Origin of the sequence: Luteibacter sp. UNCMF331Sha3.1, assembly GCF_900109915.1 — a bacterium.
Taxonomy (GTDB): Bacteria; Pseudomonadota; Gammaproteobacteria; order Xanthomonadales; family Rhodanobacteraceae; genus Luteibacter.
The window spans coordinates 506,872-964,881 of record NZ_FOBU01000002.1; the positions used below are offsets into that span (position 1 = coordinate 506,872).

Annotated in this window: 415 protein-coding genes, 21 tRNA genes, 1 other RNA gene and 4 pseudogenes (2 of these 441 cut by a window edge); 267 read left to right on the forward strand and 174 right to left on the reverse strand. The window is 66.7% G+C overall.

The genetic code is table 11. The features are described from left to right. The 4 genes in view from BMX32_RS10615 to BMX32_RS10630 are tightly spaced (at most 9 nt apart) and all read right to left on the reverse strand, a layout consistent with a single transcriptional unit that may run on beyond the window. Positions 1–471, reverse strand: partial view of a GAF domain-containing protein gene (locus BMX32_RS10615; protein ID WP_049808714.1) — the 5' portion only. It extends 1,068 nt beyond the left edge of the window; only the first 471 of its 1,539 coding nucleotides appear in the window; its start codon is at positions 469–471; its stop codon lies off the left edge, out of view. Next, positions 464–1,135 carry a biliverdin-producing heme oxygenase gene (locus BMX32_RS10620; protein WP_089978487.1) on the reverse strand — a complete coding sequence of 224 codons (672 nt, stop codon included), beginning with the start codon at positions 1,133–1,135 and terminating at the stop codon, positions 464–466. The genes BMX32_RS10615 and BMX32_RS10620 overlap by 8 nt, the downstream gene beginning before the upstream one ends. Then, positions 1,136–1,528 (reverse strand): hypothetical protein, encoded by a 393-nt coding sequence (locus BMX32_RS10625; RefSeq protein ID WP_029213793.1) that lies wholly within the window; start codon positions 1,526–1,528, stop codon positions 1,136–1,138. A 9-nt stretch (positions 1,529–1,537) separates the two neighbouring features. Continuing rightward, the gene (locus BMX32_RS10630) at positions 1,538–2,809 is read right to left on the reverse strand and encodes an alkaline phosphatase family protein (RefSeq protein ID WP_089978491.1); all 1,272 of its coding nucleotides are present in this window, start codon (positions 2,807–2,809) and stop codon (positions 1,538–1,540) included. Positions 2,810–2,859: 50 nt separating this feature from the next. Between BMX32_RS10630 and BMX32_RS10635 the strand changes: the two genes are divergently transcribed. Together BMX32_RS10635 and hutU are read left to right on the forward strand one after the other, a co-directional pair. After that, entirely contained in the window at positions 2,860–3,285 is a 426-nt protein-coding gene (locus BMX32_RS10635) for a hypothetical protein (protein WP_029213795.1), read from the forward strand. An 84-nt stretch (positions 3,286–3,369) separates the two neighbouring features. Continuing rightward, the gene (gene hutU / locus BMX32_RS10640; RefSeq protein ID WP_029213796.1) at positions 3,370–5,043 is read left to right on the forward strand and encodes a urocanate hydratase; all 1,674 of its coding nucleotides are present in this window, start codon (positions 3,370–3,372) and stop codon (positions 5,041–5,043) included. 37 nt (positions 5,044–5,080) lie between these two features. Here hutU and msrA read toward each other — a convergent pair whose 3' ends face one another. Then, positions 5,081–5,749, reverse strand: coding sequence for a peptide-methionine (S)-S-oxide reductase MsrA (gene msrA, locus BMX32_RS10645; protein ID WP_089978494.1), 669 nt, complete (start codon positions 5,747–5,749; stop codon positions 5,081–5,083). A gap of 174 nt (positions 5,750–5,923) precedes the next feature. Here msrA and BMX32_RS10650 point away from each other — a divergent pair, with 174 nt between their 5' ends. Together BMX32_RS10650 and BMX32_RS10655 are read left to right on the forward strand one after the other, a co-directional pair. After that, the gene (locus BMX32_RS10650; protein ID WP_244511497.1) at positions 5,924–7,147 is read left to right on the forward strand and encodes an HD-GYP domain-containing protein; all 1,224 of its coding nucleotides are present in this window, start codon (positions 5,924–5,926) and stop codon (positions 7,145–7,147) included. Beyond that, positions 7,144–8,394 (forward strand): putative bifunctional diguanylate cyclase/phosphodiesterase, encoded by a 1,251-nt coding sequence (locus tag BMX32_RS10655; protein WP_029213799.1) that lies wholly within the window; start codon positions 7,144–7,146, stop codon positions 8,392–8,394. The genes BMX32_RS10650 and BMX32_RS10655 overlap by 4 nt, the downstream gene beginning before the upstream one ends. 87 nt (positions 8,395–8,481) lie before the next feature. On the opposite strand, the gene coaE is transcribed toward BMX32_RS10655, so the two are convergent. The 4 genes from coaE to pilB form a co-directional block, all read right to left on the reverse strand. Beyond that, complete coding sequence (coaE, locus tag BMX32_RS10660; RefSeq protein WP_089978498.1) at positions 8,482–9,099, reverse strand: dephospho-CoA kinase; 618 nt, start codon at positions 9,097–9,099, stop codon at positions 8,482–8,484. Next, positions 9,096–9,965 carry a prepilin peptidase gene (locus BMX32_RS10665; protein WP_089978502.1) on the reverse strand — a complete coding sequence of 290 codons (870 nt, stop codon included), beginning with the start codon at positions 9,963–9,965 and terminating at the stop codon, positions 9,096–9,098. Before BMX32_RS10665 ends, coaE begins: the two co-directional genes overlap by 4 nt. Before the next feature lie 73 nt (positions 9,966–10,038). After that, entirely contained in the window at positions 10,039–11,304 is a 1,266-nt protein-coding gene (locus BMX32_RS10670) for a type II secretion system F family protein (RefSeq protein ID WP_029213802.1), read from the reverse strand. Between the two features lie 136 nt (positions 11,305–11,440). Next, the gene (pilB, locus tag BMX32_RS10675; protein WP_049808715.1) at positions 11,441–13,168 is read right to left on the reverse strand and encodes a type IV-A pilus assembly ATPase PilB; all 1,728 of its coding nucleotides are present in this window, start codon (positions 13,166–13,168) and stop codon (positions 11,441–11,443) included. Between the two features lie 173 nt (positions 13,169–13,341). Between pilB and BMX32_RS10680 the strand changes: the two genes are divergently transcribed. From BMX32_RS10680 to BMX32_RS10695, 4 genes are all read left to right on the forward strand, one after another. After that, entirely contained in the window at positions 13,342–14,739 is a 1,398-nt protein-coding gene (locus BMX32_RS10680) for an MBOAT family O-acyltransferase (protein ID WP_089978506.1), read from the forward strand. 73 nt (positions 14,740–14,812) lie between these two features. Then, entirely contained in the window at positions 14,813–15,865 is a 1,053-nt protein-coding gene (locus tag BMX32_RS10685; protein ID WP_089978515.1) for a hypothetical protein, read from the forward strand. A gap of 4 nt (positions 15,866–15,869) precedes the next feature. Continuing rightward, a complete protein-coding gene (locus BMX32_RS10690) occupies positions 15,870–16,724 on the forward strand; it encodes a glycosyltransferase family 2 protein (RefSeq protein ID WP_089978518.1) in 855 nt (284 codons plus the stop codon). Between the two features lie 7 nt (positions 16,725–16,731). Further along, positions 16,732–17,916 (forward strand): glycosyltransferase, encoded by a 1,185-nt coding sequence (locus BMX32_RS10695; RefSeq protein WP_089978523.1) that lies wholly within the window; start codon positions 16,732–16,734, stop codon positions 17,914–17,916. A gap of 19 nt (positions 17,917–17,935) precedes the next feature. On the opposite strand, the gene BMX32_RS10700 is transcribed toward BMX32_RS10695, so the two are convergent. Beyond that, positions 17,936–18,922, reverse strand: a complete 987-nt coding sequence (locus BMX32_RS10700) for a glycosyltransferase family 2 protein (RefSeq protein WP_170843632.1) — start codon at positions 18,920–18,922, stop codon at positions 17,936–17,938. Continuing rightward, positions 18,856–19,626, reverse strand: coding sequence for a glycosyltransferase family 2 protein (locus BMX32_RS10705; RefSeq protein ID WP_089978533.1), 771 nt, complete (start codon positions 19,624–19,626; stop codon positions 18,856–18,858). The genes BMX32_RS10700 and BMX32_RS10705 overlap by 67 nt, the downstream gene beginning before the upstream one ends. 55 nt (positions 19,627–19,681) lie before the next feature. Between BMX32_RS10705 and BMX32_RS10710 the strand changes: the two genes are divergently transcribed. Both BMX32_RS10710 and BMX32_RS10715 read left to right on the forward strand, forming a co-directional pair. Then, a complete protein-coding gene (locus BMX32_RS10710) occupies positions 19,682–20,803 on the forward strand; it encodes a glycosyltransferase family 4 protein (RefSeq protein ID WP_089978537.1) in 1,122 nt (373 codons plus the stop codon). A 74-nt stretch (positions 20,804–20,877) separates the two neighbouring features. Then, positions 20,878–21,774, forward strand: coding sequence for an FkbM family methyltransferase (locus BMX32_RS10715; protein WP_089978545.1), 897 nt, complete (start codon positions 20,878–20,880; stop codon positions 21,772–21,774). Here BMX32_RS10715 and BMX32_RS10720 read toward each other — a convergent pair. The 7 genes from BMX32_RS10720 to BMX32_RS10750 all read right to left on the reverse strand — a co-directional run bounded on the left by BMX32_RS10720 (position 21,707) and on the right by BMX32_RS10750 (position 30,340). Beyond that, positions 21,707–23,074: a lipopolysaccharide biosynthesis protein gene (locus BMX32_RS10720; RefSeq protein ID WP_089978549.1), complete on the reverse strand. Its 1,368-nt coding sequence runs from the start codon at positions 23,072–23,074 to the stop codon at positions 21,707–21,709. The two genes, BMX32_RS10715 and BMX32_RS10720, sit on opposite strands and share 68 nt — an antisense overlap. Next, positions 23,071–24,009 (reverse strand): NAD-dependent epimerase/dehydratase family protein, encoded by a 939-nt coding sequence (locus BMX32_RS10725; protein ID WP_089978553.1) that lies wholly within the window; start codon positions 24,007–24,009, stop codon positions 23,071–23,073. Before BMX32_RS10725 ends, BMX32_RS10720 begins: the two co-directional genes overlap by 4 nt. Beyond that, positions 24,006–25,115 carry a GDP-mannose 4,6-dehydratase gene (gmd, locus tag BMX32_RS10730; protein WP_089978556.1) on the reverse strand — a complete coding sequence of 370 codons (1,110 nt, stop codon included), beginning with the start codon at positions 25,113–25,115 and terminating at the stop codon, positions 24,006–24,008. The genes BMX32_RS10725 and gmd overlap by 4 nt, the downstream gene beginning before the upstream one ends. A 74-nt stretch (positions 25,116–25,189) precedes the next feature. Next, on the reverse strand, positions 25,190–27,232 hold the full coding sequence (locus tag BMX32_RS10735) for a hypothetical protein (protein WP_244511498.1): 2,043 nt from the start codon (positions 27,230–27,232) through the stop codon (positions 25,190–25,192). Positions 27,233–27,362: 130 nt separating this feature from the next. Further along, positions 27,363–27,800: a pilin gene (locus BMX32_RS19020; RefSeq protein ID WP_089978559.1), complete on the reverse strand. Its 438-nt coding sequence runs from the start codon at positions 27,798–27,800 to the stop codon at positions 27,363–27,365. A 107-nt stretch (positions 27,801–27,907) separates the two neighbouring features. Beyond that, positions 27,908–29,851, reverse strand: coding sequence for a hypothetical protein (locus BMX32_RS10745; RefSeq protein ID WP_089978562.1), 1,944 nt, complete (start codon positions 29,849–29,851; stop codon positions 27,908–27,910). A gap of 72 nt (positions 29,852–29,923) precedes the next feature. Then, positions 29,924–30,340: a pilin gene (locus tag BMX32_RS10750; RefSeq protein ID WP_089978566.1), complete on the reverse strand. Its 417-nt coding sequence runs from the start codon at positions 30,338–30,340 to the stop codon at positions 29,924–29,926. A gap of 428 nt (positions 30,341–30,768) precedes the next feature. Here BMX32_RS10750 and BMX32_RS10755 point away from each other — a divergent pair, with 428 nt between their 5' ends. Further along, positions 30,769–32,859 carry a S9 family peptidase gene (locus BMX32_RS10755; RefSeq protein ID WP_089978570.1) on the forward strand — a complete coding sequence of 697 codons (2,091 nt, stop codon included), beginning with the start codon at positions 30,769–30,771 and terminating at the stop codon, positions 32,857–32,859. A gap of 114 nt (positions 32,860–32,973) precedes the next feature. Here BMX32_RS10755 and BMX32_RS10760 read toward each other — a convergent pair whose 3' ends face one another. Together BMX32_RS10760 and BMX32_RS10765 are read right to left on the reverse strand one after the other, a co-directional pair. Then, positions 32,974–34,332, reverse strand: coding sequence for a type IV secretory system conjugative DNA transfer family protein (locus BMX32_RS10760; RefSeq protein ID WP_089978575.1), 1,359 nt, complete (start codon positions 34,330–34,332; stop codon positions 32,974–32,976). A gap of 285 nt (positions 34,333–34,617) precedes the next feature. Further along, a complete protein-coding gene (locus tag BMX32_RS10765; protein ID WP_029213970.1) occupies positions 34,618–35,643 on the reverse strand; it encodes a magnesium and cobalt transport protein CorA in 1,026 nt (341 codons plus the stop codon). Between the two features lie 309 nt (positions 35,644–35,952). On the opposite strand from BMX32_RS10765, the gene tssB reads away from it, so the two are divergent. The 19 genes from tssB to BMX32_RS10860 all read left to right on the forward strand — a co-directional run bounded on the left by tssB (position 35,953) and on the right by BMX32_RS10860 (position 60,325). Then, entirely contained in the window at positions 35,953–36,465 is a 513-nt protein-coding gene (gene tssB / locus BMX32_RS10770; protein ID WP_029213971.1) for a type VI secretion system contractile sheath small subunit, read from the forward strand. Positions 36,466–36,467: 2 nt separating this feature from the next. Further along, the gene (gene tssC / locus BMX32_RS10775) at positions 36,468–37,961 is read left to right on the forward strand and encodes a type VI secretion system contractile sheath large subunit (protein ID WP_089978579.1); all 1,494 of its coding nucleotides are present in this window, start codon (positions 36,468–36,470) and stop codon (positions 37,959–37,961) included. An 86-nt stretch (positions 37,962–38,047) separates the two neighbouring features. Beyond that, positions 38,048–38,554, forward strand: a complete 507-nt coding sequence (locus BMX32_RS10780) for an Hcp family type VI secretion system effector (RefSeq protein ID WP_029213973.1) — start codon at positions 38,048–38,050, stop codon at positions 38,552–38,554. 7 nt (positions 38,555–38,561) lie between these two features. After that, positions 38,562–39,065, forward strand: coding sequence for a type VI secretion system baseplate subunit TssE (gene tssE / locus BMX32_RS10785; protein WP_089978583.1), 504 nt, complete (start codon positions 38,562–38,564; stop codon positions 39,063–39,065). A gap of 4 nt (positions 39,066–39,069) precedes the next feature. Then, positions 39,070–40,935, forward strand: coding sequence for a type VI secretion system baseplate subunit TssF (gene tssF, locus BMX32_RS10790; protein WP_089978587.1), 1,866 nt, complete (start codon positions 39,070–39,072; stop codon positions 40,933–40,935). After that, positions 40,899–41,969 (forward strand): type VI secretion system baseplate subunit TssG, encoded by a 1,071-nt coding sequence (gene tssG, locus BMX32_RS10795; protein WP_089978590.1) that lies wholly within the window; start codon positions 40,899–40,901, stop codon positions 41,967–41,969. The genes tssF and tssG overlap by 37 nt, the downstream gene beginning before the upstream one ends. After that, entirely contained in the window at positions 41,966–44,629 is a 2,664-nt protein-coding gene (tssH, locus tag BMX32_RS10800; protein WP_089978593.1) for a type VI secretion system ATPase TssH, read from the forward strand. Before tssG ends, tssH begins: the two co-directional genes overlap by 4 nt. A 9-nt stretch (positions 44,630–44,638) precedes the next feature. After that, positions 44,639–45,241 (forward strand): ribosome-inactivating family protein, encoded by a 603-nt coding sequence (locus tag BMX32_RS10805; protein ID WP_089978597.1) that lies wholly within the window; start codon positions 44,639–44,641, stop codon positions 45,239–45,241. 11 nt (positions 45,242–45,252) lie between these two features. Further along, positions 45,253–45,894 carry a hypothetical protein gene (locus BMX32_RS10810; RefSeq protein WP_089978600.1) on the forward strand — a complete coding sequence of 214 codons (642 nt, stop codon included), beginning with the start codon at positions 45,253–45,255 and terminating at the stop codon, positions 45,892–45,894. 3 nt (positions 45,895–45,897) lie between these two features. Next, positions 45,898–47,862, forward strand: coding sequence for a type VI secretion system Vgr family protein (gene tssI / locus BMX32_RS10815; protein WP_089978604.1), 1,965 nt, complete (start codon positions 45,898–45,900; stop codon positions 47,860–47,862). Between the two features lie 5 nt (positions 47,863–47,867). Further along, entirely contained in the window at positions 47,868–48,407 is a 540-nt protein-coding gene (locus BMX32_RS10820; protein WP_089978609.1) for a DUF6931 family protein, read from the forward strand. Beyond that, positions 48,407–49,681, forward strand: a complete 1,275-nt coding sequence (tagH, locus tag BMX32_RS10825; protein ID WP_089978613.1) for a type VI secretion system-associated FHA domain protein TagH — start codon at positions 48,407–48,409, stop codon at positions 49,679–49,681. The genes BMX32_RS10820 and tagH overlap by 1 nt, the downstream gene beginning before the upstream one ends. Next, positions 49,678–51,018, forward strand: coding sequence for a type VI secretion system baseplate subunit TssK (gene tssK / locus BMX32_RS10830; protein ID WP_089978616.1), 1,341 nt, complete (start codon positions 49,678–49,680; stop codon positions 51,016–51,018). The genes tagH and tssK overlap by 4 nt, the downstream gene beginning before the upstream one ends. A 3-nt stretch (positions 51,019–51,021) precedes the next feature. After that, the gene (gene icmH / locus BMX32_RS10835; RefSeq protein ID WP_089978620.1) at positions 51,022–52,311 is read left to right on the forward strand and encodes a type IVB secretion system protein IcmH/DotU; all 1,290 of its coding nucleotides are present in this window, start codon (positions 51,022–51,024) and stop codon (positions 52,309–52,311) included. Then, positions 52,308–55,847, forward strand: coding sequence for a type VI secretion system membrane subunit TssM (gene tssM / locus BMX32_RS10840; protein WP_089978623.1), 3,540 nt, complete (start codon positions 52,308–52,310; stop codon positions 55,845–55,847). Before icmH ends, tssM begins: the two co-directional genes overlap by 4 nt. Next, entirely contained in the window at positions 55,844–56,425 is a 582-nt protein-coding gene (gene tagF, locus BMX32_RS10845) for a type VI secretion system-associated protein TagF (RefSeq protein ID WP_089978627.1), read from the forward strand. The genes tssM and tagF overlap by 4 nt, the downstream gene beginning before the upstream one ends. Further along, positions 56,422–57,150, forward strand: coding sequence for a PP2C family protein-serine/threonine phosphatase (locus BMX32_RS10850; protein WP_089978630.1), 729 nt, complete (start codon positions 56,422–56,424; stop codon positions 57,148–57,150). Before tagF ends, BMX32_RS10850 begins: the two co-directional genes overlap by 4 nt. Further along, the gene (locus tag BMX32_RS10855) at positions 57,147–60,029 is read left to right on the forward strand and encodes a bifunctional serine/threonine-protein kinase/formylglycine-generating enzyme family protein (protein ID WP_089978633.1); all 2,883 of its coding nucleotides are present in this window, start codon (positions 57,147–57,149) and stop codon (positions 60,027–60,029) included. The genes BMX32_RS10850 and BMX32_RS10855 overlap by 4 nt, the downstream gene beginning before the upstream one ends. After that, on the forward strand, positions 60,029–60,325 hold the full coding sequence (locus BMX32_RS10860; RefSeq protein ID WP_089978637.1) for a hypothetical protein: 297 nt from the start codon (positions 60,029–60,031) through the stop codon (positions 60,323–60,325). Before BMX32_RS10855 ends, BMX32_RS10860 begins: the two co-directional genes overlap by 1 nt. A gap of 136 nt (positions 60,326–60,461) precedes the next feature. Here the strand turns inward: BMX32_RS10860 and tssA are convergent, their stop codons facing one another. The 7 genes from tssA to miaB all read right to left on the reverse strand — a co-directional run bounded on the left by tssA (position 60,462) and on the right by miaB (position 67,744). Continuing rightward, complete coding sequence (tssA, locus tag BMX32_RS10865; protein ID WP_089978640.1) at positions 60,462–61,478, reverse strand: type VI secretion system protein TssA; 1,017 nt, start codon at positions 61,476–61,478, stop codon at positions 60,462–60,464. After that, positions 61,465–62,448 (reverse strand): LysR family transcriptional regulator, encoded by a 984-nt coding sequence (locus tag BMX32_RS10870; RefSeq protein WP_170843633.1) that lies wholly within the window; start codon positions 62,446–62,448, stop codon positions 61,465–61,467. The genes tssA and BMX32_RS10870 overlap by 14 nt, the downstream gene beginning before the upstream one ends. 254 nt (positions 62,449–62,702) lie before the next feature. Further along, positions 62,703–63,911, reverse strand: a complete 1,209-nt coding sequence (locus BMX32_RS10875) for a lipoprotein N-acyltransferase Lnb domain-containing protein (RefSeq protein WP_089978648.1) — start codon at positions 63,909–63,911, stop codon at positions 62,703–62,705. Positions 63,912–64,036: 125 nt separating this feature from the next. Beyond that, positions 64,037–64,885 carry an HlyC/CorC family transporter gene (locus BMX32_RS10880; protein ID WP_089978652.1) on the reverse strand — a complete coding sequence of 283 codons (849 nt, stop codon included), beginning with the start codon at positions 64,883–64,885 and terminating at the stop codon, positions 64,037–64,039. Between the two features lie 62 nt (positions 64,886–64,947). Next, positions 64,948–65,412: an rRNA maturation RNase YbeY gene (ybeY, locus tag BMX32_RS10885; protein WP_089978655.1), complete on the reverse strand. Its 465-nt coding sequence runs from the start codon at positions 65,410–65,412 to the stop codon at positions 64,948–64,950. Continuing rightward, entirely contained in the window at positions 65,409–66,389 is a 981-nt protein-coding gene (locus tag BMX32_RS10890) for a PhoH family protein (RefSeq protein WP_089978660.1), read from the reverse strand. Before BMX32_RS10890 ends, ybeY begins: the two co-directional genes overlap by 4 nt. 5 nt (positions 66,390–66,394) lie before the next feature. Then, entirely contained in the window at positions 66,395–67,744 is a 1,350-nt protein-coding gene (gene miaB, locus BMX32_RS10895; protein WP_089978664.1) for a tRNA (N6-isopentenyl adenosine(37)-C2)-methylthiotransferase MiaB, read from the reverse strand. Positions 67,745–67,991: 247 nt separating this feature from the next. Between miaB and BMX32_RS10900 the strand changes: the two genes are divergently transcribed. After that, positions 67,992–69,041 (forward strand): lytic transglycosylase domain-containing protein, encoded by a 1,050-nt coding sequence (locus tag BMX32_RS10900; RefSeq protein WP_244511499.1) that lies wholly within the window; start codon positions 67,992–67,994, stop codon positions 69,039–69,041. Positions 69,042–69,128: 87 nt separating this feature from the next. On the opposite strand, the gene BMX32_RS10905 is transcribed toward BMX32_RS10900, so the two are convergent. Continuing rightward, positions 69,129–70,307, reverse strand: a complete 1,179-nt coding sequence (locus BMX32_RS10905) for a S1C family serine protease (protein ID WP_029214114.1) — start codon at positions 70,305–70,307, stop codon at positions 69,129–69,131. Positions 70,308–70,540: 233 nt separating this feature from the next. On the opposite strand from BMX32_RS10905, the gene petA reads away from it, so the two are divergent. The 5 genes from petA to BMX32_RS10930 all read left to right on the forward strand — a co-directional run bounded on the left by petA (position 70,541) and on the right by BMX32_RS10930 (position 74,476). Beyond that, the gene (gene petA / locus BMX32_RS10910; RefSeq protein WP_029214115.1) at positions 70,541–71,140 is read left to right on the forward strand and encodes a ubiquinol-cytochrome c reductase iron-sulfur subunit; all 600 of its coding nucleotides are present in this window, start codon (positions 70,541–70,543) and stop codon (positions 71,138–71,140) included. Then, complete coding sequence (locus BMX32_RS10915; RefSeq protein ID WP_089978672.1) at positions 71,140–72,441, forward strand: cytochrome b; 1,302 nt, start codon at positions 71,140–71,142, stop codon at positions 72,439–72,441. Before petA ends, BMX32_RS10915 begins: the two co-directional genes overlap by 1 nt. Next, the gene (locus tag BMX32_RS10920) at positions 72,434–73,189 is read left to right on the forward strand and encodes a cytochrome c1 (RefSeq protein WP_170843634.1); all 756 of its coding nucleotides are present in this window, start codon (positions 72,434–72,436) and stop codon (positions 73,187–73,189) included. The genes BMX32_RS10915 and BMX32_RS10920 overlap by 8 nt, the downstream gene beginning before the upstream one ends. A 70-nt stretch (positions 73,190–73,259) precedes the next feature. After that, positions 73,260–73,904, forward strand: coding sequence for a glutathione S-transferase N-terminal domain-containing protein (locus BMX32_RS10925; protein WP_089978677.1), 645 nt, complete (start codon positions 73,260–73,262; stop codon positions 73,902–73,904). A gap of 134 nt (positions 73,905–74,038) precedes the next feature. Continuing rightward, the gene (locus BMX32_RS10930) at positions 74,039–74,476 is read left to right on the forward strand and encodes a ClpXP protease specificity-enhancing factor (protein WP_089980210.1); all 438 of its coding nucleotides are present in this window, start codon (positions 74,039–74,041) and stop codon (positions 74,474–74,476) included. Positions 74,477–74,518: 42 nt separating this feature from the next. Here BMX32_RS10930 and BMX32_RS10935 read toward each other — a convergent pair whose 3' ends face one another. The 4 genes from BMX32_RS10935 to BMX32_RS10950 all read right to left on the reverse strand — a co-directional run bounded on the left by BMX32_RS10935 (position 74,519) and on the right by BMX32_RS10950 (position 78,625). Continuing rightward, the gene (locus BMX32_RS10935) at positions 74,519–74,914 is read right to left on the reverse strand and encodes a DUF3301 domain-containing protein (protein ID WP_089978680.1); all 396 of its coding nucleotides are present in this window, start codon (positions 74,912–74,914) and stop codon (positions 74,519–74,521) included. Positions 74,915–74,961: 47 nt separating this feature from the next. After that, entirely contained in the window at positions 74,962–75,828 is an 867-nt protein-coding gene (gene nadC / locus BMX32_RS10940) for a carboxylating nicotinate-nucleotide diphosphorylase (RefSeq protein WP_089978684.1), read from the reverse strand. Between the two features lie 167 nt (positions 75,829–75,995). After that, positions 75,996–78,257, reverse strand: a complete 2,262-nt coding sequence (locus BMX32_RS10945) for a DUF1631 domain-containing protein (protein ID WP_089978688.1) — start codon at positions 78,255–78,257, stop codon at positions 75,996–75,998. Between the two features lie 86 nt (positions 78,258–78,343). Beyond that, on the reverse strand, positions 78,344–78,625 hold the full coding sequence (locus BMX32_RS10950) for a Trm112 family protein (protein ID WP_089978692.1): 282 nt from the start codon (positions 78,623–78,625) through the stop codon (positions 78,344–78,346). Between the two features lie 74 nt (positions 78,626–78,699). Between BMX32_RS10950 and purE the strand changes: the two genes are divergently transcribed. Then, the gene (gene purE / locus BMX32_RS10955; protein WP_089978698.1) at positions 78,700–79,215 is read left to right on the forward strand and encodes a 5-(carboxyamino)imidazole ribonucleotide mutase; all 516 of its coding nucleotides are present in this window, start codon (positions 78,700–78,702) and stop codon (positions 79,213–79,215) included. Further along, the gene (locus BMX32_RS10960; RefSeq protein WP_280140833.1) at positions 79,212–80,366 is read left to right on the forward strand and encodes a 5-(carboxyamino)imidazole ribonucleotide synthase; all 1,155 of its coding nucleotides are present in this window, start codon (positions 79,212–79,214) and stop codon (positions 80,364–80,366) included. Before purE ends, BMX32_RS10960 begins: the two co-directional genes overlap by 4 nt. A 50-nt stretch (positions 80,367–80,416) precedes the next feature. On the opposite strand, the gene BMX32_RS10965 is transcribed toward BMX32_RS10960, so the two are convergent. Then, positions 80,417–80,998, reverse strand: coding sequence for a Fe-Mn family superoxide dismutase (locus tag BMX32_RS10965; RefSeq protein WP_089978703.1), 582 nt, complete (start codon positions 80,996–80,998; stop codon positions 80,417–80,419). Positions 80,999–81,105: 107 nt separating this feature from the next. On the opposite strand from BMX32_RS10965, the gene grxD reads away from it, so the two are divergent. The 10 genes from grxD to BMX32_RS11010 all read left to right on the forward strand — a co-directional run bounded on the left by grxD (position 81,106) and on the right by BMX32_RS11010 (position 93,015). After that, entirely contained in the window at positions 81,106–81,429 is a 324-nt protein-coding gene (gene grxD, locus BMX32_RS10970; RefSeq protein WP_089978707.1) for a Grx4 family monothiol glutaredoxin, read from the forward strand. Continuing rightward, positions 81,426–82,199 (forward strand): SDR family NAD(P)-dependent oxidoreductase, encoded by a 774-nt coding sequence (locus BMX32_RS10975; RefSeq protein ID WP_089978711.1) that lies wholly within the window; start codon positions 81,426–81,428, stop codon positions 82,197–82,199. Before grxD ends, BMX32_RS10975 begins: the two co-directional genes overlap by 4 nt. Positions 82,200–82,281: 82 nt before the next feature. Next, on the forward strand, positions 82,282–82,878 hold the full coding sequence (locus BMX32_RS10980; RefSeq protein WP_089980215.1) for a YhgN family NAAT transporter: 597 nt from the start codon (positions 82,282–82,284) through the stop codon (positions 82,876–82,878). A 219-nt stretch (positions 82,879–83,097) separates the two neighbouring features. Then, positions 83,098–84,804 carry a bifunctional ornithine lipid synthase OlsF gene (locus BMX32_RS10985; RefSeq protein WP_089978717.1) on the forward strand — a complete coding sequence of 569 codons (1,707 nt, stop codon included), beginning with the start codon at positions 83,098–83,100 and terminating at the stop codon, positions 84,802–84,804. A gap of 432 nt (positions 84,805–85,236) precedes the next feature. Beyond that, positions 85,237–88,617 (forward strand): TonB-dependent receptor, encoded by a 3,381-nt coding sequence (locus BMX32_RS10990; RefSeq protein ID WP_089978722.1) that lies wholly within the window; start codon positions 85,237–85,239, stop codon positions 88,615–88,617. A 190-nt stretch (positions 88,618–88,807) separates the two neighbouring features. Further along, the gene (gene ppnN / locus BMX32_RS10995) at positions 88,808–90,205 is read left to right on the forward strand and encodes a nucleotide 5'-monophosphate nucleosidase PpnN (protein WP_089978727.1); all 1,398 of its coding nucleotides are present in this window, start codon (positions 88,808–88,810) and stop codon (positions 90,203–90,205) included. Positions 90,206–90,342: 137 nt separating this feature from the next. After that, a complete protein-coding gene (locus BMX32_RS11000) occupies positions 90,343–90,498 on the forward strand; it encodes a DUF3309 domain-containing protein (RefSeq protein ID WP_089978734.1) in 156 nt (51 codons plus the stop codon). 70 nt (positions 90,499–90,568) lie between these two features. Then, positions 90,569–90,703, forward strand: a complete 135-nt coding sequence (locus tag BMX32_RS19025) for a hypothetical protein (RefSeq protein WP_280140834.1) — start codon at positions 90,569–90,571, stop codon at positions 90,701–90,703. Continuing rightward, the gene (locus BMX32_RS11005; protein WP_089978739.1) at positions 90,703–91,308 is read left to right on the forward strand and encodes a DNA-3-methyladenine glycosylase; all 606 of its coding nucleotides are present in this window, start codon (positions 90,703–90,705) and stop codon (positions 91,306–91,308) included. The genes BMX32_RS19025 and BMX32_RS11005 overlap by 1 nt, the downstream gene beginning before the upstream one ends. 120 nt (positions 91,309–91,428) lie before the next feature. Next, complete coding sequence (locus BMX32_RS11010; RefSeq protein ID WP_089978743.1) at positions 91,429–93,015, forward strand: PAS domain-containing sensor histidine kinase; 1,587 nt, start codon at positions 91,429–91,431, stop codon at positions 93,013–93,015. On the opposite strand, the gene BMX32_RS11015 is transcribed toward BMX32_RS11010, so the two are convergent. Continuing rightward, entirely contained in the window at positions 93,007–93,900 is an 894-nt protein-coding gene (locus BMX32_RS11015; protein ID WP_089978748.1) for an AraC family transcriptional regulator, read from the reverse strand. The two genes, BMX32_RS11010 and BMX32_RS11015, sit on opposite strands and share 9 nt — an antisense overlap. Before the next feature lie 131 nt (positions 93,901–94,031). On the opposite strand from BMX32_RS11015, the gene BMX32_RS11020 reads away from it, so the two are divergent. Next, positions 94,032–94,802, forward strand: coding sequence for an SDR family NAD(P)-dependent oxidoreductase (locus BMX32_RS11020; RefSeq protein ID WP_089978753.1), 771 nt, complete (start codon positions 94,032–94,034; stop codon positions 94,800–94,802). Between the two features lie 154 nt (positions 94,803–94,956). Here the strand turns inward: BMX32_RS11020 and BMX32_RS11025 are convergent. Then, a tRNA-Asn gene (locus BMX32_RS11025) sits at positions 94,957–95,033 on the reverse strand. 37 nt (positions 95,034–95,070) lie between these two features. Beyond that, entirely contained in the window at positions 95,071–95,607 is a 537-nt protein-coding gene (locus BMX32_RS11030) for a GspH/FimT family pseudopilin (RefSeq protein WP_089978758.1), read from the reverse strand. A 128-nt stretch (positions 95,608–95,735) separates the two neighbouring features. On the opposite strand from BMX32_RS11030, the gene uvrB reads away from it, so the two are divergent. From uvrB to recD, 6 genes are all read left to right on the forward strand, one after another. After that, positions 95,736–97,757, forward strand: coding sequence for an excinuclease ABC subunit UvrB (gene uvrB / locus BMX32_RS11035; protein ID WP_089978762.1), 2,022 nt, complete (start codon positions 95,736–95,738; stop codon positions 97,755–97,757). Between the two features lie 80 nt (positions 97,758–97,837). Next, positions 97,838–97,912, forward strand: a tRNA-Val gene (locus tag BMX32_RS11040). Positions 97,913–98,179: 267 nt separating this feature from the next. Continuing rightward, positions 98,180–98,599, forward strand: a complete 420-nt coding sequence (locus BMX32_RS11045) for a CopD family protein (protein WP_089978767.1) — start codon at positions 98,180–98,182, stop codon at positions 98,597–98,599. A 76-nt stretch (positions 98,600–98,675) separates the two neighbouring features. After that, positions 98,676–102,092, forward strand: a complete 3,417-nt coding sequence (gene recC, locus BMX32_RS11050) for an exodeoxyribonuclease V subunit gamma (protein WP_089978771.1) — start codon at positions 98,676–98,678, stop codon at positions 102,090–102,092. After that, entirely contained in the window at positions 102,089–105,742 is a 3,654-nt protein-coding gene (gene recB / locus BMX32_RS11055) for an exodeoxyribonuclease V subunit beta (protein WP_170843635.1), read from the forward strand. Before recC ends, recB begins: the two co-directional genes overlap by 4 nt. Beyond that, the gene (recD, locus tag BMX32_RS11060; protein WP_089978776.1) at positions 105,739–107,616 is read left to right on the forward strand and encodes an exodeoxyribonuclease V subunit alpha; all 1,878 of its coding nucleotides are present in this window, start codon (positions 105,739–105,741) and stop codon (positions 107,614–107,616) included. Before recB ends, recD begins: the two co-directional genes overlap by 4 nt. A gap of 106 nt (positions 107,617–107,722) precedes the next feature. Here the strand turns inward: recD and BMX32_RS11065 are convergent, their stop codons facing one another. After that, positions 107,723–108,733 (reverse strand): NAD-dependent epimerase, encoded by a 1,011-nt coding sequence (locus BMX32_RS11065; protein ID WP_089978779.1) that lies wholly within the window; start codon positions 108,731–108,733, stop codon positions 107,723–107,725. A gap of 233 nt (positions 108,734–108,966) precedes the next feature. On the opposite strand from BMX32_RS11065, the gene thrS reads away from it, so the two are divergent. The 10 genes from thrS to BMX32_RS11115 all read left to right on the forward strand — a co-directional run bounded on the left by thrS (position 108,967) and on the right by BMX32_RS11115 (position 117,599). Continuing rightward, complete coding sequence (thrS, locus tag BMX32_RS11070) at positions 108,967–110,868, forward strand: threonine--tRNA ligase (RefSeq protein WP_089978783.1); 1,902 nt, start codon at positions 108,967–108,969, stop codon at positions 110,866–110,868. Between the two features lie 44 nt (positions 110,869–110,912). After that, on the forward strand, positions 110,913–111,440 hold the full coding sequence (gene infC / locus BMX32_RS11075; protein ID WP_280140853.1) for a translation initiation factor IF-3: 528 nt from the start codon (positions 110,913–110,915) through the stop codon (positions 111,438–111,440). A 190-nt stretch (positions 111,441–111,630) separates the two neighbouring features. Beyond that, complete coding sequence (gene rpmI / locus BMX32_RS11080; RefSeq protein WP_036114929.1) at positions 111,631–111,828, forward strand: 50S ribosomal protein L35; 198 nt, start codon at positions 111,631–111,633, stop codon at positions 111,826–111,828. A 14-nt stretch (positions 111,829–111,842) separates the two neighbouring features. Continuing rightward, positions 111,843–112,202: a 50S ribosomal protein L20 gene (gene rplT, locus BMX32_RS11085; protein WP_089978792.1), complete on the forward strand. Its 360-nt coding sequence runs from the start codon at positions 111,843–111,845 to the stop codon at positions 112,200–112,202. Between the two features lie 111 nt (positions 112,203–112,313). Further along, positions 112,314–113,306 carry a phenylalanine--tRNA ligase subunit alpha gene (gene pheS, locus BMX32_RS11090; protein ID WP_089978797.1) on the forward strand — a complete coding sequence of 331 codons (993 nt, stop codon included), beginning with the start codon at positions 112,314–112,316 and terminating at the stop codon, positions 113,304–113,306. Between the two features lie 23 nt (positions 113,307–113,329). Beyond that, positions 113,330–115,711: a phenylalanine--tRNA ligase subunit beta gene (gene pheT, locus BMX32_RS11095; RefSeq protein WP_089978800.1), complete on the forward strand. Its 2,382-nt coding sequence runs from the start codon at positions 113,330–113,332 to the stop codon at positions 115,709–115,711. Position 115,712: 1 nt separating this feature from the next. Continuing rightward, entirely contained in the window at positions 115,713–116,012 is a 300-nt protein-coding gene (gene ihfA / locus BMX32_RS11100) for an integration host factor subunit alpha (protein WP_036114917.1), read from the forward strand. After that, on the forward strand, positions 115,993–116,349 hold the full coding sequence (locus BMX32_RS11105; RefSeq protein WP_089978805.1) for a MerR family transcriptional regulator: 357 nt from the start codon (positions 115,993–115,995) through the stop codon (positions 116,347–116,349). The genes ihfA and BMX32_RS11105 overlap by 20 nt, the downstream gene beginning before the upstream one ends. A 46-nt stretch (positions 116,350–116,395) precedes the next feature. Next, positions 116,396–116,472: transfer RNA gene (locus BMX32_RS11110), tRNA-Pro, on the forward strand. 173 nt (positions 116,473–116,645) lie between these two features. Further along, complete coding sequence (locus BMX32_RS11115; RefSeq protein ID WP_089978810.1) at positions 116,646–117,599, forward strand: GGDEF domain-containing protein; 954 nt, start codon at positions 116,646–116,648, stop codon at positions 117,597–117,599. Positions 117,600–117,707: 108 nt separating this feature from the next. Here the strand turns inward: BMX32_RS11115 and serA are convergent, their stop codons facing one another. After that, on the reverse strand, positions 117,708–118,943 hold the full coding sequence (gene serA / locus BMX32_RS11120; protein ID WP_089978814.1) for a phosphoglycerate dehydrogenase: 1,236 nt from the start codon (positions 118,941–118,943) through the stop codon (positions 117,708–117,710). Positions 118,944–119,051: 108 nt separating this feature from the next. Here serA and BMX32_RS11125 point away from each other — a divergent pair, with 108 nt between their 5' ends. Further along, complete coding sequence (locus BMX32_RS11125) at positions 119,052–120,434, forward strand: FAD-binding oxidoreductase (RefSeq protein ID WP_089978820.1); 1,383 nt, start codon at positions 119,052–119,054, stop codon at positions 120,432–120,434. Positions 120,435–120,470: 36 nt separating this feature from the next. Beyond that, a complete protein-coding gene (pip, locus tag BMX32_RS11130) occupies positions 120,471–121,427 on the forward strand; it encodes a prolyl aminopeptidase (protein WP_089978824.1) in 957 nt (318 codons plus the stop codon). 82 nt (positions 121,428–121,509) lie between these two features. Here pip and BMX32_RS11135 read toward each other — a convergent pair whose 3' ends face one another. The 4 genes from BMX32_RS11135 to BMX32_RS11150 all read right to left on the reverse strand — a co-directional run bounded on the left by BMX32_RS11135 (position 121,510) and on the right by BMX32_RS11150 (position 127,124). Next, positions 121,510–124,248: a lamin tail domain-containing protein gene (locus BMX32_RS11135; RefSeq protein ID WP_089978827.1), complete on the reverse strand. Its 2,739-nt coding sequence runs from the start codon at positions 124,246–124,248 to the stop codon at positions 121,510–121,512. A gap of 145 nt (positions 124,249–124,393) precedes the next feature. Continuing rightward, positions 124,394–125,032 carry a uracil phosphoribosyltransferase gene (upp, locus tag BMX32_RS11140; protein ID WP_089978830.1) on the reverse strand — a complete coding sequence of 213 codons (639 nt, stop codon included), beginning with the start codon at positions 125,030–125,032 and terminating at the stop codon, positions 124,394–124,396. A gap of 123 nt (positions 125,033–125,155) precedes the next feature. Further along, complete coding sequence (locus BMX32_RS11145) at positions 125,156–125,434, reverse strand: PsiF family protein (RefSeq protein ID WP_244511500.1); 279 nt, start codon at positions 125,432–125,434, stop codon at positions 125,156–125,158. A gap of 187 nt (positions 125,435–125,621) precedes the next feature. Beyond that, on the reverse strand, positions 125,622–127,124 hold the full coding sequence (locus BMX32_RS11150; protein ID WP_089978836.1) for an aminotransferase class III-fold pyridoxal phosphate-dependent enzyme: 1,503 nt from the start codon (positions 127,122–127,124) through the stop codon (positions 125,622–125,624). A 214-nt stretch (positions 127,125–127,338) separates the two neighbouring features. Between BMX32_RS11150 and BMX32_RS11155 the strand changes: the two genes are divergently transcribed. The 18 genes from BMX32_RS11155 (at position 127,339) to BMX32_RS11240 (ending at position 146,316) form a co-directional block, all read left to right on the forward strand. Continuing rightward, complete coding sequence (locus BMX32_RS11155; protein ID WP_089978839.1) at positions 127,339–128,250, forward strand: ABC transporter ATP-binding protein; 912 nt, start codon at positions 127,339–127,341, stop codon at positions 128,248–128,250. Continuing rightward, a complete protein-coding gene (locus BMX32_RS11160) occupies positions 128,247–129,026 on the forward strand; it encodes an ABC transporter permease (protein WP_244511501.1) in 780 nt (259 codons plus the stop codon). Before BMX32_RS11155 ends, BMX32_RS11160 begins: the two co-directional genes overlap by 4 nt. A 6-nt stretch (positions 129,027–129,032) precedes the next feature. Then, entirely contained in the window at positions 129,033–130,223 is a 1,191-nt protein-coding gene (locus BMX32_RS11165) for a sensor histidine kinase (RefSeq protein ID WP_089978841.1), read from the forward strand. Continuing rightward, positions 130,220–130,822 (forward strand): response regulator transcription factor, encoded by a 603-nt coding sequence (locus BMX32_RS11170; protein WP_089978844.1) that lies wholly within the window; start codon positions 130,220–130,222, stop codon positions 130,820–130,822. Before BMX32_RS11165 ends, BMX32_RS11170 begins: the two co-directional genes overlap by 4 nt. A gap of 62 nt (positions 130,823–130,884) precedes the next feature. Next, a complete protein-coding gene (gene queA, locus BMX32_RS11175; protein WP_170843636.1) occupies positions 130,885–131,961 on the forward strand; it encodes a tRNA preQ1(34) S-adenosylmethionine ribosyltransferase-isomerase QueA in 1,077 nt (358 codons plus the stop codon). A gap of 87 nt (positions 131,962–132,048) precedes the next feature. After that, positions 132,049–132,366 carry an STAS domain-containing protein gene (locus BMX32_RS11180; protein ID WP_089978848.1) on the forward strand — a complete coding sequence of 106 codons (318 nt, stop codon included), beginning with the start codon at positions 132,049–132,051 and terminating at the stop codon, positions 132,364–132,366. Between the two features lie 10 nt (positions 132,367–132,376). Further along, complete coding sequence (locus tag BMX32_RS11185; protein WP_089978853.1) at positions 132,377–132,739, forward strand: response regulator; 363 nt, start codon at positions 132,377–132,379, stop codon at positions 132,737–132,739. A 36-nt stretch (positions 132,740–132,775) separates the two neighbouring features. After that, entirely contained in the window at positions 132,776–134,758 is a 1,983-nt protein-coding gene (locus BMX32_RS11190; protein WP_089978856.1) for a chemotaxis protein CheA, read from the forward strand. 202 nt (positions 134,759–134,960) lie between these two features. Beyond that, complete coding sequence (locus BMX32_RS11195; protein ID WP_089978861.1) at positions 134,961–135,476, forward strand: chemotaxis protein CheW; 516 nt, start codon at positions 134,961–134,963, stop codon at positions 135,474–135,476. 53 nt (positions 135,477–135,529) lie between these two features. Continuing rightward, positions 135,530–137,245, forward strand: a complete 1,716-nt coding sequence (locus BMX32_RS11200; protein ID WP_089978867.1) for a methyl-accepting chemotaxis protein — start codon at positions 135,530–135,532, stop codon at positions 137,243–137,245. A 3-nt stretch (positions 137,246–137,248) separates the two neighbouring features. Further along, positions 137,249–138,121, forward strand: coding sequence for a CheR family methyltransferase (locus BMX32_RS11205; RefSeq protein WP_089978871.1), 873 nt, complete (start codon positions 137,249–137,251; stop codon positions 138,119–138,121). Beyond that, the gene (gene cheD / locus BMX32_RS11210) at positions 138,118–138,777 is read left to right on the forward strand and encodes a chemoreceptor glutamine deamidase CheD (protein WP_089978873.1); all 660 of its coding nucleotides are present in this window, start codon (positions 138,118–138,120) and stop codon (positions 138,775–138,777) included. Before BMX32_RS11205 ends, cheD begins: the two co-directional genes overlap by 4 nt. An 84-nt stretch (positions 138,778–138,861) precedes the next feature. Continuing rightward, the gene (locus BMX32_RS11215) at positions 138,862–139,974 is read left to right on the forward strand and encodes a protein-glutamate methylesterase/protein-glutamine glutaminase (RefSeq protein ID WP_089978876.1); all 1,113 of its coding nucleotides are present in this window, start codon (positions 138,862–138,864) and stop codon (positions 139,972–139,974) included. Positions 139,975–139,991: 17 nt separating this feature from the next. Continuing rightward, positions 139,992–141,170: a methyl-accepting chemotaxis protein gene (locus tag BMX32_RS11220; protein WP_089978879.1), complete on the forward strand. Its 1,179-nt coding sequence runs from the start codon at positions 139,992–139,994 to the stop codon at positions 141,168–141,170. A gap of 11 nt (positions 141,171–141,181) precedes the next feature. Continuing rightward, a complete protein-coding gene (locus tag BMX32_RS11225; protein WP_170843637.1) occupies positions 141,182–141,487 on the forward strand; it encodes an STAS domain-containing protein in 306 nt (101 codons plus the stop codon). 380 nt (positions 141,488–141,867) lie between these two features. After that, a complete protein-coding gene (locus tag BMX32_RS11230) occupies positions 141,868–143,406 on the forward strand; it encodes a collagen-like triple helix repeat-containing protein (protein WP_089978881.1) in 1,539 nt (512 codons plus the stop codon). A gap of 80 nt (positions 143,407–143,486) precedes the next feature. After that, positions 143,487–145,151, forward strand: coding sequence for a ShlB/FhaC/HecB family hemolysin secretion/activation protein (locus tag BMX32_RS11235; RefSeq protein WP_170843639.1), 1,665 nt, complete (start codon positions 143,487–143,489; stop codon positions 145,149–145,151). Positions 145,152–145,209: 58 nt separating this feature from the next. Beyond that, entirely contained in the window at positions 145,210–146,316 is a 1,107-nt protein-coding gene (locus BMX32_RS11240; protein WP_089978887.1) for a catalase family protein, read from the forward strand. A gap of 19 nt (positions 146,317–146,335) precedes the next feature. Here the strand turns inward: BMX32_RS11240 and phbB are convergent, their stop codons facing one another. Together phbB and gluQRS are read right to left on the reverse strand one after the other, a co-directional pair. Then, positions 146,336–147,076, reverse strand: coding sequence for an acetoacetyl-CoA reductase (gene phbB, locus BMX32_RS11245; RefSeq protein WP_089980228.1), 741 nt, complete (start codon positions 147,074–147,076; stop codon positions 146,336–146,338). Between the two features lie 56 nt (positions 147,077–147,132). Further along, positions 147,133–148,014: a tRNA glutamyl-Q(34) synthetase GluQRS gene (gluQRS, locus tag BMX32_RS11250; protein ID WP_089978889.1), complete on the reverse strand. Its 882-nt coding sequence runs from the start codon at positions 148,012–148,014 to the stop codon at positions 147,133–147,135. 197 nt (positions 148,015–148,211) lie between these two features. Between gluQRS and htpX the strand changes: the two genes are divergently transcribed. From htpX to BMX32_RS11270, 4 genes are all read left to right on the forward strand, one after another. Beyond that, the gene (htpX, locus tag BMX32_RS11255; RefSeq protein ID WP_089978892.1) at positions 148,212–149,102 is read left to right on the forward strand and encodes a protease HtpX; all 891 of its coding nucleotides are present in this window, start codon (positions 148,212–148,214) and stop codon (positions 149,100–149,102) included. Positions 149,103–149,231: 129 nt separating this feature from the next. Beyond that, positions 149,232–151,097, forward strand: coding sequence for a molecular chaperone HtpG (htpG, locus tag BMX32_RS11260; RefSeq protein ID WP_244511502.1), 1,866 nt, complete (start codon positions 149,232–149,234; stop codon positions 151,095–151,097). Positions 151,098–151,209: 112 nt separating this feature from the next. Then, positions 151,210–152,115, forward strand: a complete 906-nt coding sequence (locus BMX32_RS11265; RefSeq protein ID WP_089978899.1) for an AEC family transporter — start codon at positions 151,210–151,212, stop codon at positions 152,113–152,115. Between the two features lie 36 nt (positions 152,116–152,151). After that, positions 152,152–152,550, forward strand: a complete 399-nt coding sequence (locus tag BMX32_RS11270) for an RNA-binding S4 domain-containing protein (protein ID WP_089978903.1) — start codon at positions 152,152–152,154, stop codon at positions 152,548–152,550. A gap of 284 nt (positions 152,551–152,834) precedes the next feature. On the opposite strand, the gene mutS is transcribed toward BMX32_RS11270, so the two are convergent. The 37 genes and pseudogenes from mutS to BMX32_RS11465 all read right to left on the reverse strand — a co-directional run bounded on the left by mutS (position 152,835) and on the right by BMX32_RS11465 (position 192,854). Continuing rightward, on the reverse strand, positions 152,835–155,420 hold the full coding sequence (gene mutS, locus BMX32_RS11275; protein WP_244511503.1) for a DNA mismatch repair protein MutS: 2,586 nt from the start codon (positions 155,418–155,420) through the stop codon (positions 152,835–152,837). A gap of 330 nt (positions 155,421–155,750) precedes the next feature. Beyond that, complete coding sequence (locus BMX32_RS11280) at positions 155,751–157,430, reverse strand: type IV secretory system conjugative DNA transfer family protein (RefSeq protein ID WP_089980233.1); 1,680 nt, start codon at positions 157,428–157,430, stop codon at positions 155,751–155,753. Positions 157,431–157,467: 37 nt separating this feature from the next. Next, positions 157,468–158,754, reverse strand: coding sequence for an XVIPCD domain-containing protein (locus BMX32_RS11285; RefSeq protein ID WP_089978906.1), 1,287 nt, complete (start codon positions 158,752–158,754; stop codon positions 157,468–157,470). A gap of 36 nt (positions 158,755–158,790) precedes the next feature. Next, complete coding sequence (locus BMX32_RS11290; RefSeq protein ID WP_089978908.1) at positions 158,791–159,351, reverse strand: hypothetical protein; 561 nt, start codon at positions 159,349–159,351, stop codon at positions 158,791–158,793. Between the two features lies 1 nt (position 159,352). Then, positions 159,353–160,798: an XVIPCD domain-containing protein gene (locus BMX32_RS11295; RefSeq protein ID WP_089978912.1), complete on the reverse strand. Its 1,446-nt coding sequence runs from the start codon at positions 160,796–160,798 to the stop codon at positions 159,353–159,355. A 2-nt stretch (positions 160,799–160,800) separates the two neighbouring features. Continuing rightward, entirely contained in the window at positions 160,801–161,319 is a 519-nt protein-coding gene (locus BMX32_RS11300) for a hypothetical protein (protein ID WP_089978915.1), read from the reverse strand. Positions 161,320–161,403: 84 nt separating this feature from the next. Continuing rightward, the gene (locus tag BMX32_RS11305) at positions 161,404–162,969 is read right to left on the reverse strand and encodes an XVIPCD domain-containing protein (RefSeq protein ID WP_089978918.1); all 1,566 of its coding nucleotides are present in this window, start codon (positions 162,967–162,969) and stop codon (positions 161,404–161,406) included. Beyond that, positions 162,966–163,445, reverse strand: a complete 480-nt coding sequence (locus BMX32_RS18455) for a hypothetical protein (protein WP_139206711.1) — start codon at positions 163,443–163,445, stop codon at positions 162,966–162,968. Before BMX32_RS18455 ends, BMX32_RS11305 begins: the two co-directional genes overlap by 4 nt. Positions 163,446–163,689: 244 nt before the next feature. After that, complete coding sequence (locus BMX32_RS18460; RefSeq protein WP_139206712.1) at positions 163,690–164,007, reverse strand: hypothetical protein; 318 nt, start codon at positions 164,005–164,007, stop codon at positions 163,690–163,692. A gap of 54 nt (positions 164,008–164,061) precedes the next feature. Then, positions 164,062–165,192 (reverse strand): XVIPCD domain-containing protein, encoded by a 1,131-nt coding sequence (locus tag BMX32_RS11315; protein WP_244511504.1) that lies wholly within the window; start codon positions 165,190–165,192, stop codon positions 164,062–164,064. 33 nt (positions 165,193–165,225) lie between these two features. Continuing rightward, positions 165,226–165,717, reverse strand: a complete 492-nt coding sequence (locus tag BMX32_RS11320) for a hypothetical protein (RefSeq protein WP_089978923.1) — start codon at positions 165,715–165,717, stop codon at positions 165,226–165,228. A 10-nt stretch (positions 165,718–165,727) separates the two neighbouring features. Continuing rightward, positions 165,728–166,360, reverse strand: coding sequence for an XVIPCD domain-containing protein (locus tag BMX32_RS11325; RefSeq protein WP_089978926.1), 633 nt, complete (start codon positions 166,358–166,360; stop codon positions 165,728–165,730). Between the two features lie 1,334 nt (positions 166,361–167,694). Then, the gene (locus BMX32_RS11340) at positions 167,695–168,804 is read right to left on the reverse strand and encodes a TrbL/VirB6 family protein (RefSeq protein WP_343123860.1); all 1,110 of its coding nucleotides are present in this window, start codon (positions 168,802–168,804) and stop codon (positions 167,695–167,697) included. A gap of 95 nt (positions 168,805–168,899) precedes the next feature. Continuing rightward, entirely contained in the window at positions 168,900–169,808 is a 909-nt protein-coding gene (locus BMX32_RS11345) for a hypothetical protein (protein WP_089978931.1), read from the reverse strand. Positions 169,809–169,825: 17 nt separating this feature from the next. Beyond that, positions 169,826–172,294 carry a VirB4 family type IV secretion/conjugal transfer ATPase gene (locus tag BMX32_RS11350; RefSeq protein ID WP_089978933.1) on the reverse strand — a complete coding sequence of 823 codons (2,469 nt, stop codon included), beginning with the start codon at positions 172,292–172,294 and terminating at the stop codon, positions 169,826–169,828. 68 nt (positions 172,295–172,362) lie between these two features. Next, positions 172,363–172,671, reverse strand: a complete 309-nt coding sequence (locus BMX32_RS11355; protein ID WP_029213657.1) for a VirB3 family type IV secretion system protein — start codon at positions 172,669–172,671, stop codon at positions 172,363–172,365. Continuing rightward, positions 172,664–173,089 carry a TrbC/VirB2 family protein gene (locus tag BMX32_RS11360; RefSeq protein ID WP_244511506.1) on the reverse strand — a complete coding sequence of 142 codons (426 nt, stop codon included), beginning with the start codon at positions 173,087–173,089 and terminating at the stop codon, positions 172,664–172,666. The genes BMX32_RS11355 and BMX32_RS11360 overlap by 8 nt, the downstream gene beginning before the upstream one ends. 737 nt (positions 173,090–173,826) lie before the next feature. Further along, positions 173,827–174,288 (reverse strand): annotated as a pseudogene (locus tag BMX32_RS18935) (lytic transglycosylase domain-containing protein); the annotation flags it as partial. 51 nt (positions 174,289–174,339) lie between these two features. Next, on the reverse strand, positions 174,340–175,380 hold the full coding sequence (gene virB11 / locus BMX32_RS11370) for a P-type DNA transfer ATPase VirB11 (protein ID WP_029213655.1): 1,041 nt from the start codon (positions 175,378–175,380) through the stop codon (positions 174,340–174,342). Between the two features lie 4 nt (positions 175,381–175,384). Then, entirely contained in the window at positions 175,385–176,632 is a 1,248-nt protein-coding gene (locus tag BMX32_RS11375; protein ID WP_089978939.1) for a TrbI/VirB10 family protein, read from the reverse strand. Continuing rightward, positions 176,629–177,354, reverse strand: coding sequence for a TrbG/VirB9 family P-type conjugative transfer protein (locus tag BMX32_RS11380; protein WP_244511559.1), 726 nt, complete (start codon positions 177,352–177,354; stop codon positions 176,629–176,631). Before BMX32_RS11380 ends, BMX32_RS11375 begins: the two co-directional genes overlap by 4 nt. Positions 177,355–177,386: 32 nt before the next feature. Continuing rightward, entirely contained in the window at positions 177,387–178,295 is a 909-nt protein-coding gene (locus BMX32_RS11385; RefSeq protein WP_089978945.1) for a VirB8 family type IV secretion system protein, read from the reverse strand. A 184-nt stretch (positions 178,296–178,479) separates the two neighbouring features. Next, positions 178,480–178,857: pseudogene (locus tag BMX32_RS11390) on the reverse strand (hypothetical protein); the annotation flags it as partial. A gap of 773 nt (positions 178,858–179,630) precedes the next feature. Beyond that, on the reverse strand, positions 179,631–179,861 hold the full coding sequence (locus BMX32_RS11395) for a hypothetical protein (protein WP_089978948.1): 231 nt from the start codon (positions 179,859–179,861) through the stop codon (positions 179,631–179,633). Position 179,862: 1 nt separating this feature from the next. Further along, positions 179,863–179,985 carry a hypothetical protein gene (locus BMX32_RS19030; RefSeq protein ID WP_280140835.1) on the reverse strand — a complete coding sequence of 41 codons (123 nt, stop codon included), beginning with the start codon at positions 179,983–179,985 and terminating at the stop codon, positions 179,863–179,865. A 698-nt stretch (positions 179,986–180,683) separates the two neighbouring features. After that, a pseudogene (locus tag BMX32_RS18940) lies at positions 180,684–181,052 on the reverse strand (type IV secretion system protein); the annotation flags it as partial. 1,417 nt (positions 181,053–182,469) lie between these two features. After that, positions 182,470–183,543, reverse strand: a complete 1,074-nt coding sequence (locus tag BMX32_RS11415) for a TrbL/VirB6 family protein (RefSeq protein ID WP_089978959.1) — start codon at positions 183,541–183,543, stop codon at positions 182,470–182,472. A gap of 24 nt (positions 183,544–183,567) precedes the next feature. After that, positions 183,568–184,383 (reverse strand): hypothetical protein, encoded by an 816-nt coding sequence (locus tag BMX32_RS11420; RefSeq protein ID WP_139206713.1) that lies wholly within the window; start codon positions 184,381–184,383, stop codon positions 183,568–183,570. Between the two features lie 17 nt (positions 184,384–184,400). Next, the gene (locus BMX32_RS11425; RefSeq protein WP_089980242.1) at positions 184,401–186,863 is read right to left on the reverse strand and encodes a VirB4 family type IV secretion/conjugal transfer ATPase; all 2,463 of its coding nucleotides are present in this window, start codon (positions 186,861–186,863) and stop codon (positions 184,401–184,403) included. 25 nt (positions 186,864–186,888) lie between these two features. After that, positions 186,889–187,200 (reverse strand): VirB3 family type IV secretion system protein, encoded by a 312-nt coding sequence (locus BMX32_RS11430; RefSeq protein ID WP_089978962.1) that lies wholly within the window; start codon positions 187,198–187,200, stop codon positions 186,889–186,891. Next, positions 187,193–187,624 (reverse strand): TrbC/VirB2 family protein, encoded by a 432-nt coding sequence (locus BMX32_RS11435; protein ID WP_089978964.1) that lies wholly within the window; start codon positions 187,622–187,624, stop codon positions 187,193–187,195. The genes BMX32_RS11430 and BMX32_RS11435 overlap by 8 nt, the downstream gene beginning before the upstream one ends. A 213-nt stretch (positions 187,625–187,837) precedes the next feature. After that, positions 187,838–188,263, reverse strand: a pseudogene (locus BMX32_RS11440) (lytic transglycosylase domain-containing protein); the annotation flags it as partial. After that, positions 188,264–189,328: a P-type DNA transfer ATPase VirB11 gene (virB11, locus tag BMX32_RS11445; RefSeq protein ID WP_089978969.1), complete on the reverse strand. Its 1,065-nt coding sequence runs from the start codon at positions 189,326–189,328 to the stop codon at positions 188,264–188,266. Between the two features lie 4 nt (positions 189,329–189,332). Further along, positions 189,333–190,655, reverse strand: a complete 1,323-nt coding sequence (locus BMX32_RS11450) for a TraB/TrbI/VirB10 family type IV secretion system protein (protein ID WP_244511508.1) — start codon at positions 190,653–190,655, stop codon at positions 189,333–189,335. Next, positions 190,652–191,461 (reverse strand): TrbG/VirB9 family P-type conjugative transfer protein, encoded by an 810-nt coding sequence (locus tag BMX32_RS11455; RefSeq protein WP_089978972.1) that lies wholly within the window; start codon positions 191,459–191,461, stop codon positions 190,652–190,654. The genes BMX32_RS11450 and BMX32_RS11455 overlap by 4 nt, the downstream gene beginning before the upstream one ends. Next, positions 191,458–192,396 (reverse strand): VirB8 family type IV secretion system protein, encoded by a 939-nt coding sequence (locus BMX32_RS11460; protein ID WP_089978975.1) that lies wholly within the window; start codon positions 192,394–192,396, stop codon positions 191,458–191,460. The genes BMX32_RS11455 and BMX32_RS11460 overlap by 4 nt, the downstream gene beginning before the upstream one ends. A gap of 11 nt (positions 192,397–192,407) precedes the next feature. Then, the gene (locus BMX32_RS11465) at positions 192,408–192,854 is read right to left on the reverse strand and encodes a hypothetical protein (RefSeq protein WP_343123861.1); all 447 of its coding nucleotides are present in this window, start codon (positions 192,852–192,854) and stop codon (positions 192,408–192,410) included. A gap of 935 nt (positions 192,855–193,789) precedes the next feature. Between BMX32_RS11465 and BMX32_RS11470 the strand changes: the two genes are divergently transcribed. From BMX32_RS11470 to BMX32_RS11495, 6 genes are all read left to right on the forward strand, one after another. Then, positions 193,790–194,299 carry a CinA family protein gene (locus BMX32_RS11470; protein ID WP_089978977.1) on the forward strand — a complete coding sequence of 170 codons (510 nt, stop codon included), beginning with the start codon at positions 193,790–193,792 and terminating at the stop codon, positions 194,297–194,299. Positions 194,300–194,396: 97 nt separating this feature from the next. Further along, positions 194,397–195,437, forward strand: a complete 1,041-nt coding sequence (gene recA / locus BMX32_RS11475; RefSeq protein ID WP_089978980.1) for a recombinase RecA — start codon at positions 194,397–194,399, stop codon at positions 195,435–195,437. Beyond that, complete coding sequence (locus BMX32_RS11480) at positions 195,424–195,930, forward strand: regulatory protein RecX (RefSeq protein ID WP_089978982.1); 507 nt, start codon at positions 195,424–195,426, stop codon at positions 195,928–195,930. The genes recA and BMX32_RS11480 overlap by 14 nt, the downstream gene beginning before the upstream one ends. A 68-nt stretch (positions 195,931–195,998) precedes the next feature. Beyond that, positions 195,999–198,632: an alanine--tRNA ligase gene (gene alaS, locus BMX32_RS11485; protein WP_089978986.1), complete on the forward strand. Its 2,634-nt coding sequence runs from the start codon at positions 195,999–196,001 to the stop codon at positions 198,630–198,632. A gap of 302 nt (positions 198,633–198,934) precedes the next feature. Further along, positions 198,935–199,150 carry a carbon storage regulator CsrA gene (gene csrA, locus BMX32_RS11490; RefSeq protein WP_089978988.1) on the forward strand — a complete coding sequence of 72 codons (216 nt, stop codon included), beginning with the start codon at positions 198,935–198,937 and terminating at the stop codon, positions 199,148–199,150. A 73-nt stretch (positions 199,151–199,223) separates the two neighbouring features. Beyond that, a tRNA-Ser gene (locus BMX32_RS11495) sits at positions 199,224–199,316 on the forward strand. Between the two features lie 166 nt (positions 199,317–199,482). Here BMX32_RS11495 and BMX32_RS11500 read toward each other — a convergent pair. Further along, a complete protein-coding gene (locus tag BMX32_RS11500; RefSeq protein ID WP_089978990.1) occupies positions 199,483–201,498 on the reverse strand; it encodes a beta-L-arabinofuranosidase domain-containing protein in 2,016 nt (671 codons plus the stop codon). 463 nt (positions 201,499–201,961) lie between these two features. Beyond that, a tRNA-Pro gene (locus BMX32_RS11505) sits at positions 201,962–202,038 on the reverse strand. Positions 202,039–202,191: 153 nt separating this feature from the next. On the opposite strand from BMX32_RS11505, the gene hisS reads away from it, so the two are divergent. Continuing rightward, the gene (hisS, locus tag BMX32_RS11510; RefSeq protein WP_089978993.1) at positions 202,192–203,574 is read left to right on the forward strand and encodes a histidine--tRNA ligase; all 1,383 of its coding nucleotides are present in this window, start codon (positions 202,192–202,194) and stop codon (positions 203,572–203,574) included. 32 nt (positions 203,575–203,606) lie between these two features. Then, on the forward strand, positions 203,607–205,496 hold the full coding sequence (locus BMX32_RS11515) for an HAL/PAL/TAL family ammonia-lyase (protein ID WP_089978995.1): 1,890 nt from the start codon (positions 203,607–203,609) through the stop codon (positions 205,494–205,496). Here BMX32_RS11515 and BMX32_RS11520 read toward each other — a convergent pair. Next, entirely contained in the window at positions 205,493–206,191 is a 699-nt protein-coding gene (locus BMX32_RS11520; RefSeq protein ID WP_089978998.1) for a response regulator, read from the reverse strand. The genes BMX32_RS11515 and BMX32_RS11520 overlap by 4 nt on opposite strands. 147 nt (positions 206,192–206,338) lie before the next feature. Here BMX32_RS11520 and BMX32_RS11525 point away from each other — a divergent pair, with 147 nt between their 5' ends. Genes BMX32_RS11525 through hisIE form a run of 9 tightly spaced genes read left to right on the forward strand, consistent with a single transcriptional unit; the run spans position 206,339 to position 213,677 of the window. Continuing rightward, entirely contained in the window at positions 206,339–206,656 is a 318-nt protein-coding gene (locus BMX32_RS11525; RefSeq protein WP_089979000.1) for a YerC/YecD family TrpR-related protein, read from the forward strand. Beyond that, the gene (gene hisG / locus BMX32_RS11530) at positions 206,653–207,546 is read left to right on the forward strand and encodes an ATP phosphoribosyltransferase (RefSeq protein ID WP_089979003.1); all 894 of its coding nucleotides are present in this window, start codon (positions 206,653–206,655) and stop codon (positions 207,544–207,546) included. Before BMX32_RS11525 ends, hisG begins: the two co-directional genes overlap by 4 nt. Next, complete coding sequence (gene hisD, locus BMX32_RS11535) at positions 207,543–208,850, forward strand: histidinol dehydrogenase (RefSeq protein WP_089979005.1); 1,308 nt, start codon at positions 207,543–207,545, stop codon at positions 208,848–208,850. The genes hisG and hisD overlap by 4 nt, the downstream gene beginning before the upstream one ends. Continuing rightward, positions 208,847–209,911 (forward strand): histidinol-phosphate transaminase, encoded by a 1,065-nt coding sequence (hisC, locus tag BMX32_RS11540; RefSeq protein ID WP_089979008.1) that lies wholly within the window; start codon positions 208,847–208,849, stop codon positions 209,909–209,911. Before hisD ends, hisC (BMX32_RS11540) begins: the two co-directional genes overlap by 4 nt. Next, the gene (hisB, locus tag BMX32_RS11545) at positions 209,908–210,972 is read left to right on the forward strand and encodes a bifunctional histidinol-phosphatase/imidazoleglycerol-phosphate dehydratase HisB (protein WP_089979011.1); all 1,065 of its coding nucleotides are present in this window, start codon (positions 209,908–209,910) and stop codon (positions 210,970–210,972) included. The genes hisC (BMX32_RS11540) and hisB overlap by 4 nt, the downstream gene beginning before the upstream one ends. Beyond that, positions 210,972–211,562 (forward strand): imidazole glycerol phosphate synthase subunit HisH, encoded by a 591-nt coding sequence (hisH, locus tag BMX32_RS11550; protein ID WP_089979014.1) that lies wholly within the window; start codon positions 210,972–210,974, stop codon positions 211,560–211,562. Before hisB ends, hisH begins: the two co-directional genes overlap by 1 nt. Continuing rightward, positions 211,559–212,311 (forward strand): 1-(5-phosphoribosyl)-5-[(5-phosphoribosylamino)methylideneamino]imidazole-4-carboxamide isomerase, encoded by a 753-nt coding sequence (gene hisA / locus BMX32_RS11555; protein WP_089979017.1) that lies wholly within the window; start codon positions 211,559–211,561, stop codon positions 212,309–212,311. The genes hisH and hisA overlap by 4 nt, the downstream gene beginning before the upstream one ends. Continuing rightward, complete coding sequence (gene hisF / locus BMX32_RS11560; protein WP_089979020.1) at positions 212,305–213,075, forward strand: imidazole glycerol phosphate synthase subunit HisF; 771 nt, start codon at positions 212,305–212,307, stop codon at positions 213,073–213,075. The genes hisA and hisF overlap by 7 nt, the downstream gene beginning before the upstream one ends. Beyond that, complete coding sequence (gene hisIE, locus BMX32_RS11565) at positions 213,072–213,677, forward strand: bifunctional phosphoribosyl-AMP cyclohydrolase/phosphoribosyl-ATP diphosphatase HisIE (RefSeq protein WP_089979023.1); 606 nt, start codon at positions 213,072–213,074, stop codon at positions 213,675–213,677. Before hisF ends, hisIE begins: the two co-directional genes overlap by 4 nt. Positions 213,678–213,787: 110 nt before the next feature. On the opposite strand, the gene arsC is transcribed toward hisIE, so the two are convergent. From arsC to BMX32_RS11585, 4 genes are all read right to left on the reverse strand, one after another. After that, a complete protein-coding gene (arsC, locus tag BMX32_RS11570) occupies positions 213,788–214,123 on the reverse strand; it encodes an arsenate reductase (glutaredoxin) (RefSeq protein WP_211664209.1) in 336 nt (111 codons plus the stop codon). Positions 214,124–214,128: 5 nt separating this feature from the next. Beyond that, positions 214,129–215,655, reverse strand: a complete 1,527-nt coding sequence (locus tag BMX32_RS11575; protein ID WP_089979029.1) for a pseudouridine synthase — start codon at positions 215,653–215,655, stop codon at positions 214,129–214,131. After that, on the reverse strand, positions 215,652–216,494 hold the full coding sequence (gene scpB, locus BMX32_RS11580) for an SMC-Scp complex subunit ScpB (protein ID WP_089979032.1): 843 nt from the start codon (positions 216,492–216,494) through the stop codon (positions 215,652–215,654). The genes BMX32_RS11575 and scpB overlap by 4 nt, the downstream gene beginning before the upstream one ends. A 102-nt stretch (positions 216,495–216,596) precedes the next feature. After that, positions 216,597–217,403: a segregation and condensation protein A gene (locus tag BMX32_RS11585; protein WP_211664236.1), complete on the reverse strand. Its 807-nt coding sequence runs from the start codon at positions 217,401–217,403 to the stop codon at positions 216,597–216,599. 394 nt (positions 217,404–217,797) lie between these two features. Between BMX32_RS11585 and dinB the strand changes: the two genes are divergently transcribed. Together dinB and BMX32_RS11595 are read left to right on the forward strand one after the other, a co-directional pair. Further along, positions 217,798–218,985 carry a DNA polymerase IV gene (dinB, locus tag BMX32_RS11590; RefSeq protein WP_089979038.1) on the forward strand — a complete coding sequence of 396 codons (1,188 nt, stop codon included), beginning with the start codon at positions 217,798–217,800 and terminating at the stop codon, positions 218,983–218,985. Between the two features lie 134 nt (positions 218,986–219,119). Next, positions 219,120–219,476, forward strand: a complete 357-nt coding sequence (locus BMX32_RS11595; protein WP_089980249.1) for a PilZ domain-containing protein — start codon at positions 219,120–219,122, stop codon at positions 219,474–219,476. A gap of 77 nt (positions 219,477–219,553) precedes the next feature. Here BMX32_RS11595 and BMX32_RS11600 read toward each other — a convergent pair whose 3' ends face one another. Beyond that, positions 219,554–221,242, reverse strand: coding sequence for an AMP-binding protein (locus tag BMX32_RS11600; protein WP_089979040.1), 1,689 nt, complete (start codon positions 221,240–221,242; stop codon positions 219,554–219,556). Positions 221,243–221,368: 126 nt separating this feature from the next. Here BMX32_RS11600 and BMX32_RS11605 point away from each other — a divergent pair, with 126 nt between their 5' ends. Continuing rightward, on the forward strand, positions 221,369–221,800 hold the full coding sequence (locus tag BMX32_RS11605; protein WP_244511511.1) for a hypothetical protein: 432 nt from the start codon (positions 221,369–221,371) through the stop codon (positions 221,798–221,800). A 53-nt stretch (positions 221,801–221,853) separates the two neighbouring features. On the opposite strand, the gene acnA is transcribed toward BMX32_RS11605, so the two are convergent. After that, entirely contained in the window at positions 221,854–224,598 is a 2,745-nt protein-coding gene (gene acnA, locus BMX32_RS11610; RefSeq protein ID WP_089979043.1) for an aconitate hydratase AcnA, read from the reverse strand. A 213-nt stretch (positions 224,599–224,811) separates the two neighbouring features. On the opposite strand from acnA, the gene BMX32_RS11615 reads away from it, so the two are divergent. After that, positions 224,812–225,756: a LysR family transcriptional regulator gene (locus tag BMX32_RS11615; RefSeq protein ID WP_089980255.1), complete on the forward strand. Its 945-nt coding sequence runs from the start codon at positions 224,812–224,814 to the stop codon at positions 225,754–225,756. Positions 225,757–225,794: 38 nt separating this feature from the next. Here BMX32_RS11615 and hflD read toward each other — a convergent pair whose 3' ends face one another. From hflD to BMX32_RS11630, 3 genes are read right to left on the reverse strand one after another with little or no spacing between them, the layout of a single operon-like run. After that, positions 225,795–226,421 (reverse strand): high frequency lysogenization protein HflD, encoded by a 627-nt coding sequence (gene hflD / locus BMX32_RS11620; protein ID WP_089979046.1) that lies wholly within the window; start codon positions 226,419–226,421, stop codon positions 225,795–225,797. 37 nt (positions 226,422–226,458) lie between these two features. Then, positions 226,459–227,553, reverse strand: coding sequence for a tRNA 2-thiouridine(34) synthase MnmA (gene mnmA, locus BMX32_RS11625; RefSeq protein ID WP_089979048.1), 1,095 nt, complete (start codon positions 227,551–227,553; stop codon positions 226,459–226,461). Beyond that, positions 227,550–228,038 (reverse strand): NUDIX hydrolase, encoded by a 489-nt coding sequence (locus BMX32_RS11630; RefSeq protein ID WP_089979051.1) that lies wholly within the window; start codon positions 228,036–228,038, stop codon positions 227,550–227,552. Before BMX32_RS11630 ends, mnmA begins: the two co-directional genes overlap by 4 nt. Before the next feature lie 122 nt (positions 228,039–228,160). Between BMX32_RS11630 and clpS the strand changes: the two genes are divergently transcribed. Beyond that, positions 228,161–228,493, forward strand: a complete 333-nt coding sequence (gene clpS, locus BMX32_RS11635; RefSeq protein ID WP_089979054.1) for an ATP-dependent Clp protease adapter ClpS — start codon at positions 228,161–228,163, stop codon at positions 228,491–228,493. Between the two features lie 77 nt (positions 228,494–228,570). Then, the gene (gene clpA, locus BMX32_RS11640; RefSeq protein WP_089979056.1) at positions 228,571–230,838 is read left to right on the forward strand and encodes an ATP-dependent Clp protease ATP-binding subunit ClpA; all 2,268 of its coding nucleotides are present in this window, start codon (positions 228,571–228,573) and stop codon (positions 230,836–230,838) included. Between the two features lie 106 nt (positions 230,839–230,944). Here clpA and infA read toward each other — a convergent pair whose 3' ends face one another. After that, the gene (infA, locus tag BMX32_RS11645; protein WP_019466733.1) at positions 230,945–231,163 is read right to left on the reverse strand and encodes a translation initiation factor IF-1; all 219 of its coding nucleotides are present in this window, start codon (positions 231,161–231,163) and stop codon (positions 230,945–230,947) included. A gap of 103 nt (positions 231,164–231,266) precedes the next feature. After that, positions 231,267–231,542, reverse strand: coding sequence for a polyhydroxyalkanoic acid system family protein (locus BMX32_RS11650; RefSeq protein WP_089979059.1), 276 nt, complete (start codon positions 231,540–231,542; stop codon positions 231,267–231,269). A 127-nt stretch (positions 231,543–231,669) separates the two neighbouring features. Between BMX32_RS11650 and BMX32_RS11655 the strand changes: the two genes are divergently transcribed. From BMX32_RS11655 to BMX32_RS11745, 20 genes are all read left to right on the forward strand, one after another. Beyond that, on the forward strand, positions 231,670–232,437 hold the full coding sequence (locus BMX32_RS11655) for an FHA domain-containing protein (protein WP_089979061.1): 768 nt from the start codon (positions 231,670–231,672) through the stop codon (positions 232,435–232,437). A 70-nt stretch (positions 232,438–232,507) separates the two neighbouring features. Continuing rightward, positions 232,508–233,593, forward strand: coding sequence for a 3-phosphoserine/phosphohydroxythreonine transaminase (gene serC, locus BMX32_RS11660; RefSeq protein WP_089980259.1), 1,086 nt, complete (start codon positions 232,508–232,510; stop codon positions 233,591–233,593). A gap of 83 nt (positions 233,594–233,676) precedes the next feature. Next, positions 233,677–234,777, forward strand: coding sequence for a prephenate dehydratase (gene pheA / locus BMX32_RS11665; protein ID WP_089979064.1), 1,101 nt, complete (start codon positions 233,677–233,679; stop codon positions 234,775–234,777). Next, positions 234,774–235,886: a histidinol-phosphate transaminase gene (hisC, locus tag BMX32_RS11670; RefSeq protein WP_089979066.1), complete on the forward strand. Its 1,113-nt coding sequence runs from the start codon at positions 234,774–234,776 to the stop codon at positions 235,884–235,886. The genes pheA and hisC (BMX32_RS11670) overlap by 4 nt, the downstream gene beginning before the upstream one ends. Then, positions 235,883–237,193, forward strand: a complete 1,311-nt coding sequence (gene aroA / locus BMX32_RS11675; protein WP_089979069.1) for a 3-phosphoshikimate 1-carboxyvinyltransferase — start codon at positions 235,883–235,885, stop codon at positions 237,191–237,193. Before hisC (BMX32_RS11670) ends, aroA begins: the two co-directional genes overlap by 4 nt. A gap of 55 nt (positions 237,194–237,248) precedes the next feature. Then, a complete protein-coding gene (gene kdsB / locus BMX32_RS11680) occupies positions 237,249–238,040 on the forward strand; it encodes a 3-deoxy-manno-octulosonate cytidylyltransferase (RefSeq protein ID WP_089980262.1) in 792 nt (263 codons plus the stop codon). A gap of 210 nt (positions 238,041–238,250) precedes the next feature. Next, the gene (gene uvrC, locus BMX32_RS11685) at positions 238,251–240,074 is read left to right on the forward strand and encodes an excinuclease ABC subunit UvrC (protein WP_089979072.1); all 1,824 of its coding nucleotides are present in this window, start codon (positions 238,251–238,253) and stop codon (positions 240,072–240,074) included. 46 nt (positions 240,075–240,120) lie between these two features. After that, complete coding sequence (pgsA, locus tag BMX32_RS11690; protein WP_089979075.1) at positions 240,121–240,735, forward strand: CDP-diacylglycerol--glycerol-3-phosphate 3-phosphatidyltransferase; 615 nt, start codon at positions 240,121–240,123, stop codon at positions 240,733–240,735. Between the two features lie 38 nt (positions 240,736–240,773). Beyond that, positions 240,774–240,849: transfer RNA gene (locus BMX32_RS11695), tRNA-Gly, on the forward strand. 79 nt (positions 240,850–240,928) lie between these two features. Continuing rightward, positions 240,929–241,002: transfer RNA gene (locus tag BMX32_RS11700), tRNA-Cys, on the forward strand. 23 nt (positions 241,003–241,025) lie between these two features. Beyond that, a tRNA-Gly gene (locus BMX32_RS11705) sits at positions 241,026–241,101 on the forward strand. A 161-nt stretch (positions 241,102–241,262) separates the two neighbouring features. Beyond that, a tRNA-Leu gene (locus BMX32_RS11710) sits at positions 241,263–241,349 on the forward strand. Between the two features lie 185 nt (positions 241,350–241,534). Beyond that, positions 241,535–241,990 carry a carboxymuconolactone decarboxylase family protein gene (locus BMX32_RS11715; protein ID WP_089979078.1) on the forward strand — a complete coding sequence of 152 codons (456 nt, stop codon included), beginning with the start codon at positions 241,535–241,537 and terminating at the stop codon, positions 241,988–241,990. 265 nt (positions 241,991–242,255) lie between these two features. After that, complete coding sequence (locus tag BMX32_RS19035; protein ID WP_280140837.1) at positions 242,256–242,381, forward strand: hypothetical protein; 126 nt, start codon at positions 242,256–242,258, stop codon at positions 242,379–242,381. 105 nt (positions 242,382–242,486) lie between these two features. Next, positions 242,487–242,726: a hypothetical protein gene (locus tag BMX32_RS11720; protein WP_139206714.1), complete on the forward strand. Its 240-nt coding sequence runs from the start codon at positions 242,487–242,489 to the stop codon at positions 242,724–242,726. 69 nt (positions 242,727–242,795) lie between these two features. After that, on the forward strand, positions 242,796–243,506 hold the full coding sequence (locus BMX32_RS11725; protein WP_089979085.1) for a FadR/GntR family transcriptional regulator: 711 nt from the start codon (positions 242,796–242,798) through the stop codon (positions 243,504–243,506). A 267-nt stretch (positions 243,507–243,773) separates the two neighbouring features. Next, positions 243,774–244,718 (forward strand): aldose 1-epimerase, encoded by a 945-nt coding sequence (locus tag BMX32_RS11730; RefSeq protein ID WP_211664210.1) that lies wholly within the window; start codon positions 243,774–243,776, stop codon positions 244,716–244,718. Positions 244,719–244,750: 32 nt separating this feature from the next. Next, the gene (locus BMX32_RS11735; RefSeq protein ID WP_244511512.1) at positions 244,751–247,000 is read left to right on the forward strand and encodes an alpha-galactosidase; all 2,250 of its coding nucleotides are present in this window, start codon (positions 244,751–244,753) and stop codon (positions 246,998–247,000) included. A gap of 73 nt (positions 247,001–247,073) precedes the next feature. Beyond that, on the forward strand, positions 247,074–249,302 hold the full coding sequence (locus tag BMX32_RS11740; RefSeq protein WP_089979087.1) for an alpha-galactosidase D: 2,229 nt from the start codon (positions 247,074–247,076) through the stop codon (positions 249,300–249,302). Positions 249,303–249,408: 106 nt separating this feature from the next. Further along, on the forward strand, positions 249,409–249,618 hold the full coding sequence (locus BMX32_RS11745; RefSeq protein ID WP_089979090.1) for a hypothetical protein: 210 nt from the start codon (positions 249,409–249,411) through the stop codon (positions 249,616–249,618). 6 nt (positions 249,619–249,624) lie between these two features. Here BMX32_RS11745 and BMX32_RS18660 read toward each other — a convergent pair whose 3' ends face one another. Next, complete coding sequence (locus BMX32_RS18660; protein ID WP_170843640.1) at positions 249,625–249,777, reverse strand: hypothetical protein; 153 nt, start codon at positions 249,775–249,777, stop codon at positions 249,625–249,627. A gap of 45 nt (positions 249,778–249,822) precedes the next feature. Beyond that, complete coding sequence (locus BMX32_RS11750) at positions 249,823–250,077, reverse strand: hypothetical protein (RefSeq protein WP_089979092.1); 255 nt, start codon at positions 250,075–250,077, stop codon at positions 249,823–249,825. 328 nt (positions 250,078–250,405) lie between these two features. On the opposite strand from BMX32_RS11750, the gene BMX32_RS11755 reads away from it, so the two are divergent. Beyond that, entirely contained in the window at positions 250,406–251,059 is a 654-nt protein-coding gene (locus BMX32_RS11755; protein WP_089979094.1) for a response regulator, read from the forward strand. A gap of 67 nt (positions 251,060–251,126) precedes the next feature. Here BMX32_RS11755 and BMX32_RS11760 read toward each other — a convergent pair whose 3' ends face one another. Continuing rightward, complete coding sequence (locus BMX32_RS11760; protein ID WP_089979098.1) at positions 251,127–254,477, reverse strand: Rne/Rng family ribonuclease; 3,351 nt, start codon at positions 254,475–254,477, stop codon at positions 251,127–251,129. A 350-nt stretch (positions 254,478–254,827) separates the two neighbouring features. Between BMX32_RS11760 and BMX32_RS11765 the strand changes: the two genes are divergently transcribed. Then, positions 254,828–255,775, forward strand: a complete 948-nt coding sequence (locus tag BMX32_RS11765) for an RluA family pseudouridine synthase (RefSeq protein ID WP_089979102.1) — start codon at positions 254,828–254,830, stop codon at positions 255,773–255,775. Between the two features lie 51 nt (positions 255,776–255,826). Here BMX32_RS11765 and BMX32_RS11770 read toward each other — a convergent pair whose 3' ends face one another. Both BMX32_RS11770 and BMX32_RS11775 read right to left on the reverse strand, forming a co-directional pair. Beyond that, positions 255,827–257,224, reverse strand: coding sequence for a CPBP family glutamic-type intramembrane protease (locus BMX32_RS11770; RefSeq protein WP_089979106.1), 1,398 nt, complete (start codon positions 257,222–257,224; stop codon positions 255,827–255,829). A 2-nt stretch (positions 257,225–257,226) separates the two neighbouring features. After that, positions 257,227–257,568: a 4a-hydroxytetrahydrobiopterin dehydratase gene (locus BMX32_RS11775; protein ID WP_089979109.1), complete on the reverse strand. Its 342-nt coding sequence runs from the start codon at positions 257,566–257,568 to the stop codon at positions 257,227–257,229. Between the two features lie 137 nt (positions 257,569–257,705). Between BMX32_RS11775 and BMX32_RS11780 the strand changes: the two genes are divergently transcribed. After that, positions 257,706–258,296, forward strand: a complete 591-nt coding sequence (locus BMX32_RS11780; protein WP_089979112.1) for an NfuA family Fe-S biogenesis protein — start codon at positions 257,706–257,708, stop codon at positions 258,294–258,296. Between the two features lie 16 nt (positions 258,297–258,312). Here the strand turns inward: BMX32_RS11780 and BMX32_RS11785 are convergent, their stop codons facing one another. The 6 genes from BMX32_RS11785 to BMX32_RS11810 all read right to left on the reverse strand — a co-directional run bounded on the left by BMX32_RS11785 (position 258,313) and on the right by BMX32_RS11810 (position 262,734). Further along, positions 258,313–258,663 (reverse strand): c-type cytochrome, encoded by a 351-nt coding sequence (locus BMX32_RS11785; protein WP_089979114.1) that lies wholly within the window; start codon positions 258,661–258,663, stop codon positions 258,313–258,315. 17 nt (positions 258,664–258,680) lie between these two features. Further along, entirely contained in the window at positions 258,681–259,007 is a 327-nt protein-coding gene (locus tag BMX32_RS11790) for a c-type cytochrome (protein WP_089979116.1), read from the reverse strand. 88 nt (positions 259,008–259,095) lie between these two features. Then, the gene (locus tag BMX32_RS11795) at positions 259,096–260,328 is read right to left on the reverse strand and encodes a TraB/GumN family protein (protein WP_089979118.1); all 1,233 of its coding nucleotides are present in this window, start codon (positions 260,326–260,328) and stop codon (positions 259,096–259,098) included. A gap of 21 nt (positions 260,329–260,349) precedes the next feature. Continuing rightward, on the reverse strand, positions 260,350–261,240 hold the full coding sequence (locus BMX32_RS11800; protein ID WP_089979120.1) for a carbon-nitrogen hydrolase: 891 nt from the start codon (positions 261,238–261,240) through the stop codon (positions 260,350–260,352). A gap of 48 nt (positions 261,241–261,288) precedes the next feature. Next, positions 261,289–262,323: an agmatine deiminase family protein gene (locus BMX32_RS11805; RefSeq protein ID WP_089979123.1), complete on the reverse strand. Its 1,035-nt coding sequence runs from the start codon at positions 262,321–262,323 to the stop codon at positions 261,289–261,291. 69 nt (positions 262,324–262,392) lie between these two features. Further along, positions 262,393–262,734: a hypothetical protein gene (locus BMX32_RS11810; protein ID WP_089979126.1), complete on the reverse strand. Its 342-nt coding sequence runs from the start codon at positions 262,732–262,734 to the stop codon at positions 262,393–262,395. Between the two features lie 178 nt (positions 262,735–262,912). Here BMX32_RS11810 and BMX32_RS11815 point away from each other — a divergent pair, with 178 nt between their 5' ends. The 7 genes from BMX32_RS11815 (at position 262,913) to BMX32_RS11845 (ending at position 270,693) form a co-directional block, all read left to right on the forward strand. Then, positions 262,913–264,802, forward strand: coding sequence for an ABC-F family ATP-binding cassette domain-containing protein (locus tag BMX32_RS11815; RefSeq protein ID WP_089979129.1), 1,890 nt, complete (start codon positions 262,913–262,915; stop codon positions 264,800–264,802). 2 nt (positions 264,803–264,804) lie between these two features. Beyond that, positions 264,805–265,713: a hypothetical protein gene (locus BMX32_RS11820; RefSeq protein WP_089979131.1), complete on the forward strand. Its 909-nt coding sequence runs from the start codon at positions 264,805–264,807 to the stop codon at positions 265,711–265,713. Further along, positions 265,710–267,422 (forward strand): single-stranded-DNA-specific exonuclease RecJ, encoded by a 1,713-nt coding sequence (recJ, locus tag BMX32_RS11825; RefSeq protein WP_089979134.1) that lies wholly within the window; start codon positions 265,710–265,712, stop codon positions 267,420–267,422. The genes BMX32_RS11820 and recJ overlap by 4 nt, the downstream gene beginning before the upstream one ends. Before the next feature lie 61 nt (positions 267,423–267,483). Continuing rightward, positions 267,484–267,825, forward strand: a complete 342-nt coding sequence (locus BMX32_RS11830; protein WP_089979136.1) for a hypothetical protein — start codon at positions 267,484–267,486, stop codon at positions 267,823–267,825. Positions 267,826–267,877: 52 nt separating this feature from the next. Further along, complete coding sequence (locus BMX32_RS11835) at positions 267,878–268,852, forward strand: multidrug resistance efflux transporter family protein (protein WP_089979139.1); 975 nt, start codon at positions 267,878–267,880, stop codon at positions 268,850–268,852. Between the two features lie 54 nt (positions 268,853–268,906). Beyond that, a complete protein-coding gene (locus BMX32_RS11840; protein ID WP_089979141.1) occupies positions 268,907–269,365 on the forward strand; it encodes a hypothetical protein in 459 nt (152 codons plus the stop codon). A gap of 98 nt (positions 269,366–269,463) precedes the next feature. Beyond that, entirely contained in the window at positions 269,464–270,693 is a 1,230-nt protein-coding gene (locus BMX32_RS11845; protein ID WP_170843641.1) for an MFS transporter, read from the forward strand. Here the strand turns inward: BMX32_RS11845 and BMX32_RS11850 are convergent. The 3 genes from BMX32_RS11850 to BMX32_RS11860 are packed head-to-tail and all read right to left on the reverse strand — an operon-like array spanning position 270,668 to position 273,036. Continuing rightward, positions 270,668–271,558 carry a LysR family transcriptional regulator gene (locus BMX32_RS11850; RefSeq protein WP_211664211.1) on the reverse strand — a complete coding sequence of 297 codons (891 nt, stop codon included), beginning with the start codon at positions 271,556–271,558 and terminating at the stop codon, positions 270,668–270,670. The two genes, BMX32_RS11845 and BMX32_RS11850, sit on opposite strands and share 26 nt — an antisense overlap. A gap of 5 nt (positions 271,559–271,563) precedes the next feature. After that, a complete protein-coding gene (locus BMX32_RS11855; protein ID WP_089979144.1) occupies positions 271,564–272,430 on the reverse strand; it encodes an acyl-CoA thioesterase in 867 nt (288 codons plus the stop codon). A 51-nt stretch (positions 272,431–272,481) separates the two neighbouring features. After that, positions 272,482–273,036, reverse strand: coding sequence for an N-acetylmuramoyl-L-alanine amidase (locus tag BMX32_RS11860; RefSeq protein WP_089979146.1), 555 nt, complete (start codon positions 273,034–273,036; stop codon positions 272,482–272,484). A 45-nt stretch (positions 273,037–273,081) separates the two neighbouring features. Here BMX32_RS11860 and BMX32_RS11865 point away from each other — a divergent pair, with 45 nt between their 5' ends. The 9 genes from BMX32_RS11865 to BMX32_RS11905 all read left to right on the forward strand — a co-directional run bounded on the left by BMX32_RS11865 (position 273,082) and on the right by BMX32_RS11905 (position 283,011). Continuing rightward, a complete protein-coding gene (locus BMX32_RS11865; RefSeq protein ID WP_089979148.1) occupies positions 273,082–273,600 on the forward strand; it encodes an alpha/beta fold hydrolase in 519 nt (172 codons plus the stop codon). Further along, entirely contained in the window at positions 273,597–275,741 is a 2,145-nt protein-coding gene (gene rlmKL / locus BMX32_RS11870) for a bifunctional 23S rRNA (guanine(2069)-N(7))-methyltransferase RlmK/23S rRNA (guanine(2445)-N(2))-methyltransferase RlmL (protein WP_089979149.1), read from the forward strand. The genes BMX32_RS11865 and rlmKL overlap by 4 nt, the downstream gene beginning before the upstream one ends. A gap of 77 nt (positions 275,742–275,818) precedes the next feature. Then, positions 275,819–276,241, forward strand: a complete 423-nt coding sequence (locus BMX32_RS11875) for a hypothetical protein (protein WP_089979150.1) — start codon at positions 275,819–275,821, stop codon at positions 276,239–276,241. A 694-nt stretch (positions 276,242–276,935) separates the two neighbouring features. Then, positions 276,936–277,562, forward strand: coding sequence for an N-acetyltransferase (locus BMX32_RS11880; RefSeq protein WP_089979153.1), 627 nt, complete (start codon positions 276,936–276,938; stop codon positions 277,560–277,562). Continuing rightward, the gene (folC, locus tag BMX32_RS11885) at positions 277,559–278,833 is read left to right on the forward strand and encodes a bifunctional tetrahydrofolate synthase/dihydrofolate synthase (RefSeq protein WP_089979155.1); all 1,275 of its coding nucleotides are present in this window, start codon (positions 277,559–277,561) and stop codon (positions 278,831–278,833) included. Before BMX32_RS11880 ends, folC begins: the two co-directional genes overlap by 4 nt. Positions 278,834–278,921: 88 nt before the next feature. Then, positions 278,922–279,956: an SPOR domain-containing protein gene (locus BMX32_RS11890; protein WP_089979157.1), complete on the forward strand. Its 1,035-nt coding sequence runs from the start codon at positions 278,922–278,924 to the stop codon at positions 279,954–279,956. 36 nt (positions 279,957–279,992) lie between these two features. Next, positions 279,993–280,628 (forward strand): CvpA family protein, encoded by a 636-nt coding sequence (locus BMX32_RS11895; RefSeq protein WP_089979159.1) that lies wholly within the window; start codon positions 279,993–279,995, stop codon positions 280,626–280,628. A 12-nt stretch (positions 280,629–280,640) separates the two neighbouring features. Next, the gene (gene purF, locus BMX32_RS11900; RefSeq protein WP_089979162.1) at positions 280,641–282,119 is read left to right on the forward strand and encodes an amidophosphoribosyltransferase; all 1,479 of its coding nucleotides are present in this window, start codon (positions 280,641–280,643) and stop codon (positions 282,117–282,119) included. A 91-nt stretch (positions 282,120–282,210) separates the two neighbouring features. Further along, the gene (locus BMX32_RS11905) at positions 282,211–283,011 is read left to right on the forward strand and encodes a ferritin-like domain-containing protein (RefSeq protein ID WP_089979164.1); all 801 of its coding nucleotides are present in this window, start codon (positions 282,211–282,213) and stop codon (positions 283,009–283,011) included. Between the two features lie 48 nt (positions 283,012–283,059). Here BMX32_RS11905 and BMX32_RS11910 read toward each other — a convergent pair whose 3' ends face one another. The 9 genes from BMX32_RS11910 to BMX32_RS11950 all read right to left on the reverse strand — a co-directional run bounded on the left by BMX32_RS11910 (position 283,060) and on the right by BMX32_RS11950 (position 293,722). Beyond that, the gene (locus BMX32_RS11910) at positions 283,060–283,788 is read right to left on the reverse strand and encodes a UDP-2,3-diacylglucosamine diphosphatase (RefSeq protein ID WP_089979166.1); all 729 of its coding nucleotides are present in this window, start codon (positions 283,786–283,788) and stop codon (positions 283,060–283,062) included. Continuing rightward, complete coding sequence (locus tag BMX32_RS11915; protein ID WP_089979168.1) at positions 283,785–284,519, reverse strand: peptidylprolyl isomerase; 735 nt, start codon at positions 284,517–284,519, stop codon at positions 283,785–283,787. The genes BMX32_RS11910 and BMX32_RS11915 overlap by 4 nt, the downstream gene beginning before the upstream one ends. Positions 284,520–284,584: 65 nt before the next feature. Beyond that, a complete protein-coding gene (locus tag BMX32_RS11920) occupies positions 284,585–286,102 on the reverse strand; it encodes a Ppx/GppA phosphatase family protein (RefSeq protein WP_089979170.1) in 1,518 nt (505 codons plus the stop codon). 20 nt (positions 286,103–286,122) lie between these two features. Further along, complete coding sequence (locus BMX32_RS11925) at positions 286,123–286,671, reverse strand: hypothetical protein (RefSeq protein WP_211664212.1); 549 nt, start codon at positions 286,669–286,671, stop codon at positions 286,123–286,125. Beyond that, the gene (locus tag BMX32_RS11930) at positions 286,668–287,813 is read right to left on the reverse strand and encodes an MGDG synthase family glycosyltransferase (RefSeq protein WP_089979172.1); all 1,146 of its coding nucleotides are present in this window, start codon (positions 287,811–287,813) and stop codon (positions 286,668–286,670) included. The genes BMX32_RS11925 and BMX32_RS11930 overlap by 4 nt, the downstream gene beginning before the upstream one ends. Then, positions 287,810–289,882: a polyphosphate kinase 1 gene (gene ppk1, locus BMX32_RS11935; protein WP_343123855.1), complete on the reverse strand. Its 2,073-nt coding sequence runs from the start codon at positions 289,880–289,882 to the stop codon at positions 287,810–287,812. Before ppk1 ends, BMX32_RS11930 begins: the two co-directional genes overlap by 4 nt. 101 nt (positions 289,883–289,983) lie before the next feature. Beyond that, positions 289,984–291,261, reverse strand: coding sequence for a phosphate regulon sensor histidine kinase PhoR (gene phoR / locus BMX32_RS11940; RefSeq protein WP_089979177.1), 1,278 nt, complete (start codon positions 291,259–291,261; stop codon positions 289,984–289,986). A 58-nt stretch (positions 291,262–291,319) separates the two neighbouring features. Further along, positions 291,320–292,009 carry a phosphate regulon transcriptional regulator PhoB gene (gene phoB, locus BMX32_RS11945; protein ID WP_089979179.1) on the reverse strand — a complete coding sequence of 230 codons (690 nt, stop codon included), beginning with the start codon at positions 292,007–292,009 and terminating at the stop codon, positions 291,320–291,322. 96 nt (positions 292,010–292,105) lie between these two features. Continuing rightward, positions 292,106–293,722, reverse strand: a complete 1,617-nt coding sequence (locus BMX32_RS11950; protein WP_089980276.1) for a M48 family metalloprotease — start codon at positions 293,720–293,722, stop codon at positions 292,106–292,108. A 156-nt stretch (positions 293,723–293,878) separates the two neighbouring features. On the opposite strand from BMX32_RS11950, the gene grxC reads away from it, so the two are divergent. The 3 genes from grxC to BMX32_RS11965 all read left to right on the forward strand — a co-directional run bounded on the left by grxC (position 293,879) and on the right by BMX32_RS11965 (position 295,696). Continuing rightward, positions 293,879–294,148 carry a glutaredoxin 3 gene (gene grxC, locus BMX32_RS11955; RefSeq protein WP_089979180.1) on the forward strand — a complete coding sequence of 90 codons (270 nt, stop codon included), beginning with the start codon at positions 293,879–293,881 and terminating at the stop codon, positions 294,146–294,148. After that, positions 294,148–294,537 carry a carboxymuconolactone decarboxylase family protein gene (locus BMX32_RS11960; RefSeq protein ID WP_089979182.1) on the forward strand — a complete coding sequence of 130 codons (390 nt, stop codon included), beginning with the start codon at positions 294,148–294,150 and terminating at the stop codon, positions 294,535–294,537. Before grxC ends, BMX32_RS11960 begins: the two co-directional genes overlap by 1 nt. Before the next feature lie 136 nt (positions 294,538–294,673). Further along, on the forward strand, positions 294,674–295,696 hold the full coding sequence (locus BMX32_RS11965; protein WP_089979184.1) for an isocitrate dehydrogenase: 1,023 nt from the start codon (positions 294,674–294,676) through the stop codon (positions 295,694–295,696). A 70-nt stretch (positions 295,697–295,766) separates the two neighbouring features. On the opposite strand, the gene BMX32_RS11970 is transcribed toward BMX32_RS11965, so the two are convergent. The 5 genes from BMX32_RS11970 to BMX32_RS11990 form a co-directional block, all read right to left on the reverse strand. Further along, on the reverse strand, positions 295,767–296,693 hold the full coding sequence (locus BMX32_RS11970; protein ID WP_280140854.1) for an aspartyl/asparaginyl beta-hydroxylase domain-containing protein: 927 nt from the start codon (positions 296,691–296,693) through the stop codon (positions 295,767–295,769). A 555-nt stretch (positions 296,694–297,248) separates the two neighbouring features. Continuing rightward, positions 297,249–297,512 (reverse strand): GIY-YIG nuclease family protein, encoded by a 264-nt coding sequence (locus BMX32_RS11975; RefSeq protein ID WP_139206715.1) that lies wholly within the window; start codon positions 297,510–297,512, stop codon positions 297,249–297,251. 84 nt (positions 297,513–297,596) lie between these two features. Continuing rightward, complete coding sequence (locus BMX32_RS11980; protein WP_089979189.1) at positions 297,597–298,985, reverse strand: PhoH family protein; 1,389 nt, start codon at positions 298,983–298,985, stop codon at positions 297,597–297,599. Positions 298,986–299,067: 82 nt separating this feature from the next. Further along, a complete protein-coding gene (locus BMX32_RS11985) occupies positions 299,068–299,529 on the reverse strand; it encodes a peroxiredoxin (protein WP_089979191.1) in 462 nt (153 codons plus the stop codon). Between the two features lie 26 nt (positions 299,530–299,555). Next, the gene (locus BMX32_RS11990; RefSeq protein WP_089979192.1) at positions 299,556–300,116 is read right to left on the reverse strand and encodes a glycine cleavage system transcriptional repressor; all 561 of its coding nucleotides are present in this window, start codon (positions 300,114–300,116) and stop codon (positions 299,556–299,558) included. Between the two features lie 178 nt (positions 300,117–300,294). Here BMX32_RS11990 and dapA point away from each other — a divergent pair, with 178 nt between their 5' ends. Both dapA and BMX32_RS12000 read left to right on the forward strand, forming a co-directional pair. Continuing rightward, a complete protein-coding gene (gene dapA, locus BMX32_RS11995) occupies positions 300,295–301,188 on the forward strand; it encodes a 4-hydroxy-tetrahydrodipicolinate synthase (protein ID WP_089979194.1) in 894 nt (297 codons plus the stop codon). Between the two features lie 29 nt (positions 301,189–301,217). After that, a complete protein-coding gene (locus BMX32_RS12000; RefSeq protein WP_089979196.1) occupies positions 301,218–301,811 on the forward strand; it encodes a hypothetical protein in 594 nt (197 codons plus the stop codon). Between the two features lie 50 nt (positions 301,812–301,861). Here BMX32_RS12000 and BMX32_RS12005 read toward each other — a convergent pair whose 3' ends face one another. The 4 genes from BMX32_RS12005 to BMX32_RS12020 form a co-directional block, all read right to left on the reverse strand. After that, the gene (locus BMX32_RS12005; RefSeq protein WP_089979198.1) at positions 301,862–302,851 is read right to left on the reverse strand and encodes a hypothetical protein; all 990 of its coding nucleotides are present in this window, start codon (positions 302,849–302,851) and stop codon (positions 301,862–301,864) included. 99 nt (positions 302,852–302,950) lie between these two features. Further along, the gene (locus tag BMX32_RS12010) at positions 302,951–303,904 is read right to left on the reverse strand and encodes a hypothetical protein (protein WP_139206716.1); all 954 of its coding nucleotides are present in this window, start codon (positions 303,902–303,904) and stop codon (positions 302,951–302,953) included. 215 nt (positions 303,905–304,119) lie between these two features. After that, positions 304,120–304,443: a ferredoxin FdxA gene (gene fdxA, locus BMX32_RS12015; protein WP_089979202.1), complete on the reverse strand. Its 324-nt coding sequence runs from the start codon at positions 304,441–304,443 to the stop codon at positions 304,120–304,122. Between the two features lie 28 nt (positions 304,444–304,471). Next, positions 304,472–304,547: transfer RNA gene (locus BMX32_RS12020), tRNA-Glu, on the reverse strand. A gap of 184 nt (positions 304,548–304,731) precedes the next feature. Here BMX32_RS12020 and pcnB point away from each other — a divergent pair. The 9 genes from pcnB to BMX32_RS12065 all read left to right on the forward strand — a co-directional run bounded on the left by pcnB (position 304,732) and on the right by BMX32_RS12065 (position 313,831). Beyond that, positions 304,732–306,093 (forward strand): polynucleotide adenylyltransferase PcnB, encoded by a 1,362-nt coding sequence (pcnB, locus tag BMX32_RS12025; RefSeq protein WP_089979204.1) that lies wholly within the window; start codon positions 304,732–304,734, stop codon positions 306,091–306,093. Further along, complete coding sequence (folK, locus tag BMX32_RS12030) at positions 306,090–306,575, forward strand: 2-amino-4-hydroxy-6-hydroxymethyldihydropteridine diphosphokinase (protein WP_089979206.1); 486 nt, start codon at positions 306,090–306,092, stop codon at positions 306,573–306,575. Before pcnB ends, folK begins: the two co-directional genes overlap by 4 nt. Positions 306,576–306,632: 57 nt before the next feature. Continuing rightward, entirely contained in the window at positions 306,633–307,718 is a 1,086-nt protein-coding gene (locus BMX32_RS12035; RefSeq protein WP_089979208.1) for a GlcNAc-transferase family protein, read from the forward strand. A gap of 93 nt (positions 307,719–307,811) precedes the next feature. Then, positions 307,812–308,600, forward strand: a complete 789-nt coding sequence (panB, locus tag BMX32_RS12040; protein WP_280140855.1) for a 3-methyl-2-oxobutanoate hydroxymethyltransferase — start codon at positions 307,812–307,814, stop codon at positions 308,598–308,600. Between the two features lie 10 nt (positions 308,601–308,610). Then, positions 308,611–309,456, forward strand: coding sequence for a pantoate--beta-alanine ligase (gene panC / locus BMX32_RS12045; RefSeq protein WP_089979212.1), 846 nt, complete (start codon positions 308,611–308,613; stop codon positions 309,454–309,456). 137 nt (positions 309,457–309,593) lie between these two features. Continuing rightward, positions 309,594–309,974 carry an aspartate 1-decarboxylase gene (gene panD / locus BMX32_RS12050; RefSeq protein ID WP_089979214.1) on the forward strand — a complete coding sequence of 127 codons (381 nt, stop codon included), beginning with the start codon at positions 309,594–309,596 and terminating at the stop codon, positions 309,972–309,974. A gap of 91 nt (positions 309,975–310,065) precedes the next feature. Continuing rightward, positions 310,066–311,700, forward strand: coding sequence for a glucose-6-phosphate isomerase (gene pgi / locus BMX32_RS12055; protein ID WP_089979216.1), 1,635 nt, complete (start codon positions 310,066–310,068; stop codon positions 311,698–311,700). A gap of 159 nt (positions 311,701–311,859) precedes the next feature. After that, positions 311,860–312,717, forward strand: a complete 858-nt coding sequence (locus BMX32_RS12060; protein ID WP_139206717.1) for a hypothetical protein — start codon at positions 311,860–311,862, stop codon at positions 312,715–312,717. Between the two features lie 202 nt (positions 312,718–312,919). Then, on the forward strand, positions 312,920–313,831 hold the full coding sequence (locus BMX32_RS12065; protein ID WP_139206718.1) for a hypothetical protein: 912 nt from the start codon (positions 312,920–312,922) through the stop codon (positions 313,829–313,831). Positions 313,832–313,927: 96 nt separating this feature from the next. Here BMX32_RS12065 and parE read toward each other — a convergent pair whose 3' ends face one another. Both parE and BMX32_RS12075 read right to left on the reverse strand, forming a co-directional pair. Next, entirely contained in the window at positions 313,928–315,817 is a 1,890-nt protein-coding gene (gene parE / locus BMX32_RS12070; RefSeq protein ID WP_089979222.1) for a DNA topoisomerase IV subunit B, read from the reverse strand. Positions 315,818–316,025: 208 nt separating this feature from the next. Then, positions 316,026–317,825: an aminopeptidase P family protein gene (locus BMX32_RS12075; RefSeq protein WP_244511513.1), complete on the reverse strand. Its 1,800-nt coding sequence runs from the start codon at positions 317,823–317,825 to the stop codon at positions 316,026–316,028. A gap of 91 nt (positions 317,826–317,916) precedes the next feature. On the opposite strand from BMX32_RS12075, the gene BMX32_RS12080 reads away from it, so the two are divergent. The 8 genes from BMX32_RS12080 (at position 317,917) to truD (ending at position 325,349) form a co-directional block, all read left to right on the forward strand. After that, entirely contained in the window at positions 317,917–319,596 is a 1,680-nt protein-coding gene (locus BMX32_RS12080) for a CTP synthase (protein ID WP_089979225.1), read from the forward strand. 95 nt (positions 319,597–319,691) lie between these two features. Continuing rightward, positions 319,692–320,075: a hypothetical protein gene (locus BMX32_RS12085; RefSeq protein WP_089979227.1), complete on the forward strand. Its 384-nt coding sequence runs from the start codon at positions 319,692–319,694 to the stop codon at positions 320,073–320,075. Between the two features lie 10 nt (positions 320,076–320,085). Then, on the forward strand, positions 320,086–321,384 hold the full coding sequence (eno, locus tag BMX32_RS12090) for a phosphopyruvate hydratase (RefSeq protein WP_089979229.1): 1,299 nt from the start codon (positions 320,086–320,088) through the stop codon (positions 321,382–321,384). Between the two features lie 23 nt (positions 321,385–321,407). Further along, entirely contained in the window at positions 321,408–321,737 is a 330-nt protein-coding gene (ftsB, locus tag BMX32_RS12095; RefSeq protein ID WP_089980280.1) for a cell division protein FtsB, read from the forward strand. Then, positions 321,737–322,426 (forward strand): 2-C-methyl-D-erythritol 4-phosphate cytidylyltransferase, encoded by a 690-nt coding sequence (gene ispD / locus BMX32_RS12100; protein ID WP_089979231.1) that lies wholly within the window; start codon positions 321,737–321,739, stop codon positions 322,424–322,426. Before ftsB ends, ispD begins: the two co-directional genes overlap by 1 nt. Beyond that, on the forward strand, positions 322,426–322,899 hold the full coding sequence (ispF, locus tag BMX32_RS12105; RefSeq protein WP_089979233.1) for a 2-C-methyl-D-erythritol 2,4-cyclodiphosphate synthase: 474 nt from the start codon (positions 322,426–322,428) through the stop codon (positions 322,897–322,899). The genes ispD and ispF overlap by 1 nt, the downstream gene beginning before the upstream one ends. Next, positions 322,896–324,323, forward strand: coding sequence for a magnesium transporter (gene mgtE / locus BMX32_RS12110; RefSeq protein WP_089979234.1), 1,428 nt, complete (start codon positions 322,896–322,898; stop codon positions 324,321–324,323). Before ispF ends, mgtE begins: the two co-directional genes overlap by 4 nt. Positions 324,324–324,332: 9 nt before the next feature. Next, a complete protein-coding gene (gene truD / locus BMX32_RS12115) occupies positions 324,333–325,349 on the forward strand; it encodes a tRNA pseudouridine(13) synthase TruD (RefSeq protein WP_089979236.1) in 1,017 nt (338 codons plus the stop codon). Between the two features lie 95 nt (positions 325,350–325,444). Here the strand turns inward: truD and BMX32_RS12120 are convergent, their stop codons facing one another. Then, entirely contained in the window at positions 325,445–325,987 is a 543-nt protein-coding gene (locus BMX32_RS12120) for a Smr/MutS family protein (RefSeq protein ID WP_089979237.1), read from the reverse strand. Between the two features lie 149 nt (positions 325,988–326,136). Between BMX32_RS12120 and surE the strand changes: the two genes are divergently transcribed. From surE to BMX32_RS12140, 4 genes are read left to right on the forward strand one after another with little or no spacing between them, the layout of a single operon-like run. Further along, on the forward strand, positions 326,137–326,919 hold the full coding sequence (gene surE / locus BMX32_RS12125) for a 5'/3'-nucleotidase SurE (protein WP_089979239.1): 783 nt from the start codon (positions 326,137–326,139) through the stop codon (positions 326,917–326,919). 4 nt (positions 326,920–326,923) lie between these two features. Next, the gene (locus BMX32_RS12130) at positions 326,924–327,604 is read left to right on the forward strand and encodes a protein-L-isoaspartate(D-aspartate) O-methyltransferase (protein ID WP_244511562.1); all 681 of its coding nucleotides are present in this window, start codon (positions 326,924–326,926) and stop codon (positions 327,602–327,604) included. A gap of 29 nt (positions 327,605–327,633) precedes the next feature. Then, positions 327,634–328,242 (forward strand): YqaA family protein, encoded by a 609-nt coding sequence (locus tag BMX32_RS12135; RefSeq protein ID WP_089979240.1) that lies wholly within the window; start codon positions 327,634–327,636, stop codon positions 328,240–328,242. Between the two features lie 29 nt (positions 328,243–328,271). Then, positions 328,272–329,279, forward strand: a complete 1,008-nt coding sequence (locus tag BMX32_RS12140) for a peptidoglycan DD-metalloendopeptidase family protein (protein WP_089980285.1) — start codon at positions 328,272–328,274, stop codon at positions 329,277–329,279. Positions 329,280–329,283: 4 nt separating this feature from the next. On the opposite strand, the gene panE is transcribed toward BMX32_RS12140, so the two are convergent. The 3 genes from panE to BMX32_RS12155 are packed head-to-tail and all read right to left on the reverse strand — an operon-like array spanning position 329,284 to position 330,909. Beyond that, positions 329,284–330,222, reverse strand: coding sequence for a 2-dehydropantoate 2-reductase (panE, locus tag BMX32_RS12145; RefSeq protein WP_089979242.1), 939 nt, complete (start codon positions 330,220–330,222; stop codon positions 329,284–329,286). Positions 330,223–330,232: 10 nt separating this feature from the next. Then, complete coding sequence (locus tag BMX32_RS12150; RefSeq protein WP_089979243.1) at positions 330,233–330,607, reverse strand: Mth938-like domain-containing protein; 375 nt, start codon at positions 330,605–330,607, stop codon at positions 330,233–330,235. A gap of 5 nt (positions 330,608–330,612) precedes the next feature. Beyond that, positions 330,613–330,909, reverse strand: coding sequence for a YhbY family RNA-binding protein (locus tag BMX32_RS12155; protein ID WP_089979245.1), 297 nt, complete (start codon positions 330,907–330,909; stop codon positions 330,613–330,615). An 83-nt stretch (positions 330,910–330,992) separates the two neighbouring features. Between BMX32_RS12155 and rlmE the strand changes: the two genes are divergently transcribed. The 9 genes from rlmE to BMX32_RS12200 all read left to right on the forward strand — a co-directional run bounded on the left by rlmE (position 330,993) and on the right by BMX32_RS12200 (position 336,585). Beyond that, positions 330,993–331,643, forward strand: a complete 651-nt coding sequence (gene rlmE / locus BMX32_RS12160; RefSeq protein WP_089979247.1) for a 23S rRNA (uridine(2552)-2'-O)-methyltransferase RlmE — start codon at positions 330,993–330,995, stop codon at positions 331,641–331,643. Then, positions 331,640–333,571: an ATP-dependent zinc metalloprotease FtsH gene (gene ftsH, locus BMX32_RS12165; RefSeq protein WP_170843642.1), complete on the forward strand. Its 1,932-nt coding sequence runs from the start codon at positions 331,640–331,642 to the stop codon at positions 333,569–333,571. Before rlmE ends, ftsH begins: the two co-directional genes overlap by 4 nt. A gap of 488 nt (positions 333,572–334,059) precedes the next feature. After that, a tRNA-Arg gene (locus BMX32_RS12170) sits at positions 334,060–334,136 on the forward strand. Between the two features lie 138 nt (positions 334,137–334,274). Next, positions 334,275–334,351 (forward strand) — tRNA-Pro (locus BMX32_RS12175). 24 nt (positions 334,352–334,375) lie between these two features. Beyond that, a tRNA-Arg gene (locus tag BMX32_RS12180) sits at positions 334,376–334,452 on the forward strand. 14 nt (positions 334,453–334,466) lie between these two features. After that, positions 334,467–334,543: transfer RNA gene (locus tag BMX32_RS12185), tRNA-His, on the forward strand. A gap of 21 nt (positions 334,544–334,564) precedes the next feature. Beyond that, a tRNA-Lys gene (locus tag BMX32_RS12190) sits at positions 334,565–334,640 on the forward strand. A gap of 153 nt (positions 334,641–334,793) precedes the next feature. Continuing rightward, positions 334,794–336,440, forward strand: coding sequence for a phosphoethanolamine transferase (locus BMX32_RS12195; RefSeq protein WP_170843643.1), 1,647 nt, complete (start codon positions 334,794–334,796; stop codon positions 336,438–336,440). A 60-nt stretch (positions 336,441–336,500) separates the two neighbouring features. Further along, positions 336,501–336,585, forward strand: a tRNA-Leu gene (locus BMX32_RS12200). Positions 336,586–336,609: 24 nt separating this feature from the next. Here the strand turns inward: BMX32_RS12200 and BMX32_RS12205 are convergent. Both BMX32_RS12205 and BMX32_RS12210 read right to left on the reverse strand, forming a co-directional pair. Then, positions 336,610–336,837: a hypothetical protein gene (locus BMX32_RS12205; RefSeq protein WP_089979250.1), complete on the reverse strand. Its 228-nt coding sequence runs from the start codon at positions 336,835–336,837 to the stop codon at positions 336,610–336,612. A gap of 132 nt (positions 336,838–336,969) precedes the next feature. After that, entirely contained in the window at positions 336,970–338,352 is a 1,383-nt protein-coding gene (locus BMX32_RS12210) for an MFS transporter (protein ID WP_089979252.1), read from the reverse strand. Between the two features lie 92 nt (positions 338,353–338,444). Between BMX32_RS12210 and soxR the strand changes: the two genes are divergently transcribed. The 10 genes from soxR to fabV all read left to right on the forward strand — a co-directional run bounded on the left by soxR (position 338,445) and on the right by fabV (position 349,285). Then, positions 338,445–338,879, forward strand: coding sequence for a redox-sensitive transcriptional activator SoxR (soxR, locus tag BMX32_RS12215; protein WP_089979254.1), 435 nt, complete (start codon positions 338,445–338,447; stop codon positions 338,877–338,879). A 177-nt stretch (positions 338,880–339,056) separates the two neighbouring features. Then, positions 339,057–340,349: a trigger factor gene (tig, locus tag BMX32_RS12220; protein ID WP_089979256.1), complete on the forward strand. Its 1,293-nt coding sequence runs from the start codon at positions 339,057–339,059 to the stop codon at positions 340,347–340,349. 46 nt (positions 340,350–340,395) lie between these two features. Then, the gene (gene clpP, locus BMX32_RS12225; protein ID WP_089979257.1) at positions 340,396–341,028 is read left to right on the forward strand and encodes an ATP-dependent Clp endopeptidase proteolytic subunit ClpP; all 633 of its coding nucleotides are present in this window, start codon (positions 340,396–340,398) and stop codon (positions 341,026–341,028) included. Positions 341,029–341,131: 103 nt separating this feature from the next. After that, the gene (gene clpX / locus BMX32_RS12230; protein ID WP_089979258.1) at positions 341,132–342,427 is read left to right on the forward strand and encodes an ATP-dependent Clp protease ATP-binding subunit ClpX; all 1,296 of its coding nucleotides are present in this window, start codon (positions 341,132–341,134) and stop codon (positions 342,425–342,427) included. A gap of 173 nt (positions 342,428–342,600) precedes the next feature. Further along, a complete protein-coding gene (gene lon / locus BMX32_RS12235) occupies positions 342,601–345,111 on the forward strand; it encodes an endopeptidase La (protein ID WP_089979259.1) in 2,511 nt (836 codons plus the stop codon). Positions 345,112–345,437: 326 nt separating this feature from the next. After that, entirely contained in the window at positions 345,438–345,710 is a 273-nt protein-coding gene (locus BMX32_RS12240) for an HU family DNA-binding protein (RefSeq protein WP_036112061.1), read from the forward strand. A 16-nt stretch (positions 345,711–345,726) separates the two neighbouring features. Then, positions 345,727–345,801, forward strand: a tRNA-Val gene (locus tag BMX32_RS12245). Positions 345,802–345,811: 10 nt separating this feature from the next. After that, positions 345,812–345,888, forward strand: a tRNA-Asp gene (locus BMX32_RS12250). Positions 345,889–345,959: 71 nt separating this feature from the next. Next, complete coding sequence (locus tag BMX32_RS12255) at positions 345,960–347,882, forward strand: SurA N-terminal domain-containing protein (protein WP_244511514.1); 1,923 nt, start codon at positions 345,960–345,962, stop codon at positions 347,880–347,882. 179 nt (positions 347,883–348,061) lie between these two features. Continuing rightward, complete coding sequence (fabV, locus tag BMX32_RS12260; RefSeq protein WP_089980293.1) at positions 348,062–349,285, forward strand: enoyl-ACP reductase FabV; 1,224 nt, start codon at positions 348,062–348,064, stop codon at positions 349,283–349,285. Positions 349,286–349,330: 45 nt separating this feature from the next. On the opposite strand, the gene BMX32_RS12265 is transcribed toward fabV, so the two are convergent. Then, complete coding sequence (locus BMX32_RS12265; RefSeq protein ID WP_089979261.1) at positions 349,331–350,602, reverse strand: transglycosylase SLT domain-containing protein; 1,272 nt, start codon at positions 350,600–350,602, stop codon at positions 349,331–349,333. After that, complete coding sequence (gene gloB / locus BMX32_RS12270) at positions 350,599–351,366, reverse strand: hydroxyacylglutathione hydrolase (protein ID WP_089979262.1); 768 nt, start codon at positions 351,364–351,366, stop codon at positions 350,599–350,601. The genes BMX32_RS12265 and gloB overlap by 4 nt, the downstream gene beginning before the upstream one ends. A gap of 167 nt (positions 351,367–351,533) precedes the next feature. On the opposite strand from gloB, the gene BMX32_RS12275 reads away from it, so the two are divergent. From BMX32_RS12275 to dnaQ, 3 genes are read left to right on the forward strand one after another with little or no spacing between them, the layout of a single operon-like run. Further along, a complete protein-coding gene (locus BMX32_RS12275; protein WP_089979264.1) occupies positions 351,534–352,226 on the forward strand; it encodes a class I SAM-dependent methyltransferase in 693 nt (230 codons plus the stop codon). A 4-nt stretch (positions 352,227–352,230) separates the two neighbouring features. Further along, positions 352,231–352,692 (forward strand): ribonuclease HI, encoded by a 462-nt coding sequence (gene rnhA / locus BMX32_RS12280; protein WP_029213422.1) that lies wholly within the window; start codon positions 352,231–352,233, stop codon positions 352,690–352,692. Next, positions 352,689–353,411, forward strand: coding sequence for a DNA polymerase III subunit epsilon (dnaQ, locus tag BMX32_RS12285; protein ID WP_029213421.1), 723 nt, complete (start codon positions 352,689–352,691; stop codon positions 353,409–353,411). Before rnhA ends, dnaQ begins: the two co-directional genes overlap by 4 nt. Positions 353,412–353,427: 16 nt before the next feature. Here the strand turns inward: dnaQ and BMX32_RS12290 are convergent, their stop codons facing one another. After that, on the reverse strand, positions 353,428–354,132 hold the full coding sequence (locus tag BMX32_RS12290) for a PP2C family protein-serine/threonine phosphatase (protein WP_089979265.1): 705 nt from the start codon (positions 354,130–354,132) through the stop codon (positions 353,428–353,430). A 146-nt stretch (positions 354,133–354,278) separates the two neighbouring features. On the opposite strand from BMX32_RS12290, the gene BMX32_RS12295 reads away from it, so the two are divergent. Next, a tRNA-Ser gene (locus BMX32_RS12295) sits at positions 354,279–354,368 on the forward strand. A gap of 77 nt (positions 354,369–354,445) precedes the next feature. Here BMX32_RS12295 and BMX32_RS12300 read toward each other — a convergent pair. From BMX32_RS12300 to BMX32_RS12335, 8 genes are all read right to left on the reverse strand, one after another. Then, positions 354,446–354,856, reverse strand: a complete 411-nt coding sequence (locus tag BMX32_RS12300; protein WP_089979267.1) for a hypothetical protein — start codon at positions 354,854–354,856, stop codon at positions 354,446–354,448. 173 nt (positions 354,857–355,029) lie between these two features. Beyond that, entirely contained in the window at positions 355,030–355,701 is a 672-nt protein-coding gene (locus BMX32_RS12305; RefSeq protein ID WP_089979268.1) for a hypothetical protein, read from the reverse strand. A gap of 669 nt (positions 355,702–356,370) precedes the next feature. After that, positions 356,371–356,892 (reverse strand): cupin domain-containing protein, encoded by a 522-nt coding sequence (locus BMX32_RS12310; RefSeq protein WP_170843644.1) that lies wholly within the window; start codon positions 356,890–356,892, stop codon positions 356,371–356,373. Between the two features lie 115 nt (positions 356,893–357,007). Beyond that, the gene (locus tag BMX32_RS12315) at positions 357,008–358,180 is read right to left on the reverse strand and encodes an SDR family NAD(P)-dependent oxidoreductase (RefSeq protein WP_244511515.1); all 1,173 of its coding nucleotides are present in this window, start codon (positions 358,178–358,180) and stop codon (positions 357,008–357,010) included. A gap of 90 nt (positions 358,181–358,270) precedes the next feature. After that, a complete protein-coding gene (locus BMX32_RS12320; protein WP_089979271.1) occupies positions 358,271–358,654 on the reverse strand; it encodes a winged helix-turn-helix transcriptional regulator in 384 nt (127 codons plus the stop codon). A 122-nt stretch (positions 358,655–358,776) separates the two neighbouring features. Next, on the reverse strand, positions 358,777–359,406 hold the full coding sequence (locus BMX32_RS12325) for a glutathione S-transferase family protein (RefSeq protein WP_089979273.1): 630 nt from the start codon (positions 359,404–359,406) through the stop codon (positions 358,777–358,779). Between the two features lie 275 nt (positions 359,407–359,681). Then, on the reverse strand, positions 359,682–360,098 hold the full coding sequence (locus BMX32_RS12330) for a nuclear transport factor 2 family protein (protein WP_089979274.1): 417 nt from the start codon (positions 360,096–360,098) through the stop codon (positions 359,682–359,684). A 67-nt stretch (positions 360,099–360,165) separates the two neighbouring features. After that, positions 360,166–360,918 carry an SDR family NAD(P)-dependent oxidoreductase gene (locus BMX32_RS12335; protein ID WP_089979276.1) on the reverse strand — a complete coding sequence of 251 codons (753 nt, stop codon included), beginning with the start codon at positions 360,916–360,918 and terminating at the stop codon, positions 360,166–360,168. Positions 360,919–361,030: 112 nt separating this feature from the next. Between BMX32_RS12335 and BMX32_RS12340 the strand changes: the two genes are divergently transcribed. Both BMX32_RS12340 and BMX32_RS12345 read left to right on the forward strand, forming a co-directional pair. Then, positions 361,031–361,936: a LysR family transcriptional regulator gene (locus BMX32_RS12340; protein ID WP_089979278.1), complete on the forward strand. Its 906-nt coding sequence runs from the start codon at positions 361,031–361,033 to the stop codon at positions 361,934–361,936. A gap of 44 nt (positions 361,937–361,980) precedes the next feature. Further along, positions 361,981–362,952 carry a hypothetical protein gene (locus BMX32_RS12345; RefSeq protein WP_139206719.1) on the forward strand — a complete coding sequence of 324 codons (972 nt, stop codon included), beginning with the start codon at positions 361,981–361,983 and terminating at the stop codon, positions 362,950–362,952. A gap of 312 nt (positions 362,953–363,264) precedes the next feature. Here the strand turns inward: BMX32_RS12345 and BMX32_RS12350 are convergent, their stop codons facing one another. Together BMX32_RS12350 and BMX32_RS12355 are read right to left on the reverse strand one after the other, a co-directional pair. After that, the gene (locus BMX32_RS12350) at positions 363,265–364,320 is read right to left on the reverse strand and encodes a DUF5694 domain-containing protein (protein WP_089980298.1); all 1,056 of its coding nucleotides are present in this window, start codon (positions 364,318–364,320) and stop codon (positions 363,265–363,267) included. Positions 364,321–364,432: 112 nt separating this feature from the next. Further along, a complete protein-coding gene (locus tag BMX32_RS12355) occupies positions 364,433–364,675 on the reverse strand; it encodes a hypothetical protein (protein ID WP_029213417.1) in 243 nt (80 codons plus the stop codon). A 223-nt stretch (positions 364,676–364,898) separates the two neighbouring features. On the opposite strand from BMX32_RS12355, the gene BMX32_RS12360 reads away from it, so the two are divergent. The 3 genes from BMX32_RS12360 to BMX32_RS12370 are packed head-to-tail and all read left to right on the forward strand — an operon-like array spanning position 364,899 to position 367,596. Continuing rightward, positions 364,899–365,807, forward strand: a complete 909-nt coding sequence (locus tag BMX32_RS12360; RefSeq protein WP_089979281.1) for a YihY/virulence factor BrkB family protein — start codon at positions 364,899–364,901, stop codon at positions 365,805–365,807. A gap of 45 nt (positions 365,808–365,852) precedes the next feature. Continuing rightward, positions 365,853–367,139: an Nramp family divalent metal transporter gene (locus BMX32_RS12365; protein ID WP_049808620.1), complete on the forward strand. Its 1,287-nt coding sequence runs from the start codon at positions 365,853–365,855 to the stop codon at positions 367,137–367,139. A 52-nt stretch (positions 367,140–367,191) separates the two neighbouring features. Next, complete coding sequence (locus BMX32_RS12370) at positions 367,192–367,596, forward strand: DUF6165 family protein (RefSeq protein WP_089979283.1); 405 nt, start codon at positions 367,192–367,194, stop codon at positions 367,594–367,596. 7 nt (positions 367,597–367,603) lie between these two features. Here the strand turns inward: BMX32_RS12370 and BMX32_RS12375 are convergent, their stop codons facing one another. After that, on the reverse strand, positions 367,604–368,683 hold the full coding sequence (locus tag BMX32_RS12375) for a glycosyltransferase family 9 protein (RefSeq protein ID WP_244511516.1): 1,080 nt from the start codon (positions 368,681–368,683) through the stop codon (positions 367,604–367,606). A gap of 42 nt (positions 368,684–368,725) precedes the next feature. Here BMX32_RS12375 and BMX32_RS12380 point away from each other — a divergent pair, with 42 nt between their 5' ends. The 8 genes from BMX32_RS12380 to BMX32_RS12415 all read left to right on the forward strand — a co-directional run bounded on the left by BMX32_RS12380 (position 368,726) and on the right by BMX32_RS12415 (position 373,573). After that, the gene (locus BMX32_RS12380) at positions 368,726–369,454 is read left to right on the forward strand and encodes a 3-deoxy-D-manno-octulosonic acid kinase (protein WP_089980303.1); all 729 of its coding nucleotides are present in this window, start codon (positions 368,726–368,728) and stop codon (positions 369,452–369,454) included. Continuing rightward, positions 369,451–370,209 (forward strand): MBL fold metallo-hydrolase, encoded by a 759-nt coding sequence (locus BMX32_RS12385; RefSeq protein WP_089979284.1) that lies wholly within the window; start codon positions 369,451–369,453, stop codon positions 370,207–370,209. Before BMX32_RS12380 ends, BMX32_RS12385 begins: the two co-directional genes overlap by 4 nt. A gap of 114 nt (positions 370,210–370,323) precedes the next feature. Then, a tRNA-Ser gene (locus BMX32_RS12390) sits at positions 370,324–370,414 on the forward strand. 25 nt (positions 370,415–370,439) lie between these two features. Next, positions 370,440–370,536: signal recognition particle sRNA small type (gene ffs / locus BMX32_RS12395), an RNA gene on the forward strand. A gap of 76 nt (positions 370,537–370,612) precedes the next feature. Beyond that, positions 370,613–372,271, forward strand: coding sequence for a DNA polymerase III subunit gamma/tau (gene dnaX / locus BMX32_RS12400; protein WP_089979286.1), 1,659 nt, complete (start codon positions 370,613–370,615; stop codon positions 372,269–372,271). Further along, positions 372,268–372,591 carry a YbaB/EbfC family nucleoid-associated protein gene (locus tag BMX32_RS12405; RefSeq protein WP_029213411.1) on the forward strand — a complete coding sequence of 108 codons (324 nt, stop codon included), beginning with the start codon at positions 372,268–372,270 and terminating at the stop codon, positions 372,589–372,591. The genes dnaX and BMX32_RS12405 overlap by 4 nt, the downstream gene beginning before the upstream one ends. Positions 372,592–372,609: 18 nt before the next feature. Beyond that, entirely contained in the window at positions 372,610–373,212 is a 603-nt protein-coding gene (recR, locus tag BMX32_RS12410) for a recombination mediator RecR (RefSeq protein ID WP_029213410.1), read from the forward strand. A gap of 16 nt (positions 373,213–373,228) precedes the next feature. Continuing rightward, positions 373,229–373,573, forward strand: a complete 345-nt coding sequence (locus tag BMX32_RS12415) for a histidine triad nucleotide-binding protein (protein ID WP_089979287.1) — start codon at positions 373,229–373,231, stop codon at positions 373,571–373,573. A 790-nt stretch (positions 373,574–374,363) separates the two neighbouring features. Here BMX32_RS12415 and BMX32_RS12420 read toward each other — a convergent pair. The 4 genes from BMX32_RS12420 to BMX32_RS12435 are packed head-to-tail and all read right to left on the reverse strand — an operon-like array spanning position 374,364 to position 378,891. Further along, entirely contained in the window at positions 374,364–374,966 is a 603-nt protein-coding gene (locus tag BMX32_RS12420; protein WP_089979289.1) for a Slp family lipoprotein, read from the reverse strand. A 42-nt stretch (positions 374,967–375,008) separates the two neighbouring features. Beyond that, positions 375,009–376,997: a transglutaminase TgpA family protein gene (locus BMX32_RS12425; protein ID WP_089979291.1), complete on the reverse strand. Its 1,989-nt coding sequence runs from the start codon at positions 376,995–376,997 to the stop codon at positions 375,009–375,011. Beyond that, positions 376,994–377,950, reverse strand: a complete 957-nt coding sequence (locus tag BMX32_RS12430) for a DUF58 domain-containing protein (protein ID WP_029213424.1) — start codon at positions 377,948–377,950, stop codon at positions 376,994–376,996. The genes BMX32_RS12425 and BMX32_RS12430 overlap by 4 nt, the downstream gene beginning before the upstream one ends. After that, positions 377,950–378,891, reverse strand: coding sequence for an AAA family ATPase (locus BMX32_RS12435; protein ID WP_029213425.1), 942 nt, complete (start codon positions 378,889–378,891; stop codon positions 377,950–377,952). The genes BMX32_RS12430 and BMX32_RS12435 overlap by 1 nt, the downstream gene beginning before the upstream one ends. Before the next feature lie 32 nt (positions 378,892–378,923). On the opposite strand from BMX32_RS12435, the gene BMX32_RS12440 reads away from it, so the two are divergent. Then, complete coding sequence (locus BMX32_RS12440) at positions 378,924–380,507, forward strand: ArnT family glycosyltransferase (protein ID WP_089980306.1); 1,584 nt, start codon at positions 378,924–378,926, stop codon at positions 380,505–380,507. 82 nt (positions 380,508–380,589) lie between these two features. On the opposite strand, the gene BMX32_RS12445 is transcribed toward BMX32_RS12440, so the two are convergent. Next, positions 380,590–381,174 carry a Maf family protein gene (locus BMX32_RS12445; protein WP_029213427.1) on the reverse strand — a complete coding sequence of 195 codons (585 nt, stop codon included), beginning with the start codon at positions 381,172–381,174 and terminating at the stop codon, positions 380,590–380,592. Position 381,175: 1 nt separating this feature from the next. Continuing rightward, complete coding sequence (locus tag BMX32_RS12450) at positions 381,176–381,622, reverse strand: hypothetical protein (protein WP_029213428.1); 447 nt, start codon at positions 381,620–381,622, stop codon at positions 381,176–381,178. 234 nt (positions 381,623–381,856) lie between these two features. Here BMX32_RS12450 and BMX32_RS12455 point away from each other — a divergent pair, with 234 nt between their 5' ends. The 33 genes from BMX32_RS12455 (at position 381,857) to BMX32_RS12615 (ending at position 411,937) form a co-directional block, all read left to right on the forward strand. Then, the gene (locus BMX32_RS12455) at positions 381,857–382,297 is read left to right on the forward strand and encodes a YceD family protein (RefSeq protein WP_343123856.1); all 441 of its coding nucleotides are present in this window, start codon (positions 381,857–381,859) and stop codon (positions 382,295–382,297) included. 18 nt (positions 382,298–382,315) lie between these two features. Further along, a complete protein-coding gene (rpmF, locus tag BMX32_RS12460) occupies positions 382,316–382,510 on the forward strand; it encodes a 50S ribosomal protein L32 (RefSeq protein WP_029213430.1) in 195 nt (64 codons plus the stop codon). A gap of 137 nt (positions 382,511–382,647) precedes the next feature. Next, entirely contained in the window at positions 382,648–383,616 is a 969-nt protein-coding gene (locus BMX32_RS12465) for a beta-ketoacyl-ACP synthase III (protein WP_029213431.1), read from the forward strand. Between the two features lie 130 nt (positions 383,617–383,746). Continuing rightward, on the forward strand, positions 383,747–384,691 hold the full coding sequence (gene fabD, locus BMX32_RS12470) for an ACP S-malonyltransferase (protein WP_089979295.1): 945 nt from the start codon (positions 383,747–383,749) through the stop codon (positions 384,689–384,691). A 23-nt stretch (positions 384,692–384,714) separates the two neighbouring features. Next, the gene (gene fabG / locus BMX32_RS12475) at positions 384,715–385,458 is read left to right on the forward strand and encodes a 3-oxoacyl-ACP reductase FabG (protein ID WP_089979296.1); all 744 of its coding nucleotides are present in this window, start codon (positions 384,715–384,717) and stop codon (positions 385,456–385,458) included. Between the two features lie 170 nt (positions 385,459–385,628). After that, the gene (acpP, locus tag BMX32_RS12480; protein ID WP_029213434.1) at positions 385,629–385,868 is read left to right on the forward strand and encodes an acyl carrier protein; all 240 of its coding nucleotides are present in this window, start codon (positions 385,629–385,631) and stop codon (positions 385,866–385,868) included. Positions 385,869–386,015: 147 nt separating this feature from the next. Further along, complete coding sequence (gene fabF, locus BMX32_RS12485) at positions 386,016–387,305, forward strand: beta-ketoacyl-ACP synthase II (protein ID WP_029213435.1); 1,290 nt, start codon at positions 386,016–386,018, stop codon at positions 387,303–387,305. 4 nt (positions 387,306–387,309) lie between these two features. After that, a complete protein-coding gene (locus BMX32_RS12490) occupies positions 387,310–388,656 on the forward strand; it encodes an aminodeoxychorismate synthase component I (protein WP_029213436.1) in 1,347 nt (448 codons plus the stop codon). Next, positions 388,653–389,489: an aminodeoxychorismate lyase gene (pabC, locus tag BMX32_RS12495; RefSeq protein WP_089979297.1), complete on the forward strand. Its 837-nt coding sequence runs from the start codon at positions 388,653–388,655 to the stop codon at positions 389,487–389,489. Before BMX32_RS12490 ends, pabC begins: the two co-directional genes overlap by 4 nt. Then, positions 389,486–390,514, forward strand: a complete 1,029-nt coding sequence (gene mltG, locus BMX32_RS12500; RefSeq protein WP_049808623.1) for an endolytic transglycosylase MltG — start codon at positions 389,486–389,488, stop codon at positions 390,512–390,514. The genes pabC and mltG overlap by 4 nt, the downstream gene beginning before the upstream one ends. Continuing rightward, entirely contained in the window at positions 390,505–391,155 is a 651-nt protein-coding gene (gene tmk, locus BMX32_RS12505) for a dTMP kinase (RefSeq protein WP_089979299.1), read from the forward strand. The genes mltG and tmk overlap by 10 nt, the downstream gene beginning before the upstream one ends. Next, positions 391,152–392,087, forward strand: a complete 936-nt coding sequence (gene holB, locus BMX32_RS12510) for a DNA polymerase III subunit delta' (protein WP_089979300.1) — start codon at positions 391,152–391,154, stop codon at positions 392,085–392,087. The genes tmk and holB overlap by 4 nt, the downstream gene beginning before the upstream one ends. 59 nt (positions 392,088–392,146) lie before the next feature. Next, positions 392,147–393,109: a PIG-L deacetylase family protein gene (locus BMX32_RS12515; RefSeq protein ID WP_170843645.1), complete on the forward strand. Its 963-nt coding sequence runs from the start codon at positions 392,147–392,149 to the stop codon at positions 393,107–393,109. 34 nt (positions 393,110–393,143) lie between these two features. Continuing rightward, positions 393,144–393,503, forward strand: a complete 360-nt coding sequence (locus BMX32_RS12520) for a PilZ domain-containing protein (RefSeq protein ID WP_029213441.1) — start codon at positions 393,144–393,146, stop codon at positions 393,501–393,503. Positions 393,504–393,792: 289 nt separating this feature from the next. Then, positions 393,793–394,149, forward strand: coding sequence for an NADH-quinone oxidoreductase subunit A (locus tag BMX32_RS12525; RefSeq protein ID WP_029213442.1), 357 nt, complete (start codon positions 393,793–393,795; stop codon positions 394,147–394,149). Beyond that, a complete protein-coding gene (locus BMX32_RS12530) occupies positions 394,140–394,694 on the forward strand; it encodes a NuoB/complex I 20 kDa subunit family protein (RefSeq protein ID WP_029213443.1) in 555 nt (184 codons plus the stop codon). Before BMX32_RS12525 ends, BMX32_RS12530 begins: the two co-directional genes overlap by 10 nt. Positions 394,695–394,707: 13 nt before the next feature. Beyond that, entirely contained in the window at positions 394,708–395,436 is a 729-nt protein-coding gene (locus tag BMX32_RS12535) for an NADH-quinone oxidoreductase subunit C (protein WP_029213444.1), read from the forward strand. Between the two features lie 27 nt (positions 395,437–395,463). Next, on the forward strand, positions 395,464–396,693 hold the full coding sequence (locus BMX32_RS12540; protein WP_244511563.1) for an NADH-quinone oxidoreductase subunit D: 1,230 nt from the start codon (positions 395,464–395,466) through the stop codon (positions 396,691–396,693). A gap of 21 nt (positions 396,694–396,714) precedes the next feature. Next, on the forward strand, positions 396,715–397,242 hold the full coding sequence (nuoE, locus tag BMX32_RS12545) for an NADH-quinone oxidoreductase subunit NuoE (protein WP_029213446.1): 528 nt from the start codon (positions 396,715–396,717) through the stop codon (positions 397,240–397,242). A gap of 10 nt (positions 397,243–397,252) precedes the next feature. Continuing rightward, positions 397,253–398,596: an NADH-quinone oxidoreductase subunit NuoF gene (gene nuoF / locus BMX32_RS12550; protein ID WP_089979304.1), complete on the forward strand. Its 1,344-nt coding sequence runs from the start codon at positions 397,253–397,255 to the stop codon at positions 398,594–398,596. Next, positions 398,593–400,908, forward strand: a complete 2,316-nt coding sequence (gene nuoG / locus BMX32_RS12555) for an NADH-quinone oxidoreductase subunit NuoG (protein WP_089979305.1) — start codon at positions 398,593–398,595, stop codon at positions 400,906–400,908. Before nuoF ends, nuoG begins: the two co-directional genes overlap by 4 nt. Before the next feature lie 3 nt (positions 400,909–400,911). Then, on the forward strand, positions 400,912–401,934 hold the full coding sequence (gene nuoH, locus BMX32_RS12560) for an NADH-quinone oxidoreductase subunit NuoH (protein WP_029213449.1): 1,023 nt from the start codon (positions 400,912–400,914) through the stop codon (positions 401,932–401,934). A 6-nt stretch (positions 401,935–401,940) separates the two neighbouring features. Continuing rightward, a complete protein-coding gene (gene nuoI, locus BMX32_RS12565) occupies positions 401,941–402,432 on the forward strand; it encodes an NADH-quinone oxidoreductase subunit NuoI (RefSeq protein WP_029213450.1) in 492 nt (163 codons plus the stop codon). A gap of 20 nt (positions 402,433–402,452) precedes the next feature. Next, positions 402,453–403,106: an NADH-quinone oxidoreductase subunit J gene (locus tag BMX32_RS12570; RefSeq protein WP_089979307.1), complete on the forward strand. Its 654-nt coding sequence runs from the start codon at positions 402,453–402,455 to the stop codon at positions 403,104–403,106. Then, entirely contained in the window at positions 403,103–403,408 is a 306-nt protein-coding gene (gene nuoK / locus BMX32_RS12575) for an NADH-quinone oxidoreductase subunit NuoK (protein WP_036112219.1), read from the forward strand. Before BMX32_RS12570 ends, nuoK begins: the two co-directional genes overlap by 4 nt. A gap of 4 nt (positions 403,409–403,412) precedes the next feature. Further along, on the forward strand, positions 403,413–405,449 hold the full coding sequence (gene nuoL / locus BMX32_RS12580; protein WP_089979308.1) for an NADH-quinone oxidoreductase subunit L: 2,037 nt from the start codon (positions 403,413–403,415) through the stop codon (positions 405,447–405,449). A gap of 14 nt (positions 405,450–405,463) precedes the next feature. Further along, entirely contained in the window at positions 405,464–406,975 is a 1,512-nt protein-coding gene (locus tag BMX32_RS12585; protein ID WP_089979309.1) for an NADH-quinone oxidoreductase subunit M, read from the forward strand. Positions 406,976–406,988: 13 nt separating this feature from the next. Then, a complete protein-coding gene (gene nuoN / locus BMX32_RS12590) occupies positions 406,989–408,449 on the forward strand; it encodes an NADH-quinone oxidoreductase subunit NuoN (RefSeq protein WP_089979311.1) in 1,461 nt (486 codons plus the stop codon). Positions 408,450–408,710: 261 nt separating this feature from the next. Next, positions 408,711–408,787: transfer RNA gene (locus BMX32_RS12595), tRNA-Met, on the forward strand. Positions 408,788–408,849: 62 nt separating this feature from the next. Next, positions 408,850–409,095: a hypothetical protein gene (locus tag BMX32_RS12600; protein WP_089979312.1), complete on the forward strand. Its 246-nt coding sequence runs from the start codon at positions 408,850–408,852 to the stop codon at positions 409,093–409,095. Between the two features lie 43 nt (positions 409,096–409,138). Next, on the forward strand, positions 409,139–410,605 hold the full coding sequence (locus BMX32_RS12605; protein ID WP_089980309.1) for a SulP family inorganic anion transporter: 1,467 nt from the start codon (positions 409,139–409,141) through the stop codon (positions 410,603–410,605). Positions 410,606–410,672: 67 nt separating this feature from the next. After that, the gene (locus BMX32_RS12610) at positions 410,673–411,128 is read left to right on the forward strand and encodes a YccF domain-containing protein (RefSeq protein ID WP_089979314.1); all 456 of its coding nucleotides are present in this window, start codon (positions 410,673–410,675) and stop codon (positions 411,126–411,128) included. Between the two features lie 17 nt (positions 411,129–411,145). Continuing rightward, positions 411,146–411,937 carry a hypothetical protein gene (locus BMX32_RS12615; RefSeq protein WP_139206720.1) on the forward strand — a complete coding sequence of 264 codons (792 nt, stop codon included), beginning with the start codon at positions 411,146–411,148 and terminating at the stop codon, positions 411,935–411,937. Here the strand turns inward: BMX32_RS12615 and BMX32_RS12620 are convergent. Next, positions 411,934–413,424 (reverse strand): GGDEF domain-containing protein, encoded by a 1,491-nt coding sequence (locus tag BMX32_RS12620; protein ID WP_170843646.1) that lies wholly within the window; start codon positions 413,422–413,424, stop codon positions 411,934–411,936. The genes BMX32_RS12615 and BMX32_RS12620 overlap by 4 nt on opposite strands. A gap of 172 nt (positions 413,425–413,596) precedes the next feature. On the opposite strand from BMX32_RS12620, the gene BMX32_RS12625 reads away from it, so the two are divergent. The 15 genes from BMX32_RS12625 to gyrA all read left to right on the forward strand — a co-directional run bounded on the left by BMX32_RS12625 (position 413,597) and on the right by gyrA (position 431,444). Next, positions 413,597–414,487: an AraC family transcriptional regulator gene (locus tag BMX32_RS12625; protein WP_089979318.1), complete on the forward strand. Its 891-nt coding sequence runs from the start codon at positions 413,597–413,599 to the stop codon at positions 414,485–414,487. A 44-nt stretch (positions 414,488–414,531) separates the two neighbouring features. Continuing rightward, on the forward strand, positions 414,532–415,056 hold the full coding sequence (locus tag BMX32_RS12630) for a 2'-5' RNA ligase family protein (RefSeq protein ID WP_089979320.1): 525 nt from the start codon (positions 414,532–414,534) through the stop codon (positions 415,054–415,056). A 375-nt stretch (positions 415,057–415,431) separates the two neighbouring features. After that, positions 415,432–415,974: a ribosome maturation factor RimP gene (rimP, locus tag BMX32_RS12635; protein ID WP_089979321.1), complete on the forward strand. Its 543-nt coding sequence runs from the start codon at positions 415,432–415,434 to the stop codon at positions 415,972–415,974. A 47-nt stretch (positions 415,975–416,021) separates the two neighbouring features. Then, a complete protein-coding gene (gene nusA / locus BMX32_RS12640) occupies positions 416,022–417,536 on the forward strand; it encodes a transcription termination factor NusA (protein ID WP_089979323.1) in 1,515 nt (504 codons plus the stop codon). A 133-nt stretch (positions 417,537–417,669) separates the two neighbouring features. After that, a complete protein-coding gene (gene infB, locus BMX32_RS12645) occupies positions 417,670–420,558 on the forward strand; it encodes a translation initiation factor IF-2 (RefSeq protein WP_089979325.1) in 2,889 nt (962 codons plus the stop codon). A 78-nt stretch (positions 420,559–420,636) separates the two neighbouring features. Then, positions 420,637–421,008 carry a 30S ribosome-binding factor RbfA gene (gene rbfA / locus BMX32_RS12650; protein ID WP_089979326.1) on the forward strand — a complete coding sequence of 124 codons (372 nt, stop codon included), beginning with the start codon at positions 420,637–420,639 and terminating at the stop codon, positions 421,006–421,008. A 5-nt stretch (positions 421,009–421,013) separates the two neighbouring features. Beyond that, positions 421,014–421,931, forward strand: a complete 918-nt coding sequence (truB, locus tag BMX32_RS12655; protein WP_089979328.1) for a tRNA pseudouridine(55) synthase TruB — start codon at positions 421,014–421,016, stop codon at positions 421,929–421,931. A gap of 143 nt (positions 421,932–422,074) precedes the next feature. Then, the gene (gene rpsO / locus BMX32_RS12660) at positions 422,075–422,344 is read left to right on the forward strand and encodes a 30S ribosomal protein S15 (RefSeq protein ID WP_089979330.1); all 270 of its coding nucleotides are present in this window, start codon (positions 422,075–422,077) and stop codon (positions 422,342–422,344) included. A gap of 30 nt (positions 422,345–422,374) precedes the next feature. Next, positions 422,375–424,480, forward strand: coding sequence for a polyribonucleotide nucleotidyltransferase (gene pnp, locus BMX32_RS12665; RefSeq protein ID WP_089979331.1), 2,106 nt, complete (start codon positions 422,375–422,377; stop codon positions 424,478–424,480). Between the two features lie 230 nt (positions 424,481–424,710). Then, the gene (locus BMX32_RS12670; protein ID WP_170843647.1) at positions 424,711–425,655 is read left to right on the forward strand and encodes a poly(R)-hydroxyalkanoic acid synthase subunit PhaE; all 945 of its coding nucleotides are present in this window, start codon (positions 424,711–424,713) and stop codon (positions 425,653–425,655) included. After that, positions 425,652–426,719 (forward strand): class III poly(R)-hydroxyalkanoic acid synthase subunit PhaC, encoded by a 1,068-nt coding sequence (locus tag BMX32_RS12675; protein ID WP_089979335.1) that lies wholly within the window; start codon positions 425,652–425,654, stop codon positions 426,717–426,719. Before BMX32_RS12670 ends, BMX32_RS12675 begins: the two co-directional genes overlap by 4 nt. Positions 426,720–426,721: 2 nt before the next feature. Further along, positions 426,722–427,213, forward strand: a complete 492-nt coding sequence (locus BMX32_RS12680; RefSeq protein ID WP_280140856.1) for a DUF2165 family protein — start codon at positions 426,722–426,724, stop codon at positions 427,211–427,213. Positions 427,214–427,268: 55 nt separating this feature from the next. Further along, positions 427,269–428,282 carry an S-methyl-5-thioribose-1-phosphate isomerase gene (gene mtnA, locus BMX32_RS12685; protein WP_089979338.1) on the forward strand — a complete coding sequence of 338 codons (1,014 nt, stop codon included), beginning with the start codon at positions 427,269–427,271 and terminating at the stop codon, positions 428,280–428,282. Beyond that, the gene (locus BMX32_RS12690) at positions 428,279–428,692 is read left to right on the forward strand and encodes a GtrA family protein (protein ID WP_244511518.1); all 414 of its coding nucleotides are present in this window, start codon (positions 428,279–428,281) and stop codon (positions 428,690–428,692) included. The genes mtnA and BMX32_RS12690 overlap by 4 nt, the downstream gene beginning before the upstream one ends. Positions 428,693–428,831: 139 nt before the next feature. After that, entirely contained in the window at positions 428,832–431,444 is a 2,613-nt protein-coding gene (gene gyrA, locus BMX32_RS12695; RefSeq protein ID WP_089979339.1) for a DNA gyrase subunit A, read from the forward strand. A 540-nt stretch (positions 431,445–431,984) separates the two neighbouring features. Here gyrA and BMX32_RS12700 read toward each other — a convergent pair. Next, positions 431,985–432,467 carry a peroxiredoxin gene (locus tag BMX32_RS12700; protein WP_089979341.1) on the reverse strand — a complete coding sequence of 161 codons (483 nt, stop codon included), beginning with the start codon at positions 432,465–432,467 and terminating at the stop codon, positions 431,985–431,987. A gap of 150 nt (positions 432,468–432,617) precedes the next feature. Here BMX32_RS12700 and BMX32_RS12705 point away from each other — a divergent pair, with 150 nt between their 5' ends. Together BMX32_RS12705 and BMX32_RS12710 are read left to right on the forward strand one after the other, a co-directional pair. After that, positions 432,618–433,067: an Hsp20/alpha crystallin family protein gene (locus tag BMX32_RS12705; RefSeq protein WP_089979343.1), complete on the forward strand. Its 450-nt coding sequence runs from the start codon at positions 432,618–432,620 to the stop codon at positions 433,065–433,067. A gap of 93 nt (positions 433,068–433,160) precedes the next feature. After that, positions 433,161–434,075 carry a DnaJ C-terminal domain-containing protein gene (locus BMX32_RS12710; protein ID WP_089979345.1) on the forward strand — a complete coding sequence of 305 codons (915 nt, stop codon included), beginning with the start codon at positions 433,161–433,163 and terminating at the stop codon, positions 434,073–434,075. 57 nt (positions 434,076–434,132) lie between these two features. Here the strand turns inward: BMX32_RS12710 and pilH are convergent, their stop codons facing one another. The 9 genes from pilH to purB form a co-directional block, all read right to left on the reverse strand. Further along, on the reverse strand, positions 434,133–434,498 hold the full coding sequence (pilH, locus tag BMX32_RS12715) for a twitching motility response regulator PilH (RefSeq protein ID WP_089979347.1): 366 nt from the start codon (positions 434,496–434,498) through the stop codon (positions 434,133–434,135). A gap of 178 nt (positions 434,499–434,676) precedes the next feature. Then, positions 434,677–435,669, reverse strand: a complete 993-nt coding sequence (locus BMX32_RS12720; RefSeq protein ID WP_089979349.1) for an acrylyl-CoA reductase family protein — start codon at positions 435,667–435,669, stop codon at positions 434,677–434,679. Between the two features lie 12 nt (positions 435,670–435,681). Further along, positions 435,682–436,275, reverse strand: a complete 594-nt coding sequence (locus BMX32_RS12725; protein ID WP_170843700.1) for an LOG family protein — start codon at positions 436,273–436,275, stop codon at positions 435,682–435,684. Positions 436,276–436,487: 212 nt separating this feature from the next. Beyond that, on the reverse strand, positions 436,488–437,915 hold the full coding sequence (gene lpdA / locus BMX32_RS12730; protein ID WP_089979352.1) for a dihydrolipoyl dehydrogenase: 1,428 nt from the start codon (positions 437,913–437,915) through the stop codon (positions 436,488–436,490). Positions 437,916–438,024: 109 nt separating this feature from the next. Continuing rightward, a complete protein-coding gene (gene odhB / locus BMX32_RS12735) occupies positions 438,025–439,233 on the reverse strand; it encodes a 2-oxoglutarate dehydrogenase complex dihydrolipoyllysine-residue succinyltransferase (protein WP_089979353.1) in 1,209 nt (402 codons plus the stop codon). Positions 439,234–439,240: 7 nt separating this feature from the next. Further along, a complete protein-coding gene (locus BMX32_RS12740; RefSeq protein WP_029213365.1) occupies positions 439,241–442,093 on the reverse strand; it encodes a 2-oxoglutarate dehydrogenase E1 component in 2,853 nt (950 codons plus the stop codon). A gap of 132 nt (positions 442,094–442,225) precedes the next feature. Next, positions 442,226–442,702, reverse strand: a complete 477-nt coding sequence (locus BMX32_RS12745) for a DUF7931 domain-containing protein (RefSeq protein WP_139206723.1) — start codon at positions 442,700–442,702, stop codon at positions 442,226–442,228. An 11-nt stretch (positions 442,703–442,713) separates the two neighbouring features. Next, positions 442,714–443,916, reverse strand: a complete 1,203-nt coding sequence (locus BMX32_RS12750; RefSeq protein WP_089979356.1) for a cupin domain-containing protein — start codon at positions 443,914–443,916, stop codon at positions 442,714–442,716. Between the two features lie 3 nt (positions 443,917–443,919). Continuing rightward, positions 443,920–445,287 (reverse strand): adenylosuccinate lyase, encoded by a 1,368-nt coding sequence (gene purB / locus BMX32_RS12755; RefSeq protein WP_029213367.1) that lies wholly within the window; start codon positions 445,285–445,287, stop codon positions 443,920–443,922. A gap of 125 nt (positions 445,288–445,412) precedes the next feature. On the opposite strand from purB, the gene BMX32_RS12760 reads away from it, so the two are divergent. Further along, entirely contained in the window at positions 445,413–446,807 is a 1,395-nt protein-coding gene (locus BMX32_RS12760; RefSeq protein ID WP_089979358.1) for a class II fumarate hydratase, read from the forward strand. A 124-nt stretch (positions 446,808–446,931) separates the two neighbouring features. On the opposite strand, the gene BMX32_RS12765 is transcribed toward BMX32_RS12760, so the two are convergent. The 7 genes from BMX32_RS12765 to BMX32_RS12795 all read right to left on the reverse strand — a co-directional run bounded on the left by BMX32_RS12765 (position 446,932) and on the right by BMX32_RS12795 (position 453,499). After that, positions 446,932–448,149, reverse strand: a complete 1,218-nt coding sequence (locus BMX32_RS12765; RefSeq protein ID WP_089979360.1) for a serine hydrolase domain-containing protein — start codon at positions 448,147–448,149, stop codon at positions 446,932–446,934. Positions 448,150–448,202: 53 nt separating this feature from the next. Further along, positions 448,203–449,177: a hypothetical protein gene (locus tag BMX32_RS12770; protein ID WP_029213369.1), complete on the reverse strand. Its 975-nt coding sequence runs from the start codon at positions 449,175–449,177 to the stop codon at positions 448,203–448,205. Next, the gene (locus BMX32_RS12775; protein WP_029213370.1) at positions 449,174–450,031 is read right to left on the reverse strand and encodes an ABC transporter ATP-binding protein; all 858 of its coding nucleotides are present in this window, start codon (positions 450,029–450,031) and stop codon (positions 449,174–449,176) included. Before BMX32_RS12775 ends, BMX32_RS12770 begins: the two co-directional genes overlap by 4 nt. Continuing rightward, entirely contained in the window at positions 450,028–450,402 is a 375-nt protein-coding gene (locus tag BMX32_RS12780; RefSeq protein WP_029213371.1) for a GntR family transcriptional regulator, read from the reverse strand. The genes BMX32_RS12775 and BMX32_RS12780 overlap by 4 nt, the downstream gene beginning before the upstream one ends. Before the next feature lie 5 nt (positions 450,403–450,407). Next, positions 450,408–450,743, reverse strand: coding sequence for a protein-tyrosine phosphatase family protein (locus BMX32_RS12785; RefSeq protein ID WP_029213372.1), 336 nt, complete (start codon positions 450,741–450,743; stop codon positions 450,408–450,410). A gap of 36 nt (positions 450,744–450,779) precedes the next feature. Continuing rightward, positions 450,780–450,962 (reverse strand): hypothetical protein, encoded by a 183-nt coding sequence (locus tag BMX32_RS12790; RefSeq protein ID WP_029213373.1) that lies wholly within the window; start codon positions 450,960–450,962, stop codon positions 450,780–450,782. Positions 450,963–451,228: 266 nt separating this feature from the next. Then, complete coding sequence (locus BMX32_RS12795) at positions 451,229–453,499, reverse strand: TonB-dependent receptor (protein WP_089979361.1); 2,271 nt, start codon at positions 453,497–453,499, stop codon at positions 451,229–451,231. Positions 453,500–453,830: 331 nt separating this feature from the next. Between BMX32_RS12795 and BMX32_RS12800 the strand changes: the two genes are divergently transcribed. Then, positions 453,831–455,198, forward strand: coding sequence for a porin (locus BMX32_RS12800; protein WP_089980314.1), 1,368 nt, complete (start codon positions 453,831–453,833; stop codon positions 455,196–455,198). 52 nt (positions 455,199–455,250) lie between these two features. Here BMX32_RS12800 and BMX32_RS12805 read toward each other — a convergent pair whose 3' ends face one another. Next, positions 455,251–456,996 (reverse strand): M28 family metallopeptidase, encoded by a 1,746-nt coding sequence (locus tag BMX32_RS12805; RefSeq protein ID WP_089979363.1) that lies wholly within the window; start codon positions 456,994–456,996, stop codon positions 455,251–455,253. Positions 456,997–457,399: 403 nt separating this feature from the next. Between BMX32_RS12805 and BMX32_RS12810 the strand changes: the two genes are divergently transcribed. After that, positions 457,400–458,010, forward strand: the 5' portion of a protein-coding gene (locus BMX32_RS12810) for a helix-turn-helix domain-containing protein (RefSeq protein WP_049808610.1). 370 nt of this gene lie beyond the right edge of the window; the window shows 611 of its 981 coding nt (coding positions 1–611); the start codon lies at positions 457,400–457,402; its stop codon lies beyond the right edge, outside the window.

Consider the following 458,010-nt stretch of genomic DNA (forward strand, 5'->3'; position numbering starts at 1 on the left):
GTCGTAGCCAAGCAGTGTGCGGATCGCACGCGCGACGCGCGCCGCACCGCGTTCGACCGTGGCATCGTTTTCGAGCCGATGCGCGAGATCGTAGGCCACGCGGATCGGATCGTCTTCGAAATAGCTCTCGCGCGGTTCGATCTCGATCATCCAGCGCGTGTCGTACGCGTGCACCGCGGCATGCCACGTGACGGCCTTGCGCGCCTTCGGAAAGGTGACGGGTACCCACGGACTGTGCGCGGGACGCTCGTCGTCCTCGAAGAGATCGGCGGGCAGCGTCAGCAGGTCGCCAAGCGGCGCGCCGAGCGCCGCGGTCAGGTCCACGCCGACGATATCGCCGATGTTCTCGCTCGCCTGCAGCACCACGCCCGTCGCGGCATCGACCACCAGCAGCACGCCGTGGGGCTGGATCGAACCGGGAATATGGATCGGTTCGCGGTCGCAGGCGGTGAGGTCGGGAAGATCAGTCATGCGGAGAATCGTCCTGTAACGTCCGTTGAAAGCGCGCGAACATGGCGACCGCGGCGTCCGTCGCGGCCGTCTGCGCGGCGCTGTCGTTCAGGACGCGGTCAAGAAGACCCTGGAAGCGGCGCCAGGGTGGCGTGCCCTCGCCCAGCGCGTAGAAATGGTGCGGCAAGTGCGGAAACCGCTGGCGCAGGCCGGCGACGATCATGCGCCCGCCAAGCGCGGAACCCTCGATCACATAGAGCTCGCCCCATGCACAGGGGTGGTCCGAATACGCCCGGGGCTCCGGTAGTAGCGCGCCCGGGCGCGAAACATCTTGCCTCGGTCTCGAGAAACGGCGTGACGCGTCAGGGCAAGCCGGTGCCGGTGCGCTGCTGCGGGCGGCGGTTTTCGGCACCATGGCGCTCAGATCGGCTTCCAGTGCCGCGGCCCGCGACACGTAGCGCCAGCCGGATGTGGTCGCGATATCCAGCAGCCATGCGCCCCGCTCGCGTTCCCACGTGTCGAAGAGAACACGCTGCGCGTCGAGCATCCGCCGGTAGCCCGCCTCGTCGAGTTCGCCCGCGAGCAGGCGGCGCATGAGCGGCGAGGCTTCCGCGGCGGCATGGGCCTCGCGGGTCGCTTCGCGCAGGTGGAGATGCGTCGGTGTCAGCTCCCGCGCGCCGTCCACTCAGAGAACCGCGGTGGCCTTCAGGACGACGATCAGCATCACGCCCGCGACGATCGCCAGCACCATCAGGCGCACGCGGGACGCGGTGCGTTGCGCCACCGGCCGACGGTCGGGCTGGCGATGCATGGCCAGTTCTTCCTGGTAGCGGACGACCGGTTCGATGCCGATGTCCTTGAGCAGGGCGCGGGCCTTCGGAAAATCGTCGGCGCTCTTGACCCAGACCTGCGGCCAGCTGTTGCGGTCGTCGTTGCGCTGCGAGTAGCTGAAGCGCTGGTACGTCGGGCGGTTCCAGCTCGAGCGGTTGGTCACCGACGTTTCGATCGCATGCTCGGTGAGCAGGGCGACGATACGGTCGACGTTGTCCTGGCGGGGCGATGTATAGATCTGGCGCATGGCCCGATTCTACGGGAATTGGCCCTGGGCCGCCGCCGCGGGCGCGAGGGCGCCCTTCACCCGGTTGAGGTCGCCGTCGTTCGGCAGGGGCGCGATCCGCAGGAGATGGGCCAGCAGCGGGTAGACGTCGACGTTCGGGAATGGCGCGATCGTCACCCCGCGGGCGAAGTCCGGTCCCCGGGCCACGAACAGGGCGCGCATCGCCGGATCGAGGTTGTCGTAACCATGCTCGCCGCGTGACATCGGGGCCGTGCGCGCCGCCAGCGTGGCACGGCTGGTGATCGCCCAGCCCGTATCGGCGAGGCAGAGGATGTCGGGCACTCGCGGGTTGCGGCCGTAGTCCAGCCGGGCGGGCAGGGTGTCCTTGCGGTAGCAGCGCATGTGCTCGTGAGGGCCGAGCAGACGGGCCACGGCCTTCGCGCCGTCGACGCCCGGCTTCGGCGCGAAGGTGGCCATCACGCCCCACGACACGGGGTCGATCGCGTCGAGATCGGTTTCGTCGTCCGCGAATACGATGTTGCCGCGAGGCACGTCGGCCATGCCGTGGTCGGACACCACGACGATGTCCGTGGCGTCGAGGAGCCCGCGGTCGCGCAGCCCGGCCACGAGGTAACCCAGGGCGTCGTCGACCTCGCGCAGCGCGGTGTCCACCTGCGGCGAATCCGGGCCGAATTCGTGTCCGGCGTGATCCACGGCGTCGAAATAAAGCGTATCGAAGGCGGGCTTCGCGCCCGGTTCGTCGATCCACAACAGCAGCTTGTCGACGCGTTGGCGGGAGGTCAGGGTGTCGTCGAACGGGATCCAGTGGTCCGGCCGTACGCCGTGGATCGCCGCTTCCGTACCCGGCCAGTACATCGTGGCCGTGCGCAGGCCGTGCTTCTGCGCCGTAACCCAGATCGGCTCGGCCTGCGCCCACCAGCGTCCGTCGCTCGTCGCGGCGTGGTTGGAGAGGCTGAAGCGTCCCAGCGCCGGATCGCGCATCGTGTTGTTGACGATGCCGTTGCGATCGGGCACGCGACCCGTGACCAGCGTGTAGTGGTTGGGGAACGTCAGCGACGGGAACGACGGCAGCATGTAGGGGGTCGTGGCGCCATCGCGCGCGAGGGCGGCGAGATTCGGCGTCAGGCCCCGCTCGACGTAGTTCGCGCGAAACGCGTCGATGGAGACGAGGAGCACCGCATGGCGGGGAAGGGCGGCCGTGGCCCGGTGCGTGGCGCACCCGGCGAGAGCCACGAGACACAGCGTGAGCGCTGCGACGCGGCGGAACAACGTGGCATTCATGGGTGGGGACGTAGGCTCTTGTGCAATCCCTCTCATGATGGACGAGTCCCATGACCAATTCATCACGCAACTTCTTGCCGGCGGTGCTTGCCACGCTCGTCGCCGGCGCGGCGATGGCTCAGGTGCCGCCGCCGAAACCCGCCAGTCCGCCGCCGCCCCGGCCGGTGTACGTCAGCCCGCCGCCGTCGGCGATCGGTGCCCAGCAATGGCAGCGTCAGGTCGACCGGCAGCAGGTGCAGAACCAGCAGAACCAGAACGCGGTACGCGAGCAGCTGCGGCAGGGAAATCTCGACCGGCAGCGTACCAACACGACCGATCCGGCGCTCCTGAACCAGCTCGACAACGCCGACCGGAGCCAGCAGCAGCTCTATCGCGCTCGCCAGGATGACACCACCCGCCGTATCCAGACGCCGCCGCGTCCGGACCCGGAAACCGGGCGCGTCCAACCCGCGAAGCCGTCGTCGGCCGGCCGCTGAGGCGCATTGCTGCGACGCGTCTGGCGACGCGTCCGCGCGCAGGACCATAATCGGCGGATTCCCTGCATCGACGGAGCCCGACCGATGGCCGCAGCCACGCGCATCGACACTACCCGCATCGTCCGCGCACCGCGCGGCAGCGAGCTGACCTGCCGTAGCTGGCTCACCGAAGCACCGTTCCGCATGCTGCAGAACAATCTCGACCCCGAAGTGGCCGAGAACCCCGCCGAGCTCGTGGTCTACGGCGGCATCGGACGCGCCGCGCGCAACTGGGAATGCTTCGACGCGATCCTGGCCAGCCTGCGCGATCTGCGCGACGACCAGACGCTGCTGGTGCAGTCGGGCAAGCCGGTCGGCGTGTTCCCGTCACACCCCGACGCCCCGCGCGTGCTGATCGCCAATTCGAACCTCGTACCCGCGTGGGCCACCTGGGAGCATTTCAACGAGCTCGATCGCAAGGGCCTCATGATGTACGGCCAGATGACGGCCGGCTCGTGGATCTACATCGGCTCGCAGGGCATCGTGCAGGGCACGTACGAAACCTTCGTCGAGCTCGGTCGTCAGCACTACGGCGGCCAGCTTGCCGGGCGCTGGTTCCTCACGGCCGGCCTCGGCGGCATGGGCGGCGCGCAGCCACTCGCCGCGAGCCTGGCCGGTGCCTCGTCGCTCACGATCGAGTGCCAGCAGAGCCGCATCGATTTCCGCCTGAAGACGCGTTACGTCGACGAGCAGGCCAGCGACCTCGACGACGCGCTGGCGCGCATGGCGCGCTACGCGAAGGAAGGCCGGGCCGTCTCCGTGGCGCTGCTCGGCAACGCCGCCGACGTGCTGCCCGAGCTGGTCAGGCGCGGAGTTCGTCCGGACGCCGTCACCGACCAGACCAGCGCGCACGACCCGGTGAACGGATACCTGCCGTCGGGCTGGACGGTCGAGGAGTGGTTCGAACGCCGCAAGAGCGACCCGGTCGGCACCGCGCGCGCCGCGAAGGCGTCCATGCGCCGCCACGTGGAAGCGATGCTCGCGTTTCACGCCATGGGCGTCCCGACGTTCGACTACGGCAACAACATCCGTCAGATGGCCAAGGACGAAGGCCTCGACGAGGCGTTCGCGTTCCCGGGCTTCGTACCCGCGTTCGTCCGTCCGCTGTTCTGCCGCGGCGTCGGCCCGTTCCGCTGGGTGGCGCTGTCCGGGGATCCGGAAGACATCTACCGCACCGACGCGAAGGTGAAGGAGATGATCCCGGACGACCCGCACCTGCACCGCTGGCTCGACATGGCCCGCGAACGCATCAGCTTCCAGGGGCTGCCGGCGCGCATCTGCTGGGTCGGCCTCGGCCAGCGTCACCGCCTGGGCCTCGCCTTCAACGAGATGGTCCGCAACGGCGAACTCAAGGCGCCGGTGGTGATCGGTCGCGATCACCTGGACTCTGGCTCGGTCGCCAGCCCGAATCGCGAAACCGAAGCCATGCGGGACGGCAGCGACGCGGTCAGCGACTGGCCGTTGCTCAACGCGATGCTGAACGTGGCCGGCGGCGCCACCTGGGTCAGCCTGCACCACGGCGGCGGCGTCGGCATGGGTTACAGCCAGCACAGCGGCGTGGTGATCGTCTGCGACGGCAGCGAGGAGGCCGACCGTCGCCTGGCGCGAGTGCTCTGGAACGATCCGGGCACGGGCGTCATGCGCCATGCCGATGCCGGCTACGAGGATGCGATCGCCTGCGCGAAAGAGCAGGGCCTGGACCTGCCGATGCTTCGCTAATCCGGTGGGAGCCAGCAGGCTGGCTCCCACCGCGAGGCTATTGCCCGTTGGCCCAGCTCGCCACGTACAGCTCCGGATAAATGCGCTGCAGGCCCAGTACCTTGGGCAGGTCGTTGATCACGATGTAGCGGTCGTCCGGATTCTCGCGCATGTAATCCTGGTGATAGCCCTCGGCCGGGTAGAACGCCTTGAGCGGTGTCACCTGGGTGACGATCGGCGCGGGGAACGACTTCGCCGCCGTCAGCTGGGCCACGTACGCGTCGGCCACCTTCTTCTGCTCCGGCGTGGCGTAGAAGATCGCCGAGCGGTACTGCGTGCCGGAGTCCGGACCCTGCCGGTTCAGCTGTGTGGGATCCTGCACGACGGAGAAGAACACCTGCAGCAACTGCCCATACGTCACCTTCGACGGGTCGTAGACCACGCGGATCGACTCGGCGTGGCCGGTGTCGCCCTCGCTGACGTCCTCGTAGTTGGCATGGCTGGCATCGCCGCCGGCATAGCCCGCGCGCACGCTCTTCACGCCCCGCACGTGCTCGAACACGCCCTCCACGCCCCAGAAACAGCCGCCCGCGAATACCGCGGTGGCTTCGGACGTGGCTGGCGCGGCATCGACGACGGGGGCGGGCAGCTTCAGGCCTTCGTCCCGCGCGGCGGCGGACGAGCAGGCGGCGAGGGCGACGAGCAGGGTGGAGAGGAGGCGGCGCATGGGAAGCTCCTGGGAGGGGGTGCTCACAAGAAGACCGGGGCCGGGGTCGATTCCTTACGGAGGCGCGGGTCCCCGCCCTTCAGTTATCGCGTAACCTGCCGAATAAGGACAGATGTCCTTGGGACGGGGGAGGCGTAGAGCGTGGCGTACGACCTGGTGGAGAGACGCGTATTCGTGACCGACCTCGAAGTCGGCATGTACGTCAGTCGCCTCGATTGCGAATGGTCGGAGACCCCGTTCCCGCTCCAGGGCGTGCCGATCTCGTCGCGCGACGACATCGACCGCCTGAGCAAGTTCTGCAAGTACGTGTTCGTGGACCTTCATCGACGGGTCGCTCCGGCGGCGGCGTCCACCGTGGTCGGCCTGCCGCCTCGCGTCGCGGGCGTCGCGCCGAAGGCCCCGGCCCCCGCGCCGGCGAACCCGCGCCTGATTCCGGCGCATAGCTACAGGGATACGGCCTCGTTCGACGAGGAAGTGCCGCGCGCCCGCGAGGCCTTCGAAGGCGTGACGCGCTTCGCCGAACGCCTCGTCGACGACATCCAGCACGGCCGCGCGATCGACCCGGGTGCGGTCGACGACGCGGTGCGACCCGTCGTCGCGAGCGTGCTCCGCAGCGGCGACGCGTTCTCGTGGATCGAAAGCCTCCGCCGTCGCGACACCTACACCTACCAGCACGCCGTGGGTTGCAGCACGCTGGCCGCCGCGTTCGGGCGGCACATGGGATTCGCGCCCGAAGCCATCGTGAGCCTGGCGGCCGGCGGCCTGCTGATGGACGTGGGCAAGGCCCAGCTGCCCGAAGAACTCCTCAACCGCGCGGGCCCGCTCAACGATGGCGAATGGGAGCTCGCACGCCAGCACGTGGTGGAGGGGGCCGCGATCCTCGACCATTCCGGTGTCGTCGACCCCGAAGTGCGCGACATGCTGATGACGCACCACGAGCGCTACGACGGCAGCGGTTACCCGGACGGCCTGGCCGGCGCCGAGATCCCGCTCGCCGGGCGCATGGCGGCGATCATCGACACCTACCATGCCATGTCGTCGCAGCGTCCCTACCGCCCGGCCGTTTCGCAACACCTTGCCCTGCGCGAGCTCTATGCTGGCCGCGATACGCAGTTCCAGGCGGAACTCGTCGAACAATTCCAGGCGTGCCTCGGGGTTTACCCGACCGGGACGCTCGTCGAACTCAACACGGGTGAAGTCGCGGTCGTGATGATGCAGAATCACGCCCGCCGCCTGCAGCCGCGGGTCGCGATCCTGACGCGAACGGACAAGGGGCCGCGCGAGGAATTCATCGTCGTCGACCTGATGAACCAGGCGGACGTGGTTCGCCGCGAAATCCTGCGTACGCTACCGGCGGGCAGTCACGGGATCGATCCCAGGGAGTATTTCCTTCAATGAGCGAACGCGCCGACATTCTGCCTGCCGTGCAGGTCATCCTCGATCGGGTCGTGCCCGAGACCGGGTGGCGCGCCGTGCTGGTCGTGCGCCTGCAAGGCATGCGCGAGGCGCAGCTGCGCTTCGGTTACGACTTCGGCAGCGAGATCATGCTCGCTGCGCGCGGACGCCTGGTGGAGGCGATCCGCCACGTGGACACCGTCTTCGTCGCTGGCGACGACTCGTTCGTGGTGGTGCTGCCGTCCGTGCGCAACCGCACGCACGCGCTGCTCGCCGCCACCCGCATCGTCGGCGCGTTCGACACGCCACTGCTGCGCGGTGAGCGCCCATGGCACGGCCGGCCCGTGGTGGGCGTCGCGGTGCATCCCGAGCACGGCACGTCCGCCGAGCTGCTCTACCGTCGCGCCGAGCTGGCGCACGACGAAGCACTGCGCATCGGCGAACCATTCGCCCTCTATCAGCCCGACGCGACGCCCGTGGAGATCCTCTACGGCGAGTTGCGCGAAGACATCGAAGCCAACCGGCTGCACGTCGCCTTCCAGCCGCTGCGCGACCTGCGTTCCGGCGAGATGGTGCGCGTGGAGTCGTTGTCGCGCTGGACCACTACCGCGCAGGTGCACGTGGCGCCGGCCGACTTCATCCAGTTCGCCGAGCGCAGCGACCTGATCGTGCCGCTGACGCGCTGGAGCCTCAACGCGTCGCTGCGGCACGCCGCGGCGCTGCATCGGGGCGGTTGCCCGCTGGATGTCGCCATCAACCTGTCGCCACGCGTCTTCGCGGAGCAGGGCTTCGCGGAGCAGATGATCGGGGCGATGGAGATCTGGGGCGTGCCGCCGACGGCGGTGATCGTCGAGATCACCGAGACCGCGCTGCTCACCGACCTCGACATGAGCGTGCGCGTGCTGCGCAACCTGCGCGACCGCGGCGTGCGCGTGGCCATCGACGACTTCGGTACGGGCTACGCCTCGTTCGCGTACCTGCGTCATTTCCCCGCGACCGAACTCAAGATCGACCGCACGTTCGTCGACGCCATGATCACCGACAGCCGTACCGAGCTGCTCGTGCAGGCGATGGTGGACGTGGCCCACCGGATGGGGATGGAGGCGGTCGCCGAAGGCGTGGAGAACGAAGCGACGCTGCTGCGGCTGGTCGAGATGGACTGCGACCTCGTGCAGGGCTACCACATCGGCCAGCCGATGCCGGCCGAAGACTTCGTCAGCGAACGCCTGGCGGCTGCCTCCTGCGTCTGACAGTATGGGTGGGAGCCAGCCTGCTGGCGAAGGGTGCTTGCCGCAAGCACCCTTCGCCAGCAGGCTGGCTCCCACCCGAGGGACTGTCTATTGGGAAGCCTTCCCCATACCCATGCGGCGATAGCGCGCGTCGAGCGCGGCAACCGCTCCATCCAGCGACGCCTCGTCCGCATCGTTGACGATCACATCGTCCGCGATCGCCAGCCGCTGTTCGCGCGTGGCCTGCGCGGCGATCATCTTTGCGGCGAGCGCGGCATCGATACCGTCGCGCCGCGTCAGCCGCTCGATCCGCATGGCCTCGGGCGCGTCGACCACCAGCACCCGATCCACCCATGCGTAATGGGCGCGGTTCTCCACGAGCAAGGGAATCGACAAGATGCAGTAGGGCCCGGTATCGGACGCCACCGCGTCGCGCAGCCACGTGCGGATGCGCGGGTGGAGGATGCCCTCGAGCGTGACGCGGGCCGAGGGATCGGCGAAGACCCGCTGGCGCATGGCCGGGCGATCGAGCCGACCCGCCGCGTCGAGCGCGTCCGGGCCGAAGACACGGGCCACCTCGGCCAGTGCGTCCGATCCGGGCTCCACGACCGCACGCGCCGCCACATCGGCGTCGTAGGCATGGATGCCCAGCGCCTCGAAGCGGCGCTCCACGGCGCTCTTGCCCGAGGCGATGCCACCGGTGAGCGCGACGACGAAGCCGGTCATCGCAGGCCCGTGGCGCTCATGTAGGCCGCGAGCAGCCGGTCGCCCGCAAGGAACCAGACCCAGCCGGCGGCCGCGATGTAGGGCCCGAAGGGAATCGGCACGTCGCGCTGGTGGTGACGGAACAGCATCAGGCCGCCGCCGACGATCGCGCCGATCAGCGACGACAGCATCACCACGGGCAGGATCGCGACGGGGCCCATCCATGCACCGAGCGCCGCGAGCAGCTTGAAGTCGCCGTGGCCCATGCCCTCCTTGCCCGTCAGCAGCTTGAACAGCCAGTAGACGCTCCACAGGCTGAGGTAGCCGACGAGCGCGCCCAGGATCGCGGACGAGGGCAGCACCGGCAGTGGATTCCACGAGGGGATCAGCGTGAGCCCGAGGCCGATCCACAACAGCGGGTAATTCAGTTCGTCGGGCAGCAGCTGCGTGCGCACGTCGATGCCGGACAGCGCGATGAGGAAGAAGGTGAACACGAGCGCGGCCAGCGCCGCCATCGTGGGGCCGAAGTGCCAGACGATCAGCGCGCTGGCGATGCCGGTGAAGAGTTCGACCGCGGGGTACTGCGCGGAGATCTTCGTGCCGCAGTAGCGACACCGGCCGCGCAGGAACAGCCAGCCGAACAGCGGGATGTTGTCGTGCGCGGCGAGCTTGTGCTTGCACGTCGGGCAGTGCGACGACTCCAGCGCCACACCCGGTGGCTTCGGCTCGTCCACCGGCTCGAGCTCGAGCACCTCGCGCGCCTGCTGGCGCCACTCCCACTGCATGCGCGCCGGCGTGCGCAGGATGACCACGTTGAGAAAGCTGCCGACGAGCAGGCCGAAGACGGCGGCGAAGACGATCCAGAGGGAGAGCGGAAGATCCGGCATGACGTGTCCGTGGTCAAAGAAAAGCCCTCCGCCCGCGAGGGGGAGGGCTCGTATTGTGGCATCGGCGATGCGATCAGGTCGTACCGGCGATCTTGAAGATGGGCAGGTACAGCGAGATCACCATGCCGCCGACGAGGCCGCCGAGGATCACCATGATGAAGGGTTCGAGCAGGCTGGCCAGCGTATCGACCGCGTTGTTGACCTCTTCCTCGTAGAACTCCGCGACCTTGAACAGCATGTGGTCGAGCGAACCGGATTCCTCGCCGATGGCCGTCATCTGCACGACCATGTTGGGGAACAGGTTCGTCTGGCGCATCGACAGCTGCAGCTGGTGGCCGACCGACACGTCGTCGCGCATCTGGAGCACGGCTTCGCCATACACGATGCTTCCCGTGGCGCCGGACACGGCCTCCAGCGCCTCGACCAGCGGCACGCCGGCCTGGAACGTCACGCCGAGCGTGCGGGCGAAACGGGCCAGCGCGGACTGCCGCAGGATGTTGCCGATCACGGGGATCCGCAACGAGAGCCGGTCGAGAAAATGCGCGAACTTCGTCGAGCGTTTCTTCGCCATGACGAATAGGACACCCGCGCCGATGCACACGCCGATCACGAGCCACCAGTAGCTCTGCATGAACTCCGATGCCTTGACCACGATCATCGTCGGCACCGGCAGTTCGGCACCGGCATCGCGGAATGTCTGCTGGAATACCGGGACCACGAAGAGCAGCAGGATCATCGTCACGAGGAACGCGACCACGAGCACCATGGCCGGATAGAACAAGGCCTTCTTGATCTTGGCCTTGATCCCCTCGACGCGCTCCTTGTAGGTCGCCACCGTGTCCAGGATGGTGTCGAGCACGCCGGCCGATTCGCCCGCGTGGACGAGGTTGCGGTACAGCTCGTCGAACTCGACCGGGTACTGGCCCAGGGCCTCGTGGAGCGCGGAGCCACCCTCGATGTTGGCCTTGACGTCCAGCAGCATGTTCTTGAAGCGGACGTTCTTCTGGCCGTTCGCGATGATGTCGAAGGCCTGCACCATCGGCACGCCCGAGGCCATCATCGTCGCGATCTGGCGACTGAAGATCGCCACGTCACGCGGCTTCACCGTGCTTCCCGACGATCCGAACAGGGGTTTGGCGCGCTCGCGGACCGTCTGGGGGTTCATGCCCTGGCGGCGCAGTTCCGCCTTGACGAGGGTCGCGGTCTTCGCCTGCATCTCGCCGGTCATGCGCTTGCCGCGCTTGTCCAGCGCGGTCCAGTCGTACATGGTCAGCTTGTTGACCTCGGCCCTCGCGGCGCCGATGGCGCGCGAGTTCTTGTTGGCTGTAGCTACGGCCATGGCGCGATGTTCCCCCCGGATTTCTGCTTTCTTGCGGACGTGCCCTGGGCACCCCCGCGCCGGCGGATAGTCTGAACGACTTTCCGCTTATTTTTCTGCCATATGGCGCACATCCTGACGGTGCAGCCTCCGAACATCAATCCTTCGTGACGCGATTGATCTCCGCCAGGCTCGTGATCCCGTTGCGCGCCTTCAGCAGGGCCGACGCCCGCAGGTCGTTGATGCCGGCCCGACGGGCGACTTCGGCGATCTGGATGGCGTTGCCCCCTTCGAGCACGATCTTCTGGATTTCCTCGACCATCGGCATGACCTGGTAGATGCCGACGCGCCCCTTGTAGCCCTCGTTGCAGCTGTCGCAGCCCACGGCCTCGTAGATCGTGATGCCGGCGTCGACTTCCTCCTGGGTGAAACCCTCGGCCAGCAGGGCGGCCGGGGGGATCTCGATCGCCCGCTTGCAGTCGTGCAGCCGTCGCGCGAGGCGCTGGGCGATGATCAGGGTGACCGACGAGGTGATGTTGTAGGGCGCGATGCCCATGTTCATCAGGCGCGAGATGGTCTGCGGGGCGTCGTTCGTATGCAGCGTCGAGAGGACCATGTGACCGGTCTGCGCGGCCTTGACCGCGATCTCGGCGGTTTCCAGGTCACGGATTTCGCCGACCATGATCACGTCCGGATCCTGGCGGAGGAACGAGCGGAGCGCGGCGGCGAAGGTCATGCCGCGCTTCACGTTCTGCTGGACCTGGTTGATGCCTTCGACGCGGATTTCGACGGGGTCCTCGACCGTGGAGATGTTGCGGCCTTCGGTGTTGAGGATGTTCAGCGCCGTGTAGAGCGACACCGTCTTGCCCGAGCCGGTGGGGCCGGTGACCAGCACCATGCCGTAGGGCTTCTCGATCGCGTCGAGGTAGAGATTCTTCTGCACCTCCTCGTAACCCAGCTTGTCGATGCCGAGCTTGGCCGAGGAGCCGTCGAGGATACGCAGCACGATCTTCTCGCCGAACAGCGTGGGCAGGGTGCTCACGCGGAAGTCGATCGCGCGGGTCTTGGTGAGGTTGAGCTTGATGCGGCCATCCTGCGGCACGCGGCGTTCCGCGATGTCGAGGCCGCTCATCACCTTGATGCGGGAGGCGATGCGCGCGCCGAGCTTGATCGGCGCGGTGGCGACGATGCGCAGGATGCCGTCCATGCGCAGGCGGACGCGGTACACCGCTTCGAACGGCTCGAAGTGGATGTCTGATGCGCCGCGCTTGATCGCGTCGACCAGGATCTTGTTGACGAACTTGACGACCGGCGCGTCGTCGTTGGCGTTGGCGTCGATGCCGGTCGAGCCGTCACCGTCGTCGTCGCCGGATTCGAGGGCGAGCTCGTCCAGGCCGCCGTCGTCGAAGCCCGGCACGCTGGCGCTCATGGCCGAGAGGGCAACGTCGATCACCCGGCGCAGCTGGCCCCGCTCGACCAGCACCGGCTCCACCATGTGGTTGGAGTGGAACTTGATCTCGTCCAGCGCGTGCGACTGCATGGGATCGGCGATGCCGACGAACAGCCGCTTGCCGCGCTTGAAGAGGGGCAGGGCCTGGTGCTTGGTGATCAGGGCTTCCGTGACGAGGTCGAGCGGCATCACGGCCGGGGTCATCGCACCGATGTCCATGAGCGGCATGCCGAATTCCGACGACGCCACCTGGGACAGCTTGATGCTGTCGACGAGGTTGTGATCGACCAGCCATGACGACAGCGAGACACGCTTTTCGGCGGCGTCCTGGACGGCTTTGCGAACGTCGGCCTCGGCGAGAACGCCCTCGCTGACCAGACGCCGAGCCATACCCGTCAGACCGGCCAGCATGGGCTGTTGCATTTGTGAAGCCATCGGTTGTCCCGTTTCCCCGAGATTTGGAGAGGAATCTACTCCAGGATGTGCGCGGGGTCACGTGAAAGGCCTCGTCGCGCGGGGTGCATCCGGTATCATCGCGCTGGCCGGTGACGGGCATGCCGGGGTATCGCCGGTTCCGGTCCGCCTGATGTGCTCCAAGGGGGAGCCTGGTGCTTTTCAACTCACTGACTTTTCTTGTCTTTTTTGCGGTCGTGTTTCCCGTGTACCTGCTTCTGCGGGGATGGGGTGCCCGGAAGACGTTTCTCCTGCTGGCGAGCTACGTCTTCTATGCCGCATGGAACCCCGCCTACGTCTTCATCCTCGCGTTCTCGACCGGCCTCGACTGGTGGCTGGCGCGCCGGCTGGGGCGCGAGGAGGCGCCCGGCAGGAGGAAGTTACTGCTCGTCGTGAGCCTCGTCGCCAACCTCGGCCTACTCGGCTTCTTCAAGTACGGCGACTTTGCGCTGCACAACATGCAGGCGCTGCTTGGGCTCGTGGGGGTCGCCTATGCCCCGCCGGCGTGGGACATCGTGCTGCCGGTAGGCATCTCGTTCTACACGTTCGCCTCGCTGTCCTACACGATCGACGTCTACCGCCGGGAGATCCGCGGCGACGCGTCGCTGCGCGACTACGCGCTGTTCGTGGCGTTTTTCCCCCACCTCGTGGCGGGCCCGATCGTGCGTGCGCGGGCGCTGTTGCCGCAGCTGGCGACGCCGAGGCTCATCACGCCGGACCAGGTCGCGTATGGCCTCGTGCTCGTGCTGATCGGGCTATTCTGCAAGGACGTGTTCGCGGATCGGCTGTTCGCGCCGGTGGTCGACGCGGTGTATGCGGCACCGGGCTCAGCAGGGACGGTTGCGGCGCTTGCCGCCTTCTTCGGGTTCGCCGGTCAGATCTACTTCGACTTCGGCGGCTACTCCCTGTGCGCGATCGGTCTGGCGATGGTCTTCGGCTTCGCCTTCCCGGACAACTTCCATTTCCCGTACGGTGCCAGAGGGCTGTCCGACTTCTGGCGCCGCTGGCACATGTCGTTGTCGACATGGCTGCGCGATTACCTCTACATCCCGCTTGGCGGCAATCGCGGCGGCGAGTGGCGCACGTGCCGGAATCTCATGCTCACGATGCTCCTCGGCGGTCTCTGGCATGGCGCCTCCTGGACGTTCGTCGTGTGGGGCGGGCTGCATGGCCTCTATCTGATCGCCGAGCGGGTGCTCAGGCGTCACGCGCCACCGATCGGCGGCATCCTCGGCGACGTGCTGGTCACCACCACCACATTCATCCTCGTCTGCGTCGCATGGGTGGCGTTCCGCGCCCCGTCGTTCGGTTCGGCGCTCGAAATGTTTGGCGCGATGGGCCGGTGGGAGGTTGGCACGCCTGTCCAGTGGCTCGCGCTCATGGCCGCCCTCGGGATGTTCGGCTGGCACTGGCGCATGCGCGACCGAACGCTCGACGATCTGCTCGCCGCATCGTCCGAAGGTGCCCGCGCCGCCGTGGCCGCCGTCTGCATCATCGGCATCTTCCTCGCCGCGGGAGGGGACCAGCGTGCGTTCATCTACTTCCAATTCTGATATTCATCTGACGCATCGTGCGATTCCTGGCGGCCGCTGGCTGGCGCCGCTGGTTGCCGCCGGGTTTCTCGGCGTGCTGGCGATCGCGGGGCAGGAATTCTGGCTGGCAAGCCGGGGTTTCGTTCCCACGGTCGTCGATTCGGCATCCAGCTGGGCCCATGAGCGAGAACGGGCGTCGACGCTGGGTAGCGATGCCCTGATCCTCGTCGGATCCTCGCGCATGCAGCTCGATGTCGATCTGGGCACGCTCGGCGACCTGACCGGGCGCCCCACCGTGCAGCTGGCGATCGACGGCAGTTCGTTCGTTCCGGTGCTTGCCGATCTGGCCGCGGACGACAGGGTCAGGGGTGCCGTCGTCGTGGACTACCAGGATCACGTCGTCGGTGATGTTCATCGCCACGATAGTGCGGAGACCTATCTCGCCGAATGGAATCGCGTGAGGGATCGCCCGTTCATGCCCGACTTCGCCACGACCGAGAAAGTGCTGAGCGGATTCGTGCACGACCATCTGCGGAGCTTCGCCGATGGCGCAAGCCCCTTCGACTCGCTCACCCTCCGCCTCCTCGATCCGCAGGCGACGCCGCAATACCTCATTACCTTGCCCGGGCGCGAACGGCGTGCGAATTATGCGCGGGTGCAGATGCCGCAGTTCTACTTTGCGCGTGTCATGCGGAACGCGGGAATCACGCAGACCCCGCAAGCGACCAGTTGGCGGGAGTTCAACGACGCCCTGGCGAGACAGATCGACACCTTGTCCGTGTCCAGCATGCCGGCGTTCGCGACGAACGCGGCCACCGTGGCTGGCTATGTCCGGCAGATCGAACGCCGGGGCGGTCACGTCGTTTTCGTGATGTTCCCCCGGAGCGGTCTGGTCCGCGCGGCAGATGAGAGATTGTTCCCGCGGGGCCGTTACTGGTCCGCCTTTGCAAAGGCCGTGGAAACGACGACGCTCGATTATCGGGACGTACCCGCCATGGCGACGCTCGTCTGCCCGGATGGCTCGCATCTGGACGAAAGCGACCAGGTCACCTTCACGCGCGCGCTCGTAAACGCGGTTCCGGCGCTCCGCGAAGGTAATATGGCGGGGGCCGCGCGCGTGGCCTCCCGTAATGCCTCAGAGGAATAGTTCGTTGACCCGTATTAGCGTCGTGATCCCTGCCAAAAACGAAAGTGCCGCGCTGGTGGCACTCATCCCGCGCGTGCTCGCCGCGGTGCCTGGCGCGGAAGTGATCGTCGTCGACGACGGGTCCACCGACGATACGCGGGCGGTGTGCGCCGCGGCCGGTGCAACGTGCCTGTCGTCGCCATACTCCATGGGCAATGGCGCAGCCATCAAGCGCGGTGCGCGCGCCGCTACCGGAGACATCCTCGTCTTCATGGACGGCGACGGTCAGCATGACCCCGGCGACATCGCCCGTCTTCTGGCACGCCTCGACGAGGGCTACGACATGGTCGTTGGCGCGCGGGACTGGGAAAGTCAGGCTGGCGTTGGCCGTGGCGTGGCGAACACCGTGTACAACTGGCTGGCCAGTCGGATGACCGGGCAAGCCGTCGCGGATCTCACCTCCGGGTTTCGTGTGGTCCGGGCGGCGCGTTTCCGCGAATTCCTGCACCTCTTGCCGAACGGCTTCTCGTATCCGACCACCAGTACCATGGCCTTCTTTCGCAGCGCCTACGGCGTCGCTTACGAACCCATCAAGGCCGCGCAGCGCGTCGGTAAGAGCCACATCAAGCCGATCAAAGATGGCGTCCGTTTCCTGCTGATCATCTTCAAGATCGCGACGCTGTACTCGCCGCTGAAGCTCTTCGCACCCGTCAGCGTGGTTTTCATGCTCCTTGGCCTGGCCAACTATGCCCGCACCTTCATCCAGGACGGCCGCCTTACCAACATGAGCACGCTGATGTGGAGCGCGGCGGTCATCGTGTTTCTCATCGGGCTGGTTTCCGAGCAGATCACGGCGCTGACGTACCGGCGTGACCAGTGAGTCGCCGATGACGAAACAGCGGTTGCTCGTCCTTGCTTCGACGTATCCCAGATGGAAGGGCGATCACGAGCCCGGTTTCGTTCACGCGTTGGCGAAGCAACTCGTCGATCGCTTCGATGTGGTGGCGGTCGTTCCGCACGCGCCGGGCAGCCTGCGCAGGGAAGTGCTCGACGGTGTGACCGTGGTGCGCTATCGCTACGCGCCGGCCGCGCTGGAAACGCTCGTCAGCGACGGAGGCATCGCGAGCAATCTGAGTCGCCATCGGTGGAAGTGGCTGCTGCTTCCGTCGTTCGTCGTCATGCAATGGTGGGAGGCGCGTCGCTGGCTCACCCACGATACGATCGTCCATGCCCATTGGCTCATACCTCAGGGCATGGTCGCCCGTGCGCTGCGCAGGCCATATGTGCTGACCTCGCACGGCGCGGATGTGTTTTCGTTGCGCGGCCGCCTTCCATCCGTTGCGAAACGTTTCGCACTACGTCGCGCGTCGGCAGCGACAGTGGTCAGTCACGCGATGGTGGAACCCCTGACGGATCTCGGGTCGCCATGCGCGCCATCGGTCCACCCGATGGGTGTCGATCTTTCCGTCGCGTTCACGCCTGATGAAAACATCGTTCGCGAGTCGAATCATCTTCTGTTCGTCGGACGCCTCGTCGGGAAGAAAGGCGTCGACGTACTGCTGCGTGCGATGAGCGAGGTGCTCACCTCGCACCCGGGCGCCCGGCTGTCCATTGTCGGACATGGCCCTCTCGCCGCTTCCCTCGAGAGGCTGGCCGGACAGCTTGGCCTCGGTGATCGGGTAACCTTCACCGGCCCGCTCGACCAAGCGGCCCTCGTTCCGCTTTACCGGGCGGCCACGGTCTTCGTCGCACCGTTCCGCCAGACGGCGTCCGGCGATCAGGAAGGTCTCGGGCTCGTGACGATCGAGGCGCTCGGATGCGGCTGTCCCGTTATCGCGTCGGATCTTCCGGCGACGCGCGATGTCCTCTCGGGAACGGCGGGCTGCGTCGCCGTGGCCCCGGACGACCCCTCCGCGCTTGCGGCGGCGATCGTATCCGTGCTCGACGCACCAGGCGTGGCAGCCGCGCGCGCGCGTTCATCCTTACCGGCACTCGCCCAACGTTTCGACTGGCGAGCGGTCGGTGCGGCGTATGCGAAGGTCTTCAGCGATCTCGGAAGGCGGTCATTGTGACGTCCCCACGTGGCGGAACTTACCGCCGCTGTCGCATGGTGCCCTGAAGGAAATGGATGGCGACCGCCATGCGGACCATCGTCTTCCGCGCCGCGAACGGCAGAAATCCCCAGTTGATCCATCCATCGTAGCGGACAGCAAGACGTACCGCCGGCCACGTGGCCCTGGCGATCAGGCCTCTCCAGGGATGCTTCGTGGCGTCGATCGCCTCGTAACCCAGCGCGCGGTATTCGGCCGGATGCAGCCTGGCGAATCGCGCCGCGGTGGTCTCGCCCGCCTCCCGCATTTTCGCGCACACCTTTTCCAGCACGAGTGAGTCGCGGTGAACGACCCGCGCGCCGTCGGCCTGTCCGAACCTCGCCCCGGCGGCCATCATGCGCATGGCCAGGTCGCGATCTTCGAAACCGTATCCTCGATACGCTTCGTCGAAGCCGCCGACTCGCCTGAAGAGCCGCGCATCGATCATGACGTTCTGCGTCGTGAACGCCGCCGCCGCGCTGTGGCGAGACAGCCGTTCGCGTCGCGCCGTCGCGGCACCCTGATACGCGTGCCAGAAGCCGTCGTTCAGGCCCTCGATGCTACCGATCGACACGTCGGCGTTCGCCATCGCGTCGATGTGATGGAGGAGGAACGTCTCGTTATCGGGCACGCAATCCGCATCGATGAAGAGAAGCAGATCGGCATCCGATCCCGCGACACCCGCGTTTCGCGCAGCGGACCGGCCTACGTTCCGAGGGAGGCGCACGATGTCTATCCGGCCGCCAAATAGGCTCTCGAGCGCCTCGGCAGTTCCGTCCAGCGAACCATCGTCGACGATGCGCAGGCGGACGGTGAGCATGTCCGGCGCCGTGCACGCCAGTAGCGCCTCGATCGCGTCGGAGGCCCGAACGGCATCCCGATACACGGGCATCACGACATCGAGCTTTCTGCGTGCGTCGTTCAAAACGGCAGTTTGAGCGCGCGGGCGATCGGATATCGCCACATCTTGTTTGCCCAGGTCATCCATGCACGTATCGATCCGAAACGGGGGCATGTGGACAGGGCGCGACGTTGTTCGCGAAGCCTCATGAGCGTCTGCGCCCGGCTAATGCCCCCGGTTTCCACGTCGACCGTGATGCGATCGACATGCAACGCTCGCGTACTGGCGGGCAGTCGCAGAAGAAAGTCCAGGTCGCCCGTGATCCGATAGCTCGTATCGAACGCGCCGTGGCGGTCGAACAGCGCACGCGCGTGCCAGAGCCCCGGATGACATAACGGCATCTTCGGGCCGATCCGGGCGAAGTCCCAGCCGCCACCGCCTTCGCCGAGACGCTTTCCGCTCGCGTCGACCCATCGGCACCGTGACGAAACCAGGTCGTAGGACTGGCCGCCGATCGCTTCCAGAATGGAAGCGACGGCATGCTCCTCGGCGAATGCGTCGTCCGCGCCGAGGAAGCAGACATAGCGTCCGCGCGCCCGCAGAAGCGCCTTGTTCCACGCATCGTAGATGCCCGTGTCGGGCTCGGAGACGACGTGGGTGATATGATCCGAGAAGCGGTCGACGACGTCCATTGTCGTATCGCGCGACGCGCCGTCGATCACGATGAGTTCCCAGGCGCGGGACGACTGCGCCACGACTGACGCGAGGCAACGCTCGATCGTCCGCCTGGCGTTGAACGTGGCGATGACGATAGACAAAGCTGGTTCGGCCGTGGACGAATGAATAGGCATCACACCATTATGACGGCGTCTCGATGGCTGAGGAAGCGCCGCAGGGAGGACGGGAATGACTGCTGAACTGCGAGCGGGCCCAGCCAGTGGCACGATTCGATCCCCGGTCCCGGAAGTCACGTTCGATCATGGCATTTTCGTCACGCAGCGGTTCGGGGGGGTCTCCCGGTATTTCGTAGAGCTCGCGCGAGCCCTGGCCAGGGCCGGGGTACCCGTGACCGTGAGGAGTCCGATCTTCGTCACGGACGCCGTGGAAACATTGCGCCGCGAGGGCGTCGCTGTACGTGGTCGGCTCGTACCGGCGTTCAAGGGGGCAACCTGGCTCGGGAACCAACTCGGCCGGCTTGCTTCCTCGCGGTCTGCTCCGGGCCTTGTGCATGAGACTTGGTACATGGATTCCGTCGGCAAGCGATGTCCAGGCCGTATAGCCGTTACGCTGCACGACATGATAAGCGAGCTGTTCCCTGACGAAGTGACGGGTGGTCTCGAGCAGTCGCGGCGCAAACGTGCCGCCGTCAAGCGAGCAGATCTCATTTTCTGCGTGTCCGAGACCACAAGACGCGACGCCGCCGAGTTACTTGGTATCCCGGCCGACCGGATGGTCGTGACGCCTTTGGCATCGTCGCTGTCCGTGCTGCCACGCTCGCAAAGCGCGCGGCCATTCCTTCTATACGTCGGGCACCGTGGTGGATACAAGAACTTTCGGCTTCTTCTCTCGGCTTACGGATCTCGACCTCGTCTGCATGGCGAATTCGATCTCGTCTGTTTCGGTGGCCCACCACTCGATGCCTCGGAGCGGGAGCTTGTGCCTCGGGCCGGAAAAGTGGTCCACCTGGTGGGTGGAGACGATGTGCTGGAGCAGCTTTATGCGCAAGCCAGTGTCCTCGTTTGCACGTCGCGCTACGAGGGCTTTGGTCTCCCCTTACTGGAAGCGATGTCGGCCGGATGTCCTGTCGTGGCGGTTGGTGGTGGTTCGACGCCTGAGGTCGGGGGAAGTGCGGCGCGGTACGTGCAGGCAGACGATATTGACGAACTAGCCGACACCCTCGAATCTTTGCTTAGCGACGAGGCTGAGCTCGAAGCGATGTCAGCGCGTGGTGTTTTGCGCAGCGCAAACTTTTCCTGGTCCCGGACGGCGAGTCGTACGCTCGAGGCTTATGCGGAGCGACAATCGTGAGAGCTTCTTGGTGGTCGTCCCGGATTGCCGCAGGTTCCGCCATCGACCCGGAGCGTACTTCGCTGGCGGGGCGAATGCGTCGCAAGGCGGCGCTTGCCATACGGGGCCTTGCGCTTGCCATGAACCGGGACGCGCCATGCATGGTACGCGTCGAGGGGATATCGCAGCCTTTCCTTTTGCCCCTATCTCATCAGTTGCCCGCGTACCGGGCCCGCCATCGCCTTTACGATCGGATGCTTCGCGATCTCGCCGATTACATACGGGGGGAGGGCGGGCTGCGTATGGTTGACGTTGGCGCGAATGTCGGCGACTCGATACTGTCGACGGCGCCTGTCCCAAGCGACACCTTTCTCGCGTTCGAGCCGCACCCGTCATTCATTCCCTATTTGCAAGCGAATACGGCGCAGATCGCCGGTGTGACGTTGTCGGATGCCGCCTGCGGACCGGGCGAGGGTTCCGTGCAGATCCGGACAGCAGCTCGTGGTACAGCGGGGACTACCGTTGGTGAGGCGATGGAGCGCGTAGCGAGCCTTACGTCGCTGGATAGTGCACTTGAGCGTTTATGGCCCGGCGTTGCGCCCAATTTCGTTAAGATCGACACTGATGGCTTCGATGTAGATGTACTTGTCGGCGGTCGGCGCCTGTGGCGCGAGATGCATCCATGGCTCCTCTATGAGATGGATCCCAGCCTAACGAGAGGGCACATCAATCGGCATCTAGATGGTCTGGCGTTTCTGCGAGAAGCGGGATACGAGAGCGCAGCCGCCTTCACGAACACGGGGCAGTTCGACACGAGGGTCGATCTTGCGGATCGCGAATCCTGGGAGGCGTTGATGGGCGGACATAGCAAGGTAGGACCCGTCCACTATCACGATGTGCTTCTCGCGCCCTCCGAAAACGATCTCACAAGTTTCCTCGAGCTTCTGACGCAACGGCGTGACCCTGGCGCAGTAACGCCGGCAAGCGCATGAGCGTGGGTATGACGCTGGCCAGCACGTAAGCGGTGGCAGTACACCATGGCACGACGGATATGCCCCAGAACGAAAGACCGAGTACCTTCAGTGTCAAGGCCAGGATAGACAAAGCGACAGCCACCGCTACCTGGAAGGTCAGTATGCCGGCGGCGTTCAGGAACGTCGCGAAGGCCTGGCCTAACGCATCGAGCGCAGACCACACGACGAATCCGACGAGCAGAGCGGCCGGCGCAGTAAATTCGCGGTGTAGCCAGAACGTCGCTATCCAAGGGAAAAAGCCTGCGAAGGCCGTCGCTATCAATAGGGCGAATGCGCCAGCCCCGCCTAACGTCCATACGAGCGTCCTGCTGACCCAGGCGTTCTCGGACGCTGCCATTGCGTGCCGGTAAACCGGCCATAGTGGCACCCAAATCAAAGATAACGATAACGAGATCAAAGAAAAGAGCCTCTGCACGACGGCGTATTCGCCAGCTTCAGCCGGGCCACGGATCGCGGCGATGAGAGGCAGGTCGATGGTGAATGCCAAGGCGCCGCCCAGCTGCAGAGCGAAAAACAGCGCACCATCCCGTCGGATACGCGCACGAATATCGGGTCGAGCCGCACATGCCACCGGTCGGCGGTTGCCATGCAGGGGATGGCGCCAGAGCGAGACGCCGTTGAGAACGGCAGGCACAACGGTCGACGTGAGCGAGGCCGCAACAAGCCAGGCGAGCCCGGCGTCGATGAGCGCGGCGAAAATGGTCGCGATCAGAGCAACACCTTGACCGACGGCCTGCCAGCGGAAAGCAACGTGACCCATTCCGAGACCAAGCTGCGCACGCGTTGCCAGACTGAGGGGTACGCTGACGGTGGCCACGGTAAGAACAACGAGCGCTGCCACGCGCGCCTGCGCCGCCTCGGCGGCCGGGAGCCGGAGGATGCGCCACCACGGAAGAAAGGCCGCGAACACGACGCCGATTAGCATGATGGCGGCGATCGTCATCAACGTGCGCGCCGCCTCTCGGAGGATCGCCGCGATCTCGTCGTCTCGTTTACGGCCACGCGCATCGGCGATCATGTTCATCGCGCCGTTCCCGATCCCAAAATCGAGGAAACCGACAAAAGTGATCACTGAAACAAGTGTCGCCCAGACGCCGAACTCAGCCGCGCCGAGTGATCGCATCACGAATGGGAACGTCACGAACAGATTTACCGCAGCGATGGCCTTCGCGGTTAGCGACCAGCCACCCGCACGGAGGATAATGAGACCTCTTGGGCCGACCCGCCCAAGCCAGGATCGTTTCGGCGTCGTCGTCATGCGACGTGGTGGCGGTACCAGGCGACCGTCGAATCGATACCTTCATGCAACGGTATCGACGGCTTCCAGCCGAGCGATAGCAGCCTTGACGAATCGAGTCGCTTGCGCGGCGTGCCGTCCGGCTTCGTGGTGTCCCAGACCAGCCCTCCGCCAAATCCCGCCGCGCTCGCCACCGTCTGTGCCAACGTGGCAATGCTCACTTCGTCGTTGCTACCGATATTGACGGGCGCGACGTCGGAGTAGCGGTCCATCAGAAAAACGGCCGCGTCCGCCATGTCGTCCACGTGCATGAACTCACGTAACGGTGTGCCGCTGCCCCAGACGCTCACGTGATCGGTCTGGCTATTAGCCGCTTCGACGAACCGGCGGATGAGCGCCGGGAGCACGTGCGAGTTCTCCGGATGGAAGTTGTCGCCAGGTCCGTAAAGATTGGTGGGCATGGCACTGATCGCGTCGAATCCGTACTGCCTGCGATACGCCTGACACATCGCGAGCCCGGCGATCTTCGCGATCGCGTACGCCTCGTTGGTCGGTTCGAGTGGCCCCGTCAGGAGATAGTCTTCCTTGATGGGTTGAGGGCAGTCGCGAGGGTAGATGCACGACGACCCAAGAAACAGCAGCTTCCGGGTGCCGTGCTTCCAGGCCGAATGAATCACGTTGGTCTGGATAGCGAGGTTCTCGCCGATGAAGTCCGCGGGATAGGTCGCGTTCGCATGAATGCCGCCTACCTTCGCGGCGGCCAGGAAGACATACGCCGGCCGTTCAGTGGCAAAGAAGGCTTCGGTCGCAGCCTGATCGCGCAGATCGAGTTCGGCTCTCGTGCGGGTGAGGATGTTCGACGCGCCCGCGTGTTCGAGGCGGCGGACGATGGCTGAGCCTGCCAGCCCACGGTGGCCCGCGACATAAATGGGAGCGTCGAGATCGAAAGGATTCATTCGTGGCGCTCCGAGGTGGAAAAGCCGGCATGCTTCACGAGGGCGTCCCTGCGCGCCTCGCGCAGATCGTGAGAGACCATTTCCTGCACCAGCTGCGCGAACGACGTTGCCGGTTGCCATCCGAGGTTCCTGCGCGCCTTGCTGGCGTCGCCGAGGAGCGTTTCCACCTCGGCGGGACGAAAGTATCGCGCGTCGACTTCGACGACGACGTTGCCGGGCTCGAGGGCCGAGCCATCGGGAACGCTCGCGGCCCGGGCACGTTCGGTCTCACCGCTACCCTCCCATGCAAGTTCGATTCCGAGCTCGGCCGCTGCCATCGACACGAAGTCGCGCACGGAATGCTGCTCGCCCGTCGCGATCACGTAGTCCTCGGGCACGTCCTGCTGGAGCATGAGCCACTGCGCCTCGACGAAGTCCCTTGCGTGGCCCCAGTCACGTCGGGCATCCAGATTGCCGAGGAAGAGTTTCTCCTGCAGGCCGGTATGAATGCGCGTCAGCCCGCGCGTGATCTTCCTCGTGACGAAGGTTTCGCCGCGACGCGGCGATTCGTGGTTGAACAGGATGCCGTTGCACGCGTACAGGCCATATGCTTCGCGATAATTGACAGCGATCCAGTACGCGTACAGTTTCGCCACCGCGTAGGGCGAGCGCGGATAGAAGGGCGTTTCCTCGGTCTGCGGGGTCTGCCGGACTTTTCCATAGAGCTCGGACGTCGACGCCTGGTAGAAGCGCGTCGTCTTCTCCATGCCGAGAATGCGGATCGCCTCCAGAAACCGTAGCGTTCCCAGGGCATCTGCATCGGCGGTGTATTCCGGTGTCTCGAACGAGACCTGCACGTGGCTCTGCGCGCCGAGATTGTAGATCTCATCCGGCTGCACTTGCTGGACGATCCGGATCAGGTTCGTCGCGTCGGTCAGATCCCCGTAATGCAGGATGAAGCGTCGGTCGCTTTCATGGGGGTCGCGATAAAGATGATCCACGCGTTCGGTGTTGAACGACGACGCACGCCGCTTGATCCCGTGCACCTCATAACCCTTGCCTAAAAGGAACTCGGCCAGATAGGCGCCGTCTTGGCCGGTAATTCCCGAAATGAGTGCTCGCTTCACGACATCGTCCGCTGTGTATGGGTTTCCCGTAGCCGATGCGTCGACAACGGTGCTGCATTGTAATACGACGGCGGTCAGGGCTCGTTCGCTGCGGAGGGTGTCTCCGGGCGTGCCTCGATGCGGCGCTTCAGATCGTTCCCAAGGGTGCCGATATCGGCCGTGAGTCGTCCCCCGAAGTTCATCGTCTCGAGCGTCGCGAGTTGCCGGCCGGCTTCGTCGAGGTCGTCGCGCCGGATAAGCGCCCGGATATAGTGGATCCGGTAGGCGGGTTCATTCGGGGCGGCCGCGACGGCCGCCGCGGCCATCCGGAATGCGACGCCGTCGTCCCGCAGGATCGATCCGGCGAACATGCCATAGGCGGCGCTCAGGCGGGCACTCGGGCTGGGTTTCGACAGCGCGACCTTGAACGTCTTGTCGAGGTCGTCGGTGTCGAAGTGGCAAAGGGCCTGTTCCACGCAAGAGGCGAGCGAAATGAGCGCGCTGTCGTCCTGCACGGAAACAGGTTGTCGCGAAAGCTTTCCCTGCATGCTGGCCCACCACGAGGGCTGCACCGGGAGATTCATCCGTCCGTACATGTAGATCAGCGCCTGCTCCGCGAGAACGGACGAACCCGGCAGGGCCGCGGCGCCTTCGAGCGCAATGCGTGCCTTCGGAACGAAGGGCGACTGCACGTCGTAGCGGGATGCGATGATGTAGGCGCGGCCGAGTTCATACTGCGCGCGAGGCGACTCGGGCCCCCGGATGGCGAGCTCTTCGGCGAGCGATAGGGGGCTTCCCCATGCAAGTGCGGTCCTTGCGGTAAGCACTGCCGACCAGCCCAGCAAGCAGAGTCCGATCACGGCGGGCGCCATGCATAACGCGCGATGATCACGCGCTTTCGCTGCGAGCAGCGACGACGCGTAACGCAAGCCGTCGAGCACGGCGAGCACGATGCCAAGGCTTGCGAAGTAGTTCCGGTGCTCGTAAATCAGTTCGAGCGGCAACACGGTGCCGGTCAACGTGTGACAGGCGAAGAACCAGCTGCCACCCAGGGTCACGAGGGGTGCCTTTCTCCGGACGATCCAGAGCAACCAGCCGATGCCGAGCAGTGCGACGAAGCTGGCCAGCGTCGAGTAGGGCGAGAGCCAGCCGGTGCTCTGGATGAAGGCATCGTGGTAGAAGCTGAGCGAATCCCGCATCGGCACGATGGTCCACGCGATGTAGTCGAGCACGACCCGGGATTCACTGAGCAGTCTCGTCCGCAACGTGAAGTCGCGCGTTGCCCACGTGCCGTCATCGAGCACGCTGGGCACGATCCATACGGCGCCTGCCAGCATGGGTATGACGAGGATGACGATGTAAAGCGCGTACAGGGACTTGCGTGCCTGCGGCCGGTCGGTCGCGAAGCGGAAAACGATCGCCTCGACGCAGAGCGCATAAAGCGGCAGCAGGACCGCGGTTTCCTTCGCCAGCAGGCCGCCGCCCGTGCAGATCAGGAGCCACAGCGCACAAAGGGCCGCATCGCGCGGTCCGAAAAGTGAGCGAGTACGAAGCCTCACGTACCCGATCAGCCCTGCGAGCACGAACAGGTTGGCCAGGCTTTCCATGCGCTGCACGACGTACAGAACGGCCGTCAGATTGATCGGAGCGACCAGCCAGGCGAGCGCGGCCGCGAAGGCCAGAACATCGCGAAGCATCGAACTGTCGCCCGAATGGACACGGCGCATCAGCAGGCGGCAGAGGAAGAACACTAGCCACCCGTTGAGGAGGTGCAGCAAGATGTTCGTGGCTTTCATGGCCGAGGCGTCGAGACCTGAGGCGAGAACGTTCGTCGCGAAACTCAGGGACGCCAGGGGACGCTTCAGTTCGCTGGATGGCGACGACAGGGCGGCGGCGGTGAGCTCGGAGAACGATGCATGCTTCGGTTGCACGAGCGCGTTGTCGACGATGTTCGGATAATCGTCGAAAATGAAGCCGCCACCCAGGCCAGGCGCGAAGAGAATCCATACGACAAGCGTCGTCAGGACCAGAGCGGCGAAGGCGGGGATGGGGCGGCGGTGGAAAAAGTGTCCCTGCGCGCGGCTATCCGAAGTGTTCGCCTGCCCCGGAAAGGACGGCGGTGTGTCGCTGGAATTCAAGAGGGCCTCGGGCGCGGGTTGCCGGCCCGAATGCTAGCATCAATGCCTTAGGGCAACGGATTCCGCCCATTCCGGGTCCGCTCTGGCGAGCGCGCAGCACAGAATGCCGCGCGAAGGCCGGTTTCTTGCGTCACTTCCTGCACACTGCCGGAACGTACGCCGGGTTGATGCCACCTGTGCCGATCGAGCAATCCCACTGGAAGACCTGCACATCGGAGCGGGTCGTCGGGATCAGTTTCAGGGTCTTGCCGTTCACTCCAGCTGCGATATTCCGGTACGTGATCGAAATGACACCCGTGCCCGTCGCATCGATGGCGACTTGGGTGACGTAGGTGCTGGAGGCCGTCACGTAGCCGGCCTCGGGATTTCCCTTTGGATAGACGCCCTTGGCCTGGAGCGATTCGGTCACGGCGAGCTTCGCGGCGTCAGCCATCACGATCCCCTCCGACACCTTGGCCCGGATGATGAAGTTCTGATATTGGGGGATGGCAATGGCCGCGAGGATCGCGATGATCGCAACGACGATCATCAATTCAATAAGCGTGAAGCCCTGCTGGCGGTCGTTCATAGGTGCCTTGAAGGGTGGTGGGCCGGCGGGCCAGGATGGGGATGGACGTCCGGATGAAATGCAGTTTGCATGCCACGGCTTTGTGACCTGTGTCACCCTTCCGATGATCATTTCGACGGGGCAGGCCGGCCAATGCTTCCGTCCGCCAGTGCCTTTGTGAACAACGCGATGGCCTGCGTCAGATCGGCATTGCCGGGATCCTGTCGCCGCCTCAGCATCGCCAGTATCTCTTGGCATGCATCGCGCCGCCCCAGCGTCGCGTTGAGCTGGAAGAGAACCACGGCGACACCGTTGCTGTAGTCGCTGTCGATCCATGCCTTACGTGCATCGCGTTCCGCCTGTTCGAGATTTCCCGATGCGGCCTCCATGCGCGCGAGGTTATACCGCGAGCGCCAGACGACCTGCGAACCGGCATGCATGCCGTCATGATCGATCCAGCGGCGGCCCGCATTGGCCAGGCGCCGCGTGTCGACGCCGCCGTCTTCCGCCAGCTCCGTCAGGCGCTCCCAATAGCGCATCGCGTTGAGCGTGATCGGATAACCTGTGCGGTGCTCGAACTCAGTGTAGAGATCGGGAGGTATGGCGAGATTCGCGCTGCGATAGGCGATCAGCCGCCAGAGCGTAGCGGTCATCTTTTCGTTTTCCGGCCCGTGAGTTTCGGAAAGCGCGATATGTTCGAGGGCCGACTGCGTATTTCCAAGACCGATGTCGCGCGCCGCCAGTGTGGACTGCAGACGAGGCGAGTCGGGGTTGTACGATTCCTGCATCGCGAATAATGTGTCCGCATTCCCCCACGCGCCTGCCTGTATCCAGGTTGCCACGGCGTAGATAACAAGGAGAGAGGGTGCGCCGAGCATGACGGCCTGCCTGAACCCGGCCGTGGGGGTTCGATGTCGCGCCCACAGTTCACGGGCTGCTCCCGTGATCGCAATGAGTATCCCGAGATCGGGCAGGTAATTCCGATGCTCGAAATAGATCTCGAGGGGTACGACGGTCGATTCCAGCAGATGGCCGATCAAAAAGAAGCCGATGCCCAGGGCGATCAGTGGAGACCGTTTGCGCAAGGCGATCGCCAGCCCGATCGCCGCGAGCCAGCCTGCAATGGCTGCGGCGGTGGTCCATGGCGAAAACAGCCCGGTCGAGAGGCGATACGTGTCATGAAACAATCCCATGTCGTCGCCGACAGGCAGCAGCATGGTCTTGACGTATGACCACAGCACGCGGGGCTCCGTCAGGATCCGCTCGGTCAGCGTGAAGGGGCGGATCTGGTAGCCGGACGTCAGGATAGCTGGATGCGTCGCCAACCAGGCCGTGGCAAGGATGCCCGGCATGGCAACCGTAAGGAAGAAGAACCAAGTGACCGGCCGCGGGCGCGGGCTAGCCGGCGTACTCGGAAAGCAAAGCAACTCGGTGAGCAGTGCGAGTGGAATTGCCAGCACGGCGTTTTCCTTCGCGAAGGCGCCGACACCCACAATCAGGGGGAAAACGGTCCAGAGTATCAGCACGAATCTGCCACTCGCGCCGCGCTCCAGTCGCTGCCGGATCGCGACATAAACTGTCAAAGCCAGGATCGTGAAGAGCGCGCCGAGCTGCGCCATGCGCTGCACGATGTATAGGACCGTGCTGACGTGGAGCGGAATGAAGAGCCACCATGCAACGACGAAGAGGGCGCATGCCGAAGCGACCTCTCGTGTCGCCTCCATCCGCCGGAAGATCTGCCGGCAGAAAACGTAGCTTAGCGCACCGCAGATGATGTGGATGAGCAGGTTGGTGGTCTTGAATGTGGCAGGGTCCATTGCACCGCTGCGGGCCGCGTCTGCGAGGAACGACAGCATGGATACCGAACGGCCCAGTGGGCCCGAACGATTGTCGATAGCGGAGCGCCAGTTGAGACGGCCCTCGACCCAGCGCTGGATCGTATCCAGATTGGGAATGTCATCGATGAGAAACGGCCCATGCAAGCCGCCCCTGTAAATGACGACAGTCAGCGCGGCCGCGGCAAGGAATGCGACGACGCGTGCGCTGCGATTCCGCTCGAGCAATTCGATCATTCGACCGGCCTATGATTGGAAAAAGAAAGAGCCCCGCAATGCGGGGCTCTTCATGTCACGACAACGACGCGATTAGCGGCAGTTGGAGGGCAGGAACTGCGGCGAGACCGAGCCCGTGCACTTCCAAGTGATGACGCCGGTGGTGGTGGTCGGGGTGAGGACGACGTTCTTGGTGTCGACGCCCGAGCCGATATTGCGGTACTTCACAGTGACGATACCGTTGCTCGTACCCAGCGTGATGGACTCAACATAGGTCGTCGCGGTGGCGGTATAACCGGCAGCAGTGGCATCTGCCGGCATCTTGCCGGAAGACTGGAACGTCTCAGCAACAGCGAGCTTGGCGCCATCGGCGAGCACGAAGCCTTCCGACACCTTGGCGCGCTTCACGTAGTTCTGGTACTGCGGGATGGCGATGGCGGCCAGGATGGCGATGATCGCGACGACGATCATCAGTTCGATGAGCGTAAAGCCCTTCTGCATGGTCTTCATGGAACAGTTCCTCGAATGGTTAGCTAACCGTTGGTGTATGACGCCCCCTGAGCCCTGGCACCGGGCCTCCTAGGCTGGCCCGGCTCCCCCCTCGTCATTGCCGAGGAAACGATCAGGAAGCTCACTACGGATCGAAGCACGTTATGTGCCATGCGCCGTGGTGGCTCGCCCTGTTAAGCAGGCGGGGCTGATTTTGCATACCTGTGGCGGATAGACAATACATGTCGTCCCCGTATTGCAGATCGCGTCACGATAGGGATGCCGCGTGTGACCTTCAGCGTCACTATGTGACGAGAATGGGCATGCCTTTTCGTGTCAATTCAAGGCGATGCGCGGCACGAGCGCGCGCTGTCGGTCGGCCGCCCGGCTTGCACACCCGCCCCACGCCCCGTACCGTGCCCGCCAGATCACCCAAGGGAGCTCCACCGATGAAACCCCTCTTCGCCGCGTTGGCCCTCGCGCTCGCGTCCGGCCCCGCGCTGGCCGCCGATGCCGACAGCGCCTCGTCGCATCCGTTCTCCATCCGCGATCTGGTCATGATGGACCGCGTGGGCGATCCGCAGCTGTCGCCCGATGGCCGTTACGCGCTGTTCTCGGTGCGTGCCACGGATTACACGGCGAACAAGGGCGTCACGTCGCTCTACGTGCTGGATCTCAACAAGCCGCCTCAGCCGGTCAAGGTGGTCGACAAGGGTTCGTCCGCGCGCTGGGCGCCGGATGGTAAGTCCATCTACTACACGGCACCGAAGGACGGCACCGCGCAGGTCTGGCATCGCGCGTTCGATGCCGATGCGAGCGGCAAGGGCCTTTCCCTCACGGTGCGCACGGGCGAGGCGGTGACCGACGGCCCGCTCGACGTCAATGCGTTCAAGCTGTCGCCGGATGGTTCGAAGCTGTTGCTGAGCTACGACGTCTTCACCGACTGCGCCGACCTGGCGTGCACCAAGGAGCGTCTCGACGGGCGCGAAAAGGACAAGGCGTCTGGCGTCGTGTACGACAAGCTCTTCGTGCGCCACTGGGACACGTGGTCCGACGGCCGTCGCTCGCAGCTCTACATCGCCGATGCCGGCAGCGCGTCGCAGCCCGTGCTGCTGAGCCGTGGTATCGACGGCGACGTGCCGAGCAAGCCGTTCGGCGGCGACGACGAGTTCTCGTTCTCGCCCGATGGCCAGACCGTGTTCTTCGATGCCCGCATCGCCGGCAAGACGGAGCCCTGGTCGACCAACTTCGACATCTTCAGCGTGCCGGCCGACGGCTCGGCCACGCCGAAGAACCTCACCGCCGCCAATCCCGCATGGGATGCGAACCCGCTCGTGTCGCCCGACGGCAAGACGCTGTTCTACACCGCCATGAAGGAGCCGGGTTCGGAAGCCGATCGTTTCGGCATCATGGCGATGGATCTCGCCAGCGGTGCCACCCGCGAGATCGATCCGTCGTGGGATCGCTCGGCGGGCGCGCTGCAGGTGTCGGCCGATGGCAAGACGCTCTACACGACCACCGACGACAACGGCCAGCATCCGCTCTTCGCCATCGATGTGGCCACGGGCAAGGCGACGATGCTGGTGACCGACGGTTCCGTTGGCGCCTTCTCGGCAGGCGCGTCGAAGTTCCTGCTCACGCGCGACGACCTGAAGCGCCCGGCCGATCTCTACACGGCGGACCTCAAGGGCAAGGGCCTGAAGCAGATCACGCACTACAACGCGAAGCGCCTCAAGGGCGCGCAGATGGGCGACTTCGAGTTCTTCACCTTCAAGGGCTGGAACAACGAGACGGTGCAGGGCTACGTCGTGAAGCCGGTCGGGTTCAAGCGCGGCAAGACCTATCCGGTCGCCTTCATCATCCACGGCGGCCCGCAGGGCGCGATGACGAACAGCTGGAGCTACCGCTGGAACGCGCAGACCTACGCGGGCCAGGGCTTCGCGGTCGTCACGGTCAACTTCCACGGTTCCACCGGCTACGGCCAGGCGTTCACCGATTCCATCTCGGGCGACTGGGGCGGCAAACCGCTCGACGACCTGAAGGCGGGCTGGAGCAGCGCGCTGTCGAAGTACGCGTTCCTCGACGGTGACCGCGCCTGCGCGCTCGGCGCGAGCTACGGTGGCTTCATGGTGTACTGGATGGCGGGCAACTGGAACCAGCCGTGGAAGTGCTTCGTCGACCACGACGGTGTCTTCGACGCGCGCGCCATGTACTACGAAACCGAAGAGCTCTGGTTCGAAGAGAAGGAAAACGGCGGCACGCAGTACGACCACCCGGAAAATTACGAGCGGTTCAATCCGGTCAACCACGTCAAGGACTGGCGCGTGCCGATGCTCGTCATCCATGGTGGCAAGGACTTCCGCATCCCGGATACGCAGGGCCTCGGTGCGTTCACGGCGCTGCAGCGTCGCGACATCCCGAGCCAGTTCCTGCACTTCCCGGACGAAAACCACTGGGTGCTGAAGCCGCAGAACAGCGTGCAATGGCACGAAACGGTAAACGCCTGGCTGAAGGAATGGACGGCGCCGAAGGCTAAGTAACAGTGAAGCGAAATGGCCGCCACGTGCGGCCATTTCCTTGCCTGGCGATGATGCAGGTATGTCTGCACGAGGCCGGTACCGGTAACGCATCGCCATCGTCGGAACAGGCCGACGTCATCGGCGGCGTACCGACGCGGCCAGCGCCGCCAGCGGTGGCGGAAACGGCGTGACCTCGCCCTGCACATCCGCCATGGGATGGGGTGCGTGGTTTCGGGGTCGGGCGATGCGGCAGCGTATCGGTCTGGGTAGCGTCGGGCCGATCAGCATCTGCTCTCCGGCACGGAGGGCGACGAGATCGCGGGTGGCGAGCTCCGCCTCGGGGTTGCCATGCGCTTTCGCGCACTGCGCTATCGCACCGGCGTCGCGACTGGCCTGCCGGGTGCTGTCCGGGGCGTGCAGGGCCACGAGGTCGAAGCGTCGTGCGAGGTCGTGTGCCTTGCGGTCGTAAGCGAGCAGCAGGTTCTCGAGGTTGCGCACGGTCGCGATGCAACGGATCCCCGACGCCGCCGTGAGGCTGGGCAGCGCGGGAAACAGGTCCAGCGCATGGACGGCCAGCGTCGCTCCGGCATGATCGCGGGCGGAGGCCACCCATTGCATGACGACGGCTTCGATCAGCGGCGTCGCCTGTTTTCGCCGCGCGTAAGGCACGTGCAGATAGGTGCTGCCGGTACCCGTCGCGAACGCGCGGAGGCCGCGCGTTCCGGTGTCGCATGCCTCGTGTTCGAGGAGCTCGAGCGGCTCCTTCAGACGGCGAAGCACGCGCGTCAGGGAGACATCGTCGAGCCTCGTGCAGGCAGCTAGCACGTTGGCGTACACGGAGCGCACGCCGTCCGCGGCGGCCACCGTGCACAGGCGCTCGCGGAACGTGCGCGTGTCGTCCGAATCGATGGCGAGACGCCACAGGTCGCCGGGCGCGGGTGGCGCGACGGTATTCGTGTGGCGCAGCACGTCGTCCACGGCACCGGTCAGTGCGATGAAGAGGTTTCGCACGTGCGTGGCGATGGCGCGTTCCGTCTCGCCGCGTCCGGGATACCAGAGCGCCGCGAGTTCGGTGATGCGGTCCCGCCGGAGACGCTCGGGGGTCCACGCGTAGGCGAGGGGATTCCATGGATGGTCGCCGCCGAAGGGCGACAGCCGTCGTACGGGTTCTGTGCGCCACCCCGCGGTGGACGCGTGCATCGCGCCGTCCATGTCGATGACGAGCAAGGGTCCACGGGCATCGCGCAGCAGGCCTCGCAGGACCTCGTGCGCAGCGGGGTAGTCGCCCGATGCGATGAGCAGCGAATGGTCCCTGGGTAACGCCAGGCGCCGTAGCCCGCGCCGCGAGAGCATCGGCTGGCTGGTGTCGCGCCATGCACGGTCGCGCAGATCGCGCGGTGTGCCGATACGCGAGCGAGGGGTGACGGACGGAGCGATCGCGCATGCGCCCAGGCCTCCGAGGCCTGCTCCGGGGCGCCACTTGCAGGGCTTCATGCCTGTTCCTGTGGATGTCCAAGGGGCGGATGATGCCACTATGGGTTGGCGATGTCGTTCTGTGTCCGCTCAATCAACGAGTTGCATCGATTGCGACGCACAACATGTGATTGGCAACGATGAGGAATTTCGCGGTCTGGATGCTTGTGTGGGAGCGCGCTCGCGCGCGAATGGGTGCTCGCGGCAAGCACCCATTCGCGCGCGAGCGCGCTCCCACACAAGATCGGGCAGCCGGCCAGCCCGGACGATGGGCAGGGGGTTGATCGGTTCAGGCGGTGATGCGGTTCAGAACCATCGATTGCGCTTCAGCGCGATGAAGATGCCGCCGACGATGCAGGCGACCAGACATGTGATGGCAGGGTAGGCCCACGGTTTGTCGAGCTCCGGCATGTGCGCGAAGTTCATGCCATACCAGCTCGTGATGAGCGTCGGCGCGGCGAGCATCGCGGCCCAGCCGGCGAGCTTCTTCATCACTTCGTTCTGGCCGAAGGTCACCAGCGCAAGGTTCACGCTGATCGCCGCGCCGAGCATTTCGCGCATGGCGGAAATGGATTCGTTGACGCGGAACACGTGGTCGTAGATGTCGCGGAAATACGCGCGCAGTTCTTCGTGGATGAGGTGCGGATGCAGGCGGGTGAGCTGCGCGACGATGTCCTGCAGCGGGGCGACGGCGAGCCGCAGCGTCATCAGCTCGCGCTGCATGTCGTACAGCCGCTTGATGGTCTGTCGGTTGTACGTCTCGGCGAAGATGTCGTTTTCCAGTTCGTGCAGTTCCTGCCGGAAGTCGCGCACGATCGGCAGGAAGTTGTCCACGACGAAGTCGAGCACCGCATAGAGCGCGTAACTCGGGCCCATGGCCAGCAGCTCGGGGGTCTGCTCGCAGCTGCGCCGGGCCGGCGCGTAGGACAGCGAGGCGCCGTGACGCACCGTCACGAAATAGCGCTGTCCGAGGAAGATCTGGGTTTCGCCGAAGGCGATGTTGCCGCCGACGAGCTGCGCGGTCTGCGCCACGATGAACAGGGAATCGCCATAGGCTTCGATCTTGGTGCGCTGATGCGCGTGCTGCGCGTCCTCGATCGCGAGATCGTGCAGGTTGAATTCCTCCTGCAGTTTGAGCAGCAGCGCCTCGTCCGGCTCATGGAGTCCGACCCAGACGAAGGTATCGGGCTCTTTCAGCACGTCGCTGATGGCGTCGATGCTGACGTCGCCGATGCGGCAGCCATCGGTCCGGTAGGCCACGCAGTTGACGACCATGCCGCCGGAGGCGACCGGCGCGGGAGCGGAATCGGGGAGGATCGAAACGGATGTCATGGCGGGCATGATGCCGTCGCCCATGTGACGCGGCAATCGCTTGGGTGGGAGCCAGCCTGCTGGCGATGGGCCTTTCCGCGAGCACCCTTCGCCAGCAGGCTGGCTCCCACCCATGGCCTCCATGCGTCGCGCGTACCGGCTCTGCGCTTCGAAAGTTGCAGCGGAAGCCATCACATCTCCTTATGCCTCCTATATCCACGAACGATTTCAGGTATCGGGACCACTGGTCGAGAATGGCCGCTCGATTGATGGTGTGAAATAAAACTATCAAAGTGATTCATTGCGTCTATTGATGCCACAGGAATAGCGATGGCCAAGTCGAGCAGCCAGAAGTTCATCGCCCGCAATCGCGCGCCGCGGGTCCAGATCGAGTACGACGTCGAGCTATACGGCGCCCAGAAGAAGGTGAGCATTCCCTTCGTGATGGGTGTGATGGCCGATCTTTCGGGCGCGAGCGCCGTGGATCTGCCCCCGGTGGAAGAGCGCAAGGCGCTCGAGATCGACGCGGACAATTTCAACGACCGGCTCGAATCGACGAAGCCGTCCGTCGCCATAAGCGTGCCGAATACGTTGACGGGCGAGGGCAGCCTCAACGTCGCCCTGAGCTTCAGCCACATGGACGATTTCTCGCCGTCGGCCATCGCGCGCCATGTCGAGCCCCTGGCGAAGCTGCTCGAGGCCCGCACGCAGCTGGCGAACCTCGGTACCTATCTCGATGGCAAGGCCGGCGCGGAGAAGCTCATCGCGCAGGCGTTGCAGGACCCGGCGCTGCTGGCGGCGCTGGCCGCGACGCGCGCTCCCACCGATACGCAGGAGGGCTGACCATGGCCACGACACAGACCCAGTCCCCGGACGCGGCCGTCGCCACCGTCGAGGGCAACGATTTCGCGGCCCTGCTGACCAAGGAATTCCGTCCCAAGAGCGAGCGTGCCCGTGAAGAGGTCGAATCGGCCGTGCGCACGCTGGCCGAGCAGGTGCTCGATCGCGCCGACGTGGTGTCCGACGACGTCGCGCAGACGATCAACGCCTACATCGCCGAGATCGACCGCAAGCTCAGCGAGCAGATCAACCTCATCCTGCACCATCCGGAGTTCCAGAAGCTGGAAGGCGCGTGGCGCGGTCTGCACCACCTGGTGACCAACACCGAGTCGGACACGCAGCTGAAGATCCGCGTGATGAACCTGTCGAAGAACGAACTCGGCCGCACGCTGAAGCGCTACAAGGGCACGGCGTGGGACCAGAGCCCGATCTTCAAGAAGGTCTACGAGGAAGAATACGGCCAGCTCGGCGGCGAGCCGTACGGCTGTCTGATCGGCGACTACTTCTTCGATCACAGCCCGCAGGACGTCGAGCTGTTGCGCGGCATGGCGCAGGTCGCCGCCGCCTCGCACGCGCCGTTCATCGCGGCGGCCGCGCCGGGCCTGCTCGGCATGGACGGCTGGGGCGAACTCGCCAACCCGCGCGACCTGGCCAAGATCTTCACCACGCCGGATTACGCCGGCTGGCGATCGCTGCGCGACAGCGAGGACGCGAAGTACGTCGCGCTCACGATGCCGCGCACGCTGGCCCGCCTGCCGTATGGTGCGAAGACCGACCCGGTCGAGGATTTCGACTTCGAGGAAGACACCGCCGGCGCCGATTCGTCGAAATACACCTGGCAGAACGCGGCGTACGCGATGGGCGTGAACATCAACCGCTCGTTCAAGCAGTACGGCTGGTGCACGCGCATCCGTGGCGTGGAGTCCGGCGGCATCGTCGACAACCTGCCGGCGCATGTCTTCCCGAGCGACGATGGCGGCGTGGACATGAAGTGCCCGACCGAGATCGCGATCACGGATCGTCGTTCGGCCGAGCTCGACAAGATGGGCCTCATGCCCGTCGTGCATCGCAAGAATTCCGACATGGCGGCATTCATCGGTGCCCAGTCGCTCGCGCGCCCGGAGGAATACGACGACGCGGACGCCACGGCGAACGCGGCGCTCAGCGCCCGCCTGCCGTACATGTTCGCCTGCTCGCGCTTCGCCCACTACCTGAAGTGCATCGTGCGGGACAAGATCGGCTCGTTCAGCACGCGGGAGCAGATGGAGAACTGGCTCACGGGCTGGGTGCTCAACTACGTCGATGGCGACCCGGTCAACTCCAGCGAGGAAACCAAGGCGCGCAAGCCGCTGGCTGCCGCGCAGGTCGTGGTGGAAGAGGTCGAGGGCAACCCCGGTTACTACACCTCCAAGTTCTACCTGAAACCGCATTACCAGCTCGAAGGCCTCACGGTGTCGCTGCGCCTGGTCGCACGCCTGCCCTCGGGCAAGGCCGCCTGATTCCCTTCTGAATGACACCCCGCGCGTCCGGCTGCCACCGGACGCGACGGGCATCCTTTGCCACCCGTTCAACGAGGAAAGCGTTCATGGCTTACGACATGCATATCAAGTTCGGCTCCGGTCAGGTCGCGATCGAAGGGGCCTCCAATCATGCCAAGCACAAGGGTCAGGTGCCGATCCTCGCCTGGGCGTGGGGCGCCAGTAACTCGGGCAACCTGCACACCGGTGCCGGCTACGCCTCCGGCGGCAAGGCCAACGTCCAGGACATCACGATCACGAAGTACGTCGACTCGTGCTCCAACGCGTTGCTCAATGCCTGCTGCACCGGCGCCCGCGTGAACGACGCCACCCTGTACGTCACCAACGCCACCGGCGAGCAGACGGACTTCCTCACGATCGAGCTCAGCGAGGGCGTGATGGTGACGTCGGTCTCCACCGGCGGCAGTGGCGGCGACGAGCGTCTGACGGAAAACATCACGCTCCACTTCGGCAAGTTCAAGTACGCGTTCCAGCCCCAGGACGACAAGGGCAAGCCGAACGGCGGCACCAAGGACTTCACGTACGACATGCAGCAGGTGAAGGGCCAGGCCTGAGTCGCCCATGGCCGGCCTCGCCACCCAGGAACGCCTGCAGCCGTCGCTGCTCGACCGCCTCCGCGACGACGAACCCCACGTCGCGGAGGAGGGACGCGACAAACGCACCATGACGGCCGCGCGCCTGCGCGACTACGTGGTACGCGACCTGGGCTGGCTGTTCAACACCACGCGCCCCACGATGCGTGACGACCCACCGGGGATGCTGCACGTCGCGAGTTCGACGCTCGGCTATGGCATCCCCGACCTCACGGGCGCGGTGATCGCGGGCATGGATATCGACGTGCTCGCGCAGCGCATCCGCGCGGCGATCGTCGCGTTCGAGCCGCGACTGGACCCGGCCACGTTGCAGGTCGACGTCACGACGGACACCTCGCGCATGGACCGCCTCACCCTGTCGTTCCGCATCGTCTCCACGATGTGGGCGCAGCCGATGCCCCTGAACCTGTACCTGAAGACCGACGTCGACCTGGAAACCGCGCGTTTCAGCGTCTTCGAAGGCCTCGGCTAGAGCCATGGATCCCAGACTGCTTCGCTATTACAACCAGGAACTCCAGCACGTCCGCGAGTCGGGCGCGGAGTTCGCTCGCGCGTATCCGAAGATCGCGGGCCGCCTGGGGATGGAAGGCATCGAGTGCGCGGACCCCTACGTCGAGCGCCTGCTCGAAGGCTTCGCGTTCCTGACCGCGCGCGTGCAGATGAAGCTGGACGCCCAGCATCCGGTGTTCACGCAACACCTGCTGCGCATGGTCTATCCGCACTACCTCGCGCCGGTGCCGTCGATGACGGTCGTGGAGCTGACGCCCGACGAAGCGTCCAGCCTTCCCGTCGACGGGCACCTCGTGCCGCGTGGCACCGCATTGCGTAGCCAGATCGGTTTCGGCGAACGGACGCCGTGCGAATACCGGACGGCGCACGCGGTGACGCTGCTGCCGTTGGCGCTACGCGAAGCACGCTATCTGCCCGGCCCCGCCGCCATCGCCGCGGCGGGACTCGCCGTGCCCGCCGGACTCGCGCCGCGCGCCGCGCTCCGCCTGCGCTTCGCGCTGGAGGCCGGCACGCGGCTGGACGCGCTGACGTTCGACGAATTGCCACTGTTCTTCGCGGGCACCGGCGACCTGCCGGGCCTCCTGCACGAGCAGGTACTCGGGAATGGCCTCGGGTTCTCCGTGGTCGTCGACGGCGAGGCGCGTTTCGTCGAGCAGGCGCGTATCGAACCGCGTGGATTCGGCGACGACGAGGCATTGCTGCCGCCCTCGGATCGCTCGTTCAGCGGCTATCGTCTTCTGCAGGAATACTTCGCGTGCCCGCAGCGTTTCCAGTTCGCGGCCTTCACGGGCCTGCGGCGCGTGCTCGCGCAGTCGTCCGCGGCGTCGTTCGACATCGTGGTCTGGCTGGACCGCAGCGTCGCGCGTCTCGACGGCGCGGTGGATGCCTCGTTCCTGCGCCTGTTCTGCACCCCGGCGATCAACCTCTTTCCGCGTCGCGCCGACCGCATCCACCTCCGCGACGGTGCCACCGAATACCACGTGCTGGCCGACCGCTCCCGACCACTGGATTTCGAGGTCTACGACATCGCGGACGTGCAGGGCTTCGGCGACAGCCAGGAGCCCGAGCAGACATTTCATCCGTTCTATGGCGGTACGTCACGGACGTGGCGCGACCCGGCCGGTGCGTTCTATGCGATCCGCCGCGAGCCGCGCATCCTCTCGACGCGGCAGCGTCGCGACGGGCCGCGCTCCAGCTATGGCGGTAGCGAAGTCTTCCTCTCGCTGGTCGACGGGCGCGAAGCACCGTACGCGGGCAGCCTGCGCCAGGTGGGCATGCGGCTGCTCTGCAGCAACCGCGACCTGCCGTTGCACATGCCCGTCGGCAAGGGGCGCACGGACTTCGAGATCGACACCGATGCGCCCGTGCGCGCCATCCGTTGCCTTGCCGGACCGACGCGGCCGCGCGCCGCCATGGCCGAAGGGCAGGCGGCGTGGAAGCTGATCAGTCACCTGCAGCTGAACTATCTCTCGCTGCTGGAGCACGAGGACGGCGCGGTCGCGCTGCGCGACATGCTGCTGCTCTACGTCGACGAACACGACGCCGCGTCGCGACGGCTCGTCGAAGGCGTGCGCGACGTGCGCTCGGCGCCCATCGTGCGCCGGCTGCCGATCCCCGGGCCCGCGACGTACGGGCGCGGACTCGAGATCCGCGTCACCTGCGAAGACCGCGCCTTCGAAGGCTCGGGCGCGTTCGTCTTCGGTTCGGTGATGCAGCACTTCTTCGCACGGTACGTCTCGCTGAATTCGTTCACCGAGACGGTCCTGCATACCCTGGAACGCAACGAGGTGGCACGGTGGACGGCTCGCTCCGGCACGCGCCCGATCCTGTAGCGCTGTTCGACGCGCTGCGTGCCGACCCGGGTTCGTTCGACTGGTTCGGCGCGTTGCGGCGCATCGAATGCGTGCACGTGACGCATCCGCGTCTCGGGCGGTCCTTGCGACCGGCCGACGATCCGGTGCGCTTGGCGCACACGCCGTCGCTCGACTTCGCGCCGCGCGCCATCGACCGCGTGGACCTGGAGACGGGGCCGGCACCGCGCCTCCACAGCCTGATGCTCGGACTCTGGGGCCCTAACGGCGCACTACCGTCGCACCTCACCGAGTACACGCTCGAGCGCGAGCGCGTCGCACGCGATCGCACGTTCACCGCGTTCGCGGACGTGTTCCACCACCGCGCGCTCAGCCTTTTCTACCGCGCATGGGCGGAGGCGCAGCCCACGGCCCAGGGGGACCGGCCCGACGACGACGCGTTCGCGCGGTACACCGGCGCGCTCGCGGGCATCGACGGCGAGGCGCTGGCTGGACGCGACGCGCTGCCGGACCGGTTCCGTCGCTACATGGCAGGGCGGCTCGTCGCGCAGGTACGCAGCGCCGAAGGGCTTACCGCGTTCCTCGCCGCGTTCTTCGACGTGCGCGTCGCGGTCGATGAATTCGCGGTGGGCTGGATGGCACTGCCGGACGATGGCCGCCTCCGTCTCGGTCGATCGATGGCCGGCCTCGGCGACACGGCGGTGCTCGGCGCCGCGGTGCGCGATGCGCAGCACCGCTTCCGGATCCGGCTGGGCCCCATGGCCATGGCCGACTACCGGCGTTTCCTTCCCGGTGGCGACGCGCTCGCCGAGCTCGACGCCGCCGTCCGCTTCTACGTCGGCGACCCGCTGGCGTGGGACGTCCAGCCCGTGCTGGCGCGCGACGACGTTCCCCTGCCTCTCCTGGGGCGAGGGGCGCGGATGGGCCTTTCGACGTGGATCGGCCACTTCCGCCGGCCGTCCGACGCGGACGATCTCGTCCTTGGACCAGACACCTTCCATGCGGCGCCCTCGCGGCCTGCCGCTCCAACGCATCGTTCGAGGATCGCATCGTGACCGACATCAGCCGAACCGCGCTTTTCGGAAAACTCAACGCCATCGCCTACAAGGCGATCGAAAGCGCCACGGTCGCTTGCCGCCTGCGCGGCCACCGCGACGTGGAACTCGCGCATTGGCTGCACCAGGTCCTGCAGCTGCCGGACTCGGACCTCCACCGGATCGTGCGCCACGCCGGCATCGATCCGTCCCGCCTCGCCCGCGACATGACGGACGCGCTCGAGCGGCTTCCCGGTGGCGCGACGCAGGTCAGCGACCTGTCCGCCGATATCGAGGAAGCGGTGGAACGTGCGTGGGTCCACGCCACACTCACCTTCGGCGAGGCGCAGGTGCGTACGGGCTACCTCGTTGCCGGCATCCTGCAGACGCGGCGACTGCGCCACGTGCTGACGACGATCTCCGCCGAGTTCGGACGTCTGCGGGCGGAGGGTTTCGCGGAGGCGCTGCCCGGGATCATCGCGGGTTCGCCGGAAGACCGGCTTGCCGCCAACGACGGGTTCCGCATGGCGACGGCCGCGCGTGGCGCGGACGGCGACACCGCGCCCGCGGCGCTAGGCGGACGCGAGGGCCTGCAACGCTACACGGTCGACCTGACGGCGCAGGCCCGTGCGGGTGCCATGGATCCGGTGGTCGGCCGCGACGACGAGATCCGCCAGGTGGTCGACGTGCTCATGCGCCGTCGCCAGAACAATCCGATGCTCGTCGGCGAGGCGGGCGTCGGCAAGACGGCCGTGGTCGAAGGTTTCGCGCAGCGCATCGTGGCCGGCGACGTGCCGCCCGCGTTACGCGACGTGGAGTTGCGCGTGCTCGACGTGGGGCTGTTGCAGGCCGGTGCGAGCATGAAGGGCGAATTCGAGAACCGGCTGCGGCAGGTCGTCGACGAGGTCCAGGCATCCGAGCGTCCGATCGTCCTGTTCATCGACGAGGCCCATACGCTCGTCGGCGCGGGCGGCGCGGCGGGGACCGGCGACGCGGCCAACCTGCTGAAGCCTGCGTTAGCCCGCGGTACGTTGCGCACGATCGGCGCGACGACCTGGGCCGAGTACAAGAAACACATCGAGAAGGATCCTGCCCTCACGCGTCGTTTTCAGACGGTGCAGGTCGACGAGCCGGACGAGGCGCGCGGCGTGCTGATGCTTCGCACGGTCGCCGGCGTGATGGAGACGCATCACGGCGTGCAGGTGCTCGACGAGGCGATCCACGCGGCGGTGAAGCTGTCGCATCGTTACATACCGGCCCGGCAGCTGCCCGACAAGGCGGTGAGCCTGCTGGATACGGCATGCGCGCGGGTCGCGATCAGCCAGCACGCGGTCCCGCCCGCCGTCGACGATTCGCGCAAGCGCATCCAGGCGCTGGAGACCGAAGAGGGCATCGTCGCGCGCGAGAAAGCCGTGGGCATCGATGTCGCCGAACGCGAAGCCGAGCTCGGCACGCGCCTCGCCGCCGAGCGCGCGCGCCTGTCCGATCTCGAAGCCGGCTGGGTCGAAGAAAAGTCGCTCGTCGACGCGGTCCTCGCCCTCAGGGCCCGGCTGCGCGACGAGGCGACGGGCGACGCCGCCGATCGCGACCTGCTTCTGTCCGAACTGCGTGTGCGGCAGGCGGAACTCGCCGAACGCCAGGGCGAGTCGCCGCTCATCCTCCCGACCGTCGATCACCAGGCCGTGGCGGCCGTGCTCGCCGACTGGACGGGCATTCCCGTTGGCCGGATGCTGCGCAGCGAGCTCGACACGGTGATGAATCTCGCGGCTCTCATGGGCCAGCGCGTCATCGGCCAGGACCACGCGATGGACGCCATCGCGCGGCGCATCCAGACCTCGCGCGCCGGCCTCGACAATCCGGACAAGCCCATCGGCGTCTTCCTGCTCGCGGGCACGTCGGGCGTCGGCAAGACCGAAACGGCGCTGGCGCTCGCCGAGGCGCTGTACGGTGGGGAGCAGAACCTCATCACGATCAACATGAGCGAGTTCCAGGAGGCGCACACGGTGTCGACGCTCAAGGGCGCGCCGCCGGGGTACGTCGGCTACGGCGAGGGTGGCGTGCTGACCGAGGCGGTGCGCCGCAAGCCGTATTCGGTGGTGCTGCTCGACGAGGTCGAGAAGGCGCACCCCGACGTGCACGAGATCTTCTTCCAGGTCTTCGACAAGGGTGTGATGGAGGACGGCGAAGGGCGGAGCATCGACTTCCGTAACACGCTCATCATCCTCACCAGCAATGCCGGTACCGACGCCATCGCGCGCCTCTGCGCGGACAGGACCCGCATGCCGGACACGGACACGATGCAGAAGGCGCTGCGCACGCCGCTGCTCGACGTGTTCCCTCCCGCACTGCTGGGCAGGCTCGTGGCCATCCCGTACTACCCGTTGAGCGACGACATGCTCGCGCGCATCGTCCGCCTCCAGCTGGGCCGGATCAAGCGCCGCGTCGAGTCGCGCTACCGCGTGCCGTTCGATGTCGACGATGCCGTCGTCGACCTGATCGTGTCGCGCTGCACGGAGAGCGAGTCGGGTGGGCGGATGATCGACGCGATCCTGACGAATACCTTGCTGCCCGACATCAGTCGCGAACTGCTCGGTCACACCATCGCCGGTGCCGTGGTCAGCCATATCGGCGTCGACGTGGCCGACGGGCAGTTCGCCTACCGCATTTCCGCCGGAGCCTGAGGAGTCGCCATGGCCACCGAACTCACGTTGCAGCTAGCCACTCGCGCCTACGCCGCGTTCCTCGTCGCGTTCCGGAACGTCGACACGACCGAGGTCCGCGATCACGATGTGACCGTCGCCTACCAGGACGAGAGCGGCGCGACACACCGCTATTTCTACAAGGTTCCCAACTTCCGGCTCGTGGGTTACAGCGTGCGCGGCGGCGCGCGCGTGAACCTCACGGGATACAACTATGGCGATGGCGAGCTGAAGGAGGCCGCCGCGACCCGGGCCGACTTCGAGGGAGCCCTGCAGTCGGGCGGCGGTGGTGGCACGACCATGACGCCGTCACTGGCGCGGGTCATCGCCCTCACCTCGGAAGCGGCGCGTTCTCGCGTCGTCGAGAAACAGATGATCGCGATGCTCGGCGGCGGCACCGTCGACCTCACACGGCTGCGCCGCCTCTTCAACGACTACGGGCACGTCGCGGTGTTCTGCCGATACCGGCTGGGCGAGGACTCGTACTCGCCGACGTGGCGTGCCATCGACAAGAGCGACTACCAGCGCTTCTACACGCGCATGGAATACACCGGCGATCGCGCCGCGTCCCTCGCCAACGTCACCACACTCTGACCGGACCGACCATGGCCAAGGGCAATCACGTATTCAACGACTTCGACGGCTGTCTCCTGTCCGCCTTCGCGGACTTCCTGGAACAGGCCGGTGGTGGCGAGCACCTCCGCGCCCTCGGCGGCAGCGGTGGATCCGAGGCGGCGGCGAGGGACTTCATGAGCTCGCGCTACACCACGTCGTGGCCGCTGCTGGTGGAGATCCGCAGCCGCCCGCAGGTCAAGGACATCCATTGGATCCAGGACGACGCGGTGGTGGGCGCGAGCGACGAGAACTCGCAGGCGTTCGGTGCGGCGTCGCGTGCCTTCCGGGATGCCGTGGTCGCATGGGCGTGGGACGCGCCCGGCACCAATCCGATGGAAGCCTGGCGGCATCTCGTCAACGCGGGCGTCGACAAGACCGCATGGGATCGCTTCGTCGCAGGCAGTTCGATCGCCCAGGCGCCGAAATCCAGCGAGGGACGGGCGGCGCGGTGCATCGAACTGGAGAAGTTCATCCGGGGCGAGCTGACGAAGCTCGCCGCGCGCTGGCTCATGGCCCTGCGCGCCGACCTCAAGGCCAGCGTCGATTACAAGAAGGATGCGCAGAGCTGGCAGAAGACGCTCAGCAACGGTATCGGGCGGGACTGGTTTCCCCCGGCGAGCGGGGCGAAGTAACCGGTGGCGCATGCGATCACATTGACGTCGAACGCCGGCGAGGCACTCCTCTTCGCCAACATGACGGCGACGGAGGCGCTCGGTCGTCTGTTCGAATGTCGCGTCGAGGCGATCAGCCGGAACGCGCAGGTCGACCTGCGCGCGCTGCTCGGCACGCCGATGACGGTGACGATGACGACGCCGCAGGGGTACGTGCGGTACTTCAACGGCATCGCCACGGAGGCGGAGCAGGGCGGATTCGTGTCGATCCAGGACGTGCGCTACGCCGTCTACGCGTTCGTCGTCCGGCCCAAGGCGTGGCTGCTTTCGCAGACGTCGGACTGTCGCATCTTCAAGGGGCGGAGCGTGCCCGAGATCGTGCGCGACCTGCTCGCCGAACACGGGTTCAGCGACGTGCGCCTCGCACTCACGGGCGCCTACGATGCGCGCGAGTACTGCGTGCAGTACCGGGAAAGCGCCTTCGACTTCATCAGCCGGCTGATGGAGCAGGAGGGCATCTACTATTACTTCGTCCATGCGAAGGGCCGCCACACGATGGTGCTCGCCGATGGACTCGGGGCGCACGCACCCGAGCCCGGCTTCGAGACGATCCCCTACGCGCCGCCGACCGAGCGCGGCCATCGGGTCAAGGCGTCGATCCACGAATGGCACACCGCGCGTTCGGTCAACCCGACGCGCGTCCGTCTGGACGATTACGACTATCAGCGCCCGAAGGCCTCGTTGCTCGCGAACGAGCCGGTCAGCGACACCGCGGACAGTCATGGCGTTTCCGGGCTGGACATCTACGACTATCCGTATGGCTCCGTCGGCTATGCGCAGCGCCAGGCGACGGGACAACGCTTCGCGCAGGTACGCGCCGACGCGCTCAACGTCGCCGCGGCGACCGCATCGGCATCGACGGACGCGACGGGGCTCATGACCGGCGCGCTGTTCACCTTGCGCGACTTCCCGCTCGCCGACGCCAATCAGCAATATCTCGTCATCGGTGCGACGACGCGGCTGGTCGAGGTCGACTACCAGGCGGGCGGGATCGAACCCGATGCCGGCGAAGCACCGTTCGCATGCCGCTTCCAGGTCATCCGCAGCCGTCACCCCTTCCGAACCGCGCAGACCACGCCGCGGCCCCGCATCGCCGGCGTGCAGACGGCACGCGTGTACGGGCAGGTCGACGAGGATATCGAAGTGGACAGCCTGGGCCGCGTGCAGGTCACGTTCTTCTGGAATCCGCCGGGCAAGCCTCATGCCGACCAGTCGTGCCCCGTGCGCGTCGGCTCGTCGTGGGCCGGGAAGCGCTGGGGCATGCAGTTCATTCCGCGCGTGGGGCAGGAAGTGATCGTCGGGTTTCTCGAAGGCGACCCCGACCGGCCGCTGATTCTCGGTTCGGTCTACAACCAGGATCACGCCACGCCCTACGCGCTGCCGGAAGAAAAGACACGCAGTGGCGTCGTCAGTCGCAGCCTGCGTGGCGCGCAGGGGGAGGCGAACGAGATCCGCTTCGAAGATCGGAAAGGCGACGAAGAGCTACTGCTGCATGCGCAGCGCGACCTCCGGCACGAGGCCGAGAACGATCACTTCAGCACGATCGACCGCGACGAGTCGACGAAGGTCGGTCGCGACCGCAGCCACGACGTCGCGCGTGACGACACGCTGCACGTGGGCCGCCGTCTGCGTATCGAGGCGGGCGAGGAGATCGAGATCGTGACGGGGCTCGCGCGCATCGTCATGAAACGCACGGGCGAGGTGCAGATCGTCGGCACGACCCTTCGCCTCACCGGCACGGGCGCCATCAACCTCGCCGCCGGAGGCGCCACGTCGATCACGTCGGGCGCCGCCGTGTCGCTGACCGCCGGCGCCACGGTGGCGGTGACCGCGACGGCGGCCGTCACGGTCACCGCCGGCGCCGCTCTCATGCTCTCTTCGACCGCGGGACCGGCGGTGCTGAAGGGCCTCCCGCCGCTGCTCCTGTGACCGCCATGACGCAAACACCTTCCGTTCCCGACGTCGCCCGCGAGATCGGGCTCGACGATACCGCGCTGCGTCGCCTGCATGCCGGCATCGCGCAGCGCGACGCCATCCGCTCGCTCATCGACGATGGCATGCCGGGCGCGGCCGTAAGGCTGCTGGTCCGTCTCCTGCCGCGAAGCTATGTGGTGCCGTGGTTGTGCCAGTGCGCGACGACGGCACCGCTCGCCGAGGACGAGCGCGAAGGTGTCCGGCTCGCGGAGGCATGGTCGCGCGATCGCAGCGAAACCCATCGCCGCGCGGCCCTCGCTCACGCGGCCGCCCGGCATTACGTGGGCGTCGGCGCCCTCGTCGCCGCCACCGCCGGCTGGTCCGAGGGTTTTCTTCTCGACGCCGACGGCAAGGAGGTCGCACCCGTCGCGACCCACCTGATGGCGGTCGTCGCCGGCGCCGCCCTGCTGACCCTCGCCGCCGCCGGCGACGACTTCGAGGCGGGCTGCCGCGCGCTCGTCGATGCCGGCGTGCCGCTGCTCCGATCGGAGGAATCCTGATGACCCGTTTTACCGGACCGACGCTGGTCCTGTCCGTGCTGGGCACGCATGCGAACGACATCGCCGAGCGCACGTCCACGCGCGTGGAAGGCCGCGATCTGACCATCGGGCGTGCGGAGCCCTGCGACTGGGTACTGCATGCGCAGGGCGTGTCGCGGCAGCATGCGATCGTCCGCTTCCTCAACGGCCTGTATTTCCTCGAGGACCGCAGCACGAACGGCATGCTCCTCAACGGCGAGCCGTTGCGCGGCGGCGAGCCGGTGGCCCTTCGCGATGGCGACCTGATCCAGATCGACACGTTCGAGGTGCTGGCCACCGTCGAGTCGCCCGCGGACGTCGCGCAGACGACGGCGCGTCGCGGCGGCTCGGACACCGTGCGCGGTGCCGTGGCGATGCCGACACCGGCGGACACGTTCGTGCCAGGCGGGATCGATCCGCTCGACGTCGTCTCGACGACGCCGGGTTCACTCGATCCGCTCGCGTGGTTCCACACCGTCTTGCCGGTGGAGGCCGCGACGCCGCCACGACAGGAGCGTTCATGGGCGCACTCGTCCGCGCTGGAGGACCACGTCGCGACGCCGCGCGTCGAGCCGGCACCGGCGCCGCCCGCCACCGGCGTCCTGCCCGAACACTGGGACAGCACGCGCAGCCTGTTCGCGATGCCCGCGCCGCGCGCCGACGACACGCCGGTGACGGAGGTTCCCGTCGCGGTAGCCGCGGAGGCGGCACCCGCCTTGCCGGAGCGGCCCACGCCGACAGGCGCACCCGCTCGTCTGGAAACGCTCTTCCTGCACATGCTCGACGGCGTGATGGACGTGTTGCGCGCGCGTGCGGAGCTGAAGAACGGCTTTCGCATGCCGGCGACGCTGATCCGTCGTTCCGAAAACAACCCACTGAAATTCGCGCCCACGGCGGAAGAGGCGATGAGCCGTCTGCTGTCCGGACCCAACGACGCGTTTCTTTCCGGCGACGCTGCGATCGTCGACGCGATGGACGACATCCGCCTCCACCAGGTGGCGCTGCTCGCCGGCGTGCGCGCCGCGTTCGACGACCTCGTCGCGCAGTTCGACCCGTCGCGGTTCGAGGAGGAGGGCGCGCGGCGCGGCCGCTTTGGTTTCGCGGCGTCGAAAGGCCCATGGGAGCGCTATCGCGCGTTTCATGCCGGGCTCGCGGGTGACCCCGACGAGCGGTTCCGGCGTCTGTTCGGCGACGAGTTCGCCCGGGCGTATGAAGACCAACTCGCGCGATTCAAGCGCGACGGAGCGACACGATGACCGCATTCAACAAGGTGGTGTGGAGCGAAGGCCTGTTCCTGCGCCCGCAGCACATGCAGCAGCAGGACCGCTATACCGAGCGCTACATCGAGCTGCGGGCCGCGACCCTGCGACCGCACCCCTGGGGCTTCGACGAGCTGGAACTCGAACGCGACCTGCTCGCGATCGGCAAGCTCGGCATCCGGCGGGCGCGCGGCGTGTTTCCGGACGGTACGCCGTTCTCCATGCCCGACCGTGACCCGCTGCCGCCGCCGCTGGACATCGATGCGAACTGGCGCGATCAGACGATCCATCTGACGCTGCCGTTGCGCGCGCCGACGCAGCCGGAGAGCGCCTGGCCCGACGCGTCGCCCGCCGGGCAGCTCGCCCGCTTCCGGGTCCGCGAAGCGGAGGTCGCCGATGCCTCCGGCAGCACGCCGGGCACGGTGGTCCTCGACGTCGGCGGCATGGATGCGCGCATCGTCGCGTCGTCGCAGCCGCGCGAAGGCCTGCTCGAACTGCCGATGGCGCACCTCGTGGAATGCCGCGCGGATCGACGGGTCGTGCTCGACGACGGCTTCATCCCGACGGCGCTGTCCTGTCGCGCGGCCCAGCCGCTCTGCCTGCTGCTCACCGAACTGCTGGGGCTGCTGCACCAGCGCGGCGAAGCGCTGGCGGCGCGCGTGGCGGGTACCGATCGCACCAGCACGGCGGAGCTCGCCGACTTCCTGATGCTCCAGCTGGTCAACCGCTTCCAGCCGCAGCTCGCGCACCTCGCCGAACAGCCGCTGCTGCATCCGGAAGATCTCTATCGCCTGCTGCTGGGCCTGGCCGGCGAGCTGGCGACGTTCACGTCGCCGACGAAACGCAGCGAGGTATTCGCCCCGTACCGGCACGACCGGCTGCGCGAGAGCTTCGAGCCCCTGATCCTGTCGTTGCGTACCAGCCTCAGCGCCGTGCTGGAACAGACCGCCGTGCCGGTGCCGTTGCAGCAGCGCAAGTTCGGCGTCTGGGTGGGCACGCTGTCGGACACCAACCTCCTGGACAGCGCGAGCTTCGTGCTCGCCGCGAAGGCCGACATCGCGGTCGCGGACATGCGCCGACGCCTGCCGACGCAGTCGAAGATCGGGCCCGTGGAGAAGATCCGCGACCTGGTGAACCTGCAATTGCCCGGCATCGCCGTTTCGTCGCTGCAGAGCGCGCCGCGCCAGATCCCGTATCGCAGCGGCTACCAGTATTTCGAACTCGACAAGGCGTCGCCCATGTGGAAGACGCTGCGCACGTCGGGCGGTGTCGCGCTGCACTTCGGCAACGGCTTCGATGGCCTCGACCTCGAACTGTGGGCCGTGAGGAACTGACCGATGCGACCCGACGATAAATCCATCGCCGACGACGCGACCGTGGTGCGTCCCAGTGCCGCCACGGCGCCGGAGCCCGTGCCGACCCGCTCGACGGCACCGCGGCGCGACCGGCTTCCGGCCACGGTGCCGCCGGCCGGCGGCAATCCGGTCGTGCGTGCCGCGAATCCGTTGCTTCTGCTGGCGGCGCAGCTTCGGCACAGCGTCGACGCACCCGACCCGGACGTGCTGCGCGAGCGGGCGGTCGCGGGCATCCGTCAGTTCGACGATGCGGTCGCGCGTGCCGGTGTCGACCCGCAGAGCGGTGTCACGGCGCGCTACGTGCTGTGCACGATGCTCGACGAGGCGGTGCTCGAATCGCCGTGGGGCGAGCGCACCGGCTGGCAGCGGCAGACGTTGCTGGTCACGTTCCATGGCGAGACGTACGGCGGCGAGAAGTTCTTCGTGATTCTCGACCGCCTGTGTCAGGACATGATCCGGCACGCCGATCTCGTGGAGCTGATGTACCTCTGCCTCGCGCTGGGCTTCGGCGGGCGCTACCTCGTGGAACCCGGTGGCGCCGCACGGCTTGCCGACCGCCGCGAAGACACCTATCGGCGACTGCAGGCGTATCGGTCCGCTCCGGCGTCGGCGCTGTCGCCGCAGTGGAAGGGCCTCGACCGGCCGATCGTGGAGCGCCGGGCGCTACCCGTGTGGATGGTGGCCCTTGGCGGCGTCTGCGTGCTCGTGGCGACGTGGACGTACCTGCATGGCCGTCTCGGCGGCGTCGCCGAGCCCGTCGGCGCGCGACTGGCGGCCATCGGCCTGCAGGGAGCACCGCTGCCGGTGAAGACCGCCGCACCGAAGGCGCCCCGGGCAAGCCTGCGGCAGTTGCTGGCGGACGACGAACGGCGCGGAGCGATCGGCATCGACGAAAAGCCCGACGGTCAGGCGACGTTGCGTCTTGCCGGTACCGAAATGTTCCCGTCCGGTGGTGCCGATGTCGCGGCGGGCGAGGCGAGCCTGCTCTCGCGCATCGCGGGCGCCCTCGACCGTGTGCCGGGCCGCATCGTCGTCGTCGGCCACACCGACGACCAGCCGATCCGTTCGCTGCGTTTCAAGGACAACGTGGCGCTCTCCGCCGCGCGCGCGAGCAACGTGGGGGCGATCCTCGCCCGCGGGTTGCACGACCCGCGGCGCATCGAGACGAGTGGCGCCGGTTCGTCGCAACCGGTGGCGACGCCCGTCGATCAGCCAGCCAACCGCGCACGCAATCGTCGCGTCGAGATCCTCTTCATTCCGGAGGCCGGATGACTTCCGCACCCCAATGGCTGCGCCACGCGTGGTTTCACGCCGCGCTCGGCATCCTCTTCCTTTCCCTGCTGATCTGGTTCGGCGGCCCGTACCTCGGACTCGGCGACAGCCAGCCGTTGACCGGTGTCGCGGCACGCGTGCTCGCGATACTCGTCGTGTGCGTCGTCTGGACAGGCGCGATCGCCTGGCGGCATTGGCTGACCGCGCGGCGCAGCCAGCGCATGGGTGCGGAGCTCGCGTCGCAGGCGGATCCCGCGCGAGCCGATGCCGACGCGCGGGCACGCGCGGAGAACGACGTCCTGCGAACGCGTTTCGCCGAGGCGATGGCACTGTTGCGCAAGCGTCGCGACGGTGGCGGCAACCTCGAACGCCTGCCGTGGTACCTGCTGATCGGGGCGCCCGGGTCGGGGAAGAGCACGTTGCTCGAACACTCCGGCCTCGAGTTCCCGTTGCTCAAGGCCACGGGGCGTCGTTCGCTGAGCGGTATCGGCGGCACGCGACACTGCGACTGGTGGTTCACCGACGACGCCGTGTTCCTCGACACGGCGGGCCGCTACACGACGCAGGACTCCGATCCCCATGCGGATGCCTCGGCGTGGGACGGCTTCCTGCAACTGCTTCGCCGGTATCGACGGCGCCGTCCCGTGAACGGCATCGTGCTCACGGTGAGCGCGGTCGAGCTTCTGACGATGGGCGAGGAAGCGAGGCAGCGGCACGCGCAGGCCTTGCGCGAGCGGCTCGACGACATCGGCACGCGGCTTGGCATGGCGGTGCCGGTGTACCTGGTGTTCACCAAGTGCGATCTCGTCGCCGGTTTCCTCGAGTTCTTCGACGGCCTCGATGCCGCCGCGCGCGCCCAGGTCTGGGGCACGACCTTCACGGCGGCGCAGAGCCTCGACGGGACGGCGCACACGCATCTCGGCGACGCGTTCGATGCGTTGCTCGGGCGTCTTGACGAGCGCGTGATCGAACGCATCCACGCCGAGCGCGACCTCACCCGGCGAGGCCGGTTGCTCGCGTTCCCGCAGCAGGTGCGCGGTCTGCGCGACACCGTGCTGCCGCTGGTCGCGTCGGTCTTCGGTCGTCATAGCTATGGCCGCTCGCCGATGCTCCGCGGCGTTTACATGACATCCGGCACGCAGGAGGGGACGCCGATCGATCGCGTGCTGTCCGTTGTCGGGCGCTCGTTCGGCATGGCGGGCGCCGTGCCCGCGTCGTCGCGGGCGCAGCGGCGCACCTTCTTCGTCGAGCACCTGATCGCGCGGACGATCCTGCCGGAGGCGGGGTTCGCCGGTGCGAACCCGGTGGCGCTGCGCCGCCGACGCGTCGTCGAAGCGGCGGCGCTGGGCGGCATCGCGGCGCTCACGATCGCGCTCGTCGTCGGCATGGCGATCAGCTACGGCCGCAACGCCGATCACGTGGCGCGCGTCGCGCAGGCGTTGCAGGACTATCCGGCGAACGCGCCGTCGACGCCGACTTCGTTGCGGGCTTACTACGCGCAGGCACTCGCGCGCCTCGACGTACTGGCGCGCGCGCAGCAGGTGGCCGACGAGGTCCGGCACCCTGTCCCGTGGTCGATGCGCTTCGGCCTGTATCAGGGTCAATCGCTCTACGACGACGTGCGCGCCGCGCGGTCGCGCGAATTCCAGGCCAGCGTGCTGCCCGGGCTCGCGCTCCAGTTCCGCGATGGCCTGCGCGACGCGGCCGACGATCCGCAGCGGCTCTACACGGTGCTCAAGGGCTACCTCATGCTTGGCGAGCCGGCCCATCGCGACGATGCGCAGCTCGTGCTACTCGCCAGCGAGCGCTGGCGAGAGGTCTTTCCCGACGAGGACACGCTGGTCCAGGCGTTGCAGGACCATTTCAGGGTGCTGTTCGACGGTCGCGACGCGTTGCGTGCGTTGCCGGTCGACAACGCGCTGGTGGAGTCGGCGCGCGCGTCGCTTCGCGCGGCCGACCTGGCGACGCTGATCTACGGCAACCTCCGGATCGACGCCGAGGCGCGCGGCGACGCGCCCGTGCGGCTCGACAGGACGCTCGGCCTGCTCGGCGAGGTGTTCCGCCGCCGCAGCGGTGCGCCGCTGACGAAGCCGTTGCCGGCGCTGTACACGCGCCCGGTGTTCGCGGCGATGGTCAGCGGGGCGCCGTCCGGCCGTATCGCGGAGGCGGTCGCCCGCTTCGCGAAGGACGACTGGGTCTTCGGCGCGACGGCGACCGATCCCGTGAGCCGCGCGTCGCTGACGACACAGGTCCGCACGCTCTACGTCGACGATTACATCCGCGCCTGGGACGGCCTCATCGGCGATCTCGAACTGCCTGCGGTATCCAGCGTGCAGGAAGCGAGCGGCGTCGCCTCGCGCCTTGCAGCCCCGGGTTCGCCGTTGAAGGCGCTGCTGCTCCTCGTTCGCGACAACACCACCGACCTGCTTCGCGACACGGGCTCGCGCACCGACACGACGGCCGGACGTATCGCGGGCGTCGCCGAGGCGCGCGCGACGCAGCGGGCGACGAGTCGCAGCGAGATCGCGCGCGTGATCGCCGAAGGCAACGCCACCGGCACGAGCCGATCGTCGACGCCTGCCGACGCGCCCATCGTCGAGCATTTCGCCGCGCTGAACCGCCTCACGGATGGCACGGCCGGCGCGATGCCGCTCGACCGCACGCTCGCGACGCTGGACCAGCTGAGCAAGACGTTGCTGACGACGCGTCCGGGAGCGGAGAGCGTCGGGCAGACCGATCCCGCGCTGGCGACGATGCGGCAGGACGCGGCGCAGTTGCCGCCGCCGCTTTCGGCGTGGCTGGGCGGGCTTGCCGGCAACAGCGAATCGCTCGTCGGCAAGGGCGCGACGGGCGCGCTGGCGAACGGTTTCCGCGAAGCGGCGGGTGCCGATTGCGCGCGCTTCGTGCAGGGACGGTATCCCTTCGTCGCGGGCAGCGCCAACGACATTCCGCTGCAGGACTTCGCGGCGCTCTTCGGCAACGGCGGACGCTTCGATGCCTACTTCCGGCAGACTCTGGCGAACGTCGTCGACACCAGCGGGGCCAGCTGGCGTTTCCGCGACGGCGCGCCCGCGAATGGCGGTGCGCCCGTGCTGGCGTCGGCACAGCTCGCCGACACCATCCGTCAGGTGTATTTCAGGGACGGACCGCGCCCGCAGGTCGGCTTCACGATATCGCTCACGACACCGCCGCCGGGGATCGGCCGGATGACGATCGCCGTGGATGGACAGGTCTTCGAATACAAGGCTGGCCAGCCGTCGGCACCGGTGGCGATGCAATGGCCGGGACCGACACCGGGCATGACGCGTGTCGACGCGTGGGATACGTCGGGCCAGCCCCTTCCCGCGCTCGTCTATGCCGGCGAATGGGGCCTGTTCCATGCGCTCGATGCGGCATCGTTGCAACGCCGCACGGAAACGCGTTACGGCGCGTCGTTCGGCTTCGGCACCGTGCGCGCGAACGTCGACATCGACGCGGCGAGCCTGCGCAATCCGTTCGGCGACAACAGCGTCCGCCGCTTCCGGTGCCCCGCATGAGCGCGCTCGTCCCGCCCGCGGCAGGCTTCCACGGCAAGTTGCCGGGCGCCGGCGATTTCGTGCAACGCCGGCTGCCCGCGGCGTTCGTCGATCCGTGGGACCGCGCCTGGGAGGCGTCTCTTGCCGGCCTGGCGGAGCGGCATGGCGACGGATGGCGCGAACGGTTCCTCGACATGCCCTCGTGGCGTTTTGCCCTGGCGTCGTCGGTCTGCGGTCCCCTGCCGTGGGTGGGCGTGGTGACGCCCTCGACAGACCGTGTCGGTCGCGTCTTCCCGCTGGTGATCGCCTCGCCGTCGACACCCGACGCGTGCGGCTGGCCCGGCCTGCCTTCCACGCGATGGTTCGCGGCGGTCGAGCGTTGCCTGTGCCACGGCCGTGCCGACGGCACGCCCGCGGCGTTCGACGCGATCGTCTCGTCGCTCCCCGACGCTCGCGCGATGAGCGGTGGGTGGCGCGCGCCGCGGGGCGGCAGCATGCACGCGCTCTGGTGGCGGGGCGACGATCCGCACGCGGGTACGTGGCGCGCCGGCCTGCCCGAAGACATCGACGAATTGCGGACCGGAGCCGCCTGCGCATGACGATGCACTACCGATCCGCCGGACGGACCGATACCGGTCACGTCCGGCGTCATAACGAAGACGCCATCCTCGACGCACCCGCGCAAGGGATCTGGGCGGTCGCCGATGGACTCGGCGGCCACGCCGCGGGGGACGTCGCCAGCCGTATGGTCGTGGAGGGCCTGCGTGCGTTACCCCGCGTGGCGGACATCGCCGATCGCATGGATGCGATCGAAGACGAACTGCTCCGCGTGAACCATGCGCTCCGCCGGATGGCCCGCGAACGGCGCGTCGACGCCATCGCGTCGACGGTCGTGCTGCTGGTGCACGTACCGGGCGCGCTGCTCTGCGGCTGGGTGGGCGACAGCCGCGCTTACGGCTTCGAGCACGGCGCGCTGCGCCTGCTGACGCGCGATCACGTCCACGGCGATCGCGAGGACGAGACGCGATTCGGTGCGGGCCCCGCGCGGTCGACGGCCGGCGTGCTGACCCGTGCGGTCGGCGCCGAGGATCGGCTCTACGTCGACTGGAAGGTGATTCCCTGCCGGCCGGGCACGGCGTTCGTGCTGTGCTCCGACGGTATCAACAAGGAACTGAGCGACGCAGAGATCGAGGCGTGTTGCCGCCGCGACGGGGAGCCCGCGACGCTGCTCGCGAGCCTCGTCGACGGTGCGCTCGCCCGCGCCGGTCGCGACAACGTGTCGGCCGTGGTGGTGCGGATCGACGATAACGAGGAAACACGATGAACGAACACGACGACGACGCGACGCGCGTGGATCCGGTCCGCGGCACGCCCCGTCCGGACGACGACGCCACCGTGGTCAATCCGCTGCACACCGCGGCGGGAGAGGGCACGGCGACGGCGTCGGCTTCGCGTGGCACCGGCGAAAGCGGGTGGCGAAGGATCGCCGACCTCGCGCAGGGCGAGCGGATCGGCACGGGCAGCCTGCTGAAGCATCGCTTCCATCTCGAGCGCGAACTCGGACGCGGCGGCATGGGCGTCGTGTACCTCGCACGCGACGAACGCAAGGTCGAAGCGCGCGATCGCGATCCGTACGTGGCGGTGAAGGTGCTCAACGACGAGTTCCGCAAGCATCCCGACGCGCTGGTGGCGCTGCAGCGCGAGGCGCGCCGCGCGCAGCAGGTGGCCAACGATCACATCGTGCGCGTGTACGATTTCGACAAGGACGGCACCAACGTCTTCATGACGATGGAGTACGTCGAGGGCAGCGACCTGCGCACGCTGATCCGTGGCAAGGCGCGCGACGGCATGGCGTTCGTCGATGCGTGGCCCCTGATCGAGGGCATGGGCGAGGCGCTGCAGCGCGCCCATGCCGCGGGCATCGTGCACTCGGACTTCAAGCCAGGCAACGTGATGGTGACGACGGGCGGCGTCGCCAAGGTGTTCGACTTCGGCATCGCGCGCGCGGGCAAGCTCGGGGCCGACGCCGGCGACGATCGCACCGTGTTCGACGCCGGCACGCTGGGTGCGATGACGCCGGCCTACGCCAGCCTCGACATGCTCCAGGGCAAGCCGCCATCGCCGGCCGACGACGTCTACGCGTTCGGTTGCGTGGTGTTCGAGCTGCTCACCGGCCGCCACCCGTTCGACAAGGCGAATGCGGAGGAAGCGCTGGCGCAGGGACGTCGCCCGCCTGCGGTGCCCGGCCTCGACAAGCGACAGTACAAGGCGCTTTGCGACGCCGTCGCGTTCGACGGTGCGCGGCGCGGCGGCGACATCGCGCACGTGATCGACGGACTGCGCCCGCGCCGCTGGCGCGAGCGTGCGACGCCCTGGCTCCTGGCCGGTGGCGTGATGCTCGCACTGGCGGCGGGTGGCACCTGGGTCGCGCAGACGCAGGTCGAACGGCACCACGTGGCGGAGACGCTGCGTCGCCTCGCGCCCGGTCAGGCGGACGGCTTCCGCGACGAAGACGGTCTGCGCACGGCACTCGCGGCGCTCGACGGCGACGAGCGTCGTCGCGTCGTGGTGGACGGTGCGGACGCGATCGACGGGTTCCTCGTGCGCCTCGTCGCGTCGCACTGGGATCCGGCGCACGGGCGTTTCGACTATCCGGCGGCCGTGCGTACCTTCGGGCTGCGCGCCGAACTGAAGAGCTTCGCGCCGAAGCTCGATCGCCGGCGTGACGAGGTGACGCACGAGCGCGACGAGGCGCTCAACCGGCTCGACACCGCCTTGAGCCAGGCGATCCTCGCCAATCGGCTGTTCGGCGACGGCAACGACGATGCGCCCGCCATCCTCGCGCGCATCCGGCAGATCGATCCGGCCAGCCGCCTGCTCTCCAATCCGGAGCTCGAGCTGAAGCTGGACATGGCGGTGAGCGACAGCGCGAAGGCTGGCGACCTGCCCGGGGCGACCGCGCACCTCGCTGTCGCGCGGCGCATGCTGCCCTCGTCCACGCGGCTGGCGGCACGCGCGCTCGCACTCGCACAGCCGCCGGCGACGGCGTCGACGGCATCACCCGCCGAAAGCCCGACATCCGCGTCCGCGCCTGACCTGCGCGAGGCCGAGCACGAAGCGCGCCTCGAATCGTTGCGCCATGCGGCGGCGGCAGGCGACCTGGCGAAGGCGGTCGAGAGCTTCCAGGCCTTGCGTGTCATCGACGGGGGTGCGGTGCAGACGGACGACGAAGCGGCGAACCTGCTCACGGCGGCGTTTCTCGACGCGGCGCGCGATGCGTGTCGGGCCGGCCACTGGAAAGACGCGGCGGAGCGCATCGACAGCGCGCTGACCGTGATCGGCGAGCGTGACGACCTGCGCCGTGCGCAGACCCGCTACGACCTAGCGCTGGCCGTGATGAACGCGGGCAAGGCGCCTGGCGTGGTGCCTGCCGTGCAGGACGACCTACGCAAACGCCTCGCGGCGGTGCAGACGAACGACCCGCAGGGCCTGAAGGACCTCGAAGCGGCGATGGTCGCGTCGAAGGCCTTGCCCGAGGGTTCCCTTTCGGCGGTCATCGGGAAACTACACGCGGTGCCCGTCGCGCCGCCCGATCCGTGCGCACGCCGTGGCCTCGCGGGCACGGCGCGCGAGTGCTTCGACACGTTCTCGGCCGGCGCGCATGGCCCGGCGCTGATCGTCGTTCCGCGCTCGCCGAAGCCCTTCGCGATGACGCGCACGGAGATCACGGTCGGCAACCTCGATCAGTACTGCCGTGCGACGCGCACCTGTGCGGTCTCCCGAGGCATCGCGCCCACGGAGCCCGCGCGCTCCGTACCGGTGGCGTTCGCACAGCGATATGCCGCGTGGCTCACCCAGGTGAGCGGGCACGTCTACCGCCTTCCGTCCGACGACGAGTGGCTGCTGGCCGCGCGCGCGAACGCCGGATGGGACAGCAAGGACGTGGATTGCGGCGCGTCTTCCTCGGGCATCGGACGGCTGATGAAAGCGCCGGATTTCGGCACGCATGGCGCCGCGAACCCGTGGGGTCTGGTGGATCTCACGGGCAGCGTCTGGGAGTGGACCACGAAGGGACGCGGGCTCGCGGTGCGCGGCGGCAGCTACCGTAGCGGCGGCGACGCCTGTTCCGTCGGTACCGTCCGTGCCAGCGACGGTTCGGCGGAGCGCGACGTCGGTTTCCGCCTCGTCAGGGAGGTCCGCTGATGGACTGGGACACGGGCTTCGATCGCGAACTGGATGCACTCAACGACGCGCACAGCCGTGCGCGCATCGGTACGCCGGAGTACCGGCTGCGTCGTCGCATGCTATTGCGCACGCTGCCGCGCCGAAGAGGCGGCGCGACGCACACGTTGCGGCGGCCCGCGAGTGCCGCGCCGGTCGTGCGCGCGTTGCCGATGCGGCGGGCGGTGGTCGTGCGGCCGAGGACGGCGTGGCGATGGTGGCTTGCGGGGGCGATCGTCGCGTTGGTAGCGGGTGTGCTGGTCTGCCGGGCGCTTTAAGCTCGGCTGCGCCATCGCGTTGGGCGCGTGCACGGACGTGGCTGCGCCGTGGAGCAAGAGCAGCCGTCACCCCGGCGTACGCCGGGGTCTACCGCCTCGGTTTCCGGCCGGCGACGGAGCCGACGCTGAGGTGGCCTCAGGCATCGCGTCCGTCGCCCGACAGCACCTGGAATTCCGCCAGGCCGCCGGGGGCGATGGCTTTGAGCAGGTCCGCGAAGCCGAGGCCGACGAGGCTTCGTGCGCGCTGAAGAAGCGGCGGGATGGGGCTCGACGGTTCGTGGATCGCGTACCACGCACAGATTTCGTCGAGCATGCGCACGACATCGGCGGCGCCCTGGATCGGGCCACGCGCCTCTCTCGACGATACGGGCGTCGCCTCGGCATCCGTCGACGCATCCGCATCGCGAGCGGCGACGGCATCGGGTGCGCGAGCCGAAACGTACGGTTGCACGAACGCCTGCAGCTCACGCAGGTCGCGGACGAGCGCGTCGAGTTCCGGACCGCTGCCGGGCGTGCGTTCGTCGAAGAGGTGGCCAATAGCGCGTGTGTGATCGAGACCTGTCGCGATCGCGTCGTGGAACTGGACGAGCGTATCGACGTCCACCTGCTGCATGACGGAGTCGACGTGTTCTTGCGTGACCGCGACGGCGCCGTCGGTGGGCTTGACGCTGCCGGCGAGCACACGCAGGTCGCGCAGTGAGAAGCCACCGAGGCGTTCGGCGCGCACGAGATGGGCCACGCGCAGCTGGCCAAGCATCGCGTCGGGCGACGACAGCGCTGCGAGCGCATTGACGCGTTCGGTGGTGTCGCCATCGTCGGGGGCGGGATGCACGTCGTCCCAGTAGCGCTCGAGCAGACCGCGGACCAGCGCGATGCCCTCCGCCCATGCCGGAAACCCGCCGGTGTGCAGGCGGGCGGTCGCGAGGTGGATGGCGACGCGCAGGTCGCGCGTGCGGGTCGCCACGTCTTCGGCCTGCCTTGCGACATCGCGCCATTCAGGCGACTCGGCCTGCTTCACCGAGTCGCCCACGACGCGTTCCGCGCGCGGCGACGCGAGCGTTTCCAGGGCGAGGAACGCGGCGTCGTATTCGAGGTTCGGGCCGCACGGCGCATCCGGATCGAGCGGCTGAAGAAGGGTGTCAGTGGTATCCATCGCGTACTCGCTCGATGATGGGGATGAGGGAACCGGTCGGTTCGGCGTGCCGCGTCGGATGCAGGCCGCGGCTGACGCGGATCAGTTCATCGCGCAGCCAGCGGTGCGCCGGCTGTTTGTCGAGACGGCTGTGCCATGCCATGGCCAGCGACATGTCGGGCATGTCGAAGGGGATCGCATACGTTTCGAGTCCCGGGCCGACGGCTTCCACCATGCTCTGTGGCAGCGTGCAGACGAGATCGGTCGCGATGAGCATCGGGCCGATGGAATCGCCGAGCGGCGCGGAGACGAGGACGTCGCGCGTGCGGCCGATCTCCTTGAGTCGTTCGTCCATCAGGCCCGTGGTGCGGCCCGATCCGGAAATCACGAGGTGCCCGAGCGCGCAGTATTCGTCGAGCGTGAGGGGCGCGGTGCCACGCGGATGTCCGATGCGCTGGAGCATCACGAATTCGTCGGCCATCAGCGGCCGCATTTTCAGCGATGGCGGGATCTGCTCGTTGGGTGCGAGCAGCACGTCGATTTCACCGCTCTCGAACCCCGCCAGGACGTCGGAACCGTCGCAGCCGGTGCGGAACGCGACGCGGATATCGCGATTCTTCCATTCGTGCAGCGCGGCGACGAGGGGCAGGGCGAACGTGCCGATGGCGCTGAAGGAGCCGCCGATGCGGAACGTCGCCCCGTCGCGCGTGGGATCGAACGTGTCGCTCGGATCGCCGAGCGCGCCGAGCTGCGAGAGCGCGTCGCGCAAGGCCACGGCCATTTCCTCGGCTTTCGGCGTCGGCACCATGCCGCGCCCCGTCTCGGAGGGCACGAGGAGCGGGTCCTTGAACAGACGCCGCAGGCGCGCGAGCTGCGCCGACAGTGCCGGCTGACTGACGTGCAGCTTCGACGCAGCGCGTGTGACGTTGCGTTCTTCGAGCAGCATGTCGAGGGAGACCAGTAGGGGAAGGTCGCTCGGTTTCAGGTTCATCGATGGCGGTGCGCCAGGCATCCGTGGGGACGGATGCAGGACGTACGGCGCGCGCACTTATTCCGTGTGCGTCGCACCGCGACGCTCTGGCAACAGGGATTCCGTGACGTGATCCGCAGTTTCGAGGATTGAGCGACGACGTTGGGGCAACGTTGGGTCGCGCGGTGGCTTGCGGGTTGGACGTCTATTTGTGCACGAATATCCGGCAGCGTAATCACCCGAAAGAGTGATTATTGCTTTTCATGCACCGATGTTCAGTCGTGACGACGACAGAAGCTCGCGAACAGTGCGGCCCAGCACGGCAGGGCGAAGAGGAGCCAGGGCATGTTCCGCTGCGGGAAGTCCGGCCACAGGTGCAGAAGCAGGCCGATGACGCAGGCGGCGAAGGACATCGCGGCGACGCGCGGTGCGACGCGGCCCATCGGACGACCTGCGCGGCGCAGCTTCCATATGTCCGGGAGCAGCAGCAGGGCGAACGGCTGGTAGGCGAGCAGGTTGAAGTTGCCCCAGGCGGAACGATGCAGCGTCAGTGTCCACAGCCCGAGCATGAACAGGCCGGCGACGCCTGCGAACACCGTGAACAGCGTGGCGGCGATCGCAAAGACGGTCCGCGCCCCGCGTTGCCGGGTGACCACGGGAAGGAGCAGCGGCACCGCGAGCACGAGGCCCGCGCCGAGCAGCGGCCAGCGCAGGTCCGGGGCCTGCTCGGGTGGCGGCGTGAGGCGGCTCGGCGAGATCGTCGTTTCGTCGGCCACGAGCGGGCGGGCCGTCGCGCCGTCCCCGACGCGCACGTCGCGTAGTTGCGCCTCGAGCGTCATGGGCAGGAACGCTTCCTTCCAGGCGGTCATCGGCTGGTCGGCGAACGGTCCGAGGCCGAGATCCATGCCCAGCATCAGCCAGGGCTGGTTGCTCATGAGACGGGCGGTCTGGTCGCGGTAGGTCATGCCGCCCGGCGCGTCGCGCCATTGGGCGCTCAGTGCGCCATCGAGGGCGTCGTCGAGCACGTCGCGCACGCGGGTCGTGCAGTTGTCGACGTAGTAATCGTAATGGTAGCCGGCGTTTTCCGGACGGATGTTCCAGAGAATGAAACGGCGCAGCTTTTCCTTCTGCGCATCGTCGAGCGCCAGGCGCTGGCGGCGAACGTAGCGACCTTCGCCCGTGTAGAACGCGATATCGGACTCGGTGGTCTCGGCGTCCATGCGGTAGGCCATGATGCCGCGCGCGAAGTTGAGGAGGAAACCCTTCTGGTCGAAGTCGAACACACCGTAGTTGAACGCGATCGATTCGCCGCTGACGGTGTCCCGGATTTCGAGCGCGTCATGGCCGAAGCGCTCCCAGTAGATATCCCCGGGACCATAGGTCATCAGCGCCACCTCGAGATTCGCCGAGGGTGCGTCGACGACGCCGGCACGGGCCAGCGGCGCGAACATCAGGGCGGTCAGGAGGATGAGGGCAAGGCGCATCGATGATCCGGTAGTGTGCTCACAGAGCGAGATCCGGTGGGAGCCAGCCTGCTGGCGATGGGTGCTCGCGGCAAGCACCCATCGCCAGCAGGCTGGCTCCCACCAGAGCGGTTTCCGCGGAGGCGTCAGCCGCCGTTCGCCTGCATGACGTGGAACGCCTGCACGCGGCGGTCGTCGGCTTCCGTGACGCGGAAGAGGAAGTTGCCGACGGCGATTTCTTCGCCCACGGCCGGCAGGTGCCCGAACTCGGAGGTGATCATGCCGCCCACGGTGTCGAATTCCTCGTCGGAGAAATGCGCACCGGCCACGTCGTTGAAATCCGCGATGGGCGTGAGCGCGCTGACGGAGAAGCCGCCGCCTTCGAGCGGCTGCACGAGCACGGGTTCTTCTTCGTCGTCGTGTTCGTCGTCGATGTCGCCGACGATCTGCTCGAGGACGTCTTCGATGGTGATCAGTCCGGCGACACCGCCGTACTCGTCGACCACCAGCGCCATGTGGTTGCGCGTGAGGCGGAACTCCGCCAGCAGCACGTTGAGGCGCATCGATTCGGGAATCAGCACCGCGGGACGGAGCAGGGCGCGCACGTCGCAGCCATCGCTCTGGCCGAAATACTTCAGCAGATCCTTCGCGAGAAGGATGCCCAGCACCTCGTCCTTGTCTTCGCCGTGCACGGGGAAGCGCGAATGGCCGGATTCGACCACGGCGGCGAGGATGTCGGGGAGCGGCGCGTCGGCGGGCAGACTGACGATCTGGGCGCGGGGCACCATGACGTCGTCGACGCTGAGCTCGGTGACCTTGATCGCACCCTCGACCATGGTCAGGGTGTCGTTCGAAAGCAGGCCGTTGGCCTGGGCGGTGCGCAGCTCCTCGATCAGTTCATCGCGGTTGCGCGGCTCGCCGGAAAACATGTGGCCCAGTCGGTCCCACCAGGATCGGTGAGCCGGGCCGTGGGTACTACCAGGGTCCTCGTTCATTACTCTTTGTGGTTCTGCCCGAGAGGGCGGAAGGGGCAGTCTACTGGAATTCCCGTGACGGTTCAGGGCACCAGGTAAGGATCCGGGATCCCGAGGCCCGCCAGCACCCGCGTCTCCAGAGCCTCCATCGTCTCGGCTTCGGCGTCGTCGATGTGGTCGTAACCCAGCAGGTGCAGGGTGCCGTGGACCGTGAGGTGGGCCCAGTGGTCGGCCGGCTTCTTGCCCTGCTCGGCGGCCTCGCGGGCCACGACGGGGGCGCAGATGACGAGGTCGCCGATCAGTGGCAGATCGACGCCTGGGGGCAGGTCGGCCGGAAACGACAGCACGTTGGTCGCGTAGTCGCGGCCGCGGTACTGGAGGTTCAGCGCCTGGCCTTCGTCGGTGTCGACGATGCGGATGGCCAGTTCGGAGGCCTTGCGCCGGCGGGCGCCCTTAAGCGCCGCCTCGACCCAACGGCGAAAGCTGGCCGACGCCGGCACGCCCTTGCGCGGCACGGCGTAGCCGACCGCGACCTCCACGTGACTCATCGCTCGTCGTCCTGCTTCTGCTCGAAGGCTTCGTACGCGCGGACGATCTTCGCCACGAGCGGATGACGCACGACGTCGCGCGAGGTGAAGAACGTGAAGCTGATGCCGTCGACGCCACGCAGCACCTCGATGGCATGGCGCAGGCCCGACCGGACGTTGCGCGGCAGGTCGACCTGCGAGACGTCGCCCGTGATCACGGCCACCGAACCGAAGCCGATGCGGGTCAGGAACATCTTCATCTGCTCGACGGTGGTGTTCTGCGCCTCGTCGAGGATGACGTAGGCGTCGTTGAGCGTGCGACCGCGCATGTAGGCGAGCGGGGCGATCTCGATCACGTTGCGCTCGAGCAGCTTGGACACCTTCTCGAACCCGATCATCTCGTAGAGCGCATCGTAGAGCGGGCGCAGGTACGGGTCGATCTTCTGGCTGAGGTCGCCGGGCAGGAAACCCAGTTTTTCGCCGGCTTCCACCGCGGGGCGCACCAGCAGCACGCGCTGCACGCGGTTGGCCTCCAGCGCCTCGACGGCACTGGCGACGGCGAGGTAGGTCTTGCCGGTGCCGGCCGGGCCGACGCCGAAATTGATGTCGTGCGTGGTGATCGCGTGCAGGTAGCGGGCCTGGTTCGGTCCGCGCCCCTTGATCACGCCGCGCTTCACCTTGATGACGACGTCCTGCGCCGACTCGGCGGCCTCCTCGTTCAGGGCGTCGATGCCCGACTCGGCGAGGCGCACGTTTATCGTCTGGCCGTTGAGTGTTTCGTGCTCGGTCGCGGCGTAGAGCGCGCGAAGCACCTGTTCGCCCGCCTTGGCCGACCCTTCGTCGCCGATGACGCGGAACAGGTTGCCGCGATGGTCGATCTCGATGCCGAGGCGCAGCTCGATCTGGCGGATGTGCTCGTCGAGCGGGCCGCAGAGATTGGCGAGGCGGTGGTTATCCTCGGGATCGAGGGCGAAATCGCGCTGGGACAGCTGGCTCATGGCGTTCACGAAGCGAATGCGACCTCGCCGTCGAGGACCACGCGACCGCGCAGCGAGTTGCTCATGGCCTCGGTGATCGTCACGTCGATGAACTGGCCGATCATGCGGGCATGGCCGGGGAAATTGACATAGCGCATGTTCTCGGTGCGTCCCGTCATTTCGTTCGGGTTCTTGCGGCTGGGCTTCTCGACGAGCACGCGCTGCACGGTGCCGACCATGGCCTCGTTGATCCGGCGCGCGTTCTCGTTGATCGCGGCCTGGAGGCGCGACAGGCGCGCATGCTTGACGGCGTCGGGCGTGTCGTCGGGGAGATTGGCGGCCGGCGTGCCGGGGCGCGACGAGAAGATGAAGGAGAAGCTCTGGTCGAAGCCGATGTCGTCGATCAGTTTCATGGTCTTTTCGAAGTCGTCGTCGCTCTCGCCCGGAAAGCCCACGATGAAATCGGAGGAGATGCAGATGTCCGGGCGCGCGGCGCGCAGCTTGCGGATCTTCTGCTTGAACTCGATCGCGGTGTAACCGCGCTTCATGGCCGCGAGGATGCGGTCGGATCCCGCCTGCACGGGAAGATGAAGGTAGTTCGCCAGCTGCGGCACGTTGGCGTATGCCTCGATCAGCGAATCGGAGAACTCGAGCGGATGCGACGTGGTGAAGCGGATGCGGCCGATGCCGTCGATCTGCGCGATGGCGTGGATCAGCACGGCCAGGTCGGCGATGTCGCCGTCGTGCATGGGGCCGCGGTACGCGTTGACGTTCTGGCCCAGCAGGTTGACCTCGCGGACGCCCTGCTCGGCGAGCTGCGCGACCTCGACGATCACGTCGTCGAAGGGGCGGCTGATTTCCTCGCCACGGGTGTAGGGCACCACGCAATAGGAGCAGTACTTCGAGCAGCCTTCCATGATCGACACGAACGCCGTCGGGCCTTCGGCGCGCGGCTCGGGCAGGCGGTCGAACTTTTCGATCTCGGGGAAGCTGATGTCCACCTGCGCCTTGCCGGTCGTGCGCTGGGCCTCGATCATGTCCGGGAGCCGGTGCAACGTCTGCGGTCCGAACACGAGGTCGACGTACGGCGCGCGCTTGAGGATGGCGTCGCCTTCCTGCGAGGCGACGCAGCCGCCGACGCCGATGAGCACGGGCTTGCCGTTGTTCTTGTGCGCCTTCCAGCGACCGAGCTGGCTGAAGACCTTTTCCTGCGCCTTCTCGCGGATGGAACAGGTGTTGACCAGGATCACGTCGGCCTCGGCCTCGTCCTGGGTCAGTTCCAGCCCATGCGAGGCCAGCAGCACGTCGGCCATCTTGGCCGAGTCGTACTCGTTCATCTGGCAGCCGTGGGTCTTGATGAAAAGCTTGCCGCTCATGCGCCGGGGTACCGTCGTTTCAGGGTGGATTACCGAACCGCGCAGTTTACGCCGCCACCCGGCCCGTTGCCACATCGACGCCGTGGATCAATGACTTGCGTGAAGGTCGTCACGGTCCCGGCTCTTGGCTGGGGCAGGGCCTTCGGGCACACTCGCGCCCATGGTCCACGACGCGACGCCAGGGGAAAGCGCCGGCCATGCCGCCCGCCGTTTTCCGAGTTTCCGCACGGTCCTGCGCAGGGCCGCGATGGCCTGTGCCCTGGTGTCCGGCCTGATGGCCGGTCCGGCGTTCGCCGGCGCCATGTACCGGTGCGTGGGCGCGACGGGTGAAACGGTGTTCTCCAGCGGCACCGCGGGATACAAGGACTGCAAGCGCATCGGCAGCACGGGTCCCTCGCGACCCGCCCGGACTGCCGCGTTGCCCGGCCCCTCGCCAGTGTTCGAGGACGTGCCTGGCAAGGCGTCGCTGGACGGCGTGATCGGCTCCGTGGTGCTCGCGCCGTCGACGGCCGCGTCGTTCGTCGGCGTGACCGGGGGTGTGGTCGGCGGTGCCGAGGGCGAGACGACGGAACCGCTGGCGCTGCCGCCGGTCGTCGCGCCCAAGGGCACCTGGGACTACCGGGAATCGGCAGGCGCCGACCTCGCGACGGCCGAAGCGCCGGCCGCGCCCAAGGGTTCGCGCGTTCTTCGCGGCGCGGTCTACCGGATCACACGGGCCGACGGCGGCGTCGAGTACACGAACATTCCGCCGGGCGGGGGCGCGAAGGGGCAGAGCGTCAAGATGCTCTTTACTTATATTGCGACCTGCGCCGCCTGCGACGTCCACTCGAAGATCGACTGGAGCAGCGTCGCGCTCAACGTCACATCGTTCGGCGATTCGATACGGGCCGCGAGCGCCGAGTATGGCGTGGACGAGGCGCTGCTCCGGGCCATCATCCACGCCGAGAGCGCGTTCAATCCGCGCGCCCTGTCCGTGGCCGGGGCGCAGGGCCTGATGCAGCTGATTCCAGGCACCGCCCGCGACATGGGTGTGCTCGACGCGTTCGATGTCGATCAGAACATCCGCGGCGGCGCCCGCTACCTCGCACTGCAGTTGCGCAACTTCAGCGGGAACGAGCGTCTGGCGGCCGCGGCGTATAACGCCGGGCCCGGTGCGGTGCAGAAGTACAACGGTGTGCCGCCGTACGACGAGACGCAGGTGTACGTCGAGCGCGTGGGGACGCTGCGCAAGCGCTACGCCGAGACGCTGCGGCAAAGGCCGGCCACGGGCGTGCCGCTGGCGGCGCGCGGTTCCTGACGAAGCGCATCGCCAATAGGTGCCGAGACGGGTGGGAGCCAGCCTGCTGGCGATCCCGCGGCAGCGGGCACGGTGGCGACAGAAGCCTTACTTCAGCGGCTGCATTGGCGCGCTGGGCGGGCGCTGCGTCGGCGTGACCGTCGCCGTGAACGGCGCGCCGTAGCGCAGCCCCGAGATCTGCACCGGAACGCCCGGCTTCAGCGACGCCTCGTGGCGGCGCAGGTCCGACGTGTCCAGGATGTCTTCGCCCCCGAGCTTCAGCAGCACGTCGCGCTGCTGGATGCCGGCGAGCGCGGCGGGGCCACCCGGCGATAGTTCGTTCACCACGACGCCCCGCGCCGCCGACGGCAGGCCGCTGTCGGCCGAGACGGGCACCGCGCCGTAGTCGGCGCCGATCCAGCCGCGAACCACGTGGCCCGTCTTCACGATCTGGTCGAGCACGTCGCGGGCGCTCTGCGCGGGGATGGCGAAGCCGATGCCCTCGGCGCCGACGGCCTGGCCGATCAGCGAGGTGTTGATACCGACCAGCTCGCCGTGCGCGTTGACCAGCGCACCGCCCGAATTGCCGAAGTTGATCGCGGCGTCGGTCTGGATGAAGTTCTCGAGGCTCGACAGGTTGAGCTGTCGCCCGATCGCGCTGACGATGCCCATGGTGACCGTCTGCCCGATACCGAACGGATTGCCGATCGCCAGCACCACGTCGCCCACGCGTGGGCGGGTCTCGGCGTCGGTCATGCGGATGGCGGGCAGGTTGCCCGCGTCGACCTTGAGCACCGCGAGGTCGGTCTCGTCGTCGGACCCGACCACGCGCGCCTTGGCGACGCGGCCGTCGTAGAGCAGCAGCTGGATGTCGTCGGCGTTGGCGATGACGTGGTTGTTGGTCAATACGTAACCATCGTCGCTGACGATCACGCCCGAACCGAGGTTCTGCTGGCGCCGCGTGCGGACGGGGCCGCTCGGCACGCTGAAGATGCGCTGCAGGACAGGATCGGAGTACAGCTCGCGAGGCTGCTCGGTGACCAGCTTGTTGGCGTAGATGTTGACCACGGACGGCGCGGCCTTGGTCACGGCATCGGCGTAGGAGGCGGGTGCGCCGCTCACCGCGGCGGCGGGTGCCGCGGCGTCGGTCTGGGCCGGCGTGACCGACAGGCGCTGGCGCAGGAACGCCCCGCTGCCCGGCCAGAACAGACCGACGATGAAGGCGACGGCAAGGCCGAGCACGACGAAACGAGCGATGAAGGCGAGCGTGCTGGCGGCGTGTTTCATGTAAAAGCGCGGGGTCCTGTCGTCATCGCGTCGCCTTGCCAACGAATCGCGAACCTGTTCATCCGCATCCGGGCGGTTCCTTGGCTGCCTTTTCGGCAGCCGGGCAGGGTATTGTTCATTTTATTGTACGTCGCTGGTGCTGACGTTACACTGACGCGATTTGCGGAAGCCGATTTCCGAAAGAACCGGCGATGGGGTCCGCATCCTCAATGGCATAAGTTCCGGAGAGCCTGATGGCGAACGAAGTCGTCGATCATGGCCGCCGTCGATTCCTTACCGTAACGACAGCAGTTGTCGGCGGTGCCGGAGTCGTCGCGGCGGTTGTGCCCTTCATCAAGTCGTGGGAACCAAGCGCAAGGGCAAAGGCAGCGGGGGCGCCTGTCACGGTCGATATCAGTGCCATCGAGGCCGGCCAGAAAGTCACTTACGCCTGGCGCAGCCTTCCCGTCTTCGTCGTCAATCGCACCAAGGATCAGCTGGCCCAGTTGAAGGGCCTGGATTCGCGTCTGCTCGACCCGGAATCGAAGGATTCCGCGCAGCAGCCGAAGTACGCGACCAACGAAAACCGGTCCATCAAGCCCGAGTGGCTGGTCGTCATCGGGCTGTGCACCCACCTGGGCTGCGTGCCGGACTTCGTGCCCGACATCAAGCCCGAGCCGTTCGACGCGAACTGGAAGGGCGGTTTCTATTGCCCCTGCCATAAGTCACGGTACGACCTCTCCGGCCGTGTCTTCAGTGGCGTGCCCGCGCCGAAGAACCTGCCGGTACCCCCGTACCACTTCGTCGACGACACGCACATCCAGATCGGCGTCGATCCGCAGGAGGCAGGCTGATGGCCAACGTATTCACGAGCATCGGCGACTGGGTCAACGAGCGCGCACCGGGCCTCGCGCCCATGTACCGCGCGCACATGACCGAGTACTACGCGCCGAAGAACTTCAACCTCTGGTACTACTTCGGTTCGCTGGCGCTGCTGGTGCTGGTCAACCAGATCGTGACCGGCATCTTCCTCACCATGAACTACAAGACGAGTGCGCTGGAAGCGTTCAACTCGGTCGAGTACATCATGCGCGACGTGGAGTGGGGCTGGCTGATCCGCTACATGCACTCCACGGGCGCGTCGCTGTTCTTCGTGGTGGTGTTCCTGCACATGTTCCGCGGGATCATGTACGGCTCGTTCAAGCGTCCGCGCGAGCTGGTCTGGATCCTCGGCATGCTGATCTTCCTCGTGCTGATGGCCGAGGCCTTCATGGGCTACGTGCTGCCGTGGGGCAACATGTCGTTCTGGGGCGCGAAGGTCATCATCTCGCTGTTCGGCACCATTCCCTACATCGGCGACTCGCTGGTGCAGTGGATCATGGGCGACTTCCTGCCCGCCGATGCCACCCTCAACCGCTTCTTCGCGCTCCACGTGATCGCGCTGCCGCTGGTGCTCCTGCTGCTGGTGGTGCTGCACATCGCGGCGCTGCATGAAGTGGGCTCCAACAACCCGGACGGCGTCGACGTCAAGCATGGTCCGAAGGGCAATCGCTGGGATGCCGAAAAGCCGGCCGACGGCATTCCGTTCCACCCGTACTACACGGTGAAGGATCTCTTCGGCACGGGCTTCTTCCTCACCATCGCGGCGTTCATCATCTTCTTCGCCCCGACGTTCGGCGGCTGGTTCCTCGAGCACGACAACTTCACGCCGGCGAACAACCTGGTCACGCCGAGCCACATCAAGCCGTCGTGGTACTTCACGCCGTTCTACGCGATCCTCCGCATGATCCCGTCGTTCTTCGGCACGGCCATCTGGGGCGTGATCGGCATGTTCGGCGCGATCCTCCTGCTGGCGCTGCTCCCGTGGATCGACAAGGGCGCCGTTCGCTCGGTGCGCTATCGCGGGCTCGGTTTCCGCATCGCCCTCGGTGTGCTCGTGGTCAGCTTCCTGGCCCTGGGCCTGGTGGGTGCCGGCGTCACGGCGGAGCTCATCCCCGAATGGTTCCCGCATGCCGACGTCACCACGTGGGAGAACGCCTTCGGCCGGCTCATGGTCGCGGGTTACTTCGGGTTCTTCGTATTCGTGTGGGTCTACACGCGCTTTGGCTTCGAGAAGACCAAGCCGGTTCCGGAACGGGTGACGATGCATGATTAAGCGCGCAATCTCTTCCCTCGCCCTGGCGCTGGGCCTTGTGGTCGCCACCATCCCCGCCCTCGCCAACGAGGGGGGTGAGGGCATGGCCCCCGCCGGTACCAACGTCGCCGACCGCGCCTCGCTGCAGCGCGGTGCGAAGCTCTTCTTCAACTACTGCGTCGGCTGCCACTCGCTGAAGTACGTGCGCTATTCGCGCCTCGCTTCCGACCTCGGGCTCTCCGAAGAAGAGGTGATGACGAACTTCAACTTCACCGGCGCCAAGTTCGGCGAGCCTGTCATCTCGCACATGCCGGCCGACGACGCGAAGACCTGGTTCGGCAAGGACCCGCCGGACCTCTCGCTCGAAGCTCGCGCCAAGGGCGTGGACTTCATCTACAACTACCTCAACGCGTTCTATCTCGACCCGAGCCGTCCGGTAGGCTGGAACAACACGGTCTTCCCGAACGCGTCGATGCCTAACGTGCTGTGGGAACTGCAGGGTCTGCAGACCGCGGTCCACGGCGAGGCCGCCCCGGGTCAGGAAGCCACGGTCGAGAAGCTCGAGATCACCACCCCGGGCCGCATGACCCCGGAGCAGTTCCGCGGCGCCACCCGCGACCTGACGACGTTCCTCGAGTACACGGCCGAGCCGGCCGCTCTGGAGCGACAGTCCATCGGGGTATGGGTCATCCTGTTCTTGGCTGGTCTGACCTTCCTCCTGTACCTTCTGAAACATGAGTACTGGAAAGACGTACACGATAGTCACTGATTGACGTCCAGGCGGGGCGGCCCCGGGTCGCCCCGCCTTCGTTCAGGCAGCAGGGAGGGAGATCGATCGCATGGTCCAGAACGCACGCACTCGCTCGGCATTGACGCTCTACACCAGTGCCGACGACATCCATTGTCACCGCACGCGTCTCGTGCTGGCCGCCAAGGGCGTCTCCTACGACCGTATCATCCTGAAACCCGATCAGCCGACGGCCGATCTGCTCGACCTGAATCCGTACGGCACGCTGCCGACGCTGGTCGACCGGGACCTCACCCTTTACGACCCCGCGGTCGTCGTCGAATACCTCGACGAGCGTTATCCGCACCCTCCGCTGATGCCCATCGACCCCCTGTCCCGTGCGCGCCTGCGCCTCGGCACCTGGCGGATCGAGAACGACTGGCTGCCCGAGATCGAAACGATCGGCGAGGGCGGCAAGGCCGCGGAAGGCGCGCGCAAGCGGCTGCGCGAGCACCTGCTGATGTCGGTGCCGCTGTTCCAGGCGTCGCGGTTCTTCCTCAACCCGGAAATGAGCCTCATCGACTGCCTCGTGGCGCCGGTGGTGTGGCGTCTGACGCATCTGGGCGTCGACCTGGGCAAGGAAGGCAAGCCGATCATCGACTACGGCGAGCGCCTGTTCCACAGCCAGGGCTTCGCCCGTAGCCTGACGCCGGAAGAGCGGGAAATGCGGCCGGATTTCCATTTCGGCCCCGTTTAGCGCGTTTTTGGCCCGGTGGGCACTCGTATCCCTTAAACTGTTCGCCTGACCTTGCCCTGCCGGGCTTTGGGTGATTCCCGACCGACCGGCGGGTGCGACGAGGACACACCATGGATACGAACGACAACCCGGGCATGACTTCCAATCGGCCCTACCTCCTGCGCGCGATCTACGACTGGATCAGCGACAACGGCCTGACCCCCTACGTGCTGGTCGACGCGTCCTTTCCCGGCGTGCGCGTACCCGCGCACGTCGTCAAGAACGGTCAGGTCGTGCTCAATCTCGCGATGCGCGCCGTGGCCAACCTCGACCTCGGCAACGACCGTATCGGCTTCCAGGCGCGTTTTTCGGGCGTCAGCCAGTCGATCGTGATCCCCGTGCACGCCGTGCTCGCGCTGTACGCGCAGGAGAACGGGCAGGGCATGATGTTCCCGGCCGACGAGAACGAGGCGCTCGCCGCCGACGCGGCCGATGAGGATCAGGACGCCGACACCAACGATGCCCCGCCCGTGGCGGGTGGCGACGACGATCGCCCGAAGCGCGGTGCCCCGCACCTGCGGGTCGTGAAATAGCCTATCGGTTGGGAGCCAGCCGGCTGGCTCACCGGAAGCCCTTCAGTGCAGGCGGCGACGGTCGGCCAGCGAGATGATGTTGCCCGTGTGCAGCACGCTGTCGGTCGCCACGACGGTTTCCAGTTCGGGTGCACCCGACAGCGGGAGCGAGAAGCTCGCCACCTCGTTGCCCGCCATCCACAGGCGGGCGGACTGCCGCGACTGGCCGTCCTCGCTCACCTCGAACGCGTAGCAGCGCTCCAGCCGCCGCGCGCCATCGACCCCTTGCCAGCGAATCGCGCGCAGGCCGACGCTCTGGTCGAGCAGCTGCAGCCCGTGCCGCTTGCACAGCGCCACCGCGGCGCGCACTGCCACCTCGCGGGCGCGCGTGAGGCGATACCAGCTGGCGACGATCGCAGCGAGGCCGAAAAGCCAGAAGAGGTCGGTGAACGAAGTCATGGAGCCAGTGTGTGGCCGCGCGGGCGTGACCACAAGTACCGCGAACCTTACATATCGAGCCGCAGCGACAGGTCGATCGCCCGCACGTGCTTCGTCAGTGCGCCGCTCGAGATGAAGTCCACGCCGGTCTCGGCGATCGCGCGGATCGTGTCGATCTCGACGTTGCCGGACACTTCCAGAGGAATCCGGCCGGCCGTGAAGGTCACCGCCTGCGCCAGCATCCCGGGCGTGAAGTTGTCGAGCAGCGCGCGGTCCGCACCGGACTCGACGGCCTGCGCGAGTTCGTCGAGCGTTTCCACCTCGACGATCAACGGGAGCGACGGGTGGGTGGCGCGGGCGATGCGGATGGCCGCCGGGATACCGCCGGCGGCGATGATGTGGTTTTCCTTCAGCATCATCGCGTCGAACAGTCCGATGCGGTGATTGGTGCCGCCACCGCAACGCACCGCGTACTTCTGCGCGCGTCGCAGGCCGGGGATCGTCTTCCGCGTGTCGAGCACGCGGGTCCGCGTGCCGGCGATGGCGTCCACGTAGCGCGACGTCACGGTCGCGGTGGCCGACAGCAGCTGCAGGAAGTTGAGGGCCGACCGCTCGGCGGTGACGAGTGCGCGGGCCTTGCCGGCGAGCCGGCAGATCGCGGCGCCGGCGGCGATGCGATCGCCATCGTGCGCCCCCCATTCGATGCGCACATCCGGGTCGAGCCGACGGAAGCAGGCGTCGAACCACGACGCGCCGCAGAGCACGGCGTCTTCGCGGCACGTCAGGACGGCGGTGGCGGTCGCGTGGGGATCGAGCAGGTCGGCCGTCGCGTCGCCGGGGCCCACGTCCTCCGCGAAAGCGCGTTCGACGTCGGCAAGGATTTCGCTCGCCGGCGGCAGGGCGTCGGCGAGGTGGTGCGGGTCGGGACGGGTCATCGGTCGGAAGGCATCGAGTTGAAAGGGGCCTACCTTACCAAGATCGCGCGAGGCCTTCGGGTGGCAGTACTTTGTGGGAGCGGCCTTGGCCGCGATCGGTGCTTGCGGCAGGCACCCATCGCGGCCAAGGCCGCTCCCACAGGACTCTCACCAGAGCGGGTGCGGGCTCAGCCTTCCGGCTGACGCAGCTTCTCGACGATGGCGTCCATCGCGCGGTCGAAGAGCAGCGTGGAGTCCAGCACGCGGGCGGTACCGTCCGCGAAGGCCTGTGCCAGGCCGGCGAGACTGTGGTCGGCGACCTTGAGGCCGCGGCGGTTCACGAACAGGAAGCGGCCGCTGATCGGGCTGACCCACGACAGCTTCGCGCGATCCGTCGTGCCGTCGCCGGCGACGAATTCCAGCCACTGGCCGACCTTCAGCTCACGCGCCTGCGCGAGGAAGGTCTCGTCGAAGGCCTCGTCGCGCAGGGCGTCTTCCTCGTCGTCCGGTTCCGGCGCGACCACGGGCTCCTCGATGGCCTGGATGGCCTCGGGCAACGGCATGACGCTGGCGACGATGGTGCCCGACGCCGTCTCCGGCGCCGCTTCGCCCAGCTGCTGGCGGTAGAACGCGTGCAGCTGGCCGAGCAGCTGCTCGGTATCGGCCTCCTGGAAGGCCACGGCGGCGAGGCCACGACGCAGGGCGCGCTCGACGCCCGGCAGCATGGCGCGAAGGTCGCGACGACCGTTGACGTCGTGCACCGGCTTCGCGCTCGCGATGAAGTCGTCGATGAAACGCAGCGAATCGCGGAACTCGTGCGATTCCTCGCCCTGCCGGAGCAGGGTGAGCACGATGTAATTGGCCCATGCGCGGGTCAGTACGCCGTAGATCAGCGGCGGCAGCGCGGCGCCGCCGATGCGGCCGACGATCTCCTGCGCGGCACGACGGCGTGCCTGGTCGAGCTTTTCACGACCGCGCGTCGATTCGGCGACGCGCTGTTCCGCGAGCTCGGCGCGCTTGCGGCTGATGTCGAGGAAGTCCTGCAGTTCGGTGGCGAGGCGCGTGAAGATCCCGAGGTCGTCGTCGAAGTCGTGCAGCAGCCGTTCGACGATCGTCTTCACCTTGTCGTAGAGACGGCCATCGCGATCCGCTTCCGCCGACCAGCCCTTGGCCGCGTCGGCGAGCGCGTCGAGCAGCTGGCGCGCCGGGTGCGACTTGTGCGCGAACATGCGTCGGTCGAGCAGGGCGACCTTGAGGTACGGGATCTGCAGCCGCGCGAGCATCACCTGCATCTCGGCCGGCAGGTTGTGGTCTTCGAGGATGAATTCGAAGAGCATGCCCACGAGGTCGATGGTGTCCTCGTCCATGCCCGACACGTGCGCCGTCTGCTGGCCACGCAGCTGGCCGATCTGCGTCAGCAGCTGATCCTTGAGCTGGGCGACGTCGCGCGTGACGTCCGCCTGCGTGGCGAGCGGCGCGGCGCTGGTCGGCAGCACGGCGATCTGGCTCTGCAGCAGCGTGAGCGCGCCGAGGAGCTCCGCCGGGCTGGGCAATGGGCCGGTAGCGACCGGCCCCGCCGTGCCGGCGGCCATGGCGACATCGCCACGACGCGCCGAGAACAGCGCATGCAGCGACGACATGAACTCGGCGGCCGCCGCATCGGTGACCGGCGCGGCGGGTGTCGCCTGCGCGGGTGCGGTCGACACGGGGCCGATCGGTGCGGGCGCGTCGCTGCGCCGCGTCGACACTTCGTGGCGCAGCTGCGGAAGGACGCCCGCGGCCGCGAGTTCGTTGTTGATGTCGTCGTAGAGTTCGTCGATGCCGGCAAGGACGTAGCGATCGAAGAGCTTGTAGATGATCAGCTTGACGCGCACTTCCACCAGCAGCTCGCGCATCGCCTGGCGGAACGCGCTGGCGAGGGACGCCGGACCGACGGGATTGCTGGCGTCGTCCATGCGCGAGCCGCCGCAGATGACGGACAGGCGCTGGTTCACGGCGAAGAGCGCACGGGCGAGCCGCTGCTCGTTCTTGCCGATCATGCTCGTGATGGCGAGCGATTCCTCGAGTTCGTTCTCGCCGACGAGGCTGAGTTCGATGTTGGCGAGCGGGCGGGCCGAGGCGTCGGCGTCCGGGGCGCGGGTGCGGCCGGCCGAAAAATCGGCCAGATCGCGAGCCACCTGGCCGAGGAACGTGCGCTCGACGATCGCGCGCTTCTTGCGGACCTCGCGCATGCCGTCGAAGAACTGCGTCTGCGCCGCGTTGTTCTCGGCCTTTTCGGCGAGGTCGAACAGCGCGTCGTCGATGTTCTCGAACATGTTCGATGCCAGCGCGTGCAGCCGCTTGGTGGCAAGGCCGCGCACGGTGACCAGCAGCGCGCCCACGCGTTCGCTGCGCGGGTCCAGGCGCTGACTGAGGTCGACGACGTTCGACGGCTCACTTGCGTTGTTCATCGCACATCCTGGATCTGATCTGGCCCCCGCCCGAGGCGCCATTGTGCGGGAACCAATGTTTTATAGCGTGACTCGCGTCACGGATTTTATGCGCGATTCGTTTCGGGCGTGAAGCCACCCAGCTGCTGCGTGCCGATGCCCGCTTCGGGGAGCATGACGGGGATGCCGTCTTCCACCCGGTAGACGAGCTGCCCGTCCGTCGTGATGAGCCCCTCGGCGATCGCCTCGGCGACTTTCTCGCCGGCGACCGTGGCCAGGGTGCCGCCGCGGATGGCCGCGTTGAGCTGTTCGCGCTCGCCGGCCGTGAGGGGGCGAAGGGGGCGCTTGCTGACCGGGCAGCAGAGGATGTCGAGGAGACGCTTGTCCATGGAGAAACGGCCGCGACCGGCCAACCTGATAAACGGGAATGCCTTTACAATAGCGACTTTTGGGTGCTCCGGCCATGATTTCCAACGAGGGTAACGAAGCGGGCGCGCCCCGTGTGGGCGTGGTGATGGGCTCGCGTTCCGACTGGGAAACGATGGAGCACGCCTCCGCGATGCTGACGCGCATGGGCATCGTGCACGAGGTCCGCGTGGTCTCGGCACATCGCACTCCCGACCTTCTGTTCGATTACGCCGACAAGGCGCGCGATCGTGGCATCCAGGTGATCGTCGCCGGTGCCGGCGGCGCCGCCCACCTCCCCGGCATGCTCGCCGCCAAGACGCCGCTGCCGGTGTTCGGCGTGCCGGTGCAGTCCAAGGCCCTGAACGGCATGGATTCGCTGCTCTCCATCGCACAGATGCCGGCCGGCATCCCGGTCGGCACGCTCGCGATCGGCCGCGCCGGGGCCACGAACGCCGCGCTCCTGGCCGCATCGGTGCTCGCCCTGCACGACCCCGCCGTGGCCTCGGCGCTCGACGCTTTCCGCGCCGAGCAGACGACCACGGTGCTCGACAACCCGGATCCGCGCTCGTGACCCGCCGGCTCCCCACGGTCGGCATCCTCGGCGGCGGCCAGCTGGCACGCATGCTCGCCCTGGCGGCCGCGCCGCTGGGTATCCGCGCGGTCGCGCTCGACCCCGTGGCCGACGCCTGCGCCGGGCAGGTGACCGAACTGGTCGTCGCCGGCTGGGACGACGACGCGGCGCTTGCCGCGCTGGCCGGTCGCGTCGACGCGGTCACCTTCGATTTCGAGAACGTCCCCGCCACCACCGCCGGGCAACTGGCCGGGCAGGTCGCCGTGCATCCGAACCCGGGTGCCCTGGCGATCGCGCAGGACCGCATGGCCGAGAAGACCCTGTTCCGGGAATCGGGCCTGTCCACGCCGGAATTCGCGGCGGTCGACACGCTCGACGACCTGCGTGCCGCCGTGGACGCCATAGGCCTGCCGGCGATCCTGAAGACGCGCCGCCTCGGCTACGACGGCAAGGGCCAGTTCCGCCTGAAGACCCCCGCCGACATCGACGCCGCATGGAGCGCCCTCGGCGAGGCCGCGGCGCGCCACGGCCTGATCCTCGAGGCGTTCGTGCCCTTCGATCGCGAGCTTTCCGTGGTGGCCGTGCGTGGCAAGGACGGCGATTTCCGCACCTGGCCGCTCACGCGCAACTGGCATGTCGACGGCGTGCTGTCGCTGAGCCTGGCGCCCGCGCCCGGGACGTCCGACGAACTGGGGCAGGCTGCGGTCGCCCACGCGCGCGCCATCGCCGAACGCCTCGACTACGTCGGCGTGTTCGCACTGGAGCTGTTCGTGCGGGGCGGCGAGCTGCTGGGTAACGAGATGGCGCCGCGCGTCCACAACTCGGGTCACTGGACCATCGAGGGTGCGCATACCAGCCAGTTCGAGAACCACGTCCGTGCCGTGCTCGGCCTTCCGCTGGGCGATACCGGCGTGCGCGGCTGCAGCGCGATGCTCAACTGGATCGGCGAGATGCCCGACCCGGCGCCGGTGCTCTCGGTGGCCGATGGCCACTGGCACGACTACGGCAAGGAGGCCCGCCCGGGCCGCAAGGTGGGCCACGCCACGATCTGCGCGCCGGACGCGGGGTCGCTGCGGACCCGGCTGGCGGAGGTCGCGGCGGGGCTCGGTCGCGAAGACCAGATCGCCCCGGCGCTCGATGTCCTGAGCTAGTCGGCTCTGGTGGGAGCCAGCAGGCTGGCTCCCACCAGTTTACGCGAGCGTTACGCCAGGTTCTTCGCCGCGAAGTCCCAGTTCACGAGGCTCCAGAAGTTCTCGAGGTACTTCGGGCGGGCGTTGCGGTAGTCGATGTAGTACGCGTGTTCCCACACGTCGGCCGTGAAGAGCGGCTTGTCGGCACCGGTGATCGGCGTGGCGGCGTTCGAGGTGTTCACGATCGCCAGCGAGCCGTCGGTGCGCTGCACCAGCCAGGTCCAGCCCGAGCCGAAGTTGCCGGTGGCCTGCTTGGTGAATTCCTCCTTGAAGGCGTTGACCGAGCCGAAGGCCTTGGTCAGCGCGTCGGCGAGCTTCGCCGGCGGCTCGGCCTGCTGGGAAGCCGGGCGCATGGAGTGCCAGTAGAACGTGTGGTTCCAGACCTGGGCGGCGTTGTTGAAGATGCCACCGGACGACGACTTGACGATGTCTTCGAGCGACTTGCCCTCGAACTCCGTTCCCTTGATCAGGTTATTGAGGTTCGTGACGTAGGCCTGGTGGTGCTTGCCGTAGTGGAACTCGAGGGTCTCGGCCGAGATGTGCGGCTCGAGCGCGTTCTTTTCGTAGGGGAGCGGCGGAAGTTCGAACGCCATGAGGGACTCCTTAGCGGTGGCTGGGGGGAAGGGCGCAGGCAGGGAGGCGCGCTGCCGTCACTGCTACACTATGCAACTACTCGCATTCTAATGATGAAACCCGACCTATGGACGTCGTAGACGAGATCAAGGCCATCGTGGCGGCTCATCCGATCGTGCTCTTCATGAAGGGCACGCCGGAATATCCCACCTGTGGCTTCTCCGACCGCGCGGTTAAGGCCCTGCAGGCCGCCGGCGCGACGTTCCATCCGGTCAACGTGCTGGCGGATCCGCGTATCCGTGCCGGCCTGCCTCATTATTCGAACTGGCCGACGTTTCCGCAGCTGTTCCTGCTCGGCGAGTTCATCGGCGGCTGCGACATCGTCGAAGACCTCCATGCAGCAGGCGAGCTGAAGCGTATGGCCGCCGAAGTGGCCGGGGCCGAATCGTGACCGCGTTGCCGTCCGCACGACTCCCCGGCGGCTGGGCGCCGCCGGCTGGTGCGCTCGCCGGCCGCGTGGTTGTCGTCACCGGTGCCACCGGCGGGCTGGGCGGCGATACCGCGCGCGCCATCGTGCGCGCCGGAGGCACCGTCGTCATCACGGGTCGCAAGGTGCGTCCGCTGGAAAAGTTCTACGACGAGCTCGTCGCCCTCGGCGGTGCCGAGCCGGTGATCCATCCGCTCGATCTCGAGAGCGCCACGCCTGCAGACTACGCGGCGCTGGCGGAAGGCATCGAGAGCGAGTTCGGCCGCCTCGACGGCATCGTGCACGCGGCTGTGCACTTCAACGAGCTCACGCCCATCGCGATGCACAAGCCCGACGACTGGCTGCGCGCGATGCAGGTCAACGTCTCCGCGCCGTTCGCGCTCACGCAGGCGTGCATGCCGCTGCTGACGACGGCCGACGACAGCGCCGTGGTGTTCGTCCTCGACGATCCCGAGCTGACCTCGCGCGCGCACTGGGGCGGCTATGGCGTGTCCAAGGCGGCCGTGGAGCGGATGGCTGCCGTGCTGCACGCCGAGAATGGCCGGGGCGCGATGCGCGTGCATGCGCTGCTGCCGCCGCCGATGCGCACCGCGCTGCGTCGCGCCGCCTACTATGGCGAGAACACGCTCGATCGTCCGCTGCCTGCCGTGTCGGCCGACGCCATCGTCTACCTGCTCTCCGGGGCCGGCGCGGAAGCGCGCGGTACCGTTCTCGACATCCGCCCCACCCATTGACCCACCCGCCCACCCATTGACCCACCCGCACGGCCCGCGACGCGGGTGAGTGCACGAAGGAGTTCTACCCATGGAAACGCAGATGACGACGTTGTCCGCGGGCATCCTGCTGTTCCTGATCATGGATCCGCTGGGCAATATCCCGTTGTTCCTCGCGCTGCTGAAGGACGTGCCGCCGCAGCGCCGGCGCAAGGTGATGATCCGCGAGCTGCTCATCGCGCTCGGCGTGCTGGTGGCCTTCCTGCTCGGCGGCCAGTACATCCTCAAGGTGTTGCAGCTCCGGCAGGAGTCGGTGAGCATCGCCGGCGGCATCGTGCTGTTCCTGATCGGCATCCGCATGGTGTTTCCGCCCGTCGAAGGCGGCGTCTTCGGCAAGACCGGCGAAGGCGAGCCCTTCATCGTGCCGATGGCGATCCCCGGCGTGGCCGGCCCGTCCGCCATGGCGGCGCTGCTCCTGCTGACCAACTCGCAGCCGGGTCGCACGGCGGAGTGGGGCATCGCTCTGTTTCTCGCGTGGCTGACCACGTCGGTCATCCTGCTCAGCTCGACCTTCCTGTTCCGTTGGCTCGGCGAAAGCGTGCTGACGGCGCTCGAGCGGCTCATGGGCATGCTGCTGATCGCGCTTTCGGTTCAGATGTTCCTGGGTGGCCTGTCGTCGTACCTGCACATCGCGGTCTGATCGCGGCGACGGGGATTGCCGCAGGAACATACGTGGCGGTAGGGTTGCTGTCATAATTGCCCGCGAGCATGCACGCAGGGTAGGAACCTCCTATCACCGGGCATGGGTCGAAAGGCCTCATGTGGGGCACTTCAGGATGTTCGAAGGCACTATGCGCACACACGTCTCCGCCCGGCCCGGCACGGCAGCCACCGTTCGTCGTCACAGGGAGCCCAAGACATGCTGAGCATCGATCAGACACTGCTGGAACGCATACCCTGGCTCGCGCAGCATCCGCTCCTGCGCAAGCCGCTCGTCGGCATGCTGGAAAGCCTCGCGCACGAAGACCGCTTCAACCGCACGCTCGACCACGCGGGCAACGCGCTGGGCTTCGATTTCTGCGAGAAGACACTCGATTACCTCGGCGTCAGCTGCCGCGTCACCGAACGCGAGCGCGAGAACATCCCCGTCGAGGGCCCGCTGATCGTCGTCGCCAACCATCCGCTGGGCATGGTCGACGCGATCGCGCTGGTCCAGCTCATCGGCTCCGTCCGCCGCGACGTCCGCATCCTCGGCAACGAGGTGCTTTCCGCCGTGCCGCAGCTCGGGCCGTTGCTTCTCAAGGTCGACGTCTTCGGCAAGGGCGCCTCGTCGAAGATGCGCGGCGTGTTCCGCGCGCTGGAAGCCGGCGAAGTCATCATCATGTTCCCCGCCGGCGAAGTCTCGCGGATGAGGCCCGGCGGCGTGCGCGACGGCAAGTGGTCGGACGGCTTCGCGCGTCTGGCCCTGCGCTCCGGCGTGCCGGTGCTGCCCGTGCACATCGCGGCACGCAATTCCGTCGCGTTCTACGGCCTGTCGATGCTGGCCAAGCCGCTCAGCACGGCGATGCTTCCGCGCGAGGCCACGTCGGGCAAGCAGCGCGTGAGCTTCCGCATCGGCAAACTGGTGGACGCCGACGAGCTCAGGCAGGCCAGCGACGGTTCGTCCGAGAAGGCCGCGAAACTCATGCGCCGCCACGTGTACCGTGTCGCGCGCCAACGTGGACTCGTCTTCGGCGGTCAGACGCCGCTGGCGCATCCCGAGCCCGTCGAGCGCGTCGCCGCCGAACTGGACAAGGCCGAGCTCCTCGGCGAGTTGCCGGACGGCAAGAAGATGCTTCTCCTGCAGGGGTCGAACGACAGCTACGCGCTGCGCGAGATCGGCCGCCTGCGCGAGCTCACGTTCCGTCGCGTGGGAGAGGGCACCGGCAAGCGCCGCGACCTCGATGCCTACGATCCGCACTACGAGCACCTCGTGCTGTGGGACGCGAAGGCGCTGCGTATCGTCGGCGCGTACCGTTTCGGTCACGGCGGACGCCTGATCGCCGAACACGGCATGTCGTCGCTCTACACGTCGAGCCTGTTCGATTATTCACCGGCGCTGGAATCGCGCCTCGCCCAGGGTCTCGAACTCGGCCGCAGCTTCATCGCACCGGCGTACTGGCGCTCGCGCGCGCTCGACCAGCTCTGGCAGGGCATCGGCCTGTATCTCCAGCGTCATCGCGACCTGCGCTACCTGTTCGGGCCGGTAAGCATGTCGGTCAGCATGCCCCGCGAAGCCCGCGAGTGGATCGCCGCGGCGCACCAGCATTTCTTCGGCGTGCAGGGCCTCGCGGCGGCACGGCAGCCATTCGTCATTCCGGAATCGACCATCGAGTCCGTACGCAACGAGCTCGCCGGCCTCGATCCCGCGGCGGGCCTCGGCCTGCTCAAGCATCGCCTCGACGCGCTCGGCGTCACGCTGCCGGTGCTCTACCGCCAGTACGTCGATCTCGTGGAGCCGGAAGGCGTCCAGTTCCTGGCTTTCGGCGAAGACCCGGACTTCTCCGGCTGCGTCGATGGCCTCGTGATGCTCGACCTGGCGTCGCTGAAGCCGGCCAAGCGCTCGCGCTACCTCGGCAAGCCCTGAGCGTGCCGTAGGAGCCAGCCCGCGATGGGTGCTTCTCGCGGGCACCCATCGCCAGCAGGCTGGCTCCCACCCGGGCTCCTCAGAGGGGCGCGCACCGAATCCCTGTCATAAGAGAAGGCGGCTGTTACCGCCATGATGACATTCGCCAGTAGATTGTCATAGAAATCATTCACCTATGAACTGATGTCGAGCGCCTAGGAAAAAGTGGTATTTATCAAACCGGCGTGAAAACGTTACAAATCTGTCATACAATGCCGTTAAAGTTGGCTTAACAACTGTCGCCACCGCGTCCGAGTACGTGACCGGGTTCACATAGAGACGACACAGCCAGACGTTGGGGAAGTCCACGCGAATCGCGAGCCCGGCCATCGGTCAGGCAGCCGTTCGTGCGGCCAGAAAATTTTTCGTTGCAGTCACAGGGTCGACCATTAGATGAATAGCCGAATCCGCGCCAAACTTCTGCCGCTCGCGATCGCCTCGCTTCTCGCGGCACCTGCTGCGTTCGCGCAGGAGACGTCCTCCACCATCAGCGGCCGCGTCCTCGACGCCAGCGGCCAGCCGGTGAGCAACGCCACCGTCACCATCGTGCACGAGCCTTCCGGCACCACGAAGACGACCACGACGGACGCCGCGGGTCGCTATTCCGCGCAGGGTCTGCGCGTCGGCGGTCCGTTCGACGTCACCGCCACCAAGGACGGCACGCCGTCCGCCCGCCAGGACAACGTGTACCTGCAGCTGGGCGCGGATACCGCCGTGAACCTCTCGGCCGGCGCCGCCGCCAACGCCGCCGATGCCACCGCGCTCGGCGCGGTCACGGTTTCCGCCGTCTCGGGTCAGTTCACCTCCGAGAACAAGGGCCTCGGCACCAACATCTCGCAGGCCGAGCTGAAGGCCGCGCCGTCGCCCAGCGGCAACATCGCCGACATTGCACGCCGCGATCCGCGCGTCAACGTCGACCATGGCACCGGCGCGATCTCGGCCAACGGCCAGAACACCCGCCTCAACAACATCAAGGTCGACGGCCTGGGCGTGGGCGACCCGTTCGGCCTGAACTCGACGGGCATGCCGACGGTCGGCTCGCCGGTCTCGCTCGACACGATCGACTCGTTCAACATCTCGACGGCCAACTACGACGTCGGCTCCGACACGGTCGGCGCGGAAATCAACGCCGTCACCAAGTCGGGCACGAACGAATTCCACGGTTCGGCCTACTACGGCTTCAAGAACGCCAGCAGCATGGTCGGCAAGGCCGGCTGGCTCGACAACAACCGCGACTACACCGAGTTCGACCGTAACTGGAAGGCCGGCGCGACGGTCGGCGGTCCGATCATCAAGGACAAGCTGTTCTTCTTCGCCGGTTACGAGAAGGAAGAAGTCACGGGCCTGAGCTCGGGCGCCGTCAACGGCCTCGATCCGACGCTCGCCAACTCGACGCTCAACAAGGTGTCGCCGGCCGATCTGCAGAAGATCATCAACGGTGCGAACGCGCTGGGCCTGACCCCGGGTACCACGGCCGCCAACGCCGGCACGCTGGTCGACAAGCGTTACATCGCGAAGATCGACTGGAACATCACCGACGGCCACCGCATGAACCTTGCGTACTCGCGTACCAAGGAAACCAAGCCCAATCCGCAGGGTAACGGTGTCAACTCGATCGGCCTGTCCAGCTACTGGTACACCGTCAACACCGACATCAAGAACTACACCCTGCAGTCGTTCGACGACTGGTCCGACAACTTCTCGTCGGAAGCCAAGGTCGGTTACAGCGATTATCAGCTGAACCGCTCGGTCGACACGCAGCAGCCGCAGATCACCGTGCGTGTGAACAACACGAACTTCGGCACGGCAGCGACCGGTCCGACGGTGAACCTCGGCGAAGACCAGTTCAGCCACTACAACTCGGCGTCGGTGAAGAGCCTGAACGCGATGTGGGCCGGCACCCTGTACCTCGACGACCACACCATCAAGGGTGGTTTCGAGTGGGAGCGGAACCGCATCTACAACCTGTTCGGTCGTACCGAATTCGGCGCGTACACGTTCGGCAACAACGGCGCGAACAACATCGCCAACGGCCTCTACAGCAACTACTCGCTGTACCAGCCGGCGCCGGGCTACTCGCTCAACGACATCGCCGCCCAGTGGGAACTGCGTCGTCACACGTTCTTCCTGCAGGACACCTGGCAGCCGACCGAGAACCTGTCGGTGCAGTTCGGTTTCCGCGTCAACCGGTACCTGACCGACGACAAGCCGCTCTACAACGCCGACTTCGCGCGCACGTACGGGTTCAGCAACGCGAACACCATCAACGGCAGCAAGCTCGTCGAGCCGCGCTTCTCGTTCAACTACACCTTCGACAGCGAGTACAAGACGCAGCTGCGCGGTGGCGTTGGCCTGTTCCAGTCCGATCCGCCGACCGTGTGGATGACGAACCCTTACCAGAACAACGGTATCAACATCGTCACGTACTCGTACGATCGCGGCGCGAACGGCCTGTGCACCCTCGGCACGCAGAAGAACATTCCGTGCCCGCAGTTCAGCGCCGATCCGTTCAAGCAGCCGACCAGCGGCCCGGGCGTCGTTCCGCAGCAGGCCGTCGACACCGTCGACAAGAACTTCAAGCTGCCGAGCGTCTGGAAGTCCTCGCTCGCGTTCGATCGTGAGCTGCCGTGGCAGGGCATCATCGGCACCATCGAGTGGCAGCACATCGAAGTGCAGGACGGCATCCTGTACCAGAACCTGAACCTCGGTGCCCCGACCGGCATCATGCCGGACGGCCGCTTCACCTACGCCGGCTGCATCGGCGGTTCGAAGCCGCTCAATGGTCCGGCGGCCACGAACTGCGCGGCCGTCAGCAACGGCGTGAACAACCTCAACGGTGCGAACACCGGCGGCGCCAACGCCCGCTTCCGCCAGAACGGCCGCTTCGCTCAGGGTGTCACCTACCTGACGAACACGAAGAAGGGCGGTTCGGACACGGTCACGCTGTCGTTCTCGAAGCCGATGGCCGATGGCTGGGCATGGAGCATCGCGGCGACCGGCGGTCACGCGTCGGAAGTGAACCCGGGCACCTCGAGCCAGGCAACGTCGAACTACTCGAACAGCGCGTGGTACAACCCGAACGAAGACGTCGCCTCCACGTCGAACACCAATATCGCGAAGCGCCTCAACGCGTCGCTGACGTGGCAGCACAACTTCTTCGGCGACTACGCCACGACGGTCAGCGCGTTCTACGACGGCCACAGCGGCGTGCCGTACAGCTGGATCTTCGGCAACGACTCGAATGGCGACAGCTATTCGAAGGACCTTGCCTACATCCCGACCCGCGGCGACGGCACCATCTTCCGCAACGCCAACGGCTCGGCCGCGGCATCGCAGGCGCTGGTCGACCAGTTCTACGGTTACATCCAGGGTGACGACTACCTGCGCAAGAAGCAGGGCGAAGTCGCTCGTCGCAACGGCGCCACCTCGGCCTGGGTCAACCAGATCGACCTGAGCCTGAGCCAGGAAATCCCGGGCATCTTCAAGGGCAACAAGGGCGAGATCCGTCTCGACATCTACAACTTCCTGAACCTCGTGAACAAGGACTGGGGCCAGCAGTCGTACATCGGCTTCCCGTACACCCGCAACCTCGCCAACTTCGGTGGCGTGGATCCGGCGACGGGCAAGTACATCTACAACCTGCCGACCGACGCGAACGGCAACTACCAGCCGGGCCAGAAGGCGATCTACGATGCCCCGACCGACAACAGCGCGACCAAGGTCAATCCGGTCTCCCGCTGGTCGGCGATGCTGACGGTCCGTTACACGTTCTAAAGCGAAGGATTCGCTGCGATACGAGAACGGCACCCTCGACGGGTGCCGTTCTTTTTTGGCGGGAGCCGGCAGGCTGGCTCCCGCCTCCGTAGACTTGACCGTCCCCGACCACTCGCGTGATCCTAGGCGGTCCGCTCCCGACCCGGGGCGGGGTTCGCCGCTAATTCGCGGTCAGAAGGAACGTAACACCATGAATGCCATCCAGTTCGGGGATGCGGTCAGCGGTAAGACCGTCAGCGCCCGCGTCTCCCCGGCCGGCGGTCTCGACATCCTCTCCCGCAACGAGGTCGCGCGCCTGCGCGATGCCAGCGGGTCCGGCCTGCACCAGTTGTTGCGCCGTTGCGCGCTCGCGGTGCTCACCTCCGGCAATCTCTCCGACGATCCGGGCTCGCTCTTCGAGCAGTACCCGGATTTCGACATCCAGGTGCTGCAGGAAGATCGCGGCATCAAGATCGAACTCAAGAACGCGCCCGAGCAGGCGTTCGTCGACGGCCGCATCATCCGCGGCATCAACGAGCTGCTCGTCGCCGTCGTGCGCGACATCGTCTACATCTCCACGCAGCTGGAAACCGGCGCGTTCGATCTCGACGACACCGTCGGCATCACGCACGCCGTGTTCGAGATCCTGCGCAACTCGCGCATCCTGCGTCCGCAGGTGGATCCGAACCTCGTCGTCTGCTGGGGCGGTCATTCGATCTCGCGCGACGAGTACGAATACACCAAGCGTGTCGGCTACCAGCTCGGCCTGCGTGGCATGGACATCTGCACGGGCTGCGGCCCGGGCGCAATGAAGGGCCCGATGAAGGGCGCGACCATCGCGCACGCCAAGCAGCGTCGCAAGGGCAACCGGTACATCGGCATCACGGAGCCGGGCATCATCGCCGCCGAGTCGCCGAACCCGATCGTCAACAACCTCGTGATCATGCCGGACATCGAGAAGCGTCTCGAAGCGTTCGTGCGCCTCGGGCACGGCATCATCGTGTTCCCGGGTGGCGTGGGCACGGCGGAAGAAATCCTCTACATGCTCGGCATCCTCTTGCTGCCGCAGAACAAGGGCATTCCGTTCCCGCTGATCTTCACCGGTCCGCAGAACTCGGCCGCGTACTTCGAGCAGATCGATCGTTTCCTGCGCCTGGCGCTCGGCGACGAAGTGGCGGAGCACTACCGCATCATCATCGACAACCCGGCCGCCGTGGCTCATGCCATGGTGTCGGGCGTGGAGAAGGTGCGCAATCACCGCCTCGACAACAAGGACGCCTTCTTCTTCAACTGGGCGCTCGAGATCCCGCTCCCGTTCCAGCGGCCGTTCCGCCCCACGCACGAGGCGATGGCGTCGCTGGCGCTCCATCGTGGCCGCCCGCGCCACGAACTCGCGGCCGATCTGCGTCGCGCGTTCTCGGGCATCGTGGCCGGTAACGTCAAGGAAGAAGGCGTCAAGGCGATCGAGTCGAACGGCCCGTTCGTGATCGATGGCGAGACCGAGATCATGCGCGCGCTCGACGACCTGCTGAAGGCGTTCGTCGCACAGCACCGCATGAAACTCCCCGGCGGCACGGCCTACGAGCCGTGCTACGTCGTCCGCACGTAACCCATCGCCGGCGCGGCCCCGTGCCGCGCCGGCCGTCCGCTGGCTGAACGAAAACCGCGCGACGTCGTCGCGCATCACGACCCGTCGACGGCTCCGCACCGAGCATGCGCGTCACTGGCCCACTGCCGGAGACACCCATGCTCATCACCATCCTCATCGTCGTCCTGATCCTCGCCCTCATCGGCGGCCTGCCCACCTGGGGCTACTCCAGCGGTTGGGGCTACGGCCCGAGCGGCGGCATCGGCGTGATCCTCGCGATCATCCTCGTCTGCTGGCTGCTTGGCGTATTCTGATGGACCCGCGCGGGCGGGCCGGCGGCAACGCCGGTCCGCCACGCACCGACACCCGCCGTCGGAGTCCGTCATGCCTCGTCCTCATCGTCCCGTTCCCGATACCGACCTTCCGCCTCCGGGCACATCGCCGCCGCCGTACGACCACGAACCCGTGGAGCGTCCCGGCCCGGATCCCGACACCGACGGCGACGCGCTGGATACCTGATGCCCGCCCGACGACCGCGCTGGCCCGGCGACATTCTTCCGCGCAGCTTCTTCCACCGCGACGCCCGCGTCGTGGGACCCGAACTCCTCAATAAGGTGCTCGCCTGTGCCGACGGGCGGGCAGGGCGGATCGTGGAAGTCGAAGCCTACGTCGGCGCGATCGATCCGGCCGCCCATACGTTTCGTGGTAGGACGAAACGCAACGCCGTGATGTTCGGACCGCCGGGGCACATGTATGTCTACTTCACCTACGGCATGCACTGGTGCTGCAACACCGTCTGCGGCGACGACGGCGAAGGATCGGGTGTGCTCATCCGGGCGCTCGAACCGGTCGCCGGCATCGACCACATGCGCGCGGCGCGGCCGAAGATCCGCAAGGACCGCGAACTCTGCAGTGGCCCGGCGCGCCTGACCCAGGCACTGGGCATCACGGGCGATCAGAACGGCATCGATCTGGTCCGGGCCCGCGACGGATATACCGTCGTCGACGACGGCGTGCCGCCACCCAAGGGCGTGCCGGGATCCGCGCGCATCGGCATCCGCGAAGGGACGGACCTGCTCTGGCGCTGGTACGTCGCAGGCAATCCGAACGTCTCGCGTCCCTGACAGGCCGGTCCTGCCCGCGCCTTGGCGTGTGAGGGTCGTGCCGTATACGCTCCCCGTGAAGGCGTCTTCACGACACGGTGAGCGCGGCGTGGCTACGGTATCGGATCCAGGGACAGAGGCATGGACATGACGAAGGACAACATCGACGAACTTCGTCGCAGCCACGAGCAGTTCCGGTTGCTGGTGCAGGGCGTCGCGGACTACGCCATCTACATGCTCGACCCCGAGGGCAACGTGTCGAGCTGGAACTCGGGCGCCGAACGCATCAAGGGGTATCTGCCCGACGAAATCATCGGCTCGCACTACTCGGCGTTCTACACGCCCGAGGACGTCGCGCGCCGCGAGCCCTGGGACAACCTGCGGGCCGCGTTCGACGTGGGGCGCCTCGAAACGGAGGGCTGGCGCGTCCGCAAGGATGGCAGCCGCTTCTGGGCGCACGTGGTGCTCGACCGCATCGAAGACGAGAGCGGCACGTTCATAGGGTTCGCCAAGGTGACGCGCGACGTCACGGAGAAGCGCAACGCGGCGATCGCACTGGAGCAGGCACGGGAAGCGCTGTTCCAGTCGCAGAAACTCGAAGCCGTCGGCCAGCTGACCGGCGGCGTGGCGCACGATTTCAACAACCTCCTGATGGCGATCCACGGCAATCTCGAGCTCCTCACCCAGCGCGACGACCTGCCACCGCGCGCGCAGACGCTCGTGGGCAACGCGTTGAGTGGAGTGCGTCGCGGCGTGGCGCTCGTGCAGCGCATGCTCGCGTTCGCGCGACGGCAGCAACTGCACCTGAGCGCCGTCGACCTCCCCGAACTGGTCCACGGCATGGCGGACCTGATGCGGACGTCGCTCGGGCCGTCGATCGTGGTCGAGGCCAGCTTTCCCCTGTCGCTGCCGCCCGTGCTGGCGGACGCCAACCAGCTCGAACTCTGCTTGCTGAACCTCGGCGTCAACGCGCGCGACGCGATGCCGGACGGCGGCACCGTCCGCCTGTCGGCGCGCCCGGACCGCCTTGCCGATGGCAACGACGCTGGCCTCCCCGGGGGCGACTACGTGCGCCTTTCGGTCGCCGACGATGGCGAAGGCATGGACGAGGCGACCGTCGCACGCGCGATGGAGCCGTTCTTCACCACCAAGGGTGTCGGCAAGGGCACGGGCCTGGGCCTGTCGATGGTGCACGGTATCGTGCAGCAGTGCGGCGGCGCGATGCGCCTCAGCAGCAAGCGGCCGGGCGGTACGACGGTCGATGTCTGGCTGCCGTTCGCCACGACCGCGGCGCCGCACGCCGACGAACGGCACGTGCCGCCGCTTCAGCAAGCCGCCGTGCCGACGGCGGATCCGACCGCGGTGACGGCGTCCGTGCTGGTCGTCGACGACGACCCACTGGTGCTCGCCACCACGGTGGAAATGCTTTGCTACGCCGGATTCGAAGCGATCGGTGCGTCGTCCGGCCATCAGGCGTTGACCCTGCTTCAGGAGCCGGGGAGGTTCTCGTCGATGGTGACCGATCAGGCCATGCCCGGCATGACGGGCGTCGAACTCGCGGCACGCGTCGTGGAACGCCATCCGGACATCCACATCGTGCTGGCCAGCGGCTACGCCGAGTTGCCCGACGATGCGCCGGGCATCCATGTGCGCCTGCAGAAGCCGTATGGCCGTGGCGAGTTGCTCGACGCGCTGCGTCGTGCCGGGACGGCGCGGCTGTCAGGCTGACGCCGTCGCACGAAGGGTCGCCACGTCGCGGCGCGGTGGGCTTCCGAACATGCGCGCATATTCGCGGCTGAACTGCGACGGGCTTTCGTAGCCGACCGCATATGCGGCCGATTCGGCGCTGGACGCGTCGGCCAGCATCAGGCGCCGGGCTTCGAAGAGCCGAAGGTGTTTCTGGTACTGCAGCGGTGTCATCGACGTCACCTGCTTGAACTGCCGGTGAAACGCCGACGGACTCAGCTGCGCGATCGATGCGAGCTCATCGACGCGGACGGGCTGCGCGAAGCGATCGCGTAGCGCGCGGATGGCGCCGACGATGCGCCCCGGCTGAGCGTGCGATACCGCCAGACGCGCGAGCACGCCCGCCTGAGGACCGACCAGCAGCCAGTAGGCCAGTTCCTTCATGATCGCCGGCTGCAGCACGGCGATCGCGGCGGGGGTGTCGATGAGGCGGATCAGGCGGGTGACGCAATCGGCGATCGGGCCCTCGGTGCGGATCTTCGCCGAGGCGGGTTCTTCGTCGGAGGCAGGCTCGGGCGGTGGGTTCATCGAGAGCATGACGTCGTGCAGCACGGCCGGGTCCAGCTCCAGCACGGCGCCAAGGAACGGCTCGGTGGCACTCGCCTGCGTGACATGCCCGAGGGCGGGCATCTCCACGCTCACCACCAGCGATTCGCCCGCCGCGTAGTCCACGCGCCGATCGCCGAAGACCGCCGACTTCGACCCCTGGGCCACGACGCAGAGCACCGGCCGGTATACCAGCAGGTTGGGCATGCGGGCGGTGTCGGAGCGCAGGAGAGTCAGGCCGGGCACGTCCGTGGCATAGGGACTGTCGCCTGGCCGGCGATCCGTATGGAGCGACAGGGCGTCGAGCAGCGGATTCGACATCGGCGGTCTCCGGGCGGTGGAGCAGGATCGGGCAAGAACCAGGCGCCTTCCGGCATTCAGGAATCGCCCGCCGACTTCTATGGTGGTCTGGAACCCACCGATCAATATCCCACCACGCAAGGAACATCGCCATGAACAGCAACACCACCCCGCGCCCGGTCGCTCTCGTCACCGGCGGCAGCCGCGGCCTCGGCCGCAGCACGGTCCTCGCGCTCGCCCGGCGCGGCGTCGATGCGATCTTTACCTACCAGTCCCGTCGCGAGGATGCCGACGCCGTGGTCGCCGCGGTGGCCGGGTCGGGCGCGCGCGCCATCGCCCTGCAACTCGACGTCGGCGACGCGTCCTCGTTCCCGGCATTCGCCGTCGCGGTGGACGGCGCGCTCGCCGACCTCGGCGCGGGGAAGCTTGACTACCTCGTCAACAACGCGGGGACGTCGTTGCACAAGTCGTTCGCCGAGACGACCGCCGAGGAACTGGATGCGATCTACGCCGTGCACTTCAAGGGCACGTTTCTCCTGACGCAGGCGTTGCTCCCGCGCATCGTCGACGGTGGTCGCATCGTCAACATCTCCAGCGGCCTCGCACGCTTCGCCGGCGCGCCGACCTCGGCGTACGGCGCGATGAAGGGCGCGGTGGAAGTGCTCACGCGTTATCTCGCGAAGGAACTCGGTCCGCGCGGCATCGCGGTGAACGTCGTCGCCCCCGGCGCCATCGCGACCGATTTCAGCGGCGGTGCCGTCCGCGACAATCCGGAACTGCAGAAGATGGTCGTCGCGAATACGGCCCTCGGTCGCGTCGGCCTTCCCGACGACATCGGACCGATGGTCGCGCTGCTGCTCGACGACGCGAACGGCTGGATCACGGGCCAGCGCATCGAAGCCTCGGGCGGCATGATGCTCTGAGCGTTTCGGTCGTCGCGCTCTTTTGTGGGAGCGGCCTCGGCCGCGATGGGTGCTCGCGGCAGGCACCCGTCGCGGCCGAGGCCGCTCCCACATCCGCGTCTGCAGAGCCGAAAAAGAAAAAGGCCGTGCATCGCTGCACGGCCTTTCAAAAACCTGGCGCCCGAAGTTGGACTCGAACCAACGACCCCCTGATTAACAGTCAAGTGCTCTAACCGGCTGAGCTATTCGGGCGGGGAGCCACGTATTTTGTGGAAGAGTGGTGGGGCTGTCAAGCCTCTTTACGCTTTCGTGAAGGCGCCCTCGCGCACGCGCGCGCCTCGTCGGCGTCGGGTGTCTCGCGATGGGCGAGGCCGGCGTTGCCGATGACCACGGCGATCGCCGTGGCGGGGCGCCCGCGCAGGCACAGGACCACGGTCTGGTTCGTGCCCCGCGACGTGCCATTCGGCGCGAATGCGATCGCGTAGCGCCCCACGCGCCGCGTGGCCGCCAGCCGTGCATGCAGGGGCGCGTGGCGATCCACGAGGTAGCGGTCTCCATCGCGCGTCACCCAGCCGTGTGCCCAGTCGGCCGAAGGTGCGCAGACGCGTCCGTCGTCACTGGCGCACACCGTGACGTCGCGGCCGTGCCATACGGCCCTGCTGCGCGCCCGACCGAGGGTGTCGAGCAGGGCGCTCGCGGCCGCCCGCAGTCGATGACGGGCCACCGCCTCGTCGAGGGCGGGCAGGCCGAGGCCCAGCGTGACAGCGGCGATGGCCAGCACGGCGAGCATCTCGACAAGGGTGAAAGCCCTGATGGACGGGCGCATGGGCGGGGCCGGGCGGGAGGATCGGCCATGATGGGGGCTGGGTGGCGTGCTCTCGACCGGGGTGGCACGTCACGGCGCGTAGGCACCAGCGCTTTAAACTCGTGGTCCGAACCAGCATATCGTCAGCCATGACCGATCGCTTCCAGCTCGTTTCCCCGTTCAAGCCCTCCGGCGATCAGCCCGAGGCCATTCGCCGTCTCATCGAGGGGTTCGACTCCGGCCTCGCCGCGCAGACGTTGCTCGGCGTGACGGGCTCCGGCAAGACGTTCACCATCGCCAACGTGATCGAAGCGGTGCAGAAGCCGACCATCGTGCTCGCGCCGAACAAGACGCTGGCCGCGCAGTTGTACGGGGAGTTCAAGGAGTTCTTCCCGAACAACGCGGTGGAGTATTTCGTCAGCTATTACGACTACTACCAGCCGGAAGCGTACGTCGTCGCCTCGGACACCTTCATCGAGAAGGATTCGAGCATCAACGACCATATCGAGCAGATGCGCCTGGCGGCGACGAAAGCGCTGCTGTCGCGGCGCGATTCGCTGATCGTGGCGACCGTCTCGGCGATCTATGGCCTCGGCGATCCGGAGGATTACATGAGCCTCCGCCTGATCCTGTCCCGTGGCGAACACATCGACCAGCGCGCGCTCATACGGCAGCTCACCGAGCTGCAGTACGTGCGTAACGAAATGGAGCTCCGCCGCGGTACGTATCGCGTGCGTGGCGAGGTCGTGGATGTCTTCCCGGCCGAGTCGGAATCCGAAGCGCTGCGCATCGAGTTGTTCGACGGCGACGTGGAGAACCTGTCGCTGTTCGATCCGCTGACGGGCGAGGTGCTGCGCAAGGTGCCGCGCTACACCGTGTATCCGAAGACGCACTATGCGAGCACGCGGCAGAGCGTGCTCAACGCGATGGAGACGATCAAGGTCGAGCTTTCGGAGCGTCTCGAACAGCTCTATCGCGACAACAAGCTCGTCGAGGCGCAGCGCCTGGAGCAGCGTACGCGTTTCGACCTGGAGATGATGGCCGAGGTCGGTTTCTGCCAGGGCATCGAGAACTATTCGCGGCACATGACACGGCGCGGACCGGGCGAGCCGCCGCCGACGCTGTTCGACTACCTGCCGCCCGACGCCCTGATGGTCGTCGACGAGTCGCACGTCACCGTGCCGCAGCTGGGTGCGATGTACAAAGGCGACCGTTCGCGCAAGGAGACGCTCGTCGAGTTCGGCTTCCGTCTGCCGTCCGCGATGGACAACCGTCCCCTGCGATTCGAGGAATGGGAGCGTCGCGCGCCGCGCGCGATCTACGTCTCGGCCACCCCGGCGAAGTACGAGCTGGAGCGTTCGGACGACAACGTCGTGGAGCTGGTGGTGCGCCCGACGGGCCTCATCGATCCGGAAGTGGAGGTGCGCCCGGTGCGGACGCAGGTCGACGACCTGCTCGGCGAGATCCACAAGCGCGTCGCGATGGGCGATCGTGTGCTGGTCACCACGCTGACCAAGCGCATGGCCGAGAACCTGACGGACTATCTGTCGGAGCACGATGTGCGGGTGCGTTACCTGCATGCGGACATCGACACCGTGGAGCGCACCGAGATCATTCGCGATCTCCGTCTCGGCGAGTTCGACGTGCTGGTGGGCATCAACCTGCTGCGCGAGGGTCTCGACATGCCCGAGGTGTCGCTCGTCGCCGTGCTCGACGCGGACAAGGAAGGCTTCCTTCGCTCCAACCGCTCGCTGATCCAGACGATCGGCCGCGCGGCGCGCAACGTTCGAGGCAAGGCGATTCTCTACGCGGACGAGATCACGGGATCGATGAAGGAGGCGATGGAAGAAACCGCCCGTCGCCGCGAGAAGCAGATCGAATACAACGCGGCGCACGGCATCACGCCCAAGACCGTGGTCCGCCGCATCGCGGACATCATGGAAGGCGCGCGCGCCGACGTCGGCTCGCGCGGCAAGGGCAAGAAGGGCAAGGACGCGAAGAAGGTCGCGGAAGCCGCGCCCGACTATGCGTCGCTCACGCCGGAGCAGGTCGGCTCGACCATCAAGAAGCTCGAGGCGCGCATGTACAAGCACGCGCAGAACCTGGAATTCGAAGAGGCCGGCAAGCTCCGCGACGAGATCCACAAGCTGCGCGAGAGGGCCCTGCGCTGAGGTCGTGCGGCCGGTCTGGCGAAAAAACCGGCCACCCCCTTGCAGACCCCGGCGACGGTCGGTAAACTGCGCAGCTCTTCGGGCGGTTAGCTCAGCGGTAGAGCACTACCTTGACATGGTAGGGGTCACAAGTTCGATCCTTGTACCGCCCACCACTTTCCTCGCGGTCAGTGGCACGAAGAAACTAGAAAGGAGCCGAGGGCTCCTTTTTTTGTGCCCGCGTTCCGGCGCTCGCACGGCCGGGCGTGGTCGCCGTGGATACCGGCGTGCGCCGGTATGACGCTCTCCCGATTGTCCCAGAGCTTCCTCACCGTCGTACCGGCGTCCGCCGGTACCCACGGCCTCGATCCATGGCAGGCGGGGACGCGCCGGATCCTGGTCGACGCGTACGCTAGACTGCGGCTTTCCACGGACCGACGCCAGTGGCCTACCTGCTCACCAAGTCGTTGCACATCGTCTTCGTCATCGCCTGGATGGCCACGGTGTTCTATCTCCCGCGCATCCTCGTCAACATCGGGGAGGCGGGGGCGGAGCCGGCGGTGAAGGCGCGGCTGGAGCTGATGGGGCGTCGGCTCTACAAGTTCGGTCACACCATGTTTGGCCTGGCCTTGCTCTTCGGCCTCGTGCTCTGGCTTTACTTCCATGTCTCGGGTGGCTGGCTGCACGCCAAGATCGCTCTGGTCGCCGTGATGCTCGGTTACTTCATCTGGTCGGGCCGCTTGCTCAAGCGCAGCGTCGCCGGTGGTGTCCTGCCCCCCGGGAAGACGCTGCGCCTGTTCAACGAACTGCCCGTGCTGGTCCTGTTCGCGATCGTGTACCTCGTCGTGGCCAAGCCGTTCTGAAGTCTCGCGGTGCGAGACGCGGATGGGCGATGATCCGGCCCTGCCCGAACCCTCCAGGAGCCGCCCGTTGAGCGACATGGACGACATCGCGCCGGGCCTGATGGTCCTGCACGGCAACCGCCTCGAAGAACTGCGCGACGTGCTGGTCGCGTGGCTCCGTCGCGCGCCGCTGGCGCCGCTCGAGGACGAATGGGTGCTGGTGCAGTCCAACGGTATCGCGCAATGGTTCCAGCAGGCGCTGGCACGCGGCGTGGATGCTGGCGGTCTCGGCATTTCGGCCGCGGTGAACGTGCAGCTTCCGGGCCGTTTCCTGTGGAAGGCCTATCGCGCCGTCCTCGGCGACGATGCCGTTCCGCCAGAGTCGCCGTTCGACAAGTCGCGGCTGGTCTGGCGGCTGATGCGCTTGCTGCCGGCGGTGGCGGGCGATCCGGGTTTCGCGCCGCTGGCCGCGTTCCTCGGTGCCGATGGCGACGCGCGCAAATGCCACCAGCTGGCCGAGCGCCTCGCCGATCTCTACGACCAGTACCAGGTGTACCGCGCCGACTGGCTCGACGACTGGGCGGCGGGGAACGACGTGCTGCGCGACGCGCGCGGCCGCGCTCCCGCGATGGGTGCGGGCGACCAGTGGCAGGCGGCGCTCTGGCGGCGCCTGCTCGACGATGTCGGCCCCGTCGACGCCGATGGTCATCGCGCCGCGGTCCACAACCGTTTCCTGAAGGCGGTGGCGGATGCCCCCACGCGTCCGCGACGCCTGCCGCGGCGCATCGTGGTGTTCGGCATGTCGTCGCTGCCGCGGCAGACGCTCGAAGCGCTTTCGGCGCTGTCGCGCTGGTCGCAGGTACTGCTCGTCGTCATGAATCCATGCCGCCATTACTGGGCGGACATCGTCGACGACCGCGAGCTGCTGCGCGCCGAACGGCGCCGGCAGGCGCCGAAAGACGGCATGCCCGCCATGCTCTCCGACGCGGACATGCACCTCCATGCCAATCCGCTGCTGGCTGCCTGGGGGAAGCAGGGTCGCGACTACATCCGCATGCTCGACGAGTTCGATCACCCGGACAGCTACCGCGAACGCTTCACGGCATGGGACCAGCGCATCGACCTTTTCGAAGCGCCGGCGTCGTCGTCGCTGCTGGCGCAGGTGCAGGGTGCGATCCTCGATCTCGAGCCACTGGCGGCGGAACCGCGGACGTTCGCGTCCGGCGATGCCAGCATCGCGTTCCATGTCGCGCACGGTGCGCAGCGCGAGGTGGAGATCCTGCACGACCAGCTCCTCGCACGTTTCGAAGCATCGGCGCGCGAGGGCGACCCGATCCTTCCGCGCGACGTGATCGTGATGGTGCCGGACATCGAAACGTACGGCCCGCACATCGACGCCGTGTTCGGTCGCGTGCCGCGCGACGATCCGCGCTACATCCCGTATAGCGTCGCCGATCGCGCGTCGCGCGGCACGGTGCCGGTGGTGATGGCCCTCGACATGCTGCTTGGCATGACGGAGTCGCGTTTCGCCGCCGGCGACCTCGCCGACCTGCTCGACGTACCCGCGATCCGCGCCCGCTTCGATCTCGCCGTCGACGACCTGCCCCTGCTGCACCGATGGATCGAAGGCGCGGGCGTGCGCTGGGGCCTCGACGCCGCGCAGCGCGCGTCGCTCGGCCTGCCGGCGCTGGAGCAGAATACGTGGCTGTTCGGCATGCGTCGCATGCTGCTCGGCTATGCCGTCGGGCGCGGAGCCGCCTGGGGCGAGATCGAGCCTTACGAAGAGGTCGGCGGGCTCGATGCCGGGCTCGTCGGGCCGCTCGCGGACGTTCTCGACCGGTTGGGCAACTACTGGCGGTCCTTCGCGGAACCGGCGGCGCCGGCGATCTGGGTCCAGCGCCTGCGCTCGCTGCTGCGCGACTTCTTCGTGCCGGCCGAGCCAGACGACAGCATGCGCATCGAGCGACTGCAGGAAGCGCTCGATGCGTGGGAGCGCGCCTGCGCCGAAGCGTCTTTCGCCGAAGCGCTGCCCGTGGACGTGGTGCGCGAGGCATGGCTTGGCCAGCTCGACGACGGTGGCCTGTCGAAACGCTTCCTCGCGGGCGCGGTGAGCTTCGGCACGCTGATGCCGATGCGCGCCATTCCGTTCCGGCTGGTCTGTCTGCTCGGCATGAACGACGGCGACTACCCGCGCGCGCGGCCGCCAATGGATTTCGACCTGATGTCGCGCCCGGGTTCATGGCGTCCGGGCGACCGCTCGCGGCGCGAGGACGATCGCTACCTCTTCCTCGAAGCGCTGCTCTCGGCGCGCGATGGCCTGCATATCGGCTGGGTCGGGCGCAGCGCGCGCGACAACGCCGAACGCATGCCGTCGGTGCTGGTAGGCCAGCTGCGCGATTACCTGGCTGCCGGATGGCGCGACGCCGGCGGTGGCGATCCGCTTGAGCGACTCACTGTCGAGCACCCGCTGCAGCCCTTCAGTCGCGCGTATTTTCGCGAAGGCGACGATCGCCTGTTCACCTACGCCAGCGAATGGCGGCAGGTGCACGAGGGCGTCGCGCGGGCGGACGATACCGACCTGCCGCCGTACCCGGTCGAGCGGCCGATCGGTCTGGCGGTGCTGCGACGGTTTCTGCGCCACCCGGTGCGCGAGTTCTTCCAGTCGCGACTCGGCGTGCGGTTCGACGCGGCGGAAGCCGCGGGCGACGAACTCGAGCCGTTCGCGGTCGACGGGCTCGGACGCTTCGCGATGACCGACGCGGTGCTGCGCGCGGCGGTACGTGGCGACGGCGGCGCGGAGGCGTCGATCGCCGATGCCGCGCTTCGGCTGCAACGCAGCGGTGTGCTGCCGTTGGGCGCTTTCGCCGTACCCGTGCGTCGCGACATCGAGGCCACGGCGCGTGCCGTGTTCGGACGCTATGTCGCCGACCTTCGCAGGTGGCACGTCGACGCCGGCAAGCGCGAGATCCGTGTCGAGGTGGCCGGCGTGGTCATCGAGGACTGGATCGCCGACCTGCATGCGGACGACCGGGGCGAACTCGCGGCGCTGCTGCTGTCGCCGTCGTCGGTGCTCGGCGACGACGGCGCACCGAAGGCGCATCGCCTGGTCGCGCCGTGGATCGACCACCTGGTGGCGCAGGCCGCCGGCATGTCGCTCGAGACGCGCTACATCGGGCCCGACGCGACGATCGTCCTCGGCGCCGTCGCCGCCGACGATGCCCGCCTGAAGCTCGAAACGCTCGTGCGCGCCTGGCAGCACGGCATGCGCACGCCGCTGCCGGTCGCGGTGCGTACGGCGCTGGCGGCGCTCGGCGCACGCTCGGGCGACGACGCGTCCATGGCGGCGCGGCTCGCGTACGAGGGCGCGCACGATCGCACGCGCGGCGAAGTCGACGGCGATCCCTACCTCACGCGTGCGTGGCCGGATTTCAACGCGCTCGCGCACGCGGGCTTCGACGGCTGGCTCCAGCCGTACCGCGATCTGCTCGACGCCTTGCGCGTGGAGGCCGCATGAGCCACGACGTGCATCCGCTGCAACCGCTGGCCATGCCGCTGGACGGCGTGCGCCTGATCGAGGCGAGTGCCGGCACCGGCAAGACATGGACCATCGCCGCGCTCTACGTTCGCGCGATGCTGGGCCACGGCATGCCGCAGCCGTTGCTCCCGCCGCAGGTGCTCGTCGTCACGTTCACCGAGGCCGCCACGCAGGAACTCCGCGAGCGCATCCGCGCGCGCCTCGTCGACGCCGCGCGCGCGTTTCGCGCGGGCAGGGCGGGGGAGCCGTTCCTCGACGACCTCATGGCGGCGTATCCGTCGGACGAGCGCGCGTCGTGCGCGCGACGGCTCGAACTCGCCGCCCAGTGGATGGACGAGGCCGCGGTCTTCACGATCCACGGCTGGAGCCAGCGCATGCTCACGCAGCACGCGTTCGGCAGCGGCCACGCGTTCGCGCAGACGCTGGAGCCCGACGAGAGCGAACTGCTGGCCGAATGCGTGCGCGACTACTGGCGCCAGGCGTTCTATCCGCTCGACGAAGCCCGGCTCGCGCCTATCCTCGAGGAATGGCGCACGCCCGACGCCTTGCTCCGCGCGTTGCGTCCCTTGCTCGGCGGCGGCGAGACCACGTTGCGCGTCAACGGCGACGTGCTGCCCGACGAGGTCGACCTCGCCGGCACGCTGGAGGGTCGCGCGGCGTGGGACGAGGAAGCGGCGGCGCGCCTCTCGGCGGCCGCGGCGGCGTGGGGCGACGATCTTGCCCGTATCGAACCGCTGCTCCTGGACGCGGTTCGCGAGAAGGTGCTGCACAACGGCTGGTACAAGCCGGATCGCATACCGGCCGACCTCGCGGCGATGCGTCGCTGGGCGGCGACCGGTGACGCCGCCGGCTTCGACATCGCCCGGTATGCAACGGCGCGGCTGGCCAAGGCCACCGGCAAGGGCAAGACGCCGCCGAGCCACCCCGCGTTCGGCGCGATCGACCACTGGCAGGCGTGGCAGGCGGGCAAGGTCGCCGTGCGCCACGTGGTGCTGGCCGATGCGCTGGGCTGGGTGCGCGACCGCTTCGCCACGCAGAAGCGACGCCGTGCGCAGATCGGTTTCGACGACCTGCTGCTGCGTCTGGATCGCGCGCTCGCGTCGCCGTCGGGTCCCGACCTGGCGGAGACGATTCGCCGGCAGTATCCCCTGGCTCTCATCGACGAATTCCAGGACACCGACCCGCTGCAGTACCGCATCTTCCGCACCGTGTATTCGGACGCGCCGGAGGCGGGGCTGCTGCTGATCGGCGACCCGAAGCAGGCGATCTACGCGTTCCGCGGCGCCGATATCCACACCTACCTCGCCGCCCGTCGCGAGGCGCTGCCGCCGCATTACAGTCTCGACACCAACCATCGCTCCAGCGCGGGCATGGTGGCGGCGGTCAATGGCCTGTTCGGACGGGCCGAGACGCATGCGACGGGCGCGTTCCACTTCGACGAGCGCGGTCTGCCGTTCGTACCGGTGCAGGCGCGCGGACGCGCGGAGGTCTTCACGGTGGACGGCGCGCCGCAGCCCGCGATGCAGCTCTGGCTGCTCGACGACGAGGCGCCGGTCGGCGTACGCATGTATCGCGAGCAGATGGCGGGCGCGAGCGCGGCGCACATCGTGGACCTCCTGCAGGCCGCCGATCGCGGAGCGTGTGGATTCACGTCGCCCGACGGCGCGTTCGTGCCGCTGAAGCCGGCCGATATCGCCATCCTGGTCCGCAGCCACAACGAGGCATCGGAGATCCGTGCCGCGCTTGCCGCGCGCAAGGTGCGCAGCGTGTTTCTGTCCGATCGCGACTCCGTGCTCGAAAGCATCGAGGCGCACGACATGCTGCTCTGGCTGCGCGCGGTGGCCGAGCCGTCGTCCGACGGCGCGATGCGCGCCGCGCTCGCCACGCGCAGCCTCGATCTCGGCTATGGCGAGCTGGAACGTCTCAACGTCGACGAACGTCATTGGGAGCGCCGCGGTCAGCAGCTCTTCGAACTCCGCGACGTATGGCGTCGCGGCGGCGTGCTGGCGATGCTGCACCGTTTCCTGCACGTGTTCGACCTGCCGGCGCGACTGCTCGCGGCGTCGGGCGGCGAGCGCACGCTGACCAACCTGCTGCACCTCGCCGAACTGCTGCAGCAGGCCGCATCGCGCATCGAAGGCGAACAGGCGCTGATCCGCCACCTCGGCGAGCGCATCGTCGACGTGGCGAGCCATCATGGCGACGACCAGATCGTGCGCCTCGAGAGCGACGACGACCTCGTCAAGGTCGTCACCATCCACAAGTCGAAGGGCCTGGAGTATCCGCTCGTCTTCCTGCCATTCGCCTGCGCATCCGGCGGCACCCGCGGCGGCCATGGCTATCGTTATCACGACGGCGACGGCGCTCAGCTCGAACTGCTGCCGGCGAGCCACGACGACGCCGGCGACGCGGTGCGCGAGGCGAAGGACGCCGCGGACCGCGCCGCGCTACAGGAAGACCTGCGCCTGCTCTACGTCGCGCTGACCCGTTCGCGGCACGCGTGCTGGGTGGGCGTCGCTCCCGTCTGCCATAACCCGGCGAAGAAGCCGCAGATCCATCGCGGCGCGTTCGGGCATCTTCTCGCGGGTGGCGCCGAGATCGACAACGGTGCGATCGAAGGACTCTTGCGCGACCTCGCGCGAGAGCACCCCGCGATCGCCGTCGACTACATGCCCGCGCCGCACGACGCCACGTACGCGCCGACGCGGCGCGACGAGGCGCCCCGTGCCGCGCGGGAGCCCCGGATTGCACGTGCCGCGCCGTGGTGGATCGCCAGCTACAGCGCGTTGCGCCATGCCGACGACGCCGCACCGGCGCCCGAGACCGCCACGGACGACGTCATCGTGGAGTACGCCGCGGAGCCGGCGACGGTGCCGGTCGATGCCGCCAGCATTCATGGGTTCGAGCGCGGCGCCGAACCGGGCACCTTCCTGCACGACCTGCTGGAATGGATCGCCGAGGAAGGCTTCGCCACCATCGCGGCCCACCCGGAGCGCCTCCGCGACACCGTGGCGCGGCGCTGCGAGCGCCGCGGCTGGGAGCGCTACATCGACATGCTGACGGCGTGGCTGCAGGTGCTGCTGCGCACCCCGCTGTCGTTGCCCGACGGGCGCACGTTCGCGCTGGCGGCGCTCGACGATCCGTCGCGCTACCGCGCCGAGCTCGAGTTCCTGTTCGAAGCGCGCGGCGTCGACACGCTCGCGCTCGACCGCATCGTCCGCGAGCACACGCTCGACGCCGCGCCGCGACCGCATCTCGCCGCGGATCGGGTCAACGGCATGCTCAAGGGATTCATCGATCTCATCGTCGAGCACGACGGGCGCTGGTACGTGGCCGACTACAAGTCCAACTGGCTCGGCAACGACGAGCAGGCGTACACGCCGGGCGCGATGCGCCGGTCGATCCTGGAGTCGCGTTACGAACTCCAGTACGCCCTGTACCTGCTCGCACTGCATCGCCAGTTGCGTGCGCGCCTCGGCGACGCCTACGACTACGACACGCATGTCGGCGGCGCGGTCTATCTCTACCTGCGCGGTGTCGACGGGCATGGCCACGGCGTGCACGCGGAGCGGCCGCCCAAAGCGATGATCGACGCGCTCGACGCGTTGTTCGAAGGAGCGGCGGCATGACGGGCGACATCGGCGCGTGGCTGGATCAGGCGGTGGCCGATGGCCGCTTGCGTCGCGTGGACCGCGCGTTCGCGCGCTTCCTCGCGACGCTGGACGTCAATGGCGACCCCCGCGTATTGATGGCGGCGGCACTGGCGAGCCGGGAACTCGGCGAGGGCCATATCTGCGTCGACGTCCAGGCGCTCGGGCGCATCGAGCCGTCGCTGGCCGGCGCCGACGCCTGGCTCGGCGCGTCGCCGCTCGTGGCGGTGCCCGGTGGCGACGTCGCCGCGCCACTGGTCCTCGAGGCCGGCTGGCTCTACCTGCGACGTTTCTGGCGCGACGAGGCCAGCGTGGCCGCCGGCATCGCCGCGCGCCTCGACACGTTGCCGGTACCCGACGAGCTACGGCAGGAGCTGGACCGCCTCTTCGTGGCGGACGGCGACGGGCCCGACTGGCAGAAGATCGCCTGCGCGATCGCCGTGCGCGGCTCGTTCGCGGTCATCACCGGCGGGCCGGGCACGGGCAAGACGACCACGGTGGTTCGCTTGCTCGGGCTGTTGCAGATTCTCGCGCTGCGCAGCGGTGCGCCCCGTCTGCGCGTTCGCCTCGCCGCGCCGACCGGAAAAGCGGCGGCGCGACTCAACGCATCCATCGCCGGGCAGATCGAGCGACTCGACGTCGACGACGCGATCAAGCAGGCGATTCCCGCGGAGGTGACCACGCTCCATCGTCTCCTGGGCAGCCGGCCCGACAGCCGCGCCTTCCGGCACGATCGCGACAACCCGCTGCACCTGGACGTGCTGGTCATCGACGAAGCCTCGATGATCGACCTGGAGATGATGGCGGCCACGCTCGATGCGCTGCCGCCGGGTGCGCGGCTCGTGCTGCTGGGCGACAAGGATCAGCTCTCGTCGGTGGAGGCCGGCGCGGTGCTCGGCGACCTGTGCGCCAGGGCGGATCGAGGGCATTACGACGACGCCATGCGCGACTGGCTGGTCCGTACCTGTGACGTCGACGTGTCGCCGTGGGTCGACGGTGCCGGTGCGCGCGGGCTCGACCAGCACGTCGTGATGCTGCGGCGCAGCCGCCGCTTCGGCAGCGACAGCGGCATCGGTGCGCTGGCCGCGGCGATCAACGCCGGCGACGTCGCGTCCGTGCGTCAGGTGTTCGAGCGCGCACCGGCCGACATCGCCGCGATGCCCGGCACACCGGCCGGCATCGCCACGCTCGCCATCGATGGACGAGGCGACGCGCCGGGTTACGCGCACTACCTGCGGACTATCGAAGCCACGCGTCCCGCGGCCGATGCGCCCGACGAGGCGTTCTCGGCGTGGGGTGCGGCTTCGCTGCGCGCGTACGCCCGCTTCCAGCTGCTGTGCGCCGTTCGCCATGGCGAGGCCGGGGTGGAGAAGCAGAATGCGCGCATCGCGCAGGGCCTGCTCGATCGCGGCCTGATCGACGGCGTCGACGGCTGGTACGAGGGGCGGCCCGTGATGGTCACGCGCAACGACTACGCGCTCGGCCTGATGAATGGCGACGTCGGCGTGGCGCTGTGGATCCGGGACGGGCAGGGCGCCATGGCGTTGCGCGTCGCGTTCTCCGTGATGGACGAAGGCGGCGGCGAGCGCATCCGCTTCGTGGTGCCCAGTCGGCTCGCGGCCGTGGAAACCGTCTACGCGATGACCGTGCACAAATCGCAGGGCTCGGAGTTCGAACACACGGCGCTCGCTCTGCCCCCGGAGCCATCGCCGGTGCTGACACGCGAGCTCGTCTACACGGGTGTGACCCGCGCCCGCAGCCATTTCACGCTGCTGGCCGCGGCGGACATCCTGGGCTACGCGGTGCAGAGGAAGACGCAGCGCGCCTCCGGGTTGCTGCGTCGCCTGCTCTGACCGGTGGGAGCCAGCCTGCTGGCGATGGGAGCTTGCGGGATCGCCTGTTCGCCAGCAGGCTGGCTTCCACCCCTCCGGCGGGCCGGATTCCGCGTGCGCGACGAATTCAGCGCTGACCGTAAAAATCCCTGTACCACGCCGCGAACTTCCGCAGCCCCTCGTCGATCGACGTCGACGGCGCGTAATCCACATCCCGTCTCAGCGCCGACACGTCCGCCCACGTGTCGGGCACGTCGCCAGGCTGCATCGGGAGCAGGTTCTTCTCCGCGCTTCGACCGAGGTGCTTCTCGAGTGTCGCGATGAAGTCGAGCAGTTGCACGGGCTCGTCGTTGCCGATGTTGTACACGCGATAGGGCGCGGCCGACGTGCCCGGATTCGGCGACACGGGGTCGTACGCCGGATCGGGCGTCGCCGGATGATCGAGCGTGCGGACGACGCCCTCGACGATGTCGTCGATGTACGTGAAGTCGCGGCTGTGATTGCCGTGGTTGTACACGTCGATCGGCTCGCCCCGCAGGATGCGGCTGGCGAAGAGGAAGGGCGACATGTCCGGTCGGCCCCACGGCCCGTAGACCGTGAAGAAGCGCAGCCCCGTGGTCGGGATGCCGAAGAGATGGCTGTAGGTGTGCGCCATCAGCTCGTTCGACTTCTTCGTCGCGGCGTAGAGGCTCACCGGGTGATCGACGGCATCGTCCACGGCGAACGGCATCTTCCGGTTCGCGCCATAGACGGAGCTCGACGAGGCGTAGACCAGGTGCTCCACGCGATGCTGCCGGCAGGCCTCCAGGATGTTCACGAAGCCCACGAGGTTGCTCTGCACGTAGGCGTGCGGATGCGTCAGCGAGTAACGCACGCCGGCCTGAGCGGCGAGATGCACGACGCGATCGGGGGCGAAGTCGGCGAATGCCCGGTTCACCGCGGCCTGGTCGGCGAGGTCCTCGCGCCAATGGGTGTACGCCGGGTGGTCCGCGAAGCGGGCCAGACGCGCCTCTTTGAGCGACGGGTCGTAATAGTCGTTGTGGTTGTCGAAGCCCAGCACCGTGTCGCCGCGGGCGAGCAGGCGCTCGGTGAGGGCAGAGCCGACGAAGCCGGCGCTGCCGGTAACCAGAATGCGCATAGGGGAGGGGTCTGCGAGCGGAACGGACGCACAGTGTAACGGACCCCTTTATTGACACGCGGGCAGCCCTGATCTAATTTCCGACCGATAACCACGAACGAAGGTGGCCCGCGGCAACGCTGGCCGAGTGTGCGACATGCGGACTACGCGCTTCCCAACCTGAGCCCCCGCCACGTCTTCGTCATCTTCGAAGGGCGCACGGCGCCCTTTTTGTTTGTCCGGAACCCCCTTTCATGATCCAGATCACGCTACCCGACGGCAGCCAGCGCCCGTTCGAGCACCCCGTTTCCGTGCAGGACGTGGCCGCGTCCATCGGCGCCGGCCTCGCCAAGGCCACCCTCGCCGGCAAGGTCGACGGCAAGCTGGTGGATGCCAGCTTCACGATCGATCGCGACGCCGCGCTCGAGATCGTCACCGACAAGAGCCCCGAGGCGCTGGATATCCTTCGCCACTCGACGGCCCACCTGCTGGGCCAGGCCGTGCAGCGCCTCTTCCCCGGCGCGCAGGTCACGATCGGTCCGGTGGTCGAGAACGGCTTCTATTACGACTTCGCCTACGAGCGCCCGTTCACGCCCGACGATCTCGGTGCCATCCAGGCCGAGATGGAAAAGATCGTGGCGGAAGGCATTCCCGTCACGCGCTCGGTGAAGACGCGCGACGAGGCGATCCGCTTTTTCCGCGACATGGGCGAGGAGTACAAGGCGCAGATCATCGAGAGCATCCCCGCGAACGAGGAACTGTCGCTGTATACGCAGGGCGAGTTCACCGACCTGTGCCGCGGCCCCCATGTGGCCAACACGAACAAGCTGCGCGCGTTCCGGCTGATGAAGGTCGCGGGCGCCTACTGGCGCGGCGATTCCAACAACGAGATGCTGACGCGCATCTACGGCACGTCGTGGCTGAACGACAAGGACCTCAAGGCCTACCTGCACCAGCTGGAAGAAGCCGAAAAGCGCGATCACCGTCGCATCGGCAAGCAGCTCGACCTCTTCCACATGCAGGAAGAGGCCCCGGGCATGGTGTTCTGGCACCCGAAGGGCTGGTCGATCTGGCAGGCCGTCGAGCAGTACGTCCGTGGCGTGTACCGCAAGAGCGGCTACCAGGAAGTGCGCGGCCCGCAGATCATGGACGTCAGCCTGTGGAAGAAGTCCGGCCACTGGGACAACTATCAGGAAAACATGTTCTTCACCGAGTCGGAGAAGCGCACGTACGCCCTGAAGCCCATGAACTGCCCGGGCCACGTGCAGATCTTCAACACGAGCCTGCACAGCTACCGCGACCTTCCGGTCCGCTACGGCGAGTTCGGCGGCTGCCACCGCAACGAGCCCTCGGGCGCACTGCACGGCATCATGCGCGTGCGCGCCTTCACCCAGGACGACGGCCACATCTTCTGCACCCCGGCCCAGATCGAGGGCGAAGTCGCCGCGTTCCACGGCCAGGCCATGAAGGTGTACGAGGATTTCGGCTTCTCGGACATCGCGATGAAGATCGCCCTGCGTCCGGACAAGCGCATCGGTTCCGACGAGGTCTGGGACAAGGCCGAGCACGCCCTGCGGGCGGCCCTGTCGGCGGCGGGCGTCGAATGGGAGGAGCTGCCGGGCGAGGGCGCCTTCTACGGTCCGAAGATCGAGTACCACATGAAGGATTCCATCGGTCGCGCCTGGCAGGTGGGTACGATGCAGGTCGACTTCATGATGCCCGAGCGCCTGGGCGCCGAGTACGTGGACGAGAACAGCCAGCGCCAGCACCCGGTCATGCTGCACCGGGCGATCGTGGGGTCGATGGAGCGTTTCATCGGTATCCTGATCGAGCACCACGCCGGCTTGCTTCCGACCTGGCTCGCCCCCATTCAGGCGGTGGCGTTCAGCATTACGGACGCCCAGGCCGATTACGTGCAAGACGTCACGCAAGCCCTTGTAGGAAAAGGCTTCAGGGTGCAGGCCGATTTGCGCAACGAAAAAGTCGGATATAAAATCCGCGAGCATACGTTGCAGAAGGTCCCTTATCTGATCGTGGTCGGCGACCGCGAGAAGGAAACGGGTACCATTTCCGTACGTACCCGCGGCGGCGAAGACCTCGGCACCATGCCGGTGGCACAGTTCGTCGAACGTTTGGAAGCCGAGACCCGCCGCTAGGCCGCGGGTCCGGTATTGAGATCATTCTTCTGGAGGATAGCGGTATCGCTACGACCGATAACAAGGGCAATCGCAAGAACACCGACATCCGCGTTCCGCGGGTTCGCGTGCTGGGCGCCGAAGGCGAGCAGATGGGCATCATGGACACCCGTGACGCCATCCGGGCCGCCGAAGAGCTCGGCATGGATCTCGTGGAGATCCAGCCGAACGGCGATCCGCCGGTCTGCAAGATCATGGATTACGGCAAGTTCAAGTTCGAAGCCCAGAAGAAAGCCTCCGCTGCCAAGAAGAAGCAGAAGCAGGTCGAGATCAAGGAAGTGAAGTTCCGCCCCGTCACCGACGAGGGCGACTACCAAATCAAGCTGCGCAAGATGCGCGAGTTCCTCGAGGAAGGCGACAAGGTCAAGGTGACGATCCGCTTCCGCGGTCGCGAGATGTCCCATCAGGACCTCGGCCAGAACCTGGCCCGCCGGGTCCAGACGGATATCGGCGAAGACGGCGTGGTGGAGTCGTTCCCCCGCCTCGAAGGCCGCCAGATGGTCATGATGATCGGACCGAAGAAAAAGGTCTGATCCTCCGGAAAAGGCGCCGCGAGGCGCCTTTTTCCGTTTCCGGCGCCTACACACGGCCTTAATCTTCGTGTATCATCGCCGGCTCGGTCCGTATGGATGGGCCGAATCACCGTACCCGGCAGGATGGAAAGTGCAGGCCTTTCAGGGCTTTGCCGCCGGATCAGTCAGCAACCGAATACGGAGCATTCCGATGCCCAAGATCAAGACCAACCGGGCGGCAGCGAAGCGTTTTCGCAAGACCGCATCCGGCAAGTTCAAGGCCGGTCACGCCTTCAAGTCGCACATCCTGACGAAGAAGTCGACCAAGCGTAAGCGCGGCCTGCGCGCTCCCAACCACGTCAAAGCTTGCGACACCAAGGGTGTAGCTCGCATGTTGCCGTATCTCTGAGGGAGGGCTGAAAAATGGCTCGTGTTAAGCGCGGTGTTACCGCTCGTCGTCGTCACAAGAAGATCATCGGCCGTGCCAAGGGCTACTACAACGCCCGTCGCAAGGTTTTCCGCGTAGCCAACCAGGCCGTCATCAAGGCCGGTCAGTACGCGTACATCGGCCGCAAGCAGCGCAAGCGTCAGTTCCGCGCGCTGTGGATCGTCCGTATCAATGCCGCCGCCCGTCAGTTCGGTCTGTCGTACAGCCGCCTGATCAACGGTCTGGCCAAGGCCAACATCTCGGTCGACCGCAAGGTCCTCGCCGATCTGGCCGTGCACGACATCAAGGCGTTTGGCGCGATCGCAGAGAAGGCCAAGGCCCATCTGGCTGCGTAATCCGCTTTACCGCGCGCGGTAGTCTTATCGCGCGATGATGGATTGACGTGGGGAGAAGGCCTTGCCTTCTCCCCATTTCTTTTTCCGGCCCGGGAAAACTCAGGAAACCCGATGGAATCGATCGAGCATATCGACGCGTCCCTCCAGGACATCGCATCCGCCTCGTCGCTCGAGGCGCTGGACGCCGTGCGCGTGGCGCTGCTCGGCAAGAGCGGCGCGGTCACCGCGGCCCTCAAGGCCCTTGGCCAGCTGACCGGCGACGAGCGCAAGGCGCGCGGTGCCGAGGTCAACCGCGTCAAGGAGCGCCTGACCGACGCCATCGCCGCGCGCAAGCAGACGCTGGAGCAGGCCGAGCTTGACCGTCGCCTGGCCTCCGAGCGCATCGACGTGACCCTGCCGGGTCGCGACGGCGAATACGGTGGCATCCATCCGATCACCCGCGCGCTCGAGCGCATCGCCGACATCTTCGGTCGCCTGGGGTATCAGCGCGCCGACGGTCCCGAGATCGAGGACGACTGGCACAACTTCGAGGCGCTGAACTTCCCGCCGCACCATCCGGCGCGCGCGATGCACGACACCTTCTACTTCGGCGACGGCCGCCTGCTGCGCACGCATACGTCGCCGGTGCAGATCCGCTCGATGCAGGGCCGGCAGCCGCCGATCCGCATCATCGCGCCGGGCAAGGTCTATCGCAGCGATTCCGATCAGACGCACTCGCCGATGTTCCATCAGATCGAAGGCCTGCTGGTCGACGAAACCTCCAGCTTCGCCGATCTGAAGGGCACGCTAGCTGAGTTCGTGCGCGCGTTCTTCGAGCGCGATTTCGAGATGCGTTTCCGTCCCAGCTACTTTCCGTTCACCGAACCGTCCGCCGAAGTCGACATCCGCTGGGATGCCGAGGACGGCTCGACGCGCTGGCTCGAGGTGCTCGGCTGCGGCATGGTCCATCCGACCGTGCTGGCGAATTGCGGCATCGACCCGGAGCGCTACACGGGCTTCGCGTTCGGCCTCGGCGTGGAGCGCTTCGCCATGCTGCGTTACGGCGTCGGCGACCTGCGCGCGTTCTTCGAGAACGACCTGCGTTTCCTTCGCCAGTTCGCCTGATCCCACGTCAACGAGTCGCTCCCATGAAATTCTCCGAAAACTGGCTACGCGAACTGGTGACCATCGATGCGGACCGTCCGGCGCTGGTGCACGCGCTGACCATGTCCGGCCTCGAAGTGGAAGAGGTCACGCCGCTGGGCGCCGGCCTCGACGGCGTCGTGGTCGCGCAGATCGTCGAAGCCACGAAGCATCCCGAAGCCGACCGCCTGCAGGTCTGCAAGGTCGATACGGGGCAGGGCGAGCCGCTGCAGATTGTTTGCGGCGCCCCCAACGCCCGCGTCGGCATCCGCGTGCCGCTGGCCACCGTCGGCGCCACGCTGCCGGGCGGCATCGCCATCAAGGCGGCGAAGCTGCGTGGCGTCGAGTCGTTCGGCATGCTCTGCTCCGCGAAGGAGCTCGGCATCGACGCCGACGCCTCGGGCCTGCTCGAACTGCCGTCCGACGCGCCGGTCGGCGAGTCACTGGCGACCTACCTCGGCCTGCCCGACGCCACGATCGAACTGAAGGTCACGCCGAACCGTCCGGACGTGCTCGGCCTCTACGGCCTGGCGCACGACGTCGCGGCGCTGTTCGGCAGCCACGTCAAGCCGATCGGCGGCGGCGACGCGCCGGTCACGTCGACCGCCACGCGCGCCGTGAAGCTGGAAGCGGGCGCCGACGCGCCGCGCTACCTCGGCCGTGTCGTCGAAGGCGTCGACGCCACCGCGCGTTCGCCGCTGTGGCTCGCGGAGAAACTGCGCCGCGCGGGTATCCGCCCGATCAGCGCCATCGTCGACATCACGCAGTACGTGATGCTCGAGCTCGGGCATCCGCTCCATGCGTTCGATAACGATCGCCTCAGCGGCGCCGTGATCGCGCGCCACGCACGCGAGGGCGAAACCCTCACTCTGCTCGACGGTAGCGAAGCGAAGCTCGACCCGTCCTTCGTGGTCATCGCCGACGAAGCGAACGCGCTCGCCGTCGCCGGCGTCATGGGCGGACAGGCCTCGCGCGTCACCGACGAGACGCGCAACGTGTTCCTGGAAGCCGCGCATTTCACGCCGGCCGCCATCATGGGTCGCGCCCGCAAGCTCGGCCTGCACACCGACGCGTCGCACCGCTTCGAGCGTGGCGTGGATCCCGCGCTGCCGAAGCGCGCCATCGAGCGCGCCACGGAGCTGCTGCTGCGGATCGCGGGCGGCAAGGCCGGCCCGATCACCTTGGCCGAGCTGCCGGAATATCTGCGCGACCACGCGCCGGTCGTGCTGCGCCACGCCCGTCTGCGTCGCGTGCTGGGCATCGAGGTCGCCGCCAGCGAGGTGACGCGCATCTTCACCGCGCTCGGCATGGGAGTCGTCGAGATCGCCGACGGCTGGCGCATCACGCCGCCCAGCAGCCGCTTCGACATCGAGCGCGAGGAGGACCTCATCGAAGAGGTCGCCCGCATCCATGGCTACGAGCGCATCCCGACGCATATTCCCGCCGGCGAGATCGCGCTGCGCGCCGAGCCGGAGGCCCGTCTCGACGAGATGGCCCTGCGCGACCAGCTCGCCGCGCGCGGCTATTTCGAGGCCGTCACGCTCTCGTTCGTCAGCGCCGATCTGCTGAAGACCTGGAGCCTCGACCACGCGTGGGTGCCGCTGGCCAACCCGCTCTCGGCCGACCTGGCCGTCATGCGTACGTCGCTGCTGCCCGGTCTGATCGAGGCGCTTCGTCACAATCGTGCACGCCAGCAGGATCGTGTCCGGCTGTTCGAGGTCGCGCGCAGCTTCCATGCCACCGGTGGCGCGCCCGATGAAGTGGGCCGCGTCGCTCTTGTCGCCTCCGGCAGCGCCCGCGCCGAGCAGTGGGGCGAGGCATCGCGTGCCGTCGATTTCTTCGATGTGAAGGGCGACCTGGACGCGCTGATCGCGCACACGGGCGAACCGGCACGCTGGCGTGTCGACGCCAACGACCTGCCATCGTGGCTGCACCCGGGCCGCGGCGCGCGCGTGCTGCGCGACGGTCTGCCGGCCGGCTTCCTCGGTGCGCTGCACCCGGCGCTCGCCAAGGCCCTCGACCTCGGTCCCGACGTTCACGTGATGGAGCTGGCCCTCGAGCCGATCCTCGCGCGCCGGTTGCCGAGCGCGGGCAAGGTGCCGCGCTTCCCGGCCGTCCGCCGCGATATCGCGGTCGAGCTTCCCGAGGAGGTCTCCTGGGCGTCGGTCGAGGCCACGGTGCGTGAGGCCCTCGGCGACGTCCTGGTCGGCGTCCGCCTGTTCGACAGGTACGCGGGGAAGGGGATCGATGAAGGTCGAAAGAGTCTCGCTATGGGCTTGATTTTACAGGACGCTTCACGCACCCTTACCGACGACGATGCCGACGCTCGCGTCGCCGACGCGGTGGGGGCATTGGAGAAAACATGCAAGGCGAGATTGCGAGGATAAGATGGCGCTGACCAAGGCGGAAATGGCCGAGCGGCTTTTCCTCGACGTGGGCCTCAACAAGCGTGAGGCCAAGGAATTCGTGGACGCGTATTTCGAGGTCGTCCGCGAGGCTCTCGAGCGAGGCGAGCAGGTGAAGCTGTCGGGTTTCGGCAACTTCGACCTGCGGCAGAAGAATCAGCGGCCCGGTCGCAATCCCAAGACCGGCGAAGAAATTCCCATCTCGGCCCGGCGGGTTGTCACCTTCCGTCCTGGCCAGAAACTCAAGGTAAGAGTCGAGGGTTATGCTGGATCCAGGGAATAACACCGAGCTTCCGGTCATACCGGCGAAGCGCTACTTCACCATCGGTGAGGTCAGCGAGCTTTGCGGCGTCAAACCGCATGTCCTTCGCTACTGGGAGCAGGAGTTTCCCGCCCTCAAGCCCGTCAAGCGCCGCGGCAACCGCCGCTATTACCAGCGTCACGACGTGCTGATGATTCGCCAGATCCGTTCGCTGCTGTACGACGAGGGTTTCACCATCACGGGTGCGCGCGCCCGCCTCGAAGGCCCGCAGGCCCGGATGGAAGCCAGCATGTCGCACCAGATCGTGCGCCAGGTCCGGCTCGAGCTCGAAGAAGTCCTGACCCTCCTTCGTCGCTGATCGGCTTCCGCAGATCGCGGCGATGCTGTTACAATCGTTTGCTCGTCGGGGTGTAGCGCAGCCTGGTAGCGCACTACGCTGGGGGTGTAGTGGTCGCGAGTTCGAATCTCGCCACCCCGACCATTATTCTGAAAAGCGTCCTCCGGGACGCTTTTTTTATGCCCGGTGGGAGCCAGCCTGCTGGCGAAGGGTGCTCTCGGCAAGCACCCTTCGCCAGCAGGCTGGTTCCCACCCGACCTCAAGCGATGGGCCCTCTTGCCGATACCCTTGCAAAGCGCCAGGGGATCACGGTTTACATGACCATCGAAGACATCCTCCTCGAGGAGGACGCGGGCGTTTACAAGACCCTGCTGGAATCCACGCGCGCCATCCCGTGGAAGATCGACTGGGCCACGTTGCGGTTCGCCTATATCGGTCCGCAGATCGAGGAATTGCTCGGCTGGTCGCCGCAGTCGTGGCAGACGGTGCAGGACTGGGCCGACCGCATGCATCCCGACGACCGCGAGTGGGTCTTCAACTTCTGCGTGTCGCAGTCGCAGGCGGGCATCGACCACGAAGCCGACTACCGCGCGCTGCGCAAGGACGGCGAATTCGTCTGGATCCGCGACGTCGTGCACGTGGTGCGTAACCCGGACGGCACGCCGAACGCGCTGATCGGTTTCATGTTCGACATCAGCGAGCGCAAGCGCACCGAGGAGCGCCTGCTCGACATGCAGCGCGAACTTGAAGAGCTTTCGTTCAAGGACGGCCTCACGGGCGTCGCGAACCGTCGTCGTTTCGATCTCGTGATCGAGAACGAGTGGCGCCAGGCGCAGGCCGACCGCGAGTCCCTGTCGGTCGTCGTGCTCGATATCGACTACTTCAAGCAGTACAACGACCACTACGGTCACCTCGAAGGCGACGAGTGCCTGAAGCGCGTCGCCAGCGCGCTATCGGCGATCGTCCGCACGCCGCGCGATCTGCTGTGCCGCTTCGGCGGCGAAGAATTCGTGCTGCTGCTCCCGCAGACCGACGCCGCTACGGCGATGGCCCTCGCATGGCGCTGCCTCGACCTCATCGACAAGGCGATGATTCCTCATGCAGGCATCGGCGCAGGTAAGCGCCTGACGCTCAGCGCTGGCGTGCACTCCACGGTGCCGGACATGCAGGACGAAGTGCTGCCCTTCATCGCCGTGGCGGACCGTCGCCTCTACATGGCGAAGGAGCGCGGCCGCGCACGTGTGGTGGCCGAAGGCGGCATCGCTCCCTGAGCCGACTACATCGAAAGCGGCCTTCCTCCCGAAAGCCGGGTCATTGCGGGGAATCTCGCGGCAAGCACCCATCGCGGCCAAGGCCGCTCCCACAAAGTGCCTCGCCGGTCAGTACAAGACGCGCGCCCGAAGCGTGCCGTCGATCGCCGCCAGTTCGTTGCGCAGCGAGACCGCGTGCTCCTCGGTGGTGGTGACGTCGATCACCACGTAGCCGACCTGGGCCGAGGTCTGCAGGTACTGGCCATCGATGTTGACCGCCGCGCGCGAGAACACGTCGTTGACCCGCGAGAGCACGCCGGGGATGTTGCGGTGGATGTGCAGCAGACGGCGGCTGGTCGGGTGCCCCGGCAGCGAGACTTCGGGGAAGTTGATCGCCGACAGCGTGCTGCCGTTGTCACTGTAGCGCACCAGTTTCGACGCGACCTCGATGCCGATGTTCTCCTGCGCCTCCGCGGTGCTGCCGCCGACATGCGGCGTGAGGATCACGTTGTCCATGCCGACCAGCGGGGAGACGAACGGGTCGTCGTTGCCCTTGGGCTCGACGGGAAAGACGTCGATCGCCGCGCCCGCGAGATGTTTCGAACGCAGGGCGTCGGCCAGGGCGTCGATCTCGACCACGGTGCCGCGCGACGCGTTCACCAGCATGCTGCCGGGGCGCATGCGGGCGAGCTCGCCCGGGCCGATCATGTTCTTCGTCTGGGCCGTTTCCGGTACGTGCAGCGTCACGACGTCGGCGCGTTCCAGCAGGTCGTCGAGGCTGGCGGCGGCGCGGGCGTTGCCGAGCGACAGCTTCGGTTCCACGTCGTGGAAGATCACGCGCATGCCGAGCGATTCGGCGAGCACGCCGACCTGCGTGCCGATGTGTCCGTAGCCGACGATGCCGAGCACCTTGTCGCGGACCTCGAAGCTGCCCGCGGCCGATTTCGACCAGCCGCCGCGATGGCATTGCGCATTCTTCTCGGGGATGCGCCGCACCAGCATGATGGTCTCGGCGATCACCAGTTCGGCGACGCTGCGGGTGTTGGAGTAGGGCGCGTTGAAGACGGGCACGCCAAGCCGCTCGGCCTCGGCGGCATCGACCTGATTGGTCCCGATGCAGAAGCAGCCCACCGCGAGGAGACGCCGTGCCTCGGCGAGCACCTCGGCCGTCAGCTGCGTGCGCGACCGGATGCCGACGATGTGGGCATCGGCAATGCGCTCGATCAGGTCGTCGCCGGACAGCGACTTCTCGTGGAATTCGATCTGCGAGTAGCCGGCCTGTCGGAACGTATCCAGCGCGCTGCGGCTGACGCCCTCCAGCAGGAGCACCTTGATGTCTTCCTTCGGGTACGACGTACGCTTCATGATCCGGCCGGCCTGGGAGGGAGAGTTCACTATGCCAGAGTTGCTGCGCCGCGGTAGACGCTGGCATGCGCATGGGGCACGCTGGGGTCCCCTACATCGAGCCGTCCCATGACCGATCCGCGCCTGTCCGAGCTCGCCCGCCAGCTGCCCGCGCTGAAGCTGTCGACCGATCCGGGCGACCTCGAACACCACGGTCGCGACTGGACCCGCCGTTGGGCGCCGGCACCCCTGGCCATCGCGTGGCCATCGTCCATCGAGGACGTGCAGGGCGTGGTGCGCTGGGCGAACGCGCACGGCGTGGGCATCGTGCCATCGGGAGGCCGCACCGGGTTGTCCGGGGGTGCCGTCGCCGCCCATGGCGAACTCGTGGTGAGCCTCGATCGCATGAATCGCGTTCTCGCCTTCGATCCGATCGATCGCATCCTCACCGTGCAGCCGGGCATCGCACTCGAGGCCGTGCAGAACGCCGCCCAGGAGCAGGGCCTGCTGTACCCCGTGAGTTTCGCGGCGCGCGGCTCGTGCCAGATCGGGGGGAACATCGCCACCAACGCCGGCGGCATCCGGGTCATCCGCTACGGCAACACCCGCCAGTGGGTGGCCGGCCTCAAGGTCGTCACCGGCACGGGCGAACTGCTCGACCTCAATCGTGGCCTGATCAAGAATGCCTCGGGCTACGACCTGCGGCACCTCGTGATCGGCTCGGAAGGAACGCTGGGCATCGTCGTGGAGGCCACGCTCACGCTGACGTCGCCCCCGCCGGCATCGCAGGTGATGCTGCTCGCCGTGCCCGCGATGGATGCGCTGATGAAGGTCTTCGCGGAGGCGCGGCATCGCCTGCGTCTCGAGGCGTTCGAGTTCTTCACCGACCGTGCCCTCCACCACGTCCTCGCGCATGGCGCCCAGCGGCCGTTCGACGACACCCATCCCTTTTACGTGGTGACGGAGTTCGACGCCGCCGACGAGCAGGCCGAAGCCGATGCGCTGGCGTTCTTCGGGTTGTGCATGGACGAGGGATGGGTCGCGGATGGCGCGATCGCCGCCAACGAGGCGCAGGCCGCGGCGCTCTGGCGACTGCGCGAAGGCATCACCGAAAGCCTTGCCCCGCACAAGCCGTACAAGAACGACGTATCGGTGCGGATCTCCGCCGTCCCCGCCTTCATGGCCGAGATGGAGGCGTTGCTCGCCGAGGGATATCCCCACTTCGACGTGGTCTGGTTCGGCCACATCGGCGACGGCAATCTCCACATCAACGTGCTGAAGCCGACCGATCTGGACAATGCGACGTTCGTCGCGCAGTGCGAACACGTCACCGCGCTGCTCGTCGACACGCTGGCGCGCCACGGCGGCAGCATCTCCGCCGAGCACGGGATCGGGCTGGTCAAGAAGCCGTGGCTGGGCAGCGTCCGCAGCGATGCCGAAATCGCGCTGATGCGCGGTATCAAGGCGGTCTGGGATCCGCGGGGCATCATGAATCCGGGCAAGCTGCTGTAGCCTACGCGTTTTCCCCCGACGCACAGGACCGCCCCCATGGCCCAGGATTCCCCCGACCTCTATCCGCCGATCGAGCCGTTCAACAGCGGCATGCTCCAGGTCTCGCCGCTGCACACGCTCTATTTCGAAGAGAGTGGCAATCCGCAGGGCAAGCCGGTGGTGTTCCTGCATGGCGGCCCGGGCGGGGGCACGAATCCGCGCTGCCGTCGCTTCTTCGATCCGAAGAAGTACCGCATCGTCCTCTTCGACCAGCGTGGCTGCGGCAAGTCCACGCCGCACGCGGAACTCACCGACAACACCACGTGGGATCTCGTCGCCGACATCGAGCGCGTGCGCGAGCACCTCGGCATCGAGCGCTGGCAGGTCTTCGGCGGTTCGTGGGGTTCGACGCTCGCGCTTGCGTATGCCGAGACCCATCCCTCGCGCGTGACGGAGCTCGTGTTGCGAGGCATCTTCATGCTGCGGCGGACGGAGCTGGAATGGTTCTACCAGTCGGGTTGCGACCAGCTCTATCCCGATGCGTGGGAAACCTACCTCGCCGCGATCCCGCAGTCGGAGCACGGCGACCTGATCAGCGCCTACCATCGCCGGCTCACGAGCGCCGACCCCGCCGTCCGCGTCGCGGCGGCGCGCGCGTGGTCGGTGTGGGAGGCCGCGACGAGCTATCTGTACCAGGACGAAGGCCACATGGCCTCCAGCGGCGAAGACGAATTCGCGCTCGCGTTCGCGCGCATCGAATGCCATTACTTCGTCAACGCGGGCTTCTTCGAGGTCGACGGCCAGCTGCTGCGCGATGTCGATCGCATCCGCCACATCCCCACCGTGATCGTGCAGGGCCGTTACGACGTGGTGTGCCCCGCACGCAGCGCATGGGACCTGCACCGCGCCTTCCCGGAAGCCGAGCTGCGCATCGTGCAGGACGCCGGTCACTCGGCGTTCGAGCCGGGCATCACGCGCGAACTGGTACGGGCGACGGATCGCTTCGCGCGCTGACCGATGGGTGAGAGCCAGCCTGCTGGCGATGGGTGCTCGTCGCGAGCGCCATCGCCAGCAGGCTGGCTCCCACCGCGCTACGTCACAGCAGGATCGTCGGCAGCGACAGCAGGTCGACCACGAGTCCATCGTGATCTGACGAGCCGATCGCCTTCTTCACGCCCGTTTCCGTCGCCGAATCGTCCAGCGTCTGCACCGGAGCATCGAGGTTGCCGCGACCGTACTGCATCTGCAGGAACAGGCCGCGCGCCACGGTGTTGAGCAGCGCGTGGTCCAGCACCTGGTGCGTCGGCACCTGGCGCGGGCTCTGGCCCTGCACGTTGCCGAAGTTCTCGGTGAACAGGAACGAGTAGCGATCCTGCGCGGGCACCGATTCCACGGCGTTCCACAGCGACGGCCTGACCAGGTTCCTGCCGAGCTTCAGCAGGTTCTGGCTGTCGTCGTAACGGCCCGAGATCAGGCCGACCACGTCGGTGAAGCCATCGCTGAACTGGTACGCGTTGAAGTCGCCGACGACGAGCAGCGGCGCCAGCAGGTTCTTCCGGTCCGTCTGCAACGCCTGGACCTGCGTCGCGAGCGACTTCGCCTGGAGGAAGCGCTTCTCGCGGTCACGCTCGGCTGTGGGGCCGGTCTTGTCGACGTTCTGACGCGCCTTCGGATGCACCGCGATCACGTTCACGCGCATGCGGCCGATGACCGACGGCACGTCCGCCGTGAGCAACAGCGGCGGGTGATCGTGCACGAACGCGGTCGCGCCCTGGTCCTGCCAGGTTTCGTCGGCGCCGAGCTGACGCACGTCGAGCACGCGCACGCGGTCCGTGCGCACGAGGAAGCCGACGTTGATGCCGCTGGGATCGTGTCCCGGCTGCAGGAACGCCTCGTACTGCACCGGATAATCGTCGCCGAGCTGCTTCGCCAGACCCTGCAGCACCTGCAGGCTCTTCACCTCTTCGACGGAGAGGATGTCCGGCAGCCTCAGCACGCTGCCCACGTACGCGGACAGGCGCTGCGTCTTCAGCTTCACCTCGTCGGCGGTGGGTTCCTTGTCGCCGCCGCTGCAGGTGAACGTCGTGTTGAATTCCGTATCGCAGAAGCGTTCGGTATTCAGCGCGCCGACGCGTGTGGCGTAGAACGGACGGGCGTCGACCGGGCGGGGCAGCACGGCCGCCTTCCTGATGTCGATCTTCGTCGGAATGAAGGTATACGCACCGAACGCATAGGACATGACGCCCTCGGCACGGAATGTCGTGCCCGCGTTGTACGGCGTGTTGGCCGCGACCGCTCCGAAGTCCGCCGTGTTCATCTTGAACACCTGCGGGTTGCCCGACCAGTTCGGCAGGGTCACGCCGTCCGGCACCGGCACCGTATAGCGCACGCCCGGCTCGCGCAGCGACCGCTTGCCGTTGGCGGTGACGTACACCTCGGCGAAGGGCTCGTTGCTGAAGCGCAGGTTGCCGGTGGTGATCATGCCGTTGTCGATCGACACGCGCATGCCGACGTAGCACTGGAAGTTCGTCTCGCCGCAGGACAGCGCGTCCGGATCGGACGAGGGCACATCATTGCCGAAGACGATCGCCTTGGGCAGCTTTGCGCCGCGCATCGTGGTCGCGATCGTCGCGTTCTTCAGCTCGGGGAGGCTGAAGTAGTTGTCGACCGTCGCCTCGACGTCGACCTTATCGCCGGCCTTCACCGTCGGTGCGGTGCCGGTGAAGACATAGATGCCGTTCGACGTCAGGCGGTCCGCATCCGCGCGGTCGTCCGGCGTCTGCATCGTGAAGCCGGCCGGCCCCACCGCGGTGACGATGTTGCCGCGGGTGGCGACCCGCTTGCCGAGCAGGGGCGACACCTGGCCGCGACCCGTGACCTGCCAGATCTCCGCCGCGACGGGAATCTGGTTGAGGATCGCGCCGATCGCGGACGCCTTGGCGATGGCGACGCCGCCACCGGTGGCGTTCGTCAGGTTCACGCGGAACGCCTTGTCCGGCCCGGCGGCGGTCGCGCCGTGCACGGTGACGTCGACGTTCGCGCTGGTGCTGCCGGCGGGAATCGTTACGGTGGTGTCGACCGCGTCGTAGTCGCCCGCGGCGACCGTGGCGGTGTCGTCGGCGGTCGCCGCGTGCACGGTGACGTCGGTGTTGGCGGGCTCGCTCAGCGTGATGGCGAAGGGCACCTGCTGGTCTTCGCCATTGCGCACGGTGACGGTGGCATCGGCGATCGACAGACTGAGGCCGAGCGCGGCGCACGACGACGTGCTGGCGCGCGGTGCGGTTGGGGCCACCTTGACCCAGTCGGCCGAATTGTCGCCCGTCGACTGCGGCAGACCGGCGCCCGTCGTGCGGCGCGCGTAACCCTGGTCCGCGTTGGCGCTGCCGAGGGTGGCCAGCGGCGTGCCGAGCTTATAGGCGGAGCCGGCGCTCAGGCCGACCTGGTCGATGGCCGTGCCGGAGGCGTCAAGCAGGGCCATGCCGCCATCGTCGGTGACGCCGGTGTTGTACTTGACGTCCGGAACGACGCTGCCCGAATAGCCGGAGGTGGCGCCGTTCGCCAGCAGCAGGAAGCAGCCCGGCGCGATCGTGGTGCCCGCCGGCAGCGTCGCACGCGTGCCGGTCGTGCCCGACGCGTTGGAGGCGTTGAGCTTGTAGCCGGAGACGTCCAGCGGGGCGGTGCCGGTGTTCTGCAGCTCGACGAACTCGTCGTTGCCGCCGGCGGGACCGCGGACGCGGAACTGCGTGATGGAAAGGTCGGCCGCCTGCAGCGGAAGGACGGCGGTAAGTCCAGCCAGCGCTGCCCAGAGGGCGCGCCGTGTCGTGGTCGAACGCATTCGATGATCCCCTTCGAGTCGTTGAGTGTGTGCGACCCGAAGTACCGCGCTCCCAGCGCGATCTTCCCCCTGCGGGCCCACTCGCGGAGTGTGCCCCAGGGATATGACAGCGGGATGTGACAGATCCGGCGACTTTCGTCCGCCGTCAGGCGGGCTTCTGCTTCGTGCCGAAGATCTTGTCGCCGGCGTCGCCGAGGCCGGGCAGGATGTAGCCCAGCTCGTTCAGGTGGTCGTCGATCGAGGCCACGTAGATCTCGATGTCCGGGTGCGCCGCCTCGATGCGCTTGAGGCCCTCGGGCGCGGCCACGAGGAACAGGCCCTTGATCTTCTTCGCGCCGGCGGCCTTGAGCATGTCCACCGTGGCGACCAGCGTGCCGGCCGTGGCGAGCATGGGGTCGACGATGATGGCCGTGCGCTCGTCCATGCCGCCGCTGAGCTTCTCGTAGTACGCGACCGGTTCGAGCGTCTCTTCGTCGCGCTGGAGGCCGACCACGCTCACCTTCGCGGCGGGGATCATCTCGAGCACACCGGTGAGCATGCCGAGGCCGGCACGCAGAATCGGCACGATCGTGACCTTCTTGCCCTTGATGTGGGTGACCTCGACCGGACCGGCCCAGCCGTCGATCGTCTTGCACTCGGTCTCCATGTCGGCCGTCGCCTCGTACGTCAGCAGCATGGCCACTTCGGATGCCAGCTCGCGGAATTCCTTGGTGCTGATGCCGGCGCGGCGCATCAGGCCCAGCTTGTGCTGGATGAGCGGGTGGCGGACTTCGACGATCTTCATGGGCGACGATTCGGTGAGGGCGATGAAGGCATTGTCGCATCACCTGGTGGGAGCCAGCCTGCTGGCGATGGGGGCTCGCGGCGAGCACTCATCGCCAGCAGGCTGGCTCCCACCCGAAGACGCTCAGCCCTTGAGGCAGGTACTCATGAACGCCTTGCGCGCGTCGCCCTTCAGGCTCTTCGCGGAAGCGTCCTTGTTGCACGAGGTCATCTTCTGCTGCTGCGTCGTCTTCGCGGGCTGTTCGCCCTTGAGGCAGCTGCTCATGAAGGTCTTGCGGTCGTCCCCCTGCTTGCCGGTCGCCTGCGTGTTGCAGGTGCTCATGCGTTGTTGCTGGGGGGTCAGGTCTTTCTTCGCGGGCGCGTCCTGCGCGGCGAGGCTGGCGCAGGTAGCGAGAAGGGACATGGCGCAAAGGACACGAAGCTGCGTAAGCATGGCGAACCTCTACGTGACGCCGGTCAGTCCGGCCGGTGGAGCTTAGCGCGATCGGTGTCCCCTCACCGTACGTGGCGAAAAGCCAACGTCACCGGCCCCCTCACCGTCATCCCGGCGAACGCCGGGATCCACGGCGATTTCGTGCGACGACGACCGATCAGGCCGCCTTCTCGGTCGACGCGCTGCGGCGCGGACCTTCCTTCAGTGCGTGGCGGATCTCTTCCACGATCAGGTCGACCTCGGCGCTGGTGACGCGGAAGTGCGGGGTGAAGCGCAGCGAATTGACGCCGCCGTGGATCACGCCGATGCCGCGCTCGCGCATGTATTCCTCGGTGGAACCCTCGCCGAAGCACTTGAACTCCGACGACAGTTCGCACGAGAAGAGCAGGCCGGTGCCCTGCACCTTGGTGATCAGTCCACCGAGTTCGCCCTTGAGCGCCTCGATCTTCTCCACGAACTCCCGGCCGCGCTCGCGGATGTTGGTGCGCACCTCGTCGGTGAGCTCGCCGAGCGTGGCGAGCGCGACGTCGAGCGCGCGCGGGTTGGCGGTCATCGTGTTGCCGTAGATGCCTTTGCGATACAGGCCCGCCACCTGATCCGACACCGCCAGCACCGACAGCGGGTACTGCCCGGCGTTGAGCGCCTTCGAGAAGGTTTCCATGTCCGGCGCGTCGAGCGATTCGAAGCCCGGGTAATCCACGATCGACAGCACGCCGTGCGCGCGCAGGCCCGCCTGGATGGAGTCGACGAGCAGCAGCGTGCCGTGGTCGCGGGTCAGTTCGCGCGCGGCGGCGTAGAACTCCGGCGTGACGGCCCGGCCCGGGTCGCCTTCGCCCATCACCGGCTCCAGGAACATGGCCTCGATGAACCAGCCCTGCCGGTCGGCCTCGGCGAACGCGGCCTTCAGCTGCGCGACGTTGTACGGCTCGACGGTGATGAGGCTGTCTTCGCTGCGGTAGCTGGCGAGGTGCTGCTGATAATTGCGGCGCGACGAGTCCGAATACAGCGCAGGGCGCTCGGTCCGGCCATGGAACGCGCCCTTCACCGCCAGGCGCTTGATCGTGCGGCCCGCGTGGCGTGCACCCGGGTCGGTCATCAGGCGCGCGTTGACGTCGGCGACGCGGCCCGCGAGCGTGACGGATTCCGAACCGGAATTGAGGAACATGAAATGCGTGTACGGGCTGGCGCCACGCGTGCGGCCGAGCTCCTTGCGCAGGGCCTCGCACAGGCGAAGCTGCGACACGCTCGCCGTCATCACGTTGGCCATCACCTGCGGACGCGCCATCGCGTCGAGGATGGCGTCCGGGTTGTGGCCGAAGCCGAGCATGCCGTAGCCGCCGTCGTCGTGGATCACGGCACCCTTCAGCGTGACGATCCACGGACCGCGCGCGGCGGCGGGAACGTAGGGATTCACGCCATCGTCGGGATAGAAGTTCACCAGACCGCACTGCAGGTCCTGGAGCTGGTCCGCCTCGTCCTTGCGCAGGAAGTCGGCCATGTCGGCGCGCAATGCCCGATGCACGGCGACGGCTTCTTCCACCGCGCGTCGCAGCGACGCGTCGTGGGTGGCGAAGCGCTCGATGGACGTGTCGGGAAGGCCCCGTGTACGCGGCGTGCCGCCGAAGTCGCGCAGTTCGCGCAGGTGAGCCATGACGTCCATAACCGATCCTCAAAAACGATGACGCGGCACTAGCTGTGGTCCGATCCCTTAAGAGGCCGCTAAGTATCTATATGTAAAGGGATTATTGGCCGAGGATAGCATGCGCTTTTTGGCCGCGTAACCCCCGGGTGACGGTTGTCACATCCGCACAATGACGGACGCGACTGCCGCCAAGGGGTTGCACGCGTTTATGTTGCGACGCAAGGGAGGGCACATGAACGAAGACACTCGCATCGCAAGGCTTTCGGGCGTTCGCAAACGCTACGGAACGATCGTCGCACTCGACGGCATCGACCTCGACATCCACCGTGGCGAACTGGTGGCGTTGCTGGGTCCGAACGGGGCCGGCAAGAGCACGAGCATCGGCCTGTTGCTGGGTCTCCAGCGCGCCGACGAAGGCGACGTGACGCTGTTCGGCGGCGATCCGCAGGATATCGCGACGCGGCGTCGCATCGGCGTCATGCTGCAGGCGGCGACACTGCCGGCCACGCTGAAGATCGGCGAACTGCTCCGGCTGACCGCCAGTTACTACCCCGCACCGCGCGATCTGGCGGAATGCGCGGGGATCGCGGGCGTGACCGATCTCCTTGGCCGTCGCTACGGCGACCTCTCCGGCGGGCAACAGCGCCGCGCCCAGTTCGCGATGGCGATCGTCGGCAGGCCGGACCTGCTGTTCCTCGACGAGCCGACCGTCGGCATGGACATCGACGCGCGCCAGTCGCTGTGGGCGGCCATCCGTCGCATGCTGCACGAAGGCTGCGCGGTGGTGCTCACCACGCACTACCTCGAGGAAGCCGAAGCGCTCGCGGATCGTGTCTGCGTCATCGCGAAGGGGCGGGTGGTGTCGCAAGGCAGCGTCGACGCCCTGCGCGCGCACGTCGCGCTGCGCCGGATCCGCTGCGTCACGACGCTGGAGGCCGGGACCGTCGCGGCATGGCCGGATGTCGTCAAGGTGGATGCGCAGCAGGGGCGCCTCGCGATCGCCACCCCCCGTGCCGAAGCCGTCGTTCGGCGTCTCCTGGAGGCCGACCCGGCGCTTGCCGATCTCGAAGTGCAGCGTGCCGGCCTCGCCGAAGCGTTTCAGGAAATCACCCGCGAATCCGCCATCGTGGAGGAGGCCGCATGACCACCATCGACCGTATCGCCCATCCCGTCATGCGTCCCGCCCGCGTCGTCGCCGCCTACGTCGAGGAAGCGCGCGCGGAATGCCTGCGCTACCTGCGCAACCCCGGGTTCCTGCTGCCGACGCTGCTGTTCCCGTCCGTGTTCTACCTCATGTTCGGCGTGTTCCTCGGGCATGCCAACGGACCCGACGCACCGAAATACCTGCTGGCCTCGTATGGAACCTTCGGCGTGATGGCGCCGGGCCTCTTCGGCTTCGGCGTATCGCTGGCGCTGGAGCGCGACACCGGTCTGCTCACGCTGAAGCGCGCCCTGCCGATGCCGCCGGGTGCCTATCTCCTCGGCAAGATGTGCATGGCGCTGCTGGTGGTGGCGATCGTCGCGATCATCATGCTCTGCCTCGCGCTGTTCCTTGGCGGCGTGCATCTGCCGCCGTCGCGCATCGCGACGTTCTTCGTGCTCGAGGTGCTCGGCGTCCTGCCGTTCGCCGCGCTGGGCCTGTTCATCGCCACGCTGGTGAAGGGGCAGGGCGCGCCGGGCGTCGTCAACCTCGTCTACCTGCCGATGGCCTTCCTGTCGGGCCTGTGGTTTCCGCTGTCGATCATGCCGGGATTCCTGCAGGCGATCGCGCCGCTCTGGCCCGCGTACCATCTCAATCGCCTGGCGCTCGGCGCGGTGGGGCTGGGCGATGGCGTCGTGTGGACGCACGTCGCGGCGCTCGCGGGTTACACGGTGGCGTTCGTGCTGATCGCCGCGCGTCGCCTGCGTCGGCACGGTTGAAGTAGCATGGCGATTCACGTGACGGGGGGTACGTCGACGATGCGCTCGTGGTTCCGGCCCGCGCCGGGTTCGCTCTGGAATCGCTTTCGCGATCAGCCGCGGCTGCGCGTCGCCAGCCTGTTCCATCTGGTCTGGACGGTGTACGTCTTCGCCGATCTCGTCTTCCGCAACGACATCGGACCGTACTGGATCGTCGCGACGGCGCTGTCGTTCCCGGTGTTCCTGGTGCTCTACGCGCAGGCCTACCTGCGGCCGCTCGGGCAGGTGCACTGGTACGCGCTCGCGGTGGCCCTGCTCGGCTACGCCACGCTGCACTTCAACGCCAGCGGCGGCGGATGCTATGTGATCTACGCCTGCGCGATGATGGGTTTCGAGGGCGCGCCGCGCCGTTGCATCGTGAGCATGGCGGGCATCATCGCCGGTTTCCTCGGCATGGCGTGGTTCGTCGCCGGGTGGCCGTTCGCCGCGATGGCGACGGTCGCGTTCATCGCGTTCGGCGTGGGCACCATCAACGTCGTCTACCGCTTCAACGCGCAGCGCGACGCCGAGCTGAAACTCTCCCACGACGAAATCCGTCGCCTCGCCGCGACGGCCGAGCGCGAGCGCATCGGCCGCGACCTGCACGACCTGCTCGGCCACACGCTGTCGCTGATCGCGCTGAAACTGGAGCTGTCGCGCCGACTGGTCGATCGCGACCCCGTCGCTGCGCGCCGGGAAATGGAAGAGGCGGAACAGGTCGCACGCCACGCCCTGGCCGAGGTGCGGTCGGCGGTCACCGGTATCCGTGCGTCCGGCGTGATCGCGGAACTCGCGGCGGCCCGCCTGCTGCTGAACACGTCGATGATCGAGTTCACCTACGGCGACACCGTGCCCGACGTGCCCGTGCGCATCGACAACGAACTCGCGCTCGTCCTGCGCGAGGCCATCACCAACATCCAGCGCCACGCCGGCGCGACGTTCGCCGAGGTGCGCATCACGGTGGACGCGCACGCGTGCGTCATGACCGTCGTCGACAACGGTCGCGGCATCGCCGGCGGGGAAGGCAATGGCATCTGCGGGATGCGCGAGCGCGTTCGCGCGCTCGGCGGTACGATCGCATTCGATCCCGCCGCTTCGAAAGGCACCACGTTGCGCATCCACATCCCGTTGCGGGCAGACGACCGCGCCCTGCCGGCTCCCGCGGAGCGCATCGCATGATCCGTGTCTTGCTCGCGGAGGATCAGGCGATGGTTCGGGGCGCGCTCACCGCGTTGCTCAACCTCGAGCCCGACATCGAGGTGCTGGGCTCCGCCGCCGACGGGGAAACCGCGTGGCGCGAACTCCAGCGCCTGAAACCGGACGTGCTCGTCACCGACATCGAGATGCCCGGGCTCACGGGGCTGGAGCTCGCGCAGCGCATCCGCCGTCACGAGCTGCCGATGAAGGTGATCATCGTCACCACCTTCGCGCGGCCGGGTTTCCTGCGGCGCGCGCTCGATGCGGGCGTGGGCGGCTACCTGCTCAAGGACGCCCCGGCGGAGGGGCTCGCCGAAGCGCTGCGCACGGTGCACCGGGGCGGACGTGCCATCGATCCGCAGCTGGCGCTCGAAGCATGGTCCGACGCCGATCCCCTGAACGACCGGGAGCGTCAGGTCCTGCGGCTGGCCGGCGAGGGGCACTCCGCCAGCGACATCGGCACGCAGCTCAACCTCTCGCACGGGACGGTACGCAACTACCTGTCCGAGGCCATCGGCAAGCTCGGCGCGGCCAACCGCATCGAGGCATACCGCCTGGCCCGGCAGAAAGGCTGGCTCTGAACGACGTCGGCGGAAGCGGCCGGGCGTGTCGACGGTCGCGCCGGGGTCCCCCGGCCGCCCCGATGGGCGATAATGCCCAACCGCTCCGCCGCTCGGCCGTCCCCGTGAAAAAATCCGACTTCGATTTCGACCTTCCGCCCGAACTGATCGCGCAGGCCCCACTGGCCCGCCGGTCGGGCAGCCGGCTGCTGGTGGTCGACGTCGAGGCGCATACGAAGAAGGACCGCCGGTTCGTCGACCTGCCGGAGATGCTCGGCCCCGGCGACCTGCTGGTCTTCAACGACACCCGGGTGCTGCCGGCGCGCCTGTACGGCCGGAAGGAGTCCGGCGGCGCGGTGGAGATCCTGATCGAGCGCGTCACCGGCGCGCACGAAGCCCGCGCCCAGCTCGGCGTCAGCAAGAAGCCGAAAGAGGGTGGCCGGATCGAGCTCGCCGACGGCAGCATGGTCACGGTGCTCGGTCGCGAGGGCGAATTCTTCCTCCTGCGGTTCGAGGGCGACGAGCCGCTGGAGCGCGTTCTGTCGCGGCTCGGCGAGATGCCGCTGCCGCCGTACATCGAGCGCGGCGCCGACGAGGCCGACAAGGAGCGCTACCAGACGGTGTTCGCACGCACGCCGGGCGCGGTGGCCGCGCCCACGGCGGGCCTGCATTTCGACGAGGAGCTGCTCGCCCGCCTGCGCGAGCGCGGCGTCGACATGGGCTACGTCACCCTGCACGTCGGTGCGGGCACGTTCCAGCCGATGCGTGCCGACGACATCCGCGACCACGTGATGCACCGCGAGTGGCTGAACGTCGGTGCCGGGCTGGTCGAGAAGATCCGCGCCACCCGCGCCGCCGGCGGCCGCGTCGTCGCGGTGGGCACCACCGTGGTCCGGGCGCTCGAAAGCGCCACCGTCGAGGGCGTGCTGCGGCCCTTCGCGGGCGAGACGCAGATCTTCATCTTCCCCGGTTACCGGATCACCAGCGTCGACGCCCTGATCACCAACTTCCACCTGCCGCAGTCCACGCTCCTGATGCTGGTCTCGGCGCTGGCGGGCAAGGAAGCGATCTTCGACGCGTACCGCTACGCCGTGCTGCAGCGCTACCGCTTCTTCTCGTACGGCGACGCGATGCTGATCCTGCCGCCGAAACGCGTGTGAAGTTGCCGCTGCCTAGGTAGGAGCCGCGCTAAAGGTTTCCGCGGCAGCGCCGATAAGCCCACCGAACGACCCCCGACGGTACGGACGATGGCGAAGAAATCCTCCAAAGACTCCACGCGTGCGCCCCTGGCGCTCGACGCGGACCTGCGCATCGCCGCCGCGCCGGCCCTGCGCGAGACGTTGCTCGCCGCGCTCGCCGCCCGCGAACCCATCGCGATCGACGCGTCGGCCGTCGGCCAGATCGACACGGCCGGCCTGCAGGTGCTGGCCGCGTTCTCGCGCGATGCGCATGCCGCCGGCCTGCCGGTGACCTGGGCCGGCGTCAGCGACACCCTGCGTCGCGGCGTGGCCGCGCTCGACCTCACTGCTTTGATTGAACTGCCGGCCGACGCCGGCGTGAACTGAAGGTGCAGCAATGGCAAAGATTCTTGCGGTAGACGATTCGGCCTCCATGCGCAGCATGGTGGCTTTCACCCTGCGCGGCGCGGGCCACGACGTCGACGAGGCCGACAACGGCCAGGCGGCGATCGATACGGCGCGCGGTACGAAATTCGACCTCGTGCTCGCCGACGTCAACATGCCGGTGATGGACGGCATCTCGATGGTGCGCGAAATGCGCACGATGGCCGGCTACAGCGGCGTGCCGATCCTGATGCTGACCACCGAGTCCAATCCGGAAAAGAAGATGGAAGGCAAGGCCGCCGGTGCCACCGGCTGGCTGGTGAAGCCTTTCGACCCCGACCAGCTGCTGGCCACCGTCGCCCGCGTGCTCGGCTGATTCACCCGCAACACGTTCCGGCAATCAGGGTTTCCCATGTCCAAAGTCGATCTGGCGCAATTCCACAAGGCGTTCCACGAGGAAAGCCTCGACGGTCTCGACGCCATGGAGCAGGCGCTCCTCGCGCTGGACGAGGGTGCCGACGATCCGGAACTGATCAACGTCGTGTTCCGCGCCGCCCATTCGATCAAGGGGGGTGCGGCCACGTTCGGCTTCGCCGACGTCGCCGCGTTCACGCACGTGGCCGAAAACCTCATGGACGAGGTCCGCAGCGGCCGTCGTCCGATGGACAAGGCCGTGGTGGAGTTGCTGCTGCGCTCGGGCGACACCGTGCGCGACATGCTTTCGCTGTCCATGGCCGGCCAGCCCGCCGCCACCGCCGAGAGCCAGGGCCTGCTGGCCGAGCTGTCTGCGATGGTCTCCGGCGTCGCCGCCGCGGCGCCCGCGGCGGCTCGCGCGGCCGCGCCGGTCGAAGCGATCGAAGGCTGGGACATCGCCTTCCGCCCGTTCGACTACCTGCTGAAGACCGGTAACGACCCCGCCCGCATGTTCCGCGAGCTGGCTGCGCTCGGTCCGCTCCAGGTCTCGTGCGACGCCACCGCGCTTCCGGCGCTGGCCGACATGGACGCGTCGTCGTCGTACCTCGGGTGGACGCTTCGCCTCGATGCCGGCGCGAAGCGCGCGGCGGTCGAAGGCGTGTTCGACTGGGTCGACGGCGACTGCGACCTCACGCTGACCCCCCGCATCGCCGTGCCGGTCGTCGAGCCCGTCGTCGCGGCGCCCGTCGCGGCGCCCGCGACGGCTGCACCGCGCGCGGTACGCGACGTCGCCGCCAATACCGAGGCGAGCTCGGTGCGCGTCGGTATCGAGAAAATCGACACCCTGATCAATCTCGTCGGCGAGCTGGTCATCACCCAGTCGATGCTCAGCCAGTTCCACGACGGCGTGGACCCGGGCCAGCTCGACATGCTGCGCCAGGGCCTGGCCCAGCTTTCGCGCCACACGCGCGAGTTGCAGGAAAGCGTGATGAGCATCCGCATGCTGCCCATCAGCACGGTGTTCAACCGCTTCCCGCGCCTCGTGCGCGACCTCGCCCAGAAGCTCGAAAAGAAGGTCGTGCTCGACATGCGCGGCGAAACCACCGAGCTCGACAAGACGGTGCTGGAAAAGATCGGCGATCCGCTGGTTCACCTCGTGCGCAATGCGATCGACCACGGCCTGGAAGTACCGGCCAGGCGGCTCGCCGCCGGCAAGGGCGACACGGGTACGCTGCGCATGGAGGCCTTCCATCGTGGCGGCTCCATCGTGGTGGAAGTGGCCGACGACGGCGCGGGTCTGAACCGCGACGCGATCGTGGCGAAAGCCATCCAGCGCGGCATCATCGCCTCCGGCGATGGCATGTCCGACGACGCGGTGGCGGATCTCATCTTCGAGGCGGGCTTCTCGACCGCGGCCGCGACCACCGACCTCTCGGGCCGCGGTGTGGGCATGGATGTCGTGCGCCGTAACGTCATGGACCTCGGCGGCACCGTTTCCATCCGCAGCACGCACGGGTCCGGCACCACGTTCACCATCGCGCTTCCGCTCACCCTCGCCATCATCGACGGCCTCACCGCCGCGGTGGGCGCGGAAACCTACATCGTGCCGCTGGTATCGATCGTGGAATCGGTGCAGGTGAAGCCGGACGCCATCCGTAGCGTGGCCGGCGGCGGCGAGCTCTTCCGCTTCCGCGACCACTGGCTGCCGATCGTGCGTCTCTACGACGTGTTCGGCTGCGAAGGCCCGCGACGGGCGATCGACGAGGGCATCGTCATCGTCGTGGAAGGCGAGGGTACTCGTATCGGCCTCTTCGTCGACGAGCTCATCGGCCAGCAGCAGGCCGTGGTGAAGTCCCTGGAAGCCAACTACCGCCGCGTGGCGGGCATTTCCGGCGCCACGATCCTCGCCGACGGCGCGGTGGCGCTGATCGCCGACGTGGCCGGTCTCGTCCGCCTGCAGTCGCGCCGCAAGGCGGCGTAAGCATCCATCGATCCGCCCGTTGCCCGGTGGGAGCCAGCCTGCTGGCGACGGGTGCTTGCCGCGAGCTCGCTTCGCCAGCAGGCCGGGGCGGGTTCCTGCCGGGCGAACACAGGTCGATTTCCCTCTCAAGTCCCGGCGGCAACGGCCGATACGCCTCTGGTAAGGGGCCCGAACCGCCGCTCAGATCCGCCGTGGGAACGACATGAATCAGCACGCCAGCACCGCCACCGATGCGACCGACGAGGTCGTGCAGTACCTCACAGTCAACCTTGGCAACGAGGAATACGGCGTCGACATCCTCGCCGTTCGCGAGATCCGTGGCTGGACGCCCGTCACCCGCATCCCCCAGGCGCCGTCGTACGTCCTCGGCGTGCTGAACCTCCGCGGTGCCATCGTGCCGGTGCTCGACCTGCGCCTGCGCTTCGGCCTGACACGCGAGGAGTACACCGCCACCACGGTGTGCGTCATCGTCATGGTCGCTGGCCGGCAGTTCGGCGTGGTGGTCGATGCCGTTTCCGACGTGGTCGACGTCCTGCCAGGCAGCGTCCGTCCGGTGCCTGACATGGGTACCACCGTCGATACCGAATACCTCAAGGGGCTGACGTCCGTCGGCGAGCGCATGGTGTTGCTGCTCGACGTCGATCGTCTCCTCCAGCCGCAGGATGCGCAGATCCTCGAGGCCGCCCTGGCCTCGTCCGAAGCAAAAGCCGTCGCCTGAAGCCCACGTGCGGGCGGCCCAGGCCGGTCCCGCGATTGCCGATTGGAATCGTGATGAAGAAGTTCAAGCTCAAAGTCCCCGCGATGACCGTCCGCGGCCGCCTCTACGGCGTGCTCGGCCTGCTCACCCTCATGCTGCTGGGTGGCGCCGCCGTCGGGCTCGGCTCCATGCACTTCCAGAACGAAGGCATGCGCCGCATTTACGAAGAAGAACTCGTGCCGTCGGAGATGCTCAACCGCATCGCCACGAACTCGCTGATGTCGTTCGTCGTGCTTGGTGAGGCATCCGCCAAGGTCACCAATGCCGACCAGGTGAAGCAGAAGATCGCGGAGTTCCAGAAGTACCAGGACGAACTGCAGAGGACGAAGGCCGACTTCCTGAAGGTGCCGATGTCGGCCGACATCAAGAAGCTGTACGACCAGTGGGAAGCGACCAACGCCGACTACGGTCAGGCCAAGACCGACATGCTCGACGCCCTGACGCACGCCGATGAGGGTGCCAGCGACGTTCTCGAGCTGCAGGTGCGCCCGCTCCTCATGGAGCGCCAGGCCCAGCTGGCTAAGCTCGTGCAGGGCAAGCGTGACGAAGCCGCGGCGATCTTCGCGAAGGAGTCCGTGCAGTACAAGACGATCCGCGCGGTCAGCATCGTGTCGCTCGCGCTCGGTCTCGCCATCTGCCTGTTGATCGGCGTGCTCGTGGTGCGCTCCATCATCCGCACGCTGTCGCATGCGGTGCAGGTCGCCCACCTGATCGCCGAAGGCAAACTCGGCCACGACGTGCAGGTGACGCGCAGCGACGAACTCGGCCAGCTGCAGGGCGCGTTCCGTGCGATGGACGAGCGCCTCGGCGCGATCGTCGCCGAAGTCCGCCACGGCGCGGGCTCGGTCAGCACCGCCGCGCAGCAGATCTCGCGCGGCAACGACGACCTCTCGCAGCGCACGCAGGAACAGGCATCGAGCCTCGAGGAAACCGCGTCGTCGATGGAAGAAATGACCTCGACGGTGAAGCAGAACGCCGAAAACGCCAGCCACGCCAACCAGCTCGCCCGCGGCGCGCGCGAGCAGGCGGAACGCGGTGGCGAAGTGGTCGCGCAGACCGTCGTCGCGATGCGCGACATCCATTCGTCCAGCAAGAAGATCTCCGACATCGTCAGCCTCATCGACGAAATCGCGTTCCAGACCAACCTGCTCGCACTCAACGCGGCGGTGGAAGCCGCACGTGCGGGCGAGCAGGGCCGTGGCTTCGCCGTGGTCGCCACCGAGGTGCGCAACCTGGCGCAGCGCTCGGCGAACGCCGCGAAGGAGATCAAGGGCCTCATCAACGACAGCGCCGACAAGGTCGCCACGGGTTCGGCGCTGGTCGACCAGTCCGGCAGGGCACTGGCCGAGATCGTCGACAGCGTGAAGAAGGTGACGGACATCGTCGCCGAGATCGCCGCCGCCAGCGCCGAGCAGTCGGCGGGCATCGATCAGGTGAACCACGCCGTGCTGCAGATGGACGAAATGACCCAGCAGAACGCCGCGCTGGTCGAAGAGTCCGCCGCCGCCGCCCGCGCGATGCACGAGCAGGCCACGGAGCTCAGCCGCCAGGTCGCGTTCTTCCAGATCTCGGGTCAGGCCGGTGCCGCCGCCGCGGCCCGGGCGCCGCGCAAGGATCCGGCGCGCGAAGAAATGGAAACCGTGTTCGCCGCCGTGCGCAGCGCACCGGCCCCGCGTGCCCCGCGTCCGGTCGCCGAGTCGGCCGACGCCGGAGCCTGGAAGGAGTTCTGATCGATGAACGCGCTCGTCGACAACGGCGATGCCGCCGGTCTGGCGGGCGCCACGGGACCGAACCTCGGCGAAGCCGAGTTCGCGTTCCTCCGCGAATTCGTGTTGCAGCACTGCGGCATCGCGCTGGGCGACCACAAGCGGCAGCTGGTGCAGGGGCGTCTGCTCCGCCGGCTGCGCGCGCTGGGGCTGCCCGGCTTCGCGGACTACTGCGAGCTGCTTCGCCGCGATCCGCAATCCGAGCTCGGCGAGCTGGCCAGCTGCATCAGCACGAACGTCACGTCGTTCTTCCGCGAGATGCATCACTACGATCTGCTGATCGACGAGCTGCTGCCGCGCTGGCTCGACGAGAAGCGCGGCGGACGCCTGCGCATCTGGTCCGCCGGTTGCTCCACGGGTGAGGAGCCCTACGCCATCGCGATGGTGCTCGCCGAAGCGCTCGAGCGCGCCAACGCGAGCGTCGACGCGAAGATCCTCGCGACCGACCTCTCGCCGCAGGCGCTGGCCGCCGCGCGCAAGGGCGTGTATCCGGTCGACCGGCTCGGTGGCGTCAGCGACGCGCGTCGCAAGCGTTGGTTCCTGCGTGGCGAAGGCGCTTACGACGGCTTCGTCCAGATTCACCCTCGTCTGCGCGAGCTGGTCACGATTCAGCCGCTAAACCTTCTTCACGAATGGCCCATGCAGGGCCGCTTCGACGCGATCTTCTGCCGTAACGTGGTCATCTACTTCGACAAGCCTACCAAGCAGCGCCTGTTCGCCCGTTACGCGGGCCAGCTGGAGAGCCGCGGCTACCTGTTCCTGGGGCACTCGGAGTCCATGTACGGGCTGTCCGAAGACTTCGACCTGATCGGCCGCACCGTCTACCGGAAGCGGACATGAGCGACGCGTTCGCCGTCCAGCCGCGCACGTTCGCGGGTTTCGACCCGAAGAACGTGCTGCCGGGTTTCGAGCACGTGCGCCGTTTCTGGGATCCGGCGCAGGAAGTGGTCACGGTCAAGATCCTGCCCGGCGAGTTCTACGTGAGCCGGCAGGAGGAAATGATCTCCACCGTGCTCGGCTCGTGCGTTTCCGCCTGCGTGCGCGACGCCCGCCTGCGGATCGGCGGCATGAACCACTTCATGCTCCCCGAGCCCACGGGGGAGCGTGACAGCTGGAGCTCCACGATCGGCAGGGCGGCGCGCTACGGCAACGATGCCATGGAGCAGCTGATCAACGCGATCCTGAAGGCCGGCGGGCGGCGCGACGACCTCGAAGTGAAGATCTTCGGGGGAGGGCGCGTGCTCGCCACCATGACGGACATCGGCCAGCGCAACATCGCCTTCGTGCAGCGGTACATCGCGACGGAGAAACTGAAGCTCTGCGCGGCCGACGTGGGCGACATCTACCCGCGCCAGGTCCAGTTCTTTCCGGTGAGCGGCAAGGTGCGCGTGCGCCAGCTGCGCTCCATGCACGACCACAGCCTGGCCGATCGCGAGAAGAGATACCTCAAGCGATTGGCCGACGATCCGATAAAGGGAGAGGTCGAGCTGTTCTGACGGCATCCGTCGGCAGCCGCCTCCATCCCACCGTCCGGTCGGCTCGCCGACGCCGGACGTCCCGCCACCCGAGTTGCAAGGCCCATGCAGAAAGTACGCGTTCTCATCGTCGACGACTCGGCCCTGGTGCGTAAGGTGCTGTCGACCATGCTCGAGTCCGATCCGGGCATCGAGGTGGTGGGCACCGCCGCCGATCCGTTGATCGCGCGCGAGAAGATCAAGCAGCTCAACCCCGACGTCCTCACGCTCGACGTCGAGATGCCGCGCATGGACGGCATCACGTTCCTCGACAACCTGATGCGCCTGCGTCCGATGCCGGTGGTGATGGTGTCCACGCTCACGGAGCGTGGCGCCGACGTCACCCTGCGCGCGCTGGAGCTGGGCGCCGTGGATTTCTTCACGAAGCCCGCGGCCGACCTCGCCAACACTTTCATGGAGCACGCGCCGGAGATCTGCGCCAAGGTGCGCCTCGCCGCCGGCGCGAAGCCGCGCGAGCGCAGCGCGGTGGTCCGCCTCGACGCGGCGAAGCTCGACGTCGCACCGCGCCTCTCCGCCGACGCCGTGCTGCCGCGTGCGCAGTCGCCGGGCACCCGTGGCGGCACACGCATCATCGCCATCGGCGCGTCCACGGGCGGCACCGAAGCGATCCGCGTGGTGCTGGAAGCCATGCCACCCACTGCGCCGCCCATCGTGATCACCCAGCACATCCCGGCCGCCTTCAGCGGTCCGTTCGCCGCCCGCATGGACGGCTGCTCCGCGATGCGCGTGTGCGAAGCGCGCGACGGCCAGCCCATCCAGCCCGGCCACGCGTACATCGCGCCCGGCAGCCAGCACCTGCTGGTGATGTGGGATGGCGCGCGTCACGTCTGCCGTCTTCACGACGGCCCGCCGGTCAACCGCCACAAGCCCGCCGTCGACGTGCTGTTCCGCTCCATGGCCGCGAGCGTTGGTGCCGCCACCGTCGCCTGCCTGCTCACCGGCATGGGCGACGACGGCGCGCGCGGTCTCGGCGAACTGAAGGAGATCGGCGCCCACACGCTCGTGCAGGACGAAGCCAGTTCCGTCGTCTGGGGCATGCCCGGTGCCGCCTGGAAAGCCGGCGCCGCGAGCGAAATGCTGCCCCTCGACGCCATCGCGGCGCGCCTGCTCGCGCTGGCCCATACACCCGTATCCGTCGCCGCGCGCGTCGGTGCCTGAACTACCGAGACATCATCATGTCGATTCCGAAGAACGAACGCATCGTGGGATTCGCCGCCAGCGCGGTCGCCCTCGTCCTGGTCCTGGTGTTCCACGCCGCATGGGTCGCCCCCGTCGTGGTCGCGCTTCTGACGGCCACGTGGATCGCGATCTGCCTGCGACCCGCCCCGCTGCCGGAGGTCGAGGTGGTGCTGACCAGCGCCACGAGCGACGAGGCATCGGTGCGCGAGGCGATGGAAGACGTGCGTAGCGCCATCGTCGACGAACTCGGCCACGCGAGCCGCGAACTCAACCAGGCGCTCGACCTGCTGCGCGATGCCGTCGCCGAGCTGGGCGGCGGTTTCAACGGCCTGTCGCAGAAGACGGGCAAGCAGCAGAAGCTGCTCAGTCAGATCATCGAAGGTGGCGGCACCGGCATTTCGGTGCAGGACTTCGCCGACCGCACGGCCGGCCTGCTCGAACACTTCGTGGGCCTGATCGTGCAGCTGTCGCGCGAGAGCCTGCGCATCGTCTATCGCATCGACGGCATGGCGAAGGAAATGGACGCCGTGTTCGCGCTGCTGAAGAACGTGAACACCATCGCCGAAGAAACCAACCTGCTGGCGCTCAACGCCGCCATCGAAGCGGCGCGCGCCGGCGAGTCCGGTCGCGGTTTCGCGGTGGTGGCGGGCGAGATCCGCAACCTCGCGCAGCACAGCAACCAGTTCAACGAGAAGATCGGCACGCACGTCGAGCGTTCTCGCACGGCGATGGAGCAGCTGCGCGAGCTGGTGGGCCACATGGCCTCGCAGGACATGAACGTCGCCCTGTCCGCCAAGGGCGGCATCGACGAGATGATGTCGACGATCACCGAGTCCAACGCACGCACCAGCGCCGCCGCCGACGAGGCCGCCACGATCAATCGCGGTCTCGGCAACGACGTGTCGACCACCATCCGTTCGCTGCAGTTCGAGGACATCCTCAGCCAGCTGCTGCACCAGACGCGCTCGCGCCTGGTCGAGCTCCAGGAAATCACCGCCGACTGCACCCGCGATATCGAAGAGCTCGCCTGCGCACCGGCCGAAGCCTCCGAGCTCGGCGCTCGTGCGCAGCGTGTCCGCTCGCGCCTCGCCGAGCAGCGTGAACGCGCCCGCCTGCGCTCGCGCGGCCCCGCCCTCCAGCAGTCCATGGCTGCCGGCGACATCGACCTGTTCTGAGGAGAGCCACGATGGCCATCAACGTTCACCACGACGCCGAGCAGGGCTGCCTCACGCTGCACCTGGGCGACCGCTTCGACTTCTCGATCCACCGCGCGTTCCACGACGCCTGCCTCGGCGACATCGCGCCCGCGCGCAGCTACGTGCTCGATCTCGAGCAGGTCACCGGCATGGACAGCTCGGCGCTGGGCATGCTGATGCTGCTGCGTGAACACGCGGGCGGCGACCGGGCCGAGATCCGCATCGTCAACGCGGGTGCCGAACTGCGCAACACCCTGCGCATCGCCGGCTTCGACAAGTTGTTTACCGTGCACTGATCGCGGATTCCCGGTGCCTCGAGAACGCCCCGCCAACGCGGGGCTTTTTTTTTGCGGTGGGAGCCAGCCTGCTGGCGAAACGTGCTCGCAGCAAGCACCCTTCGCCAGCAGGCTGGCTCCCACCGAGTAATTGTTGACGCCGCTCTCACTACGACGGCGTTTCGACACGATGTCGAAGCTGCTTAGACAGCTGTATACGTTGCGTCGTCAAACGGCCGAATTTGCTTGGAAGACGCTCATTCAACTGCCGCTTTTGCGCCATTGCCGCGTAGGGAGCGGCGTTTCATGGTTGCGCGGATGTGACGAAGATCACAGTCGTTTTCCGGCTCCCACATGGCAGGGGGCACTACCCAAGGCGCCACGCGCCCAAGGAGTGAATCATGAGCGAGCAGACATTTGGCAAGGTTCTGACACGTACGCTGCTGGCGAGCTGCATCCTCGCCGCGTCGATTTCCATCACCGCGTGCAGCGGCCACGGCTCGACTCGCTCGGGCGGTGGCGCAGGCGGCACCGTGCAGCCCGGCGGCGCCGGCGGCACGGGTGACAACGGCGGTGGCTCGGGCGGTGGCTCGGGCGGCGGCGCCGGTGGCGGCGGCGGTAGCGGGGGCGGCAACGGTGGCGGTAGCGGCGGCAACGGCGGCGGCAACGGCAGCGGAGGTGGCGGCAATGGCAACGGTGGCGGCACTGGTGGCGGTAATGGGGGTGGCACTGGCGGTGGCGATGGCGGCGGCGGGGCAGGCGGAACGCCAGCGGCCGGCAACGCGATCGGCGCGGTCACGACGGGCGCGGGCGGCATCATCACGGCGGTAGGCAACACCGTCTCCGACGTGGCGTCGCAGATTCCGGCGACCACGATCCTCGGCGGCAACAGCGGACTCGGCACGGGCCTCGGCAGCGCGGTCGACGGCCTCGGGAACGCGATCACCACGATCGGCAACGGGACCAGCGCGGGCCTTGGCCAGATCGGCAACATCGACAACCCGGTCGGCACGACCACGAACGTGCTCGGCGACGCCGTGCAGCAGGTGGGCGGCGCGGTGAACGATCTCGGCGACGGTGTCGGGACCATCGCGGCCGGCACCCCGATCGCGCCCATCACGTCGCTCGTCGACAACGTCGTCTCGAATACGGGCAACGGTATCGATCAGCTCGGCCAGGCGCTCGACGGCGCGTTGCAGTCGAATGGCGCGAACGCCCTGACGGGCACGATCAGCGACGTCGTGAACCCGCTGGCCGACGCTCTCGGCACCGGCGCGGCGCAGATCAATTCGGGCAACCTCGTCGCGGCGACGGGCAACGCGGCGGGCGGCATCGTCGGCGGCGCGAGCTCGGCCGTCACGGGTCTCGGCGCGAACATCGCCAACGCGCAGATGTCCGGTCCCGCGGGGGGCCTGACGTCGGTTCTCGGCAACACGCTCGCCGATGCGGGCAGCGCGATCTCGCCGCTCAGCAGCGGGTTGCATGCGGGCCTGGGCAGCGCGGCGCCGGGGGCGGGTAACACCGTGGCGCCGACGGTGATCGGTGTGACCGATTCGGTGAAGGGCATCGGGGCGGCTGTCGCGGATGCCGGTTCGGGCCCGCTCGCACCGCTCGCGGCGCTGACGACCCCGGTCGGCAACACCGTGGCGCAGATCGGCGGCGGCGCATCGGCGGCCGTGAGCGGTCCCCTCGCCGGCGTGACCGACGCGGCCAGCGGTATCGTCAACGGCGTCGCCGGTGTCACCGGCATCAACGCCGTGGCGAATCCTGGTTCCGGCGCCGGTGCGGGCGGAGCGGCCGGGGTGAATACCCTCGTCTCGGGCGTGACCAACACGGTCGGCGGTGTCGTCGGCGGACTGGTGGGTGGCCTGAACGGCGGCACGAGCAACCCGAACGGGGGCGACGCCCCGCTGAAGGGCCTGTTCGGCAAGCGCCGGTGAGGTAACGCGCCTGGCGATATCCGGGTATGCGCGCGCGACGACGGTCGCGCGCGTTTTTCGCACGTGAACGAGGAACGTCCATGTCCCGATGGTTCGGCTGCCTGCTTGGCATGACCGTCGTCTGCTCCATCCAAGCGCAGGTCCGCGCACCCGCCAACCCCTTGCAGACTCTTCCACGCGTCGAAGCGCCGAAACAGGCGCCGTCCGTCAAAGTCACCGTGCAGGCGCCCAACGCGGCGCTCGAAACGCTGATGGCAACGCACGTCACGCCGACGCGCTTCGACGTCACGGGCGTCCGCTCCATCCCGTTCGCCGAGGTGGCCGACACCTTCGCCCCGATGCGCGGCAAGGACGTGACCGTGCGCGATCTCATCGCCGCGGCGGACCGTGTCACCGCGGCGTACAAGGCGCGTGGCTATGCGTTGTCGTTCGCCTTCGTGCCGGCGCAGACGCTCGCGGGCGGCGTGGTGAAGATCCAGATCGTCGAAGGTTACGTGGCATCGGTGAACGTCACCGGCGACGCAGGCAACCTCGACGCCCGCATCCGCGCGATGGCCGCGCACATCGTCGGCGAACGGCCGCTGCGGCAGGAGACCTTCGAGCGCTACACGCAGCTGCTGGGCCAGCTGCCGGGCGTGAAGATCGGCGCGAACGTCGCGCCACCGACGACGACCGATGGGGCGACGGCGCTCGATCTGTCGGTGACGCGGCAGCGTTACGACGTGAGTTACGGTCTCGACTTCAATCACCCGGGCGCTCAGGGCGTCTTCTCGCTGGTGGAGAACGGCGCCACGCCGCTGGGCGAGCAACTCACGCTGTCGACGCTGTTCCCGAACGGGGGCGGGCAGCGTTTCTATTCGGCTGGCTATCTCCAGCCCGTCGGGTCGCGGGGATGGCAGGCGAAGGTCGATGCCAGCCGCTACTGGGGTCAGCCCGACTCGGACGAGCAGCTGCCATCGAACCTCGCGCATCGTCTGACGCAGGAGCGGCTCGCACTCGCCGCGATCTATCCGATCGTGTTGAGCAACACGGAGCGCGTGGGTCTCACCCTGGGGATCTACGCGTCGCGCCAGGACGATCGCTACCGCAACGTCGATACGGGCGCGATGGTGGCGCTGCAGTCCAGCGTGCGTGTGCTCAACGCCGAGATGTCGTGGCTGAAGGTCGGCACGAAGCAGACGCGACAGTTCGCGATCGGCGTCGCGCACGGTTTCGCCGGACTCGGTGCGTATTCCCGATCGGTGAGCAACGTCGGTGGCCTCGGCCTCGCGACGCCGGACGCCTCGTTCACGCGCTACACCGGCAACCTGTCGTGGTCGTCGCAATGGGCGCACGGGCTCGGTACGGTGTTTCGCGCGACGGGGCAGTACAGCGACGCCGCGCTCCCGTCGACGGAGCAGATCAACTTCGGCGGTCCGAGTTTCGCGTACGCCTACGATCCCGGCGACGCCGCGGGCGACAGCGGCTGGGCGGCCTCGGCCGAAATCAATCGCAGCTTCGTCTCGGGAACGACGTGGATCAAATCGGTGGTGCCGTACGTCGCCTACCAGAGCGCGCGCGTCTATCTGAACGGCGCGCGCCCCCTGATCGATCGGCTGGACTCCGCCGCGATCGGCCTGCGTGCGTCGGATAACAAGCACTACTCGATCGACTTCGCGCTCGCCTGGCCGACGGGCGACAAACCGCCCGAAACCAGCGACCGTGACATGCGCTGGAACCTGACCTTCAGCTACAAGCTCATGTGACCGGGCCTTCACGTGGCCGGCGCCAAGATCCTGCGACACGCCAGCGCCGAGCCACCCCATGCCTCTCAACCTCTCCCCGCCGCCGATCCTTTTCGACGAGACGCTGGAGCGTATCGAGCCCGACGAAGCCGAAACCGTCGAGCAACTGATCGAGACCCTGACCCGGATCAACCAGACGACGCTCGAGCACGAGAACCACGCCCACCGGTCGGTGCATGCCAAGAGCCACGCGCTGCTGACAGGCGAACTCGTCGTCCCCGACGACCTCCCTCGCGAGCTGGCGCAGGGCATCTTCGCGAAGCCGGGCCGCTATCCGCTGGTGATGCGTCTTTCGACGGTTCCGGGCGACATCCTCGACGACAGTGTCTCCACCCCTCGCGGGATGGCGGTGAAGATCGTGGGCGTGGAGGGCGAGCGGCTCCCCGGCAGCGACGGCGATGTGACGCAGGACTTCGTGATGGTGAACGGCCCGGCGTTCTCGGCGCCCAACGCGAAGCGTTTCGCCGGCACGCTCAAGCTGGTGGCCGCGACGACCGACCGCGCGGAGGGCGCGAAGAAGGCGCTTTCCGCCGTGCTGCGCGGCACGGAGCGCGTGATCGAAGCCTTCGGCGGCAAGAGCCCGACACTGCTCGCGCTCGGCGGGCAGCCCGAGACGAACCCGCTGGGCGACACGTATTTTTCGCAGGCGCCGCTGCGTTTCGGGGATTACGTGGTGAAGGTGTCGGTCGCGCCGCACTCGCCCAACCTGACCGCGCTGACCGACGCCACGCTCAACGTCAACGGCAAGCCCAACGGGCTACGCGACGCCATGGTCGAGCATTTCGCGGCGCAGGGTGGTGAATGGGACGTGCGCGTGCAGTTCTGCACCGATCCGGAAACCATGCCGATCGAAGACGCTTCCGTCGTCTGGCCCGAGGAAAAGAGCCCGTACCTGGACGTGGCGCGGATCGTCGTTCCGCCGCAGGCGGCGTGGAACGCGGCCCGTCGGGCGGCCATCGACGACGGCCTGGCCTTCAGTCCCTGGCACGGGGTGGTGGCTCACCGGCCGCTGGGGTCCGTGATGCGCGCGCGCCGGGTGGCCTACAAGGTGATGGCGAAGTTTCGCGCCCACCACAATGGCGTGACGATTCGCGAACCGAAGACGATCGAGGAACTCGGGCTTTGACGGGTGGGATCCAGCCGGGTTACCACCCCATGTAGTGCCCGCCATTGATGGCGAGGTTCGATCCCGTAATCCAGCTGGAGTCTTCGGAGGTGAGAAAGGCCACCGCATGGGCGATCTCCTCGGGGCGACCCAAACGGCCGACGGGGATCTGCGCCACGATCTTCGCGCGGATGTCTTCCGGCACCGCCATCACGAGGTCCGTGCCGACATAGCCCGGCGACACCGTGTTCACGGTGATGCCGAACTTCGCGTTCTCCTGGGCGAGCGAAATCGTGAAGCCATGGACGCCGGCCTTCGCCGCCGCGTAGTTCGCCTGCCCGTACTGGCCCTTCTGCCCGTTGATGGAGCTGATCTGCACGATGCGGCCCCACTGGCGGGAGCGCATGCCCTCGATCACCGGACGGGTGACGTTGAAGCACGCGTTGAGGTTGGTGTTCACCACCTCGGTCCACTGCTGGTAGTCCATCTTGTGGAAGGTGGTGTCGCGCGTGATGCCGGCATTGTTGACCAGGATCTCGACGGGCCCCGCGAGGTCCTCCACGCTGCGGATCATCGACTCGGCCGAGACGGGGTCCGAGACGTCGCCCGGCACCATCACCACGTCGATGCCGTCGCGGATCATGTCCTCGCGCCAGGCGGCCGCGCGGGCCTCGTCGCGGTAATTGGTGGCCACGCGATGGCCCTGGCGGGCAAGGTAGCGCACGATCGCCGTACCGATGCCGCCCGTGCCGCCGGTCACCAGTGCCGTGCGTTGCGTCATGCCCTGCTTCATCCTCGCCTGTTTCCTGTCGTGGCCCGCGCGCGGGCAAACCTTCGTTATAGCGTCGTGCCGGTGGTAAGACTACTGCGGCGGAGCGTCGCAGGCGCGAACCGCTCCAGCGCGCTGCGCAGGAGGGCCCCGGGCGACGTCGCCGGTTGCGGTCCGTCGACGCCGAGCCACGCCAGGGCCTCGCGCAGGGCGGGCAGCGGATCGGCGGGGTCCACGGGGAGGGCGGCCGTCGATTTCGAGAGTTTCCGGCCCTCCGCGTCGACCACGAGCGGCAGGTGGAGATAGCCCGGCGTCGGCAGGCCGAGCAGGCCCTGCAGGGCGATCTGCCGGGCGGTGGAGTCGAGCAGGTCCGCACCGCGAACCACATGGGTGATGCCCTGTTCGCCGTCGTCGACCACGCAGGCGAGCTGGTAGGACCAGAGCCCCTCCACGCGACGGATGACGAAATCCCCGGCGACGTCGCGGAGGTTCTCCGCCTGCGGACCCTGCAGGTCGTCGCGCCACGCGACGACGCGGTCGGGCGAGCGAAGGCGCCATGCGGGTGGACGGGACGGGTCGGGGGCGGCGATGCACCGGCCATCCCGATGCAGGCCGCCATGCGCCCCAAGTTCGGCCCGGCTGCACCAGCACGGAAACAGATGCCCGCCGTCGCGAAGCCGTTCGAACGCCTGGGCGTAAAGGGCGTCACGCTGCGACTGATAGACCGGTGGCGCATCGGGCGCGAGCCCGAAGGCGTCGAGCGTCGACAGGATGGACGCGGCGGAACCGGGAACCTCTCGCGGCGGATCGATGTCTTCGACACGCACGAGCCACTCGCCCTCATGGTGACGGGCGACGAGCCAGCTGCCGACGGCGGCCACGAGCGACCCGAAATGCAGGGCGCCGGTGGGCGACGGTGCGAAGCGTCCTCGGTAGCGAAGGGCGGTCATGGGGTCGAAATTGAGAGGTTTCTCAAGTGAAAAGTGACAGGTGCGCGACAGTGTAGGTGATGCCCGGACGCACGCCAGCCGTCTGGCATAGGGTCCCCTTGCGGCAAAGCGGGCGAGGGCATTGAATCGTTCAGTCTTCGCCCCGAAAAATGACATCGGGCGGCGCCACACAGCCAGCCGCCATGAGAGAGAAAACCATGTTCAAACGCATCGCATTGTTTGTCGCCACCAACCTCGCGGTCATCCTGCTGCTGACCGCGGTATGCCACGTCCTCGGCATCGACCAGTGGGCCGCCCAGCGCGGCATGGGCATCGGGGGGCTGATCGTCTTCGCCTCCGTGTTCGGCATGGGCGGCGCTTTCATTTCGCTGATCATCTCGAAGTGGACGGCGAAATGGTCCACGGGTGCCAAGGTCATCACCCAGCCGCAGAACGAATCCGAGCGCTGGTTGCTCGAGACCGTGCGCCGCCATGCCGACAAGGCGGGCATCGGCATGCCCGAGGTCGCCGTCTACGACGCACCGGAGATGAACGCGTTCGCCACCGGCATGTCGCGCAACAACGCGCTGGTGGCCGTGAGCACCGGCCTGCTCCAGCAGATGGATCGGGAGCAGGTGTCGGCCGTGCTGGGCCACGAGATCGGCCACGTCGCCAACGGCGACATGGTGACGCTGACCCTGATCCAGGGCGTGCTCAACACGCTCGTGATCGTGCTCGCCCGTGTCGTGGGCCGCGTGGTCGACAGCTGGATGAGCGGCGGCCGCGAGCGTGACGGCGAGGGCGGCATCGGCTACTTCGTGGTCGTGATGGTCCTGCAGATCGTGTTCGGCCTGTTCGCGTCGATGATCGTGATGTGGTTCTCCCGCTGGCGCGAATTCCGCGCCGACGCGGCGGGCGCCAACCTTGCGGGCCGTCAGTCCATGATCTCGGCCCTGCAGCGGCTTTCCGGCAATCACGGCGATACGTCGTTGCCGCAGACGATCCAGGCCTTCGGCATTTCCGGCCACCTGGCCTCGGGTTTCAAGCGGCTGTTCATGAGCCACCCCCCGATCGAGGAACGCATCGCCGCGCTGCAGAACGCGCGGTAACGGAAAAGCCGCCCTCCGGGGCGGCTTTTTTCTTCTGGGCGGCGGGCCGCCGGCAAGCCCGGCGGCCCTTTTTCCGCGTCGCTCCCGACCCCATAATTCAGGGTCTGTCCACCCTGAAGGAACGGCATCGTGAGCCAGGAAACACGTAAGTTCGAAGCCGAGGTCGCGCAGGTCCTGCACCTGGTGACCCACTCCCTCTACTCGCACAAGGAAATCTTCCTTCGCGAGCTCATTTCCAACGCGTCGGACGCCTGCGACAAGCTGCGTTTCGAGGCGATCGCGGATCCCTCCCTGACCGACGGCGATACCGACCTGCGCATCCAGGTGACGTGGGATCCGGAAGCCCGCACCGTCAGCATCCGCGACAACGGCATCGGCATGAGCCGCGACGAGGTCGTCGCCAACATCGGCACGATCGCCAGCTCGGGCACCCGTCGCTACCTCGAAGCCATGTCCGGCGACCAGAAGGCCGACGCCCGCCTGATCGGCCAGTTCGGCGTGGGCTTCTACTCCGCCTTCGTCGTGGCCGACCGCGTCACCGTCATCACGCGTCGCGCCGGTCAGCCGATCGAGTCGGGCGTGCGCTGGGAAAGCGACGGCAAGGGCGAATACACGCTCGAAGAAACCAACGTCACCGAGCGGGGCACCACGGTGGTGCTGCACCTGAAGGCCGACGAGGACGAATTCCTCAACGCCTGGAAGCTGCGCTCGCTCGTGACGAAGTACTCCGACCACGTGGCGTTCCCGATCAGGATGCCGGCCGAGAAGGACGGCAAGCCGGATCCGACCGAATGGACCACGATCAACTCGGCGTCCGCGCTGTGGTCGCGTCCGAAGAGCGAGATCACGGACGAGGAATACCAGAACTTCTACAAGGCGCTGGGCCACGACTTCAACGATCCGCTCGCGTGGACGCACAACCGCGTGGAAGGCTCGCAGAGCTTCACCACGCTGCTCTACGTGCCGGAGCAGCCGCCGTTCGACCTGATGATGGGCGGCCGCGAAGAGCGCAAGGGCCTCAAGCTCTACATCAAGCGCGTCTTCATCATGGACGCCGCGGAAGAACTGCTGCCGAACTACCTGCGCTTCGTGCGCGGCGTGGTGGATGCCGACGATCTGCCGCTGAACGTCAGCCGCGAAATCCTCCAGCAGAACCGTCAGCTCGAGCGCATCAAGGGCGCCTGCGTCAAACGCGTGCTCGACCTCCTCGAAAAGATTTCGCGCGACGAGCCGGAGAAGTTCGCCACGTTCCTCGCCGGCTTCGGCAACACGCTGAAGGAAGGCATCGTCGAAGACAACGCGAACCGCGAGCGGATCGCGAAGCTCCTGCGTTTCGCCTCCACCAAGGGCGACGGGGCCGCCAAGACGGTGTCGTTCGACGACTACATCGGTCGCATGGCCGTGGGTCAGGACACCATCTGGTACGTCACGGCGGACAGCTACGCCGCGGCCGCCGGCAGCCCGCAGCTCGAAGCGCTGAAGGCGAAGGATATCGAAGTGCTGCTGATGTCCGATCGCGTCGACGAGTGGATGCTCGGCTACCTCACGGAGTACGAAGGCAAGCGCCTGCGCAACGTCGCCAAGGGCGAGTTCCCGCTGGACGAAGCCGAGAAGGCGAAGCAGGAAGCCGCCAGCGCCGAAGCCGCGCCGCTGATCGAGCGCACGAAGTCGCTGCTCGGCGATCGCGTCGGCGACATCCGCGTATCGGCACGTTTGACGGATTCGCCGTCGTGTCTGGCGCTGGCCGACTTCGACCTCGCCCCGCATCTGGCGCGACTGCTTCGCGAGGCCGGCCAGGACGTGCCGGACTCCAAGCCCGCGCTCGAGCTCAACCCGTCGCATCCCCTGGTGCAGCGTCTGGCGGGTGAAGCCGACGACGCGCGTGCCGCGGATCTCGCGAACCTGCTGCTGGAGCAGGCGGAGATCACGGCCGGTGCGCAGCTCGCCGACCCGGCCGCCTTCGTGCAGCGCATGAACCGGGTGTTGCTGGGTTAAACCCGCGGGGGGCTCTGGTGGGAGCCAGCCTGCTGGCGATGGGTGCTCGTGGCAAGCACCCATCGCCAGCAGGCTAGCTCCCACCCTATGGCGAGGCTGCTATCGTCCCCGCATGTCCGCGCTCTTCATCCTCTTCGTCTGCCTCGCACTCGGCATCCTGAGCCGACGCTTCGCCACCTTGCCCGACGGTATCGTCCCCGGCATCAACTGGTGGGTGCTGAATATCGCGCTTCCCGCGCTCGTGCTCGCGCTGGTGCCGCACGTCACGATCGACACGAACCTCTGGTTCCCGGTCGTCGGCATGTACGTGACGTTCCTCGGCGCATGGGCGCTCTTCGCCACGCTCGGCCGCGTCTTTCACTGGACGCCCCAGCGTATCGGCTGCCTGACGCTGGTATGCGGGCTCGGCAACACCTCGTTCATCGGCTACCCGATGATGGAGGCGCTGCACGGCAAGCCGGGCCTCTCCATCGCCGTGATCGCCGACCAGCTCGGCTGTTTTCCCATGCTCGCCGCGGGCGGCATCGTCGTGGCGTCCACGTACTCGGGACGCGGTGCGAGCGTTCCGGCAATCGTCCGCCGGGTGCTCACGTTTCCGGCCTTCGTGTGCCTCGTGATCGGCATCGTCGTGGGGCTGCTCGGAGGGTGGCCGGCGGCCGTCGAGAAGACGCTGCTACAGATCGGGCAGACGCTGACGCCGCTGGCGCTGTTCTCGGTCGGCCTGCAGTTCCGCCTGCATCTTCGCCGCGAGCAGGCCGGTGCGCTCACCATGGGCCTCGCGTGGAAGCTGCTGCTGGCGCCGCTGGTCGTGCTCGGCATCGGGGTGGCGGCAGGCGTCGGTGGGCTCACGCTGACCGTCGGCGTGCTGCAGGCCGCGATGGCACCGATGATCTCGGCGGCGATCCTCGCCGACCAGTACGATCTGGAGCCGCGGCTGGCGAACACCGTGCTCGGTGCGGGCATCCTGCTGTCGCTGGCGACCATCCCGATCGGCAACCTTTTTCTTCCGGCGGGATAGGCTTGGGATCGACCGATCCGGCCGCATGCATGTCACATGACCGATAACCCGACGACTCCCGGCGTCCGTGCCGACGTGTGGCTCTGGGCCGCGCGCTTTTTCAAGACCCGCAGCCTCGCCAAGCAGGCGATCGACGGCGGCAAGATCGAAGTGAACGATGCCGCGTGCAAGCCTGCCAAGGTCGTGCAGGTGGGCGACACGCTGCGCATCGTGCGTGGCGAGGAGCGGCTGGTGTGCGTGGTCGTCGCATTGTCGGCGAAGCGTGGCCCGGCGCCCGAAGCGCGCAAGCTCTATGCGGAAACCGACGCCAGCATCGCCGAGCGGGAACGGCAGCGCGAAGATCGCCGCCTCACGGGCGGCGCGCTGCTGCGGCCCGACGCGCGGCCCGACAAGCGCGCCCGTCGGCTCATCCAGGATCTGAAGAAAACGCTCTGAGCGTATCTGGTGGGAGCCAGCGTTGGCGCACAAAAACATCCCCCGTCACCCACCCCGGGCTGCTGACGCGGGATGGGGCGGGGGATTCACGGGCCGCTGGCCTGGAGAGTCGTCTGGCCCGTGAGCGAACTATAGGAAACGGGACCGATCGAGGGAATTCGTTTGTTCGGATCGCATCGATAGCGTCCGTCAATCGGAAAGGCTCTGGTGGGAGCCAGCCTGCTGGCGATAGGCGCTTGCGGCAAGCACCATCGCCAGCAGGCTGGCTCCTGCCGGACATCCGTTTACCCGAGCATCTTCCGCAGCTTGTAGATCTGCTCCAGCGCCTCGCGAGGCGACAGGTCGTCCGGATCCAGCGCCCGCAGCGCCTCTTCCGCCGGCGACGGCAACGGCGGCGCGAACAGGCCCATCTGCGGTGCCGGCGCGGTGGCCGGCGCCACGGCGGCGGTCACTTCGTGCCCTTGCTCAAGCGCCGCCAGGTACCGGCGCGCGTCGGCGATGACGGTCTTCGGCAATCCCGCGAGCGCGGCCACCTGGAGGCCGAAGCTGCGGTTGGCCGGGCCATCCTTCACCGTGTGCATGAAGACGAGCTGGTCGCCGTACTCCACGGCATCCAGGTGCACGTTGGCGATGGTGGGGAAATCGCCCGCCAGCTCGGTCAGCTCGAAGTAGTGCGTGGCGAACAGCGTGAACGCGCAACTCGTGGCCGCGAGGTGCACGGCGGCCGCGCGCGCGAGCGACAGGCCGTCGTACGTGCTGGTGCCGCGACCGACCTCGTCCATCAGCACGAGACTGCAATCCGTGGCGTTGTGCAGGATGTTCGCCGTCTCGCTCATTTCCACCATGAAGGTGGACTGGCCGCGCGACAGGTCGTCACCCGCGCCGATGCGGGTGAAGATGCGATCGATCGGACCGATGGTCGCCGCCGACGCGGGGACGTAACTGCCGATGTGCGCGAGTAGCACGATCAGGGCGTTCTGGCGCATGTAGGTCGACTTACCGCCCATGTTCGGGCCGGTGATCACCAGCATGCGTCGGCCCTTATCGAGAGCGAGGTCGTTCGGCTCGAACGGCTCGTCTCGTACCTTCTCGACGACAGGATGCCGACCGCGCTCGATGGCGATGCCGGCGACGTCGGTGAGCACGGGCGCTGCCCAGTCGAGAGCCTCGGCGCGATCGGCCAGATCGGCGAGCACGTCGAGTTCGGCCATCGCGGCGGCGCCGATCTTCAGCTCGGGAAGGCGTTCGATCAGCTTGTCGAGCAGCAGTTCGTACAACGCGCGCTCGCGCATCAGCGAGCGCTCCTTCGCCGACAGCACCTTGTCCTCGAACTGCTTCAGCTCTTCGGTGATGTACCGCTCGGCGTTCTTCGTCGTTTGTCGCCGTGTGTAGTGCTGTGGCGCCTTGTCGGCGTGCGCCTTGGTGATCTCGATGTAGTAGCCATGCACGCGGTTGTAGCCGACCTTCAGCGTCGGAATGCCGCTGGCCGCCTTCTCGCGTTCTTCCATGTCGACCAGGAACTGATCGGCATTCGTGGACAGGCGACGCAGCTCGTCGAGCTCCGCGTCGTAGCCTTCCGCGAGCACGCCGCCGTCGCGCAGCAGCACGGGCGGCTGAGGCACGATGGCGCGCGCGAGCAGGTCGGCGGTGTCGGCATGATCGCCAATGCGATCCACGAGCCCGTGGAGCAGCGGGCTGTCGAGGCCGGCGATCTCGTCGCGCAGCGCCGGCGCGGCGGCGAGGCCGTCGCGCAGCGTGGACAGGTCGCGCGGCCGCGCGGAGCGGAGCGCCACGCGCGCGAGGATGCGCTCGAGGTCGCCCACGCCGCGCAGGCGCTCGCGGAGGGATACGTGCCGGCGCGAATCGATGAGGCTGCCGATCGCCTGGTGGCGCCCGCGCAGCACCTGCCGGTCGCGCAAGGGCCGGTTGAGCCAGCGGCGCAGCAGGCGCGCGCCCATGGGCGTCACCGTTTCGTCGAGCACGCCGAGCAGCGTATTGTCGACGTTGCCGCTCTGGTGCGTATCGATCTCGAGGTTGCGTCGCGTCGCGGCATCCATCGCGATCGTCTCGCCCGCGTTCTCCACGGCCATGCCGGTGAGATGGGGCAGGGCGCTCTTCTGCGTTTCTTCCACGTAGCCGAGCAGGCAGCCGGCGGCGGCGATGGCGAGCGACATGCCGTCGACGCCGAAGCCGAGGAGGTCGCGCGTGCGGAAGAAGCGGCACAGCTCGCGCGTGGCGGCATCGACGTCGAAGTGCCACGGCTGGCGCTTGCGCACGCCCGGCAGCGACGACACGAGCTTCGGCCACGCGACGTCTTCGCTCACCAGCGTCTCGGCGGGCTGGAGGCGCGCGAGCTCGGCCGCGAGGCCTTCCGGGGACCCCACTTCGGTCACGAGGAAGCGGCCGGTCGAGAGATCGACCCACGCGAGCCCGTAGCCCTTGGCGCCGGCGGCGATGGACAGCAGAAGATTGTCGCGACGTTCTTCCATCAGCGCCGCGTCGGTCACGGTACCCGGCGTGACGATGCGCACGACTTCGCGCTTCACCGGCCCCTTGGACGTGGCGGGATCGCCGATCTGCTCGCACAGCGCCACGGACTCGCCCAGCTTCACGAGCCGGGCGAGGTAGTTCTCCACGGCGTGATAGGGCACGCCGGCCATCGGGATCGGCGCACCCGCGGACTGGCCGCGCTGGGTCAGGGTGATGTCGAGCAGCCGCGCCGCCTTGCGGGCGTCGTCGTAGAACAGCTCGTAGAAGTCGCCCATCCGGAAGAAGAGCAGGATATCGGGATGCTCCGCCTTGGCGGCCAGGTACTGGCGCATGAAGGGCGTGTGCCCCGAGGTGGCGGAGAGGTCTTCAGCGATAGCCATGGTGTTCTTCGGTCGATACGTGGCGGCGCGCCACCCATGGCACGCCAGCCGGACATTCTAAGGGACCGGGCACGGGGGTGCAGAAGCCGCGCCCGCCAGGGGGCGGCCAGCGGGTGGTGGAAGCCAGCCTGCTGGCGATGGGTGCTTGCGGCAAGCCCCATCGCGGCCAAGGCCGCTCCCACGGACAAGCGCGCGTCGCGGGGCCAGCCGTTGGTGGGAGCCAGCCTGCTGGCGAAGGGTGCTTGCCGCAAGCCCCCCACACGAGCGAGCGATGCTCCTGTAGGAGCCGCTACAGCGGCGAGCTCTCGTAGAAGCTCGCGCCAACCCCCATCAGAGCCTCAGCGTCGGCACCGTCACCTTTGGCAGCAGGCGCTGGGTGAAGTACCGGTCCTGGTAGTAACGGATCTTCGTGCACATCACCGGGTGCGGGATGCCTTCGTAGAAGAACACTTCCTTGTCCGGACCCATCGCCTTCAGTTCCTGCGGCAGCATCAGCGCACGCTTCTCTTCCGAATGGCTCTTCGACACGTCGCCCTTCTTGCTCCGGGTGACGTTTTCGCGCCTTACGGTGGTGTAACCGAGCATGTCGGAGTAGTCGTTCGCATCCTGCTGTTCGCGCGGGGCGTACACGATCTGCAGCGCGTGGTTGGTGATCAGCGTGCGCGATACGTCCTTGCCGTACACGGCGTCGAGCTGCGCCATGCTCTGGATGATGGGCAGCAGGCGAATGTTGTAACCCGCCATGTACGCCACCGCCGAGGCGATGATCTCCACCTTGCCGATCGACGTGAACTCGTCCATCAGCAGCAGGCACTGGTGCTTCAGCGACGCGTCGTTCTGCGGCAGCACCTTGGTGTTCACGTTGATCAGCTGGCTGAAGAACAGGTTCACGATCAGACGGCTTTCGGCCAGCTTGTTCGGCTGGATGCCGATGTAGATCGTCATCTTCTTGCGGCGCACGTCCGTCAGCAGGAAGTCGTCGTCGCTGGTGGCGGCATCGAGCACCGGGTTGATCCACGCGTTCAACGGCTCCTTGAACGTGCCGAGGATCGACGCGAACGTCTCGGCCGCCTGGGAGAGCAGGTTGGCGAAGGCGGACTTCGCGTTGGCGCTCAGGAACGGTTCCTTCGACAGACGCGTGTACAGCTCGCGCAGATCGGTGCCGTCGCCCGACGACAGGCGATAGATCATGCCCAAGGTCGGCTTGCTCCGCACGATTTCCGGGCGGCCGTGCTTCTCGTCGTCTTCCCACTTCTCGCAGAGATACAGCGAAAACGCCATGAACGCATTACGCGCCTGGCTTACCCAGAACTTCTGGTCGTCCGATCCGTCCGGATACAGCATCGAGGCGATGCTCATCAGGTCGGACACGCGGAACGCCGGGTCCTTGGACACGTAGGTCAACGGGTTCCAGCGATGCGTGCGACGGTCTTCCGCGAACGGGTTGAACAGGAAGATCTCCTGCCCCTGCGACGCACGCCAGCCGCTGGTGAGGTCGAAGTTCTCCTGCTTGATGTCGAGCACCACCATCGATTCCTGGTAGTCGAGCAGGTTCGGAATCACCACGCCCACGCCCTTGCCCGAGCGCGTCGGCGCAGCGAGGATCACGAACTGCTGGCCCGGCAGCCGCACGAGGTTGCCGCCAAACTTGCCGACGAGGATGCCGTTCGGTGCCTCGGAGAGCATCTTCTGTTTACGCAGGTCGGCGGCCGTGGCGAAGCGTGCGTCGCCGTGGATGGCCTTGGCCTTGCGCTTCATCAGCAGGTAGAGCGCGAACAGCCACGCGATCATCGGCAGCAGGAACCCGACGATGCCGGCGGTCTCGATACGCCACGCGTACTGCTGCACCTGCGGGTGGTTCAGCGCCCTCACGTAGCTCCAGTACGTGCCCCAGCCCGTCGGTACGTCGCTGAGGCGGAGGAAGGCCAACGTCAGCCACCCCGAGAGAAAGTTACCCGCGACCAGCGCGACGATGCCGAGCACCAGCGCCCACAAACCCCTGTTCTTCATCATGCTTCGATCTGCCTTCGTTCCCTGGGATGTCCGATCAAACGTGTCGTGTGTTCTGTTGTTGTGCCTGCGTTTCAGCGAGCTGCTGCGAGCTCGCGAGGGCCGCCGCGGTCTGCGCGTGCGACTGGCCGCTGGCGTGCGCCTGTGCGCTGCTCTGTTCGAGCGGGGTCTGCACGGCCTGCATCACGTCGACATCCGCTACCTTCTTGAACGGCGAATGCTCCTGGCCCTGCACCGCGTAGACGCGCGTAGCATCGTGACTCAGCCCGACCGTGTCGATGCGATCCATGCCGGCGGCGGTGGCGGATGCCGTGAGCGAGCCGGCAACGCGCTCGGTGTGCTCGCCCGATGGGCGACCATGGGCGACATCGAGTTTCTGCAATTCACCGAGCGCCTGACGGAACATGCTGTGACCCGGGTGGGCCGCATCGTCGAGAAGCGGCCCGTTCGTGGCATGTGGAGCGTCGTGGCTGGATTCGCGTCCGGATTCGAGGGCCTTGAGCGTCGCCGGCCCCACGATGCCATCGGGCTTCAGCTTGTGATCCGTCTGGAACTTCTCGATCGCCGCCTTCGTTTCCTTGCCCATCGCGCCATCGGGATCGAGCGGCTTGCCTTTCGAATCGACATATCCCTGAGCGCGCAGCAGCTCCTGCACGTGGATGACCTTGTCCTTCGACAGGTGCTGACGGCTGACGCTATGTGCCTGTGTGGGAAGGGCCTCCGGACCGTTCGTTTTGTAGCCATTCTGCAGCGCCTTTTCCCACGACTCGGCGGCCTTCCTGCGCTCGGGCAGGCCGTTGTAGCCGCCGTTGATGTCGAAACAGGCCTTCTTCACGTCGTTCTGATCGTGGTTCGGAACGACGCGGTCTTTCCAGTAATGCACGGCGATTCTCGCCGCGATGGCTTTGTCTTCCGCAAGTTCCGGGTGCCTGACCAGATCGAGACCGAGTTCCTTGCCGACGCGCTCGTAGTTGTCGCGCCCGGTCAGCTGCACGTAGCCGCGGCCGCGGAAGGTCCAGCCGTCGCCGGGCTCGGTGTTGCCGAGGTTCTTCTTGCCCCACGCCCCGCCGTAGACGGCGTTGGCGATGGCCTCAGGGCCACCGGCGGCGACGCGGTTGGCCTCGGCAGGCGTATCCATGCCGTTACGGCCGGGAAAGACCTCGAGCAGGCGCTCACCGGAGTAGTTCAGGTTCTCGCTCATGCGCCCATAGCCGCCGCACTCGACGTGCATCTGGCCCATGAAGTTGCCGAGCTCCTTCGGATCGGTGATGCCGGCCTTCATGGCCGCGTCGAGGAGGTAGTCCGCGTTCTGCTTCGCTGTCATGGTCGAATGTCCTTATGCGTACGTGGAGCGGCGCGATCAGCGCGCGGGGAGACCGCTCTTTTCGAGCGCCGGGTCGCGCTTCAGTTTCAGCGTGGCGTCGATCAGGGTGTCGTCTTCGGTATCGATGACGGCGCCCGGCTGGCAGCTGCTGCGCTTCACGGGTCTGGATTCGCCGTCCTTCAACACGACGAGTCCGCCGTCCTGCAGGTTGTTCGCGCCGGAAACCGAGTAAACGACGTACTTGAACCCGGCGTTGGTGAACGCATAGGCGTAGCCGCCGGTATTGCCGGCGAAGCCAAGGTGGGAACGGGTGAACTCACCCGTGGCGCCGGCGGTGGGGTAGGCGAGTTCCGGCTTCGTCGCGTCACGACCATAGGCGTAGTAGAAGCGTCCCTTGTCGTGCGCGACGTCGCCGGCGGCGCAGATCGACACCACCTTCGTGCTTCCGGCCAGGGGGCAGGAGAACACCACCGCGTCGTCCTTCGCGCACATCGTGGCGGGAACGGGCGACGCCGCGGCGGCGAAGGCAGGCGTGGCGAACAAAAAAAGCGCGATCGTCGGGATCGTTTTCATCATGGACTTCCGATAGTCGTTCATGTCACGCGCGGCCGGGCATCGGCGCGGACGGCTCGCGCGGCGTCTGCTGGCGCTGGGCCTCGGCCACCTGGCGCTGCTGCTCGGCCACGTTCCTCCAGGCCTCGGAGCTCTGCTCCAAGGGTGTCTGCAGCGCCTGCAGGGTCGGAACCTCGGTCACGCGCTTGAGAGGCGAATCCATCGTTCCCTGCACGCCATACAGTCGTGAGGCGTCGGTACTGAGCACCGCATGGTCGATGCGATCCAGTCCGTCGCGTCGTGCGGCCACGGCGAGGACCGCGGCGGCGTTGCCGGTGCGTTCGTCGGGGGTACGCTGGTGCTGGGCGTCGAGCCGTGTGACAGCGCCGTGCGCCTGTTCGAACAGCGCGTGGTCCGGGTGCGACGGGTGATCGAGCGGCACGGTCTTCGGATCGTGCTCGAACCACGAACCCGGATGCGTCAGCGTGTTCCACGCGCCGCGTGCCTTGTCGCCGATGGCGTGCACGCCATCGGCGATGTCTTCCTTCACGTGCTCGAAGGTTTCCTTGACCTCGTGCGCCGCCTCGCTGACCGCATGCTCGATGGTATGCACGCCGTCGCGCACCGCGTGGGCCACGGAACGCCCGGCGTCGATGGCCCCCTCGATCGCGTGTTTCGGAACCTCCCACGGCGCCGAGAGACCTTCGCGCAGGGCCCGAACGTCGCCACGATAGCGATCGATCATGTTGTCGTGCGCGCGGTAACGTGCTTCGTTCTCGGGCGCGATGATGCTGTGGCCGAGCAGCTTGCTGTCCGGCACGAAGTTGTCGATGGCGTGCGCGTCGAAGTCGGTCGCCGCGAGCGGATTACGCAGACTGAAGGCGCCACCGTCGTCGCGGTACCCGCCCTTGCCGAGGGTGTCGATGTCCTGTTGCGCCGCATAGATGCGCACCTCGCCGAAGTGCGGGCTCGCCGCGCTGACGAGATCGCCGGCACGCACGTGGTCGATCACCTGATTGCCGCCTTCCGGTACACCGTAGAGGCTGGCAGCCCCATAGGCGTTGAAGGTTTCACCATGCAGGCCGTACTTCGCGGCGTTGATCTCGGCGAGGGTGCCGCCGAGGGAGTGGCCGGTGACGGTGACTGCGATGGGCGGATCGCGCATGGCGGACTCCTGGCGCGCACGCTCAAGTACGCGCTCGGTGAACGCCGATGCATCCCCCTGCTGAGCGTTGATCCCCAAGAGAACCATACCCGCGTCGACACCGCCATCGTGTACCGGTTCGCGATCGAACTCGGTGCCGCGGTAAGCGATCACGATCTCACGAGTATCCTGCCGCTGGTACGCCGTCGCCTGGAAACCGGTGTGCGGGTTGTTCATCGAGTCGACGGCTTTGTACGCCACGCCTTCGAACGTAATGACCTTCTCGGGATCCGGATCGGGATCGTGATAGCTATCCTGGGCGAGCCGCGCGTAATCCGTCGAGCGCATGCTCACGGTGTCCTCTCCGTCGACTGAAGTGTCACTGAGAACGTGTCGTCAGGCTGCTTGTAGTCAGAACGCTTCCCCGTTCCGATGTCCGGACCACTAAGGGGCGAGCCGCGATAAGCCTGGTTCGCGAACCAACGCCTGCTCTCCTTCTGTCTGAAAACGTCATCGGCGACGATCATCGGACTGAACCTTGCCCTTCCTTGAATAAGGTTCGCGCTAACCGCCACGAGTGCCCAGTGGCATGTACCGCGGCCGAAATAGTCTTCGTCGAGATAGCGATCCGCATAGACGTATGCCTTGTACGTCGTGTCGTTCACGCGTTCGAACTCGACGGAAGTGTGTTCCTGGGGTTCGACAGTTGCACCTGACAATGGCGTCAGCGGCACGCTGTCTGGGTTGCTTACGTGATAGTCCACGCGGCCCTGGACAGCCTCGAAACCACCGGGCGCCCCCTCCACCGTCATCGTGATCTCGTAACGCATCTTCGGATGAGGATTGAGCTTGATGTCGGGCTTGTTCATGGGTGCACCGTGGGCCTGCAAGGAAAGGGCGAAAAGCGTAGCGAAGGGTAGGGCGAGTCGTCGTGACATGGCGCGCTCGGGCTCCTATCGGCTGAAGCTGGGGCCGGCGTGGCCCTTCGTGGGTTCGGAGAGCGAGGGCGTGGCGACCATCGTCTGCGCCTGGGCTTGCCGCTCGGCGGCCTGGCGCCACGTCGCGCTGCTCTGCTCGACGGATGCCGCGATGCCGAGTTCCGTGGCGACGGCGGCGACCTTCTTGTGAGGGTCTTTGTCGTCGCCTTGCACCGCGTAAGCCCGGCTCGCATCCTCGCTCAGTTCGACGTAGTCGATGCGCGACATACCTTGCTGTCGGGCAGCCGCCGTCAGCGAGGCGGCGAGGTTGGTGCTCAGCTGGTCGGGTTGACGGCCGACCTCCCTGTCGAGGTAATGCACGTTGAACAACGCGTTTTTGAACATGGCGTGGTCGGGATGCGCCGGATCGTCGATTCGCGGTGGCTGGCGGAACGTGTCGTTCGTGTTCATCGCGTCCCTGAAGACGGGCGACGTGAGCGGGCTCGCGAATGCGGCAAACCGCGCGGCTTCACGGGCGCGCTCGCCAACCACATCGCCAGCGTCGCGCAAGTCGTTGCCGACGGCATGGACTCGCCCGGCGACGTAATCCTGCGTGCGTTCGCCCGCATCGTGCGCGGTTTCGCCCATGGCGCGGCCAAAGCGCGCGGCATCGTCGAACACATGCCGGGCGCCTGTGCCCACGTCCGACGCGAATCCCCCGGCCGCATGCCCGACGTGCGTGGCGGCTCGTGAAGCGGCGCCATGGATCTCCCGACCGATGGCGTCCGGGATTTCCCAGCTCGCCGACGCGCGCGCACGGATGAAATGGATGTCGGACCGGTACATCTCGACGAGCGATTGGTTCGCGCGATAGCGCGCCTGCGACTCGGGCCCGAGGATCGACGCGCCGTTGATGGCGTTGCCGTCGACGAAGTTCTCGATACCGTGCGCTGCGAAGTCCACCGACTTCACGGTGGTGAAGTGGCTTTGCCGATCATGCCCCGTGTAACCGGATAGCTTGAGGCGGTCGATATCGCCTTGCGTCGCGTAGACCTTCACGGTGCCGATGTGATCGGCCGCCGCGCACACGGGATCGCCGGCGCGGCAGTGATTGACGATGCGGCCGCGGCCTTCGTGCAGATCGGGAGCGAGATTCTGGGCGCCGTAGGCGTTGAAGGTGTGGCCGTCGAGGCCGAACTTCGCGGCGTTGAGCTGGGCTAGCGTGCCGCCGAGGGAGTGGCCGGTGACAGAAATGTTCGTCCGACCGCCAGAATCGCCGTCCCGGTCACGGGCTATTGCCATCACCTCGCGGGTAAACGACTCAGCGGATTTAGCCTGCGGATTAATCCCCGCAAGAACCATGGCCGCGTCAACCACGCCGTCTTTCAAAGGTTCACGATCGAACTCGGTACCGCGATAAGCGATAACGAGCTCCGAGCCTCTGATCTGCTGATAAGCGGTCGCCTGGAAACCCGTGGCGGATGGACGACTTGTCGCGATGACCTCATAGTCGTCGCCGTCGAAATTGACGCGTGCTCGAACCACCTTTTGCTTGTACGAATCCTTGGCGATGAGGGCATAGGTCTTTTCGGAGATGCTCATTTCTGCATCTCCTTTGATCGAGCCTCAATTGTAAACATCGATGCCGAACCATTGAGAGCGGCAGCGTCTCCGTAGCCGGGCTCACTGAAGTTTCGCGCAGGCGCCGTCAACCAAGCTGTTGGATAACGTAAGACGCTAGGCTCTCCCGAATAGATATTGGAAGCCATCACGCCGGAGCTGAGACTGGAGCGATCCTTGACACCAATTAACGTGGCGGCTACGAGCTCCCAATGGCAGACGCCGAGGCCAAAGTAGTCCTCATCACGAAGCGCATCGGCGAATACAACGAGCTGATACGTGCTGTTGTCCACCATTCGAGCATGGAGGGCAATCGTCTTGGATGGAGCGACTTTCACACCGCTCACGGGGGTCAAAGGCACGCAGGCTTCGTTCTTAACCTGATAATTTGCCTGACCCTCAACCCGGTCAAAGATCACATCCGGATCATCTACCCGGAATGTGATCTGGTATTCCATTCGCGGGTCGTTGTTGAGTTGAATCTTTGGTTCCACGTTTCCACCACAAGCTGCAAGTGAGAGAAACAGGCCAGGGACGGTGACCTGCACCAGACGCCGCATCCGCTTTTTAAGGGCGCAACGGCGCTGTGCGATCGGGACGTATCGCATGATGGGCGCATGTGCATGACGTATCCGCCAATTCGCTGGCGGGCGCGAGACGGTGCTACGGGAAGAGAATCTGCTGCGCATAGGTAAGCAACCGTCAATGGGCGAAGGGTACCTGCTCGCCCGTTCCGGCTCCTTCCCAGTCTCCCTGTCCGACGCCGGTGCACACGGAATACCACTCTGCAAGGGAGGCGATGTCATCGGCCGTCGGGGTTTTTCCGTACGGATTCTGCGGCTTGCACCAAGGGCTCGGCAAGATGGTTCCCGCCGCGGGCGACAGTGGTGACCAGCATCGGTCCAGATTCTTCTGGCCGTACCTGCAAAACACGAACGGATCATTGTCACGGTAGCTCACCGCTTGCGCGCCCACAGTGCCGCTGCAAAGGCAGGCGGCAAGGAAAATCCAGTTCTTCATCTCAATTCCTTGTATTTCGTGTTGCGATGATTCGGTTCGGCAACGATCGGTGAGTCAGTGTCCCGGTGGCACCCTCGACTGCTGTTCCTGATGCTGATGCTGTTGCTGTTGCTGTTGCGCCTGCCCCTGCTGTGCAGCCTTGACGTGCTCCTGTTGAGCGGCGTCCTGCCACGCATGCGAACTCTCCGCCACGGGCGTCGCGACGGCTCTGGCCACGTCGACTTCAGCGACCTTCTTGAACGGCGAATCGGCCTCGCCCTGCATCGCATACGCGCGGCGACCGTCGTCGCTCAGGGTAACGTGGTCGATACGCTGCAGACCCTGCTTCTGCGCTTCCGCCGTGAGCGCGGCGGCCAGGCGCTCGCTGCGCTCGTCCGGCGTGCGCTGATGCGCGGCATCGATGCGATGCACGCCATCTCGCGCCTGCGTGTAGTGGCCGTTTCCCGGATGCGATGCGTGATCCAGGCTCGCCGGTGCGTGCGCCTGGGCCTTCTGCAGCGCCTCCGTGGTGCGCGGGCCCACGATGCCGTCGGCCTTCAATCCATGCTCGCGCTGAAATGCTTCGACGGCTTCCTTCGTATGCGTGCCGAAGCGACCGTCTGGCGTCAGCGCATGCCCCTGCGCGTCACGGACGCCGAGGGCGTTGAGGCGCTCCTGCAACGTCTGGACGTCGCCGCCGCGCGCGTCCTCGCGCAACGTGTGACCTTCATGATGGCCCGCAGCGGCCCTATGAGGTGCGGACGTGGGGTGCCTTCCGGCGTGCGGAGCCTCGCGGTCGCGCCAGAACGTCTCCGGATTGATGGCATGCCCGTGGGCATCCTTCATCTGGTAGTGAACGTGCTGTGCATACTGGCTGGCACCGTCGGGGCCACGTCCGCCCATCCGGCCGATCTCGTCGCCGGCTTCGAGGTGCTGGCCCACCTTCACGGACTGCGACTGCGTGTGCAGGATCTCGTGGCTGTTGCCCTGCGCGTCGCGCACTTTGATCGTGCCGTACTGACCGCCAACGAACGTGACCTCACCGGCGACCGGCGAGTGCACGGTGGGGTGGGTCAGGTTGATCCCGGTCTGTCCGCCTTCGTAGTTGAAGTCGGAGCCGCCGTGCGGGCCCTTGGCGCGGTGCTCGCCGTAGTGGCCGGTGATGTGCGCGTCGCGTCCGCCCTGATGCGGGAGGATCGTGTTCATGACGTCCTGGTAAGGCATGGTTTCTTCTCCCGGTCAGAGCGAATCGTCTTTCATGCGGTACAGGTGCCAGCAGTCGTCCTTCCGGAAGAAGAACGTCGTCTGGTAGTCGGTGTCCGGCTTGGTCAGCTTGATCGATACCTCGGTGGCGCTGACGGCGGTGCGCGTGGCGACGAGACCGTCCTTCTTCTGCGTCGCCTCATCGGGCATGACGGGGAAGGTCACGGCATCCCTTGCCAGCATCTTCGACACCGGCGCCGGTTCCGGATCGGCGTTCGGGTCGACGGAATCGCTCTGCAACGGATCGGTCACCGCGATCTTCTGTACCGCGAGATCGTTCTCGAACGACGGCAGGAAGGCGTCGAAGGTGGCAGGGCAGGCGGCGGCAGGGGCCGGCTCGACTGCGGCGACCCTCGCCGGGGTAGGCGTCGACGTAGCCGCGGCAGAAGCATCAGGCGCGGCCGCGGGCCGATCGCAACCCGCGAGCAGGAGCCCGGCGACCAGAAGCAGAGAGGTGGCGTGTTTCATCGGCGCGGTCCTAGAGGTTGAGGGTCGGGTGGGGCAGGGGCGGCTCAGGAGACTTGTCCTGCGGCTCCGGCGCCTTGGCTGCGGCGGCAAGCGCGGCGGAGCTGTCAGCGAGCGGAGTCGCAACGGCTTCGCTGGTCGCGACCTCGACCACCTGCTTATGCGGCGAGGCCACGTCGCCCTTGATGGCGAAAGCTTGGGACGCGTCATCGCTCAGAGCGACATGATCGACGCGATCCATGCCGTCGCGATGCGCGGAAACGGTAAGCGCACCGGCCAGATTGTCGCTGCGCTCGTCCGGCGTGCGTCCGTGCGCGGCGTCCAGCCGGTGAACGGCGTCGCGCGTCTGGCGGTACAGGCCATGATGCGGGTGCTCGGGCTGGTCGAGCATCAAACCGTGCGCTGCACCGTGCGGATGGCAGTGATGATGGCGACGACGGCGACCCGCCTCGATCTGATCGATGGCGTGCTCGATGGCGTTGATGGTGTTGCGCTCGGCCGAGTCGTCGCGAGGGGGCTCGTTCGTTAGGCGAGCACGCGCGCGGCGTCCCTTCGCGTCGGGCGGGAGTTTCGTTTCGCGAGCGAGTAGCTTCGAAACGAGATCTGCCTCGTGCCGGATAGACGGGTTGTCGTGGTCTTCTTTCATCGGTCAAGTCCGCAGGGCTTACATCGATCGACTGCTTCGGGGCTGGTGGGACGTGCTGCTACCGGACACGCTTCGCCGGACTGCATGCTTGATACGCAACGACGTAGCTGGTGCGACGGATCGAACACCTTTACACGTCGTCCCCCCTTGCTTCATCACCGGTCCATGACTCGTTGGCCCACGGATCTATAGCGTCTAAGTCCACCGTACGGCTTGGACTGCATATGCGTAGATGGCGGGTACGCGATTCGCTGGCAACCGATGCCTTGATGGAGGGCCGGCTTCACCGAATGCGCTTCGGTGGACTGCACGCCTTATAGGCGATGGCGCAGCCGGAACTGCGTCGGTTGCAGAGATCTAGCGCATCGTGGCTCGCTTCGTCGATTGTCTTGTTCTTGGCTACGGAGTGGAATTTGTCTCCCCAAGCGACAGCCGCGCATTGGCTGAAATAAGTAAGCTCAATCTCGCAATGTGTCGCTCCATTTTCCCGGCATTCGGATACAGCGCTGCGGACCGCTTGGCTTTCCGACTTCTGTCCAATCGATACGCCTTTGGACCCGATGTCGAGATCTATCGCAATAGCGCCCTAGGTGTCCTCCCAGACTGGTACGGGTGGGGCGGTGTATTCGTCGCCTACGGCTGGACTGTAGCCAGGCATTCCCGACGCGTCGGGCGGGACACAGCTGCCGCCGCCCGTGTTGACGCCGGTCGCGCATTGCGCGAAGGCCGAACAGTTGACGACTCCCAGAAAAATAACGGCTGCCGAAAGGACGAGACTGTAAATTCCCCTTGACCTCAGCCCATCCCGAGATGCTGCCTGTGTTGGCACGCTGTTCAATTGACTCGGCGAGCCACACTGCAGGCGGTGTACACAGGCTTGCAGCCGCTGCCTCGCTCCGAGCAAGACGAAACCGCTGAATCTACAGCCCCTTTCTCGGTCGCTTCGTGAGCTATGCCAAGCGATTCATCGCCCCACGCTACAGCAGCGCATTGGTTGTAGTATGTAATCTTCAGCTCACAGTTTGAGGCACCGGTCGACTTGCATTCGCTCATCGCGGCTTCAATCGCAGCAGCCTTACTTTGCATGTTATTCGAGGTGCCCTTTGCACTGCCGCGAACATCGAGAACGATCGCCCCCCAAGAGTCAGCCCAGACAGGCTCCGCCTGCTGGGGCACGGGCGAGGGATCATAGCCAGGCATTCCAGGCGCATCGGGCGGGACGCAATTCCCTCCGCCAGTATTCACTCCAGTAGCGCATTGTGCCTGCACGTTGGCGGCGGCCAGAGATCCAATGCCTACTACAGCGGCCGTGAGCCAAAGTCTTCTCAGATTCATCACTGATTTCTATCCTTCTGAGGAATTCCAGCCGCAGGCGGCGGATTACCTGACGTAGATGCGATCGTCGCGTGCCTGGTGAATGGATCCTGCACGCCACCAGAACTCTCATTCTGCCGTCCTGCATCGCCTGTGTTGGTGGGCGGCGCGTTGTAGGTCGAACTTCCCGGCGGGCCATACCCACCACGCCCACCCTGCGGCTCCGGCTTGATATGCCCGAACGGCGAGTACGCATTGAACTGACCGAGGGTGCCCTGGAAAAACGCGGCGGCCATCGGCGGTGCGCTGATGATCATGGTGGTGAGCAGGAGGCCGAGGCCTCCTTGCTGCAAGGCCATGCTGTTGATGCCGTCGGTGCCACCTGCGCCGGCGACACCTGGCATCGCTAGCAGGTACTTCACCGCGAACGCCGCCGTGACCGCAGCTAGCATCTTCATGGCGATCGTGACCATGACGCTGAGTACCGCCAGCGAGAAGACCGTGCCGATGCCGTATAGCAGCCACTTGTTGAAGAGCTGCTTCGTTGGCTCGAACAGGAGACACATGATGAAGATGGGGCCGAAGCCGACGAAGAGGGCGAGGGCGATCTTGTTGAGCAGCAGCATGGCGCCGGCGATGACGCTGGGGCCTGCGATACCGATGCCGGTGAACCAGCGGTCGCGGTCCTTGGCGTCCTGCGCGGCCTGGTTACCGCCGGTGTCGATGGCATCGATGGTGCCCATCGCAAGCTCCATGCCGGCGAGGTTGTTGTCGATGTGCTGGAAAGGCGTACCGTCTTCACCTGTAACGTACTGGGCGATCGTCGTCGACATGCCATCACTCAGGGTCCAGTACACGGACGACGAGGAGTAGGCGGCCGTCGTCGCGATGAAGACGACGAGCGTCGCTTTCAGCGAGTCGCCGACCAGCACCATCATGGGCTGCTTCGACTGACCCGTGACGATGCGAAAGCCCTGGAACATGATCCAGATCGTCAGCACCGTGACGGCGACGTAGCCGATGATGAAGGCGGAGCTCGACAGCAGGCGCCACTGCATGATGTCGATTTCTTCGCGCAGGAAGTCGTTGATCGTCTGAAAGAAGACGAACTTCGTCGCGGTGTCGAGCAGATCCGTGGGACCTGCCAGAGCGAGCTGATTAAGGAAATGGGCGGACATGTCAGCCATGACGTGAGATTCCGTGCCTGTCGTTGCGATGGATCGGGTCAGAAGCCATTGGACTTACCGATCTTGAGAGTCTGCATACCTTCCGGCTTCTTGCTCTGCACGCCGTCGAGCGCGCCCTTCAGCGCGACGCCCGTGGCGAGGCCGCTCACCGCATCGCCGATGTTCACGTCACCGATGCCCGGCAGCTTGATGCTGCCCCACTCGTCGACTTTCTTACCGGTGCTCGCCGCGTTTGCCGCCAACGTCTGCTGGGAACGCAGGTAGCGCAGATTCGCCTCGTAGGCGTAATTCACCGTCTGCATCTGCTGTTGGTCGAGCGCGATAAGGTTGTACAGGGCCGTAAGCTTGTTGGTGTTGTCTTCGAGCTTGCCGAACTGGTTCGCGTCCTCGGGTTTGATCGCTTCCCGTTCCTTGAGCAGTTCACGCAGCATCGCGTCGCGTGTTTCCGTGTTCTTATACATGGTGAGCATGTACTGGTACTGAGCGTTTTCGAGGTCGACAATGAGCTTGCAGTTCGCCTGCTGCGGCTCGGCAACGGCATCGCAGCGCTTGCCGTCATCCAGCTTCGTAGTGTCTTCGGGAAGCACCTTCTCAGGATTCTTTACACGCGCACCCGGTTGTTTGTCGCTGTACGTGCCGATCACCAGCTTCTTGTTGATGGCGTCCAGGTTGGCGTTGATCGTCTTACCGTCGCCGGTGCTCGTCGTGCCGAGGACCGAGTTCATGTCCTTGTTCTGCTGGACGATGTTCTTGGCTTCGTCGACCGTGTTGGACGTGTTCGTCCGAATATCGTTCAACTTGATATTTGCATCGGCATCGTTCACCTGCCATTGCGCATGCGCGGCTGGGGCGGCGAGGATCAGGCCAAAGAGCAGGGCGGTGGCGCCGACGAAGCGGCGGATCGGATTCGGGGTGGAGTTCGTCGGATGCGTCATGATGGTTTCCATGGTCATTCGGGCCGGCGTCAGCGCGCCGCCGTGCGGGCGGTGCGCGTGGTAGGAGAGACGGGGCCGGGCTTTTTGCCGCTGCCCTTGCGGTTCTCGAAGAAGGTCGGGAGCCACTGGTCGGGCCTGATGTCGGCAGCGGTGGTGCCGTGATTCTCGGCTTGCTGGGCGAGCACTTCGTGCATGATCTCGATGTTGTCCGTGGAGGCGGAGATCACGGCCAGCGCATCGTCCATGCCGCGGAGGTTGAGCTGGCAGACCGCCGACGCGTGGCCCTGCTTGACGAGGAAACGGCGTGAGCGCTCGTCGAGGCTGACGACCACGTTGTACTCGGCTTCCGTCAGCTTCAGGCCGTCGACGTAGTCCTCGCGACTGGCGTTCGGATTGGGCAGCAGGATCATCGTGGCGGTCTGTTCGATCAGCGCCGCCGAAATGTCGCTGGCGAGCGCGTCCTCGGGGCTCTGCGTCGCGAAGATGCCCATGCCGTTCTGCTTACGGATGGTCTTCTGCTTGTTCTTCGCGAACTCCTTGAGGCCACCCTTGCCATCGAGGATCTTCCAGAACTCGTCCATGACGTAGATCAGACGCCGACCATCGATCAGCGCTTCGAGGCGATGCAGCAGGTAGTTGATGACCGGGGCGCGGACTTCGGGGTTGTCGATGATGTCGGTGTAATCGAACCCGATGATGTTGGCGCGGCTCAGGTCGACCGTGTCGCGGGGGTTGTCGAACACCCAGCCCAGCGAGTTGCCGGCGGTCCATTTGCGCATGCGGATGAAGAGGCCGTCGTCGCCGAGGTTCGGCAGGCTCTTCTGGAAGTTGGTCATGTTGCGCAGGTGCATCGGCGTGTCGAGGATGTTCTCCACGGCACGGAAGATGTCTTCTTCCTCACGCGAGCTGTAGACGCTCTTGCCCGCGAGTACCTTGACCAGGTCGGCCAGGAACTGCACGTTTTCTTCCGTGCGCTCGCACTGGAACGGGTTGAACCCGGTCGGCTTGCCGTTTTCCAGAGCCAGGTAATTGCCGCCGCAGGCACGCACGAAGATCTCGGCACCGCGATCCTTGTCGAAGAAGAAGATCGTGGGCGCCGGGTCGAGCTTCTGCACCTGGCTGAGCAGGAAGTTGATCAAGGCCGTCTTACCCGTACCGGACTTGCCGATCACCATGGTATTGGCGATGGCCTTCTCGCCATACGAGTTTTCGGCCGGGTGGGTGGCATGGAAGTTGAAGTAGTACGGCTGGCCGTTGGTGGTCTGCAGCGTGGTGACGCAGTCGCCCCACGGGTTGTTGGCCTTCTTGCCGGTGGCGAAGTTGTGCAGCGGCGACAGGCCGAGGAAGTTCAGCGAGCTGACGTTGGCGAGGCGCGTGCGGTACTTCCAGTTGCCGGGAAACTGGGCATAGAAGGCCGAGGTCACGGCGAGGTCTTCCTTCACCGAGACGAAGCCCGCGTTGGACAGCTCCGCACGGGTCGCGGCGACCTGCTGCGACAGGGTCTCCTGCACGGTGGAGTACACCGCCATGGTGAAGTGGTACTCGCCGAGCACGAAGTTGCCTGACGCCAGCTGGTCCATGGCGTGATCCATCTCGATGATCTGGCTGACCGCCTTGTCGCCGGACGAGATCATCATGCCCTTGGTGCGCTCCAGGGCTTTCAGGGCGTCCTGGCGGCCCATCGGGCTGAACGAGTGGGTGATCACGTACTCGAAGTCGAGGTACTTGAGGCCGTTGAGGATGCCAGGGTAGGTACCGTCGACGTATTCCTTGATGTTGAGGATGGCGCCGAAGTGGTTCACGCCGTTGGGCGTGGTGAGCACGAAGTCGCCGGTCTTCGAGGAGAAACGCTGGCGGCTGACCGGCAGGTAGTCCTTCACGGCGGCGCTCAGCACCGGCACGGGCTCGTCGATGCGGTTGAGGATGTAGCCGTAGAGCTCCAGCACCTCGGAGAACACGATGCCGTTCGGCGCCTCGTACATGCCCAGCCGGGTGGGTGCGTAATCCTTGAGGACGGCCTCGACGTTGCCGGCCAGTTCGAGAATGGTGGCGATGGCCTGTGCCTGTTCGGCCTGGAGGCGCTCGACGTTGGAAGACTTTTCGACGAAGCGCTTACCCGACACCACGGGCCGGTAGATCATCGTGAGGTAGAGCTCGTTCTGCATCAGCTTCTGGCTGGACAGCGACTCGTAGTAGCCGTCGGAAAGCTCCTGGTTGAAGCTGTGCTCGAACCGGCTGCGGTCCTTCACGCCGCGTCGCCGCCGGACGTCGTGCACCCAGAAGGCGACATTGACGAAGTCGGGCGCACGCAGCGTCTGCAACATGCGGTTGAACGTGTTGTGGCGATGCTCGAGTTCCCATTCCTCGCGGCCCACGAACGGCAAGCCGCCGAGACGCCAGACGAGCAGGAAGTCGCCACCGGTCGTCTTGACGACGGTCGGCGAGACATGGGTCGAGAGGGGAATGAATTCGGCTATGCCGGCATCTGGATTGAACATCGCTCTGGTCTACCGTGTGTCGCGTTCAAAAGGCCCTGGCAGCAAGCTGCCAGGGCATGGCTCGTGCCTTATCGCTTCGCCTTGCCTGGCTCGCGATAGTTGTTCGGTGAAAACACCCATGTGCCTTCGTGTTCCGGCAGGTTGCGCACCCGCGTCCGGAACTGCAGGCGAAGCCCCAGCAGGCGGAAGATCATTTCGTCACGACGCGCCATCTGACGCATGATGAAGACGCTGATCGGGATCCACAGCAGGAACCACATGTTGAAGTACATCGCCATCAGCAAGCCGCTGCCCGCACCCATGAAGAACGGGATGTAGGGCACACCCATGAACATGGGCGGGCGGGTGCAGCCGCGGAAGAGCGGATTCTTATGCATGGATCTGCAGCAGGTGCAGGGCCGACTGCATGGCGTCGATCAGGAAAGCGCCACTCGAGGACTTGCACTCGCTTGCGCCGCCATTACCACCGACGACCATCTTCGCGACCTGCGCAGCAGCACCGATCAGCACGCCACCGACGAGGGCCGGTGCGACGTCGGCGATGCGCTTGTGTGCGAACGCGATCTGATAGCCCGAGAAGATCACGGCGATGGTCACGACGACGATCGACGCGGCGTTGAGCAGCGAGTTGATGTTCTCGAAGAAACCGCAGACCTTCTTCGACGTCTCGGTGACGTCGGGATCGGCGAAGCTGACCGACGGCAGAAGCAGGAAGGCGGCGATCATGACCATGATCACCATCTTGTTCAGCGACGCGTTGTCGGCAGGGAGGCTGGGCATTTTCAACAGGGCCATCTCGTAGTTCCTTGGTGTGTTTCTTGGTGATGAAGGCCGCTCCTGGCGGCCGGGTGAGTGACGGCTACACGCTCCGTAGCCGCTGCTGCTTCGACTGACACGTTTTCAGGGCGCGCCAGTCAGAAAACGAATGCGCCATCGCGGCCTCCCTGGCGGAGGTCCGCCGCGTCGGTGCCCGGGGTCGCGGGCACCGATGAAGGCGGGGCGGCCGAGGCGGCTGGCTCGTTCGGTCCGCGCACGCGCGGAACGAAGACGCCACCGGACGCGGGTGCGGTGCCATCCGGGTTGGCCGACACGCCGACCTGCGCCATCGCGGCGGCGGTTGCGGGATCCGTGGCGATGCGGCCCGAACCGCCCGTGGCGCCGTCCGGCACGCGCGCGCCGATCTGGGACATGACGGCTGCCGTGGCGGGGTCGGTCGGGATACGGCCGGTCGGCTGCTGCGGCGAGAGATCGCTGCCGACAATGCCCGGCGCGACCACGCCGCCCGGGGCGGTGGGAAGGACGGCGGCCGCGTCCTGCAAGGCCTGTGCGATCGAGGCGATGTCGGGCACTGGCTCGCCGATCGACGGGTTATCGATCGGGGTGACCGCGCGGGCCGGGGGTGCGCCGACCGTTTTCCCGACCGTTGGGGCAAGCGACGCGGCGAGCGTGGCATCGGCCACGCTACGCATCGCCACGCGGTACGCGCCGCTGTCACCGGACTGCGGGACGGGGGTGCGCGTTCCGGTGGATCCGACGAGCGGAATCGGGATGGCGTTCGGTGTCAGCGCATTCTGCCGCGCCATCGACTCGAAGATCTTCTGGACGTAGCCGTCGTTGTAGCCGGTCGTGAAGTTGCCCGAGTAGTAGCAGCTGAACGCCTTGCCCCAGTCACCGCTGGCGCTGGCGTAGCACTGGGCGAGGATCTGGGAACCGGCCACGAGGTTCGGGCATACGTCGAAGGCCTTCTCGTACGTGTCGAGCCCGAACTTGCCGAGGTTCGTCCGGTTCACCTGAGCAACGCCGAGCGAATAGTTGTAGCCCTTGGACTCCAGCATCTGCGCGGTTGCCACGGCCTCGCCGAGGTTCTGCGGCTGGCGCACGAGCTGCCCGCCCACGACGCCGATGGCGAAGGGGTTGCGGGACGACTCGACGTTGACGACGTGCTGCATCACCTCGACTGGAACCGCGAGGTTGGGGCACGCCATCATTTCCATTGCTACTACCACGTTACTGGTCCTCTGGCGGTAACCGATCCGTTGCCGTGCCTACGCCGCGTCCGCGGCGAAGGCTCGTGCGGGATTGAAGTCGATGCCGGTGATGAACCGGCGGCCGGCATGTGCCTTGATGTGGACCACGATGTCGATGGTCAGCATCAGCAGGCGTTTGATCGTCGCGAATTCCAGGCCGGCGCCCTCCGTCGACGCCTTCACCATCAGGGCCAGCTGGTCCCACGTCTGCTCGACGCTGCCAGCGTGGCAGCTGGTGATGGAGCCGGGATGACCCGACGCGCAATTACGAATGAAGTAGAACGACTCGTCGCCGCGAAGCTCGGCGAGGATGATGCGATCGGGCTTCATGCGGAGGCAGGCTTCCATGCAGCTCTTCGCCGTAACGTTGCTCGCGCTCTGCCCGCCCTTCGAGTAGAGAAGGTGGACCACGTTCGGCTGATCGATGAACAGCTCGCGCGCATCCTCGATGGTGACGAGTCGCTCGTCGTCGGGAATGTGGCCCACGAGCGATTTCATGAAGGTGGTCTTGCCGCTGCCCGTCGCGCCCGCGACCACGATGTTCTTCTTGCTGAGCACCGCGTGGCGGAAGAAATCCGCGTAGCGGCGTTCGGCACGAAGCGCGAGCAGCTCGCGATCGGCTTCGGAGATCGTGTTCTCCCCTTCGAGGATCTGGTCGAAGAAGCCGTCGTCCTGGTACTGGGCGAGGCTCTTGCTCTGGCGCGACGGCAGGCGGATCGTGATCGAGATCCGGCCGGCCTCGACGGCCGGCGGAATCACGAACTGCGCGCGCTGGCCGGTGGGGAAGGTGAGCGACACCACGGGGTCGACGTCCGTGATGCGCTGCCCCGTATTGCTCTCGTTGACCACGGCCGTGCAGAACTGACGCGCGCGTTCGTACGTCAGCGACGGCACGTCGACACGCCGCCAGCTGCCCCGACTTTCGAGATACAGCTCGCCCGGCTTGTTGATGCAGATTTCCGTGACGTCGGACGACGCGAGGTAATCCTGGATGCCCAGCACTTCGTACTGGTAATCCAGGAACTCGTTTCCGACGGCGGCGACGACAGGTGCGTTCATCGGATCAGTACCGTGCCACCACGCCGCTGAAGTCGACGTCCTTGGCCACGTAGATCGCCAGCACGGTGCCCTGGTTGATCGTGACGGTGGCCGGGCGGTTGGCCGCGCGACGCACCGCCATGCCTGCGATCTGCTGCAAGGTCTGCGCCGTGTAGCTCTCGTACGGATTCTGCGTGACCACGCCGTTGCTGATGGTCGTCTGACGCGGGCCATGCTCGGCCGCCTCGTACTTGAACGCATCGCTGAACAGCGAAATCAGCAGTGCCGAGCCGATGCGGCTGCCCCAATGGGCGTTGTAATAGCCCGGATGGCCGGCGCCGCCCAGCGTGTCGATGCCGGGGCTGGCCATGTTCACGTCGATGCCGGTGGGCGTGACGATGCGATCCCAGATCACGGCGACGCGCGGTCCGTTGGGCTCCATCTCGTACTTGCCCAGCACCTTCGAGCCCTTGGGCAGCAACATGCGCTTGCCGGTGAACGAGTAGATGGGCTCGGTCACCACGCAGGACGTGAAGCCCGGCATGTCGGTGATGATCCGGGTTTCGAGCACACAACGGATGAACGTGCCGCGCATCATCAGGGTGTCGGGATGCGTGAGAGGCTGCGCGTTGGAGACTTCCGGCAACTCCTTGCCGCCATAGGCCGAGTTCACCGGCACGTTCGGATCCTGCTGCCCGGGTAGGCCGATGCCGCCCGGCCCGAAACCGAACGGACCGCGCTGACCGCCACCGCCATTGTTGCCGGCACCGCCGGCGATCTGTGCGGCCTCGGTATCCATCATCCGGCGCTCGAGCAGGCTCGGCCCCGTGTTGACGCGGGGCTGCATCGCCTTCGGTTGCGTGGTGGGCGGAAGCGGAACCGGCGGCGCGAGTGCAATCGGTTCCGGCAGGCGAGGCATCGCCTGTTCCGGTACGGGCACGACCTTCGGAGCCTCGGGAATGGTGACCGTCTCTTCACGCTTCGGCTTCGGCGGCGGAGCCGACGCGGAGCCGCCGCTGAGGAAGAACCAGGCGGCGAACAGGAGCAGGGCCACGATACCGGCGAGGAACGCCAGTGCGCGCCGGTTCATGCGGCGAACGTCTGCCTCGGCGAGGCGCGGCGCGGCGGCGTCGAGATCCGGCGGCGGCGCTTGGCGCTGCTGCTGGGAGTACGGATTCGAGGCGAGCGGATCGTGCTCGTCGTGGGTGTGCCGCTGCGTCTCGTCGGCGCCGCGGTTCTCGTCTTCCGGGTGATAAGGATTATTCGGGCTCACTTCTTCGTGTTCCTTCGCAGACCCACGACGTTGTCGTCGTGCCGGATGACCAGGTAGTTGTACGTGCCGTGGACAACGATGGTGTTGCCTTCCACGGTCGTGTTAACCACGGAGTCCTCGCCGTGTTCCTTTTCGCGCATGTAGACCGTGGGGAAGTTCCCGGTGGGGAACTGCTTCAGGTCGGGCATACGGATGTACGTGAAGCGGCCATCGTCGTAGACGTTGATCGGAACGACCCATGGCGCCGTCTTGCGCTTCATGGCGTAGTCGTAATCGAAGTTGTAGTCGCGGCCCTTGACCAGAGCGGTATCGAGCTCCGGCGTTTCGGCGACCTTCTTCGTCTCGGAAAGGAAGCTCGTATCCGAGGGGTACTCGAACTTGATCTTGTATTGCACGCCTGCGCGACGCGCCTGATCGAGCGTCTTCCAGTCCGTCGCCACCACCTTCAGTTCGAAGATGTAGGAATGCGTGGCGGTGCGGATCATCATGTTGGTGTCGACGTCGACGTTCTTCGGTTTCACGTAGAAGACGTTGTCGCGACGCGTCAACTCCCAGCCGCTGCTGAAGCCGGTGCTGTAATCGAGGATCTTCTCATTGGGGCTAAGCTCGATCTGCGTCGTGATGCCGAGGCCCGTGTGGATCGTATAGATCTTGTCCGGCTCATACTGGTACGGCGTGACGACCTGTGCACCGGCGGCGCCGGTCGCGGCGAGCAGGCACATGGCCAGCGAGAATCTGAGGATGGTGCGTTTCATCAACGGCGCCCTCCATTGGCGGCGTTCGTGGGAGCGGCGGCCTGTGCGGGTGCCGTCTGCACGGTGGGCGCGTCGAGGGGAATGGGTGATGCCGGCACGGTCGTGGCAGCCGCGGTGGTTGCCGCCGGCGGCGTGGCCTGGGCGGGCGCCTGGGTGGCGGGCGCCGCGGCTTCGACGGGCTGCGGGGGCGGCTCGGCGTAGTCATTGTCGACGCGGTAGTCGGTGACCTGGAAGCCCAGGGGATTTTCCACTCGGTACTGGTCGTCCATCTTCAGGTTCGGCTTGTACGCAAACGCCATCGTGGCGATCTTGCTGTCGAGCGGCACCGTCAGGCCCGTGGTCTTGTTGAAGACACTGCGCTGAAAACGCACGGTAGCGCCCTTCGGCGTGCCGTCGTCGCTGTTGATCAGGACGATGCTCAGGATCTTCACGCGCACGGAGCGATCGCGGCCATACGTCTTATACGGCGCATTCGGGTTGTCGAGCGCATGGAGGTCGGTGTATGCCCGAGCGATATTCGGAGACGCCATCGTCAACACCGTCGCCCAGTCACGCAGATTGATCATCGTGACGTCGAACGATTCGCGTGCGAGGATGAAGTGCGTGATGTTGCTGCGGTTGATCGCCTCGCTCGCCGTGATGCGGCGGTTGACCACATCGTCGGTGATGCGGGTGAGCGAGCTCATGCCCGTATAGGCATCGGCAAGCACGATGTACGGTACTTTTTCCTTGAGCGGCAGAATGTAGAGGTATCCGCCGGCAAGCATCAGCGCCATGGAAATCGCGCAGAACGCGACCATCCACGCACGCCGTTCGCTGCGCTGCGCGAGGTCGGAGACGGTGGTTTCGAAATCGACCGAACGCTGGACCGCCGCGTCGATTTTCGGGGATTGTTTCTTGGTGAGCATCGAGAGACCTGGATCGCTGTCGCGGTGAGGGTTAGGGCGTGCGCGGCGCGGCGTCGGTGGACGCCGGCTTCGGTGCGTTCGCGACGGGTGCGTGCACGGACTTTTCGGGAGCGGCGGCCGCCGTTCCGGCAGGCGCGTTGGCAGCCGGCGGCGGGGAAACGATCGACGAGGTCTCGGCGACGACGATTTCCGACCCGGTCACCACCACGCTGACGCCCTGCGGCGCGAAGATCGTGCTCAGCTGGGTAGCCGCGTCGCGTGCTTCCGAGGTATGCACGCTCGCCGCCGACTTCGGCAGGGTGAAGTCCGAGCGCAGCTTGTAATTCAGCTTAAGCCCGGTATCCGCGCTCCAGCGCGTCAGCATGGTCTTCAGCGTGCCGTCCATCGGCGCCGCGTAGTACGTATAAGGAAGGGCGAGAGGAATCTCGACCGTCGCGTCGTCGTACCGGTTGACCGGTTTCCACCGGCCACCGAAGTCTTTCGCGGGCGGCGTGGCGCACGCGACGAGAAGGATCGCGGCGGCGACCGGAAGACAGGGCTTGGTTAGGGAAGACAGTTTCATGCGCACACAAAGCTCTCGGTACGAATTTCAAGGCGAACGACACCGTCCAGCTGCCTTTGCGCAGCTGGAGGAAAAGAAAGCGTTTTCATCGCGATGTGACTAAGAGCGGGGCGGTGGCGCCTGGCTGAAGCCCCTGCTCAGCCGGGAGCGGCAAAGCCATCCATAGGACGGCGGTGCACCCGGCAAGACCCCGTAAGATCGTGGAACACACGCAACCTGCAAATCATCCATACAACATCCTGTAGCGGCCGCTCTCGCGCCCCATGCATAACGTGCCAGCGAAGAAAGATCGTGCAGCGCAGCGGCGCTGGAACGCGCCAACCTTTGGTTGCTGTACAACGACCTGAATTTCCCCACCCCTTCCGCGAACGCCGTCCGCGACGTAAAGGTAACGCAACAAGAAATTTCTTACTACCCTTGTATATCCCTGTTTGTGTGGCAGATGTCACACATTCTCGGCATGTAATGTGTATGAAACGCTTCAAACGCTTGACCGAATTCACGGTTTCGCAGTGTCGGCGATCACGAATTTGCGAAGATGTGCAAGCCACGTGAAGGTTGCCATTGCAACCTTCATTTTTTCTTCACGGGGTCGGCATGGATTGATGCGTCAGTGCGACAGATGATTCGCGGTGCAGGGCAGTGCCGGAAAGGGGTGCATACCGAGAGTCGGTATAGCAGGTGATGTTCGGGAGAGTGCGTTCGTCGCTTCGCAGCGATGGAGACGGGGAATCCAACGTCGGCGGCAATGTGCCGCCGGTCATGGTCATAGGTTAAGAGACGGCGCGCCGATCTTCGGCAGCCGGCGTTTCAGCATCGCGCCGACGGCCATGGGTGCTGTCGACGCCGAAGGCTGCGATCAAGGCTGACCGGTTTGTCGCGTTCTGCATTTCGGTATCGCCGGTGACAACGTTTACGGCACGTATGGCTTTCAGCGCGAGCTGGGTGCTGGCGAGGCTTTCGTCGATCGCATTGGGCCTGTTGCCGTTGTCTCCGGTGAACACGTTAGTGCGCCGCTTGGTCGACGTCTTTCGTCAGCAGGGTGCGGAGGTCCGTGCCGGCGATCGTCATCGAAGTGGCGGCGGATACGAACACCGCGATACGGCCCATGTCGACGACGGCGGACATGAGGGAGTCGCGGGAGCGGATTGTGGTGCCGGCGACCGCACTGCTGGAAGTTCTCAATGATTTACTGCTCGGCTACTGGACACGTACTGGGAGGCTGCATGCGGAGTAGTAGACCGCACAGTTCAGGCTTCCCTTTTCGCATTCGCGAATGGCGTCCTGCTCGGCGTCTGACCTGGTGGCGCCACAACCTGTCGTCAACAACGATTTTCCGACGACCATGGCCACGCATCCGTTGCTGTAGGAGATTGATATCTTGCAGGAGGTTCCGCCTTGAGCCTGGCAATCCTCAAGCGCATCGTTTTCTGCACTTAACGCAGAGAGCCGGTTGACCGACTTTCCAAGAATGCCTTTCGGAGTGTCTGTGGCGATGGCTTGCCAACGTGTGTCCCATCGCGGTGATCGAGGCATGGCTGGAGCAGTCGGCTGCTTCGGAGGAGTGCAGCCGCGCCAGCCCTGCCCAACTTGGGGGAATTGACCGGAGGGACATCCACCTTCTGCGAACGCAGATGTTGCGATGATATTTAATGCTGCGGCTACAAGACGCATTCTTTGCCGGCGGTTCATTTAGTTCGCTCCGCCGAGCCCTTGATACTGTCCCCTTGCGAGTCCTGCGTCGTCTGCGTGATCCGTGAACTGAATCCCCCGGGATCTTCAGTGGCAACCCGCTGATTCATTTCACGTGATACTTCACCCCTCGCCCAAGCCCCCGGCGGCTGCCCCTGCGGCCCAGGCGAGTTCGCTCCACCGCCAAACGCCGAGTAGCTCATGAAGCTGCCCAACGTCCCCTGGAAGAACATCGCCGCCATGGGCGGGACGGAGACGATGAGTGCGGTAAGCAGAAGACCGATACCCCCTTGCTGCATGGCGGTGCTGGTGAGGCCCTCTGTGCTGTTACCGATGAGCGAATTGATGATCTTTGCACCCCACAGTGCGATGCTGATCTTGACGGTGAGCTTCAGCACGATGCCGACCACGACGCTGAGCAGCGCCATGGAAAAGGTGGTGCCTATGCCGTACATCAGCCAGCGCTTGAACAGATCCTTGGTCTGGGGAAAGATCAGGCACAGGGTCGTACCCGCAATCGCCATCGTCGTGGTGGAGGGGGCCACGACCACGGCGATGCGGCCCATGTCGACATCAGTGGACATGAGGTAATTTCGTGAGCGGTCGGTGGCCGAAAATGTCCATTTGTTACGGTAGATCAAGGGCTCTATCTCTCGCTATTGAACGCGTATCGGAAGGCTGCAGCCGGTGTAGTAAACCCAGCACTTGCCACTTCCCTCCACACCGTTCAAGGCCGCTTTTAGTTGCAGATTCGACACTCTGTCCTCCGCCGGCCCAGGACATCTCCGCATTCGATATGACAGCGATGCATTGATCAGAGTACGTGGTGTGGAGCGCACATCGGTTGCCCCCTCCAACTACGACATGCCGCTAGCGCGCCTTGTTGCGCTGAATGCTCGCCCGGTGCATCCGAAACAATTCCGAAGGCATCTGGACTCGACGCGACTGCGCCCCAAGATGATCGCCAAACCTCTTTGATTGCAGTGTCACATCTAGCGTCATCTTGAACGGGGATACATGTTCGCCAGCCCGGCCCGGCCCGGCCCGGCCTGTGGAACGTGCCCCGCCGGACACCTCCTTTCATCATCTGCACAAGCGCTCACAACGACGATACATAGCCCCGCTAGAGTTAGGAGATATTTGCGCATCGCTGTCATTAATGGCCCTTTTGGGCGGGATTCTCTATTTGATCCATGATCGGCGGCATGTCCCCTTGGGACACTCGCGTATCAGATGAATAACTCAAGCCCTCCTGCACGCCGTCATTCGCCCAATGGGCCGTCATGGTCGGCATGGCTGCTGCACCTCGACGACCACGGCGAGACGACCCATGTCGACGACGGTGGACATGAGGGAGCCGCGGGATCAGCCGGCGGGCTTGGCGGGTGGGAGATCACAAGTGATCATCGGTGCCTGAGGCTACTTACTGAATGCGAACGGGGAGGCTGCATGCTGAGTAGATCGCCTCACATGTCACACCGATTTTTTCGCAGTTACTGATCGCCCCACGTTCCGCGGCCGACCTTGTCAATCCGTCCGCACTGGCCAAGCGAGATCTTCCGACTGCCAGAGCAACGCAAGCATTGCCATGTGAAATATGGATCTTGCATGCCGAACCGCCCTTATTTGTGCAATCGACCAAAGCATCGCGTTCCGCCGTGTCTCTGGTTGGGCGGTCGAGCGAGGTCCCGATAACGCCCTTGTCCAAATCCACTGAAATCGCCTGCCAGCGAGCCTTCCAAATCGGCTCTGCGGCCCGACCTGAACTCTGAATTTGCGGTGCTGTTGGGATGCATGCCCTCCACCCATTGCCTTGTTGCGGAACTTGTCCGGGCGGACAACCACCTTCGGAATGCAGGTCAAGTGACAGTGTTGATCCGATGAGAGCGATAGCAAATGCCGGTCGTAGCCTTTTCATCTTCATACGGTCCGAGATGCCTTGATCTGATCGGGTTGGTTGGCTGACGCGGATATACCCGAGATTCGTCCCTCGATGCCGACTGAATCGTCTACGGTGCCTCGTGCGCCCGGGTCCGAGTGGGGCGCTGCACTCTGCCTCGCCCAAGCCCCCGGCGGTTGCCCCTGCGGCCCGGGCGAGTTCGCTCCACCATTGAAGGCCGAGTAGCTCATGAAGCTGCCCAACGTTCCCTGGAAGAACATCGCCGCCATGGGCGGGACGGAGACGATCAACGCAGTGAGAAGAAGGCCGATACCCCCTTGTTGCATGGCGGTGCTGGTGAGGCCCTCTGTACTGTTACCGATGAGCGAATTGATGATCTTTGCGCCCCAGAGTGCGACGCTGATCTTGACGGTGAGCTTGAGCACGATGCCGACCACGACGCTGAGCAGCGCCATGGAAAAGGTGGTGCCTATGCCGTACATCAGCCAGCGCTTGAACAGGTCCTTGGTCTGGGGAAAGATCAGGCACAGGATGAAGAGCGGGCCGAGTCCGATGAACAGCGCCATGGCGAAGTGGTAGATGAGCAACATCGCGCCGGCGGCCATGGGTGGGCTGGCGGTGCCGAAGGTGGCGATAAGAGCGGAGCGGTCCCTCGCGTTTTGCATCTCGGTGTCGCCGGGATTGACCTTGACGACGTTGATGGTGCTTAGGGCCAGCTGCGTATAGGCGAGGTTCTCGTCGATGGCGTCAGACGTATTGCCGTTGTGGCCGGTGAACATGTAGTGCACCGCCTTGTCGATGTCTTTCGTGAGAAGGGTGCGAATGTCGGTGCCGGCGATCGCCATGGTGGTCGCGGCGGCGACGATCACAGCGATGCGGCCCATGTCGACAACGGTGGACATGAGGGAGTCGCGGGACCGGCCAGTGGCGATGCGAAACCCCTGAATCAGTATCCATAAGGTCACGAGCGTTAGAGCGACTGCGCTCGCCCAAGCCATGGTGTGGCCGATGAGGTGCTCGCTGAAATCGTCGATCTCATAGATAAGGTAATCGTAGACGAGCTTGTAATAGACATAATCGGCTGGATTCGCCATGGCTGCCGTTGGTTCCTTCGCTGGTCAGTGCGTGAAAGCTGCGCGAAGCGCGGCCGTGTTGACGAGTGTTCCGAGCGGGCTGGGGCTTCCGTTCATGGCGCGGCGGGCGAGCATCGCCTGCTGCGCGGTGAGCATGGACAGGACGAGGTCCTGCTGTGCCACGTCGCCTTCCCACTTCTTTCGGGCTTCGTCGATGTTGGCGGCGTACCGCTGCGTGTCTGTCAGGATGGAACTGAGGTTCGCCACCGACTCGCCCACCTTGGACAGGCGATCAGAGTGAATCGTCTCCAGGTCCTTCATCGACGTCTTCAGAAAGTTGTAGTAGTCGACGGTTAGGTTGTACTTCCGGTTGTTCGACCGGAGGATGCTTTCGCAAACCCGGTTCTGCTCTTTCACGATGTCGCCGCCCATGTTGGGCACCAGCGATTCGAGCACGGTCGTGATGTCGAAGTGGCTGCGAACGGCACCTGGGCATGTCTCGGCAAGATTCGCGTCCTCAGGAATGCGGCGAAACTGGTTCTCGAGTTTGAACACTTCCAGATTCAGCCCCTGGAGCTTCACCAGTTGCTGCTTCCAGAACGCGACCTGATCGGCGTAGTGCTGAATGGTGTCCTTGTAATGTTGCGCCGTCTCGATCCAGCGCTTCGCCTGCGTCGCGTATTCCTGCACGGCCGTGAAGATCGCCGCGGGATCTTGCACCAGCCACTGAGCGTTGGCCTCCGGCGCGGGGCTCAGCGTGGCGATTGCCAGAAATGTGGCGAGAAGGCTGCGTATCATTCGGCGCGGTGAATGTCGGTGGGTGGCTTGCGACGGGGCCATCGTTCTCGTTTCCATGTCCATGTGCGTAGTCCTCGGGATCAGGCGGCGCGGCGCGCTGCCGGTGTGGTTTCCGTCGTCGGCTCGCGCTTTCCGCTGCCTTTGCGGTGGTCGTAGAAGGTCTGAAGCCATTGCTCGGGAGTCAGAGCGTCGACGGCGATGCCGAGGGCGGCGGCCTGCTCCTGCATCACGCGATGCATGATGTCGATGTTGTCCGTGGAGGCCGAGATCACCGACAGGGCATCGTCCATGCCGCGCAGATTGAGCTGGCAGACGGCGGAGAACTTGTCCTGTTTGACCAGAAAGCTGCGGGAGCGCTCGCCGAGGCCGACGACGACTTTGTACTCCGCCTCGGTTAGCTTGAGGCCATCGATGTAGTCGTCGCGGCTGGCGTTTGGGTTGGGGAGAAGGATCATCGTCGCCGTCTGCTCGATCAGGGCGGAGGCGATGTCGCTGGCGAGGGCGTCCTCGGGGCTCTGGGTGGCGAAGATGCCCATGCCGTTCTGCTTGCGGATGGTCTTCTGCTTGTTCTTCGCGAATTCCTTCAGACCGCCTTCGCCGTCGAGGATCTTCCAGAACTCGTCCATGACGTAGATGATGCGGCGGCCGTCGATGAGCTGTTCGAGGCGGTGCAGCAGATAATTGATGACGGGTGCCCGGACCTCGGGGTTGTCGATGACGTCGGTATAGTCGAAGCCGATGATGTTGGAGCGGCTCAGGTCGACGGAGTCTTCCGGGTTGTCGAATACCCATCCGAGCGCATTGCCAGCGGTCCACTTGCGCATGCGCACGTAGAGACCGTCGTCGCCGAGATTGGGCAGACTCTTCTGGAAGTTGGTCATGTTGCGTAGGTGCATCGGCGTGTCGAGCATGTTCCCGACGGCGCGAAAGATGTCTTCCTCTTCCCGCGAGGTGTACTCACGCTTGCCTGCGAGCACCTTGACGAGGTCGGAAAGAAACTGCGCGTTTTCCTCGTTACGTTCGCAATGGAATGGGTTGAACCCCGTGGGCTTTCCGTTCTCCAGCGCCAGGTAGTTCCCACCGCAGGCCCGCACGAAGATTTCCGCGCCACGATCCTTGTCGAAGAAGAAGATGGTCGGCGCCGGGTCGAGCTTTTGTACCTGACTGAGCAGGAAATTGATCAGCGCCGTCTTGCCGGTGCCCGACTTGCCGATGACCATGGTGTTACCGATGGCCTTCTCGCCGCGGGAATCTTCCCCCGGCGGCGTGCCGTGGAAGTTGAAATAGTACGGCTGTCCATTGTTCGTCTGCAGCGTGGTGACACAGTCGCCCCACGGGTTCTGGTCGCGCTTTCCCGAGGCGAAGTTGTGCAGGGGCGAGAGGCCAAGAAAGTTCAGGGAGCTGAGGTTCGCCAGGCGCGTCCGGTAGCGCCAGTTACCGGGAAACTGCGCGTAGAACGCCGAGGTGACGGCGAGATCTTCCTTTACGGTGACGAAGCCTGCGTTGGATAGCTCGGCACGCGTCGTCGCCAGATGCTGGGCGAGGGCGTCCTTCGACTCCGCATAGATGGCGATGGCGTAGTGATACTCGCCCAGCACGAAGTTGCCGGACGCCAGGTCGTCCATGGCGCGATCCAGCTCGAGGATCTGGCTGACGGCCTTGTCGCCGGACGAGATCATCATGCCCTTTGTGCGTTCGAGCGCCTTGAGGGCGTCCTGGCGGCCCATGGGCGTGAAGGAATGCGTGATCACGTACTCGCTGTCGAGAAACTTCAGCCCGTTCAGCACGCCAGGCCATGTGCCGTCGACGTACTCCTTGACGTTGAGGATGGCGCCGAAGTGGTTGCGGCCGTCAGGTGTCGTGAGCGCGAAATCGCCTGTTCTGGCACTGAAGTGCTGGCGGGAGACAGGCAGGTAGTCGTAGATGGCCGCGTTGAGCACGGGTACCGGCTCATCGAGGCGATTGAGGATGAAGCCGAACAGCTCGAGCACCTCGGAGAAGACGATCTTGTTCCGCGCCTCGTACATGGCGAGGCGCGTGGGGCCGTAATCTTTCAGCACGGCTTCGACGTTGCCGGCCAGATCGAGAATCGTGGCGACTGCATGGTCCTGTGCCGCTTTGAGCTGGTCGACGTTGGCGGTTTTCTCGGCGAAGGCTTTTCCGTGGACGATGGGGCGGTACATCATCGTGAGATAAAGCTCGTTCTGCATGAGTTTCTGTTCAGAGAGCGTGGCGTAGTAGGCATCGGAGAGGCCCTGATTGAACGCTTGCTCAAACCGGCTGGTGTGCTTGACGTTGCCGCGTCGCCGTATGTCGTGGACCCAGAACGCCACATTGGTGACGTCGGGCGCCCGGAGCGTCTGCAGCATGCGGTTCAGGGTGAGGTGTTTGTGGCCCAGTTCGCTCGGCTCGCGCCCGACGAATGGCAGGCCGGCGAGGCGCCAGGTCAGCAGGTAGTCGCCGCCGCGCGTCTTGACGACGGTTGGGGAGACGTGGGCGGACAACGGAAGATGGTTGGCGATGGGGGCGTCTGGGATGAACATGGCATCGGGCATATAGGAATGAGCGTTACGGGCGTTTATCGCGCGCAGCGTCGCGATAGGTGTTTGGCGTGAAGACCCACATACCATCGTGACGCGGCAGATTGCGGACCCTGGTACGGAACGAAAGGCGCAGCGCGAGGAGGCGGAACACCATCTCGTCCCGCCGCGCCATGTGCCGCATCACCAGGACGGCCACGGGAATTCCGAGCAGCAGCCAGAAATTGAAGTACATGGCGAGCAGCAGGAAGGTGCCCGTGCCGAAAAAGAAAGGGATATACGGCACGCCCATGAACATGGGCGGCCGTGTGCATCCACGAAACAGGGCGTCCTTATACATGGAACGCCAGCAGGTGCATCGCGGTGTTGATCGCGTCCATCATGAAGCCGCCGCTGCTCGACGTGCAGGCGCTCGCGCCGCCGCCGTTCCCGTTGCCGCCCACGACCATCTTGGCGACCTGCGCGGCGGCACCGATAAGGACGCCGCCGATGAGGGGCGGTGCGACTTCGGCGATGCGTTTATGGGCGAAGGCGATCTGGTAGCCCGAGAAAATGACCGAGATCGTCACCACGACGATCGACGCGGCGTTGAGTAACGAGTTGATGTTTTCGAAGAAGCCGCACACCTTGGTACCGGCTTCACCGACCTGTGCCACGGCGAGGCCGGGAATCATCAGAGCCGTGAAGAGGGCAGCGACGCCGATGGTCTGGCGAACCGGCCTGCCGGACCGGGCGATGAGGCTGAGAACGTAGGGGGTGGTCATGAAAATCTCCTTGCGAGTGTTGGGAAGGGATGAGGGTCAGAAAACGAAGGCGGCATCGGCGGAGTCCACATGCCGTAGCACGCCGCTGCGCTCGCGGGCTTCGGGCGGAGTTGTCCGTATGGGGTCTGTCGTCACCCGCGATACGGGCTCGGTGCGTTTGACGGGCTCCGCCCGCTGTGGCGCCGCGACGGCGATCGGTGTGGTCTCTCGTCCCATCGAGGCGTAAACGCGCTGGACGTAGCCGTCGCGAAAGCCGGTCTGGAAGTTGCCGGAGTAGTAGCAGCTGAACGCCTTTCCCCAGTCGCCACCGGCGCGGCTATGGCAGTCGGCCAGTATCTTTGAGCCGGCAGTGAGGTTCGCGCAGGCGTCGAAGGCCTTGTCGAAGCTGGTCAGACCAAACGTTGCGAGGTTCTTGCGGTTGATCTGGGCGACGCCCAATGAATAGTTGTAGCCCTTTTCTTCGAGCATGCGCGCCGTCGCGACGGCCTCGGCCAGCGACGTCGGCTGACGCGCAAGTTCGCCGCCCACGACGCCGATGGCGTAGGGGTTATGGTTCGACTCGACGTTGACGATGTGCCGCATGATGTCGTGCGGCACGGCCAGGTTGGGGCAGGCGGCCAGTTCTATCCCTGCGAACATCTAGGGGGTTCCCTCCGTAGGTTCGTCGCCGTCCGCGGTGCCCAGCGAGCGGGCAGGGTTGAAGTCGATGCCCGTAATACGGCGCTTACCGGCATGGGCCCTGATGTGCACGACGACGTCGATCGTCAGCATGAGAAGCCGCTTTATCGTCGCGAATTCCAGACCGGCTCCTTCCGACGATGCCTTGACCATTAAGGCAAGCTGATCCCAGGTCTGTTCCACGCTGCCGGCGTGGCAGCTGGTAATCGACCCGGGGTGACCCGACGCGCAATTTCGTATGAAATAGAAGGATTCGTCGCCGCGCAGCTCGGCGAGGATGATGCGGTCCGGCTTCATGCGCAGGCAGGCTTCCATGCAGCTCTTCGCCGTGACGTTGCTCACGCTTTGCCCGCCCTTCGAATAAAGAAGGTGAACGACGTTGGGTTGTTCGAGGAACAACTCCCGCGCGTCCTCGATCGAGACGAGACGCTCGTCGTGCGGAATGTGGTTGACCAACGATTTCATGAAGGTGGTCTTGCCGCTTCCTGTCGCACCCGCGACGACGATGTTCTTCTTCGCCAGCACGGCCTGGCGGAAGAAGTCCGCATAGCGACGCTCGGACCGCAGCCTGATCAGCTCGTGGTCGGCCTCACCGATCTGCGCCGTGCCCTCGAGTATCTCGTCGAAGAAGCCATCGGCCTGATATTGATCGAGAGTTCGGGATTGCCGGGACGGGAGCCGGATCGTGATCGACAGCGTGCCTGGCTCACACGCCGGCGGCAGGACGAACTGCGCGCGTTGACCGGTCGGGAAGGTCAGCGACACCACAGGGTCGACATCGGTGATGCGCTGGCCCGTGTTGGTTTCGTTGACCACCGCGGTACAGAACTGTCGCGCACGCTCGAACGTGAGGGAAGGCACTTCCGTGCGCTGCCACTTTCCTCTGCGCTCGAGATACACCTCGCCAGGACGATTGATGCAGATTTCCGTGACGTCGTGCGAAGCCAGGTACTCCCGGATCCCCAGCACGTCGTACTGGTAGTCGAGGAAGTCGTTACTCGCCGGTAGGGAGTCGCGTACGGTCATGCGATCAGTACCGGGCGACCACACTGGCGAAATCGACGTCTTTCGCCACATAGATGGCGAGTACAGTGCCCTGGTTGATGGTTACCGTCGCCGGGCGATTGGCCTGACGGCGTACCGCCTGGCCTGCGAGCTGCTGCACCGTTTCCGCGGTGTTGCTTTCGAACGGGCTTTGCGTGACGACGCCGTTCGTAATCGACGTCTGCTTCGGCCCGTATTCCGCGCCGGCGTATTTGAACGCATCGCTCAGCAGGCTGATGAAAAGCGCTGCCGTGATCCGGCTGCCCCAGTGCGCGCTGTAGTGGCCGGGGTGACCGGAGCCACCGAGTGTGTCGACGCCCGGACTCTGCATGCTGACGTCGATTCCGGTCGGCGTGACGACACGATCCCAGATCACGGCGAGCCGCGGACCGCTGGGTTCCATCTCGTACTTGCCCATCACCTTCGATCCCTTGGGCAGCAGTAGTCGCTTGCCCGTGAAGGAATAGATAGGCTCGGTGACCGTGCAGGACGTAAAGCCGGGGTTGTCGGTGACGATGCGTGTCTCGAGCACACAGCGGATCAGGGTGCCGCGCAGCATGAGCGCGTCGGGATGCTGGAGCGGTGTGGCGGAAGACACCTCGGCGAGCGCTTTGGCGGAGTAAGCGAGGTTGCCGTTCGCGCTCAGGGGCGACTCCTCCGCCGGCGCGCCGGGTCCGCCCGGCATGCCGCTCAGTCCGGGCATCAGGGGCATGCCCGGCACGACCGGCATGTCCGCCGTGCGAGGCGGTGCGCCGGCATCGCCGACACCGATGCCACCAGCATTGGCCGCGGCGATACGGCGCTCGAGAAGCGTCGGCTCCCTGGCCATGGGCGGCGCGTAGGCCGGCACGGTGCTGCCCTGCGAAGAGGTTGGAGGAGGCGACCGATGCGACGCCCCGCTATCGAAAGATGGACCGCTCGTCCGTCGAGAATCCACGATCGAAGCAGCGCCGGGCGCAGCCGCAGGTGGCGCGTCGGGCGTCGCGCCCATGCCGACCTGGCCCGCCGAGACCGAGATGACCTCATCCCGTGCCTCTGACGTGGGCGGCTTGGTAGCGTTCGACGATTTGAAAAGCCAGAAAGCGGCGACCGCGAGAAGGAGGAAGATGCCCGCGAGCAAGCCGAGAGCGCTTCGGTTCAGTCGCTGCATCTCGCTGGTCGAGAGGCTGACCGCGCCGCTGTCGACGTTGGGGTGCGCGTTCTGCTGTTGAGCGGCGTAGTGATTGGTGGTCGGATCGTGCCGGTCGGACGACGTGCCATGACTTGGGGCCGTCGGGGCTTCGGGATGCTGAGAGGTGTAAGGGTTCACTTTTTCGCGTTCCTTCGCAGGCCGATGACGTTCTTGTCGTGGCGGATCACCAGATAGGGGTATGTGCCGTGCACGACGATGGTGTTGCCCTCGACCGTGGTATTGACGATCGCGTCTTCGCCGTGACCTTTCTCACGCATGTAGATGGTCGGGAAGTTACCCGTCGGAAAGTGCTTCAAGTCCGGCATCCGGATGTACGTAAAGCGGCCGTCGTCGTAGACGTTAGTCGGCACGAGCCACGGCGCCACTCGTCGCTTCTTCGCGTAGTCGTAGTCGAAGTGGTAATCGCGCCCCTTGACCAGCGACGTGTCGAGCTCCGGCGCTTTCTCGACCGCCTTTGTCTCGGCCTGGAAGCTCGTGTCCGACGGATAACGGAAGGTCACCTTGTACTGCACGCCTGCGCGCCGCGCCTGGTCGAGCGTTTTCCAGTCCGTCGCGACGACCTTCAGTTCCAGGATGTAGGAATGGGTCGCGGTGCGGATCATCATGTTGGTATCGACATCGACGTTCTTAGGTTTCACGTAGAAGACGTTGTCGCGACGGGTGAGGTCCCAGCCACTGCTGAAGCCGGTGCTGTAGTCGAGCACCTGCTCATTGGGGCTGAGTTCGATCTGCGTCGTGATGCCCAGGCCGGCACGAATCGTGAAGATCCGGTCCGCCTGATAGTCATAGGTGTGCACGCCGGGTGCGTTGACGGGCGGTGGTAAGCGTGCGGGGAGCGTCGCGTCGGCGTGCGAGCAGAGGGGAATCGTGGCCGCGACGAGGGCGAAGGCCCAGTGGAGGCGGTAGTTACGGAATCGGATCATTGGCGGTGCCCTCCATTGGCGGCCCGGCGGACTGCGGTAGGGGTGACGGGAATGGCCGGAGGCGGTGTGCTGGTGGACGGGGCGGGATAGCCCGCCTCCACCGCCAGCGGCGACGGGGGTATCGTGGCGTCCCCCGCTTCGGTGTCGGCGGGGATCGTGGGCGTCGCCTTGGATTCCGCGCGAGGACGCGGCGCTGCGACTTCGGCAGGCGCCGTCGAACCGTAATCGTTGTCGACGCGATAACTGGTGATCTGAAAACCCAATGGATTCTCGATGCGGTTCTGGTCGTCCATCCGCAGATTGGCCTTATAGGCGAACGCGATGGTGGCGATCTTGCTATCGAGCGGATACGTGCCGCCGGTCGTCTTGTCGTAAACGCTGCGCTGGAAGCGGACCGTCGCGCCCGTCGGCGTTTGTCCATGCTCGCCGCCGATCAGGACGATGCTGAGGATCTTGACCCGAATGGCGCTGTGCTTGCCGTAGAGTCGATAGGGGCTTGACTCGTTGTTCGTCGCGTGGAGTTCCATATAAGGCTGAGCAACGTCGGGCGCCGCCATCGTCAGCACGGTGGGCCAGTCGCGCAGGTTGGTCAGCGCAAGGTCGTAGGCTTCGCGTGCAAGGACGAAATGCGCGACGTTGCTACGGTTGATCGCCTCGCTGGCGGTGATCTGGCGGTTAACGACGTCGTCAGTCAGCCTGGCGAGCGAACTTGTGCCGGAGTAAGGATCTGCGACGACGAGGAACGGCACTTTTTCTTTCAATGGCATGACGGCCAGATAGCCGCCTGCGAGGACGAGCGCCACGCCGCTAGCGCAACTCGCGACCAGCCACGCGCGCCTTTCGCTGCGTCTCGCGAGGTCGGCAACGGTGATCTCGAAGTTGACACCGGCGGCGACAGCCTGATCGATGTTCGTCGTGTTTCTTTTTTTGAGCATGAACGGGTGGCCTACCGTGCGGCGCCGATGTCGTTGGCGGAGCCGTCTGGCGTCATTTGCGACGGGATGGGAGACGTGGTGGCTTCGCCGACGACGATCTCGTCGCCGATGACGCTTACGACAACGCGTTGGGCGGTGTAAGCGGTGGTGAGTTGCGCCGCGGCGTCGCGAAGCTCCGTGGTCCGGAGGGCTGATGCGCTGCGGGTGAGCGAGAAGTCCGAGCGGAGGCGATACGACAGTTTCAGGCCGGCGTCTCGTGTCCACCGGGTCAGCAGCGTCTTGAGCGTCCCGTCCATCGGCGTAACCGCGTACGTGTAGGGAGGGGCCAAAGGAATCTCGACCGACTTTTCGTCGAAGTGGTTGACCGGCTTCCAGCGGCCACCGAAATCCCTCGCGCCGGGCGTGCCGCAGGCGCAGATGAAGCACGTGGCGATGACAGTCGGGATGGGTCGAAGGATCTTTTTCACGAAACTCGTCCAAAGCTTTGGGGTGTGCGGGATCCATGCCCGCTGCGCTAGCGCAGCGAATCGCGTTGGTCGTTGACCGACTCACGTTGGGGATGAAGGAAATCGTTGCCGTGTTGCGGCGCGGCTGACCGGCGGTTGGCGCCGTCGCGAACGGCTAGGGGCGCTCGATCCCAGGCGGAGCCCGGTCGAGGCGCGCTTCTTTCCGGGTGGCGTGCACCAGTGACACGGCCCAGGACAAGGAGAGCCCGTGCATCAGGGCCCCGAATGCTCGACGCGGAAACGCGTGAGGTGTTCGCTTCATCGTTGCTACATCCTGTAGTGAAGCATCGGGTATCAAGGCGCCCGTGCTGCTCGTTGAAGATCGATCGATGGCCGGGTGTCCGGCGGTACTAAGTCAATCGATAGTGGCCGAGCGCTGCGCGAGGCGCGCCGCGCGGCCGACTGGTAGACGTGAAGATAACCAACTTCCGTTCGAATAGCTACCCATAGTTGTGAAACCTCGCACGCCAAAATGTGCATTGCTGGCGCGCTGCTTACCCAATTGCTGCCGACTTCTGCATTACGAGGCCCAGTGGAAAACATTTGAAATGACTCGTTTAGGTTGGCATAAGGGAATTTCCTGTTCACCGAAGCATTCGGGGTCGATACCGCGCGACAGGCCGGAAGTCTTCGATGTCTCGATGCGCCCTGTCAGCACGGCTGAGCCTCGTCACGTGCCCTGATCACCGAGTCGATGATGGCTGAACAGGAAGGTACGGATTGAGAGGATCTTGCTTGTCCTCGGGTGCGGCATTGGCGTGAGATGAGCGTGGGTGTGCCCGCGTGGCAAGCCGGGCGCGCCCTCAACCGCTTTGCTGCGGCGGTCTGCACCGTCGACAAGACAAGGCGCCGGGAGTAGAACTTGATCCTTTATTTGAGGAGCGGGCATGGCCCTTGAAACCATCCCCACCGACGCGGACCTCATGGCCCTGGCCAGAAAGGTGGCCGATGCCGCCCAGGAGAAGCGGGTGATGGTCGCCACCGCCGAATCGTGCACGGGCGGGTGGATCGCGAAGACGCTGACCGACCTTGCCGGCAGCTCGGCCTGGTTCGAGGCCGGCGTCGTTACCTATAGCTACAGCGCCAAGGAGTCGTTGCTTGGGGTCAATCCCCGGACGCTCGAGCGTACCGGGGCCGTCAGCGAGGAGACCGTGCTCGAGATGGTGTCGGGTGCGCTGGCCCGTTACGGCGCCGGGGTGGCGGTAGCGGTCACCGGCATCGCGGGCCCGTCGGGCGGTACCCCGGACAAGCCCGTGGGCACGGTCTGGATCGGCTGGAAACGGCGCGGGGGCTACGCTCACGCCCGGCTCTTCCATTTCGACGGGGATCGCGAGGCGGTGCGGCGACAGACGGTGGCCGCGGCGCTTGCTGGAATGACCGCCGAACTGATCGGCTGAGGCCGGCTGCCTGTGGCAAACTTGCCGGTCGCGGATCGCAGTCCCTGAGATCACGCTACGGCAAGATACTCACCTACACACGAGATCGGAAACCACGATGGACGACAATAAGCGCAAGGCGCTGGCGAGTGCCCTCGGCCAGATCGAAAAGCAGTTCGGCAAGGGTGCCGTCATGCGCCTGGGCGACCGCGCCGACGACCAGATCGACACCGTGTCGACCGGTTCGCTCGGCCTGGACATCGCGCTGGGCATCGGCGGCCTGCCGCGCGGCCGCGTCGTGGAAATCTACGGCCCGGAATCCTCGGGCAAGACCACGCTCACCCTGCAGGCCATCGCGTCCTGCCAGCGCAACGGCGGCACGGCGGCGTTCGTCGACGCCGAGCACGCGCTGGACCCGAGCTACGCGGAGAAGCTGGGCGTGAACGTGGCCGACCTCCTGGTGAGTCAGCCGGATACCGGTGAGCAGGCGCTCGAGATCGCCGACATGCTCGTGCGCTCCGGCGCCGTGGACATGGTGGTGGTCGATTCGGTCGCGGCATTGACGCCGAAGGCCGAAATCGAAGGCGAAATGGGCGACTCCCACGTCGGCCTGCACGCCCGCCTGATGAGCCAGGCCCTGCGCAAGCTCACTGCCAACATCAAGAAGACCAACTGCCTGGTCATCTTCATCAACCAGATCCGCATGAAGATCGGCGTCATGTTCGGCAGCCCGGAAACCACCACCGGTGGTAACGCGCTGAAGTTCTATGCTTCCGTCCGCCTCGACATCCGTCGCATCGGCGCGGTGAAGAAGGGCGAGGAAGTCATCGGCTCCGAGACCCGCGTGAAGGTCGTGAAGAACAAGGTGGCGCCGCCGTTCCGCCAGACCGAATTCGAGATCCTCTACGGCGAAGGTACCTCGCGCGAAGGCGAGATCATCGAGCTCGGCGTGCGCGAGAACCTGATCGACAAGTCGGGCGCCTGGTACAGCTACAAGGGCGATCGCATCGGCCAGGGCAAGGAAAACGTCCGTCAGTTCCTGCGCGACAACCCGGCCATCGCGAACGAGGTCGATGCCGAGCTTCGCGCACGACTGCTCGTGAAGGCCGGTCCGAAGTCCGAAGCCTCGACCGAGGCCGACGAGCTTGAGGAAGTCTGATAAGGGCTCGGGGAAGGGCGACGGCGCAGCCGATCGCCCGACCCGCACCGCCTACGACAAGGCGCTCGGGCTGCTGGCCCGGCGCGAGCACTCCCGCCGCCAGCTCAAGCAGAAGCTCGAGCGTGGCGGCTTCGAGCGTGACGAATCGACGGCCGCCATCGAGCGGCTGGGCGATCAGGGCTACCAGGACGACAGCCGGTTCGCCGGGGCTCTCGTGCGCAGCCGGGTGGGGCAGGGCTACGGTCCCGCGCGCATCCGTGCCGAACTCCGCAGCCAGGGCATTTCCGACGGGGCGATCCGCGAACTGATCGAGTCCGCGGACGTGGATTGGCACGATCTGGCGGCCAATCAGCTTCGTCGCCGCTACGGCGGACCCTCCGCCGACCCGGCCGAGCGGGCGCGACGGGCGCAATTCCTCTTGCGTCGAGGCTTCGCCGCCGCCACAGTACGTATTCTTACCCACGCCGATGCGGAAGACGCCGACGACGACTGAAGGCAACGAGCCTTGATTCTGGACGGAGCGTCTTGCGCGACCTCGCAGCTCCCAAGCCACGATCGCTCATGAAAACCGCCGAAATCCGTTCGACCTTCCTCGAATTCTTCCGTTCCAAAGACCACACCATCGTGCCCTCGGCATCGCTGGTGCCGTCGAACGACCCCACGCTGCTGTTCACGAACTCGGGCATGGTGCCGTTCAAGAACGTGTTCCTCGGCAGCGAAAAGCCGGGTTACGTGCGTGCGGCCGACGTGCAGCGCTGTCTGCGCGCCGGCGGCAAGCACAACGATCTGGATGCCGTGGGTTACACCGCGCGCCATCACACGTTCTTCGAAATGCTGGGCAACTGGTCGTTCGGCGACTATTTCAAGCGCGACGCCATCCGCTACGCGTGGGAGCTGCTCACCGGCGTCTACAAGCTGCCGGCGGATCGACTCTGGGTCACGGTGTACCACACCGACGACGAGGCCTACGACATCTGGAACAAGGAAGTCGGCGTGCCGGCCGAGCGCATCGTGCGCATCGGCGACAACAAGGGTGCGCCGTTCGCGTCCGACAATTTCTGGCAGATGGCCGACACCGGTCCCTGCGGTCCGTGCACCGAGATCTTCTACGATCACGGTCCGGACGTGGCGGGCGGTCCTCCGGGTTCGCCCGACGAGGACGGTGATCGCTACATCGAGATCTGGAACCTCGTGTTCATGCAGTTCGACCGCGCGCCGGACGGCACGCTCACGCCGCTGCCCGCGCCGTGCGTCGATACCGGCATGGGCCTCGAGCGCCTGGCGGCCGTGCTTCAGCACGTGCATTCCAACTACGAGATCGACCTGTTCGCGCATCTCATCGCCGAAGCGGGTCGGCTCACGGGTACCGCGGATCTTTCGAACAAGTCGCTGCGCGTCATCGCGGATCACATCCGCGCCTGCTCGTTCCTGATCGTCGACGGCGTGCTGCCGTCCAACGAGGGTCGCGGTTACGTGCTTCGCCGCATCATCCGTCGCGCGCTTCGCCATGGGTGGATGCTCGGCGTACGTGGCGATTTCTTCTGGAAGATGGTGAAGCCGCTCGTCGAAGAAATGGGCGAGGCGTATCCGGATATCACGGCGAAGCGCTCGTTCGTGGAGACGGCGCTGAAGACCGAGGAAGACCGCTTCGGTGAAACGCTCGAGCACGGCATGCGCCTGTTCGACGACATCGCGGGCAAGTCGGGCCAGATCATTCCCGGCGTGGATGCCTTCCGCCTGTACGACACCTATGGGTTTCCGGTCGACCTCACCGCCGACATCGCGCGCGAGCGCGGCATGACGGTGGATATGGAGGGCTTCGAGCGCGCGATGGGCGAGCAGCGCGCACGGGCGCGCGCCGCCAGCAATTTCGGCACGAAGGCCCAGCTTCCGGCCGAGGTCGCCAGCGCCGCCGCGCCGACGATCTTCACGGGTTACGACGATCTCGACCTCGCCGATGCGAAGGTCGTCGCCATCGTCCGTGACGGCAAGGCCGTCGACGCCCTCAACGACGGCGAAGAGGCCTTCGTGTTGCTCGATCGCACGCCGTTCTATGCCGAGTCGGGCGGGCAGGTGGGCGACACCGGCACGCTCAGCAATCCGTCCGGTGCCCTCGCGGTAGCGGACACACAGAAGGTCGGTGGCGCGTTCTTCGCGCACTTCGGTACGTGGCAGGGCTCCGCGCCGCTGCTTCGCGGGGCGGTCGTCGGCGCGTCGGTCGACGCATCGCAGCGCAAGGCCACCGTGCTCAATCACTCCGCGACGCATCTGCTCCACGCCGCGCTGCGCACCGTGCTCGGCGATCATGTGGCCCAGAAGGGTTCGCTAGTGGCTCCGGAGCGCCTGCGCTTCGACTTCTCGCACTTCAAGGCCGTCACGCCGGAAGAGCTCGCGCAGATCGAGCGCATGGTCAACGATCGGGTGCGTCATAACGACGGTGCCGAAGTGCACCACATGGGTTACGACGAGGCGATCGACTTCGGTGCCATCGCGCTGTTCGGCGAGAAGTACGGTTCCGAGGTACGCGTGCTGAAGATGGGCGATTTTTCGACTGAACTCTGCGGCGGCACCCATGTGTCGCGCACGGGCGACATCGGACTGTTCAAGATCGTGTCGGAGTCCGGCGTCGCCGCCGGCGTGCGCCGTATCGAAGCCGTGACCGGCGCCGGCGCCATTGCGCGCGTCGCGGAGGAAGAACGCATCCTCGGCGAGGTGTCCGGCCTGCTGGCCGCGCAGGGCGAGGAGGTGGTCGACAAACTTCGTCAGCTTTTCGAAAGGCAGAAGAAACTCGAACGCGAGGTCGAATCCTACAAATCGAAGGCGGCCAGCTCGGCGTCGGCGGATCTCGCGGCGTCCGCGGTCGAGGTCGCCGGCATCAAGGTGGTGGCTGCCCGCATCGAAGGCCTCGACGCCAGGTCGCTTCGCGACAGCATGGATGTGCTGAAGCAGCAGCTCGGCGATAGCGCGATCGTGCTCGCCGGCGCCGTGGACGGCCGCGTGTCGCTCGTGGCGGGCGTCGGCGGTTCCGCGCTCGGCCGCGTCAAGGCGGGCGATCTGGTGGCCGAAGTGGCCTCGCGGATCGACGGCAAGGGCGGCGGTCGGCCGGACATGGCTCAGGGCGGCGGCGTGGACAGCCCGGCACTTCCCGGCATCCTCGCCGGCATTCCCGCCTGGGTGGAAGCGCGCCTGCGCTGAACGCCAGATGGCCAGGTGAACGCCGGTGCACCGTAAAGGTGCTCCGGCGCACGCATTAGCGGCCATTTGCGTTGCGTCCGCCGGTTTGGCTCGGCTAGTATGATCCGAATGTCGAAATGCATCCGTCGGCATCGGTCCCAGAGGATCGCAAGGCAGGACAGCTGGTCAGCGACACACACAACTAGAGCCGGGGAAGGCAGTTCGGCCTTCGATGGTCGAAACGTCGATCCATTGACGGCAAGCACTCGGGGTGAGTTGTCGTTGGTGGGGAAGCCAATACCTGATTTTATGGAGTATCAATCATGCTGATTCTGACCCGCCGGGTCGGTGAAACCCTGATGATCGGCGACGAGGTGACCGTCACCGTTCTGGGTGTGAAGGGTAACCAGGTGCGCATCGGCATCAATGCGCCGAAAAACGTCGCGGTGCATCGCGAGGAAATTTACCAGCGCATCAAGAACGAAGGCGACACGTCCGGTCATTCGGACCATTCCGATCATTCCGGTGACGACCAGTAAAACGCTTTACGGGCGAAGCAAGGACAAGTATCCTTGCTGGCTCGTTCAGGCAGGTTCCTGAACGAACGATCACGGAGAGTTGCCCGAGAGGCCGAAGGGGCTCCCCTGCTAAGGGAGTATAGGGTCAAAAGCCTTATCGAGGGTTCGAATCCCTCACTCTCCGCCAGTTTGCAAAAAGCCCTGACTTGTCAGGGTTTTTTTGTGTCCGCGGAACGGGTGGACATGCACTCGTCGTCGAGCGGTGAGGTGGCCCGCAGGCGATGGGGGTTTGCCGCTAGCACCCATCGCCAGCGGGCTGGCTCCCACCAGTCAAAGTGCGCGCTCTGCGCGCGTCACGTCGCCGATTGAAGTGCATCGTGCGGTAGCCGCGGAAACGACGTGATGCGCAGCTTCGCGCCCGCGTATGGCACAAGCCGGAGCGTCGTGACCGGGTCGCCGTCGGCGATCACTTTCGCCGGCACCGGGTCGGCGGCACCTTCTTCCGCTTTCCACGCCACGAGTCGTCCGTGCACGGTGAGTGTCACGGCCGGCGTCGCGCCGGCGAACGGTCGCGTTCCGACGGCATGTCGCTCCATCGTGCCTTCGGGGGCGACGGCGTAGTTCCATGGCGTGGTGGGATACACCTGCCAGTCGTCGGTAAGCCCACGCTTGCGCCATTTGACCCATGCTTCGCCGATCGGCAGCGAAAACACGAGCGCACCGCGGTGGAAGCTGATCGAGTCGTTGAATCCCTTTTCGGTCACGACGTCGGCCGGAAAGGATAGCTCGATGCGGTCGCCTTTCTTCCACTGCCGATCCACGGTGAGGAAGCCCTGGCCGGCGACGGCGGCGATCGTCTCGCCGTTCACCCGCACCGATGGCGAGCGGCACCACGCCGGCACGCGCAAACGCAGCGGAAAGGCGACCGGCGACGCGGGTCGCATCGTCATGGCGATGTCGTCGCGGAACGGGTAGTCGGTCTCCTGCTCGATATCGATCGCCACGCCGCGCACCGTGGTGCTGACACGGCAGGGCGCATAGAGCGTGGCGGCGAGTCCGCCATCGGCGCTCGCCATCCAGAGGCTCGCGGTCAACTTGGGCCAGCCCTGATGGAAGTTGGCGGTGCAGCAACCGAAATGCGGGTCGAGGCCGAACAGGTTCGCCTCGGGACCGTTGGTGGTCCACGGACGTTTGTGCAGGCTGCATTCCACCTGATTGGGCTGCTGGTCGTACTGGTGCGCCCACATGTCGTCGGTAAACGCGGCGGGAAGCGCGTTGTAGGCGATGCGCTCGATGCGGTCGCCCAGCGCGGCGTCGCCCGTGATGGCCAGCGCCGTTTCGAGCGAATACATGGCTTCGACGACCGCGCACAGTTCGACACCTTGCGACGGGCTGCGTCCGGCCAGGTGTTCGTCGGCGGAAAACATGCCGTTCGGTTGCCCGTGGTACTGGTCAAGCTGGGCCAGCTGGTGGGTCACGGCGGCACGGTCGTCCGCGTCGCGCGACACCAGCGACCACACCGCGGAAGCTTTCAGCGCCTGCGCGATGTTCACCCCGTGCACCTGCAATCCGTCGTCTTCCATGAAGGCGTTCTTGCGCTTCGCCTCGACCATCTTCGCGTCGGTCTTGTCGTGGAAGGGGAAGGTGGCGAACATGCCCTGCCAGTCGTAACCCTGTTTTTTCAGCAGCGCCGCGAGTTCCAGCAGTTTAGGATCCTGCGTGCGCGCATGCAGCCAGACGATGGACGCCACCTCGTCCTGCCAGCGCATGCGGCCCCAGTCGCGCAGGGGGCGGGCCGGCAACGCGCCCAGCTGGTAGTGGAAATACCGTGTCATGAACGGCACGACGCGCGCATCGCCGGTCAACTCCTGGTACTGCGTCAGCACCTTCAGCATGACCATGCGCGGCCACCAGTCGTCGTTGCTCTTCGGACCGAACATGCCGTTCGACCACGGGTTCTCGAGCGTCCAGTCGATGAAGCGTTGTGCCTTCGCTTTCAGTTCCGGCGAGTCGAGCTGCCATGCGAGGGGCAGCAGGCCATCCACGAAGTACGGACCACGCTCCCACGATTCGCCGTCGCCACCGAGCCAGCCGCTGCGCGGACCGAGATCGGGCCAGGTCTCGTCCACGCGCCCACCGAGGCCGGCGGCCTGGATGTCGAGCTGGCGCTTCAGCCAGCCTGAGGGGCGGATCGAGCCTGCCGGAAGAAACTGGAAGGGTTGCGGTGCGAGAGGGGCTTTGGGAAACGTGGCGACGTCATCGCGCTTCGTCGTTGCACCCGTCGCTTCGGCCGGCAGCCAGGGCGTGAGTGCCCCGAGGACGGAGGCTTTGAGAAAGCCGCGGCGGCCGGGAAGGTTGGAATCGTGCATTCGGACACATCCCCTCGCTTTGAACCCAGCCGACACCATGGAGGATTTTCCGCGGGATGAAAAGCGCGAGGTGTCTCGAAATCGGCGTGTCAATCGCGGAGAGATGGCCCGCTGACGCGGGGTCGCCGATGCGATCGGCTCCCCGCCGCGTGGTTGGCAGCGGTGTCGCTAAAACCGATTGCATCGACGTGGATCCCGGTTTTCACCGGGATGACGGTGAGGCGGTGGTCGGCGTTTCGCAAAACGGCATCGAGCGGCGTCGGTGTTCGGTGGGAGTCGGGGTGCGTCGTCCTTGGAGCGATTCCGCAGGGAGGCGAATGCCGGACGAGGACTTAGCGACCAGGATGACGTGCTCCGGCTCCGTGCCTCAGTCCGCCCGAGCTCGCCGCGATGGCGCAGCCGAGTCGCCCCAAAAGAAAAAGGCCCTGAAAGCGTGCTTTCAGAGCCTTGAATCTTCGAATTTTGGTCGGGGAGACAGGATTCGAACCTGCGACTTCTACGTCCCGAACGTAGCGCTCTACCAGGCTGAGCTACACCCCGTGGGAGCCGCGTATATTAGCCATGGTGGGTGTCGTTGGCAACAGGTCGTCGCATATTTTTTACATCGGCGCGGCCGGGGCGTCCGCGGCCATCTGCTAATCTATGCGGCTGCCGCATGGCGGCGCCCGTACAGCCTGTCCGAAGAGGAATTGCATGGCACTCACCCCGGCCCGCACCATGCCCGGTGTCCTCGAGCTCCTTCCGCTCGACCAGATCGCGTTCCAGCGCATGCTGGACACGATTCGCCGCAACTACGAGCGTTTCGGCTTCCTGCCGATCGAGACGCCGGTGATCGAGCATAGCGACGTGCTGCTGACCAAGACCGGCGGCGAAACCGAGCGTCAGGTCTACTTCGTGCAGTCCACGGGCGCGCTCGGCGCCGCCGAGAAGGGTGGCGTGCCGGAACTGGCGCTGCGTTTCGATCTGACGGTGCCGCTGGCGCGTTACGTCGCCGAGCACGAGCACGACCTCAGCTTTCCGTTCCGTCGTTACCAGATGCAGCGCGTCTACCGCGGCGAGCGCGCGCAGCGCGGTCGCTTCCGCGAGTTCTACCAGTGCGACATCGACGTGATCGGCAAGGATTCGCTTTCGGTTCGATACGACGCCGAGATCCCGGCCGTGATCTACAGCGTGTTCAAGGAACTGAACATCGGTGCCTTCACCATCCAGCTCAACAACCGCAAGCTCATGCGCGGCTACTTCGAGAACCTCGGCATCGCCGACGCCGAGCAGCAGATGCTCGTGCTGCGCGAAGTCGACAAGCTCGACAAGCGCGGCGCCGACTATGTGCGCGACACGCTCACGGGCGACGCGTTCGGCCTCGCGGCGGACGTGGCCGGGAAGATCCTCGCCTTCGTCCAGGTGCGCTCCACGTCGGTCGACGACGCGTTCGCGAAGCTCGACGCGCTCGGCAGCGGCTCGGAAACCTTCGAGCAGGGCAGGGCGGAACTCAAGGAAGTCCTTGGCCTGATCCGCGACTTCGGCGTGCCGGACTCGCATTTCGCGCTGAATCTTTCGATCGCGCGTGGCCTCGATTACTACACGGGCACGGTCTACGAGACCACCCTCAACGATCATCCCGGCATCGGTTCCATCTGCTCGGGTGGCCGCTACGAGAACCTCGCGGGGCAGTACACGAAGTCGCACCTGCCGGGTGTGGGCATTTCGATCGGTCTCACGCGCCTCTATTGGCAGCTGCGCGACGCCGGCCTGATCTCCACCGCGCGCAGCACGGTCGATGTGCTCGTCACGCAGATGGACGCCGCGCAGATGCCGGCGTACCTCGCGGTGGCGTCGGAACTGCGCAACGCGGGCATCGCCACGGAAGTGGTCCTGGAAGGCGGCAAGCTCGGCAAACAGTTCAAGTATGCCGATCGCGCGGGCATCCGGTTTGTCGTGGTCCTGGGTGAAGACGAGATCGCCAAGGGCGTCGTCACCGTGAAGGACCTCCGTCGCGAGGACCAGTTCGAAGTGGCACGCGCCGATCTGGTGAAGACCCTTCGCGTCGAGCTCGCTCAAGCCGAAATCGGTCGCTGATTTCCCCTCCTTTCCACGCACGGCCGCACACCATGACCAGCAGCATCCTTCTCGACGGCCGTAGCCTCACGCGCGCCCAGGTCGCCACCATCGCGCGCAAGGGCGCCAGCATCCGTCTCGACGAGGCGCAGCTGCTCAAGGTGAAGCGCGCCGCCGACTTCCTCGCCGAGAAGGTGGGTGGCGGCGAGCCGATCTACGGCGTCACCACGGGCTTCGGCAGCAATGCCGACAAACTACTCGGCGCGCATCGCGTGCGCGACGAGCTGCCCGGGGGCAATCCGGATCCCCAGCAGGGCACGCTGCTCGAAGAGCTGCAGCACAATCTCATCATCACGCACGCCGTGTGCGTGGGTAAGCCGTTTTCGGTGGACGTGGTGCGCGCGATGCTGGCCATTCGCGTCAATACGCTCATGCGCGGTCACTCGGGCATCCGCGTCGAAACGCTGCGCGCGCTGGCCGAGCTGCTCAATCGCGACGTGATCCCCGTGATCCCCGAGAAGGGTTCCGTGGGTGCCAGCGGCGATCTCGCGCCGCTGTCGCATCTGGCGATCGTGCTGCTCGGCGGTGGCGAAGCGTTCTACAAGGGCGAGCGCATGACGGGCGCGAAGGCGCTCGCCGCCGCCGGCCTGGAGCCGGTGCGCCTGTCGTTCAAGGAGGGTCTCGCCCTCAACAACGGCACGACGCAGATGCTCGCCACCGGCGTGCTCGCGCTCGACACCATGGACATGCTGATCCGCACGGCCGACCTCGCGGCCGCGATGACGCTCGACGCGTTCGCCGGACGCACCGGCGCGTACGCGGAAGAAGTGCACGCGCTGCGCCCGCATCCCGGCCAGGTGGCGGCGGCGCGCAGCATTCGCGGCCTCCTCGACGGCTCGACGCTCGCGGACATCGCCTATCACCTCGTGCCGCGGTTCCGGCCATGGCTCGCCGATTCGTGGACGGATCCGGCGGATCAGGCCCATCGCTTCGATATCGGCTGGGACTGGGTACCCGCCACGCAGCGCCATGGCAAGGAGGCGTTCTACTCGCGCTTCCTGCCGTTCAAGGGTGGCAAGAAGCATCAGCCGCAGGATGCCTACTGCCTCCGCTGCGCGCCGCAGGTGCATGGCGCCGTGCGCGACGCGTGGGAGCAGGCGTGCCGGGTGTTCGACGTCGAGCTCAACGCGGTCACCGATAACCCGCTGGTCTTCCCGGACGCCGAGAACGCCCAGGTCATCGAAGACCAGGTGATCTCCGCCGGCCACTTCCACGGCATGCCGCTCGCCCTGGCGATGAGCTACGTGAAGGCCTCGATCCCGGTCCTCGCGTCGATCTCCGAGCGCCGCACCGCGAAACTCGTGGACCCGGCGAACAACGACGGCCTGCCGGCGTTCCTTATCGGCAACGAGGACGCGACGGATTCCGGCTTCATGATCGTGCAGTACACCGCCGCCGCGCTGGTCAACGACCTGGCGACGCGTTCGCATCCGGCATCGGTGTACTCGGTGCCGACCAGCGCGAACGCGGAAGACCACGTGTCGATGGGTGCCAACGAGGCGCGTCACGTGCTCGAGATGACCGAAGACCTCGGCCATGTGCTGGCGATGGAGCTGTACACCGCGGCGCAGGCGCTCGAATACCGTCAAGACATGCTCAACGCGGCGCGCACGCTCGCGCACCGGGGCGACTGGCAGGCGCTGGCGTCCAAGGTGTCCGGCGCGCCGCGCCAGGATTCGCCGCATTACGCGCGTTTCGAAACCGAAGTGCGCGCGCTGATGGATGCGTTGGCCGCAGCCGACGACTTCCATGGCGGCGTGGCGGTTCGCGACGCGTTGTCGATGCTGCGGGAGCATGTCGCCTTCATGCAGCGGGATCGGGCGATGGACGGCGACGTGCGTGCCGTGTGCGACCTGGTGGCGTCGGGTCGCCTGGTCGGCTAAGGCGCGAACGCGTAGTCGTCGGCCGCGGCCTCCATCGCCGGCGACCAGTCGTCGAGCGAGCCGGCGCGGATGCCGGACAGGAACTGATAGAGCTGGGCGTCGTTGACGAGGCCCAGCTTGGCCATGGCCGAGCGCTTCTGCCGGCTGATGGTCTTGAAGCTGCGCCCCATCATGTCGGCGATGGTGGCCTGGTTGTAGCCCTTCGCATACGCCTTGAGCACCTCGATTTCCCGGCGCGACAGCCGGGTGGCGATCTCCTCGTCGCCCGAGGCGCAGTCGGCCTCGTGGAAGAGCCGGCGGATCGCCGGGCTGAGGTAGGAGCGCCCCACATCGGCCGCGTGCACAGCCACCGGGATGTCGCGCAGGTTGGTGCGCTTGTCGAAGATGGCCGCCACGCCCATGTCGAGCAGGCTGCGCAGAATGGCCGGGTTGGAAAGCATCGTCAGCACGACGATGCCGGCGTCGGGGCGCAACGCGCGGATGCGCCGGATCATCGGCATGCCATCGGGCTGCGAGCCCTCCGGCATCGCGAAGTCGGTGACCACGACATCGCAGGGGCACTCGGCGAGCAGGTCGAAGAGGGCGTCGGTGTCGTGTGCGCGGGCCACGACGTCGTAACGGTGCGCCTTCAGGATGGTTTCGACTCCGGCGACGACGACGGGGTGATCGTCGGCGATGATCACGGAACTCGGCATGGTCGGGCTCGCGGCATGGAATGCCCCCCATCTTGGCGAGCCGTTGACTCGAAATATATGGAAGAAAAGCGCAATTTCCTGTGGGCGCTTGCCTCGCCCCCGGGACGGGGGTTACGATGGGTTATCGTATTAATGCGTTAGTACATTATGAAGCGTCGCTCGATCGATCCCGAAACCCCGGCCGACTCGGCCGAAACCAGCCTCTGCGAGGCCCTGGCGGCCCTTTCGTCGGTCGACGAGATGCGTGCGTTCCTGCACGATCTCTGCACGCCGGCGGAAATCGAGGTCATGGTCGACCGCTGGCGCGTGGTGCCGCACTTGCTGGAGGGGCGGTCGTACCGCGAGATCCACGAGCGCACCTCGGTCAGCATCACCACTATCGGCCGCGTCGCCCGGTACCTCAATCAGGGCAGCGGGGGCTACATGGCCGCCGCGGCGCGCCGCAATCCCGGCGGTGCGGCATGAAGGCGCGGGACCGCCTGCGCATCGCCATGCAGAAGTCCGGCCGGCTCACGGAGCCGGCGCAGGAACTGCTGGCGCGGTGTGGCCTGAAATTTCGCCAGAGCCGCGACAAGCTGTTCTGTTTCGGCGAGGGCGAGCCGGTCGACCTCCTGCTGGTGCGCGACGACGACATTCCCGGCCTCATCGCCGAAGGCGTCTGCGACCTCGGCATCGTCGGCCGCAACGTGCTCCGCGAGTTCCAGCTGTCCAGCGTCGACAGCGGTGCCGATCTGCGCGAGCTGCGTTCGCTCGGCTTCGGACACTGCCGGCTGTCGATCGCCGTACCGCAGGAAGACGCCTACGACGGCCCGGCGCAGCTCGACGGGCAGCGCATCGCCACGTCCTATCCCGGCTTGCTTGGCGAGTGGCTGCGTTCGAACGGGGTGGACGCGAAGGTCGTGATGCTGGCCGGTTCGGTCGAGATCGCGCCGCGACTCGGTACCGCCGACGCCATCTGCGACCTCGTTTCGAGTGGCGCCACGCTGGTCGCCAACCAGCTGCGCGAAGCCGCCGTGGTGGTGGAGAGCGAGGCCGTGCTCGCCGGGCATCGCGAGTTGCCATCGGACGAGCGCGGCGAGATCGCCGAACTGCTTCTCCGTCGGCTGGACGGCGTGATCCAGGTGCGCGATTCGCGCCTCATCCTCATGCAGGCGCCGCGCGACGCGCTGGCCGCCATCACCCGACTGCTGCCCGGCGGCCCGGTGCCGACGCTCACGCCGGTCGACGGCGCGCCGGATCAGGTCGTGTTGCAGGCGCTGTGCGCGGGCTCGGTGAGCTGGCGGCAGCTGGAAGACATGAAGCGCGCCGGTGCGCGCGACATGCTGGTGCTGCCGGTGGAGAAGATGCTGGCATGAAACGAATCGACTGGAAGACGCTCGACGAATCCGGCCGCGACGCCGCGCTGGCGCGTCCAGCGCAATCGCGCGCCGCCGAGCTCCGCCTTGGCGTGGAGGCCATCGTGGCCGATGTCCGGGCGCGCGGCGACGTCGCGCTCGCGGAACTCACCGCGCGCTACGACGGTGTCGCGCTGGCGACCCTCGCGGTGGAAGAGCGGGAATTCGCCGACGCGGAGGCGCGTCTCTCGCCCGAGCTCAAGGGCGCAGTACTCGACGCGATAGGTCGCATCGACACGTTCCACCGCGCGGCCGCACCGCAGCCGGTCGCGGTCGATACCGCGCCGGGTGTTCGCGTGGAACGGGTGTTGCGTGCCATCGGTCGCGTGGGCCTCTACGTGCCTGCCGGCGGCGCGCCGCTGCCCTCCACCGCGATGATGCTCGGCGTGCCGGCGGCGATCGCCGGTTGTCGCGAGGTGGTGCTGTGCACACCCGTGCAGGCGAACGGCCGCTGCGACGACGCGGTGCTGTTCGCCGCGCGCGCCGTGGGCGTCCATCGCGTGTTCAAGCTCGGCGGCGCGCAGGCGATCGCGGCGATGGCGTATGGCACGGCGACCGTGCCACGGTGCGACAAGCTCTTCGGCCCCGGCAACGCGTGGGTCACGGAAGCGAAACTCCAGGTCGCCGGCGATCCGTCCGGCGCCGCGATCGACATGCCCGCCGGGCCTTCCGAAGTGCTGGTGATCGCCGACGATGGCGCCGACGCGCGATTCGTCGCGGCCGATCTGCTGTCGCAGGCGGAGCACGGGCCGGACTCGCAGGTGCTGCTGGTCAGTCCGTCGGCGGGGCTGCTAGATCGTGTCGAGGCGGAGGTGGAGCGGCAGCGTGCCTTGCTCCCGCGAGCCGCGGTGGCGGCGCAGGCGCTTGGCGAGAGTCGGCTCGTGCTCGTCGACGATCTCGACGAGGCGCTTCGCGTCAGCAACCGCTACGCCCCGGAGCACCTCATCATCCAGACGGCCGATCCGCGTGCATTGCTCGACGGCGTGGAGTCCGCCGGGTCGGTGTTCCTCGGCGAGTGGACGCCCGAGTCGGTGGGCGACTACTGCAGCGGAAGCAACCACGTGTTGCCGACGTACGGCTACGCGCGCAGCTACAGCGGCGTCTCGGTGGCGAGCTTCCAGAAACAGGTCACGGTGCAGGAACTCACCGCCGACGGCCTTCGTCGCATCGGTCCCTGCGCGGCGACGCTCGCCGAGGCCGAGCAGCTCGAAGCGCACCGCCGCGCCGTCACGCTGCGGCTGGCCGCGATGGATGCGACCGCATGAGCGTCCTCGATCTCGCCCGTCCGGACATTCGCGCCCTCGCGCCCTATTCGAGCGCACGCATGGAGGCGCAGGGCGGCACCGTGCTGCTCAACGCCAACGAGTCGTCGCGCCCGCCGAACATTCCCGGCGGCGAGGGACTCAATCGCTATCCCGATCCCCAGCCGCGTGCGCTGATCGACGCGCTGGCCGACCTCTATGCGACCTCGCCGGATCGGGTGCTCGCCACGCGCGGCAGCGACGAAGCCATCGACCTGCTCGTACGGGCGTTCTGTCGCGCGGGGCAGGATGCCGTGGTGATCTCCCCGCCGACCTTTGGCATGTACGCCGTCTGCGCGCGCATCCAGGGCGCGACGGTGATCGAGTCGCCGCTGGAGCCGTCCGGTGCGCTGCGCCCGGATGCGTTGCTCGCCGCCGTCACGCCCGAGACGAAACTGGTGTTCGTCTGCACGCCGAACAATCCCACCGGCAACCTGGTGGGCCACGACGTGCTGGAAGGACTCGCGCGCGCACTGACGGGGCGTGCGGTGCTCGTCGTCGACGAGGCCTATGCGGAGTTCAGCCGCGCGCCGAGCGCGATCTCGCTGATCGACGCCTACGAGAACGTGGCCGTGCTGCGCACGCTTTCCAAGGCCTGGTCGCTGGCGGGTGCCCGCGTCGGCACGCTCGTCGCGCGCCCCGATGTCATCGGCCTGCTACGGCGGATCATTCCGCCGTATCCGCTGCCGTCGCCGTGCGTGGACGCGGCGCTCGGCGCGCTCTCGTACGAAGGTCGTCGCGTGCAGCGCCACCATCTTCAGGAGATTCTCGGCGAGCGCGCGCGCATGCTGGAGACGCTGCCGACGATGCCCGGCGTGCGCGAGGTGCTGCCGTCGCATGCGAACTTCCTCGCCGTGCGCTTCGACGACGCGGCGGGCGCGTATCGTCGGCTGCTCGCCGCGGGCGTCGTGGTGCGCGATATCGGCAGGTACCCGGGCCTCGGCGACGCCTTGCGCATCACGGTCGGCACGGGCAACGAAAACGACCGCGTGCTCGCCGTGTTGCGGACGGGAGGCGAGGCATGAATCGCAAGATTCTTTTCGTCGACCGCGACGGTTGCCTCATCGAAGAGCCGGCGGACCAGCAGATCGACAGCTACGAAAAGCTTGCCCTGATGCCCGGTGTGATCGCGGCGCTGCAGCGCTGCGTCGCCGCCGGCTACGAGCTGGTGATGGTCACCAACCAGGATGGGCTGGGCACGCCCGCGTTTCCGCAGGAAGCCTTCGATGGCCCGCACGCGTTGATGCTGCGCCTGTTCGCCTCGCAGGGCATCACGTTCCGCGAGCAGCTGATCGACCGCAGCTTCCCCCATGAGGGCCTCGACACGCGGAAGCCGGGCACGGGCCTGGCGCGGCACTGGCTCGCCGACGACAGCTGGAGCCGCGCGAAATCGGCCATGGTCGGCGATCGCGAAACCGATCTCGCCTTCGCCGCCAACATGGGCGTGCGCGGCTTTCGTGTCGGGCCGGAAGGCACCGATTGGGCTGGCGTGGCGCACGCGCTGCTCGACGCGCCGCGTACCGCCGAGGTACGGCGCCGTACCCGCGAGACGTCGATCCAGGTGAACGTCGATCTCGACCGGATCGAGGATCCGGTCGTGCACACCGGGCTCGGTTTCTTCGACCACATGCTCGAGCAGATCGGAAAACACGGCGGCTTTTCGCTCCGCCTCCGCTGCGACGGCGACACGCACATCGACGAACACCACACCATCGAGGATTCCGCCCTCGCTCTCGGGCAGGCGCTGCGCGACGCGCTCGGCGACAAGCGCGGCATCGGCCGCTATGGTTTTTCGCTGCCGATGGACGAAAGCGCCGCACGCGCCGAACTCGATCTTTCCGGTCGCCCGTACTTCGTCTTCGACGGCACGTTTCCCCGCGAGCGCGTGGGTGACGTGCCGACCGAACTCGTGCCGCACTTCTTCCGCTCGCTGTGCGAGACGCTCGGTGCGAACCTCCACCTGACCGTGCACGGCGACAACGCGCACCACATGGTGGAGGGCTGTTTCAAGGCGGTAGCGCGCACGCTCCGGCAGGCGATCCGCCGCGAAGGCGAGGAGTTGCCGAGCACGAAGGGAGCGCTCTGATGGCGGTGGTGCTCGTGGACGCGGGTGGGACCAATATCGGGTCCGTACGGTACGCGCTGCAGCGGCTCGGCACGGATGCCGCGCTGACATCGGACGCCGATGCGATCCGCGCGGCGAGCCACGTCATTCTTCCCGGCGTCGGCGCGGCCGGTCCCGGCATGCGACGCCTGCGCGAGGCGGGGCTCGTCGACGTGCTGCGCGGACTCACGCAGCCGGTGCTCGGCGTCTGCCTCGGCATGCAGCTGCTGTGCGAACGTTCGGAAGAGGGCGATACCGAATGCCTCGGTGTCATCCCCGCGCCGGTCCGTCATTTCGCCGAGGCGCCGGGTCTTCGCGTGCCGCACATGGGCTGGAATCGCTTGCGCGTCACCACGACGCATCCGCTCGTCGCCGACCTGCGCGACGGCGACAGCGCCTACTTCGTCCATAGCTACGCCGTGCCCACCGGCGCCTGGACGATCGCCGAGAGCGATCATGGTGGCGCGTTCGCCGCGATCGTCGCCCATGGCAACTTCATGGGCATGCAGTTCCACCCCGAGCGTTCGGCGGACGTGGGCGCCCGGCTTCTTCGGAATTTTCTTCTGTCATGACACTCCCCATTCCCGCCATCGACCTGCGAGAAGGTCGGGTCGTCCGTCTGTACAAGGGCGACTACGCGCAGCAGACCACCTTCGCGTTCGAACCCGAAGCCCTCGCGGCGAGCTACGCCGACGACGGTGCGACGTGGCTGCATGTCGTCGACCTCGACGGTGCGCGTTCGGGCCGCTTCGAGAACCTTGCCGTCGTCGCGGGCATCGCGTCGGCGGGCCGCCTGCGGGTTCAGGCCGGCGGCGGCATTCGCGACGAGGAAGGGGTGCGCCGTTTGTTCGCGGCCGGCGTGGAGCGCGTGGTGATCGGCAGCCTCGCGTCGCGCGACCCGGATACCGTCGCAACCTGGATCGACCGCTATGGCGCCGACCGTATCGTGCTCGCACTGGATACGCGCTTCCGCGATGGCGTGTGGAAACTGCCGAGTGCGGGATGGACCGCCGACGAAGCGCTGACGCTGGACGATCTGCTGCCGTGGTACCAGGCACGCGGGGCACGGCACGTCCTGTGCACCGACATCGATCGCGACGGCACCATGACCGGACCCAACGCGGCGCTTTATCGGCAGATCGCGACGCTCGCACCGACATTGGACGTGCAGGCATCGGGCGGCGTGAGTTCGCTGGACGACATCGCGGGGCTCGCCATGCAGGGCGTCTCGGGCATCATCCTCGGGCGCGCGCTGCTGGAAGGCGCGTTCGGCTTGCGCGACGCGTTCGCCGTCGCCGCCAGGGCGGACGCGACATGCTGAGCCGGCGCATCGTTCCCTGTCTCGACGTGCGGGATGGTCAGGTCGTGAAGGGCGTGCGCTTTCGCGACCACGTGGTGGTCGGCGAAATCGTGGAGCTGGCGTTGCGCTACCGCGACGAAGGCGCCGACGAACTGGTCTTCTACGACATCACCGCCAGCCCGGAAGGACGCCGCGTCGATCGCGACTGGGTCGAACGCGTCGCGCGCGAGATCGACATCCCCTTCTGTGTCGCCGGTGGCATTCGCAGCGTGGACGACGCGCGCGAGGTGTTGCACGCGGGTGCGGACAAGGTGTCGATCAATTCGCCGGCGCTCGAGCGTCCGGCACTCGTGCGCGAGATCGCCGACGCGTTCGGCGTGCAGTGCGTCGTCGTCGGCGTGGACAGCCTGCAGGACGACGATGGCGAGTGGCGGGTGCGCCAGTACACCGGGGATCCTTCGCGTACGCGCGCGCTGCGCAAGAGCACGCTCGAGTGGATCGACGAGGTCCAGCGGCTGGGTGCGGGCGAGATCGTGCTCAACTGCATGGGCACCGACGGCGTCCGGCGCGGTTACGACATCGCGCAACTGTCGGCGGCGCGTGCCATCTGCCACGTTCCCCTCGTGGCGTCCGGCGGGGCCGGAACGGCCGCGCATTTCGCCGAGGCGTTCGTCGCGGCCGACGTGGACGCCGCGCTGGCGGCGAGTGTCTTCCACAGCGGCGACATCGCCATTCCCGCGCTGAAGCGCGACCTGCGTGCGCAGGGTATCGAGGTGAGACTATGAGTGCGGCGACGCCGGATTTCGCGAAGGGCGGCGGGCTGCTTCCCGCCATCGTGCAGCACGCGCTCACGGGCGAGGTGCTGATGCTGGGTTACATGGACGAGGCGGCGCTGGCGAAGACGCGCGAGCTCGGTCTCGTGACGTTCTTCAGCCGCAGCAAGCAGCGGCTGTGGACCAAGGGCGAGACCTCGGGCGACACGCTCGCTCTCGTCGATGTGCGCGTGGACTGCGACGCGGACACGTTCCTCGTGCGCGCGATACCGGCCGGCCCCACGTGCCATGAGGGCACCACGAGTTGCTTCGGTAGCGATGTCGCGCCGCCGCTGGGCTTTCTTGGCGAGCTGGATGCGCTGGTGAAGTCGCGCTTCGACGATCGACCCGAAGGCAGTTACACCACGAGGTTGTTCCACGGCGGGATTCGTCGCATCGCGCAGAAGGTGGGCGAGGAGGGCGTGGAAACCGCGCTCGCCGCGGTGGCCGAAGACGACGCCGCGCTGATCGGCGAAGCCGCCGACCTGGTGTTCCATCTGATGGTGGTGCTGCGCGCGCGGGGTATCGGTTTCGATGCCGTGGCGGCGAAGCTGGTGGAGCGACACGCCGGCTAGCGCCGCGAAGCTGCGGGAGAAGCTGTGGGAGCGCGCTTGCGCGCGAATCGCTGCTCGCGGCAAGCACCCATTCGCGCGCAAGCGCGCTCCCACACCAGCATCTTGGCTTGCTAGAGGATCGCCAGCACGGCTTCGGGCGGACGGCCGATGGCCGCTTTCGCGCCGTTGATCACGATCGGCCGTTCGATCAGCTTCGGCGTCGACGCCAGCGTGGCGATCAGCGTCTCGCGCGAGGCATCGGCCGGTATGTCGGCGTACCCGGCCTCGCCCTTACGCATCAGATCGCGCGGCGCCATGCCGAGCAGGCCGAGCACATGCGCGATGTCCGCCGCCGTGGGCGGCGTCTTCTGGTAATCCACGATCACCGGTGAAAGGCCTCGCGCTTCGAGCAAGGCCAGCGCCTCCCGCGATTTCGAGCATCGCGGGTTATGCCAGATCGTCAGCACGGGGCTCAGCGATTGCCGCCGCGGTTGCCACCGCCACCGCCGCCACGGTTGCCGCCGCCACCCGGGCGACCGCCACCGCCGCCGGGACGACCGCCACCGCCACGGTTGCCGCCCGGACGCGGGCCGCCACCGGCACGGTTACCGCCGCCGCCGCCCGGTCGACCGCCGCCGGCGCGATTGCCGCCGCCGTCGAAGCGCGCGCCGGGCGCGCGATTGCCATCCGCGCGACCCGGGCCCTGGCCCGGCGCGCGGTTGCCGCCGGCGTTGCCACCGCGACCGGCCGGACGTCCGGCGCCGCCGCTACGGTTGCCCGTGCTGTTGCCGGCCGCGTTGCCGCCACCGGTGCGGCTGTCGCCCGCGAACCACGTGCGGATCGACGGGAGTTCCTGACCCGGTGCCACGCGACGCGAACGACCGCCCTGGCCACCGGCGCCACGCTCCGGACGCGCGACGTTGCCGTTCACTTCGCGACGCGGACCGCCGCCGCCCTGACCGCCGCGACCGCCCTGACCACCACGGCCACCGGGGGCGCCCTGACGACCACCCCGGCCGCCGCGCGGATTGTCGTCGCGCAGGCGATCGAACGCGGTGAGCTCGCGGGCTTCGTCGTGACGCGCGGAACTCCATGCGCCTGCCGCGCGTCCGTCCGGACGGTATTCCGTGACGTGGCGCGGTGCGCGGCGCTGGTGCACCACGGCGCTGAGCGTGAGGACCGGCGCGGGTGCGCCGAGACCGGCGCGCTCGCGGAGTTCCTTGATCGCGGTTTCGTCGAGCGATTCGCAATCGCCGCGGCGCAGGGCGCGCGGCAGTTCCACGGTGCCGTAGCGGATGCGCTTCAGGCGGCTGACGAGGAAGCCCTGCGAATCCCACAGGCGGCGGACTTCGCGGTTGCGGCCTTCGCGGATCGTCACGCGGAACCAGCTGTGGCTGCCGCCGCGGCTGATGACGGCGATCTCGTCGAAGCGCGCGGGGCCGTCTTCGAGCTCCACGCCGGCCTTGAGGCGTTCGATGACTTCATCGGGCACTTCGCCGTGCACGCGGCACAGGTATTCGCGCTCGAGGCCGCTCTTGGGGTGCATCAGCGCGTTGGCGAGTTCGCCGTCGGTCGTGAGCAGGAGCAGGCCGGTGGTGTTGATGTCGAGGCGGCCCACGGCGACCCAGCGCGCGCCACGCAGGCGCGGCAGCTGTTCGAACACGGTGGGACGGCCTTCGGTGTCCTCGCGGGTGGTCACCACGCCTTCGGGCTTGTGGTAGACCAGCACTTCCGCGTCGCTGCGGTTGTCGGTGGCGACGACGAACTGCTTCGCGTCGAGCACCACGCGATCGCCGGCGTGCACGCTGGCGCCGATCGTGGCGACCGTGCCGTTCACTTCGACTTCGCCGGCCTGGATGCGCTGTTCGAGCATCCGGCGCGAGCCGAGTCCGGCGTTGGCGAGCACCTTGTGCAGGCGTTCTTCGAGCTGCGGGGTGGGGGTGTCGGTGGCATCGCCACCGCGCTTCAGTTTGAGCAGGGATCGCTGGGGCGCATTCATGCGCGTGACTCCTCGGTATCTTTCTCGGCGTCGTCTTCGACGTCGCCCTGGGGGTTCTCTGCCTCGTCGGCAGTGTGGGAAGCCGCGGCGACATCGTCGCCGTCTGGCAGCTGGTTCGCGGCGTCGACGGTATCGCCCTCATCGGGCGTCGTCTTGGCGGCGGTGTCTTCGATCGTCGCGGGCGAGGCCGCGACATCATCGGTGTCTGGGGTATTCGCGGGGCTTTCGTCGTCGTTCGGCACGTCCGGCAGCGCGACCCGCGCCGAGAGCGGAACCCCGTCGCCTTCGAGGCGCATCTGCGGGTTCAGTTCTTCCAGGTCGCGGATTTCGGAGAGCGGGGGCAGGGCGTCGAGCGACTTCAGGTTGAAGTAGTCGAGGAAGGTGCGGGTGGTGCCGAACAGCGCGGGCTTGCCCGGGACGTCGCGGTAACCCACCACGCGGATCCATTCACGTTCTTCCAGCGTCTTCACGATGCTGGAGGACACCACCACGCCGCGGATCTGTTCGATCTCGGGGCGCGTGATCGGCTGGCGGTAGGCGATGAGCGCCAGCGTCTCGAGGAGGGCGCGCGAATAGCGGCTGGGCTTCTCGGCCCACATGCGCGACACCCACCCGTGCACCTCGCGGCGTACCTGGTAACGCCAGCCCGACGCGACTTCCAGCAGCTCGACGCCGCGACCTTCGCAATCCGCGGCCAGCGCATCCAGCGTCTGCTTCAGTTCGTCCGTACCGACCTCTTCGTCCTCGCCGAAAATCGCCTTCAGCTGGGCGATCGTCATCGGCTGGGTCGACGCCAGCAGCGCCGCTTCCACGATGGGTTTGAGTTGTTCGGGATGCATAGGCCCTATGTGTGCCGCGCGCTCATGGCGCGGATCGGTCGGTTCGTGACGGGGGAAGGTCGCTCCCGCGACGTCCCCGGTGTCGTGCCCCTCGTGGGGCCGTCAGGCGAGCGCTTCTTCCGGCGCGGCCTCCGTGTGGATCTTCGTCTTCAGGTAGATCGGCCCGAGGGCTTCTTCCTGCACGATCTCGACGAGCATTTCCTTCGCCAGTTCGAGCATGGCCAGGAACGTGACCACGACGCCGAGCCGGCCTTCACTGATGTCGAACAATGTCTCGAAGCGGCGGAACCCGTGCGTTTCGCTCAGCGAGCTGAGCAGGTCGCCCATGCGCTGGCGGACGCTGAGCGGCTCGCGCTGGATCGCGTGGTGCGTGAACAGATCGGCACGGTTGAGCACGTCCTTGAGCGCGAGCAGCAGTTCCTTCAGGTCCAGCGGGGGTGGCACGCGTACCACGTTGTGCTCGCCGACGAAGGCATGGACCACGGTGGTGTCGCGTTCCAGTCGCGGCAGTTCGTCGATATCGGCCGCGGCTCTCTTGAAGCGTTCGTATTCCTGCAGGCGACGGACGAGCTCGGCGCGGGGATCGTCCTCGACGCCTTCCTCGGCCGGCGGCCGGGGCAGCAGCAGCCTGGATTTGATCTCCGCGAGGATCGCGGCCATCAGCAGGTATTCCGCCGCCAGCTCCAGCCGCATCACCTCGCGCATCATGTCGATGTAATCCATGTACTGCCGGGTGATTTCGGCGACAGGGATGTCGAGGATGTCGAGGTTCTGCCTGCGGATCAGGTAAAGCAGCAGGTCCAGCGGCCCTTCGAACGATTCGAGGATGACTTCGAGCGCGTCCGGCGGGATGTACAGGTCCTGCGGCATCTGCAGCACGGGCTGCCCGCGCACGAGCGCGAGTGGCATTTCCTGCTGCTGTGGGATACCCGCGAAGGCACCCTGCGATTTTTCGACCACCTGGACTTCGGTTGTCTCGTTAGTCATCGGCACACGTCAGAAGGGTCGCGAGTGCGACCGGGAACGCAACAATCGATGCCGTCCGGCGGCTGTACCGCCACCTCGCCCGGCACGCCACGCATCGTCGCCGACGAGCGAAAGGCATGCCCCAGGACACCCCAGGAGGGTCACCGTATGTGAAGGAACGTCGGGAGCAGAGCGCGGCCGGTCCTCGTGAAACGGACCGGTGAGGGCGCGACGCCCGAAAAAGTTCACCCGATTGACATACAGGGTATCGCCTGCGCCTGCGCAAGTCCAGCGGCGGGTCCTCCCGGGGCCCCGACGTTACGGCACAATACACGTCATGCAGCAGGCTCCGCGCGCCATCATCCACGTCGACATGGACGCCTTCTACGCGTCCGTGGAAGAGCTGGACGATCCCTCGCTCGTGGGCAAGCCGGTGATCGTCGCCGGCCTCGGTCGGCGCGGGGTGGTCTCCACCGCCAACTACGAGGCGCGCAAGTACGGCGTGCGGTCGGCGATGGCGACGTCGGAGGCCCGCCGGCGCTGCCCGGACGGCGTCTACATCTATCCGCGCCACGACCGCTACGCGGCGATCTCGGAGGTCGTCTTCGGCGTGTTCGCCGAGGTGACCCCGATGATCGAGGGCCTGTCGCTCGACGAGGCCTTCCTCGATGTCACCGCCAGTCTGCGGCTGTTCCACTCCGTGGAGGCGATCGGGCGCCGGGTGAAGGACGCGATCCGCGAGCGCACGGGCCTGAACGCCTCCGTCGGCATGGCGCAGAACAAGCTCCTGGCGAAGCTGGCGAGCGAGCTGTCGAAGCCGGACGGATTCCTCGCGATCGCGCCGGACCAGGTGCGCGGCTACCTGGATCCGCTCCCCGTCGGGCGCATGTGGACGGTGGGCAAGGTCGCCGAAGAAGCGCTGCACAAAGTCGGCATCCGGACCATCGCCGATCTCATGCAGGCGGACGACTGGCGACTGAATCGCGCGGTCGGCGAGCGACATGCCGCCCAGCTGCGCCAGCTGTGCCGTGGCGATGACCGGCGGCCGGTGGTGACCGACGCGCCCGAGGTGTCGATCGGCTCGGAGTGGACCTTCGAATACGACCTCGAGGACCTCGGCACCGCCGAGGCGTGGCTCCTGCGTCAGTGCGAGAAAGTGGGCGCCCGCGCGCGTGCGCGGGGTGTCGAGGCGCGCACCGTTTCCGTGAAGCTTCGCGAACCGCCCTTCGTCACCCACAGTCGCCAGGCCCAGATGCCGGTGACCGGAAACGCCACGCCGGACATCTACGCCGTGGCACGACGTTTGCTTCAGGTCTGGTGGAACCAGCATCCCCGCCCGAGGCTTCGCCTGCTGGGCGTGACGCTGTCGGGCTTCGATGCGCGGCGCGGCGACGAGCAGCAGGACATGTTCGCCACGCCCGCGACGGATAAGCGCTCCGACGGCGTGCAGGACATGATCAACGGGCGCTTCGGCGCCGGGGCGCTGGTTCGCGCGGGTGTGCTGAAGACGCGCGGCAGCGAGTGAACGCTTTCGCTGGTAAGCGGAACCTCGACCTGCGCTAATGTGTCCGTTTGTGACACGGAACGTAAGCTTCGCGAGGTGTGACCATGGCGGTCACGACAGGCAGGGACGGGATTTCGGGTTGGATGGAGGACGTGATGTCGAGTGACAAGGACGACGCGCATACGCGCTATCGCCATGCGCGCATGCGGGTACAGACCGCGGTGCTCATGAGCCGTGGCGGCGAGGCGCACCCGACGGATCTGGTGGACATTTCGGCCACCGGCGCGTTGCTGCGGCGCCCGCTCGGCTGGCGGGGCGAGCCCGGCCAGACCTGGATCCTCGACATGATCTTCGGACACGACCTCCACATCCATCTGGAGGCCTCGGTCGCGCGCGTCTCCGCGCGCCAGATCGGCATGGCCTACACCCTCATTCCCGAAGACAAGCAGGCCTCGCTGTGGGAACTGCTGGGTGGGTATGCCGATACGCTCGAGGCCTGGCAGGACGAATAGCGCCGATGTGCCGTGGATCGAGTGGGAGCGCGCTGGCGCGCGATGGGGCTTGCGGCAAGCCCCGATCGCGGCCTCTGTCAGGCCCTGGCCTTCTTCCGCTCTTCGTCGCGCAGTTCGCGACGCAGGATCTTGCCCACGTTGGTCTTGGGCAGCGCGTCGCGGAACTCGATCTGCTTCGGGCGTTTGTAGCCCGTGAGGTTCTCGCGGCAATACTCCTTCAGCGCTTCGACGGTCAGCGCCGGGTCCTTGCGCACCACGAACAGCTTCACCACTTCGCCGGAGTGCTCGTCGTCGATGCCGACGGCCGCGACTTCGCCCACGCCGGGGTGGCGCATGACGATGTCCTCGATCTCGTTCGGGTACACGTTGAAGCCCGAGACGAGGATCATGTCCTTCTTGCGGTCGACGATGTAGACATAGCCGTTGGCGTCCATCTTCGCGATGTCGCCCGTGCGCAGCCAGCCATTCGCGTCGAGCACCTTCGCGGTCTCGTCGGGGCGGCCCCAGTAGCCCTTCATCACCTGCGGGCCCTTGATGCACAGCTCGCCCGCTTCACCCACCGGCAGCACCGTGCCATCGTCGGACCAGATCTGTACGTACGTCGACGGAATGGGCAGACCGATGGAGCCGTTGTATTCCTTCAGGTCGAGCGGATTGATGCATGCAGCCGGGGAGGTCTCGGTCAGGCCGTAGGCCTCGGCAAGCGTGACGCCGGTCGTCTTCTTCCAGCGCTCGGCCACGCTGCGCTGCACGGCCATGCCGCCGCCGAGCGACAGGTGCAGGCGCGAGAAGTCGAGGTCCGCGAAACCCGGCGTGTTGAGCAGGCCATTGAACAGGGTGTTGACGCCCGTGATGGCGGTGAACTTCTCTTTCGAGAGCTCCTTCACGAAGCCCTTCATGTCGCGCGGGTTGGTGATCAGGAGGTTCATCGCGCCCATGCGCGTGAACACCAGTCCGTTCGCCGTGAGCGAGAAGATGTGGTACAGCGGCAGCGCCGTGACGATGATTTCTTCGCCCGCCGTGGCCGCGCCGCTGATCCAGGCGTCGGCCTGGAGCATGTTCGCGATCATGTTGCGGTGGGTGAGCATGGCGCCCTTGGCCACGCCGGTGGTGCCGCCGGTGTATTGCAGGAAGGCGATATCGTCGTGGCCCACGTCCGCCACGGGGATCGTGTGCGCCTTGCCGCGCGCGAGGGCGTCCCTGAAGCGGGTTTCCTTCGGCAGGCTGAACGGCGGAACCTCCTTGCGGATGTTCTTCACCACGAAGTTGATGATGTTGCCCTTCGGGAAGCCGACCATGTCGCCGACCGCCGTGGTGATGACGTGGTCGACCTTGGTGCCGTCGAGCGACTTCTGCGCGGTGGCGGCGAAATTGTCGAGCACCAGCAGCGCCTTCGCGCCCGAATCTTCCAGTTGGTGATGCAGTTCGCGCGCGGTATACAGCGGATTCGTGTTCACTACCGTCAGACCGAGACGGAGCGCGCCGAAGAGGGCGATCGGGTACTGCAGCAGGTTCGGCAGCATGATCGCGAAGCGGTCGCCCTTCTTCAGGCCGAGCTCGCCGGAGAGGAAGCCCGCGAAGGCGCGGGAGAGCTCGTCGACTTCGCCGTAGGTGAGCACCTTGCCGAAGTTCGAGAACGCGGGGCGGTCACGAAATTTCTCAAAGGACTCTTCGAAGACGGCCGCCACGGAGCGGTACGCGTTGACGTCGATGTCGGCGGGGATGCCGGCCGGGTAGTGGTCAAGCCACGGACGCTCAATGCTCATGAATCGGACGCACTCCAGAAGGTAACGTTCGCGCGACGCCCTCGTCCCGCGATCGAGGCATTGGAGCATACGCTCGCGTATAGCGGCAAGCCGCATTGCAACGCAAAAAGCAAGGACAAAAACGGCATGATGAAGGTCGCTTCCCTCACGATGTTCCTGGTGCTCACCGCGCTGGCCGGCTGTCGCCATGCCCCCGACGAACAGCGCGTCCGCGACGCCATCGGTGCGACCGCGGAAGCCGCCGAAGCGGCGAAGGCGGGGGATACGGTCGAAGCGCTCACGGAGGATTTCGACGGCAACGGCGGTCAGCTCGACCGGCGGTCGCTGGCGAACCTCGTGCGCATCCATGCCGTGCGCGGGCAGAAGGTGCACGTGCTGATGGGGCCGGTGGATGTCGAACGTCGTGGCGAGCGGATGATCGCGACGTTCACCGTGACGCTGACGGCGGGTGCGGGCGTGCTGCCCGATAACGCGGGGGCCTATTCGGTCGAGACCGGATGGCGGAAGGAGGGTGGCGAGTGGCGGTGCTTCACGGCGAGCTGGAAACGCGCGCTCTGATCCTGGCTCCCACCAGACCATGAAAAAAGCCCCGGTTTCCCGGGGCTTTCTTATCAGGCGGCCTTGGCCAGCTGACGAAGCACGTACTGCAGGATGCCGCCGTGGCGGAAGAACTCGCGTTCCTTCGGCGTCAGCAGCAGCACCTTCACGGTGAACGACTTGACCGAACCATCGGCACGCGTCGCCGTGACGGTGGCGCGCTTCGACTCGCCGCCTTCCAGGCCGGTGATGTCGAACGTTTCGTCGCCGGTGAGGCCGAGCGTCTGCGCGTTCTCGCCTTCCAGGAACTGGCAGGGCAGCACGCCCATGCCGACCAGGTTGGAGCGATGGATGCGCTCGAAGCTCTCGGCGATCACGGCCTTCACGCCCAGCAGCAGCGTGCCCTTGGCCGCCCAGTCGCGCGACGAACCCGTGCCGTATTCCTTGCCGGCCATCACAACCAGCGGGGTGCCGTCGGCCTTGTACTTCATGGCGGCGTCGTAGATCGCCATCTGCTCGCCGGTCGGCACGTACTTCGTGTAGCCGCCTTCGACGTTGTCGAGCATCAGGTTCTTGATGCGGATGTTGGCGAACGTGCCGCGGACCATCACGTCGTCGTTGCCGCGACGCGAGCCGTAGGAGTTGAAGTCCTTCGGCTCCACGCCCTTCGAGATCAGGAAGCGGCCTGCCGGGCTGTCCTTCTTGATCGAGCCGGCCGGCGAGATGTGGTCGGTGGTGATCGAGTCGCCGAAGATGCCCATGGCGCGCGCGCCGTGGATGTCTTCGATGGTGCCGGCCTCGGCGGACATGCCGTCGAAGTAGGGCGGGTTCTTGATGTACGTGGAATCGTCCCAGGCATACGTCTGGCCGTCCGGCGAGGCGATCTGGTTCCAGCGGCTGTCGCCCTTGAACACGTCGGCATAGGCGTCCTTGAACATCTCCGGGTTGATCGCGGTGGCGATGAGGTCGGAGATCTCCTGGTTGCTCGGCCAGATGTCCTTCAGGTAGACCGGCTGGCCATCGCTGCCCGTGCCGAGCGCGTCCTTGGTCAGGTCGATGTTCAGCGTGCCGGCGAGAGCGTAGGCGACCACCAGCGGCGGCGACGCCAGGTAGTTCATCTTCACTTCGGGATGCACGCGACCTTCGAAGTTGCGGTTACCCGACAGCACCGACGCCACGGCCAGGTCGCCCTCGGCGATGCCCTTGCTGATTTCCGCCGGCAGCGGACCGGAGTTGCCGATGCAAGTGGTGCAGCCGTAACCGACGACGTAGAAGTTGACCTTCTCCAGTTCCTCGAGCAGGCCGGTCTTCTTGAGGTATTCGGTGACGACGAGCGAGCCCGGTCCGAGCGACGGCTTGACCCACGGCTTCGACGTCAGGCCACGCGCGGCGGCCTTCTTGGCGACGAGGCCGGCGGCGAGCATCACGGCCGGGTTGGACGTGTTGGTGCACGACGTGATGGCGGCGATGACCACCGAGCCGTCGTTGATGCGGAAGTCCTTGCCGTCCTTGCTGACCAGCACGCCTTCGTCGTTGATGCCGTTGGCTTCGTTGCCGATGGCCGTGCCGCCGCCTTCGTTGCTGAAGCGGGTGACGTCACCGTTGCGCACCTTGCGGTTCGCGGTGAGCGGACCGACGACGTCGAGGAAGCTCTGCTGCACGCCTTCGAGCAGCACGCGGTCCTGCGGGCGCTTCGGGCCGGCCATCGACGGACGAACGTCGGCGAGGTCGAGCTCGAGCACGGTGGTGAACTCCGGCTCCGGCGAGTTGGCGTCGTGCCACAGGCCCTGCGCCTTCGCGTAGGTCTCGACCAGCTTGATCTGCGCGTCGTCGCGACCGGACAGGTGCAGGTAGTTCAGGGCTTCCTGGTCGATCGGGAAGATGCCGCAGGTGGCGCCGTATTCCGGGGCCATGTTGGCGATCGTCGCGCGGTCGGCGAGCGGCAGGTTCTGCAGGCCATTGCCGAAGAACTCGACGAACTTGCCGACGACGCCGAGCTTGCGCAGCATCTGGGTGACGGTCAGCACGAGGTCGGTGGCGGTCACGCCTTCCGGCAGCTTGCCCGTGAGGCGGAAGCCGACGACCTGCGGGATCAGCATGGACGACGGCTGGCCGAGCATGGCGGCTTCGGCTTCGATACCGCCCACGCCCCAGCCCAGCACGCCGATGCCGTTGATCATCGTGGTGTGCGAGTCGGTTCCGAACACGCTGTCCGGATAGGCGAAGGATTCGCCGCCTTCCTCATTGACGAACACGACGCGCGCCAGGTTCTCGAGGTTCACTTGGTGGACGATGCCCGTGCGCGGCGGCACGACCTTGAAGTTGTTGAAGGCTTTCTGGCCCCAGCGCAGGAACGAGTAACGCTCCTGGTTGCGCTCGAATTCGATCTCGACGTTCTTCTCGAGGGCGGATTCGGAACCGAAGGCGTCGACCTGCACCGAGTGATCGATGACCAGTTCGGCGGGCGCCAGCGGGTTGATGCGGTTCGGGTCGCCGCCGAGCTTCGCGACGGCGTCGCGCATGGCGGCGAGGTCGACCACGCAGGGCACGCCGGTGAAATCCTGGAGGACGACGCGGGCGGGCATGAACGAGATCTCGGTGTCCGGCTCGGCCTTGGCGTCCCAGTTGGCGACGGCCTCGATTTCCTTCGCCGTGACGTTCACGCCGTCTTCGTGGCGGAGGAGGTTCTCCAGGAGGATCTTCATCGAGAAGGGCAGGCGCTTGATGTCGAATTTTGCGCCGAACTTGGCCAGGCTGGCGATGCTGTGGCGCTTGCCGTTGACTTCGATGCTGTCTCGTACCGAGAACGAGTCTTTCATGCTGTACTCCTGGCGTGACGTTCTTTGCTGGGGAGGCCGGGCGACCGGTGATGGGCCGTCCAAAGGCGTCGATTATCGCGCAGTCTGCCGTCGCAGTGCGACCGTCGTGAGACCGGTCCCGGCTAGAATGCCGGTTCGATGGGGCTGGCCGCGCGAATTCGGGCGGCAAAAGGATGAGGGCGGCGGCGCATGGGCGCAAACGTATTTGATGGCATGCAGCGTTCGATGATTTCGATGGCGCTGTCGTCGGTGTCGCTGCGCGACCTCGCCCTGGTGCAGGCCGTGGCGCGTGAAGGTAGCTTCAACAGTGCCGCGCGGGCCATGTACATCAGCCCGTCGGGCCTCTCCCACCAGGTACAGAAGGTCGAGCAGGCCCTGGGCGTGCCGCTGTTCGAGCGCGGCGGGCGACGCGTGGCGCCGACCGCCAGCGGGCAGCGCCTGCTCGGCTATATAGAAGAGGTGCTGGCCTCGGCCGAGCACCTGGAGCACGCGGCCCGGGCCGGCGATGTCGCCTTCGGCGGCGAACTGCGCCTCGGCGTGCCCTCCACGCTGGGCCCCTACCTGCTGCCCCATTTCATCGAACCGTTCCCCCAACGCTTTCCGGGCGCGCGCCTGACCATCTCCGAGGGCAAGCCGCGCGGGCTGCTGCGACGCCTGCAGGAAGGGGAGCTCGACGCCGTGCTGGCCCCGCCGACCGCGACGGTCACCGGGCTGGACGCGACCGACCTTTTCTTCGAGCCTTACGAGCTGCTGCTGCAGCGCGGACACGCGCTCGCGGGGCGCCCGTCCGTCGCCTTGTCCGAGCTGGACGCCGCGGACGCCACGCTGATGACGGAGAGCCACGGCAACGGCATGTCCGACCTCGGGATGACCGGGTCGGCGCGTCCGGAGCGCATCCAGGACCTCAGCCTCGAGAGCCTCGCGACGCTGGTGGCGCTGCGCGGCGGCTACACGCTGGTGCCGATCCTCGCCCACGATCGCCTCGGTTCGATTCCGAACGTGGTGCTCGCGGCGGTGGAGGGTGCGCGGCCGGGACGACACATTTCGCTGTTCTGGCGCAGCGCGACACCCTGGCGGGAGGACCTGGCGCGGTTCGGCGACCTGCTGCGCGCGCTGGCCGAGGCGATTCCGGGGCTGGACGCGGCCGGCCAGGGATAAAAGGGTGGGAGCCAGCAGGCTGGCTTCCACCAGAGCCATCAGCCGCCGTTGTCGAGCGTCGAGCCCGTGAGCAGCCCGCGCGCGAGCATCGCGCACTGCTTGCGCGAGATCAGCAGCTGCCACTGCCTGCCGCCGATCTGATGCCAGAGCACGGCGGAACGGACCGACGCCAGCAGCGCCGCGCGCACGCGGTCGACATTGGCCTTCTGCTGTAGATGCGTCGGATTGCCCGTGACCATCACGCGGGGCTTCAGCGTGGAGAGCGTGGACGCGTAGATTTCGGCCAGCCGCGCGGAAACGTTGGGATGGCCGAGTCCGAAATGCTCGACCTGCCGCTGCGTGGCGACGATCCCTTCGCGAAGGCGATCGAGCAGCCCGCGGTTGCGCGACAGCGAGCGCTCCAGGCGCAGCACGGTGATGGCCATGCGCATCACGGCGACGTCGCGCGTCTGGTCCTCGAACTGATCGACCAGCGTACGCAGGCCGCGCCGCACGCCCGACACGCCGCCGTAGACACCGGACACGGAGTCGGCGTCGATCCGGAAGACGCTGGAGAGGCTGGCCTCGTACTGGGTTTCGTCGCAACGGCCGTCGGTGGCCAGCTGCTGGGCGAGGGCGACCCCCTGGAAGACGCCGGCCAGGGCGAGGACGCGTTCTTCGTTCATGCGGAAAGCTCGAAAGGAAAAGGGTGGCGCGGCGTCGTCATGACAGGCCGCCGTAGGGCGCGTCGGTCGTCGCGATGACCGCGCCGCCGAGGCAGACGTCGCCGTCGTACAGCACCACGGACTGGCCGGGCGTGACGGCGCGCTGCGGTTCGTCGAACGTGACGTGGAGCATGTCGGCGCGTACGTCGACGGTGCATGACTGGTCGGCCTGACGGTAACGGGTCTTGGCCGTGCAGCGGAAGGACAGGGCGGATGGTTCGCCCGCGACCCAGGTCGCCTCGGTGGCGACGAGGCGCGTGGACTGCAGCCAGCGGTTCTCGCCCCCCTGCGCCACGATCAGCGTGTTGGTCGCGACGTCCTTGCCGACGACGTACCACGGCTCGTTCGGTGCGTCGGCGCGACCGCCGATGCCGAGGCCGTTGCGCTGGCCCAGCGTGTAATACATGACGCCCTGGTGCTCGCCGATGGTGCGGCCGTCCGGATCGACCATCGCACCGGGTTTCGCCGGCAGGTATTGCGACAGGAACGCGCGGAAATCGCGCTCGCCGATGAAGCAGATGCCGGTGGAATCCTTCTTGGCATGCGTCGGCAGCGCCGCTTCGCGCGCCATCTCGCGCACGAGCGGTTTTTCGATCTCGCCCACGGGGAACAGCGTGGCGGCGAGCTGCTTCTGACCCAGCGCATGCAGGAAATAGCTCTGGTCCTTGGCGGCATCCACCGCGCGCAGCAGGCGGTAACGGCCCTCGTGAAGGTCGACGCGGGCGTAATGGCCCGTCGCGATCTTTTCGGCGCCAAGGGCCTGCGCGTGATCGAGGAACGTCTTGAACTTGATCTCGCGATTGCACAGCACGTCGGGGTTCGGGGTGCGCCCCGCCGCGTATTCGGCGAGAAAGTACGCGAAGACCCCGTCCCAGTACTCGCCCGCGAAATTGCGCGCGTGGAACGGGATGCCCAGCCGGCCGCACACGGCCACGGCGTCCTTGCGGTCGTCATCGGTGGTGCAGGGGCCCGAGCGGTCGTCCTCTTCCCAGTTCTGCATGAACATGCCCTCGACCTCGTGCCCCGCCTGCTGGAGCAGGAGGGCCGCGACCGAGGAGTCGACGCCACCGGATACGCCGAGGATCACTTTCACGCGCGGGCTCCGGGCAGCAGGCTCGACACGACATCGAGCGGCAGACGGCGTCCGTCGAGCCACGCGTCGATCGAATCCAGCACGAGCGGCGTGCGCAGGCGCGTGCCCAGCGCCTCGATCTCGTCGCGACGCAGCCAGATCGCCCGGCGGATGCCGGTATCGAGCGGCAGGGAGGCGTCGTGTGACAGCACATGTCCGGCAAAACCGAAGCGCAACACCTGCTCGCCGTGCTCCGTGCTCACCCACTGCCAGACGCCGATGAAGGCATCCAGCGCCACGTGATGGCCGGTCTCCTCCAGCGTCTCGCGAACGGCGGCGGCCTGCAGTGTCTCACCCGGATCCAGATGACCGGCTGGCTGGTTGTAGGCGAGCCGGCCGCCGATTTCCTCTTCCACGACGAGGAAGCGGTCCCCGCGCGCGATCACGCAGGCCACGGTCACCCGTGGGCACCAGACGGTTTCAATGGCGGAAGTCGGCTCGGGCATCGGCTTTACGGCGTAGGTGGCTCTGGAAAAAGGCATATTGTGCCATTACCTGTGGAAATCGACCGGCGAGACCAGCCGATTTCCGGTGTATAAACGAATCGCGTACCGAAGGTTCCGAATTAATGTCCCAAGAACACGAACACGATCAGGAAAGCGACCGAGGACACGGACTTGCCGTCGAGACATCCCGTCCCGAAACCGCACGGCCGCCGCTTTTCCAGGTCGTCCTGCTGAACGACGACTTCACGCCCATGGATTTCGTGATCGAGGTCTTGCGCAGTTTCTTCGGCATGGATCAGGAGCGGGCGGTGCAGGTCATGCTTCATGTCCACACGCGTGGCAAGGGCGTCTGCGGCGTATTCACCCGGGAGGTGGCAGAAACCAAGGTGACCCAGGTCAACGAGTACTCACGGTCTCATCAACACCCACTGTTGTGCACTATGGAAAAGATGTAGCCGATCCCCCATCTGGAGTTCATGCGGCAACAACAGGGGCTGGCCCCCGCCGCCCACAGCTATCGGAGACGGTCCGTATGTTCAGCAAGGATCTCGAAGTCACCATTGGGCATTGCTACAAGCAGGCCCGGGAACAGCGCCACGAATTCATGACGGTCGAGCACCTGCTGCTTGCCCTGACCGAAAACACCTCAGCCCTGTCCGCCCTGCGGGCATGCGGCGTCGATCTGCCGCGCCTCGCGGCGGATCTCCAGCGGATCATCGCCGAAACCGTGCCGGTGCTGCCGGCCGGCGACGAGCGCGACACGCAGCCCACGCTGGGCTTCCAGCGCGTGCTCCAGCGTGCCGTTTACCATGTCCAGTCCTCGGGCCGTAAGGAAGTCACCGGCGCCAACGTGCTGGTGGCCATCTTTGGCGAAAAGGACTCCCACGCCGTGTACTTCCTGCACCAGCAGGAAATTACGCGCCTGGACGTCGTCAATTACATTTCCCACGGCATCGCCAAGATCGGCGACGAGTCGGCCGCCGCGGCGCCCAACGTCGAGCGTGACGGCGAGGACGGCGGGGAAGGCAAGGGCAATCCGCTCAGCGAATACGCCTCGAACCTGAACGAGCTGGCCATCCAGGGCAAGATCGATCCCCTGATCGGCCGCCAGGACGAAGTGGAGCGCACCATCCAGGTCCTCTGCCGCCGCCGCAAGAACAACCCGCTCTACGTGGGCGAGGCGGGCGTGGGCAAGACCGCGCTGGCCGAAGGTCTCGCCAAGCGCATCGTCGAAGGTCAGGTCCCGGAAGTGCTGGAAGACTGCACGATCTGGTCGCTCGACCTCGGTGCGCTGGTCGCCGGCACGAAGTATCGCGGCGATTTCGAGAAGCGCCTCAAGGCCGTGATCGGCCAGCTGAAGAAGCAGCCGAACGCCATCCTGTTCATCGACGAGATCCACACGATCATCGGGGCGGGCTCGGCGTCGGGCGGCACGATGGACGCGTCCAACCTGATCAAGCCGATGCTGGCGTCGGGCGAGCTGCGCTGCATCGGCTCGACCACGTTCCAGGAGTTCCGCGGCGTGTTCGAGAAGGACCGCGCCCTCGCTCGCCGCTTCCAGAAGATCGACGTCGTCGAGCCCACCGTGGCCGATTCCATCGAGATCCTGAAGGGCCTGAAGACGCGTTTCGAAGAGCATCACTCCGTCGAATACACGGGTGAAGCGCTGCGCGCGGCGGTGGACCTCTCGGTCAAGCACATCCCTGACCGCCTGCTCCCGGACAAGGCCATCGACGTGATCGACGAGGCCGGCGCCCGCCAGCGCCTGCTGCCGGAAGACGAGCGCACCGGCAAGGTCGACGTCCCCGAGATCGAGTACATCGTGGCCAAGATGGCACGCATCCCCGCCAAGCAGGTCTCGGCGTCGGATCGCGACGTGCTGCGCAATCTCGAGCGCAACCTGAAGATGGTGGTGTTCGGTCAGGACGCCGCGATCGAAGCGCTGGCCTCGTCGATCAAGATGGCCCGCTCGGGTCTCGGCGACCCGTCGAAGCCGATCGGCAGCTTCCTGCTCGCCGGCCCCACGGGCGTCGGCAAGACGGAAGTCACCCGGCAGCTCGCGATGCAGCTCGGCATCGAGATGGTGCGTTTCGACATGTCGGAATACATGGAAGCGCATTCGGTCTCGCGCCTCGTCGGCGCCCCTCCGGGCTACGTCGGCTTCGACCAGGGCGGCCTGCTCACCGAGCAGATCACCAAGCATCCGCACTGTGTGCTGCTGCTCGACGAAATCGAGAAGGCCCATCCGGACGTCTACAACATCCTGCTCCAGGTCATGGATCGCGGTGTGCTGACGGACACGAACGGTCGCGAAGCGAACTTCAAGAACGTGATCATCGTGATGACCACGAACGCGGGTGCGCAGCTGGCCTCGCGTCGCGGTATCGGCTTCGTCAAGCAGAACCACACGCTGGACTCGATGGAAACCATCCGTCGCCTGTTCACACCGGAGTTCCGCAACCGCCTCGACGCCATCGTGCAGTTCAACGCCCTCGACTTCGACCATATCCTGCGCGTGGTCGACAAGTTCCTCATCGAGCTGGAAGCCCAGCTCGCGGAGAAGAAGGTGGCGGTGGACGTCACGCCGGAGGCGCGTCGCTGGCTGGCCGAGCACGGCTTCGACCCGCAGATGGGTGCCCGCCCGATGGCGCGTGTGATCCAGGACAAGGTCAAGCGTGCCCTGGCGGACGAGCTGCTCTTCGGCAAGCTGGCCGATGGCGGCAAGGTGACCCTGTCCGTCGACGGCGACGAGTTGCACGTGGAAACCGAGTCGGCGGAGCCGGCCACGGCGGAAGCCTGAGTAAACCGGTGGGCCCTTCGGGGCCCACCGTCACGAAGACACAAAAAAAGCCGCGGCATGGCCGCGGCTTTTTTCATGTTCCGGCGAAGCCGGCGCGGGACGCGCCTTACTTCATACGGTACGTGATGCGCCCCTTCGTGAGGTCGTAAGGGGTCATTTCGACCTTGACCTTATCGCCCGTGAGGATGCGGATGTAATGCTTGCGCATGCGACCGGAGATATGGGCGGTAATGACGTGCCCGTTCTCGAGCTGCACGCGGAACATGGTGTTGGGCAGGGTCTCCTGGACCGTGCCTTCCATTTCGATGACGTCGTCTTTTGCCATGTGTTCCGGGTCGGATGAACGGCCGGAGTGGCCGCATAAGTCCCCTATTATGGCATAGGGGCGGAGATCAGGCCACCCGCTGGCGCAGGTGGGGCGGTGCGCGTCAGGCGAAGTGCTCGTCGAGCTTCTGCCGGATTTCGTTCTCGATCATGCCCTTCATGGGCGAGAGCAGCATGCCGAGCTCGGCGGTCACGTGGACATCGGCCGGCGACACGGCGATCGCACCCTTCACGCCCGAGCGGGCGAACTGAAACGTGTCGCCCTGCCAGCCGCCTTCGGTGCCGAGCTTTTCGTTCATGCGCGCGGCCACCTTGTCGACCACCGCGCGGGCTTCCGCGATCGTCTTGCCGTGCGGGCGTCGGATGTCGATCTTCGCCATCGGGGCGTCCTCGTCGCTGGAAAAGGCGGGAGTCTAGCAGCGGACGGAACGCATCGTGTGGACACCTTTGCGTTCAATCAGATACCTCACTCTGCTAAAGTCGCGTCGTCAACGTCCCGGTTCCTCCATGCGCATCGAATTCGTCAGCTCGGCTCGCGGTGATTTCCACTGGTCACGACCCGTGCTCACGATCGGTCGCGGGGACGACAACGACCTCGTCGTCTCCGAACCCCAGGTCGCTCCCCGGCACGTCACCATCCAGCGCGACCGCCGCGGGATGGTCCTGTCGGTCGAGGCCGGCGTGGGTCGCGTCTACGTCAATGCCCGGCCGGTGCGCGAACGCGCCCTGCTGCGCGCCGGCGACAGCCTGTCGCTCGGCGACTGCCGCATGCTCGTCCGCGACGATGCCGACCTCGACGCGCGCGACACGGCGCTGCCCACGGAATCGCGCTGCACGGTGGCGTTGCGCCCCGTGGCCGGGCCGCTCTCCGGTCGTGTCGTGGCCTTGGGTGATCGCCTCGAACTCGGCTCGACGCACGGTGCGCTGCCGCTCGAATTGCCCGGTAACGATCCCGCGCTGATGGTCCTGGCGTGGGACGACGGCGAACTCGTGCTCGACGCCTCCCGCGTGCCGGCCCGCCACGCGGTGCGCGTGAACGGCATCAAGACGGTGCGGGCGTCGCTGCAGCCGGGCGATCAGGTCGGCATCGCGGCGCATCGCTTCATCGTCGACGGTCCGGGTTGGGTGGCCGAGCCGGTCGTGACGGTTCCGGAACCGGAGCCGGACGACACGCAGGAACCGGCCGAGCCGCCACGCGGCGACGTGTGGTGGCTGATCCTCACCGCGGCGCTACTGGCTCTCGGCATCGCCGCGGTGCTCTTCGTCCATTTCTGAGACAGTTCGCCGCCTTCGTCCTGCCCGAGCTGCGCGCATAATGGATGCCTCTTTCGACGTGGAGGCAGGCGTGAGCAGAGCGTGGAATTTCAGTGCCGGACCGGCGGCGCTGCCGGAGGCGGTATTGCGCAGGGCGCAGAGCGACCTGCTCGACTGGAACGGCTCCGGGGCGTCCGTGATGGAGCTTTCGCATCGCGGGAAACGCTTCATGGAACTCGCGGCGGCGACCGAGCAGCGGTTGCGCCGACTCATGGGCATCCCGGATCACTACAGGGTGCTCTTCCTGCAGGGCGGCGCCACGCAGCATTTCGCGCAGATCCCCATGAACCTCGCCTCGCGAGAAGGGTCGGCCGATTACATCGTCACAGGTGTGTTCAGCCGGAAAGCCGTCGCGGAGGCCGCCTTTCACGTGCGGGCGAACGTCGCCGCGACCTCCGAGGCCAGCGACTTCCGTACGTTGCCGCCACGGGAGGAGTGGACGCTCGATCCGCGTGCGGCGTACGTGCATTACACGCCCAACGAAACGATCCGCGGTCTCGAGTTCCACGACATCCCCGACGTGGGCGATGTGCCGCTCGTCGCCGACATGTCGTCGAATATCCTCGGCGCGCCTCTCGACGTGTCGCGCTTCGGGATGATCTACGCGGGTGCGCAGAAGAACATCGGCCCGTCGGGCCTCGTGGTGATGATCGTCCGCGACGACCTGCTGGCACGGGAGACGCAACCCATCGCGAAAATCCTGCGTTACGCGGAGCAGGCGAAGAACGATTCGATGCTCAACACGCCCAATACGTGGGGCTGGTATCTCGCCGGGCTCACGTTCGAGTGGATCGAGGCGCAGGGCGGCGTCGCCGTCATGGGCGAGCGCAACGCGCGCAAGTCGGCGCACGTGTACGCGGCGATCGACGGCTCGGACGGTTTCTACCGTAACGACGTTCAGCGCGATGCGCGGTCGCGGATGAACGTGTCGTTCGTATTGCACGATGCCGCGCTGGATTCGGTGTTTCTGAAGGCATCCGAAGACGCGGGATTCATCGGTCTCAAGGGTCACAAGGCCATCGGCGGCATGCGCGCCTCGCTGTACAACGCGGTGTCGGAAGCGGCTGTCGACGAACTCGTGAAATTCATGCGGGACTTTGCGGCGCGGCACGGTTAAAGTCGGAGGTCGCCGCACCGCAACATGATGGTCGCGGCGGTAACCGTTTCATCTGCAACCACTTTTTCAGCCGCTGGAAGTCCATGAGCAAGACCCCCGCCGATAAACAAGCCACGCTGACGGAGGCGCGTACGCGCATCGACAGCATCGACCAGCAACTGCAGTCGCTGATCAGCGAGCGCGCCCGCTGGGCGCAGCAGGTCGGCCGGGCCAAGGGCCCGCTGAAGGCGGCGGTGGAGTATTACCGACCCGAACGGGAAGCCCAGGTCCTTCGCGGCGTCATCGACCGCAACGATGGCCCGCTGCCGGACGGCGAACTCGTGCGTCTGTTCCGCGAGATCATGTCGTCGTGCCTGTCACAGCAGCAGCCGCTGAAGATCGGCTTCCTCGGTCCGGAAGGCACCTTCAGCGAACAGGCCGTGCGCAAGCACTTCGGTCACGCCGCTTACGGGCTGCCACTGGGCAGCATCGAGGAGGTCTTCCAGGAAGTTGCCGCCGGCAACGCGGATTTCGGCGTGGTGCCGGTAGAGAACTCCGGGCAGGGCATGATCCAGATGACGCTCGACATGTTTCTCGTGTCGAAGGCGACGATCTGCGGCGAAGTGGAACTGCGCGTCCACCAGAACCTGCTCTCGCTGAGCGGCGAGCTGAAGGACGTCAAGCGCGTCTACTCGCATCCGCAGTCGTTGCAGCAATGCCAGGGCTGGCTCCGCGTCAACCTGCCGCACGCCGAACGCATTCCCGTGTCGAGCAATGCCGAGGCCGCGCGCACGGCGCGCCTGTCGCCGGAATCGGCCGCCATCGCCGGCGAGAGCGCCGGTCGCGTGTACGGTCTGAAGACCGTGGCCGGGCCCATCGAGGATCGCTCGGACAACACCACGCGTTTCCTCGTCATCGGTCGCTCGATCTTTCCGCCATCCGGCAACGATCGCACCTCGCTGCTCGTGTCGGTGCGCGACAAGCCGGGTGCGCTTTACGACGTGCTGAGCCCGCTCGCGAAAGAAGGCATCAGCATGAACCGCATCGAATCCCGTCCGGCCCATACCGGCAAGTGGCAATACGCGTTCTTCATCGACGTGTCGGGCCACGTGGACGATCCTTCCCTGCAGTCCGCCCTCGAGGCCATGAAACCCGCCGCGGCCGATGTGCGCGTGCTCGGCTCCTACCCCGTCGCCCTCCCATGAACACAGCGTTCGACGCAGCCACGCTCGCCAACCGGGCGACGTCGGCACTTCGCGCCTACGATCCCGGTCACGACCTTCCCGCGCTGCGCCTGCGATTCGGCGCGGTCCTTTCCGAACTCGGCTCGAACGAGAATCCGCTCGGGCCGAGCAAGCTCGCCATGCGCGCGGCGACGCGCGTGCTGGAAGACATCTGGCGCTATCCCGATCCCCTCGGCGCGTCGCTGAAGGCGAAGCTCTCGAGCGAACTCGGTGTGCCGGTCTCCGGCATCACGCTCGGCAACGGCTCGCATGAATTGCTGATGCTGATGGCGCAGTGCTTCGCGGACGCCGAGCATCCGGTGGTGCATTCGCAATTCGGCTTCGCGGTGTTTCCCATCGCCGCGGCCGCGGCCGGCGCGCGTTCGATCGCGGTGCCGGCCCTGCCGGCGGATCACCCGGACGCACCCTACGGGCACGACCTTCCGGCGATCGCCGCGGCGGTGACGGACGACACGCGCCTCGTCTACCTGGCGAACCCGAACAATCCGACCGGCACCTGGTTCACCGACGCGGCGCTCGAGGCGTTTCTCTCGACGATTCCCGCGCAGACACTGGTCGTGGTCGACGAGGCGTATCACGAATACGTGGACGCCGAAGGCCTGAGCTCGGGCCTGCATCTGCTGACGCGGTATCCGAACCTCATCGTCACGCGCACGTTCTCGAAGGCGTACGCGCTCGCCGGCCTGCGCATCGGCTACATGCTCAGCCATCCGTCGGTGGCGGCGGTATGCGAGCGCCTGCGCGAGTCGTTCAACGTGAACGGCGTGGCGCTCGCCGCGGCGGAAGCGGCGCTCGGCGACCACGAGCACCGCGCGCGCGTGCGCGAAACGAACCGACGCGACCGTGCGTGGCTGGCCGGGGAACTTACCGCGCGCGGCCTGCGCGTGCTGCCGTCGCAGACGAACTTCGTGCTCGTGGACCTGGGGCGGGACGCCGCCGCGTTCGAGGCGCACCTGTTCGAACGTGGCGTGATCGTCCGTCCCATGGGCGGTTACCGCTTGCCGCACACCGTACGCGTGAGCGTGGGTAGCCGCGCCGAACTGGAACGTCTGCTGGAGAACCTGCCATGACCCGCCTCGACTGGATCAGCGAACCGGCGGATACCCCGCTCCTCGGTGAGGTCGTGGTGCCCGGCGACAAATCCGTATCGCACCGCGCACTGATGTTCGGCGCGATCGCCGACGGCGTGTCGCACATCCGCGGTTTCCTCGAAGGCGAGGACACGCGTGCCACGGCGGCGATCCTCGGCAAGCTCGGCGTGCGCTTCGAAACGCCGGCGCCGGGAGAGCGCGTGGTACATGGCGTCGGCCTGCACGGACTGCGCGGCACGACCGAGCCGCTCGACTGCGGCAACGCGGGCACGGGCATGCGCCTCCTCGCGGGCCTGCTCGCCGGACAGGCGTTCGACTCGGTGCTGGTAGGCGACGAGTCGCTCTCGCGCCGGCCGATGCGTCGCGTGACGGACCCGCTGACGACGATGGGTGCGCTCATCGATACGCAGGACGGCCGGCCGCCGCTGCGTATCCATGGCGGCAGGGCGTTGCGCGGCGTGACCTACCAGTCGCCCGTCGCCAGCGCGCAGGTGAAGTCCGCCCTGTTGCTCGCGGGCCTCTACGCCGAAGGCCCGACCGAGGTCGTCGAGAGTCACCCGACACGCGACTACACCGAGAGCATGCTCAAGGCGTTCGGCTGGCCCATCGATTATTCGCCCGGGCGCGCGCGCCTCGAGGGCGGGCACGCGCTGAAAGCGGTGGATGTCGAGGTGCCGGCGGATATCTCGTCGGCCGCCTTCTTCATCGTGGCCGCGTGCATCGTGCCGGGATCGCACGTTCGCCTGCCGGGCGTGGGTCTCAATCCGAGGCGCACCGGCCTGCTGGCGGCACTGGAACTGATGGGCGCCGACATCGCGGTGGAGAACGAGCGCCGCAGCGGCGGGGAGGCCATCGGCGACCTCGTCGTCAGGTACGCGCCGTTGCACGGCGTGGCGCTGCCGCTCGACATCGTGCCCGACATGATCGACGAGTTCCCGGCGCTCTTCGTGGCGGCGGCCGTTGCCGACGGCATGACCACGATCCGCGGCGCGGCGGAACTCCGGGTCAAGGAATCCGATCGCATCGCCGCGATGGCCAACGGCCTGAAAGCCTGCGGCGTGATGATCGACGAGCTGCCCGACGGCGCCATCATTCGTGGCGGCACGATCGCCGGCGGCGGCATCGACAGTCATGGCGACCATCGGATAGCGATGAGTTTCGCGATCGCCGGCCTCGTGGCGTCCGGCCCGATCACGATCGGCGACTGCGCGAACGTGGCCACGTCGTTCCCGGGCTTCATGGACCTGGCCAACACGACCGGCTTCCGTCTGCACACCGCCGTCTGACGACAAGACCCCGGCTGGCGGGCTACGCTTGGCGTTCCCGCAGCCGGACATCGCCATGGCCGAGAAGATTCCCCCGTTCGTCGTCGTGGTGCCCGCGCGCTACGGTTCCACCCGGCTTCCGGGCAAGCCGCTGCTGAAGATCGCCGGTGAGTCGATGATTCGCCGCGTGGCCCGCCAGGCCACGCTGGCCGGCGCCGCGCAGGTGGTGGTGGCGACGGACGACGACCGCGTCGCGCGCGAACTGCGCGGCTGCGGCGACGACGTCCTGGTCTGCATGACCCGGCCCGATCATGCCTCGGGCAGCGACCGCATCGCGGAGACGGTGGACAATTTCGGCTGGCCCGAGGACACGATCGTGGTGAACCTGCAGGGCGACGAACCCTTTGCACCCGCGGCGGGCATCCGGGCGGTGGTGGCGACGCTGGCCGGCGACGACGCGCCCATGGCGACGCTGGCGACACCGATCGACGACGCGGCCGAGCTGTTCGATCCCAACATCGTCAAGGTGGTGCGGGGCGGCAACGGCCGGGCCCTCTATTTCACGCGCGCGCCGGCGCCTTGGGCGCGGGACGCATTCGCGCACGATCGGGGAGCGTTGCCCCACGGCGTGCCCTTCCTCCGCCACATCGGCATCTACGCGTACCGCGCGGCGTTCCTCCGCCGTCTCGCGGCGCTGCCGCGCACGCCGCTGGAGCAGGCGGAGTCGCTGGAGCAGTTGCGGGCCCTCGAACACGGCTACGCCATCTCCGTGCGGCCCACACCCGAGCCGTTCCCGCCGGGCATCGACACCGCGGAGGACCTGCACCGGGCCGAGCGCTGGCTGGCCGGGCAGGGGAGCGGCCTGTAGGGGGAATCCCGCGCGATATCAGTCGCCGCCGAGGTATCGACGCGGCCTGCGCCGGGCGCGGCGAGGCGGGCGCGGGCGTAACCTGATCCCGTCGCCAGAGTCATCCCGCTGGACGGCGGCAGTACCACGGACGGCGGCGCCGGCACGACTCATCCACGTGCCGGCGCTTTTTTTCGCGTCCGCGATGCACCGGCGGGGTAAAATGGCGGGATGGAGCACACCGAGTCGCATCCGTTCGACGGCAAGGCCTTCGTCCGCCACCTCACCACGTCCCCCGGCGTCTATCGCTACTTCGACGCGGAAGACGAACTGCTGTACGTCGGCAAGGCGGCCAACCTCAAGAAGCGCGTCGGCAATTACTTCCTGAAGCCGCCCATGGATCCGCGCATCGCGTCCATGGTGTCGCAGATCGCGCGCGCCGAAGTCACGCTGACGCGGACGGCGGGCGAGGCGCTGCTGCTCGAGTCCCAGCTGATCAAGTCGCTGAAGCCGCGATACAACATCGTGCTTCGCGACGACAAGAGCTACCCCTACATCTTCCTGTCGGGCGGCGAAGACTATCCGCGGCTCGCGTTCCATCGCGGCGCGAAGAGTGCGCCGGGGCGGTATTTCGGTCCGTATCCGAGCACGTTCGCGGTGCGCGAGAGCCTGGGGCTCATGCAGAAGCTGTTCCGCGTACGCCAGTGCGAGGACAGCTACTTCAGGAACCGGTCGCGGCCCTGCCTGCAGCACCAGATCGGGCGTTGCAGCGCGCCGTGCGTGCGGCTGATCGAGGTCGACGATTACCGCAACGACGTGCGCCACGCCGAGATGTTTCTCGAGGGCCGCAGCAGCGCCGTCATCGACGAGCTCGCCGTGGCGATGGAAGCCGCTTCGCGCGATCTCAAGTTCGAGCGTGCGGCCAACCTGCGCGATCAGGTCGCAGCCATGCGCAAGATCCAGGCGCAGCACTTCGTGCAGGGCGCGAGCGCCGACATGGACGTGATCGCGTGCTGCCTCGAGGGCGGCATGGCGTGCGTCAGCGTGCTGTTCTTCCGCAACGGCGTGAGTCTCGGTTCGCGCGATTTCTTCCCGCGTCTGCCGACCGACGCGTCGGTGTCGGACGTGCTCGGCCAGTTCATCGCGCAGTACTACCTCGAGCGCCAGGTGCCTCGCGAGCTCGTGCTGAGCGACCCCGTGGAAGACATCGACGTGCTGGCACAGGTGCTTTCCGACCATGCCGGCTACGTCGTGTCGCTGAAGCCCAGCGTGCGCGGCGAGCGGGCGCGTTTCCTTGAAATGGCCCAGCGCAACGCCAGCGCCGCGCTGACGTCGCGCCTGGCGAGCCGGCACACGCTGCTCGCCCGGTTCGACGACCTGCAAAAGGTGCTCGAACTCGACGCCACCCCGCGTCGCATCGAATGTTTCGACATCAGCCACACGCGTGGCGAGCTCACCGTGGCGTCGTGCGTGGTGTTCGGGCCGGAGGGCGCGGAGAAGTCGCATTACCGGCGTTTCAACATCGCGGGCATCACCCCCGGCGACGATTACGCCGCCATGCACCAGGCGCTCACGCGCCGCTTCAAAAAGGTCGTCGAAGGCGGCGTGAAGCCCGACATCCTGCTGATCGACGGTGGCACGGGGCAGGTGGGGCAGGCCGTCGACGTGCTGCGCGAACTGGGCGTGGAGGGCATTCGCGTGGTGGGCGTCGCGAAGGGCCCCGGCCGGCGTGCGGGCGAGGAGACCCTGGTGCTCGCGGAGAGCGGCAGGACGCTGCACCCCGGCAGCTCGTCCCCGGCGCTGCACCTCGTGGCCGCGGTGCGCGACGAGGCGCACCGCTTCGCCATCAGTGGCCATCGCCGTCGTCGCGAGGCGGCGCGTGAACGGAGCACGCTCGAAGACGTCGCGGGTGTCGGCGCGCGCCGACGCGCCGCGCTGCTCAAGGCCTTCGGTGGCCTGGCGGGCGTGGAAGCCGCGGGCGTCGAAGAACTCATGAGCGTCAAGGGCATTGATCGCGGCCTCGCCGAACGCATCTATGCCATGCTGCACCCCTGATCGAATGGAGGCGTGGTCCGTCCCCGCCTCCCGCCATGGCCGAACTATGCGAATCAACCTTCCCACGTGGCTGACCCTGTTCCGAGTGCTGTTGCTACCGGTGATGGTGGTCGTTTTCTACCTGCCGTTCCGCGGCGCCAATCTGACGGCCGCGATCGTGTTCGTCCTGGCCGGCTTCACGGACTGGCTCGACGGCTACCTCGCCCGTCGCATGAACCTGACGTCGGCGTTCGGCGCCTTCCTCGATCCGGTGGCCGACAAGCTGATGGTCGCGGTCACGCTCTTCCTGCTGGTGCAGTCGCATCCGGGCGGGTGGCAGGGCGTGCTGATGGCCGTGACGGCTTCGGTGATCGTCGGCCGCGAGATCAGCGTGTCCGCGCTACGCGAATGGATGGCCGAGATCGGCGCGCGTTCCAAGGTGAAGGTCGCGTTCCTCGGCAAGCTGAAGACCGCCATGCAGATGGTGGCCCTCGTGGTGTTGCTGCTCCAGCACGACGCCGAAACCCTTCGCCTGTACCACATCGGCGAGGCCCTTCTGGTCATTGCGGGCATCCTCACCATCTGGTCCGGCGTGGACTACCTGCGCGCCGCGTGGCCCAGCCTGCGCGGCGATCCGGCCGATGTGACGAAAAACGAAAAAAAACCGGTGCAAAGTGGTTGACACATTTCCGATCTGATCTAAAATGGCCGGACAACGACGCGGGAATAGCTCAGTTGGTAGAGCACGACCTTGCCAAGGTCGGGGTCGCGAGTTCGAGTCTCGTTTCCCGCTCCATGTATTCTACAAAGCCTCGGGGAACCGAGGTTTTGTTTTTTAGGCGCCACGCGGATATTCTTCGCGCTGCGCAAACGATGGCCGGGTGGCAGAGTGGTCATGCAGCGGACTGCAAATCCGCGTACGCCGGTTCGATTCCGACCTCGGCCTCCATCGTTGCAAGTCGACAAATGCATGCGGGAATAGCTCAGTTGGTAGAGCACGACCTTGCCAAGGTCGGGGTCGCGAGTTCGAGTCTCGTTTCCCGCTCCATTGTTTCGCACAAACCCCGGTGATCCCGGGGTTTTGTTTTTTCACGGTCGCGCGGATACTCTTCGCGACGCGCAGCGAGGACGAGCCGGCTCGACACCGACCCGACCCGCCATCGCACTGAGAAGGCGCAGTCGCTCCCGCGGCGCGCCTTTTTTCTTTTGGCCCGGATGGCGAAATCGGTAGACGCAAGGGACTTAAAATCCCTCATCCGTAAGGGTATGTGGGTTCGAGTCCCACTCCGGGCACCATGTCTCCCAACGGGTCACGCGCGCCGTAACGGCCGCCGTCGAGCGCACTCGTGAAAATCAGCGTGGACAGGAGGCCGTCGCGTCGACGATGGCCCTGCCTGTCACAACTCGCCATGCGAGATCGTCTTGATAGGGACCGCCGGCGCGCGCCGGCCACGCGACTCCATCAACGAGGAAAGCTGCACATGAATCGAGCCAACTGGTTTACGGTGTCTCCCGAGGGGGCCAAGGCACTCGGCGGCCTGCATCACTTCGTCACGACGGGGACCGCGCTGCCCCCGAAGCTGATCCATCTCGTGTTTCTGCGGGTCTCGCAGTTGAACGGCTGCGCACATTGCATCGACATCCACACGCGGGATCTTCTGAAGGCGGGAATGTCGGTCGACACCGTGGTTCTGGTGCCGGTCTGGCATGAGGCGGCTTACCTGTTCACGGACCAGGAGCGCGCGGCGTTGGCATGGGCCGAGGAGGTCACCCGCGTCGGCGAAACGCACGCCTCCGACGAGGCTTATGCGGCCGCGGCAGCGGTCTTCGATGAGAAGGACCTGGTGGATCTCACGCTGACCATCGCCGCCATGAACGCGATCAACCGGATGGGCGTCAGCTTCCGGCTGAAGCCGCGTGCGAAGCCGGACGTCTGAATAACCGATACGTCTGGTGCGGAGCCTCGCCGTGAGGCAGGCTCCGCTGCCGCCCGACCGCATTGATCGCCCCCGCACGTGACGCCGATCGGTGCGAGGCACGACCTTGCCCTGCGTTGCGTCCCAAGGCGGGCAACGGACCGGGCGACGCGCGCGTCTATGTAGGGTTTCGCCTACAGACGATTGACATCCGGGTCGGTAATGTTCGCCCGGACAACGAACAGGGGTGGAACGTGCCGGGAATTTCGACGATGCAGGTACGCGCATGACCGCGCTCGCCACCATTGGCGTGTTCGCCTTTTTCCTCCTGCTGGTCAACGTGCCCCGGCGCGCGTCCGCCCGTATCCCGGGTGTCCGGTCGGTCCTCCGCCGGCGCCGTGCCGGCCCGTAAGGACGCGATGCCGGTGGCTCAGGCAGGGCCTGGCGCCCTTTGCCGGAAATGCGTGGCGGTCGTGGGCTCATGACACTCGCGTTTCACGCATGGGCCGGATCGGTCGTGCACTATCTCCCACAGGGGATCGATGGGAGCGACACGATGTGGGGCCTGCTCACACCGGAGCAGCAAGACGCGCTGCTGAAGCTGAGCGACACGCGGCATCTGTGCGTCGGCACGTTGTCCGAGACGGCTTGTCGCGAACTGCAGGCGCAGGGCCTGGTCAGGCAGAACGACGACGGATGCTGGCGACTCAGCCCGGCCGGGCGCGAGCTCGTGCTCGGGGCCGCGCAGCGTATCTGACGCGACCCGCGGCGAGGGCTCGTGCGTTAATGTTGCCTACCCAAGCCTCGTCGCGCCCAGGAGTCCTGCATGGTCAAGCCCGTCGCCTCGCGCGGACTGCATAACCTCGTCGTGCAGCAGCTCGGCCGGCTGATCGTCAGTGGTGAACTTTCGCCCGGTGCGGGACTGCCCCGTGAGGAGGCGCTGGCCGAACGTCTGCAGGTCAGCCGTACGGCGTTGCGCGAAGCCCTGAAGGTGCTCACGACGAAAGGACTGATCGAATCCCGACAGCGGACGGGCGCGCGCGTTCGCGAGGCCATCCACTGGAACCAGCTCGACGCGGACATTCTGGCGTGGCGGTGCGCGTCGATGCCGACGGACAGCTTCGTGGAAAAGCTGGTCGAGATGCGCGAGCTGATCGAACCCGGTGCGGCCGCGGCGGCGGCGAGGCGTCGTACCGACGCGCAGCTGGCAGACCTCGGGGCGGCGTACGAGGCGATGGCCGCCGCCGAAGATCTCGACGCGTGGGCCGAAGCCGATCTGGCTTTCCACGAACGCCTGCTGCGCGCGACGAACAACGAACTGATGGCGTCGCTGTTTTCGGTGATCGAAACCGCGCTCGGCACGTTCTTCCGATTGTCCGCAAGCAACGCGGACAACTTCAAGGCGGCGCTGCCGCATCATCAGCGCGTCTACGAAGCGGTGCGCCGACGTCAGCCGGAGAAGGCCCGACAGGCCATGCAGACCATGGTCTCGGAATCGCGCGACAACATCGCGAAGCGTCCGCGGCGGAAACCGTAGCGTCGCGAAACGTGACGGAATCCTCAATCGGCGTGCTCTGCGAGCGCGCTCCGAAAGCTACGCTCATCCGCTACGTACCGCGCCATCGCGTCAGATAGCGACCGTCATCGCTTTTGCTGCGGCGCAGCTTGCGGACGAGTAATCATAAAATACTACAATTAGGTCCGGAGTCGTCCGCGGTCGGGTGGGAGCCCGATGCGAAAGGGGAATTCGAATGCAGCTCATGATTCTCGGCACCGTTCGCACGTCGCGCGATGCGGCGCACGCATGGCGGTCGTTTCGTTCACCCATCGCCGTGACGCGATGACGTCGTCATGTCCCCTGCGGATCGGCACGGACAGGCTGAGCCTTTCCGTCCTTCCCGAAGCCGGTGGCGGCGTGCTCGCTTTCGACGCGCTCGTCGACGGTCAACCCGTGCCCCTGATGCGGCCCGCGTCGTTCCCCCTCGAGGACGGCGCGGGCCTCATCGATCCGAACCGCCTTGCCAGTTACCCCCTGCTGCCGTGGAGCAATCGCATTGCCCACGGCGGTTTTTTTCATGGGGAGCAGTGGGTGCCGCTGGCGCGCAACCGCGCCGACGATGCCTGGCCGATTCACGGAAGTGGCTGGCAGCGTCCGTGGACGGTGTTGAGTCACGGTCCCGATTCCATGGTGCTCGCGCTCGACGAGGCGTTGCCGGAAGCGTACGCCTTTCGCGCGACGATGGGTTATCGCATCGTCGGCGACACGATGCGCTTCACGGTCCGCGTCATCAACGCGGGGCCACGCGCGCTGCCGTTCGGCCTTGGCGTGCATCCTTTCTTCCCCTTGCATGGCGGCGTGCGTCTGCACGCGCCGGCCACCAGCGTCTGGCAGAACGATGGACGGGATCCGCTGCCGGTGCGCCGCGAATCCGTGCCGCCGGCCTGGGATTTTTCCGAACCGGCCGACCTGCCGGCCGGGGGGCTCAATCACGCGTTCCAGGGCTGGAATGGCCATGCCGTGATCGAGTGGCCCGCCAGGGCGTTGCGCCTGCATATCGAGGCCGACGTCGATACCTATGTGATCTACGTGCCGGAAGGCGAGGCGTTCTTCTGCTTCGAGCCAGTGGATCATCCCATCAACGCCGTGCATCTGCCGGGCGGTGCGGTCGCCAACGGCATGACCGAACTGGCACCGCGATCCAGTCTGGAGCGTGCGTTCGCGTTCCGGGTCGAACGCCTGGATGCCTGAGTGGCCGTCGACATGAAAAGAGAGGTCGTATCGTGATTCGTTCCCTTCGAAGCGTCCATCTGGGTGCGGTGCTGGCGTGCGGTCTGCTGGCGTCCCCGGTCTACGCGGCCGCGACGGTCAATGCGACGCCGCGTTACGACGCCGCGCAGCGGCTCTTCCGTCTGGACGCGGGTGGCGTCACCTATGCCATGGGCGTCAACGCCGATGGCATGCTGCAGACCCTTTACTGGGGCGCGCGGCTGCCGGCGAGCGACACGCTCGGGCCCGCGCTGCCAGCACCGGAACGTTCGTCGTTCGATCCGGCCGGCGCGCTCACGCCGCAGGAATACGCCGGTTGGGGCGGCGCGATGACGGCGACGCCCGCCCTCAAGGTGCGTCTCGACGATGGCAATCGCGATGTGGTGCTGCGCTACGACAGCTACCGTGTCGAGAACGACGGCCTCGCCATCGTGCTCAAGGACGCGCAGGCCGGCGTCGCCGTGACGCTGCGTTACACCGCCGACGACGCGACGGGCATCGTGGGCCGCTCCGCGCACATCAAGAACACCGGCAAGCAGGCGCTGACCATCGACAGCGCGGCGGCCGCCACGTGGAATCTGCCGCGCGCCAACGACTATTCGCTGCGCTACCTCACGGGAACGTGGGCCGGCGAATGGCATCTGCAGACGCGTCCCGTGACGCCGGGTGCGACGGTACTCGAAAGCCGCCGCGGCAGTACCGGCGACGAGAACAACCCGTGGTTCGCGATCGGACGCGGCGACGCATGGAACGAAGACCACGGCGACGTCTGGTTCGGTGCGCTCGCGTGGAGCGGTTCGTGGAGCATTCGCGTCGACGAGGACATTCTCGGGCAGGTGCGTGTCGTCGGCGGATTCAATCCGTTCGACTTCGCTTATCGCCTGAAGCCCGGCGAAGCACTGGACACGCCGGTTTTCTACGCCGGTTACACGCGCGCCGGCATCGGCGACGCCTCGCGTCTCATGCATGCGTTCGAACGCGATCGCGTTCTGCCGGGCGGCGCGTCGGCCGCGTTGCGTCCGGTGCTCTATAACTCGTGGGAGGCGACCGAGTTCAAGGTCGACGAGCCGGGGCAGGAGAAGCTCGCCGAGAAGGCCGCCGCCCTCGGTGTCGAGCGCTTCGTCGTCGACGACGGCTGGTTCGGTGCGCGCGACAACGATCGTGCGGGGCTGGGCGACTGGGTCGTGAACCGGCGCAAGTTTCCGAACGGACTGAAGCCGCTGATCGACAAGGTGCACGGCCTCGGCATGAGCTTCGGCCTGTGGGTCGAGCCGGAAATGATCAACGCCGACAGCGACCTCTATCGCGCGCATGCGGACTGGGTGCTCAATTTTCCTGGCCGTCAACGCAGCGAGGGGCGCCATCAGCTGGTGCTCAACCTCGCGCGCGAGGACGTGAAGGCGCACGTGCTCCAGGTGCTGGATCGCCTGCTCACCGAGAACGACATCCAGTTCCTCAAGTGGGATTACAACCGCAACTGGTCCGAGCCGGGCTGGCCGGAAATGTCGCCGGGCGAACAGCAGAAGGTGTACGTCGCCTACGTGCGCAACCTGTACGACATCCTCCGCCAGCTGCGCGCGAAACATCCGAAGGTGGAAATCGAATCCTGCTCGGGCGGCGGCGCCCGTGTCGATCTCGGCATCATGGCGTTGACCGACCAGGTCTGGCCGTCCGACAACACCGATCCGTCCGATCGTCTCTCGATCCAGGACGGCTTCAGTTACGCGTATGCGCCCGCGACGATGATGGCGTGGGTGACGGGTTCGCCGAACTGGGTGAACAACCGCGTGAGTTCGCTCGACTTCCGCTTCCTGTCGGCGATGCAGGGTGGCCTCGGCATTGGTGCCAACCTGCTGGAGTGGACGCCCGCGGAAGCGGCGACGGCGAAGACCTATGTCGCCGAGTACAAGACGATCCGTGCCACCGTGCAGCGCGGTGCGCTCTACCGCCTGTTGTCGCCGCAGGGCAGGGCGCCGTGGTCGGCGACGATGTCGGTGGCGCAGGACGGGCATCAGGCCGTGCTCTTCGCGTTCCAGCGGCAAGGCGAGGAATCGCGTCCCTATCCCACGCTCGCGCTGCGCGGTCTCGACCCGCAGGCGCGCTATCGCTGGCGCGCGATCCACGGAAAGGTCGCGCCGGGTACGCCCGACGTGGCGAGCGGTGCGTACTGGATGCAGCGCGGCATCGATCTTGTCATGAAGGGCGACCTCCAGGCCGCCGGCATCGTGTTCGAGCGCGAAGGCGGGCGCCGCGCGACGCGCTGATTCACCGGAACGTTCGACGACGTCTTCTCGATCGGTGCCCCGCCCCGGGGCGCCGCAACCCCGGAGTGCGCCAATGAATAACGATCATGCCGCGTTACCGACTTCCCACGAACACCATGCTTCCGCCCGGCGTCGACGACACCTTCCGCGCCTGACGCGGCTGGCCATCGCGCTCGCCGCGTTCACTGTCGCCGCCGACGCGTCCGCGCAGGTCAATGGGGCCGGGCACAAGCCTTATCTCGGGTGGAGCACGTTCAGTCAGCAGACGATCGATCCGACGTTCCTCACGCAGGCGAAGATGGTGGTGCAGTCCGATGCGCTCGCCGCCTCCGGCCTGCAGGCGCACGGTTACACCTACTTCAATCTCGACTCGGGATGGCAGGGCACGTTCGACGGGTATGGACGTCCGTTGCCCGACCCGACGACGTTCCCGGATATCAAGGCGCTCGTCGACCACATCCATCGCAATGGGCAGAAGGCGGGCATCTACTGGATTCCCGGTGTGGAAGAGCCGGCGGTGAAGGCCAACTCGCCGATCCTCGGCACGTCGCTGCACATCCAGGACATCCTTGCGCTGCCGCATCGCGCGGGTAACGCGTTCGGCGGGCCGGGCGAGTCGCCGTATCACTACAAGATCGATTTCTCGAAACCGGGCGCGCAGGAATACATCGATTCGGTCGTCGCGTTGTTCTCGTCGTGGGGCTTCGACTTCATCAAGCTCGATGGCGTGACGCCGGGGTCGTACAGCGACGATCTCAGCATCGACAATCGCGACGACGTGGTGGCGTGGTCGAAGGCGATCGCGCGCACCGGTCGACCCATCTGGCTCACGGTCTCGTGGCAGGTCGGCAAGGATTACCTGCCGATCTGGCAGGGCTATTCGAACGCGCGGCGCATCGACGACGACGTCGAGTGCGAAAGCCGCTGCGCCACGCTGACGAACTGGCCGCGCATCGAGAAGCGCTTCCGCGACCTGCCGGCATGGCAGGACGCGGCGGGTCCGACGAAGGGCTGGAACGACCTCGATACGCTCGACATCGGCGACGGCGAGCAAGACGGCCTGACGGTGGAAGAGAAGCGCTCCGCCGTCACCCTATGGGCGATGGCGAACGCGCCCATGTACCTGGGCGGCGATCTCACGCGTCTGGATGCCACAGGCAAGGCGCTTGCCGGTAACGACGAGGTGATCGCGGTGAACCAGTCGGGCCGGCCGGCTCAGCAGGCGCTCGGTGGCGATCTGCCGGTGTGGGTCACCGACCTCGGCAACGGTCGTTACTACGTCGCGCTTTTCAACATGAATGCGACGCGCGCGGTCGTCGAACTGCCCTTGAAAACGATCGGCGTGACGGGCGCGAAACGCATGCGCGACCTGTGGCGTCATCGCGAACAGGGCCCGTCGCTCGGCAGCTATCGCACGGAGCTGCCGGCGCACGGCACTCAGCTCCTGCTGGTGGAAGCGTTGCCCGGTCACGTCGCGACGGAGCCGTCGTCGAGCTATGAGGCGGAAGCCGGCGTGCTTTCGGGCAATGCGGGGCCCGCGCCTTGCGTGGGCTGCGCAGGCGGCATCAAGGTCGGCGGTCTCGGGTTGGGCGCGGACAACACCGTGAGCATCGACAACGTCTACGTGCCTCGCAGTGGTGCGTACCTCATGCAGATCGATTCGCTGACGCAGGGTCTTCGCTCGTACCTGTATCAGGTCAACGACGGCCCGATGCAGACCTTCAACTCCGGTGGCGGCAGCTTCCAGCTCCCGTCGAGCAGCACCGTTCCCGTGTGTCTGCGCAAGGGCAACAACCGGATCCGGTTCGGCAACGCGGCGAGCTATCCGCCGGACCTGGATCGCATCGTGGTGCGCGGACGGGGCGATGCCGCGTTGCCCGCATCCACCACGTACGAGGCCGAAGCGGCGACGCGGGGCGGCGCCGTCACCGCGGGATTCAGCAATTACTTCTCGGGGCTGGCGAAGGCGGGCAACGTGGGCGGTGGCGAAGGAAACGACGTGACGTTCGCGAACGTGGAGGTTCCCGTCGCCGGTAGCTACCAGCTGGAGATCGACTATGCGACCAGCGGTCCGCGCGGCCTGTATCTCACCGTCAACGGTGGCGCGACGACGAAGCTGACGCTCGATGGCAGCAGCTTCGACGATCCGGTAGCGAAGGTCGTGGATGTCGCGCTGAAGGCAGGCAGGAACACGATCCGCCTCGGCAATCCGGAGGCTCCGGCGCCGGATCTGGATCGGATCGTGATCGCGCCCCAGGTCCTCCCTGCCTGGTTCGGTGCGGCGACGCGTCGCTGTCCGTGAAGACGGCGCCGCAACCGTGCAGACCATCTAGCTGCCGGCTTCACGCCAGCCGAATGCGCTGGCGGCGAGGCTTCGTGTACCGCGGTACGCAATGGGGAGACAGGTCATGGCTACGGTTTCGGCGACTTCGCATACCAGCACCATCGGGGCTCTCGCAGCAGGCAAGCTGCTCGCCAAGGCGACGGGCGGACGCTGGGGGCCGGCGATCCTGATACTCGCCGGCATCGTGATGTTGAGAAAGCGCGCCGCCGCAAGGGCGGCGCGCCGTCTGCGAGCCGATGCCGTGGATATCGACGAGCTGGATGCCCGTCGATAAGCGGGATCAGTGCCGCTTTTCCTCGTGATTGTCCTCGCCAGTTCCGTCGAGCGCGTCGCCGGACTCGTTCGTGGGCTTCTGGCGCGTCGGCCCGTCGCGCTGATCCGGCGGGATGTCCTGGCCCGGCTGCTGCGGGGGGCGATTTTTCTCATTAGCCATGTCATGTCCTCGCGTGTGGGTAGACCCACACTGACGCGACAGGCTTCAGCGTGACGTGGCCATCGTGTGAGACGCGCGTCGCGACCGCGTGGCGCGCTCTGCCAGCAAAGGCGTGACGACCGCCATCCAGCCTTCGGCGAAGGAGCGTTCATCGCGCGGGCGGCGATCGGGCACATAGCGCGACATGGCCGCACAGAGGGCCTCGACGAGTGCGTCGGGTGCCGGATGCGTGGCGATCGCCACATCGAGAGCGGCTTCCAGCGCCGCGAGCTTGCCCTGAAGGTAGGTCGGGTCGTCCATGGACGCGTGCTCCTTTTCAATCCGTCGAGCGGACGCGTTTACGGCGCGCCCGGCATAAGTCGTTTATTCCATCCGGGACGTCTTCCGCTCCGGGAAGCATCGTGCATCGGATTCCGCCTACAGGCGACTTCCATCGAAGATGACACGATCGTCAGGGGATGTCACCTCACGGCCTTCGGTAAATGCCGATACAGCGTGGCGCTCGCTCACCGGATCATAGCCTCGCGCTGGTTGTCCCGCCTGCACATCTGGCATTGTATGCATCAGCAGGCGGCGCGCGGCGAGAATCGTGCGCCTAGAAGTACAGTCGGCCCAGGGAGGGCATCAAATGATTAACGTTGTATTGGTCGACGACCACGAGCTGGTCAGGACCGGTTTCCGGATGATCCTGCAGCAGCAGGCGGATCTCCGGATCAGGGGGGAGGCGGGCTCCGCGGAAGAGGGCCTGCGCCTCATCCGCACGCATTCGCCGGACATCGCGCTCGTCGACGTGCACATGCCTGGCATGAGCGGCGTGGAACTGACGGAACGCGTCATCCGCGCGAAGCTTCGCACCAATATCGTCATCCTCACGGTCGTCGACGATGCGCGCTTTCCGAAGCGCCTGCTCGACGCCGGTGCGCTGGGTTATCTCACCAAGGGGTGTTCGTCGGACGAGTTGCTCAGTGCCGTGCGCCAGGTCGCCTCGGGTCGGCGGTATCTTGCGCCGACCGTCGCGCAGCAACTGGCACTCGCGACGCTCGACGGCTCCGATTCGCCGTTCGACACGCTTTCCACGCGCGAAATGGAGGTCGCGATGATGCTGGTGCGCGGCATGCCGCTGACCTCCATCGGCGAGCGCCTCAACCTCAGCCCCAAGACCGTGTCGACATACAAGCAACGGCTGATGGAAAAGCTGCACGTCGAGCACGTCGTCGGTCTCGCGCACCTCATGACCGTCCACGGCCTGCTCGATACGCATAACCACCAGGTCGGCAGCTGAGTCTTTCCTCAGTGCAAAAAAAACGCCGGGCTGAGCCCGGCGTTTTTTTTGTCATCCACAACGTGGATCAGTGCCCACTTTGCTCGCCGTGCGGCTCCTGGCGAGGACGCGTCAGGAGATCGCCCTGCGCCGGGGGTGTCCACGCCGGACGGTCGGCGGCGGGCGTCGGTGCATGCGATACCGGCGACACATTCGAGGCCTCGGGCGACTTCGGCGTGACCTGCGGCGCCGGTGCCGGCCGCTCGCTGTCCTCCTCGTCGGTCGGCGCGGGCGTCGAGGCGACCTGCGTCGGCACGACCCCCGGTACCGGGGCGGCAGCCGGCACATCGGCCTTCGCTGGCACCGGGTCGTCGGCTATGGTCGCATCGACCTGCGCCGTCGGTGCGACCGTCGTTTCGACGGGTGCCGTGGTCGTCACGACCGGCGCGGCAGGTGCTTCGACCTCGGGCAGGATGCCGCGGGCCGGGGCATCGAGTACCGATACCGGGGCATCGGCGGCAGGCTCGTCGCTCGTCGTCGGCGACGCGGTGTCGGCGACGGCCGTCGCGGACGCCGCGACGGTCGTGCTTTCCGCCTTCGACGGCGGCGTCACCGGCATCGGGGCGGCCGCCGGCACGGGCGCGGAGCCGGACGGCGGCGCGCTCTTCAGCGGAGCATCCGATTCGGTCTGTCGACGCTCAGTGGTGCGCGACTCCGCGGAGTCGGCCGGCGTGGTCACCGATTCGATATGCGCGTGCACGGCCGGTTCGGCGGCGGCATGCCCCGGGATGGGCGGCAGCTTCGGCAGCGACGGCAACGTGAGTGCGGAAGGAACCGTCTCTTCGTCGGCGTGGTCGGCCGTGGCGGCCGGACCGGTCGCGACCGACGCGGGAGCCTGGACGGCGAACGCGTTCTCGGCAGCGGCGGCCGTGTCGAGCACGGGCGGAACACTCGGGCTCGGACGGTTCGTCGTCACACCCGCTTCGTCGTCGCCATCCTCGTCATCCATGTCGTCGGTGCCCGTGGCGCCTTCGATCGCACCGGCCTGGCTGCCGTCTTCCTGACGACGACGGCGGCGGCCACCACGGCGGCCGCGACGGCGGCGCTGGCCGCCCTCGACGTCCTTGGTGCCATCCGCCTGCCCGTCGACCGCTTCGCCGACGACGGCGGTCGCGGCTTCGGCGAGCGCGGCGTCGTCGACGTTCGGGAGGAGCTTCTCATCGACCTGCGGGGCCGGCGAGGGCGTCGGCTTCTCGGTGGTCGGGCGCGGTGCGGCCGGTGCGGCCGCGACAGCCGTCGCGGCGACGGCGGCGGCCGTCGCCGACGACTTGTCGAGCTTTTCGGTCTTTTCGCCCTGGGGCTGGCGCTCGCCACGGGGCTGCTGCTGGCGACGGTTCTCGCCCGGCGCCTGTGCGTCCTGGCGCGGCTGACGACCCTGCTGCTGCGGATCCTTCTGCCGGGCCTGCTTCTCGTCGCCCTGGCGCGCCTGATCGCCGCGGCCTTGCTTGTTGCCCTTGGCCTGCTGCTGTCCGCGGCCCTGCTGCGGGGGCGTCTCGTTCTTGCGCTGACCCTGCGAGCCGCGCTGCTCGTTGCTCTTGCCACGACCTTCGTTGCCGCGACGCTCGTCGCGACGGGCGCCACGATCGTTGCGGTTGCCGGAGCGGGGTTCGTCGCGTCGTGCCGGTGCGGCCGGCTCGGCCGCCGGTGCGGCAGACGCACCACCGCCGAACAGGCTGCCGAAGAGGCGCGAGAAGAAGCCGCCGGTCGGAGCGGCCGGGGTCGCGACGGGACGAGGGGCCGGCGCCGGGGCGGCCGGCTCGGACTCCTCGTCGCGCAGCGGCGCGGGCGTGGACGGAACCACGCCGGTGACCAGCGGCTGCTCGCCGCTGCCCAGGGCCTGGCCCATCTTCGGCAGCGCGGTGGCGACGGCCGGGGTGGTGCGCTCGTAGCTCGGCTTGCTGTGCTCGCCCATGTCCGCCTCGCGGATACGGGTGATCTCCAGATGCGGCGTTTCCAGCTTGTCGTCGGCCACGACGACCACGTGGACGCTATGACGCAGCTCGATCTCGACGACGCTGGCGCGCTTCTCGTTGAGCATGAAGTTGGCGACCGACGGCGGCGCCTGCACCAGGACCTGCCCGGTGTTGTCCTTCATCGCGTGCTCTTCGATCAGGCGCAGGGTCGACAGCGCGAGCGACTCCACGCTGCGGATGTGGCCATGGCCTTCGCAACGCGGGCAAACGATCTGGGTGGCTTCGCCGAGACTCGGGCGCAGACGCTGGCGGGACATCTCCAGCAGGCCGAAGCGCGAGATGCGGCCGATCTGCACACGGGCGCGGTCGGCCTTCAGGGCGTCCTTCAGGCGCTCTTCGACCTCGCGCTGGTGGCGCGGGCTGTCCATGTCGATGAAGTCGATCACGATCAGGCCGCCGGCATCGCGGATGCGCAGCTGGCGGGCGATTTCGGTCGCCGCCTCGAGGTTCGTGTTGAACGCCGTCTCTTCGATGTCGCTGCCCTTGGTCGCCTTCGACGAGTTGATGTCGATGGCGGTCAGGGCTTCGGTCTGGTCGATGACGATCGAGCCGCCGGAGGGAAGGCGGACGTTGCGCTCGAAGATGCTCTCGATCTGCGTTTCGATCTGGTAACGCGAGAAGAGCGGGGTGGGATCCTGGTAGAGCTTCAGCTTGCGCAGGTTGTTGGGCATCACCTGCTGCACGAAGTCGCGGGCGTCGCCGTAGAGCGACTCCTCGTCGATCAGGATCTCGCCGATGTCGTTGCGCAGGTAGTCGCGCAGGGCGCGGATGAAGAGCTTGGATTCCTGGTAGATAAGGAACGGCGCCTTCTGCGAGTTCGCGGCGGCCGAGATCGACTTCCACAGCTGCAGGAGGTAGTCGAGGTCCCACTGGAGCTCTTCGGCGTCGCGGCCCATGCCGGCGGTGCGCACGATGAGGCCCATCTCGTCGGGCACCGAGAGGTGCTCCATGGCTTCCTTCAGCGCCTGGCGGTCCTCACCCTCGATACGGCGCGAGACGCCGCCGGCACGGGGGTTGTTGGGCATGAGAACCATGTAACGGCCGGCGAGGCTGATGAACGTGGTGAGGGCGGCGCCCTTGTTGCCACGTTCTTCCTTCTCGACCTGGACGATGATCTCCTGGCCTTCCTTGAGGAGCTCGCGGATGTTCGACTTGCCTTCCGCGTTCGGGTTGAAATATTCGCGGGCGACTTCCTTCAGCGGAAGGAAGCCATGGCGCTCGGCGCCGTATTCGACGAAGCAGGCTTCGAGGGACGGTTCGACGCGGGTGATGCGGCCTTTATAGATGTTGGCCTTTTTCTGTTCCCGGGACGGGATTTCGATATCGAGGTCGTACAGGTTCTGACCATCGACGATGGCCACACGCAACTCTTCGCGCTGAGTCGCGTTGATCAACATACGCTTCATTGTGGGTTCCTCGGCCTTGCCGCGCGGCCGCGCGCCGCGGTGGCGCCCATGTGGCGGCCTGCCGGGGATCGCGCCGCAGCGGTGAGGCTTCAAGCGGCATGGGATCCGGGACCGATACCTGGACCCGGCGTGATTCGTGAATAAGCGCCTTGCAACCGGTCCGCGTCCTTACGGATTAGCCGGACAACCGCAACCCGAACCGCTACGATGTGGGGTGTCCTCGCCTTCCGACCCCTCGGAAGGAACGGCGCGACACTCGCCCTACGCAGCGACACTGGCACCCCGCGAGAGATGAGTCTTCAGCGGAGCCTGGCGCTGGCCGAGTATCCTATCAATTTCGAGTTTTATCAATGCAGACGGCAACTTCCCTCGACGGCGGCCAAGGTGTGCGCATCGTCGAAATCGGTCCCGAGCGGGATGGTCAGCGCGTGGACAACGCCCTGATGACCCTCCTGAAGGGCGTGCCGCGCAGTCTGGTCTACCGGATCCTGAGAACGGGGCAGGTCCGGATCAACGGCAAGCGCGCCAAGCCCGAGACCCGCCTGGCCCTCGGCGACATGCTCCGTATTCCGCCGGTTCGCGTGGCCGAGCGCGAGGAGGGCGTGGCCCCGTCCGGCATGGTGAAGGCGGTGGCTGACGCGGTCATTTTCGAGGACAAGCACTTCCTCGTGATCGACAAGCCGGTCGGCATCGCCGCCCACGGCGGCAGCGGCGTGAGCCATGGCGCCATCGAGCTGTTGCGGGCCGCCCGGCCGAACGAGCACCTCGAGCTGGTGCACCGCCTCGATCGCGACACCAGCGGCGTGCTGGTGCTCGCCCGCTCCCGCCCCGGCCTCACCGGCCTGCAGGCGCTGATCCGCGAGAACGACGTGGTCAAGCAGTACCTTTGCCTGATGACCGGCACCCCGCGGAAGGCGAAATTCGACGTCAACGCGCCCCTGCTGAAGTCCGTGCTCCACGGCGGCGAGCGGATGGTGCGTGTCGACGACGGGGGCAAGCCCTCGCTGACCTTCTTCCAGGAGCTGGAGCAGTACCCCGGCTCGCGCCTGATGCAGGCCACGCTCGGGACGGGGCGCACCCACCAGATCCGCGTGCATGCCCAGTACATCGGCCATCCGCTGGCGGGGGACCCGAAATACGGCGACGAGGAAGCCAACAAACGCTTCCGCGCCAAGGGCCTGAAGCGCATGTTCCTGCACGCGTCGCGGATGAGTTTCGATCTCGGCGGCAAGAATTACGACTTTTCGGCCCCGCTGCCGGATGACCTGAAGGCTTTCCTGGACAACCTCCGCGCCTAGGAGCTCGCCGTCGACGCGGGCGAAGTCATCGCCCGCGAAGCGCGATCGCGGCTAATTCAGAAACCGGGCGCTCACTTCCATCGACCGCAGCACCCCGCCGGCCAGACCCGCCTGAAGCAGGAGCGCGCTCGCCGCGTGGGCGATGGCGATGGGCAGGATGGCCCGATGGCGCAGGAACCACCACGCCCAGCCGAGCTCTGCCACGAAGCACAGCTGCATCAGCAGCCCGTTGGGCGTGTGGAGCAGGGCGAACGCGAGCGCCGCGAGCAGCACGGCCCATGGCCTTGGCAGGGCGCGATCGAGCAAGCCGGCCAGCACCGCGAGCACGAGCCACTGCTGGACCATGGCCCAGCCGACGTAGATCAGGGCACGGTTCACCGGCGGCCACGCCAGTGGATGGCCGACGAACGCGACCAGACCGCCTGCGACGACGATCGCCAGCCAGGGCCAGCCGACGCCGCGCCACGACACCCATACGTGCCACGGGGGCACGGCTCGACGCCACGTGAGGAAGGCGGCATAAGCCACGCCCAGCGTGAAGATCAGGATGCCTGCGACGGCTGGGTGAGGGCCGAAGCCGAGTCCCGCGATGAATCCCAGGGGCCCCGCGGCGACGAGCGCCGCGTTGACCAGGTCCACGGAACGGCCGGCGCGACGGCGAAGGAGCCACCCGCCGCCACCGAGGAGGGCGGCGTAGATCGCGAGCAGCAGCCACCCGGTCCACGGGGGCGCCGGACGATAGATGGCCTGGTCGAAGGTCACGAGGGGATCGGCGGCCCGCTGGTTGTCGCGCCAGGCGAGCAGCGCCTCCGCGCCAAGCCCGCGAGGAAGGCTGCCGGCATGCGGCTCGACGATGCCGGAGGAGGGCAGCAGTGCCGCCGACTGCAGCGTCACACGGGCGCTCGGCGGCAGGACCATGCCCAGTCGAAGCATCGCGGCCCGGCGCGGTGCGGGTACGGCCTTGCCCGCGTCGTCGTGCCAGGCGAGTGCGGGCAGGCGGACCGTGAGGTCGGGTGCGTCGGGTCCCAGGACGCCGATCGCGGCGTGGCGCATCGGTTCGTCGAACGCCTCACGGACGGAAACGGACGCGGCGACCGGGACGGAGGCGTGGGCCCGGAGGTGGAGTTCGTCGATCCGCCGGATGTCGGCCGTACGAGCGAGCGGGAAGCCCACTTCGGCGGGTGACCCGTCGGTGGCGCGCACGGTGAGCCCGTCGGCGCCCGCGTCGAGCGTGGCACCGCCGAAGGCCTGCCCCGCGACCACGTCGTCCGCGTGCCGGAAACGCCACGACCACGGCGAGGCGCCGGCGTCGAAGCGGGCTCGTTCCGCCGCGCTGTCCCGTTCGATCGCCCCGCGCACCGCGCGCGCGGCCAGCTGGGGAAGCAGCGCGAACAGCGCGACCGCGACGACGATGGCCGCGACGGCGTGCCAGCGGGCTCGGGAGGGCATCGTCAGCGGTCCAGCAGGGCCTCGACGCGTGCCGCGCAGATCATGTCGTTCAGTGACAGGCCGCCGACGTCATGGGTCGACCACAGCACCTGGCAATGGCCGTAACCGGCTTCGAGGTCGGGGTGGTGGTCTTCCTGATTGGCCATGAAGCCCACCGCGTTGATGAATCCAAGCGTGTGGTGGAAGTCCGGAAAGCGGAAGTCCTTGACGATCGCCTTGCCGTCGCCCGAGAGCGTCCAGCCGGGCAAGTCCGTCAGATAGCCATCGATGGCGGCACGATCGAGGGCGTTCTCCGCCCCTTTGCGCGGCTGGCAGTGCTGGGTGGCGAGCGGGGAAAGCGGCATGGCGGCGGATCCTTGCGTGGAGAGCGCGAAGCGTCGCCGCGCGCGGTTGAATTGTCAAAAGGGGACGCCAACTGAAAACGGTACTAAAATGGTGCTGTTTCCGGCATTCCCCGGCCGGACCTCCTTCGGAGTCATCCATGATCGACATTTCGGAACGCGCCCAGGCGCACTTCCAGCGCCTCGTGGCGCAACAGAACGAAGACGGCCTGGGCATCCGCCTGCGTGTGGTCGCGGCAGGCACGCCCTCGGCCCAGTGCGAACTCGAGTTCTGCACCCCGTCCGATCTGACCGGCGACGAGTGGACCGTCGAGTGCGAGGGATTCAACATCTACGTCGACACGGAAAGCATGCGCTGGCTCGACCCGGCCACGATCGACTACGAGACCACCCCCACGGGCAGCCAGCTCAACATTCGCGCGCCTCGGATCAAGGGCGATGCCCCGGGCGAGGGTGCCGGCCTCGTCGAGCGCGTGCAGTTCGTTCTGGAGTCCGAGATCGCGCCGCAGATCGCGTCCCACGGCGGCCGCATCTCGCTGGTGGAGGTCACGTCCGGGGGCGTCGTGGTGCTGCGCTTCGGCGGTGGCTGCCACGGATGCGGCATGGTCGACGTCACGCTGAAGAACGGCGTCGAGAAGACCCTGCGCGAGCGCATCCCGGAAATCACGGAAGTCCGCGACGCCACCGACCACGAAACCGGCGACAAGCCGTACTTCGCCCGGGCGGGCTGATCCAGCCCGCCGGTGATCACTCGCCCTGGATGTGCCCTTCGAGGCCGCTCAGGCGGGTGGGCATGGTCGAGAAATACGCCGAGATATCGGTGATGTCCTGATCGGAGAGCGTGGCGGCGAAGCCCTTCATCACGGGGTTGCCGCGCTGGCCGGTCTTGTACTCGTGGAGGGCCTGCGCGAGGTAGTCGGCGTACTGACCCGCGAGGCGCGGGTACTGCGGATCGACGGAGTTGCCGTCCTGACCGTGGCAGGCCACGCAGGTCGCGATCTTGGTCTTGCCGCGCGCGGGATCGCCGGCGGCGAAAGTCTGGGTGGCGGTCAGCGCGAGCAGCGCGCCGATGGCAATCAGGGAAAACCCACGGGTCATCGTTCGTCCTCGGCGACTTACTTGGCGAGACTGGAGAGATAGGCGGCGATATCGGCGATGTCTTCGTTGGACAGGCTGTCGGCCTGTGCGGACATCGTGGGATGTTTGCGGTCGCCACCCTTCGTCCGGTACGACTTCAGCGCATTGACGATGTACTGCTCGTTCTGCCCGGCGATGTGCGGCACGTGGTACTCGGGATAGACGTTGCTGTACCCCGGCACGCCATGGCAGCCGTTGCAGGTGTAGACGAGCGTCCGCCCCCTGGTCTTGTCCCCTTCGGCGTGCACCGCGGATGCGGCGCACAGAGCTACAGCGATCAGTCCAACCAGATGCAGACGCTTCATTAAGAAATCCCTGGGTGCCGGGCGGGGCCGGGGTTGAATAGCCGTCGGAGTATAGAGGCGTGTCGCGACGGCGGACAACCGCAGGGCATCAGAACAGGCTGCGGATGATGTGGACGCCGGCGATGTATTCGCCCGCGATGGTGCCCATGCTCACCAGGAAGAAGTTCAGCAGCGTGCGCGCCACGCGGTTCTTCCACCAGCCCGTCCAGTGCGTGATGTCGTCGCGCAGGCGTTCGAAGTCGACCACGCGCGGCTTGCGCACCCAGGCTTCGGCCATGGCACTGATGGCGCCGGAGGGAATGCCGGGACGGAACGGCTTCAGCGGGGCGACGACGAACGCCGCCACGATGGACAGCGGATGACCGCCGGCGATCAGCGCACCGAGCGCCGAGAGGCCGCCGGTCAGCAGGATCCAGTTCTTCAGCGCGTCGATGCCGAGGCTCGGGCTGCGGTAGAAGGCGTAGCCGATGGCCGCGAAGATGCCGAGCACCAGCGCCACCGCGAGTACCTTCGGCCACTTCGGGGCGGGCGGCGTCACGGCGAGATCGTCGGCCAGCGCACGGGCGTCGCCGTGCTGCCCGGCCAGCTGTGCGCTCATGCCTTTCAGATGGCCGGCGCCGATCACGACGAGCACCTTGCGGCTGGGTGCCGCGGGGTCCATCGCGGCGCCGTTCTCGCGGAGCTTCGCGGCCATGAACTCGTCGCGTTCGGCGATCAGCGCGCGGTAGAGCGGTGCCGAGCCCGCCGCGAAGTCGCTGAAGGCGCTTTCCAGCAGATCGGACTGCTTGAGCTTCTCGATATCGGCCTCGGCGATTTCCTCGCGTTCGAAGACGCTGCCGAGCATGCCGGCGAGGAGTCCGAAGCGCTGGAAGAAGCCGACGCTGCGCCATGCCCGCTTCAGCGTCGTGCCCACTTCGCGGTCCACCAGCCAGACGGGGATGCCGCGCGCGTCGGCACCGTCCATCGCGGCCTTCATCTCCGCGCCTGGCTCGATGCCGTACTGCGCGGCGAGCCGCTTCTGGAACGATCCCAGCACCAGGCTCGCGGCGACCATGCCGGCCTTGCCCTGGCGGATCACCTGGAAGAGGTCCATCTGCTTGAACGCTTCGGGGTCGCGAACGCCCTGCGCGCGGCTCGCGCAGAGTTCGACCGCCACGGCGTCGAAGTGCTCGGTGTCGAGCAGGGCGTCGACCGCCTGCACGCTGGCGCGCGAAACATGCGCCGTGCCGAGGATGACGTACTCGACGCCTTCGCGCGTCATGCGCTCGATGGGTTGCCCTTCCAGGGCGGCGGGAAGGCTGACGTTCTCGGCCGGAATCATGCGGTGGCTAGTCCTTGTCGATCAATCGCGGAAGCGTTTGGTGAGGTCGCCGTAGGCGTCGATGCGGCGGTCGCGCAGGAACGGCCAGATGCGGCGGACGTGCTCGCTGCGCTCCATGTCGACGTCGCAGATCAGCAGTTCGCGGCCGTCGGTGCCGGCCTGAGCGAGGAACTCGCCCTGCGGTCCGGCGACGAAGCTGTTGCCCCAGAACTGAATACCGCTGCCCACGTTCGACGGATCCGCTTCGTAGCCCGTGCGGTTGCACGCGAGCAGCGGCAGGCCGTTGGCGACGGCATGGCCGCGCTGCACGGTGATCCAGGCCTCGCGCTGGCGCGCCTTTTCCTCGTCGGAATCGTTGGGATCCCAGCCGATGGCCGTCGGGTAGAAGAGGATGTCGGCGCCGGCCAGCGCCATGAGGCGCGCGGCTTCCGGATACCACTGGTCCCAGCACACCAGCACGCCGAGCTTGCCGACCGACGTGGGGATCGGGTCGAAGCCCAGGTCGCCCGGCGTGAAGTAGAACTTCTCGTAGAACGCCGGATCGTCGGGAATGTGCATCTTGCGGTACTTGCCCGCGATCGCGCGCGAGCGATCGAAGACCACGGCGGTGTTGTGGTACAGGCCCGTCGCGCGCTTTTCGAAGATCGAGGCGACGACGACCAGCTTCAGTTCCTCGGCGAGCGCGCCGATGCGATCGGTGCCCGGCCCGGGGATGGTTTCGGCGAGATCGAACTCGTCGACGCTCTCGCGCTGGCAGAAATACGGGCCGTTGTGCAGCTCCTGCAGCAGCACGAGTTCGACGCCGGCTTTCGCGGCATCGCGCAGGCCGGTCTCGATCGCGTCGAGGTTCGCGTCGCGGCTGCCGCGGTCGGTTTCCTGGAGCAGGGCGACCTTGAGGGTCTTGCGGGTCATCGTCGTCATTCCTGGCGCGGCGATCGGCCGCGCGTTGCAGAGGGTGGGTCAGGCGGCGATCGCGGCCGGCAGTTGCATGGTGATGCAGTGCAGGCTGCCGTTCTGCCAGATCAGCGGACGGCACGGCACCTGCACCACCTCGCGGCCCGGATGGGCCAGTCCGATGATGCGTGCCGCCTCGGCGTCGACCCGGTCGCCGTAGGCGGGCACGAGGACGGCGCCATTGACGATCAGGTAGTTCGCATAGGACGCCGCCAGTCGACGACCGTCGTCGAGGATCGGCTGCGCCCAGGGCAACGGGTGCAACGGGTACGGCTTGCCTTCGGGCGATCGCAGCGCGGCGAGCTCCGCGGCCATCCGGCCCAGTTCCGCGAAATGCGGATCGCTGGCGTCGTCGCAGGCCTGGTAGACGATGCCGCCGTCCGGGCTGAAACGGGCCAGCGTGTCGATATGGGCGTCGGTGTCGTCGCCTTCAAGGTAACCGTGGTCCAGCCACAGCACGCGGCTGGCGTGAAGCGTGGTCGCCAGCGTGTCGGTCATCGCCTCGCGCGAGAGTTCCGGGTGACGCTGCGTCAGGCACTTCCAGGTGGTCAGGATGGTGCCCTGGCCGTCGCTCTCGATGCCGCCGCCCTCGAGCGCCCAGTCGATGCGCCTGTGCGGCAGGCCGGACAGCACGCCGCGCTCGAGCAGGCCGGAGATCAGGGCGTCGTCCTGTTCCGCGCCGAACTTGCCGCCCCAGCCCGTGAAACGGTAGTCGTTGAGCAGCACGCCGTCCGGACCGGTCAGCGTGATCGGCCCCGAGTCGCGCAGCCAGGTGTCGTCGTAGGGCAGCTCGATGAAGTGGACGCGCGACATGTCGGCGCCGGTCCGCTCGATGGCCAGTCGCGCACGCTCGCGCAGCCCGGCGTCGGCGACCACGATGTGCAGCGGTTCGAAGCGCGTGACCGCGGCCGCGAGTGCCACGTAGGTGGTCTCGACACCGTCGAGGCGATCCGCCCAGTCGGTGTCCTCGTGGGGCCAGGCGATCAGCACGCCGGCCTGGGGCTCCCATTCGGCGGGCAGGCGATAGGACGATTCGGTCATGAGCGGGCGGCGAAGTGGGGGAAGCCCTCCATTGTAAGGCTTCCCGGTTACCGCTGCCCGAACGGCGCCTCAGCGCGGATTCGCGGGATTCGTGTTGTTGCCCGCCGGGGTGTTCAGCACGGCGTGGATCACGTGGCTGCGCTCGAAGTAGACGATGTAGCCGGGGTACATCCAGCGGTTGATCACCGGCTGGTGACGGCTGCCGCCGCCGCGCTGGTCCAGCTTCGAGGTGGGCTGGCCATACTGGCGCTCGACCTCGGCCATGCTCATGCCCTTCTTCGGAAGGTTCATGGCCTGCTCCTGCTTCACGCGCTCGACGAGAAGCGTGTCGCCGGCGCGGGCCGACGGAACCACGGCGGCGGACACGAAAGCCAGGGCGATCGCGGTCAGAACAGGCTTGAAGGTCTTCATGATGGCTCCGTCGCGCTCCCCATGCGGCGCAGGACGCCGTTGTAACAGATCGTCCATGGTCACGCCATGGGCGCCGCGTGGCGAGCCGCTGCCCTGTGTGCTGCGTCGCGTTTCTCCGGACGGGGACGGGCTCCGGCGGCTATCATGCGCAGTCGTCTTTACGCCGTGCCCGCCATCCATGATCTCGTTCCGTAACCTCGCCCTTCGCCGCGGCAGCCGTACGCTGCTTTCGCAGATGGACCTCACCATTCAGACCGGATGGGCCCTGGGTGTGATCGGCCGCAACGGATGCGGCAAGTCCACCCTGTTCGCCGCGCTCAAGGGCGAGCTGGAGCCGGAGGTCGGCAATCTGGACATGCCGTCGAAGGTGCGCCTCGCCTCCGTGGCGCAGGAAACACCGGCGCTGCCGGACCCGGCGATCGAATACGTGCTCGGCGGCGACGTCGAGGTGGCCGCCGCGCTGAAGGCCGAGTCCGATGCGCTCGACGCGGAAGACATGGAGGCGGTAGCCGCCGCGCACCTGCGCATCGAAGAGGTGAACGGGTACGACGCCCGGGCGCGCGCGGGTCGCCTCATGCATGGACTGGGCTTCGCGCCCGAAACGCACGAGCAGCCGGTGGCGTCGTTCTCGGGCGGCTGGCGCGTGCGCCTCAATCTGGCCCGCGCACTGATGGCGCCCTCGGACCTGTTGCTGCTCGACGAGCCCACCAACCATCTCGACCTCGACGCCGTGCTCTGGCTCGAGGAATGGCTGCGCCGTTACCCGGGCACGCTGCTGATCATCTCGCACGATCGCGAGTTCCTCGACGGCGTGATCTCGCACACGATGCACCTGCACGACGGCACGGCCAAGCTCTATACCGGCAACTACACGGCCTTCGAGCGGCAGCGCGCCGAGCACCTGCGCCAGCAGCAGATCGCGCACGTGCGCGAACAGGCCGAGCGCGCGCACCTGCAGTCGTTCATCGACCGCTTCAAGGCCAAGGCGAGCAAGGCCAAGCAGGCGCAGTCGCGCATGAAGCGTCTGGAAAAGATGGCCGGCACCGAAGCCGTGCGTGCCGAGCGATCCTTCAGTTTCTCGTTCCCGTCGCCGGAGCGTCTGCCGACGTCGATGCTGCAGCTGGATCACATCGACGCCGGTTACGGCGATCACGTGGTGCTGCACGACGTCGCCTTCGGCCTCGAGTCCGGCGACCGCATCGGCCTGCTCGGGCCGAACGGTGCCGGCAAGTCGACGATGGTGAAATCGCTCGTCGGCGAACTCGCGCCGCTGGCGGGCGAGCGCGGCATCCACAAGGACACCCGCATCGGCTACTTCGCGCAGCACACGGTGGAAAGCCTGCGCGAAGGCGCCAGCCCGTTCGATCACCTGCAGGAAAAGGCGCCGAACGCGGGAGCGCAGGTTCTGCGCGACTACCTCGGCACCTGGAACTTTCCGTCCGACCGGGCGTTCGAGCCCGTGGACGCGTTCTCCGGCGGCGAGCGCGCGCGACTCGCGCTGGCCCTGATCGCGTGGGACAAGCCGAACCTGCTGCTGCTCGACGAGCCGACCAACCATCTCGATCTCGACATGCGCGAAGCACTGGCCGACGCCCTTTCCGCGTTCGACGGCGCGCTCGTGCTGGTCTCGCACGATCGCCATCTGCTCGGCATGGTCTGCGACGAATTCTGGCGCGTGGCCGACGGCAAGGTGGAGCCGTTCGACGGCGATCTCGACGACTACGCGAAGTGGCTGCGTACGCGCGCCACCACGCGCAAGACCGCGGCCGTCGCCTCCGCGCCCGCCGACGCGCCGGTGCAGGAGTCGGCGAAGGAGCGTCGCAAGCAGACGGCCGAGGAGCGCGAGAAGGAGAAGCCGCTCCGCGCGCGGGTGAAGAAGATCGAAGCGCTCATCGCCACGATGGACAAGGAACTCGGCGCCATCGAGAGCAAGCTCGCCGATCCCGCGGTCTATGGCGGGTCGACCGCCGAACTGGCGAAGCTCGGTCAGCGTCAGTCCGAATTGCGCGGCGAGAAGGAGTCGCTCGAATTCGAATGGATGGAGATCCTCGAGCAGATCGAGGTCTGAGGATGGCGCAGGTGCTCCATGTGCTGCTCCCCGGTCGCGACAGACTCGCCGCGGTGGCCGGGTTCGCCGAGTGGCTGGCGCGGGGCACGCGCCTGCCGGCCGCGGTGCCCGGTTATCTCGTCGCGCTGTCCGAGCACTTCCGCTGGCCGGATGGTGCGCTGCCCGCTGCCGCGCTGATCCGCCAGTCGGTCGCGGGCGATGCCGGCGACGCGCTCTGGCTGTCGGCGGATCCCGCATGGGTGCAGCCGGAGGTCAACGGTGCGCGACTGCTCGCGATCGGCAACCTCGCGCTCAGCGTTGCCGATGCGGCCAGTCTCGTGGAGGCGCTGGCGGAGACGTTCGAGGCCGAGGGCATGACGTTGCACGTCGGCGATGCGCAGCACTGGCAGGTTCGCCTGCCGGCCTATGTCGACGTGCCGCCGTTCCCCGATCCGGAAGACGCGCTCGGTGCGGATCTGTTCGAACAGTTGCCCAAGGGCGACGCGGGACGGCAGTGGCGGGCGTTGCTCAACGAAGCGCAGGTCGTGCTGCACAACCACCCCGTCAACCGTCGTCGCGCGTCGGAAGGGTTGCCGCCGGTGAACAGCGTATGGTTGTGGGGCGCGGGCGCGCTACCCGCATGGGTGGAATGCGGCCTGGCCCACATCTACAGCGACGACCTGCTCGTCTGGTCGCTCGCGCATCGCGCGGACGTGGACGTGCATGCGCGCGCGGATTTCGCCGACGGGCAGGGCGCGTCGATCGATCTGCTCGACCTTCAGGACGTGCAACCGTCGGCGTTCGAACGCGACTGGTGGCCGGCGATCGAAGCGCGCCTCGCGTCGGGTACCGAGGTACGCCTCGCGTTCGCCGATGGCGTGAGGGTGGCGGTGCACAAACGCCATCGCCTGCGCTTCTGGCGCAAGGCATGACCACGCGCGTCTGGCGCCAACGTGTCGTCGCGGCGGCGCCGGCGGGCTGGCCCGCGCACGTCCATCCGGTGATCCAGCGCGTGTACGCCGCACGCGGCGTGAGCACGCCCGACGGTGCCGAACACCGGCTCGCACGCATGCTCGCGCCGGCTCTGCTGGGTGGCATGGACAAGGCGGTCGCCTTGTTGATGGCCGCCATCGAGAGCGACCAGCGTATCGTCGTCGCCGGCGACTACGATTGCGACGGGGCGACCGGCACGGCCGTGGCGGAGCGCGGCCTGCGCCTGCTCGGCGCGCGGCACGTCAGCCATGTGGTACCCAATCGCTTCGTCCACGGCTACGGTCTCAGCGAAGCGCTGGTCGCCTCCCTCGATCCCACGCCGGACCTGATCGTCACCGTCGACAACGGCGTCGCGAGCCTTGCGGGCATCGCCGCCGCGCGGGCGCGCGGCATCCGCGTGCTCGTCACCGACCATCATCTTCCTGGCGACGCGCTGCCGGAGGCCGACGCCATCGTCAATCCGAACCTGGCGGGCGACGGTTTTCCCAGCAAGGCGCTCGCCGGTGTCGGCGTGATGTTCTATCTGTTGCTCGGCGTGCGCGCCGCGATGCGCGACGCGGGGCGTTTCCCCGCCGGCGCGCCCGATCTCGCGGCCCTGCTCGACCTGGTCGCGCTCGGCACCGTGGCCGATCTCGTGCCGCTGGATTTCAACAACCGCGTGCTCGTGGATGCGGGCCTGAAGCGCATGCGCGCCGGCAAGGCATGCGCTGGCATCACCGCGCTGATCGAAGCGAGCGGCCGATCCGTCGCCACGGTCGGCGCGACCGATCTCGCGTTCGCCATCGGCCCGCGACTGAACGCGGCGGGCCGACTCGAAGACATGTCGCTCGGCGTCGCCTGTCTGCTGACCGACGACGCGGGCATCGCGCGTCGTTACGCCGAGCAACTCTCGGCGATCAACCAGGAACGTCGCGAGATGCAGGCGGGCATGGTGGAAGAGGCCGAGACCATGGTCGCGCGTGCGGCGCACGTCGACGCGGTGGGCGTCGCGCTTTTCGATCCCGGCTGGCATCCCGGCATCGTGGGGCTGGTGGCGTCGAAGCTGAAAGAGAAACTGCACCGGCCGGTGCTCGCGTTCGCGCCGGCCGGCGACGACAGCGACGAGCTGCGCGGGTCGGCGCGCTCCATTCCCGGATTCCACATCCGCGACGCGCTCGCCGCCATCGATGCGAGGCATCCCGGACTGATCCTGCGCTTCGGCGGCCATGCGATGGCGGCCGGGCTCAGCATGAAGGCCAGCGAGTTCGAACGTTTCGCCGCCATCTTCGACGCGACGGCGCGCGTCCATCTCGACGACGAGCACCTGCAGGCGCTGGTGCAGACCGATGGCGAGCTCGATTACCGCGATCACACGCTGGATCTGGCGAAGCAGCTACGCCATGCCGGCCCGTGGGGGCAGGGCTTCCCGCCGCCGCTCTTCGAAGCCCGCTTCGAATGCGCGTCGTGGAAACCGATGGGCAGCCGGCACCTGCGGCTGCAGCTGAGGCACACGCAGGGCGGCGCACCGCTCGACGCCGTGATGTTCAACTGCTTCGACGGCAGGCCGCCGCCGGTGCGCATGCGCGTGGCGTACGAGCTCGCGGTCAACGACTGGCAGGGCAGGGAGAGCGTGCGGCTGTTGCTGACGCATATGGAGCCGCTGGGCTGAGCCATTCCTTCGCACGGTGGATCGGTGCTTCAATGCAGCGATCCTCCCGCGAGATGCCCCGATGAGTCCCGAACGTTTCGTCCAGGCCCTGCAGAAGGTCGTGGTCCACGACAACCTCGCGGTGTATTCCGAACTGTTCCGCAGCACGCCCGTCGATCGTGCGGTGGACCCGCACTGGGTGCGCGCGTTGACGCTGTTCAATGGACTGGACGACGAGAACAAGCAGGTGCTGATCGAAATCATCTGCCACACGATGGTCGACACCACCGCCAACATCCTCGGTATCCTCGACGGGGGATGTCCGGTGGCGGGCATCGACGGTGACGTGACCGTGCAGGTCGACGGTCACCGCATCGGAGGCGAACTGCAGGAGCTGTTCCTTGAGCTGAGCGAAGCGGGCTGACGTCGCGCGTGCGTGCTGGCACACTCTTGCGCCCCGTTCGCTAAGGCCATCCATGCGCTCGAATGCCCTCAAGGCCGTGGCTATCGGACTGCTGTCCGCACTGTTCTTCACGTTCACGTACGTCTTCAATCGTGCCGTGGTCAGCGGCGGCGGGCACTGGCAGTGGGCGGTGATCCTGCGCTATCTGATCACGCTGCCGTTGCTCGCGGCGGTGTTGCCGTTCCAGGGCGGACTCGGCGCGCTGCCCGCGGAGCTGCGTGCGCATCCTGTCCCGTGGCTGCGCTGGAGCGCCGTGGGATTCTTCCTCTTCGGTCTGCCTTTGACCTGGGCCGCGAGCAGCGGACCGTCGTGGCTCGTCGCCGGCAGTTTCCAGATGACCGTGCTCGCGGGGCCGCTGATGGCGCCGTTCATCTATCGCGACGCGCGTGCCCGCTGGCACGCGGGATCGCTGGCGATCGGCGTGCTGATTCTCGCCGGCGTGATGTTGCTGCAACTGGGCAATGCGCACGGCTCGCTCGATGCCGAGGCGTGGCTGGCCGTCGGCGCGGTGGTCGTCGCCGCGTTCGCCTATCCGCTTGGCAACCGGAAGATCCTCCTGCACCTCGAACGTACGGGTGTCCGTCTGGGCGCCGTGCAGCGAGTGTTCGGCATGACGCTGGCCAGCTGGCCGCTCTGGCTCGCCTTCGCGGCCGTGACGTGGGCCACGATCGGCCCCCCGACCTGGCGTGAGGTGGGGCTCGCCGGTGGCGTGGCGCTGTCGTCCGGCGTGATCGCCACCGTGCTGTTCTTCCACGCGACCGAGCGCGTGGGCCGCCAGCCGACCGCGCTCGCGGCCGTCGAGGCGATGCAGGCGGCGGAGCTGCTGTTCGCCGCGGGGATCGGCGCCGTGTTCCTCGGTGAGGCGACACCCGGCCCGCTCGCGGCATCCGGGGCCATCGCGATCATCGTCGGCATCGGCGCTTTCGCCTGGGCCAGCAGCCGCGAGGCGCCGGCGGTGGACGCCGTCGAGGGCGACCGGGGTGCTTGACACCATCGTGACGGCGACGCGTTAGGCTGGGCGGGCCTTCGCGGAGATCCGGTCATGAAAGCCATCGCCATCGTCATGTTGTTGAGCCTCTCCGCGACGTCCGTCGATGCCCAGACGCCGCCGGGCGTCCATAAGGAGGCGGCCCCGACGCCGCACCCGATGAAACGCTTCACGTGGCGCGACGAAGCCGCGGGCTACACGTTCGTCGGGCCGCCGCGCTGGGCGGGTCGGGTGCAGGCGGTGCCGCTCTCGTCGAAAGCGCTCGCGGCATCCGGCGCGACGAGCGGCGTGCAGTTCCGGGACGGCGACCGCGTGGTGCTGGAACTGCTCGCCGCCGACGACGGCCGCGAAAAGGCGCTGTTGACCGCCGGGGCCACCGAACTCTCGCGCAGCAGTGGTCATGTCGTCGCGGTGAAGACCGAAGCGCGCGGCGGTGAGCTGGCGTTGACCGCGGACGAACTCGCGGGCGCCGTGCAATGGGACGGTGGAACGGCGGGCGAGGCCGCTCGCTGATCGATAGCCCTCGCGTATCGAAGCGGACGTTTCACGGTATCGATCCGACTCAATTCAGGGATTAACTTCTCCACCTGTTTCTTTCGTGGAGATCCGACGTGGACGGCTCGTCACTCGGCCCGGCCGTCGTCGACCGGCGCATCCGGCATGGCACGCCTGCCTTCCGGCGTACCAATCTGGCCCTTTTTTCGTCCGGCTTCGCGACCTTCGGGTTGCTCTACTGCGTGCAGCCGCTCCTGCCGGCGTTTTCGCGCGGCTTCGGCGTCGACGCGGCGGCGAGCAGCCTCGCCCTGTCGCTGACCACTGGCGTGCTCGCGGTGGGCATGCTGTTCGCCGGCGCGATCTCCGACGCGCTCGGGCGCAAGCCGGTGATGCTCGTGTCGCTGCTGGGTTCGGCATTGCTCGTGCTCCTGACCGCCGTCGCGCCGAACTGGACGACGCTTCTCGTGCTCCGCGCCCTGCTGGGCATCACGCTCGCGGGGTTGCCCGCCGTCGCGATGACGTACCTGAGCGAGGAAGTGCACGGCGAATCGATCGGGTTTGCGATGGGCCTGTACATCGGCGGCAATGCGATCGGCGGCATGGGTGGTCGCCTCATTTCCGGCTTTGTCGCCGACCACGCGTCGTGGCGTGTGGCCGTCGGCATCATCGGCGTGCTCGGACTCGTGTCCGCCGCACTGGTCGCCCGAGGCCTGCCGCCATCGCGTCACTTCGAACGGCGCCGCGTCGATCCGCGCGCGTTTCTCGCCTCGTTCGCGATGCTGTTTCGCGACAAGGGCCTGCCGTGGCTGTTCGCCGAAGGTTTCCTGCTGATGGGTGCCTTCGTCACCATCTACAACTACGTCGCGTTCCGTCTTCTCGCCGCGCCGTTCTCGCTGTCGCAATCGCACGTCGGGGCGATCTTCACTGTCTACGTCGTGGGCGTGATCGGTTCGGCGTGGATCGGATCGATCGCCGACAGGCTCGGTCGACGTCGCGTGCTCTGGGCAACGCTGGCATTGATGCTCGCCGGCGTCGCACTGACGGCGAGCGCGTCGCTCGTCGCGATCGTGGCAGGCATCGCGATGCTGACGTTCGGCTTCTTCGGCGGGCATTCGATCGCCAGCAGCTGGGTGGGCAAGCGTGCCCCCTTCGCCCGCGCGCACGCGTCGTCCTTCTATCTGTTCTCGTACTACATGGGATCGAGCATCGCCGGGTCGCTCGGTGGCATCGCCTGGACCTGGGGTGGCTGGAACGGTGTCGTCGGCTACGTCGCCGTGCTCGTGCTCGCGGGGTTGGCGATCGCGTTGAAACTGCGGGCCGTCACGCCTTTCGCATCAGCTGCGTGAAGGCCTTCACCAGCGGCGACGTGTCGTCGCGGCGATGGGCGAGGTAGAGCGCGCTCGCGGCATCGGGAGAGGCGATGGGCACGTACGCCACGCCTTCCATGTGCACGTGGCGCATCGATCGCGGGAGCACGGCGACGCCCATGCCGGCGGCGACGAGGCCGATCATCGTCGAGGATTCGCCGGCCTCCTGCGTGATGCGCGGCATGAAGCCGGCGTGCCGGCACATCGTCAGCAGCTGGTCGTAGATGCCGGTGCCGGAGGCGCGGGTGAAGACGAGGAAGCCTTCGTCTGCGAGTTCCTCCATCCGCAGCGAGGCGCGCCTGCGTCGCGCCAGCGGGTGATCGGCGCGCAACACGGCGACGAGAGGATCGTCCAGCAGCTTCCACGCGACCAGCGGCGCCGGCGCGGCGAGCCCGCGTATGAGGCCGATGTCCTGGCGCCCGTCGAGAAGGCATTCGAACTGCTGCAGCGTGGTGCGCTCGATCAGCGCGAGGCGGACGGCCGGATGCGCGTCGCGGAACGCGCGTATCGTGCGCGGGAAGCGTTCGATCAGCGGCATGCTGCGCGTGAAGGCGATGCGCAGCTCGCCGATTTCGCCGCGCTCCGCGCGACGGGCCATGTCGCCGGCGTCGTCCACGCGGCCGAGAATGTCGCGCGCGGCATCGAGGTACGCGCGGCCCGCATCCGTCAGTTCCACCCGGCGATTGGTCCGGCGCAACAGACGCACGCCGAGATGCTCCTCGAGATCGCGGATCTGCTGGCTGAGCGGGGGCTGCGACATGCCGAGGCGCTCGGCCGCGCGACCGAAATGGAGCTCGTCGGCCACGGCGATGAAATAGCGCAGGTGCCGGAGCTCGATGCCCACGGCGTTCAGTCCGGGCGGACGCGGATCAGGCCTTCCTGCGCCGTCGATGCCACGAGGACGCCGTCGCGCGTGTAGATCATGCCGCGCGCGAGGCCGCGGGAACCCTGCGACGTCGGGCTGTCGAACGAATACAGCAGCCATTCGTCGATGCGGAACGGACGATGGAACCACAGCGCGTGGTCGAGGCTGGCCATCTGCATGTTGCGGGTGAGGTAAGAAATGCCGTGCGGGAGCGTGGCGGTGCCGATCAGGTGGAAGTCGGACGCGTAGGCGAGCAGCGCCTGATGCAGCGCCAGCGTGTCCTCGATCGGCGCGGTCAGACGGAACCAGATGTGCTGGTACGGCGGCCGCTTCGCCGGGCGCAGTTCGTCGCGCGGCCAGACGTGGCGGAATTCGAACGGGCCGTCGATGCCCAGCCAGCGCTGGGTCTTCTCGGGCAGGCGACTGAGTTGTTCCGCCGACATGGCCGGCATCGGGTCGATGTCCTCGGGTGCCGGCACTTCCGGCATCGAGAGCTGGTGCGAGTAGCCCGGCTCGGGTTCCTGGAACGAGATCGATCCGTTGAGGATCGGCTGGCCGTGCTGGATCGCGACCACGCGGCGGGACGAGAACGACCCGCCGTCGCGCGTGCGCTCCACGCTGTAGACGATGGGCGCGTCGATGTCGCCCGCGCGGAGGAAATAGGCATGCAGCGAGTGCGCTTCGCGGCGGGCATCCACCGTGCGCTGCGCCGCCGAGAGCGCTTGGCCCAGCACCTGACCGCCGAAGACGAAGCGCGTGCCGATGTCGCGACTCTGGCCGCGGAAGAGGTTGTCTTCGAGGCGTTCGAGCTCGAGCAGTTCGACGAGTTCGCCGACGTGATGGTCCGACATGGAGATCCCTGATGCGAGGCGGTACCGCGATGGGCGAGGAGTATAGCGGGGCTAGCCCGCGAGCCTGCCCAGCCGGCCGGCGTCGTAGGCGCGCGCCCAGGGAAACTGCGGACCGGGGTCGCGCTTGCGCGGCACTTCGTTCTCCGGGTCGTCGCTGGCGGGCACCATCGCCGTATCGAGGTCTTCGTGGCCCGCGATATGGCGCAGGGACGGAAAGCGCCCGGTCAGGTGATCCAGCAGGGCGCGCAGGGCGTCGATCTGGCGCGGGGGGTAGGGCTCCGTCATGACCTGCCGCGCCGAATGGAACCAGTCGGGGTAGCGGCCGGTGTTGACCAGCTCGATGCCGATCGAGCGCGGGTTGTAGCCACGCGTGTGGTTGGCGACCCGGAGCGGGTCCACGTAGCACAGGACGGAACCGTCCCGGTCGATGTAGTAGTGGCCGCTGGCGCCGCCCCCGGATTCGTACAGCACCCGCTCGCCGTACTCGCGGGCCATGGCCAGGTCCGGCAGCTCGGTGCAGTGGATGACGACGAGGTCGATGCCGTCGGCGTCGCGGGTCGGGAGCAGGCCCTCGTAGGGCAGGGGAGCGTGCAGGATGTCGATCATGCCGCTTTGATAACATAGGCGGTCATTCCGCGTACGGAGACCGCCATGCGCGGCCACATCATTCTTTCCCATGGCTCGGATTCCGGCCCCGACGCGACCAAGGTCAGCGCGCTCGCCGCCGTGGCCGAGGCCCTCGGCTGGTCGACGGAGCGCCCGGACTACCGCGAGGCCGACGCCCGCGGCCATGCCGGCAGCATCGATCCCCGCCTCGCCACGCTCGCCGCCGCCATCGCGGCATCGCCACGTCCGCCCGTGCTCGTCGGTTCCAGCATGGGCGCGTTCGTCTCGGGGCTGGCGTCGCTCGACGTCGCCGTCGCCGGCGTGTTTCTCCTGGCGTTGCCGACCCGCATTCCGGGGTACCCGCGCCCGTTCGCCCTGCGCGCCGGCGTGCCCTCGTTCCTGGTGCATGGGTACGCGGACGATGTCTGCCCGCTCGACGAGGCGGTGTCGTTCGCGCGCACTCACGCCATGCCCGCACTGCTCGTGCAGGACGACCATCGCCTGAGTGCCGCGCTGCCGGACATCGAAGCCGAGTTCACCCGTTTCCTCGGAGGTCTGGCATGACCGCGTTCTTCGCCACCTGCCCGAAGGGGCTCGAGTACCTGCTGAAGGACGAGCTGGTCGCGCTCGGTGCCACCGACGTGCGCGAGGCGCTCGCCGGCGTGTCGTTCGCCGGGTCCATCGAGACGGCGTATCGCGCGTGCCTGTGGTCGCGCATGGCGAGCCGCGTGCTGCTGCCGCTGGCCGAGTTCGACGCCGCCGATCCGGACGCGCTCTACGCGGGCGTCCAGGACATCGAATGGGCGGAGCACCTCGCGCCGCACGGCACGCTGGCGGTCGACGCCAACACCGCGATGAGCAAGCTTACCCACAGCCAGTTCATCGCGCTGAAGACGAAGGACGCCATCGTCGACCAGTTTCGCGCCGCCAGCGGCGCGCGTCCGGACATCGATCCGGAAGAGCCCGATCTTCGCGTCAACGTACGACTTCGCCGCGACCGCGCCACCCTGTCCATCGACCTTTCGGGCTCGCCGCTGCATCGCCGCGGCTGGCGCGAACAACAGGGCGAAGCACCCCTGAAGGAAAATCTCGCCGCCGCGATGCTCGTCCGCTCGCAATGGCCGCGCATCTATACCGAAGGCGGCGCACTGGTCGATCCGATGTGCGGCTCCGGCACCCTGCTCATCGAAGGCGCGCTGATGGCCGCCGACGTGGCGCCGGGCCTGCGTCGCGATTACTACGGGTTCCTCGGCTGGCTGAAGCACGACTACGCGCTGTGGCGCACGATCTACGACGAAGCGAAGGCGCGTGCCGACGAAGGTCTGCGCGCGCTGCGTCCCGTGTTCTTCGGCAGCGACTCCGATCCGCACATGGTGCAGACGGCCAAACGCAACGCACAGAGCGCGGGCGTCGCCGGCTTCGTGCACCTCGACAAACGCGATGCCGTGCACGTGTCGCCGCCGCCGGAAACGCCGCTCGGCCTCGTCATCACGAATCCGCCGTACGGCGAACGCCTGGGCGACCGCGCCCAGTTGCCCGTGCTGTATCGCGACCTGGGCCAGGCGCTGAAGGACCGCTTCGCCGGTTGGCGCGCCGCCGTGCTCGCCGGCGACGAAGAACTGGGCCGCGCGCTGCGCCTCAGCCCCGACAAGCGTTACGCCTTGTACAACGGTGCGCTCGAGACGCCTCTGCTGACGTTCGCCCTGCGTGCGCGCGACGAGGCGCCGCGGGAAGCGAAGCCGCTCTCCGAGGGCGCGCAGATGCTGAAGAACCGCCTCGAGAAGAACGTCCGCCACCTGCGCAAGCGGCTGGCCCGCGAAGGCATCAGCTGCTGGCGCGCCTACGATCAGGATCTTCCCGAATACGCGGCCGCCATCGACGTCTACGAGAACTGGCTGCACATCCAGGAATACAAGGCACCGCAGGACGTTCCCGTGGACGTCGCCCGCCTGCGCATGCGAGAGATCGTCCGCGTCGCGGGCGAGGTGCTCGACGTGCCGCGCGACCGCATCGCGGTGAAAACGCGCGAACGCGGCAAGGGTGGCTCCAAGTACGGACAGTTCGACCAGAAAGGCGAGTTCATCGAGGTGAAGGAGGGTGGCCTGTCCTTCCTCATCAATCCCACGGATTACCTCGATACCGGTTTGTTCCTCGACCACCGGCTGGTCCGCGCGAAGATCCGCGAGCTGGCGGCGGGCAAGCACTTCCTGAACCTGTTCGCCTACACCGGCACCGCCAGCGTCTACGCGGCGGCAGGCGACGCGCGCGACACGACCACCGTCGACCTCTCGGGTACCTATCTCGACTGGGCGTCGCGGAACCTGGCGTTGAACGGCTTCACGGGCAATCGTCACCGTCTGGTGCAGGAAGACTCGCTGACGTTCCTGGAAAAGCGATCGATGCAATACGGGCTGATCTACGTCGATCCGCCGACTTTCTCGAACTCGAAGAAGGCCGACGACTTCGATGTCCAGCGCGACCACGTCAAGCTTCTGATGCTTTGCGCCGAGCGGCTACTGCCCGACGGCGTGATCGTTTTCTCCAACAACTTCCGCCGCTTCCAGCTTGATCGGGCCGCCCTCGAACCCCATTTCACGATCGAAGACTGGAGCGCGCCGAGCATCCCGTTCGACTTCGCCCGCCGTCACGATATCCACGGATGCTGGCTGCTTCGCCGGCCGTTCGTGAATCCATGGAAAACGTGAAGGTTGGGTCGAGAAAACTTCAGTCCGGATTCAGTGGCGGAGCGCGAATCTGCGCTCAACACCCGGAGGTAACTGTCATGAAAGGTAAGTTCGTCAAGCGGGCTCTCGCTCTCGCCGCTGCAGGCCTCATGGCCTTCGCTCCGGGTGCATTCGCGCGTGGCCATGGCTATTACGGCGGCGGCTACGGCTACCACGGCGGTTACCACGGCGGTTACCACGGCTATTACGGCGGTGGTTACCGCGGCGGTTACTACCGCGGCGGTCACTACGACAACGCGGGCCGCTGGATCGCCGGCGCGATCGTCGCGGGCGCGGTCGTCGGGCTCGTCGCGAACGCCACGGCGCCGCGCACGGTCGTCTACGATCGCCCGGTGTACTACAGCCGCCCGGCCACGGTCGTCTACGACGATGCCCCGGTGGTGACCCGCCGCGTGACCACGACCACGACATACGTGGACGATGGGTACGGCACGCGCTACGTGCGTGACGACGGGTATTGATCGGTCGGTACGCCTGATGAAGAGCCCGGCTTCGGCCGGGCTTTTTCGTTTCGGGACGAGGGCTCGGCTGCGCCGTTGCGTGGGACGCTGCCTTTGGCCGTGGCGGAGGCGTGGAGCAAACGCGACCCGTCACACCGGCGTACGCCGGTGCCCACCGCCCCGGTTCTGGGCCGGAGCGGGGGCGCCGCATCGATGTGCGTTGCGGCGCGTCGGCAAAGCGCCGATGTCGCGCCGTCGCCCGAGCCGACCGCATCGCGGTGGATCCCGGCGTTCGCCGGGATGACGGTGAGGGGGCGTTCGACTCCTCGACCCGCTGCATCAAGTCGCGTTCGTGCCGACGGCATTCGGCGCATTCCGGTTTTCACCGGGATGACGGTGAGGGGAACCTGGCGTTCCGTCCCCCGCGACCCGTCGCACCGGCGTACGCCGGTGCCCACCGCCCCGGTTCTGGGCCGGAGCGTGGGCGCCGCATCGATGTGCGTTGCGGCGCGTCGGCAAAGCGCCGATGTCGCGCCGTCGCCCGAGCCGACCGCATCGCGGTGGATCCCGGCGTTCGCCGGGATGACGGTGAGGGGACGTTCGGCTCCTCGACCCGGCTCCCGCGCCCCGACGCCAGCGAGCAAGCGCGATGGCGAAGCCGAGCCAAAAAGCGCCGAAGCGTTTAAGCTTCCGCTTTTCCCTCGCGGCCCGATCCATGCGCCCCATCTCCGGCATCGATGTGCGAGCCCATACCGGGCGGGACATCCTGCGCGTCGTGGACGAGCTTGCGAGCCTGCGCATCGCGGTATTTCGCGAGTGGCCCTACCTCTACGAGGGCGATCGCGATTACGAGCGCGAGTACCTTGCCGCCTACGCCGCATCGCCGCGCAGCGTGTGCGTCGTGGCGCGCGACGACGACGGCATGGCCGTGGGTGCGTCGACCGGCATTCCGCTCGTCGACGACGACAATACGTTTCATCGGTCGTTTCTCGAACACGGATTCGCGCTGGACGACGTTTTCTATTTCGGCGAGTCGGTGTTGCTTCCGGCGTGGCGCGGACGGGGTATCGGTCACGCATTCTTCGATGCGCGCGAGGCGCATGCCCGGGTAACGGGCGCGTTTCGCTGGACCGCGTTCTGCTCCGTGCGTCGCGACGAGAGCGATACTCGTGCGCCGAGGGACTACCGCGGCAACGACGCGTTCTGGCGCAAACGCCGGTACGCGCCGGTCGATGGCATGGCATGCACGCTTTCGTGGAGGGAGTCGGGCCATTCCGCCGCGACGCCGCACGTTCTCGATGTCTGGATGCGCGAACTCGATCGCGCCGAGGTTTCCGCATGACCCGTACGCTTTCCGAGTGGCTTTCGTATCAGGAGCGCACGCATCCGCGCGACATCGCCCTCGGGCTCGATCGGGTGCGGAGCGTCTGGGAGGCGATGGGGTCGCCTCGGCCCGCGCCGATCGTCGTCACGGTGGGCGGGACGAATGGCAAGGGATCGACCGTCGCTCTTCTGGAGGGCATGTTCCGCGCCGCCGGCTATCGCACGGGCTGCTACACGTCGCCGCATCTGCTGCGTTACAACGAGCGCATCCGCATCGATGGCGACGACGCGTCGGACGCCGACCTGATCGCGTCGTTCGAACGTATCGAGGCCGCGCGCGGGGCGACGCCGCAGACCTATTTCGAATTCGGCACGTTGGCGGCGATCGACCTCATGGCGCGGGCGTCGGTCGACATCGCGATCCTGGAGGTCGGACTTGGCGGCCGGCTCGATGCCGTGAACATCGTGGACGCGGATGTCGCCGTGGTGACGACCGTGGACCTCGATCACCAGGACTGGCTGGGCAGCGACCGGGACGCGATCGGCCGCGAGAAGGCGGGTATCGCGCGGCCGGGGCGCCCCGTCGTGGTGGGCGAGCCCGAGCCGCCGGTGGGGTTGCTGGAGGCCCTGAGTTCGATCGGGGCGACCGTCGTCCGGGCAGGGAAGGATTTCGCGGCCGAGCCGCGGACGGGTGCCGAACCCGGCTGGCGCTGGGTGCACCGCGACGGTACGGCGTTCGGCCTGCCACCGCCGGCGCTCGATGCACCGGTGCAACTGGCCAACGCCGCCACCGCGATCGCCGCGATCCATGCGCTTGGCGCGCGGGTCTCGATACCGCACGCCGCATGGGCTGCCGCCCTGACGCAGGTGCGCGTCGCCGGGCGCCTGCAGCGCATCGGGATACGTCCGCGGACGCTCGTCGATGTAGGACACAACCCGCAGGCCGCCCGCGCGCTGGCCGCGTGGCTCGACGCCGAGCCCGTTGATGGCCGGGTCTTCGCGGTCTATGGGGCGCTGGCGGACAAGGACGTGGCCGGCGTCATCGCCGCGATGGGGCGCCGGATCGACCGCTGGTTCCTCGCGGGGCTCGATGGCGACACACCGCGGGGGCTATCGGGACGGGCGCTGGCCGAGACGCTTGCGAGCGTCCTGCCCGACGCGGCGTCCGCAACGTACGGCAGCGTGGCCGAGGCCTGGGCGGCGGCGCGTACCGAGGCGGGCGACGACGACACCGTGCTTCTCTTCGGCTCGTTCTTCGTCGCGGGTGCCGCCCTGTCGACGGCGATGTGAACGCTGACGCGCCGGAGGCCGCCGGGCGGACCCCGTTGCCGGGTATAATCGCGGTGATCCGTATTGCGTCGGACCTATGGAGCCTTCCTTGAAAACACGCCTGCTGGGTGCCGCTGTCCTGATCGCGCTCATCGTCCTGTTCGTGCCGATGATGTTCTCGAGCACGCCGCCGAAGACCGACACCGACCAGACCGTCAGCCTCGCCATTCCGCCGGCGCCGGATCGCGACCTGCAGACGCGTACGCTCGATGTGGCCCCGCCGGGCACGCCGCCCCGTCAGCCCGACGCACAGGCTGCGCCCGGCACGCCGGCCGCCGCGACACCCGTCGCGCCCGCCACCGCGCCGGCGCCCACGGTGACCCCGGGCGGCGGCAGCAAGCTGGCCTCCGTCGACATCGCCTCGCGCAAGCCCGCCGACGCGCTGCCGGAAGATTTCGCGAACGCGCCCGCCGCGACCAGGCCGGCGGCCGCTGCGCCGACGCCCGCGCCGAAGCCGCCCAAGCCGGCCGCCGTTGCGCCGGAAACGCCGTCGTTGCCCCCGGGCACGGCGGCTCGCGGCAGCTTCAGCGTGAACCTGAGCGCCTATGCCGATCGCTCCAAGGCCGATGCTCTGGTGCAGAAGGTGAAGGCCCTGGGCTACCCCGTCAGCACGGCCGCCACCTCGCAAGCGGGCAAGTCTCTGACCCGCGTCAGCGCGGGCCCGTTCGAGACGCGTGCGGCCGCGGAGGCGGCGCGTCTGAAGATCGCCGCCGCCGTGCCCGGCGCGCCCGCCACCCTTTCGTCGAAGGCGGAGGCCCAGACGGCCGACGTGCCGATGCCGGCCCGTCCGACGGCAACGGCGCCCGCCGCGGCCGCGCCCGCCGTGCCGGCCGCCGCGCCGCGCGCCGGCGGGTTCGCCGTGCAGGTCGCCGCCGTGTCCAGCGAAGCCGAGGCGACGCGCCTGCGCGATCGCCTTCGCGGCGCGGGCCTTCCCGGCTATGTGGACAGCATGTCGTCCAGCAGCGGCGCGAAGCTCTGGCGCGTACGCGCCGGGCCGCAGACGCAGCGCGACGACGCGGTACGTCTCAAGGACACGATCAAGGCCAAGGTCGGCCTCGATGGCGTCGTCGTGACCGCGCCGTAAGGCGCGACCCAAGCCATCGCAAGCCAGGGAGAGCATGTGAACTGGGCCGATTACGTCATTCTCGCCGTGCTGTTCCTCTCGGTCTTGATCGGCCTCGTGCGAGGCCTCATTTCCGAGGTGCTCTCGCTTGTGATCTGGGTCGCCGCGTTCTGGCTGGCGTGGCTCTTCGGCCCGACGGTGGCGAGCTACCTCGAAGGCAGCGTGTCGTTGCCCACGGCGCGCATGGCCATCGGTTATGGCACCTGTTTCGTCGTGGTGCTGTTGGTGGGTGCGATGGTGCGGTTCCTGATCGGCCGGTTGGTGTCCGGCACCGGGCTGGGTGGCGTGGATCGCCTCTTCGGCATGATGTTCGGGCTGGCGCGCGGTGTACTGATCGTCAGCGCCGTGGTGTTCATGCTGGGTTTCACGCCGTTGCCGGCTCAGCCGCTCTGGCGCGAGTCGACGATGCTGCCGCAGTTCGCGGCGCCGGCGGCCTGGCTGGGCCAGCAGATCCCGGCGAACGTGCGCGACTACATGCATCCGCCGGAAGCGTTGAAGAACATGAAAGTGCCCGACGTGCAGTTGCCGAGCCGGGAAGAATTGATGAAGCTGCGCGACCTCGCGACACCCTCGCGGCCCGTGCAGGATCCGAACGCTCACCCTGCCGCCACGTCCACGGCGGCTCCCAAGTAGAAGGCAAGACCCATGTGCGGAATCATCGGCATCGTCGGTACCACGGAAGTGGCATCGGCCCTGTATGACGGCCTGACCGTCCTGCAACATCGCGGGCAGGATGCCGCCGGCATCGCCACCGTGGATGGCGCCCGCCTGCGCCTGCACAAGGGCAACGGCCTGGTTCGCGACGTCTTCAATTCGGCAGGCGTGAGCAAGCTGCGCGGCCGCATCGGCATCGGGCATTGCCGCTATCCGACCGCGGGGTCGGAAGGCACGGACGAAGCCCAGCCGTTCTACGTCAACTCCCCCTACGGCATCGCGTTCGCGCACAACGGCAATCTCGTCAACACCGAGGCCCTGCGCAAGGAGATGTTCGAGGACGACCGTCGCCACATCGACACCGACTCCGACTCCGAAGTGCTGCTGAACGTGCTCGCGCACGAACTGCAGGTCGACGACCGCGCCGACCTGACGCCTGAGCACGTCTTCAAGGCGATCTCCCGCGTCCATTCGCGCGCGCGTGGCGGTTATGCCTGCATCGCGCTGGTGCTGGGCTATGGCCTGATCGCGTTCCGCGATCCCAACGGCATCCGTCCGCTGGTGCTGGGCGAACGTGAGACCGCCCAGGGCCGCGAGTACGCGGTCGCTTCCGAGTCCGTGGCGCTCGACGTCCTCGGTTTCCGCCGCGTGCGCGACATCGCGCCGGGCGAGGCCGTGATCATCACCGAGGGCGGTCAGCTGCACGCGCAGCGCTGCGCCGAGGGCGCGGTGCACGCACCGTGCATCTTCGAGTACGTGTACCTCGCACGGCCCGATTCGATGATCGAAGACGTCTCGGTCTACAAGGCGCGCCTGCGCATGGGCGAGAAGCTCGCCGAGAAGATCCTGCGCGAGCGTGGTCCGGACCACGGCATCGACGCGGTGATCCCCATTCCCGATACGTCGCGTACGGCGGCCAGCTCGCTGGCGCAGGCGCTGGGCGTACCGATGCGCGAGGGACTGGTGAAGAACCGCTACATCGGCCGTACGTTCATCATGCCGGGACAGGGCGAGCGCGTGAAATCGGTGCGCCGCAAGCTCAACGCGATCGACCTCGAATTCCGCAAGAAGAATGTGCTGCTGGTGGACGATTCCATCGTCCGCGGCACCACCTCGAAGCAGATCATCCAGATGGCGCGCGACGCCGGGGCGAAGAACGTCTACTTCGCGTCCGCCGCGCCGCCCGTGCGCTATCCGAACATCTACGGCATCGACATGCCGGCCGCGTCGGAGCTGATCGCCGCGGGCCGCACGGTCGACGAGGTCGAGAAGGCACTGGGCGCCGACTGGCTGATCTATCAGGATCTCGACGATCTGGTCTGGGCGGTCACCGACGGTAACGAAGATCTCAAGCAGTTCGATACCTCGTGCTTCTCGGGCGAATACGTGACGGGCGTTTCGGCGGGCTTCCTGGAGCAGCAGGAAGCCCTGCGCTCCGACGCCGCGAAGAACGAGCGCCGCAGCGCCTGACGACGCTCGTAGGAGCGCGCTGGCGCGAATGGTGCTTGCCGCAACGCCCGTTCGCGCGCCAGCGCGCTTCCCACACGTGGTCTTTAACGCCATGAACGATCTCCACGTCGCCGCCCGCCGCTGCCTCGAAGCGACCGATCCGGCCGATAAGGTGCGTCTCAGCTTCGAGACATGGGCTGCGTTGCAAGCGGGCACGCTCGCGGCGGACGCCGCCTCGCCGGCACCCGTTCCCATTGGTCCGCCGGGCCGCCCGGCGCTACCGCGCCTCGTACCGGCGCGTGAACTCGCGCAACGCGGTCTGGGCACGGATGTGGGGCGCGCCGCCCTCGTCCACGCCATCGCCCACATCGAGTTCAATGCGATCGATCTCGCCTGGGATGCGATCTATCGTTTCCGCGGCAAGCCCGACGCGTACTACGTCGACTGGGCGTCGTGCGCGAACGACGAGGCGCGGCACTTCAGCATGCTTTCCGCACGGCTGGCCGAACTTGGTCACGCCTACGGCGACTTCGACGCGCACAACGGGCTGTGGGAGATGGCCGAAAAGACGGCGCATAGCGACACGGCGCGCATGGCCCTCGTGCCGCGCGTGCTCGAAGCGCGTGGGCTCGATGTGACGCCCGGGATGATGGAGCGACTGCGTCGCCAGGGCGACGATCGCACCGTGGCGATCCTCGAGGTGATCCTGCGCGAGGAAGTCGCGCACGTGGCCGCGGGCACCCGCTGGTTCCACTGGTGCTGCGCACGCGACGGCATCGAGCCCGAGGCGACGTTCGCGCAGCTGCTGGCCGATTACATGAACGGTTCGCTGCGCGGGCCATTCAATCTGGATGCGCGGCGGGATGCAGGCTTCTCCGAAACGGAACTCGCCTGGCTGCAGACGCTGGGCTGATTCGCACGTCGCTTCGATGTGGGCCGTGGTGGGCTGGCTCCCATCTGACTAGCTCAGCGTCAGCCCACGCAGCCCGGTCGACTCGCCATCGATGCGCAGCACCGAGCCATGGTCGTACCAGTCGCCCAGCACGATGCGCTGGGCCGGCGCGCCGTCGAGCGCGAAGTCGTGCACGGCGGGACGATGCGTGTGGCCGTGGACGAGGCGCGTGACGCCCGCACCGCGCATCGCGGCTTCCACTGCGCCCTGGTTGACGTCCATGATCGTTTCGTCGATGCGTCCCGTGCGCGATTTGCTGTCGCTGCGGGCTTTCGCGGCGAACGCACGGCGTGCCTCGAGCGGCATCGACAGGATCTGCTGCTTCCATGCATCGGTACGCACCTGCGCGCGGACCGCCTGGTACTCGGCGTCGTCCGTGCAGAGCACGTCGCCGTGCATCAGCAGCGTGGGTACACCCTCGATGGTGTGCACGGTGCCGTCGTCGAGCAGCGTCATGCCCGCGCGGTCGGCGAAATCGTTGCCCAGCAGGAAGTCGCGATTGCCGACCATGAAATACACCGGTACACCGGCTTCGCGCAGTCCGCGCGTGGCCTGGGCGATGCGGCGGGGTAGCTCGGCGTCGTCGTCGTCGCCGATCCATGCCTCGACCAGGTCGCCGAGGATATAGAACGCGCTCGCGGACCGCGCTTCGTCGGAGGCGAGAAAGCGTTCGAAGAGGGCGGTGATGTCGGGCCGGGCGTCGTCGAGATGCAGGTCCGCGATGAACAGCGTGGTCATGCGGGCGTCGACGGGGTGGCGGATTTCTTTTCGACTTTCTTCGGCGTCGGTTTCGCCGGGGCGTTGGTCGCGGGTTTCGGCGGCGCGGCGGAGGTCGCGCTGGCCGCGGGCGCGGCTTTTTCTTCGCCGATCACGCTGGCGGCGTCGATGACCACGAGCGGGTTCGGCACGTCGCCGACGAACGGCCCCTGCGGCCGCGTGGGCAGCTTCGCGATCTTGTCGACCGTGTCCATGCCGGACACCACCTTGCCGAACACGGTGAAGCCCCAGGTCATGCCGCTCTGGTTGCTGACGTAGTCGAGCCGGCGGTTGTCGACGAGGTTGACGAAGAACTGCGCGGTACCCGAGTTCGCGTCGGTGCCACGTGCGACGGCGACGGTCCCACGCAGGTTCGAGAGGCCGTTGTCGGCTTCGCTCGGAATGGCGGCGCGCGTGCGGCGCTGGGTGAGGTCGCGACTGTAGAGACCGCCCTGGATCATGTAGCCGTCGACGACGCGATGGAACACCGTGCCGTCGTAGAAACCGTCGCGCACGTACTGCAGAAAATTGGCGACGCTCTTCGGTGCCTTCTCGGGGAACAGTTCGAGCGTGAAATCGCCCTGCGTCGTATGCACGAGCACGCGAGGGTGTTCCACGGCACCCGGCACCGGCGCGGCCGGCTTGGTCGTCTGCTGCGCGATCGCGGCGGCAGGCAGGGCGAGAAGGGCGCTGGCGAGTAGGGCTCTGAGCATGGGTAACCGGTCGTGACGGTGGAACATTCTCGGCATGATACCCCCCTTTGCGGGCCCGATCGCGGTCATTCCGTAACGATCTCGAGCTCCAGCCCCAGTTCCGCCAGCGGCTCGCGCTCCTGCTCGAGATCGGCTTCGGTCAATGGATGCTGGTCGAGCCAGTCCGCTGGCAGCGAGATGCGCAGGCGCTGGCGCGTCGCCACGACGCGGATGCGGGGCAGGGCCTCGGCGCGGCGCGCGCGGCGGAACAGGACGGCCAGACGCAGGATCGCCGTGATGTGCCGCGCCAGCACGCGATAACGGACCGGGAGCGCGGTAATGACCGATTTCTCGGGCTTGCGACGGTGCGATTCAACGATCGCGGCGAGAAGTTGTTGCTCCTGACGCGAGAAACCGGCCATGTCGGCATGTTTGAGGATGTAGGCGCCGTGCCGCTGGTGCTGGCTGTGGGCGATGGCGAGCCCGAGTTCATGCACGCGGGCTGACCACGAGAGCCACTCGCGCGCGTCGTCGTCGAGCTTCCAGACCTTGGCCAGCTGATCGAAGAGCGCGAGCGCCGTGGTTTCGACACGGCGTGCCTGTGCGCGATCGACGCCGTAACGCGCCGCGAGCGAATCGATGCTGGCCATGCGCGGGTCGGTACCGGCGGATCGGCCGATCAGGTCCCAGAGCAGGCCTTCGCGCATGGAGCTTTCGGACACGCGCAGGCGGTCGATGCCCAGCGCGTCGAAGGCGGCCTCGAAGATAGCGACGCCGCCGGCGAAGACTTCGGCACGATCGTCGGCGAGGCCCGGCAGCTTCAGCGTGCTGGACGAGCCCTGTTCGATCAGCGCTTCGCGGATCGCGGCGAGCGATTCCGGTGTGATGCCGTCTTCGGAGAGTTTCATCGCGCGCACGACCGACCCGATGGCCTTTGCCGTGCCGGAGGAGCCGTAGGCGTCGCCCCAGCCCGCTTCACGGTAGTCCTCGGAAAATTGCTGGAGCAGCACGCCGATCTCGCGGCGCGCCCGCTGCCAGCGCTTTCGTGTGATCTTGCCGCCCGGAAAGAAGCGCATCGTCGACGCGATGCAGCCGACCTGCACGCTCTCCGTCAGCACTGGCGCGGTGCCCCGCCCGATGATGAATTCGGTGCTGCCGCCGCCGATGTCGATCACGAGGCGGTGGTCGCGCGCGGCGGGCAGGTCGTGCGCGGCGCCGAGAAAGATCAGTCGACCTTCCTCGCGGCCCGAGACGATTTCGACGGGATGCCCGAGCGCGGCTTCCGCCGCGGAGAGGAACGCGTGCGGCGAGGCGAGGCGGCGCACGGTATTCGTCGCCACGGCGCGCACGTGCAGCGCCGGAATGCCGGCGATGCGCTGGCCGAAGCGCGCGAGACTGGCCAGCGCGGCCGCGCGATGGCTCGCGTCGAGCGTGCCGTCGGGGCGCAGGCCCACAGCCATGCGCACGGAGTCGCGAAGGCGGTCGATGACGCGGGGTTCGCCGTGCTCGTAGCGCGCCACCACCATGTGGAAGCTGTTGGAGCCGAGGTCGACGGCGGCCAGGAGCTCGCCTTCGTTGATCTGCGATTTAGCTGTCGGTGCCAAGGGGAAATGTCCGCAGCGGGCTATCGGGGAATTCTTGCATGCGCCCGGGGCTTGCGTGCAACCGGAGGTTCGTGAGCAGGACGGCGCGCCTTGGGCAGCGCCGAGAGAACGAAGAGTACGAGGCAGAGGAAGCCGAACACCCAGTAGTCGGCCGGCGCCGGGCCCCACCAGTGGCGGTGCCACGGCACGTCGACCGGATCGAAGCGCGCGAGCCCGAACGCGGGGTTCAGCACGAACCAGAGGCCGTCCTCGGCGACCCAGAACAGCATCACGCAGGCGATCGCGCGCACCTGCGCCCGCCAGCTCCAGAAGCCGCGGAACACCATCGGGAAATGGAAGAACAGCGCGATGAAGGGAAACACCCATGCGTGGTAACCCGTCATGGCGCGACCGCCCCAGAGCAGGTCGAGCAGCCAGTGATTTTCGATCCGCCACGTGGGCAGGCTGGTCGCCCAGCCGTGCGGGCCTTCGATCTCCACTTCCACGTGGGCGAAGAGGAAGGCCAGCAGGAGCGTGAACAGGAAGGTCGACACCACGGAAGCGACGCGACGACGCGGCGAATGGCTCATGCCGTGTCCAGGTGCGCGAGCACGGTGGCGATCACGTCGCGCGCGGCGTGGGGGCGTCCGATCGCGCGGGCGCGCTCCGCCATCGCCGCGAGGCGATCGGGCTCGGCGCGCAGGGCGCCGATGCGCCATGCCAGGGCGACCGCGTCGATGGCCTTCCATGCCGCGCCCTGCTCGAGCAGGTAGTCGGCGTTGCGTTCTTCCTGCCCTGGAATGGGTGCGTTGACGATCATCGGCAGGCCCATCGCGAGGCATTCGGAGGTGGTGAGCCCGCCGGGCTTCGTTACCGCGAGATCGCAGCAGGCCATCAGGTGTTCGACGTGACGGGTGAAACCCTGCGGGAACAGGCGACCCGGATGCCGCGTGGCGGCGAGGGTGCGCAGCCGCTCCAGCATCGCCGTATTGCGTCCCGCGAGCACCACCAGCTGAAAGCCTTCGCCGGTCGCCAGCAGCGCGTCCGCGAGCTCGTCGAGGGCGCCGACGCCCGCACCGCCCCCCATGACCAGGTAGGTCGGCTGGTCGGGGTCGATGCCCAGGCTCGCGGCCAGTGCGCGGCGGTCGTGGGTCTGAGCGAACGCGGGCATGACGGGAATGCCCGTCGTGTGCACGCGATCCGCCGGCAGACCGACCGCGTGCATGCGCCGTGCGATTTCGGGGCTGGCGGCGAAGTAACCGGCCATGCCGGGAATGATCCACATGCGATGAAGATCGAAGTCCGTGACCTGCAGCCACACGGGCGCGGGGATCCGTCCCTTGCGCTTCTGCCGCGCGAGCATCTCGGCGGGCAGGAAATGCGTGCAGACGATCGCATCGGGTGCGAACGCGGCGATCGCCGTGCGCAGGCGACGCGTGTGCAGTCGCTCGATCGTGCGGCGCATGCGTTCGGTGACGGCATCGGGACGCGTGTCGTCGGTGATGCGATAGAGCATGCCCCACAGCTGCGGATGCCGCGTGATCAGGCGCAGGTAGAAGTCGGCGTAGATGCGCCGGAAACTGGACGGTACGTAGTCCATCACATCGAGGTGGCGCACCTCGACGTCGTGGCCTTCGGCCGCCAGCGCGGCAACGGTGGCCTCGAGCGCCTCCGCGGCACGCACGTGCCCCGCGCCCGCGGATACCGACAGCAGAAGGATGCGCCTCGTCACCCGCTGTACGCCGCCAGGAGGGCCTGCTGGGCGCTGTGTGGCGCCTCGCCGCGGGCGGGATGGCTCCGCGTGTACCGACCGTCGGTGCCCAGCAGCCACGCCTGCGTGTTGTCGCGCAGGTAGTTGTCCAGCGTTTCGTCGAACACGCGGCGGGCGAGGTCGGGATCGAGGATCGGCACGCCGACCTCGATACGGCGCATGAGGTTGCGTTCCATCCAGTCGGCGCTGGCGCAGTAGAGCTCCGGCGCGCCGTCGTTGCCGAACCAGTACACGCGGCTGTGCTCGAGAAAGCGCCCGATGATCGAGCGCACGCAGATGTTGTCCGAAACGCCCGGCACGCCGGGACGCAGGGTGCACGCGCCGCGGACGATGAGGTCGATCTGCACGCCGGCCATCGACGCCCGGTAGAGCGCTTCGACCACGTGCGCTTCGTTGAGCGCGTTGAGTTTCGCGACGATGCGGCCCGGCCGCCCGTTCTTCGCGTGGTCGATCTCGCGCTCGATCTTCGCCATCACGCTGCTGTAGAGCGTGAACGGCGAATGCAGCAGGCGTTTCAGCTGGATCATGGGCCCGAGTCCCGAAAGCTGCTGGAACACCTTGTGGATGTCTTCGCCGATCTCCGGGTCCGCCGTCATCAGGCCGATGTCGGTGTAACCGCGGCTGTTGCCCTGGTGGTAATTGCCCGTGGACAGGTGCACGTAGCGACGCAGGCCGGTGCCTTCGCGGCGCACGATGAGCAGCATCTTGGCATGCGTCTTGTAGCCGACCACGCCGTAGACGACCTGCACGCCGGCCTCCTGCAGGCGGTTGGCGAGACCGATGTTGGCCTCCTCGTCGAACCGCGCGCGCAGTTCGATCACCACCGTGACGTCCTTGCCGTTGCGTGCGGCATCCACGAGCAGATCGACCAGTGGCGAATCCTTGCCGGCGCGGTAGAGGGTCTGCTTGATCGCCAGCACGCCGGCATCCTGCGACGCGCGCCGCAGCAGTTCGACCACCGACGCGAACGATTCGTAAGGATGGTGGAGCAGGACGTCACGCGCGCCCAGCACGTCGAATTCGTTCATGCCCTTGTCGAAGGCGGGCAGGAGGCGCGGCGTGAAGCGCGGGAACTTGAGTTCGGGGCGATCGATCTGGTCGTAGATCAGGCCGGCGCGGATGATGTTGACCGGCCCGTCGCAACGGTAGACGTCCGCTTCCTCGAGCTGGAAGTTCTCGATCAGCATCTCGGTGATCGCACGCGGACAGTCTTCGCCCACCTCCAGCCGCACGGGGCGCGCGTAGCCGCGGCCGGCCAGCTCCTCGCTCAGCGCGCGGGCGAGGTTTTCCACCTCGGCCTCTTCGACCACGAGTTCGCTGTTGCGCGTGACGCGGAACTGATAGGCCGCGCAGACCTGGAAGCCCGGAAAGATTTCGTCGGCGAACGCCTGGAGCACTTCGGCGAGGAAGACGTAATCGCCTTCGCCGTCGGACACCGCGGCCGGCACGTGGATGATGCGCGGGAGCGATCGGGGCGCGCGGACCAGCGCCATGTGGCCCTCGCGGCCGAACGCGTCGCGGCCCTTGAGCACCACGGCCAGGTTCAGCGTCTTGTTGAGGATGCGCGGAAACGGATGCGCCGGATCGAGGCCGAGCGGCGACAGCACCGGCATGATCTCGTTCTGGAAATACCCCAGCAGCCAGCGCCGCTGCCTGTCGCTCCACCGGTCGCGCGTGAGGAACCGGATGCCCTCGGCGTCCAGCGCGGGGAGCAGCTCCTCGCGCCAGATCGTGAACAGCTCGTCGACGAGCTCGAGCGTGCGTTCGCGGATGCGCGCGAGGATCTCGCTCGACGACAGGCCGTCGGCGCCGGGGATCGCGGCACCCAAGGCGTGCTTGTGCTTGAGCACGGCGACGCGCACCTCGAAGTATTCGTCGAGGTTGTTGCTGACGATGGTGAGGTAGCGCAGGCGCTCCAGCACGGGCACGTCGGGATCGCGCGCCTGCGCGAGCACCCGGAAGTTGAATTCCAGTGCCGCCAGCTCGCGATTGATGTACAGCTCGGGGGCGCCGAGGTCGGTTTCGCTCATTCGGTCGGATACGTCGTTCATGACAGCCGATGGTGTCTCATCCGCGATCATGCCGGAAAGCGGCGTCGCAGCAAGCCCCGGCGTGCTCCGCCCGTGCCGGCTCAGGGGTGGTGGCCCGCGACTTCCTGCATGCGCGTTCCGTCGAGCAGGCGTTCGCTGCCGAAAACACACGCGAAGGTCGAGCCCTTGCCCGGCTCGCTCTCGATCGACAGGCGCGCCTGGTGCAGGTTGAGCACGTGCTTGACGATGGACAGGCCTAGCCCGGTACCGCCGGAGTCGCGCGAGCGGCTCGACGAGACGCGGTAGAATCGCTCGGTCAGGCGGGCGATGTGCGCGGCGGGGATGCCGAAGCCGGAATCCTGCACCGCGAAGCGCGCGCCGTCTTCCGTGGCCGACCAGCGGATCGCGATGCGACCGCCGGTCGGCGTGTATCGCACGGCATTGCTGACGAGGTTCGAGAACGCGCTGTGCAGGTCCTTCGGCGAACCCAGCACGTCGTAGGACGTGCCGATGTCGAGGGTCACCGCGTGACGTCCCTGGCTCAGTGCCTCGGCTTCCTTACGAAGGCTGGCGAGCAGGGGCACCATCTGCACCTGCTCGTCGGCCACGTGGTCCTGGGTCTCGAGGCGAGAGAGCGTCAGGAGGTCTTCGACGATCTGTCCCATCCGCTTCGACTGCGCACGCATCTCGTCGAGCACCGGGGCGAGCTCGGGCACGTCTTCCGGATCGAGCAGTTCGAGGTAGCCATGGATGACAGTCAACGGCGTGCGCAGCTCGTGCGACACGTTCGCCACGAAGTCGCGGCGGATCTGCTCGAGGCGCGTGAGGTGGCTCGTGTCGCGCGCCAGCAGCAGGCGCTGGCGGCTGCCGAAGGGCAGCAGCGTCGCTGTGACGTGGCGGTTCGGATGGTTGGGCGCCGTGACGTCGTTGAGCGGTTCACGCGCACCGTCGGCCAGCCAGCCGGCGAGTTCGGAATTGCGCAGCAGGTCTTCGATGAGGCGGCCGCGGTCGCGCGGACGTTTGAGGCCCAGCAGGTCTTCGGCCGCGTGGTTGAACCAGCGCACATGCCACGAGTGGTCAAGGAGGACCACGGCGTCGGGCAGGGTTCCGGCCGCGCTGCGCAGGTCGCGCAGGCGTGAAGCGATTCGGCGGGTGCGGGTCATCAGACGGTCATGTTCGGGGCGGGTCGACGCGGACGACTGCAACATTGGCCGCGTTTTATGACGGAACAGCGACAGCAGCACGACGATTTCCAGCAGCGCGACGAGGGTCACGGCGGACAGCGTCGCGCCCACGAGCGTGCCCACCGCGACACCCATGAGGAGCAGGGCGATACATGCGGCGGGGAGTCGCCAGCTGGCGAGGAAGCGGTCGAGCATGGGCGGGGCCGGTGACGGTCTGGTGGTATGCACCATAACGCGCCCGGCCCGCGAATGGTCAGGTATTGGCGGAGAACCGGTAGCCGGCGCCGCGAACGGTCTGGACCATGTCGTCCAGCTTCCACGGTTCCAGCGTCTTGCGCAGGCGACGGATGTGGACGTCGACGGTGCGCTCCTCCACGTACACGCTGCCGCCCCAGACATGATCCAGCAACTGGGCGCGCGAATAGACGCGCTCCGGATGGGTCATGAAGAAGAACAGCAAGCGGTATTCCGTGGGGCCGATCGGCACGGCGTCCTCGCCGGCGAACACCCGGTGCGCGGGGCCGTCGATGCGCAGGCCGCCGAGTTCGACCACGCCGGAGCCGTCGTCGCCCTGGCTGCGCCGCAGCACCGCCTTGATGCGGGCGATGAGCTCGCGGGTGGAAAACGGCTTGATGACGTAGTCGTCGACGCCGGCCTCCAGGCCGTTCACGCGATCCATTTCCTCGCCGCGGGCGGTGAGCATGATGATCGGGATTTCGCGGGAGAGTTCTTCCCGACGCAGGCGGCGGGCGAGTTCCAGTCCGCTCGTGCCCGGCAGCATCCAGTCCAGCAGGATCAGATCGGGCACCTTTTCGGAGATGGCCATCTGGGCGGCGCGGGCGTCCGCGGCGTGAGCCGCGTCCATGCCTGCTTTACGGAGCGCGAAGGCGACCATGTCGCGAATCGAAGCCTCGTCTTCCACGATAAGGATGCGTTTGTGCACGCTGGGGCCGCTCGTTGGCTATGACGGTCATATTGCAGCCATGCAGTGTTACACCGCAATGACAATCGTCACAATCGTCGTCCGGCCGTGCCGGCGCTACTGGCTGCGGCCGTCCGGATTGTCGTCGGTGCTGACCCGTCGTTTGCGCAATTCCAGCAACAAGGGGGTCAGATCGCTGATACGAGCCTGGATACGCGATCGCTGGTAATAATCGAGGTCGTCGCGCTTCAGCAGGCGGCGCAGCTGTTCCATGGCGTCGAAGGGGCGCCCGGCGAGGTAGGCGCTGTCGGCATAGGCTTCGGCCGCGCGGACGGTGTCCCCCGAGCGCTCGCTGGCGCGGGCGAACGTGCGGAAGATTTCCGGATCGTCGCTGTCGTCGAGCATCGGCCGGAGCAGGGTGGTGGCCGTGCGCGCGTCGTCCGAGCGGCCGGTGTCCGCGAGCGCCTTCGCATAGCCGAGCGTCACCGCCCGGTTGCGCGGGGAATTGGCATGCAGCGCCTTGTAGATCGCCATGGCGTCGCCGTGGCGGCCGGCATCGACGTAAGCGTCGGCCAGGGCCAGCCGGATCACGACGTTGTCGGGCTGCTGCGCGAGCAGGGGCTGAAGGACGCCGACCGCTTGCGTGCCGTGGTTCGTACGGGTCAGCGCCAGCGCGTAGCCATAGCGATTGGCGGCCGTGTCGAAGTCCTTGCGTTCGAGATTCGTCGCGTAATACGACGTCAGCTTCTGCAGGTCGCCCGAGAGCACGCGGACCCGTTCGCGCATCAGCGCGTAGGTGTCGCCCAGGCTGTCCTTCGGCGCCTTCGCGGTCGCGGCCATCAGGGTCGTCGGGTCCTTCACGTAGAGCACGGGAGCGGTGCTCTTTTCCCAGCTGGCCTTGTCGATGGTGGGCAGTTTCGGTCGGTTGGCCATGCGTTCCTGGAGCACGCGCGCCCGCGCCTTCGCGTCGCTGATGCGCGCGAGCGTCACCGGGTGGGTCTGCAGCAGCGCGGGCAGGGCTTCTTCGCCTTCGCCGACGCGCATGGTGTCCTGCATGCGGCCGAAGAAGTCGGCCATCGCGTCGGGATCGTAGCCGGCGTTCGCCAGCGTCTGGATGCCCACGCGATCGGCCTCGATCTCGTCCTTGCGGGTGAAGTTGATCTGCCGCTGCATCAGCAGCCCCTGGCCGCCCATCAGCACGGCGGGCGCCGCGTCGCCCGCGCCGCCCCCCGCGCCGGCCGCGATGGCGCCCAGCAGCACCAGCGCCATGAGCGGCGCGTTCTTCTTGGAATCCTCGAATGCCCGGTACAGGTGGTTCTGGGAGATGTGACCGATTTCGTGGGCGATCACGCCCGCCAGTTCGCCCTCGCTGGTGGTGATGTCGATCAGGCCGGCGTTGACGCCGATGTAGCCGCCCGGGGCCGCGAAGGCGTTGATCGCCGTGTCGCGGACGATGAAGAACTGAAAGTGGTCCTTCGGCCGGTCGCTGGCGGCGACGAGACGGAACCCCAGGTCGTTGATGTACTGGTCCAGCAGCGCGTCGTCGACCGTGAGGTCGAGCGCATGCATCTGGCGGAGCATCATCGCGCCGTACTGGTCGGCCTCGCGGGGGCTGATCAGGGCGTTGGCCGAGCTGCCCAGATCCGGCAGGCGAATGCTGTCCTGGGCGCCGGCGACGAAGGTCGCGAGCGCGAGGGCGGCGGTCAGGGCGAGGCGGGGAAAGGGCAGGGGCATAAGTCGAAGGACGATACCATCACCGAACGGTGAGTTGACTTGCACGCGCCGGGCGCTGGGATCGGTGAGACCACGGTGGCGTGCCACGGTTCCGCGTGCCTTGTAAAATCCGGCATCCAACGCCATTTTGCGACTATCCGGTTTCAGGAAACACCCATGTCCACCCCCGACATCACCATCTATTCCACCGCCGTCTGCCCCTACTGCGTGGCCGCCAAGAACCTGCTGAAGGCCAAGGGCCTCGCGTGGAACGAGGTCCGCATCGACACCGATCCCGCCCAGCGCGACATCATGCTGGAGAAGAGCGGCGGCCGCCGCACGGTGCCGCAGATCTTCATCAACGGCACCCATGTCGGCGGTTTCGACGACCTCGCCGCGGCCGATCGCAGTGGCCGCCTGGCGGAAATCCTCGGAGCGGCTCACTGATGGCCGACAAGCGCGTCGAGGAATTCACCGCGTTCCGCCAGCGCATGAACGAGCGGATCCTGGGTGAAGACAACCAGGTGGTGCGGCGCTTCTTCGCACTGGACACCCAGACGTACCGCGCCGGCGCCCTCGACGTGAAGACCAAGGAGATGCTGGGCCTGGTCGCGTCGATGGTGCTGCGCTGCGACGACTGCATCAGCTACCACGTCGCGCAGTGCAAGGAAGCCGGGGTGAATCGCGACGAATTCTTCGAGGTTTTCAGCGTCGGCCTCGTGGTGGGCGGCTCGATCGTCATTCCCCACCTGCGCCGCGCCGTGGACTTCCTGGATTCGCTGGAAGGCGAGGCGCCGGCCGACCCGGCCGCCTGCGAAGACCATCCGGCTGCCTGAGGCGGCCGGAACGAGGCCCCGAACGGGGGCGAACCTTGAAGGAAGCGGGCCGGATCGCCGATAATTAGGCGATTTTTCTCCCCGCGCGCACCCCTCGCGCGCTTATGCGACCCGCTTCCCTTCAGGAGTTACCCCCATGAGCAAGACCATTGCCGTGATCCCCGGCGACGGCATCGGCCCCGAAATCATGGACGCGACCATCCGCGTCCTCGATGCGCTCGACTGCGGTCTGACCTACGACTACGTGGATGCCGGCGTGGTGGCGCTCGAGAAGCACGGCGACCTCCTGCCGCAGGCGACGATCGAGGCCATCGCGAAGCACAAGGTGGCGCTCAAAGGCCCGCTGACCACGCCGATCGGCGGTGGCTTCACGTCGATCAACGTCACGCTGCGTCGCAAGTTCGATCTCTACGCCAACGTGCGTCCGGCGATCAGCTTCCCGGGCACCAAGGCGCGCTACGACAACATCGACATCATCACCGTTCGCGAGAACACGATGGGCGCGTACATGGCCGAGGGCCAGACGCGCGAAGGCACCGGCGAGAACGAAGTCGCCGTGTCGGTCATCCGCAACACCCGTCCGGGCATGGAGCGCATCTGCCGCTACGGCTTCGAGATGGCGCGCCAGAAGGGCCGCAAGAAGGTCACGGCCGTGCACAAGGCCAACATCATGAAGACCTCGTCGGGCCTGTTCCTCGACGTGGCGCGCGAAGTGGCGAAGGATTTCCCGGATCTCGAGTTCCAGGAAATGATCGTCGACAACGCCTGCATGCAGCTGGTGATGAACCCCTACCAGTTCGACGTGATCGTCACCACGAACCTCTTCGGCGACATCCTCTCCGACCTCTGTGCCGGTCTCGTCGGCGGCCTGGGCCTCGCCCCGGGTGCCAACATCGGCAAGGACGCGGCGATCTTCGAGGCCGTCCACGGCTCCGCGCCGGACATCGCCGGCCAGAAGAAGGCCAACCCGTGCGCGCTGCTGCTCGCCGCCGCCGACATGCTCGACCACCTTGGCATGGTCGCCAAGGGCACGCGCCTGCGCGCCGCGATCAGCGACGTGATGAACGCCCGCGATCGCACCACGCCGGACGTCGGCGGCACCGGTACCACCGACACCTTCGGCGACGCGATCGTCGAACGCATCAAGGCCACGGCCTGATGCAGAAAACCCCGCCGGATGGCGGGGTTTTTTTTTGCCGGCAAAGGCTGCGTTCCGGTGCGGAAGCCGCTTAACCGCGGAAGAAGGGGTAGGGGGCCAGGAAGATCAGCCACACCATCAGCACGATGCCGATGTACTTCACGATGCGGAAGAGCTTCGGATTGGCCTTCTTGAAACGGCGGGTGCGCTCGCGACCACGCTGGTTCAGGGCGAACATCCGGTTGACGAAACCGACCTGCTCGCCGCCATCGTCGCTGTTGGGCGATGCGGTGATCGAGCCCATGAACGCGCCCACGCGCTTGTTGATCGCCGTCATCAGGCCGCTCTTCAGCGGACGCTCCACGTCGGCGAACAGGATGACGCGGGTCTGGTCGGTGCGGTTCTCGGCCCAGTGCACGTACGTTTCGTCGAAGACGACGTCCTTGCCGTCGCGCCATGCGTGCATCTCTCCGTCGACGAAGATGCGGCAGTCGTCGGAGTTCGGTGTGATAAGGCCGAGATGGTAGCGAAGCGAGCCAGCGAACGGATCGCGATGCGGGTTGAGTTTGCTGCCGGGCGGAAGCAGCGCGAACATCGCGGCCTTCACGGACGGGATCGAGTTGAGCAGCTTCACCGTCTGCGGGCACAGCGCCTCGGCGGACGCCAGCGGCTCCCCGTACCACTTGAGATAGAAGCGCTTCCAGCCCTGCTTGAAGAACGAGTTGAACGACGCGTCGTTGTGCTTCTCCGCCGAGCGGATGTAGCCCTCGTCGAACAGATGCATGGCCTCCTCACGGATCGCCTGCCAGTTGTGCTGCAGCAGATCCAGTTGGGGAAAGCCGCGCCGGTCGAGAATCGGCCGGGCCGGGACCGCCGAGAAGGCGTACATCAGCAGGTTGTACGGGGCGAAGATCGCCGAATGATCCACCAGCTGGCGATCGAAACGCAGGCGCGAGCGCCCACGCAGATGCACCAGCAGCACGCACAGCGTGAACAGGATCAGGATGTAGAGGACGATGAAGCGCGGCCCGAGGAAATTCATGGGGTTGGACTCGACGATGACAGGCGATACATGCGGCCCGGACGGCCGGTATCAACGCCGATAGGATACTCCCGACACCGTTTCGGGGCACGCGTGCGGGGGCCTTCCCCCGATGTGGTCGCCGTGGATACCGGCGTACGCCGGTATGACGAGCAGTGCGGGCAAGGGCTGGCCTCGGTGTACGCCACCCCTCACCGTCGTACCGGTGTACGCCGGTACCCACGTCCCCGGTCTTCATCCGGGCGGAACTGAGGGTTTTCATGCACGTGCTCGCCGTGGATACCGGCGTACGCCGGTATGACGAGCAATGCGGGCACAGGCTTGCCCCGGTCGACGTCAGCCCTCACCGTACCCACATCCCCGGTCTTCATCCGGGCGGAACTGAGGGTTTTCATGCACGTGCTCGCCGTGGATACCGGCGTACGCCGGTATGACGAGCAATGCGGGCACAGGCTTGCCCCGGTCGACGTCAGCCCTCACCGTCGTACCGGCGCATGCCGGTACCCACGTCCCCGACCTGAAGGCGAAGCATCACAAGAGAGAATCGTACAGGTCGTGCCAGTCGGGGTTACCGGCTTCGATGAGTTCGAGCTTCCACGCGCGACGCCAGCGCTTGAGCGCTTTCTCACGAAGGATGGCCGACTCCATGGTCACGTGTTGCTCGTACCACACGAGGCGATCGACGGAGTAGCGTCTTGTGAAACCGACGACGTCGGCATGCCTGTGCTGCCATACGCGTCGAACGAGCGCGCTGGTGACGCCGACGTAGAGAGTGCCCCGGTAGCCGCTGGCCAAGGAGGTACACGCAAGGATTCCGTTCCACCGTCACGCTCCCGAAGTGAACGGCGCGAGCGTCGTGCTCGCGCCGTCGCTACGGTACTACAGCGCTTCCGACGCGAAGTCGGCCAGTCGCGAACGTTCGCCGCGCTTCAGCGTGATGTGGCCGGAGTGGGCCCATAGCTTGAAGCGATCGACCGCGTAGGTCAGGCCGGAAGTGGTTTCGGTGAGGTACGGCGTATCGATCTGTTCCACATTGCCGAGGCACACGATCTTCGTGCCTGGGCCCGCACGAGTGATCAGCGTCTTCATCTGCTTCGGCGTCAGGTTCTGCGCCTCGTCGATGATGAGGTAGCGGCTCAGGAAGGTGCGTCCGCGCATGAAGTTGAGCGAGCGGATCTTCACGCGCGAGGCAAGCAGGTCGTTGGTGGCCTGACGACCCCACGAACCGCCTTCCTCCGGATTAGCCAGCACCTCCAGGTTGTCGGTGAGGGCGCCCATCCAGGGCGTCATCTTTTCTTCCTCGGTGCCCGGCAGGAAGCCGATGTCCTCGCCGACGGATACCGTCGCGCGCGTCATGATGATCTCGCGATAGCGCTGCTGGTCCATGACCTGCGCGAGGCCCGCGGCGAGAGCGAGCAGCGTCTTGCCCGTGCCGGCCGTGCCGAGGAGCGTGACGAAGTCGACGTCGGGATCCATCAGGAGGTTCAGTGCGAAATTCTGCTCGCGATTGCGCGCCGAGATGCCCCATACGCCGTGCGCCGCGTGGCTGTGATCGTCGAGCAGCACGAGCCTCGCCTTGCGATCGTCCTCGTCGCCGCGGATCTCGAGCACGCGCAGCTCGACGTCGTTCTCGCCGGGCATGTACAGGCACTGGTTCGGATACCAGAGCTCGTCCTCGTGCACGTCGAGCTCGTAGAACGTGCGACCGCGCTCGTTCCACGAACGCACTTCCGGATGGCGATTCCAGAAGTCTTCCGGCAGCGCGTCGGAACCCGTGAAGAGCAGGGCGAAATCGTCGAGCGCGCGATCGTTCTCGTAATCCTCCGCGGTGATGCCGTAGATGGACGCCTTGATGCGGAGGTTGATGTCCTTGCTGACGAGGATGACCGGACGATCGGGGTACTGATCGCGCAGGTCGATGACGGACGCGAGGATCTGGTTGTCGGCCTTGCCGTTGCCGTGACTGGTGCGCTGCTGGAAGAACAGGCGCCCCACGGCGCCGCGCTTCAGCTTCACGCCCTGCGGATTGATCAGTTCGAGTCCTTCGCGGACACCGTGACCACCGCCGCGCTCGATCAGTTCGTTGAGGAAGCGACTGACCTGGCGGCCGTTGCGCGAGACTTCGGATCCGCCTTTCTTCTTCTCGTCCAGTTCCTCCAGCACCGTCATCGGTATGAACACGTCGTGTTCCTCGAAGCGGAACAGCGACGTGGGGTCGTGCAGCAGCACGTTGGTGTCGAGGGCGTAGATGCGCTTGCTTCCGGTCATGCGGAAGTGACCTCATGCTGAGGTTGCAAAACCCGGCCGCACGGCGACGGCCGGGGGAGGGAGCCGCATGACGCGGTATCCGTCACGCGGTGGGAACAGCGTCCAGCACGGCTTGCGCGTGTCCGGGGATCTTGATCCCCCGCCACTCCGCGGCGAGCCGGCCGTTTGGATCGATAAGGAACGTGCTGCGCACGACACCCAGATAGCGCTTGCCGTAAAGCACCTTTTCGTGGATGACGTCGAACGCCTTGCACCAGGTTTCGTCCGCGTCGGACACGAGCGGAAACGGGAGCTCGTGTTTGGCGGCGAAATTCGCATGCGAGCGCACGGAATCGCGGGAGACGCCGATCACCTCGGCATCGCGGGCCTGGAACGCCGCGTACCGATCGCGGAAATCCTTTGCCTCGTTGGTGCAGCCCGGGGTGTTGTCCTTGGGGTAGAAGAACACTACGACCCACTTGCCCTTGAGCGAAGACAGCGACAGCGTGGAGCCGTCGCCTAGCGAGCCTTCGAGATTCGGAACCTTCTTGCCCTTGCCGGTCATGCGTCGCGTTCGCTCCTCCTGCGTCGTCAGAATTTCACGGGATCCATGATCGCGTCGAGGTTGAGTCCGTCGCACAACTCGAGGAAATCGTCGCGCAGCGCGGCGATGTGCGTCTCGGACGGAATGCCGATGGTGATCTGCGCCTGGAACATTTCCGCACCCGTCTGCATCGCCTGGTAGCGCATCGACGAGAGCTGCTCGACGCTGATGTCGCGTCGCGAGAAGAATTCGATGATCTTGACGAGGATGCCCGGGCGATCCGCGGCGATGACTTCCACCAGGTACGGGAGCAGGTGCGCGGTGGGTTCACGCGGCGTGGTGCGGTAGTGGACGATCTGCAGCTCTTCGTCTCGGGCGAGCTTGCCCAGCGAGGTCTCCAGTTTCGCCACGGCGTCCCACGCGCCGGCGGCCAGCAGCATCACGGAGGTGTCGTTGCCGATCGTGGAGACGCGGGCGTCGGCGAGGTTGCAGCCCGAGTCGGCGATGCGCTTGGCCAGCGCGAGGATCGGCGCGCGGTGCGCCGGCGACAGCGTCGAGATGAGGAGCTGGTTATCGGTGGCGGCGTTGCGTGCTGCGGAACGATTCAAGGCGTACTACCCATGGCGCGTCCCGCGGGGCGCGGAACCAACGCTTTGGGGGCAGCTTACTTGCCCCCGTCGCGCACAGGCAAGACGCCGACGATCGCGCCGGGTGAAACCCGTCGAATGGACTACCCGGAAACGCCCCGGTAACATGCGAAGGGCTGATTTCACAACGGGTTCGACCTTGGATATCTCAGGAAGCATCACCGCGCTGGCGACGCCGTTCGCCGCCGACGGTTCCCTCGACCTCGACGCCTTCGTCCGTCTGCTCGACCAGCAGATCGCCGGTGGCACGCAGGGCGTGGTCGTCGCGGGGTCGACGGGCGAATCGCACTTCCTCGAGCACGACGAGTACGAGGCGTTGCTGGCGCTGGCCGTGAAGCATGTCGGCGGCCGCATCCCCGTCATCGCGGGCACCGGCGAAGCCGGCACCGCGAAGACCATCGCCGCGACCCGCCGCGCGAAGGCCCTCGGCGCCGATGCGGCGCTCGTCGTGGCGCCGTTCTACGTGCGGCCGACCCAGGAAGGCCTCCGGCGGCATTTTGTTGCGGTGGCCGACGAGGGCGGTCTCCCTGTCGTCCTCTATAACGTCCCGCCGCGCACTGGTTGCGATATCGATCCGGCGACGGTGGCGGTGCTGCGCGACCATCCCGGCATCGTCGGCATCAAGGAGGCCCGCGGCGACGCCGGCCGGATCCAGGCGATCGCGGAACTTATCCGTGCCGATTTCGTCTACCTCAGCGGCGATGACGGCTCGGCTCACGAGGCCATGCTGGCGGGCGCCGCGGGGACGATTTCGGTGGTGTCGAACCTGGTACCCGGTCCGTTCCGTGCGATGTGCGACGCCGCTCGTTCAGGCGACGCCCAGCGTACGGCGGCCGAGGTGGCCCGTCTCGCGCCGCTGGTCGATGCCCTGAATTGCGCGCCGAACCCGATTCCCGTCAAGGCCGGTCTGGCCGCGCTGGGGCTGGGCTCGGCGGCGCCGCGGCTGCCCCTCGTCGAACTGGAGTCCGGTCCGGCGCTGGCAAAGCTGCGCGAAACGCTCGCGGCTCTGGCACCATTGGCCTCCGCTGCCTGAAACACTCTTCCCAACGGAACCGAAAGTTCATGAAGAAAACCTCGTACGCGCTGGTCGTCCCGGCACTGCTCCTCTCCGTCCTGGTCGTCTCCGGTTGCGGCGCGTTCCGCTCCAAGAAGGATTGGGAAAGGGCCCAGCAGGAAGCTCCCCTGGAGATTCCGCCGGGTCTCGACACGCCGTCGACCAGTGCGGCGCTTGTGATCCCCGACGTCGGGTCCGGTGCCGGTGGCGCATCGTCGTCGGTGCCCTCCGCGGCGCCCGTGTCCGACGGCTTCGTGCTGACGGACGACGCCGATGCCGCCTATCGCCGCATCGGCGAGCTGCTGAGCGTGGGCGATGTCGGCAAGGTCACGGCCCACGACGATGCGACCCACACCTACCAGCTGTCGGTGAACCGCGGTAAGCCGGAAGGCCGCCCGGGTCTGTTCCGCCGCATGTTCGGCGGTGGCAAGAACGCCGACCAGGACGCCAAGGACGCACCGGGTTCGGCCCAGGGCGCCATGCGTTCGGTCGTGCTCACGGTCAACGCGAGCGGCACGGGCAGCGAAGTACGCGCGCAGGGCGATGCCGATGGCGTCCGTCGCGTGATCGATGCTCTGAAGTCGCGCATGGGCAGCAAGTAAGCGCCGCTTCGATACTCGCGAGAACGCCGCCGCAAGGCGGCGTTCTCGCATCACGGCTCAGGTAGGGCGCCAGGCGGCATCCGACTCTGGTCGGCGGGGACGTACTGGAACGTGGCGCGATCATCGATTGTAGCGGGCATGTTGAACCGGATGATGGGTAACCATTTGCCGGAGGCCGCCCGGAAGTCGATCTGGTCGAGTCGGGCACCGTCGATCCCCCCAGTGCCCGATTGATAGAAAAACGCCTCCAGTGGAATCGTGGTGTGGATGTCCTGCGGCCACTCTCGGACGAGCAGCTCGTTCCACCAATTGAACGCCATACCGCCCATGCCGCGAATGGTTTCGATGAACATCGTGAAGTTCGCCGCGCTGTGGGCATCGCCGATGGCGACGGGGATGCTGCAGGAGTACGCAAAGAGGGGAGACTCCTGGTAATAGGCCACGTACTTCGCTGCCGTATCGATGCCCATCTCGAAACAGGGCCTGCTTGTATCGGGATAAAGGGCGTGGCTGCCACAGCCGTTACGGTCTCTGCGATCCGTGTCGGCGTCGATCGGGTAGACGCAGACGACCTCCATCTTGTAGTAGGGGTCGAGGCGTCCGGCGCGGTCGGCGTAGAACAGCGGGATCAGCACGAAGCCGTGCGTATAGCGGCTGAGGTAGAGGCTCTCGAACTGGGCGTCGTGGCGCAGCCACGAAAAGGATACGGTGCCCTTGGGATTATTGGGGTTGGGATTCCACGCATGATAGTCGGGGCTGGATACCGTGGCGCGGAACAGGATCCCCGAACACAATACGACCGGCCGACTCGCGCCTCCGCAGTCTACTTGCGAGTCGTCGTAGCGAGCCTGCAGGTCGGCGGCTACTTTATTGCCGTAAACGTCGTCCTGTTCGGTGGGCTCGTCGCCGTTCGCGCGTACCCATCCGGGATGTTCGCGCTCGGCAGCGTACCGGGTCGCGCACGCTGATGTGACCAGTACGAAGGCGACGAGCAGTGCCCGTAGGGTCGGCTGGAGTGAATTCAAACGTCCCTGTGCCATGACATCCTCCCTGGATATCGATCCGCCACGCCGGCGTCGCCGTCGCTTCAACGATGCCTGTGCCTGTCTATCCGCAGCGCCACCGGCCGTGGGCCTGTATCACGGGACGGCCTGGTCGCTCTCGTGGTATTCGAAATGGGCCTCTCCGTTCGGAGCAGTGGGAAGCGTGACGCGGATGATCGGCCGCCAGATACCCCTGCTGGTGACATAGAAATCGTTCTGATCGCCACGGGATTGTGTGTCCCCCTCCGTGCCGGCGAGAAAGAAGAACGATTCCAGCGGTATGGTCGCTTCGAGGTTCGTCCCCCATGTCGAAATGATGGCCTCGTCCTGTGATTCGAAGAACGCGCCGCGATAGAGGTGCTGTACGTGCATGGCTTCCTTGAAGAGGGCCGCCGAATCCGGCGTGCCGCTCACCATCGTGAATCCACACGACTGATCGCGTTTGCTCGTCCCCGACGGCGCATCGTTGTAGTCCGCCAGCCATGCCACGCCGGTGACGATCGGCGGAGACTTCCGCTGGCAGGGCACGCTTTCGGTCGGGTGGTCGCGGTGCGGCCCGCAGCCGGCTTCGGAGCGCAGATCGGTAGCGCCGTCCATCGGGAAGTAACACAGCACCTCCATCTCGAACTTGCCTTGCGGCAGATGGAAGACAGGCCACACGGTGAACCCGTGGTTGTAGCCATAAGCGAGTTTCTTGAACGACGCGTCGCGGCGAAGGAATGAAAAAGACACGCCGCCCGGCTTGGTACTGTTCGGGTTCGGATTCCAGGAATGGTAATTCTCGCTGAAGTTCCCGGTGGCCCGAAGGAGGATGCCGCTGCAGAGGAAGACCGGCGTGCGTGCGCCGTCGCAGTCCGCATTCAACGGGTCGCTGTCGGCGATGGCATCGAATCGGGCCTGCATGGCGGCAGCGGCGGCCTGTCCTTCTGCCGTATGCTCCGCGCGCACGCGCGCAGACGGTGTCGGCGGTGGTTTCACCATGCAGCCCGCGGACGCCATGCACAGCGCGAGCAGTAGAAGACGAGCGAATGGGTATCTCGGCGATTTCATACGAGCCTCCTGGCAGACGAACTTCCTTGCGGGCGCTGACCGGCGGTCGTCCGATGCCCTCGCCGGGCAGGCGTTGCGCGGTCGGACATCGGTGTCCAGTCAGTGCGCGCAGTGTCACGCGCGAACCCGTGCGACAACATACCCTGTACGTCGTAGGCTGCGCGTAAGCGGCAAATCCGGGTCCGGGTGGGGCGGGTTTCAACCCGCCAGGGGCATCAGCGCTCGAGCAGCGCGAGCTTGTCCGGCTTGTTTTCCCAGTCCTTGGAGTCGGGCAGGCCATCCTTGCGCTCGGTGATCACAGGCCAGCCTTTCGAAAGCTCGGCGTTGAGCGCCACGAACGCTTCCTGGCCCGCGGGGACGTCGTCCTCGGGGTAGATGGCGTTGATCGGGCATTCCGGCTCGCAGAGGGTGCAGTCGATGCACTCGTCCGGATTGATCACCAGGAAGTTCGGGCCTTCATGGAAGGCATCGACCGGACATACCTCGACGCAGTCCGTGTATTTGCACTTGATGCAGTTGTCGGTAACGACAAAGGTCATGCGAACGGTTCAGCGCCGGGGGGAAAGATGGTGCTCCCTACGAGGTTCGAACTCGTGTTCCCGCCTTGAGAGGGCGGTGTCCTGGACCACTAGACGAAGGGAGCGGGTCGTACTGGGTGTACGGAGCGCGCTAGTATATACAAATTCCGTCGCCCGGCAATGGTTTTCCATGCCGCTCGTCGGATTGGGTCGAATTCGTTACATTTGGCCCATCCATCCCGCCGCCGGCCCTCCGGTACGGGCAGCTACTTGAACGGGCGCGGATGCGCTCGCCAGGATTCCGACCGCTTGAATTCCGAAACCAGGAGTGAGCTTTCGCCGGTAGTGCGCATCATCCCGCGCGATCAGCACTCCATTTCCCGCAAGAACATCAGCAAGGCCGCGTTGCGCGTGCTTTACCGCCTGCACGACGCCGGCTTCGCCGCGTACCTCGTCGGTGGCGCGGTGCGCGACCTGCTGCTCGGCGGTCACCCCAAGGACTTCGACGTCGCCACCAACGCCACGCCGGACGAGGTGAAGGGGCTCTTCCGGAACTGCAGGCTGATCGGTCGCCGGTTCCGGCTGGCGCATGTCGTGTTCGGTCCCGAGATCATCGAGGTCGCGACCTTCCGGGGAACGGGCGAAGAGGGCGGTGAAGGCGATCGCCATATCGTCGACGGGCGGATCGTGCGCGACAACATCTGGGGCACGATCGAGGAAGACGCGGTGCGCCGCGATTTCCGGGTGAACGCGCTCTACTACGACATCGCCGACTTCAGCGTCCGCGACTACGTCGGCGGCATGCAGGATCTCGAAGAACGCACCATGCGGCTGATCGGCGATCCCGAGCAACGCTACCGCGAAGATCCGGTGCGCATGCTGCGTGCGGCACGTCTCGCGGCCAAGCTCGGCTTCACGATCGACCGGGAAGCGCTGGCACCGTTCGCCACGCTGGGGCACCTGCTCGGCGAGGCCGCGCCCGCCCGTCTGTTCGACGAATCGCTGAAGCTGTTTCTCGCGGGCCACGGCCTGAAGAGTTTCAAGATGCTGGAGGCCTGCGGTCTCCTGCGTTTCCTGTTCCCGGCCACCGCCCGCGCGCTCGAGCGCGGCGACGTCGCGCTCCGCGCGCTCGTGGAACAGGGCTTGGCGAATACCGATGCACGCATCGCCGACGGAAAGTCGGTGACGCCGGCGTTTCTCTATGCCGTGTTGCTGTGGGGCGAGGTGCGCGACCAGGCGCATGGCTGGATCGCGCAGGGTTACGACGCCAACGAAGCCTGGCAGCGCGCGGCGGTGCATGTCGTGGGCGAGCAGTGCCAGCGCGTCGCGATTCCCCGCCGTTTCACGTTCACGATGGAAGAGATCTGGGCGCTGCAGCCGCGTTTCGAGCAGATCCATCGCAAGCGCGTGTTCCGGCTGATGTCGCATCCGCGCTTCCGCGCGGCGTTCGATTTCCTTCTGCTGCGTGCGCACGAATCGGAGCGCATGCGCGAGCTCGGCGAATGGTGGGCCCACGCGCAACAGCTGCCGCCCGACATGCTGGCGGCGGCGCTCGGCGGTGGCGGCGTGCCGCCCCATGAGCCCGTCGCCTCCAGCAGCGCCCCGGTGCGCAAGCGCCGCCGTCGCCGCAAACCCGCGGGCCGTGGGAAGGGCGACTCGGGCGGCGCGTGAGCGTTCGTGCGTTCATCGGTCTCGGAGGCAATCTCGGCGATACGCGGCGGACGCTCGAGGCGGCCATCGCGCGCCTCGACGGTCACGCGGCGATCCGGACGACCGGGCGGTCGCGGTTCTACCGTACGCCGCCCTGGGGTCACGTGGACCAGCCCGATTTCATCAACGCGGCCATCGCGGTCGAAACGTCGCTGACACCGCACGAGCTGCTCGACGTGCTCCTGGAAACGGAGCGGGCCTTCGGACGCGTGCGCGACGGCGAACGCTGGGGCCCCCGCACGCTCGACCTCGACCTGCTGGCGTACGACGCGCTCGCATGGCACGACGAGCGGCTGACCGTGCCGCATCCGCGCATGGCCGAACGCGCCTTCGTATTGCTGCCGCTGGCCGACATCGAACCCGATTTTTTCATCGTGGGCCAGGGGCGTGTATCGGCGCTGCTGGAAACGCTCGATCAGGCCGGCTGCGACGTTCTTCCGTAGCGGCGACGTCCGGGCTTAGCATGCGTTCGACGCCAGGATGGCGATCGGTGGACGGCCATGGACGGACAGAGCGACGAACGCATCTTCGTGCAGATTCCGGCGTATCGCGATCCGGAGCTGATCCCCACGCTCGTCGATCTGGTCCAGAAGGCGCGCTACCCGGAGCGCCTTCGCGCCGGGGTGTGCTGGCAGCACGACGAAGGCGAGCGCGTCGATGCGTTCGCGGCGGCCGGCTTCCGCGTGTCCACCGACGTGCATGCGGGGCATCTGCGGCACCGCCTCGAAAAGCTCGGGGCCGTCGTGTGGATCTACGACTACGCCATGGCGGAATCGCGCGGCTGCGGCTGGGCACGGGCGATCGCTCAACAGGCGTTCTCGGACGAGGCCTACACATTGCAGCTGGACTCGCACCACCGCTTCGCCCGGCACTGGGACAGCGACCTGATCGGCATGCTCGAGGCGCTGCGCCGGCGCAGCAGGCGACCCGTGCTGGTGGCGCACCCGCCCGCCTACGAACCAGGGCAAGCCGTGCCATCCCGTTGCGACGAGGGCTACCAGATCGATTTCGTGGCGTTCGGTGGGCCGGGTGTGATCCGGACCCGGTCGACGCCCATCGCGTATCCACCCGGGGCGAACGCGCCGATCCGTGCGCGGTTCTTCAGCGGGGGCTTCGCGTTCGCCGACGGCACATTCGTGCGCGACGTGCCGGCCGACCCGGATCACTACTTCAACACCGAAGAGATCACCCTCGCCGTACGCGCCTACACCCACGGCTACGACCTGTTCCACCCGCATCGCCATGTCGTCTGGCACTACTACGGCCGTCCGGACGCGCCAAAGGTCTGGGACGATCAGGCGCTCGCCCTCGCACGCGGCGAGACGGTGCTGGATGGGGCGCGACTGGGCCTGCGCGCGCTGTCGGACGTGGAGAACGCGTTCGGCATGCACGGCGACCCGGTGCCCGTACCCTGGCTGGGGCGGCGGCGGAGCCTGGCGGATTACGAGCGCTATGCAGGGATCAGCTTCGCCCGGCGCGAGGCCACGCTGCAGACCCTTTGCCGGATCGAGCCATCCGACGACGATTTCGGGCTGGATCGGCGAAGCTGGGAGGCCCGTCTCCTGCCTGCGCCCCGAATTCCTTGAGATACCGCCCGGACAGGCGGACAATTCCGGTTTCACCCAACGAGGCGACAGAGCGTGTACGTCGAAAAAACGAGTGCGCCGGCGCGTAAGCCGGTGACCGTGCCGGGCCTGAAGGCGATGAAAGCCGAAAGCCGGAAGATCGTAATGCTCACCGCCTACGACGCGAGTTTCGCCGCGCAGCTGGACGCCGCCGGGGTCGACGTGGCCCTGGTCGGCGACTCCCTCGGCATGGTGGTGCAGGGGCGTGCGAGCACGCTGCCGGTGACGGTCGACGACATGGTCTATCACACGGCCGCCGTGGCACGCGGTCTGTCCGCGACGCTGCTCGTCGCGGATCTGCCCTTCATGAGCGACCGGGACGTGCCGCATGCGCTCGCCGCCGCCACGCGACTCGTCGCCGAAGGCGGCGCCGCGATGGTCAAGATCGAGGGCGCCGGCCGCATCTGCGATGTGATCGCCGCGCTCGCCGAACGCGACATCCCCGTGTGCAGCCACCTCGGTCTGACGCCCCAGTCGGTAAACCGCTTCGGTGGGTACAAGGTGCAGGGCAAGACGCAGGAAGCCGCCGACAAGCTGCTGGCCGACGCGAAGGCCGTCGAGGCCGCTGGCGCCGATCTGCTGGTGCTCGAATGCGTGCCCTCGGCACTCGCCGCCCGCATCACCGCGGAGCTGTCGATCCCGACGATCGGCATCGGTGCGGGCGTAGACTGCGACGGACAGGTCCTCGTGGTGTACGACCTGCTGGGCCTGACACCGGGCAAGCGTCCGAAGTTTTCGAAGGATTTCCTCGCGGGACGCGATTCCATCCAGGGCGCCATCGGCGCCTACGTCGAGGACGTGCGCGAACGGCGCTTCCCTGGCGTCGAGCACAGTTTCACCTGAGGGCAGCACGATGCAGACCGTTACAGACGCCGCCGCGATTCGTGCCGCGATCCGCGGCTGGCGCGCCGCCGGCCAGAACGTCGGCTTCGTGCCGACGATGGGCAACCTTCACGCCGGACACCATTCGCTGCTGAAGCTGGCGCGTGCCCGTGCCGACCGTGTCGTCGCCAGCGTGTTCGTCAACCCGACGCAGTTCGGTCCCGGCGAGGACTTCGAGCGGTATCCCCGCACGCTGGCACAGGATCAGGCCGGCCTTGCCGAGGCCGGATGCGACATCCTCTTCGCGCCCGAGGTCTCGACCATGTACCCGTTCGGCCCGGCGAGCAGCGTGAGCATCCACGTGCCGGTCGTCACCGACACGCTGGAGGGCGCCCATCGGCCGGGGCATTTCGATGGCGTTGCCACGGTGGTCGCCAAGCTCTTCAGCCTCGTGCAGCCCGATATCGCCGTGTTCGGCCAGAAGGATTTCCAGCAGCTGAAGGTCATCGAGCGCATGGTGGCCGACCTCTCGTTGTCGGTGAAGGTCATGTCCGCTCCCACGCTGCGCGACGACGACGGACTGGCCCTGAGCTCGCGCAACCAGTACCTCTCGTCGCAGGAACGGGCGAGAGCGCCGCAGATCTACGCCACCCTGACCCAGATGCGTGAGCTGTTCCGGCAAGGACACGCCTGGCAGGCACTGGAGCAGGCGGCGAGGGCGCGCCTGGAGCGGGCGGGTTTCGTGCCCGACTACGTCGCCATCCGTCGTGCCGAGGACCTCGGCGAACCCGGCGTGGACGAGCGTGAGGGGCTGGTCGCCCTGGTGGCCGCCCGGCTGGGTGCCACCCGCCTGATCGACAACCTGCCGTTCGACTGAATCCCTTCACATACGGGGACTTGCGTTTCGAAGCGCGGTCCCCCATAAAGCGCACCGACAGAGGAGCCCATGCGACGGACGGGCAAGCCTCCGTTACAATGGGCGTTTTGTATCCCCAGTTGACCCCAGAGACCGCCATGCACCTCAACATGCTCAAGTGCAAGATCCACCGCGCCACGGTGACTCACGCCGAGCTGAACTACGAAGGTTCGATCGCCATCGACGGCAACCTGCTCGACGCCGCCGGCATGCGCGAGTACGAGCAGATCCACGCCTGGAACATCAGCAACGGCGAACGCTTCGTCACGTACGCTCTGCGTGCGGAAGAGGGCTCGGGCATCATCTCGGTGAACGGCAGCGCCGCGCGCCGCGTTTCCACGGGCGACCTCCTGATCATCGCCGCCTTCGCCGGCCTCTCCGAGGCGGAACTCGCCAAGTACCAGCCGGACCTGGTCTACGTGGACGCGGACAACCGCATCACCCACACGAACCACTCGATCCCGAAGCAGGCGGCGTAAAGCGCGCCGCGCGTCGCGCTTCCATACAATCCACTTGCGCTGCACTGCGGTAACATGGCCGCTTCCCCTCCGTTGCAGCCAAGTGGAAGCCATGGAATCAAAGCACGCCCCGTTGCCCTCGTTCGCAGAGCACGCCGCCCGTCTCGCCAAGACGCATCTCCGCGAACTCGTCCAGGACGAGGCCCGCGGTGAACGTCTGCGCAGGCGGGTCGGTCCGATCCTCCTCGACATCTCCCGCCAGAAGCTCGACATCGCGGCGCTCGACGCCGTCGGCGGATACATCGACGGCACCGGCTGGAAAGCCGCCCGCGACGCGATGTTCGAAGGCAAGCACATCAATACGTCCGAAGACCGGGCCGTGCTGCACACCGCGCTCCGCGGTGGTGCGTCGCGTCATCCGGCGGCGCCGAAGGACGTCCAGAAGGACGTCGCCGACGCACTCGATCAGATGGAACTGCTCGTCAACGCCGTGCACGAAGGCAAGGGCGCGTCGGTCGGCCTGATCGGTGGCGTCACCGACATCGTCAACATCGGCATCGGTGGCTCGGACCTCGGTCCGCGCCTCGCCGTGCACGCGCTCAACCAGTTCCACGTGAAGAGCATCCGCAGCCACTTCCTCACCAACGTGGACGGCCAGGCCGCCTACGACCTGATGAACACGCTCGATCCGTCGCGCACGCTGGTCATCCTGGTCTCCAAGAGTTTCAACACGCAGGAAACGCTCCTCAACGGCGGCGTCTTCCGCAACTGGATCCTCAAGGCCAACGGTGGCGACGAGGCGAAGACCTCGAAGCACTTCATCGCCGTCAGCTCGAACGTCGAGGCCGTGAACAAGTGGGGCGCTTCGCAGGTCCTGCCGATGTGGGATTACGTCGGCGGCCGCTTCTCCCTCTGGTCGGCGGTGGGCGCATCCATCGCGTTCGGCATCGGCATGAAGGGTTTCCGCGAGCTCCTCGCCGGTGCCGCCGAGGCCGACGACCATTTCCGCGCGGCGGAGTGGCAGGACAACCTTCCGGTGCTGCTGGCGATCGTCGAGTTCTGGAATCGCAACATCCTCGGCCGCAGCAGCCGCGCCGTGGTGCCGTACGTCGACGCGCTGGGCGACCTGCCGTCGTACCTGCAGCAGCTCGAGATGGAAAGCCTCGGCAAGCACGTGCATCCCGACGACGGTACGGAAGTCACCCAGTCGACGGTACCCGTGGTCTGGGGCAGCATCGGCACGAACGCGCAGCACGCGTATTTCCAGGCCCTGCATCAGGGCACGGACACCGTGCCGCTGGAGTTCATCGGCCTCGTCAAGCCGGCGCATCCGCTGCGCGAGAACCAGGACGTACTGACGTCGAACCTGCTCGCGCAGGCCGCCGCCCTCTCGCTGGGCAAGACGTTCGAAGAAGCGCTCGCGGAAGCGAAGACGGGCACCGACGACGAGCGTCGCGCGCTCGCCGCGCAGCGCACGTTCAAGGGCGACCGTCCGAGCACGGTCTTCATGCTCGACTCGCTCACGCCGCATTCGCTGGGCGAGCTGATCGCGCTCTACGAGCACAAGGTATTCATGCTCGGCCACCTGTGGGGCATCAATGCCTTCGACCAGTGGGGTGTGGAACTCGGCAAGGTGATCGCGAAGCAGATCTACCCGTCGCTCGCGAACGACAAGGACGCCGGTGACCTGTCGCAGTTCGACGGTGCGACGCGAGGCCTCATCAAGGCGATCCGCGACCGCCGCTGAGATCGCGCCGCCATCGGAAAAAATAGAACCGGCTTCGGCCGGTTTTATTTTGCTTGCCGATGACGACGCGAGGTCGCCTACGTCGTCCGGTGGGTCGCCATCGTCGCGCGATGCGCGCAGCATGGGCCATACATCGCAATCTCACGGAAGGAGAGGGCCATGCATGCATCACGATGGTTGCGCTTCGCGTGCGCCGCGACAACGGCCGTGCTCTGCGCCTGTCACGCGCCGGCACCCACGTCCCCGGTTACCTCCGCGGGCGCACGCGCTAGCGGAGAGGATGTCGCGCGCGAACTGCAGCGGCGCTACGACGACACGCGAACGGACTGTGGTTCCCCGACGGAGCCGGCCGTCGAGTGCAGCGGCCTCCTTCTGCGCGCGACGCAATGGCGGGAGGGCGAGCATTCGTGGATGGCTCCCGGACGACCGGCGGGCGTTTCGTTCTCGTGGCTGCGCCAGGATGCCAACGCCACCGGTGCGTTCTACGAGAACGGCTTCATCGCGCACCCCGCTCAGACGGCTGCAGCGCTAGGTCTGCGGGCGCTGACGTCGCGCTGCGTGTATTACCTGAATGCCGTGACGAGTGGGGAGCAGGAGGACCGCTGCCGCGTGCCGTGCGACGCGCAGGGCGTTTTCACCGCCGAGCAATTCGTGGATACGTTTCCGGCCGGCACGTACGGTTGCGCGTTTCGCGCGACCGCCCGCGCGGACATGAACGACAAGCCGGCCGACGCGTGGATGCAGATGGTCGGCGTCCGGCGCATCTACCAGTACGCGGGCCACAACGAGGTGATCGTGGCCCCTTACGACGACATCGGCGCCGCGATGCCGGTCGAAGCGTTTTTCTATTACGGGTCCGGCTCGATCAGGGGGCTCGACGACGCGAAGAAAGATCAGATCGACTTCAGGGATTCGACGGGCCGATGGGTTCCCGTGATCCTGTGGACACCGGCGGCATCGATCGGCGACCGCGCGACCTTCAGCTACGACGAGGCCGATCAGGCGATCCTCGAGTAGCGTCGGCGCGGATCGGCGTCGGCGCGGGCGGTGGTGCCCGGTCACCTTACCCGGGCTGGCTCGCTGCGATTGGCGGCGCCCCTGCCGCGTGCCTGTTGGATTGCGCCGCAATTTCAGGCGGTACCTCCGCGATGACGAGTGGCGCGCTGATACGATGCGCGCGGCCAATGAGGCCGGACTGCCATTCCAGGGAGGAATGATCATGCGACATCCGATCCATCTCACGCTGCTGCCCGCCGTCGCAGCCTTGCTTTTCCCCCTCACCGCCATCGCTTCCACGACGCCCGCGCGCGTCGACGACGCGCGGTTCGCTTACACCGTGCCGCACGATCCGTCGCACGCCGCCGCGGTGGCGGCGTCGACGCGCGACGGCGAGGCGGTCGCCGCCGAATTGCAGCGTCGCTTCGACGACCTGAGCGAGGACTGCGGCTCGCCCACTGCCGCGCCCGTGGAGTGTTCGGGCGTGCTGTTGCGCGCGACGCAATGGACGGCGGGGCAACACTCGTGGATGGCGCCGGGGCGATCCGCGGGCGTCTCGTTCTCCTGGCTGCGGCAGGACGCCAACTTCGACAGCGCGTTCTTCGCCAATGGCTTCATCGTCCATCCCGCCCGCATGGCCCGTGCACTGGGCTTCCTGCCGATCGAGTCCCGTTGCGTCTACTACATCAACGCGGTGACGAGTGGCGAGCCGTTCGATCGATGCCGCACCCGATGCGACGAGTGGGGCATCACCACCGCCCAGCAGTTCGTCGATCTCTTCGGCATCAACAACTACGGATGCTCGTTCCGGGCGATCGCCAGGCCCGACATGCACGACCAGCCGGCGGAGGCCTGGATGCAGATGGTCGGTGTCCGGCGCATCTTCGGTTACGGCGATTTCAACGAAGTGATCGTCTCGCCTTACGACGACATCGGCGACGCCATGCCGGTCGAGGCGTTCTTCTACGACGACAAGGGGTCGACCAACGGCCTCGATGACGCGAGGAAGGATCAGATCGATTTCAGGCAGACCATCGGCCGCTGGGTACCCCTCATTCGCTGGACACCGGCGGCATCGACCGGCGAGCGTGCCATCTTCGAATACATCGAGGCCGATCAGGCGATCGTGCGATAAATCCCAACCCGGGTTCCCATCGATGTCGCGATCGTAGCGTCGCCGACGAACGAAACCGGCTTCCGCCGGTTTCGTTCGTCGATCGTGGTCGTCCAATCAGACCTCGAGCGTCGCGAGGTCGCCCTTGTCTTCGAGCCACTGCTTGCGGTCGCCCGCGCGCTTCTTCGCCAGCAGCATGTCCATCAGCTTCTGCGTGCCGTCGTCCTGCTCGACCGTGAGCTGCACGAGGCGGCGCGTATCGGGATGGATGGTGGATTCGCGAAGCTGCGCCGGATTCATTTCGCCGAGGCCCTTGAAGCGCGTGACGGAGACGGCGCCCTTCATCTTTTCGCGCTCGACCTTCTCCAGCATCAGGCGCTTTTCTTCCTCGTCGAGGCAGTAGAAGACCTGCTTGCCCACGTCGACGCGGAACAGCGGCGGCATGGCGACGAAGACGTGGCCTTCGCGCACCAGCGAGGGGAAATGGCGCAGGAACAGCGCGGAAAGCAACGTGGCGATGTGCAGGCCGTCGGAGTCCGCGTCGGCGAGGATCACCACCTTGCCGTAGCGCAGGCCCGAGAGGTCGTCCTTGCCGGGGTCGCAGCCGATGGCGACCGCAAGGTCGTGCACTTCCTGCGACGCCAGCACCGCGGTGGATTCGACTTCCCACGTGTTGAGGATCTTGCCGCGCAGCGGAAGGATCGCCTGGAAGTCCTTGTCGCGCGCCTGCTTGGCCGAGCCGCCCGCCGAATCTCCCTCCACGAGGAAGAGTTCGGTGCGCGTGAGGTCGGTCGCGGCGCAGTCGGCGAGCTTGCCGGGCAGGGCGGGGCCCTGCGTGATCTTCTTGCGCACCACCTGCTTGGCGGCCTTGAGACGCGCGCTGGCGCGCTCGATGGCGAGCTGGGCGATCTTCTCGCCGAGATCGACGTGCTGGTTCAGCCAGAGGCTGAACGCGTCGTGCACGACGCCTTCGACGATGCCGGCCGCATTGCGCGACGACAGGCGTTCCTTGGTCTGGCCGGCGAACTGGGCATCCTGCAGCTTCACGCTGAGCACGAACGCGAGGCGCTCCCAGACGTCTTCCGGCGCGAGCTTCACGCCACGCGGAAGCAGGTTGCGGAGATCGCAGAATTCGCGGATGGCATTCGTGAGGCCGGAACGCAGGCCGTTGACGTGCGTGCCGCCCTGCGCGGTCGGAATGAGGTTGACGTAGCTCTCCTGTACGAGCTCGCCTTCCGGCAGCCACGCCAGGGCGACGTCGACGGCATCCGTCTCGCGCGCGAAATGCTTCACGAAGAGATTGGCCGGCAACGCCTCGGCGCCCTGCAGTTCGCCGCGAAGGTAATCCGGCAGGCCGTCTTCGAAGTACCACTCGGTGGTTTCGCCGGTGGACTCGTCGAGCAGGCGCACCGTGAGACCCGCGCAGAGCACGGCCTTCGCGCGCAGCAGGTGCTTCAGGCGCGAGACGAGGATCTTCGGCGTGTCGAAGTACTTCGGGTCGGGCCAGAAGCGCAGCGTCGTGCCGGTCTTCTTCCGGGGCACGCTGCCGATGACGTCGAGTTCGCTGGCGCGATCGCCGTTGGCGAAGCTCATGCGGAACTCCTGCCCTTCGCGACGGATGGTGACGTCGACGCGCGTGGACAGCGCGTTGACTACCGACACGCCGACGCCGTGCAGGCCGCCCGAGAACGCGTAGTTCTTGTTCGAGAACTTGCCGCCCGCGTGCAGGCGCGTGAGGATCAGCTCGACGCCCGGCACCTTTTCTTCCGGATGGATGTCCACCGGCATGCCGCGACCGTCGTCGGTCACTTCCACCGAGCCGTCGTTGAACACGGTGACGTCGATCGTCTTCGCATGTCCGGCCAGGGCTTCGTCGACCGAGTTGTCGATGACTTCCTGCGCGAGGTGGTTCGGGCGCGAGGTGTCGGTGTACATGCCGGGGCGGCGCTTGACCGGGTCGAGACCGCTGAGGACTTCGATGTCTGAGGCGTTGTAGCGAGTATTCATTAGGTATCGAGGCCGTTCGTAGCCGGGCAGGATGGGGTTTGCGGACCGGGATGGTCAAGCCTGCGGGTTTCACGGGCTGAGACGCCGAGGTGCGTCACCCGCACGGCCGGTTCTTGGTGGGAGCCAGCCTGCTGGCGATGGGTGCTTGCCGCGAGCACCCTTCGCCAGCAGGCTGGCTCCCACCCATCGAGCCTTCGGTCGGCCGGTTTCACAACGGCGCGCAGTGCCACTCCAGCCATGCGCGGTCCGCGCCGTCGAGCAGCGGCGAAAGCGCGGCGCGTACCGTGGCGTGGTAATCGTCCAGCCAGGCGCGCTCCGAGGGCTCCAGCAAGCGAGGCTCCAGGCCGCGCCGGTCGAAGGGGCAGAGCGTGAGCGTCTCGAAGGCGTAGAAATCGCCGAATTCCGTGCTGTCGGCCTGCGTGACCACCGCGAGGTTCTCGTGGCGGATGCCGTAGCGGCCCGGTTTGTACAGGCCCGGCTCGATGGACGTGATCATGCCGGTCTCGAGTGGGACCAGCGCGCCACCCGCCACGGGCGGACGGATACCGTGCGGACCCTCGTGGACGTTGAGGAAGTAGCCCACGCCATGGCCGGTGCCGTGGCCGAAGTCCATGCCGGCCGCCCAGAGCGGCGCGCGGGCGAGGGCGTCTAGCTGGGGGCCGCTGGCGCCTTTCGGGAAGCGCGCGCGGGACAGCGCGATCATGCCCTTCAGCACGAGCGTCGAGTCGCGGCGCTGCTCGTCGGTGACGGGACCGAGCGCGAGCACGCGCGTGATGTCCGTCGTGCCGCCCAGGTACTGGCCGCCCGAGTCGACGAGCAGAAGCCCTTTCGCCTCGAGCCGGCTGAAACCGGCCTCGGTGGCGCGGTAATGCGGCAGGGCGCCGTTGGCCTGGTAGCCGGCGATGGTCGAGAAGCTTTCGCCGACGAAGCCCGTCTGCCGGGCACGCGCCTCGCGGACAATCGTGTCGACGTCGAGCTCGGTCAGCGGCTCGCCGGCTGCCAGGCCCGTCTCGATGCGGCGGAACGCTTGCACGAGGGCGGCGCCGTCCCGACGCATCGCGTCGCGGATGTGATCGAGCTGTTCGGGTGTCTTGCAGGCCTTCTGCGCGGTGGACGGGCTGGGCGCGCGTACGTGGCGGACCGCGGCGGGCAGGCCTTCCAGCAGTGCGACGACCACGCGGCCGGCGTCGTACATCAGGGTGGCGTCGTCGGGCAGCGCGGCGATGGCGGAGGCGGCGGTGCCGTAGTCGGCCAGGCCGATGCCATCGGCGGCCAGTGCCGCCTTCACGTCGGCCGGCACCTTCGCCGCGTCGATGAACAGCGTCGCCGTCGACTCGCCGACGAGCAGGTGCGCGAGGAAGACCGGGTTGTAGTCGACGTCGGCACCGCGCAGGTTCGTCAGCCATGCGATGTCGTCGAGGCTGGAGAGCAGGTGGTGCGTGGCGCCCGCGCGGCGCATGGCGTGACGGACATGACGCAGCTTGTCGGCACGCTCGACGGCGGCGAACGGCGCCGCATGTGCGAAGACGGGCGAATCGGGGCGGGCAGGTCGGTCGGTCCACGCCGTGCCGGCGAGGTCGAGATCGGTGCGCAGCCGGGCACCGGCCGTCGCGAGCCGGCTGGCCAGGCTCTCGGCGCCCGCCATGGACAGACTGTCGCCGGCCACCGCCACCGTGTCGCCTTCGGCGAGCTGTCCGGCCAGCCAGCCGACGTGCTCGGGCGTGTGCGCCACGTTCAGTTTCATGAGGGGCAGGTCGCTCCCCGCCAGCTCGTTCTCCGCCTGGGCGAAATACCGCGAATCGGTCCACAGGCCGCCGCCCGTGGCGGTCACCACGAGGGTTCCCGACGATCCGGTGAAGCCGGAGTACCACTGGCGGCCCTGCCAGCGGGGCGGCAGGTATTCGGACAGGTGGGGATCGGCGGTGGGGACGACGACGGCGGCGACGCCTTCGCGGGCCATGGCGGCGCGAAGGGCCTGGAGGCGGGCGGGGATCGGTGATGGGCTCATGGCGGCCATGGTAACGAGTTTCCATTCAGGTCCCACTCGCGGGGGCGGCCCTGCTTGGGTAAAATACAAATTTCCAGCACTGGCTGCTCGCATGACTCCCCTGATTTTCGTCACCGGCGGTGTGGTGTCTTCCCTCGGGAAAGGCATCGCAGCGGCTTCGCTTGCGTCCATTCTCGAGGCGCGCGGTCTCTCCGTGACCATGATGAAGCTCGATCCGTACATCAACGTGGATCCGGGCACCATGAGTCCCTTCCAGCACGGCGAGGTGTACGTCACCGACGACGGCGCGGAGACCGACCTCGACCTCGGCCACTACGAGCGCTTCGTCCGCACGCGCCTGACGGGCAAGAATTCCATCACCGCTGGCAAGATCTACGAATCCGTGATCCGCAAGGAGCGCCGCGGCGATTACCTCGGTGCCACCGTGCAGGTCATCCCGCACATCACCGACGAGATCAAGCACTCCATCCACGAGGCCACCCGCGGCTTCGATGTGGCGCTGGTCGAGATCGGCGGCACCGTCGGCGACATCGAGTCGCTGCCGTTCCTCGAGGCCATCCGTCAGCTGCGCATCGAGCACGGCCCGGAAAAGTGCATGTTCGTGCACCTCACACTGGTGCCCTTCATCAAGGCGGCGGGCGAGATCAAGACCAAGCCGACGCAGCATTCGGTGAAGGAACTGCGCTCCATCGGTATCCAGCCCGACGTCCTCCTGTGCCGCTGCGAAGAGCCGCTGCCGGACGGCGAACGCCACAAGATCGCGCTGTTCACCAACGTGCCGAAGAACGCCGTCATCAGCACGATCGACGTCGACGTCATCTACAAGCTGCCGATGTGGCTGCACGAGCAGGGCCTCGACGAACTCGTCATCAAGCGCCTCGGCCTCGACGCCGGCCCGGCCGATCTCACGAGCTGGACGCGCACGGTCGAAGCCGTGGAGCACCCGCGCGACGAGATCACGGTGGCCATCGTCGGCAAGTACGTCGAACACAAGGACGCCTACAAGTCCCTGGGCGAGGCGCTGCGTCATGGCGGCATCAAGCAGTCGACGCGCGTGAACCTCAACTGGGTCGACTCCGAGGACGTCGAGGCGCGCGGCGCCCGCGCCGTGCTGGGCGATTCCGACGCCATCCTCGTGCCGGGCGGGTTCGGCAAGCGTGGCTTCGAAGGCAAGATCCTCGCCGCGCAGTACGCGCGCGAGGCGGGTGTGCCTTACTTCGGCATCTGCTATGGCATGCATGCCGCCGTGGTCGAGTTCGCGCGCAACACCGCGGGCCTGACGCAGGCCGACTCGAGCGAGAACGACCGCAACACGCCCGACCCGGTCATCGCGCTGATCACCGAGTGGACCACCGCCACCGGCGACACCGAAGTCCGCAGCGAGCGTTCCGATCTCGGCGGCACCATGCGCCTCGGCGCGCAGGAAGCCCGCCTCAAGTCCGGCACGCTCGCGCGCGAACTCTACGGCGAAGACGTCGTCCGCGAGCGCCATCGTCACCGCTACGAGTTCAACAACCGCTACCGCCAGTCGTTCGAGGACCTCGGCCTCGTCATCTCCGGCAAGTCGATGGACGACCTCCTCGTCGAGATCGTCGAGCTCCCGCGCCAGGTGCACCCGTGGTTCCTCGGTTGCCAGGCGCATCCCGAGTTCACGTCCACGCCGCGCGAGGGCCATCCGCTCTTCATCGGCTTCGTTCGCGCCGCGCGCGAGTACAAGGCCGTGCGCGACGGCGAGAGGCTCGCCACGCGTTCCGAGGAATCGGCCGCCTGATCGTTCCTCCGGAACGGTATGATTGACGAATCCGGCGCGCCTGCGCCGGCATGGCCTTGGCAGGGGCGCACGTGCCCCGGGGAGACGCAGCCGCGATGAGCGACCACAACGCGATCCATAGCGCCGGCGAGTCGCGCCAGCGCGCGGCACGCCTGCCGCAATCGGGTCTCGGTATCGCGTCGTTCGTCATCGCCCTCGTCTCCGGCCTGGTCGTGCTGGCCGGCATCGCCTTTTCCGCGCTCATGATCGCCTCGGGCGATCCCGACCAGCACATGCCCGTGTTCGGCGTGATCGGTCTCGTCGTCACGGCGTTCCTCCTGCTGTCCCTCGTCGGCCTGGTGCTCGGCTTCATCGCGCTGCGCCGGCAGGATCGCCGCCGCACGTTCGGCGCGATCGGCCTCGGGCTCAACGCACTCATCCTCGTCGGTACCGTGGGCCTCGCGCTCGTCGGTACCTTCTTCAGTCATTCCAACTCGTAACGGGAAGCGCATGACCACGTCCATCACCAAGATCCACGCCCGCGAAATCCTCGATTCCCGCGGCAATCCGACCCTCGAAGCCGAAGTCACGCTCGCCGACGGTTCGTTCGGCCGCGCCGCGGTGCCGAGCGGCGCCTCCACCGGCACACGCGAAGCGGTCGAGCTGCGCGACGGCGACAAGGGCCGCTACGGCGGCAAGGGCGTCACGAAGGCGGTCGCCAACGTCAACGGCGAGATCGCGAAGGCGCTCGCCGGTTACGACGCGGTCGATCAGAAGGGCCTCGACGCGAAGCTCATCGCCCTCGACGGCACGGACAACAAGGGCCGGCTGGGCGCGAACGCGCTGCTCGGCGTCTCGATGGCCGCCGCGCACGCCGCGGCCGCGTCGAAGAAACAGGCGCTCTGGCAGTACCTCATGGTCGATGGCGGCGGCTCGCTGCCGGTGCCGATGATGAACATCATCAACGGCGGTGCCCACGCCGACAACAACGTCGACGTGCAGGAGTTCATGGTGCTGCCGGTCGGCGCGCCCACGTTCGCCGAGGCGCTGCGTCACGGCGCCGAGATCTTCCACGCGCTGAAGTCGGTGCTGAAGGGGCGTGGCCTGAACACGGCGGTAGGCGACGAAGGCGGCTTCGCGCCGAACCTCAAGTCGAACGTGGAAGCGCTCGACACGATCCTCGAAGCGGTGAACAGGGCTGGCTTCAAGGTCGGTAGCGACATCCTGCTCGGCCTCGACGTGGCTAGCTCGGAGTTCTTCAAGAACGGCAAGTACGATCTCGAAGGCGAAGGGAAGGTCTTCACGCCGGAGCAGTGGGTCGACACGCTCGCCTCGTGGGCGAAGCAGTACCCGATCGTCACCATCGAAGACGGCATGGCCGAAGGCGACTGGGACGGCTGGGCACACCTGACCAGGGTGGTGGACGGCGGCATCCAGCTCGTCGGCGACGACCTGTTCGTCACCAACCCGAAGATCTTCCAGGAAGGCATCGACAAGAAGATCGCCAACGCCATCCTGATCAAGGTCAACCAGATCGGCACGTTGTCGGAAACGCTCGAGGCCATCGCGATGGCCGACCGCGCGAAGTACGCGGCGATCGTGTCGCACCGCTCGGGCGAGACGGAAGACACCACCATTTCCGACATCGCCGTGGCGACCACCGCGACGCAGATCAAGACGGGTTCGCTCTGCCGCACGGACCGCGTGGCCAAGTACAACCAGCTGCTGCGCATCGAGGAAGCCCTCGGGGCGAAGGCGACGTACGCCGGTCGCAAGGCGTTCCCGAACCTGTCCAAGCTGCCGGGCTGAGTCGCGTCTTGAGCAACGCGGCAATCCTGCGCTGGATCGGCCTGATCCTCGTCGTCGTCCTCATCGCGCTGCAGCTGAAGCTGTGGGTCGGCGGTGGGGGCATGGCCGAGGTCGAGTCGTTGCGCGCGTCGGTCGCCAAACAGACCGAGGAGAACGCGGGGCTGCAGAAGCGTAACCAGGCGCTCGCCGCCGACGTGGAAGACCTGAAGCACGGCGAGCAGGCGACCGAAGCGCGGGCGCGCCAGGAGCTCGGGCTGGTGAAGCCGGGCGAAACGTTCTACCAGGTGGTGGAGCCCGGCGCCGCGACCACGGCGCCTCCGCCTCCGCCGCCCGCTACCGCCGGCGAGCAGTGATGGACGCGCTGTGGTGCGTGCTTCCCGCCGCCGGCAGGGGCGTCCGGGCCGGCGGCGATCGGCCGAAGCAATACCAGCTGATCGCCGGCCGTCCGATGATCGAGCACACGCTCGAGCGTCTGGCGGCGCATCCGGGCATCGCCGGCCTCGTGCTGTCGCTCGCCGCGGGCGACGACACGTTCGCGGGTATCGACACGATCGGCGGCAAACCGCTGCGGGTGACCGTGGGCGGTGGGGAGCGCAGCGATTCGGTGCTGGCGGGGCTGCTCGCCCTGCCGGCGCATGTGGACGACGACGCGTTCGTGCTGGTGCACGACGCCGCGCGGCCCTGTGTGCGGGCGGGCGACATTGCCCGGCTGATCGATCTGGCGGGGCAGGCCGATGGCGGGCTGCTGGGTGCGCCGCTGCGCGATACGCTCAAACGCGCCGACGACGCCGGGCGCAGCGTGGCCACCGAACCGCGCGAGGCGCGCTGGCGCGCGTTCACGCCCCAGATGTTCCGCCGCGGCGCGCTCACGCATGCACTTCGCCTTGCCGGCGCGGCGGGTATCGTCGTCAGCGACGAAGCCATGGCCATGGAGCGTATCGGCGTGGCGCCGCTGCTCGTGGAAGGATCGGAAGACAACATCAAGGTCACCACGCCAGCCGATTTCGCGCTGGCGGAGTTCCTGCTCGAGAGGACACGGTAATGCGCATTGGCCAGGGATTCGACGTTCACGCGTTCGGTGAGGGCGATCACGTGATGCTGGGCGGCGTTCGCGTGCCGCACGGGCAGGGCGTGCTCGCGCATTCGGATGGCGACGTCGTGCTGCATGCGCTGTGCGACGCGCTGCTCGGCGCGCTCGCGCTCGGGGATATCGGCAAGCACTTCCCGCCGTCCGACGAGACATGGCGCGGCGCGGACAGCCGCGTGTTCGTGCGCGAGGTGGCGGCGATGCTCGCCGCGCGTGGCTACACGCTCGGCAACGCCGACATCACGGTGATCTGCGAAGCACCGAAGGTGGGCCCCCATGCGGCGGCCATGCGCACGCTGATCGCCGGGGATCTCGGCGTGGACGTCGATCGCATCAGCATCAAGGCCACCACCACCGAGACGCTGGGCTTCACCGGTCGCCGCGAGGGCATCGCGGCGCTCGCGACGGTGCTGGTGCTCCGCGCATGAGCGAGAACGAATCGCGCGCTTCGACGCCTCGCCTGCACGACAGGCTCGAGGCGATCACCGAACTGTTGCGCCGGCGCGAAGGCCTGGTCGAGTTCGTGGGCGGCGTGCCCGACGGCAACGACTCCGCGCTCGACGCGACGGATGCGGAACTGCAGGCGCGCCTCGACGAACTCCATCCGGCCGACCTCGCCGACGTGCTCGAGTCGCTGCCGCTGGAGGATCGTCTTGCCGTCTGGCAACGCGTGCGCTCCGATCGCGACGGCGACATCCTGCTCGAGGTATCGGATTCCGTCCGCGAATCGCTGATCGCGGACATGGACGACCGCGAGATCCTCGCGGCCGTCGAGCCGCTGGACGCGGACGAACTCGCCGACCTCGTCGACGACCTGCCCACCGAGGTGCTGCCCGAGCTGATGGCCAGCCTCGATGCGCAGGACCGCGAGCGCGTGCAGGCCGCGATGTCCTACGAGGACGACCAGGTCGGCGCGCTCATGGACTTCGACATGGTCACCATCCGCGAGGACATCAGCCTCGAGGTGGTCCTCCGCTACCTGCGCCGGTTCGACGAACTGCCGGCGCAGACGGACAAGCTCTTCGTGGTCAACGGCGAAAGCGTGCTCACGGGCGTACTGCCGCTGCACTGGCTGCTGGTGAATCCGCCCGAGAAGATGGTGCACGAGATCATGGCGCCGGACGTCAACACGTTCCGGCCTGAAGACGACGCGTACGACGTGGCGCAGGCGTTCGAACGCTACGATCTCGTCACCGCGCCGGTGGTCGACGCGCAGCAGCGCCTGATCGGCCGTATCGCCGTGGACGCGATGCTCGACTTCATCCGCGAGGAAAGCGAGACCGAAGCGCTCTCGCGCGGCGGTCTGCGCGAAGAGGAAGACATCTTCGCCTCCGTGTGGAAATCGGTGCGCAACCGCTGGGCGTGGCTGGCGATCAACCTCGTCACGGCGTTCATCGCGTCGCGCGTGATCGGCCTGTTCGAGCACTCGATCGAGAAGCTCGTGGCCCTCGCGGCGCTGATGCCGATCGTGGCGGGCATCGGCGGTAACTCCGGCAACCAGACGATCACGATGATCGTGCGCGCGATGGCGCTCGAACAGGTCGGCGTGTCGCAGGCGAAGCGCCTGTGGCGCAAGGAGCTGGGCGTCTCGCTGGTGAACGGCATCGTCTGGGGCGGCGCCATCGGCATCGTGGCGTGGTTGCTCTATGGCAGCGTGTCGCTGGGCCTGGTGATGACGTGCGCGATGACCCTGAACCTCCTGCTCGCCGCCTTCATGGGCGTCGGCATTCCCATGCTGATGGTCAAGCTGGGTCGCGATCCCGCGCTGGGTTCCAGCGTGCTCATCACCGCGATGACCGATAGCGGCGGCTTCTTCATCTTCCTTGGTCTCGCCACCATCTTCCTGCTTTAGGCCGTACCCATGAGCGACAACGTACTTCCCTTCGCCTTCGGCACGCCGCCGCTCACGGCGCGACTCCGCACGACGCCGGAAGACTTCTTCGTCGACGAGGTGCTGGGTTACGAACCCGATGGTTCGGGCGAGCACGCGTTCCTGCGCGTGGAGAAGCGCGGCGCGAACACCGACTGGGTGGCGCGCGAGCTCGCGAAGTTCGCCGGCACCGCGCCGATGAACGTCGGTTACGCCGGGATGAAGGACCGCCACGCCGTGACGCGCCAGGTGTTCACGGTGCATCTGCCGGGCAAGGCCGATCCGGACTGGTCCGCGTTTCCGCATGCGGACGTGACGGTGGAATCGCTGGGCCGGCACTCGCGCAAGATCAAGCGCGGCGCGCTGCGCGGTAACCGTTTCGTGCTGGTGCTGCGCGAGATCGAAGGCGGCCGTGCCGAGGCGGAAGCGCGGCTGACCGCCATCGCCGCGCGCGGCGTGCCGAACTACTTCGGCGAGCAGCGCTTCGGTCTCGGCGGCGGCAATGTCGCGCAGGCGAAGGCGATGTTCGCGGGCCGTCGCGTCGATCGCGACAAGCGGTCGATCCTGCTGTCCGCCGCGCGCTCGCACATCTTCAACGGCGTGCTCGCGGAGCGCGTCGTGGCGGCTACCTGGGATGCACCGATGGACGGCGAGATATGGTCGCTCGACGGCTCGCGTTCGTGGTTCGGGCCCCAGCCGTTCGACGACACGCTCGCCGAGCGTCTGGGCCGCTTCGACATCCATCCGTCGGGCCCGTTGTGGGGCAGCGGTGAGCCCCCCTCTGGCGGCGCCGTGGCCGAGCTCGAGCGCGCCGTCGCGGCGCGCGACGACGATATCGCGAGGGGACTCGCGGGCGCGCGGATGGATCAGGAACGCCGCGCGCTGCGCCTGCAGCCGCGCGATCTCGCCTGGCGCTGGCGCGACGACGGCGCGCTGGAGGTGTCCTTCGGCCTGCCGGCCGGAGCGTACGCGACGACGGTGATCCGGGAGCTGGCCGCCACGACGTGATGTGTCGCCCGGCGGGAGCCAGCCTGCTGGCGAAGGGCGCTCGCCGCGAGCACCCTTCGCCAGCAGGCTGGCTCCCACCATCGACCTCGTAGCACTCAGCCCTTCAGCAGCACCACCACCGCGCCCGTGCCGCCCTGCATCGGCCGCGCCGACGCAAAGGCGACCACGTCGTCGCGACGCCGCAGCAACCGATCCGTCAGCCCCTTCAGCACCGGGCCCGCCGCCTTCGACCGCAACCCCTTGCCATGGATGATCCGCACGCAGCGGATACCGTCGTGCCGGCACTCGGCCAGGAATTCCGCGATGGTGAGTTGCGCGGCGGCCGCGTTCATCTGGTGGAGGTCAACGTCGGCCTGGATGCTGAACTGGCCGCGCTTGAGCTGCTTCAGCAGTTTCGGGGGATAGCCGTCGCGCAGGAACGAGAGTTCCTCGCCGACCTCGAGGTCCGCCGGATCGTAATCGAACACGAGCGACTCCGCCGGCACCGCGGCTTCGTCCGCGTCGCGCATGTGCGGGTGCGGCTCCGGGCGGGGGCGGTCCGGCACGTCGTGAACCGGCGCCATCGGACGCACGTCGCCGATGGCCTCGCGAAAGAGGCGGCTGTCGTCTTCGTGGATGCGGGGTGGGCGACGTGACATCGGCTCATCCTACGGGATGTGGTCGGAACGCGGGGTTGCGGGAACGTGGCGACCGTCGTGAATCCGGCTGGCCGGTCCGGTAGACTTGGGACGCTCAGGCGGTCCTCATCACGTGGGGCCGCCGCACCCGTTTTTCGATCTGGATCAGCATGCAAGTTCTGGTTAGCAACGACGACGGCGTGGAGGCCCCCGGCATCCAGGTGCTGGCCGGGCGTCTGGCCGAGTTCGGTACCGTGACGGTCGTCGCGCCCGATCGCGACCGTTCGGGCGCGAGCAACTCGCTCACGCTCGATTCGCCCATCCGCGTGCACCGTCTCGACAACGGTGCGTATCGGGTCGCCGGTACGCCGACCGACTGCGTGCACCTCGCCCTCTCCGGTCTGCTCGATCATGAGACCGACATCGTCGTCTCCGGCATCAACAACGTCGCGAACCTCGGCGACGACGTGATCTATTCCGGCACGGTGTCGGCGGCCATGGAGGGTCGGTTCCTCGGCCTTCCGGCCATCGCCGTGTCGCTGGTGACGCGCGAAGGTTCCGGTCGTCATTTCGACACCGCGGCCACCGCCGTGCTGATGCTGATGCGTCGCCTCATCGTCGATCCCTTGCCGGCCGATACGATCCTCAACGTCAACGTGCCCGACCTGCCGTGGATCGACGTTCGCGGCTTCGAGGTCACGCGCCTCGGCAAGCGTCATCGTTCGGCGCCGGCGGTGCGCAGCCTCGACCCGCGTGGCCGGGAGATGTGGTGGATCGGTCCGCCCGGCGAGATCGACGACGAAGGCCCCGGCACCGATTTCGACGCCGTGCGACGTGGCTACGTGTCCGTGACGCCGATCCACACCGATCTCACACGCGTCCAGGCGCTGGAAAAAGTGAGCAGCTGGATGCTCGCGCTCTCGTCCGGCATGGACGACGAGGAGGCGGCCTGACGTGGTGAACCTGCACGCGTTACCACCCTCCGCGCTGCGCGGCGAAGGCATGACCTCGCAGCGTGCCCGCGACCGCCTCGTCGCGAAGCTGGCGGAAGAGGGCATCCGCGACGAACGCGTGCTGGAGGTCATCCGCCAGCTGCCCCGTCATCATTTCATCGATCAGGCGCTGCACTCGCGCGCCTACGAAAACACGGCGCTGCCGATCGGTCACGGCCAGACGATCTCCCAGCCGTGGATCGTCGCACGCATGACCGAGGCCCTGATCGAACACGGCGTGCCCGAGCGGGTGCTCGAAATCGGCACCGGCTCCGGCTACCAGGCCGCGGTGCTCGCGGGCGTGGTGCCCACCGTGTACACCGTCGAGCGGATCGAGGAGCTCCTGCGTCAGGCGCGCCGTCGTTTCCGTCAGCTGGGCATCGAGAACCTGCGCTCGCGTCACGACGACGGCAAGCTGGGCTGGGAATCCGACGCTCCGTTCGACGGCATCATCCTCACCGCCGCCGGCGACCGCGTGCCGGCGAAACTCCTCGATCAGCTGAAGCCCGGTGGCGTGCTCGTCGCGCCGGTGGGCAGTCCGAGCCAGCAGGTGCTCGTGCGCCTGCGCAAGGGCACCGATGGCGAGGTGGTCCGTGAGGACCTCGGCGCCGTCAGTTTCGTTCCGCTGCTCGGCGGCATCGGCTGATGCCCTTACTCCACAAGGAAAACCGCTGAATGCGGCTGTTCTCTTCGCTCTACGAGCGCGCCATCGTCTGGGCCCGTCATCGCCACGCGGTGCGCTACCTCGCCGGTCTTTCCTTCGTCGAAGCCTTCATCTTTCCGGTGATGCCGGAGGTGATGCTCGCGCCGATGATGCTCGCCGAACCGCGCAAGGCGTTCCGCTACGCGAACTGGAGCCTGCTGTTCTCGCTGCTGGGTTCCCTCGTGGGCTATGGGCTCGGCTACTTCGCCTTCGAGGCGCTGAAGCCGCTGCTGGATTCGATGCACCTGCTCGCGCCGATCCTCAAGGGCGTGGAAAACCTTCAGAAGGACATGCAGGCGCATTCGCTGGGGCTCTACATCGTGCTGGCGATGGCCGCGCTGCAGCCCGTGGTGCCGATGAAATTCGTGACCTGGGCGGCCGGCATCGTCGGCGTGCCCCTGTTGCCGTTCGTGCTGTGCATGCTCATCGGTCGTGGCAAGCGCGTATGGCTGCTCGCGCTGCTGGTGCGGATCTTCGGCGAGCGGGCCGAGCAGATGCTGCGCAAACACATCGAGTGGATAGGCTGGGCTGTTATCGTAGCGATCATCCTGCTGGCCGGCTGGTGGTTCCTGTTGCGATGAGTGACCGTGAAAGGAGATCCGCGATGCTCATGACCCGAGCGCTGCCGCTGGCCGCCACGATGGCGGCCGTCCTCGCGATGAGCGGCTGCGGCATCGAACGCAGTTCCGTCGTGGTCACCCGCAGTCCCGGTACGTACGAGCCCGCGAGGGCCGCGACGCCCCCGCCGCCGCCGGGCGGCAGCTACCGCGTGAGCAAGGGCGATACCCTCTACAGCATCGCCTTCCGCAACAAGGTCGATTTCCGCGATCTCGCCAGCTGGAACGGCATCGCGTCTCCGTACACGATCTGGCCGGGACAGGAACTGCGCCTGTCGCCGCCGGGCGGCGCGTCGCGCACGACCGTGTCCGCACCTCCGAAACCCACGGCACCCGTGGTGGTCGCCACGCCGCCACCGGCCGCCACCCACCCGAACACGCCACCGCCGGCGGGTCAGCCGGGCTTCGCGCCCGTGACCGAGGCCGACGCCGCGCCGCCGCCGGCCATAGTTGCCGCGCCCGCGCCGGCGACGACCACGAACACGCCGGTCGTCGTGGCAGGCAAGCCGGCGGAATCGGTGGTCCCCCCGGCCGTCGCACCGTCCGCGCCCGCGTCTCAGCCGCCCGCCCCGGTGGAAAACCCACCGGCTTCGACGCCCGTCGTCGCGACGGGCGCCACGCGCAGCGCGGGTGGCATCGCGTGGCGATGGCCGGCGGACGGTTCACTGATCAAGAAGTTCTCGTCCAGCGACGCGATTCCGGGCATCGAAGTGGCCGGCAAGGCGGGCGACCCGGTACGCGCGGCCGCCGACGGCGTGGTCGTGTACAGCGGCAACGGTCTCGTCGGTTACGGCGAGCTCGTGATCATCAAGCACAGCGACAGCTTCCTTTCCGCGTACGGCCATAACCGCAAGCGTCTGGTTAAGGAAGGCGAGAAGGTGAAGGCGGGGCAGACCGTCGCGGAAATGGGCTCGACCGGCGCCGCGCGCGACGAGTTGCAGTTCCAGATCCGGCGCGACGGCAACCCGGTCGACCCGCTGCAGTACCTGCCGCCGAAGTAGGCGCTCAGGCCCCTTCGCGGGCGCGGCGCGCCTCGTGCGCCTGAAGATGCGCGAAGGCGACCTCCAGCATCGGCGACGGTACGGCGGCCTCGCGCGCGCGTCGCAGCATGTCGCCGACGATGTGGTCGGCTTCGACGCGCTGTCCGGATTCGAGATCGCGAAGCATCGACGCGGTGAGCGGCGAGCCCTCCTGCGTCAGGGTCTTCCAGGCGAACGAGCGTGCGTTGTCGGGCACGGCATGGCCGGACGCGCGAGCGACGCCGAGACATTCCTCGTACATCCGCTCCACGAGGTGCCGGCCGTCGTGCGTCGACACGATGTCGCCCACGCTCGCGCGGAACAGGCATGTGGCACCGGCGAGGGTCGCGAGGAACGAGAACTTCGCCCAGAGGTCGCGATGGATGTCGGTGGACAGCGTGTGGTCGACATGCGCGCGGGCGAGTTCCGCGGCGAAGGCGTCACAGCGCCCGCCGTGTTTGCCGCCATCGCGTTCGCCGAACGTGATCGAGGCGCCATTGCCGAAATGGATGATTTCTCCCGCGCTGCCCTTGGCCGCGCTGATGACGCAGAGGCCCCCGATGATCCTGTCCGCGCCGAAGCGGCGATCGAGGGCCGGGTAATGCGCCAGCCCGTTGAGGATGGGGAGAATGGCGGTGCCGTCACCGACGGCGGGGTCGATCGCTTCGATCGCCGAGTGCAGGTCGTAGGCCTTGCACGAGAGCAGCACCAGGTCGAACGGGCCGGCCGCGCCGACGGTGTCGGCCGTGGTATGGCGGACCGACACGGTCGCATCGCCGAACGGGCTGCGGATCACGAGACCGTGTGCCTCGAGGGCCTGCGCGCGTTCCGGGCGGACGAGGAAGGTCGTATCCACGCCGGCCTGGGCGAGCCGGCCACCGAAGTAGCCACCCGTCCCGCCGGCGCCCAGCACGAGGATGCGCATGGTCGCTTCCTCAGCCGGGCAGGATGAAGGCGGCGACGACGCGGCGCCCTTCGGCGGCGAGCAGGCTGTAGGTGCGCGCCGCGGAGCCGTTGGTCATGGTTTCGATGCCGATGCCGCGGCTGAGAAACGCGCCCATGATCTCGGCCGGCGGAAAGACCTGGCGCTCGCCGGTGCCGAGCAGCACGAGTTCGGGCTTCAGCGCCGCGATGGTCTCGACGTCCGCGAGGCTGAGACGGGACGCGTCGGTGACCGGCCAGTCCTCGACCACCTGGTCGGGGGTGAGGAGGAGGCTCTTTCCGAATTCGCGGTCGACGACCGTGACCGTGCCCGCGCCCACCCGGCGCACGAAGAGGTACTCGCCGGGATGCTCGAACGACAGGTCCATGGCGGTTACCGGGGCAGGGCGAGCTTCGGGTCCTGCTCGTTGCGACGGAACAGGACGACGATGTGGCCGATTTCCTGGACGTTTTCGGCGCCCGTCTGGCCGGCGAGGAAGGCGATCTGCGCCTGGCGCTCATCCTTGTCGCCCCCGGAAAGCTTCACTTTCACGAGTTCGTGGATGTCCAGGGCCTGGCCCAGTTCCTTGGCCACCGCCTCGGTGGCGCCCTTGTTGCCCAGGAGGATCACCGGGCGGAGGTCGTGGGCGAGGCTGCGCAGGTAACGGCGCTGAGTAGGGGAGAGCGACATTGCGTTCAGGTTCGATGTGCGGCTGACAGGCGGCAAAGGGTATCATCAACGGCCTGCACCTTACTTATTGATGGTCGAAAGCCATGGCACGCAGCAAGACCAGTTCCCGTTGGCTGCGGGAGCATTTCGACGATCCCTACGTCAAGAAGGCCCAGGCGGAGGGCATGCGCTCCCGCGCCGTCTTCAAGCTCGAGGAGCTGGTCGACCGCGACAAGCTCCTGAAACCCGGCATGACGATCGTCGATCTGGGCGCCGCCCCGGGCGGCTGGTCGCAGCTGGCCCGGATGCGCCTCGGCGACACCGGCAAGGTGATCGCGCTCGATATCCTGCCCATGGCCAGCCTTGCCGGCGTGGAGTTCATGCAGGGCGATTTCCGCGAGGAATCGGTGCTACGCGAACTCGAAAGCATGCTCGACGGCCAGAAGGTCGATCTTGTCCTGTCGGACATGGCCCCCAATATGTCGGGTGTGGCACTCGCCGACCAGATCCGCGCCATGGACCTGTGCGACCTGGCTCGTCAGTTCAGTCTCGACTGGCTGAAGCCTGGTGGCTCGTTCCTGGTGAAACTGTTCCAGGGGGCGGGGTTCGACGATTACCTTAAGAACTTGCGCGCGGACTTCAGTCGCGTGACGATGCGTAAACCGAAGGCCTCCCGTGCACGTTCGCGAGAGGTCTATGCGCTGGCGACCGGCCTGAAGTCCGCGTCCCGGCAACCTGGCGAGAACCGCGCATGAACGAGATGGCAAAAAACCTGTTGCTCTGGCTGATCATCGCGGTGGTCCTCCTGACCGTGTTCCAGACGTTCAACCCGCACAGCGGGTCGTCGCAGGACATGTCCTACACGGCGTTCGCCCAGCAGGTCGATAACGGCAACGTGGCGAGCGGCACGATCACCTCGACCGCCCCGCCGACGATCACCGGCAAGCTGAAGGACGGCGGCTCCTATCGCACGGTGGTGCCGGTGGTCGGGCTGTCGACCAGCGACCTCGTGAAGCAGATGCGCGACAAGGGCGTCGAGCTCCGCCAGGAACCGGCCGACAACGGATTCTCCCTCCTCGGGCTGATCTTCAACTGGCTGCCCATCATCATCTTCATCGCCGTGCTGATCTGGTTCATGCGCCAGATGCAGGCGGGATCGGGCGGACGCGGCGCAATGAGCTTCGGGCGATCGCGTGCCAAGCTGCAGGGCGAGGACCAGGTCAAGGTCAATTTCGGTGACGTCGCCGGTTGCGACGAAGCCAAGGAGGAGGTCGGCGAGCTCGTCGAATTCCTCCGCGATCCGGGCAAGTTCCAGAAGCTGGGCGGCAAGATTCCTCGCGGCGTCCTGATGGTCGGCCCGCCCGGTACCGGTAAGACGCTGCTCGCCAAGGCGATCGCCGGCGAAGCGAAGGTGCCGTTCTTCTCCATCTCCGGTTCCGACTTCGTCGAAATGTTCGTCGGCGTCGGCGCCAGCCGCGTGCGCGACATGTTCGAGCAGGCGAAGAAGCACGCGCCATGCATCATCTTCATCGACGAGATCGACGCCGTCGGTCGCCATCGCGGCGCCGGCATGGGCGGCGGTCACGACGAGCGCGAGCAGACCCTCAATCAGTTGCTGGTCGAGATGGACGGCTTCGAGGGTACCGAGGGCATCATCGTCATCGCCGCGACCAACCGTCCCGACGTGCTCGATCCGGCGCTTCTGCGTCCGGGCCGCTTCGACCGCCAGGTCGTGGTCGGTCTGCCCGACGTCAAGGGTCGCGACCAGATCCTGAAGGTGCACATGCGCAAGGTGCCGACCGCGGCCGATGTCGATGCGATGACCATCGCTCGCGGCACGCCCGGTTTCTCGGGTGCCGACCTCGCGAACCTCGTGAACGAAGCCGCGCTGTTCGCCGCGCGCGAGAACGCCCGCGAAGTCCGCATGAGCCACCTGGATCGCGCACGCGACAAGATCCTGATGGGCACCGAGCGCCGCTCGATGGCCATGAACGACGAAGAGAAGCGTCTGACCGCGTACCACGAGGCCGGCCACGCGATCATCGGCCGTCTCGTGCCGGAGCACGACCCGGTCTACAAGGTCACCATCATCCCGCGCGGTCGCGCGCTGGGCGTCACGATGTACCTGCCCGAGGGCGATCGCTACAGCATGAACAAGGTCGCGATCGAATCGCAGCTTTGCTCGCTCTATGGCGGCCGTGTCGCGGAAGAGGTCATCTTCGGCCACGACAAGGTCACCACGGGTGCCTCTAACGACATCGAGCGCGCCACGAAGATGGCCCGCAACATGGCGACGAAGTGGGGTCTCTCCGACGAACTCGGTCCGGTCACGTACGGCGAAGAAGAAGACGAGGTCTTCATCGGTCGCTCGGTGACGCAGCACAAGAGCGTCTCCAACGAGACGGCGCGCAAGATCGACGAAGTGGTGCGCACGATCCTCGATCGCGCTTACGCGCGCAGCAAGGAGCTGCTGACCACGAACATCGACAAGCTCCATGTCATGGCCGACGCGCTGCTGCTGTACGAGACCATCGATGCGCGGCAGATCGACGACATCATGGCCGGCCGCGAGCCGGGCCCGCCGGCCGACTGGCAGAAGCCGGGACCGACGCCCCCGCCGCCGCCGCGTGGCGACGCCGGATCGGCGCCGGACAAGGTCGGCAAGCCGGCGACGCAGCTTTAAGAAACGGGGCGGCCTTTGGGTCGCCCTTTTTCGTTATGGGCTCGGCTTTGCCATCGCGTTGGCGTGGCGTCGGGGCAGAGGAGCCGGCGCGCGGCGTCTCCGTCGCTAAGTCCTCGTCCGGCCTTCGCCTCCCTGCGGAATCGCTCCGGAGACGCCACACGCCGACTCCCCTCCATGCGTCGCCGAAGATTGTCGCAGGGGCAAGAGCTCGCCTCACCCTCATCCCGGTGCAAACCGGGATCCACGGCGATGCAACCGGTCTTCGCGAAGGGACCTCTTCGGATGCGCTTTACCCGCCATGCGCGACGGCGCGGCACGCGAGCAAGAAAACCGCTATTCGGACGGCTATTCGCAACGCTTGTTACGTTTGAGAGAAAAAAAGTTTCAGAAAAGTGTTGACGCACACCCTCGATATCTGAATAATTCCGCTTCTCGGCACGGCACTAACGCTTCACGGCAATAGTCACCGGGTCAATCGTTTCAAGTGTGCGCCCGTAGCTCAGTTGGATAGAGTACCAGGCTACGAACTTGGTGGTCGGGAGTTCGAATCTCTCCGGGCGCACCATTTTTAAGTAAGGCCGTCGCGGTTACGCAGCGGTAGCGATGTTGATAGTGTGGTGTGTTCATACGGATTGACGGGCTTGAGTTTGACCCGTAACATTTGAAGGCTCACCCCGGTACACTGGGTTGGTGCTTTAAGTTTCGGGGTATAGCTCAGTCTGGTAGAGCGCCAGCTTTGGGAGCTGGATGTCGGGGGTTCGAATCCCTCTGCCCCGACCAGTTGGCGTTCTACGTACAGTGCCTGCGCCTGTAGCTCAACCGGATAGAGCATCGGCCTTCTAAGCCGACGGTTGCAGGTTCGATTCCTGTCGGGCGCGCCAGATGGTGTTTTATGGTGGGCGTAGCTCAGCTGGTTAGAGTACCGGATTGTGATTCCGGATGTCGTGGGTTCGAGTCCCATCGTCCACCCCACTTACAACGCAAGTTTCAAACGGGCCGTTAGCTCAGTTGGTAGAGCAGTTGACTCTTAATCAATTGGTCGTAAGTTCGAATCTTACACGGCCCACCAATTCGAAGGCGCTCAGGGAAACCTGAGCGCCTTTTCCTTTATGTGCCGCGCAACGGGGCGACAGGGCGACGAAAGTCGTTCTGATCGATGATCGTGCCCGGCAGTTTCCCCAACATGCGCTCGCCGTTACGTGCCGGGCCTGACAGGACCGGTATGACCGTTCAATCCATCGTTGCCCCGGGCCGTATGAGGCGTGCCATCCCCGCGTGGCTGCTGGGTGCGATCGTCGCCCTCTACATGCTCGCCGTGCTCAATCGCAGCCTGTGGGTCGAATTGCACGACGCGCTCTCGGCATCGCGCGACATGCCCGGATTCTGGATGCTGAGCGTGACGGTTTGTTGTCGGCTCGTCGCCAACCTGATCCTGACCATCGCACTCGTCATGTGGCCGCGCATCGGCAAGCCGCTGCTGGCGTTGTTGATCGTGGTGTCGGCGGCCAGCGCGTTCTACGCCGAAACGTTCGGTGTGCGTCTCAACGAGGAGATCGTGCAGAGCATTTTCGAGACGCAGCGCGCCGAAGCCGCCGCGATGATCACGACGGGCTCGGTGGGCTGGATCGTGCTCTTCGGCGTCCTGCCTGCGATCCTCGTCCTGCTCGTCCCGGTTCGATTCACACCGGGCTGGCGCGGGCTGGGCTGGCGTGCGGCGATCGTGCTCGCGGCCGTGGCGCTCATGACGCTGCCGCCGTTGCTTGCCGGTCGAAGCTACATCTACTTCGAGCGCAACCATCGCACGATGTACGAGGTCTTCAATCCGTATGCCGCACTGAGCGGAACGTTCCATTATCTCCAGCGCGATGTCTTCCGCCCAACGCGATCGATGACGCCGATCGGTACCGATGCCACGCTGGCACCGGATACGGCGAGTGGCCGGAAGCGTGTCGTCGTGCTGGTGGTAGGGGAGACCGCGCGTGCGGAGAACCAGTCGTTGCAGGGCTATGCGCGCGAAACGAATCCCGAGATGAAGCGGGCAGGTGCCGTCTATTTCACCGATGCGTGGTCGTGCGGCACGGCGACGACGGTGTCGGTGCCCTGCATGTTCTCGAACATGACGCGCGAGAAGTTCGACAAGCCCGTGGCGAAGGCCCACTGGAACGCGCTCGACGTGCTGCAGCACGCGGGGGTCGACGTGTTCTGGCGCGATAACGACGAAGGCTGCAAGGACGTCTGCGCCCGCGTGCCCAACGACGATCTGACGAACGCAAAGATCGATGGCCTCTGCGATGCCGACGGCTGCGTCGACGACGTGCTGGTGGCCGATCTGCCTGCGCGCCTGGCGCGGATGCGTTCGCCGGCGCTGCTGGTGCTGCACGTCAAGGGCAGCCATGGTCCGGCGTACTTCCAGCGTTACCCGGCGGCGTTCAACGTCTTCAGGCCCGGCTGCGACACCGCCGAAGTGCAGACCTGCACGTACGCCCAGACGGTGGCGAGCTACGACAACACGATCCTCTACACGGATCACATCCTCGGCAAGGTCGTCGATGCGCTGAAGGCGACGCCTGATGTCGACAGCGCCATGATGTATCTCTCCGACCACGGCGAGTCGCTCGGCGAGAACGAGGTCTACCTGCATGGTGCCGACTGGGCGACCGCGCCCACGCAGCAGAAGCACATCCCAATGCTGATGTGGTTCTCCGATGGCTGGGTCCGCGACAGCGGCCTGCGGCTCGATTGCATGGCGCAGCGCCGCGTACAGCCGGCGAGCCAGGACAACCTTTTCCACACCCTGCTGGGCTTCTTCGGCACGCGCACGACGGTCTACGACCCGAGGCTCGATCTGCTGGCCGGTTGCCGGGGCTGAAGGCCCGCATCGTCACGTGGCGGTGGACCGGAGGCAGCTGCCTGCCTAGAATGGCCCGGCGCGATAGTGGCGGAATTGGTAGACGCACCAGATTTAGGTTCTGGCGGGGTGACCCGTGTGGGTTCGAGTCCCACCTTTCGCACCAGCATCGTCGCCGCAGCGCGGCGACTCAGAACGCGAGCTTGATGATGACGACGACGACGAGGGTGATGAGCGCGCCGAGGACCCCGACGGCGATGGTCCCCAGGGCGACCATCGGGTAATAGCGTTGCTCGGTCTGGATTTTCGCGGTCTCGGCGCCGATTTTCACCGTCTCGGCGATGAGCTTGCCGATCTCGACCTGAAATAGATCACGCTCGTCGGACGCGGCTGCGCGGGGTTCGGCTTTCGCTGCCATTGAATCGCTCCTTGTGTCGTGCGTTCCTGATCTCGAATGGTACAACGCGAAATCGTGGTCGCGCCGGCACGGCGATGACTGTATGGCATTCGATGTGCTGGCCGTGCCGGGTGCCGCCCGCGTGTGCGGCTCCTACGCCGCCCGCGCGCGTCGTGCGACGAGCGTGGCGACGACGGCGAGCGCGGCCGTGATCGCAAAGTTCGCCGCGAACGCGGCGGTGTGCGAGACACCGAGCAACGCCGCGAAGAGCGAGCCGCCGATCGCCAGCGTGGTCGCGACCATCAGCGATTCGCACAGCTGGAGTGCCGAACTGTTCTTGCCTTGTTCGTGCGCTGCGGACATCGACAGGGTGAGTACCGAGACGGTGGCGTAGAGCATGCCCATGCCGAGTCCCGTCACCAGCCAGCCCGCGACGGCGGCCGCGACGGGCATCCATGCGAACGTGCTCAGCGAGGCGGTGATCGTGCCGGCGACCATGAGCGTCGTACCCCGATTGAGCAGGGTCTGTCGCGACACCTTCGCGTAATGGCCCTGATACCACGAGCCGGCGAACCAGCCGATCGCACCGACGCTGATGCCGATGCCCGACCACGTCGGCGAGAGGCCGTGTTGTGTCGAGAAGGCGAGGGGAAGGAATGCTTCGGTGCCGAAGAATGCGGATGCGGCCACGCCGCGGAGGGCGACGACCGCGGGTAGTCCGGGCGCGGCGCGTAGCGTGCCCGCCGGCAGCAACCGTCCGCCGCAGACGTAAAGCAGCACCAGTGCGGGCAGGAAGATCGCGATGACGTGCCACCCGCGCTCCTGTCCGCCGGCGAAGAGCAGGCACGTGCCGATGGCGGCACCGACGGCGAGCGTCATGCGTCCCGGCGAGGCCGGGTTCTGGGCGGCGGGTTTGCCGAGCGAGGCCAGTGCGCCGCGCAGGGCGATCGCCGCGGGCAACGCAAGCAACGGCACGCCGAGGAACACCCAGCGCCAGCCCACGTGCTCCACGATCGCGCCGCTGATGGCGGGGCCGATGAGGGCCGGGACCACCCAGCCCGCGGAGAAGGCCGCGAAGATCCTGGGCCTCATCGTGTCGGGGTACAGCCGGCCGACGATGACATAGAGGGCAGGAAACAGGCAGCCCGCGCCGAAACCCTGCACCATCCGCCCAAGGACCAGCGTCGTCATGTCGTGGGCGAAACCGGCGACGAGGAGGCCGGCGATGAACCCGGCCAGGCCGGTCCACATGGCCGGCGCCGGTCCCTGGCGGTCGCTCCAGCGGCCCGAGAGCGTCATGCCGATCACGCTGGTCGCCAGCACGCCGCCGAAAGCCAGGGCATAGAGACGGAGGCCGTCGAGCTCGCGGGCCACCGTGGGCATCGCGGTGGTGACGGCCAGCGCCTCGAAGGCGAGCAGCGAGATCAGGGCGACCATGCCGATGGTGGCCGCGCGGTACGGCGCCGAGAGGATGCCATCGGCGGGCGCGCGACGGCCGGCCGTGCTGAGGTTCGTATCCGATGTGCCCACGTGCATTGGGTTTCCTTGGGGAGCGGGGAGTCTCGCACGGTTGCGCGTCTCGCCCGGAGCATGCAGGATGCAACCTCAACCATTGTTTAGGTCAAGGTATGCGCGAACTGGGCGTGGGCGAGGCGGCGAAGCGGGCCGGAGTTGCCGTCTCCGCGCTGCATTTCTACGAGCGCAAGGGCCTGATCCGCAGCCTGCGTACCGCGGGCAACCAGCGCCGGTATGCGGCCGACGTGCTTCGGCGCATCGCGGTGATCCGGGTGGCGCAGCGGGTCGGCATCCCGCTCGAGGCGGTGCGCCAGGCCTTCGCGGCCCTCCCGGACGAGCGCACGCCGACCCGCGACGAGTGGGCGGCCATGTCGGACACCTGGCGGGCCGAGCTGGAGCGACGGATCGCCCAGCTGACCGGCCTGAGGGACAAACTGACCGAGTGCATCGGATGCGGCTGTCTTTCCATGGCGGCCTGCTCCCTCGCCAATCCGGGAGATTTGCTGGCCGCGGAGGGGGCCGGCCCGAGGCGGCTCGGCGACCGCTGACGCAGGTTGCGGCGGCGTGAGCGCAAAACGTAGAATGGGCAGTCATTTGCGGGGTTTTTTCGCCGCCGGAGGTCAGGTCGCGGAGGCGGCCCGGTCTTCGCGATGAATCCCTTGGTTCAGGTTACGGCGACGGAAGTTCGCCATCGCGCCACGTCCGTGGTGGTTTCAGGAGAGGTCATGCAGGTTTCGGTTGAGAATGTCGGCAAGCTCGGGCGCAAGCTCACGGTGAAGTTCCCGGCTGAGCGTCTCGAGACGCAGGTCAGCGAGCGCATCGCGGAAATGGGTCGCACGGTGCGCCTCAAGGGCTTCCGTCCGGGCAAGGTGCCCACCAACGTGATCAAGCAGCGCTTCGGCGCGCAGGTGCGCGGCGAGGCCCTCTCGGATCTCATCGGCAGCACGCTCCGCGACGCCTTCACGCAGGAAAAGCTCCAGCCGATCGCCAACCCGTCGGTCGACACCACGGGCAACGCCGAGAACGGCGAGATCGCCTACACGGCCACCTTCGAAGTGATGCCGGAGTTTCCGGAGATCGACGTCGCCGCCCTCGAGATCGCCCGGCCTAAGGCCGAGGTGTCCGACGCCGACATCGACAAGATGATCGAGACCCTGCGCACGCAGCGCCGCAGCTTCGACGACGTCGACCGCGCGTCGAAGGAAGGCGATTTCGTGATGTTCGAGTACGCCGCCGAGACGGGCGCGTACCGCTTCCCGACCGAGGGCCTCGAGCGTGCCGGCAGCGTCCTTGGCTCGGGCACCCTGTTCAAGGCGCTCGACGACGCGCTCACGGGTCGCACCGCCGGTGACGACCTCGTCCATGACGTCGCCTTCCCCGACGACTTCCGCAATCCGGACCTCGCCGGCAAGACCGCCAAGGTCACGCTGAAGATCGTCAAGGTGCAGGAGCCGAACCTCCCGGCGGTCGACGCCGACTTCGTGAAGATGTTCGGCGTGGCCGACGGCGACATCGGAACCTTCCGCAAGGAAGTCCGCGCCAACCTCGAGCGCGAGCTCAAGGCGACGGTCATGGCCCGCCTGAAGTCCGAAGTGGCCGAAAAGCTGGCCGGCGCCTTCCCGGACCTCGACGTGCCTGACCTGATGGCCAACGCCGAGGCCCAGAGCCTTGCCGCCGGCAACCTGCCGCGCGGTCAGCAGCCGTCGCCGGAGATGGTCGCCGAAGCGCTGCCGTTCGCCCGCAAGCGCGTCATCGCCGCTCTTCTCATGGGTGAGATCGCCCGCAAGAACGAGCTGCGTCTCGACCGCAAGCGGATGGCCGAAATGCTCACGGCGATTGCCTCCACCTATGAAGAGCCGGAAAAGGTCATTGAACTGTATAACGGCGACCCCCAACTGATGCAGGGACTGCAGAACCGCGTGATGGAAGACCAGGTCGCGGAGTGGGTGGCGGACCACGCCAAGTCCACCGACCAGAACCTGTCTTTCGACGAAGTGATGCGGCCGATCGGCGCTTAAGCGCCGTTCGCTGGCAATAATCGGGCCCCATACGAAGGAGAGACCCATGTCCATGCCTCCGATCCAGAATCTCAACCTGGTGCCCATCGTCGTCGAACAGACCTCGCGCGGCGAGCGTTCGTACGACATTTATTCGCGTCTCCTCAAGGAGCGCGTGATCTTCGCGGTCGGTCCGGTCGACGATTACATGGCTAACGTCATCGTCGCCCAGCTGTTGTTCCTCGAGTCCGAAAACCCGGACAAGGACATCAGCCTGTACATCAACAGCCCGGGCGGCTCGGTCACGGCCGGCATGGCGATCTACGACACCATGCAGTTCGTGAAGCCGGACGTCAGCACGATGTGCATCGGCCAGGCCGCCTCGATGGGCGCGCTGCTGCTGGCCGCCGGTGCGGCCGGCAAGCGTTACTCGCTGCCGCATTCGCGCATCATGATCCACCAGCCCTGGGCCGGTGGCATCTCGGGCCAGGCGACGGACATCGAGATCCACGCCCGCGAGATCCTCACCATGCGTGAGCGTCTCAATGCGATCCTCGCCAACCACAGCGGCAAGACGGTGGAAGAGATCGCCCGCGACACCGAGCGCGATCGTTTCATGAGCGGCGCGGAAGCGCAGGCCTATGGTCTGATCGATTCGGTGCTCGACAAGCGCATGGTCGATTCCGTCCGTTCAGCTTGATTGAACTTTTCGCTTGTGAAAACCGGTACTTCGCCCCTTATTCCAGGGGCGGAGTGCTGTGCTATTCTCAAAGCGCACCTGGATTCTCAGTAGGGCCTAAAGCATGAGCGACGAGCGGCAAAGCCGTTCCAACGACGGCGGCAAGATTCTTTACTGCTCTTTCTGCGGCAAGAGCCAGCATGAAGTGCGGAAGCTGATCGCAGGCCCCAGCGTGTTCATCTGCGATGAGTGCGTTGAGCTGTGCAACGACATCATTCGCGAGGAACTCGAAGAAAAGGCGGCCTCCGGTCGCACGCATCTTCCGAAGCCGCGCGAAATCATGGAAGCCCTCGATCAGTACGTGGTCGGCCAGACGCGCGCCAAGAAGGCGCTGTCCGTTGCCGTGTACAACCACTACAAGCGCATGGAGTCGCGCCAGAAGAACGACGAGGTCGAACTCGGCAAGTCCAACATCCTCCTGATCGGTCCGACCGGTTCGGGCAAGACGCTGCTGGCGGAAACGCTGGCGCGCCTGCTCAACGTGCCGTTCACGATCGCGGATGCCACCACGCTGACCGAAGCCGGTTACGTGGGCGAGGATGTCGAGAACATCATCCAGAAGCTCCTGCAGAAGTGCGACTACGACGTCGAGAAGGCGCAGAGCGGCATCGTCTACATCGACGAAATCGACAAGATCTCGCGTAAGAGCGAGAACCCGTCGATCACCCGCGACGTGTCCGGCGAAGGCGTGCAGCAGGCGCTGCTGAAGCTCATCGAAGGCACGCTCGCCTCGGTGCCGCCGCAGGGCGGTCGCAAGCACCCGCAGCAGGAGTTCCTGCAGGTCGACACGCGGAACATCCTCTTCATCTGCGGCGGCGCGTTCGCCGGCCTGGAGAAGGTGATCCAGCAGCGTTCCGAGACCACGGGCATCGGCTTCGGCGCGGAGGTCCGCTCGAAGGAGCGCACCGAAAACGTTGGCAAGATGCTGTCGGAAGTCGAGCCGGCGGACCTGGTCCGTTTCGGCCTGATTCCCGAGTTCGTGGGTCGTCTGCCGGTGGTCGCCACGCTCGACGAGCTCGACGAGGCCGCACTCGTGCAGATCCTCACCGAGCCGAAGAACGCGGTGACGAAGCAGTTCCGCAAGCTGTTCGACATGGAAGGCGCGGAGCTCGAGTTCCGTCCGGAGGCCCTCTCGGCGATCGCCCGTCGGGCGCTCAAGCGCAAGACCGGTGCACGCGGCCTGCGTACGATCCTCGAGCAGGTGCTGCTCGACACGATGTTCGAACTGCCCTCGCTGGAGCACGTCAGCAAGGTCGTGGTCGACGACGCCGTGATCGACGGCCAGGCGGAGCCCTACCTGATCTACCGCGGGAACCTGCAGCAGCAGCGGATCGCGGGTGAGGGTGGCGACGCGGCCTGATCGCGCTGCCACGGCCTGCCATCGCGGCCCCGGCGTCCATCGACGCCGGGGCCGTTTTTCTTTGCGGGGGCGCGCTCTTGATCGGCCCATCGCGAACCACCACTTGACGTGTATGGCGGCTCCGGCGCAGTGTCGGGGCGAGCCTCCATCCATCTGAGGGAAACCCCAAGAACATGGCGAAGAATCGCAGCCAGACCACGAGCGGATCGGAGCTGGACCTGTTGCCGGTCCTGCCGTTGCGCGATGTCGTCGTCTATCCGCACATGGTCATTCCGCTGTTCGTCGGACGCGACAAGTCCATGCGTGCGCTCGAGCGCGCGATGGAAGGCGAACGTCAGATCCTGCTCGTGGCGCAGAAGAGTCCCGACATCGACGATCCGGCCATTTCCGATCTGCATTCGGTGGGTACGCTCGCTGGCGTCCTGCAGCTGCTGAAGCTGCCCGATGGCACCGTGAAGGTGCTCGTCGAAGGACAGTCGCGCGTGCAGATCGATTCGTTCGAAGACGAGTCCGGCATGATGAGCGGCCGCGCGCGCGTGATCGAGCCGCTGTACAGCAACAACGAACGCGAGCTCGACGTCGTGTCGCGTTCGCTCGTGTCGCTGTTCGAGCAGCTGGTGAAACAGAGCCGCAAGCTCCCGCCCGAAATCCTCGCGACGCTCTCCGGCATCGACGATCCGTCGCGCCTCGCCGACTCCATCGCCGCGCATCTTTCGGTGCGCATGGCCGACAAGCAGCGCGTGCTCGAAACCGCCGACGTCGGTCAGCGCCTGGAATTGCTGATCGGCCTCGTCGACGGCGAGATGGATCTGCAGCAGGTCGAGAAGCGCATCCGCGGCCGCGTCAAGTCGCAGATGGAGAAGAGTCAGCGCGAGTACTACCTCAACGAGCAGATGAAGGCCATCCAGAAGGAACTGGGTGAGGGCGAAGACGGCTCGAACGAAATCGAAGAACTCCAGAAGAAGATCGATGGCGCCGGCATGCCGAAGGCCGTGCTGGCGAAGGCGCGTCAGGAGTTCAACAAGCTCAAGCAGATGTCGCCGATGTCGGCCGAGGCCACGGTGGTACGTAACTACCTCGACTGGGTGGTGGGCGTGCCGTGGAAGAAGCGCAGCAAGGTCCGCAAGGATCTCGCGCTCGCGCAGGAGACGCTCGACGCCGATCACTTCGGGCTGGAAAAGGTCAAGGAGCGCATCCTCGAGTATCTCGCGGTGCAGCAGCGCGTGAACACGATGAAGGGGCCGATCCTGTGCCTCGTCGGCCCGCCCGGCGTGGGCAAGACGTCGCTCGGCCAGTCGATCGCGAAGGCGACGAACCGCAAGTTCGTTCGCATGAGCCTCGGCGGCGTGCGCGACGAGGCGGAAATCCGTGGCCATCGCCGCACCTACATCGGTTCGATGCCGGGCCGCATCGTGCAGAACCTCAACAAGGTGGGCACGAAGAATCCGCTGTTCGTCCTCGACGAGATCGACAAGATGTCGATGGACTTCCGCGGCGATCCGTCGTCGGCGCTCCTCGAGGTGCTCGATCCGGAACAGAACAACGCATTCAACGATCACTACCTCGAAGTCGACCTCGATCTGTCGGAAGTGATGTGGATCGCGACGGCGAACTCGCTGAACATTCCGGGTCCGCTGCTCGACCGCATGGAAGTCATCCGCATCCCCGGTTACACGGAAGACGAGAAGCTCAACATCGCGCAGAAGTACCTGCTGACGAAGCAGCTGAAGGCGAACGGCCTGCGCGCCGACGAGCTCGTCGTCGGCGAGGACGCCCTCCGCGACATCGTGCGTTACTACACGCGCGAGTCCGGCGTGCGTAACCTCGAGCGCGAGATCTCGAAGATCTGCCGCAAGGTGGTGAAGGAACTCGCGCTGGGCACGGTGCCCGCGCATGCGAAGGCCCGGGTGAAGAAGGCGACGAAGCCGGCGGGCAAGGGCAAGGCGCTCGCGCCTGGCCACGTTCGCGTCGACGGCAGCAATCTCGATCACTATCTGGGCGTGCGTCGCTTCGATTTCGGTCGCGCCGAACAGCAGAACGAAGTGGGCCTGGTCACCGGCCTCGCGTGGACGCAGGTCGGCGGCGATCTGCTCAGCATCGAAGCCTCCGTGGTGCCGGGCAAGGGCCGTCTCGTCCACACCGGCCAGCTCGGCGACGTGATGAAGGAATCGATCCAGGCGGCGCTGAGCGTGGTTCGTGCGAGGGCCGCGGGTCTGGGCATCGAATCCGATTTCCACGAGAAGCTCGACATCCACATCCATGTGCCGGAAGGCGCGACGCCGAAGGACGGTCCGAGCGCGGGTATCGCGATGTGCACCGCGCTCGTGTCGGCACTGACGAAGGTGCCGGTGCGTTCCGAAGTCGCCATGACCGGCGAGATCACGCTGCGCGGTCGCGTGCTGCCGATCGGCGGCCTGAAGGAAAAGCTCCTCGCGGCGCATCGCGGTGGCATCACCACCGTGATCATCCCCGAGGAGAACCGCAAGGATCTCGTCGACCTGCCGGAGAACATCACCAGCTCGCTCGACATCCATCCGGTGAAGTGGATCGACGAAGTGCTCGATCTCGCCCTGGAACGCCCCCTGGGGCAGGCCAAGGCGGGCAATGGCGGCGAGGGCGTGGAAGTGCCCCGCAGTCAGGGCAAGCGTGGCAAGGGCAAGGCATCGCCGTCGCTCACGCACTGACATCATCGTTTCGTGTCACGAACAAGGGCGCACGCGAGTGCGCCCTTTTCGTTTTCGTCGTCCTGTCATCGCAACGTTGCGATAATCCTTTTCGCGGTTCCGCGCAAGCCACCAGAGACCATGCATACCCGCTGAAAGCCTTGGTATTGCTTGTCTTGCGATGGTGGGAGGGCGCTGGTATAAAGTCCGCTCCGCCTTCGCCCGCGCCGCAAGGGCGCGCTGGATCGCGGGGTTGTCGAGACACGCCACATGGCGCGTTCACAACCTGACGTCTTCGCCATGATTCGCCGTCCGGCGATTCGAATTACCTATGAAGGGAGTTAGTAATGAATAAGACCGACCTGATCGCCGCTATCGCAGAAAAGGCTGAGCTCTCGAAGGCCGACGCCGGCAAGGCGCTCGAAGGCCTGATCGAAGCGGTGAAGGACACCCTCAAGAAGGGCGAGGACGTTGCCCTCGTCGGCTTCGGCACCTTCAAGCTGCGCAGCCGCGCTGCGCGCACGGGCCGCAACCCGCGCACGAACGAAGAGATCAAGATCCCGGCGTCGAAGGTCCCGGCCTTCACCGCTGGCAAGGCGCTCAAGGATCACGTAAACTAAACAGTCTTACCGTAGGGGGTGCTTAGCTCAGCGGTAGAGCGTCGCCTTTACACGGCGCTGGTCGGGGGTTCGATCCCCTCAGCACCCACCAACGGAAAGTTGGAGTGGTAGTTCAGTCGGTTAGAATGCTGGCCTGTCACGCCGGAGGTCGCGGGTTCGAGTCCCGTCCACTCCGCCATTATCGGCAAAGGCGCCCGCGTGGCGCCTTTGTTTTATCTACCGCCGGTAAGGGTTACCGGCGCAACCTTCATGAGTCGCATCATGCTGCAAGCCCTGCGCAACAAGATCCACGGATGGCCTGCCGCCATCGTCCTCGGCATCTGCGTATTCGCTGTCGCGTTCTTCGGCATCGAGTCGTACTTCGTGTCGCACGTCGATACGTACGTCGCGAAGGTCGGGGATCACGAGATCTCGCAGCAGGACTGGCAGCAGCGCATGAACGAGCTGCGCCAGCAGGCCGCGCAGAATCCGCAGTCGCCGTTCACCGCCGCCGATCTCGAAAAGCCGGAGCTCAAGCAGCGCGTGCTCGAAGGCATGATCAGCCAGCAGCTGCTGCAGCAGGCGAATACCGATCTCGGTCTTACCGTCTCCGACGCCAGCGTGCGTACGGCCATCGGCAGCGATCCGGGCTTCCAGGTCAACGGTCAGTTCAATCCCGCAGCCTACACCGCCATCCTGTCGATGCAGGGCATGAGCCCGGCCATGTACGAGGCGAAGGTGCGTGCGTCGCTCGCCACGCAGATTCTCCCGGAAGCCATCGCCGGCACCACGCTCGTCAGCGACGCCGACGTCGACGCGTTCTTCCGTCTGCGCCTGCAGCAGCGTGACCTGCGCTTCGTGGAACTGCCGCGTCCGTCGCTCACCGACGCGAACGTCTCCGATGCGGACATCGACGCGTTCTACAAGTCGCACATCGCCGATTACACGACACCGGAGCAGGTGTCCGTGCAGTACCTCGAAGTGAAGCAGGCCGACCTCAAGCCGACCGACCCGACCGACGACGAGCTGCACGCGTACTACGACAAGAACAAGCAGCGTTACGCGCAGCCGGAACAGCGCGAAGCCTCGCACATCCTGATCAACGTGCCGAAGAACGCCACGCCCGAGCAGCAGAAGGCCGCGCTCGACAAGGCGAAGAAGATCGCGTCGGAAGCCACGCCGGAAAACTTCGCGAAGCTCGCCGCCGACAACTCGGACGATCTGGGCTCGAAGCGGACGGGCGGCGATCTCGGCTGGCTCGAGAAGGGCGTCGCCAACGCGGCGTTCGACACCGCGCTCTTCGGCATGAAGAAGGGTGACATCACCCGGGAGCCGGTGCTGTCGCCCGAAGAGGGCTACCACATCATCTGGCTGCGCGACGCCCGCGACGGCGACGCCAAGCCATTCGCCGAGGTGCGCGCGCAGCTCGCGGCGGACTGGGCGAAGAACGAAGGCGAGCGTCTCTACAACGAGCGCGCCGGCAAGCTGGCCGACCTCGCGGAACGCAATCCGGGTTCGCTCGAGCCGGCCGCGAAGGAGCTCGGTCTCGAGATCAAGACGTCGCCGCTGTTCGGTCGCGAAGGCGGCCAGGGCATTCCGGCCGATCCGAAGTTCGTCGCCGCCGCGTTCGCCGACGACGTCATCGCGCAGGGCAACAATTCGTCGCTCGTGCAGATCGGCAAGGGCGACGCGGTCATCATGCACCTCGCGAAGCACAACGCCGCCGCGCCGCAGGCGCTCGCGGACGTGAAGGACGCCATCCGCCAGCGCATCCTCGACGAGCGCGTCGACGCGCTGGCGAAGAAGCAGGCCGACGATGCCGCCGCGCAGCTCGCCAAGGGTGGGGACGTCGCCACCGTCGTCAAGGCGCCGGTCCGCACGCTGGCCGCGCTGGAGCGCAGCCAGCTGGGCAGCCACGCCGACGTGCCGCCGGCGATCCTCGAGCGCGCGTTCACGCTGCCGCACCCGGTCAACGGCAAGGCCGACTGGACCACGGTGCAGACCGGCAACGGCACCTACGCGCTCGTGGCGGTCGACAAGGTGACCGAGGGTGATCCGTCCAAGGTGGAGAAGGCACAGCGCGATGCGCTGCGCGGCCAGATGATGGACGCGATGGCGCAGGCGGCCACCCTCGAATACATCGAGGCGCTGAAGGCCCGCACCGAAGTGAAGATCGCCCAGGATCGGATGTAACGAAAAAAGGCCGCCGCGAGGCGGCCTTTTTTTCTGGGAGCATGGCCTCGGATGCATAGGGGGCTCTCCGACAACGCGATGGCGAAGCCGGGCCAGAACACACGGCAGCCTCCATTCGGAAGCGCATGGACCGGTCCCGCGATTACAATGCGCGTCTCACTGCGTCGAAGGGACATTCCGTGATCATCCAGCCCAAGGTCCGTGGCTTCATCTGCACCACCGCTCATCCGGTGGGTTGCGCGAAGAACGTCGAAGAACAGATCGCCATCACGAAGGCCAGCGGCGCGTTCGCCGACGGCCCGAAGAACGTGCTCGTGATCGGTGCCTCCACGGGCTACGGCCTGGCTTCGCGTATCACGGCCGCCTTCGGCCATGGCGCCGCGACGCTCGGCGTGTTCTTCGAGAAGCCCTCCAGCGATTCGAAGACGGGTACCGCGGGCTGGTACAACTCCGCCGCGTTCGACAGGCTCGCACGCGAGGCCGGTCTGTTCGCGAAGTCCATCAACGGCGACGCGTTCGCCAACGAGACGCGCGACAAGGCGATCGAGATCATCCGCAACGAGATGGGTGGCAAGGTGGACCTCGTCGTCTATTCGCTGGCCTCGCCGGTGCGCAAGCTGCCGGAGGGCTCGGCGTTCGGCGAACCGGGCACGGTCGTGCGGTCGGCACTGAAGACGATGGGCGACACGTTCACCGCGTCGTCGGTCGATACGAACAGGAACGAAGTCGTGCAGGCCACCGTCGAGCCGGCGACGGAGCAGGAAGTCAAAGACACCGTGACGGTGATGGGTGGCGAAGACTGGGCGATGTGGATCGACGCGCTGTCGAAAGCGGGCGTGCTCGCGGACAACGCGACCACCATCGCCTACAGCTACGTCGGCACGGAAATCACGTGGCCCATCTACTGGCACGGCACGCTCGGCCAGGCGAAGCAGCACGTCGACAAGACCGCCAACGAACTGCGCGTGCGCTACGAGGCCAAGGGCCTGCGCGCGTACGTCGGTGTGATGAAGTCGGTGGTGACGCAGGCCAGCTCGGCGATTCCGGTGATTCCGCTCTACGTGTCGATGGTCTTCCGGATCATGAAGGCGAAGGGCGTGCACGAAGGCACCATCGAACAGATCAACCGGCTATTCCACGATCGTCTCTACCGCACCGATGGCAAGCCGGCCGAAACGGACGGCGAGGGTCGCGTGCGCCTGGACGACTGGGAACTGCGCGACGACGTGCAGGGCGAGTGCAAGGCGCTCTGGCCGAACGTCACCACGGAAAACCTGTGGGACGTCACGGACTACAAGGGCTACAAGCACGACTTCATCAAGCTCTTCGGGTTCGAGGCGGATGGCGTGGACTACGATGCCGACGTCAGCCCCGACATGCAGTGGGATGTCGTGCAGCTCTGAGGTATCGGCCTCCCCATCGTGTCGGGTGGGGAGGCGAACCGGCGCTCAGCGCGAGGCGGTGAGCTTGAGGACCTGTCCCGGCTTCACGGCCTGCGTCTGCAGATCGTTCCATTTCATGAGCTGCTGCACGCTGACCTGATGACGGCGCGCGATCGACCATAGCGACTCGCCGTCGTTCACCTTGTGCACCACGAGCTGCACGTCGTCCTTGCTGCCGGGTTTCGCGGAAGCCTTCGGCTTCGACTTCGCGACGGCGGCGCTCTTGCCGGCCTTCGGCGACTTGCGCGAGGCCCTGGCCAACGGTGCCGGCTCGTCCGCCACGTCGTTCTCGATCAGGGGATCGGACGTGTCCGCCACCGGATCGACGGGACCGAGTCTGTACTGATCGGCGGCGGATTTCGGCAGGAGCAGGTTCGCGCTGATCGTGGCTTTTTCGGTGCGGAACGCCGGATTGAAATCGCGCAGATCGTTCACCGACAGGCCGGACTGTTTCGCCGCCTGCGCGAGCGATTGCGGGCTGGACACCTTCACCAGCTGCAGCGCGTCGTCACCGTCCTGCCGCGGCAGGCTGACGTTGAAGCGGGCCGGGTCGCGCACGATGCACGCGATGGCCATCAGCTTGACGAGGTGTTCCTTCGTGTTCGCCTTCATCGGCACGTCGGGCAGGCCGCCGTCGTCGCTGGGGCCGCCGTGGCGATCGATCGTCTTCTTGAGGCCGAATTCGCCGGCGTTGTAGGCGACGTCGACGAGGCGCCAGTCGCCCAGGTCGTCGTAATAACGGCGCATCATCGACATCACCGATTCGGTGGACTTCGTGATGTCGAGGCGTTCGTCGTAATTCTTCTCGACGCGCAGGCCGAGCGTGCGTGCCGTCTGCGGCATGATCTGCCACATGCCGGCCGGGCGGTTCTTCTGGCCCGGCACATGGCGGTACTGACTTTCGACCCAGGGAAGCAGCGCGAACTCGCCGGCCACGCTGTGCTTCATCGCCGACTTGTGCGCGTAGACGATGAGCGGGAGCACTTCGTTGATCTGCTGCTCGAAACGATTGGGCATCTTCGTATACGTACGCGCCCACGCGAGCACCTGCGGATCGGCCTCGCAGCCCTGCATCGCGAAGCTGTCGCGCATGCCCGACCAGAAGTCCGCCGCCTGCGTGGGGCGCATCATCTTCGGCGTCACCGTCACGTCTTCCACGGCCGGTGCGGCGGTCACCGTGGGTAGCGGATGGGGCAGGGCCTTCGGCGTGCCGCCGGCGCAGGCCGTGAGCAGCAGCGGGATGATCGTGGGAAGCAGGCGTCGGGCGAGTCGATTCATGCGGTGAACGTGTCCTTGGCCCGGCGTAACGCGGCGAAACGCGTCGTCCGATGGTCGGCATCCCCGCCCAGGGTCTTTACCCACTGGATGATCGCGTCGCTATCGACGCGCAGGAACGGGTTGGTGGCGTACTCCTCGCCCAGGCGGCTCGGCACACTCGGCCGACCCTCCTCACGAAGGCGCGCCACCTGATGCTGCCGGTGGCGCAGGGCGTCGTTATCCGGGTCGACCGTGAGGGCAAAGCGGATATTCGACGCGGTGTATTCATGGGCACAGCAGACGAGGGTGTCGGCCGGCAGGTTGGCGAAGCGGTCGAGCGACGCGAGCATCTGTTCGGGTGTGCCCTCGAACAGGCGGCCGCAGCCCACGCTGAACAGCGTATCGCCGCAAAACAGGAAGCCCTCGCCGAAGTACGCGATGTGCGAGCTCGTATGGCCCGGCACGGCGATGACGCGGAAGCGCGCCTTCGGCGCATCGAGTTCGATGACGTCGCCGTCTTCGACGAAGTGGTTCTTCGGCTGGATGCGCGGATCGGCCGTGGCGTAGACGTCGACGTCATGATCGCGCACGAGATCGGACACGCCGCCGATGTGGTCCTGGTGATGGTGGGTCAGCAGGATCGCCCGCAGCGTCCAGCCTCGCTCTTTCAGCGCGGCTTCCACGGGGGCGGCTTCACCGGGATCCACGACGAAGGCGTTGCCTTTGTCATCGGCGACCAGCCAGATGTAGTTGTCGCTCAAGGCCGCGACGGGGACCCAGTGCATCGGGCGGACTCCGTGACGTCGATAGGGCGCGAACACCCAGGAAATGGCCGCCGGGCACGCAGTCGGACCGGGCGGGGCCGCCGGACTATATCAGCCGGGTATATCCCACTCGTTAGCAAGTCGTTAATCCATGCACCCCCCGTTCAACCCCACTACACTCGCCATGCATGCCGCACTTCGCCTCCGACATCTACACCACACCGCAGATCGGCAAGCTCCTTGCCGACGAGGCTCGCGTGCTCGGTCCCCTGTTATCACGCTGCACGGGCGAGCACGGCCTGCACCTGACGACGTCCGCTCAGGCGGAACCGCCGGCCATTCCACTCCTGGGGCACTGGGCGACGATCCGTGTCGCCGGCGCCGCGCTGGGCGGCGATGTCCGCGCGAGCGGGCTGGAGGCCCTTCCGTTCGTCGACGAGGCGTTCGGCGTCGTCCTCCTGCGCCACGCGCTGGAAACGACGGCGCGACAGGACAATCTGCTGGACGAGGCCATCCGCGTGCTGGCGCCCGGCGGCATGCTGGCCATCACCGGCATCCACCCCGTCGGGCTGTGGTCGCCCTGGGTCGCCCGGCAGAGCCGTGGCACTCGCCCGCGCCTGACCTGGCCGTGGTGGTGGAGCCAGCGTCTCGTCCGCGACGAGTTCGAACTTTCCATGCCGCGGCGCCTGGGCAGCGCGTGGCCGCGCGCCGGCGGCGCGGCCACGGCGGAGTCCATCTTCGGTGGCGGATACTTCCTCGTGGCGCGCAAAAAGCGGCCGGCGGCAGTACCCTTGCGCACCCGCGCCGCGACGGTGCCGAGCCCCATGCCCGGTACGCTCGCCTCCGGCGCGCGTCGCAACGCCCGTGAATCGATCAGTTGAGCCCATGACCCAAACCGATATCGTCGAAGTCTTCACCGATGGCGCCTGCCTCGGCAACCCCGGTCCCGGCGGCTGGGCCGCGCTGCTTCGCGCCAAGGGCGTCGAGAAGATGCTGGCCGGCGGCGAAGCCGAGACCACGAACAACCGCATGGAGATGATGGGCGCGATCTCGGCGCTCGAGGCACTGACGCGCCGCTGCAACGTGCACCTGATGACGGATTCCAAGTACGTCATGCAGGGCGTGCAGGAGTGGGTGCCCAAGTGGCGCCGCAACGGCTGGAAGACGGCCGACAAGAAGCCCGTGAAGAACCAGGACCTGTGGATCCGCCTCGACGAGGCCGCGACCGCGCACACGGTGACCTGGGAATGGGTGAAGGGCCACAACGGTCACGTCGAGAACGAGCGCGTGGACGTCGCCGCGCGCGACCAGGCCATCCTCTACAAGTCGAAGGGGACGGTGGCATGAGGCAGATCGTGCTCGATACCGAAACCACCGGCCTCGAAGCCCACCTGGGCCACCGTCTCGTCGAAATCGGCGCGGTGGAGATGATCGGTCGACGCCCCACCGGTCGTCATTTCCATACGTACCTGAATCCGCAGCGCGCCATCGATGCCGAGGCGAGCGCGGTCACGGGCATCAAGGATGCCGACCTCGTCGACAAGCCGCTTTTCCGCGAGAAGGTCGACGAGTTCCTCGATTTCATTCGCGGCGCCGAGCTCATCATCCACAACGCGGCGTTCGACGTCGGCTTCATCAACGCCGAGCTGAAGCTCGCCGGCGAGCACTACGGCACCGTGACCGATCACGCGACGGTGCTCGACACGCTGCTCATGGCGCGCACGATGTACCCGGGCCAGCGCAACAGCCTCGATGCGTTGTGCAAGCGCCTCGGCGTCGACAACACGCGCCGCGATCTCCACGGCGGCCTGCTCGACGCGCAGCTGCTGGCGGAAGTCTACGTCGCGATGACGTCGGGGCAGGTGACGCTCGACTTCGCGTCGGACGCCGCCAGCGAGAATCGCGGCCCGAGCCATCTCGGCGACATCGTCATCACGCGCCGCCCGGTCGTGCGTCGCGCCGACGACGTCGAGCTCGAACGGCATGCGAAACGCCTCGACGCCCTCGACAAGTCGGCGGGCGGGCAGAGCATCTGGCGCAAGCTGGAATCGGAAACGGTGCACTGAGCGTGCACCGTCGCGGTCACGCTGCGGCGCGCAGCAGGATCACGGTGACGTTGTCGCGGGCGCTGCCACCGAGTGCCTCGAGCAGCAGGTGGTCGACGCACTCCTGAGCCGCGATGTCGGTGCGCGAAACGATTTCGCCGATGCGCGAATCCGCCACTTCGTCGGTGAGGCCATCAGTACACAGCAGCAGGCGGGCGCCGGCGGCGAGTTCGCCACGCGCGAGTCCGATGTGCAACTGGTCCGGCGCGGTGATGCCGAGCGCCTGCGTCAGCACGCTGCGCTGCGGATGCGCGCGAGCCTGTTCTTCCGTCAGTTCGCCCGACGCGACCAGCGCTTCGACGATGGAATGGTCGTGCGAGAGCCGCTGCAGTTCGCCGTCCCAGCGATAGATGCGGCTGTCGCCGACCCATGCGGCTTCGTACGACCGGCCAACGATGCGCACGGCGGCGATCGTGGTGCCCATGGGCCGCGATTCGGCCAGTCCGCTCGACCGGGCCAGCAGCGCCTCGTTCACCCGCTGGATCGCGTCCACCAGCGACTGCCCGGCGGACACCTGCGCCACGACCCCATCGCGCGCCGTCGCGGAAGCCACCTCGCCGTGCCGGTGGCCACCCATGCCGTCGACGACCAGGAACAGGCCCAGCGAAGCGTCCGCGTAATAGGTGTCTTCGTTGCGCGTACGGCGAAGTCCCGTATGCGTGCCGTGTCCGAACTCGATCATGGGGGCCTTGGAAGAGCAGGAGTAGGGCGCGGTCGGCGCCCGGATTCGACCTCAGGATGCCCCATCAAAAGCCTGTTGTCACGGCACGGAAGACCCACTATCATTGCGGGCCCGGCAGTGCGAAACCATTGCCGTCGACCGTTCACGGAGAGGTGGCAGAGTGGTCGAATGTACCTGACTCGAAATCAGGCGTACGTGTAAGCGTACCGAGGGTTCGAATCCCTCCCTCTCCGCCAGAAAGAAGACAAGGCCCTGCAGCGATGCGGGGCCTTCGTTTTTTCGGCCACCTTCGAAAGCACCACGAGATTCAGGGTCATCGCCGCCCAGCGTCGAGGATTGGTGCGGCGGTTCCCGTCATCAGCGCATCGTTGATCCAGATCGTCAGGGTGTTGCTACGAACAGCTTGGAAGGGGATCTCTTCGTCTGGCCCGATGTCTTTGACCTTTTCCACGCCGGAAGCGCGCAGAAGGCGCAGTGTCCTGGCATACGTAACGTTGTAGGCTCCGCCCGCCTGGATGTCGTAATCTGCGGCCAGATCCACGTTCTTCCGAATCGTCTGATGCGGCCCGATGATCAGGAACGTGGAAGCGTCAGGCGGACCAAAGCGGACCTGACGTCCCTCGTAGGGGAGTTGGTGACCTGTAGCGTCACTCACCTCGAACTCTGGACCTGCCAATCGATCGTCGGCGATAGCGAACGGGGTCTCGAACGTGACGACTGCCATTCGCTCTTCGGTTGGATTGGTTAGCGAGAAAGTGACAATGCCCCGTTCCGCCAACGTTGCCTCCGACGGTGGCGACAACACGACGACGGGCGACTGCTGAGCGTGTGCTACGCCCGCGGGTCCTAGCACAGCTGTAACTAAAGCGACGACGCATTTGCCATGAAAGCCTGTCCTCATGTTTGCGTCCTTGTTCCTTGTCGTCCGGACATGCCACGGCACGCCGTCGTGGTGCGGACGAAGTCATCTGAACTTCGGTGCGTATGCTCGGCACGCGATCGACGTGCCGTGAGTTGGCTGTCGGAATTCGGCGCATGTCTGGGACCGGCGAGACTTTCCTTGATGGATAGCAGAAGCTCATTGCTTTGCGCAGTGGGAAGCAGCGCGCCGTCGGAGGCATTCAATAGCTCGATTTCACCGTAGGGCTGCTCGTAGCTGATGGAGAAAGTGCCCGACTCGAAGACATAGTCGCGGGCTAACGAAAGCTCGGCGGTCAATGTCTGGCCCGGCGCGATTTTCGTATAGAACGTGTCGGGTTCGGACAAGCTCATCCTCATGTGCCGGCCCCGGAACGGAACGCGCCTGCCGTCCTCCGCCGTCACCCTGAAGATATTGTTCATGAGGTGGTCGTCAGGCGTCTCGAGTGGGGTATAGGCGCGCGGTAGGAGCAAGACGCGATTCGAGCGGTTCGTAATGGACACCGTGAGCATGCCGTTCGCGCGCTGGCTCTGAGCGATGCTTGTACTCAGGGTAACCTCGATGGGAACGTCCTGGGCCGACGCGGCGCCCTGAAGCATGAAGGTCAGCGCGAGACCGGCGAGTATTGAAAATGTTCGAAGCTTCGTCATTCCATGATTCCTTTTCTGCGATATGCGAGCTCGTCGGCGGCGCTTCATTGCGACGACGACAAGGCGCGACGATGCACTGCGACATGTCGCAATGATCGGCGGCCTGGAGGATTCTGGCGACTTGCGGTTTCGATGTAAGTCGGCCGCGCCCGCGTCGTGCCGTTGGCTGACTCGAGTGATCGGAATCGCGCCGCAGCGGCTGGCTTTCCGCGCTGGCGCGCCGGGAAGCGCATTGACTGTAGTCGCGCTGCAAAACCTCCGTAGGCGCGGCTCTCGCCTGTGAACTGTCTGAAACGCAAGGCAAGCGGGCATGTCGCTCACGGCGCCGGAGCCGCTTGCGCCCGTTGCGCTGCTACAGGGCTATCAGCGCAGGACCGATGCCGCGTCCACGATCTGTACGCCTGGTATCTGTCCCAGCAGGCTGTCGAGCCATGGTTTGTGCATTGCGGCGACGAAGGCGAGTACGCGGGTGCCCTGTGTGGACGCGAAGGCGGAACGGACATTGGCGGCCACGCGCAGGTTGCGTGCGGAACCTCGATCTCCGACTCAAGCGTAAAATCCGCGTCCTTCTTGCTGACGACGTGGAGGATCATTCGCTGGACGCGAAGAGAAGCCCGGCGAATGGGACGCCGATGGTTGCCGCCACGTCCATGGCGTGGCGGCCCGATCTCAGATTGCCTCGTTACGTAGAATGGCGGCGACCTCGTCATCGTTGAGGGGAGGGCCAACAATATCCATCCCCGCCTCACTTGCGCATTCGATCAGCGCATCGACGTCGGTAATCGTGAGGTTTCGGGCGACGATCCGGTCGAAGAACGTCTCGAACTCTCCAGGCGCCACTATGACCTGAAAGCCTACCGGCTCATTCCCATAGGCCCGCCAGGTGTGCGGCATGAGTTTCGGAAGCAGTACGACATCGCCAGGGCCCGCCGTACGGCAGCCTGCAGGAGTCCAGATCACGATGTCGCCAGACTGGATCAGGAAGATCTCGTCGTCGTTGTGGTGAAGGTGACGTGGTGGCCCAAACCCGGCGGGCGCTCTGTAGTCCAGGATCGCCAGCGCGCCGTTTGTTTGTTCGGGAGACAGACGTGTCCGGGACGCCTCGCCCCAAGACGTCGTCGTGAAGCCTTCGTCGGTGTCGGCATCCAGGAGAAGATCGCGAACGTCGTTCGCCTTCGGTGTTGTCGTCACTTTGAAACTCCGTTTACTGATAAAGGTTGCGGGCCGCCAACGCCGCGTGGCGCTGGCGTGGAAAAAGCCGACGTTTCAGCAATTCCAGGCGGTATTCGGTGGATGCGGGCTGTAACTACGCGCCGCTCGTCGGCGTGCGCACGCCGGTCATGGCCTCGCACAACGACCAAAGCCGATGGGCGGCACACGAATCAAGGGCCCAGGACTTCACGCCGTAGGGCGCACGTCCCTCATCTGGCACGACCGGCGCGATATCGCAGTCCTCCAGGTAGACGCCGCCTTTGCCATCCAGATCCCGGCTGACTGCGGCCCATGTGGCCGTGGCGCCGCCCTGCTGCACGGTCTTGTAAAGGTCGCCTTCGTTCTTCGGGCGACGCAAGAGGTTAAGTGCCTCGGTGGCATGCACCGCCCGAAGCGTTGCGGCGACGAAACGGCCAAGCATCACCTGGCGGCTGGGCTTGCGGCCAACGCCGCCCGCAGCGAACAGGTCCGACGTGGGCACCGGGCCAGGCGTCGTGGCGAAGACCCGGATTTGCTTGTCACGCCAAAGCGCGTCTTCCTTGATCGAAAGGAGGATCAAAGCGGTCTTGGACTGCGCGTAGGCGCGCATGCCCGTGTAGGGTGTCGTGTGAAAGTTGATGTCGTCGAGCAGGACGCCGCCAGCATGGTGACCCCGCGAGGCGACATTGATCACCCTGGCGCCGTTCGCACGTTCAAGCGCCGGCAGTAAGCGCACCGTCAGCTGATAATGGCCAAGAACATTGGTCGCGAACTGTCGCTCGAAGCCGCGTTCGTCGCGCTCCAGCGGCGTGCCCAGAATGGCGGCGTTGTTGATGAGGATGTGGAGCGGTCGGCCGGATTGGACGTACCGCGCGGCGAAGGCGTCGATCGAGGCGGGCTTCAGGAGATCGACATTTTCGACGGTGGTATTGGTGATGCCCGACACGCCGCGCCGCGCACGCTCCACATCGCGCGCCAGGACGATGACCGTGGCGCCAGCGCGGGCCAAGGCGCGAACCGCTTCCCGCCCCGTGCCGCTGTGGCCGCCTGTGATGACAACGACCTTACCGCGCAGGTCGATGCCGTTCACCACGTCCATGGCGGTGGTGCGATGCCCGAACGGCGACGGGATGGGATGCTGCCGTGCGTTCGGTATATCGGCTGCGACGTAGAGCGGAAGACTCGCCGACGGGTCGCCTAGCGCTTTGTAGAAGAGGCCGACGATGCCGCCATAGGTCGCGGGCAAGATGCCGGCGGCTGCTAGCGTGTAGATCAGGGTTTTCTGCATGGCGCAAAGGGTAACCGCCAGGCGTGTTTCATCAAGTAGGATGGATTTTCAGACCTGGTCTGCGAGATCAGACCACCATCACGCGGTCTCTTAGCGGGCGACGAGCAGGCCGTCATACTTGCGAGACCATTCGAGCATCGCCCGAAATGTCGGCAGCAGGTCTATACCGGCCTGGGAAAGTTCGTATTCCACGCGCTGCGGCAACTCTGGATAGGCTTTGCGGATCACGATGCCGTTCGCCTCGAGATCGCGAAGCTGTTCGGTCAGCATATGCTTGGTGACGCCGGGGAGCGTCCGCCTCAAGGCCCCAAACCGCGTCGGACCCTGGATCAGTGTGCAGACGATCTCGATCTTCCACTTTCCGGTGATCGCGCGGATCGTCCGTTGAAAGCGAAGGATGTCGGTCGTTTCGGGGCCTTCGCACCCGTCGCAGTCGTTTCCGTAGACACGTGGCTCGACAGTCAGGTCTCTCATTGAACGTCCCGGAAATCCCGTTGCGCATGGAAGCGCAGGATCGGAAATCTTGTTTGAGGATGTTCGGCCGCACCACGACGCGGTCGAACGTTCCTATGCTACATGGCGAGGCGCGATGCCAGTCAGTGCGCCAGCGCCAGCGTACTGGCGATCGCTGCGGAGACAGCGGGGCGTGACAGGATCTCATCGTGCCAGCGCTTCACGGAGGGGAAGGCGGCGAGATCCGCGCCGAACGATTGGTGGCGCCAGATCCATCCGAAGTGGGCGATGTCGGCGATCGTGTACTCGTCGCCTGCGACGTACGGGTGGCGCTGCAGGGAACCATCCAGAACGCCGAGGACGCGTGCGACTTCCTTGCGCGCCGCTGTGCGCGCATCGCTTTCGGGCTCCTTGCGCATCTCGTGCAGGAAGGCCTGCAGGAATGCGGGGCTGGCGGCCGAGGCGTGGAAGAAGAGCTGCTCGAAGACCTTGCCGCGACGCTCGGGGTCGGTCGGCAACAGTTGGCCGGTCTTCTCCGCGAGGTACACCAGGATGGCCGCGGATTCGCTGAGCACGACGTCGGCGTCTGCGGCCGCGGAACGGTCGATCAGGACCGGAACCTTGCCGTTCGGGTTCAGGGCCATGAAGGCGTCGCTTCGTTGCCGGCCCTGGCGAAGATCGACCGGGACCAGGCTGTGGGGCAAGCCCATCTCCTCGGCGGCGATGACGGCCTTGACGCTGTTTGGCGTCGCGAAGGCATGAATCTCGAGCATTGGAAAATCTCCTGTGATGACGGCCGGAGCGGCACCGGCCGCTCAGCCCTGTTGCTCAGCCGCGGCGGCCGCCGGCCATCGCGATGTTCTTGAAGAAGTGGATGAACGGGTTCTGGTCGCCGAGCGCGTTCTGGAAGACCGCGGCCGAAACGAGCGAAAACAGCGCCAGCGTGGCCGCGACGGCGTGATGCGATAGCCCAACAGCAGGGCCAGGCCGCCGGCGAGTTCCACGAACAGCGAGAGGCGGTAGGCGACCGTGTTGTCGGGCGCGCGTGTCAGGCCGCAGGGTAGGCGGTGGCTCGTCGAAACTCGTCCGACGTCTCGTCGAGGAAGACGTAGAGCGCCGCGATCTTGCCATCGCGAACAATCAGGACGTCCCAGCCGGTGTACTCGGGCGCCGCGCCTTGCGGGCCCGACCCCCAGGCCAGGCGCCCGGCGTTGTGCAGCACCTGGGGCTGTCCGTGCGGCGTGTAGACGTAGTGGGGATGCGTCGCCCGCAGGTCGCCGGCGAACGTATCGATCGCGTCGCGTCCGACAATCACGCCGGGCGGCACGTAGAGGATCGCGTCCTCCGCCCAAAGTTCGTCGATCGCCGCGCGGCGCTTGTTGTCATCGCCCTCGCCGAAAACTTCCTGGAGGTTTCGGTCGAGTAATTCGCGAATACGCTCCGCCGATTCGGTGGACTGGATCATGATGGTCTCCTCGAAAAGTATGCGGCCTCGGGCAGTGGCGTCTCGCCGGGGCCACCTTTGTGATGGCTCAGATCTGAGCTTGTCCGCCGTCGACGAAGAGCTCGATGCCGTTGATGAAGCTGGCGTCGTCGGAGGCCAGAAAGAGGACAGCCTTGGCGATCTCATGCGGCTGGCCGACGCGACCGGCGGGAATAAGGCCGGCCAGATAGTCCCGGGTACCTTGCGCCTGCGCGCCGCCACCGAACAGTTCGTCGAGGCCGGCGGTGTCGGTCACGCCGGGGCTGACCGCGTTGACGCGGATGTGACGATCCTTCAGGTCGAGCATCCAGTTGCGGGCGAAGTTGCGCACCGCTGCCTTGGTCGCCGAATAAACGCTGAAGGCCGGGGTGCCCGAGATGCTGGTGGTCGAGCTCGTCAGGATGATCGACGCGCCGTCCCTGAGCAGCGGCAGCGCCTTCTGAACCGTGAACAGAACGCCCTTTACGTTGGTGTCGAACGTGCTTTGATAGTGCTCCTCGGAAATGGCGCCGAGGGGGACCATCTCGCCGCCACCCGCGTTGGCGAACAGCACGTCGATCTGGGCATGCTTTTGCTGTATGGCGTCGTACAGCCGGTCGATGTCGGCCAGTTTGGACATGTCGCCCTGTACGGCGGTGACACGCCCACCAATCTCCTTGACGGCGGCGTCGAGCGCCTCCGGCCGGCGGCCGGTGATGAACACCGAAGCGCCCTCGGCCGAGAAAGCCTTGGCGGCGGCCAGGCCGATGCCGCTGGAGCCGCCGGTCACCACCACGACCTTGTTGTTGAACTTGTTCGTCATCGTCTGTCTCCTCAGGCCGGCCGTGCGCCGGTGATGAAACAAATATGCTGTAGGAACGATGATGCGTGTAGTCAGCAAAAATGGCATCCTGCGTTCTACTAGAGGAACGCTGATGCGGATCGATCTCAACGACTACGCCTATTTTGCCGAGGTCGTGGCCCACGGCGGCTTCGCCGCCGCCGGCCGCGCGTTGCGCGAACCCAAGTCCAAGCTCAGTCGGCGGATCGCGGGCCTGGAGGAAAGACTGGGTTTGCGCCTGATCGAACGGTCGAGCCGGCGGTTTCGCGTCACCGACACCGGCCTTGCGTTCTATGAACGATGCCGCGCCATGCTCGCCGAAGCCCAGCAGGCGGAGGCGCTTGTCCTGCACGCCCGGGCCGAGCCACACGGGCGAATCCGTTTCAGCTGTCCCACCGGCATGCTGCAGCCGATCAATGGGCTGATCTCGTCATTCCTGGCGCGCTACCCTCAGGTGCGACTGCAACTCGTGGCGACCGATAGGGCGGTGGACCTGATCGAGGAGCGCATCGATCTGGCTTTGCGCGTGCGTGGAAGCCTGACCAGCGACGCAGCCCTGACAATGCGCTCGCTCGGCACCTCGACACGGATCCTCGTCGCCAGCCCTCAGCTCGCCAACCAGGTGGCAACCGTCGAACAACTGGCCACGTTGCCGACGCTGGCGACGAACGACATGGCCGACGATCTTGAGTGGCACCTGGAGTGCGGCGACGGCCGCACCCATGTCGTCCGCCTGCAGCCGAGGATGGGGTGCGAGTCCATGACGACCATTCGGGACGCGGCGATCGACGGCCTGGGCGTGGCGATCTTGCCAGACCACGTCTGCATCGACGCCCTCGAGGCGGGACAGCTTGTTCGGGTCCTTCCAGCCTGGCGCGGGTTGCAGGGCACAGTGCATCTCGTCTTCACCACCCGGCGGGGCCTGTCTCCAGCCGTCCGAGCTCTGATCGATCATCTCGCGGCCGGCTTTCCGCGCGATGTCCTGAGCAAGCGGTCCTGAACCCGTTGCCGATACTTAACGTGACCGAAAAGGTAAGACCGCGCATGTCGAACGTTTCTGCAAATCCGGGTTTCCGATGGGGCGCCTTGCTGGTTGCCGCACTATTTCTGATGCCTTGGCCGGCGCGGGGATTCGCCCAAGTCGCCGCGCCGCGGGTCGTCACCGGCGATCAGGCCGCCTCGGCCATCCGGGCAAGAATCGGCCTGCCCGCAGACGAGACCATCAAAGCCTATGTCGACGCAGGCGCGAAGGACACCAAGGCCCATGTTCTCACCGACCGCGAGTGGGCCCTGGTCGAGAACGCCATCGCCGATCTTCCCGTGCTTTATCGCCAGACGCTCGAGCGGCGGCTCGCGCGCTTGAGTTTCATCGACGCACCGACCAGCGCCGGGACCGCACTGACCCGGGCCTCGAAGGGGGCGAACGGTGAGCTGATGTTCGACATCACCATCCGCGCCGATGTGCTCGAGAAATCGCTGTCGGCGTTCCTTACTCAGAAAGAGGCGATGCTGTTCTCCCCAGACGGGTCGGGCTACAGCGTCAAGGTTACGGCCGGTCAGACTTCCGCCCTGACCTACATCCTGCTTCATGAAACCACGCATGTGATCGATCGCGCGCTGGACCTCACCATGACGGGTGGCCCCTTCAGGGCGATCTGGACCGACTACCGTAGTCTGGCGCAGCCACACGCCGATGGCACGATCGCCCATTCCGTTTATCGACGCGAACCCAAGCTGCCCCTGTCGCAAAGCCCCGCGCTCTATCAGGCGCTCGGCAGATCACCCTTCGTCTCGCTTTATTCGACCGCCTCCGCCGGCGAGGATTTCGCCGAATTGCTGGCCTGGCGAGAACTCTCACGTCGCCTCGGCGCGCCGCTCAAATTCCAGGTCCTGGACGCCCGCGGCGCCGAGCTCGTCTCCGTCGAGCCGCTCACGAATGCTGTGGTGAGATCGCGCTTCGAGGCAGCGCAGGCGGCCATGACAGATGCGCGCACCGCGAGCCCCGACAAGCTCTGACTGATTCGGCGGCGAGCATGCAGCCCCGTCGGCAAGCACAGCAGGATTCGTTAGAGATCTGACTCGACGCCGGGATGCAGGGCCGGGCTCTGTACGAGCTTGTGGTCGCTGCGTTCGAAACGGTCCCGGTACGGTAACGTCGATTTTCGTTCGCCGCCGAAGCATCGCCATGGCCATCGATGACCATGGAGACGCCAACGTCGCAGCGGGGAAGGGGTACCCGATCAAGCCGACCTCAGGCATTGGCCGTCAGTTTGGGGGATGAACGTCCGCTCATCGTTTGGCGTGCACTGCAACAGGCACGTCCGGCTATCAGCGGAGAACTGCCCCTGCGTCCACGATCTCGACACCCTGCATCTGCCCGAGCAGACTGTCGAGCCATGGTTTGTGCATCGAACCTACGATCGTGAGGACGCGGGTGCCGGGGGCGGGCGCGAACGCGAAGCGGATGTTCGCCGCCATGCGCAGGTTGCGGGTTTCCCATCCAGCGACGTAGAGCTGCCCGTAATGCCGTGGGGACGGATCGGCGATGGCGGCACCGAAGTCGGAGCGATTCAGCACGCGAAGGTAGTCGGGGCTGTTGATATGCCGGTAGAGGCCGAGCAGATCGCCACGCTTCATCAAGGCGTCTTCCTTGTCGAGCATCGGCTGGCGGTCCGCCTTCGCCGTATCCCACGCGGCCTGCACCGCCTTGCCGTACGCCTTCGGGTCATCGATGGGCACGTTGTCGCCGGTATGGTCGTCGACCGGATAGACACGCTCGAGCCCGAGGCGCGCGGCGAGTGTCGCCGCGATCAGCACGCTTTCGTTGTTTCGCGTGGCGCGTGCCTTGATGTCGGCGACAAGCGCTTCATCGAGCCCGTCGCCCGCGTGGCGCTCGGCTTCGGCGAGGCGCATCCACTGCACGGCGGCCGAGGTGTCGTCGCCCGCGGCGAGGAACAATGCGGCGAGATGGCGTCGCTGCGCCGGCGTCGGCGTCGCGGGCCACTCGGCGAGCGTGCGTTTCACCCCGGCAACCGCGGCCGGTATGTCGAAACCCGTGGCGGCCTTCGCCGCCGAGGTATCGTGACAGTAGGTGGTGACGTCCTGCGGATCGTAGATGGCGGGGTAGCGTGCCATCAGGTCGCAGGTTTCCCCCGAGAGCTGTTCGATCGTGATGATCGTCGGCTTGTACGCCGCCAGTCGTTGCAGCAGCGGTTCGAGCATCGTCGGCTGGAAGCTCTCCGGCGCGTTCCGCAGATGCGTCATGCCGACGACGAGTACCTTCGTCTTCGGTGCGGCATCGTGTTGATCGAGTCGTGGCAAGGCATTCTGGGCATGGCTCGTTGCCACGCTCGCGTAAAGTAGGAGGGCTGCCGCCCATCGCATGTCCATGTCGTTCTCCCGGTGGCTGCGGGAGAACGTAGGTCGTGGCGCGAGTGCCAGGCAGTGCCAGAGGACAGGGTGACCTCTGGACGGACCCTGGCCGGGCTCTGGCTGTTCACGCCTCCAGAGGATCGTCCTCGTGCAGCTCGTCCATCCAGCCGCGGCGGCGGTGGAGTACCCATTCGAGGTGCTCGGAGAACAGGACGTCGATGTGGCTGCCCTGGTCCATGGCGGCGAGGCGCTGACCGGTGACGTTGCCGAGGTGCGCGGCCTGCTCCTCGTAGCCGACGATGCCGTCGCGGCTGAGCTGTTCGAGGATGGCTCGCAGGTTGATGTGTCGGGCGTTCTGGACAGGCATGGTCGGCGCTCGGCGGGATACAGGGTCATCGGCTCGTGGCGAGCCATCTTTAGTCCGATTGTGCTCACGATCGGCGGGCCCGACCGTTAGCTGGCGCACGCTGCCCGAGACTCGTCCGCCCTCGTCGGGCAGGCGCGTGTCGAACGACGCCTTCACATCCCCTGCGCTTCACGTTTATCGGCGTGCACCGAAGGTGGGATGGACGAGACGGTGGAGTAACGACATGCGTGGGGTTTTCGGCGGCATCAAGCGAACGGTCGTGTCGGCGGTGGATGGTTTCAGCGACGACGAACTGATGACGCGCGCGGCGGCGTTGTCGTTCTATGCCGCGCTGTCCTTTGCGCCGCTGCTCCTGCTGCTGGTGTGGATCGTCTCCATGCTCCACCCGGAATGGCAGGGCGAGCTCTCGGGAGCGCTCGCGGGCGTGGTCGGCACGCGTGCGGCCGAGGCGCTCGACGCGGTGATCGCCAGCGCGAAGTCGCATCCGAAACTCGGCGATATCGCGGGGGTCATCGGCATCGGTGTCACGCTGTTCGGTGCGTCGGCGGTCTTCGCCCAGCTTCAGGGCACGCTCGACCGCGTCTGGCGCGTCAAGCCGAAGCCGGGCGCCGCGGTCAGCGCGTGGTTGCGTGCGCGCGCCCGCGCGTTCGCGCTGCTGGGCGGCATCGCGTTCATGATGATCGTGTCCTTCCTGGTCAGCGCGGCCATCCAGACGCTCGTCCGGGGCGACGGCACGACCTGGCGCATCGTCGAATACGCCATCTCCGTCGTCGTGTTCGTGGCCGCGTTCGCGACGATGTACAAGGTGCTTCCCGATGCCGTGATCGACTGGAGCGAGGCGATCATCGGTGCCATCCTCACCACGGCGCTGTTCCTGCTGGGCAAGTACGGTATCGGCCTCTACATCCAGTATTCGGATGTCGGGGGCGCGTACGGCCCGGCGGGCGCGTTCATCGTGTTGCTCACGTGGACCTACTATTCGTCGATCATCGTGCTGCTCGGCGCGGAACTCACGCGCGGCGTCGCCGACGCGCGAGGCAAACCGATCCGTCCGAACGTGCACGCGGTCGAGATCGAGGCCGCGCCCGCCGAGATCAAGCGGCCCGCCGCCGATGACGGGAGGCGCCTGTAGTATGGTGATCCCGGGTGACGGCACCGCCGTCGAGGGCTGCTGAGCATGCTCCAGAAGGTGCATCCGGAGCGACGCGAAGAACCGGCCATGAGAGAGGTGCTCGATGGGCGCCGCCGTGGCCTGTCCGCCTTGTTGCCCTTCGCCGGGCCGGCGATCGTCGTGTCGGTGGCGTACATCGACCCGGGCAACTTCGCGACCAACATCCAGGCCGGTGCCCGTTACGGCTACGCGTTGCTCTGGGTCGTGGTGCTGGCGAACCTCGTGGCCATGCTTTTCCAGAGCCTGTCCGCCCGGCTGGGCATCGTCACCGGTTACAGCCTGGCGGAAGTCTGTCGCGAGAACCTTCCGCGGCCGCTCGTCTACGTGATGTGGGTCGTGAGCGAGCTGGCCGCGATGGCGACGGATCTCGCCGAATTCCTCGGCGGCGCCATCGGCCTCGCCTTGCTGTTCCATCTGCCGCTTCTGGTGGGCATGGGCATCACGGCCATCGTGACCTATGGCCTGTTGCTGCTGGAAGGGAAGGGCTACCGGCGTCTGGAAATGACGATCGGCGCGCTCGTCGGCGTGGTGGGCCTGTCGTACCTCGCGGAGCTCTTCATCGCGCCGGTCGGCTGGAAGGCGCTGGGCCAGCAGATCTTCGTGCCGAACCTGCCGGATGGCGCGGCGGTCGCGATCGCGGTCGGCATCATTGGCGCCACGGTGATGCCGCACGCGCTGTTCCTGCATTCCGGGCTTACCGACCGTCGCGCCCGTCCGCGGACCGACGACGAGCGCAAGCGCATCATTCGCCTGTCCAACCTGGAGGTCGTGCTGGCGCTTTCCGTGGCGGGCCTGATCAATCTCGCCATGGTCATCATGGCGGCGGGGGCATTCCACGGCAGCCACCCCGATATCGCGAAAATCGAAACCGCCTACCAGACGCTGGTGCCGTTGCTTGGCGGCGCGGCCGCGACGATCTTTCTCGTGTCGCTGATCGCTTCGGGGTTTTCCAGCTCCGTCGTCGGCACGATGGCGGGTCAGATGATCATGCAGGGCTTCGTGGCGTTCCGGATTCCGCTCTGGCTGCGACGCGCGATCACGATGCTGCCGAGCTTCGCCGTGGTCATCGCCGGGGTCGACGCCACCCACGCACTGGTGCTGAGCCAGATCTTCCTGAGTATCGCCCTCCCGTTCCCGATGATTGCGCTGGTCTGGTTCACCAGCCGGCGGGCGGTGATGGGGGACTTTCGCAATTCGGGCGCCGTCAGCATCGGCGCCGTGCTGGCGGCGCTCGTGGTGCTGGGCCTGAACGTCGTGCTGCTGCTCGATACCTTCGGCCTGATCTCGCTATAGGGCCGCGGTGAAAACTGCTAACCTCCGCCGTCCGACACACCGGAGAATCCCCATGAGCGTCATCGAGACCCCTGTTTCCTACGGCGAGCTGATCGACAAGATGACGATCCTCGAGATCAAGCTGCAGGAGATCAAGGACGACGCGAAACTGGCGAACGTGCGCAGGGAGCTCGAGCTGCTCGATGCCACCTGGAAAAAACATAAAGCGTCGAAGACGGACATCACGGACGAGAAGGACCGCCTGCGTAGCGTGAACAAGCGTCTGTGGGACATCGAGGACGACATCCGCATCAAGGAAAAGGCGAAGGAATTCGATGCACGATTCATCGAGCTCGCCCGGTCGGTCTACGTCGTGAACGATCAGCGCGCCGCCATCAAGCGCGAGATCAACGAAAAGCTGGGCTCGACGCTGGTGGAAGAGAAGTCGTATCAGGACTACGGCGCGCCGGCCGTCTGAGCGGGACTTACCCTCCCAGTCGCCATCCGAGGTGTGCCGCGCACGCCTCGAAGCGGTCGACCATGTCGTCGACCTGCACCAGGTCCATCACGCCCGGCTTCTCGATCTTCGTGCCCCACGGAATCGCCGCGGCGGGCTTGCCGAGGAATTTCCGCGACGCGTCGTCGTATCGGTCGACGCACCAGCGGCGATCGGAATAGGGGCCGGAACGGTTCGGATTGCTCGCCGCGTGCAGTCCCAGCACCTTGGTGCCGACCGCGTTCGCCATGTGCATCGGGCCCGAATCGGGTGTCAGGATCATCTGGCTCCGGCCAAGCAACGCCAGGAAACGCTTGAGGGTGTCCTTGCCCGTCAGGTCCATCGGGGCCTGCTTCACGGCGCCGAGGATCGCGTCCGCCAGCGCGCGTTCCGCCTCCGACGGGCCGCCCACCAGCGCCACGCGTGCACCGCGCGACATCGCGTGGTCGATGAGGGCGGCGTAGCGATCCACGCGCCAGTTACGCAGGGCATGGCTCGACATGGGGCTGACCAGCAGCGTCGGGGCGTCGCCGGGGAGCTGTTCGGCGGCCCATTCCCGCGCGTCGTCGGGTACGGGGATGTCCCAGCGCACCTCGGTCTGGCGCAGGCCGAGCGGCTCGATGAAGCTCGCCATCGCATCCAGCACGTGCTCGCCGCTACGGGCCGGGATCCGCTCGTTGACGAAAAGCCCGTGCAGGTCCCTGGACCGGGCCCGGTCGTAACCGATCCGGCGGTCGGCCTTCACGGCCAGGCTCAGCAAATTGGAGCGCAGCGCCACCTGCATGTGCAGCAGGGCGTCGAAGCGGCGTCCGGCGAGCGTTTCGCGCACCGCCCGCATGCCTGCGCGCCCCGCCCCCTTGTCGAAAGTGACGAATTCGACGCCGGGCAGGTCGCCGACCAGCCGGCGCTCCAGCTTGCCGATCAACCATGTCAGCCGGGTTCCCGGCGACTTATCCTGCAAGGTGCGGATCAGTGGCACGACGTGGGTGACGTCGCCGATGGCCGAGGTACGCAGGATGCAGAGGCTGGAGTCTCCCGGCGGGAGCGGACGGCTTGGTAGACTGGACAAGATCGGGTTACCGGATGAGTGGCCGCGGAAGGCGGCCGGCAAATGACAGAGCAGCAACTGGACGCGGGTACGGGTGGCACGATTCTGTTCGACGCGGCCCGTGCACCTCAAGTCGACGCCGAATGGTTCTCGCCCCATCGCTGGCGCGAGCGCGGCGCGCTGCGCTCGCAGGCGGGCGGGCGCGGAGGCGTCGCCATCATCGATACGCCGGCGGGCGAGGCCGTGCTGCGTCATTATCGCCGCGGCGGCATGGTCGCGCGTCTGTTCGGCGACCGCTACCTCTTCACGGGTGGCCGGCGCACCCGCAGCGCCCGGGAATTCCGCCTGCTGGCCGAACTCGGCCGGCGCGGCCTGCCGGTGCCGGCGCCGATCGCCTCGCGCTACGTGCGCCATGGGCTGCGTTATTCGGCCGACCTCATCACGGCGCGTATCCCGCACGCGGCCACCCTTGCCGAGCGCCTCGCCGACGGGGCTTTCAATGCCGACCTCGCGGGGCGGGTCGGCGCCATGATCGCGCGGTTCCACCGCGTGGGCGCGTGGCATGCCGATCTCAACGCGCACAACGTTCTGGTCAGCGGCGCCGACCTCTACCTCATCGACTTCGATCGCGGTCGCCTGCGTTCGCCCGCCACACACTGGCAACGCGCGAATCTGGCCCGGCTGAAGCGGTCGCTGGTGAAGCTCGGCGCACGCGACGCGGCCGGTGACACCTTCGACGCCGAATGGTGGCCCGCGCTGGTCGAGCACTACGAACGGAGCCTTCGCGAATGACCTGGGACCTCCATTTCCTCGGCACCGGCGCGGCGCACGCCGTGGAACTCGGATCCTCCGCCGTGGTGCTGGAGCGGGACGGCCGGCCGCTGCTGCTGGTCGACTGCGGCCCCGATACGCTCGACCGCTATCTCGCAGCCTATGGCGAGCCGCCGCCGGCGCTGTACGTCACCCACGTGCACATGGACCACGTCGCGGGCATGGAGCGGCTGTTCTTCCGCCTCTGGTTCGACGAGGCGCTGCGCGGCCGTACGAAGGTGTTCGTGCACGCGGCGCTGCTGCCCTGGCTGCAGGGGCGCGTGGCCGACTATCCCGGCGCGCTCGCCGAGGGCGGCGTGAATTACTGGGAGGCGTTCCGGCTCGTTCCGTGCACCCGCGGGTTCTGGCACGAAGGTCTCTGGTTCGACGTGTTCCCCACGCGCCACCACGTGCAGGGCACGTCGTACGGGCTGGCGCTGCGCGGGAGCTTCGTGTTCACCGGCGACACGCGACCGGTTCCCGAGGCGCTCGCGATCCACGGCGCGGCGGGGGAGCTCGTCGCGCACGATTGCGGGGTGGTCGGTAACCCCTCGCACACGGGCGTCGACGACCTCGAGCGTGAATATCCCGCCGATCTCCGCGACCGCATGGCGCTGTACCACTACGGCAGTGTCGAAGACGGCGAGACGCTGGTGGCGCGCGGCTACCGGATCGCTCGCCCCGGCGAGCGCCTGGCTCTGCCGGAACCCCACGCGCCGCGCCCCACCGCGGGTTGACCGGCGCCGGAGACGTCCCCTTTTTCGAGGCGGCCGCTTGTCTCGTTCCGGCGGTCGGGCTATCCTTCCGCTTCTTTGCCGGACAGGACGCCGGGGAAGAGGATGTACAAGTGCGGAGAGGTGTCCGAGTGGTTTAAGGAGCACGCCTGGAAAGTGTGTATACGTTAATAGCGTATCGCGGGTTCGAATCCCGCTCTCTCCGCCAGTTTCACTATCTTTTATGGTGGCCCTGTCGGTCCCCCCGCGACGATAGTCCGTAAATCCCGCCAGGTCCGGAAGGAAGCAACGGTAGCGGACGATTCGGGTGCCGGGGTGTGGCTGGCAGGGTCATCGCCTTTTCGGGGCATGCTTTCGTACCCCTCCAGACCTTGGCACAATCCCCCGTCGCCTCAAGGTATACGGCATGTCCTATCAGGTCCTCGCACGCAAGTGGCGCCCCCGCAAGTTCGCTGAACTCGTGGGCCAGGAGCACGTGGTCCGCGCGCTCACCAACGCGCTCGACTCCGGCCGCATGCACCATGCCTATCTGTTCACGGGCACGCGCGGCGTCGGCAAGACGACGATCGCGCGCATCTTCGCCAAGTCGCTCAATTGCGAGCGCGGCGAATCCGCGGATCCCTGTGGCGAGTGCGCGGTATGCACGGCGGTCGACGCGGGCCGCTTCGTCGATCTGCTCGAAATCGATGCTGCCAGCAACACGGGTGTCGACGACGTGCGCGAAGTCATCGAGAACGCGCAGTACGCACCTTCGCGGGGGCGCTTCAAGGTGTACCTCGTCGACGAGGTGCACATGCTGTCGAAGCCCGCGTTCAACGCGCTGCTGAAGACGCTGGAAGAACCGCCGCCGCACGTGAAGTTCCTGCTGGCCACGACGGATCCGCAGAAGCTGCCGGTGACGGTGCTTTCGCGCTGCCTCAAGTTCAACCTCAAGCGCCTGCTGCCGGAGCAGATCTCCGGCCAGATGCGTCACATCCTCGGCGCCGAAGCCATCGAATACGAAGAGGAAGCGATCGGCGAGCTCGCGCATGGCGCGGACGGTTCGCTGCGCGACGGCCTCTCGTTGCTCGATCAGGCCATCGCGTACGGCGGTGGTTCGCTGCGCGCCGCCGATGTGCGCGCCATGCTCGGCAGCGTCGAGCGCGGCCAGGTGCTCGGCGTGCTCGAGGCGCTGGCGTCGGGCGACGGTTCGGCCCTGATGGCCGAGGCCGACCGCATCGCGTCGTTCTCTCCCGATTTCGGTGGGGTGCTCGACGATCTCGCCACGGTGCTGCACCGTATCCAGCTCGTGCAGCTCGTGCCCGGATACCGCGCGGAAGACGGCGACGACGGGCTGGCCTCGCTCGCCGAGCGCATCGCACCCGAAGACGTCCAGCTCTACTACCAGATCGCCACCAACGGTCGCCGCGAACTGCCGATGGCGCCCGACGCACGCATCGGCTTCGAAATGGTGCTGCTCCGCATGCACGCGTTCCGTCCGGCGGAGGCCGGGCAGGGCGCGGCGAGCACACCGCGCGCAGCCGCGGCTCCCGTTCCGTCCGCACCGCCGCCGCGTCCCGCGCCGTCGGCCGCCGCGCCGCCCGCGCGCCCGCAGCCGGCCGCTCCGGCGCCGGCTCCCGCACCGGTGGCGCCGCCGCCTGCCGAGCCGCCGCGCCCGCTCACTGTGGACGCGAACGGGCTGCCGGACTGGCACGAACTCGTGGAGCGCGCCAACCTGCGCGGTCCCATCGGTCAGCTTGCGCAGAATTGCTCGCTGCGCGAGATCGACGGCGAAAGCATGGTGCTGGCGCTGACGCCCTCGCACATGCATCTCGCCGTCGAGCCGCTCACCAGCCAGATGGAAGAGAAGGTCTCGCAGGCCATCGGCCGGCGTGTGCGGTTCCGCTTCGTCGCCGACCGGGGCAACCTGGGCACGCCGGCGGAGCGTCGCGCGCAGGTACTCAGCGATGCCCAGGCCAACGCGGAGGCTTCCATGGAAGCCGATCCGCTCGTACAGACGCTGAAGCGCGACTTCGACGCGCGCGTCATCCCGCAATCGATCAAACCCGTGGAGCCAGGAACGTGAAAGGTCAAATCGGTCAGCTGATGCAGCAGGCCCAGCGCATGCAGGACGAAATGAAGCGTGCGCAGGACGAACTCGCCAAAACGGAAATCACCGGCAGCGCCGGCGGTGGCCTCGTCACCGTGACGATGTCGGGCGGTCACGAAGTGCGCGCGGTGCACATCGACCGCCAGGCATTCGCCGACGATCCGGAAATGGCGGAAGACCTCGTCGCCGCCGCCGTCAACGACGCGGTCAACAAGATCGCCGAGATGAGCCGCAGCCGTCTCGGCGGCGTCACCGCGGGGCTGAACCTGCCCCCCGGTTTCAAGATGCCGTTCTGACGGAACGCGTCGCCCACGATGAGTAACGGCTCCCGCCTCCTCGGCGAACTGATCGACGCGCTGCGTTGCCTGCCCGGTGTCGGCGCGAAGAGCGCGCAGCGCATGGCCTTTCATCTGCTCGAGCGCGAGCGGCAGGGTGGCCTGCGTCTCGCGTCGGCGCTGGAATCGGCCATGCGCGACGTCGGTAACTGCACGCGCTGCCGCAATTTCAGCGAGACGCCCGTGTGTTCGCTCTGCGCGGGCAGCAGTCGCGAGAAGCAGGTGCTGTGCGTCGTCGAGTCGCCTTCCGACCTCGCCGCGATCGAACAGGCCACCGGGTATCGCGGTCACTATTTCGTGCTGCTGGGGCGGCTGTCGCCGCTCGACGGCCTCGGCCCCGACGAGCTCGGCTTGCCGCTGCTCGTCGAGCGCCTGGGCGAAGGGGAAGTCGAGGAGATGATCATCGCGACCAACCCGACCGTCGAAGGCGAGGCTACCGCGCACTACATCGGCCAGCTCGCCCGGGCGGCTGGCATCCGTGCCACGCGCCTCGCCCACGGCGTACCGCTGGGCGGCGAACTCGAGTTCGTCGACCGCGGCACGCTCGCCCATGCATTCGGCAGCCGGCAGTCGCTCGGCTGACACGAGGATTTCTCCGATGACCGACACCATCTTCGCCAAGATCGTCCGCCGCGAGATCCCTGCCGACATCGTCTACGAAGACGACGACGTGCTCGCCTTCCGCGATCTCAATCCCCAGGCGCCGGTGCATGTCCTCTTCATCCCCAAGCGGCCGATCGCAACGCTGGACGATGCCGTCGCAAGCGATGTGGAGCTTCTGGGCAAATTGTTCCTCGCGGCGGCGACGTATGCCCGGGAACAGGGTTTCGCGAAGGACGGCTATCGCACGGTGGTGAACACCAACGGGCATGGCGGACAGACGGTTTTCCATATCCACGTCCATCTGCTCGCCGGGCGGCAGATGCACTGGCCGCCGGGCTGACGGCTCGGCTTGCGCCATCGCGTTGGGTTTCGCGTGGCCGCGAAGAGCCGTCGGCCGCCGCCCTCGGCGCTCCGGGCTTCACCGTCGCTTGGGAAAGGATGCCGCTGCGCGGCCGTGTCTTATGGCTGACGCCCCTGCGCGCCCGCGCGGCGAGCGGGGGTTTTCGACTCGGCTCCTGCCTCGACGAAAACGGCCGGCCGTCCGGGCCGGCCCCCTGCGGGCCTGATCCGCTCGCCGCGCTCGGTTGCGCAAGTCGCGCCGAGGGCGGCGGCCGACGGCTCTACCGACCCGCGAGGCAAGCTGCCTGTGTAGGAGCCGTTATAGCGGCGAGCTCGTGTGGGAGCGGCCTTGGCCGCGATGGGGGCTTGCCGCGAGCACCCATCGCGGCCGAGGCCGCTCCCACAGAAGTGCTGTGGCGAGCACCCATCGCCAGCAGGCTGGCTCCCACCCGACGGTAGCCGTCTTATCGCCACCCGGCGCCTCGGCGGTTGGCGAGGCAAGCTGTCAGGTAGGAGCCGCTATAGCGGCGAGCTTTCGGCTCTGTGTAGGAGCGGCCTTGGCCGCGATGGGTGCTTGCCGCGAGCGCCCATCGCCAGCAGGCTGGCTCCCACCCGGTAGTAGCCTCTCCACATGGCTGCTTTTCCCACCCGCTTACCCAAGCGACGCCGGAGCTCGGAGCGGCGAGGGTGCGGGCCGACGGCTCTTCGCGATAGCGCAGGCAAGCCGCGATGGCGAAGCCGAGCCCGTCTGGAACAAAAAAAACCGGCTTTCGCCGGTTTTTTCGTTTCGCTTATCGACCACGCGGCGGACCGTGCGGAACCGGGCGCGGCACGATGATCGTGCGCGGGCGGTACCAGAACGGGTCGCCCCATGGGCCGTAGCCGTACGGGCCCCAGCCCGGACCCCAGCCCGGGCCCCAGAACGGATCGTAGAACCCGGACGGGTAGCGCTGGATGGGAACGCGTTTCGGCCAGAGGTAGACGACATCTGCCTCGACACGCGGATAGGCGTAGTCGAAATCGCCGACCTTCTGTGTCACGGCGCCGCGGAGCGTGCCCGTCACGGTGATCTCCCGACCGCGCGTGAAGACTTCCGGATCGTAGAAGCCGTCACGGCAGGCGACGAACCGGCCCTGCGTGTCATTCTTGCTGGCCGTGGGACGCGCCTCGCTGTCCAGTGGCTCGGACAGGATGAAGAAGCAGGTCTGCTGCGGTCCCGGCTCGGTCTTGATGATCTCGCCACCCCAGCGCACCTTCGCCCCCGGCGCGCCGCCCTGCTGGGCACCCGCAGTGGAAACGTCGTTGAACTGGCCCTGCAACGGTTGGGGAACCGTGGCACATGCACCGAGCGCGAGGGTCGCGGCAACGATGGCCAGCGGTTTGTACATCGACATGTCATGTCTCCTGAGGTGCCGGGCACGGCCGATACCATGCCCTTATTTGACCACGCGGCGCGGTCTTAATTCCTTCACTGCACGCCCGAATTCGACGACCGATTCAGGCGGCGGTTCGTCATGCCCGTAGCGTGCGGCCAAGTAAAGCCCGCTCAACCTTTCCAGCGCATTTCTGTGCAAGGGCAACGCGCGCGCGGCACGTGCGAGGAAATGCTTCGGTCCTTCGTTTGTCCGTCGGGATACACCGGCCTTCGCCAGCATTCGCTGTAGCCGCCACATCCACGCATCCAATGCGTCGCCTTCACGCCGCTGGAACAGTGCCCAGCCAAGCGCGACGGCAACCAGCAACGCGCAGCCGATGGCGAACACGAGGGCGAGGTCGGTGACCTCGGCGTGGGGAACGCCGAACGGTTGCAGCAGTCCCTGCTGGCGCAACGCATCGAATCCGATAACGCCGCGGTTCCACCATTGGTTGACGACGTCCCAGCGATTGCGCAGGTCACGCAGCCAGGCCATGTCCAGGAGACCGTCGCTCGCCCCATGGCCGGCGGCCGCGGCCGCGGCGCCGAGCTCGACGCGTTCGGGGCGCACGGCGGAGGTCGGGTCCACGCGGACCCAGCCGCGTCCCTGGAGCCACACTTCCGACCACGCGTGGGCGTCGGAATGACGAACGAGCAGGTAGCGGGCGGTCGTGTTCCAGTAGCCGCCCTGATAGCCGGTAACGACGCGGGCCGGGACGCCGGCTGCGCGCATCAGGAAGGTGAACGCCGAAGCGAAATGCTCGCAGTAGCCTTCCCGCGTCTGGAACAGGAAGTCGTCGATGCGATCGCGACCGAGCGGTTCCGGAGCGAGCGTGTAGGAGAAGTCGTCGTGAAACAGGGCCAGCGCGGAGCGCACGATGGCGCCGCCATCGCCGTGACTCGATTCGGCCCACGACGCGGCGAGCCGACGCGCCCTCGGACCGGTGCCGTAAGGAAGCTGCAGGTTGTCGCGACGCACGCCGTCGTCGAGGGTGGGTTCCAGGCGGTAACTGGTGGCGGCGAGCGCGGAGAACGACAGCACCTCGTCGATCCGCCGGTCCGCCGCGACGGTGCGATCCGCACGCAGCGCCGTACCGGGCGGCGCCATGGTCGCCAGGTCCAGCATCGGCACCACGCGGTCGTGCGTGGGCTCGATCGATGTCCGATACCCCGTGCGCGGGCCGTATTCGGCGACCGCCGGCGGACGACGCGTGCTGCGCGATCCCGGCGACCATCCGTTGCCGTCGAAGACCTGCATCGTATAGGCGCGGAAATAACGCGACGCGTTCGGGGGAGGCGTGCCGTCGAACGTCACGCGCATCGCGGGCGTGTCGTCCGTCATCAGGTCGAGCATGTCGCCGGGCGCAAGCCGGTTCGACAGGCCCGTGGTGGTCTGGCCGCTATCGGGCGTTCCCCACAGCGGGCTGCTGAGCCGTGGCACGAAGAGGAAGGCGAACAGCGAAAGCGGCACGGCGGCCATCAATGCCCAGAGCACGGGCGTGAATTCGCGCTTCCACGATGTGGTGTCGGGGTCGACTTCCTCGAGCGTGCGCAGCGTCGCCAACGCGGGCACGATGCCGAGGCAGACGACGATGCTGGCGACGAGGCCCTGATCGAAGAGCAGCGCGCTCATCAGCGCGAAGCATGCGAAAGCGATGCCCACGCGGGCATCGCGACGGTGCTCGCTTTCCAGCAGCTTGAGTACCAGCAGGCCGACGGCGAACGCGCTGCCCGGCTCGCGGCCGAACAGCGTGCCGTGCTGCACGATCACCGCGGCGAGCAACAAGCCCACGAGTGGAAGCTTCAGCCACGCCGGCGCGTTGGCGCCTCCGCGGCGCCGCTGCCACCAGCGCGAGACGAGCACCGCCCCGAGCGCCACCGTGAGCCACCACGGCAGGTGCAGGGCATGCACCAGCACCATGAAACCCATCGTCAGCGTGAGCATGTCGAACGAGCGCGTGGTCAGTTTCGGCTCGGTCACCACCTTCACGGATCGGCGAAAGCCCGTCATGGGCGCAACGCCAGCGCGGTCATGCAGCGGTGATAGTGCTCGTCGCCCTGCGCGATGTCGAAATAGCCGTCCGGAAGGCGCAGGCTCCAGCGTCGGCCCGAGTCCCGCGCCTCGTCGATCCACCGCGCGAGCCGGGAGATGCGCGATTCGTCGTCGAGACCGTGCATGCCGTCCCAGTCCAGTCGCCAGTCTTCCTGCGGCGCGGGTTGCTCGAGATCCTTCACGAGGAGCCCGTGGTGACGCGCGCTGAGCTTCCACGCGATCTGCCGGCGCGGATCGCCGGGGCGGTACTCACGCAACGCCGCCAGTTCGTCGCCCGCCCGCGGTCGCCCGCGGTCGGCGTCGCCTTCCGGTTCGAACGGTTTCGGGCCGAGGGATTCCGCACGTGGATAGACCAGCACCGCGCGATCGGGGTTCAGCCAGCTCCAGGCGCGGAACATTCCGAATGGCCAGCGGCTGTGCAGGCGCATGCGGGGCAGGGGAAGCCAGCCGCGGAATGCCGTGGGCAGGTCGAATTCGACGGTGGTCTTTCCGCCCGCCGGCACGGTGAAGACGAATTCCCGCCGCTCGATGTCGAGCCGCACGGCCATGCGTTCGCGCTGGGTCGCCCCCACGTCGAGCGACAGGCGCACCGGTTCTCCGGCGCGCGCCGTTCCCGCACGAAGTCCGCCGATGGTCAGGCCGTTGAGGACGCGGAACGCCACCAGCATGCTGCCGGCGGTGGCGGCACCGAGCAGGCAGGTGAGCATCAGCGCGGCATTGTTCGAATAGTTGAGCGAACCGACGAGCATCACGCCGAGCAACACGGCGAAGCCGAGCCCGAAGCCCGTCGGTACGATGTAGATCCGGCGGCGGTGCAGGTGGATGGGTAACGGTTCACGCCGACGCAGGCGCGTCAGCGAGGGCAGCCTGCGCTCCGCCCATGCGACCAGGCGTTGCACGCGGCCGGGCATCAGGGAACCGGCGTCTCGGCGAGGATGGCGCGCGCGATCGCTTCCCGGTGGCTGCCGCGCGCGGGCACGAGGCGGTGCGCGGCGGTGGGTACGAAGATCGTCTGGATGTCTTCGGGGATGACGTAATCGCGACCGCTGATCAGGGCCCAGGCACGGGAAGCGGCGAGCAACGCCAGACCGGCGCGGGGCGACAGGCCGACGCGCACGTCGTTGTGCTTGCGGCTCGCCCCCAGCAGCGCCTGCAGATAGTCGAGCAACGCGGGACTCGTCTTCACCCCCTGCGCGGCCGCGTGCAGCTGGGCGATGGATGCGATGTCCAGCCGTGGCGTGAGGGTCGCCATCATGTCGCGGCGGTCTTCGCCGGTCAGGAGCGCGCGCTCGGCGGCGGGATCGGGATAGTCGAGGCTCAGCCGCAGCATGAACCGGTCGAGCTGCGAGTCCGGCAGCGGGAACGTGCCCGCGAGATCCAGCGGATTCTGCGTTGCGACCACGAAGAACGGGCGGGGCAGTTCGTGGGTGGTGCCATCGACGGTGGTCTGACCTTCGGCCATCGCTTCGAGCAGCGCGCTCTGCGATTTCGGCGTGGCGCGATTGATCTCGTCGGCCAGCAGGAGGCTCGTGAAGATCGGGCCGGGATGGAAACGGAACTCGCCGGTCTCGCGCTCGTAGACGCTGACTCCGATAATGTCGGATGGCAGGAGGTCGCTGGTGAACTGGATACGCTGGAATTCGAGATCGAACGTCGCGGCGAGCGCGTGCGCCAGCGTGGTCTTGCCCACGCCCGGCACGTCTTCGAGCAGAAGGTGTCCGCCGGCGATGAGGCAGGTAAAGGCCAGCTTCACCTGGCGCGGCTTGCCCAGCAGCACGCCGTTGACCTGCGCCAGCGCGGCGTCGAGGCGGTGCCGGAGCATTTCGTCATGGAGCGGATTCGTCGCGGACATCGATGCGTATGCCCCCCTGCCTGGCCGATTCGATGAGTGAGCGTTCGAGTGTAGCCGCGCGCCCGCATGCATGGCGAGGCACGTTTCTCGCGGTCTTCGCGGTCACGTGCGTGGTCAGGCTGGTGATAGCGTGCACCCTGTCGCCTTTCGGTGACGAGGCGTTCTACTGGCAGGAAAGCCTGGCGCCCGCCTGGGGCTACAGCGACCTTCCGCCGCTGACCGCCTGGCTCATCGCCGCGTCCGAAGCCTGCTTCGGTCATGGCCTTCTCGCGATGCGTCTGCCGTTCCTGCTCATCGGCGCGCTGCTGCCCTGGCAGACCGCCGCCATCGCCCGACGTTACGGTGACGACGCGGCAGGGTGGCAGGCCGCGACGCTCGTCGCCGTCCTGCCGCTGGCCGGCAGCCTCGGCGTGCTCGCGTTGCCGGACGTGCCGCTCGCCTTCGCCATCGTCCTCGCGACGCAAGGCCTGCTCGCGGCGCTCGACGGGAACCGGTTGCGCGACTGGGCGTGGCTGGGCGTCGGACTCGCCATCGCCTGGGCGACGCACTACCGCGCCGCGATGCCCATGCTGGCAGGCCTCGTCTATCTCGTCGCGATGCCGCGCGGCCGCGCGCAATGGCGACGTCCCGGCCTCTGGCTGGCGATGGGCATCGCGTCGTTCGGCCTGGTTCCGATCGTGCTCTACAACCTCGCATCGCGCGGTGCCGGCGTCGCCTTCCAGCTCGTGGAACGCAACCCGTGGCGCTTCCAGGCCGACGCGCTCGTGCAGCCGCTCGAACAGGCGATCGCCTGCACGCCGCTCGCGTGGGCGACGATGCTCTGGGCGTTATGGCGCGCATGGCGTCGTCGCCACGAATCGCCGTTCGACGTGGTCGCGGTGGTGGGCGGCATGTTCGTCGTGGGCTACTTCCTGCTCGGACTCTTCGCCGACGACGTGCGCTTCCGCGCGCACTGGCCGCTGCCCGGATACGTGCTCGCCTGCGCCGTCCTGCCGGTGCTCCTGCGCGATGCGGGAAGGTCGTGGCGTCGCTTCGCGACGGCGGGCTTCGTGCTCGCCGGGATCGGGCTCGCCGCGGGCTTCGCGTGGCTCGGCCTCGCCGCGTCCACGAGCGGCGCTACATCGCTGGCCACGGTGAAGGCCTTCCCGTCGAACTTCACCGGCTGGCGCGAGGCCGCCACGACGGTGCGCGAACGGCTCGCGGTACGACCCGACGCGATCGTCGTCGCCGACAATTTCATGCTTGCCGCCGAGCTGCGTTTCGCACTCGGTTCCGCGCAGACCGTGTACACCCTCGACAGTCCGTTGAACATGAAGCACGGTCGCGCACCGCAGCTCGCGACGTGGGGCTTCGACGAGCACGGACTGTCGGTCCATGCCGGTCGACCGGTCCTGCTCGTGGTCGACGAGACGTCGTTGCGCGAACGCGAGCGGCAGGCGTGGCTGGGTTCGATCTGTTCGCGGGTGACGACCATCGTGCCGGTGTCGCGCGTCGATCTCTTCGGCGGGCGGCGACGGTTCGCGTTTTACGACGCGACGGTCCGGGCGCGCCCTTTGCCGAACGATCCCGAAGCATGCCCCGTATGGACGGCATACCGGGCCCACTACGACGGCTAGTCGTTCCCGGTGGGAGCCAGCCTGCTGGCGAAGGGTGCTTGCCGCGAGCACCCTTCGCCAGCAGGCTGGCTCCCACCGGAAATCAGGGGAGCACGACACCCGCCGCGCGCAGCAGGCGCGCGGTGGCGATCAGCGGCAAGCCGACGAGCGCGGTCGGATCCTCGTTCTCGATGCGTTCGAAGAGCACGATGCCGAGCCCTTCGCACTTGAAGCTCCCTGCGCAATCGAGGGGCCGCTCGCGTTCCACGTAACGCTCGATGTCGCTGCGCGACAGATCGCGGAAGCAGACGCGGGTCTCGTCGACGTGCGTCGTCGCGTCGCCCTGCAGGTCGATCACGCAGACCGCCGTATGAAAGGTCACTTCGCGGCCCGAGCTGGCGGTGAGCTGCCTGTGCGCTTCGATCACGGTGCCGGGCTTGTCGAGCACGCGGCCGCCGAGGTCGGCGACCTGGTCCGAGCCGATGACGATGGACCCGGGCCGCGTTTCGGCGACCGCCCTTGCCTTGGCCTCGGCGAGGCGGGCGGCGCGTGCGGCGGCGTGCTCGCCGGGCAGGGCGGCCTCGTCCGTGCCTGGGGCGACCTGCTCGAAGTGGTCGATCAGGCGACGAAGCAGACCGGCACGGTAGGCGGACGTGGAAGCGAGTACGACGGTGGACTGAGGAGACACGTCAGAAATCCCGGTGGATGTGTTCGCGCACGGCGGTGTCGAGCGCCGTCTGGGCGTCGTCGAGGGCACGCAGGCGGGGTTCGAGCTGGTGCCTGGCGCGGACGAGGGCGTCGACCGCCTCGTCGAGTTCGCTCTGGCTGGCCTCGGAAGCGCGGTCGCGGATCCACAGGCGTTGCTGGAGCAGCGCGCGCAGCCCCGAATCCACGGCCTGCTGGGCCTCGACTTCGCCGGTGGCCGGCAGGTCGGGACTGACCGACATCACCGCGTGGGCACGGGCGAGGCGGTCGCGGCAGTCCTTGAGATCGATCTCGAGGCGGTCGGCGTTATCCATGAGATCCTGCAGCGCCACGTGCCGCCGGCGACTGCGCTGATGCCTCACGATCCAGACGCACAGCCCCGCGGCGATCGCGATCACCACCGCAAGTGCATAATAGGCAAGGGAAAACACGCGTCCTCTTCTCCAGGGTCGAGGTATTGCGGCAGAATCGTCGGCTACGGGGCAGTCTGCCCGAAACCCGGCGCGCCGCGCAAAACCGCCCGCGATGTCAGGCAAGGTGCCTAACCGGTTGACTTCAGGGATGTTGATGCCTACCATTTCGCGATTATGTCCGTGACCTTGCCATCGTCCGTGGACGCTTGGCGCGAAGTTCGTGCGCGGCGTTCGTTCCAGGGACAACTTCCCGTGTCGGCGTTTGCCCGGCTCGGTGAGGTGGTTGCGTCGCCCGAGGGCGCGGTAACCTACGAACTGGATTTCGGGCGCGACGAACTGAATGTCGCTTACGTGGCCGTTCGTGCAAGTGCCTCGTTGACGGTCATCTGTCAGCGTTCGCTGGAGCCCTTCGTGCTTCCGGTGGCCGTCGACACCCGGCTCGGACTGATCGTGGAAGAGCGGGAGGAAGCATCGCTTCCCCCGGGTTACGAGCCGCTGCTCCTCGAAGAGGACGGCAGGCTCGATCCCATCGCGGCGATCGAAGATGAACTGCTGTTGGCGTTGCCCCTGGTTCCGGTGAATCCGGACCACGAGTTGCCCGACGACGTAACTGGACCCGACGAAGACGACACGCCTTCGCCGGAAGAGAAAGAAAACCCGTTCGCGGCACTCCGCGAACTCATGAAAAAGTAATTTCGCTGGAGATTCGCCATGGCCGTTGCCAAGAGCCGCAAGACCCCGTCCACCCGCGGCATGCGCCGTTCGCACGATGCGCTGTCGACCGTGCAGCTGTCGACCGATCCGACGAGCGGTGAAGTCCACCTGCGTCACCACGTGACGAAGGATGGCTTCTACCGTGGTAAGAAGGTCATCGACACCCGCGGCGCGGTCGAAGTCGAGGACTGATCTTCCCGTCGTAGGGACGATCACCACGCAGGCGGCGCGGTAACGCGCCGTTTTGCGTTTGTGGCATACCGATTCATTCCGGCCCCGGGCCTGTCGATCGCGTCCGGGCGAGTTTTCCCTTGCATGGGGATACGGTCCTGAAATACGCCCGCATCATCGGTACCGGCAGCGCACTTCCCGACAAAGTGCTGACCAATGCCGACCTCGAAAAAATCGTCGAGACGAGCGACGAGTGGATCCGCACGCGCACTGGTATCACCGAGCGCCACGTCGCCGCCGACGGTGAAACCACCGGCGACCTCGCCTTTCTTGCCGCGCAGCGCGCGCTCGAGGCGGCCGGCGTCAAGGCGTCCGAGATCGACCTGATCATCCTCGGCACCACCACGCCCGACATCATCTTCCCGTCCACCGCGTGCCTCGTGCAGCACCGTCTCGGTGCGAACGGCTGCGCCGCGTTCGACGTCAATGCCGCGTGCTCGGGCTTCGTCTACGCGCTGGGCATCGCCAACGCGTTCGTTCGCAGCGGTCAGTCGAAGAAGGCGCTGGTGATCGGCGCGGAGACGCTGACCCGAATGGTCGACTGGACCGAGCGCGAGAGCTGCGTGCTGTTCGGCGATGGTGCCGGCGCCGTGGTGCTCGAAGCCTCCGACGAGCCGGGCATCCTCACCACGCGCATGCGTGCCGACGGTGGCTTCAAGCACCTGCTGTTCAACCCGGTGGGCGTGTCGGCCGGCTTCACGGACGCGCCGAACCATGGCGTGCGCATCAACATGCTGGGCCGTGAGGTGTTCAAGGTCGCGGTGAAGACCCTCGATTCGCTCGTGGGCGAGACCCTCGAGGACGCCGGCATGAAGGAAGAGGAAGTCGACTGGCTGATTCCGCACCAGGCGAACCTCCGCATCATCGAAGCCACCGCGAAGCGTCTCAACATGTCGATGGACCGCGTGATCGTCACCGTCGACAAGCACGCCAACACCTCGGCCGGCTCCGTCCCGCTGGCGCTCGACTACGCCGTGCGTTCGGGCAAGGTCAAGCGCGGCCAGAACCTGCTGCTCGAGGCCTTCGGCGGCGGCTTCACCTGGGCCTCGGCGCTGCTGCGGTACTAGCATCCGGGTGGGAGCCAGCCTGCTGGCTCCCACCGCAAGCGGTCGCGGTAGCCGCGTACGCCTGCGAATGGTGCATTCGTCCATGGGTTGCTGGCACCATGCGCGGTTTGACGCCCCGGAATCGTTTCGCATGACCTCATCCAGCGCCTCGCTCGCCTTCGTTTTCCCCGGCCAGGGTTCGCAGACCGTCGGCATGCTCGCCGAACTCGCCGCGGCGCACCCCGAGGTCAGGGCCACCTTCGACGAAGCGTCGCAGGGCGCCGGTGTCGATCTGTGGGACATCAGCCAGAACGGCCCCGAGGAGCGACTCAACAGCACCGAGAACACGCAGCCGGCCCTGCTGGCCGCGAGCGTCGCCGTGTGGCGCGTGTGGGTGAAGCAGGGCGGCGCCATGCCCGCACTTCTTTCCGGCCACAGCCTGGGTGAATACAGCGCGCTGGTCGCCGCTGGTGCGCTCTCCCTCAAGGACGCGGCCGGGCTCGTGGCCGAGCGCGGCCGCCTGATGCAGGCCGCCGTGCCCCCGGGCGTGGGCGCGATGGCCGCGATTCTCGGTGGCGACGATGCGCAGATCGCACAGGTCTGCGAGGAGATGGCGCAGGGGCAGGTCGTGGCACCGGCCAACTTCAATTCGCCGGGCCAGCTCGTGATCGCCGGTCACGCGGAAGCGGTGGATCGCGTCATCGCCCGTCTTGCCGAGCTCGGTGTGAAGAAGGCCGTGAAGCTTGCCGTTTCCGTGCCGTCGCATTGCATGCTGATGCGCGATGCCGCCGAACGGCTCGGCGAGCGCATGGCGTCCATCGCCTGGACGATGCCCTCGATTCCCGTCGTGCAGAATGCCGACGCGAAAGTCCATGCCTCCATCGACGACATCCGTGGCGCGCTGATGCGCCAGCTCTACCTGCCGGTGCGCTGGACCGAATGCGTGCAGGCGCTCGCGGCGGCTGGAATCGTCCAGACGCTCGAATGCGGCCCGGGTAAGGTGCTCACCGGCCTCATCAAACGTATCGACAAGTCGATCGATGGCAAGGCCATCGGCGCCCCGGCCGATCTCGACGCGACGCTCGCGCCCGTCTGAACACGTCTTACAAAGGATCTCCCATGACTGCTTCCCTGCAGGGCGAAGTCGCCCTCGTCACCGGTGCCAGCCGCGGCATCGGCGCCGCCATCGCCGATCGCCTGGCCGCGCTTGGCGCCACCGTCTACGGCACCGCCACCAGCGAGAGCGGCGCGAAGGCCATCGGCGATCGCCTCGCCGCGCATGGTGGCCACGGCCGTGTGCTCGACGTGACGGATCCCGCCGCGATCGACGCGCTCGTCGATGGCATCGCGAAGGAATCCGGTGCCGTGTCGATTCTCGTGAACAACGCGGGCATCACGCGCGACCAGCTGCTGATGCGCATGAAGGAAGAGGACTGGAGCGTGATCATGGACACGAACCTGACGTCCGTGTTCCGCACCTCGAAAGCCGTGATGCGCGGCATGATGAAGGCGCGCAAGGGTCGCATCGTCAGCATCGCGTCGGTCGTCGGCGTCACCGGCAACCCCGGCCAGGCGAACTACGCGGCGGCGAAGGCCGGCATCATCGCGTTCTCCAAGTCGCTCGCGCGTGAGATCGGTTCCCGCGGCATCACGGTGAACGTGGTGGCGCCGGGCTTCATCGACACCGACATGACCCGGGCCCTGCCGGACGAGCAGCGCGAGGCGCTGCTGAGCGGAATCGCGCTGGGGCACCTGGGCGAAGCGAGCGATATCGCCGAGGCCGTCGCCTTCCTGGCGTCGCCGGCCGCCCGGTACGTCACCGGTGAGACGCTGCACGTCAACGGCGGCATGTACATGCCCTGACGGGTTCCGGCCGATGGCAGTCGCCAACGGCCCGTTTTTGAGAGACAATCCTCATTTCGCGCCTGGGAAACGAAAACCGGGCGCCATTCACGTGACGGCGGCATGTTGGCGGGGCCTATCCCTAGCTACTACAATGCCGCCGGATTTTCCCCTCGGGAGGTAAAGGCAACATGAGCACCATCGAAGAGCGCGTCAAGAAGATCGTCGTTGAACAGCTGGGCGTGAAGGAAGATGAAGTCACCACCAACGCTTCGTTCGTTGACGATCTGGGCGCCGACTCGCTCGACACCGTCGAGCTGGTGATGGCCCTCGAAGAAGAATTCGAGTGCGAGATCCCGGACGAAGAAGCCGAGAAGATCACGACGGTTCAGCAGGCGGTCGATTACGTCAAGGCGCACGTCAAGGCCTGATCAACCGACTGGTCGTCGATCGGAGGCGTGCCTCCCGTCGATCTCCGAGCGACACGGAAGCTGCGCCTTTAGGCGCAGTTTTCGTTTGCGTCTTACGCAACCTGCGCCCGCGTATGGTTGCGCGGAACAAGTGAAGGATGAGAACGCATGAGTAAGCGACGTGTGGTAGTGACCGGCATGGGCATCATCTCGCCGGTCGGTAACGATCTCGCCACCGCCTGGAAAAACGTCGTCGAAGGCAACAGCGGCATCGGCCCTGTCACCGAATTCGACGCCAGCGCCTACACCACCCGCATCGCGGGCGAGGTGAAGGGCTTCGATCCCGTCGACGCCTACTTCGCCGGCACCGATGCGCCGGACGACGAGCGCCGCGCGATCGCGAAAGACTTCAAGCGGATGGATCCCTTCATCCATTACGGCATCGTCGCCGGTACGCATGCGTTCCGTCAGTCGGGCCTCGTCGTCACCGAAGAGAACGCGGGTCGCATCGGCGTCGCCGCCGGCGCCGGCATCGGTGGCCTGCACACCATCGAGGCGACGGCACTCGAGCTGGCCGAAAAGGGTCCGCGCAAGGTGTCGCCGTTCTACGTGCCGAGCTCCATCATCAATATGGTCGCCGGCAACCTGTCGATCTACCACGGCATGAAGGGTCCGAACATCGCCCTCGTGTCCGCCTGCACCACGGCCGCTCACAACATCGGCATGGCCATGCGCCTCATCCAGTACGGCGACGCCGACGCGATGCTGGCCGGCGGCGCCGAGTTCGCGACCACCCCGACCGCGATGGCTGGCTTCTGCTCGGCCAAGGCGATGTCCACGCGCAACGACGATCCGGCGCACGCCAGCCGTCCGTGGGACAGCGGCCGCGACGGCTTCCTGCTGTCGAACGGCGCGGGCATGCTCATGCTCGAAGAATACGAGTTCGCCAAGGCGCGCGGCGCCACCATCCTCGCCGAGCTCGCCGGTTTCGGCATGAGCGGCGACGCGTACCACATCACCGCGCCGAGCGGCGACGGTGCCGAACTGGCCATGCGCAACGCGCTGCACGACGCCGGCCTGAAGCCGGAAGAAGTGCAGTACGTCAACGCGCACGGCACGTCGACGCCGGTGGGCGACCTTGGCGAAGCCAAGGCCATCCGCAACGTGTTCGGCGAGCACGCCACGAAGAAGGGCAAGTTCGCGGTCAGTTCCACGAAGTCGGTCACGGGTCACCTGCTGGGTGCCGCGGGCGGCGTCGAGGCGATCTTCTCGATCCTCGCGCTGCGCGATGGCGTGATGCCGCCGACGATGAACCTCGTCGAGCTCGATCCGGAAGTCGCCGCGCTCGGCATGGACCTCGTGCCGGACAAGGCCGAGAAGGCCGATCTCGACGTCGTGATGTCGAACTCGTTCGGTTTCGGCGGCACCAACGGCACGCTCGTCTTCCGTCGCGTCTGACGCGTTGGCCTTCGTCACGCGAACCCTCGCCGGCCGGCGCGATCTCCTCGCGCCGGCCGCGTCGTATCCGCAGCGTTACATCGCGCTGCTCGCCAGCGCCGTCACGGGCACGCCGCAGTCGCGGTTCGACCTGCTTTTCGTCGCGGGCGACGCGTCGCTGACGCTGTCGTCCGACGGTGTCACGCGCGACGAGCACGGCACGCCCGTGGCCGGTACGTTCCTCGACGCGCTCGATGCCGCCTGGTCGACGCGTCGCCGGCCGCGTGTCGACGACGGCCTGCCTTTCCATGGCGGCTGGGTCGTCTACCTCGCCTACGAACTCGTCGGACAGATCGAGCCGAGCCTGCGACTGCCGGTGGCCGACGGCCACGCGCCGGTGGCGTTCGCGCGTCGCGCGCCCGCGGCGGTCATCGTCGATCACGTCGAGCAGCGCACGATCCTGGTGGCGGAAGAAGGCGCGGCGGCGTGGCTGGACATCCTCGCGGCGGACCTCGACGCGCCGTCGGTCGACGTGCCACTCGCCCTGCCGGTCGCGGTCGAGGAAGACGAGCCCGTCCGCTTCCTGGACGGCGTTCGACGCGTGCACGAGCACCTGCTGGCGGGCGACGTCTTCCAGGTCAACCTGTCGCGTCGCTGGACGGCGACCTTCGCCGAGCCACCTGCACCGGCCAGCCTGATGCGCGCGTTGCGCGCGGCGAATCCGGCGCCGTTCGCCGGCATGCTGCAGCAGTCGTCATGGGCGATCGTCAGTTCGTCGCCCGAACGGCTCGTCGAATCGCGCGACGGCGTATTGCAGACGCGACCGATCGCAGGCACGCGACCACGGGTCGCCGGTGACGACGACGTCGCGCGGATCCGCGAGCTGACCACGCATCCGAAGGAGCGCGCGGAGCACGTGATGCTGATCGACCTCGAGCGCAACGATCTCGGCCGCGTGTGCGTGCCGGGCAGCGTGAAGGTCGACGAACTGATGGTGGTGGAAAGCTACGCGCACGTGCACCACATCGTGTCGAACGTGCGCGGTCGCGCGCGTGCCGACGTGACGCCGGGCCAGGTGATCGCCGCCACGTTTCCCGGCGGCACCATCACCGGGTGCCCGAAGGTGCGCTGCATGGACATCATCGGCGACATCGAGCAGGAAGCGCGCGGCGCCTATACGGGCGCGCTCGGCTATCTCGACGACAACGGCGACATGGATCTCAACATCCTCATCCGCACGTTCGCCGTCGACGGTGCGTCGGTCACGCTGCGCGCGGGGGCGGGCATCGTGACCGACTCCGTCGCCGAGCGCGAACTCGACGAGACGCGCGCGAAGGCGCGAGGCCTGCTGCGCGTGTTCGGGCAGGCATGACGGCGCGGATATCCGTCGATTTCGTCGACGCCGATACGGTGCCGGTGTCCGATCGCGGCTTCATGTACGGCGACGGGCTGTTCGAAACCCTGCGCCTCGTCGGTGGGCGCATTCCCTTGTGGCAACGCCACGCCGCACGACTGCGTGAGGGGTGTTCACGCCTGCGTCTGCCGCTGCCCGATCTTTCCGGCCTTCACGACGAAACGATGCGCCTCGGTGCCGGCATGCCCGATGCCGTCGTCCGGGTGACGGTCACGCGCGGTTCGGGCGAGCGCGGTTACGCGCCGCCGTCGTCGCCGAGACCGCGGGTCGTGGTGTCGGTGGCACCGCTCGCGCTCGATGCCGCCGCGTACGTCGACGGCATCGCGGTTCGCCTCTGCGAAACACGCCTCGCCGATCAGCCGCTGCTCGCCGGCCTGAAGCACCTCAATCGCCTGGAGCAGGTGATGGCGCGTGCGGAGTGGTCCGATGACGCCATCGGCGAAGGCCTGGTCACCGATATGGCCGGCCATGTCGTCTGCGCGACGTCGGCGAATGTGTTCGCGGTCTTCGGCGACACGCTGGTCACGCCCGCGGTCGACCGTTGCGGCGTGGCCGGCGTGGCAAGAGCCGAGATCGCCGCCTTGCGGCCGGTCTCGCTGTCGTCGATGAACCCTGAGCGACTCGCCGGGGCCGACGAGGTCTTCCTCACGTCGGCCGTTCGCGGCATCCTCCCGGTTCGGGCGTTCGCCGCCCGGACATGGCGGCCCGGTCCCGTGACGCGCGCGTTGCAGGCGCACTGGCGGGATATCGGGTTGCCCTTGCCCTCAGATCCGAAGGATTCCGATCGATGAAAGTGCGTGGCATCGCCCTCTGGCGAGTCATCCTGCTGGTGGTGGTGCTCGCGGCGATCGTCGCCGGGTCGTGGCTCTGGTTCGACTGGGCGCGCTTCGCGCGTACGCCGCTGAGCATTCCCGCGGCGGGGCAGAGCATCGACGTCGCCCGGGGTGCGTCGTTCAAGGACATCGTGCGCGACCTGCGCAACCGAAAGGCGAGCGGTGCCTCGCCCTTGTACTGGCGCCTTCTCGCAACGCAGATGCATGCGTCCGGCCGGCTGCATGCGGGCGAATACGCGCTGCGTCCCGGCATGACACCGCGCGACCTGATCGCCGACATGGCCAGCGGCAGGGTCATGCAGCGCCAATTCACCATCGTCGACGGCTGGACGTTCGCGGATCTGCGTCGCGCGCTCGCCTCCGTGGATCGGCTCACGCACGACACGGCCGACCTCGACGACGCGGCCCTGATGACGTCGCTCGGTGCGGAAGGCGAGCACCCGGAAGGTCGCTTCCTTCCGGAAACGTACGCCTACGTGAAGGGCGACAAGGAGTCGAGCCTTCTGAAGCGCGCCCACGCGGCGATGGCGAAGACCCTCGACGCGGCGTGGAACGATCGCGACAGGAGCGTGCCGCTGGCATCGCCCTACGAGGCCCTGATCCTCGCCTCGATCGTGGAAAAGGAAACGGGCAGGGCGGACGAGCGTCCGCGCATCGCCGGGGTATTCGTTCGTCGCCTGCAGCAGCATATCTTGCTGCAGACCGATCCCACGGTGATCTACGGCATGGGTGCCGCCTACGGTGGAAACATCCACAAGAGCGACCTCACCACCGACACCCCCTACAATACGTACACGCGTGCCGGCCTGCCGCCGACGCCCATCGCCCTGCCGGGACGGGCGGCGATCCAGGCGGCGCTGCATCCCGCACCGGGCGACGAGCTGTACTTCGTGGCGCGTGGCGATGGCAGTCACGTGTTTTCGTCGACCCTGTCGGACCACAACCGGGCCGTGGCCTGCTACCAGTTGAAACGATGCCAGTGACCTCTCTCCAGCGCGGCCGACTGATCACCCTCGAAGGCGGCGAAGGCGCCGGCAAGAGCACGCTGCTGCGTGGACTCGAAACCCATGTGCGCGCGCAGGGCGTCGACCTCGTGGTGACGCGGGAGCCCGGCGGTACGGCCGTGGGCGAGGCGGTCCGGGGCGTCGTGCTCGACGCCGCCAACAACGAGCTCACCGCCGAGGCCGAGCTGCTGCTGATGTTCGCGTCGCGTGCCCAGCTGGTGCGGCAGGTGATCGAGCCCGCGCTGGCCGCGGGCCGGTGGGTACTTTGCGACCGCTTCACCGATGCGAGCTACGCCTATCAGGGCGGCGGCCGCGGCCAGCCCGTCGAACGCATCGCCGAACTGGAACGCTGGGCGGCATCGGGTCTGAAGCCCGACGTGACCCTTCTGCTCGACCTGCCGGTGGCCACTGGCCGGGCCCGTGCGGCGGGGCGCGGCGAAGCCGATCGCATCGAGGTCGAGGGCGATGCGTTTTTCGAACGCGTTCGTGGCCGTTATCGCGATCTCGCGGCGTCGGAGCCGGCCCGTTTCCGGGTGCTCGACGCCAGCGCGGCGCCCGACGACGTGCTCGCTCAGGCCATCGCCGGCCTGGCCGGGCTTTTCGACGGAGCGACATCGTGAGCCTGCGGCCATGGCATGCCGACGCCTGGGCCCGGCTGCAGGCGCGTCGTGAACGCGACGCCCTTCCGCACGCCCTGTTGCTCGCGGGCGCCGCGGGGCTCGGCAAACGCGACTTCCTCGCCGCGTTCGTCAAGGGGCTGCTGTGCCAGCAATCCGCCGACGGCATGGCTTGTGGCGTGTGCCGTAGCTGCCAGCTCGTGGCGGCTGGCACGCATCCGGACGTCGTGACGCTGTCGTTCGGGCTGCGCAAGGACGGCGTCACGCGCAGCGAGATCGTGGTCGACCAGATTCGCGATCTTTCGCAACGGCTGTCCATGGCGAGCCAGTTCGGCGGATGGCAGGTCGTGACGATCGATCCGGCCGACGCGATGAACGCGGCGGCGGCGAACGCCCTCCTGAAAACGCTGGAAGAACCGACCCCGTCGACGCTGCTGGCGCTCGTCGCCGACCAGCCGGCGCGCCTTCCCGCCACCATTCGCAGCCGTTGCCAGCGCATCGACTTCCTGCCGCCGTCGCGCGATGCCTCGCTCGCCTGGCTGCGCGCGGAAGCCGTCGCCGACGCGCCGGCGGCCCTGGACGCGGCCGGCGGCAATCCCGGCATGGCGCGCGCATGGGCGACCGACGGCGCGCTGAAACAGCGCGGCGAGGTGCGCCATGACCTCAAGGCACTCGCCGCCGGCCGCGGCGACGCCATGGAGGTGGTCAAGCGCTGGCAGGCCGCCGATCCGTCGCGCTACCTCTGGTTCGCCGCGCAGGCGGCCACGGACGAACTGCGCGCCCGTGCCTCGGGCTCGGCCCGGCCGCTCGACAGCCAGCTCGACGACGAAGGGCTCGACGCCTGGTATGGCCGCGCCAATCGTGCGCGCGATGCGCTGCGCGGGCCGCTTCGCGTCGACCTCGTGCTGCTCGAACTGATCGCCGCCTGGCGTTGACGCGCTCTTATCGCGCGTTCGGTCCTAATCGGGTCGACATGCCGTTCACAGGATCCTCCGTGCCCCGCCACCCCACCATCGACGGCAGCACCCGCCTCCTCGTCGTCGCGCCGCATCCCGACGACGAGTCGCTGGCCGCGGGCCTGTTGATCCAGCGCACCCTTGCGGCGGGCGGCCGGGTCGACGTGCTCCTGCTGACCGATGGCGACGACAATCCATGGCCGCAACGCTGGCTCGAGCGTCGCATCGTGGTCGACGCCCGCGCCCGTGCCCGGTGGGGCGCGCGCCGCCGGCAGGAGGTCGCCTCGGCGCTCGCCCGGCTCGGCGTCGGCCCCGATCATCTCCACGCCATGGGGTGGCACGACATGCAGGTGACCACGGAACTGCGGGAGCGCCACGCGACCTCCGTGGCCGCGGTCAGGCGCGTGATCGAGCGAACCCGGCCGAACCTGGTGGTGATGCCCGATCTTGGCGACGCCCACCCGGATCACAGCTCCGCCCACGTGCTGGCCAGGCTGGCTCTGTCGGCTGCCGGCAGCCTTGCGGACGTGCTGACGTACATGGTGCACGGGACCGAGCGTTCGCCGGCCGACGAGCTCGTCGTGCCCGATGCCGATCCCCAGCGCCAGGCCGTCAAGCGCGCGGCGGTACTGGAACACCACACGCAGATGGCCCTGAGCCGGAAACGGATGCTGGGCATCGCCTCGCGCCCGGAGCGCTTCGACCGGCCTTCGCCGCCGCCGGTCGGCGGTGTGCTGCGGCTGCCCTGGCGGCCGGGCCCGCTCGCGCGCCGGCGGGTCCGGCTGATCCTGGCGGACGGGCAGGGCGTGGCGATCTGGCCCTGGGCTCGGGCACCCCTGCAACGTTCGGGCGACGCCTGGCTGCTGCCGCTCCGCGACGGCAACGGCCCCACCTTCGTCAAGCTCACGGCGGACCTGTCCACGCCGTGGATCTACGACCGCTACGGCTGGGCAGGGCAGGAGCCCGATCCCGCCGGGCTTGTGGCCCGGCCCGCCGGCTAGTTAGCATGCCTCGACTCCAGGGAATCCTTCGTCCATGAATGCCATCAGCTCCTCGCCGCGACAGGGCATCCTCTCGCTGAAGATCAAGGACGTGAATTCCCTGTACATCTCGTACATGCCCTATCTCAAGACCGGCGGCCTGTTCGCGCCGACGGCCCAGCGCTACAGCCTCGGCGACGAGGTGGCGCTGCTGGTGACGCTGATCGACGAGAACGAGCGCGTCTCCGTGGCGGGCAAGGTCGTCTGGATCACCCCGGTGGGGGCCCAGGGCAACCGCACGGCTGGCGTCGGCGTGCAATTCAACGAATCGCCCGAGAGCGAGGCCGCCCGGCAGCGTATCGAGGGCCTGCTCGCGGGCACGCTCGCGTCCGAGCGTCCGACCCAGACGATGTGACGCATCGGGCCCCTTGTGGCCCATCGGGGCGCGAAACCCTGCGACGACGCGCATCCGATGCAGTTTTCCCCTCGTTAATACTTGTCGCGATACCTGCACGCACTGGTACAATAGGTCGGTTCCCCAACGTGAGATTGTGGATATCCGGAGTCGTTGGCGCGCCTATCGCGCCGGCTCGGATCGAACCGTTTGGATCGATCTGATAAAAGCTCCGGCGACACTAGCCGGACCGCTCGTCCCCGCCGACGGTCACTGATGCGCCCAGTGAGGCGCGGAGGTACGCAGCATCGTGCTTGCCCAATATTGGCCCGTCCTTTTGTTCATCGCCGTGGCCGCAGGCCTAGGTATCGTCCTGATGGTGCTCGGCATGCTCGCCGGGCCGCGTCGGCCGGACGCCGACAAGCTCTCGCCTTACGAGTGCGGCTTCGAGGCCTTCGAAGACGCGCGCATGAAGTTCGACGTGCGCTACTACCTGATCGCGATCCTCTTCATCATTTTCGACCTCGAAATCGCTTTCCTGTTTCCGTGGGCGGTGGTGTTCGACAAGATCGGCGCGATCGCGCTGATCGAGATGGCCCTGTTCCTGGCCCTTCTCGTGGTCGGTTTCGCCTACGTCTGGAAGAAGGGAGCACTCGAATGGGAGTGATGACCAAGATCGACCGGGTGATGCACAACCCGGAACCGCTGAACCTCGTCGACGACATCATCCGTCCGAACGGCGACGCGCCGCTCCCGCAGCGCGGCTTCGGCGTCACCAGCGTCGACGCGCTGATGAACTGGGCACGCACGGGTTCCATGTGGCCGATGACCTTCGGCCTGGCCTGTTGCGCGGTGGAAATGATGCACGCCGGCGCGGCACGTCTCGATCTCGATCGGTTCGGCGTCGTGTTCCGTCCGAGCCCGCGCCAGTCCGACGTCATGATCGTCGCCGGCACGCTGGTCAACAAGATGGCCCCCGCGCTGCGCAAGGTCTACGACCAGATGCCCGAGCCGAAGTGGGTCATCTCCATGGGTTCGTGCGCCAATGGCGGCGGGTATTACCACTATTCCTATTCGGTCGTGCGCGGCTGCGATCGCATCGTTCCGGTCGACATCTACGTGCCGGGTTGCCCGCCGACGGCCGAAGCGCTGATCCACGGCATCCTGCAGTTGCAGAAGAAGATCCGTCGCACCCACACGATCGCGCGCTAACAGGGCTTCGCACATGAGCGTTACTAACGAGACCTCGCTGGTCGAACGCCTCGCCGCGCGCTTCGGCGACATGCTGGCGGTGAAGGTCGAGCGCAACGAAGTCACCGCCGAGGTGTCTCCGCGCGACCTGATCTCCGTCGCCACGGCTCTGCGGGACGAATCGGGCTTCCGCTTCACCACCGTCATCGACGTGTGTGGCGTGGATTACCTGAGCTACGGCCAGACCGAGTGGGACACCGACACCGCGCAGGGCGACAGCTTCTCGCGCGGCGTGGAAGGCCAGGCCGTCGGCCGCTTCACGTGGGCCGAGCGTCCGCGTGGGGTCGAGCAGCCGCGTCGCTACGCGGCGGTCATCCACCTGCTTTCGGTCGAACTCAACCAGCGCATTCGCCTGCGCGCGTTCTGCGAGGACGACGCGTTCCCGGTCGTTCCGTCGATCGTGCCGATCTGGCCGGGCGCCGACTGGTTCGAGCGCGAGACATTCGATCTGTTCGGCATCATCTTCGATGGCCATCCGGATCTGCGCCGCATCCTCACCGACTACGGTTTCGTGGGTCATCCGTTCCGCAAGGATTTTCCGCTGATCGGCAACGTCGAGGTCCGCTACGACGCCGAACAGAAACGCGTCGTCTATGAACCGGTTTCGATCGAGCCGCGCGTGCTGGTGCCGCGCACGATCCGCAACGACGCCGACCTCGATCAGGCCAGGGCGGAATCCGCCGATCACTGGCGGGAGAATTAAGCCGTGGAAGAAATCCGCAATTACACGATGAACTTCGGCCCGCAGCATCCCGCTGCGCACGGCGTGCTGCGCCTCGTGCTGGAAATGGACGGCGAGACCATCGTCCGTGCCGATCCGCACATCGGCCTGCTGCACCGTGGCACCGAGAAGCTCGCCGAATCGAAGCCGTTCAACCAGTCCATCGGTTACATGGATCGCCTCGACTACGTGTCGATGATGTGCAACGAGCACGCCTACGTGCGCGCCATCGAAAACCTCATGGGGATCGAGGCGCCGGTTCGCGCGCAGTACATCCGCACGATGTTCGACGAGATCACGCGTATCCTCAACCACCTCATGTGGGTGGGCTCGAACGCGCTCGATCTCGGCGCCATGGCCGTGTTCCTCTACGCGTTCCGTGAACGCGAAGAACTGATGGACGTCTACGAGGCGGTGTCGGGCGCGCGCATGCACGCCACGTATTACCGTCCGGGCGGCGTCTACCGCGACCTGCCGGAACAGATGCCGCAGTATCGCGAATCGCCGTGGCACAAGGGCGGCGACCTCAAGCGCCTGAACGCCTGGCGCGAAGGTTCGATGCTCGACTACCTCACCGAGTTCACGAACGACTTTCCGAAGCGCGTCGACGAATACGAAGCGCTGCTGACGAACAACCGCATCTGGAAGCAGCGCACGGTCGGCATCGGCATCATCGATCCGGAGAAGGCGCAGGCCTGGGGCATGACCGGCGCGATGCTGCGCGGCTCCGGTATCGCGTGGGATCTTCGCAAGAAGCAGCCCTATGCCGCGTACGACCAGATGGATTTCGACATCCCGGTCGGCGTCAACGGCGACTGCTACGACCGTTACCTCGTGCGCGTCGAGGAAATGCGTCAGTCCAACCGCATCATCCGCCAGTGCGTCGAGTGGCTGAAGGCCAACCCGGGTCCGGTGATGGTGCAGAACTACAAGGTCGCGCCGCCCAGTCGTGAAGAAATGAAAAACGACATGGAAGCGCTCATCCACCACTTCAAGCTCTTCACCGAGGGCTATGGCGTGCCGGCCGGCGAGACGTACTCCGCCGTCGAGGCCCCGAAGGGTGAATTCGGCTGCTACCTCGTGTCCGACGGTGCGAACAAGCCCTTCCGCGTGCATCTGCGCGCGCCCGGCTTCGCGCACCTGTCTTCGATGGACGCGATCGTGAGGGGCCACATGCTCGCCGACGTCGTCGCGATGATCGGCACCTACGATCTCGTTTTCGGCGAAGTCGACCGCTAAGTCGACGGAGTGAACTGAATCATGAAAGCCACCGGTCATTTCGAGCAGGTGAAGGACGTCGATCCGTCCACCGTGCTCAACGATCACACCCGCGCCCACATCGATCATTGGGTGTCCAAGTTCCCGCCGGACCGCAAGCGCTCGGCGCTGATCCAGGCGCTCATGGCCGCTCAGGAGCAGAACGTCGGTTACCTCACCGACGAACTGATCACCGCGGTCGCGAAGTACCTCGACCTGCCGCCGATCTGGGCCTACGAAGTCGCGAGCTTCTACTCGATGTTCGAGACGACCCCCGTCGGCCGCAACAACGTCGCCATCTGCACCAACATTTCCTGCTGGCTCAACGGCGCCGAAGGCCTCGTTCGCCATTGCGAGAAGAAACTCGGCATCAAGACCGGCGAGAGCACGGCCGATGGCCGTATCTACCTCAAGCAGGAAGAGGAGTGCCTGGCGGCATGCGCCGGCGCCCCGATGATGGTCGTCAACGGTCACTACCACGAGAAGCTGACGGCCGAATCGGTCGACGCGATCCTCGACGGTCTGAAGTGAGGTAAGGGCAATGGCTAGCACCACCGGTCCCGTCGGACCCGCACCGCAGGAACATCAGGTCGTCTACACGACCCTGCACTTCGAAAAGCCGTGGGCCCTCGAGAACTACGAGAAGGTCGACGGTTACAAGGCGTGGCGCAAGATCCTCGCCGAGAAGCCGGATCCGGCCGCACTGATCGAAGAGATCAAGAAGAGTTCGCTGCGTGGCCGCGGCGGCGCAGGCTTCCCCACGGGCCTGAAGTGGTCCTTCATGCCGCGCAACGCACCGGGCCAGAAGTACATCCTGTGCAACTCGGACGAATCCGAGCCGGGTACCTGCAAGGACCGCGACATCCTGCGCTTCAACCCGCATTCGGTCATCGAAGGCCTGGCGATCGCGTGCTACTGCACCGGCTCGACCGTCGCCTACAACTACCTGCGTGGCGAATTCCATCACGAGCCGTTCGAGCACATCGAAGAAGCCCTGAAGGAAGCTTACGCCGCGGGTCTGTTGGGCAAGGACATCGGCGGTTCGGGTATCGACGTCGACATCTACAACGCCCTCGGCGCCGGCGCGTACATCTGCGGCGAAGAAACCGCGCTGATGGAATCGCTGGAAGGCAAGAAGGGCCAGCCGCGCTTCAAGCCGCCGTTCCCGGCCGGTTTCGGCCTGTACGGTCGTCCGACCACGATCAACAACACCGAGACGTATGCCTCGGTGCCGGCGATCCTGCGCAACGGCGCGGAGTGGTTCCTCAACCTCGGCAAGCCGAACAACGGCGGCCCGAAGATCTTCTCGGTCTCCGGCCACGTGAACAATCCGGGCAACTTCGAGATCCGCCTGGGTACGTCGTTCGCCGACCTGCTGCAGATGGCTGGCGGCGTTCGCGGCGGCAACAAGCTCAAGGCGGTGATCCCGGGCGGCTCCTCGATGAAGGTGCTGCCGGCCGAGAAGATCATGGAATGCACCATGGACTACGACTCGCTGCAGAAGGCGGGTTCGGGTCTGGGTTCCGGTGCCGTGATCGTGATGGACGAAACCACCTGCATGGTCCGGGCCTGCCATCGCATCTCGCGCTTCTACATGGCCGAGTCGTGCGGCCAGTGCACGCCGTGCCGCGAAGGCACCGGCTGGATGCACCGCGTGCTGTCGCGCATCGTGGAAGGCAAGGGTACCGAAGACGATCTGCATCGCCTGAAGGCGGTCGCCGGTCAGATCGAGGGCCACACCATCTGCGCGTTCGGCGAAGCCGCCGCGTGGCCGGTGCAGGGCTTCCTGTACCACTTCTGGCACGAATTCGAATACTACGTGCAGCACGGCCGCTCCATCGTCGACGGCCCGGCTGACACGGTCACCACTGGAGTCGCTGCATGAGTGCGCAGCCCGTAGCCAATGCCGCGCCGGATCTCGTCAACATCGAGATCGACGGCGTCCCGGTGCAGGTCGCCAAGGGGTCGATGATCATCCAGGCGGCCGATGCCGTCGGTATCCCCATCCCGCGCTTCTGCTACCACCGCAAGCTTCCGATCGCCGCCAACTGCCGCATGTGCCTGGTGGAAATCGAGAAGATGCCCAAGCCGGCCCCGGCCTGCGCCACGCCGGTGGGCGAGGGCATGAAGGTCTTCACGCGGTCGGACAAGGCGCTGAAGTCGCAGCGCAACGTGATGGAATTCCTGCTCATCAACCATCCGCTCGACTGCCCGATCTGCGATCAGGGCGGCGAGTGCGAACTGCAGGACGTCTCGCTCGGCTACGGCCGTTCGGTGTCGCGTTACAACGAGCGCAAGCGCACGGTGGCCGACGAGAACCTCGGGCCGCTGATCGCGACCGAGATGACGCGCTGCATCCAGTGCACGCGCTGCGTCCGCTTCACCAGCGAGATCGCCGGCACGTACGAACTCGGTGGCATGAGCCGTGGCGAAGGCCTGGAGATCGGCACCTACATCGGCAAGACGATCGAGAGCGAACTGTCGGGCAACATCATCGACGTCTGCCCGGTCGGCGCGCTGACCAACAAGCCGTTCCAGTTCCAGGCGCGTGCCTGGGAACTGATCGCCCGTCCGTCCGTCGGCTACCACGACGCGCTGGGCTCCAACCTCTGGATGCACACGCGTCGCGGCGAAGTGCTGCGTAACGTTCCGCGCGACAACGAAACCATCAACGAGTGCTGGCTCTCCGACCGCGACCGTTACAGCCACCAGGGCCTGTACGCCGCGGATCGCGTCAAGGCGCCGATGGTCAAGCGCAACGGCCAGTGGGCGACCACCACGTGGGACGACGCGCTGTCGGTCGCCCGCGAAGCGCTCAAGAGCGTCGCCGGCTCCGATCTGGGCGTGCTCGTGCACGGCGCCACCTCGAACGAGGAGGGCGAACTCATCGTCCGTCTCGCGCGCGGCCTCGGCACCGCGCACGTCGATCATCGCCTGCGTCAGCTCGACTTCGCCGACAACGCGTTCGCGAAGCCGTTCGCTTCGACGATTGCCTCGTTCGACAAGGTGAAGTCGGCGCTGCTGGTCGGTTCCGACCTGCGTAACGAAGTGCCGCTGCTCAACCACCGCATCCGTCAGGCGGTGAAGCTGGGCGCGAAGGTGTATGCCGTCAACCCGGCGCACTTCAACTTCAACTACCCGCTGGCCGGCGAGTCGGTCGCCGCGCCGCACGCGCTGGTGAACGAGCTGCTGGTGCTGGCCAAGGCCGCCGCCGAGAACGGCGCCGCCGTGCCGGAGTCGATCGGCGCCGCCCTGGGCGGTGTCGAGACCACCGACGCGCACCGTGCCGCGTACAAGGCACTGTCGACCGACGGTGCCGTGGTGATCCTCGGCCAGGCCGCGGTCACGCATCCGGAAGCCTCCTGGCTGCGCGCGATCGCTCGCTTCATCGCGCAGGCCGCGGGTGCCGCGTACAACGAGATCCCGGTCGGCGCGAACGCGCTGGGCCTGGCCTCGGTGGGCGTCATGCCGACCGCCGGTGGACTCGATGCGCGCGCCATGCTGGCGCAGCCGCGCAAGGGTTACATCCTCTACAACGTGGAGCCGCCGCACGACTTCGCCGACGGCGCGCTCGCGCAGCAGGCGATGCACTCGGCGCAGACCGTGGTCGCGTTCGCCGCGTATGCGAGCGACGCGCTGAAGGACTCCGCGGACGTCATCCTGCCGATCGGCCTCACGCCGGAAATCGACGGCACGCTCGTCAACGTCGAAGGCAACGCTCAGGCGGTCGCCGCCGGTGCGAAGGCGCCGGGCGAGGCTCGCGCCGGATGGAAGGTGCTGCGCGCGCTCGGCGGTTCGCTGGGCCTGCCGGGCTTCGAGTTCGACGATCTCGCAGGCCTGCGTGACGGCCTCGTGGAGCGCCCGTCCGAGGTGCGTCAGCAGCTCGCGCAGCGCGCCTCCGGCGTGTCGTTCTCGCGACTGGCCACCACGCCGATCTATCGCGTCGACGCGGTGCTTCGCCGTGCCGGCGCGCTGAACGCGCATCCGCTGAACCGTCCGGCCGCCATCCGCATCAACGCGGACGACGCCGGCGCGCTGGGTCTCGTCGACGGCGGCAACGCGCGTCTCGGCGACGCCGTGCTGCCGGTGGCGATCGAGGCCGCGGTGCCTGCCGGCGCCGCGTGGATCGAGGCCGCGCATTCCGAAACCGCGATGCTGCCCCCGTACGGCGCGGCCATCACCCTGAGCAAGGCGTAAACCATGGCCGATCAACTCTTCGACCACCTCTTGCTGCCGGTGCTCTTCATCCTGGCGATCGTGCTGCCGCTCGTCGTCGGCGTCGCGCTCTACGTCTGGTGGGAGCGCAAGGTGCTGGGCTGGATGCACGTGCGCATGGGGCCCAACAAGGTCGGCCCCGCCGGCCTGCTGCAGGCCTTCGCGGACGTCGTCAAGCTGCTGCTGAAGGAAGTCATCCTTCCCACCAACGCGAACCGGTTCCTCTACTACCTCGCACCGATGCTGGCCCTCGTGCCGGCGCTGTGCGCGTGGGCCGTGGTGCCGTTCAGCCCGGGCGTGGTGCTCGCCAACGTCAACGCCGGCGTGCTCTACCTGCTGGCCATGACCTCGATGGGCGTCTACGGCATCATCCTCGCCGGCTGGGCGTCCAACTCGCGCTACGCGATGCTCGGCGCCATGCGTGCGGCCGCGCAGGTCATTTCGTACGAACTGGCGATGGGCATGTCCATCGTGTGCGTCCTGGTGCTCACGGGCAGCCTCAACCTGACGGCCATCGTCGACGCCCAGGCGGGCGGCGCGCTGAGCTGGTACTGGATTCCGCTGCTGCCGGTGTTCGTCATCTACTTCGTGTCGGGCGTGGCGGAAACCAACCGCGCTCCGTTCGACGTGGCGGAAGGCGAATCGGAAATCGTCGCCGGTTTCCACGTGGAGTATTCGGGCTCGCCGTTCGCGCTGTTCTTCCTGGCCGAATACGCCAACATGATCCTGGTGAGCTTCCTCTCCTCGATCCTGTTCGTCGGCGGCTGGCTCTCGCCGTTCCCCGAATCGTGGGGCGTCATCGGCCACGCCAGCTTCCTCTGGCTGTTCGCCAAGGTCTTCGTCTTCGCCTTCCTGTTCCTGTGGTTCCGCGCGAGCTTCCCGCGCTACCGCTACGACCAGATCATGCGTCTCGGCTGGAAGGTCTTCATCCCCATCACCATCGTGTGGGTCCTCGTCGCCGGCTGCATGAAGTATTTCGGCTGGGTCCACATCGGCACGGGAGCCTAAAGAGCCATGTCCCGCGTAACCCACTATCTCAAGAGCCTCCTGCTCCTCGAGCTGTTCAAGGGCATGGGTCTGACCATGCGCTACATGTTCAGCCCGAAGTACACGATGCGTTATCCCTTCGAGCACATCCCGAAGTCGAACCGCTTCCGTGGCCTGCACGCCCTGCGTCGCTACGCCAACGGCGAAGAGCGCTGCATCGCGTGCAAGCTGTGCGAGGCCGTGTGCCCCGCGCTCGCGATCACCATCGACTCGGCGCCGCGCCCCGAGGACGGTCAGCGCCGCACCACGCGTTACGACATCGACCTGTTCAAGTGCATCTTCTGCGGCTTCTGCGAAGAGAGCTGCCCGGTCGACTCCATCGTCGAGACGCACGTGCACGAGTACCACATGGAGCACCGTGGCGAGAACGTGGTCACCAAGAGCCAGCTGCTGGCCATCGGTGACCGATTCGAGCAGGACATCGCTGCCGCCCGCGCTCAGGACGCGGCTTACCGCTGAGCGCCGAAGAGACCTATGCGATGAATACCGATCTGCTCCAACTCATCTGTTTCTACCTCTTCGGTGGCGTGGCCGTCATTGGCGCCCTGATGGTCATCTCCGTGAAGAACTCGGTGCATGCCGTGCTCTCGCTGGTGCTGACCTTCTTCAGCATGGCCTGCGTCTGGCTGCTGGCCGAAGCCGAGTTCCTCGCCATCGCCCTCGTGGTCGTCTACGTCGGCGCGGTGATGGTGCTGTTCCTGTTCGTGGTGATGATGCTCGACATCAAGCAGGAGGTCGTCCGCGAGGGCTTCATCCGCTACCTGCCCGTCGGCATCGTCGTGGCCCTGGTCATGCTTGCCGAAATGCTCGCCATGATCGGCGTGAAGGCGATGGCGGGGCATACCCTGGGTCCCAACCCGGCCGGTGAGTCCAACGTCGCATGGCTGGGCCAGGCGCTCTACACCGAGTTCCTGCTGCCGTTCGAAATCGCCGCGCTGATCCTCACCGTGGGTATCGTCGCCGCCGTCGCCCTGACGTTGCGCCAGCGCCTCGGTGTACGTCACCAGTCGGCCAGCCAGCAGGTCGCCGTGCAGGCCACCGACCGCGTCCGCGTCGTCAAGGTGCCGGTCGAACGCCCGGCTTCGGTCTCGCCGGCTCCGGTCGTCGCGCCCCCGCAGGAGAATGCCCCGTGATCACGCTTTCCCATTACATCGTCCTCGGCGCGATCCTCTTCTGTATCGCGGTCGCCGGGCTCTTCATCAACCGCAAGAACGTGATCGTGCTGCTCATGGCGATCGAGCTGATGCTCCTCGCGGTGAATACGAACTTCGTGGCCTTCTCGCGCTTCTTCGGCGACGTCGGCGGCCAGGTCTTCGTGTTCTTCATCCTCACCGTGGCCGCGGCGGAATCCGCCATCGGCCTGGCGATCCTGGTCCTGCTGTTCCGCAATCGCAGCACGATCAACGTCGCCGAAATCGACAGCATGAAGGGTTGATCCGATGAGTCTCTCGCTTTCAATCCTGCTGACGATCGCGCTCGCACCGCTGGTGGGCTCGATCCTGGCCGGCCTGTTCGGACGCGTCATCGGCCGGGCAGGGGCGCACACCGTCACGCTGCTCGGCGTGGCGATCGCCTGCGGCCTGTCCTTCCACGTCCTCTACCAGCTCGTCTGGGGCGGTGCGCAGAACTTCAACCAGGACGTCTATACCTGGTTCGAGATCGGCAACTACCACGCCTCGGTCGGCTTCATGGTCGACCGCCTCACCGCCATGATGATGGTGGTGGTCACCTTCGTGTCGCTGCTGGTGCATCTGTACACCATCGGCTACATGGCGGACGACCCGGGCTACCAGCGGTTCTTCAGCTACATCTCGCTCTTCACCTTCTCGATGCTGATGCTCGTCATGAGCAACAACTTCATGCAGCTGTTCTTCGGCTGGGAAGCGGTGGGCCTGGTGTCGTACCTGCTGATCGGCTTCTGGTACAAGCGGCCGACCGCGATCTTCGCGAACCTCAAGGCGTTCCTCGTCAACCGCGTGGGCGACTTCGGTTTCCTGCTCGGCATCGCGGCGATCCTGTTCTTCCTGAAGACGCTCGATTACCAGACCGCGTTCGACGCGGCACCGACGCTCGTGGGCAAGACGCTGCAGATCACGCAGAACCATGCGTGGGATGCCGCCACGGTGATCGGCATCCTGCTGTTCATCGGTGCCATGGGCAAGTCGGCCCAGGTGCCGCTGCACGTGTGGCTGCCCGATTCGATGGAAGGCCCGACCCCCATCTCGGCGCTGATCCACGCGGCCACGATGGTGACCGCGGGCATCTTCATGGTCGCCCGCATGTCGCCGCTGTTCGAGCTGACGGACGCCGCGCTGTCGTTCATCCTCGTCATCGGTTCCACCACCGCGCTGTTCACGGGCCTGATCGGCATCGTGCAGAACGACATCAAGCGCGTGATCGCGTACTCCACGCTGTCGCAGCTCGGCTACATGACCGTCGCGCTGGGCGTCTCCGCCTATAGCGGCGCCGTGTTCCACCTCATGACCCACGCCTTCTTCAAGGCGCTGCTGTTCCTCGGTGCCGGTTCGGTGATCATCGGCATGCACCACGAGCAGGACATGCGCTACATGGGTGGCCTGCGCAAGTACATGCCGGTCACGTGGATCACGATGTGGATCGGTTCGCTGGCTCTCGCCGGCACGCCGTTCTTCTCGGGCTTCTACTCGAAGGACGCGATCATCGAAGCCGTCGGCGAGTCGCATCGCTGGGGCGCCAACTACGCTTACTTCTGCGTGCTGGCCGGTGTGTTCGTCACGTCGTTGTACAGCTTCCGCCTGCTCTACATGACCTTCCACGGCAAGGAGCGTTTCACGGTGGAGCACCAGGCGCATGGCCACGGCCATGACGACCACCACCACGACGACCATGGCCACCACACGCCGGGTGTGCTCGAGCACGCGCCGCACGAGTCGCCCTGGGTGGTGACGGTGCCGTTGGTGTTGCTGGCCATCCCGTCGATCCTGATCGGCTTCTTCACCGTCGGTCCGATGCTGTTCGGCGACTGGTTCGGCAAGGCCATCCACGTCAACGAAGAGAACAATGTTCTGGGCGAGCTCGCGCACGAGTTCCACGGCGCGCTGAACATGGGTATCCACGGCTTTACCGCCGCACCGTTCTGGCTGGCCTTCGCGGGCTTCGCCGTCGCGACCTACGTGTACTTGTTCAATCCGTCCATCGCCGACAAGGCGAAGCGCGCGCTCAAGCCGGTGTACGAACTGCTCAACCACAAGTACTGGATCGATGAACTCTACTTCGCGGTGTTCGCGAAGGGCGGCGTGAAGCTCGGCGAAGGCCTCGCGAAGGTGGGCGATGCCGCCATCATCGACGGTGCCATCGTGAACGGCTCGGCCGGCCTCGTGCAGCGCATCGCGAGCGGCACCCGTCGCCTGCAATCCGGATTCCTCTTCCACTACGCCTTCGCCATGATCCTCGGCCTCATCCTGCTCCTGGGCGGGTACTGGCTGATCGGGCAATAAGGGAAACGAGCTCTATGTCGAATCACTTGCTCAGCCTGCTGATCTGGCTCCCGGTCGTCGGCGCCATCCCGGTGCTGCTGGCCGGCGCCGGTCGCCCAGGCCTCGCCCGCTGGATCTCGCTGCTGGTGGCGGTCGCCACGTTCGCCGCCAGCCTTGCCCTCCTGCCTGCCTACGATGCCGCCAGCGGCACGCTCCAGCTCAACGAATCGATGAGCTGGATCCCGTCGCTGGGGATCAACTACTCGCTGGCGGTCGACGGTATTTCCGTCGCCCTGATCATCCTCACCACCTTCGTCCAGATCCTGGTCATCGTCGGTGCGTGGGAAGTCATCCAGAACAAGCCGCACCAGTACATGGCCGCGATGCTGATTCTCGAAGGCATGATGATCGGCGTGTTCTGCGCGACGGACGCGTTGCTGTTCTACGTGTTCTTCGAAGCCATGCTGATCCCGATGTTCATCCTCATCGGTATCTGGGGTGGACCGCGTCGCGTCTACGCCACGCTGAAGTTCTTCATCTACACGTTCTTCGGCTCGATCTTCATGCTGATCGGCCTGATCTACCTGTATCACAAGACCGGCGGCAGCTTCGCCATGTCGGACATGGCCAACGTCCACCTGACGCTGACCGAGCAGAGCTGGCTGTTCTTCGCCTTCCTGCTGGGCTTCGCGATCAAGGTGCCGATGGTGCCCGTGCACACGTGGCTGCCCGACGCCCACGTCGAAGCGCCCACCGGCGGTTCGGTGGTGCTGGCGGCGGTGATGCTGAAGATCGGCGGCTACGGTTTCCTCCGCTTCAGCCTGCCCATCACGCCGGACGCCTCGCACGAGTTCGCGTGGCTGGTGATCGTGCTCAGCCTGATCGCCGTCTGCTACATCGGCTACATCGCGCTCGTGCAGCAGGACATGAAGAAGCTGGTGGCGTATTCGTCCATCGCGCACATGGGCTTCGTCACGCTGGGTATCTTCATCGGTTTCCTGCTCGTTCGCGAAACCAACGATCCCGACGCGGCCCGCCTGGGCATGCAGGGCGCGATGGTGCAGATGATCTCGCACGGCTTCATCTCGGGTGCGATGTTCAGCTGCATCGGCGTGCTCTACGATCGCCTTCATTCGCGTCAGATCAAGGACTACGGCGGCGTCATCAACGTGATGCCGATCTTCGCGCCGTTCTATGTGCTGTTCGCCATGGCCAATAGCGGCCTGCCGGGCACGAGCGGCTTCGTCGGCGAGTTCATGGTGATCCTGGCGGCGTTCAGCGCCAATCCGTGGATCGCGCTGTTCGCGGCGTTCACGCTGATCATCGGCGCGGCGTACACGCTGTGGATGGTGAAGCGCGTCCTCTGGGGCGACATCACCAACAAGCACGTCGCGGAGCTGAAGGACGTCAACGGTCGCGAGATCTTCATGCTGGGCGCGTTCGCCGCCGGCGTGCTCGTCTTCGGCATCTGGCCCGAACCGCTCGTCCACCTGATGGATGCCTCGGTCGCTCGTATCGTCGAGCAGCTGGCCATCACCAAAGTCTGATCGGGAATAATCCATGCCGAGTATCAACGACATCCTGATCCTGCTCCCCGAGGTCTACCTCGTGGTCGCGGCCTGCGTGCTGCTCCTTCTGGACGCGTACCTCAAGCCGGGCCAGAAGGGCACGGTCCACTGGCTCTCCATCCTCGTGCTGCTCGTGGGCGCGTACCTCGTCGTGAGCGGCGCGCCGACCACGCCGGCCACCGCTTTCGGCGGCATGTTCATCCGTGACGGCGTCTCCGAGGTACTGAAGCTCTTCTCGCTGCTGATCATCGCGGTGATCTTCGTCTATGCGCGTCCGTACCTCAAAGAACGGGCGATTCCCTTCGGCGAGTTCTACACGCTGACGATCTTCGCCACCGTCGGCCTGATGTTCCTGGTCTCCGCGGGCAATCTCGTCACGGTCTACCTCGGCCTCGAACTGCTGACGCTGTCGTCGTACGCACTGGTCGCCCTCAACCGCGATTCGCAGCTGTCGTCCGAAGCGGCCATCAAGTACTTCGTGCTGGGTGCGCTGGCCTCGGGCATGCTGCTGTACGGCATGTCGATGGTGTATGGCGCGACGCACAGCCTGGACCTCCACACGATCCACGCCGCCATCGTCGGCACCGAGTGGAAGACGCTGCTGCTCTTCGGCCTGGTCTTCATGATCGTCGGCATCGGTTTCAAGCTCGGCGCCGCGCCGTTCCACATGTGGATCCCGGACGTCTACCAGGGCTCGCCGACCGCCGTCACCGTGTTCATCGGTTCGGCGCAGAAGCTGGCCGCATTCGGCATGGCTTATCGCCTGCTGTCGACCGGCATGGGCGACATCGCCGGCGGCGCCACGGGCCTCGCCCCGCAGTGGCAGCTGATGCTGGCCGTGCTGGCGGTGCTCTCGCTGGCGATCGGTAACCTCGTCGCCATCGTCCAGACCAACCTCAAGCGCTTGCTGGCCTATTCGACCATTTCGCACATGGGCTACCTGCTGCTGGGTCTGGTCAACGCCGGTCCCGAAGGGTATTCGGCGTCGATGTTCTACGCGGTGAGCTATGCGCTGACCAGCGCCGCGGCCTTCGGCATGATCCTCATTCTGTCGCGCTCGGGCTTCGAATGCGAAGAGATCGACGATCTTCGCGGCCTGAACCAGCGTTCCCCGTGGTTCGCATTCCTGATGCTGCTCGTGATGTTCTCGCTGGCCGGCGTGCCGCCGCTCTTCGGGTTCTTCGGCAAGCTGCTGGTGCTGAAGGCCGCGGTCGACGCGGGCATGATCTGGCTCGCTATCGTGGGTGCCGTGTTCGCCATCGTGGGTCTGTATTACTACCTGCGCGTGGTCAAGGTGATGTACTTCGACGCACCGGCCGAAGGCACGGACGTCCGCGCCACCGCCGATGCCCCGGCGCGCTGGGTGCTCTCGATCAACGCGCTCGCGCTACTCGTGCTCGGCTTCACGTGGGCGCCGCTGCTCGCGTGGTGCCAGCGCGCGTTCGCGGGCTGATCGATCCGGTCACCGGTTGAACGAAGGGCACCGCGAGGTGCCCTTTTTTCATGGCGCGCTTCGGGACGGAACGAACGATCGCTTCGCCGTGGACCCTGGCGTGCGCCGGGGGGACGGTGCAAGCGACGTCCGACGTTTCTCGACCGTCATACCGGCGCACGCCGGTATCCACGTCCTCGGTGCACGGTCTTCGCGATATAAAAAATGTATGACAACGGGCTTGCAAGAATTCGGCCACGTCTCTATACTTCTCTTCTCTGATGCGGGGTGGAGCAGTCTGGCAGCTCGTCGGGCTCATAACCCGAAGGTCGTAGGTTCGAATCCTACCCCCGCTACCAGTTTTCAAAGAAAAGCGCGAACCTCACGGTCCGCGCTTTTTTCTTATGAGCGGTGGTCGCCAATGGCCTGGGAAAGCATCGTTTCCGATAACCTGACCACGACCGCGGTCGGTATGCTGATCGTGGTGGTGTCGTTCAATCGGCTGCTCGGCATGCTGTGGCCCTTCGCTCTGCTCATGCCGCTCGTACCCATTTTCTCGCTGGCTTATTCCGGCTACCCCGACGGCGTGTTCATGTGGAGCTACGTGCCGATCGGGCTCGCGATCTACGTACGCCGGAAGGTCGGCACTTTCCCGAAAGACCCTTGAAACGGGGCAGGGTATCCCCCTCCCGGAGAGCATGAACGTGTCGATGACTTCGCGCCTGCGCCAGGAATGGTTCGGAAACATTCGTGGCGATGTCCTGTCGGGCCTCGTCGTGGCGCTCGCCCTGATTCCCGAGGCGATCGCCTTCTCCATCATCGCCGGCGTGGATCCGAAGGTGGGCCTGTACGCATCGTTCTCGATGGCGGTGGTCATCGCTTTCGCCGGCGGGCGTCCGGCGATGATCTCCGCGGCGACCGGTGCGATGGCACTGCTGATGGTCGGTCTTGTGAAGGATCACGGCCTGCAGTACCTGTTCCTGACGACCATCGTGACGGGCGTCTTCCAGATGATCATCGGGGCGCTGAAGCTCGGATCGCTGATGCGTTTTGTTTCGCGCTCCGTCGTGACGGGGTTCGTCAATGCGCTGGCCATCCTGATTTTCATGGCGCAGTTGCCGGAACTGATTGGCGTGCCATGGCTGGTGTATCCGATGACCGCCGCGGGGCTTGCGATCATCTATCTGTTTCCCTATGTCACGCGCGCGATTCCGTCGCCACTCGTGGCGATCGTCGTGCTGACGATCGTCGCCGTGGTGTTCGGTATGGACATTCATCGTGTAGGCGACATGGGTGCGCTGCCGGATTCGCTGCCTCGATTCCTCCTGCCCGACGTTCCGCTGGACTGGACGACGGCGAAGATCGTCCTGCCGACCGCGGCGACGCTTGCCGTCGTGGGGCTGCTCGAGTCGATGATGACGCTGCAGATCGTCAACGACATGACGGATACGCGCGCAGACAAGAACCGGGAGTGCATGGGTCAGGGCCTTGCCAACATCGCTACCGGCTTCATGGGCGGGATGGCGGGCTGCGCGATGATCGGCCAGTCCGTGATCAACGTGAAGTCGGGTGGTCGCGGGCGGCTGTCGACTTTCGTCGCCGGCGCGGTGCTGCTGATGCTCGTCGTCTTCGGATCGGAATGGGTCGGCAGGATTCCGATGGCGGCACTGGTGGCGGTGATGATCATGGTCTCGCTCAGCACCTTCAACTGGCGCTCGCTCCGTGATCTCGGCACCCATCCCACCACGTCGAGCATCGTCATGGTCGGCACGGTGCTCGTCACCGTCACCACCCATGACCTTGCCCGCGGCGTCCTGGCCGGCGTTGTGCTGTCGGCCGTGTTCTTCGCGCGTAAGGTCGGCAAGGCGCTGGATATCGACAGTTCGCTGAGCGCGGACGGTCGCGTACGCACCTATACGGTTCGGGGGCAGATTTTCTTCGCATCGTCCGATGCGTTCGCCGAGTTGTTCGACTTCAACGAGGAAGACATCGACGAAGTGCGCCTCGATGTCTCGGATGCCCGTTTCTGGGACCTCACCGCCGTCGGCGCCTTCGAGAAGGTGATGGCGAAGTTCCGCCGGACGGGCAAGCGCATCGAGATCGTCGGCATGAACGTGGCCAGCGTTGCGCTCTTGCGACAGCTCGGAAGGGGCGGCGAGGCCTCGGGCAGCCACTGATCTTCCGGCACTTGATTCGTCGCGACCCGGGCGCTACGTTCGCGCCTCCAATCACAAGGAGTGCGGCGTGAAGACGATCGGCAACATCATCTGGTTCGTGTTCGGTGGCCTGGTCATGGGCCTGGGCTGGTGGCTGGCAGGTCTTGTCTGCTTCCTCACCATCGTCGGTATTCCCTGGGGCCGTTCGTGCTTCGTCATCGGCGCGTTCGCGTTCTGGCCGTTCGGCAAGGAGGCGATCGATCGTCGTGACCTGTCGGGCCGTGGCGATATCGGCACGAGTGTCTTCGGCACGGTCGGCAACATCGTGTGGTTCGTCTTTGCCGGCCTTTGGCTCGCGATCGGCCACGTCTGCTCGGCGATCGCCTGCTGCGTCACGATCATCGGCATCCCGTTCGGCTGGCAGCACCTCAAGCTCGCCGGGATCGCGCTCGCGCCCATCGGCAAGACCGTCGTCAGCACCGACGTCGCGGAGGCCTCGCGACGCATGAACGCGGAAGCCGCCGTTCTCCGGGCGCGCGCCTGAGCATGGCGGCAGGGTCCATGGGCCGGCTCCGGAGGGGGCTGGCGGCGATCGCCCTCGCACTGGCGATCGTCGGCTGCAGCCAGGAAGCGATGATCGAGAAGTTCACGCCGCATCCGGAAGCCGAAGAGGCGAAGAAGGCGATCGACGACTGGCGCACGGGGAATCTGACGGATCTTCGCCCGATGCTTGCGCAGGACCTCGCTGCGCAGGTCACGGATGAGCAGTTGGCCGCGATGGTGGCAGCGTTTCCGCATGGCGCGCCGCGTTCCGCCAAGGTGATCGGAGCGACGACGCAATTTCAGTCCGACACCCGCCGGTACGACATCACGTACGAGTACGATTTCGACGGTCGCTGGCTGGTGGCGAGCGCCGTGATCCTGAAGGTCGGCGAGGCCGCGCGGATCGCCGGACTGCACGGGGAGATGCGTTCGCAGTCGATGGAGCAGACCAATGCGTTCACGCTCGCGAACAAGGGCGGACTGCATCTGCTGATGCTGTTCCTCGCCATCGCGGCGCCGGTGTTCTGCGTGGTCGTCTGCGTGGTCTGCGTCCGGACGCCTTTCCGTCGACGGAAAGTAGCGTGGGCGTTATTCACGCTCGTCGGCGTATGCACGGTGCATTTCAACTGGACGACGGGGCAGGCGAACTTCAGTCCTCTCTCGGTCCAGTTGTTGGCCGCATCCACGGCGGCCGCACCTTTCGGTCCCTGGATCCTGGGTGTGTCGCTACCGTTCGGTGCGATCATGTTCCTGATTCGGCGAAAGGCCCTCGTCGCGGCGGCGAAAGCCGCCGGGTCGGCCGCCGCCTAGCCGGCCACCGCGACCTCGGCATCGCCGATGGCGACATAACGATTGCGGCCGGTGCTCTTCGCGACGTAGAGCGCCTGGTCCGCATGCCGCACGAGGTCGCCCGCGTCGGCCGCCATCGCGGTGGCGACGCCGATGCTGACCGTGACCCGGCCGTCGATGCCGTGGTCGTATTCGAGCAGGGCGTCATGGATCGCGCGATTCATGCGTCGGGCCACGACCTGTGCGCCGTCGAGCGGGGCATTCGGAAGCAGCACGATGAATTCCTCGCCGCCGTAGCGGGCGATGAAGTCGGCCGGCCGTCGCAGCGCGCCGGCGAGGAGTCGTGCGACCGCTTTGAGGGCGATGTCGCCCTCGGGGTGGCCTCGCGTGTCGTTGAAGGTCTTGAACAGGTCGACGTCGATCATCAGGGCGCTGATCGGTTTGCCGTCGCGCGCGGCTTCGCGAACGCGTTCGGCGAAGGCCTGGTCGAACGCGCGACGATTCGGAATGCCGGTGAGTTCGTCGAGCAGCGAGACGCGCTCCACGGCGGCGAGGGCATCGGCGAGGCGGTCGCGCGTGCTTGCGAACCAGAACTGCGTCTGCACGACACGCACGACATACACGAGCATCGCCAGGGCGAGCACGACGCGGCCGAAGGTGCCCTGCGATTCCTTGATGCCGAGGCTGAGCGCGAAGATCGCGGCGAGCAGCAGGCCCGGCGCGAAGCCGGCGGCGAGTTGCCGTGCCCACAGGCGCTGCGTCGGTTCGAAGGCCCTGGGGCGCCGGCCCGCGTGCAGCAGGCAGACGAGCGCGGTGAAGGGCAGGGTAGGCAGGATGTCCGCGAGTCGCGCGAAAGCCGGACTGGCCGGATAGAGCTCGTCGTGGTTGTGGAAGCCGGCCGTCAGTGCATACAGGCCGAGAAAGATCGTGGTCAGGCGGAAGAAGCGACGTTCCTTCTCCTCCGACGACGCGAGGGTCCGGATCAGGAAGGTCAGGAAGAGGAAGACGTTCTCGATGTCGAACGCGATGACGACCCAGACCATGTCCTCGCTCTTCAGGAACCCGTCGGCGTCGCGAAGGTCGCGCACGCCGAGGTAGCAGAGGATGACGAGCAACACGAGTAGCGCGCCGTCGACAAGGCGCCGTGACGGCGTCGTCGGTTCGTCCCTCGTCGCGACCGCGGCGTAGAGAAGCGGCAGCCCATAGCTGACGAAGAGCACGTAAGTCGAGATGAGGTTCTGCTCGGTACCCGAGCGCGCGATGGCATAGGCCATGCCCGCCACCCAGCAGGCGAGGCCGAGCACCAGGCTGCCCATGGTGCGTCGTTCGTAGGCGGGAACGCGAAGGCAGGCGACGGCGGCGAACAGCGCCATGCCGGACGCCAGCAGCATCATGTAATACGCCAGTTCCGGCAACTCGCGCCCCACGATCGGCGGGCCGACGACCTGCACGAGTGGCAAGGCCACGAGCAGCGCGCCGTAGCCCAGAAAACGTCCCGGCTTCCCCATACCTGTGCCTTCCTCCCCCTCAAGCGGCGCGCAGGCGTGCATCGTGCCACGAGAAGGGGGGCTAAGCGATGCCGATCCCGTCACCTTGTAGGATTCACAGGTCGGGCGACATATCGCTCATGTCGCAAGATCGGTCGTGCGCCGGCGGGCCACCGTCGCTAGGCTCTGCACCATGTCGCCCACCACCCATCAGCGCTTCCGGCGCGTTCTCGACCACATCGACGGTCACCTCGACGGCGATCTGTCCTTGTCGGTGCTCGCAGGGGTCGCCAGCTGGTCGACCTTCCACTTCCATCGTGCCTTCACGGCACTCACCGGCATGACGGTGCATCGCTACGTGCAGCTGTCGCGCTTCAAGCGCGCGGCGTGGCAGGCGGCGTTCCGGCCGGGAGCGTCGCTGACGGACATCGCCCTCGATGCCGGCTACGAAAGCCAGGATGCCTTCGCGCGGGCGTTTCGCCAGCGTCTCGGTCAAACACCCTCCGCGTTCCGCGAGGCGCCCGACTGGCGCGTCTGGGCGAGCGCGTGGCAAGAACTCGATCAGGTAAGGAGGTTCCACATGCCGCAGGCCCATCGACTGGACGACGTCCGTGTCGTCGATCTCGCTCCCGTCGCCGTCGCGTGCCTTCCGCACGTGGGCGATCCGGCCCGCATCGGCGAATCGGTACGCCGCTTCATCGACTGGCGTCGCGAGAGGGGGCTGTCGCCATCGCGCAGTGCGACGTGGAACATCCTGCACGACGATCCCGGCACGACGCCGCCCGATGCCTTCCGGCTCGACATCTGCGCCACGTGCGACGACGTCGGTCCCAACGACGCGGGCGTGGTGGCGTCGACGATCGAAGGGGGCCGCTGCGCGGTGCTGAGGCATACCGGATCGGACGCGTTGCTTGGCGACGCCATCCGTTTCCTCTACGCGGAATGGCTGGCGTCGAGCGACGAGGAACCACGCGACGCGCCGCTGTTCGTGCGACGCGTGACGTTCTTCCCCGATGTGCCGGAGCACGAGGCGGTGACGGACATCTATCTGCCGCTGGCCGGGCGGAAGGTCTCGCCTTCGTAGATCCGCTCCTACAAGTCAGCCGCAGCCCCGGTTACATTGCCTCCATGGCCCGAACCCTTCTCGCCTTGCTCGTACCCGAAGCCGAACCCCTCGTCGGTGACCTCCGCGACCGCATGGATCCGTCCGCCCGGCGCGGCCTCGGCGCGCACATCACGCTGGTCTACCCGTTCCTCGACAGCGGGGACGTGACGGACGACGTCCTTGAGCGGCTGCGCGGTGTGGTTGCGCGTCACGGGCTCTTCGACTTCCGGCTGGCCGACGTGGGCACGTTTCCGTCGACCGTCTGGCTCGGGCCGACGCCGGCCGATGCGATCGCGCGACTGGTGATCGATCTGCAGGCGTCGTTTCCCGACCGGCCGCGCACGGGCCCCGTCTTCGACGGCTTCGTCCCCCACCTGTCGGTGGCCCGCAACGTGCGCCGGGACCACGAGGCGATCGCCGCGACGTGTCGCGCCAGACTGCTGTCCAGCGGCGCGATCGCCTGTCGAGCCCATGAGGTCCATCTCATGGAACGCGGGAACGACGGGTGGCGGGCGCTGGCGCGGGTTCCGTTGGCCGGAGCGCGCTGAGGGCGGATCCGGGCGGCGAGGGCGGCACGTTTTCGGCAGAATCGGCATGCCGCCGCGCGTCTCGTCCCCGGTGCGCAAAGGATGCCCGACCTTGCGCGGAGGGGCCTTCTTACGATAGAATCAGTGAATCTTAAGCGGTGTTGATGATGGCTGTGGCCTCTCGTCTCCGGCGCTTCAGGAACTTTCTTTTTACAAGAAAGCCTCCTCGTGAGGCTTTTTTGTTGGGCGCACGGAGGCGTCCCGCGACACGACTGTGAGCGCCATCAGGGCATCGCGGCGCACGCAGGAGGAAAGTGTCGGATACATCGGCGAACGAAAGGAATGGGCCGTTCGCGCCCTTTTTTTGTTTCTGGCCATCGGAAAACCGCAGGTAACGTGGATACCAACGCACTTTCACAGAAATTCAGCGACATCGTGGCCGACATGGGCCTCGAGGTGCTGGGCATCGAATTCCTTCCGTCGGGCGGGCAGAGCACGCTGCGCGTGTATCTGGACGTCGTCGAGGCCGAGCGCGAACGCCGCGAGGCCGCCGAGCTGCCCGCCGAGGTGAACGTCGACGACTGCGAAACCGCGAGCCGCGAGTTCTCGGCGTACCTGGACGTTGAAGATCCGATTCCCGGCAACTATGTACTGGAAGTCTCGTCCCCCGGTATCGACCGTCCTCTTTTCAGCCCCGCGCAGTTCGCTCGCGTGGCCGGCGAAGAGGTCAAGGTGCTGTTGAAGGCCCCGATCGAGGGCCGCCGGCGCCTGAAGGGCAACGTCGTGGAAGTCGACGGCGAGCACATCGTGGTCGAGGGCGAGGCCGGCAGATTCGAATTCGAGCATGCGGACGTCGAAAGCGCCCGCGTGGTTCCCGACTGGGTGGCACTCGGCTACGCGCCGCAGCCGAAGCCCGCGGGCGGAAAGAAACCCAAATAACGAAACGATCGGGATGCCGCGGGGCATCCTCACGGGAGTAGCGGGCAATGAGCAAAGAACTTTTGCTGGTAGTCGACGCGGTCGCCAACGAGAAGGGCGTGCCGCGCGAAGTCATTTTCGAAGCCATGGAAGCGGCGCTCGCCTCGGCCGCCAAGAAGCGTTACCCCGATGAAGATCCGGACATCCGGGTCGAGATCGACATGAACACGGGCGACTACGAGACCTTCCGTCGCTGGGAGATCATCGAAGACGACGGCGAGATGGAGGACCCGTCCTTCCAGATCCGCCTGATGGACGCCCAGGACGAGGCCGGCGAAGGCGAAGTCGCCGAGGTCGGCGGCTGGATCGAACACCAGATCGAGAACGCCGAGTTCGGCCGCATCGCCGCGCAGGCCGCGAAGCAGGTCATCGTGCAGCGCGTTCGCGAAGCGGAGCGCCAGCAGGTGGTCGACGCGTTCCGCGACCGCGTGGGCGAACTCGTCACCGGCATCGTCAAGCGCGTCGAGCGCGGCAACGTCTATCTCGACCTCGGCAGCAACGCCGAGGCGTTCATTCCGCGCGACAAGACGATTCCCCGCGAATCGGCCCGCGTCGGCGACCGCGTCCGCGGTTACCTCTACGAAGTGAAATCGGAAATCCGTGGCCCGCAGCTGTTCGTTTCGCGCAGCGCCCCGGAGTTCATGATCGAACTGTTCAAGCTCGAAGTGCCGGAAGTCGGCCAGGGCCTCGTCGAGATCAAGGGCTGCGCCCGCGATCCGGGCGACCGCGCGAAGATCGCCGTGGTGGCTCACGACAGCCGTACCGATCCCATCGGCGCGTGCATCGGCATGCGCGGTTCGCGCGTGCAGGCGGTGTCGAACGAGCTCAACGGCGAGCGCGTCGACATCATCCTGTGGCACGAGAACCAGGCGCAGTACGTCATCAACGCGATGGCGCCGGCCGAAGTCCAGTCGATCATCATGGATGAAGAGAAGCACTCGATGGACATCGCGGTGGCCGAGGACAAGCTTTCCCAGGCGATCGGTCGCGGTGGCCAGAACGTGCGCCTCGCCAGCAAGCTCACCGGCTGGCAGCTCAACGTGATGACGCAGGACCAGGTCACCGCCAAGAGCGAGGCCGAGCAGGCCGCCGCCCTGGCGCTGTTCCAGGACAAGCTCGAAGTCGACGAAGAAATCGCCAGCATCCTCGTGCAGGAAGGCTTCTCGTCCGTCGAGGAAATCGCGTACGTGCCGAGCGCCGAGCTGCTCGCCGTGGAAGGCTTCGACGAGGACATCGTCGAGGAACTCCGCGCCCGCGCCCGCGACGCGCTGCTCACCGAGGCCCTGGCGGCCGAGGAAGGCATCGACGAGAACGGTCCGTCGGCGGAGCTGCTGGAACTGGATGGCATGGACGAACCCACCGCCTTCGCGCTCGCCGAGCGCAACGTGAAGACGCTCGACGACCTGGGCGACCTCGCCGTCGACGAGCTGATCGATATCGAAGGCATGACCGAGGAACGCGCATCGCAGCTGATCATGGCCGCGCGCGCTCCGATGATCGCCCGACTGGAGAAGGGCGGCTAAGCGCGAATCCGGACGCGCCCTGGAAGGGCGCCTCGAGGGGAATCGAGAGATTTCCCGCCAGGGATGGAGGCAGCCGTACGGGTCATCGACGGCACGTATGGTTACGCGCGGGAACGGCGGAGAATAAAGAACGATGTCGGACGTCACTATCAAACAACTGGCACAGGTCCTGGAAATGCCAGTCGAGAAGCTCCTTGGGCAGCTCGATCAGGCCGGGATGAAATTCAACGATGCGGATCAGGTGATCAGCAGCACCGAAAAGGTGAAGCTGCTCGGTTTCCTGCGCCGCACGCATGGCAAGAACGAGGCCGCACCCGAAGCGGACGACTCGGCGCCGCGCCAGATCACCCTCAAGCGCCGCACGGTCGGCGAGCTGAAGGTGAACTCGGGCACGGGCCGTGGCGCCGGTCCGGCCAAGACGGTCAACGTCGAAGTCCGCGCCAAGCGCACGTACGTCAAGCGCAGCTCCATCGCCGAAGACGCCTCGCACGATCCGGAACGCGAAGACGCCACGCGCAAGCTGGCCGAATCGCAGGCCCAGCGCGAGCACGAAGAAGCGCAGCGCCACGAGGAAGCCGAGGCGCGTCGCCAGGCCGAGGAAGCACGCCTGCACGCCGAAGCCGAAGCACGTCGCCACGCGGAAGAAGCCGCCGAAGCACGCCGCCAGGCCGAAGAAGCCGCTGCCGAACAGGCGCGTGCCGAACAGGCGCGCGTCGCGGCATCGGCTGCGAGCGACGCCGAGGCACCGGCCGCTGCCCCCGCACCGGCGGCTCCCGCCGCGGCGACGGGCGACGATGGCGTCGGCCATCAGACGGCCAAGCTCGATACGCGTTCGCTGGGCATGATCCTGCCGCGCATCCACGAGCCGCGGAAGCGCGAGCGCGTGGTCTCGAAACCCACGCCGCCGCCGGCACCCGCACCGGCGCCCGCGCCGGTCGCGGCGGCGCCCGTGCGTCCGGCCGCTCCGTCGGCCGCGCGTCCGGCACCGTCCTCGTCGGCCGCACCGTCGGGCGACCGCGGTGCCGCGCGTCCGAAGCACAGCGGCGGTGGCGGTAACAACGCCGGCAGCGGTCGCGGTGATCGCGAAGCGGGCGGCAAGCGTTTCGCCGCCGGCGAACTGCACCTGTCCGATGCCGATCGCGCGCGCCGCTCCAGCAACAACCGTCGCGGCGGCGGCAAGGTCCGCGGTCGCGCGGAAGCCTCCCGCGGCAGCGCGTCCTCGGGCGGTCCGCACGGCTTCACGCGTCCCACCGCCGCGGTGGTTCGCGACGTGGTGATCGGCGACAACAACCTCGTCACCGACCTCGCGCAGAAGATGGCCGTGAAGGGCGCCGAGGTGGTGAAGGCGCTGTTCAAGATGGGCGTCATGGCGACCATCAACCAGACGATCGACCACGACACCGCGGCGCTCGTCGTCGAAGAACTGGGTCACAACCCGGTCCGCGCGACCGAGAACGACGCGGAAGCCGCGCTCGCCTCGCACACCCAGAGCGTCGAGCTCGACGGTGAGAAGGTCTCGCGTCCGCCGGTCGTCACGATCATGGGTCACGTCGATCACGGCAAGACCTCGCTGCTCGATTACATCCGCCGCACCAAGGTCGCCTCGGGCGAAGCGGGCGGCATCACGCAGCACATCGGTGCGTACCACGTCGAAACCAGCCGTGGCGTCATCACGTTCCTCGATACCCCGGGCCATGCGGCGTTCACGTCGATGCGCGCCCGCGGTGCGCAGTCCACGGACATCGTGGTGCTCGTGGTCGCTGCCGACGACGGCGTCATGCCGCAGACGCAGGAAGCCGTGAAGCACGCGCGCGCCGCCAAGGTGCCGCTCATCGTGGCGCTGAACAAGATGGACAAGTCCGACGCGAACCCGGACCACGTGAAGCAGGGCCTCGCCAACCTGGAAGTCATTCCGGAAGAGTGGGGCGGCGACACGCCGTTCGTGCCGCTGTCGGCCAAGACCGGCGACGGTATCGACGCGCTGCTCGACGCCATTTCGATCCAGGCCGAGATCATGGAGCTCAAGGCCGTGGCCGATGGCCCCGCCTCGGGCGTGGTGATCGAGTCCAGCCTCGATCGCGGTCGCGGTCCGGTAGCGACGGTGCTCGTGCAGCAGGGCACGCTGAAGAAGGGCGACTTCGTCGTCTGCGGTGTCGAATACGGCCGCATGCGCGCGCTCGTCGACGAAACCGGCAAGCAGGTCAACGAGGCCGGCCCGTCGATCCCGGTGCAGGTGCTCGGTCTGTCCGGCGTGCCGGAATCGGGTGACGACTTCGTCGCCGTGAAGGACGAGCGCCTGGCGCGCGAAGTGGCGGCCGAGCGTCAGCTCAAGCGTCGCGAGACGCGCCTGGTGTCGAAGTCGAACCGCCTGGAAGACATCATGGCCCAGATGGGTCGTGGCGAAGGCCAGCAGACCCTCAACATCCTGGTCAAGGCCGATGTGCAGGGTTCGGTCGAAGCGCTGCGCGAGTCGCTCACGCAGATCGGCAACGACCTGGTGAAGGTCAACGTGATCTCGTCCGGCGTGGGCGGCATCACCGAGTCGGAAGCGACGCTGGCGGCGGCTTCGAAGGCGCTGATCATCGGCTTCAACGTCCGTGCCGACGCGTCGGCACGCAAGGTGATCGACACCAACGGTCTCGACGTCCGTTACTTCTCGATCATCTACGACGTCATCGATCAGGTGAAGCAGGCGGCCTCGGGCCTCCTGGGCGTGGAGATCCGCGAAGAGATCATCGGTATCGCGCAGGTTCGCGACGTGTTCCGTTCGTCGAAGTTCGGCGCGGTCGCGGGCTGCATGGTCACCGAAGGTCACGTCAAGCGCTCCAAGCCGATCCGCGTGCTGCGCGACAACGTCGTCGTGTTCCAGGGCGAGCTGGAATCGCTCCGCCGCTTCAAGGAGCTGGTGGACGAAGTCCGCAACGGCATGGAATGCGGTATCGCCGTCAAGCAGTACAACGACGTCAAGGTGGGCGACCAGATCGAGTGCTTCGAGCGCATCGAAGTGCCCCGCACGCTGTAATCGTCTGCAATGCGCCTCCCCGGCGAACGCCGGGGAGGCTTTATTCGTTTATGCACCCTCATAAAGCTGGAGGCGGATATGCCGTCCCGTGATTTCAAACGTACCGACCGCGTGTCCGCCCAGCTTCGCCGCGAAATCGGCGAACTGGTGCATGCCGCCGTGCGCGACCACGCGCTGCCGTCGGCCAGCGTGTCCGATGTGGAAGTGACCCGCGACCTCGACTGGGCCACCGTCTGGGTCACGGCGTTGATGCCCGGCCAGTCGGGCGAGGTCGTCAAGGCGCTGAAGGAGCTCGCACCCGAGTTCCGCCATGCGCTGTCCAAGTCGATGATCCTGCGTAAAGTGCCGCAGCTTAAGTTCAAGTACGACGAGTCGGTCGACAACGGCGAGCGCATCGAGCGCCTGCTGCGCGACAACCCCGTGCCACCGGCAGACCCCTCCGAAGATTGACGTCCTTGAACCGTCGTTCATTCCGTGACATCCACGGCATCCTGCTTCTGGACAAGCCGCTGGGCCTGAGCTCCAACCAGGCGTTGCAGACGGCGCGCCGCCTGGTGGGCGCCGCCAAGGGCGGCCATACCGGCAGCCTCGATCCGCTGGCCACCGGGTTGCTGCCGCTCTGCTTCGGCGAAGCCACCAAGATCGCCGGCTGGCTGCTCGGCTCCCGCAAGGCCTACGAGGCCGAGGTCAGGCTGGGCCAGACCACCACCACCGCCGATCTCGAGGGCGACGTGGTCGAGACCCGTCCCGTCCCCGCCTTGTCCGATGCCGACATCGAAGCCGCGCTCGCGCCGCTCCGCGGCCGCATCGTGCAGGTGCCGCCCGCCTATTCCGCCATCAAGCAGGACGGCGTGCCGCTGTACGTACGGGCGCGCCGCGGCGAGGTGGTGGACGTGCCGTCCCGCGAGGTCGACGTCTACCGTCTCGACGTGATCGGGCGCGAGGGCGACGTCCTTCGCCTGCACGTGGAGTGCGGCTCGGGTACCTACGTACGCAGCCTCGCGGTCGACCTCGGCGCCCATCTCGGCTGCGGCGCCCACCTGACCGGCCTGCGCCGGCTCTGGGTCGAGCCCTTCATGGCACCCGCCATGGTGACGCTGGACGACTTGCGCGAGGCCGCCGAATCGGGTCCCGATCCGCTCGAGGCCTGCCTCCTGCCCGTGGACGCGGGCCTGGCGCACATCCCCCGGATCGACCTCGATCCGGCACGGACCCGTGTCCTCGGCTTCGGCCAGCCGGTGCCCCTCGGGGCCGGCACGGCCACCGGCCGGTGCGGGGTGTGGGGCGCCGATGGCCGTCTCATGGCCCTTGGCGACGTCGACGCGGAGGGCGTGCTCCGCGTCCTTCGCGGGTTCAATCTGCCGGCGCCCTGACCGGGCTTGTTGCCGCTACGCGCAGGACGTTACAATTACGTGCTCGTTTAACAGCTTTCATCAAAGCGAGGCTTGCGCAACTTCATCGGTGGCCGTTGAGGTTGCGCAAGTCTCGCATCCGCTTTTTTAAGGAATCGATACACATGTCGCTCACCGTCGAACAGACCAGCCAGATCATCAAGGACTTCGGTCGCAAGGAAAACGACACCGGCTCGACCGAAGTCCAGGTCGCGCTGCTGTCCGCGAACATCACCGCGCTGCAGGATCACTTCCAGGCGCACAAGCAGGACCACCACTCGCGTCGCGGTCTGCTGAAGATGGTCAACAAGCGCAAGACGCTGCTGGCCTATCTCAAGAAGAGCGACCTCGCTCGCTACCAGACCCTCATCGAACGCCTCGGCCTGCGCCGCTAAACCACCGGATCAGGACGAGGAGACAACGAAGTGGCGAAAGTAACCAAGTCATTCCAGTACGGTAGTCACGAAGTCACGCTGGAGACGGGCGAAATCGCCCGCCAGGCGTCCGGTGCGGTCATGGTCAGCATGGGCGGCACCGTCGTCCTGGTGACGGTCGTCGCCGCCCCCAAGGCGCGCGAAGGCCAGGACTTCTTCCCGCTCACGGTCGACTACATGGAGAAGTTCTACTCCGCGGGTCGCATCCCGGGTGGCTTCTTCAAGCGCGAAGGCCGCCCGACCGAGAAGGAGACGCTCACTTCGCGTCTTATCGATCGTCCGCTTCGTCCGCTGTTCCCGGAAGAGTTCCGCAACGAGATCCAGGTCATCGCACAGGTCGTGTCGCTGAACCCGGAAGTCGACGGTGACATCCCGGCGCTCATCGGTGCCTCGGCCGCCATGTCGCTCGCCGGCGTGCCCTTCAAGGGCCCGATCGGTGCCGCGCGCGTCGGTTACGCCAACGGCCAGTACATCCTCAACCCGACCGCCACGCAGCTGAAGACCTCGGACCTCGACCTCGTCGTGGCCGGCACGTCCAGCGCCGTGATGATGGTCGAGTCGGAAGCCAAGCTGCTCAGCGAAGACGTGATGCTCGGCTCGGTGGTCTTCGGCCACCAGCAGATGCAGATCGCCATCGACACGATCAACGCCTTCGTCGCCGAAGCCGGCGCCAAGACGTTCAAGTGGGAAGCCCCGGCCGCGAAGACGGCGCTGTACGACGCGGTCAAGGCCGCGGTCGGCAACCGTTTCTCGGAAGCCTTCCAGATCCGCGACAAGCTGGCCCGTCGCGACGTCATCAGCGCGCTGAAGAGCGACGTCAAGGCCGCCATCGCCGCCGACGCCGAAGCCAATGGCTGGACCGATGGCGACATCGGCAACGCCTTCGGTGAAGTCGAGTACCGCACCCTGCGCGACGGCGTGCTCAGCACGAAGGTCCGCATCGACGGTCGCCAGCTCGACGACGTCCGCCCGATCACCGTCCGCGTCGGCGTCCTGCCGCGCACGCACGGCTCGGCGCTGTTCACTCGCGGCGAGACGCAGGCCCTGGTCGTCGCCACGCTCGGCACGACGCGCGACTCGCAGATCATCGACGCGCCGGAAGGCGAGTGGAAGGACACGTTCCTGTTCCACTACAACTTCCCCCCGTTCTCGGTGGGCGAAACCGGCCGCGTGGGCAGCCCGAAGCGTCGCGAAGTCGGTCACGGCCGTCTCGCCAAGCGCGGCGTGCAGGCCGTCAAGCCGACGATCGAAGAGTTCCCGTATGTCGTCCGCGTCGTCTCGGAAATCACCGAGTCGAACGGTTCCTCGTCGATGGCCTCGGTGTGCGGTTCCTCGCTCGCCATGATGGACGCCGGCGTGCCGCTCAAGGCCGCCGTCGCCGGTATCGCGATGGGCCTGGTGAAGGAAGGCAACGACTTCGTCGTGCTCTCCGACATCCTGGGTGACGAAGACCACCTCGGCGACATGGACTTCAAGGTGGCTGGTACCGCCGATGGCGTGTCCGCGCTGCAGATGGACATCAAGGTCGACGGCATCACCGAAGAGATCATGCGCACGGCGCTGGCCCAGGCCAAGCGCGGTCGCCTGCACATCCTCGGCGAAATGGCCAAGTGCATCACCGAAGCCCGCTCGGAAATGAGCGAGTTCGCGCCGCGCCTGCTGACGATCAAGATCCACCCGGACAAGATCCGCGAAGTGATCGGCAAGGGTGGCGCCACCATCCGTTCGATCACGGAAGAGACGGGCACCACGATCGACATCACGGACGACGGCAACGTCGTGATCGCCTCCGTCAATCGCGAAGCCGCCGAAGCCGCGCGCAAGCGCATCGAGCAGATCGTTTCGGACGTCGAGCCGGGCCGCATCTACGAAGGCAAGGTCGCCAAGCTGATGGACTTCGGTGCATTCGTCACGATCATGCCGGGCAAGGACGGTCTCGTTCACGTCTCGCAGATTTCCAGCGAGCGCGTCGAGAAGGTCTCCGACAAGCTGAAGGAAGGCGACATCGTCAAGGTCAAGGTCCTCGAAGTCGACAAGCAGGGCCGCATCCGCCTGTCGATGAAGGCCGTTACCGAAGAAGAAAGCGCCGCGGGCTGATCCAGCCCTCCGGTGTAACGACGAAGCCCGGCATCGCGAGATGTCGGGCTTCGTCGTTTCTGGTGGGAGCCAGCCTGCTGGCGATGGGGGCTCGCGACAAGCACCCATCGCCAGCAGGCTGGCTCCCACCGGGGCTCGCTGCGATGTCGCTGTGTCGGTGCGCTGCAAGCCGTGAGCCGATCGCACCGGCGAGACCGCGGTGGCGGGCAAGCTCGCGGTACCATGGGCGCATGTCCGATAAACCGCACGATTTCATCGATCAGTACCAGGCGTGGGTCCGTGACGGGGTCCAGGCGTGGTCGCGCCAGTTCGATCCGCAGGGCGTGCCCACGGAGATGCCTTCCGCCGACATCATGGGCCGTCTGTTTGCCGGCCTGGGTGGCTTCGGCGACTGGATGCAGTCCTTCGCCGGCGGTCAGTCGCCCATGGGCGCGTTCGGGCACGGCGGCCCCGGCATGCCGCCGTTTGGTTACGGCCCTCCGCCGGGTGCCGGGGCGCCGGATCGCGAGCGCTTCGACGAATGGGCGAAAGCGGCCAACGAGGCGCTGTCGTTACCGGCGTTCGGGCTGACCCGTGAGCAGCAGGAGGAACAGCAGGCGCTGATTCGCGCATGGATCGATTACGCAGGGCATTACCAGCGCTACCAGACCTTGCTGCAGGGCGTTCACGAGCGCGCGAACGCGGCGTTGCGCGAGCAGGGGCCACCCACGGACGCCGAGTCGATGCGCTCCGTCTACGATCGCTGGGTGAACCTCGCCGAGGAGAGCTACGCGGAAGCCGCGCTGTCGGCGGAATTCCGCGAGGTGTACGCGTCCCTCGTCAACGCGCAGATGCATCTGAAGATGTTGCAGCAACGTCAGGTGGAGCGCGCCGCTACGCAGGCCGGCATGCCCACGCGGACGGAGGTCGACAGCCTCGGCGAACGCCTGCAGGCCGTGCGCCGCGAGCTCCGTCACATGCAGAGCCTCAAGGCCGAAGTGGAAGCGCTGCGCGCGGAAGTGGCCGCGCTGCGCGGTGCGGCTGCGCCTGCGAAGGCAGCAACCAAGGCGAAGGCAGCGAAGCCGGCGAATGTCGCCAGGGCCGCGGCGCCTGCAAAGACGGCGAAGTCTGCAAACGCCGCAAAGCCTGCAAAACCGGCGAAACCTGCGAAGCCTGCAAAGGCCGCGAAGCGATGAACCTGCCGCCGTTTCCGTTCGATCCGCAGCGGGCGCAAGCCGAAATGGAAGCGTTTCGCCGCAAGCTCGAAGCCGGCATGGAGGCGCTCAAGCGCGTCGGTCCGATCGAGCTCGGCACGACGCCGCGCGAGGCGGTCTACACCGAAGACAAGCTGACGCTCTGGCACTTCAAGGGCGACACGCCGCCGACGTCGAAAACGCCGCTGCTGATCTGCTACGCGCTGGTGAATACCCCCTGGATGGTCGACCTGCAGGAAGACCGCTCCATGGTGCGCAACCTGCTCGCGCAGGGCGAGGACGTGTATCTCGTCGACTGGGGTTATCCGGATGGCGCGGATCGGTGGCTTACCCTCGAGGACTATATCGACGGCTATCTCGATCGCTGCGTCGACGCCATTCGCGCGCGCCACGGCATCGACGCGCTGAACCTGCTGGGGATCTGCCAGGGCGGGGTGTTCTCGCTGTGCTACGCCGCGCTGCATCCGGAGAAGGTGCGCAACCTGGTGACGATGGTGACGCCGGTGGATTTCCACACGCCGGACAACATGCTCTCGCACTGGGCACGCAACGTCGACATCGATCTGTTCGTCGATACGGTGGGCAACGTGCCTGCCGACGTCATGAACTTCGCGTACCTCACCCTCAAGCCGATACGGCTGAACCAGCAGAAGTACGTCGGCCTCGTCGACATCCTCGACAACCCGAAGGAACTGGAGAATTTCCTTCGCATGGAAAAGTGGATCTTCGACTCGCCCGACCAGGCGGGTGAGGCGTTCCGCGAGTTCGCGCGCGATTTCTTCCAGAAGAACCAGCTCATGTCGGGCGAGGCCCGCATCGGCGGGCGCCCCATCGACCTGAAGAACATCACGCAGCCCGTGCTGAACATCTACGCGGAGCAGGATCACCTCGTGCCGCCGGCCGCGTCCGCACCGCTGGGCGATCTGATCGGCAGCGACGACTACACCGCGCTGGCCTTCCAGGGCGGACACATCGGTATCTACGTGTCGGGACGCGCACAGAAGCTGGTGCCGCCCGCCATCCACACGTGGCTCGCCGACCGGTGACGGTGCGCCTGTCGAAAGTCGCAATGAGCCTGGCGCTCGCTGCGTTCGCGCTGGTCGTCACGTACGACAACCTCGTGGATTACGGTTCGAACTTCGCGTTCGTGCGCCACGTGCTTTCGATGGACAGCACCTTTCCGGGCAACGCGCTGATGGATCGCGCGATCGTCACGCCGGCACTCTGGCACATCGGTTACGCGTCGATCATCGCCGGCGAAGGGGCGACGGGCGTCCTGCTTCTCGTCGGCGCCGTGGCGCTCTGGCGTGCGCGGCATGCGAGTGGCGTCGCGTTCCAGCGAGCCAAGCGATGGGTCGCCGCGGGATGCACGATGGGCTTCCTGGTCTGGTTCTTCGGCTTCATGGTCGTCGGCGGCGAATGGTTCGCGATGTGGCAGTCGACGACGTGGAACGGGCAGGAGGGAGCGTTCCGTTTCTACATGCCGTTACTGGCCGTTCTGGTCTTCGTGAACCAGCCCGACGCCGATCCGGAACGCTGACGCCTTCCGAGACTCGCCGTCCGCGCCGACAGCGGCCCCATGCGATAATTCACCGATGACTACGAACGCCTCCCACGATTCCATCCGTGCCGTGCAGTGGCACGGCGACCGCCTGCGCCTGCTCGACCAGCGCCGCCTGCCGGCCGAGGAACTCTGGTTCGATTGCGTCACCGCCGACGAAGTCACCCGCGCCATTCGCGACCTCGCCGTGCGCGGTGCGCCAGCCATCGGCATCGCGGCCGCCTGGGGTGTCGTGCTGGCCGCGCAGGCGGGCGTCGACCTCCCCGTGGCGATGTCGACCCTGCGCGCCGCGCGCCCGACCGCGGTGAACCTCATGTGGGCGCTGGACCGCATGAACCTGCGTGTTCTCGAAGGTGCCGACGCGGCGGCTCTCGAGCGCGAAGCACAGGCGATCCAGGACGAAGACCTCGCCGCCAATCGGCACATGGGCGAACTCGGTGCCGCGCTCATCGAGCCGGGCTCGCACGTGCTCACCCACTGCAACACGGGTTCGCTCGCCACGGCCGGCTACGGCACGGCGTTGGGCGTGATCCGCGCGGGTGTCGCCATGGGTCACATCGAGCAGGTGTACGCCGGCGAAACGCGGCCCTGGCAGCAGGGCGCGCGCCTCACCATGTGGGAGCTCGTGCGCGATGGCATTCCTGCGCGCCTGATCGCGGATTCGGCGGCGTCACACCTGATGAAGGACGGCAAGGTGAAGTGGGTGATCGTGGGCGCCGACCGCATCGCGGCCAACGGCGACACCGCCAACAAGATCGGCACGTACCAGCTCGCGATCGCGGCGCGCCACCACGGCGTGAAGTTCATGGTCGTGGCGCCGTCGACGACCGTGGACATGGCCACGGCCGATGGTGCGGACATCGAAATCGAGCTGCGCGACGCGACCGAACTGCTCTCCGTGGGCGGCACGCGCACGGTGATCGAAGGCGCGGAGGCGTGGAACCCGGTGTTCGACGTGACGCCAGCCGAGCTCATCGATGCGATCGTCACCGAGCGCGGCGTCATCCTCAAGCCGGACGAAGAGCAGATGCGGATCCTGTTTCCGTGAAGCACCTGCGCCGCGAGGTCGCCCTGTTCGCGATCGGCGGCATCCTCGGCCTCTGCGTCGACGCGGGCATCGCGCAGGGGCTGGTCGGTCTGGCAGGCTGGAACGTCTACACGGCGCGCGTCGTCTCGTTTCTCAGCGCCGCCACGGTCACGTGGTGGTGGAATCGCCGACACACCTTCGCGCACCGCGATTCCGGGCGCGGGCGACGCGCGGAATGGTTCCACTGGATGGGCCTGATGGCACTCGGTGCGGTCGTCAATAACGGTGTCTACGTGCTGGCGTTCCGGCTGTTTCCTGGCCTCCACGCATGGCCCGCGGCAGCGGTGGCGGCAGGGTCGGCCGCCGGCGCCGTGGCGAATTTCGCACTGGCGCGCGCGGTGCTTTTCCGGGCGCCCAAATCATCGCCGTAAGCCATTGATTTTACGGACTTTTTAGCTGTCATTTCCACGTCGGTTGTGCTACAATCGACGGGTTGAGTCGGCGGCGTCGCGCCAAGCGCGAACGACGTGGCCGGCGGGGGCACTCACGCAACATCCAGGAAGCCGATTGATGGCAGAACTCGCCAAAGAAGTCATCCGCGTCAACATCGAAGACGAGATGCGCCAGAGCTATCTCGATTACGCGATGAGCGTGATCGTAGGGCGTGCACTCCCCGATGTCCGCGATGGACTGAAGCCCGTGCATCGCCGCGTATTGTTCGCGATGAACGAACTCGGCAATGCGTGGAACAAGCCGTACAAGAAGTCGGCCCGCGTGGTCGGTGACGTGATCGGTAAATACCATCCGCACGGCGACGCCTCGGTCTACGACACGATCGTCCGCATGGCCCAGCCGTTCTCGCTGCGCTACATGCTCGTCGACGGCCAGGGCAACTTCGGTTCGGTCGACGGCGACAACGCGGCCGCGATGCGATACACCGAGGTGCGCATGGCGCGCCTCACGCACGAGCTGATGGCCGACATCGACAAGGAAACCGTCGACTTCGGTCCCAACTACGACGAAAGCGAGCACGAGCCGCTGGTCCTCCCGACCCGCGTGCCGAACCTCCTTGTCAACGGCTCGGCCGGCATCGCCGTCGGCATGGCGACGAACATCCCGCCGCACAACATGACGGAGGTCATCAACGCCACGCTCGCGCTGATCGAAGATCCGTCGCTCGGTATCGACGACCTGATGACGTACGTGCCCGGTCCGGATTTCCCGACCGCCGGCATCATCAATGGCTCGTCCGGCATCGTCGAGGCGTATCGCACCGGCCGTGGCCGCATCCTGGTGCGCGCACGCACCGAGATCGAAACCGAAGCCAACGGTCGCGAGACGATCCTCGTCCACGAGCTGCCTTACCAGGTCAACAAGGCCCGACTGATCGAGAAGATCGCGGAGCTGGTGAAAGAGAAGAAGCTGGAAGGCATCAGCGAGCTGCGCGACGAGTCCGACAAGGACGGCATGCGCGTCGTCATCGAGATCCGTCGCGACGCGATGGCCGATGTCGTGCTCAACAATCTGTTCCAGCAGACGCAGCTGCAGGTCACGTTCGGCATCAACATGGTGGCGCTGCTCGACGGCCAGCCGAAGCTGCTGAACCTGAAGGACATCCTCGAGGCGTTCATCCGCCATCGTCGCGAAGTCGTCACCCGCCGCACCATCTTCGAACTGCGCAAGGCACGCCAGCGCGCGCACATCCTCGAAGGTCTGACGGTCGCGCTCGCCAACATCGACGAGATGATCGAGCTGATCCGCACGTCGGCGTCGTCCGCCGAGGCGCGCGAGCGCATGGTCGCCCGCCGCTGGGAGCCGGGCCTGGTGAAGGCGCTGCTCGCCGCCACCGGTGCGGCCTCGTCGCGTCCGGAAGACATGGATCCGCGCGATGGCCTGCGCGACGACGGCTACCAGCTGTCGGAAGCCCAGGCCACCGAGATCCTGCAGATGCGTCTGCATCGCCTCACGGGCCTGGAGCAGGAAAAACTCTCCGACGAATACCGCGAGATCCTCGACACGATCCGCGGACTCATCGAGATCCTCGAGAATCCGGTGCGCCTGCTCGAAGTCATTCGCGAAGAGCTGGAGCAGATCCGTACGGACTACGGCGACGCGCGCCGTACCGAGATCCAGCATTCGCAGGAAGATCTCAACGTACTCGACCTGATCGCGCCGGAAGACGTCGTGGTCACGCTCTCGCACACGGGCTACATCAAGCGCCAGCCGGCGAGCCTCTATCGTGCGCAGCGTCGTGGTGGCAAGGGTCGCTCGGCGTCGGCGCTGAAAGACGAAGACGTCGTGCAGCAGCTGTGGGTGGTCAACACGCACGACACGCTGCTCACGTTCACGAGCACCGGTCGCGTGTACTGGCTGAAGGTGTACCAGATGCCGGAAGCCGGCCCGGGTGCGCGCGGCAAGCCGATCGTCAACCTGCTGCCGCTGGCCGAGGGCGAGAAGGTGCAGGCGCTGCTGCCGGTGCGCGATTACGATCCGAGCTGCTTCGTGTTCTTCGCCACGCGCAAGGGCACGGTGAAGAAGACGCCGCTGACCGAGTTCGCATTCCAGCTGCAGAAGGGCAAGGCCGCCATCAACCTCGAAGAGGGCGACGCCCTGGTCGATGTGGCGATGACCGCCGGCGAAAGCGATGTGCTGCTGTTCGCGTCGAACGGCAAGTCGGTGCGCTTCGACGAAGGCAGCGTGCGCTCCATGGGCCGTACGGCCACCGGTGTCCGCGGCATGCGTCTCGCCGACGAGGCCGAGGTCGTGTCGCTCATCGTGGCCTCGGGCGAGGGCGACATCCTCACCGCCACCGAGCGTGGCTACGGCAAGCGCACGGCGCTCGATGAGTTCCCGAAGAAGGGCCGCGGCACGCAGGGCGTCATCGCCATCCAGTGCTCGGAGCGCAACGGCAACCTCGTCGCAGCCACGCAGGTCACGGAAGTGCAGCAGCTGATGCTCATCTCCGACCAGGGCACGCTGGTCCGCACGCGCGTGTCGGAAGTCTCGCAGCTCAGCCGTAACACGCAGGGCGTCACCCTGATCAAGCTTCCGAAGGAAGAGAAACTGATCGGCGTGGTGCGCCTCGAGGCCGAGGAAGAGATCGAAGGCGAGGGCGACATGCCCGACGGCGAAGCCGCGGCGGATATGCCGCCGGTCGAAAGCGGGCCGGTCGACGAAGCGTAAGTAAGAGGGAAGCCGCCGCGAGGCGGCTTTCTTTTGGGTGACGGCTCGGCTTCGCCATCGCGTTCGGTTTTCGCTGTCGCGAAGAGCAGTCGGCCGCCGCCCTCGGTGCTCCCGGCTCGGCTTCGCCATCGCATTCGGTTTGCGCTGTCGCGAAGAGCCGTCGGCCACCGCCCTCGGCGCTCCGGGCTTCACCGTCGCTTGGGAAAGGATGCCGCTGCGCGGCCGTGTCCTATGGCTGACGCCCCTGCGCGCCCGCGCGGCGAGCGGGGGTTTTCGACTCGGCTCCTGCCTCGACGAAAACGGCCGGCCGTCCGGGCCGGCCCCCTGCGGGCCTGATCCGCTCGCCGCGCTCGGTTCCGCAAGTCGCGCCGAGGGCGGCGGCCGACGGCTCTGCCGACCGGCGAGGCACGCCGTTTGTGCAGGAGCCACAATAGCGGCGAGCTCTTGGCTCAATGTGGGAGCGGCCTTGGCCGCGATGGGTGCTCGCGGCAAGCCCCCATCGCGGCCAAGGCCGCTCCCACACGAGCCACACGAACCGCTCTAGGCGTCGATCGCTTCCAGCATCGTTTCGGCCGAGGACACGCGGAACTCGCCTGGCGCTTCGATGTTCAGCACCTTGACCACGCCATCTTCGAGATACATGGCGAAGCGCTTCGCCCGAATGCCCATGCCGTTCTTGGTGCCGTCGAGCTCCAGCCCGAGCGCGCGCACGAACGCCGCGTTGCCGTCGGCGAGCATGTACAGGCTCGCGGGAATGCCGCGTTCCTTGCCCCATGCCTGCATCACGAATGCGTCGTTGACCGAAAGGCAGAACACCTTCACGCCGCGCTGCTCGAAATCGTCCATGTGCTGGATGTAACCCGGCAGATGCTTGTTCGAACAGGTTGGGGTGAAGGCGCCGGGGACCGCGAATACCACGACCTTGCCGTTGCCCAGCAGATCGAGGGTCGAATGGGTCTGGATGCCATCGTCGAAGATGGCGACGGTGGCCTCGGGAATGCGGTCGCCGACGGCGATGGTCATGATGCGGTCCTCTCAGGAAGAAAGCCCGAGTGTACGGGATGACCGCGCGGCTGAAGTGTCGGGACGCCCCCCACTTGAATCGTCCAGCCGCGCTCATATGTTGGATACCAGACGGCCACGGGGCCGGAAAACTTCTTGGGAGTCAAACAGATGAACCAGCTTCGTCAGGTTTCGTTCCGTCGTGCGCCGGTGTTCGGCAGCGACGTCCGTAACGTCTTCGATCAGCTCTTCGGCAGCGACATCGCGGCCCCCGCGGCGGCCGCCGGCACCTTTGCGCCGCGCGTCGACATCCGTGAAGAAGCGGGCCGTTTCCTCATCCTGGCCGACGTGCCCGGCGTGGACCTCGCGGACATCGAGATCCAGATGGACAAGAACGTTCTCAGCATCAAGGGTGAGCGCAAGGCGTTCGCCAGCGAGGCCGAGGGCAAGTTCAGCCGCGTCGAGCGTGTGGCGGGTGCTTTCAAGCGCAGCTTCACCCTGCCGGAAAGCGCCGATGCGGAAGGCATCACGGCGTCCGGCGGCAATGGGGTGCTCGAGATCGCCATCCCGAAGAAGGCCGAGAGCGCACCGCGTCGCATTGCCATTAACGCTGCGGTCTAAAACGGCCTAAGCTTAGCGGTCTGGCCCGCGGTGGACGCCTGTCCGCCGCGGGCATTTCGTTTTTCTGTTTTCGACACAAGCCCGGGAGAGCCTGTGGAGTTCAAGGATTACTACGAGACCTTAGGGGTCAAGCCCGAAGCGACCGACGCCGAGATCAAGGCGGCGTATCGCAAACTTGCCCGCAAATACCACCCGGACAAGAACAAGGACGCCGGCGCCGAGGAGAAGTTCAAGGCGATCAACGAGGCCAACGAGGCCCTGAAGGATCCCGAAAAGCGCCGCCAGTACGACCAGTTCCGCGCCGGTGGCTACCGACAGGGCGAGCAATTCCGTCCGCCGCCGGGCTGGGGCCAGCAGGGCGCGGGTGGATTCGATTTCGGGGACATGGGCGGCCGCGGTGGCGGCGACTTCAGCGATTTCTTCGAAAGCCTGTTCGGTGGCGGCCGTGGCCGCGGTCAGCAGCAGCAGGCGCGGCGCGGGCGCGATATCCAGGCGAAGATCGAAACCGACCTGCAGACCGCCTTTAACGGCGGCAAGACACGCGTGGTGCTGAACGACACGTCGGGCGGCGAGCGCGTGCTCGAGGTGAAGATTCCGGCCGGCATCACGTCCGGTCAGACGATCCGCCTCGGCGGCCAGGGGCATCCCGGTGCCGGCGGCGGTCCGGCGGGCGACCTGCTGCTGGAGATCGCCATTCGGGACGACAACCGCTTCCGCCTCGATGGCCGGACGGTGACCCATGTGCTGCCGATCACGCCGTGGGAAGCCGCGCTGGGCGCCACGGTGCCGGTCCCGACGCTGGGCGGGCACGTCGACCTGCGCATCCCCTCGGGCTCGCAATCGGGGCGCAAGCTGCGGCTCAAGGGACGGGGTCTGCCCGGCGCGGAGCCGGGCGATCAGATCGTGGTGCTCGAGATTCGCGTTCCCGTGCCGGAGACGCACGAGGAGCAGGCGGCGTACGCCGAGTTCAAGGACGCGTTCGCGGGGTTCGATCCGCGACGGGGGTGATCGTCCTCGCGGTGGGGGCCAGCAGTCTGGCTCCCACCCGAGCCGTTCAATCGACCATCAGCCCGGCAGGTGTTCCTTCAGCGCGGCCACCAGCTCCTCTTCCTTGATCGGCTTCACGACGTAAGCCTTCGCGCCCTGGCGCAGCCCCCACACCTTGTCGGTGTCCTGATCCTTCGTGGTGACCAGGATGATGGGGATGTGCTTGGTGGTGTCTTCCTTGCTGATCGTGCGCGTCGCCTGGAACCCGTTGAGGTTCGGCATCACGACGTCCATGAGGATCAGGTCGGGCAATTCGCGCTTGGCGGTCTCGACGCCGGCGGCGCCGTCTTCGGCGGTGATGGCCTCGTGGCCCAGCTTTTCGACGATGCGCTTGATACCCAGCAGCTGCGACGGCGAGTCGTCGACGATCAGGATGCGAGCCATTCACTTTCCCCCGGGTCGGTGCCCGATGTGTTCTTTGGTGACACCTACCGTCCGGGCAGGTGTCGCGGATCCGCGGTGACGAAAAAACGTCGCGCGTGGCGCCCTTGGCGAGGGCTCATTCTACCGGCCGCCGCGCCCGTATCAATGGTGCAACAACACAAACGTGCCCCGACAGGTATCAGCCGGCGATCCTGACGACCGTCCTGCCGAAGGAGCCGCCGTCGAGCATCGTCCCGAAGACGCTCGCTACATCTTCAAGTGCCACTTCCTTCGTGCAGATGGTGTCGAGGTGACGTGGCTTCCATTCGCCGGAAAGGCGCCGCCAGACCTCGTCGCGCACGTCGCGCGCCGTTCCCGCCGAGGCGATGCCGAGCACGCTGACGCCGCGGATGATGAAGGGCATGACGGTCGTGGCCAGCGCGGGACTTCCGGCAAGGCCGCAGATCGCGGCGTTGCCGTAGGGCGCGATCGCTGGCAGGAATCCGGCGAGCGTCGCCCCGCCGACGTTGTCGAGCAGACCGCCGTAGCGGGCCGATTCCATGGGCTTGCCGCTGAAGGCCAGCGTGTGGCGGTCGACGCAGGTCGTGGCGCCGAGCGCGCGCAGGGTGTCGAACCGGTCCGCCTTGCCGCTGATGGCGTGCACCTCGTAGCCGGCACCCGTGAAGATGTCGATGCCGAGCATGCCGACGCCGCCCGTGGCGCCCGTGATCGCGATCGGACCGAGCGATGGGGTCTGCCGGTTCTCCGTCATGCGGAGCAGCGCGAGGCCGGCGGTGAAGCCGGCGGTGCCGATGATCATCGCCTCGCGCGTCGTCAGCGAGGCGGGCAGGGCGACCGTCCATGCCGCGGGGAGGCGCACGTATTCGCCGTACCCACCGTCCAGCGTCTCGGACAGGCCGCTGCCGGTCGCGAGCACCCGGTCGCCTTCGCGGAAGGCGGGATCGGCGGAGGCGACGACGGTGCCCGCGACGTCGATGCCGCCGTTCAACGGGTAGTGGCGAAGGATCTTGCCCTTTCCCGTGCCCGCGAGGGCATCCTTGTAGTTCACCGACGACCATTCGGCGCGTACGAGGACCTCACCGGCGGTGAGATCCTCGATGGCCATGGTCTCGATGCCGGCGCGGTGGCCGGCGTCGTCCTGATGGATTCGAAACGCGCGGAAGGTAGTCATGGCGAACCTCGCTCAGGTGCGGCTGTCGACGGCGCTGGCCGTGATCCATTTCGGGGTGTAGGTGGATTCGTAGGTTCGCATCCACTCGAAAGCCGCGTCGATGCTTTCGCCGAACCACACCTGATCGCGCTGGATCGACTTCACGAAGCCCTCCGACACCATGTGATCCATCGTGGCGGCGAGGCTGCGGTAGAAGCCGCGCACGTCGAGGAACGCGCACGGGTAGCTGTGCAGGCCGAGCTGCGCCCAGGTGAGCATCTCGAACATCTCGTCCATGGTGCCGAAGCCGCCCGGTAGGGCGACGAACGCGTCCGAGAGTTCGTACATGCGCGTCTTGCGCTGGTGCATCGTCTCGACGACGTGCAGCTCCGTCAGGCCGGTGTGCGCGACTTCCTTCTCGACGAGCTGGCGGGGGATGACGCCGATCACGCGTCCGCCGCCGGCGATCACCGCGTCGGCCACCGTGCCCATGAGGCCGACCTTGCCACCGCCGTAGACGAGTGCGATGCCTTCCTGCGCCATGCGCGTGCCGAACGCCCACGCGGCCTCGGCGTACTCGGGGTGCGCGCCGCTGCTGGAGCCGCAGTAGACGCACAGGGATTGGATGTCACGCATGCTCGTTCTCCGATGTTTTTGTAGGAGCGCGCCCAGCGCGCGACATCGCTTCGCCGTTCCCTGTGAGCTGGCGTGCCAGCGCCGGGGCCCGGCCTCGAAACATGTCGCGCATAAGGCGCGCTTCTACAAAGACACCGCCGCTCCGAAAACGACAAAGCCCGCCCATGCTAAACGCATGGACGGGCTTTGCGTCACGCAGGCAATCAGTTGCCCTTGTGGATGGCGCGCTTGTCGACCGAGAGGGCGGCTTCGTGCACCACTTCCGACAGGGCCGGGTGGGCGTGCACGATGCGGGCGAGGTCTTCCGACGAACCCTTGAACTCCATCGCCACGACGCACTCGTGGATCAGCTCCGACACCGCCGGTCCGACCATGTGCACACCGAGGATGCGGTCGGTTTCGGCGTGGGCGATCATCTTCACCTGGCCGATGCCTTCGTTCATCGCCACGGCACGGCCGTTGGCGGCGAACGGGAACGCGCCGGTCCGGTAAGGAATGCCTTCTTCCTTCAGCTGTTCTTCGGTCTTGCCGACCCAGGCGATTTCCGGTTCCGTGTAGATGACCCACGGCACGGTGTCGAGGTTGACGTGACCCGGCTTGCCGGCGATCAGCTCGGCGACCATGACGCCTTCTTCCGAGCCCTTGTGCGCGAGCATCGGACCGCGGACGGCGTCGCCGATCGCCCAGACGCCATCGACGCCGGTGTGGTTGTGCTCGTCCACCACGATGCGGCCGCGCTCGTCGAGCTTCACGCCCGTGTCGTCGGCCAGCAGGCCGCCGGTGTAGGCGCGACGGCCCACGGCGACGAGCAGCTTGTCGACGACGAGGGTCTGCGCGTTGCCGTCCTTGTCGGTGTAGCCGACATGGACTTCGTCGCCCTTGACCTCGGCCGAGGTGACCTTGGCGTTGACCTTGATGTCGAGGCCCTGCTTGGCGAACTCGCGCGCGGCCATCTTGGCGATGTCCTGATCGGCCACCTGCAGGAACTTCGGCAGGGCTTCGAGCACGGTGGTCTCGGCGCCGAGACGCTTCCACACGCTGCCGAGCTCGAGGCCGATCACGCCGGCGCCGATCACGCCCATGCGCTTCGGCACCTCGGTGAGGTCGAGCGCGCCAGCGTTGTCGATGATGTGCTTGCCGTCGAATTTCGCGAACGGCAGCTCGATCGGCACCGAACCGGACGCGAGGATCACGTTGGTGGCGGAGATCGTCTGCACGGCGCCGTCGTTGCCCGTGATCTCGACCTGGTTGCCTTTGAGCAGCTTGCCCTTGCCGAAGAACGAGGTGACCTTGTTCGCCTTGAACAGCATGGTCACGCCGCCGGTGAACTGCTTGACGATCTTGTCCTTGCGGCCGATGAAGGTGCCGATGTCGATCTTCGGATTCTCGGCGGTGATGCCGTGATCCTTGAAGTTGTGCGTCAGGTTGTGGAACTGCTTCGAGGAGTCGAGCAGCGCCTTGGACGGGATGCAGCCCACGTTGAGGCAGGTGCCGCCGAGGGCGGCCTTGCCGTCCTTGCCGACGAACGCGTCGACCACGGCGGTCTTCAGGCCCAGCTGCGCGGCGCGGATCGCGGCCACATAGCCTGCGGGGCCGGCACCGATGACGATGACGTCGAACTTGTCGCTCATTGCTTCGCTCCGGATGTCACTGCGGTATCGCTACCGCCCGATATGGGGTCGGAACATGAAAACGGGAGTCGTGCGACTCCCGCCTTCACATTCCGCGGTCAACCGGCCATCAGAGGCCGAGCAGCATCCGCTGCGGGTTTTCCAGCTGGTTCTTGATGTCGACCAGGAACAGCACGGCGTCGCGGCCGTCGATGATCCGGTGGTCGTACGAGAGGGCGATGTACATCATCGGCGCGGCCACGATCTGGCCGTTCTCGACGACCGGGCGCTCCTTGATCGTGTGCATGCCGAGGATCGCGCTCTGCGGCGGGTTCACGATGGGGGTGGAGAGCAGCGAACCGAAGGTGCCGCCGTTGGTGATCGTGAACGTGCCGCCCTGGAGGTCGTCCAGGCCGAGCTTGCCGTCACGCGCCTTCTTGGCGTAGCCGATGATGCCCTTCTCGACGTCGGCGAACGACATGTCCTGCACGTCGCGCAGCACCGGCGTGACGAGACCCTTGTCCGTCGACACGGCGATCGAGATGTCCTGGTAGCCGTGATAGATGATGTCGCTGCCGTCGACCGACGCGTTGATCACCGGATAGCGCTTGAGGGCCTCGGTGGCCGCCTTCACGAAGAAGCTCATGAAGCCGAGCTTGACGCCGTTGGCCTTCTCGAACTGCTCGCCCAGCGACTTGCGCAGCTTGACGACCTCGGCGAGGTTCACTTCGTTGAACGAGGTGAGCATCGCGATCGAGTTCTTCGACTGCATCAGGCGTTCGGCGATGCGGGTGCGGATGCGGGTCATCGGCACGCGCTCTTCCGGACGCGAACCCGGGATCGGCTTCGCGGCGGGAGCGGCGGCGGCCGGGGCGGCGGTGCCACCCTTCGCGGCGTTGACCAGGTCTTCCTTGGTCACGCGGCCGTCGCGGCCGGTGCCCGAGACCGTCGACGGGTCGATGTTGTCTTCCACGGCGACGCGGCGGCCGGCCGGGGAGAGCTCGTCCACGCCCTTCGGCGCGGCGGCGGGCTCGGCCTTCGCGGCCTTCGGCGCCTCGGCGGCGGCCGGCGCGGCGGCCGGAGCCGGGGCGGCCGCGGCGGCGCCTTCCTCGATCACGGCGATGACCTGGCTACTGGTGACCGTGGAGCCTTCCTCGAACTTGATTTCCTTGAGCACGCCGTCGACCGGCGCCGGGACTTCGAGAACGACCTTGTCGGTCTCGAGGTCGAGCAGGTTCTCGTCGCGCTTGACCGCGTCGCCGGCCTTCTTGTGCCAGGTGGCGATGAGCGCGTCGGAGACCGACTCGGGCAGAACCGGGACTTTGACTTCGATGGACATGCTTGTCTTACTCCGCTGCGTGATCGGTGCCGACCGGCGCGACGAGCGCCTGTTCGACGAGCGCCGTCTGTTCGGCGATATGGGTGTTGAGATGACCGGCGGCCGGCGACGGCGAACGGGCACGGCCGGCGTACGACAGGCTGTGCTTCGGGCCGATGCAGGCCTGCAGGTGGTGACGGATCTGGAACCAGGCGCCCTGGTTCATCGGTTCTTCCTGGCACCACACCACTTCCTTCGCGGAAGGGTATTTTTCCAGTTCGGCCGAGACTTCCGGGCGCGGGAACGGGTAGAGCTGCTCGACGCGCACGATGGCGACGTCGTTCAGGCCACGCTTTTCGGCGTCTTCCAGCAGGTCGTAATAGACCTTGCCCGAGCAGAGCACCACGCGCTTGACCTTCTTCGCGGCCACGTCGCGGTGCTCGCCGATCACCAGCTGGAACCGGCCGTTGGCCAGTTCGTCGAGCGAGGACACGGCCAGCTTGTGGCGCAGCAGCGACTTCGGCGTCATCACGATCAGCGGCTTGCGCACCGGGCGCACCTGCTGGCGGCGGATCATGTGGAACGCCTGGGCCGGGGTGGTCGGCACGCAGACCTGCATGTTGTCCATCGCGCACAGCTGGAGGAAGCGCTCGAGACGCGCGGACGAGTGCTCCGGGCCCTGGCCTTCGTAGCCGTGCGGCAGGAACAGCGCGAGGCCGCAGAGGCGGTCCCACTTGGCTTCGCCGGAGCTGATGAACTGGTCGATCACGACCTGGGCGCCGTTGGCGAAGTCACCGAACTGGCCTTCCCAGATGGTGAGCTGGTCGGGCGACGTGGTCGCTTCGCCGTATTCGAAGGCCATCACGGCTTCTTCGGAGAGCAGCGAGTCGACGACCTCGACGCGCGCACCGTCGCGGACCTTGCGCAGCGGGATGTAGCACTCGTCGCTCTTCTGGTCGTGCAGCACGGCATGACGGTGGAAGAACGTGCCGCGGCCGGCATCCTGGCCCACGACGCGGAGGTCGTTGCCTTCGGCGATCAGCGTGCCGTAGGCGAGGTTCTCGGCGAAGCCCCAGTCGCCCGGCAGTTCGCCGGACGCCATCTTGCGGCGGTCGTCGTAGATCTTCGCGACGCGCGGATGCAGCGTGACGTCCGACGGGATGTCGAGCAGCGCGTCGAGCACCTTGCCCATCGTGTCGCGCGAGACGCCCGTGTCGACGTCCATCGACAGCTTGTTGCCGTGGAAGCGCGACCAGTCGACGGAGATGTCGCGCTGGGGATTCGCATCGATCGAGATCAGCGGCTCGCCCTTCTCGAGGCGGCCGCGGTACTCGTCGAGCATCTTCTGGCCGTCGTCGGCGCCGATGGTGGCGCTCTTCACGAGCGACTGCGCGTAGAGGTCGCGCGTGGTCGGACGCTTGCGGATCACCTGGTACATCAGCGGCTGCGTCGCCGCCGGCTCGTCGGCCTCGTTATGGCCGTGGCGACGGTAGCAGACGAGGTCGATGACGACGTCTTTCTTGAACTGCTTGCGGAACTCGTAAGCGAGACGGGTGACCTGGATCACGGCCTCCGGATCGTCGCCGTTCACGTGGAACACCGGCGCATTGACCATCTTCGCGAGGTCGGTGCAGTACAGCGTGGAACGCGAGTCGTCGCGACGCGAGGTGGTGAAGCCCACCTGGTTGTTGACCACCAGGTGGATCGTGCCGCCGACCGCGAAACCGCGCACCTGCGACATCTGCAGGAGCTCCATGTTGACGCCCTGGCCCGCGAAGGCGGCGTCGCCGTGGATGAGCAGGGCAATCGACTTCTCGCGGGCGGTGTCGCCGCGGCGCGCCTGTCGGGCATGCACGGAACCGGCGACCACCGGGTTGACGATCTCGAGATGCGACGGGTTGAACGCGAGCGCGACGTGCACGCCGCCGTTCGGCGTCTTGACGTCGGCGGAGAAGCCCATGTGGTACTTCACGTCGCCGGTGTGGATCGGGCTGTCGTCGTGCTCGAACTTGCCTTCGAACTCGTTGAAGAGCTGCGAGGGCGCCTTGCCGAGGATGTTGACCAGCACGTTCAGGCGGCCGCGGTGGGCCATGCCGATGACGATTTCCTTGACGCCGTTGTCGCCGGCGGCGCGGACGATGTCGTCCACCATCGGGATCAGGCTGTCGCCGCCTTCGAGCGAGAAACGCTTCTGGCCGACGTACTTGGTGTGCAGGTAACGCTCGAGACCCTCGGCGGCGGTGAGCGCCTCGAGGACGCGGACCTTCTCGGCCTTCTGCAGGCCCGGGTTGCCGGCGGCCTTTTCGAGACGCGAGTAGATCCACGACCGCTGGTCGTAGTCGGAGATGTACATGAACTCGGCACCGAGGGTGCCGGTGTAGATCTGCTTCAGCTTCGCGAGGAGCTCGCGCAGCTTCATGCGCTGGCCGCCGCCGGCGAAGGTGCCGGTGTCGAACTCGGTGTCGAGGTCGGCGTCGGAAAGACCGTGGAAGGCCAGGCCGAGATCCGGGGTGTCGATGTCGGCGACCGTCAGGCCCAGCGGGTCGATCTGGGCGGCGATGTGGCCGCGCGACCGGTAGGCGGTCAGCAGGCGCAGGACGCCCGCCTGCTTCTGGGCGTAGGCGTCGTCGGCCGAACCCGCCGCCGGCGCGACGACCGCGGAGCGGCGCTGTTTCTGCGCGGCCTCGATGCGGGCGATGGCGCCGGAGTGGGGAACGTCGCCGGCCTCACGGCCCTTGAAGCTCTTGAAATAGGTGTCCCATTCCGCTGGAACGGCGCCGGGATCGGCGAGCCAGGCTTCGTAGACTTGCTCTACGTAGTCGGCGTTGCCGCCGGCGAGTTGGGAAGATTCGGAAAACTCGCGGATCAGGTTTGCGCTCACGTCACCACCGGCACACACGAAAAGGACGGGCTGCCGCTCGGCACGTGGGGACTGCCTGCGGCATAAGAATCCGTTAATTATAGCCCCGTGGCGCCGCACCGCGCCAACCCATCGGCGCATGTCGCGCGGTCGTCAGATACCGAGTGGTCTTATCTGCCACGCGGGCTCGGCCCGCTCCCACACTTCGTCGAAATATGCCGCCAGGCGAGAGGTCTCACCGGGGGCGTCGAGGTCTCCCCGGGCCTCGTAGCGACCGGCGATGGGCCTGAACAGAAAGCCACCGGCAAGATCGATGGCGAAGGCCGAACCGTAACGGAGATGGCTTTCCTCCGTGGGCACCCGGATGGCGACCGCCGTGGGCAGGCGCTGGGCGAGGGCGACGAGGCGATGCCCCTCGCGATGCGCGCGTTCCGCGTCGTGCGTGACGATGCGCACCTGCGCCTGACGACCGCTCGTCGCGACCCGGCGCAGCTCGGCCAGACAGGCTTCGCTGTCGAGCACGCCGGGCTCCATGGTGGGCAGGTAGAAGGCGACGCGGTAGCGGGCGCCCGCCAGCAGCCGGAGGTGGGCGGCCTCCAGGCTCGCCTTGTCCTCCGCCACCAACGGCATGCCCGCCGCGGTCACCGACGGCGGCCCTTGCGCACGCCGAGCTGGCCGTCGTTGACGAGAGCCAGCAGCAGGGCCTTGTCCGCCTTGCCAGGCGCGCGGTCGAAGGTCAGCTCGCGCTCACCGGCCAGGCGCTCGGCGAGGTCGGCCGGGCAGGGATAGGCATGGCCGCTGACGAACAGCGTGGCGTCCTTCTTGCCCTTCACCCATGCCATCCGCGCGAACGGATGGCGCACCAGCGTCGCGCCGGCGTCGAGGGCCTTGTCGAAGGCGGCTTCGGTGGTCGCCTTTGGCGGCGCGGCCGCGACCTGCGCGTTGCGGTAGCGGGTAATGAAACGGCCGAACCAGTCCGCGAGGAGGTCGCGATCGAGCGCGGCCGCGAACGGCAGCGACTGGCGCAGGCGGTTCAGCGCCGCGGCGTCGATCTCGCCAGCGCGCTTCGCGGGCGTGAGGTCGGCATCCGTGTAACGCAGTTCTTCCGGCATCCGCTCGGCGAGGAAGTCGGCGAGGTCGCCGGTCAGCTCCGCCTGCGAGGGGGCACGCATGCCGATCGAGATCGTCATGCAGTTGCCGATCGCCACACCGTCGTGCGGCACGCCGGGCGGCAGGTAGAGCATGTCGCCGGGCTCGAGCAGCCATTCGTGCGTGGGCTCGAAGGTCTTCAGCTGCTTCAGCTCGATGTCGTTGCGGAATTCGAGGGGCGCTTCCGGATCGTCGCTGATCGCCCAATGGCGCTCGCCGAGGCCCTGCAGCAGGAAGACGTCGTACTGGTCGACGTGCGCACCCACGCCGCCACCGTCCTCGGCATAGGAAATCATGATGTCGTCGACGCGCCAGGTCGGCAGGAAGGCGAAGGCGTCGAGCAGCGCGGCGACGTCGGCATCCCACTTGTCGACGTCCTGCACCAGCAGCGTCCAGTCGCGCTTCGGGGTCTTGCCGAACTCGGCCTCGTCGAAGGGGCCGTTCTTCACGGTCCAGCGGTCGCGCTTCTCGTCGTGCACGATCAGGCGCGCCAGCACGCCTTCCTCGCAGGCGAGACCCGCGAGATCGTTCGGCTCGATCGGCGCTTCGAAACCGGGAAACGCGTTACGGATGAGCAGTGGACGCTTCTGCCAGTAGTCGCGCAGGAACTGCGTGGCGCTCATGCCGAGCGGCTGCGACGCCGAACCACGGACTTCGAGGGGCAGGGGCTTGCGGGTGGGCTTTTGGATGGCCATGGATCAGATCGCCTTCGCGAGCGTGTCGGCGAGGCCAATGTACGAGGCCGGCGTCAGCTCGGCGAGGGCCTTCTTGGCGTCGGCCGGGAGATCGAGGCCGTCGATGAACGTGCGCATGGAATCCTTCGTGATGCCCTGGCCGCGGGTCAGCGCCTTGAGCTGCTCGTACGGCTCCGGCAGGCCGAAGCGGCGCATCACCGTCTGCACGGCCTCGGCGAGCACTTCCCAGCTGGCGTCGAGGTCGGCGGCGATGCGGTCGGCGTTGACGTTGAGCTTGCCGAGGCCCTTCATCAGGGATTCGAGCGCGACCAGCGAATGGCCGAACGCGGTGCCGAGCGCACGCAGCACGGTGGAGTCGGTGAGGTCGCGCTGCCAGCGGCTGATGGGGAGCTTTTCGGCGAAGTGGCCGAGCAGGGCGTTGGCGAGGCCGAAGTTGCCTTCGGCGTTCTCGAAATCGATCGGGTTGACCTTGTGCGGCATGGTCGACGAGCCGACTTCGCCCGCCTTGAGCGCCTGACGGAAATAGCCCAGCGAGATGTAGCCCCAGATGTCGCGCGCGAGGTCGATCAGGATGATGTTGATGCGGCGGAGCACGTCGGCGAACTCGGCGATGCCGTCGTGCGGTTCGATCTGCGTGGTGTACGCGTTGAACGTGAGGCCGAGGCCGTCCACGAAGCTGGCGGCGAGCGCCGGCCAGTCGATGGCGGGATAGGCGATGACGTGCGCGTTGTAATTGCCCACCGCGCCGTTGATCTTGCCCGGAATCTCGATGGCGACGAGCTGGCGACGCTGGCGCTCGAGGCGCGCGACGACGTTGGCCAGCTCCTTGCCCATGGTGCTCGGCGACGCCGTCTGTCCATGGGTGCGCGACAGCAGCGACAGGCCGGCGTGCTCGTGCGCGAGCGTACGCAGCGTACCGATCACCTGATCGATGGCCGGCAGCAGCACGGATTCGCGCGCGTCACGCAGCATCAGGGAATAGGCGAGGTTGTTGATGTCTTCGCTGGTGCAGGCGAAGTGGACGAATTCCTTCGCCTGGGTCAGGGAGGGATCGTTGCCGATCTTCTCCTTGATGAAGTATTCGACCGCCTTGACGTCGTGGTTGGTCGTGGCTTCGATCGCCTTGATGCGCTCGCCGTCCTCGGGCGAGAAGTCGTTGGCGATGGCCAGCAGGCGGGTCACCGCGTCGGACGAGAAGGCCGGCAGTTCGACGATGCCCGGATCGGCGCCAAGGGCCAGCAGCCAGTGGATCTCCACGTGCACGCGACGATGCATGAGGCCGAATTCGCTGAAGATCGGACGCAGCGGGCCGGCCTTGGCGGCGTAGCGGCCGTCCAGCGGCGAGAGGGCGGTCAGCGTGGCGTGGGACATGGGTCGTTCCTGGGGCGGGGGCGGTCAATCGGCGATTATACCGGGCTCCCACCAGTGCGGCTCCTATAAAAGCGTGGCCTTCGGCCTTACTGTAGGCGCCATACCCCCACCCCGGAGTTCTCCGCATGACGAAGTTCCGCACCGAACGCGACAGCATGGGCGAGTTGAAGGTACCCGCGAAGGCCCTCTACGGGGCGCAGACGCAGCGGGCCGTGGACAACTTCCCGGTGTCGGGGCTGGCCATGCCGCGCGAGTTCATCCGCGCGCTGGGTCTGGTGAAGTCCGCTGCCGCCGAGGCGAACGTGAAGCTCGGGCACCTCGACAAGGCATCGGCCAAGGCCATCCGCGACGCCGCCGCGAAAGTGGCGGCCGGCGAGGTCGACGAGCATTTCCCGATCGATGTCTTCCAGACCGGTTCGGGCACCAGCTCCAACATGAACGCCAACGAGGTCATCGCCCACCTCGCGGCCGCCGCCGGCCGGTCCGTGCATCCCAACGACCACGTCAATGCGGGCCAGAGTTCGAACGACGTGATCCCCACGGCGATCCTCGTCAGCGCCACGCTGGCGACGAGCGAGAAGCTGCTGCCTGCGCTCAGACATCTGCGCAAGACCATCGATGCGCGCGGCAAGGAACTGCGCAAGGTCGTCAAGACAGGCCGCACGCACCTGATGGACGCGATGCCCATCACCTTCGGTCAGGAGCTCTCGGGCTGGTCGGCGCAGATCGGCGACGCCGTCGAGCGCATCGGCGACACGCTAAAGCGCACGCGCCGCCTGCCTCAGGGCGGCAGCGCCGTCGGCACGGGCATCAACGCCGATCCGAAGTTCGGACCCGCGGTGGCCACGGAGCTGACGAAGCTCACGGGCGTGAAGTTCGAGTCGGCGGAAAACTACTTCGCCGGCATGGCCGCGCAGGACGCGCCGGTGGAGCTGTCGGGCCAGTTGCGCACGCTCGCCGTGGCGGTGATGAAGATCGCCAACGACCTGCGCTGGATGAACTCGGGCCCGCTCGCCGGCCTGGGCGAGATCGAGCTGCCCGCGCTGCAGCCGGGCTCGTCGATCATGCCGGGCAAGGTCAATCCGGTGATTCCGGAAGCGGCCGCGATGGTGGCCGCGCAGGTCATCGGCAACGACGCGACGATCGCCATCGCGGGGCAGTCGGGCAATTTCCAGCTCAACGTCATGCTGCCCGTGATCGCGTTCAACCTGCTGCAGTCGATCGAGATCCTCGCGAACGTGGTGACGCTGCTCGCGGACAAGGCCATCGCCGGGTTCCGGGTCAACGAGGACCACATCCGCGAGGCGCTGGACAAGAACCCGATCCTCGTCACCGCGCTGAATCCGGTGATCGGCTACGAGAAGGGTGCGGCTACGGCAAAGCAGGCCTACAAGGAAAAGCGCCCCATCATGGAGGTGGCGCTGGAAACCACCGGGCTGTCGAAGGCCGAGCTGGCGAAGCTGCTGGATCCCGCCGCGCTGACGAAGGGCGGCATCCACGGCGGTGGTGGCGGCGGCTGAGAGCCGTCGCCTGCCACAGACCGAGGCCGTAGACCCCGGCGTACGCCGGGGTGACGACACCGTCATACCGGCGCACGCCGGTATCCGCGGCCTTACCGCACTACAGGGCGACGGAGCCGCCCCGTTACTTCCCGCACGCCGGATGGCGGTCAGGCACCGCTGCGTCCTTGTCTTCCGGCCGATCGTACCGGACGTACCCGTTCCAGTAGACCGGGAAGCACGTCCTCCCCAGGACGTCGTCGATCACGTAAGGAAAGATGGATTCGCCGTTCGAGCTGTTGCTCATCATGAGCAGGCACGTTTTCGTCTTCTCGAGGCAGACGAACAGGTTGTTCGTGCCGTCGTCGTGGCCACCCTTGAAGAACGCCGGCCCCTGCGGCGACGTGAACGTCACGACGCCCAGCGCGGAGCCTAGCGAGATCGCGTCGTTATCGGTCGTGTCCGGCAGGCCGATGGTCGGGAACTGACGTAGCGAACGGATGCGCGTCACCGGGGTGAGCCACGTGCGATACGTCGCCGCCTTCAGGCCCGCGCCGCGCGACATCGCCGCCACGAGGCGTGCGAAGTCGGAAATCGTCGTATCCATGGAACCGGCGGCACGCACCGATTCGCGCTGGTCGTGACCCAGTGCCTTGCCGTTCTCGTCGTATCCGATCGCCAGGTTTTCCGCGAAATCGGGGCGCCAGGTCATGCTCGTGCGCGACATCCCGAACGGTTCGAACAGTCGCGTCTTCATCAGCCCGGCCACGTCGATGCCCTTGCCGTTCTCGAGCACGAACTGCAGCAGATTGATGCCTTCGCCGGAATACCCATAGCGCGTGCCGGGATCGAACCAGAACGAGAGCTTCCCGTTCGGGTCGTACGCCTTGCCGGGCTGCCAGAAGCGGAAGTTGGGAAAGCCCGTTCGGTGGCTGAGCAGGATCGATGGCGTGAGCTTGCGCCAGCGTTCGTCGCCCGCCAGGTCCGCGTACTTCGGGTAGTCGGGCAGCGGCTTCGGCAGGTCGGTGGCGATGCTGGCGTCGAGCGCGAGGGTTCCGTTCTCGACGAGCGACATCGTGGCGTACGCGAAGGCGGCCTTGGTCAGGGATGCCGCGTACATCACGGTGTCGGTGGTGAGCGGGAGATCCTTCGCGACGTCGCGCTTGCCGTAAGCCTTCACCGAGGTGACCTTGCCGTCCTCGATGACCGCCAGGGCGAAGCCCGGCACTTTCGCCTCCTTCATCAGCCGGGCGATGCGCGCGTCGAGCGCGGCGCCGCGAAGCGGCGGGCCTCCGGCGGCCGCGGCGCCGGTGGTGGAAACGGCAAGCAGCAGAAGCGATCCAAGCAACGTCGAGCGAACCATCGTGCATCCTCCCCAGATGGAGACGGCTCCCGCAGGAGCCGTCGTCGAGTCGATCAGCTGTCGTCGCGCCAGCGGCGGAACCAGATGGCGCCGGCGACCATCGCCACCCCCGCTATCACGCCGATCCAGAGCGTCGGATTGGCCAGCGTGCTGTAGTGAAAGGCGAGATTCATACCGTCGAGCAGCGCCGCCGGATCGTGGTGATCGAGGCCGGCGAGGGACGAAGGTTCACCCAGCATCAGCCACGAACCCGGCATGAGACCGCCGAACAGACGCAGCACCACGTTGGGCCAGAACCAGCCGCTCGACAGGCCGGGAACGCCGAGCATGTCGAACCAGGACACCAGCACGCCGGCGGCGATCGGCAGGACGACGGCCCAGAGGAACGGTTTGCTGCGGGCCCAGGCGGAGCAGAGCATCAGCCAGCCGACGGTCGGCAGGGCCCAGAGGGCGTACAGCGGGATGAGCAGGATCAGGTTGAGCACGACCCTGATCGGATGCGACGCCATCAGCAGTGCCCAGAGACCCACCCCGTGCAGGGCGGCGGCGATCGCGATGATCACGGCCATGCCAAGCGCCACGAGCACACCAACCACGACGGCGATCGCAGGGGCGACGAACAGCGCGCTCGCCAGCTTCGACAGCACCGTCGACGTATCGGAGATCGGCAGCGACTTCCAGAACAGGATGCTGCGGTCGCGCCGGTCGTCGTAGAGCGAGCCGAGGGCGTAGAAGAACACCACGATCGCGGTCACGCAGAGGATGATGCTGGCGACGGCGTAGAACATGATGTCGATGCCGGCGCCGATCTGCGCGACCTGATCCGGGGCCAGGTCCGCGTGCAGACCCTGCCCGCCGATGCGGAATCCCTGCCAGTGATCGCCGCCGCGCCGCCCGAACACCTCGCCGACGATCAGGGCCATGCCGTTCAGTACGAGGAATACGATGCCGGTGACGATGGGGGCCCAGAAGAAGCCACCCTTCGTTTCCCAGAATTCGCGCTTGACCAGCCAGTAGAAGGTTTTCATGCGTAGGTGCCCTTCATGGTGGCGACGAAGAGGTCGCCGATCGACGGCCGTCTGACTTCGCCGAGTTGCTCCAGCTGCGGACGGCTGACGTTGTCGAAGAGGAAGATGCTCTTGCCGAACACCTGGCGCTCGTCCAGCGGCTTCAGTTCGCGGGCCGCGGAGGCCAGTTCGGCACCCACGAGCACCTCGGAGAACCGCTCGCCCAGGCTGTCCATGTCGGTGTCGAGCACGATCTTCCCGTCGCGGATGAACATCAGGTCGGTGAGGATGTGTTCGATCTCCTCCACCTGGTGCGTCGTGACGAGGATCGTCTTTTCCTCGTCGAAGTAGTCTTCCAGAAGCGTCTGGTAGAACTGCTTGCGGTAGAGGATGTCGAGGCCCAGCGTCGGTTCGTCGAGGATCAGCAGCTTCGCGTCGATGGACATCACCAGCGCGAGGTGCAGCTGCACGATCATCCCCTTGGACAGCTGCTTCACCTTCTGCTCCGGCTGCAGCTTCGTGCGAGCCAGGAAGGCGTCGCACTTGGCGCGGTCGAAACGCGGATGGGTGTTGGCGACGAAATCGACCGCGTCGCGCACCTTGAGCCAGCGCGGCAGCACCGCGACGTCGGCGATGAAGCAGACCTGCTCCATCAGCTTGTCGCGCTCCTTGCGCGGATCCAGGCCGAGGACGTCGAGATGGCCGTCGAACGTGGTGAGTCCGAGAATGGCCTTCAGTGCCGTCGTCTTGCCGGCGCCGTTGGGGCCGATCAGGCCGACGATGCGTCCGGGACCGATCTGGAAGCTGGCGCCGTCCAGGGCCAGCGAGGACTTGTAGCGCTTGGTGAGGCCGGTGGCGGTGACGACCGCGGTCATGACGGGTCCTCCGTGGAGCCATTGGCTTCACGCATCAGGGTTTTCAGGTCGAGGCCCATGCGCTGGAGGCGGGCGAACAGCGCCGGCCACTCTTCGCGCAGGAAGCGCTCCCTTTCACTCTTCAGCAGCGCGTCGCGCGCGCCATCGATAACGAACATGCCAAGACCCCTCCGTTTCTCAACCAGTTGTTCGTCGACCAGCTCCTGATACGCCTTCGAGACGGTCAGCGGGTTGATCTGAAAATCCCCCGCGACCTGGCGTACCGACGGCAGCGGATCGCCTTCGTTCAAGGCGCCATCCAGGATCATCGCCACGACGCGTTCGCGCAGCTGGCGGTAAATCGGGACGCTGTCGTTCCAGGTGATGGACATGTAGTTCAATCCTTCGCCGTGTGGCGCAGTGCGTTTCCGAACGAATAGTAGGGCATGGCCAGCTGCGCACCGAGAAGCGCGGCGGCACGGTCTTCGGCGCTGCGCTTCAGTGCGGCCGCGGCCGAATCCAGGGTGTCTTCACTCGCCAGCATGGCCTCGCGCACTTCGGCGTCGGTGGGCCGCACTTCGAGAGAGGGCAGGTCGACGACATGGATGCCGTTGACGAAGTGCGGCGCGGCGAGCATCGCGGCGGCGCGGTCATCGAAGGAGCGCAGGGCGAACACGCTCGTGCCGGCAATCAGGAAGGAGGCGGTCAAGGCGATGAGGTTCGGCGCTTTCATGGGAATACTCCGATGACGGGCTGCGTGTGGTGCGGGTTACAGGGAGGCGACGTTCGTGTCGGCGTCGGCGTAGACGACGATCGGGGCAAGGTCGGTAACCTTGCTGCCGTTGATCTCGGTCAGCGGGGCGGCGGTGGTCGAGGTGCTGCTGAAACCGACGATGGCCGAGGCGGCGATGGCGAACGAGGCGGCGAGGGCGACGAAGTTCGGGCTTTTCATGGTGTCTGCTCCTGTGGTGCTGTGGGTGACCGGTGTTGTAGTGAACTATAGCACCAGATTTTCAGTCGTCAACGGAAATTTCGTTTATTTCCATATGACTTATGGCCTATGCCGTGCCGGGGTGTGCTGGTGGGCAGGCACGGTACAGATGCGCCGGACGCCGTAAAGGTTGAAGTCGTCCTTACCGATGTACCGACGTACGCCGGTATGACGAAGCAAAAAAAACGGGCCCCGAAGGGCCCGTCATCGTCACGCTGCGAGGCGGCTTAGAGCTCCGCGCGGAACTCCACGCCGATGATGCGCGGATCGTTCACGAACGCCGTACGGTTGTTGAAGTCGATGCCGCCGGTGATCACCTTCTTGTTGGTGATGTTGCGGCCGTAGAACGCGACCTCGCGCTTGCCGAAATCCCAGTTGTAACCGACGCGGATGCCGCCTTCGAGGAACGGCTTGCTGCGGAACTCTTCCGAGTCGTACAGGAAGAAGTTCACTTCGCTGCGGTAGTTCCAGTCGGTGTAGACGAAGAATTCGCCGCTCTCGCCGTACGGGATGCCATAACGCGCGGTCCAGGTGCCGATCCACTTCGGCGCGTTGGGCAGCACGTTGCCGTTGATCAGCGCGTTGCCCGTGGCGTTCAGCGGATCGAGGACCGTGCAGCCGCCGCCGCAGGGTGCCACGGCGAGGTTGTGGTCCTTCAGTTCCGTGTGGTTGTAGCTGCCGCCGGCGGTCATGTAGAAGTTCGGGGTGAGGTAGGCCTCGAGGTCGAACTCGGCGCCGTAGCCTTCCGTCTTCTTCGCGTTGATCAGCTGCGTGACGTTGGTGGCACCACCCACGGCCGTGAGCTGCTGGTTGTGCATGTTGTACTTGTAGACGTCGGCGTTGAAACGCAGCTTGTTGTCGTCCGACGTCGACTTGTAGCCGATTTCATACGACGTGATCGTTTCGGGCTTGGCCGTCGAGATGCTGTTGGCGAAGTTGATGCGGCCCTGCACGCTGGGTGCGCGGAAGCCGTTCGCGACGCGGGCATACACGTTCGAGTTCTTCGACAGCTGCCACGTGCCCGTGACGTCGCCGCTCCAGCGCGAGTCGGTCGGGTCGGAGGTCAGCGGGCCGACCGGACCGGTGAAGCCGAGGAAGCGCTGCGCCTTGAACTCGCGCTTGTCGTGCGACCAGCGTGCGCCTGCGCGCACGTCGAACTCGTCGGTGAACTGGAAGTCGGCGGAGCCGAACACGGCCCACGCCTTCGTGCGCTGGCTCTGGTCGACCCAGCCGTCGAGCACGTGGTTGGCCAGCGTGTTGTACGAGAAGTTCGTGATCGCGATGTCTTCGTCGAAGTAATACGTACCCACCTGCCACTTGAGGCGCTCGGCGCTGTCGTTCGACAGGCGGAATTCCTGCGTGATCTGGCGATCCTTCGGCAGCGCGTCGGCCGTTTCGGAGTAGAACGGCGTGACACGGTTGGTGAAGCTCGGCTTCGCCGGCGTCTCGGACGCGTCGTAGCCGCCGTCGACGTCGCCGAGGCTGTACGTGGTGGCGCGCTCGAGGCCCGTGATCGACGCGAAGTTCAGGTCGCCGAAGTGCCAGTTGAGATGCAGGTTGCTGCCCCAGGTGAACAGGTGCTGCTTGTTGCGGCCGTCCTGCGAGACCGAATCGCGGTCGAAACCAGGCACGAACTGGTCGCCGCCGAGCGTGATCGAGTTGGCGCGGTTGACCATGGCGCTGCCGTCGAGCCAGCGGCCGTGGACGTTGATCAGCGCGTCGAAATCGTCCGACGCCTTGTAGAGGGCCTGCAGGCGAACCGCGCGGTCGTTGTAACCGCCGAGGTCGTCCTTCTTGCCCGTGTAATCGTTGTCGATCCAGCCGTCGCGGTGCTGGGCGAGGGCGGAGACGCGGCCCGACCAGTTGGAGGCGAGCTTGCCGCCGATCGCGGCTTCGGCGTTGGCCGTGCCATAGGAGCCGTAGGAAACGCGCGCGTATCCCTCGGTTTCCTGCGTCGGCTTGCGCGACTCGAACTTGATCACGCCGGCCGGTGAGTTACGGCCGAACAGGGTGCCCTGCGGGCCGCGCAGTACTTCCACCTGCTCGAGATCGAACAGCGGGAAGCCCTTGAGGATCGGGTTTTCCTGGACGATGTCGTCGTAGACCATCGAGACCGGCTGCGACGCGTTGAGGTCGAAGTCGCTGTTGCCGAGGCCGCGGATGTAGAAGCGCGGGAACTCGCGGCCGTACGACGTTTCGGCGTACACGCTGGGTGCGCGACCGGCGAGCTGGAGCACGCCGTCGCCGGCCTGGCCGAAGGCCTCCAGCTTTTCCGCCGTCACCACGGTCATCGAGATGGGCACCTTCTGCAGGTCTTCCGTGCGCTTCTCGGCGGTCACGTTGATGGTTTGCAGGGTGGCCGTCTTGGTCGGAGCACTGGACGCTTGCGATTCGGGCGAGGCGTCCTGGGCCATGGCCTGGCCAACGGTAAGCGCCGTGGCGATGGACAGGGCAATGACGAGACGTCGCGGCATGCGGCGCGAGCTTGCGAGAGACATGGTTTTGATTCCGCCTGGGAGGTCCTGGGGTGGGAGAGTGCCTCGCCAACTGCGGTCGAGCCGGTCCCCTGGCGAGGGCGCGTCTGGGGCGAATTATCCCTCGTTACGTAGTCATGACGAAAGTGTTGCGCCGCAGTAACGCCCGTCTTGTCGCAAAAGATTGCGATTGTCATGGAAGTGACACGAGGCGGGGCTAACGTGCGCGCCGTTGCCGGTGCCTGATCCGTTTCGCGGATTTAGACGCCATATCGACGACGTTTGAGTATTTTCTCAATCCATTCGGAGCACGTAAGCGATGAAGAAGTTCCTCCCGGCCGCCGCCTTCTGGACCATGTGCGGGACCGCGGCCGCCGACGGCGTTCCGCAGACGGCCATCGAGTTGTATGTCGATACCGCCACCCGGCAGATCTTCGCGGAGCCGGGTCCGGGCCGTCAGCGCCTGGGCAGGTTCGTGCAGGCCAGCGATCAGGTCGCGCCCGCCGCCGTTGCCGCCGCGCCGCAGACGGCCGTCGCGCCGCAGGGCGCGCCTGTCATCGCGACGCCCGCGAACGCCAGCATGAAGTCGAAGGCGTGGTACGAAAAGATCGGCATCCGCGGCTATGTGCAGCTGCGCTACAACCACGAACTCGGCGAAGACGCGAAGGACCTGAAGTCGCCCGGCGATCGTTTCATCGGTCGGGAGCAGGGCTTCGGCATCCGTCGTGCGCGCGTCGTCATCAGTGGCGATGTCACCGACAACATGTCGATCTATATCCAGCCCGATCTGGCCAGCATGCCGTCCGGCTCGAGCACCACGCATTTCGCGCAGTTGCGCGACGCCTACGCCGATCTCTGGCTCGACAAGGAAAAGACCTGGCGCATCCGCGCCGGCCAGTCGAAGATTCCGTACGGCTGGGAGGACCTGCAGTCGAGCCAGAACCGCATCGCGCTCGATCGTGCCGACGCGCTCAACTCGGGCGTGCGCGACGAACGCGACCTCGGCGTCTTCGCCTACTGGTCGCCGACGGTCGCCAAGGAGCGCTTCGCCTATCTCACCAAGTCGGGCCTGAAGGGCTCGGGCGATTACGGCGTGGTCGGCTTCGGTGTCTACAACGGGCAGGGCGCGAACCGGCCGGACCGTAACGACCAGCTCCACTCGGTGGTCCACTTCTCATACCCGTTCAAGTTCGCCAACGGTCAGTTCCTCGAAGTCGGTGCCGATGCGTACACGGGCCGCTACAAGGTGACCACGGGCTCGGCGACCATCGACGGTCGCACGTTCACGCCGTCGGTCGATGCACCGGAAGCCGGCTCGGAAGATCGCCGCGTCGCCGCGCACGTCGTGTACTACCCGCAGCCCTTCGGTTTCCAGGCGGAATGGACGGTGGGCAAGGGCCCGGAACTCGACGTCGCGCGGCGCACCGTCCGAACGAAATCGTTGCGTGGTGGCTATGCGCAGGTCATGTACAAGTTCGACGGCGGCTATGGCTCGCTGATGCCGTATGCCAAGTGGCAGACCTATCGTGGCGCGGCCAAGTTCGATACCAACGCGCCGCGCATGGAGGTCGACGAGCTCGAAGCGGGCGTCGAATGGCAGCCGTCGAACGCGGTGGAACTCGCGGTCGCCTGGGCGAACATGCGCCGCACCGATGTCAGCGCGGCACCCTACCGCCGCATCGACGGGCAGCTGCTGCGCGTGCAGTTGCAGGTGAACTACTGATCCACCCAACCGGTGGGAGCCAGCAGGCTGGCTCCCACCGTTTATCGAAGCATCACTTCTTCGGCTTGCTACCCGCCGCGAGCGACTTCTCGCGCACGGCCTTGAACTCGCTGCCATCCTTCCACACCGGCCACGTGTCGCCGTCGGCGAGCTTCTCGCCCAGCGCATAGAACGCCTTCACGTTCTGCGTCACGCCGTCGAAGTTCCAGCGCATGTCGTACACGTCGGTCGGCTGGTGATAGCGGTTCTTCGTGTAATCGTCGCGGTCCGCCATGCCGGCGGCCTTCCCGCCCTCGACCATGTCGATGCCGCCGCCGGCCGCCAGCGCGGGAACGCCGGCCTTGGCGAAGTTGAAGTGATCCGACCGGAAATAGTGGCCCTTCTCCGGCGACGAATCGCCCGATACCACGCGGCCGTCGGCCTTGAGCACATCGGCGAACAGGTCTTCGAGATCGCCCTGACCCAGCCCCGTCACGGCCATGTCGTGCGTGGCGCCGCCGATCGGGAGCGCGTCCATGTTGATGTCCGCCACGGTCTTGTTGAGCGGGAAGGGCGGGTGCGCGACGTAGTACTTCGAGCCGAGCAGGCCCGACTCCTCCATCGTCACCGCAGCGAAGATCACGGAGCGCTTCGGTTTCTCCTGCGCGAACTTGCCGGCGATCTCCAGCAGCGCGGCGATGCCCGTGCCGTTGTCGATGGCACCGTTGTAGATCTGGTGGCCCTTGAGCGCCGGGTCGTGGCCGAGGTGGTCCCAGTGCGCGGTGTACACGATGGCCTCGTCGGGTTCCGACGAGCCCTTCACCATGCCGATGACGTTGTTGCTGAGCGAGTGCGAGATCGTGCTCTGCAGGTGGATCGACGCCTTCGCGTCGAGCGGCACAGCCCTGAATCCTCGCGTGCCGGCCTGCTTCGCGAGGTCGTCGAAGTTCTTGCCGGCCTTCGCGAACAGACGCTGCGCGGCTTCCTGGGTCAGCCAGCCCGCGACGGGAAGGCGCGGAGCCGGATCTTCGCTCTCGGGCAGATCGAGTCTCGGCGTGGTCCAGCCGCTGCGCACCACGTTCCATGCGTAGCCCGCCGGTTCGGTCTGGTGGACGATGAACGCCGCCGACGCACCCTTGCGCGCGGCCTCTTCGAACTTGTAGGTCCAGCGACCGTAGTAGGTCATCTCGCGACCCTTGAACAGCGACGCGTCGCTACCGTTCCAGCCCGGGTCGTTGACGAGGATCACGACGGTCTTGCCCTTGAGGTCGACGCCGTCGAAATCGTTCCACTGGCTCTCGGGCGCATCCACGCCGTAGCCGACGAAGACGATCTCCGAATCTTTCAGTTCCACATCGGCCTTCGCCTGCAGCGTGCCCGCGACCATGTCGTTACCGAACGCGAACTTCTCGGTGCCGCCCCCTTCGGCGACGTCGAGAGAGAGCGTGTCCTGGCCGTTCAGCGCGGTCGACACCGCCGGCACCGTCTGGATCCAGTCGCCCTTGTTGCCGGGCTCGAGGCCCATCCGCTTGAACTGCTCGATGATGTAATTCGTCGTCAGCCGTTCGCCGAGCGTGCCTGGCTTGCGGCCGTCGTATTCGTCGGACGAGATGACGCGCAGATGCGCGGCGAAGTCGTCCGCCGTGATGTCCGGTTTGAAATCGTGGTGTTCGTTGGCCACGGCCGGCAGGGGCGGGGGTGGCGCGGTCGACGGGCGAGCGGGGGCCGTCGATGCGGCCGCGGGCGCCTTGTCATCGTCGTGGGACTGGCAGGCCGCCAGCGTGAGAGCTGTCAGGCAGGCGAGGGCTAGACGTCGCATGGGCAGTGGCATCCCTTCTTGGACAAGTGGGGCGAACCAGTGTAACGGGTCATGAGATCGACGGTGAAACCCGCGCCAAGCAGCATTTTTGCCAATTTCGTCAATTACTTCCGACACTCGCTACGCCGATTCGGCAAATTCACAAAGTGCTGGCATTTGGTCCCATACACCGTTAGTTATAGACGCTGCCGACGGCTTTGCCGGAAACGGGGTCCGGGGTCGGCGTCAGGAGCGGGCGGGGCGAAAGCCCCATGGGCAAGACGCGGGGGTGCGTAATGGTGATGCGCGACGGGTATACGGGCAGGTGCGGCGATCGGGGCGTTGCCAGCAGTGGGTTCGACGATCTGACATCGTTGCCGCCGTCGCCGGCGGCCTGGGTTGCACTTGGCAGGGGGAAATCCGCATGAGTCGTCCTTCCGACGTACAGGGTCTGGAAGATTACGATCTGGTCACACTGGGCGCCTCGCTCGGTCTGTGCGAGGTCGATCTGTTGACGCTGAGCCCCGCGCGACCGCGCGCCGCCATCGCGTCCGCCACGCACGACGGCGTCACCTACCTCACCGGGCACATCGACTTCGACGTGCGCGGATCGCTCACCGTTCCCGAAGACGCCTGCATGCTCGTGTTCCTGCACGAAGCGGGCGAGCGCAGCTGGTGCCAGGGCGTCGGCATCGAATCCGACATGGCCGTAACGCTGCTGCGCGGCACACCCACCGATTTCATGTTCGAACGCGGCACGCGGTTCACGCTCGTGGTCGCGCCGTACGCGAAGTTCCGCGCGCGGTTCCTCGCGTCCGACCATGCCGACGTCGACATGGCCGCGCAGCGCCTGCGCCTGTTTTCCGTGCGATCCGAGCACCTTCGCCGCGCCTACCGGCAGATCGCCGCCCAGGTGCGCGACGCGGGCGAGTTCAGCATGGGGCCGATCGAAGACCTCCTCGACGAGCACATCCGCGTCGCGCTGTCGTCGTCGTCGGAAGAACGTCCGGTCGCCTCGCGGGGCCGCCGCGCGCA

Bases quoted from the DNA above. Each gene is read 5' to 3' on its own strand.
- BMX32_RS10625 (WP_029213793.1), bottom strand. From the start codon at position 1,528: ATGCGCCAGATCTATACATCGCCCCGCCAGGACAACGTCGACCGTATC.
- BMX32_RS10630 (WP_089978491.1), bottom strand. From the start codon at position 2,809: ATGAATGCCACGTTGTTCCGCCGCGTCGCAGCGCTCACGCTGTGTCTC.
- BMX32_RS10635 (WP_029213795.1), top strand. From the start codon at position 2,860: ATGACCAATTCATCACGCAACTTCTTGCCGGCGGTGCTTGCCACGCTC.
- hutU (WP_029213796.1), top strand. From the start codon at position 3,370: ATGGCCGCAGCCACGCGCATCGACACTACCCGCATCGTCCGCGCACCG.
- msrA (WP_089978494.1), bottom strand. From the start codon at position 5,749: ATGCGCCGCCTCCTCTCCACCCTGCTCGTCGCCCTCGCCGCCTGCTCG.
- BMX32_RS10655 (WP_029213799.1), top strand. From the start codon at position 7,144: ATGAGCGAACGCGCCGACATTCTGCCTGCCGTGCAGGTCATCCTCGAT.
- coaE (WP_089978498.1), bottom strand. From the start codon at position 9,099: ATGACCGGCTTCGTCGTCGCGCTCACCGGTGGCATCGCCTCGGGCAAG.
- BMX32_RS10665 (WP_089978502.1), bottom strand. From the start codon at position 9,965: ATGCCGGATCTTCCGCTCTCCCTCTGGATCGTCTTCGCCGCCGTCTTC.
- BMX32_RS10670 (WP_029213802.1), bottom strand. From the start codon at position 11,304: ATGGCCGTAGCTACAGCCAACAAGAACTCGCGCGCCATCGGCGCCGCG.
- pilB (WP_049808715.1), bottom strand. From the start codon at position 13,168: ATGGCTTCACAAATGCAACAGCCCATGCTGGCCGGTCTGACGGGTATG.
- BMX32_RS10695 (WP_089978523.1), top strand. From the start codon at position 16,732: ATGACGAAACAGCGGTTGCTCGTCCTTGCTTCGACGTATCCCAGATGG.
- BMX32_RS10700 (WP_170843632.1), bottom strand. From the start codon at position 18,922: ATGGATGACCTGGGCAAACAAGATGTGGCGATATCCGATCGCCCGCGC.
- BMX32_RS10705 (WP_089978533.1), bottom strand. From the start codon at position 19,626: ATGCCTATTCATTCGTCCACGGCCGAACCAGCTTTGTCTATCGTCATC.
- BMX32_RS10710 (WP_089978537.1), top strand. From the start codon at position 19,682: ATGACTGCTGAACTGCGAGCGGGCCCAGCCAGTGGCACGATTCGATCC.
- BMX32_RS10715 (WP_089978545.1), top strand. From the start codon at position 20,878: ATGCGTCGCAAGGCGGCGCTTGCCATACGGGGCCTTGCGCTTGCCATG.
- BMX32_RS10720 (WP_089978549.1), bottom strand. From the start codon at position 23,074: ATGACGACGACGCCGAAACGATCCTGGCTTGGGCGGGTCGGCCCAAGA.
- BMX32_RS10725 (WP_089978553.1), bottom strand. From the start codon at position 24,009: ATGAATCCTTTCGATCTCGACGCTCCCATTTATGTCGCGGGCCACCGT.
- BMX32_RS19020 (WP_089978559.1), bottom strand. From the start codon at position 27,800: ATGAACGACCGCCAGCAGGGCTTCACGCTTATTGAATTGATGATCGTC.
- BMX32_RS10745 (WP_089978562.1), bottom strand. From the start codon at position 29,851: ATGATCGAATTGCTCGAGCGGAATCGCAGCGCACGCGTCGTCGCATTC.
- BMX32_RS10750 (WP_089978566.1), bottom strand. From the start codon at position 30,340: ATGAAGACCATGCAGAAGGGCTTTACGCTCATCGAACTGATGATCGTC.
- BMX32_RS10755 (WP_089978570.1), top strand. From the start codon at position 30,769: ATGAAACCCCTCTTCGCCGCGTTGGCCCTCGCGCTCGCGTCCGGCCCC.
- BMX32_RS10760 (WP_089978575.1), bottom strand. From the start codon at position 34,332: ATGAAGCCCTGCAAGTGGCGCCCCGGAGCAGGCCTCGGAGGCCTGGGC.
- BMX32_RS10765 (WP_029213970.1), bottom strand. From the start codon at position 35,643: ATGACATCCGTTTCGATCCTCCCCGATTCCGCTCCCGCGCCGGTCGCC.
- tssB (WP_029213971.1), top strand. From the start codon at position 35,953: ATGGCCAAGTCGAGCAGCCAGAAGTTCATCGCCCGCAATCGCGCGCCG.
- tssC (WP_089978579.1), top strand. From the start codon at position 36,468: ATGGCCACGACACAGACCCAGTCCCCGGACGCGGCCGTCGCCACCGTC.
- BMX32_RS10780 (WP_029213973.1), top strand. From the start codon at position 38,048: ATGGCTTACGACATGCATATCAAGTTCGGCTCCGGTCAGGTCGCGATC.
- tssE (WP_089978583.1), top strand. From the start codon at position 38,562: ATGGCCGGCCTCGCCACCCAGGAACGCCTGCAGCCGTCGCTGCTCGAC.
- tssF (WP_089978587.1), top strand. From the start codon at position 39,070: ATGGATCCCAGACTGCTTCGCTATTACAACCAGGAACTCCAGCACGTC.
- BMX32_RS10805 (WP_089978597.1), top strand. From the start codon at position 44,639: ATGGCCACCGAACTCACGTTGCAGCTAGCCACTCGCGCCTACGCCGCG.
- BMX32_RS10810 (WP_089978600.1), top strand. From the start codon at position 45,253: ATGGCCAAGGGCAATCACGTATTCAACGACTTCGACGGCTGTCTCCTG.
- BMX32_RS10820 (WP_089978609.1), top strand. From the start codon at position 47,868: ATGACGCAAACACCTTCCGTTCCCGACGTCGCCCGCGAGATCGGGCTC.
- tagH (WP_089978613.1), top strand. From the start codon at position 48,407: ATGACCCGTTTTACCGGACCGACGCTGGTCCTGTCCGTGCTGGGCACG.
- tssK (WP_089978616.1), top strand. From the start codon at position 49,678: ATGACCGCATTCAACAAGGTGGTGTGGAGCGAAGGCCTGTTCCTGCGC.
- icmH (WP_089978620.1), top strand. From the start codon at position 51,022: ATGCGACCCGACGATAAATCCATCGCCGACGACGCGACCGTGGTGCGT.
- tssM (WP_089978623.1), top strand. From the start codon at position 52,308: ATGACTTCCGCACCCCAATGGCTGCGCCACGCGTGGTTTCACGCCGCG.
- tagF (WP_089978627.1), top strand. From the start codon at position 55,844: ATGAGCGCGCTCGTCCCGCCCGCGGCAGGCTTCCACGGCAAGTTGCCG.
- BMX32_RS10850 (WP_089978630.1), top strand. From the start codon at position 56,422: ATGACGATGCACTACCGATCCGCCGGACGGACCGATACCGGTCACGTC.
- BMX32_RS10855 (WP_089978633.1), top strand. From the start codon at position 57,147: ATGAACGAACACGACGACGACGCGACGCGCGTGGATCCGGTCCGCGGC.
- BMX32_RS10860 (WP_089978637.1), top strand. From the start codon at position 60,029: ATGGACTGGGACACGGGCTTCGATCGCGAACTGGATGCACTCAACGAC.
- tssA (WP_089978640.1), bottom strand. From the start codon at position 61,478: ATGGATACCACTGACACCCTTCTTCAGCCGCTCGATCCGGATGCGCCG.
- BMX32_RS10870 (WP_170843633.1), bottom strand. From the start codon at position 62,448: ATGAACCTGAAACCGAGCGACCTTCCCCTACTGGTCTCCCTCGACATG.
- BMX32_RS10875 (WP_089978648.1), bottom strand. From the start codon at position 63,911: ATGCGCCTTGCCCTCATCCTCCTGACCGCCCTGATGTTCGCGCCGCTG.
- BMX32_RS10880 (WP_089978652.1), bottom strand. From the start codon at position 64,885: ATGAACGAGGACCCTGGTAGTACCCACGGCCCGGCTCACCGATCCTGG.
- ybeY (WP_089978655.1), bottom strand. From the start codon at position 65,412: ATGAGTCACGTGGAGGTCGCGGTCGGCTACGCCGTGCCGCGCAAGGGC.
- BMX32_RS10890 (WP_089978660.1), bottom strand. From the start codon at position 66,389: ATGAGCCAGCTGTCCCAGCGCGATTTCGCCCTCGATCCCGAGGATAAC.
- miaB (WP_089978664.1), bottom strand. From the start codon at position 67,744: ATGAGCGGCAAGCTTTTCATCAAGACCCACGGCTGCCAGATGAACGAG.
- BMX32_RS10900 (WP_244511499.1), top strand. From the start codon at position 67,992: ATGGCCTGTGCCCTGGTGTCCGGCCTGATGGCCGGTCCGGCGTTCGCC.
- BMX32_RS10905 (WP_029214114.1), bottom strand. From the start codon at position 70,307: ATGAAACACGCCGCCAGCACGCTCGCCTTCATCGCTCGTTTCGTCGTG.
- petA (WP_029214115.1), top strand. From the start codon at position 70,541: ATGGCGAACGAAGTCGTCGATCATGGCCGCCGTCGATTCCTTACCGTA.
- BMX32_RS10915 (WP_089978672.1), top strand. From the start codon at position 71,140: ATGGCCAACGTATTCACGAGCATCGGCGACTGGGTCAACGAGCGCGCA.
- BMX32_RS10920 (WP_170843634.1), top strand. From the start codon at position 72,434: ATGATTAAGCGCGCAATCTCTTCCCTCGCCCTGGCGCTGGGCCTTGTG.
- BMX32_RS10925 (WP_089978677.1), top strand. From the start codon at position 73,260: ATGGTCCAGAACGCACGCACTCGCTCGGCATTGACGCTCTACACCAGT.
- BMX32_RS10930 (WP_089980210.1), top strand. From the start codon at position 74,039: ATGACTTCCAATCGGCCCTACCTCCTGCGCGCGATCTACGACTGGATC.
- BMX32_RS10935 (WP_089978680.1), bottom strand. From the start codon at position 74,914: ATGACTTCGTTCACCGACCTCTTCTGGCTTTTCGGCCTCGCTGCGATC.
- nadC (WP_089978684.1), bottom strand. From the start codon at position 75,828: ATGACCCGTCCCGACCCGCACCACCTCGCCGACGCCCTGCCGCCGGCG.
- BMX32_RS10945 (WP_089978688.1), bottom strand. From the start codon at position 78,257: ATGAACAACGCAAGTGAGCCGTCGAACGTCGTCGACCTCAGTCAGCGC.
- BMX32_RS10950 (WP_089978692.1), bottom strand. From the start codon at position 78,625: ATGGACAAGCGTCTCCTCGACATCCTCTGCTGCCCGGTCAGCAAGCGC.
- purE (WP_089978698.1), top strand. From the start codon at position 78,700: ATGATTTCCAACGAGGGTAACGAAGCGGGCGCGCCCCGTGTGGGCGTG.
- BMX32_RS10965 (WP_089978703.1), bottom strand. From the start codon at position 80,998: ATGGCGTTCGAACTTCCGCCGCTCCCCTACGAAAAGAACGCGCTCGAG.
- grxD (WP_089978707.1), top strand. From the start codon at position 81,106: ATGGACGTCGTAGACGAGATCAAGGCCATCGTGGCGGCTCATCCGATC.
- BMX32_RS10980 (WP_089980215.1), top strand. From the start codon at position 82,282: ATGACGACGTTGTCCGCGGGCATCCTGCTGTTCCTGATCATGGATCCG.
- BMX32_RS10985 (WP_089978717.1), top strand. From the start codon at position 83,098: ATGCTGAGCATCGATCAGACACTGCTGGAACGCATACCCTGGCTCGCG.
- BMX32_RS10990 (WP_089978722.1), top strand. From the start codon at position 85,237: ATGAATAGCCGAATCCGCGCCAAACTTCTGCCGCTCGCGATCGCCTCG.
- ppnN (WP_089978727.1), top strand. From the start codon at position 88,808: ATGAATGCCATCCAGTTCGGGGATGCGGTCAGCGGTAAGACCGTCAGC.
- BMX32_RS11000 (WP_089978734.1), top strand. From the start codon at position 90,343: ATGCTCATCACCATCCTCATCGTCGTCCTGATCCTCGCCCTCATCGGC.
- BMX32_RS19025 (WP_280140834.1), top strand. From the start codon at position 90,569: ATGCCTCGTCCTCATCGTCCCGTTCCCGATACCGACCTTCCGCCTCCG.
- BMX32_RS11005 (WP_089978739.1), top strand. From the start codon at position 90,703: ATGCCCGCCCGACGACCGCGCTGGCCCGGCGACATTCTTCCGCGCAGC.
- BMX32_RS11010 (WP_089978743.1), top strand. From the start codon at position 91,429: ATGGACATGACGAAGGACAACATCGACGAACTTCGTCGCAGCCACGAG.
- BMX32_RS11015 (WP_089978748.1), bottom strand. From the start codon at position 93,900: ATGTCGAATCCGCTGCTCGACGCCCTGTCGCTCCATACGGATCGCCGG.
- BMX32_RS11020 (WP_089978753.1), top strand. From the start codon at position 94,032: ATGAACAGCAACACCACCCCGCGCCCGGTCGCTCTCGTCACCGGCGGC.
- BMX32_RS11030 (WP_089978758.1), bottom strand. From the start codon at position 95,607: ATGCGCCCGTCCATCAGGGCTTTCACCCTTGTCGAGATGCTCGCCGTG.
- uvrB (WP_089978762.1), top strand. From the start codon at position 95,736: ATGACCGATCGCTTCCAGCTCGTTTCCCCGTTCAAGCCCTCCGGCGAT.
- recC (WP_089978771.1), top strand. From the start codon at position 98,676: ATGGACGACATCGCGCCGGGCCTGATGGTCCTGCACGGCAACCGCCTC.
- recB (WP_170843635.1), top strand. From the start codon at position 102,089: ATGAGCCACGACGTGCATCCGCTGCAACCGCTGGCCATGCCGCTGGAC.
- recD (WP_089978776.1), top strand. From the start codon at position 105,739: ATGACGGGCGACATCGGCGCGTGGCTGGATCAGGCGGTGGCCGATGGC.
- BMX32_RS11065 (WP_089978779.1), bottom strand. From the start codon at position 108,733: ATGCGCATTCTGGTTACCGGCAGCGCCGGCTTCGTCGGCTCTGCCCTC.
- thrS (WP_089978783.1), top strand. From the start codon at position 108,967: ATGATCCAGATCACGCTACCCGACGGCAGCCAGCGCCCGTTCGAGCAC.
- rpmI (WP_036114929.1), top strand. From the start codon at position 111,631: ATGCCCAAGATCAAGACCAACCGGGCGGCAGCGAAGCGTTTTCGCAAG.
- rplT (WP_089978792.1), top strand. From the start codon at position 111,843: ATGGCTCGTGTTAAGCGCGGTGTTACCGCTCGTCGTCGTCACAAGAAG.
- pheS (WP_089978797.1), top strand. From the start codon at position 112,314: ATGGAATCGATCGAGCATATCGACGCGTCCCTCCAGGACATCGCATCC.
- pheT (WP_089978800.1), top strand. From the start codon at position 113,330: ATGAAATTCTCCGAAAACTGGCTACGCGAACTGGTGACCATCGATGCG.
- ihfA (WP_036114917.1), top strand. From the start codon at position 115,713: ATGGCGCTGACCAAGGCGGAAATGGCCGAGCGGCTTTTCCTCGACGTG.
- BMX32_RS11105 (WP_089978805.1), top strand. From the start codon at position 115,993: ATGCTGGATCCAGGGAATAACACCGAGCTTCCGGTCATACCGGCGAAG.
- BMX32_RS11115 (WP_089978810.1), top strand. From the start codon at position 116,646: ATGACCATCGAAGACATCCTCCTCGAGGAGGACGCGGGCGTTTACAAG.
- serA (WP_089978814.1), bottom strand. From the start codon at position 118,943: ATGAAGCGTACGTCGTACCCGAAGGAAGACATCAAGGTGCTCCTGCTG.
- BMX32_RS11125 (WP_089978820.1), top strand. From the start codon at position 119,052: ATGACCGATCCGCGCCTGTCCGAGCTCGCCCGCCAGCTGCCCGCGCTG.
- pip (WP_089978824.1), top strand. From the start codon at position 120,471: ATGGCCCAGGATTCCCCCGACCTCTATCCGCCGATCGAGCCGTTCAAC.
- BMX32_RS11135 (WP_089978827.1), bottom strand. From the start codon at position 124,248: ATGCGTTCGACCACGACACGGCGCGCCCTCTGGGCAGCGCTGGCTGGA.
- upp (WP_089978830.1), bottom strand. From the start codon at position 125,032: ATGAAGATCGTCGAAGTCCGCCACCCGCTCATCCAGCACAAGCTGGGC.
- BMX32_RS11145 (WP_244511500.1), bottom strand. From the start codon at position 125,434: ATGTCCCTTCTCGCTACCTGCGCCAGCCTCGCCGCGCAGGACGCGCCC.
- BMX32_RS11150 (WP_089978836.1), bottom strand. From the start codon at position 127,124: ATGGACGTCATGGCTCACCTGCGCGAACTGCGCGACTTCGGCGGCACG.
- BMX32_RS11155 (WP_089978839.1), top strand. From the start codon at position 127,339: ATGAACGAAGACACTCGCATCGCAAGGCTTTCGGGCGTTCGCAAACGC.
- BMX32_RS11160 (WP_244511501.1), top strand. From the start codon at position 128,247: ATGACCACCATCGACCGTATCGCCCATCCCGTCATGCGTCCCGCCCGC.
- BMX32_RS11165 (WP_089978841.1), top strand. From the start codon at position 129,033: ATGGCGATTCACGTGACGGGGGGTACGTCGACGATGCGCTCGTGGTTC.
- BMX32_RS11170 (WP_089978844.1), top strand. From the start codon at position 130,220: ATGATCCGTGTCTTGCTCGCGGAGGATCAGGCGATGGTTCGGGGCGCG.
- queA (WP_170843636.1), top strand. From the start codon at position 130,885: ATGGGCGATAATGCCCAACCGCTCCGCCGCTCGGCCGTCCCCGTGAAA.
- BMX32_RS11180 (WP_089978848.1), top strand. From the start codon at position 132,049: ATGGCGAAGAAATCCTCCAAAGACTCCACGCGTGCGCCCCTGGCGCTC.
- BMX32_RS11185 (WP_089978853.1), top strand. From the start codon at position 132,377: ATGGCAAAGATTCTTGCGGTAGACGATTCGGCCTCCATGCGCAGCATG.
- BMX32_RS11190 (WP_089978856.1), top strand. From the start codon at position 132,776: ATGTCCAAAGTCGATCTGGCGCAATTCCACAAGGCGTTCCACGAGGAA.
- BMX32_RS11195 (WP_089978861.1), top strand. From the start codon at position 134,961: ATGAATCAGCACGCCAGCACCGCCACCGATGCGACCGACGAGGTCGTG.
- BMX32_RS11200 (WP_089978867.1), top strand. From the start codon at position 135,530: ATGAAGAAGTTCAAGCTCAAAGTCCCCGCGATGACCGTCCGCGGCCGC.
- BMX32_RS11205 (WP_089978871.1), top strand. From the start codon at position 137,249: ATGAACGCGCTCGTCGACAACGGCGATGCCGCCGGTCTGGCGGGCGCC.
- cheD (WP_089978873.1), top strand. From the start codon at position 138,118: ATGAGCGACGCGTTCGCCGTCCAGCCGCGCACGTTCGCGGGTTTCGAC.
- BMX32_RS11215 (WP_089978876.1), top strand. From the start codon at position 138,862: ATGCAGAAAGTACGCGTTCTCATCGTCGACGACTCGGCCCTGGTGCGT.
- BMX32_RS11220 (WP_089978879.1), top strand. From the start codon at position 139,992: ATGTCGATTCCGAAGAACGAACGCATCGTGGGATTCGCCGCCAGCGCG.
- BMX32_RS11225 (WP_170843637.1), top strand. From the start codon at position 141,182: ATGGCCATCAACGTTCACCACGACGCCGAGCAGGGCTGCCTCACGCTG.
- BMX32_RS11230 (WP_089978881.1), top strand. From the start codon at position 141,868: ATGAGCGAGCAGACATTTGGCAAGGTTCTGACACGTACGCTGCTGGCG.
- BMX32_RS11235 (WP_170843639.1), top strand. From the start codon at position 143,487: ATGTCCCGATGGTTCGGCTGCCTGCTTGGCATGACCGTCGTCTGCTCC.
- BMX32_RS11240 (WP_089978887.1), top strand. From the start codon at position 145,210: ATGCCTCTCAACCTCTCCCCGCCGCCGATCCTTTTCGACGAGACGCTG.
- phbB (WP_089980228.1), bottom strand. From the start codon at position 147,076: ATGACGCAACGCACGGCACTGGTGACCGGCGGCACGGGCGGCATCGGT.
- gluQRS (WP_089978889.1), bottom strand. From the start codon at position 148,014: ATGACCGCCCTTCGCTACCGAGGACGCTTCGCACCGTCGCCCACCGGC.
- htpX (WP_089978892.1), top strand. From the start codon at position 148,212: ATGTTCAAACGCATCGCATTGTTTGTCGCCACCAACCTCGCGGTCATC.
- BMX32_RS11265 (WP_089978899.1), top strand. From the start codon at position 151,210: ATGTCCGCGCTCTTCATCCTCTTCGTCTGCCTCGCACTCGGCATCCTG.
- BMX32_RS11270 (WP_089978903.1), top strand. From the start codon at position 152,152: ATGACCGATAACCCGACGACTCCCGGCGTCCGTGCCGACGTGTGGCTC.
- mutS (WP_244511503.1), bottom strand. From the start codon at position 155,420: ATGGCTATCGCTGAAGACCTCTCCGCCACCTCGGGGCACACGCCCTTC.
- BMX32_RS11280 (WP_089980233.1), bottom strand. From the start codon at position 157,430: ATGAAGAACAGGGGTTTGTGGGCGCTGGTGCTCGGCATCGTCGCGCTG.
- BMX32_RS11285 (WP_089978906.1), bottom strand. From the start codon at position 158,754: ATGACAGCGAAGCAGAACGCGGACTACCTCCTCGACGCGGCCATGAAG.
- BMX32_RS11290 (WP_089978908.1), bottom strand. From the start codon at position 159,351: ATGAACGACTATCGGAAGTCCATGATGAAAACGATCCCGACGATCGCG.
- BMX32_RS11295 (WP_089978912.1), bottom strand. From the start codon at position 160,798: ATGCGCTCGACGGATTACGCGCGGCTCGCCCAGGATAGCTATCACGAT.
- BMX32_RS11300 (WP_089978915.1), bottom strand. From the start codon at position 161,319: ATGAACAAGCCCGACATCAAGCTCAATCCTCATCCGAAGATGCGTTAC.
- BMX32_RS11305 (WP_089978918.1), bottom strand. From the start codon at position 162,969: ATGAGCATCTCCGAAAAGACCTATGCCCTCATCGCCAAGGATTCGTAC.
- BMX32_RS18455 (WP_139206711.1), bottom strand. From the start codon at position 163,445: ATGGAATACCAGATCACATTCCGGGTAGATGATCCGGATGTGATCTTT.
- BMX32_RS18460 (WP_139206712.1), bottom strand. From the start codon at position 164,007: ATGAAGAACTGGATTTTCCTTGCCGCCTGCCTTTGCAGCGGCACTGTG.
- BMX32_RS11315 (WP_244511504.1), bottom strand. From the start codon at position 165,192: ATGAACACGATCCTCCCGCATCAGGGCGGACGCGACGCGCACATCACC.
- BMX32_RS11320 (WP_089978923.1), bottom strand. From the start codon at position 165,717: ATGAAACACGCCACCTCTCTGCTTCTGGTCGCCGGGCTCCTGCTCGCG.
- BMX32_RS11325 (WP_089978926.1), bottom strand. From the start codon at position 166,360: ATGAAAGAAGACCACGACAACCCGTCTATCCGGCACGAGGCAGATCTC.
- BMX32_RS11345 (WP_089978931.1), bottom strand. From the start codon at position 169,808: ATGGAAACCATCATGACGCATCCGACGAACTCCACCCCGAATCCGATC.
- BMX32_RS11350 (WP_089978933.1), bottom strand. From the start codon at position 172,294: ATGTTCAATCCAGATGCCGGCATAGCCGAATTCATTCCCCTCTCGACC.
- BMX32_RS11355 (WP_029213657.1), bottom strand. From the start codon at position 172,671: ATGCATAAGAATCCGCTCTTCCGCGGCTGCACCCGCCCGCCCATGTTC.
- BMX32_RS11360 (WP_244511506.1), bottom strand. From the start codon at position 173,089: ATGGCCCTGTTGAAAATGCCCAGCCTCCCTGCCGACAACGCGTCGCTG.
- virB11 (WP_029213655.1), bottom strand. From the start codon at position 175,380: ATGAACGCACCTGTCGTCGCCGCCGTCGGAAACGAGTTCCTGGATTAC.
- BMX32_RS11380 (WP_244511559.1), bottom strand. From the start codon at position 177,354: ATGTGCCTGCTCGCCGCGACCGGCGCCGCCGGTGCACAGGTCGTCACG.
- BMX32_RS11385 (WP_089978945.1), bottom strand. From the start codon at position 178,295: ATGCTCACCAAGAAACAATCCCCGAAAATCGACGCGGCGGTCCAGCGT.
- BMX32_RS19030 (WP_280140835.1), bottom strand. From the start codon at position 179,985: ATGTCCGCCGTCGTCGACATGGGCCGTATCGCGGTGTTCGTATCCGCC.
- BMX32_RS11415 (WP_089978959.1), bottom strand. From the start codon at position 183,543: ATGGCGAATCCAGCCGATTATGTCTATTACAAGCTCGTCTACGATTAC.
- BMX32_RS11420 (WP_139206713.1), bottom strand. From the start codon at position 184,383: ATGGACATGGAAACGAGAACGATGGCCCCGTCGCAAGCCACCCACCGA.
- BMX32_RS11425 (WP_089980242.1), bottom strand. From the start codon at position 186,863: ATGTTCATCCCAGACGCCCCCATCGCCAACCATCTTCCGTTGTCCGCC.
- BMX32_RS11430 (WP_089978962.1), bottom strand. From the start codon at position 187,200: ATGTATAAGGACGCCCTGTTTCGTGGATGCACACGGCCGCCCATGTTC.
- BMX32_RS11435 (WP_089978964.1), bottom strand. From the start codon at position 187,624: ATGACCACCCCCTACGTTCTCAGCCTCATCGCCCGGTCCGGCAGGCCG.
- virB11 (WP_089978969.1), bottom strand. From the start codon at position 189,328: ATGACCGTACGCGACTCCCTACCGGCGAGTAACGACTTCCTCGACTAC.
- BMX32_RS11455 (WP_089978972.1), bottom strand. From the start codon at position 191,461: ATGATCCGATTCCGTAACTACCGCCTCCACTGGGCCTTCGCCCTCGTC.
- BMX32_RS11460 (WP_089978975.1), bottom strand. From the start codon at position 192,396: ATGCTCAAAAAAAGAAACACGACGAACATCGATCAGGCTGTCGCCGCC.
- BMX32_RS11470 (WP_089978977.1), top strand. From the start codon at position 193,790: ATGGCCCTTGAAACCATCCCCACCGACGCGGACCTCATGGCCCTGGCC.
- recA (WP_089978980.1), top strand. From the start codon at position 194,397: ATGGACGACAATAAGCGCAAGGCGCTGGCGAGTGCCCTCGGCCAGATC.
- alaS (WP_089978986.1), top strand. From the start codon at position 195,999: ATGAAAACCGCCGAAATCCGTTCGACCTTCCTCGAATTCTTCCGTTCC.
- csrA (WP_089978988.1), top strand. From the start codon at position 198,935: ATGCTGATTCTGACCCGCCGGGTCGGTGAAACCCTGATGATCGGCGAC.
- BMX32_RS11500 (WP_089978990.1), bottom strand. From the start codon at position 201,498: ATGCACGATTCCAACCTTCCCGGCCGCCGCGGCTTTCTCAAAGCCTCC.
- hisS (WP_089978993.1), top strand. From the start codon at position 202,192: ATGGCACTCACCCCGGCCCGCACCATGCCCGGTGTCCTCGAGCTCCTT.
- BMX32_RS11515 (WP_089978995.1), top strand. From the start codon at position 203,607: ATGACCAGCAGCATCCTTCTCGACGGCCGTAGCCTCACGCGCGCCCAG.
- BMX32_RS11520 (WP_089978998.1), bottom strand. From the start codon at position 206,191: ATGCCGAGTTCCGTGATCATCGCCGACGATCACCCCGTCGTCGTCGCC.
- BMX32_RS11525 (WP_089979000.1), top strand. From the start codon at position 206,339: ATGAAGCGTCGCTCGATCGATCCCGAAACCCCGGCCGACTCGGCCGAA.
- hisG (WP_089979003.1), top strand. From the start codon at position 206,653: ATGAAGGCGCGGGACCGCCTGCGCATCGCCATGCAGAAGTCCGGCCGG.
- hisD (WP_089979005.1), top strand. From the start codon at position 207,543: ATGAAACGAATCGACTGGAAGACGCTCGACGAATCCGGCCGCGACGCC.
- hisC (WP_089979008.1), top strand. From the start codon at position 208,847: ATGAGCGTCCTCGATCTCGCCCGTCCGGACATTCGCGCCCTCGCGCCC.
- hisB (WP_089979011.1), top strand. From the start codon at position 209,908: ATGAATCGCAAGATTCTTTTCGTCGACCGCGACGGTTGCCTCATCGAA.
- hisH (WP_089979014.1), top strand. From the start codon at position 210,972: ATGGCGGTGGTGCTCGTGGACGCGGGTGGGACCAATATCGGGTCCGTA.
- hisA (WP_089979017.1), top strand. From the start codon at position 211,559: ATGACACTCCCCATTCCCGCCATCGACCTGCGAGAAGGTCGGGTCGTC.
- hisF (WP_089979020.1), top strand. From the start codon at position 212,305: ATGCTGAGCCGGCGCATCGTTCCCTGTCTCGACGTGCGGGATGGTCAG.
- hisIE (WP_089979023.1), top strand. From the start codon at position 213,072: ATGAGTGCGGCGACGCCGGATTTCGCGAAGGGCGGCGGGCTGCTTCCC.
- BMX32_RS11575 (WP_089979029.1), bottom strand. From the start codon at position 215,655: ATGAATGCGCCCCAGCGATCCCTGCTCAAACTGAAGCGCGGTGGCGAT.
- scpB (WP_089979032.1), bottom strand. From the start codon at position 216,494: ATGCATCCCGAACAACTCAAACCCATCGTGGAAGCGGCGCTGCTGGCG.
- BMX32_RS11585 (WP_211664236.1), bottom strand. From the start codon at position 217,403: ATGCCACTCGCGCTCGTGCGCGGGCAGCCCGTGCTGCAGATGCCGCAG.
- dinB (WP_089979038.1), top strand. From the start codon at position 217,798: ATGCAGCAGGCTCCGCGCGCCATCATCCACGTCGACATGGACGCCTTC.
- BMX32_RS11595 (WP_089980249.1), top strand. From the start codon at position 219,120: ATGTCGAGTGACAAGGACGACGCGCATACGCGCTATCGCCATGCGCGC.
- BMX32_RS11600 (WP_089979040.1), bottom strand. From the start codon at position 221,242: ATGAGCATTGAGCGTCCGTGGCTTGACCACTACCCGGCCGGCATCCCC.
- BMX32_RS11605 (WP_244511511.1), top strand. From the start codon at position 221,369: ATGATGAAGGTCGCTTCCCTCACGATGTTCCTGGTGCTCACCGCGCTG.
- acnA (WP_089979043.1), bottom strand. From the start codon at position 224,598: ATGAAAGACTCGTTCTCGGTACGAGACAGCATCGAAGTCAACGGCAAG.
- BMX32_RS11615 (WP_089980255.1), top strand. From the start codon at position 224,812: ATGCAGCGTTCGATGATTTCGATGGCGCTGTCGTCGGTGTCGCTGCGC.
- hflD (WP_089979046.1), bottom strand. From the start codon at position 226,421: ATGAACGAAGAACGCGTCCTCGCCCTGGCCGGCGTCTTCCAGGGGGTC.
- BMX32_RS11630 (WP_089979051.1), bottom strand. From the start codon at position 228,038: ATGCCCGAGCCGACTTCCGCCATTGAAACCGTCTGGTGCCCACGGGTG.
- clpS (WP_089979054.1), top strand. From the start codon at position 228,161: ATGTCCCAAGAACACGAACACGATCAGGAAAGCGACCGAGGACACGGA.
- clpA (WP_089979056.1), top strand. From the start codon at position 228,571: ATGTTCAGCAAGGATCTCGAAGTCACCATTGGGCATTGCTACAAGCAG.
- infA (WP_019466733.1), bottom strand. From the start codon at position 231,163: ATGGCAAAAGACGACGTCATCGAAATGGAAGGCACGGTCCAGGAGACC.
- BMX32_RS11650 (WP_089979059.1), bottom strand. From the start codon at position 231,542: ATGGCGAAGATCGACATCCGACGCCCGCACGGCAAGACGATCGCGGAA.
- BMX32_RS11655 (WP_089979061.1), top strand. From the start codon at position 231,670: ATGCGCATCGAATTCGTCAGCTCGGCTCGCGGTGATTTCCACTGGTCA.
- pheA (WP_089979064.1), top strand. From the start codon at position 233,677: ATGAGCAAGACCCCCGCCGATAAACAAGCCACGCTGACGGAGGCGCGT.
- hisC (WP_089979066.1), top strand. From the start codon at position 234,774: ATGAACACAGCGTTCGACGCAGCCACGCTCGCCAACCGGGCGACGTCG.
- aroA (WP_089979069.1), top strand. From the start codon at position 235,883: ATGACCCGCCTCGACTGGATCAGCGAACCGGCGGATACCCCGCTCCTC.
- kdsB (WP_089980262.1), top strand. From the start codon at position 237,249: ATGGCCGAGAAGATTCCCCCGTTCGTCGTCGTGGTGCCCGCGCGCTAC.
- uvrC (WP_089979072.1), top strand. From the start codon at position 238,251: ATGGAGCACACCGAGTCGCATCCGTTCGACGGCAAGGCCTTCGTCCGC.
- pgsA (WP_089979075.1), top strand. From the start codon at position 240,121: ATGCGAATCAACCTTCCCACGTGGCTGACCCTGTTCCGAGTGCTGTTG.
- BMX32_RS11715 (WP_089979078.1), top strand. From the start codon at position 241,535: ATGAATCGAGCCAACTGGTTTACGGTGTCTCCCGAGGGGGCCAAGGCA.
- BMX32_RS19035 (WP_280140837.1), top strand. From the start codon at position 242,256: ATGACCGCGCTCGCCACCATTGGCGTGTTCGCCTTTTTCCTCCTGCTG.
- BMX32_RS11725 (WP_089979085.1), top strand. From the start codon at position 242,796: ATGGTCAAGCCCGTCGCCTCGCGCGGACTGCATAACCTCGTCGTGCAG.
- BMX32_RS11730 (WP_211664210.1), top strand. From the start codon at position 243,774: ATGGCGGTCGTTTCGTTCACCCATCGCCGTGACGCGATGACGTCGTCA.
- BMX32_RS11740 (WP_089979087.1), top strand. From the start codon at position 247,074: ATGAATAACGATCATGCCGCGTTACCGACTTCCCACGAACACCATGCT.
- BMX32_RS11745 (WP_089979090.1), top strand. From the start codon at position 249,409: ATGGCTACGGTTTCGGCGACTTCGCATACCAGCACCATCGGGGCTCTC.
- BMX32_RS18660 (WP_170843640.1), bottom strand. From the start codon at position 249,777: ATGGCTAATGAGAAAAATCGCCCCCCGCAGCAGCCGGGCCAGGACATC.
- BMX32_RS11750 (WP_089979092.1), bottom strand. From the start codon at position 250,077: ATGGACGACCCGACCTACCTTCAGGGCAAGCTCGCGGCGCTGGAAGCC.
- BMX32_RS11755 (WP_089979094.1), top strand. From the start codon at position 250,406: ATGATTAACGTTGTATTGGTCGACGACCACGAGCTGGTCAGGACCGGT.
- BMX32_RS11760 (WP_089979098.1), bottom strand. From the start codon at position 254,477: ATGAAGCGTATGTTGATCAACGCGACTCAGCGCGAAGAGTTGCGTGTG.
- BMX32_RS11765 (WP_089979102.1), top strand. From the start codon at position 254,828: ATGCAGACGGCAACTTCCCTCGACGGCGGCCAAGGTGTGCGCATCGTC.
- BMX32_RS11770 (WP_089979106.1), bottom strand. From the start codon at position 257,224: ATGCCCTCCCGAGCCCGCTGGCACGCCGTCGCGGCCATCGTCGTCGCG.
- BMX32_RS11775 (WP_089979109.1), bottom strand. From the start codon at position 257,568: ATGCCGCTTTCCCCGCTCGCCACCCAGCACTGCCAGCCGCGCAAAGGG.
- BMX32_RS11780 (WP_089979112.1), top strand. From the start codon at position 257,706: ATGATCGACATTTCGGAACGCGCCCAGGCGCACTTCCAGCGCCTCGTG.
- BMX32_RS11785 (WP_089979114.1), bottom strand. From the start codon at position 258,663: ATGACCCGTGGGTTTTCCCTGATTGCCATCGGCGCGCTGCTCGCGCTG.
- BMX32_RS11790 (WP_089979116.1), bottom strand. From the start codon at position 259,007: ATGAAGCGTCTGCATCTGGTTGGACTGATCGCTGTAGCTCTGTGCGCC.
- BMX32_RS11795 (WP_089979118.1), bottom strand. From the start codon at position 260,328: ATGATTCCGGCCGAGAACGTCAGCCTTCCCGCCGCCCTGGAAGGGCAA.
- BMX32_RS11800 (WP_089979120.1), bottom strand. From the start codon at position 261,240: ATGACCCGCAAGACCCTCAAGGTCGCCCTGCTCCAGGAAACCGACCGC.
- BMX32_RS11805 (WP_089979123.1), bottom strand. From the start codon at position 262,323: ATGACCGAATCGTCCTATCGCCTGCCCGCCGAATGGGAGCCCCAGGCC.
- BMX32_RS11810 (WP_089979126.1), bottom strand. From the start codon at position 262,734: ATGAAGACCTTCAAGCCTGTTCTGACCGCGATCGCCCTGGCTTTCGTG.
- BMX32_RS11815 (WP_089979129.1), top strand. From the start codon at position 262,913: ATGATCTCGTTCCGTAACCTCGCCCTTCGCCGCGGCAGCCGTACGCTG.
- BMX32_RS11820 (WP_089979131.1), top strand. From the start codon at position 264,805: ATGGCGCAGGTGCTCCATGTGCTGCTCCCCGGTCGCGACAGACTCGCC.
- recJ (WP_089979134.1), top strand. From the start codon at position 265,710: ATGACCACGCGCGTCTGGCGCCAACGTGTCGTCGCGGCGGCGCCGGCG.
- BMX32_RS11830 (WP_089979136.1), top strand. From the start codon at position 267,484: ATGAGTCCCGAACGTTTCGTCCAGGCCCTGCAGAAGGTCGTGGTCCAC.
- BMX32_RS11835 (WP_089979139.1), top strand. From the start codon at position 267,878: ATGCGCTCGAATGCCCTCAAGGCCGTGGCTATCGGACTGCTGTCCGCA.
- BMX32_RS11840 (WP_089979141.1), top strand. From the start codon at position 268,907: ATGAAAGCCATCGCCATCGTCATGTTGTTGAGCCTCTCCGCGACGTCC.
- BMX32_RS11855 (WP_089979144.1), bottom strand. From the start codon at position 272,430: ATGTCGGACCATCACGTCGGCGAACTCGTCGAACTGCTCGAGCTCGAA.
- BMX32_RS11860 (WP_089979146.1), bottom strand. From the start codon at position 273,036: ATGATCGACATCCTGCACGCTCCCCTGCCCTACGAGGGCCTGCTCCCG.
- BMX32_RS11865 (WP_089979148.1), top strand. From the start codon at position 273,082: ATGCGCGGCCACATCATTCTTTCCCATGGCTCGGATTCCGGCCCCGAC.
- rlmKL (WP_089979149.1), top strand. From the start codon at position 273,597: ATGACCGCGTTCTTCGCCACCTGCCCGAAGGGGCTCGAGTACCTGCTG.
- BMX32_RS11875 (WP_089979150.1), top strand. From the start codon at position 275,819: ATGAAAGGTAAGTTCGTCAAGCGGGCTCTCGCTCTCGCCGCTGCAGGC.
- BMX32_RS11880 (WP_089979153.1), top strand. From the start codon at position 276,936: ATGCGCCCCATCTCCGGCATCGATGTGCGAGCCCATACCGGGCGGGAC.
- folC (WP_089979155.1), top strand. From the start codon at position 277,559: ATGACCCGTACGCTTTCCGAGTGGCTTTCGTATCAGGAGCGCACGCAT.
- purF (WP_089979162.1), top strand. From the start codon at position 280,641: ATGTGCGGAATCATCGGCATCGTCGGTACCACGGAAGTGGCATCGGCC.
- BMX32_RS11905 (WP_089979164.1), top strand. From the start codon at position 282,211: ATGAACGATCTCCACGTCGCCGCCCGCCGCTGCCTCGAAGCGACCGAT.
- BMX32_RS11910 (WP_089979166.1), bottom strand. From the start codon at position 283,788: ATGACCACGCTGTTCATCGCGGACCTGCATCTCGACGACGCCCGGCCC.
- BMX32_RS11915 (WP_089979168.1), bottom strand. From the start codon at position 284,519: ATGCTCAGAGCCCTACTCGCCAGCGCCCTTCTCGCCCTGCCTGCCGCC.
- BMX32_RS11925 (WP_211664212.1), bottom strand. From the start codon at position 286,671: ATGAGCCATTCGCCGCGTCGTCGCGTCGCTTCCGTGGTGTCGACCTTC.
- ppk1 (WP_343123855.1), bottom strand. From the start codon at position 289,882: ATGAGCGAAACCGACCTCGGCGCCCCCGAGCTGTACATCAATCGCGAG.
- phoR (WP_089979177.1), bottom strand. From the start codon at position 291,261: ATGCTCGACCGCTTCCTCGCCAGCTGGCGACTCCCCGCCGCATGTATC.
- BMX32_RS11950 (WP_089980276.1), bottom strand. From the start codon at position 293,722: ATGCCCCTGCCCTTTCCCCGCCTCGCCCTGACCGCCGCCCTCGCGCTC.
- grxC (WP_089979180.1), top strand. From the start codon at position 293,879: ATGTCCACCCCCGACATCACCATCTATTCCACCGCCGTCTGCCCCTAC.
- BMX32_RS11960 (WP_089979182.1), top strand. From the start codon at position 294,148: ATGGCCGACAAGCGCGTCGAGGAATTCACCGCGTTCCGCCAGCGCATG.
- BMX32_RS11965 (WP_089979184.1), top strand. From the start codon at position 294,674: ATGAGCAAGACCATTGCCGTGATCCCCGGCGACGGCATCGGCCCCGAA.
- BMX32_RS11980 (WP_089979189.1), bottom strand. From the start codon at position 298,985: ATGACCGGAAGCAAGCGCATCTACGCCCTCGACACCAACGTGCTGCTG.
- BMX32_RS11985 (WP_089979191.1), bottom strand. From the start codon at position 299,529: ATGACCGGCAAGGGCAAGAAGGTTCCGAATCTCGAAGGCTCGCTAGGC.
- BMX32_RS12000 (WP_089979196.1), top strand. From the start codon at position 301,218: ATGAAGAAAACCTCGTACGCGCTGGTCGTCCCGGCACTGCTCCTCTCC.
- BMX32_RS12005 (WP_089979198.1), bottom strand. From the start codon at position 302,851: ATGGCACAGGGACGTTTGAATTCACTCCAGCCGACCCTACGGGCACTG.
- BMX32_RS12010 (WP_139206716.1), bottom strand. From the start codon at position 303,904: ATGAAATCGCCGAGATACCCATTCGCTCGTCTTCTACTGCTCGCGCTG.
- fdxA (WP_089979202.1), bottom strand. From the start codon at position 304,443: ATGACCTTTGTCGTTACCGACAACTGCATCAAGTGCAAATACACGGAC.
- BMX32_RS12035 (WP_089979208.1), top strand. From the start codon at position 306,633: ATGGACGGACAGAGCGACGAACGCATCTTCGTGCAGATTCCGGCGTAT.
- panC (WP_089979212.1), top strand. From the start codon at position 308,611: ATGCAGACCGTTACAGACGCCGCCGCGATTCGTGCCGCGATCCGCGGC.
- panD (WP_089979214.1), top strand. From the start codon at position 309,594: ATGCACCTCAACATGCTCAAGTGCAAGATCCACCGCGCCACGGTGACT.
- pgi (WP_089979216.1), top strand. From the start codon at position 310,066: ATGGAATCAAAGCACGCCCCGTTGCCCTCGTTCGCAGAGCACGCCGCC.
- BMX32_RS12060 (WP_139206717.1), top strand. From the start codon at position 311,860: ATGCATGCATCACGATGGTTGCGCTTCGCGTGCGCCGCGACAACGGCC.
- BMX32_RS12065 (WP_139206718.1), top strand. From the start codon at position 312,920: ATGCGACATCCGATCCATCTCACGCTGCTGCCCGCCGTCGCAGCCTTG.
- parE (WP_089979222.1), bottom strand. From the start codon at position 315,817: ATGAATACTCGCTACAACGCCTCAGACATCGAAGTCCTCAGCGGTCTC.
- BMX32_RS12075 (WP_244511513.1), bottom strand. From the start codon at position 317,825: ATGAGCCCATCACCGATCCCCGCCCGCCTCCAGGCCCTTCGCGCCGCC.
- BMX32_RS12080 (WP_089979225.1), top strand. From the start codon at position 317,917: ATGACTCCCCTGATTTTCGTCACCGGCGGTGTGGTGTCTTCCCTCGGG.
- BMX32_RS12085 (WP_089979227.1), top strand. From the start codon at position 319,692: ATGAGCGACCACAACGCGATCCATAGCGCCGGCGAGTCGCGCCAGCGC.
- eno (WP_089979229.1), top strand. From the start codon at position 320,086: ATGACCACGTCCATCACCAAGATCCACGCCCGCGAAATCCTCGATTCC.
- ispD (WP_089979231.1), top strand. From the start codon at position 321,737: ATGGACGCGCTGTGGTGCGTGCTTCCCGCCGCCGGCAGGGGCGTCCGG.
- ispF (WP_089979233.1), top strand. From the start codon at position 322,426: ATGCGCATTGGCCAGGGATTCGACGTTCACGCGTTCGGTGAGGGCGAT.
- mgtE (WP_089979234.1), top strand. From the start codon at position 322,896: ATGAGCGAGAACGAATCGCGCGCTTCGACGCCTCGCCTGCACGACAGG.
- truD (WP_089979236.1), top strand. From the start codon at position 324,333: ATGAGCGACAACGTACTTCCCTTCGCCTTCGGCACGCCGCCGCTCACG.
- BMX32_RS12120 (WP_089979237.1), bottom strand. From the start codon at position 325,987: ATGTCACGTCGCCCACCCCGCATCCACGAAGACGACAGCCGCCTCTTT.
- surE (WP_089979239.1), top strand. From the start codon at position 326,137: ATGCAAGTTCTGGTTAGCAACGACGACGGCGTGGAGGCCCCCGGCATC.
- BMX32_RS12135 (WP_089979240.1), top strand. From the start codon at position 327,634: ATGCGGCTGTTCTCTTCGCTCTACGAGCGCGCCATCGTCTGGGCCCGT.
- BMX32_RS12140 (WP_089980285.1), top strand. From the start codon at position 328,272: ATGACCCGAGCGCTGCCGCTGGCCGCCACGATGGCGGCCGTCCTCGCG.
- panE (WP_089979242.1), bottom strand. From the start codon at position 330,222: ATGCGCATCCTCGTGCTGGGCGCCGGCGGGACGGGTGGCTACTTCGGT.
- BMX32_RS12150 (WP_089979243.1), bottom strand. From the start codon at position 330,607: ATGGACCTGTCGTTCGAGCATCCCGGCGAGTACCTCTTCGTGCGCCGG.
- BMX32_RS12155 (WP_089979245.1), bottom strand. From the start codon at position 330,909: ATGTCGCTCTCCCCTACTCAGCGCCGTTACCTGCGCAGCCTCGCCCAC.
- rlmE (WP_089979247.1), top strand. From the start codon at position 330,993: ATGGCACGCAGCAAGACCAGTTCCCGTTGGCTGCGGGAGCATTTCGAC.
- ftsH (WP_170843642.1), top strand. From the start codon at position 331,640: ATGAACGAGATGGCAAAAAACCTGTTGCTCTGGCTGATCATCGCGGTG.
- BMX32_RS12195 (WP_170843643.1), top strand. From the start codon at position 334,794: ATGACCGTTCAATCCATCGTTGCCCCGGGCCGTATGAGGCGTGCCATC.
- BMX32_RS12205 (WP_089979250.1), bottom strand. From the start codon at position 336,837: ATGGCAGCGAAAGCCGAACCCCGCGCAGCCGCGTCCGACGAGCGTGAT.
- BMX32_RS12210 (WP_089979252.1), bottom strand. From the start codon at position 338,352: ATGCACGTGGGCACATCGGATACGAACCTCAGCACGGCCGGCCGTCGC.
- soxR (WP_089979254.1), top strand. From the start codon at position 338,445: ATGCGCGAACTGGGCGTGGGCGAGGCGGCGAAGCGGGCCGGAGTTGCC.
- tig (WP_089979256.1), top strand. From the start codon at position 339,057: ATGCAGGTTTCGGTTGAGAATGTCGGCAAGCTCGGGCGCAAGCTCACG.
- clpP (WP_089979257.1), top strand. From the start codon at position 340,396: ATGTCCATGCCTCCGATCCAGAATCTCAACCTGGTGCCCATCGTCGTC.
- clpX (WP_089979258.1), top strand. From the start codon at position 341,132: ATGAGCGACGAGCGGCAAAGCCGTTCCAACGACGGCGGCAAGATTCTT.
- lon (WP_089979259.1), top strand. From the start codon at position 342,601: ATGGCGAAGAATCGCAGCCAGACCACGAGCGGATCGGAGCTGGACCTG.
- BMX32_RS12240 (WP_036112061.1), top strand. From the start codon at position 345,438: ATGAATAAGACCGACCTGATCGCCGCTATCGCAGAAAAGGCTGAGCTC.
- BMX32_RS12255 (WP_244511514.1), top strand. From the start codon at position 345,960: ATGAGTCGCATCATGCTGCAAGCCCTGCGCAACAAGATCCACGGATGG.
- BMX32_RS12265 (WP_089979261.1), bottom strand. From the start codon at position 350,602: ATGAATCGACTCGCCCGACGCCTGCTTCCCACGATCATCCCGCTGCTG.
- gloB (WP_089979262.1), bottom strand. From the start codon at position 351,366: ATGCACTGGGTCCCCGTCGCGGCCTTGAGCGACAACTACATCTGGCTG.
- BMX32_RS12275 (WP_089979264.1), top strand. From the start codon at position 351,534: ATGCCGCACTTCGCCTCCGACATCTACACCACACCGCAGATCGGCAAG.
- rnhA (WP_029213422.1), top strand. From the start codon at position 352,231: ATGACCCAAACCGATATCGTCGAAGTCTTCACCGATGGCGCCTGCCTC.
- dnaQ (WP_029213421.1), top strand. From the start codon at position 352,689: ATGAGGCAGATCGTGCTCGATACCGAAACCACCGGCCTCGAAGCCCAC.
- BMX32_RS12290 (WP_089979265.1), bottom strand. From the start codon at position 354,132: ATGATCGAGTTCGGACACGGCACGCATACGGGACTTCGCCGTACGCGC.
- BMX32_RS12300 (WP_089979267.1), bottom strand. From the start codon at position 354,856: ATGGCAGTCGTCACGTTCGAGACCCCGTTCGCTATCGCCGACGATCGA.
- BMX32_RS12305 (WP_089979268.1), bottom strand. From the start codon at position 355,701: ATGACGAAGCTTCGAACATTTTCAATACTCGCCGGTCTCGCGCTGACC.
- BMX32_RS12315 (WP_244511515.1), bottom strand. From the start codon at position 358,180: ATGCAGAAAACCCTGATCTACACGCTAGCAGCCGCCGGCATCTTGCCC.
- BMX32_RS12320 (WP_089979271.1), bottom strand. From the start codon at position 358,654: ATGAGAGACCTGACTGTCGAGCCACGTGTCTACGGAAACGACTGCGAC.
- BMX32_RS12325 (WP_089979273.1), bottom strand. From the start codon at position 359,406: ATGCTCGAGATTCATGCCTTCGCGACGCCAAACAGCGTCAAGGCCGTC.
- BMX32_RS12330 (WP_089979274.1), bottom strand. From the start codon at position 360,098: ATGATCCAGTCCACCGAATCGGCGGAGCGTATTCGCGAATTACTCGAC.
- BMX32_RS12335 (WP_089979276.1), bottom strand. From the start codon at position 360,918: ATGACGAACAAGTTCAACAACAAGGTCGTGGTGGTGACCGGCGGCTCC.
- BMX32_RS12340 (WP_089979278.1), top strand. From the start codon at position 361,031: ATGCGGATCGATCTCAACGACTACGCCTATTTTGCCGAGGTCGTGGCC.
- BMX32_RS12345 (WP_139206719.1), top strand. From the start codon at position 361,981: ATGTCGAACGTTTCTGCAAATCCGGGTTTCCGATGGGGCGCCTTGCTG.
- BMX32_RS12350 (WP_089980298.1), bottom strand. From the start codon at position 364,320: ATGCGATGGGCGGCAGCCCTCCTACTTTACGCGAGCGTGGCAACGAGC.
- BMX32_RS12355 (WP_029213417.1), bottom strand. From the start codon at position 364,675: ATGCCTGTCCAGAACGCCCGACACATCAACCTGCGAGCCATCCTCGAA.
- BMX32_RS12360 (WP_089979281.1), top strand. From the start codon at position 364,899: ATGCGTGGGGTTTTCGGCGGCATCAAGCGAACGGTCGTGTCGGCGGTG.
- BMX32_RS12365 (WP_049808620.1), top strand. From the start codon at position 365,853: ATGCTCCAGAAGGTGCATCCGGAGCGACGCGAAGAACCGGCCATGAGA.
- BMX32_RS12370 (WP_089979283.1), top strand. From the start codon at position 367,192: ATGAGCGTCATCGAGACCCCTGTTTCCTACGGCGAGCTGATCGACAAG.
- BMX32_RS12380 (WP_089980303.1), top strand. From the start codon at position 368,726: ATGACAGAGCAGCAACTGGACGCGGGTACGGGTGGCACGATTCTGTTC.
- BMX32_RS12385 (WP_089979284.1), top strand. From the start codon at position 369,451: ATGACCTGGGACCTCCATTTCCTCGGCACCGGCGCGGCGCACGCCGTG.
- dnaX (WP_089979286.1), top strand. From the start codon at position 370,613: ATGTCCTATCAGGTCCTCGCACGCAAGTGGCGCCCCCGCAAGTTCGCT.
- recR (WP_029213410.1), top strand. From the start codon at position 372,610: ATGAGTAACGGCTCCCGCCTCCTCGGCGAACTGATCGACGCGCTGCGT.
- BMX32_RS12415 (WP_089979287.1), top strand. From the start codon at position 373,229: ATGACCGACACCATCTTCGCCAAGATCGTCCGCCGCGAGATCCCTGCC.
- BMX32_RS12420 (WP_089979289.1), bottom strand. From the start codon at position 374,966: ATGTCGATGTACAAACCGCTGGCCATCGTTGCCGCGACCCTCGCGCTC.
- BMX32_RS12425 (WP_089979291.1), bottom strand. From the start codon at position 376,997: ATGACGGGCTTTCGCCGATCCGTGAAGGTGGTGACCGAGCCGAAACTG.
- BMX32_RS12430 (WP_029213424.1), bottom strand. From the start codon at position 377,950: ATGCCCGGCCGCGTGCAACGCCTGGTCGCATGGGCGGAGCGCAGGCTG.
- BMX32_RS12435 (WP_029213425.1), bottom strand. From the start codon at position 378,891: ATGTCCGCGACGAATCCGCTCCATGACGAAATGCTCCGGCACCGCCTC.
- BMX32_RS12440 (WP_089980306.1), top strand. From the start codon at position 378,924: ATGAGTGAGCGTTCGAGTGTAGCCGCGCGCCCGCATGCATGGCGAGGC.
- rpmF (WP_029213430.1), top strand. From the start codon at position 382,316: ATGGCCGTTGCCAAGAGCCGCAAGACCCCGTCCACCCGCGGCATGCGC.
- fabD (WP_089979295.1), top strand. From the start codon at position 383,747: ATGACCTCATCCAGCGCCTCGCTCGCCTTCGTTTTCCCCGGCCAGGGT.
- fabG (WP_089979296.1), top strand. From the start codon at position 384,715: ATGACTGCTTCCCTGCAGGGCGAAGTCGCCCTCGTCACCGGTGCCAGC.
- acpP (WP_029213434.1), top strand. From the start codon at position 385,629: ATGAGCACCATCGAAGAGCGCGTCAAGAAGATCGTCGTTGAACAGCTG.
- fabF (WP_029213435.1), top strand. From the start codon at position 386,016: ATGAGTAAGCGACGTGTGGTAGTGACCGGCATGGGCATCATCTCGCCG.
- pabC (WP_089979297.1), top strand. From the start codon at position 388,653: ATGACGGCGCGGATATCCGTCGATTTCGTCGACGCCGATACGGTGCCG.
- mltG (WP_049808623.1), top strand. From the start codon at position 389,486: ATGAAAGTGCGTGGCATCGCCCTCTGGCGAGTCATCCTGCTGGTGGTG.
- tmk (WP_089979299.1), top strand. From the start codon at position 390,505: ATGCCAGTGACCTCTCTCCAGCGCGGCCGACTGATCACCCTCGAAGGC.
- BMX32_RS12520 (WP_029213441.1), top strand. From the start codon at position 393,144: ATGAATGCCATCAGCTCCTCGCCGCGACAGGGCATCCTCTCGCTGAAG.
- BMX32_RS12530 (WP_029213443.1), top strand. From the start codon at position 394,140: ATGGGAGTGATGACCAAGATCGACCGGGTGATGCACAACCCGGAACCG.
- BMX32_RS12535 (WP_029213444.1), top strand. From the start codon at position 394,708: ATGAGCGTTACTAACGAGACCTCGCTGGTCGAACGCCTCGCCGCGCGC.
- BMX32_RS12540 (WP_244511563.1), top strand. From the start codon at position 395,464: ATGAACTTCGGCCCGCAGCATCCCGCTGCGCACGGCGTGCTGCGCCTC.
- nuoE (WP_029213446.1), top strand. From the start codon at position 396,715: ATGAAAGCCACCGGTCATTTCGAGCAGGTGAAGGACGTCGATCCGTCC.
- nuoF (WP_089979304.1), top strand. From the start codon at position 397,253: ATGGCTAGCACCACCGGTCCCGTCGGACCCGCACCGCAGGAACATCAG.
- nuoG (WP_089979305.1), top strand. From the start codon at position 398,593: ATGAGTGCGCAGCCCGTAGCCAATGCCGCGCCGGATCTCGTCAACATC.
- nuoH (WP_029213449.1), top strand. From the start codon at position 400,912: ATGGCCGATCAACTCTTCGACCACCTCTTGCTGCCGGTGCTCTTCATC.
- nuoI (WP_029213450.1), top strand. From the start codon at position 401,941: ATGTCCCGCGTAACCCACTATCTCAAGAGCCTCCTGCTCCTCGAGCTG.
- BMX32_RS12570 (WP_089979307.1), top strand. From the start codon at position 402,453: ATGAATACCGATCTGCTCCAACTCATCTGTTTCTACCTCTTCGGTGGC.
- nuoL (WP_089979308.1), top strand. From the start codon at position 403,413: ATGAGTCTCTCGCTTTCAATCCTGCTGACGATCGCGCTCGCACCGCTG.
- BMX32_RS12585 (WP_089979309.1), top strand. From the start codon at position 405,464: ATGTCGAATCACTTGCTCAGCCTGCTGATCTGGCTCCCGGTCGTCGGC.
- nuoN (WP_089979311.1), top strand. From the start codon at position 406,989: ATGCCGAGTATCAACGACATCCTGATCCTGCTCCCCGAGGTCTACCTC.
- BMX32_RS12600 (WP_089979312.1), top strand. From the start codon at position 408,850: ATGGCCTGGGAAAGCATCGTTTCCGATAACCTGACCACGACCGCGGTC.
- BMX32_RS12605 (WP_089980309.1), top strand. From the start codon at position 409,139: ATGACTTCGCGCCTGCGCCAGGAATGGTTCGGAAACATTCGTGGCGAT.
- BMX32_RS12615 (WP_139206720.1), top strand. From the start codon at position 411,146: ATGGGCCGGCTCCGGAGGGGGCTGGCGGCGATCGCCCTCGCACTGGCG.
- BMX32_RS12620 (WP_170843646.1), bottom strand. From the start codon at position 413,424: ATGGGGAAGCCGGGACGTTTTCTGGGCTACGGCGCGCTGCTCGTGGCC.
- BMX32_RS12625 (WP_089979318.1), top strand. From the start codon at position 413,597: ATGTCGCCCACCACCCATCAGCGCTTCCGGCGCGTTCTCGACCACATC.
- BMX32_RS12630 (WP_089979320.1), top strand. From the start codon at position 414,532: ATGGCCCGAACCCTTCTCGCCTTGCTCGTACCCGAAGCCGAACCCCTC.
- nusA (WP_089979323.1), top strand. From the start codon at position 416,022: ATGAGCAAAGAACTTTTGCTGGTAGTCGACGCGGTCGCCAACGAGAAG.
- infB (WP_089979325.1), top strand. From the start codon at position 417,670: ATGTCGGACGTCACTATCAAACAACTGGCACAGGTCCTGGAAATGCCA.
- rbfA (WP_089979326.1), top strand. From the start codon at position 420,637: ATGCCGTCCCGTGATTTCAAACGTACCGACCGCGTGTCCGCCCAGCTT.
- rpsO (WP_089979330.1), top strand. From the start codon at position 422,075: ATGTCGCTCACCGTCGAACAGACCAGCCAGATCATCAAGGACTTCGGT.
- BMX32_RS12670 (WP_170843647.1), top strand. From the start codon at position 424,711: ATGTCCGATAAACCGCACGATTTCATCGATCAGTACCAGGCGTGGGTC.
- BMX32_RS12675 (WP_089979335.1), top strand. From the start codon at position 425,652: ATGAACCTGCCGCCGTTTCCGTTCGATCCGCAGCGGGCGCAAGCCGAA.
- mtnA (WP_089979338.1), top strand. From the start codon at position 427,269: ATGACTACGAACGCCTCCCACGATTCCATCCGTGCCGTGCAGTGGCAC.
- gyrA (WP_089979339.1), top strand. From the start codon at position 428,832: ATGGCAGAACTCGCCAAAGAAGTCATCCGCGTCAACATCGAAGACGAG.
- BMX32_RS12700 (WP_089979341.1), bottom strand. From the start codon at position 432,467: ATGACCATCGCCGTCGGCGACCGCATTCCCGAGGCCACCGTCGCCATC.
- BMX32_RS12705 (WP_089979343.1), top strand. From the start codon at position 432,618: ATGAACCAGCTTCGTCAGGTTTCGTTCCGTCGTGCGCCGGTGTTCGGC.
- pilH (WP_089979347.1), bottom strand. From the start codon at position 434,498: ATGGCTCGCATCCTGATCGTCGACGACTCGCCGTCGCAGCTGCTGGGT.
- BMX32_RS12720 (WP_089979349.1), bottom strand. From the start codon at position 435,669: ATGACTACCTTCCGCGCGTTTCGAATCCATCAGGACGACGCCGGCCAC.
- lpdA (WP_089979352.1), bottom strand. From the start codon at position 437,915: ATGAGCGACAAGTTCGACGTCATCGTCATCGGTGCCGGCCCCGCAGGC.
- odhB (WP_089979353.1), bottom strand. From the start codon at position 439,233: ATGTCCATCGAAGTCAAAGTCCCGGTTCTGCCCGAGTCGGTCTCCGAC.
- BMX32_RS12745 (WP_139206723.1), bottom strand. From the start codon at position 442,702: ATGCCGTTGGTGGCGGAGGACAAGGCGAGCCTGGAGGCCGCCCACCTC.
- BMX32_RS12750 (WP_089979356.1), bottom strand. From the start codon at position 443,916: ATGGCCATCCAAAAGCCCACCCGCAAGCCCCTGCCCCTCGAAGTCCGT.
- purB (WP_029213367.1), bottom strand. From the start codon at position 445,287: ATGTCCCACGCCACGCTGACCGCCCTCTCGCCGCTGGACGGCCGCTAC.
- BMX32_RS12760 (WP_089979358.1), top strand. From the start codon at position 445,413: ATGACGAAGTTCCGCACCGAACGCGACAGCATGGGCGAGTTGAAGGTA.
- BMX32_RS12765 (WP_089979360.1), bottom strand. From the start codon at position 448,149: ATGGTTCGCTCGACGTTGCTTGGATCGCTTCTGCTGCTTGCCGTTTCC.
- BMX32_RS12770 (WP_029213369.1), bottom strand. From the start codon at position 449,177: ATGAAAACCTTCTACTGGCTGGTCAAGCGCGAATTCTGGGAAACGAAG.
- BMX32_RS12775 (WP_029213370.1), bottom strand. From the start codon at position 450,031: ATGACCGCGGTCGTCACCGCCACCGGCCTCACCAAGCGCTACAAGTCC.
- BMX32_RS12780 (WP_029213371.1), bottom strand. From the start codon at position 450,402: ATGTCCATCACCTGGAACGACAGCGTCCCGATTTACCGCCAGCTGCGC.
- BMX32_RS12785 (WP_029213372.1), bottom strand. From the start codon at position 450,743: ATGAAAGCGCCGAACCTCATCGCCTTGACCGCCTCCTTCCTGATTGCC.
- BMX32_RS12790 (WP_029213373.1), bottom strand. From the start codon at position 450,962: ATGAAAAGCCCGAACTTCGTCGCCCTCGCCGCCTCGTTCGCCATCGCC.
- BMX32_RS12795 (WP_089979361.1), bottom strand. From the start codon at position 453,499: ATGTCTCTCGCAAGCTCGCGCCGCATGCCGCGACGTCTCGTCATTGCC.
- BMX32_RS12800 (WP_089980314.1), top strand. From the start codon at position 453,831: ATGTGCGGGACCGCGGCCGCCGACGGCGTTCCGCAGACGGCCATCGAG.
- BMX32_RS12805 (WP_089979363.1), bottom strand. From the start codon at position 456,996: ATGCGACGTCTAGCCCTCGCCTGCCTGACAGCTCTCACGCTGGCGGCC.